This window comes from Pseudomonas sp. KH_017, from assembly GCF_057840285.1.
On sequence record NZ_CM174509.1, the window covers coordinates 2,259,102 to 2,715,844 of the forward strand.

Annotated in this window: 409 protein-coding genes and 22 pseudogenes (1 of these 431 only partly in view); 215 read left to right on the plus strand and 216 right to left on the minus strand. The window is 60.4% G+C overall.

Features of this window, described 5'->3' with window-relative positions; genetic code table 11:
* Positions 1–470: 470 nt before the first annotated feature.
* The 10 genes from aceA to AC3IT6_RS10270 form a co-directional block, all read right to left on the minus strand.
* Positions 471–1,796 (minus strand): isocitrate lyase, encoded by a 1,326-nt coding sequence (gene aceA, locus AC3IT6_RS10225; RefSeq protein WP_034146910.1) that lies wholly within the window; start codon positions 1,794–1,796, stop codon positions 471–473.
* Between the two features lie 474 nt (positions 1,797–2,270).
* Positions 2,271–3,032, minus strand: a complete 762-nt coding sequence (locus AC3IT6_RS10230) for a secretin N-terminal domain-containing protein (protein ID WP_489355202.1) — start codon at positions 3,030–3,032, stop codon at positions 2,271–2,273.
* Between the two features lie 227 nt (positions 3,033–3,259).
* Positions 3,260–3,685, minus strand: coding sequence for a GNAT family N-acetyltransferase (locus AC3IT6_RS10235; protein ID WP_223453966.1), 426 nt, complete (start codon positions 3,683–3,685; stop codon positions 3,260–3,262).
* Positions 3,678–4,847, minus strand: a complete 1,170-nt coding sequence (locus AC3IT6_RS10240) for a ribosomal protein uL16 3-hydroxylase (RefSeq protein WP_223444756.1) — start codon at positions 4,845–4,847, stop codon at positions 3,678–3,680. The genes AC3IT6_RS10235 and AC3IT6_RS10240 overlap by 8 nt, the downstream gene beginning before the upstream one ends.
* An 87-nt stretch (positions 4,848–4,934) precedes the next feature.
* Complete coding sequence (gene purB / locus AC3IT6_RS10245; RefSeq protein WP_007940861.1) at positions 4,935–6,305, minus strand: adenylosuccinate lyase; 1,371 nt, start codon at positions 6,303–6,305, stop codon at positions 4,935–4,937.
* A 124-nt stretch (positions 6,306–6,429) separates the two neighbouring features.
* Entirely contained in the window at positions 6,430–7,053 is a 624-nt protein-coding gene (gene hflD, locus AC3IT6_RS10250; protein WP_489355205.1) for a high frequency lysogenization protein HflD, read from the minus strand.
* A complete protein-coding gene (gene mnmA / locus AC3IT6_RS10255) occupies positions 7,050–8,183 on the minus strand; it encodes a tRNA 2-thiouridine(34) synthase MnmA (protein WP_489355207.1) in 1,134 nt (377 codons plus the stop codon). The genes hflD and mnmA overlap by 4 nt, the downstream gene beginning before the upstream one ends.
* A 59-nt stretch (positions 8,184–8,242) precedes the next feature.
* Complete coding sequence (locus tag AC3IT6_RS10260; protein ID WP_489355209.1) at positions 8,243–8,689, minus strand: NUDIX hydrolase; 447 nt, start codon at positions 8,687–8,689, stop codon at positions 8,243–8,245.
* A gap of 214 nt (positions 8,690–8,903) precedes the next feature.
* On the minus strand, positions 8,904–11,129 hold the full coding sequence (locus tag AC3IT6_RS10265; protein ID WP_489355211.1) for an NADP-dependent isocitrate dehydrogenase: 2,226 nt from the start codon (positions 11,127–11,129) through the stop codon (positions 8,904–8,906).
* Positions 11,130–11,455: 326 nt separating this feature from the next.
* Entirely contained in the window at positions 11,456–11,623 is a 168-nt protein-coding gene (locus tag AC3IT6_RS10270) for a hypothetical protein (protein ID WP_489355213.1), read from the minus strand.
* Here AC3IT6_RS10270 and icd point away from each other — a divergent pair.
* Complete coding sequence (gene icd / locus AC3IT6_RS10275) at positions 11,622–12,878, plus strand: NADP-dependent isocitrate dehydrogenase (RefSeq protein ID WP_150725943.1); 1,257 nt, start codon at positions 11,622–11,624, stop codon at positions 12,876–12,878. The two genes, AC3IT6_RS10270 and icd, sit on opposite strands and share 2 nt — an antisense overlap.
* A gap of 80 nt (positions 12,879–12,958) precedes the next feature.
* Here icd and cspD read toward each other — a convergent pair whose 3' ends face one another.
* A complete protein-coding gene (cspD, locus tag AC3IT6_RS10280; protein ID WP_223453974.1) occupies positions 12,959–13,225 on the minus strand; it encodes a cold shock domain-containing protein CspD in 267 nt (88 codons plus the stop codon).
* A gap of 224 nt (positions 13,226–13,449) precedes the next feature.
* Between cspD and clpS the strand changes: the two genes are divergently transcribed.
* Together clpS and clpA are read left to right on the plus strand one after the other, a co-directional pair.
* Positions 13,450–13,812, plus strand: a complete 363-nt coding sequence (clpS, locus tag AC3IT6_RS10285; protein ID WP_015094394.1) for an ATP-dependent Clp protease adapter ClpS — start codon at positions 13,450–13,452, stop codon at positions 13,810–13,812.
* 30 nt (positions 13,813–13,842) lie between these two features.
* The gene (gene clpA, locus AC3IT6_RS10290) at positions 13,843–16,113 is read left to right on the plus strand and encodes an ATP-dependent Clp protease ATP-binding subunit ClpA (RefSeq protein ID WP_056723817.1); all 2,271 of its coding nucleotides are present in this window, start codon (positions 13,843–13,845) and stop codon (positions 16,111–16,113) included.
* A 234-nt stretch (positions 16,114–16,347) separates the two neighbouring features.
* Here clpA and infA read toward each other — a convergent pair whose 3' ends face one another.
* From infA to trxB, 4 genes are all read right to left on the minus strand, one after another.
* Positions 16,348–16,566, minus strand: coding sequence for a translation initiation factor IF-1 (infA, locus tag AC3IT6_RS10295; protein ID WP_002553999.1), 219 nt, complete (start codon positions 16,564–16,566; stop codon positions 16,348–16,350).
* 111 nt (positions 16,567–16,677) lie between these two features.
* Positions 16,678–17,385 (minus strand): arginyltransferase, encoded by a 708-nt coding sequence (locus tag AC3IT6_RS10300; protein WP_046037862.1) that lies wholly within the window; start codon positions 17,383–17,385, stop codon positions 16,678–16,680.
* Between the two features lie 57 nt (positions 17,386–17,442).
* Positions 17,443–18,123: a leucyl/phenylalanyl-tRNA--protein transferase gene (gene aat / locus AC3IT6_RS10305; RefSeq protein ID WP_108217862.1), complete on the minus strand. Its 681-nt coding sequence runs from the start codon at positions 18,121–18,123 to the stop codon at positions 17,443–17,445.
* A gap of 62 nt (positions 18,124–18,185) precedes the next feature.
* Positions 18,186–19,145, minus strand: a complete 960-nt coding sequence (trxB, locus tag AC3IT6_RS10310) for a thioredoxin-disulfide reductase (RefSeq protein ID WP_489355217.1) — start codon at positions 19,143–19,145, stop codon at positions 18,186–18,188.
* 295 nt (positions 19,146–19,440) lie between these two features.
* Here trxB and AC3IT6_RS10315 point away from each other — a divergent pair, with 295 nt between their 5' ends.
* The 6 genes from AC3IT6_RS10315 to cysG all read left to right on the plus strand — a co-directional run bounded on the left by AC3IT6_RS10315 (position 19,441) and on the right by cysG (position 27,109).
* Positions 19,441–21,852, plus strand: coding sequence for a DNA translocase FtsK (locus tag AC3IT6_RS10315; protein WP_489355219.1), 2,412 nt, complete (start codon positions 19,441–19,443; stop codon positions 21,850–21,852).
* Positions 21,853–21,918: 66 nt separating this feature from the next.
* Entirely contained in the window at positions 21,919–22,542 is a 624-nt protein-coding gene (gene lolA / locus AC3IT6_RS10320) for an outer membrane lipoprotein periplasmic chaperone LolA (protein ID WP_223447809.1), read from the plus strand.
* Positions 22,543–22,720: 178 nt separating this feature from the next.
* Positions 22,721–24,043 (plus strand): replication-associated recombination protein A, encoded by a 1,323-nt coding sequence (locus AC3IT6_RS10325; protein WP_489355221.1) that lies wholly within the window; start codon positions 22,721–22,723, stop codon positions 24,041–24,043.
* Positions 24,043–24,417 (plus strand): fluoride efflux transporter CrcB, encoded by a 375-nt coding sequence (gene crcB, locus AC3IT6_RS10330; protein WP_056723806.1) that lies wholly within the window; start codon positions 24,043–24,045, stop codon positions 24,415–24,417. Before AC3IT6_RS10325 ends, crcB begins: the two co-directional genes overlap by 1 nt.
* A gap of 16 nt (positions 24,418–24,433) precedes the next feature.
* The gene (gene serS / locus AC3IT6_RS10335; RefSeq protein ID WP_489355224.1) at positions 24,434–25,714 is read left to right on the plus strand and encodes a serine--tRNA ligase; all 1,281 of its coding nucleotides are present in this window, start codon (positions 24,434–24,436) and stop codon (positions 25,712–25,714) included.
* Positions 25,715–27,109 carry a siroheme synthase CysG gene (cysG, locus tag AC3IT6_RS10340; RefSeq protein WP_489355226.1) on the plus strand — a complete coding sequence of 465 codons (1,395 nt, stop codon included), beginning with the start codon at positions 25,715–25,717 and terminating at the stop codon, positions 27,107–27,109.
* Between the two features lie 127 nt (positions 27,110–27,236).
* Here the strand turns inward: cysG and AC3IT6_RS10345 are convergent, their stop codons facing one another.
* The 9 genes from AC3IT6_RS10345 to AC3IT6_RS10385 form a co-directional block, all read right to left on the minus strand.
* Complete coding sequence (locus AC3IT6_RS10345) at positions 27,237–28,238, minus strand: glutathione S-transferase family protein (protein ID WP_489355228.1); 1,002 nt, start codon at positions 28,236–28,238, stop codon at positions 27,237–27,239.
* 91 nt (positions 28,239–28,329) lie between these two features.
* A complete protein-coding gene (locus AC3IT6_RS10350; protein ID WP_489355230.1) occupies positions 28,330–29,331 on the minus strand; it encodes a glycosyl transferase family protein in 1,002 nt (333 codons plus the stop codon).
* Complete coding sequence (locus tag AC3IT6_RS10355) at positions 29,328–29,663, minus strand: TusE/DsrC/DsvC family sulfur relay protein (RefSeq protein ID WP_046037873.1); 336 nt, start codon at positions 29,661–29,663, stop codon at positions 29,328–29,330. The genes AC3IT6_RS10350 and AC3IT6_RS10355 overlap by 4 nt, the downstream gene beginning before the upstream one ends.
* Complete coding sequence (tusB, locus tag AC3IT6_RS10360; RefSeq protein ID WP_489355232.1) at positions 29,660–29,953, minus strand: sulfurtransferase complex subunit TusB; 294 nt, start codon at positions 29,951–29,953, stop codon at positions 29,660–29,662. The genes AC3IT6_RS10355 and tusB overlap by 4 nt, the downstream gene beginning before the upstream one ends.
* The gene (tusC, locus tag AC3IT6_RS10365) at positions 29,953–30,315 is read right to left on the minus strand and encodes a sulfurtransferase complex subunit TusC (RefSeq protein WP_489355234.1); all 363 of its coding nucleotides are present in this window, start codon (positions 30,313–30,315) and stop codon (positions 29,953–29,955) included. Before tusC ends, tusB begins: the two co-directional genes overlap by 1 nt.
* A gap of 1 nt (position 30,316) precedes the next feature.
* Positions 30,317–30,709, minus strand: coding sequence for a sulfurtransferase complex subunit TusD (tusD, locus tag AC3IT6_RS10370; RefSeq protein WP_489356515.1), 393 nt, complete (start codon positions 30,707–30,709; stop codon positions 30,317–30,319).
* A gap of 188 nt (positions 30,710–30,897) precedes the next feature.
* On the minus strand, positions 30,898–31,602 hold the full coding sequence (locus AC3IT6_RS10375) for a YoaK family protein (protein ID WP_489355236.1): 705 nt from the start codon (positions 31,600–31,602) through the stop codon (positions 30,898–30,900).
* Positions 31,603–31,627: 25 nt separating this feature from the next.
* Positions 31,628–31,957 (minus strand): DUF6388 family protein, encoded by a 330-nt coding sequence (locus tag AC3IT6_RS10380; protein ID WP_489355238.1) that lies wholly within the window; start codon positions 31,955–31,957, stop codon positions 31,628–31,630.
* A 20-nt stretch (positions 31,958–31,977) separates the two neighbouring features.
* A complete protein-coding gene (locus tag AC3IT6_RS10385; protein WP_008049352.1) occupies positions 31,978–32,226 on the minus strand; it encodes a hypothetical protein in 249 nt (82 codons plus the stop codon).
* A 148-nt stretch (positions 32,227–32,374) separates the two neighbouring features.
* Between AC3IT6_RS10385 and AC3IT6_RS10390 the strand changes: the two genes are divergently transcribed.
* A complete protein-coding gene (locus AC3IT6_RS10390) occupies positions 32,375–32,725 on the plus strand; it encodes a hypothetical protein (RefSeq protein WP_489355240.1) in 351 nt (116 codons plus the stop codon).
* Positions 32,726–32,851: 126 nt separating this feature from the next.
* Here the strand turns inward: AC3IT6_RS10390 and AC3IT6_RS10395 are convergent, their stop codons facing one another.
* A complete protein-coding gene (locus AC3IT6_RS10395) occupies positions 32,852–33,277 on the minus strand; it encodes a GNAT family N-acetyltransferase (protein ID WP_489355242.1) in 426 nt (141 codons plus the stop codon).
* A 167-nt stretch (positions 33,278–33,444) separates the two neighbouring features.
* Between AC3IT6_RS10395 and AC3IT6_RS10400 the strand changes: the two genes are divergently transcribed.
* Positions 33,445–34,038 (plus strand): NUDIX domain-containing protein, encoded by a 594-nt coding sequence (locus tag AC3IT6_RS10400; RefSeq protein ID WP_489355244.1) that lies wholly within the window; start codon positions 33,445–33,447, stop codon positions 34,036–34,038.
* Here the strand turns inward: AC3IT6_RS10400 and AC3IT6_RS10405 are convergent, their stop codons facing one another.
* The gene (locus AC3IT6_RS10405) at positions 34,039–34,551 is read right to left on the minus strand and encodes a methylated-DNA--[protein]-cysteine S-methyltransferase (RefSeq protein ID WP_489355246.1); all 513 of its coding nucleotides are present in this window, start codon (positions 34,549–34,551) and stop codon (positions 34,039–34,041) included.
* 136 nt (positions 34,552–34,687) lie between these two features.
* On the opposite strand from AC3IT6_RS10405, the gene ggt reads away from it, so the two are divergent.
* Together ggt and AC3IT6_RS10415 are read left to right on the plus strand one after the other, a co-directional pair.
* Positions 34,688–36,415, plus strand: coding sequence for a gamma-glutamyltransferase (gene ggt, locus AC3IT6_RS10410; protein ID WP_489355248.1), 1,728 nt, complete (start codon positions 34,688–34,690; stop codon positions 36,413–36,415).
* A gap of 69 nt (positions 36,416–36,484) precedes the next feature.
* A complete protein-coding gene (locus AC3IT6_RS10415) occupies positions 36,485–37,018 on the plus strand; it encodes a cysteine hydrolase family protein (RefSeq protein ID WP_489355250.1) in 534 nt (177 codons plus the stop codon).
* A gap of 272 nt (positions 37,019–37,290) precedes the next feature.
* Here AC3IT6_RS10415 and AC3IT6_RS10420 read toward each other — a convergent pair whose 3' ends face one another.
* Positions 37,291–38,193: a LysR family transcriptional regulator gene (locus AC3IT6_RS10420; protein ID WP_489355252.1), complete on the minus strand. Its 903-nt coding sequence runs from the start codon at positions 38,191–38,193 to the stop codon at positions 37,291–37,293.
* Positions 38,194–38,393: 200 nt separating this feature from the next.
* Here AC3IT6_RS10420 and AC3IT6_RS10425 point away from each other — a divergent pair, with 200 nt between their 5' ends.
* The 8 genes and pseudogenes from AC3IT6_RS10425 to AC3IT6_RS10460 all read left to right on the plus strand — a co-directional run.
* On the plus strand, positions 38,394–39,893 hold the full coding sequence (locus AC3IT6_RS10425) for a purine-cytosine permease family protein (protein ID WP_489355254.1): 1,500 nt from the start codon (positions 38,394–38,396) through the stop codon (positions 39,891–39,893).
* Positions 39,890–40,732 (plus strand): nitrilase family protein, encoded by an 843-nt coding sequence (locus AC3IT6_RS10430; RefSeq protein ID WP_489355256.1) that lies wholly within the window; start codon positions 39,890–39,892, stop codon positions 40,730–40,732. The genes AC3IT6_RS10425 and AC3IT6_RS10430 overlap by 4 nt, the downstream gene beginning before the upstream one ends.
* Positions 40,733–40,819: 87 nt before the next feature.
* On the plus strand, positions 40,820–41,842 hold the full coding sequence (locus tag AC3IT6_RS10435) for a helix-turn-helix transcriptional regulator (RefSeq protein ID WP_489356517.1): 1,023 nt from the start codon (positions 40,820–40,822) through the stop codon (positions 41,840–41,842).
* A 201-nt stretch (positions 41,843–42,043) separates the two neighbouring features.
* Complete coding sequence (locus AC3IT6_RS10440) at positions 42,044–43,840, plus strand: amidohydrolase (RefSeq protein ID WP_489356519.1); 1,797 nt, start codon at positions 42,044–42,046, stop codon at positions 43,838–43,840.
* A gap of 18 nt (positions 43,841–43,858) precedes the next feature.
* A complete protein-coding gene (locus AC3IT6_RS10445) occupies positions 43,859–45,598 on the plus strand; it encodes an amidohydrolase (RefSeq protein WP_489355258.1) in 1,740 nt (579 codons plus the stop codon).
* Between the two features lie 110 nt (positions 45,599–45,708).
* Positions 45,709–46,449 (plus strand): TorF family putative porin, encoded by a 741-nt coding sequence (locus AC3IT6_RS10450; protein ID WP_489355260.1) that lies wholly within the window; start codon positions 45,709–45,711, stop codon positions 46,447–46,449.
* A 46-nt stretch (positions 46,450–46,495) separates the two neighbouring features.
* A complete protein-coding gene (locus tag AC3IT6_RS10455; RefSeq protein ID WP_489355262.1) occupies positions 46,496–47,884 on the plus strand; it encodes a purine-cytosine permease family protein in 1,389 nt (462 codons plus the stop codon).
* A 9-nt stretch (positions 47,885–47,893) separates the two neighbouring features.
* A pseudogene (locus AC3IT6_RS10460) lies at positions 47,894–47,989 on the plus strand (N-acetyltransferase); the annotation flags it as partial.
* A gap of 12 nt (positions 47,990–48,001) precedes the next feature.
* Here the strand turns inward: AC3IT6_RS10460 and AC3IT6_RS10465 are convergent.
* The 7 genes from AC3IT6_RS10465 to AC3IT6_RS10495 all read right to left on the minus strand — a co-directional run bounded on the left by AC3IT6_RS10465 (position 48,002) and on the right by AC3IT6_RS10495 (position 55,192).
* Positions 48,002–48,718 carry a L,D-transpeptidase family protein gene (locus tag AC3IT6_RS10465; protein ID WP_489355264.1) on the minus strand — a complete coding sequence of 239 codons (717 nt, stop codon included), beginning with the start codon at positions 48,716–48,718 and terminating at the stop codon, positions 48,002–48,004.
* The gene (locus tag AC3IT6_RS10470; protein ID WP_489355266.1) at positions 48,715–49,473 is read right to left on the minus strand and encodes a M15 family metallopeptidase; all 759 of its coding nucleotides are present in this window, start codon (positions 49,471–49,473) and stop codon (positions 48,715–48,717) included. The genes AC3IT6_RS10465 and AC3IT6_RS10470 overlap by 4 nt, the downstream gene beginning before the upstream one ends.
* Positions 49,474–49,506: 33 nt before the next feature.
* Positions 49,507–50,496 carry a lipoyl synthase gene (lipA, locus tag AC3IT6_RS10475; protein ID WP_489355268.1) on the minus strand — a complete coding sequence of 330 codons (990 nt, stop codon included), beginning with the start codon at positions 50,494–50,496 and terminating at the stop codon, positions 49,507–49,509.
* A gap of 141 nt (positions 50,497–50,637) precedes the next feature.
* Positions 50,638–51,894, minus strand: coding sequence for a serine hydroxymethyltransferase (glyA, locus tag AC3IT6_RS10480; protein ID WP_489355271.1), 1,257 nt, complete (start codon positions 51,892–51,894; stop codon positions 50,638–50,640).
* Positions 51,895–51,935: 41 nt separating this feature from the next.
* Positions 51,936–52,319, minus strand: a complete 384-nt coding sequence (gene gcvH, locus AC3IT6_RS10485; protein WP_150725972.1) for a glycine cleavage system protein GcvH — start codon at positions 52,317–52,319, stop codon at positions 51,936–51,938.
* Positions 52,320–52,700: 381 nt separating this feature from the next.
* The gene (locus AC3IT6_RS10490; RefSeq protein WP_477810921.1) at positions 52,701–54,209 is read right to left on the minus strand and encodes a sigma-54-dependent transcriptional regulator; all 1,509 of its coding nucleotides are present in this window, start codon (positions 54,207–54,209) and stop codon (positions 52,701–52,703) included.
* Positions 54,210–54,277: 68 nt separating this feature from the next.
* Positions 54,278–55,192, minus strand: coding sequence for a LysR family transcriptional regulator (locus AC3IT6_RS10495; protein WP_414876195.1), 915 nt, complete (start codon positions 55,190–55,192; stop codon positions 54,278–54,280).
* Positions 55,193–55,343: 151 nt separating this feature from the next.
* Between AC3IT6_RS10495 and speB the strand changes: the two genes are divergently transcribed.
* From speB to AC3IT6_RS10520, 5 genes are all read left to right on the plus strand, one after another.
* The gene (gene speB, locus AC3IT6_RS10500; protein ID WP_489355275.1) at positions 55,344–56,345 is read left to right on the plus strand and encodes an agmatinase; all 1,002 of its coding nucleotides are present in this window, start codon (positions 55,344–55,346) and stop codon (positions 56,343–56,345) included.
* A 53-nt stretch (positions 56,346–56,398) separates the two neighbouring features.
* On the plus strand, positions 56,399–57,910 hold the full coding sequence (locus AC3IT6_RS10505; protein ID WP_477764558.1) for an aldehyde dehydrogenase family protein: 1,512 nt from the start codon (positions 56,399–56,401) through the stop codon (positions 57,908–57,910).
* Positions 57,911–58,138: 228 nt separating this feature from the next.
* Positions 58,139–59,713 carry a purine-cytosine permease family protein gene (locus tag AC3IT6_RS10510; protein ID WP_489355277.1) on the plus strand — a complete coding sequence of 525 codons (1,575 nt, stop codon included), beginning with the start codon at positions 58,139–58,141 and terminating at the stop codon, positions 59,711–59,713.
* A gap of 17 nt (positions 59,714–59,730) precedes the next feature.
* Positions 59,731–61,419 carry a choline dehydrogenase gene (betA, locus tag AC3IT6_RS10515; RefSeq protein WP_489356521.1) on the plus strand — a complete coding sequence of 563 codons (1,689 nt, stop codon included), beginning with the start codon at positions 59,731–59,733 and terminating at the stop codon, positions 61,417–61,419.
* A 208-nt stretch (positions 61,420–61,627) separates the two neighbouring features.
* Complete coding sequence (locus AC3IT6_RS10520) at positions 61,628–62,086, plus strand: GNAT family N-acetyltransferase (RefSeq protein ID WP_489355279.1); 459 nt, start codon at positions 61,628–61,630, stop codon at positions 62,084–62,086.
* Positions 62,087–62,099: 13 nt separating this feature from the next.
* On the opposite strand, the gene AC3IT6_RS10525 is transcribed toward AC3IT6_RS10520, so the two are convergent.
* Positions 62,100–62,405 (minus strand): NIPSNAP family protein, encoded by a 306-nt coding sequence (locus AC3IT6_RS10525; protein ID WP_489355281.1) that lies wholly within the window; start codon positions 62,403–62,405, stop codon positions 62,100–62,102.
* Positions 62,406–62,635: 230 nt separating this feature from the next.
* Here AC3IT6_RS10525 and AC3IT6_RS10530 point away from each other — a divergent pair, with 230 nt between their 5' ends.
* The 6 genes from AC3IT6_RS10530 (at position 62,636) to AC3IT6_RS10555 (ending at position 66,798) form a co-directional block, all read left to right on the plus strand.
* Entirely contained in the window at positions 62,636–63,298 is a 663-nt protein-coding gene (locus tag AC3IT6_RS10530; RefSeq protein ID WP_489355283.1) for an ATPase, read from the plus strand.
* Positions 63,299–63,365: 67 nt separating this feature from the next.
* Positions 63,366–63,704 carry a hypothetical protein gene (locus AC3IT6_RS10535; protein WP_223447367.1) on the plus strand — a complete coding sequence of 113 codons (339 nt, stop codon included), beginning with the start codon at positions 63,366–63,368 and terminating at the stop codon, positions 63,702–63,704.
* A 244-nt stretch (positions 63,705–63,948) separates the two neighbouring features.
* Positions 63,949–64,878 (plus strand): Ppx/GppA phosphatase family protein, encoded by a 930-nt coding sequence (locus AC3IT6_RS10540; RefSeq protein ID WP_489270707.1) that lies wholly within the window; start codon positions 63,949–63,951, stop codon positions 64,876–64,878.
* Between the two features lie 26 nt (positions 64,879–64,904).
* Positions 64,905–65,348, plus strand: a complete 444-nt coding sequence (locus tag AC3IT6_RS10545; RefSeq protein ID WP_489355286.1) for an arsenate reductase ArsC — start codon at positions 64,905–64,907, stop codon at positions 65,346–65,348.
* A gap of 62 nt (positions 65,349–65,410) precedes the next feature.
* Entirely contained in the window at positions 65,411–65,809 is a 399-nt protein-coding gene (locus tag AC3IT6_RS10550; protein WP_489355288.1) for a DUF1801 domain-containing protein, read from the plus strand.
* Between the two features lie 599 nt (positions 65,810–66,408).
* Positions 66,409–66,798, plus strand: a complete 390-nt coding sequence (locus AC3IT6_RS10555) for a c-type cytochrome (RefSeq protein ID WP_489355290.1) — start codon at positions 66,409–66,411, stop codon at positions 66,796–66,798.
* On the opposite strand, the gene AC3IT6_RS10560 is transcribed toward AC3IT6_RS10555, so the two are convergent.
* Positions 66,799–67,674: a LysR substrate-binding domain-containing protein gene (locus AC3IT6_RS10560; RefSeq protein ID WP_489355292.1), complete on the minus strand. Its 876-nt coding sequence runs from the start codon at positions 67,672–67,674 to the stop codon at positions 66,799–66,801. It lies immediately after the preceding gene.
* 134 nt (positions 67,675–67,808) lie between these two features.
* Between AC3IT6_RS10560 and AC3IT6_RS10565 the strand changes: the two genes are divergently transcribed.
* From AC3IT6_RS10565 to AC3IT6_RS10580, 4 genes are read left to right on the plus strand one after another with little or no spacing between them, the layout of a single operon-like run.
* Entirely contained in the window at positions 67,809–68,861 is a 1,053-nt protein-coding gene (locus tag AC3IT6_RS10565) for an agmatine deiminase family protein (protein WP_489355294.1), read from the plus strand.
* 4 nt (positions 68,862–68,865) lie between these two features.
* Positions 68,866–69,774, plus strand: a complete 909-nt coding sequence (aguB, locus tag AC3IT6_RS10570) for an N-carbamoylputrescine amidase (protein WP_489355296.1) — start codon at positions 68,866–68,868, stop codon at positions 69,772–69,774.
* A gap of 1 nt (position 69,775) precedes the next feature.
* Positions 69,776–70,876 carry an extracellular solute-binding protein gene (locus AC3IT6_RS10575; protein WP_489355298.1) on the plus strand — a complete coding sequence of 367 codons (1,101 nt, stop codon included), beginning with the start codon at positions 69,776–69,778 and terminating at the stop codon, positions 70,874–70,876.
* Between the two features lie 48 nt (positions 70,877–70,924).
* Positions 70,925–72,049 (plus strand): agmatine deiminase family protein, encoded by a 1,125-nt coding sequence (locus AC3IT6_RS10580; protein ID WP_489355300.1) that lies wholly within the window; start codon positions 70,925–70,927, stop codon positions 72,047–72,049.
* A 149-nt stretch (positions 72,050–72,198) separates the two neighbouring features.
* Here AC3IT6_RS10580 and AC3IT6_RS10585 read toward each other — a convergent pair whose 3' ends face one another.
* The 9 genes from AC3IT6_RS10585 to AC3IT6_RS10625 form a co-directional block, all read right to left on the minus strand.
* Positions 72,199–72,627 carry a nuclear transport factor 2 family protein gene (locus tag AC3IT6_RS10585; RefSeq protein ID WP_489355302.1) on the minus strand — a complete coding sequence of 143 codons (429 nt, stop codon included), beginning with the start codon at positions 72,625–72,627 and terminating at the stop codon, positions 72,199–72,201.
* Between the two features lie 2 nt (positions 72,628–72,629).
* Positions 72,630–73,364: an SGNH/GDSL hydrolase family protein gene (locus AC3IT6_RS10590; RefSeq protein WP_489355304.1), complete on the minus strand. Its 735-nt coding sequence runs from the start codon at positions 73,362–73,364 to the stop codon at positions 72,630–72,632.
* 6 nt (positions 73,365–73,370) lie between these two features.
* Positions 73,371–73,943 (minus strand): chorismate mutase, encoded by a 573-nt coding sequence (locus AC3IT6_RS10595; protein WP_489355306.1) that lies wholly within the window; start codon positions 73,941–73,943, stop codon positions 73,371–73,373.
* An 81-nt stretch (positions 73,944–74,024) separates the two neighbouring features.
* Complete coding sequence (locus AC3IT6_RS10600) at positions 74,025–74,315, minus strand: DUF7693 family protein (protein WP_489355308.1); 291 nt, start codon at positions 74,313–74,315, stop codon at positions 74,025–74,027.
* A gap of 219 nt (positions 74,316–74,534) precedes the next feature.
* Entirely contained in the window at positions 74,535–76,097 is a 1,563-nt protein-coding gene (locus AC3IT6_RS10605) for an amino acid permease (RefSeq protein ID WP_489355310.1), read from the minus strand.
* Between the two features lie 162 nt (positions 76,098–76,259).
* Positions 76,260–77,420: an iron-containing alcohol dehydrogenase gene (locus AC3IT6_RS10610; RefSeq protein ID WP_489355312.1), complete on the minus strand. Its 1,161-nt coding sequence runs from the start codon at positions 77,418–77,420 to the stop codon at positions 76,260–76,262.
* 3 nt (positions 77,421–77,423) lie between these two features.
* Positions 77,424–78,815 carry an aldehyde dehydrogenase family protein gene (locus AC3IT6_RS10615; RefSeq protein WP_489355314.1) on the minus strand — a complete coding sequence of 464 codons (1,392 nt, stop codon included), beginning with the start codon at positions 78,813–78,815 and terminating at the stop codon, positions 77,424–77,426.
* Positions 78,816–78,822: 7 nt separating this feature from the next.
* Positions 78,823–80,196: a glutamine synthetase family protein gene (locus AC3IT6_RS10620; protein WP_489355316.1), complete on the minus strand. Its 1,374-nt coding sequence runs from the start codon at positions 80,194–80,196 to the stop codon at positions 78,823–78,825.
* Between the two features lie 234 nt (positions 80,197–80,430).
* The gene (locus AC3IT6_RS10625) at positions 80,431–82,020 is read right to left on the minus strand and encodes a winged helix-turn-helix domain-containing tetratricopeptide repeat protein (RefSeq protein ID WP_489355318.1); all 1,590 of its coding nucleotides are present in this window, start codon (positions 82,018–82,020) and stop codon (positions 80,431–80,433) included.
* A 259-nt stretch (positions 82,021–82,279) separates the two neighbouring features.
* On the opposite strand from AC3IT6_RS10625, the gene AC3IT6_RS10630 reads away from it, so the two are divergent.
* The 4 genes from AC3IT6_RS10630 (at position 82,280) to AC3IT6_RS10645 (ending at position 86,273) form a co-directional block, all read left to right on the plus strand.
* Positions 82,280–83,032: an SDR family oxidoreductase gene (locus AC3IT6_RS10630; protein WP_489355320.1), complete on the plus strand. Its 753-nt coding sequence runs from the start codon at positions 82,280–82,282 to the stop codon at positions 83,030–83,032.
* 44 nt (positions 83,033–83,076) lie between these two features.
* On the plus strand, positions 83,077–83,490 hold the full coding sequence (locus AC3IT6_RS10635) for a cupin domain-containing protein (RefSeq protein ID WP_489355322.1): 414 nt from the start codon (positions 83,077–83,079) through the stop codon (positions 83,488–83,490).
* A gap of 96 nt (positions 83,491–83,586) precedes the next feature.
* Positions 83,587–84,684 (plus strand): HlyD family secretion protein, encoded by a 1,098-nt coding sequence (locus tag AC3IT6_RS10640; RefSeq protein WP_489355324.1) that lies wholly within the window; start codon positions 83,587–83,589, stop codon positions 84,682–84,684.
* Complete coding sequence (locus AC3IT6_RS10645; RefSeq protein WP_489355326.1) at positions 84,681–86,273, plus strand: DHA2 family efflux MFS transporter permease subunit; 1,593 nt, start codon at positions 84,681–84,683, stop codon at positions 86,271–86,273. The genes AC3IT6_RS10640 and AC3IT6_RS10645 overlap by 4 nt, the downstream gene beginning before the upstream one ends.
* A gap of 69 nt (positions 86,274–86,342) precedes the next feature.
* Here AC3IT6_RS10645 and AC3IT6_RS10650 read toward each other — a convergent pair whose 3' ends face one another.
* The 9 genes from AC3IT6_RS10650 to AC3IT6_RS10690 all read right to left on the minus strand — a co-directional run bounded on the left by AC3IT6_RS10650 (position 86,343) and on the right by AC3IT6_RS10690 (position 94,092).
* Complete coding sequence (locus AC3IT6_RS10650; protein ID WP_458371070.1) at positions 86,343–86,666, minus strand: hypothetical protein; 324 nt, start codon at positions 86,664–86,666, stop codon at positions 86,343–86,345.
* Between the two features lie 166 nt (positions 86,667–86,832).
* Entirely contained in the window at positions 86,833–87,525 is a 693-nt protein-coding gene (locus AC3IT6_RS10655) for an RES family NAD+ phosphorylase (protein WP_489355329.1), read from the minus strand.
* The gene (locus AC3IT6_RS10660) at positions 87,519–87,923 is read right to left on the minus strand and encodes an antitoxin Xre-like helix-turn-helix domain-containing protein (RefSeq protein WP_458371078.1); all 405 of its coding nucleotides are present in this window, start codon (positions 87,921–87,923) and stop codon (positions 87,519–87,521) included. The genes AC3IT6_RS10655 and AC3IT6_RS10660 overlap by 7 nt, the downstream gene beginning before the upstream one ends.
* A gap of 127 nt (positions 87,924–88,050) precedes the next feature.
* Positions 88,051–89,244, minus strand: coding sequence for a Fic family protein (locus tag AC3IT6_RS10665; RefSeq protein ID WP_489355332.1), 1,194 nt, complete (start codon positions 89,242–89,244; stop codon positions 88,051–88,053).
* 318 nt (positions 89,245–89,562) lie between these two features.
* Positions 89,563–89,733, minus strand: coding sequence for a hypothetical protein (locus tag AC3IT6_RS10670; RefSeq protein WP_489356700.1), 171 nt, complete (start codon positions 89,731–89,733; stop codon positions 89,563–89,565).
* The gene (locus AC3IT6_RS10675) at positions 89,733–89,867 is read right to left on the minus strand and encodes a hypothetical protein (protein WP_489355333.1); all 135 of its coding nucleotides are present in this window, start codon (positions 89,865–89,867) and stop codon (positions 89,733–89,735) included. The genes AC3IT6_RS10670 and AC3IT6_RS10675 overlap by 1 nt, the downstream gene beginning before the upstream one ends.
* 246 nt (positions 89,868–90,113) lie before the next feature.
* Positions 90,114–92,150, minus strand: a complete 2,037-nt coding sequence (locus tag AC3IT6_RS10680) for an LTA synthase family protein (protein ID WP_489355335.1) — start codon at positions 92,148–92,150, stop codon at positions 90,114–90,116.
* Positions 92,151–92,182: 32 nt separating this feature from the next.
* Complete coding sequence (locus AC3IT6_RS10685) at positions 92,183–92,800, minus strand: hypothetical protein (protein WP_489355337.1); 618 nt, start codon at positions 92,798–92,800, stop codon at positions 92,183–92,185.
* Positions 92,797–94,092 carry a sialidase family protein gene (locus AC3IT6_RS10690; RefSeq protein ID WP_489355339.1) on the minus strand — a complete coding sequence of 432 codons (1,296 nt, stop codon included), beginning with the start codon at positions 94,090–94,092 and terminating at the stop codon, positions 92,797–92,799. The genes AC3IT6_RS10685 and AC3IT6_RS10690 overlap by 4 nt, the downstream gene beginning before the upstream one ends.
* Positions 94,093–94,344: 252 nt before the next feature.
* Between AC3IT6_RS10690 and AC3IT6_RS10695 the strand changes: the two genes are divergently transcribed.
* On the plus strand, positions 94,345–95,247 hold the full coding sequence (locus tag AC3IT6_RS10695; protein WP_489355341.1) for a universal stress protein: 903 nt from the start codon (positions 94,345–94,347) through the stop codon (positions 95,245–95,247).
* A gap of 35 nt (positions 95,248–95,282) precedes the next feature.
* Here the strand turns inward: AC3IT6_RS10695 and AC3IT6_RS10700 are convergent.
* Positions 95,283–95,602, minus strand: a pseudogene (locus tag AC3IT6_RS10700) (hypothetical protein).
* Positions 95,603–95,617: 15 nt separating this feature from the next.
* Positions 95,618–96,922 carry an MFS transporter gene (locus AC3IT6_RS10705; protein ID WP_489355343.1) on the minus strand — a complete coding sequence of 435 codons (1,305 nt, stop codon included), beginning with the start codon at positions 96,920–96,922 and terminating at the stop codon, positions 95,618–95,620.
* A gap of 285 nt (positions 96,923–97,207) precedes the next feature.
* On the opposite strand from AC3IT6_RS10705, the gene AC3IT6_RS10710 reads away from it, so the two are divergent.
* The gene (locus tag AC3IT6_RS10710) at positions 97,208–100,045 is read left to right on the plus strand and encodes an AMP-binding protein (RefSeq protein ID WP_489355345.1); all 2,838 of its coding nucleotides are present in this window, start codon (positions 97,208–97,210) and stop codon (positions 100,043–100,045) included.
* A gap of 264 nt (positions 100,046–100,309) precedes the next feature.
* On the opposite strand, the gene AC3IT6_RS10715 is transcribed toward AC3IT6_RS10710, so the two are convergent.
* Positions 100,310–100,648 carry a hypothetical protein gene (locus tag AC3IT6_RS10715; RefSeq protein WP_489355347.1) on the minus strand — a complete coding sequence of 113 codons (339 nt, stop codon included), beginning with the start codon at positions 100,646–100,648 and terminating at the stop codon, positions 100,310–100,312.
* A 370-nt stretch (positions 100,649–101,018) separates the two neighbouring features.
* Here AC3IT6_RS10715 and AC3IT6_RS10720 point away from each other — a divergent pair, with 370 nt between their 5' ends.
* Both AC3IT6_RS10720 and AC3IT6_RS10725 read left to right on the plus strand, forming a co-directional pair.
* Positions 101,019–102,788 carry an S-type pyocin domain-containing protein gene (locus AC3IT6_RS10720; RefSeq protein WP_489355349.1) on the plus strand — a complete coding sequence of 590 codons (1,770 nt, stop codon included), beginning with the start codon at positions 101,019–101,021 and terminating at the stop codon, positions 102,786–102,788.
* On the plus strand, positions 102,788–103,060 hold the full coding sequence (locus AC3IT6_RS10725; protein ID WP_102670468.1) for a hypothetical protein: 273 nt from the start codon (positions 102,788–102,790) through the stop codon (positions 103,058–103,060). Before AC3IT6_RS10720 ends, AC3IT6_RS10725 begins: the two co-directional genes overlap by 1 nt.
* Before the next feature lie 256 nt (positions 103,061–103,316).
* Here the strand turns inward: AC3IT6_RS10725 and AC3IT6_RS10730 are convergent, their stop codons facing one another.
* On the minus strand, positions 103,317–103,589 hold the full coding sequence (locus AC3IT6_RS10730; RefSeq protein WP_489355351.1) for a hypothetical protein: 273 nt from the start codon (positions 103,587–103,589) through the stop codon (positions 103,317–103,319).
* Here AC3IT6_RS10730 and AC3IT6_RS10735 point away from each other — a divergent pair.
* The 4 genes from AC3IT6_RS10735 (at position 103,576) to AC3IT6_RS10750 (ending at position 106,974) form a co-directional block, all read left to right on the plus strand.
* Complete coding sequence (locus AC3IT6_RS10735) at positions 103,576–103,881, plus strand: hypothetical protein (protein ID WP_489355353.1); 306 nt, start codon at positions 103,576–103,578, stop codon at positions 103,879–103,881. The two genes, AC3IT6_RS10730 and AC3IT6_RS10735, sit on opposite strands and share 14 nt — an antisense overlap.
* Positions 103,882–104,029: 148 nt before the next feature.
* Positions 104,030–105,388: an MATE family efflux transporter gene (locus tag AC3IT6_RS10740; RefSeq protein ID WP_489355355.1), complete on the plus strand. Its 1,359-nt coding sequence runs from the start codon at positions 104,030–104,032 to the stop codon at positions 105,386–105,388.
* A gap of 208 nt (positions 105,389–105,596) precedes the next feature.
* Positions 105,597–106,268 (plus strand): phosphoribosyltransferase, encoded by a 672-nt coding sequence (locus AC3IT6_RS10745; protein WP_489355357.1) that lies wholly within the window; start codon positions 105,597–105,599, stop codon positions 106,266–106,268.
* A 136-nt stretch (positions 106,269–106,404) separates the two neighbouring features.
* Positions 106,405–106,974 carry a YceI family protein gene (locus tag AC3IT6_RS10750; RefSeq protein WP_489355359.1) on the plus strand — a complete coding sequence of 190 codons (570 nt, stop codon included), beginning with the start codon at positions 106,405–106,407 and terminating at the stop codon, positions 106,972–106,974.
* 221 nt (positions 106,975–107,195) lie between these two features.
* On the opposite strand, the gene AC3IT6_RS10755 is transcribed toward AC3IT6_RS10750, so the two are convergent.
* Complete coding sequence (locus AC3IT6_RS10755) at positions 107,196–110,585, minus strand: Ig-like domain-containing protein (protein ID WP_489355361.1); 3,390 nt, start codon at positions 110,583–110,585, stop codon at positions 107,196–107,198.
* A 496-nt stretch (positions 110,586–111,081) separates the two neighbouring features.
* Between AC3IT6_RS10755 and AC3IT6_RS10760 the strand changes: the two genes are divergently transcribed.
* Positions 111,082–111,804, plus strand: a complete 723-nt coding sequence (locus AC3IT6_RS10760; RefSeq protein WP_489355364.1) for a GNAT family N-acetyltransferase — start codon at positions 111,082–111,084, stop codon at positions 111,802–111,804.
* Positions 111,805–111,958: 154 nt separating this feature from the next.
* Here AC3IT6_RS10760 and AC3IT6_RS10765 read toward each other — a convergent pair whose 3' ends face one another.
* Positions 111,959–112,399 (minus strand): hotdog fold domain-containing protein, encoded by a 441-nt coding sequence (locus AC3IT6_RS10765; protein ID WP_458371089.1) that lies wholly within the window; start codon positions 112,397–112,399, stop codon positions 111,959–111,961.
* A 165-nt stretch (positions 112,400–112,564) separates the two neighbouring features.
* Between AC3IT6_RS10765 and AC3IT6_RS10770 the strand changes: the two genes are divergently transcribed.
* Positions 112,565–113,185, plus strand: a complete 621-nt coding sequence (locus AC3IT6_RS10770) for a TetR/AcrR family transcriptional regulator (protein WP_489355366.1) — start codon at positions 112,565–112,567, stop codon at positions 113,183–113,185.
* Between the two features lie 297 nt (positions 113,186–113,482).
* Here AC3IT6_RS10770 and AC3IT6_RS10775 read toward each other — a convergent pair whose 3' ends face one another.
* Both AC3IT6_RS10775 and AC3IT6_RS10780 read right to left on the minus strand, forming a co-directional pair.
* Entirely contained in the window at positions 113,483–114,613 is a 1,131-nt protein-coding gene (locus tag AC3IT6_RS10775; RefSeq protein WP_489355368.1) for a DmpA family aminopeptidase, read from the minus strand.
* 179 nt (positions 114,614–114,792) lie between these two features.
* Entirely contained in the window at positions 114,793–115,896 is a 1,104-nt protein-coding gene (locus AC3IT6_RS10780; RefSeq protein WP_489355370.1) for an extracellular solute-binding protein, read from the minus strand.
* A gap of 110 nt (positions 115,897–116,006) precedes the next feature.
* On the opposite strand from AC3IT6_RS10780, the gene AC3IT6_RS10785 reads away from it, so the two are divergent.
* Entirely contained in the window at positions 116,007–116,780 is a 774-nt protein-coding gene (locus AC3IT6_RS10785) for a helix-turn-helix transcriptional regulator (protein ID WP_489355372.1), read from the plus strand.
* Between the two features lie 150 nt (positions 116,781–116,930).
* Positions 116,931–119,813 carry an RHS repeat-associated core domain-containing protein gene (locus AC3IT6_RS10790; RefSeq protein WP_489355374.1) on the plus strand — a complete coding sequence of 961 codons (2,883 nt, stop codon included), beginning with the start codon at positions 116,931–116,933 and terminating at the stop codon, positions 119,811–119,813.
* Between the two features lie 21 nt (positions 119,814–119,834).
* Here AC3IT6_RS10790 and AC3IT6_RS10795 read toward each other — a convergent pair.
* Positions 119,835–120,077, minus strand: a pseudogene (locus AC3IT6_RS10795) (class I SAM-dependent methyltransferase); the annotation flags it as partial.
* Between the two features lie 104 nt (positions 120,078–120,181).
* Between AC3IT6_RS10795 and AC3IT6_RS10800 the strand changes: the two are divergent.
* Positions 120,182–122,881, plus strand: a complete 2,700-nt coding sequence (locus AC3IT6_RS10800; RefSeq protein WP_489355376.1) for an RHS repeat domain-containing protein — start codon at positions 120,182–120,184, stop codon at positions 122,879–122,881.
* Between the two features lie 135 nt (positions 122,882–123,016).
* Here AC3IT6_RS10800 and AC3IT6_RS10805 read toward each other — a convergent pair whose 3' ends face one another.
* Complete coding sequence (locus AC3IT6_RS10805) at positions 123,017–123,958, minus strand: class I SAM-dependent methyltransferase (RefSeq protein ID WP_489355378.1); 942 nt, start codon at positions 123,956–123,958, stop codon at positions 123,017–123,019.
* Between the two features lie 281 nt (positions 123,959–124,239).
* Here AC3IT6_RS10805 and AC3IT6_RS10810 point away from each other — a divergent pair, with 281 nt between their 5' ends.
* The 5 genes from AC3IT6_RS10810 to AC3IT6_RS10830 all read left to right on the plus strand — a co-directional run bounded on the left by AC3IT6_RS10810 (position 124,240) and on the right by AC3IT6_RS10830 (position 127,401).
* On the plus strand, positions 124,240–124,857 hold the full coding sequence (locus AC3IT6_RS10810; RefSeq protein WP_458371098.1) for a cytochrome b/b6 domain-containing protein: 618 nt from the start codon (positions 124,240–124,242) through the stop codon (positions 124,855–124,857).
* Complete coding sequence (locus tag AC3IT6_RS10815; protein WP_489355381.1) at positions 124,854–125,639, plus strand: molybdopterin-dependent oxidoreductase; 786 nt, start codon at positions 124,854–124,856, stop codon at positions 125,637–125,639. Before AC3IT6_RS10810 ends, AC3IT6_RS10815 begins: the two co-directional genes overlap by 4 nt.
* A 53-nt stretch (positions 125,640–125,692) precedes the next feature.
* On the plus strand, positions 125,693–125,962 hold the full coding sequence (locus tag AC3IT6_RS10820) for a pentapeptide MXKDX repeat protein (protein ID WP_460157254.1): 270 nt from the start codon (positions 125,693–125,695) through the stop codon (positions 125,960–125,962).
* A gap of 305 nt (positions 125,963–126,267) precedes the next feature.
* Complete coding sequence (locus AC3IT6_RS10825; RefSeq protein ID WP_489316412.1) at positions 126,268–126,675, plus strand: response regulator; 408 nt, start codon at positions 126,268–126,270, stop codon at positions 126,673–126,675.
* 60 nt (positions 126,676–126,735) lie between these two features.
* Positions 126,736–127,401 carry an HAD family hydrolase gene (locus AC3IT6_RS10830; RefSeq protein ID WP_489355383.1) on the plus strand — a complete coding sequence of 222 codons (666 nt, stop codon included), beginning with the start codon at positions 126,736–126,738 and terminating at the stop codon, positions 127,399–127,401.
* Between the two features lie 122 nt (positions 127,402–127,523).
* Here AC3IT6_RS10830 and AC3IT6_RS10835 read toward each other — a convergent pair whose 3' ends face one another.
* Together AC3IT6_RS10835 and AC3IT6_RS10840 are read right to left on the minus strand one after the other, a co-directional pair.
* Positions 127,524–128,183 carry a methyltransferase family protein gene (locus tag AC3IT6_RS10835; protein WP_489355385.1) on the minus strand — a complete coding sequence of 220 codons (660 nt, stop codon included), beginning with the start codon at positions 128,181–128,183 and terminating at the stop codon, positions 127,524–127,526.
* A gap of 72 nt (positions 128,184–128,255) precedes the next feature.
* On the minus strand, positions 128,256–129,200 hold the full coding sequence (locus AC3IT6_RS10840; RefSeq protein WP_489355387.1) for a GlxA family transcriptional regulator: 945 nt from the start codon (positions 129,198–129,200) through the stop codon (positions 128,256–128,258).
* A 124-nt stretch (positions 129,201–129,324) separates the two neighbouring features.
* Between AC3IT6_RS10840 and AC3IT6_RS10845 the strand changes: the two genes are divergently transcribed.
* On the plus strand, positions 129,325–130,116 hold the full coding sequence (locus AC3IT6_RS10845) for an SDR family NAD(P)-dependent oxidoreductase (protein ID WP_489355389.1): 792 nt from the start codon (positions 129,325–129,327) through the stop codon (positions 130,114–130,116).
* 104 nt (positions 130,117–130,220) lie between these two features.
* Positions 130,221–131,153 carry a pyridoxal-phosphate dependent enzyme gene (locus AC3IT6_RS10850; protein ID WP_489355391.1) on the plus strand — a complete coding sequence of 311 codons (933 nt, stop codon included), beginning with the start codon at positions 130,221–130,223 and terminating at the stop codon, positions 131,151–131,153.
* 53 nt (positions 131,154–131,206) lie between these two features.
* Here AC3IT6_RS10850 and AC3IT6_RS10855 read toward each other — a convergent pair whose 3' ends face one another.
* Entirely contained in the window at positions 131,207–131,527 is a 321-nt protein-coding gene (locus tag AC3IT6_RS10855) for a DUF2388 domain-containing protein (protein ID WP_150756556.1), read from the minus strand.
* A gap of 119 nt (positions 131,528–131,646) precedes the next feature.
* On the opposite strand from AC3IT6_RS10855, the pseudogene AC3IT6_RS10860 reads away from it, so the two are divergent.
* Positions 131,647–131,754, plus strand: a pseudogene (locus tag AC3IT6_RS10860) (hypothetical protein); the annotation flags it as partial.
* 72 nt (positions 131,755–131,826) lie between these two features.
* Positions 131,827–132,423, plus strand: coding sequence for a DinB family protein (locus AC3IT6_RS10865; protein ID WP_150756555.1), 597 nt, complete (start codon positions 131,827–131,829; stop codon positions 132,421–132,423).
* Here AC3IT6_RS10865 and AC3IT6_RS10870 read toward each other — a convergent pair.
* Both AC3IT6_RS10870 and AC3IT6_RS10875 read right to left on the minus strand, forming a co-directional pair.
* Positions 132,344–133,264, minus strand: coding sequence for a LysR substrate-binding domain-containing protein (locus tag AC3IT6_RS10870; RefSeq protein ID WP_150756554.1), 921 nt, complete (start codon positions 133,262–133,264; stop codon positions 132,344–132,346). The genes AC3IT6_RS10865 and AC3IT6_RS10870 overlap by 80 nt on opposite strands.
* Before the next feature lie 331 nt (positions 133,265–133,595).
* Complete coding sequence (locus tag AC3IT6_RS10875) at positions 133,596–134,495, minus strand: LysR substrate-binding domain-containing protein (RefSeq protein ID WP_489355394.1); 900 nt, start codon at positions 134,493–134,495, stop codon at positions 133,596–133,598.
* Positions 134,496–134,611: 116 nt separating this feature from the next.
* On the opposite strand from AC3IT6_RS10875, the gene AC3IT6_RS10880 reads away from it, so the two are divergent.
* The 3 genes from AC3IT6_RS10880 to AC3IT6_RS10890 are packed head-to-tail and all read left to right on the plus strand — an operon-like array spanning position 134,612 to position 136,865.
* The gene (locus AC3IT6_RS10880) at positions 134,612–135,628 is read left to right on the plus strand and encodes an aldo/keto reductase (protein ID WP_489355396.1); all 1,017 of its coding nucleotides are present in this window, start codon (positions 134,612–134,614) and stop codon (positions 135,626–135,628) included.
* Between the two features lie 2 nt (positions 135,629–135,630).
* Positions 135,631–136,428, plus strand: coding sequence for an SDR family NAD(P)-dependent oxidoreductase (locus tag AC3IT6_RS10885; protein ID WP_223444439.1), 798 nt, complete (start codon positions 135,631–135,633; stop codon positions 136,426–136,428).
* Between the two features lie 26 nt (positions 136,429–136,454).
* Positions 136,455–136,865: an SRPBCC family protein gene (locus AC3IT6_RS10890; protein WP_353741146.1), complete on the plus strand. Its 411-nt coding sequence runs from the start codon at positions 136,455–136,457 to the stop codon at positions 136,863–136,865.
* Between the two features lie 88 nt (positions 136,866–136,953).
* Here the strand turns inward: AC3IT6_RS10890 and AC3IT6_RS10895 are convergent, their stop codons facing one another.
* The 3 genes from AC3IT6_RS10895 to AC3IT6_RS10905 form a co-directional block, all read right to left on the minus strand.
* On the minus strand, positions 136,954–138,357 hold the full coding sequence (locus tag AC3IT6_RS10895; RefSeq protein ID WP_489355398.1) for a sensor histidine kinase: 1,404 nt from the start codon (positions 138,355–138,357) through the stop codon (positions 136,954–136,956).
* Positions 138,335–139,018 carry a response regulator transcription factor gene (locus AC3IT6_RS10900; RefSeq protein WP_489355400.1) on the minus strand — a complete coding sequence of 228 codons (684 nt, stop codon included), beginning with the start codon at positions 139,016–139,018 and terminating at the stop codon, positions 138,335–138,337. The genes AC3IT6_RS10895 and AC3IT6_RS10900 overlap by 23 nt, the downstream gene beginning before the upstream one ends.
* A 122-nt stretch (positions 139,019–139,140) precedes the next feature.
* Positions 139,141–139,746: a glutathione S-transferase gene (locus AC3IT6_RS10905; protein ID WP_489355403.1), complete on the minus strand. Its 606-nt coding sequence runs from the start codon at positions 139,744–139,746 to the stop codon at positions 139,141–139,143.
* A 370-nt stretch (positions 139,747–140,116) separates the two neighbouring features.
* Here AC3IT6_RS10905 and AC3IT6_RS10910 point away from each other — a divergent pair, with 370 nt between their 5' ends.
* The 3 genes from AC3IT6_RS10910 (at position 140,117) to AC3IT6_RS10920 (ending at position 142,697) form a co-directional block, all read left to right on the plus strand.
* The gene (locus tag AC3IT6_RS10910) at positions 140,117–140,521 is read left to right on the plus strand and encodes a TraR/DksA family transcriptional regulator (RefSeq protein ID WP_007907888.1); all 405 of its coding nucleotides are present in this window, start codon (positions 140,117–140,119) and stop codon (positions 140,519–140,521) included.
* A gap of 619 nt (positions 140,522–141,140) precedes the next feature.
* Positions 141,141–142,364, plus strand: coding sequence for a methyl-accepting chemotaxis protein (locus AC3IT6_RS10915; RefSeq protein WP_489356523.1), 1,224 nt, complete (start codon positions 141,141–141,143; stop codon positions 142,362–142,364).
* A gap of 129 nt (positions 142,365–142,493) precedes the next feature.
* A complete protein-coding gene (locus AC3IT6_RS10920) occupies positions 142,494–142,697 on the plus strand; it encodes a hypothetical protein (protein ID WP_489355405.1) in 204 nt (67 codons plus the stop codon).
* A gap of 91 nt (positions 142,698–142,788) precedes the next feature.
* Here AC3IT6_RS10920 and AC3IT6_RS10925 read toward each other — a convergent pair whose 3' ends face one another.
* A complete protein-coding gene (locus AC3IT6_RS10925) occupies positions 142,789–143,019 on the minus strand; it encodes a hypothetical protein (RefSeq protein WP_477753131.1) in 231 nt (76 codons plus the stop codon).
* Positions 143,020–143,180: 161 nt separating this feature from the next.
* Positions 143,181–143,429 carry a hypothetical protein gene (locus AC3IT6_RS10930; RefSeq protein WP_489355408.1) on the minus strand — a complete coding sequence of 83 codons (249 nt, stop codon included), beginning with the start codon at positions 143,427–143,429 and terminating at the stop codon, positions 143,181–143,183.
* Between the two features lie 413 nt (positions 143,430–143,842).
* On the opposite strand from AC3IT6_RS10930, the gene AC3IT6_RS10935 reads away from it, so the two are divergent.
* The 4 genes from AC3IT6_RS10935 (at position 143,843) to AC3IT6_RS10950 (ending at position 146,187) form a co-directional block, all read left to right on the plus strand.
* On the plus strand, positions 143,843–144,313 hold the full coding sequence (locus AC3IT6_RS10935; RefSeq protein WP_007986246.1) for a hypothetical protein: 471 nt from the start codon (positions 143,843–143,845) through the stop codon (positions 144,311–144,313).
* Complete coding sequence (locus AC3IT6_RS10940; RefSeq protein WP_223444444.1) at positions 144,313–144,516, plus strand: hypothetical protein; 204 nt, start codon at positions 144,313–144,315, stop codon at positions 144,514–144,516. The genes AC3IT6_RS10935 and AC3IT6_RS10940 overlap by 1 nt, the downstream gene beginning before the upstream one ends.
* Before the next feature lie 118 nt (positions 144,517–144,634).
* Positions 144,635–145,648: an ABC transporter substrate-binding protein gene (locus AC3IT6_RS10945; protein WP_489355410.1), complete on the plus strand. Its 1,014-nt coding sequence runs from the start codon at positions 144,635–144,637 to the stop codon at positions 145,646–145,648.
* Between the two features lie 101 nt (positions 145,649–145,749).
* Complete coding sequence (locus AC3IT6_RS10950) at positions 145,750–146,187, plus strand: DUF3995 domain-containing protein (RefSeq protein ID WP_489355412.1); 438 nt, start codon at positions 145,750–145,752, stop codon at positions 146,185–146,187.
* 133 nt (positions 146,188–146,320) lie between these two features.
* Here the strand turns inward: AC3IT6_RS10950 and AC3IT6_RS10955 are convergent, their stop codons facing one another.
* From AC3IT6_RS10955 to AC3IT6_RS10985, 7 genes are all read right to left on the minus strand, one after another.
* Complete coding sequence (locus tag AC3IT6_RS10955) at positions 146,321–146,683, minus strand: Na+/H+ antiporter subunit G (protein ID WP_007973772.1); 363 nt, start codon at positions 146,681–146,683, stop codon at positions 146,321–146,323.
* The gene (locus AC3IT6_RS10960; protein WP_007986253.1) at positions 146,680–146,958 is read right to left on the minus strand and encodes a K+/H+ antiporter subunit F; all 279 of its coding nucleotides are present in this window, start codon (positions 146,956–146,958) and stop codon (positions 146,680–146,682) included. Before AC3IT6_RS10960 ends, AC3IT6_RS10955 begins: the two co-directional genes overlap by 4 nt.
* Positions 146,955–147,443 (minus strand): Na+/H+ antiporter subunit E, encoded by a 489-nt coding sequence (locus AC3IT6_RS10965; protein WP_489355414.1) that lies wholly within the window; start codon positions 147,441–147,443, stop codon positions 146,955–146,957. Before AC3IT6_RS10965 ends, AC3IT6_RS10960 begins: the two co-directional genes overlap by 4 nt.
* The gene (locus AC3IT6_RS10970; RefSeq protein ID WP_489355416.1) at positions 147,440–149,125 is read right to left on the minus strand and encodes a monovalent cation/H+ antiporter subunit D; all 1,686 of its coding nucleotides are present in this window, start codon (positions 149,123–149,125) and stop codon (positions 147,440–147,442) included. Before AC3IT6_RS10970 ends, AC3IT6_RS10965 begins: the two co-directional genes overlap by 4 nt.
* Positions 149,122–149,466, minus strand: coding sequence for a Na+/H+ antiporter subunit C (locus AC3IT6_RS10975; protein WP_007973781.1), 345 nt, complete (start codon positions 149,464–149,466; stop codon positions 149,122–149,124). Before AC3IT6_RS10975 ends, AC3IT6_RS10970 begins: the two co-directional genes overlap by 4 nt.
* Positions 149,466–152,384, minus strand: a complete 2,919-nt coding sequence (locus tag AC3IT6_RS10980; protein ID WP_489355418.1) for a monovalent cation/H+ antiporter subunit A — start codon at positions 152,382–152,384, stop codon at positions 149,466–149,468. Before AC3IT6_RS10980 ends, AC3IT6_RS10975 begins: the two co-directional genes overlap by 1 nt.
* A gap of 271 nt (positions 152,385–152,655) precedes the next feature.
* Positions 152,656–153,657 carry a DMT family transporter gene (locus AC3IT6_RS10985; RefSeq protein WP_489355420.1) on the minus strand — a complete coding sequence of 334 codons (1,002 nt, stop codon included), beginning with the start codon at positions 153,655–153,657 and terminating at the stop codon, positions 152,656–152,658.
* A 15-nt stretch (positions 153,658–153,672) separates the two neighbouring features.
* Here AC3IT6_RS10985 and AC3IT6_RS10990 point away from each other — a divergent pair, with 15 nt between their 5' ends.
* The 6 genes from AC3IT6_RS10990 (at position 153,673) to AC3IT6_RS11015 (ending at position 162,839) form a co-directional block, all read left to right on the plus strand.
* Positions 153,673–154,236 (plus strand): helix-turn-helix domain-containing protein, encoded by a 564-nt coding sequence (locus AC3IT6_RS10990; RefSeq protein ID WP_150726054.1) that lies wholly within the window; start codon positions 153,673–153,675, stop codon positions 154,234–154,236.
* A 14-nt stretch (positions 154,237–154,250) separates the two neighbouring features.
* Entirely contained in the window at positions 154,251–155,702 is a 1,452-nt protein-coding gene (locus tag AC3IT6_RS10995; RefSeq protein ID WP_489355423.1) for an FAD/NAD(P)-binding protein, read from the plus strand.
* A gap of 1,071 nt (positions 155,703–156,773) precedes the next feature.
* Positions 156,774–158,600 (plus strand): DUF1302 domain-containing protein, encoded by a 1,827-nt coding sequence (locus tag AC3IT6_RS11000; RefSeq protein ID WP_489355425.1) that lies wholly within the window; start codon positions 156,774–156,776, stop codon positions 158,598–158,600.
* 11 nt (positions 158,601–158,611) lie between these two features.
* Positions 158,612–159,949 carry a DUF1329 domain-containing protein gene (locus AC3IT6_RS11005; RefSeq protein WP_489355427.1) on the plus strand — a complete coding sequence of 446 codons (1,338 nt, stop codon included), beginning with the start codon at positions 158,612–158,614 and terminating at the stop codon, positions 159,947–159,949.
* A gap of 158 nt (positions 159,950–160,107) precedes the next feature.
* Complete coding sequence (locus AC3IT6_RS11010) at positions 160,108–161,457, plus strand: DUF1254 domain-containing protein (protein WP_489355429.1); 1,350 nt, start codon at positions 160,108–160,110, stop codon at positions 161,455–161,457.
* Positions 161,454–162,839, plus strand: coding sequence for a DUF1254 domain-containing protein (locus AC3IT6_RS11015; protein ID WP_489355431.1), 1,386 nt, complete (start codon positions 161,454–161,456; stop codon positions 162,837–162,839). The genes AC3IT6_RS11010 and AC3IT6_RS11015 overlap by 4 nt, the downstream gene beginning before the upstream one ends.
* A 478-nt stretch (positions 162,840–163,317) precedes the next feature.
* Here AC3IT6_RS11015 and AC3IT6_RS11020 read toward each other — a convergent pair whose 3' ends face one another.
* Entirely contained in the window at positions 163,318–165,291 is a 1,974-nt protein-coding gene (locus tag AC3IT6_RS11020) for an alkyl/aryl-sulfatase (protein ID WP_489355433.1), read from the minus strand.
* 137 nt (positions 165,292–165,428) lie between these two features.
* Here AC3IT6_RS11020 and AC3IT6_RS11025 point away from each other — a divergent pair, with 137 nt between their 5' ends.
* From AC3IT6_RS11025 to AC3IT6_RS11040, 4 genes are all read left to right on the plus strand, one after another.
* A complete protein-coding gene (locus AC3IT6_RS11025; RefSeq protein ID WP_150752954.1) occupies positions 165,429–166,097 on the plus strand; it encodes an ABC transporter ATP-binding protein in 669 nt (222 codons plus the stop codon).
* 1 nt (position 166,098) lies between these two features.
* Entirely contained in the window at positions 166,099–168,570 is a 2,472-nt protein-coding gene (locus AC3IT6_RS11030; RefSeq protein ID WP_489355436.1) for an ABC transporter permease, read from the plus strand.
* The gene (locus AC3IT6_RS11035; protein ID WP_489355438.1) at positions 168,560–169,633 is read left to right on the plus strand and encodes a lipocalin-like domain-containing protein; all 1,074 of its coding nucleotides are present in this window, start codon (positions 168,560–168,562) and stop codon (positions 169,631–169,633) included. Before AC3IT6_RS11030 ends, AC3IT6_RS11035 begins: the two co-directional genes overlap by 11 nt.
* 132 nt (positions 169,634–169,765) lie before the next feature.
* Positions 169,766–170,344 carry a hypothetical protein gene (locus AC3IT6_RS11040; protein WP_489355441.1) on the plus strand — a complete coding sequence of 193 codons (579 nt, stop codon included), beginning with the start codon at positions 169,766–169,768 and terminating at the stop codon, positions 170,342–170,344.
* 350 nt (positions 170,345–170,694) lie between these two features.
* On the opposite strand, the gene hglS is transcribed toward AC3IT6_RS11040, so the two are convergent.
* The 3 genes from hglS to AC3IT6_RS11055 all read right to left on the minus strand — a co-directional run bounded on the left by hglS (position 170,695) and on the right by AC3IT6_RS11055 (position 174,705).
* Positions 170,695–172,101 carry a 2-oxoadipate dioxygenase/decarboxylase HglS gene (hglS, locus tag AC3IT6_RS11045; RefSeq protein ID WP_489355443.1) on the minus strand — a complete coding sequence of 469 codons (1,407 nt, stop codon included), beginning with the start codon at positions 172,099–172,101 and terminating at the stop codon, positions 170,695–170,697.
* 170 nt (positions 172,102–172,271) lie between these two features.
* Positions 172,272–173,228: an alpha/beta fold hydrolase gene (locus tag AC3IT6_RS11050; protein ID WP_489355445.1), complete on the minus strand. Its 957-nt coding sequence runs from the start codon at positions 173,226–173,228 to the stop codon at positions 172,272–172,274.
* Between the two features lie 22 nt (positions 173,229–173,250).
* Positions 173,251–174,705, minus strand: a complete 1,455-nt coding sequence (locus AC3IT6_RS11055) for a flavin-containing monooxygenase (protein WP_489355447.1) — start codon at positions 174,703–174,705, stop codon at positions 173,251–173,253.
* 198 nt (positions 174,706–174,903) lie between these two features.
* Here AC3IT6_RS11055 and AC3IT6_RS11060 point away from each other — a divergent pair, with 198 nt between their 5' ends.
* The gene (locus AC3IT6_RS11060) at positions 174,904–175,977 is read left to right on the plus strand and encodes a diguanylate cyclase (RefSeq protein ID WP_489355449.1); all 1,074 of its coding nucleotides are present in this window, start codon (positions 174,904–174,906) and stop codon (positions 175,975–175,977) included.
* A 211-nt stretch (positions 175,978–176,188) separates the two neighbouring features.
* Here the strand turns inward: AC3IT6_RS11060 and AC3IT6_RS11065 are convergent, their stop codons facing one another.
* The 3 genes from AC3IT6_RS11065 to AC3IT6_RS11075 form a co-directional block, all read right to left on the minus strand.
* Entirely contained in the window at positions 176,189–177,058 is an 870-nt protein-coding gene (locus AC3IT6_RS11065; protein WP_489355451.1) for an isocitrate lyase/PEP mutase family protein, read from the minus strand.
* A 142-nt stretch (positions 177,059–177,200) separates the two neighbouring features.
* A complete protein-coding gene (astA, locus tag AC3IT6_RS11070; RefSeq protein WP_489355453.1) occupies positions 177,201–178,235 on the minus strand; it encodes an arginine N-succinyltransferase in 1,035 nt (344 codons plus the stop codon).
* 49 nt (positions 178,236–178,284) lie between these two features.
* On the minus strand, positions 178,285–179,301 hold the full coding sequence (locus tag AC3IT6_RS11075) for an arginine N-succinyltransferase (protein ID WP_489355455.1): 1,017 nt from the start codon (positions 179,299–179,301) through the stop codon (positions 178,285–178,287).
* Positions 179,302–179,864: 563 nt separating this feature from the next.
* Between AC3IT6_RS11075 and AC3IT6_RS11080 the strand changes: the two genes are divergently transcribed.
* Positions 179,865–180,437 carry a histidine phosphatase family protein gene (locus tag AC3IT6_RS11080; protein ID WP_150752945.1) on the plus strand — a complete coding sequence of 191 codons (573 nt, stop codon included), beginning with the start codon at positions 179,865–179,867 and terminating at the stop codon, positions 180,435–180,437.
* The gene (cobF, locus tag AC3IT6_RS11085; RefSeq protein ID WP_489355458.1) at positions 180,437–181,192 is read left to right on the plus strand and encodes a precorrin-6A synthase (deacetylating); all 756 of its coding nucleotides are present in this window, start codon (positions 180,437–180,439) and stop codon (positions 181,190–181,192) included. The genes AC3IT6_RS11080 and cobF overlap by 1 nt, the downstream gene beginning before the upstream one ends.
* Before the next feature lie 117 nt (positions 181,193–181,309).
* On the opposite strand, the gene ftrA is transcribed toward cobF, so the two are convergent.
* Positions 181,310–182,284, minus strand: a complete 975-nt coding sequence (gene ftrA / locus AC3IT6_RS11090; RefSeq protein ID WP_489355460.1) for a transcriptional regulator FtrA — start codon at positions 182,282–182,284, stop codon at positions 181,310–181,312.
* 101 nt (positions 182,285–182,385) lie between these two features.
* Between ftrA and AC3IT6_RS11095 the strand changes: the two genes are divergently transcribed.
* A complete protein-coding gene (locus tag AC3IT6_RS11095) occupies positions 182,386–182,820 on the plus strand; it encodes a rhodanese-like domain-containing protein (protein ID WP_489355462.1) in 435 nt (144 codons plus the stop codon).
* A 31-nt stretch (positions 182,821–182,851) separates the two neighbouring features.
* Here the strand turns inward: AC3IT6_RS11095 and AC3IT6_RS11100 are convergent, their stop codons facing one another.
* Positions 182,852–183,493 (minus strand): type 1 glutamine amidotransferase, encoded by a 642-nt coding sequence (locus AC3IT6_RS11100; RefSeq protein ID WP_489355465.1) that lies wholly within the window; start codon positions 183,491–183,493, stop codon positions 182,852–182,854.
* Positions 183,494–183,822: 329 nt separating this feature from the next.
* On the opposite strand from AC3IT6_RS11100, the gene AC3IT6_RS11105 reads away from it, so the two are divergent.
* The 3 genes from AC3IT6_RS11105 to AC3IT6_RS11115 all read left to right on the plus strand — a co-directional run bounded on the left by AC3IT6_RS11105 (position 183,823) and on the right by AC3IT6_RS11115 (position 186,814).
* The gene (locus AC3IT6_RS11105) at positions 183,823–184,602 is read left to right on the plus strand and encodes an ABC transporter substrate-binding protein (protein WP_150752940.1); all 780 of its coding nucleotides are present in this window, start codon (positions 183,823–183,825) and stop codon (positions 184,600–184,602) included.
* 199 nt (positions 184,603–184,801) lie between these two features.
* Positions 184,802–185,914 carry a succinylglutamate desuccinylase/aspartoacylase family protein gene (locus AC3IT6_RS11110; RefSeq protein ID WP_489355467.1) on the plus strand — a complete coding sequence of 371 codons (1,113 nt, stop codon included), beginning with the start codon at positions 184,802–184,804 and terminating at the stop codon, positions 185,912–185,914.
* 183 nt (positions 185,915–186,097) lie between these two features.
* Positions 186,098–186,814, plus strand: a complete 717-nt coding sequence (locus tag AC3IT6_RS11115) for an alpha/beta hydrolase (RefSeq protein WP_489355469.1) — start codon at positions 186,098–186,100, stop codon at positions 186,812–186,814.
* A gap of 2 nt (positions 186,815–186,816) precedes the next feature.
* Here AC3IT6_RS11115 and AC3IT6_RS11120 read toward each other — a convergent pair whose 3' ends face one another.
* Both AC3IT6_RS11120 and AC3IT6_RS11125 read right to left on the minus strand, forming a co-directional pair.
* On the minus strand, positions 186,817–187,383 hold the full coding sequence (locus tag AC3IT6_RS11120; protein WP_489355471.1) for a hypothetical protein: 567 nt from the start codon (positions 187,381–187,383) through the stop codon (positions 186,817–186,819).
* Positions 187,384–187,466: 83 nt separating this feature from the next.
* Positions 187,467–188,279 (minus strand): hypothetical protein, encoded by an 813-nt coding sequence (locus AC3IT6_RS11125; protein ID WP_489356525.1) that lies wholly within the window; start codon positions 188,277–188,279, stop codon positions 187,467–187,469.
* Between the two features lie 169 nt (positions 188,280–188,448).
* Between AC3IT6_RS11125 and AC3IT6_RS11130 the strand changes: the two genes are divergently transcribed.
* Complete coding sequence (locus AC3IT6_RS11130) at positions 188,449–188,979, plus strand: chalcone isomerase family protein (protein ID WP_489355473.1); 531 nt, start codon at positions 188,449–188,451, stop codon at positions 188,977–188,979.
* Between the two features lie 325 nt (positions 188,980–189,304).
* Here AC3IT6_RS11130 and AC3IT6_RS11135 read toward each other — a convergent pair whose 3' ends face one another.
* The 3 genes from AC3IT6_RS11135 to AC3IT6_RS11145 are packed head-to-tail and all read right to left on the minus strand — an operon-like array spanning position 189,305 to position 191,898.
* Positions 189,305–190,486 carry an acetyl-CoA C-acetyltransferase gene (locus tag AC3IT6_RS11135; protein ID WP_489355481.1) on the minus strand — a complete coding sequence of 394 codons (1,182 nt, stop codon included), beginning with the start codon at positions 190,484–190,486 and terminating at the stop codon, positions 189,305–189,307.
* A gap of 11 nt (positions 190,487–190,497) precedes the next feature.
* On the minus strand, positions 190,498–191,163 hold the full coding sequence (locus AC3IT6_RS11140; RefSeq protein WP_008026717.1) for a CoA transferase subunit B: 666 nt from the start codon (positions 191,161–191,163) through the stop codon (positions 190,498–190,500).
* A gap of 36 nt (positions 191,164–191,199) precedes the next feature.
* Complete coding sequence (locus AC3IT6_RS11145) at positions 191,200–191,898, minus strand: CoA transferase subunit A (protein ID WP_046043267.1); 699 nt, start codon at positions 191,896–191,898, stop codon at positions 191,200–191,202.
* A gap of 175 nt (positions 191,899–192,073) precedes the next feature.
* Between AC3IT6_RS11145 and AC3IT6_RS11150 the strand changes: the two genes are divergently transcribed.
* Positions 192,074–192,976 (plus strand): LysR family transcriptional regulator, encoded by a 903-nt coding sequence (locus AC3IT6_RS11150; protein ID WP_223449162.1) that lies wholly within the window; start codon positions 192,074–192,076, stop codon positions 192,974–192,976.
* A gap of 115 nt (positions 192,977–193,091) precedes the next feature.
* On the opposite strand, the gene AC3IT6_RS11155 is transcribed toward AC3IT6_RS11150, so the two are convergent.
* Positions 193,092–193,934, minus strand: a complete 843-nt coding sequence (locus AC3IT6_RS11155; RefSeq protein ID WP_489355483.1) for an NAD-dependent protein deacetylase — start codon at positions 193,932–193,934, stop codon at positions 193,092–193,094.
* 140 nt (positions 193,935–194,074) lie between these two features.
* Entirely contained in the window at positions 194,075–195,121 is a 1,047-nt protein-coding gene (locus tag AC3IT6_RS11160; protein WP_489355485.1) for a class I SAM-dependent methyltransferase, read from the minus strand.
* Positions 195,122–195,473: 352 nt separating this feature from the next.
* On the opposite strand from AC3IT6_RS11160, the gene AC3IT6_RS11165 reads away from it, so the two are divergent.
* Positions 195,474–196,304 (plus strand): HvfB family MNIO-type RiPP peptide maturase, encoded by an 831-nt coding sequence (locus tag AC3IT6_RS11165; RefSeq protein ID WP_489355487.1) that lies wholly within the window; start codon positions 195,474–195,476, stop codon positions 196,302–196,304.
* Between the two features lie 3 nt (positions 196,305–196,307).
* On the plus strand, positions 196,308–197,063 hold the full coding sequence (locus AC3IT6_RS11170) for an HvfC family RiPP maturation protein (protein ID WP_489355489.1): 756 nt from the start codon (positions 196,308–196,310) through the stop codon (positions 197,061–197,063).
* A gap of 1,174 nt (positions 197,064–198,237) precedes the next feature.
* On the opposite strand, the gene AC3IT6_RS11175 is transcribed toward AC3IT6_RS11170, so the two are convergent.
* The 4 genes from AC3IT6_RS11175 to AC3IT6_RS11190 form a co-directional block, all read right to left on the minus strand.
* Complete coding sequence (locus tag AC3IT6_RS11175) at positions 198,238–199,284, minus strand: NAD(P)/FAD-dependent oxidoreductase (RefSeq protein ID WP_489355491.1); 1,047 nt, start codon at positions 199,282–199,284, stop codon at positions 198,238–198,240.
* Positions 199,271–201,457, minus strand: coding sequence for a hypothetical protein (locus AC3IT6_RS11180; protein ID WP_489355493.1), 2,187 nt, complete (start codon positions 201,455–201,457; stop codon positions 199,271–199,273). The genes AC3IT6_RS11175 and AC3IT6_RS11180 overlap by 14 nt, the downstream gene beginning before the upstream one ends.
* Positions 201,458–201,593: 136 nt before the next feature.
* Positions 201,594–202,910, minus strand: a complete 1,317-nt coding sequence (locus AC3IT6_RS11185) for an ATP-binding protein (RefSeq protein WP_489355496.1) — start codon at positions 202,908–202,910, stop codon at positions 201,594–201,596.
* The gene (locus tag AC3IT6_RS11190) at positions 202,907–203,647 is read right to left on the minus strand and encodes a response regulator (protein ID WP_095946382.1); all 741 of its coding nucleotides are present in this window, start codon (positions 203,645–203,647) and stop codon (positions 202,907–202,909) included. Before AC3IT6_RS11190 ends, AC3IT6_RS11185 begins: the two co-directional genes overlap by 4 nt.
* 306 nt (positions 203,648–203,953) lie before the next feature.
* Here AC3IT6_RS11190 and AC3IT6_RS11195 point away from each other — a divergent pair, with 306 nt between their 5' ends.
* The 3 genes from AC3IT6_RS11195 to AC3IT6_RS11205 all read left to right on the plus strand — a co-directional run bounded on the left by AC3IT6_RS11195 (position 203,954) and on the right by AC3IT6_RS11205 (position 205,857).
* A complete protein-coding gene (locus AC3IT6_RS11195) occupies positions 203,954–204,217 on the plus strand; it encodes a DUF2790 domain-containing protein (protein ID WP_489355498.1) in 264 nt (87 codons plus the stop codon).
* Positions 204,218–204,265: 48 nt separating this feature from the next.
* Positions 204,266–204,478: a hypothetical protein gene (locus AC3IT6_RS11200; RefSeq protein WP_489355500.1), complete on the plus strand. Its 213-nt coding sequence runs from the start codon at positions 204,266–204,268 to the stop codon at positions 204,476–204,478.
* A 161-nt stretch (positions 204,479–204,639) separates the two neighbouring features.
* Entirely contained in the window at positions 204,640–205,857 is a 1,218-nt protein-coding gene (locus AC3IT6_RS11205; protein WP_489355502.1) for a cytochrome c biogenesis protein DipZ, read from the plus strand.
* Between the two features lie 9 nt (positions 205,858–205,866).
* Here AC3IT6_RS11205 and AC3IT6_RS11210 read toward each other — a convergent pair whose 3' ends face one another.
* Positions 205,867–206,859 carry an AraC family transcriptional regulator gene (locus tag AC3IT6_RS11210; RefSeq protein ID WP_489355504.1) on the minus strand — a complete coding sequence of 331 codons (993 nt, stop codon included), beginning with the start codon at positions 206,857–206,859 and terminating at the stop codon, positions 205,867–205,869.
* Positions 206,860–207,038: 179 nt separating this feature from the next.
* Between AC3IT6_RS11210 and AC3IT6_RS11215 the strand changes: the two genes are divergently transcribed.
* Positions 207,039–207,308: a DUF4242 domain-containing protein gene (locus tag AC3IT6_RS11215; protein ID WP_095968203.1), complete on the plus strand. Its 270-nt coding sequence runs from the start codon at positions 207,039–207,041 to the stop codon at positions 207,306–207,308.
* Between the two features lie 44 nt (positions 207,309–207,352).
* Complete coding sequence (locus tag AC3IT6_RS11220) at positions 207,353–208,165, plus strand: class I SAM-dependent methyltransferase (RefSeq protein ID WP_223457787.1); 813 nt, start codon at positions 207,353–207,355, stop codon at positions 208,163–208,165.
* 130 nt (positions 208,166–208,295) lie between these two features.
* Here AC3IT6_RS11220 and AC3IT6_RS11225 read toward each other — a convergent pair whose 3' ends face one another.
* Positions 208,296–208,682: a DUF488 domain-containing protein gene (locus tag AC3IT6_RS11225; RefSeq protein ID WP_489355507.1), complete on the minus strand. Its 387-nt coding sequence runs from the start codon at positions 208,680–208,682 to the stop codon at positions 208,296–208,298.
* Between the two features lie 2 nt (positions 208,683–208,684).
* Positions 208,685–209,407 carry a phosphatidylcholine synthase gene (gene pcsA / locus AC3IT6_RS11230; protein ID WP_046040311.1) on the minus strand — a complete coding sequence of 241 codons (723 nt, stop codon included), beginning with the start codon at positions 209,405–209,407 and terminating at the stop codon, positions 208,685–208,687.
* A 257-nt stretch (positions 209,408–209,664) separates the two neighbouring features.
* Here pcsA and AC3IT6_RS11235 point away from each other — a divergent pair, with 257 nt between their 5' ends.
* Together AC3IT6_RS11235 and ligD are read left to right on the plus strand one after the other, a co-directional pair.
* Complete coding sequence (locus tag AC3IT6_RS11235; protein WP_489355509.1) at positions 209,665–210,393, plus strand: tellurite resistance TerB family protein; 729 nt, start codon at positions 209,665–209,667, stop codon at positions 210,391–210,393.
* Positions 210,394–210,799: 406 nt separating this feature from the next.
* Positions 210,800–211,025, plus strand: a pseudogene (gene ligD, locus AC3IT6_RS11240) (non-homologous end-joining DNA ligase LigD); the annotation flags it as partial.
* Positions 211,026–211,088: 63 nt separating this feature from the next.
* Here the strand turns inward: ligD and AC3IT6_RS11245 are convergent.
* The 8 genes from AC3IT6_RS11245 to potE form a co-directional block, all read right to left on the minus strand.
* Positions 211,089–211,763 carry a DUF3313 domain-containing protein gene (locus tag AC3IT6_RS11245; RefSeq protein ID WP_223447229.1) on the minus strand — a complete coding sequence of 225 codons (675 nt, stop codon included), beginning with the start codon at positions 211,761–211,763 and terminating at the stop codon, positions 211,089–211,091.
* Positions 211,764–211,813: 50 nt separating this feature from the next.
* Positions 211,814–213,082 (minus strand): OmpP1/FadL family transporter, encoded by a 1,269-nt coding sequence (locus tag AC3IT6_RS11250; RefSeq protein ID WP_489355511.1) that lies wholly within the window; start codon positions 213,080–213,082, stop codon positions 211,814–211,816.
* A 68-nt stretch (positions 213,083–213,150) separates the two neighbouring features.
* Complete coding sequence (locus AC3IT6_RS11255; RefSeq protein WP_458371144.1) at positions 213,151–214,764, minus strand: arylsulfatase; 1,614 nt, start codon at positions 214,762–214,764, stop codon at positions 213,151–213,153.
* 219 nt (positions 214,765–214,983) lie between these two features.
* Positions 214,984–215,262, minus strand: coding sequence for a DUF3303 domain-containing protein (locus AC3IT6_RS11260; protein WP_057398488.1), 279 nt, complete (start codon positions 215,260–215,262; stop codon positions 214,984–214,986).
* Positions 215,263–215,466: 204 nt separating this feature from the next.
* Positions 215,467–216,006: an HD domain-containing protein gene (locus tag AC3IT6_RS11265; RefSeq protein WP_489355514.1), complete on the minus strand. Its 540-nt coding sequence runs from the start codon at positions 216,004–216,006 to the stop codon at positions 215,467–215,469.
* Positions 216,006–216,407: a hypothetical protein gene (locus AC3IT6_RS11270; RefSeq protein ID WP_223447236.1), complete on the minus strand. Its 402-nt coding sequence runs from the start codon at positions 216,405–216,407 to the stop codon at positions 216,006–216,008. Before AC3IT6_RS11270 ends, AC3IT6_RS11265 begins: the two co-directional genes overlap by 1 nt.
* Positions 216,408–216,589: 182 nt before the next feature.
* A complete protein-coding gene (locus AC3IT6_RS11275; RefSeq protein WP_489355517.1) occupies positions 216,590–218,875 on the minus strand; it encodes an Orn/Lys/Arg family decarboxylase in 2,286 nt (761 codons plus the stop codon).
* The gene (gene potE / locus AC3IT6_RS11280) at positions 218,872–220,281 is read right to left on the minus strand and encodes a putrescine-ornithine antiporter (protein ID WP_489355519.1); all 1,410 of its coding nucleotides are present in this window, start codon (positions 220,279–220,281) and stop codon (positions 218,872–218,874) included. The genes AC3IT6_RS11275 and potE overlap by 4 nt, the downstream gene beginning before the upstream one ends.
* Before the next feature lie 184 nt (positions 220,282–220,465).
* Here potE and AC3IT6_RS11285 point away from each other — a divergent pair, with 184 nt between their 5' ends.
* A complete protein-coding gene (locus AC3IT6_RS11285; RefSeq protein WP_489355521.1) occupies positions 220,466–220,795 on the plus strand; it encodes a hypothetical protein in 330 nt (109 codons plus the stop codon).
* 123 nt (positions 220,796–220,918) lie between these two features.
* Positions 220,919–221,335, plus strand: coding sequence for an organic hydroperoxide resistance protein (locus AC3IT6_RS11290; protein ID WP_150725279.1), 417 nt, complete (start codon positions 220,919–220,921; stop codon positions 221,333–221,335).
* Between the two features lie 230 nt (positions 221,336–221,565).
* Here AC3IT6_RS11290 and AC3IT6_RS11295 read toward each other — a convergent pair whose 3' ends face one another.
* From AC3IT6_RS11295 to AC3IT6_RS11320, 6 genes and pseudogenes are all read right to left on the minus strand, one after another.
* A complete protein-coding gene (locus AC3IT6_RS11295; protein WP_489355523.1) occupies positions 221,566–222,075 on the minus strand; it encodes a copper chaperone PCu(A)C in 510 nt (169 codons plus the stop codon).
* 1 nt (position 222,076) lies between these two features.
* Positions 222,077–222,682 (minus strand): SCO family protein, encoded by a 606-nt coding sequence (locus AC3IT6_RS11300; RefSeq protein ID WP_489355525.1) that lies wholly within the window; start codon positions 222,680–222,682, stop codon positions 222,077–222,079.
* A 190-nt stretch (positions 222,683–222,872) separates the two neighbouring features.
* On the minus strand, positions 222,873–223,757 hold the full coding sequence (locus AC3IT6_RS11305; protein ID WP_489355527.1) for a ChaN family lipoprotein: 885 nt from the start codon (positions 223,755–223,757) through the stop codon (positions 222,873–222,875).
* 52 nt (positions 223,758–223,809) lie between these two features.
* Entirely contained in the window at positions 223,810–224,577 is a 768-nt protein-coding gene (locus AC3IT6_RS11310; protein ID WP_489355529.1) for a heme ABC transporter ATP-binding protein, read from the minus strand.
* Positions 224,577–225,560, minus strand: a complete 984-nt coding sequence (locus AC3IT6_RS11315; protein ID WP_489356527.1) for a FecCD family ABC transporter permease — start codon at positions 225,558–225,560, stop codon at positions 224,577–224,579. Before AC3IT6_RS11315 ends, AC3IT6_RS11310 begins: the two co-directional genes overlap by 1 nt.
* Positions 225,561–225,709: 149 nt before the next feature.
* A pseudogene (locus AC3IT6_RS11320) lies at positions 225,710–225,853 on the minus strand (hemin-degrading factor); the annotation flags it as partial.
* Between the two features lie 130 nt (positions 225,854–225,983).
* Here AC3IT6_RS11320 and metE point away from each other — a divergent pair.
* Complete coding sequence (metE, locus tag AC3IT6_RS11325) at positions 225,984–228,272, plus strand: 5-methyltetrahydropteroyltriglutamate--homocysteine S-methyltransferase (protein WP_489355531.1); 2,289 nt, start codon at positions 225,984–225,986, stop codon at positions 228,270–228,272.
* Positions 228,273–228,658: 386 nt separating this feature from the next.
* Here the strand turns inward: metE and AC3IT6_RS11330 are convergent, their stop codons facing one another.
* The 8 genes from AC3IT6_RS11330 to AC3IT6_RS11365 form a co-directional block, all read right to left on the minus strand.
* On the minus strand, positions 228,659–229,330 hold the full coding sequence (locus AC3IT6_RS11330) for a class I SAM-dependent methyltransferase (protein WP_489355533.1): 672 nt from the start codon (positions 229,328–229,330) through the stop codon (positions 228,659–228,661).
* Positions 229,331–229,425: 95 nt separating this feature from the next.
* Positions 229,426–229,644 carry a DUF4287 domain-containing protein gene (locus AC3IT6_RS11335; protein WP_489355535.1) on the minus strand — a complete coding sequence of 73 codons (219 nt, stop codon included), beginning with the start codon at positions 229,642–229,644 and terminating at the stop codon, positions 229,426–229,428.
* 111 nt (positions 229,645–229,755) lie between these two features.
* A complete protein-coding gene (locus AC3IT6_RS11340) occupies positions 229,756–230,277 on the minus strand; it encodes a cytochrome C (RefSeq protein WP_489355537.1) in 522 nt (173 codons plus the stop codon).
* A 243-nt stretch (positions 230,278–230,520) separates the two neighbouring features.
* Complete coding sequence (locus AC3IT6_RS11345) at positions 230,521–231,042, minus strand: methylamine dehydrogenase light chain (RefSeq protein WP_150725289.1); 522 nt, start codon at positions 231,040–231,042, stop codon at positions 230,521–230,523.
* 18 nt (positions 231,043–231,060) lie between these two features.
* On the minus strand, positions 231,061–231,687 hold the full coding sequence (gene mauD, locus AC3IT6_RS11350; protein ID WP_090454794.1) for a methylamine dehydrogenase accessory protein MauD: 627 nt from the start codon (positions 231,685–231,687) through the stop codon (positions 231,061–231,063).
* 5 nt (positions 231,688–231,692) lie between these two features.
* Positions 231,693–232,232, minus strand: a complete 540-nt coding sequence (locus AC3IT6_RS11355; protein WP_489355540.1) for a MauE/DoxX family redox-associated membrane protein — start codon at positions 232,230–232,232, stop codon at positions 231,693–231,695.
* 11 nt (positions 232,233–232,243) lie between these two features.
* Entirely contained in the window at positions 232,244–233,392 is a 1,149-nt protein-coding gene (locus AC3IT6_RS11360) for an amine dehydrogenase large subunit (protein WP_489355542.1), read from the minus strand.
* 240 nt (positions 233,393–233,632) lie between these two features.
* Positions 233,633–235,123: a PAS domain-containing sensor histidine kinase gene (locus AC3IT6_RS11365; protein ID WP_489355544.1), complete on the minus strand. Its 1,491-nt coding sequence runs from the start codon at positions 235,121–235,123 to the stop codon at positions 233,633–233,635.
* Between the two features lie 336 nt (positions 235,124–235,459).
* Between AC3IT6_RS11365 and AC3IT6_RS11370 the strand changes: the two genes are divergently transcribed.
* The 9 genes from AC3IT6_RS11370 to feaR all read left to right on the plus strand — a co-directional run bounded on the left by AC3IT6_RS11370 (position 235,460) and on the right by feaR (position 243,303).
* Entirely contained in the window at positions 235,460–236,623 is a 1,164-nt protein-coding gene (locus tag AC3IT6_RS11370) for an acyl-CoA dehydrogenase family protein (protein WP_489355546.1), read from the plus strand.
* A gap of 31 nt (positions 236,624–236,654) precedes the next feature.
* Positions 236,655–237,026 (plus strand): hypothetical protein, encoded by a 372-nt coding sequence (locus AC3IT6_RS11375; protein ID WP_057715413.1) that lies wholly within the window; start codon positions 236,655–236,657, stop codon positions 237,024–237,026.
* A gap of 3 nt (positions 237,027–237,029) precedes the next feature.
* On the plus strand, positions 237,030–237,500 hold the full coding sequence (locus AC3IT6_RS11380) for a nuclear transport factor 2 family protein (RefSeq protein WP_489355548.1): 471 nt from the start codon (positions 237,030–237,032) through the stop codon (positions 237,498–237,500).
* The gene (locus tag AC3IT6_RS11385) at positions 237,497–238,645 is read left to right on the plus strand and encodes an amidase (protein WP_489355550.1); all 1,149 of its coding nucleotides are present in this window, start codon (positions 237,497–237,499) and stop codon (positions 238,643–238,645) included. The genes AC3IT6_RS11380 and AC3IT6_RS11385 overlap by 4 nt, the downstream gene beginning before the upstream one ends.
* A gap of 23 nt (positions 238,646–238,668) precedes the next feature.
* Positions 238,669–239,952, plus strand: coding sequence for an aromatic ring-hydroxylating oxygenase subunit alpha (locus tag AC3IT6_RS11390; protein ID WP_489355552.1), 1,284 nt, complete (start codon positions 238,669–238,671; stop codon positions 239,950–239,952).
* A complete protein-coding gene (locus AC3IT6_RS11395) occupies positions 239,949–240,449 on the plus strand; it encodes an aromatic-ring-hydroxylating dioxygenase subunit beta (RefSeq protein WP_489355554.1) in 501 nt (166 codons plus the stop codon). The genes AC3IT6_RS11390 and AC3IT6_RS11395 overlap by 4 nt, the downstream gene beginning before the upstream one ends.
* 10 nt (positions 240,450–240,459) lie before the next feature.
* A complete protein-coding gene (locus AC3IT6_RS11400; protein ID WP_489355556.1) occupies positions 240,460–241,200 on the plus strand; it encodes an SDR family NAD(P)-dependent oxidoreductase in 741 nt (246 codons plus the stop codon).
* 80 nt (positions 241,201–241,280) lie between these two features.
* A complete protein-coding gene (locus AC3IT6_RS11405) occupies positions 241,281–242,231 on the plus strand; it encodes a PDR/VanB family oxidoreductase (protein ID WP_489355558.1) in 951 nt (316 codons plus the stop codon).
* Between the two features lie 151 nt (positions 242,232–242,382).
* Complete coding sequence (feaR, locus tag AC3IT6_RS11410; protein ID WP_489355560.1) at positions 242,383–243,303, plus strand: transcriptional regulator FeaR; 921 nt, start codon at positions 242,383–242,385, stop codon at positions 243,301–243,303.
* A gap of 289 nt (positions 243,304–243,592) precedes the next feature.
* Here feaR and AC3IT6_RS11415 read toward each other — a convergent pair whose 3' ends face one another.
* Positions 243,593–244,222, minus strand: a complete 630-nt coding sequence (locus AC3IT6_RS11415) for a response regulator transcription factor (protein ID WP_008046301.1) — start codon at positions 244,220–244,222, stop codon at positions 243,593–243,595.
* Between the two features lie 259 nt (positions 244,223–244,481).
* On the opposite strand from AC3IT6_RS11415, the gene hpaC reads away from it, so the two are divergent.
* Entirely contained in the window at positions 244,482–244,991 is a 510-nt protein-coding gene (hpaC, locus tag AC3IT6_RS11420; RefSeq protein WP_056723075.1) for a 4-hydroxyphenylacetate 3-monooxygenase, reductase component, read from the plus strand.
* Between the two features lie 120 nt (positions 244,992–245,111).
* Here hpaC and AC3IT6_RS11425 read toward each other — a convergent pair.
* Positions 245,112–245,387: pseudogene (locus AC3IT6_RS11425) on the minus strand (aminoglycoside phosphotransferase); the annotation flags it as partial.
* A 290-nt stretch (positions 245,388–245,677) separates the two neighbouring features.
* On the opposite strand from AC3IT6_RS11425, the gene srmL reads away from it, so the two are divergent.
* Positions 245,678–246,832 carry a PheS-related mystery ligase SrmL gene (gene srmL, locus AC3IT6_RS11430; protein ID WP_489355562.1) on the plus strand — a complete coding sequence of 385 codons (1,155 nt, stop codon included), beginning with the start codon at positions 245,678–245,680 and terminating at the stop codon, positions 246,830–246,832.
* A gap of 469 nt (positions 246,833–247,301) precedes the next feature.
* Here the strand turns inward: srmL and AC3IT6_RS11435 are convergent, their stop codons facing one another.
* The gene (locus AC3IT6_RS11435) at positions 247,302–248,624 is read right to left on the minus strand and encodes an alginate export family protein (RefSeq protein ID WP_150725447.1); all 1,323 of its coding nucleotides are present in this window, start codon (positions 248,622–248,624) and stop codon (positions 247,302–247,304) included.
* 282 nt (positions 248,625–248,906) lie between these two features.
* On the opposite strand from AC3IT6_RS11435, the gene AC3IT6_RS11440 reads away from it, so the two are divergent.
* On the plus strand, positions 248,907–249,296 hold the full coding sequence (locus AC3IT6_RS11440; RefSeq protein ID WP_489355565.1) for a c-type cytochrome: 390 nt from the start codon (positions 248,907–248,909) through the stop codon (positions 249,294–249,296).
* 48 nt (positions 249,297–249,344) lie between these two features.
* Positions 249,345–250,835 carry an aldehyde dehydrogenase family protein gene (locus tag AC3IT6_RS11445; RefSeq protein WP_489355567.1) on the plus strand — a complete coding sequence of 497 codons (1,491 nt, stop codon included), beginning with the start codon at positions 249,345–249,347 and terminating at the stop codon, positions 250,833–250,835.
* Positions 250,836–250,865: 30 nt separating this feature from the next.
* Here AC3IT6_RS11445 and AC3IT6_RS11450 read toward each other — a convergent pair whose 3' ends face one another.
* From AC3IT6_RS11450 to AC3IT6_RS11465, 4 genes are all read right to left on the minus strand, one after another.
* Positions 250,866–253,280 (minus strand): DUF3772 domain-containing protein, encoded by a 2,415-nt coding sequence (locus tag AC3IT6_RS11450; RefSeq protein WP_489355569.1) that lies wholly within the window; start codon positions 253,278–253,280, stop codon positions 250,866–250,868.
* A gap of 108 nt (positions 253,281–253,388) precedes the next feature.
* Positions 253,389–254,819 (minus strand): heavy metal sensor histidine kinase, encoded by a 1,431-nt coding sequence (locus AC3IT6_RS11455; RefSeq protein WP_489355571.1) that lies wholly within the window; start codon positions 254,817–254,819, stop codon positions 253,389–253,391.
* A gap of 8 nt (positions 254,820–254,827) precedes the next feature.
* Positions 254,828–255,499 (minus strand): heavy metal response regulator transcription factor, encoded by a 672-nt coding sequence (locus AC3IT6_RS11460; protein ID WP_150758709.1) that lies wholly within the window; start codon positions 255,497–255,499, stop codon positions 254,828–254,830.
* Positions 255,500–255,583: 84 nt separating this feature from the next.
* Complete coding sequence (locus AC3IT6_RS11465) at positions 255,584–255,841, minus strand: DUF2790 domain-containing protein (RefSeq protein ID WP_489355573.1); 258 nt, start codon at positions 255,839–255,841, stop codon at positions 255,584–255,586.
* Between the two features lie 379 nt (positions 255,842–256,220).
* On the opposite strand from AC3IT6_RS11465, the gene AC3IT6_RS11470 reads away from it, so the two are divergent.
* The 3 genes from AC3IT6_RS11470 to AC3IT6_RS11480 are packed head-to-tail and all read left to right on the plus strand — an operon-like array spanning position 256,221 to position 259,194.
* Positions 256,221–257,186: a Bug family tripartite tricarboxylate transporter substrate binding protein gene (locus AC3IT6_RS11470; protein WP_489355575.1), complete on the plus strand. Its 966-nt coding sequence runs from the start codon at positions 256,221–256,223 to the stop codon at positions 257,184–257,186.
* A 1-nt stretch (position 257,187) separates the two neighbouring features.
* On the plus strand, positions 257,188–257,670 hold the full coding sequence (locus tag AC3IT6_RS11475; RefSeq protein ID WP_489355577.1) for a tripartite tricarboxylate transporter TctB family protein: 483 nt from the start codon (positions 257,188–257,190) through the stop codon (positions 257,668–257,670).
* Positions 257,671–257,685: 15 nt separating this feature from the next.
* Positions 257,686–259,194 carry a tripartite tricarboxylate transporter permease gene (locus AC3IT6_RS11480; RefSeq protein ID WP_489355579.1) on the plus strand — a complete coding sequence of 503 codons (1,509 nt, stop codon included), beginning with the start codon at positions 257,686–257,688 and terminating at the stop codon, positions 259,192–259,194.
* A gap of 51 nt (positions 259,195–259,245) precedes the next feature.
* Here AC3IT6_RS11480 and grxC read toward each other — a convergent pair whose 3' ends face one another.
* Both grxC and AC3IT6_RS11490 read right to left on the minus strand, forming a co-directional pair.
* The gene (gene grxC / locus AC3IT6_RS11485) at positions 259,246–259,497 is read right to left on the minus strand and encodes a glutaredoxin 3 (RefSeq protein WP_489355581.1); all 252 of its coding nucleotides are present in this window, start codon (positions 259,495–259,497) and stop codon (positions 259,246–259,248) included.
* A gap of 26 nt (positions 259,498–259,523) precedes the next feature.
* The gene (locus tag AC3IT6_RS11490) at positions 259,524–260,042 is read right to left on the minus strand and encodes a carboxymuconolactone decarboxylase family protein (protein WP_150756126.1); all 519 of its coding nucleotides are present in this window, start codon (positions 260,040–260,042) and stop codon (positions 259,524–259,526) included.
* A gap of 134 nt (positions 260,043–260,176) precedes the next feature.
* Between AC3IT6_RS11490 and AC3IT6_RS11495 the strand changes: the two genes are divergently transcribed.
* Positions 260,177–260,992, plus strand: a complete 816-nt coding sequence (locus tag AC3IT6_RS11495) for a helix-turn-helix domain-containing protein (RefSeq protein WP_489355584.1) — start codon at positions 260,177–260,179, stop codon at positions 260,990–260,992.
* Between the two features lie 131 nt (positions 260,993–261,123).
* Here the strand turns inward: AC3IT6_RS11495 and AC3IT6_RS11500 are convergent, their stop codons facing one another.
* Positions 261,124–261,555 (minus strand): nuclear transport factor 2 family protein, encoded by a 432-nt coding sequence (locus AC3IT6_RS11500; RefSeq protein WP_008046328.1) that lies wholly within the window; start codon positions 261,553–261,555, stop codon positions 261,124–261,126.
* Between the two features lie 157 nt (positions 261,556–261,712).
* On the opposite strand from AC3IT6_RS11500, the gene AC3IT6_RS11505 reads away from it, so the two are divergent.
* On the plus strand, positions 261,713–262,363 hold the full coding sequence (locus AC3IT6_RS11505) for a DUF2238 domain-containing protein (protein ID WP_489355587.1): 651 nt from the start codon (positions 261,713–261,715) through the stop codon (positions 262,361–262,363).
* A gap of 217 nt (positions 262,364–262,580) precedes the next feature.
* On the opposite strand, the gene ilvD is transcribed toward AC3IT6_RS11505, so the two are convergent.
* The gene (gene ilvD / locus AC3IT6_RS11510; RefSeq protein WP_489355589.1) at positions 262,581–264,263 is read right to left on the minus strand and encodes a dihydroxy-acid dehydratase; all 1,683 of its coding nucleotides are present in this window, start codon (positions 264,261–264,263) and stop codon (positions 262,581–262,583) included.
* A gap of 391 nt (positions 264,264–264,654) precedes the next feature.
* Here ilvD and mqo point away from each other — a divergent pair, with 391 nt between their 5' ends.
* The 3 genes from mqo to sorB all read left to right on the plus strand — a co-directional run bounded on the left by mqo (position 264,655) and on the right by sorB (position 268,646).
* Complete coding sequence (mqo, locus tag AC3IT6_RS11515) at positions 264,655–266,301, plus strand: malate dehydrogenase (quinone) (protein ID WP_489355591.1); 1,647 nt, start codon at positions 264,655–264,657, stop codon at positions 266,299–266,301.
* Between the two features lie 427 nt (positions 266,302–266,728).
* Positions 266,729–267,988, plus strand: a complete 1,260-nt coding sequence (sorA, locus tag AC3IT6_RS11520) for a SorA family sulfite dehydrogenase catalytic subunit (protein ID WP_489355593.1) — start codon at positions 266,729–266,731, stop codon at positions 267,986–267,988.
* A gap of 10 nt (positions 267,989–267,998) precedes the next feature.
* The gene (sorB, locus tag AC3IT6_RS11525; RefSeq protein ID WP_489355595.1) at positions 267,999–268,646 is read left to right on the plus strand and encodes a SorB family sulfite dehydrogenase c-type cytochrome subunit; all 648 of its coding nucleotides are present in this window, start codon (positions 267,999–268,001) and stop codon (positions 268,644–268,646) included.
* A 172-nt stretch (positions 268,647–268,818) separates the two neighbouring features.
* Here sorB and AC3IT6_RS11530 read toward each other — a convergent pair whose 3' ends face one another.
* A complete protein-coding gene (locus tag AC3IT6_RS11530; RefSeq protein ID WP_489355597.1) occupies positions 268,819–269,451 on the minus strand; it encodes a dihydrofolate reductase family protein in 633 nt (210 codons plus the stop codon).
* Positions 269,452–269,685: 234 nt separating this feature from the next.
* Between AC3IT6_RS11530 and AC3IT6_RS11535 the strand changes: the two genes are divergently transcribed.
* The 8 genes and pseudogenes from AC3IT6_RS11535 to AC3IT6_RS11570 all read left to right on the plus strand — a co-directional run.
* On the plus strand, positions 269,686–270,258 hold the full coding sequence (locus tag AC3IT6_RS11535) for a hypothetical protein (RefSeq protein WP_489355599.1): 573 nt from the start codon (positions 269,686–269,688) through the stop codon (positions 270,256–270,258).
* A 219-nt stretch (positions 270,259–270,477) separates the two neighbouring features.
* Complete coding sequence (locus AC3IT6_RS11540; RefSeq protein ID WP_489355601.1) at positions 270,478–271,320, plus strand: DUF6502 family protein; 843 nt, start codon at positions 270,478–270,480, stop codon at positions 271,318–271,320.
* Entirely contained in the window at positions 271,317–272,942 is a 1,626-nt protein-coding gene (locus AC3IT6_RS11545) for a DUF5666 domain-containing protein (RefSeq protein ID WP_489355603.1), read from the plus strand. Before AC3IT6_RS11540 ends, AC3IT6_RS11545 begins: the two co-directional genes overlap by 4 nt.
* 102 nt (positions 272,943–273,044) lie before the next feature.
* Positions 273,045–273,794 (plus strand): hypothetical protein, encoded by a 750-nt coding sequence (locus AC3IT6_RS11550; RefSeq protein ID WP_489355605.1) that lies wholly within the window; start codon positions 273,045–273,047, stop codon positions 273,792–273,794.
* A gap of 349 nt (positions 273,795–274,143) precedes the next feature.
* Positions 274,144–274,539 carry a hypothetical protein gene (locus tag AC3IT6_RS11555; protein ID WP_489355607.1) on the plus strand — a complete coding sequence of 132 codons (396 nt, stop codon included), beginning with the start codon at positions 274,144–274,146 and terminating at the stop codon, positions 274,537–274,539.
* Positions 274,540–274,592: 53 nt separating this feature from the next.
* Positions 274,593–275,291: a hypothetical protein gene (locus AC3IT6_RS11560; protein WP_489355609.1), complete on the plus strand. Its 699-nt coding sequence runs from the start codon at positions 274,593–274,595 to the stop codon at positions 275,289–275,291.
* Between the two features lie 269 nt (positions 275,292–275,560).
* On the plus strand, positions 275,561–276,214 hold the full coding sequence (kynB, locus tag AC3IT6_RS11565; protein WP_489355611.1) for an arylformamidase: 654 nt from the start codon (positions 275,561–275,563) through the stop codon (positions 276,212–276,214).
* A 59-nt stretch (positions 276,215–276,273) separates the two neighbouring features.
* Positions 276,274–276,543 (plus strand): annotated as a pseudogene (locus AC3IT6_RS11570) (helix-turn-helix domain-containing protein); the annotation flags it as partial.
* A 15-nt stretch (positions 276,544–276,558) separates the two neighbouring features.
* Here AC3IT6_RS11570 and AC3IT6_RS11575 read toward each other — a convergent pair.
* A complete protein-coding gene (locus AC3IT6_RS11575) occupies positions 276,559–277,032 on the minus strand; it encodes an Lrp/AsnC family transcriptional regulator (RefSeq protein WP_056722993.1) in 474 nt (157 codons plus the stop codon).
* Between the two features lie 209 nt (positions 277,033–277,241).
* On the opposite strand from AC3IT6_RS11575, the gene kynU reads away from it, so the two are divergent.
* The 3 genes from kynU (at position 277,242) to AC3IT6_RS11590 (ending at position 281,401) form a co-directional block, all read left to right on the plus strand.
* Positions 277,242–278,492 (plus strand): kynureninase, encoded by a 1,251-nt coding sequence (gene kynU, locus AC3IT6_RS11580; protein WP_489355614.1) that lies wholly within the window; start codon positions 277,242–277,244, stop codon positions 278,490–278,492.
* A 100-nt stretch (positions 278,493–278,592) separates the two neighbouring features.
* Complete coding sequence (locus AC3IT6_RS11585; protein WP_489355616.1) at positions 278,593–279,906, plus strand: OprD family porin; 1,314 nt, start codon at positions 278,593–278,595, stop codon at positions 279,904–279,906.
* A gap of 85 nt (positions 279,907–279,991) precedes the next feature.
* Positions 279,992–281,401, plus strand: a complete 1,410-nt coding sequence (locus AC3IT6_RS11590; RefSeq protein WP_489355618.1) for an amino acid permease — start codon at positions 279,992–279,994, stop codon at positions 281,399–281,401.
* 198 nt (positions 281,402–281,599) lie between these two features.
* On the opposite strand, the gene AC3IT6_RS11595 is transcribed toward AC3IT6_RS11590, so the two are convergent.
* From AC3IT6_RS11595 to AC3IT6_RS11605, 3 genes are all read right to left on the minus strand, one after another.
* Entirely contained in the window at positions 281,600–281,779 is a 180-nt protein-coding gene (locus AC3IT6_RS11595) for a hypothetical protein (RefSeq protein ID WP_489355620.1), read from the minus strand.
* A 237-nt stretch (positions 281,780–282,016) separates the two neighbouring features.
* Complete coding sequence (locus tag AC3IT6_RS11600) at positions 282,017–282,451, minus strand: GFA family protein (RefSeq protein ID WP_223442221.1); 435 nt, start codon at positions 282,449–282,451, stop codon at positions 282,017–282,019.
* Positions 282,452–282,522: 71 nt separating this feature from the next.
* Positions 282,523–283,464, minus strand: a complete 942-nt coding sequence (locus AC3IT6_RS11605) for a carbon-nitrogen hydrolase family protein (protein WP_489355623.1) — start codon at positions 283,462–283,464, stop codon at positions 282,523–282,525.
* Positions 283,465–283,567: 103 nt separating this feature from the next.
* Here AC3IT6_RS11605 and AC3IT6_RS11610 point away from each other — a divergent pair, with 103 nt between their 5' ends.
* From AC3IT6_RS11610 to AC3IT6_RS11685, 16 genes are all read left to right on the plus strand, one after another.
* Positions 283,568–284,263 carry a winged helix-turn-helix transcriptional regulator gene (locus tag AC3IT6_RS11610; RefSeq protein ID WP_223442226.1) on the plus strand — a complete coding sequence of 232 codons (696 nt, stop codon included), beginning with the start codon at positions 283,568–283,570 and terminating at the stop codon, positions 284,261–284,263.
* Positions 284,264–284,708: 445 nt separating this feature from the next.
* Positions 284,709–285,059: a BON domain-containing protein gene (locus AC3IT6_RS11615; RefSeq protein WP_223442229.1), complete on the plus strand. Its 351-nt coding sequence runs from the start codon at positions 284,709–284,711 to the stop codon at positions 285,057–285,059.
* A 743-nt stretch (positions 285,060–285,802) separates the two neighbouring features.
* Positions 285,803–287,740, plus strand: a complete 1,938-nt coding sequence (locus AC3IT6_RS11620; RefSeq protein WP_489355626.1) for a potassium transporter Kup — start codon at positions 285,803–285,805, stop codon at positions 287,738–287,740.
* A 903-nt stretch (positions 287,741–288,643) separates the two neighbouring features.
* The gene (locus AC3IT6_RS11625; protein WP_489355628.1) at positions 288,644–289,894 is read left to right on the plus strand and encodes an OprD family outer membrane porin; all 1,251 of its coding nucleotides are present in this window, start codon (positions 288,644–288,646) and stop codon (positions 289,892–289,894) included.
* A 160-nt stretch (positions 289,895–290,054) separates the two neighbouring features.
* Positions 290,055–291,416 (plus strand): spinster family MFS transporter, encoded by a 1,362-nt coding sequence (locus tag AC3IT6_RS11630; RefSeq protein WP_150725674.1) that lies wholly within the window; start codon positions 290,055–290,057, stop codon positions 291,414–291,416.
* An 85-nt stretch (positions 291,417–291,501) separates the two neighbouring features.
* Positions 291,502–292,476: an AraC family transcriptional regulator gene (locus AC3IT6_RS11635; RefSeq protein ID WP_150758735.1), complete on the plus strand. Its 975-nt coding sequence runs from the start codon at positions 291,502–291,504 to the stop codon at positions 292,474–292,476.
* 96 nt (positions 292,477–292,572) lie between these two features.
* Positions 292,573–293,679 carry an NAD/NADP octopine/nopaline dehydrogenase family protein gene (locus AC3IT6_RS11640; RefSeq protein WP_489355631.1) on the plus strand — a complete coding sequence of 369 codons (1,107 nt, stop codon included), beginning with the start codon at positions 292,573–292,575 and terminating at the stop codon, positions 293,677–293,679.
* Positions 293,679–294,677, plus strand: a complete 999-nt coding sequence (locus AC3IT6_RS11645; protein WP_489355633.1) for a 3-hydroxybutyryl-CoA dehydrogenase — start codon at positions 293,679–293,681, stop codon at positions 294,675–294,677. Before AC3IT6_RS11640 ends, AC3IT6_RS11645 begins: the two co-directional genes overlap by 1 nt.
* Before the next feature lie 316 nt (positions 294,678–294,993).
* On the plus strand, positions 294,994–295,887 hold the full coding sequence (locus AC3IT6_RS11650; RefSeq protein ID WP_489355635.1) for an amidohydrolase family protein: 894 nt from the start codon (positions 294,994–294,996) through the stop codon (positions 295,885–295,887).
* Positions 295,888–295,922: 35 nt separating this feature from the next.
* Positions 295,923–296,897 carry a dienelactone hydrolase family protein gene (locus tag AC3IT6_RS11655; protein WP_489355637.1) on the plus strand — a complete coding sequence of 325 codons (975 nt, stop codon included), beginning with the start codon at positions 295,923–295,925 and terminating at the stop codon, positions 296,895–296,897.
* A 328-nt stretch (positions 296,898–297,225) separates the two neighbouring features.
* The gene (locus AC3IT6_RS11660) at positions 297,226–298,137 is read left to right on the plus strand and encodes a GlxA family transcriptional regulator (protein WP_489355639.1); all 912 of its coding nucleotides are present in this window, start codon (positions 297,226–297,228) and stop codon (positions 298,135–298,137) included.
* Between the two features lie 345 nt (positions 298,138–298,482).
* Positions 298,483–299,172, plus strand: coding sequence for an ABC transporter permease (locus AC3IT6_RS11665; protein WP_489355641.1), 690 nt, complete (start codon positions 298,483–298,485; stop codon positions 299,170–299,172).
* A complete protein-coding gene (locus tag AC3IT6_RS11670; RefSeq protein ID WP_489355643.1) occupies positions 299,169–300,167 on the plus strand; it encodes an ABC transporter ATP-binding protein in 999 nt (332 codons plus the stop codon). The genes AC3IT6_RS11665 and AC3IT6_RS11670 overlap by 4 nt, the downstream gene beginning before the upstream one ends.
* A 2-nt stretch (positions 300,168–300,169) precedes the next feature.
* Entirely contained in the window at positions 300,170–300,838 is a 669-nt protein-coding gene (locus AC3IT6_RS11675; protein WP_489355645.1) for an ABC transporter permease, read from the plus strand.
* Positions 300,839–300,879: 41 nt separating this feature from the next.
* Entirely contained in the window at positions 300,880–301,773 is an 894-nt protein-coding gene (locus AC3IT6_RS11680; protein WP_489356529.1) for a glycine betaine ABC transporter substrate-binding protein, read from the plus strand.
* Positions 301,774–301,931: 158 nt separating this feature from the next.
* Positions 301,932–303,476: an amidase family protein gene (locus tag AC3IT6_RS11685; RefSeq protein WP_489355647.1), complete on the plus strand. Its 1,545-nt coding sequence runs from the start codon at positions 301,932–301,934 to the stop codon at positions 303,474–303,476.
* Positions 303,477–303,479: 3 nt separating this feature from the next.
* Here AC3IT6_RS11685 and AC3IT6_RS11690 read toward each other — a convergent pair whose 3' ends face one another.
* Complete coding sequence (locus AC3IT6_RS11690; RefSeq protein WP_489355649.1) at positions 303,480–304,364, minus strand: LysR substrate-binding domain-containing protein; 885 nt, start codon at positions 304,362–304,364, stop codon at positions 303,480–303,482.
* A 159-nt stretch (positions 304,365–304,523) separates the two neighbouring features.
* Between AC3IT6_RS11690 and ydiJ the strand changes: the two genes are divergently transcribed.
* Complete coding sequence (gene ydiJ / locus AC3IT6_RS11695) at positions 304,524–307,547, plus strand: D-2-hydroxyglutarate dehydrogenase YdiJ (RefSeq protein ID WP_489355651.1); 3,024 nt, start codon at positions 304,524–304,526, stop codon at positions 307,545–307,547.
* A 38-nt stretch (positions 307,548–307,585) separates the two neighbouring features.
* On the opposite strand, the gene AC3IT6_RS11700 is transcribed toward ydiJ, so the two are convergent.
* From AC3IT6_RS11700 to AC3IT6_RS11710, 3 genes and pseudogenes are all read right to left on the minus strand, one after another.
* Positions 307,586–307,723: a hypothetical protein gene (locus tag AC3IT6_RS11700; protein ID WP_489355653.1), complete on the minus strand. Its 138-nt coding sequence runs from the start codon at positions 307,721–307,723 to the stop codon at positions 307,586–307,588.
* A 55-nt stretch (positions 307,724–307,778) separates the two neighbouring features.
* Entirely contained in the window at positions 307,779–309,914 is a 2,136-nt protein-coding gene (locus AC3IT6_RS11705; RefSeq protein WP_489355655.1) for a calcium-binding protein, read from the minus strand.
* A gap of 434 nt (positions 309,915–310,348) precedes the next feature.
* Positions 310,349–310,441: pseudogene (locus tag AC3IT6_RS11710) on the minus strand (LysR family transcriptional regulator); the annotation flags it as partial.
* Between the two features lie 20 nt (positions 310,442–310,461).
* On the opposite strand from AC3IT6_RS11710, the pseudogene AC3IT6_RS11715 reads away from it, so the two are divergent.
* The 6 genes and pseudogenes from AC3IT6_RS11715 to AC3IT6_RS11740 form a co-directional block, all read left to right on the plus strand.
* Positions 310,462–310,515, plus strand: a pseudogene (locus AC3IT6_RS11715) (cupin domain-containing protein); the annotation flags it as partial.
* Positions 310,516–310,759: 244 nt separating this feature from the next.
* The gene (locus tag AC3IT6_RS11720) at positions 310,760–311,566 is read left to right on the plus strand and encodes a lytic transglycosylase domain-containing protein (protein WP_489355657.1); all 807 of its coding nucleotides are present in this window, start codon (positions 310,760–310,762) and stop codon (positions 311,564–311,566) included.
* Positions 311,567–311,858: 292 nt separating this feature from the next.
* Positions 311,859–313,043 carry a hypothetical protein gene (locus tag AC3IT6_RS11725; RefSeq protein ID WP_489355659.1) on the plus strand — a complete coding sequence of 395 codons (1,185 nt, stop codon included), beginning with the start codon at positions 311,859–311,861 and terminating at the stop codon, positions 313,041–313,043.
* Positions 313,044–313,225: 182 nt separating this feature from the next.
* The gene (locus AC3IT6_RS11730; protein WP_489355661.1) at positions 313,226–313,423 is read left to right on the plus strand and encodes a hypothetical protein; all 198 of its coding nucleotides are present in this window, start codon (positions 313,226–313,228) and stop codon (positions 313,421–313,423) included.
* 158 nt (positions 313,424–313,581) lie between these two features.
* Positions 313,582–314,091: a hypothetical protein gene (locus AC3IT6_RS11735; RefSeq protein ID WP_489355663.1), complete on the plus strand. Its 510-nt coding sequence runs from the start codon at positions 313,582–313,584 to the stop codon at positions 314,089–314,091.
* 667 nt (positions 314,092–314,758) lie between these two features.
* Positions 314,759–314,998: pseudogene (locus tag AC3IT6_RS11740) on the plus strand (NYN domain-containing protein); the annotation flags it as partial.
* A 53-nt stretch (positions 314,999–315,051) separates the two neighbouring features.
* On the opposite strand, the gene AC3IT6_RS11745 reads toward AC3IT6_RS11740, so the two are convergent.
* The 3 genes from AC3IT6_RS11745 to AC3IT6_RS11755 all read right to left on the minus strand — a co-directional run bounded on the left by AC3IT6_RS11745 (position 315,052) and on the right by AC3IT6_RS11755 (position 317,453).
* A complete protein-coding gene (locus tag AC3IT6_RS11745; RefSeq protein WP_489355665.1) occupies positions 315,052–315,630 on the minus strand; it encodes a hypothetical protein in 579 nt (192 codons plus the stop codon).
* A 476-nt stretch (positions 315,631–316,106) separates the two neighbouring features.
* The gene (locus AC3IT6_RS11750; protein ID WP_489355667.1) at positions 316,107–316,415 is read right to left on the minus strand and encodes a phage tail-collar fiber domain-containing protein; all 309 of its coding nucleotides are present in this window, start codon (positions 316,413–316,415) and stop codon (positions 316,107–316,109) included.
* 234 nt (positions 316,416–316,649) lie between these two features.
* Complete coding sequence (locus AC3IT6_RS11755; RefSeq protein ID WP_489355669.1) at positions 316,650–317,453, minus strand: hypothetical protein; 804 nt, start codon at positions 317,451–317,453, stop codon at positions 316,650–316,652.
* Positions 317,454–317,674: 221 nt separating this feature from the next.
* On the opposite strand from AC3IT6_RS11755, the pseudogene AC3IT6_RS11760 reads away from it, so the two are divergent.
* Positions 317,675–317,896: pseudogene (locus tag AC3IT6_RS11760) on the plus strand (integrase); the annotation flags it as partial.
* Positions 317,897–318,225: 329 nt separating this feature from the next.
* Here AC3IT6_RS11760 and AC3IT6_RS11765 read toward each other — a convergent pair.
* A complete protein-coding gene (locus AC3IT6_RS11765) occupies positions 318,226–319,119 on the minus strand; it encodes a LysR family transcriptional regulator (RefSeq protein WP_115948375.1) in 894 nt (297 codons plus the stop codon).
* A gap of 94 nt (positions 319,120–319,213) precedes the next feature.
* Between AC3IT6_RS11765 and AC3IT6_RS11770 the strand changes: the two genes are divergently transcribed.
* A complete protein-coding gene (locus tag AC3IT6_RS11770; RefSeq protein WP_151214059.1) occupies positions 319,214–320,380 on the plus strand; it encodes an MFS transporter in 1,167 nt (388 codons plus the stop codon).
* Positions 320,381–320,500: 120 nt separating this feature from the next.
* Here the strand turns inward: AC3IT6_RS11770 and AC3IT6_RS11775 are convergent.
* Positions 320,501–320,692, minus strand: a pseudogene (locus AC3IT6_RS11775) (nucleotidyltransferase family protein); the annotation flags it as partial.
* A 364-nt stretch (positions 320,693–321,056) separates the two neighbouring features.
* On the opposite strand from AC3IT6_RS11775, the gene AC3IT6_RS11780 reads away from it, so the two are divergent.
* On the plus strand, positions 321,057–321,716 hold the full coding sequence (locus AC3IT6_RS11780; protein WP_150753502.1) for a hypothetical protein: 660 nt from the start codon (positions 321,057–321,059) through the stop codon (positions 321,714–321,716).
* A gap of 775 nt (positions 321,717–322,491) precedes the next feature.
* Here the strand turns inward: AC3IT6_RS11780 and AC3IT6_RS11785 are convergent.
* Positions 322,492–322,898: pseudogene (locus AC3IT6_RS11785) on the minus strand (alpha/beta fold hydrolase); the annotation flags it as partial.
* A 21-nt stretch (positions 322,899–322,919) separates the two neighbouring features.
* Between AC3IT6_RS11785 and AC3IT6_RS11790 the strand changes: the two are divergent.
* From AC3IT6_RS11790 to AC3IT6_RS11810, 5 genes are all read left to right on the plus strand, one after another.
* The gene (locus AC3IT6_RS11790; RefSeq protein ID WP_489355673.1) at positions 322,920–323,510 is read left to right on the plus strand and encodes a CGNR zinc finger domain-containing protein; all 591 of its coding nucleotides are present in this window, start codon (positions 322,920–322,922) and stop codon (positions 323,508–323,510) included.
* A gap of 395 nt (positions 323,511–323,905) precedes the next feature.
* Positions 323,906–324,427 (plus strand): DUF3016 domain-containing protein, encoded by a 522-nt coding sequence (locus tag AC3IT6_RS11795; protein WP_489355675.1) that lies wholly within the window; start codon positions 323,906–323,908, stop codon positions 324,425–324,427.
* 136 nt (positions 324,428–324,563) lie between these two features.
* Complete coding sequence (locus AC3IT6_RS11800) at positions 324,564–324,776, plus strand: hypothetical protein (RefSeq protein WP_489355677.1); 213 nt, start codon at positions 324,564–324,566, stop codon at positions 324,774–324,776.
* Between the two features lie 925 nt (positions 324,777–325,701).
* The gene (locus AC3IT6_RS11805) at positions 325,702–326,448 is read left to right on the plus strand and encodes a hypothetical protein (RefSeq protein WP_489355679.1); all 747 of its coding nucleotides are present in this window, start codon (positions 325,702–325,704) and stop codon (positions 326,446–326,448) included.
* Between the two features lie 275 nt (positions 326,449–326,723).
* Positions 326,724–327,227 carry a GNAT family N-acetyltransferase gene (locus AC3IT6_RS11810; RefSeq protein WP_489355681.1) on the plus strand — a complete coding sequence of 168 codons (504 nt, stop codon included), beginning with the start codon at positions 326,724–326,726 and terminating at the stop codon, positions 327,225–327,227.
* Positions 327,228–327,269: 42 nt separating this feature from the next.
* Here AC3IT6_RS11810 and AC3IT6_RS11815 read toward each other — a convergent pair whose 3' ends face one another.
* From AC3IT6_RS11815 to AC3IT6_RS11830, 4 genes are all read right to left on the minus strand, one after another.
* Positions 327,270–328,103: a DUF2950 domain-containing protein gene (locus AC3IT6_RS11815; RefSeq protein WP_489356531.1), complete on the minus strand. Its 834-nt coding sequence runs from the start codon at positions 328,101–328,103 to the stop codon at positions 327,270–327,272.
* Between the two features lie 80 nt (positions 328,104–328,183).
* Positions 328,184–329,743, minus strand: a complete 1,560-nt coding sequence (locus AC3IT6_RS11820; protein WP_489355683.1) for a DUF3300 domain-containing protein — start codon at positions 329,741–329,743, stop codon at positions 328,184–328,186.
* Between the two features lie 156 nt (positions 329,744–329,899).
* Complete coding sequence (locus tag AC3IT6_RS11825; RefSeq protein ID WP_489355685.1) at positions 329,900–331,174, minus strand: peptidase MATCAP family protein; 1,275 nt, start codon at positions 331,172–331,174, stop codon at positions 329,900–329,902.
* Between the two features lie 55 nt (positions 331,175–331,229).
* On the minus strand, positions 331,230–332,132 hold the full coding sequence (locus AC3IT6_RS11830; RefSeq protein WP_489355687.1) for a LysR family transcriptional regulator: 903 nt from the start codon (positions 332,130–332,132) through the stop codon (positions 331,230–331,232).
* 130 nt (positions 332,133–332,262) lie between these two features.
* Between AC3IT6_RS11830 and AC3IT6_RS11835 the strand changes: the two genes are divergently transcribed.
* Positions 332,263–333,093 (plus strand): oxidoreductase, encoded by an 831-nt coding sequence (locus tag AC3IT6_RS11835; RefSeq protein ID WP_223442306.1) that lies wholly within the window; start codon positions 332,263–332,265, stop codon positions 333,091–333,093.
* Between the two features lie 51 nt (positions 333,094–333,144).
* Here AC3IT6_RS11835 and AC3IT6_RS11840 read toward each other — a convergent pair whose 3' ends face one another.
* The 3 genes from AC3IT6_RS11840 to AC3IT6_RS11850 all read right to left on the minus strand — a co-directional run bounded on the left by AC3IT6_RS11840 (position 333,145) and on the right by AC3IT6_RS11850 (position 337,033).
* Positions 333,145–335,271: a TonB-dependent receptor family protein gene (locus AC3IT6_RS11840; RefSeq protein ID WP_489355690.1), complete on the minus strand. Its 2,127-nt coding sequence runs from the start codon at positions 335,269–335,271 to the stop codon at positions 333,145–333,147.
* Positions 335,272–335,381: 110 nt separating this feature from the next.
* Complete coding sequence (locus AC3IT6_RS11845) at positions 335,382–336,122, minus strand: Mut7-C ubiquitin/RNAse domain-containing protein (protein ID WP_223442312.1); 741 nt, start codon at positions 336,120–336,122, stop codon at positions 335,382–335,384.
* A 245-nt stretch (positions 336,123–336,367) separates the two neighbouring features.
* Complete coding sequence (locus AC3IT6_RS11850) at positions 336,368–337,033, minus strand: LuxR C-terminal-related transcriptional regulator (protein ID WP_489355692.1); 666 nt, start codon at positions 337,031–337,033, stop codon at positions 336,368–336,370.
* 204 nt (positions 337,034–337,237) lie between these two features.
* Here AC3IT6_RS11850 and AC3IT6_RS11855 point away from each other — a divergent pair, with 204 nt between their 5' ends.
* From AC3IT6_RS11855 to AC3IT6_RS11865, 3 genes and pseudogenes are all read left to right on the plus strand, one after another.
* On the plus strand, positions 337,238–337,525 hold the full coding sequence (locus tag AC3IT6_RS11855; RefSeq protein ID WP_150725532.1) for a PilZ domain-containing protein: 288 nt from the start codon (positions 337,238–337,240) through the stop codon (positions 337,523–337,525).
* A gap of 89 nt (positions 337,526–337,614) precedes the next feature.
* Positions 337,615–344,889, plus strand: coding sequence for a VCBS domain-containing protein (locus AC3IT6_RS11860; RefSeq protein ID WP_489355695.1), 7,275 nt, complete (start codon positions 337,615–337,617; stop codon positions 344,887–344,889).
* A 102-nt stretch (positions 344,890–344,991) separates the two neighbouring features.
* A pseudogene (locus AC3IT6_RS11865) lies at positions 344,992–345,261 on the plus strand (universal stress protein); the annotation flags it as partial.
* Positions 345,262–345,333: 72 nt separating this feature from the next.
* Here AC3IT6_RS11865 and AC3IT6_RS11870 read toward each other — a convergent pair.
* Positions 345,334–345,759: a potassium channel family protein gene (locus AC3IT6_RS11870; RefSeq protein ID WP_223455526.1), complete on the minus strand. Its 426-nt coding sequence runs from the start codon at positions 345,757–345,759 to the stop codon at positions 345,334–345,336.
* 508 nt (positions 345,760–346,267) lie between these two features.
* Here AC3IT6_RS11870 and AC3IT6_RS11875 point away from each other — a divergent pair.
* Both AC3IT6_RS11875 and AC3IT6_RS11880 read left to right on the plus strand, forming a co-directional pair.
* Positions 346,268–347,242: a quinone oxidoreductase family protein gene (locus AC3IT6_RS11875; RefSeq protein WP_489355698.1), complete on the plus strand. Its 975-nt coding sequence runs from the start codon at positions 346,268–346,270 to the stop codon at positions 347,240–347,242.
* Complete coding sequence (locus tag AC3IT6_RS11880) at positions 347,239–348,165, plus strand: LysR family transcriptional regulator (RefSeq protein WP_489355700.1); 927 nt, start codon at positions 347,239–347,241, stop codon at positions 348,163–348,165. Before AC3IT6_RS11875 ends, AC3IT6_RS11880 begins: the two co-directional genes overlap by 4 nt.
* A 168-nt stretch (positions 348,166–348,333) precedes the next feature.
* On the opposite strand, the gene pcaG is transcribed toward AC3IT6_RS11880, so the two are convergent.
* From pcaG to AC3IT6_RS11900, 4 genes and pseudogenes are all read right to left on the minus strand, one after another.
* On the minus strand, positions 348,334–348,936 hold the full coding sequence (pcaG, locus tag AC3IT6_RS11885) for a protocatechuate 3,4-dioxygenase subunit alpha (RefSeq protein ID WP_489355702.1): 603 nt from the start codon (positions 348,934–348,936) through the stop codon (positions 348,334–348,336).
* A gap of 12 nt (positions 348,937–348,948) precedes the next feature.
* Positions 348,949–349,668, minus strand: a complete 720-nt coding sequence (gene pcaH / locus AC3IT6_RS11890) for a protocatechuate 3,4-dioxygenase subunit beta (protein ID WP_150756345.1) — start codon at positions 349,666–349,668, stop codon at positions 348,949–348,951.
* 126 nt (positions 349,669–349,794) lie between these two features.
* Positions 349,795–350,718 carry a pca operon transcription factor PcaQ gene (gene pcaQ, locus AC3IT6_RS11895; protein WP_489355704.1) on the minus strand — a complete coding sequence of 308 codons (924 nt, stop codon included), beginning with the start codon at positions 350,716–350,718 and terminating at the stop codon, positions 349,795–349,797.
* Between the two features lie 66 nt (positions 350,719–350,784).
* Positions 350,785–351,087 (minus strand): annotated as a pseudogene (locus AC3IT6_RS11900) (LysR substrate-binding domain-containing protein); the annotation flags it as partial.
* Positions 351,088–351,193: 106 nt separating this feature from the next.
* Here AC3IT6_RS11900 and AC3IT6_RS11905 point away from each other — a divergent pair.
* Entirely contained in the window at positions 351,194–351,697 is a 504-nt protein-coding gene (locus tag AC3IT6_RS11905; RefSeq protein WP_489355706.1) for a hypothetical protein, read from the plus strand.
* Here the strand turns inward: AC3IT6_RS11905 and AC3IT6_RS11910 are convergent.
* The 3 genes from AC3IT6_RS11910 to AC3IT6_RS11920 form a co-directional block, all read right to left on the minus strand.
* Positions 351,694–352,626, minus strand: coding sequence for a universal stress protein (locus AC3IT6_RS11910; protein ID WP_489355708.1), 933 nt, complete (start codon positions 352,624–352,626; stop codon positions 351,694–351,696). The two genes, AC3IT6_RS11905 and AC3IT6_RS11910, sit on opposite strands and share 4 nt — an antisense overlap.
* 1,581 nt (positions 352,627–354,207) lie before the next feature.
* Positions 354,208–355,281, minus strand: a complete 1,074-nt coding sequence (locus AC3IT6_RS11915; RefSeq protein ID WP_489355710.1) for an NAD(P)/FAD-dependent oxidoreductase — start codon at positions 355,279–355,281, stop codon at positions 354,208–354,210.
* Positions 355,282–355,663: 382 nt separating this feature from the next.
* On the minus strand, positions 355,664–355,894 hold the full coding sequence (locus AC3IT6_RS11920; protein WP_046043128.1) for a hypothetical protein: 231 nt from the start codon (positions 355,892–355,894) through the stop codon (positions 355,664–355,666).
* Between the two features lie 175 nt (positions 355,895–356,069).
* On the opposite strand from AC3IT6_RS11920, the gene AC3IT6_RS11925 reads away from it, so the two are divergent.
* The gene (locus AC3IT6_RS11925) at positions 356,070–357,731 is read left to right on the plus strand and encodes a SulP family inorganic anion transporter (protein ID WP_489355712.1); all 1,662 of its coding nucleotides are present in this window, start codon (positions 356,070–356,072) and stop codon (positions 357,729–357,731) included.
* A gap of 21 nt (positions 357,732–357,752) precedes the next feature.
* Here AC3IT6_RS11925 and AC3IT6_RS11930 read toward each other — a convergent pair whose 3' ends face one another.
* The 3 genes and pseudogenes from AC3IT6_RS11930 to AC3IT6_RS11940 all read right to left on the minus strand — a co-directional run.
* Complete coding sequence (locus tag AC3IT6_RS11930; RefSeq protein WP_150725560.1) at positions 357,753–357,941, minus strand: ribbon-helix-helix protein, CopG family; 189 nt, start codon at positions 357,939–357,941, stop codon at positions 357,753–357,755.
* A 199-nt stretch (positions 357,942–358,140) separates the two neighbouring features.
* The gene (locus tag AC3IT6_RS11935; RefSeq protein ID WP_489356533.1) at positions 358,141–359,388 is read right to left on the minus strand and encodes an MFS transporter; all 1,248 of its coding nucleotides are present in this window, start codon (positions 359,386–359,388) and stop codon (positions 358,141–358,143) included.
* Positions 359,389–359,564: 176 nt separating this feature from the next.
* Positions 359,565–359,717 (minus strand): annotated as a pseudogene (locus tag AC3IT6_RS11940) (OprD family outer membrane porin); the annotation flags it as partial.
* A 37-nt stretch (positions 359,718–359,754) separates the two neighbouring features.
* On the opposite strand from AC3IT6_RS11940, the pseudogene AC3IT6_RS11945 reads away from it, so the two are divergent.
* Positions 359,755–359,823, plus strand: a pseudogene (locus AC3IT6_RS11945) (DNA-binding response regulator); the annotation flags it as partial.
* Between the two features lie 49 nt (positions 359,824–359,872).
* On the opposite strand, the gene AC3IT6_RS11950 reads toward AC3IT6_RS11945, so the two are convergent.
* The 7 genes from AC3IT6_RS11950 to mhpT all read right to left on the minus strand — a co-directional run bounded on the left by AC3IT6_RS11950 (position 359,873) and on the right by mhpT (position 366,855).
* On the minus strand, positions 359,873–360,781 hold the full coding sequence (locus AC3IT6_RS11950) for a MurR/RpiR family transcriptional regulator (RefSeq protein WP_223448018.1): 909 nt from the start codon (positions 360,779–360,781) through the stop codon (positions 359,873–359,875).
* 126 nt (positions 360,782–360,907) lie between these two features.
* On the minus strand, positions 360,908–361,672 hold the full coding sequence (locus tag AC3IT6_RS11955; protein WP_489355716.1) for an ABC transporter ATP-binding protein: 765 nt from the start codon (positions 361,670–361,672) through the stop codon (positions 360,908–360,910).
* Between the two features lie 18 nt (positions 361,673–361,690).
* Positions 361,691–362,803, minus strand: coding sequence for a succinylglutamate desuccinylase/aspartoacylase family protein (locus AC3IT6_RS11960; RefSeq protein ID WP_489355718.1), 1,113 nt, complete (start codon positions 362,801–362,803; stop codon positions 361,691–361,693).
* A gap of 9 nt (positions 362,804–362,812) precedes the next feature.
* Positions 362,813–363,511: an ABC transporter permease gene (locus tag AC3IT6_RS11965; RefSeq protein ID WP_458371213.1), complete on the minus strand. Its 699-nt coding sequence runs from the start codon at positions 363,509–363,511 to the stop codon at positions 362,813–362,815.
* Positions 363,512–363,523: 12 nt separating this feature from the next.
* Positions 363,524–364,213, minus strand: a complete 690-nt coding sequence (locus AC3IT6_RS11970; protein WP_489355721.1) for an ABC transporter permease — start codon at positions 364,211–364,213, stop codon at positions 363,524–363,526.
* A gap of 105 nt (positions 364,214–364,318) precedes the next feature.
* On the minus strand, positions 364,319–365,095 hold the full coding sequence (locus AC3IT6_RS11975; RefSeq protein WP_489355723.1) for an ABC transporter substrate-binding protein: 777 nt from the start codon (positions 365,093–365,095) through the stop codon (positions 364,319–364,321).
* Positions 365,096–365,637: 542 nt separating this feature from the next.
* Positions 365,638–366,855: a 3-(3-hydroxy-phenyl)propionate transporter MhpT gene (gene mhpT / locus AC3IT6_RS11980; RefSeq protein ID WP_489355725.1), complete on the minus strand. Its 1,218-nt coding sequence runs from the start codon at positions 366,853–366,855 to the stop codon at positions 365,638–365,640.
* A 346-nt stretch (positions 366,856–367,201) separates the two neighbouring features.
* Between mhpT and AC3IT6_RS11985 the strand changes: the two genes are divergently transcribed.
* Complete coding sequence (locus AC3IT6_RS11985; RefSeq protein ID WP_489356535.1) at positions 367,202–368,509, plus strand: OprD family porin; 1,308 nt, start codon at positions 367,202–367,204, stop codon at positions 368,507–368,509.
* A 60-nt stretch (positions 368,510–368,569) separates the two neighbouring features.
* Here AC3IT6_RS11985 and AC3IT6_RS11990 read toward each other — a convergent pair whose 3' ends face one another.
* Positions 368,570–369,058, minus strand: coding sequence for a MarR family winged helix-turn-helix transcriptional regulator (locus tag AC3IT6_RS11990; RefSeq protein ID WP_223448012.1), 489 nt, complete (start codon positions 369,056–369,058; stop codon positions 368,570–368,572).
* Positions 369,059–369,272: 214 nt separating this feature from the next.
* Here AC3IT6_RS11990 and AC3IT6_RS11995 point away from each other — a divergent pair, with 214 nt between their 5' ends.
* The 4 genes from AC3IT6_RS11995 to AC3IT6_RS12010 all read left to right on the plus strand — a co-directional run bounded on the left by AC3IT6_RS11995 (position 369,273) and on the right by AC3IT6_RS12010 (position 374,846).
* Positions 369,273–370,103: a p-hydroxycinnamoyl CoA hydratase/lyase gene (locus tag AC3IT6_RS11995; protein WP_046038330.1), complete on the plus strand. Its 831-nt coding sequence runs from the start codon at positions 369,273–369,275 to the stop codon at positions 370,101–370,103.
* A gap of 83 nt (positions 370,104–370,186) precedes the next feature.
* A complete protein-coding gene (locus AC3IT6_RS12000) occupies positions 370,187–371,635 on the plus strand; it encodes an aldehyde dehydrogenase (protein WP_489355728.1) in 1,449 nt (482 codons plus the stop codon).
* Positions 371,636–371,724: 89 nt separating this feature from the next.
* Complete coding sequence (locus AC3IT6_RS12005) at positions 371,725–373,608, plus strand: feruloyl-CoA synthase (protein ID WP_489355730.1); 1,884 nt, start codon at positions 371,725–371,727, stop codon at positions 373,606–373,608.
* A complete protein-coding gene (locus tag AC3IT6_RS12010) occupies positions 373,605–374,846 on the plus strand; it encodes a thiolase family protein (protein ID WP_458371218.1) in 1,242 nt (413 codons plus the stop codon). The genes AC3IT6_RS12005 and AC3IT6_RS12010 overlap by 4 nt, the downstream gene beginning before the upstream one ends.
* 120 nt (positions 374,847–374,966) lie before the next feature.
* On the opposite strand, the gene AC3IT6_RS12015 is transcribed toward AC3IT6_RS12010, so the two are convergent.
* Together AC3IT6_RS12015 and AC3IT6_RS12020 are read right to left on the minus strand one after the other, a co-directional pair.
* On the minus strand, positions 374,967–375,455 hold the full coding sequence (locus tag AC3IT6_RS12015; RefSeq protein WP_223448009.1) for a DUF8788 domain-containing protein: 489 nt from the start codon (positions 375,453–375,455) through the stop codon (positions 374,967–374,969).
* Positions 375,456–375,470: 15 nt separating this feature from the next.
* Positions 375,471–375,887, minus strand: coding sequence for a DUF8788 domain-containing protein (locus AC3IT6_RS12020; RefSeq protein WP_150725580.1), 417 nt, complete (start codon positions 375,885–375,887; stop codon positions 375,471–375,473).
* Positions 375,888–376,764: 877 nt separating this feature from the next.
* Here AC3IT6_RS12020 and AC3IT6_RS12025 point away from each other — a divergent pair.
* The 3 genes from AC3IT6_RS12025 to AC3IT6_RS12035 all read left to right on the plus strand — a co-directional run bounded on the left by AC3IT6_RS12025 (position 376,765) and on the right by AC3IT6_RS12035 (position 380,172).
* Positions 376,765–376,893 (plus strand): hypothetical protein, encoded by a 129-nt coding sequence (locus AC3IT6_RS12025; protein ID WP_458371219.1) that lies wholly within the window; start codon positions 376,765–376,767, stop codon positions 376,891–376,893.
* 121 nt (positions 376,894–377,014) lie between these two features.
* Positions 377,015–378,466, plus strand: a complete 1,452-nt coding sequence (locus AC3IT6_RS12030) for a DUF1254 domain-containing protein (RefSeq protein ID WP_489355733.1) — start codon at positions 377,015–377,017, stop codon at positions 378,464–378,466.
* A gap of 251 nt (positions 378,467–378,717) precedes the next feature.
* The gene (locus tag AC3IT6_RS12035; protein WP_489355735.1) at positions 378,718–380,172 is read left to right on the plus strand and encodes a TrkH family potassium uptake protein; all 1,455 of its coding nucleotides are present in this window, start codon (positions 378,718–378,720) and stop codon (positions 380,170–380,172) included.
* A gap of 213 nt (positions 380,173–380,385) precedes the next feature.
* On the opposite strand, the gene AC3IT6_RS12040 is transcribed toward AC3IT6_RS12035, so the two are convergent.
* The 3 genes and pseudogenes from AC3IT6_RS12040 to AC3IT6_RS12050 all read right to left on the minus strand — a co-directional run bounded on the left by AC3IT6_RS12040 (position 380,386) and on the right by AC3IT6_RS12050 (position 383,113).
* On the minus strand, positions 380,386–380,595 hold the full coding sequence (locus tag AC3IT6_RS12040) for a hypothetical protein (protein ID WP_489355737.1): 210 nt from the start codon (positions 380,593–380,595) through the stop codon (positions 380,386–380,388).
* 409 nt (positions 380,596–381,004) lie between these two features.
* A pseudogene (locus AC3IT6_RS12045) lies at positions 381,005–382,026 on the minus strand (IS110 family RNA-guided transposase).
* A 142-nt stretch (positions 382,027–382,168) separates the two neighbouring features.
* The gene (locus tag AC3IT6_RS12050; RefSeq protein ID WP_223447866.1) at positions 382,169–383,113 is read right to left on the minus strand and encodes a LysR substrate-binding domain-containing protein; all 945 of its coding nucleotides are present in this window, start codon (positions 383,111–383,113) and stop codon (positions 382,169–382,171) included.
* A gap of 181 nt (positions 383,114–383,294) precedes the next feature.
* On the opposite strand from AC3IT6_RS12050, the gene AC3IT6_RS12055 reads away from it, so the two are divergent.
* The 3 genes from AC3IT6_RS12055 to AC3IT6_RS12065 all read left to right on the plus strand — a co-directional run bounded on the left by AC3IT6_RS12055 (position 383,295) and on the right by AC3IT6_RS12065 (position 386,837).
* The gene (locus AC3IT6_RS12055; protein WP_489355739.1) at positions 383,295–384,524 is read left to right on the plus strand and encodes a CaiB/BaiF CoA transferase family protein; all 1,230 of its coding nucleotides are present in this window, start codon (positions 383,295–383,297) and stop codon (positions 384,522–384,524) included.
* Positions 384,521–385,315: a methylmalonyl-CoA decarboxylase gene (gene scpB / locus AC3IT6_RS12060; RefSeq protein WP_489355741.1), complete on the plus strand. Its 795-nt coding sequence runs from the start codon at positions 384,521–384,523 to the stop codon at positions 385,313–385,315. The genes AC3IT6_RS12055 and scpB overlap by 4 nt, the downstream gene beginning before the upstream one ends.
* 169 nt (positions 385,316–385,484) lie before the next feature.
* Positions 385,485–386,837 carry an SLC13 family permease gene (locus AC3IT6_RS12065; RefSeq protein WP_489355743.1) on the plus strand — a complete coding sequence of 451 codons (1,353 nt, stop codon included), beginning with the start codon at positions 385,485–385,487 and terminating at the stop codon, positions 386,835–386,837.
* 341 nt (positions 386,838–387,178) lie between these two features.
* Here the strand turns inward: AC3IT6_RS12065 and AC3IT6_RS12070 are convergent, their stop codons facing one another.
* From AC3IT6_RS12070 to AC3IT6_RS12085, 4 genes and pseudogenes are all read right to left on the minus strand, one after another.
* The gene (locus AC3IT6_RS12070; RefSeq protein ID WP_489355745.1) at positions 387,179–387,664 is read right to left on the minus strand and encodes a DUF6130 family protein; all 486 of its coding nucleotides are present in this window, start codon (positions 387,662–387,664) and stop codon (positions 387,179–387,181) included.
* A 164-nt stretch (positions 387,665–387,828) separates the two neighbouring features.
* Positions 387,829–389,265, minus strand: coding sequence for an NAD(P)-binding protein (locus AC3IT6_RS12075; protein ID WP_489355747.1), 1,437 nt, complete (start codon positions 389,263–389,265; stop codon positions 387,829–387,831).
* A gap of 288 nt (positions 389,266–389,553) precedes the next feature.
* On the minus strand, positions 389,554–390,216 hold the full coding sequence (locus tag AC3IT6_RS12080; protein WP_489355749.1) for an eCIS core domain-containing protein: 663 nt from the start codon (positions 390,214–390,216) through the stop codon (positions 389,554–389,556).
* A gap of 150 nt (positions 390,217–390,366) precedes the next feature.
* Positions 390,367–390,533, minus strand: a pseudogene (locus tag AC3IT6_RS12085) (tyrosine-type recombinase/integrase); the annotation flags it as partial.
* A 120-nt stretch (positions 390,534–390,653) separates the two neighbouring features.
* Here AC3IT6_RS12085 and AC3IT6_RS12090 point away from each other — a divergent pair.
* Positions 390,654–391,418, plus strand: coding sequence for a tetratricopeptide repeat protein (locus tag AC3IT6_RS12090; RefSeq protein WP_489355751.1), 765 nt, complete (start codon positions 390,654–390,656; stop codon positions 391,416–391,418).
* A 198-nt stretch (positions 391,419–391,616) separates the two neighbouring features.
* Here the strand turns inward: AC3IT6_RS12090 and AC3IT6_RS12095 are convergent, their stop codons facing one another.
* From AC3IT6_RS12095 to AC3IT6_RS12115, 5 genes are all read right to left on the minus strand, one after another.
* Complete coding sequence (locus AC3IT6_RS12095; protein WP_489355753.1) at positions 391,617–394,715, minus strand: efflux RND transporter permease subunit; 3,099 nt, start codon at positions 394,713–394,715, stop codon at positions 391,617–391,619.
* The gene (locus AC3IT6_RS12100; RefSeq protein ID WP_489355755.1) at positions 394,712–395,824 is read right to left on the minus strand and encodes an efflux RND transporter periplasmic adaptor subunit; all 1,113 of its coding nucleotides are present in this window, start codon (positions 395,822–395,824) and stop codon (positions 394,712–394,714) included. The genes AC3IT6_RS12095 and AC3IT6_RS12100 overlap by 4 nt, the downstream gene beginning before the upstream one ends.
* A 30-nt stretch (positions 395,825–395,854) precedes the next feature.
* Positions 395,855–397,372, minus strand: a complete 1,518-nt coding sequence (locus tag AC3IT6_RS12105; protein WP_489356537.1) for an efflux transporter outer membrane subunit — start codon at positions 397,370–397,372, stop codon at positions 395,855–395,857.
* 117 nt (positions 397,373–397,489) lie between these two features.
* Complete coding sequence (locus tag AC3IT6_RS12110) at positions 397,490–397,705, minus strand: hypothetical protein (protein WP_489355757.1); 216 nt, start codon at positions 397,703–397,705, stop codon at positions 397,490–397,492.
* 254 nt (positions 397,706–397,959) lie between these two features.
* Positions 397,960–400,857 carry an AAA family ATPase gene (locus tag AC3IT6_RS12115; RefSeq protein ID WP_489355759.1) on the minus strand — a complete coding sequence of 966 codons (2,898 nt, stop codon included), beginning with the start codon at positions 400,855–400,857 and terminating at the stop codon, positions 397,960–397,962.
* A 276-nt stretch (positions 400,858–401,133) separates the two neighbouring features.
* Between AC3IT6_RS12115 and mhpA the strand changes: the two genes are divergently transcribed.
* Positions 401,134–402,792 (plus strand): bifunctional 3-(3-hydroxy-phenyl)propionate/3-hydroxycinnamic acid hydroxylase MhpA, encoded by a 1,659-nt coding sequence (gene mhpA, locus AC3IT6_RS12120; RefSeq protein WP_489355761.1) that lies wholly within the window; start codon positions 401,134–401,136, stop codon positions 402,790–402,792.
* Between the two features lie 2 nt (positions 402,793–402,794).
* Positions 402,795–403,439, plus strand: coding sequence for a TetR/AcrR family transcriptional regulator (locus AC3IT6_RS12125; RefSeq protein WP_489355763.1), 645 nt, complete (start codon positions 402,795–402,797; stop codon positions 403,437–403,439).
* A 12-nt stretch (positions 403,440–403,451) separates the two neighbouring features.
* On the opposite strand, the gene AC3IT6_RS12130 is transcribed toward AC3IT6_RS12125, so the two are convergent.
* Positions 403,452–404,687 carry an NADH:flavin oxidoreductase/NADH oxidase family protein gene (locus AC3IT6_RS12130; protein ID WP_489356539.1) on the minus strand — a complete coding sequence of 412 codons (1,236 nt, stop codon included), beginning with the start codon at positions 404,685–404,687 and terminating at the stop codon, positions 403,452–403,454.
* A gap of 284 nt (positions 404,688–404,971) precedes the next feature.
* On the opposite strand from AC3IT6_RS12130, the gene AC3IT6_RS12135 reads away from it, so the two are divergent.
* The 8 genes and pseudogenes from AC3IT6_RS12135 (at position 404,972) to AC3IT6_RS12170 (ending at position 412,758) form a co-directional block, all read left to right on the plus strand.
* The gene (locus tag AC3IT6_RS12135; RefSeq protein WP_489355765.1) at positions 404,972–405,586 is read left to right on the plus strand and encodes a TetR/AcrR family transcriptional regulator; all 615 of its coding nucleotides are present in this window, start codon (positions 404,972–404,974) and stop codon (positions 405,584–405,586) included.
* Positions 405,587–405,673: 87 nt separating this feature from the next.
* Positions 405,674–406,765, plus strand: a complete 1,092-nt coding sequence (locus tag AC3IT6_RS12140; protein ID WP_489355767.1) for a VOC family protein — start codon at positions 405,674–405,676, stop codon at positions 406,763–406,765.
* A gap of 175 nt (positions 406,766–406,940) precedes the next feature.
* Positions 406,941–407,897: a fumarylacetoacetate hydrolase family protein gene (locus AC3IT6_RS12145; protein ID WP_489355769.1), complete on the plus strand. Its 957-nt coding sequence runs from the start codon at positions 406,941–406,943 to the stop codon at positions 407,895–407,897.
* Complete coding sequence (locus AC3IT6_RS12150) at positions 407,897–409,798, plus strand: acyl-CoA synthetase (protein WP_489355771.1); 1,902 nt, start codon at positions 407,897–407,899, stop codon at positions 409,796–409,798. Before AC3IT6_RS12145 ends, AC3IT6_RS12150 begins: the two co-directional genes overlap by 1 nt.
* A 155-nt stretch (positions 409,799–409,953) precedes the next feature.
* Complete coding sequence (locus tag AC3IT6_RS12155; protein WP_489355773.1) at positions 409,954–411,273, plus strand: OmpP1/FadL family transporter; 1,320 nt, start codon at positions 409,954–409,956, stop codon at positions 411,271–411,273.
* Positions 411,274–411,458: 185 nt separating this feature from the next.
* Positions 411,459–412,076 carry a LysE family translocator gene (locus tag AC3IT6_RS12160; protein ID WP_489355775.1) on the plus strand — a complete coding sequence of 206 codons (618 nt, stop codon included), beginning with the start codon at positions 411,459–411,461 and terminating at the stop codon, positions 412,074–412,076.
* A gap of 74 nt (positions 412,077–412,150) precedes the next feature.
* Positions 412,151–412,414, plus strand: a pseudogene (locus tag AC3IT6_RS12165) (transposase); the annotation flags it as partial.
* Between the two features lie 50 nt (positions 412,415–412,464).
* A complete protein-coding gene (locus tag AC3IT6_RS12170) occupies positions 412,465–412,758 on the plus strand; it encodes a hypothetical protein (protein ID WP_489355777.1) in 294 nt (97 codons plus the stop codon).
* Positions 412,759–412,815: 57 nt separating this feature from the next.
* Here AC3IT6_RS12170 and AC3IT6_RS12175 read toward each other — a convergent pair whose 3' ends face one another.
* The gene (locus tag AC3IT6_RS12175; protein WP_489355779.1) at positions 412,816–413,271 is read right to left on the minus strand and encodes a VOC family protein; all 456 of its coding nucleotides are present in this window, start codon (positions 413,269–413,271) and stop codon (positions 412,816–412,818) included.
* A 433-nt stretch (positions 413,272–413,704) separates the two neighbouring features.
* Entirely contained in the window at positions 413,705–414,271 is a 567-nt protein-coding gene (locus AC3IT6_RS12180) for a TetR/AcrR family transcriptional regulator (RefSeq protein WP_489355781.1), read from the minus strand.
* Positions 414,272–414,384: 113 nt separating this feature from the next.
* Here AC3IT6_RS12180 and AC3IT6_RS12185 point away from each other — a divergent pair, with 113 nt between their 5' ends.
* Complete coding sequence (locus AC3IT6_RS12185; RefSeq protein WP_489355783.1) at positions 414,385–415,032, plus strand: glutathione S-transferase family protein; 648 nt, start codon at positions 414,385–414,387, stop codon at positions 415,030–415,032.
* A gap of 316 nt (positions 415,033–415,348) precedes the next feature.
* On the opposite strand, the gene AC3IT6_RS12190 is transcribed toward AC3IT6_RS12185, so the two are convergent.
* The 5 genes from AC3IT6_RS12190 to rsxC all read right to left on the minus strand — a co-directional run bounded on the left by AC3IT6_RS12190 (position 415,349) and on the right by rsxC (position 421,942).
* Complete coding sequence (locus AC3IT6_RS12190; RefSeq protein ID WP_489355785.1) at positions 415,349–417,781, minus strand: spermidine synthase; 2,433 nt, start codon at positions 417,779–417,781, stop codon at positions 415,349–415,351.
* 2 nt (positions 417,782–417,783) lie between these two features.
* Positions 417,784–418,527, minus strand: a complete 744-nt coding sequence (locus tag AC3IT6_RS12195) for a protein-L-isoaspartate(D-aspartate) O-methyltransferase (protein ID WP_223447854.1) — start codon at positions 418,525–418,527, stop codon at positions 417,784–417,786.
* Positions 418,528–418,822: 295 nt separating this feature from the next.
* On the minus strand, positions 418,823–419,329 hold the full coding sequence (gene msrA / locus AC3IT6_RS12200; protein ID WP_150725610.1) for a peptide-methionine (S)-S-oxide reductase MsrA: 507 nt from the start codon (positions 419,327–419,329) through the stop codon (positions 418,823–418,825).
* Between the two features lie 268 nt (positions 419,330–419,597).
* Positions 419,598–420,545: an RnfABCDGE type electron transport complex subunit D gene (locus AC3IT6_RS12205; RefSeq protein ID WP_489355788.1), complete on the minus strand. Its 948-nt coding sequence runs from the start codon at positions 420,543–420,545 to the stop codon at positions 419,598–419,600.
* Positions 420,542–421,942 carry an electron transport complex subunit RsxC gene (gene rsxC / locus AC3IT6_RS12210; protein WP_489355790.1) on the minus strand — a complete coding sequence of 467 codons (1,401 nt, stop codon included), beginning with the start codon at positions 421,940–421,942 and terminating at the stop codon, positions 420,542–420,544. Before rsxC ends, AC3IT6_RS12205 begins: the two co-directional genes overlap by 4 nt.
* A 209-nt stretch (positions 421,943–422,151) precedes the next feature.
* Between rsxC and AC3IT6_RS12215 the strand changes: the two genes are divergently transcribed.
* Positions 422,152–423,165: an FAD:protein FMN transferase gene (locus AC3IT6_RS12215; RefSeq protein ID WP_489355792.1), complete on the plus strand. Its 1,014-nt coding sequence runs from the start codon at positions 422,152–422,154 to the stop codon at positions 423,163–423,165.
* A 168-nt stretch (positions 423,166–423,333) separates the two neighbouring features.
* Positions 423,334–424,032: a hypothetical protein gene (locus AC3IT6_RS12220; protein WP_458369521.1), complete on the plus strand. Its 699-nt coding sequence runs from the start codon at positions 423,334–423,336 to the stop codon at positions 424,030–424,032.
* 426 nt (positions 424,033–424,458) lie between these two features.
* Here AC3IT6_RS12220 and puuE read toward each other — a convergent pair whose 3' ends face one another.
* The 4 genes from puuE to AC3IT6_RS12240 all read right to left on the minus strand — a co-directional run bounded on the left by puuE (position 424,459) and on the right by AC3IT6_RS12240 (position 428,310).
* On the minus strand, positions 424,459–425,352 hold the full coding sequence (gene puuE, locus AC3IT6_RS12225) for an allantoinase PuuE (RefSeq protein WP_223447849.1): 894 nt from the start codon (positions 425,350–425,352) through the stop codon (positions 424,459–424,461).
* A complete protein-coding gene (locus tag AC3IT6_RS12230) occupies positions 425,352–426,224 on the minus strand; it encodes a GNAT family N-acetyltransferase (RefSeq protein ID WP_489355795.1) in 873 nt (290 codons plus the stop codon). The genes puuE and AC3IT6_RS12230 overlap by 1 nt, the downstream gene beginning before the upstream one ends.
* 215 nt (positions 426,225–426,439) lie before the next feature.
* Positions 426,440–427,018: an S-(hydroxymethyl)glutathione synthase gene (gfa, locus tag AC3IT6_RS12235; protein WP_150753257.1), complete on the minus strand. Its 579-nt coding sequence runs from the start codon at positions 427,016–427,018 to the stop codon at positions 426,440–426,442.
* Between the two features lie 257 nt (positions 427,019–427,275).
* On the minus strand, positions 427,276–428,310 hold the full coding sequence (locus AC3IT6_RS12240) for an AraC family transcriptional regulator (protein ID WP_223447846.1): 1,035 nt from the start codon (positions 428,308–428,310) through the stop codon (positions 427,276–427,278).
* A gap of 120 nt (positions 428,311–428,430) precedes the next feature.
* Between AC3IT6_RS12240 and AC3IT6_RS12245 the strand changes: the two genes are divergently transcribed.
* The 12 genes from AC3IT6_RS12245 (at position 428,431) to AC3IT6_RS12300 (ending at position 444,355) form a co-directional block, all read left to right on the plus strand.
* Complete coding sequence (locus tag AC3IT6_RS12245) at positions 428,431–429,255, plus strand: SDR family NAD(P)-dependent oxidoreductase (protein ID WP_489355798.1); 825 nt, start codon at positions 428,431–428,433, stop codon at positions 429,253–429,255.
* 124 nt (positions 429,256–429,379) lie between these two features.
* The gene (locus AC3IT6_RS12250) at positions 429,380–429,781 is read left to right on the plus strand and encodes a carboxymuconolactone decarboxylase family protein (RefSeq protein WP_219098065.1); all 402 of its coding nucleotides are present in this window, start codon (positions 429,380–429,382) and stop codon (positions 429,779–429,781) included.
* 34 nt (positions 429,782–429,815) lie between these two features.
* Positions 429,816–430,865, plus strand: a complete 1,050-nt coding sequence (locus AC3IT6_RS12255; RefSeq protein WP_150725625.1) for a beta-keto acid cleavage family enzyme — start codon at positions 429,816–429,818, stop codon at positions 430,863–430,865.
* 110 nt (positions 430,866–430,975) lie between these two features.
* Entirely contained in the window at positions 430,976–432,262 is a 1,287-nt protein-coding gene (locus AC3IT6_RS12260) for an MFS transporter (RefSeq protein ID WP_458369526.1), read from the plus strand.
* Positions 432,263–432,364: 102 nt separating this feature from the next.
* Positions 432,365–433,999: a 3-(methylthio)propionyl-CoA ligase gene (locus AC3IT6_RS12265; RefSeq protein WP_489355801.1), complete on the plus strand. Its 1,635-nt coding sequence runs from the start codon at positions 432,365–432,367 to the stop codon at positions 433,997–433,999.
* A gap of 63 nt (positions 434,000–434,062) precedes the next feature.
* Positions 434,063–435,967 carry a DUF1302 domain-containing protein gene (locus AC3IT6_RS12270; RefSeq protein WP_489355803.1) on the plus strand — a complete coding sequence of 635 codons (1,905 nt, stop codon included), beginning with the start codon at positions 434,063–434,065 and terminating at the stop codon, positions 435,965–435,967.
* Positions 435,968–436,002: 35 nt separating this feature from the next.
* On the plus strand, positions 436,003–437,361 hold the full coding sequence (locus tag AC3IT6_RS12275; protein ID WP_489355805.1) for a DUF1329 domain-containing protein: 1,359 nt from the start codon (positions 436,003–436,005) through the stop codon (positions 437,359–437,361).
* Between the two features lie 104 nt (positions 437,362–437,465).
* Positions 437,466–438,554: a WD40/YVTN/BNR-like repeat-containing protein gene (locus AC3IT6_RS12280; RefSeq protein ID WP_489355807.1), complete on the plus strand. Its 1,089-nt coding sequence runs from the start codon at positions 437,466–437,468 to the stop codon at positions 438,552–438,554.
* A gap of 16 nt (positions 438,555–438,570) precedes the next feature.
* A complete protein-coding gene (locus AC3IT6_RS12285; protein WP_489355809.1) occupies positions 438,571–441,090 on the plus strand; it encodes an efflux RND transporter permease subunit in 2,520 nt (839 codons plus the stop codon).
* A 6-nt stretch (positions 441,091–441,096) separates the two neighbouring features.
* Entirely contained in the window at positions 441,097–442,875 is a 1,779-nt protein-coding gene (locus AC3IT6_RS12290; RefSeq protein WP_489355811.1) for an acyl-CoA dehydrogenase C-terminal domain-containing protein, read from the plus strand.
* 146 nt (positions 442,876–443,021) lie between these two features.
* The gene (locus tag AC3IT6_RS12295) at positions 443,022–443,348 is read left to right on the plus strand and encodes a Rieske (2Fe-2S) protein (protein WP_150754893.1); all 327 of its coding nucleotides are present in this window, start codon (positions 443,022–443,024) and stop codon (positions 443,346–443,348) included.
* Positions 443,345–444,355 (plus strand): YeiH family protein, encoded by a 1,011-nt coding sequence (locus AC3IT6_RS12300; protein WP_150725634.1) that lies wholly within the window; start codon positions 443,345–443,347, stop codon positions 444,353–444,355. Before AC3IT6_RS12295 ends, AC3IT6_RS12300 begins: the two co-directional genes overlap by 4 nt.
* A gap of 293 nt (positions 444,356–444,648) precedes the next feature.
* Here AC3IT6_RS12300 and AC3IT6_RS12305 read toward each other — a convergent pair.
* The 3 genes and pseudogenes from AC3IT6_RS12305 to AC3IT6_RS12315 form a co-directional block, all read right to left on the minus strand.
* Positions 444,649–445,848, minus strand: a pseudogene (locus tag AC3IT6_RS12305) (patatin-like phospholipase family protein); the annotation flags it as partial.
* 275 nt (positions 445,849–446,123) lie between these two features.
* The gene (locus AC3IT6_RS12310) at positions 446,124–446,348 is read right to left on the minus strand and encodes a cupin domain-containing protein (RefSeq protein ID WP_489355814.1); all 225 of its coding nucleotides are present in this window, start codon (positions 446,346–446,348) and stop codon (positions 446,124–446,126) included.
* Positions 446,349–446,456: 108 nt separating this feature from the next.
* The gene (locus AC3IT6_RS12315) at positions 446,457–447,329 is read right to left on the minus strand and encodes a TauD/TfdA dioxygenase family protein (protein WP_489356541.1); all 873 of its coding nucleotides are present in this window, start codon (positions 447,327–447,329) and stop codon (positions 446,457–446,459) included.
* 276 nt (positions 447,330–447,605) lie between these two features.
* On the opposite strand from AC3IT6_RS12315, the gene AC3IT6_RS12320 reads away from it, so the two are divergent.
* Positions 447,606–447,851: a hypothetical protein gene (locus AC3IT6_RS12320; protein ID WP_489355816.1), complete on the plus strand. Its 246-nt coding sequence runs from the start codon at positions 447,606–447,608 to the stop codon at positions 447,849–447,851.
* A 415-nt stretch (positions 447,852–448,266) separates the two neighbouring features.
* Here the strand turns inward: AC3IT6_RS12320 and AC3IT6_RS12325 are convergent, their stop codons facing one another.
* Together AC3IT6_RS12325 and AC3IT6_RS12330 are read right to left on the minus strand one after the other, a co-directional pair.
* Positions 448,267–448,533, minus strand: a complete 267-nt coding sequence (locus tag AC3IT6_RS12325) for a GDCCVxC domain-containing (seleno)protein (RefSeq protein ID WP_489355818.1) — start codon at positions 448,531–448,533, stop codon at positions 448,267–448,269.
* A gap of 7 nt (positions 448,534–448,540) precedes the next feature.
* The gene (locus AC3IT6_RS12330; protein ID WP_489355820.1) at positions 448,541–448,756 is read right to left on the minus strand and encodes a heavy-metal-associated domain-containing protein; all 216 of its coding nucleotides are present in this window, start codon (positions 448,754–448,756) and stop codon (positions 448,541–448,543) included.
* A gap of 51 nt (positions 448,757–448,807) precedes the next feature.
* Here AC3IT6_RS12330 and merR point away from each other — a divergent pair, with 51 nt between their 5' ends.
* Positions 448,808–449,206 (plus strand): mercury resistance transcriptional regulator MerR, encoded by a 399-nt coding sequence (gene merR / locus AC3IT6_RS12335; RefSeq protein WP_489355822.1) that lies wholly within the window; start codon positions 448,808–448,810, stop codon positions 449,204–449,206.
* Positions 449,207–449,290: 84 nt separating this feature from the next.
* On the opposite strand, the gene AC3IT6_RS12340 is transcribed toward merR, so the two are convergent.
* The 4 genes from AC3IT6_RS12340 to AC3IT6_RS12355 all read right to left on the minus strand — a co-directional run bounded on the left by AC3IT6_RS12340 (position 449,291) and on the right by AC3IT6_RS12355 (position 454,247).
* Positions 449,291–449,776: an adenosine-specific kinase gene (locus tag AC3IT6_RS12340; RefSeq protein WP_489355824.1), complete on the minus strand. Its 486-nt coding sequence runs from the start codon at positions 449,774–449,776 to the stop codon at positions 449,291–449,293.
* Positions 449,777–450,084: 308 nt separating this feature from the next.
* On the minus strand, positions 450,085–452,301 hold the full coding sequence (locus tag AC3IT6_RS12345) for a DUF3604 domain-containing protein (RefSeq protein ID WP_489355826.1): 2,217 nt from the start codon (positions 452,299–452,301) through the stop codon (positions 450,085–450,087).
* Positions 452,302–452,340: 39 nt separating this feature from the next.
* Positions 452,341–453,339, minus strand: a complete 999-nt coding sequence (locus AC3IT6_RS12350; RefSeq protein WP_489355828.1) for a HupE/UreJ family protein — start codon at positions 453,337–453,339, stop codon at positions 452,341–452,343.
* Positions 453,339–454,247, minus strand: coding sequence for a peptidyl-prolyl cis-trans isomerase (locus AC3IT6_RS12355; protein WP_489355830.1), 909 nt, complete (start codon positions 454,245–454,247; stop codon positions 453,339–453,341). The genes AC3IT6_RS12350 and AC3IT6_RS12355 overlap by 1 nt, the downstream gene beginning before the upstream one ends.
* A 184-nt stretch (positions 454,248–454,431) precedes the next feature.
* Here AC3IT6_RS12355 and AC3IT6_RS12360 point away from each other — a divergent pair, with 184 nt between their 5' ends.
* Positions 454,432–454,779, plus strand: a complete 348-nt coding sequence (locus tag AC3IT6_RS12360) for a hypothetical protein (RefSeq protein WP_489355833.1) — start codon at positions 454,432–454,434, stop codon at positions 454,777–454,779.
* Between the two features lie 201 nt (positions 454,780–454,980).
* Here AC3IT6_RS12360 and AC3IT6_RS12365 read toward each other — a convergent pair whose 3' ends face one another.
* The 3 genes from AC3IT6_RS12365 to AC3IT6_RS12375 all read right to left on the minus strand — a co-directional run.
* Complete coding sequence (locus AC3IT6_RS12365) at positions 454,981–455,316, minus strand: hypothetical protein (protein WP_489355835.1); 336 nt, start codon at positions 455,314–455,316, stop codon at positions 454,981–454,983.
* 304 nt (positions 455,317–455,620) lie between these two features.
* Positions 455,621–456,004, minus strand: coding sequence for a hypothetical protein (locus AC3IT6_RS12370; RefSeq protein WP_489355837.1), 384 nt, complete (start codon positions 456,002–456,004; stop codon positions 455,621–455,623).
* A gap of 326 nt (positions 456,005–456,330) precedes the next feature.
* On the minus strand, positions 456,331–456,743 hold the 3' portion of the coding sequence (locus AC3IT6_RS12375) for a gamma-glutamylcyclotransferase (protein WP_489355839.1). It continues 304 nt past the right edge of the window; only the last 413 of its 717 coding nucleotides appear in the window; its start codon lies off the right edge, out of view — the gene reads right to left on this strand; it ends in the stop codon at positions 456,331–456,333.

A 456,743-nucleotide genomic window follows, 5' to 3' on the forward strand; every position in this document is an offset into this window, starting at 1 on the left:
CCCCGCAGGCCTTGCGGCTCGGGCATTAGCTGGCATTTTGTCAATTATGTTTTGTAGGGAATGTAACGAACATTGTTTGCGCTAAATGATAATCAGTATTGTTTGGCGTGATTTTTAAACTGCTTGTCCTTCGGATACTCGGGAAGTTGTCTTATATGGGCGTTACAGCAAGTAGCGGAGGGGTGTGTTTTAGCGGGTTTTTCTGACAGCCGTACCGCTCTGGATCAATGATTTTCAGATCACCACTTTCCCCTGTGGGAGCGGGCTTGCTCGCGAATGCGGTTCATCATTGAGTATTGATGTCGACTGATCCGACGCTTTCGCGAGCAAGTCCGCTCCCGCAGGGTTTTTGCAGTGTTTGTTGAATCGCAGGCAAAAAAACGCCCCGAACCAGTCGGGGCGTCAGAGGTGCAGCGCTGCGGTTAGCTTTCTATTCGGCCCGCAGCGGCTGATGTCTCAAGCGAAGCGGATCAGTGGAACTGTTCTTCTTCTGTCGAACCGGTCAGCGCGGTTACCGAGGACGAGCCACCCTGGATCACGGTGGTCATGTCGTCGAAGTAGCCGGTGCCCACTTCCTGCTGGTGCGCCACGAAGGTGTAACCCTTGGAAGCGTCAGCGAATTCCTGCTCTTGCAGCTTCACGTAGGCAGTCATGTCGTTGCGGGCGTAGTCGTGCGCCAGGTTGAACATGCTGTGCCACATGTTGTGAATGCCGGCCAGGGTGATGAACTGGTGCTTGTAGCCCATGGCGGACAGTTCGCGCTGGAACTTGGCGATGGTCGCGTCGTCCAGGTTTTTCTTCCAGTTGAAGGAAGGCGAGCAGTTGTACGACAGCAGTTGGTCCGGGTATTCCTTCTTGATCGCTTCAGCGAAGCGACGAGCCTCGTCCAAGTCTGGCTTGGCGGTTTCGCACCAGATCAGGTCGGCGTACGGAGCGTAGGCCAGGCCGCGGGCGATCGCTTGATCCAGGCCAGCGCGAACCTTGTAGAAACCTTCCTGAGTGCGCTCGCCAGTCACGAATGGCTGGTCGTACGGGTCGCAGTCCGAAGTCAGCAGGTCAGCGGCGTTAGCGTCGGTACGGGCCAGGATGATGGTCGGAGTACCGGCAACGTCAGCAGCCAGGCGGGCAGCGGTCAGCTTCTGTACGGCTTCCTGGGTAGGAACCAGTACCTTGCCGCCCATGTGGCCGCATTTCTTCACGGAAGCCAGTTGGTCTTCGAAGTGAACGCCGGCGGCGCCTGCTTCGATCATGCTCTTCATCAGCTCGTAGGCGTTCAGTACGCCGCCGAAACCGGCTTCAGCGTCAGCCACGATCGGTGCGAAGTAGTCGATGTAGCCGTCGTCGCCCGGGTTCTTGCCGGCTTTCCACTGGATCTGGTCGGCACGACGGAACGAGTTGTTGATGCGCTTGACCACGGTTGGAACCGAGTCCACCGGGTACAGCGACTGGTCCGGGTACATCGATTCGGCGGAGTTGTTGTCCGCAGCAACCTGCCAGCCAGACAGGTAGATCGCCTGGATACCGGCCTTGACTTGTTGTACAGCCTGGCCGCCGGTCAGGGCGCCCATGCAGTTGACGAAATCTTTCTCGGGACGGAAGGCTGGCTTGGCACCCTGGGTCACCAGGTTCCACAGCTTCTCGGCGCCCATTTTTGCAAAGGTGTGCTCAGGTTGAACCGAGCCACGCAGGCGGACGACGTCAGCAGCGGAGTAAGTGCGTGTCACGCCTTTCCAGCGCGGGTTTTCAGCCCAGTCTTTTTCGAGGGCTGCAATTTGCTGTTCGCGTGTCAGTGCCATGGGAGATAAACCTCGTCGCGTCTTTATGAAAAGTTGTTCTGCGGTGGAAAATTCCTGCGCTCGCTGACCAGAAGCTTAAGCGGTCAAGTCGGATTCGGCGGGGAGGGCGACGGGATGAACGATCGGCTCGAGGGGAAGTGAGCAGGTAAAGGCGAACTGCGGGCGCATTCAGGCGTCGTGGGCCTTGGTGCGAACATCAGTGTGGTGCCGGGTTACCTATTACGCTTCCGTCCCTCGGGACAACTTCGTTCCAGTCGACAACCTCGTCAAACACACCTTGTGGGCGGTACAGACACGAAGCGGTTCGCGGGGGTTGGTGCGAACATCGCCTCGAAGGCCCTTGCCAGGGCCTCTGATTAGCGGGAGCGAGGCCATCATGCCTTCGCTTTTTTGCCTCGTCAAACGTTTTGTAGTGCTTTTTTTCAGGCACTACATCTTTGGTCTAATACGACTCGTCAGTCAGTTTTTGGTGCTTTAGTCCAGGGTGTCGACTTTCACCCGCAATGTCATGTCGTTGCGGCTCTGGGTCGAGTAGCTGCGGGTCTGGCCCTGTTTGTCGGCCTGGGTCTGGCCGTTGACCCCGGCCAGCAGGATCCACTCGCCGAGATGGCCGGTGACGGTTGTGTCGGTGCTTTGTACGTTCACTACATCGGGACGTTCCTGGCTCATGCGGTCACGGTTGGTACTGATCGACAGGTGAACGATGTCGCCGGTGACGTTTGCCGTGACGTAGAAGCCCTGAGTGACGTTGCGGTATTCGGTCTGGCTGCGCAGGTCGCCGTAGGAATCGGTCTGCGAACTGGTCAGCGGCACGCTCTGGCCGACCTGGATCAGTGCCGGTGCGCCTTCGCTGGCCTGCACTTGCTGAATGCCGCCGTCGCGGCTATCGGTGCTGTAGTTGATGATGCGGGTCTGGCTTGGCTTGGCGCCGTTTACCGAATAACCCTGGTCACCCTGGAAGTTGTTGTCGCTGGTATCGACCGTGATCAGCAGGCGCTTGGGCGCCGTGTCGAGTTGCGAAAGAAGGGCTTTAAGTTCGTCGATCTTGCGCTGATCGGCGTTGACGATGAGTTGATTGCCGTAGGCGCTGACCTGACCGTCCTTGCCGACGAAATCCTGCGCCACCGGCAGCAGGTCGGCGCTGGTGCGGTAGTTCAGGGGCACGATTTCGGTGGCTGCCATCACCGAAAAACTGCAACCGAGCAGCAAGGTGGTGAGCAGGGTGCGTAGGGGCATGTCCGTTATCTCCGCGTTCTGAAGCTTGATATTGCCAGTTTGTCGGCCTGGCGTGGCGCTAGTTGAATCGTAGACAGCAAAACGCCCCGGCATCGTGCGATGTCGGGGCGTTTTGTGGCGTGCTTTCTGGCCTCTTCGTCGGAACGCCGCCCGGAGCAAGCCCGCTCCCACAGGTTCAGCGTGAACCTTGTGGGAGCGGGCTTGCTCGCGAAAGGAGCACCTCGGTCTCAGGCCGAATGGCGAACCATGTCCACATGCGGAATCCCGGCTTCCAGGAACTCCTCACTGACCATGTGAAAGCCCAGGCGCTCATAGAACGCCGTGGCTTGTACCTGGGCGCTGAGCATTTGCTGCTTGAGTCCGCGCTCTTCGGCTTCACCGATGACTGCTTGCATCAGCGCATCGCCGACTTTCAGGCCGCGCCAGTCTCTGAGTACCGACACCCGGCCGACGTGGCCGTCGGGCAGCAGGCGGGCGGTACCGATCGGAAAGTCGCCTTCGTAAGCGAGGAAATGCACTGCATCAATGTCATCGGCGTCCCATTCCAGTTCTGGCGGAACCGATTGCTCGGCGACGAACACCGTCTCACGAATGCGCCGGATCTCGGCGTTGTCCTTCTGCCAGTCTGCGACACGAACGTGAATCTTATTCATCGGCAAACCCCAGGCTTCCTTGCTTGACCAGTTCGCACAGCAGGCCGCGGCCGTCTTCGTCGCTCAGCCAGTCGCCAAGGTTATCGGCGTGCAGCGAATCGGCGGCGCAGATCATCTTCAGCAGTTCGCGCAGTTTGCCCGGCAGGTAACGGCTCTGGCCGCTGGCGAACAGCAGCAGGTCGTCATCGACTTCAGACCACGCCAGGCGTGCGCTCGGGTTGCGAATCAGGATCGCGCCCTGCTCCAGGGCGGACATGAAGTCCTCTTCTTCGACGTCTTCCGGGCCCACTACCAGTTCCGGGTAGCGTGGCTCGGTCATGAACTGGCCGAACCAGGTCAGCAGCAGGCGCTCGTCGCTCATGTGCTCGGCCAGCAGGCCTTTGAGGCGGTCGAGTGCGTCGCGCTGGATCTGGTGAGGATCGGCCGTCGGCAAGGCGTCGGCGTCGGTGTAGCGTTCTTCGTCCGACAGGAACTGGCTGAGGAAATCAGTGAAGTGGGTCAGCACTTCAGCAGCGCTCGGTGCGCGGAAGCCGACCGAGTAGGTCATGCATTCATCGACGGCAACGCCGCAATGGGCCAGGCGTGGCGGCAGGTAGAGCATGTCGCCCGGTTCCAGCACCCATTCATCGGTGGCTTCGAATTCGGAGAGGATGCGCAGGTCGGCGTGGGCCAGCATCGGGCTCTCGGTGTTGCACATCTGGCCGATCTTCCAGTTGCGCTTGCCGTGGCCTTGCAGCAGGAACACGTCGTAGTTGTCGAAGTGCGGACCAACGCTGCCACCCGGTGCGGCGTAGCTGATCATCACGTCGTCGATGCGCCAGCTCGGCAGAAAGCGGAAATTTTCCAGCAGTTCGCTGACTTCCGGGACGAACTGATCCACGGCTTGCACCAGTAGGGTCCAGTCAGTTTCAGGCAGCTTGCTGAATTCATCTTCGGCGAACGGGCCGCGACGCAGTTCCCACGGACGCTCGCCATTCTCGATGATCAGGCGCGATTCGACTTCTTCTTCCAGCGCCAGGCCGGCCAGTTCGTCGGCGTCGATCGGGCTTTCGAAATCAGGAATCGCCTGACGGATCAACAGCGGCTTTTTCTGCCAGTAGTCGCGCAGGAATTCCCGTGCCGTGATGCCGCCCAGAAGTTGAAGAGGAATATCAGGATTCATGTGTAACCTATTGAAAAATTGCACTTTTCAGACGGGAATAAAAACGCCCGGCGCGGCCGGGCGTCTTATAAAGGGTCTAGCGGTCGATCAGATGCGTTTGGCTTGTGCTACAGCGTTGCCGATGTAGTTGGCCGGGGTGAGCAATTTCAGCTCGGCCTTGGCGGCAGCTGGCATGTCCAGGCCATCGATGAAAGTCTGCAGTGCTTCTGGGCTGATGCCCTTGCCGCGGGTCAGTTCTTTGAGCTTTTCGTACGGGTTTTCGATGTTGTAGCGACGCATCACGGTCTGGATCGGCTCGGCCAATACTTCCCAGCAGGCGTCCAGGTCAGCGGCAATCTTCTGCTCGTTGAGCTCAAGCTTGCTGATGCCCTTGAGGCTGGCTTCGTACGCGATCACGCTGTGGGCGAAGCCGACACCGAGGTTGCGCAGTACGGTGGAGTCGGTCAGGTCGCGCTGCCAGCGGGAGATTGGCAGTTTGCTCGCCAGGTGCTGGAACAGTGCGTTGGCGATACCCAGGTTGCCTTCGGAGTTTTCGAAGTCGATCGGGTTGACCTTGTGCGGCATGGTCGACGAACCGATTTCGCCAGCGATGGTGCGCTGTTTGAAATAACCCAGGGAGATATAGCCCCAGATGTCGCGGTCGAAGTCGATCAGGATGGTGTTGAAGCGGGCAATCGCGTCGAACAGCTCGGCAATGTAGTCGTGCGGTTCGATCTGCGTGGTGTACGGGTTGAAGCCCAGGCCCAGCTCGTCTTCGATGAAGGCGCGGGCGTTGGCTTCCCAGTCGATCTCAGGGTAGGCCGACAAATGGGCGTTGTAGTTCCCGACAGCGCCGTTGATCTTGCCCAGCAGCGGAACGGCAGCGACTTGAGCGATCTGGCGCTCCAGGCGGTAAACCACGTTCGCCAGTTCTTTGCCCAGGGTGGTCGGCGAGGCCGGTTGACCGTGGGTGCGCGACAGCATCGGCACGTCGGCGAAGCGGATGGCCAGTTCGCGGATGGCGTTGGCGGTCTGGCGCATCAGCGGCAGCATTACGTCATCACGGCCTTCGCGCAGCATCAGGGCGTGGGACAGGTTGTTGATGTCCTCGCTGGTGCAGGCAAAGTGGATGAACTCGCTGACCTTGGCCAGTTCCGGCAGCTTGGCCGCTTGCTCTTTGAGCAGGTATTCGATGGCCTTGACGTCGTGGTTGGTGGTGCGCTCGATCTCTTTGACGCGCTCGGCGTGCTCCAGAGAGAAGTTTTCCGCCAGGGTGTTGAGCACAGCGTTGGCTTCGGCGGAGAACGCCGGCACTTCACTGATGGCAGGGTGAGCGGCCAGGCGCTGGAGCCAGCGCACTTCAACCAGAACGCGGGCACGGATCAGGCCGTACTCGCTGAAAATTGGGCGCAGGGCCTGGGTTTTGCCGGCGTAGCGGCCGTCAACAGGGGAAACCGCAGTGAGCGAAGAAAGCTGCATGGGGTGTTCTCGGACAGTCGGGCAACGAAATGGGGCGCGTATCATACATGAAAAAATCCGCCGGTCCGTCGCCAACTGACCGGCGTATTACGCGTATTGTTGAGTTCGTGTCTGTCGATGCGGGTTATTCGTTACGCATCAAGGGGTAAAGCTCTTTGAGCAATTTGCGGCGGCTGACCACCAGCTGCCAGCGATGACCGCCCAACTGCCGCCACAGGCGCGCCGAACGAATCCCGGCCAGCAGCAGGGCGCGAATTTTCGAGGCGTTGCTCGGTTGTTGCAGGTTGCGCATGTCACCGTGCACCTGGATGCGTTGGCGCAAGGTGCTCAGGGTGTCCTGATACAGCGCGCCGCACGCGGCGATCACGTTTTCGTGGGCCGGGCCGAAGTGTTCGACCTGGGACTGGATCTGCGGCAGGCGCTTGCCGATCACATCGAGCATGTCGTTGCGCTTGGCCAGCTGACGCTCAAGGCCGAGCATGGCCAGGGCATAACGCAGCGGTTCGCGCTGCAGGGCGCTTGGATCGCGTTCGAGGGCGCCGATCAGGGCGCGATAGCCTTCACGCAGGTTGATGTCGTCGCCGCCGTAGACTTCCAAAGTGTCCTTGGGGTCGCGAATCAGCAGGCTACCGAGCATGCAGGTCAGGCCGGCTTCGTTGGTCTGGCCGGTTTTGGCGATCCTGTCCACCAGCACCGCGGCGAGAAACACGCCGCCCAGTGCCGTCAGTTGCTCCTGAATCGGGTTCATAGGGCCTGGCCCTTGCTCGTCCACGGCTCGGCTACTTCAATCACGCCGCCGCCGAGGCAGATTTCACCGTCGTAGAACACCACGGACTGGCCCGGAGTGACCGCGCGTTGCGGGTCATCGAAGGTCGCGCGATAACCGGTGGCGGTTTTTTCCAGGGTGCAGGGCTGGTCGCTCTGGCGATAACGAACCTTGGCGGTCAGCTTGCGTGGCTGGCTCAGATCGAACGGGTTGACCCAGTAGATATCGGAAGCGAGCAGGGCGCGGGAGAATAGCCACGGGTGATCATTGCCCTGGCCTACGATCAGCTCATTGTGTTCCAGGTCCTTGATCAGCACGTACCACGGCTCATCGCTGGCGTCTTTCAGGCCGCCAATGCCCAGACCCTGGCGCTGGCCGATGGTGTGGTACATCAGGCCGTGGTGACGGCCGATGACTTCGCCTTCGGTGGTCTTGATCTCGCCCGGTTGCGCCGGCAGATACTGCTTGAGGAAGTCGCTGAAGCGGCGCTCGCCGATAAAGCAGATCCCGGTGGAATCCTTTTTCTTGGCGGTCGCCAGTTCGTACTTCTCGGCAATGGCGCGCACTTGCGGTTTTTCCAGCTCGCCGACCGGGAACAGGGTCTTGGCGATCTGTTCACCGCCGACGGCGTGCAGGAAGTAGCTCTGGTCCTTGTTCGGGTCCAGGCCCTTGAGCAGTTCGGTGCGGCCATCGATGTCGCGGCGACGCACGTAGTGGCCGGTGGCGATCAGGTCGGCGCCGAGCACCATGGCATAGTCGAGGAACGCCTTGAACTTGATTTCACGGTTGCACAGGATGTCCGGGTTCGGCGTGCGTCCGGCCTTGTATTCGGCCAGGAAATGCTCGAACACGTTGTCCCAGTACTCGGAGGCGAAGTTGGCGGTGTGCAGCTTGATGCCAATCTTGTCGCACACGGCCTGGGCGTCCGCCAGGTCATCCATGGCGGTGCAGTATTCGGTTCCATCGTCCTCTTCCCAGTTCTTCATGAACAGGCCTTCCACCTCATAGCCCTGCTCGATCAGCAGGAGGGCGGAAACGGAAGAGTCCACGCCGCCGGACATGCCGACAATGACGCGCTTCTTTTGTGTGTCAGAAGGGGCTGGATCACGCATAGGGATTCAATGAGTGTCTTGAAAAAGGACGCGATTCTATCAGGCTCGGGCCTGCATGGCTAAAGAGAAGGACGGATCAATTCGAGGCCGAAGTGTTGGCCTGTCAGATAGTCGTCGATGCAGCGGATGATCAGCTCGCTGCGCCAGTTGTCGCGCTGTTCGATTAATTCCTCGCGGGTCAACCACTTGGCGCCGACGATGCCGTCATCCAGTTGATAATCCGCGTGGTGTTTCAGTGGTTTGGCGATGAAGCAGACCCGCTGGTACGTCACACCGTTGCTCGGGGCGGTGTAGAGGTAAATGCCCAGTACGCCGGTCGGTTCGACGTCCCAGCCGGTTTCCTCGAGGGTTTCGCGCACGGCAGCTTCGGTCAGGGTTTCGTTCGGGTCCAGATGACCGGCGGGCTGGTTGAGCACGTTGCGACCGGCCTTGTGTTCTTCGACCATCAGGAAGCGGCCGTTGTCTTCGACGATGGTGGCGACGGTGATGTGGGGTTTCCAGTCCATAAACTTCCTCAATTCTGAAATTGAAATGCGATCAGTGTGGGAGCGGGCTTGCTCGCGAATGCGGTGGGTCAGTCAATGGAAGTGTTGAATGATAAATCGTATTCGCGAGCAAGCCCGCTCCCACATTGGTCCGTATTTCACAGATAAATTTGCGTAAACGCCAAAAACACAAACCCCGGCACAGGGCCGGGGTTTGTGATGTTCCCTTACAACCTTAAACCAGCGCAGCAACAGCCGCGTTGAAGGTTGCGCTTGGGCGCATGGCCTTGCTGATCAGCTCGGCGTCGGCGTGGTAGTAACCGCCGATGTCCACTGGCTTGCCCTGAACGGCGTTGAGTTCGGCAACGATGGTCGCCTCGTTCTCGGTCAGGGTCTTGGCCAGGGTCGCGAACTGTGCTTGCAGTGCAGCGTCTTCGGTCTGGGTAGCCAGGGCCTGGGCCCAGTACAGCGCCAGGTAGAAGTGGCTGCCGCGGTTGTCGATGTTGCCGACTTTGCGCGATGGCGACTTGTTGTTGTCCAGGAACTGGCCGGTGGCCTGGTCCAGGGTCTTGGCCAGAACCAGCGCCTTAGGGTTGTTGTAGGTCACGCCCAGGTGTTCCAGGGACGCGGCCAGGGCCAGGAATTCACCCAGCGAATCCCAGCGCAGGAAGTTTTCTTCCAGTAACTGCTGAACGTGCTTCGGAGCCGAACCGCCGGCGCCGGTTTCGAACAGGCCACCGCCGTTCATCAGCGGCACGATCGACAGCATCTTGGCGCTGGTGCCCAGTTCCATGATCGGGAACAGGTCGGTCAGGTAGTCGCGCAGTACGTTGCCGGTCACCGAAATGGTGTCCTTGCCATCGCGGGTGCGCTGCAGGGTGTACTTCATCGCGTCGACCGGCGCCATGATCTGGATGTCCAGACCGGCAGTGTCGTGATCCTTCAGGTAAGCCTGAACTTTCTCGATCACTACGCCGTCGTGGGCGCGCATCGGGTCCAGCCAGAAGATCGCCGGGGTCGCGCTTGCGCGAGCACGGTTGACGGCCAGTTTGACCCAATCCTGGATCGGCGCGTCTTTGGTCTGGCACATGCGGAAGATGTCACCGGCTTCAACAGCCTGTTCCATCAGCAGGGTGCCTTTGCTGTCGGTGACGCGAACAACGCCGTCAGCCTTGATCTGGAAGGTCTTGTCGTGGGAGCCGTACTCTTCGGCTTTCTTCGCCATCAGGCCAACGTTCGGCACGCTGCCCATGGTGGTCGGATCGAACGCACCGTTGGCTTTGCAATCTTCGATCACAGCCTGGTAGATGGTGGCGTAGCAGCGATCCGGGATCACGGCCTTGGTGTCGTGCAGCTGGCCGTCGGTGCCCCACATCTTGCCGGAGTCACGGATCATCGCCGGCATCGAGGCGTCGACGATGACGTCGCTCGGCACGTGCAGGTTGGTGATGCCTTTGTCGGAGTTGACCATCGCCAGGGAAGGGCGAACGGCGTAGACCGCCTGGATGTCAGCTTCGATGGCCGCTTGCTGTTCAGCAGGCAGGGCCTTGATGCGAGCGTACAGGTCGCCGATGCCGTTGTTCAGGTTGAAGCCGATCTGTGCCAGCACGTCAGCGTGCTTGGCCAGTGCGTCTTTATAGAACTCGGCAACGATCTGGCCGAACATGATCGGGTCGGAGACCTTCATCATGGTGGCTTTCAAGTGAACCGACAGCAGCACGCCTTGTGCCTTGGCGTCTTCGATTTCGGCCGCGATGAAGCTGCGCAGGGCGTTTTTGCTCAGCACCGCGCAATCGAGGATCTCACCGGCTTGTACGCTGGTCTTTTCTTTCAGGACGGTGGTGGTGCCGTCTTGAGCGATCAGTTCGATTTTCACGGCGTCAGCGGCGTCGATCAGGGCAGCTTTTTCGCTGCCGTAGAAATCGCCGGTGCTCATGTGCGCGATGTGGGACTTGGAGTCCTTGGCCCAGGCGCCCATTTTGTGCGGGTGCTTGCGTGCGTAGTTCTTGACCGACAGCGGAGCGCGGCGGTCGGAGTTGCCTTCGCGCAGAACCGGGTTCACGGCGCTGCCCTTGATCTTGTCGTAGCGCGCCTTGGCTTCTTTGTCGGCGTCGCTGGTGACAGTCTCAGGGTAGTCCGGCAGTGCGAAGCCTTGAGCTTGCAGCTCTTTGATCGCGGCTTGCAGTTGCGGAACCGAGGCGCTGATGTTCGGCAATTTGATGATGTTGGCTTCAGGCGTAACGGCCAGGGCGCCCAGTTCGGCGAGGTGGTCGGCTACGGCTTTGTCACCCAGTTGCTCGGGGAAGCTGGCCAGGATGCGCCCTGCAAGAGAGATATCGCGGGTTTCAACGGCGATATCAGCCGAGGCGGTGAACGCCTCTACGATAGGCAACAGTGAATAGGTGGCGAGGGCAGGAGCTTCGTCGGTGAAGGTATAGATGATCTTCGAGCGGGTGGGCATATTCGGATTAACTCTCTCTTCTTTGCTAAAGCGTGCGCAGAAACTCGAGGGCGCCGGGTAAGCGCGTTCGTTCAAAGTCATCCATGAGCCGAATATCGAGGTTTCGTTGCTGTGATGTTGGGTGCATCAGTAGGGCGTCAAGTGGCCGGACTGCGATAACAGGCCGGCCTGCCAGGCGGAAAGTCTCGTCGTAGAGCACTTCAACCGTCGTGACCCTGTGGTCAGCGGCGGCATTATACATAGGTAGCTGGCAATCTGCCGATGGTTCATACGCAACGAATGTCGTCCATTGGTCTAAAGGTCGCAGGGGCAAGTCGGGCGTAGAGTCATTCGTCGTGCTTGGTTTTGGCGCTTTTCCCTTTGTTTTCAGGCTTGTAGCGCACGAGTTGCAAGGCTTTGCGCCAGATCGATGGAACATAGGGTTTGCGCGCCGATTCAACTGGGTTACGCTCGAACCAAGCCAGATGTTCAATCCAATCAATGGAGTTCAGCATGGGTTACAAGAAGATTCAGGTTCCAGCCGTCGGCGACAAAATCACCGTCAATGCAGACCATTCTCTCAATGTTCCTAATAACCCGATCATCCCCTTCATCGAAGGCGACGGCATTGGTGTCGACATCAGCCCGGTCATGATCAAGGTTGTCGATGCTGCTGTTAAGAAGGCTTACGGTGGCGAGCGCAAGATTTCCTGGATGGAAGTGTACGCAGGGGAGAAAGCGACTCAGGTTTACGATCAGGACACCTGGCTGCCTCAGGAAACCCTGGACGCGGTCAAGGATTACGTGGTTTCCATCAAGGGCCCGCTGACCACCCCGGTCGGTGGCGGCATCCGTTCCCTGAACGTGGCCCTGCGCCAGCAACTCGACCTGTACGTCTGCCTGCGCCCGGTGCGCTGGTTCGAAGGCGTGCCGAGCCCGGTCAAGAAGCCAGGCGATGTCGACATGACCATCTTCCGCGAGAACTCCGAAGACATCTACGCCGGCATCGAGTGGAAGGCCGGTACGCCGGAAGCCACCAAGGTCATCAAGTTCCTCAAAGAAGAAATGGGCGTTACCAAGATCCGTTTCGACGAGAACTGCGGTATCGGTGTCAAGCCGGTGTCCCTGCAAGGCACCAAGCGTCTGGCACGCAAGGCCCTGCAATATGTGGTCGACAACGATCGCGATTCGCTGACCATCGTGCACAAAGGCAACATCATGAAGTTCACCGAAGGTGCCTTCAAGGAATGGGCCTACGAAGTGGCGGCTGAAGAGTTCGGTGCGACCCTGCTCGACGGCGGTCCGTGGATGCAGTTCAAGAACCCGAAAACCGGCAAGAACGTTGTCGTCAAGGATGCCATCGCCGACGCCATGCTCCAGCAGATCCTGCTGCGCCCGGCCGAGTACGATGTGATCGCAACCCTGAACCTGAACGGCGACTACCTCTCCGACGCGCTGGCGGCGGAAGTGGGCGGTATCGGTATCGCACCAGGTGCCAACCTGTCCGACACCGTGGCCATGTTCGAAGCCACCCACGGTACTGCGCCGAAGTACGCCGGCAAGGACCAGGTCAACCCGGGTTCGCTGATCCTGTCCGCTGAAATGATGCTGCGCCACATGGGCTGGACCGAAGCAGCCGACCTGATCATCAAGGGCACCAACGGCGCGATTTCCGCCAGGACCGTAACCTATGACTTCGAGCGTCTGATGGAAGGCGCCAAGCTGGTTTCGTCTTCCGGCTTCGGCGATGCGCTGATCTCGCACATGTAAGAAAACGCAGGCACACAAAAACCGCCTGATTCAAGTATTTGAGTCAGGCGGTTTTTTTATGGCGGGATGACGGTGTGGGCTTAAACTGTAACGGTCTGTTGCGGGGCGGATGTCGTCGCTTTCGAAGCATCCACCGGGTTGCCAATGTTGATCGCGTGCAGGCCCTTGGGGCCCTGGATGATGTCGAATACGACAGCTTGCCCGGCTTTCAGGGTTTTATAACCTTCCATCTGGATGGCGGAGTAGTGGGCAAACAGGTCTTCTGTCTTGCCGTCCTCGATGATGAAACCGTAACCCTTGGCGTTGTTGAACCATTTGACCTTGCCGCTGACCTTGCCGCCTGACATACCCAACTCCCTCTGCAACAGACTCCATCACTGGAGTATCATCCAGTACATCCGCAGTCGAATCTGTAAATAAGATTGACTCCGCGGACCTTTTTTACCCACTGTGGGCTCTATTGGTTGTAACACCGTTTTGCCGATAGTCAAGCTGACCCGGCAGTCGGAGTTGAAATCGCTGATAACCGCCCCCACCACTGTATTTGAACAACTGACGAACCTTTCTTTCCATGCATGCAATCAGCCAGATTCGACTAACATTCAATCAGGATCGCCCTGATTTACACGACGACGATTCCGCAGGCATTGCTGTTCAGGAGGCAAAGCCTGCACTACAGGCGCCGCCGATGTACAAGGTGGTTTTGTTCAATGATGACTACACACCGATGGATTTCGTCGTCGAAGTGCTCGAGGTGTTTTTTAACCTGAATCGCGAGCTGGCGACCAAGGTCATGCTGGCCGTCCACACAGAAGGGCGGGCAGTATGTGGAGTGTTTACCCGTGACATCGCCGAGACCAAGGCCATGCAGGTCAACCAGTACGCCAGGGAAAGCCAGCATCCGCTACTCTGTGAAATCGAGAAGGACGGTTAATCGCCGACCACTTGGGTATGAGGTGAAGCTATGTTAAACCGCGAGCTCGAAGTCACCCTCAATCTTGCCTTCAAGGAAGCTCGTTCGAAGCGTCATGAATTCATGACCGTCGAACACCTCTTGCTGGCCCTATTGGACAATGAGGCTGCCGCCACCGTTTTGCGTGCGTGCGGCGCGAACCTCGACAAACTCAAGCATGACCTGCAGGAGTTCATCGACTCCACCACGCCATTGATCCCCGTGCATGATGAGGATCGCGAAACCCAGCCAACCCTGGGCTTCCAGCGTGTACTGCAACGTGCTGTGTTTCACGTACAGAGCTCGGGCAAACGCGAAGTGACTGGTGCCAACGTGCTGGTCGCGATCTTCAGTGAGCAAGAGAGTCAGGCGGTGTTCCTGCTGAAACAGCAGAGCGTTGCCCGTATAGATGTCGTCAACTACATCGCCCATGGCATTTCCAAGGTGCCGGGGCATGGCGATCACTCTGAAGGTGAGCAAGATATGCAGGACGACGAGGGCGGTGAGTCTTCTTCCTCAGGCAATCCCCTGGATGCTTATGCCAGCAACCTCAACGAACTCGCGCGCCAGGGTCGCATCGATCCGCTGGTGGGGCGTGAGCTGGAAGTCGAGCGTGTTGCGCAGATCCTGGCGCGTCGCCGCAAAAACAATCCGCTGCTGGTGGGCGAGGCTGGCGTGGGTAAAACCGCGATTGCCGAAGGTCTGGCCAAGCGCATTGTCGACAACCAGGTGCCGGACCTGCTGGCCAACAGCGTGGTTTACTCCCTCGACCTGGGTGCCTTGCTGGCTGGTACCAAGTACCGTGGCGATTTCGAGAAGCGCTTCAAGGCGCTGCTCAATGAACTGAAAAAACGTCCGCAGGCGATCCTGTTCATCGACGAGATCCACACCATCATTGGTGCGGGTGCCGCGTCCGGTGGCGTCATGGATGCCTCGAACCTGCTCAAGCCACTGCTGTCGTCCGGTGATATCCGCTGCATCGGTTCCACAACGTTCCAGGAATTTCGCGGGATCTTCGAGAAGGACCGTGCTTTGGCCCGGCGTTTCCAGAAGGTCGATGTGTCGGAACCTTCGGTGGAAGACACCATTGGCATTCTGCGCGGCCTGAAGGGGCGTTTCGAAAGCCATCACAATATCGAATACAGTGATGAAGCCCTGCGCGCGGCTGCCGAACTGGCCTCGCGTTACATCAATGACCGTCATATGCCGGACAAGGCCATCGACGTCATCGACGAGGCGGGTGCCTACCAGCGCCTGCAACCGGTCGAGAAGCGTGTGAAGCGCATCGAAGTGCCTCAAGTCGAGGACATCGTCGCGAAAATCGCGCGGATTCCGCCAAAACACGTCACCAGCTCCGACAAGGAGCTGCTGCGTAACCTCGAGCGTGACCTGAAGTTGACCGTGTTCGGTCAGGATGCCGCGATCGACTCCCTGGCAACCGCGATCAAGCTGTCCCGTGCCGGCCTCAAGTCCCCTGACAAGCCTGTCGGTTCGTTCCTGTTCGCAGGGCCTACCGGTGTCGGTAAAACCGAAGCGGCGCGTCAGTTGGCCAAGGCCTTGGGTGTCGAGTTGATTCGCTTCGACATGTCCGAGTACATGGAGCGCCACACCGTATCGCGTCTGATCGGTGCGCCTCCGGGTTATGTCGGATTCGATCAGGGCGGTCTGCTCACCGAAGCCATCACCAAGCAGCCACACTGCGTGCTGTTGCTCGACGAGATCGAGAAGGCGCATCCGGAAGTCTTCAACTTGCTGCTGCAGGTCATGGACCACGGTACGCTGACCGATAACAACGGGCGCAAGGCGGATTTCCGTAACGTGATCGTCATCATGACGACCAACGCCGGTGCCGAGACCGCAGCCCGCGCTTCGATCGGTTTCACCTATCAGGATCACTCGTCCGATGCGATGGAAGTGATCAAGAAGAGCTTCACGCCGGAATTCCGCAACCGTCTGGACACCATCATCCAGTTTGGTCGCCTCAGCCATGAGGTCATCAAGAGTGTGGTGGACAAGTTCCTTACCGAGCTTCAGGCGCAGTTGGAAGACAAGCGTGTGTTGCTGGAGGTCACCGATGCAGCCCGTAACTGGCTGGCCGAAGGTGGCTACGACGCGGCAATGGGTGCTCGCCCAATGGCTCGCCTGATCCAGGACAAGATCAAGCGTCCGCTGGCGGAGGAGATTCTCTTTGGCGAACTGGCCGAGCATGGCGGTGTAGTGCACATCGACATCAAGGACGGCGAACTGACCTTCGAGTTCGAGACCACGGCCGAGATGGCCTGACGTTCAGAAGCAAAGCAAAAAGGCGCCGGGAGGCGCCTTTTTGTTGTCTGCAGGTCATGCACAAATCCAGTGTGGGAGCGGGTTTGCTCGCGAAAGCGTCGGCATATCCAGCATCCCTGTGTCAGGCAGATCGCATTCGCGAGCAAGCCCGCTCCCACATTGTCCGAGTGCGGCAGCTAAATCGCAGACAAACAAAAACGCCCGGCATAAGCCGGGCGTCTTGTATTGACTTGATTAGCGAGCGCGGTAAGTGATGCGCCCTTTGCTCAAGTCATAGGGAGTCAGCTCTACGCGCACTTTGTCGCCGGTAAGAATACGGATGTAGTTCTTGCGCATCTTGCCGGAGATGTGCGCGGTTACGACGTGCCCATTTTCCAACTCCACACGAAACATGGTGTTGGGCAGGGTGTCGACGACAGTGCCTTCCATTTCGAAGCTGTCTTCTTTCGACATGCAGTAAAGCCCTCGGTGTCCAATGAATGGCCCGGTGCAACTGCGCCAGGCAAAAGCGGCGTGCATTGTGCCCGAAAAGTGGGGTTTAAGCCAAGGGGTTTAGGGCCGGCTCTAGTTTAGAACCACCCAGCGCTGATTAATCAGCAACTCAATGGGGCGATATTGAGTCTTGTAGTTCATTTTTTTGCAGTTTTTGATCCAGTAGCCGAGGTAGACCGCATCCAGCCCCAGCCGCCTGGCCTCGGCGATTTGCCAGAGGATTGCATAGCGCCCAAGGCTGCGGCGCTCTTCGGCCGGTTCGTAGAAGGTGTAGACCGCCGAAAGACCGTTCGGCAGTAAATCAGTGACGGCGACGGCCAGCAGCTGGCCGTTCAGGCGGAACTCGTAAAATCTTGAAAACGGCAGGTCCCGCACCAGGAATGTCGAAAACTGGTCGCGACTCGGCGGGTACATATCGCCATCGGCGTGACGCTGTTCGATATAGCGCTGGTAAAGGTCGAAGTACTCTTCGTTGAAGCCGGGCCTGGCCGGGCGCACCTGCAAATCCACGTTGCGCTTGAAGATGCGTTTCTGTTGCCGGTTGGGCGTGAACTGCCCCACGGGAATGCGCGCCGGAACGCACGCATTGCAATTCTGGCAATGCGGCCGATAGAGATGATCGCCACTGCGACGAAACCCCATCTCCGACAGGTCTGCGTAGACATGCACATCCATGGGCTGGCTAGGGTCGAGGAACAGGGTTGTGGCCTGCTCATCGGGCAGATAACTGCAAGAGTGCGGCTGAGTGGCATAGAACTTCAAACGCGCCAACTCGGTCATGATCAACCCTCGGGATAATGCTTTTGAATAAGTGTAAGCCACCTGCGCAAAAGTCGCTCAGCAAACCCAGGTGGCATGGTTGGGTTGGTCAAGGTGCCTGGCCAGATAATCGGCAAACTCGCGGCGCGCAATCGCCCGGGCGCCCAGGCTATGCAGGTGGTCGGTGGGCATTTGGCAGTCGATCAGCACGAAGCCCGAGTCTTTCAGATGTCGAACCAGTGTGGCAAAACCGAATTTCGAGGCGTTGTCAGCGAGGCTGAACATGGACTCGCCGAAAAACAACTGGCCCATTGCCAGGCCATACAATCCGCCGACCAGTTCATCCCCGTCCCACACTTCCACCGAGTGCGCGTGTCCGCGTCTATGCAACTCGATGTAGGCGTCCTGCATGGCCTCGGTGATCCAGGTGCCATCCGCGTAATCCCGGGGCGCGGCACAGGCACGGATGACGGCCGCAAAGTCCTGGTCAAAGGTCACTTGATAGCGTTGCTGGCGCAGCAGCTTGTTCAGGCTGCGCGAGACGTGCAATTCGTCGGGAAACAGCACCGTGCGCGGGTCCGGAGACCACCAGAGGATCGGCTGGCCTTCGGAAAACCATGGGAAGCAGCCGTGGCGATAAGCCGAGATCAACCGATCGGCGGACAGATCGCCACCGGCAGCCAGCAGCCCGTTGGGGTCGCGCATGGCCTTTTCCAGCGGTGGGAAATGCAAGGTGTTGCGTTGTAACCAAGTCAGCATGGCATCCGGACTTACAGAAGGGGAGGGCGGTGGCGGGTGTTGGCCCGCCATAAAGTTTGCCTTCAAACGGTTGGAGTGTCGTCGAGGTATTTTTCGGCGTCCAGTGCCGCCATGCAACCGGCCCCGGCAGACGTAACGGCCTGGCGATAAACGTGGTCGGCCACGTCGCCGGCGGCAAACACTCCCGCAATCGCCGTAGCGGTGGCATCGCCTTCACTGCCACCCTTGACCAGCAGATACCCGTCGCGCATTTCCAGTTGGCCCGTGAACAGGTCGGTGTTGGGTTTGTGGCCGATGGCGATAAACACCCCGGACAGCGGCAGCTCTCTGGTTTCGCCCGTTTGGCTGTCTCGCAGGCGGGCGCCGGTCACGCCGCGGGCATCGCCGAGCACTTCGTCCAGGTTCTGGTTCCAGTGCAGGCGGATATTGCCGTTGGCGGCTTTTTCGAAGAGTTTGTCCTGGAGGATCTTCTCCGAGCGCAGCTTGTCGCGCCGATGGACCAGGTGCACTTCCTTGGCGATGTTCGACAGGTACAAGGCTTCCTCGACCGCGGTGTTGCCGCCGCCGACCACCGCAACCACCTGATTGCGATAGAAAAATCCATCACAGGTTGCGCACGCCGACACCCCTTTGCCGGCAAACGCTTCTTCCGACGGCAGACCCAGGTATTGCGCGCTGGCGCCGGTGGCAATGATCAGCGCGTCGCAGGTGTAGGTTCCACCATCGCCAATCAGCTCGAACGGCCGTTGTTGCAACTTGGCGGTGTGGATGTGGTCGTAAACGATCTCGGTGGCAAAGCGTTCGGCGTGTTTTTGCATGCGGTCCATCAGCACCGGTCCGGTCAGGCCTTCGACGTCGCCTGGCCAGTTATCCACTTCAACGGTGGTGGTGAGCTGGCCACCCGCCTGTATGCCGGTAATGACTACGGGCTTGAGGTTGGCGCGGGCGGCATAAACGGCCGCGCTGTAACCGGCGGGGCCGGAGCCCAGGATAATCAGGCGTGAATGCTTCGCTTCGCTCATAAAAACACCTCATAAGCCTTTGTCACAAAAGAGAATGCATGCTCAAATTGAACAGCATGTCATATGCTTTTGACTATGCTACACCCAAGGGTCTCAAGCATGGCGTCGTGCGTACAAACCCGTACAATGCCCTGCGTGTTACATATATTCAGTGCGCACCATGTTTATAAAAACCGGGGCGCAGTGTTAAAAGTAGTCCCGGTAACGCGTGTTAACTTTTTTACCTGCCTGGATTGGGCAGTTTTTATAGTCATTCAACAGATGGACGCGCCCATGGCGCAGGAATAGAAGCGTTTTGAAGAAATCCACCGCAGCACCTAAACCAGCCGTCGTACCGCTCTGGCGCCAGCACTTGCACTACCGACTCAAGGAAGGTGCGCTGATCGCCATCGGTGCCTTGTGCCTGTTCCTGATGATGGCCTTGTTGACCTATGGCAAGGATGATCCGGGCTGGAGTCATAACAGCAAGATCGACGACGTGCAGAACTTCGGCGGGCCAGCGGGCTCCTACAGCGCTGATATCCTGTTCATGGTGCTGGGTTACTTCGCCTACATCTTCCCGTTGCTGCTGGCCGTCAAGGCGTACCAGATCTTCCGCCAGCGTCACGAACCGTGGCAGTGGAGCGGCTGGCTGTTCTCCTGGCGCCTGATCGGCCTGGTGTTCCTGGTGCTGTCGGGCGCCGCCCTGGCCCATATCCATTTCCATGCCGCAACCGGTCTGCCGGCCGGTGCGGGCGGTGCGCTGGGGGAAAGCCTCGGCGAACTGGCCAGGAACGCCCTGAATATCCAGGGCAGCACGCTGTTGTTCATTGCGTTGTTCCTGTTCGGCCTGACGGTGTTTACCGACCTGTCGTGGTTCAAGGTGATGGACATCACCGGCAAGATCACCCTCGACCTGTTCGAACTGTTCCAGGGCGCCGCCAATCGCTGGTGGGCGGCCCGTACCGAGCGCAAGCAACTGGTCGCCCAGTTGCGTGAAGTCGACGACCGTATGGATGAAGTGGTCGCGCCGAGCGTCACCGACAAGCGCGAGCAGGCCAAGGTCAAGGAACGTCTGATCGAACGTGAGCAAGCCCTGAGCAAGCACATGTCCGAGCGTGAGAAGCAGGTGCCGCCGGTGATTGCACCCGCGCCGCCAAAGCCCGTCGCACCGAGCAAGCGCGTGGAGAAAGAGAAACAGGCGCCGCTGTTCGTCGACAGCGCCGTGGAAGGCACCTTGCCACCGATCTCGATTCTCGATCCGGCGGAAAAGAAACAGCTCAATTACTCGCCTGAATCCCTGGCTGCGGTTGGCCACTTGCTGGAAATCAAGCTCAAGGAATTCGGCGTTGAAGTCACGGTGGATTCGATTCACCCGGGCCCGGTGATCACCCGTTACGAGATCCAGCCGGCGGCCGGGGTCAAGGTCAGCCGTATTTCCAACCTGGCCAAAGACCTCGCGCGCTCCCTGGCCGTGACCAGCGTGCGTGTGGTGGAAGTGATTCCGGGCAAGACCACGGTCGGTATCGAGATTCCCAACGAAGACCGGCAGATCGTGCGTTTCTCCGAGGTGTTGTCGACCCCCGAGTACGACAACTTCAAATCCCCGGTCACCCTGGCCCTGGGCCACGACATCGGCGGCAAGCCGGTCATCACCGACCTGGCGAAAATGCCGCACCTGCTGGTGGCCGGTACCACCGGTTCCGGTAAGTCGGTGGGTGTGAACGCGATGATCCTGTCGATCCTGTTCAAGTCCGGCCCGGAAGACGCCAAGCTGATCATGATCGACCCGAAAATGCTCGAACTGTCGATCTACGAAGGCATTCCGCACCTGCTGTGCCCGGTGGTCACCGACATGAAGGACGCCGCCAACGCCTTGCGCTGGAGCGTTGCCGAGATGGAGCGGCGCTACAAGCTGATGGCCAAGATGGGTGTGCGAAACCTGTCGGGCTTCAACGCCAAGGTCAAGGAAGCCCAGGACGCCGGCGAGCCGTTGAGCGATCCGCTGTACAAGCGCGAAAGCATCCACGACGAAGCGCCGCTGCTGCAAAAGCTGCCGACCATCGTAGTAGTGGTCGACGAATTCGCCGACATGATGATGATCGTCGGCAAGAAGGTTGAAGAGCTGATTGCCCGCATCGCGCAAAAGGCTCGTGCGGCCGGTATCCACTTGATCCTTGCGACCCAGCGTCCGTCGGTGGATGTGATCACCGGTCTGATCAAGGCCAACATCCCGACCCGCATGGCGTTCCAGGTATCGAGCAAGATCGACTCCCGGACCATCATCGACCAGGGTGGCGCCGAACAACTGCTGGGTCACGGTGACATGCTCTACATGCCGCCGGGTACCAGCCTGCCGATTCGTGTTCACGGTGCTTTCGTGTCCGACGAAGAGGTTCACCGCGTGGTGGAAGCCTGGAAACTGCGGGGCGCGCCGGAATACAACGACGACATCCTCAATGGCGTCGAAGAGGCGGGCAGCGGCTTCGAAGGCAGCAGCGGTGGCGGCGACGGTGACGATCCCGAGGCCGACGCGCTGTACGACGAAGCGGTGCAGTTCGTGCTGGAAAGCCGTCGCGCCTCCATTTCCGCGGTTCAGCGCAAGCTGAAGATCGGCTACAACCGCGCCGCGCGCATGATCGAAGCCATGGAAATGGCCGGGGTCGTGACGTCCATGAACACCAACGGTTCGCGTGAAGTCCTGGCCCCGGGCCCGGTGCGCGACTGACCCGAGTATGAAAAGGGTGGTGCCTTTGGCGCCGCCCACACTCCCACGAATGTTATGAGGACTCCCATGCGTCTGATCCGCATGCTGTTGCTGCCGGTACTGGCCTTGACCACGCTCCAGGCTAACGCCGATGACAAGGACGTGGCGCGCCTGACCCAACTGCTGGAAAAATCCCAGACCCTGACTGCACGCTTCTCGCAACTGACCCTTGATGGCACCGGCACCCAGTTGCAGGAAACCGCCGGCGAGATGTCCCTGCAGCGTCCGGGCCTGTTCTACTGGCACACCGATGCGCCGGCCGAACAGACCATGATCTCCGATGGCAAGAAAGTCACCCTGTGGGACCCGGACCTGGAACAGGCCACCATCAAGAACCTTGACCAGCGCCTGACCCAGACCCCAGCGCTGCTGCTGTCCGGTGACGTGTCCAAGATCAGTCAGAGCTTTGACATCAGTGCCAAGGAAGCCGGCGGCGTGATCGACTTCACCCTCAAACCGAAAACCAAGGACACCCTGTTCGACAGCCTGCGCCTGTCGTTCCGCAATGGCCTGGTCAACGACATGCAACTGATCGACAGTGTCGGCCAGCGCACCAATATCCTGTTCACCGGTGTGAAGGCCAACGTGCCGATCCCGGCTTCCAAGTTCAAGTTCGATATCCCCAAGGGTGCGGATGTGATTCAAGAGTAAAACGCCGAACCTGTGGGAGCGGGCTTGCTCGCGAAGGCGGTGTGTCATTCAATCAAAATGTCGACTGACACGGCCTCTTCGTCGGAACGCCGCCCGGAGCAAGCCCGCTCCCACAGGGATCTTTGTCCAATCTCTGGACGGTGTGGCATATAAGCGCAGTGAGGTTTCACAGGTAGTCATGGATCTGTTTCGCAGCACCCCGATCGCCCAGCCCTTGGCCGCCCGCTTGCGTGCGGCCAATCTGGACGAGTACGTCGGTCAGGAACACGTGCTCGCTCGCGGCAAGCCCTTGCGCGAGGCGCTGGAGCAGGGTGCCCTGCATTCGATGATTTTCTGGGGGCCGCCGGGCGTGGGCAAAACCACCCTGGCGCGATTGCTCGCGGAAGTCTCGGATGCGCATTTCGAAACGGTCTCGGCGGTGCTGGCCGGGGTCAAGGAGATCCGCCAGTCGGTGGAAATCGCCAAGCAGCAGGCCGCGCAGTACGGTCGCCGCACCATCCTGTTCGTCGACGAAGTGCATCGCTTCAACAAGTCTCAGCAGGATGCGTTCCTGCCCTATGTCGAAGACGGCACGCTGATTTTCATCGGCGCGACCACGGAAAACCCTTCGTTCGAGCTCAACAACGCCTTGCTGTCACGGGCGCGGGTCTATGTGCTGAAAAGCCTCGACGAAGCGGCCCTGCGCAAACTGGTGCATCGCGCGCTGACCGAAGAGCGTGGCCTGGGCAAACGTAATCTGACCCTCAGCGACGAAGGCTTCCAGATGCTGCTGTCGGCCGCCGATGGCGATGGCCGGCGCCTGCTCAACCTGCTGGAAAACGCTTCGGACCTGGCGGAAGACAACAACGAAATCGGCACCGAACTCCTGCAAAGCCTGCTCGGTGACACCCGCCGGCGCTTCGACAAGGGCGGCGAAGCGTTCTACGACCAGATCTCCGCGCTGCATAAATCGGTGCGCGGCTCCAACCCCGACGGCGCGCTGTACTGGTTCGCACGGATGATCGACGGTGGTTGCGACCCCTTGTATCTGGCCCGGCGCGTGGTGCGCATGGCCAGCGAAGACATCGGCAATGCCGACCCGCGCGCCCTCAGCCTGTGCCTGGCGGCCTGGGAAGTGCAGGAGCGCCTCGGCAGCCCCGAAGGCGAACTGGCGGTGGCCCAGGCCATCACCTATCTGGCCTGCGCGCCGAAAAGCAACGCGGTGTACATGGGCTTCAAGACCGCACTGCGCGCCGCCGCCGAACACGGCTCGCTGGAAGTGCCGCTGCACCTGCGCAACGCGCCGACCAAGCTTATGAAGCAGTTGGGCTACGGCGATGAGTACCGTTATGCCCATGATGAGCCGGACGCTTATGCCGCTGGCGAAGACTATTTCCCGGAAGAACTCGACCCGATCCCGTTCTATCAGCCTGTGCCCCGAGGCCTGGAATTGAAGATCGGCGAAAAACTCAATCACCTGGCAAAACTCGACCGTTTAAGCCCAAGGCAGCGGAGAAAATAGTGCTTCCCTTGATCGTTGCGGTTTCCGTCGGCGGGATGGCCGGCACACTGTTGCGCTTCGCCACGGGCAACTGGATCAACGCGAATTGGCCGCGGCACTTCTATACCGCGACGCTGGCCGTTAATATCGTGGGCTGTTTGCTGATCGGCGTTCTATACGGTCTGTTTTTGATACGCCCGGAGGTGCCCATCGAGGTGCGTGCCGGGTTGATCGTCGGCTTCCTCGGGGGGCTGACGACTTTTTCATCCTTTTCACTGGATACGGTGCGCCTGCTGGAAAGCGGGCAAGTGCCGCTGGCCCTGGGCTATGCGGCGCTCAGCGTATTCGGCGGGCTGCTTGCCACCTGGGCCGGCCTGTCCTTGACCAAACTTTGATAAACGAGAAACCGACATGCTCGATTCCAAACTGTTACGTAGCAACCTTCAGGACGTAGCGGACCGCCTGGCATCCCGTGGCTATACCCTGGATGTTGCGCGCATCGAAGCGCTGGAAGAACAGCGTAAGGAAGTCCAGACCGAAACTGAACGGCTGCAGGCCGAACGCAACGCGATTTCCAAAAGCATTGGTCAAGCTAAGCAGCGTGGCGAAGATATCGCGCCGCTGATGGCGAATGTCGAAAACATGGGCAGCCAACTGAACAACGGAAAAATCGCCCTGGAAAAGATCCAGACCGATCTGGACTCGATCCTGCTGGGTATCCCCAACCTGCCGCACGAATCGGTACCGGTCGGCGAAGACGAAGACGGCAACGTCGAAGTGCGCCGCTGGGGCACCCCGACGGCCTTCGATTTCCCGGTTCAGGACCACGTGGCCCTGGGCGAGAAGTTCGGCTGGCTGGACTTCGAAACAGCCGCCAAGCTGTCCGGCGCCCGTTTCGCCCTGCTGCGCGGCCCGATCGCCCGTCTGCACCGCGCCCTGGCGCAGTTCATGATCAACCTGCACGTCACCGAGCACGGCTACGAAGAGGCCTACACGCCTTATCTGGTCCAGGCCCCGGCGCTGCAAGGCACCGGCCAGTTGCCGAAGTTCGAAGAAGACCTGTTCAAGATCGCGCGCGAAGGCGAAGCCGACCTGTACCTGATCCCGACCGCCGAAGTGTCGCTGACCAACATCGTCGCTGGCGAAATCGTCGACTCGAAACTGCTGCCGATCAAGTTCGTCGCCCACACGCCGTGCTTCCGCAGTGAAGCCGGCGCATCGGGCCGCGACACCCGCGGCATGATCCGTCAGCACCAGTTCGACAAGGTTGAAATGGTGCAGATCGTCGAGCCATCGCAGTCGATGGAAGCGCTGGAAGGCCTGACCGCCAACGCCGAGAAAGTCCTGCAGTTGCTGGAACTGCCTTACCGCACCCTGGCGCTGTGCACCGGCGACATGGGCTTCAGCGCGGTCAAGACCTACGACCTGGAAGTGTGGATCCCGAGCCAGGACAAGTACCGCGAAATCTCGTCGTGCTCCAACTGCGGCGACTTCCAGGCCCGCCGCATGCAGGCGCGTTTCCGCAACCCGGAAACCGGCAAGCCGGAACTGGTACACACCCTGAACGGCTCCGGTCTTGCAGTCGGTCGTACCCTGGTGGCGGTGCTGGAGAACTACCAGCAGGCCGACGGTTCGATCCGTGTGCCTGAAGTCCTCAAGCCGTACATGGGTGGCCTCGAGGTTATCGGCTAAATGAACTATCTGCCGCTGTTTCACAACCTTCGCGGCAGTCGTGTGTTGGTCGTCGGCGGGGGGGAGATTGCCTTGCGCAAATCCCGCCTGCTGGCCGATGCCGGTGCGCTGCTGCGGGTGGTTGCACCTGAAATCGAAGCGCAATTGCGCGAGTTGGTCGCCGGCAGCGGTGGCGAGTGCCTGCTACGTGGCTACGCCGAGGCGGATCTGGACGGTTGCGGGCTGATCATTGCCGCCACCGACGACGAAACGCTGAACGCACAAGTCTCCGCCGATGCCCATCGGCGTTGCGTGCCAGTCAACGTGGTGGACGCGCCAGCCCTGTGCAGCGTGATCTTTCCGGCGATCGTCGACCGCTCCCCACTGATTATCGCGGTGTCCAGCGGCGGCGATGCGCCGGTGCTGGCGCGTTTGATCCGCGCCAAGATCGAAACCTGGATTCCTTCCACCTACGGTCACCTGGCCGGTCTGGCGGCGCGATTCCGTCATCAGGTCAAAGGCCTGTTTCCGGATGTGCAGCAGCGTCGGGCGTTCTGGGAAGATGTTTTCCAGGGCCCGATTGCCGACCGGCAACTGGCCGGGCAGGGCGGTGAAGCCGAGCGCTTGCTCCAGGCGAAAATTGATGGCGAAGCGCCAGTGGCGACCGGTGAGGTCTATCTGGTGGGCGCCGGGCCAGGTGACCCGGACCTGCTGACGTTCAAGGCATTGCGTCTGATGCAGCAAGCCGATGTGGTGCTGTACGACCGTTTGGTCGCACCGGCGATTCTCGAACTGTGCCGTCGCGACGCCGAGCGGGTTTACGTCGGCAAGCGCCGAGCCGATCACGCGGTGCCGCAGGACCAGATCAACCAGCAATTGGTGGGCCTGGCCAAGCAAGGCAAGCGCGTGGTGCGATTGAAGGGCGGTGATCCGTTCATCTTCGGTCGTGGTGGTGAGGAGATCGAAGAACTGGCGGCCCATGGCATCCCGTTCCAGGTCGTGCCGGGGATCACGGCGGCCAGCGGGTGCGCGGCCTATGCCGGGATTCCGCTGACCCACCGCGATTATGCGCAGTCGGTGCGTTTCATCACGGGCCACCTCAAGGACGGCTCCAGCGATTTGCCATGGGCCGATCTGGTGGCCCCGGCGCAAACCCTGGTGTTCTACATGGGCCTGGTGGGCTTGCCGATCATCTGCGAACAGTTGATCAAGCATGGTCGCGCCGCCGATACCCCGGCGGCACTGATCCAGCAGGGCACCACGGTCAACCAGCGGGTGTTTACCGGCACGTTGGCCGATTTGCCTCGATTGGTGGCGGAGCATGAAGTGCATGCGCCGACATTGGTGATCGTCGGTGAAGTGGTGCAACTGCGCGAGAAACTGGCGTGGTTTGAAGGGGCCCAGGGGCAGGTCTAGAGACCGAGTCGCCCCATTCGCGAGCAAGCCCGCTCCCACATTGGATTAGTGAACGACACAAATCCCCTGTGGGAGCGGGCTTGCTCGCGAAGAGGCCCTCAAATTCAACGCAAAACTCTGTTCAGACTCAGGCCTTGCGCCAAACCCCTTTCCCGCTCAACCGCTCCCGATCATGGGCCGCGGTGAAGTCCTGAGCCGGGCCTTTCGGCACCACACCCGTCGGGTTGATGGTGCGGTGGCTGGCGTAGTAGTGGTTCTTGATGTGGGTGAAGTCCACCGTCTCGGCGATCCCCGGCCACTGATAAATCTCCCGCAGCCAGTTCGACAGGTTCGGATAATCGGCAATCCGTCGCAGGTTGCACTTGAAGTGCCCGTAGTACACCGCATCGAAGCGAATCAGCGTGGTGAACAGGCGGATGTCAGCTTCGGTCAGGTATTCGCCAGCCAGATAGCGGTTGGCGCCCAGCAGCAACTCCAGGTGGTCCAGTTCGGCAAACACCTCATCGAAGGCTTGTTCATAAGCCTGTTGCGAGGTGGCAAATCCGGCGCGGTACACGCCATTGTTCACCGCCGGATAAATCCGCTCGTTCAGTGCATCGATCTCTCCGCGCAGCGGCGCCGGGTAGAAGTCCAGGTCATTGCCGGTCAGATCGTCGAAGGCGCCATTGAACATGCGGATGATTTCCGATGATTCATTGTTGACGATGCGCTTCAGTTTTTTGTCCCACAGCACCGGTACGGTGACGCGGCCGGTGTAGTCTGCGGTGTCGGCGGTGTAGCGCTGGTGCATGAAGTCGAAATGATCGAGCTTGTCACCGGTCGAACCGAGGGCCTGGTCGAAGGTCCAGCCGTTTTCCAGCATCAACCAGCTGACCACAGAGACGTCGATCAGGTTTTCGAGGCCTTTGAGTTTGCGCAGGATCAAAGTGCGATGGGCCCATGGACAGGCCAGGGACACGTACAGGTGATAGCGCCCGGGCTCGGCCGCAAAACCGCCGACGCCGGTCGGTCCCGGCTTGCCGTCAGCGGTCAACCAGTTGCGACGCTGCGCCTGTTCACGCTGGAACGCGCCGTCCTTGCTGCTTTCGTACCACTTGTCCTGCCAGCGGCCATCCACTAACAAACCCATGTTCAAGACTCCCGAAACCCATAATCGATGGAGTCGAGTCTATTCCGATGAGTTCGAACAAAAAGCGCAAAGATCGGGCGCGAATGATCGATTAAATCGATTTGTCCCGCGCAGCCCAGTATTTTTCAGCGGTTTCGAAGGCCTGTTCACGGCTCTGTCCCAGGCCACGCAGGGCCAGGGCCATGGTCGAGATCAGGGCCATTTGCGGGTAGCTGTCGACCACGTCGCCACGCCAGACCGCTTTCAAATGTTCAGGCTCGAGCGAGGCAGGTTTGACGTGACGCTGCGCCGACAACTGCGGCCACTCCTCATCCCAACTAACGCCGCCGGTGGTGCCGTACAGGTGGCTGTCGGCGTCCGGGTTGATCTCGATCTCGCCGCCATCGCCCTTGATCACGATGGCGGTGTCACCCAGCAGGCCGCTGGCATCGCGATGCACCGCCTGATAACCCGGGTGGAAAATGCTCTGCAGACCGCAACGGGCGCCCAGCGGATTGAGAATCCGCGCCAGGGAGTGGATCGGCGAGCGCAGGCCCAGGGTGTTGCGCAGGTCGATCATGCGTTGCAGCTGCGGCGCCCAGTCCATCAAAGGCATGAAGGCCAGTCCGCCGTTATCCAGCGCCGAACCCACCTGTTGCCAGTTGCGGCACAGCGGGATGTTCAATTCGCCCAGCAGTTGCTCGCTGTACAGCCGACCGCCCGTGTGGGCGCCACCGCCGTGCATGAAAATCCGCACGCCGTTTTGCGCCAGGCACTTGGCTGCCAGCAGATACCACGGCAAGTGCCGCTTCTTGCCGGCATAGGTCGGCCAGTCCAGATCCACCGCCAGTGCTGGAGGATTCAGGCGTTCGCGCAAGGCTTCGGTGAAGCCTGCCATCTCCTCGAAGCTTTCTTCCTTGTGTCGCAACAGCATCAGGAAAGCGCCGAGCTGGGTTTCCTCGACCTTTTCATCGAGCACCATGCCCATGGCTTCGCGGGCCTCGACCCGGGTCAGGTCACGGGCGCCGCGCTTGCCTTTGCCAAGGATCCGCACGAACTGGGCGAACGGATGCTCGGCGGGCGTTTCGAGTGTCAGTGCTGGGTAATCGGTCATAAGCAATTCGTCGGTTTGGGCAGGCCCGCGAGTTTCGCGGCGAGTTTGGCGGGAGTGCCTTTGAACAATCGGTTCAGGTGCAGGCTGTTGCCTTTTTCCGGGCCGAGTTTCAGGGCGGTGTACTTGATCAACGGGCGGGTGGCCGGTGACAGCTGGAATTCGGCGTAGAAACTGCGTAGCAGTTCGAGGACTTCCCAGTGTTCGGGCGTCAACTCGATGTCTTCGGCCGCCGCCAGGGCACTGGCCACATCCGCAGACCAGTCACTCAGTTCGACCAGGAAACCATCCTTGTCCAGCTCGATGGCGCGGGCGCCGACCGTCAATGCATTCATAGCCAACTGTTGACCTTGTCGTAGTGAATCGACAGTTCGACGAAGGCCGGGTAATCGATGGCCTTGGCCCAGTCTGGAACCGCAAGCGCACGGGCCTGGGCATCTTCGGCCAGGACGAACAGTTTCAGGCCGCGTGCGTTGAGCGCCGTGAACGGCGCGGTGCCTGGCTGCAACGCATAGGCTGCATCACCGGACAACAGCAACCCGTCGTTGGCGCCGATCACGCGCAGGCAACTGGTCAGGCGTTCGTCGCCGAACGGGGAATGAGACAACACATGCAAAGTCGACATCAGAGGGTGATCACCTGGTCGTAACGGTCAATGAGGGCGGTGATTTCGTGGGCGGCCAACACCTGGGCTTCTTCCAGCGACAGGCCGCTCGGGTCCAGGCCACGCAGGGCGATGCTGTCGCCGCAGGCGAACAGTTCCTCGACACCGAACATCGGCAGGGCTTGCAGGTTGGCGCTCAGGTCTTTCTGTTGCAGGGCCTTGGCGTTCTGACCGGCGGACAGCTGGAACACGCCGTCATCGAGAAACAGCAGGCCGATCGGCAGGTCGAAGGCGCCTCCGGCCAGCACGATGTCCAGCGCTTCCCGCGCGCCAGGGCCGGACCATGGCGACTGGCGGCTGATGATCAATATGGATTTGGCCATGTCATGCGCCTCCGAAACAGATCAGACGGTCGGCATCCTGCGCCGCGTCATGCAATTGGCCGAGGCCGGACAATTCCCAAGGCGCGCCGACGGCAACCGCCTCGCGCTGATAGCGCCTGGCTTCTTCCTCGTTCAACACGCCACGCCGCAGGGCAGCGGCGATGCACACCACGCCATCGAGTTGATGGTCGCTGACAAAGGCACGCCACTGTTTGGGCAAGTCCAGTTCATCCTGGGGAGTGACCACACTGGCGGACGCGTTGTAGACGCCATCCTGATAGAAAAACAGCCGGACAATCTCGTGCCCGCCGGCCAGTGCCGCTTGGGCGAACAGCAGGGCGCGGCGCGAGGAGGGCGCGTGGGCGGCGGAAAACACGGCGATGGCGAACTTCATGACGGACTCGATCAGCGAAACTGCGGCCATGATAAAGCTTTATCGGCGGGGCGGCGAAGGGCGTTTACGCGTAGATCGTGTCGCCCCCTTCGCGAGCAAGCCCGCTCCCACATTTGATCTCCAGTGTTCACACGATCAATGTGGGAGCGGGCTTGCTCGCGAAGGCGGTCGAACAGGCGATGCAAGTCTCAACGCGGCATATACCCCAACTGCCAGCGCCGCGGGATCTTCAACGACAACACCCCGAGCCCGGCAGCCAGCAGGCCACTGGCAAACAATGCCTTGAGCCCCAGATGATGTTCCAGCACGGCACCGAGTACCGCGCCGGCGAACATGCCGGTCCAGGGGATCAGTTGCACGCGCCAGCCGCTACGGCGCTCGCCGAGCATCCAGCGGCCCAGCCCGCGGCCGAAACGCGACAGGGCACCGGTGACGTAAGTCAGGCCCACCGGCAGGCCGTTCACCTCTTCCACCGCGGCGTTGAGCATGCCCATCGCAATGATCGCCGCCAGCAGGGCTGGCAGCTGCGCGTCATAGGGCCAGGCCGCGGCGGTGCACAGCAGGGTGGCGATACACAACAACAAGGGCAGCGCCCGGCGTCTGCCTAGCCGGCTGACGATAATGCCCAGCGCGTTGCCGACGATGAAGGTGGCGACGAGGATCACCAGGCGCAGGGTCAACCCAAGGTCACCAGCACTGATGGCGACCGCCATCCGGGTGGTATTGCCGCTCATGAACGAGACGAAGTCGCCGCTGGCCATGAAGCCGATGGCGTCGGTCATACCGGCCAACACCGAAAGCATGGCCACCAGGCTCAGGCCTATGCGCCCGCGCCATTTTTGCGTGTGCAAATGACCGGGGCTGGCGTGGGTCCTGGCGGTGTTGGGCAGCATCGGCGACGGTATCCCTGAACAGTGCTTAGGGTTTTATCCCATTCAACTCGCAATATTCCAGCCAGTCCATGCCGGCCATTTCCGCCACTTCCCGGTGCACTTCCAGGCGCTGCGCCTCATAGTCCCCGGGTGTGGCAGCGGTTAACAGCAACGTCAGTTCCCAAGCGAACAACTTCTGGCGTTCTGCTTCAGCTTCAAATGCTTCGTGCAGCCGTTCCTCACGATACTGTGCCGCCGTTACACCCTTGGCCTGAGCCAACAGCGGGTTGAGGTAGTCGAGTTCTTCGCGCAATTCGGGGCGCGCATCGAGAAACCGCTTTAGTGCCTGTTCATGTTGCTGTTCGCTTGCCGCCATGGTCGCTCCTTGAGAACGGATTACGAGGATTGCTTCTTGCCGGCCTTGGCCGCTGCCGCCAGGCATTCGAGGGCAAACTGTTCGGTGTAGGTCATCTGGATCGGCGTGGTTTCGCCTTTGACGGTTCTTTCGCCGTCGAGGATGTAGCGAATCCGCTTGTCGGTGACGCCGATTCGCTTGGCAATCCAGGAAGGCGTCTGACCGATCTGGCTGATCAGCTTGTCGGCATATTCAGTGCTCGGTTTGTAGAACTCGGCATTAGGTGTCATCAGGTTTCCAGTCAGAGGTGCGATGGGGCGTTATTGGCGCGACAGGGTGCGCGAATCGTTGCGCGCTGTCGCGGTATAAATGCAGTAAAGCAGAACGATACGGGCTGCCGGGGTGATAAAGTCCGCTTTTTCCCGATGAGTGAATGCAATGCGAATTCTGATGGCGGCGCTGGCCGTGACGTTGCTGGCCGGATGCGCCGGCTCGGCGATGAACGACGCCCGCACCAAGGCCCCGTACAAGACCCTGAACTCGGAAAAACCGGGAAAAGACGTCGCCCAGTGCGTACAGTTTTCCTGGCAGGACGAGGCCGTGTTCGGCGTCGATGCCGCTGCCTATCTGCAACCGGGGGAGAAGGGCGGCACGACCGTTTACACCCGTTCGGCGGAGTCCTTCGTCGACGTGACCACCGATGCCTCGGGCACGGTGTTGAGCTACTACGCACAGAAGGACGATTTCGTGGCCAAGCGCCGGTTGGCGGCGTTGGCGACTTGCCTGTGATCTGATGGCTAACGCAAGTCCCCTGTGGGCGCGGGTTTGCTCGCGAAGGCGGCTGTTCAGCAATATTGATGTCGACTGACCCACCGCTTTCGCGAGCAAGCCCGCTCCCACAGGGACTTGTGTGTGTCAGTAGCTCAGGCGCTTCTGGAAGAAGAAGTGCTTGTGGCCCGGCGGGTAATCGGCAATGTGCCCGATCTCGCTGTAGCCGCATTTCTTGTAGAACTCAGGTGCCTGGAATTCAAAGGTGTCGAGCCACAGCCCGACGCAATGCCGTTCCCGCGCCAGGTCTTCGGCCATCTGCATCAGTTTCGAACCCAGGCCCTGTCCCCGGGCCTGTTCCGGCACCACCAGCAAGTCGACGTACAGCCACTGGTAAAACAATCGGCCATGCAGGCCGCCGAGGATCTCGTCGTTGTCGTCGCGCACCAGCAAGGCGATGTGCTCAGGCACGTTACCTTCGGCCTTCGAGCCGTTGTAGGCGCGCAGCGGTTTGAGGATGGCCTGGCGTTGTTCATCCGTGGGGTTTGGCGACAGTTCGATACGCAGGTTCATGGCTATATCCATATGGCATTGAAGCCGCAGCCTATCCCGGTTGCAGCGATTGTTCCATCCCCGGAAAAGTTGAACCGTCGCCAACGCGCAGCTTGCTTGAGGGGGGCAAACGCTCTCCGTTTTCACTTAACATGTGGACCCTCAGACCAATAACAGGACGCGTTGTCATGTCGAACACAGCCGAGCGGGTCAACATCCTAGAGTCTCAGGTGTTGTCCCACGACTGGTACCTGCTCAAGAAAATCACCTTCGATTACCGCCGCAACAACGGCGAGTGGCAACGCCAGGTCCGGGAGGTCTACGACCGTGGCAATGGCGCGGCGATTCTCCTGTACAACCGCGAAAACAAAACCGTGGTACTGACCCGGCAATTTCGCCTGCCGGTATTCGTCAACGGTCACGACGGGCTGTTGATCGAAGTGGCTGCGGGGCTACTGGAAGGCGCGGCGCCTGAAGACCGCATTCGCGATGAAGCGGAGGAAGAGACGGGTTACCGCGTGCACCATGTGCAGAAGGTCTTCGAGGCGTACATGAGCCCCGGCTCGGTGACGGAAAAACTGCACTTCTTCATTGCCGAATACGATGCGAAGTCGAAAGTCAGCGATGGTGGTGGACTGGAGTCGGAAACCGAAGAACTGGAAGTGCTGGAGTGGGCGTTCGACGACGCGCTAGAAGCGTTTTACCGCGGCGAAATCTGCGACGCCAAGACCATCATGCTGTTGCAGTATGCGGCGATGAAAAACCTCTTCGTCCAAGCATGATCAAAAGCCTGGCAGGCGTGCGGTGCCGGGCCATTGCCCGTCTTCAAGGGTGAGCAAAAGCTCCTTCGCCTCAAGCCCGCCGGCAAACCCGGTGAGCTTGCCCGACGCGCCGATCACCCGATGACAGGGCGCCACGATCGAAATCGGGTTCTTGCCATTCGCCGCGCCCACCGCCCTGACCGCCGCCGGGTTGCCGATCTGTTCGGCGATCTGGCTGTAGCTGCGGGTCTCGCCGAACGGGATGGTCAGCAGCGCCGCCCAGACCTTCTTCTGAAATTCCGTGCCGGCAAAATCCAGTTCCAGTTCGAAGCGATCGCGGGTGCCGGAAAAATATTCGCGCAACTGCACAGCCGTGCGCACCAGGATCGGGTTGTCCGGGGCTTCACTCATCGGGCCGAGGCGCACCCGGCCGGGTTTGTCGTTTTCCCAGAGGATGGCCGTCAGTCGTGAACCGTTCGCGACCAGCTTCAACTGGCCCACGGGTGAAGCCACGGTGGTGCAGGTATAGGTCATGCCAGGGCTCGCGCAAAATTGCTGAACAGGCGTTAAGGATACTGCCTCGACGGGGAGGCGCAATACGTAATCCCGACCATACTTGGCAACGGCTTTTGAAACGTTTCCCTGTTTAATGACAAGAAGAGACCGACTCATGAAGTACGAACCTTTTGCCAAATCGCTGATTGCGACCTCATTGGCGCTCAGCTGCCTGACCGCCCACGCCGCCTCCGTGGCCCCGGCTACCGGGGAAAACGGCATGGTGGTCACGGCCCAGCACCTGGCCAGCCATGTGGGCGTGGATGTGCTCAAGAACGGCGGCAACGCCGTGGATGCGGCGGTCGCGGTCGGCTATGCGCTGGCGGTGGTGTACCCCGCGGCAGGCAACCTCGGCGGCGGTGGTTTCATGACCATTCAACTGGCGGACGGGCGCAAGACCTTCCTCGACTTTCGTGAAAAAGCACCGCTGGCCGCTACCGCCAACATGTATCTGGATAAGGAGGGCAACGTCGTCCCTGATCTGAGTACCCGTGGCCACCTGGCCGTGGGCGTGCCGGGCACCGTTTCGGGCATGGAACTGGCGCTGTCCAAATACGGCACCAAGCCGCGCAAGGAAATCATCGCCCCGGCCATCAAGCTGGCCGAAGACGGTTTCGTGCTGGAGCAGGGGGATGTCGATCTGCTGGACTACGCCACTGACATGTTCAAGAAGGACATCAAGGATTCCGGTTCGATCTTCCTCAGCAAGGGCGAGCCGATGCAGGTCGGCCAGAAACTGGTGCAAAAGGACCTGAGCAAGACCTTGCGGGAGATCTCCGAGAAAGGCGCCGACGGTTTCTATAAAGGCTGGGTGGCCGACGCCATCGTCACCTCGAGTCAGGCCAACAAGGGCATCATCACCCAGGCCGACCTCGACAAATACAAGACCCGCGAACTGGCACCCATCGAGTGCGACTACCGTGGCTATCACGTGGTTTCCGCACCGCCACCGAGTTCCGGCGGCGTGGTGATCTGCGAAATCATGAACATCCTCGAAGGCTATCCGATGAAGGACCTGGGCTATCACTCGGCCCAAGGCATGCACTATCAGATCGAAGCGATGCGCCACGCCTATGTGGACCGCAACAGTTACCTGGGCGACCCGGATTTCGTGAAGAACCCGATTGCCCATCTGCTGGATAAAAACTACGCGACCAAGCTGCGCGACGCGATCAAACCACAAAAAGCCGCGGTATCCAGCGAACTCAAGCCCGGCGTAGCGCCCCATGAAGGCAACAACACCACGCATTACTCCATCGTCGACAAGTGGGGCAACGCGGTGTCGGTGACCTACACCCTCAACGACTGGTTCGGTGCCGGCGTGATGGCGAGCAAGACCGGGGTCATCCTCAACGATGAAATGGACGATTTCACCTCGAAGATCGGCGTACCGAACATGTACGGCCTGGTGCAGGGCGAGGCCAACGCCATCGCGCCCGGCAAGGCGCCGCTGTCGTCCATGAGCCCGACCATTGTCACCAAGGATGGCAAAGTGGTGATGGTGGTCGGTACGCCGGGTGGCAGCCGCATCATCACCGCGACCTTGCTGACCATGCTCAACGTGATCGACTACGGCATGAACATCCAGGAAGCGGTGGATGCACCGCGCTTCCACCAGCAGTGGCTGCCGGAGGAAACCAACCTGGAAACCTTCACCACCAGCCCGGACACGGTGAAAATCCTCGAGAGCTGGGGTCACAAGTTCGCCGGTCCACAGGATGCCAACCACCTGGCGGCGATCCTGGTCGGCGCGCCATCCCTGGGTGGCAAGCCGGTCGGCAAGAACCGTTTCTACGGGGCGAACGACCCACGGCGTAACACCGGGTTGTCGCTGGGTTATTGAGGGTTGTGTCCGGAGGGGGAGGGGCTTATGTTCGTCCCCTGATCCATCGACAAATCAAGGAAGTAAATCATGACCACTGCGTTGTTAATCATCGACGTCCAACAGGCTTTGTGTTCCGGTGAGTACGAGTGCTTCGAGATTGGACGGGTCATCAACACCATCAATGACCTGTCTGCCCGGGCGCGCAAGGCGGGAGTGCCCGTGGTGCTGATCCAGCACGAAGAAGCGGACAGTCCCCTGGCGCATGGCGCTGCCGGCTGGCAACTGGCGGAAGGGCTGGAAACCTCGCCCAAGGACCACCGCGTGCGCAAGACCACCCCGGATTCGTTCTACCAGACCAACCTGCAAAAACTGTTGCCGAAAGAGGACTTCGAGCGCCTGGTCATCTGCGGCCTGCAGACCGATTACTGCGTCAACGCCACCGTGCGCCAGGCCCTGAAACTTGGCTACGACGTGGTGCTGGCGGGCGACGCGCATTCCACCGTCGACAACGGTAACCTGACCGCCGAAGACATCATTGCCGAGCACAACAAGGACCTGAAGCGCCTGACCGGTTCCGTGGCGCGGATCGATGTTATACCGGCCAAGGACATCCACTTCTGAAACCACAGTATTCCCCTGTGGGAGCGGCGGTGCGGCGATCCGACTTGCTCGCGAAAGCGGAGGGTCAGTCAACATCAATATTGACTGTAACGACGCCTTCGCGAGCAAGCCCGCTCCCACAGGGTTAGTAGGTGTACGCAAAATCTGCAAGCAACCGAAATCATTGTGGGAGCGGGCTTGCTCGCGAAAGCGGAGGGTCAGTCACATCAATATTGACTGTAACGACGTCTTCGCGAGCAAGTCGGATCGCCGCACCGCCGCTCACACAGGACCTACACCGCTCCGAAAATCTCCATCAGCTCATTCAGAAACGCACTCACCAGATCCCGCTGCCGCGCCGAATGCCGCACCGCCGCATGAAAGCTGACCTCATAGCGCAACAGGTCCGGGTTCAGCGGGTGTAACTGCCCCAGCTGTTCATGGCGGGTCGCGTAGTGCTGCGGCAGAAATCCCAGGTGCTGGCCGGACAGGATCAGCAGGGCTGCGCCGTCCATGCTGTCGGTGAGCACGGTCAAGCGCTCGATGGACGTGGGGGCCGGCATTTCCGGCAGCGGATGGCTCGGCCAGACCCAGTCGAACCCGCTGACATCTTCGCGAGTCAGTGCGCCGACCTTGCCGAACAGCGGATGCGAGGGCGCGCAATAAGCGATCTGGGTTTCCGGGAACAGCGGGAAATAATCGATGCTGGGCAAGCGATGCCAGAAGTAACCGATGGCCAGGTCGATATGGCCGTTGATGATTTTTTCTTCCAGCAGCGACGACGACAGCTCGGTGAAATGGAAGTACAGCCCCTCGTGCCGCGATCGCAGCCGGGCAATGGCCAAGCCGATTTTCCTGTTCGCCACCGGATCGATTTGCCCCAGCAGGCCGATGTTGATACTGCCCGAGACTTTGCGGTTGATGTGCTGCACCTCGACCCGGAAACCTTCGGCCGCCGCCAGCAAGCGTCGGGCCGCGTCGATGAACTGAGTGCCTTTGGGCGTTACCGAAAACCCGCCGCGCCCGCGTTCGCACAGACGGAAACCAACCCGCGCTTCCAGTGTCGCCAACTGCGCGCTGATCGTGGGTTGCGTGGTATTGAGCGCGGTTTGTGCCGCCGAGATGCCGCCCGCCTCGACGACGGTCAGAAATACCCGGATCAGGCGCAGATCCAGCTCCGTTACAGTTCCCAGCATGGGGGCTCCCGATTCTCGCTTACATAGGTGCTGATCTATGTGAAAAGTGTGCCTGCGATATTTTATTGCCCGAACTCACGCCCTACATTGCCGTGAAACCAGCGTCATCGTCAGATTTTTTATGGAGTTTCACCTGATCTGGACGTCGTAGCGAGCGCTGTACCCACAAAAATAACAAACAACAGCATAGGAACAATCGTATGTCAGGTTCCCCAGTGTCTGCGCACGCCGCCGAGGCGAGCGGCGGGTTGGCCATCGAAGGCCACTCCATCGACTACATCCCGGAAAACGAACGCCACGCCAAACTCAGCAGCCAAGGGCCTTTCTGGTTCCTGGGCAACTTCCACTTCTTCACCATTTCCATTGGTTTTGTCGGCCCGAGCCTCGGCCTGTCCGCGTTGTGGACCATGCTCGCCGGTGCCCTGGGCATTATGTTCGGCACCATTTTCATGGCGTTTCACGGTTCCCAGGGTCCGGAAATGGGCCTGCCGCAGATGATCCAGTCCCGCGCCCAGTTCGGCTATCGCGGGGTGATCCTGGCGTTGATGGCGACGATGTTTGTGTTCGTCGGTTTCAACGTGGTGAACATCTCGCTGATCATGAATGGCCTGGAGCATGTGTTTGGCATCGATCCGACCATCGTCGCCGTGGCCGTGGTGCTGATCGGCGCGCTGTTGTCGATCTACGGCCACGACCTGATGCACAAGGCCTTCAAGTGGGCCTTGCTGGCGACCTTGCCGCTGTACGCACTGGTGACCATTGCCCTGATGTTCGGCGCGGGCCAGGAAGGCGTCACGCCGGCGACCGACCTGGGCTTCAACTGGGTGGCCTTCGCCACGCTGTTCGCCATCGGCGCGAGCTACAACATTTCCTATGCACCCTACGTGTCCGACTATTCCCGTTACCTGCCGAAAAACACCAGCCGGGCGAAACTGATCGCCGCGGTGTTCATCGGCGCCTCGTTGTCCGGCAGCTGGATGATCGGCCTCGGCGCCTGGCTGGCGCAGGAGTTGAAAGCGGCGGATGCGCTGGTGGCGTTGAATCAGGTCGGCTCCTCGATGGTGCCGGGGCTGGGCAATCTGTTGGTGATCGTCTCGGTGGCGGGCTTCCTGCCGATCATCGCGCTCAACACCTACAGCGCCATGCTGACGCTGCTGACCGGCGTCGACTCGATCAGGAAAATCACCCCGACACCCCGCGCCCGTGTGCTGTCGATCAGTGTGATCAGCGTCATTCTGTTGACCTGCGTGCTGTCGATCAAAGGTGACGGCATCGCCCTGTTGAACACCTTCCTGGTGTTGTTGCTGTACTTCCTCGTGCCATGGACCGCCGTCAACCTGGTGGACTACTTCTTCGTGCGCAAGGGCCGCTATGCGATCCCGCATTTCTTCACGCCGAAGGGCATCTACGGCGCCTGGCAATTTCGCGGCATCGTCTCGTACCTGATCGGCTTCGCCGCCATGGTGCCGTTCTTCTACATATTCGATGCCGCCGCCGGCAAAGAGGTGTTTGTCGGCCCGCTGGCACGAGTGCTGGAAGGCGTGGACATCGCCTGGCTGGTGGGCCTGGTGGTGTCGGGGCTGACCTACTACCTGCTCAGCCGCTCGATTGACCTGGCCGCCGAACGCCGGGTGATCGACGCGCTGAGCGAGAGCGACATCGTCGCCATGACCCATTCATCTGCGGAGGCAGGGCGTTGAACAGCGTAAAAAATACCGTGGTCGCCTGTTGCCAACTGGCACCGAAAATCGGCGACCTGGCCCACAACCGCACGCTCACCGAGCGCGCGATTCGCCAGGCAGCCTTACAGGGCGCGCAAGTCGTGGTGCTGCCCGAACTGGTGCAGAGCGGCTATCTGTTTGCCGACCGCTTTGAGGCGCTGTCGCTGGCGGAAACCGTTGACGGTCCGACCATGCAACTGTGGCAGGCCCTGGCCCGTGAGCTGAACCTGGTGATCGTCGGCGGATTCTGCGAGCGCCTGCCCGGTGAAGAACTGGCCAACAGCGCGGCGATGATCGACGCCAATGGCCTGCGCGCGGTGTACCGCAAGGCGCATCTGTGGGATGCCGAGAAGGACATCTTCACGGCCGGCGATGCGCCACCTCCGGTGGTCGAAACGGTGCATGGACGCCTCGGCATGCTGATTTGCTACGACCTGGAGTTCCCCGAGTGGGTGCGCCTTCCGGCGCTGGCCGGGGCCGATCTGCTGTGTGCGCCGGTCAATTGGCCCGACGGTCCGCGGCCGCAAACCGAGCGCCCGGCCGAAGTGCTGCGGGTGCAGGCCAACGCCTCGGTCAATCGCATGTTCATCGCCGCCTGTGATCGCTATGGCCATGAGCGCGGGGTCGGCTGGGTCCAGGGCTCGGTCATCGTCGATGCCGACGGCTACCCGTTGGCCGGGCCGGCGGAGCAGGGTGGCGAGCAGATATTGCTGGCCACCCTGAACCTTGCCGAGGCGCGCAACAAGCGCATCAGTGCGCGCAATGACCTGCACCAGGACCGCAGGCCACAGCTGTACGGGTTGCACAGCACTTTGTAACCGTTGATGTCATTGCGTGCTGGACGCCCGTCACGGGCCTATGGCATCGTCGAAACCAAAGGCCATGCAGTGAACGGGATCGCAATGATGGGGGAGGGAAATAAAGTCGACGGTGACGCAACGATGGTCACGCTCAAGGCGTTCAATCATTGCGTATTGCACCTTGGCCGGCTGGCGCGGGAGAGCGGGGCGTCGCGATTCATCGCCGATGGCCTGCAGGCATTCGGTCAACTGGTGCCCTTCGCGTCTGCCTGGTGGGGCGAGATGTCGACCCCAGGCCCTGATGTTCCCCCTCAGAGCTGGATGCACGGCAGCATCAATCTCCCCGAATCCTTTGCCGCCGAATGGCATCCGGTGGCGGCAAACGATCAGTTCTCCCACGCCACGCTCAATCGTCCCGGTGAGGTGGTGCGCGACAATGGTTTCAACGACCCGTGCGAGGCGGTCAACGATTTCGCCCGGCGCTACGATCTCTACCACTTGATGAGCATCACCTATGAGCTGCCCGAAAGCGGCTTGATGTTTTTCGTCTGCCTCTACCGTGGCCTGGATGAACAGGCGTTCGAGGAGAACGAAGCCGAGCTGTTTTCGGCATTCTGCGATCACCTGTTCCAGCTGTGGCGGTTCCAGGTGCAGGACATGATCCGCTTCGACAGCGAAAACGGTGCGAGTGATTTTGGCGTCGCGCGCATGGACGGCAGCCTGTTGTATGTGGGCGCCAGGTTGTGCGCCGCCATTCAACGCGAATTACCCGGCTGGAGCGGTTCAATGCTGCCGGGTGAGGTGATCGCGCAACTGTCGAAGGCGCCCTGCGTGATCCGCCTGGGCCGCTGCGCCCTGACCCTGAGCCCCAACGCCGGACACGTCATCCTGTCCCTGGAAGCACCGTCGGGCGGGGACGGCCTGGCGCCACGGGAGCGCACGGCAGCGATGCTGTTCGCCGCCGGCCACTCCTACAAGGAAATCGCCAAAATGCTTGCCCTGAGCCCCGCGACCGTACGCACCTACCTGCGCAATTGCTACTTGCAGCTGGGTGTGAAAAGCAAGGTGGAACTGGGTTCGGCCCTGCGTTCGCCGGGTGCGCTGGCGGAGTCCGTGCGCCGGGATTAATCCCAGCCGTTTCAACTATTTGCCTCACCCCTCCTCATTTGCAGAGGTCCATTCGAACGCTGCGCCCTATAGGGTAGGCCCTGTCTATCAGGGGCTGGCGCAGTCGCTTTGGGCCGCTTCAAAACAATAAGAACAGGGGTGAGGCATTTGAGACTTTCCAGGCTTTTTGTCGCCGTGGCGGCGACGACGGCATTTTCCGGCATGGCGTTGGCGGCGACACCCGCCGACACGGTCATGCGCAATGGCTACGTCTACACCGTCGATGGCCAGAATTCCGTGCAGCAGGCCATTGCCATTTCGGGCGGCAAGATCGTCTATGTCGGCAGCGATGCCGGGGTCGACGCCTACATCGGCAAGCAAACCCAACTGATCGACCTGGCCGGGCGCATGCTGATGCCGGGCTTCGTCGATGCGCACATGCACCCGGGGGATGGCGGTCGGGCCATGACCTTGTGCGACCTGAAATACCAGACCATGACCCGCGCGCAGTTTCAGGCGAGCATCCAGGCCTGCCTCGATGCCGACAAGGACAAGGGCCCGGACGTGTGGCTGGAAGTCGGCAGCTGGGACCGCATGGGCATGACCGGGCTCGACGGCGACGCCGACAAATCGACCCTGGACGCACTCAAGACCAAGCGCCCGATCCAGGTGCGCTCCACCGACTTCCACACCGTGCTGACCAACTCTCGCGGCCTGGAACTGGCCGGGATCAACAAGAGCACCGCCGACCCCGAAGACGGCAAATACCGCCGCGACAGCGCGGGCAACCCGAACGGCATCTGTGAAGACGGCGCCGCCGAATCGTTGGCCGCCGTGGTGCCGCCTGCCACCGACGCGGAGAAACTCAATCAGGTTCGCGCAGCCCTCGACGCCATGCGCCAGCAAGGCATCACCAGTTTCATGGATGCGCTGTCCGGCCCGGAAAACGGCAAAGCCTTCACCAGCCTGCAAAAGTCCGGCGAACTGACCGCCCGGGCCTTGCTGGCGATCAAGCTGGACCCGGCCGCCGCTGCCGCCGACCCGGTGAAAACCATCGCCGAGGCCAAGGCCCTGGCCAGCACCTACGACCAGGGCGAAGTGCATGTCGCGCCAGGCGTGAACATGCGTCACGTCAAACTGTTCATGGACGGCATCATCAATGCCCCGGCGGACACCGGCGCCATGTTGACCCCGTACCTGCACAACAGCGGCACCGACAAGGCGCCGAAGTGGACACCGGGCAAGAACCTGGGCGAACTGTACTTCCCACCACAAGTGCTCAATCCGTTGTTGCTGCAAGCGGTCAAGGCCGGTTTCGATCCGCATCTGCACGCCACCGGCGAGCGCGCGGTGCGCGATGCACTGGACAGCGTGGCCTATGTGCGCAAGGAACTGCCCGCTCAAGACTTCCGCCCGGCCATCGCCCACGCCGAGTCTGTCGACCCTGCCGACTATTCGCGTTTCAAGGCACTGGACGTCACGGCCACCATGTCGTTTCAGTGGGCTCAGCAGGCACCGTCCACGGTCGACGGCACCAGTGATCACCTTGGTGCCGAGCGATTCGAACGCATGGAGCCATCGGGCAGCATCGCCCATGCCGGCGGCCGAGTGGCGTTTGGCAGCGATTGGCCGGTCGATCCCCTCGATGAGTTCCTTGCGCTGAAAGTCGGTGTCACCCGTTCCGGCGACCCGACCAATCCGCACAGCTATGGGCCGAAGTATGCCGGGCGACTCAATGCCGATCCGGCGCTGTCGCGAGCCGAAGCGCTGCGCAGCATCACCCTCAGTTCCGCCGAACAGCTGAAGCTGGACGCGGTGCTGGGTTCGGTCGAAGTCGGCAAGTTCGCTGACCTGATCGTGCTCGACAAGAACTTCATGCAGGTGCCCGAGGAGGAACTGGGCCGCAATGACGTGCTGCTGACGCTGGTCGGCGGCAAGGTCGTGTGGGCCAAGGCGCCGTTCCTGGGGCTTGCGCCACACGTGGTTTCCCAAGCGGTTACTTCCCGATCCGCCCCATAAAAACTAGAGAGCGTCCCGATGCGATTGATTCCAAACCTGTTGGCCGCCGCGCTGGCCTTGTCGTCGGTGCAGGCCATGGCCGCCGCTGACCTGGTGTTGTTCAACGGCAAGGTCTTTACCGCCGAACCCGGCCAGGCACTGGTGCAGGCTGTTGCGGTGCAAGACGGCAAGATTCTGAAAGTGGGCAGCGATGCCGAAATCAATGCCCTGGCCGATGCCAAGACCCAGCGCATCGACCTGGCGGGCAAAGTGTTGATGCCAGGCATGATCGACACCCACAGCCACCCGGTCTCGGGCGCTTTCGACAGCATGAAGGCCAACCTGCTGGACGAGGTCAAACCCTTGCCGGAACTGGAGCAATGGTTGATCGAAGAAGACAAGGCCGGACGTGCGCGGTCCGGCGATGTGATCAGCGTGGCCGGGGTCAGTTCGGCCTACTGGGAGAAGAGTCGTGAGCTCGGCAAGGTGTTCAACCAGGGACGCTGGGCCGATCAGCCCATCGTCTTCAGCGGCATCGACGGCCACACCGGTTGGGCCAACAACGCGATGCTCAAGCGCTTGAGCATCGATGCGGCACTGGTGAAAAGCCTGCCGGAGAAAGAGCGCAGCTTCATCGGCCATGAAGCGGACTTCACCCCGAACGGCTACTTCGCCGAATCTCGCTGGGATGTGGTGCGCAACGGTATTCCGGCGCCCAGCCCGGAGGCCATGCTCAAGGCCGCTCGTGAAGCGGTGAAGATCAACAATCAATTCGGCGTCACCGCCTGGATGGACGCGGCGGCGAACGGCGGCAGTGAAGATTCGCTGTTTGATTTCCATGCCACCGCGGAAAGTGTCGGCGTGCTGCCGCTGTACAAGGAGTTGGCGCAGAACGGCGAACTCAGTGCCCACGTCGCCGCGTTGATGGTCACCAACCCGAAGAGCAAACCCGCCGACCTGGAAGTGATCGCCACGGTGATGAAGCAATTCGAGGGCGTGCCTAACCTGACGTTCCCCGGCGTGAAGATATTTGTCGACGGTATTCTCGAGTTCCCGGGACAAACGGCGGCAGTCGTCGTGCCGTACAAGAACAGCCACAAGGACGGTCAACTGCTCACCGACCCGGCGCACTTCGGTGAACTGGTGGTGGCGGCGGAAAAACGCGGCTGGATCGTGCACATGCACGCCGTCGGCGACCGCGCGGTGCGTGAAGCGCTCAATGGCGTGGCGTATGCGCGCAAGCTCAGCCCGACGCCCGTGCCCCACAGCATCGCGCACCTGCAACTGGTCAACCCCAAGGAGTTTCCGCGCTTCAAGCAACTGGGCGTGATCGCCTCGATGCAACTGCTGTGGGCCACCGGCGAGTCCTACACCGTCGAACTGGTCAAACCCTACATCAGCGCCTTTGCCTACGGTTACCAGTATCCCGCGCGGTCCCTGCATAACGCCGGCGCGACGATTGCCGGTGGCAGCGACTGGCCGGTGTCGAGCGCCAACCCGTTCAACGCCATTGCCCAGGCCAGCACGCGCAAAGGTCCGTTGGGCGTACTCAATGCCAAGGAAAGCATCGATCGCCAGACCATGTTCTATGCCTACACCATCAACGCGGCAAAAACCCTGCGCCTGGATCAGCAGATCGGTTCGCTGGCACCGGGCAAGCAGGCCGACCTGATCATCCTCGACCGCGACGTGTTCAAGGTCAGCGATGACGACCTGTTCGAAACCAAAGTCCTCAACACCTTCTTCGCCGGCAAGCAGGTCTACGCCCCCGCGTCCTGACCTGCGTACACCCAGCACCTGCAAAAAAAACTGCCAGCCCCTCGTAGCGCGAGGGGCCTGGCATCGCCATGCCTGAAATTCCCCGTACGCCATAACAACAAGAGAACTGTATGAACGCACTTTCAGCATTGACCCTCGCAGCACTCGCACTGGCCCCCCTGACCAGTCAGGCCCTGACCCTCAACGATGATTTCAGCCTGGAGATGACCCTGGGCGTCGTCAGCGACTACCGCACCCGGGGCATCTCGCAGACCCTGGGCGATCCGGCAGTGCAGGGCGGTGCAACACTGCTGCACAGCAGCGGCCTGTACATCGGCGCCTGGACCTCCAACGTCGATTTCGGCGGCGGCTTCGACACCCGTCAGGAGCGTGAGTACTACGCCGGTTACTACTGGCAGGCCACGGACGCCATCAGCCTGGACCTGGGCTACATCAAGTACGACTACCCGAAAAACTCCGAATTCAACCTCAGCGAGGCGTACGCCGTTCTCGACCTGTACGGCGTGAAGCTGGGTGCCTATTACTCCAAGGACACGCCGAACTTCTTCGGCGAGGACCAGGACACCCTTTACACCTATGTGGGCTACAAAATCGATTTGCCGGCCGAAGTCGGCCTGGACCTGCGCTTTGGGCGCAACGATGTGAATGACCCCGCGTTCTGGTCCGCCAATGGCGATAGCCGTGAGTCTTACTACGAGTGGGAAGCCAAGTTGACCCGCGACTTCGTCGGCGTCACCTGGGGGCTGAGCTACGTCGACACCGACCTGTCGAAAAGCGAGTGCAGCAGTTGGTACGGCTATGACGACCTCTGTTCGGCGACAGTTGTAGCCAGCGCAACCAAGACCTTTTAAATTCCGTCCCTGACAACAAAAACAGTTCCACAAAGGAAACACCGTCATGAGTGCGCAACGCAGTCCCCTGATCGAGACCCGCTCGATCGATTTCATTCCCGAGGCTGAGCGACACGGCAGTCTCTACAGCCAGTTCACCCTGTGGCTCGGCGCCAACCTGCAAATCACCGCCATCGTCACCGGCGCCCTGGCCGTGGTGCTGGGCGGCGATGTGTTCTGGTCGCTGATCGGCTTGCTGATCGGGCAAGTGCTCGGCGGTGCCGTGGTGGCGCTGCACGCGGCACAAGGGCCGAAGCTCGGATTACCGCAGATGATCTCCAGCCGCGTGCAGTTCGGGGTATATGGCGCGGCGATCCCGATTGTCCTGGTGTGCCTGATGTACCTGGGTTTCAGCGCCACCGGCGCGGTGTTATCGGGGCAGGCGATCGCGCAGTTGATCAGTGTCAGCGACAGCACCGGCATCCTGATCTTCGCGGCGAGCATCGCGTTCCTGACGATCTTCGGCTATCGGGTGATTCACCTGGTCGGGCGGGTGACCAGCGTGCTGGGCATCATCGCCTTCGCCTACCTGTTCACCCGGTTGATGACCCTCAACGACATCGGCCTGCTGCTCGACAATCGTCATTTTGCCTGGAGCACCTTCCTGCTGGCGGTTTCGCTCTCGGCATCCTGGCAGATCGCCTTCGGCCCCTACGTGGCGGACTACTCGCGCTACCTGCCGAGCAAGACTTCGTCGTGGAAAACCTTCACCGCCGTGGGTCTTGGCACGGTGCTGGGGGCTCAGACTTCAATGGTGCTGGGGGTGTTCGCCGCCGCACTGGCCGGGGCGAATTTCCGTGGGCACGAAGTGGCGACCATTGTCGGCCTGGGCAGTAGCGGTGTGATCGCGTCCTTGCTGTACCTGAGTATTGTGTTCGGCAAGGTCACCGTGTCCACCCTCAACGCCTACGGCAGTTTCATGTGCATCGCCACCATCATCAGCGGTTTTCGTCGTCGCCTGGAAATCACCGCCCGCCAGCGCATGCTGTTTGTGCTGCTGATCGTCGCGGCGTCCACCGCGCTGGCATTGCTGGGGCAGTACTCGTTCCTCAACTCGTTCAAGTACTTCATCCTGTTTTTGCTGACGTTCTTCACCCCGTGGAGCGCGATCAACCTGGTGGATTACTACTTCATCAACAAGGAGCGTTACGACATTCCTGCATTGTCCGACCCGAATGGGCGCTACGGTCGCTGGAACGTGTTGGGGATCAGCGTGTACGTGATTGGCGTGTTGATCCAGTTGCCTTTTGTCGACACCCATTTCTACTCCGGGCCGATGGTTGCGCAACTGGGCGGCGTGGATATTTCATGGATCGTCGGGCTGCTGGTGCCGGGGGTGATCTATTACGCGCTGGCCAAGCCGTCGATGAGTGGCGTGGTGGTTGAGCGGGGGTAATGCCCGCATTTGTGGCGAGGGAGCTTGCTCCCGCTGGGTCGCGAAGCGGCCCCAAAAGATGGGACTGCTGCGCAGTCCAGCGGGAGCAAGCTCCCTCGCCACAGGGTCCAGCGTTGACTAGCGCTTTGGCAGTTTCCAGCGCTCGCGCAACTGCTCGTACTGCACTTCAGGCAGTTGCACCAGCACCGGGGATTTGCCCGGGTCCAGCCAGTCGAACAATCGCGCGATATCCGCCGGGTCCATGGCCGTACAGCCACGGGTAGGTGCCGTGGGGCCGCGCCAGATGTGGAAGAAAATGCACGAACCGGCAGCGGGAGAGGCCGGAGTGTTGTGCTGGATGACGATGCCTTGGCGGTACAGCTCATCCGAGCGGCGCATCCGTTCGGAGCTGCTCCAGTCCTTTTCCACAACCGCGCCGTCGACCAGTTCGTTGTAACGCGTGGATTGGCTGTCATCCACGCATTCGATGGTCGGCGTCAACGGTAGATAAGGCAGGCGGGTTTCGGCCGAAGGCGCGTAGCCGAACGCCGTGCCCAGCTTGAACATTCCTGCCGGTGCCTTGCCATCGCCTTCCTGTTTGACCGGTCCTTCAGGTTGCCCGATATCGAGCAGCCCCTTGCCCCAACCCATGCCGTTCTTGCCAAGAACGACTGCAAAGGGCGCTTCGAATTTCTGCAAGGTCTGCCCGTGCCGTTCATAGCGCTGGGCAGTACCCTGGATGTCATCCCAATTTTTACTGGTGACCACGATCAGTTGGTCGCTGTCGTCGAGTCCCTGAGCCATTGCGGCCAGCGGAAAAAACGCCACCAACAAGGTTCTGAGCAGAATGTTCATGGTGCAAGCGGCGTGATAGGGAAGTCCATGACGTCCGGCTTCTGCGGATTCCCGCTGTACGTGAAGTGCCACCACTCGGCGGAATAACCCACAAAGCCTTCCTTGGCCATGGCACTGGTCAGGCGCTGGCGATTGGCTTTGGCCGTGGCGTTGATCAGTGCCGAGTCGGTATGCGCCCGCTCATCGAAGCAATCGAAACCGGTGCCCATGTCGAGGGCGCCGTCGTGCCAGCGTTGGCCGTAAGGGGCGGTGCAATCCACTGGCGTGACCGAAGGCGTCCAAGTGTCGGCGGGCAGGGTGTCGGGGCCGGTCATCGTCAGGTCGACGGTGTTGCCCCGGGAATGATTGGACACCCTGGCCACATAACCCAGGCACCAGAAGTCCTGCTTGTCGACCCGTGGATAGAACTCGGTTTTCAGCGGGTCGCCAGGTTCGGTGGCGAAGCGGCCCATATCCCCCACCGCGCGGGTCGGGCGATAGCAGTCGAATACTTTCAAGCCATAGCCTTCGGCTTTCAGTGCGCTTTGCACTCGGGCTAACGCCTTCGCAGCGTCCTCCGACAGCAGACATTCCGCCGCCTGGTAGCCGTCGAGCGGGTGCCCAGTGAAGTTGTGCGCGCTGGCGTAGCGAATGTCCTGCTCGATGCCCGGGTCGACGCTGCGCACATACACCATGTGCCCTGGTTTCGACTCGTTGGCCATGCACGGCGTGGCAAGGCTCAGGCACAGCAACAACAGACAGGGTGAACGCGACATCGGAAACGGCTCCATGCATGACCAGTCATTCCATCATGGCTTGAAACCGTCCGTACCTCCATGAAGTTGTTGATCAGCGTGATAGGACGAACGCACCAGCGGCCCGGACGCCACGTTCTTGAAGCCCATGCGCGTACCTTCCTCGGCGAACCAGGCAAAGGTGTCCGGGTGCACGAAGCGCTGCACCGGCAAGTGGCTGCGCGAAGGTTGCAGGTATTGGCCGAGGGTCAGCATGTCGATGTCGTGCTCGCGCATGCGCTGCATGACCTCGATGACTTCCTCGTCGGTTTCGCCAAGACCCAGCATCAGGCCGGATTTGGTCGGCACATGGGGCACCGCTTGCTTGAATTTCTGCAGCAGGTCCAGCGACCACTCGAAGTCCGAACCCGGCCGCGCGGCCTTGTACAGGCGCGGTACGGTTTCCAGGTTGTGGTTGAACACATCCGGCGGCTCATTGGCGGTGATCGCCAGGGCCACGTCCATGCGCCCGCGATAATCCGGCACCAGGGTTTCCAGTTGAATGCCGGGCGACAGCTTGCGGATTTCCCGCAGGCAATCGACAAAGTGTTGGGCGCCGCCGTCGCGCAAGTCGTCGCGGTCCACCGAGGTGATCACCACGTACTTCAGGCGCAGCTCGGCGATGGCCACGGCCAGGTTCATCGGCTCGTTGGCGTCCAGCGGCTTGGGCCGGCCATGGCCGACATCGCAGAACGGACAGCGACGGGTGCAGATGTCGCCCATGATCATGAAGGTCGCGGTGCCACCGGAAAAACATTCACCGAGGTTCGGGCACGAAGCTTCTTCGCAGACGCTGTGCAGCTTGTGCTTGCGCAGCAGTTGCTTGATCCGGTCGACCTCGGGAGAGATCGGCATGCGCACGCGAATCCAGTCGGGTTTGCGCGGGAATTCATCCGTGGGAATGATCTTCACCGGGATCCGCGCGACCTTTTCCGCGCCGCGCAGTTTGGTGCCGACCTCTACTTTGGCCGGGCTCTTGCCGGTCGATTCGACAATGGCATTCATCGTTATTTCCTTGTGCAACAGCCGCAGAACCTGTGGGAGCGGGCTTGCTCGCGAAGGCGGCGTGCCAGTCAATACTGATGTCGACTGACACGGCCCCTTCGCGAGCAAGCCCGCTCCCACAAGGGGTTTTGTGTTGTGTGCTCAGTCGCGGTAGACCGGGAAGTCCGCGCACAGGGCGGCCGCCTGGCGCGCGACATTGGCCTCGATATCGGCATCGCCCAAGTGATCGAGGATGTCGCAGATCCATCCCGCCAACTCGATGCTCTGCGCTTCCTTGAAGCCACGACTGGTAATCGCCGGCGTACCAATGCGCAGGCCGGAGGTCACGAACGGCGATTGCGGATCGTTGGGCACGGCGTTCTTGTTCACGGTGATGCCGGCGCGACCGAGGGCGGCGTCGGCATCCTTGCCGGTCAAGCCCTGGCGGATCAGGCTGACCAGGAACAAGTGGTTGTCGGTGCCGCCGGACACTACGTCGTAACCGCGCTCGATGAAGACCTGCGCCATGGCCTGGGCGTTGCGGATCACTTGCGCCTGATAAGTCTTGAACGCTGGTTCCAGCGCTTCCTTGAAGCACACGGCCTTGGCGGCGATCACGTGCATCAGCGGGCCGCCCTGACCGCCGGGGAATACCGCGGCGTTGAGCTTTTTCTCAAGTTCAGGATTGGCCTTGGCCAGGATCAAACCGCCACGGGGACCGCGCAGGGTCTTGTGGGTGGTGGTGGTCACCACGTCGGCGTAGGGCAGCGGGTTCGGGTACAGACCGGTGGCTACCAGCCCGGCGACGTGGGCCATGTCGACGAAGAAATATGCGCCGACCTTGTCCGCGATCTGGCGGAAGCGCGGGAAGTCCAGGGTCTTTGAATAGGCCGAGAACCCGGCGATGATCATCTTCGGCTTGTGCTCGACCGCCAGGCGCTCGACTTCGTCGTAATCGATCAGGCCCGTGGCGGTGTCGATGCCGTACTGCACAGCGTTGTAGAGCTTGCCGGAAAAACTCACCTTGGCGCCGTGGGTCAGGTGACCGCCATGGGCCAGGCTCATGCCCAGCACGGTGTCGCCGGCTTGCAGCAACGCCAGATAAACTGCGGCGTTGGCCTGGCTGCCGGAGTGCGGCTGGACGTTGGCGTAATCGGCGCCGAACAGTTGCTTGGCGCGGTCGATGGCCAGTTGTTCGACTACATCGACGTGCTCGCAGCCGCCGTAGTAACGCTTGCCCGGATACCCTTCGGCGTACTTGTTGGTCAGGCCGCTGCCTTGTGCCTCCATCACCCGCTGGCTGGTGTAGTTTTCCGAGGCGATCAGTTCGATATGGTGTTCCTGCCGCGCATCCTCGGCGTTCATCGCCGCCAGCAGTTCGTCGTCGTAGCCTTTGATCTGGTCGTGCTTGCTGAACATGGTGTGGTCCTTTTTCGGATTCGGGAAATGCCCAAGGGGCTTCAAGCGTCGGCGTGTTCTGCGGTCAGGCGTTCATAGGCGTCTTGATCCAGTAGATCGCTCAACGCCAGGGCATCGACCGGTTTGAAGCGAAAGAACCAGCCTTCGCCCAATGGGTCTTCGTTGACCAGTTCCGGGGTGCTCTCCAGCGTCGCGTTGATCTCGACCACTTCCCCGTCCAGCGGCATGCCGATACTGCTGGCGGCCTTCACCGACTCCAGCACCGACACTTCAGCGCCGGCATCGAAGGCGCCCAGTTCAGGCACCTGAACGAACACCACATCCCCCAGCGCCTGCTGGGCAAACGCCGTGATGCCGACGGTGACCAGGCCATTGCTCTCGAGGCGCAACCATTCGTGATCGACGGTAAAACGCAATTGGCTCATATCAACTCCTTATTGTTTTAAGGCTCGTGGCGGGGCGACGAGCGAGGTTGGAGGAGTGATAGCAAGGGCGGTGCCAATGTTTTTTATTTGTTTTAAATCAATTGGTTGAAGTGATTTCGTGAGGCGCGGAGGATTTCGGCTGTATTGAAATGAATACAGGTAAACCGGGCTGTGGCCGCGGACGCCGTAATTGCGGGTGGGAAAGGTTTTGTCTTGATTTCGCTACGCTGTATCGATTTGCAGACGGTGAGCCCGGCAACAACACAGATCCCCTGTGGGAGCGGGCTTGCTCGCGAATGCAGTGTGTCATTCACCATCCATGTTGCCTGACACGACGCCTTCGCGAGCAAGCCCGCTCCCACATTTTTGACCGAGCCAGGTTCAGGGCTTGTTGGGAATGCCGTACTTGCGCAACCGAATCGCGATGGCGCTATGGGATGTCTGCAACCGCGCCGCCAGCAACCGACTGGACGGATAGCTGCGATAAAGCTGTTCCAGCAGGTTCTTCTCAAAGTCGCCAACCGCTTCTTCCAGGCTGCCGACTTCGCCGTCGTTCTGCCGCTCTACCGCCGTGCGCGCAATGTCGAGGTCGTCGATGTCCACCAGCGGATTTTCGCAAATCGCCGCCGCCCGGAAGATCACGTTTTGCAGTTGCCGCACGTTGCCCGGCCAGCGGTTGCCGAGCAGGGCGCTGAAGGTGCTCGGTGCCAAACGACACGTCGGTCGCTGGATCTGCGCGCAGGCCTGTTGCATGAAGTGATTGGCCATCAGCAGGATGTCGTGCCCGCGCTCGCGCAGCGGCGGCACTTGCAGGTTGAGCACGTTGAGGCGGTAGAACAGGTCTTCGCGAAAACGCCCTTCGGCGACCATTTTTTCCAGGTCGCGGTGGGTGGCGCTGAGCACCCGCACATTGACCCGAACCTCTTTGTCGCCACCGACCCGGCGGAAGCAGCCATCGCTCAAAAAGCGCAGCAATTTGGCTTGCAGATAGGGCGACATTTCCCCCACTTCATCGAGGAAAACCGTGCCCTGATCGGCCAGTTCCAGCAGGCCGAGCTTGCCGCCCCGTTGCGCGCCGGTGAAGGCGCCGGGGGCGTAGCCGAACAGCTCGCTTTCGGCCAGGCTCTCCGGCAGTGCCGCGCAGTTCAGGGCCAGAAACGGCGCGTCGTGTCGTGGGCTGATGGCATGGCAAGCACGGGCCACCAGTTCCTTGCCGGTGCCGGTTTCACCCTGGATCAGCAACGGCGCATCGAGGGCCGCCACCCGTTGCGCACGGGCCTTCAGCGCACGGATCGGCGGCGATTCGCCGAGCAGCGCATCGAAACCTTCGGCATGGTCATGGTGCAGCGCCGACAGGCGTTCACCAATGCGATTGGGTTGATACAGGGTGAGCAGGGCGCCGGCGTCGGTGATCGGCATCGCGTCGAGCAGCAGCGTCTGGCCGCCAAGGCTGACCTCGTGCATCGGCAGACGGAAATGCTGAGCGATCAAGGTGCGCTGCAAATCGGCATCGTCGAACAGCGCGGTCAGCGATTCACCGGCCGGTTCGCGGCCGCAGAGGGCGATCAGCGCCGGGTTGGCCAGCAGCACATGGCCGCGGTCATCCACCGCCAGCACCGGGTCGGAACTGGCTGCCAGCAACGCGTCCAGTTGCAGGCGCCGGCGTTGCCCCGGAAGGATGTCGACCATGGTCACCGCTTGCACGCCGCGCACGTCGAAAAGGGCTTCGCGCAATTCTTCGAGCACCTCGGCGCCCAGGGTCGGGGCGTCGATGTAAACGTTCGGCGGCACCATCTCCACGGCGTCCAGGTTGAAACTGCGACCACCGAGCAGGGCCAGCACTTCCTGGGTGATGCCGACGCGGTCGATGAAGGTGACGTGGATGCGCATGACGGGCCTGCAAGGTTGGCGAACCGAATCAGTATGCCCGGCAAAATTTGAATTTGGCGAGTGTCACATCACGGCTTGCCGGTTTTACGGGTGCTGGCGGCCAGGTCTTCAAGGAACGCCTGGAGGATCGGTGGCGGTGCCGTGCCGCGTCGGGTGATCACGTCGAACGGCGATTTCAAACGCAGACTCCCGGGGGCCAACTGGTGCATCTCGCCGCTCTTGACCCACTGGGCGGCGAAGTGCTCAGGCAGAAAGCCCAGGTAGGCGCCGGAAATGATCAGGATCGCCGTGGCTTCGATGTTGTCCACGGTGGCGGCCGCCTTGCTGACACCCAGGTGTTCGAGGTCGTATTGCTGCATGTAGCCGCGCACGACGATCCGCCCGGCAGCGACTTCTTCGAGCAGCTCCTCACCTTCGGCGTGGCTGCCGTACAACGGGTGACGCCGGCCGCAATACAAACCCAGGGCTTCCTGGTACAGCGGTGATTGCAGCAGGCCCGGCACATGGATCGGAAAGTGCCCGATGGCCAGGTGCAGGCGACCGTCGAGCACCCGCTCTTCGAGTTCCGCCGGGGTGCCGACGTACACGTTCAGGTGCACGTCATGGCCCCGTGAAACGAAGCGCTGGGTGGTGCGCGGGATCGGCGAGTCGGGGTCGGTGATCGTGGTGTCGATGATCCCCAGGTTGAGCTTGCCGCTGATGTGCTGCTTGAGCACGTCGGCGTCCATGCAGAAGTTTTCCACCGCCGACAGCAGGCGCTGGGTGGCTTCATGAATCGCCACCCCTTGTTCGGTCAGGCGAAAGCCGCTGCGCCCGCGCTGGCAGAGTTTGACCCCGAGGCGAGTTTCCAGATGGGTCATCTGTTCGCTGATGGTCGACTGCCCGGCATTGAGCGCCGCCTGCGCGGCCGAGAAACCGCCGCAGCGCACAATCGTGGCAAACACCCTGAGCAGTTTCAGGTCGACATCGTGCAGCTGGATCATCTTGGACCTCCGGCATGGGGATGCATCGGGAATACCGATATGAGTATCTGATGTTTAGCATTTTTTCCACGAAAACCTGCGCCCATAGTCTTTCCAACGGCGGTCGCCTTGCAGTCCGCCAAGCCGATAACAAGAAGTGGAGAGGCTAGAAATGTCGAACAACGGTTATGAATCCGGTCGCCTGAACCTGCCATTCGTGGGTCATTGCACCTTTGGCAAATCCCCGGTGTGCACCGATTGGGATGCACTGGATGCCGACGTCGCGGTGCTCGGCGTGCCCAACGACATGGGCACCCAGTGGCGCTCCGGCGCACGCTTCGGACCACGCGGGATTCGCGAAGCATCGACGCTGTTTTCCTTCGGCCACGCTGGCGCCTACGACCACGAAGATGACGTGATGTACCTCACCGCATCGGACGTACGCATGGTCGACGTCGGTGATGCCGACATCGTCCACACCGACATGGTCACCAGCAATAAGAACACCGAATACGCCGTGCGCAAGATCCTCGACGCTGGTGTCATGCCGGTGGTGCTCGGCGGCGATCACTCGGTACACGCGCCAGTGATCAAGGCCTTCGAAGGCCGCGGCCCGATCCACATCATCCACTTCGATGCGCACCTGGATTTCGTCGACGAACGCCACGGTGTGCGCTACGGCCACGGCAACCCGCTGCGCCGTGCCTCGGAAATGAACCACATTGTCGGCATGACCCAGATGGGCATTCGCAACGTGTCGTCGTCCAACCGCGACGACTACGAAGCAGCCCATGAAGCCGGCTCGAAAATCCTCTCGGTGCGTGACGTGCGTCGCCTTGGCGTCGAGGGTGTGCTGGCGCTGATCCCGCAGGACATCAACTACTACATCACCATCGACATCGACGGTTTCGACCCGTCCATCGCCCCCGGTACCGGCACCCCAAGCCACGGCGGCTTCCTCTACTACGAAGTGCTGGAAATCATCCAGGCCCTGGCCAAGCGTAGCAAAGGCAACATCGTCGGCATGGACCTGGTGGAAGTGGCGCCGGTCTACGACCCGACCGGCATGACCTCGATCCTCGCCGCGCAACTGCTGCTCAACAGCATCGGTTTCATCTTCCACGAACGGGGCAAGGTGCGGGCAGCTGCCGAGAGCGAAACCGCATCAGCCTGATCATCGAAACCAGTGACCCGGCAGGCTCTGACTGCCGGGCAGAGAGAACAAAAATGGACACGATCGTCAAAAGTTACCTGCAGAAATTCGGCGTCAGCGAAGCCACCCAGACCTTCCTCAGCAAGGTCCAGAAAATGTTCATCGGCGGCGCCTGGGTCGAAGCCAGCGACGGCCAGACTTCCGATGTGATCGAACCCTCGACCGAAGGCCTGATCACCCGCATTCCCATGGGCACCACCGATGACCTGGACCGCGCCGTGCAAGCCGCCCGCGCCCAGTTCGACGGCGGCGCCTGGCGCCAGGCCAAACCGGCCGAACGCGAGCGCATGATGCAGCGCCTGGCCGACCTGATCGAGCAGAACGCTGCGGAACTGGCGGAAATCGAATCCATCGACATGGGCAAATCGGTGGCCTTCGCCAAGGACGTGGACATCCAGGGCACCGTCGATACCTTGCGTTACTTCGCCGGCTGGGCTACCAAGCTGCACGGTCGTACCGTCGAACCCTCGCTGCCGGGCAACTACCTGGCCTATACCCGCAAGGAAGCGGTAGGCGTAGTCGGCGCCATCGTGCCGTGGAACTTCCCGCTGCAAACCATGGCCTGGAAGCTCGGCGCAGCGCTGGCGACCGGTTGCACCGTGGTGGTCAAGCCCGCCGAACTGACCTCGCTGTCGGCCCTGCGTTTCGCTGAACTGGTGCAGGAAGCGGGCATTCCGGATGGCGTGATCAACATCGTCACCGGGCGCGGCAGCGTGGTCGGTGCGGCCATGGCCACCCACCCGGGTATCGACAAACTGACCTTCACCGGCTCGACCCCGGTCGGCCAGACTGTCGGCCGCGCAGCGCTGGATGACATGAAGCGCCTGACCCTCGAACTCGGTGGTAAATCACCGGTCATCGTCTGCGCCGACGCCGACATCCCGGCCGCCGCCCAAGCAGTCGCCAACGGCGTGTTTTTCAACTCCGGACAGGTATGCGACGCCGGTACACGGGCCTATATTCATAGCAGTGTCTACGACGAATTCCTGCGTGAGCTGATCGCCTACACGCGCACCCTGAAAATGGCCCCGGGCCTGGACCCGGACTGCTTCATCGGCCCACTGGTTTCGGCCCTGCAAAAGCAGCGCGTGACCGAGTACATCGAAACCGGCAAGGCCGAAGGCGCCGAACTGGTCTACGGCGGCCAACCGGTCGATGGCCCTGGCTTCTTCGTCGAGCCGACCATCTTCGCCAATTGCCGCAACGACATGCGCATCGTCCAGGAAGAGATCTTCGGCCCGGTGCTGGTCACCGCACCGTTCGACGACGAGGAAGACGCGCTGGCCCTGGCCAACGACTCGCCTTACGGTCTGGCGGCCGCACTGTATTCCAACGACCTGGGCAAGGTGCACAGCCTGATTCCACGTCTGAAAGCAGGCTCGGTCTACGTCAACGCCCACGGCACCCTCGATCCGTCGATGCCGTTCGGTGGCTACAAGCAGTCCGGTTTCGGCAAGGACCTTGGCGCCGAGCAGCTCGACTACCTGCTCGAAACCAAGGCGGTGTGGATCACGCTGCCAAGCTGACGCCACCCCTTGTGGGAGCGGGCTTGCTCGCGAAGAGGCCGGCACATTCGACATCGATGTTGCCTGACCCACCGCTTTCGCGAGCAAGCCCGCTCCCACAGGTCTCGTACTAATGCTGAAGGCAATTGAGCCTTTGAAATTCGGGAACGGCAAGGACGCGCCCCGGGAGTCGTTCACCCGAAAGAACGCGGTTATCTCGTCATGATCTTCCAACAATAAGAGTCCATCATGAACACTAACGCCAAGTCCGCCACGAGCGTGTCCAGCCTCGACGAAAAATCCGTCGTCGAGGGGCATTCGATTGACTTCATCCCCGAGAACGAGCGCACTGACAAGCTGGCCAGTCAGGGCCCGTTCTGGTTCCTCGGCAATTTCACCTTCTTCACCATGACCATCGGCTTCGTTGGCCCAAGCGTCGGCCTGACTGCGCTCTGGACTACGCTGGCCGGCACGCTGGGCATCATGTTCGGCACGCTGTTCATGGCGTTCCACGGCTCCCAGGGCCCGCACCTTGGCCTGCCGCAGATGATCCAGTCCCGTGCGCAGTTCGGTTATCGCGGGGTGATCCTGGTGCTGCTGGCGACGCTGTTCGTGTTCGCCGGCTTCAACATCGTCAACCTGGTGCTGATGATGCAGGGGCTGCACACGCTGTTCGGGTTCAACCCGGCGGTGATCGCGGTGGCGGTGACCATACCGGCGGCGGTGCTGGCGATCCTCGGCCATGACTGGATGCACCGCAGCTTCAAATGGGCGTTGTACCTGTCATTGCCGCTGTATGGCCTGGTGACCGTGGCGGTGGTGATGGGCTGGGTGCCGGATGCGGTGCTGCCGGCACTCGCGGAAGGCGAAGTGGCCCGTGAGCCGCTGGGTTTCAACTGGACCGGTTTCATCGCGCAGTTTGCGGCGGCCGCCAGCTACAACATTGCCTACGCCCCGTACGTGTCGGACTATTCGCGCTACCTGCCGAAAAACACCTCCAGCGGCAAGCTGATCGCCGTGGTGTTCCTCGGGGCTTCGTTGTCCGGTGCGTGGATGATTTCCGTGGGTGGCTGGCTGGCCGATCACCTGCACTCCACTGACGTGCTGGTGGCCCTCGGGCAAGTCGGCAACACCGTGTCGCCGCTGGTGGGCACGGCGGTGGTGGTGGTCACCATCCTGGCATTCCTGCCGGTGATCGCGATGAACATCTACAGCGCCAAGCTGACCACGCTGACCTGCGTCGACTCGATCAAGCACATCGAACCCACCCGCAAGGCACGCATCCTGGCCATCGGCTTCGTGATCCTGCTGCAACTGGGCGTGGCCCTGAGCATCCAGAGTTCCGGCAAAGGCCTGTCGGTGCTGGGGATCTACCTGGTGGTGATGCTGTACTTCCTGGTGCCCTGGACCTCGGTCAACCTCACTGACTACTTCTTCGTGCGCAAGGGCCGCTACGCCATCCCGCACTTCTTCATGCCCCACGGCAACATCTACGGCAGCTGGGGACTGCGCGGCATCGCCGCCTATGCCATCGGCTTTATCTCGATGATCCCGTTCTTCTACATCTTCGACGGCGTTGAACAACGCGAGGTGTATGTCGGCCCGCTCGCCAAGGCGCTGGGCAGCATCGACATCGCCTGGCTGGTCGGGCTGATCGTGTCGGGCCTGGCGTACTACTGGCTGAGCCGCTCGATCGATCTGAAACGCGAAGAAGCGGTGATCCAGCAGATCGAGAAAAACTCCCCGCAATACACCACCGGCGACACGCTGACCCACAAACAGCAGCCACAGCCGGTGTTCACTGAATCGACGGTCGGGAGATAACTATGACCACGCAAAGAATGACCACGCAAAAATACGACTACATCATCATTGGCGCAGGCTCGGCAGGTTGTGTGTTGGCCAACCGCCTGAGCGAAGACCCGGCCACCTCGGTGCTGGTCCTGGAATTCGGCGGCAGTGACAAGAGCGTAGTGATCCAGATGCCGAGCGCATTCTCGATCCCGATGAACACCAAGAAGTACAACTGGCGCTACGAAACCGAGCCGGAGACCCACCTCAACGGCCGACGCATTCACTGCCCACGGGGCAAGGTGCTGGGCGGTTCGTCGTCGATCAACGGCCTGGTGTACATCCGTGGTCACGCGCTGGACTTTGACGAGTGGGAATCCCTGGGTGCCGAAGGCTGGGGCTATCGCAACTGCCTACCGTACTTCAAGCGTGCCGAGAGCTATGAGTCGGGTGGCGACAGCTATCGCGGGCAGACCGGGCCGCTGCATACCACCAACGGCAACCACATGAAAAACCCACTGTACGGTGCCTGGGTCGAAGCCGGTGCGGAGGCGGGCTACATCAAGACCGAAGACTGCAACGGCTACATGCAGGAAGGTTTCGGCGCCATGCACATGACCGTGAAGAACGGCGTGCGCTGCTCCACGGCCAACGCCTACCTGCGCCCGGCCATGGGCCGTCCGAACCTGACAGTGATCACCCATGCGATGACGCGCCAGATCATTCTTGAAGGCAAGCGTGCGGTGGGGGTCATGTATGACCACGGTGGCCAGACCCACCAGGTGTATTGCAACCGTGAAGTGCTGATCTCGTCGGGGCCAATCGGCTCGCCGCACCTGCTGCAACGCTCGGGCATTGGCCCGGCGGACGTCCTGCGCAAGGCCGGGATCGGCGTACGCCATGAGCTGCCGGGCGTAGGGGAGAACCTGCAGGATCACGCCGAGGTGTACATCCAGTTCGGCTGCAAGGAGCCGGTGACCCTCAACAACAAGATGGACCCGCTGAGCAAACTGATGATCGGTCTGCGCTGGCTGCTGTTCAAGGACGGCCTGGGCGCCACCAACCACTTCGAGGCTGGTGGTTTCATCCGCTCCGAGAAGGGCCTGCGCTGGCCGGACATCCAGTTCCACTTCCTGCCGGCGGCGATGCGCTACGACGGCAACAAGCCGATCAAGGGCCATGGCTTCATGGTGCTGACCGGGCCGAACAAACCGAAAAGCCGTGGTTATGTGCGCGTGCGCTCGGCCGATCCGTATGAGCATCCGGAAATCCGCTTCAACTACCTGGAGCGGGAAGAGGACCGCGAAGGCTTCCGCCGCTGCATTCGCCTGACCCGCGAGATCATCGGCCAGAAAGCCATGGACCGCTTCCGCGACGGCGAAATCGCCCCGGGCGCGCAGGTGACCAGCGATGAAGACCTCGACGCCTTCGTGCGCGACAACCTGGAAAGCACCTACCATCCTTGCGGTTCGTGCCGCATGGGCGAGGACGACATGGCGGTGGTCGATTCCGAATTGCGCGTGCGTGGCATCGCCGGTCTGCGGGTGATCGATTCGTCGGTGTTCCCGACCGAGCCGAACGGCAACCTGAATGCTCCGACTATTATGCTCGCCGAGCGGGCGTCCGATCTGGTGCGTGGCGCGCAGATGTTGCCGTCAGCGGATGTGCCAGTGGGGCTGGTGGAGGGCTGGGAGAGCAGCCAGCGTACTTCGCTGCCAGGCCGCAACGTGCGGGTCTGACGGCAACCCGCAATCCAATGTGGAAATCCAATGTGGGAGCGGGCTTGCTCGCGAAGAGGCCGTGTCATTCAACATTTATGTCGACTGACACGGCCTCTTCGCGAGCAAGCCCGCTCCCACAGGGGGCGTAGCACTTCCAAAAAATACCGTCTCCGTTCCATTCCCATTGCTAGTCTGTAATTCCTTGAGACCGCAATGGAGCACCCTCATGGCTATTCAGGCCCTGCGCGCCGACGCATCGCACATCGACCAGATCGCCCCTTTGTTTGACGCCTACCGGATGTTCTACAAGCAGCCGTCGAACCTTGCGCAATCGCGCGCCTTCATCGCCGAGCGACTCGCCCGGGATGAATCGGTGATTTTTTTTGCCCAGGACACCGACGGTGAAAACCTCGGCTTCGTCCAGCTGTTCCCGACCTTTTCCTCGATCGATGCCCATCGCACCTGGCTGCTCGGTGATCTGTTCACCACGCCCGCCGCCCGGGGCAAAGGCGTCGGCACACTGCTGATGAACACCGCCCGGGATTTTGCGAAGCTGGCCGGTGGCAAAGGCATGACCCTGGAAACCGCCACCGACAACCTCACCGCCCAGCGCCTGTATGAATCCCTGGGCTGGGTGCGCGACCCCGGTTACTACACCTATTGCCTGGATCTGAAAAAAGACTGACTCAGCGATCCAGTCAGCCAAACACCGGCCGCATGAACGAACGCTCGTAGCTGAGGATGAATTTCCTCTCTTCGGCGTACTTGAACGCGGCGATGCACTCTGGATCGTTCATCGACTGCTGCCGGTAATGTTCGTACTCGGCCAGGCTGGGGAAGGTGAACAGCGCCAGGGCGATGTTGTTGGCGCCCTCCGACGGCAAAAAGTAGCCGTGGTGCTGGCCGCCGAACTTTTCCACCAGGGGAATCCACAACTTGCCGTAGTGCTCGAACGCGTCGAGCTGGTAGGGATCGAGCACGTATTTCAGGTAGCAGGTCACCATTGTTTCGTTCCTTGATCAGGTTTTGAGGGCAGTCGCCACTGTAATCAACCGTGGGCGCCCGGCACAGCCGCTTGTTCGACATTGACCGGTAAGTTTGCGCCAGAGGCATGCGCTGACGCCGCCGCACTATTGGTTCAGTCAATAGTCACCATCAAGAATCGCAAGTTCTGTTTTTTGCGCAAAGGCGGAAAATTGCCGGCATTGAACACGCTGCTCAAGGAAACTGCGCGATGAAAATCTTGACCCGACTGGCTGTGATTGCCCTGTTGTTGGGCAGCGTTGCATCCACCGCATCGGCCTTTGCCGAAGACGCACGCACCTGCCATCTGCCGCCCATCACCGCTGGCCAGGGCGGGCTGCAATACGGGCAGACGGTCGGGGTGCTGTACAGCGAAAACACCGTGGAAAACCTGCAATACCTTGAGCAATACCACTCGGTGGCCGTCAACGGTGCGAAGAACGCACTGGATGCGCGGATTCGCCAGGCGTTCGTCAACAGCTCCGATCCGGACCTGGCCATCGACTGGCTGATGGGTTCGCTGCACCACACCTTTGTGTCGGTGACGGTCTACGACAATCTCGATGCCCTGGTGCAGGCCCACCCCGATGTGGTGGTGATGCTCGATACCCATAACCAATTGCTGACCCAGCGTAACGACCGGGTCGAGGCGCGTTTCGCCGCGCGGTTCTACGACGCCAACCTGCAATACATCGGCAAGGCCGAAGGCGCGGTGGAAAAACAACTGCCGTCGGTGTGGGTGCATGACAAGGCCGCGCCCGAGATCGCCGCGCAAATCGAACAGCAACGCGACCTGCAACTGAGCGCGCTGAAACAGTTCGATGCGTCGCTGAAGGCGCTGGTAACCGCCGGATTGACCGCAGCAACAAATTAATAAGCCCGACGCCCATTGAGCGGCGGGCAAGCCGATCCACCGTGGATTTCTATTCAGGACCTGATACATGCGCACTGTTTTTGCCCCGAGCCTGGTATTCGCTTCGCTGCTGCTGGCCGGTTGTGCCACGCCGAACAATCCGACCATGACCCTGCAGACCAGCAAGTCGCCCGAGGAGTACACCCATTGCGTGGTGCCGAAGTTGCAGCACGATGCGCTCAACCCAACGGTGTCGCAGACCCAGCGCAGCTACCGCATCGTCATCCCGAGCAAAGTGGCGGCGGACAATGTGCTGGAAACCTATAAAGCCTCGAGCGGCGGCAAGGTGTTCCTGTACGAGCGCAAGCTGCTGGCCTCGGCGTTCGTGCCGTCGACGTTCGAGCGTGCGGCGCAGGAGTGTTTGTAAGGGCAATTCCAGGCAAAAAAAAGCTGCCGGGACTGGCAGCAGAAAGTTAAAGCACGCATTGGATGGACTGAGTATGGCGCCCGGTTCATGACGATTCGATGACGAATGAACAATTGTGGCGAAAGTCAGATCTCCAGGCGGTGTCATCCGGGTGTCATCGAAGTAATGGCAAGATCCTCGCAATCCGTCTTGAGTGCCCGACGGCCGCCAGTCCGCCGGCAGATGAATGTGCAAGGAACCCCCTATGAAAGACGCCCCGCTGTTTGCCGCCATCGACCTGGGCTCCAATGCGTTTCGCCTGATGATTGGCCAGTCGGTGAGACGGAACCAGCAGATGGTCATCCAGGAAGTGAAGACCCTGCGTGAGCCGGTCCGTCTGGCCGAAGGCTTGCAAGGCGGGGCGCTTGATGAATTGGCGCTGGACCGTGGCTGGCAGGCGCTGGCGCGATTCGGCAAGAAACTGCGCGGTTTCGAGGCCGGGCGCGTGCGGGCGGTGGCCACCAGCGCGGTACGCGAAGCGGACAACGCGCCGCTGTTCCTGGCCAGTGCCGAACGGCATCTGGGCTTTCGCATCGACGTCATTTCCGGTCACGAAGAGGCGCAACTGGTCTACGCCGGCGTGGCCCACACCTTGCCGGCGCAAACCACGCGGCTGGTGGTGGATATCGGCGGCGGCTCCACGGAGATGATCATCGGCCGTGGTGATCAGTTGCTGGTCACCGAGAGCATTGCCATCGGCAGCGGCACCTTCGGTGCGCGTTACTTCCACGGCGGGCGGATCGTGGCCGAAGCGCTGCTGGAGGCCGAACGCGCGGCCACCGTGCAATTCGAACGCATTGCCCGGCGTTACCGCGCCATGGGCTGGCAGCAGGCGGTCGGTTCTTCCGGGACAGCGCGGATGTTGGCCAAGGTGCTCAAGGCCAATGGCTTGAATGATGACGGCCAAAGCGGCATCACCTACGGCGGCCTGTTGCGCTTGTCGTTGCGCCTGCTGGAGGTCAAACATGTGAAACACCTCAAGTTGGCCGGTTTGCCCACCCATCGCCTGAGCATTCTGCCCGGCGGTCTGGTGGTGATGCTGGCCGCGTTCAAAGTGTTCGGGATCACGCATATGATTGCGTCAGAACCGGGTTTGCGGTTCGGCGTGCTGCATGGATTGATGAGCAAACACTAAAACACCCAGCCAGCAGAGGTAAAACCATGACCGACCCCCGTCGCGTGCTGTTCGTCTGCGCCCGAAACGATGTCCGCTCCCCCATGGCCGAAGCCCTGTTGCGCCACATCGATCCTGCCGATTTCCAGGCCTTCAGCGCCGGGCTCGAGGCCACCGAGATCGACCCGCGCACGTTCGAATCCCTGGATCACATCGGTGTCGATGCCAGCGGCTTGCGCAGCAAGTCTCTCGAGGATTTCGAAGGCCAGGCGTTCGACTACGTCATCACCCTGTGCGACAAGTCCTCCGAAGAGGCCGCGCGCATGCCGTTTACCGCTGAAGTGATGGTCTGGAGCTTCGAAGACCCGACCACCAGCGAAAGGCACGACCCGTTCCGCCATACCCTCCAGGAAATCGGCGACCGCATCAAAATGTTCGTCACCGTGAAAACCCGCCCTGTGCCCCAGGCGCCGTCAGTCAGCGATTCCTGAAAACCTTCGAACACCGTCTACCCTCATCGGTCACAACCATCATGATGAGGGTCGAAACGGTGATGAAAACGGACAAGGTTGACTCAAACGAAGCCTCGGTGCTGATCGACGAACGAATCCGGGAACTGGCCGATTGGCGCGGCGAAACCCTGGCCCACGTCCGCAAGATCATCCGCCAGGCCGACCCAGAAGTGATAGAAGAGTGGAAGTGGGGTGTGCCGGTGTGGTCCCATGCCGGCATCATTTGCACCGGCGAGACCTACAAGCAAGTGGTGAAGATGACCTTCGCCAAGGGCGCTTCACTGGATGATCCGTCGAAGCTGTTCAATGCCAGCCTTGAAGGCAATACCCGGCGTGCCATCGATATTCGCGAAGGGGAGCAAATCGATGAAAAGGCATTGGCGTCGTTGATTAATGCAGCCATTGAACTCAATACCTCGCGAACCCCGTTCAAAAAGTAAGCCATGCACAAGTCCCTATGGGAGCGGGCTTGCTCGCGAAGAGGCCTTCACATTCAACATCGTAGGTGGCTGGACTACTGCTTTCGCGAGCAAGCCCGCTCCCACATTTTGATTGGCGTCGAACATAGATCCAGCATGCAGTGAAGGACCCCTATGGGAGCGGGCTTGCTCGCGAAGAGGCCTTCACATTCAACATCGTAGGTGGCTGGACTACTGCTTTCGCGAGCAAGCCCGCTCCCACATTTTGATTGGCGTCGAACATAGATCCAGCATGCAGTGAAGGACCCCTGTGGGAGCGGGCTTGCTCGCGAAGAGGCCTTCACATTCAACATCGTAGGTGGCTGGACTACCGCTTTCGCGAGCAAGCCCGCTCCCACATTTTGATTGGCGTCGAACATAGATCCAGCATGCAGTGAAGGACCCCTGTGGGAGCGGGCTTGCTCGCGAAGAGGCCTTCACATTCAACATCGTAGGTAGCTGGACTACCGCTTTCGCGAGCAAGCCCGCTCCCACAGGGATTGCGTCCATTTGACCACTTGGGATATCCCCGGCCTGCATGTTCCAATAGCCATCCGGCAACACCCGACTGGAAACGGAACATGAAGAAAATCGCCGCCCTGACCCTCGCCCTGGCGCTCACCGCTGGCCTGTTCAGCATGCCCACCCTTGCTGCGGGCGATGTCCAGGCCGGGGAGAAAGTGTACAAGCGCCTCTGCAGCGGCTGCCATCAGATCGGCGAATCGGCTCGCGCCTTCTTTGGCCCGCAGCTCAATGGCGTGATCGGTCGCCACTCCGCCGTCACCACGGACTACGTGTATTCCGACGCGATGAAGTCCGCCAACCTGGTCTGGAACCGCGAAACCCTGATCGCCTACCTCGAAGCGCCGAAGAAAGTCGTGCCCGGCACCCGCATGATTTTCTGGGGCCTCAGCGACCCGGAAAAAATCGAAGACCTGCTGGCCTACCTGCAAACCTTCCCGGAGCAATGATCACGTCGTGGTCTGCTGCTCGGCCGCCAGGTTGTCGACCAGCCACTCGGTGAAGGCCCGCGCCATCGCAATGTTTTCGCTGTCACGGTGGGTCAGCAGCGCCCAGTTCGGGCCGCGGATGGTTTGCTCCACCATCGGCTGCAACAGCCCGGTGGCCCGCGCCTGCCGACTCAGCAACTGGCTAACCAGCGCAATGCCCAGCCCGGTGCAGGCCGCGTCCAGCAGCAAACCCGGATCGGAAAAATTCAGCCCCTGATCCATCTGCCCCACATCGATTCCCGATTCCACCGCCCAGTGGCTCCAGTCCATTTCCCGTTCGCCATGCAAAGTGGTGCGCTGTTCCACCGGCACGGCCAACAGGCTCGGGTGGCACGCCGGATAGAGGCGGTCGGTGTGCAGCACCCTGAAACTGCATTCGGCCTGGGAGCCGATGTCGTCGCGCACCGCCAGGTCGATGGTCTGGCTGGCCATGTCCGGCACTTCATCGGTGCTGAAAATCCACAGGTCGACCTGTGGATGCTGGCGACGGAAATCCCCCAGGCGCGGCAACAGCCAGTGCCGGGCAAACGCCGGGGTGGTGTTGAGCACCAGTTGATTGGGTTTCTGGTATTGCCCCAACCGGCGAATGCCCACCGCCAATTGCTGCAGCAACGCCTGGGTGGTGCTCAGCAGATCGTGCCCGGCATCGGTCAGGCTGACGCTGCGCCCGCTGCGATGGAACAGCGGTTGTTCCAGGTAGGCCTCAAGGCTGCGGATCTGCTGGCTGATCGCCGATTGGGTGAGGTGCAACTCATCGGCAGCCTTGTGAAAACTGCCCAGCCGGGCGGCGGATTCGAAGCCGCGCAGGGTGCTCAGGGGCGGCCAGTGTTTGAGCATATCGATAAGCTCCTCTAATCAGTTATCTGCAAAATCCATCGTTTGTTTGCCCGTTTTTCCAGCCGTAGCATGCATGCCAAGACCGCCAAGGCCGTTTTCATTGAACACAATGACTTAACTCAGAGGTGCTTGTCATGCAACAGAACGAAATTCAAAACAGCGCTTGGACGATGCCGGCCGAGTGGGTCACCCACGCCGCCACCTGGATGGTCTGGCCGCACAACAAGAGCCTTTGGGAGTCAGGCTGGCGGGTGACACTGCCACAGGTTCAAGAAGACTTCGCCCGGGTGGCCAACGCCATCGCCCGCTTCGAACCGGTGAAGCTGGTGGTCGATCCTTCAGCCGTCGCCAGCGCCAAGGCCTTGTGCGGGCCGAACATCGAGTTGATCGAACTGGCGGTCAACGACAGCTGGTGCCGCGACTCCGGCCCGAGCTTCGTCTGCCACCCGCAGCAAGGCCTGGCCGGTGTGAGCTGGCGCTTCAACGCATGGGGCGGCAAGTCGGCCCACGATCTGGACGAAAGCCTGGCCCGTCGCGCGCTCAATCATTTGGGGCTGGAGTGTTTCGGCACGGCACTGAGCAATGAGGGCGGCGCGATTCATGTGGACGGCGAGGGCACGCTGATCACCACCGAGTCGGTTTTGCTCAACCCCAACCGCAACCCGGGCGTGACCAAGGCCGAGATCGAAGAGATCTTCACCCGCCTGCTGGGTGTGAAGAAAACCATCTGGCTGCCGGGCGATCCGGACTACGTAACCGGCGACATGACCGACGGCCACGTCGACGGCGTGTGCGCTTTCGCTCGTCCCGGCGTGTTGCTGGTGGACGCCACCCACGACCAGAGTTCTGTGTACGCCGCAGTCGCACGGGAAAACCGTCGCGCCCTTGAGCTGGTCACCGATGCCCAAGGCCGCAAGTTCGAGCTGATCGAACTCTATGAAGCCTCCGATGCGGTGGACACCGAGGCTGAAGTGTTCTGCGCCTCGTACACCAACTTCTACATAGCCAACGGCGCGATCATCATGCCGGCGTATGGCATCGATGCCGACAAGGTCGCTGCCGAAGTGCTGGCGCAGGCGTTCCCCGGACGCGAGGTGGTACCGGTGCGGATCAACCATCTGGCCCATGGCGGCGGCGGTGTGCATTGCATCACCCAGCAACAGCCGGCCTGGCCGGTGCGGGGTTGATGCCATGACACTGCTGACCATCGCCACCACCCAGATGCCCTGCACCTGGGACCTCAAACACAACCTCGACCAGGCCGAGCAACTGGTTCGCGAGGCCGCGGCCAAGGGCGCGCAGGTCATCCTGTTGCAGGAGCTGTTCGCCACGCCGTACTTCTGCATCGAGCAACACCACAAACACCTGGCACTGGCCGAGGAGTATCGCGACAGCCACGTGCTCCAGCGCTTTGCCGCATTGGCCAAAGAGTTGGGCGTGGTGCTGCCGCTGAGCTGGTACGAGAAGGCCGGCAATGCCTACTTCAATTCACTGAGCGTGGCCGACGCCGACGGGCGCCTGTTGGGCGTGTACCGCAAGACCCACATCCCCAACGCCATCGGCTATCAGGAGAAGGAATACTTCAGCCCCGGCGACAGCGGGTTCCGGGTCTGGGACACCGCGTTCGGGCGCATCGGCCTGGGCATCTGCTGGGACCAGTGGTTCCCCGAAACCGCTCGCTGCCTGGCCTTGATGGGCGCCGAAGTGCTGCTGTTCCCGACCGCCATCGGCTCCGAACCGGGCTGCGCCACACTCGATTCCCGGGATCACTGGCAAATGACCATGCGCGGCCACGCCGCCGCCAACCTGCTGCCGGTGGTGGCGGCCAACCGTGTCGGCCGGGAAGCGGCGACCACCGACCCGGCCCTGCAAATGAGCTTCTACGGCTCGTCGTTCATCTGCAATCACAAGGGCAAGTTGCTCGCCGAAGCCGACCGTGACAGCACCGGCGTGCTGGTCCACAGCCTGGACCTGGCGGCCATGCGCGAAGACCGCCTGACCTGGGGCATCTACCGTGACCGCCGCCCGGACATGTACGGCGCCTTGTTGACCCAGGACGGTCGTCAGATCCATTCACGCTGGGCAACCCAAGGGGTGTGACATGAACACGATCAACAAGCTGTGCCTGGCCATGGGGCTGGCGCTGAGCTGTGCGGTGCCTGCGTTGCACGCCGAGGAGAAAACCCTGCGGCTGTACAACTGGGCTGATTATTTTGCCGAAGACACCCTCAGTAAATTCACCGCCGAAACCGGGATCAAAGTGATCTACGACGTCATGGAAGGCAGTGAAACCCTTGAGGCCAAGATGTTGGCCGGCGGCAGCGGTTACGACCTGATCTTCCCTGGCGACACCGTGGCTGAACGCTTGATGCGCGCTGGCAGCCTGCAACCGCTGGCTCAGTCAAAAATCGCTGCGATGGCTGATATTGAGCCCGGGTTGCAGAAACTGCGCTCGCGTTATGAATATTCGAGCAAAGCGACGGTGCCATACACCTGGGGCACCATCGGCCTGACCTACAACGCCGAGCAAATCGCCAAGCGTGAACCGGACGCACCGGTCAATAGCCTGGACATGCTGTTCAAGCCGGAACTGGCGGCGAAGTTCGCTGACTGCGGCATCTCGATGATCGACTCGCCGGACGAAGTGCTGGCGGTGGTGCTCAACTACCTCGGCCGCGACCCGCGCAGCGCCAAACCGGCGGACCTGGCGGCGGCCAGTGACCTGCTGATGAAGTTGCGGCCGTACATTCGCAAGTTCCAGTCGCAACCGGTGACCGACCTGGTCAACGGCAACCTGTGCGTGTCCCTGGGCTACAGCGGCGACATGACCCAGGCGCAACGTACGTCTGACAGCGCCGGCAAGAAAAGCACCTTCCACTACCGCATTCCCCGGGAAGGCACCACGGTGTGGATGGACACCATGGCCATTCCCGTCGACGCCCGGCACCCGGAGTACGCCTACGCCTTCATCAACTTCGTGATGCGCCCGCAGAACATGGCGGCCATCAGCAACTTCACCGGCTACCCGACCTCCAACGCCAAGGCACGCCCGGATGTCGATGCCGCGATGCGCAACAACCCGGATATCTACCTCGATGAAGCCACCTACGCACGGCTGATTCCCGGCAAGGACATTCCCCAGGCCGACATGCGGGCACGCATGCGCACCTGGACCAAATTCAAGACCGCTACAGTCAAATGATCACCGGCCGGCCCGAGGGCCGGCCAAACCTCGATTTCAGGAAAACACATGCCGACACGTCGAACATTCATCAAGCAGGTATCGATCGCCGCCGGGCTGGGTGCGGTGGCGTCCATGGGATTGGGCTTTGCCGGCCTGGCGGTGCGAGCGGCCGGTGAAGGCAAGTGGTACATGCCCGATGAAGGGGACAAACACCAGCGGGCTTTCATCGCCTTCGGCGCACAGGCCGCGATCTGGGAGGACTTCACGCCCCACGTGCAAGACGCCCTTGGCCGGATCGCCCGCGCGATAGCCGAATACGAGCCGGTCACCGTGTTCTGTCGCCAGAGCGAAAGACGCCTGGCCGAAAGCAAATGCGGCAGCCACAACACCACCTTCGTGATCACCGAACTGGACGACATCTGGATGCGCGACATCGGCGCCAATTTTGTCGTCGATGGCAACGGCGGTCTCGGCGAAGTGGACTTCAACTTCAACGGCTGGGGCAACAAACAGCAGCATGCGGACGATGCGCAACTGGCCGCCCAGGTCGCCGAAAACGCCAAGGCCGATTACCTGCGCAGCGAACTGGTGGGAGAGGGTGGTGGCATCGAAGTGGATGGCCACGGCACCGGGATCATCACCGAAAGCAGCTGGATCAACCGCAACCGCAATCCCGACTGGACCAAGGCCGAGGTCGAGGCAGAGCTGAAACAACGGCTGGGCCTGCGTAAAATCATCTGGCTGCCGGGCATCAAGGGCAAGGACATCACCGACGCCCACGTCGACTTCTATGCGCGCTTCGTCAGGCCCGGCGTGGTCATCGCCAACCTCGACAACGACCCCGAGTCCTACGACTACAAGGTCACTCGCGCCCACCTGCAGATCCTCGAAAACGCCACGGATGCCGATGGCCGCAAGTTGCAGGTGCATACCGTGTCGCCGCCGCTCAACCCGCGCAACAGCCGGTTCAGCAAAGACAATCAGGACTTCGCCGCCGGCTACATCAACTACTTCGTGATCAATGGCGCGATCATCGCTGCGCAATTCGGCGACGAAGAAGCCGATGCCAAAGCCTTCGACCTGCTGTCCGAACTCTACCCGCAGCGCAAGGTGGTGCAACTCGACATCGACGCGATCTCCGCCGGTGGTGGCGGTATTCACTGCGTGACCAGTCATCAGCCGATGGTTTAACGGCTTACCCCCGATTTCAGGCTAAACACAAATCCTGTGGGAGCGGGCTTGCTCGCGAAAGCGGAGTGTCAGTCAACAGAGATGTTGAATGTGATGGCCTCTTCGCGAGCAAGCCCGCTCCCACAGGAATTTTTGGTGAGTCAGGTAAGTCAGGCCTTGCTGGACTTCAGGTAAACCCCGAGGCGCCGCCCCATTTCCTCACCCAATGCCTGCAAGCCACTCAACGGCCGCACCATCACTTCAAGTTCGACAATCTTGCCCTGTTCGTTGAAGCGGATCATGTCGATGCCCTTCAGCTCTTTCCCGCCGACCCTGGCGCTGAATTCGAGAATCACGCTCAAGCCATCCGCCGTCGCCAACTCGCGGTGATAGGCAAAATCCTCGAACACGTTGATGACCGTGTTGAGGATCATCGACACCACCGGCGCCCCCGGATACGGCGTGTGCGCCATCGGCGAGCGGAACACCGCCTGCGGATCGAGCAGTTCTGGCAAGCCGCTCAAGTCGCGCTTGCCGATCATCGCGTGCCACTGTTTCAGGGACGCTGCGACGTTGTGGTTCAGGTTCAGCTCGGACATCTTCAACTCCTGTTTTTTATTGTTGTGCTGCAAAAGCGTTGGTCGATGACCCTGGCGGCATCGTCGGCCCACTGACGGTAGAGCATCGGCCCCGGATGAAAACCATCGCTGGCCATCAGGCCCGGTGCGGGCGCCAGCGGGGTTGTCAGCATCGTACATTGATCCACGCGATCTGCCAGATCCGCCAAATGTGCATTGAAACGACGCGCCCTGAACCCCAGAAACCAGCGCAGCGGCTGCGGCAGGGCAGGGAACAAATGCATCGGCGGAAGCGGCGACACCACAATCTGCCTCACCGCGAACTTGTCGCACAACAGCGCCATCAAGCGCCGTTGCCGAGCGAGCCATTGATCCAGGGTGAGTGAACTGGTGACATCGTTGACGCCAATTGATAACAGCGCCACATCGAACGGCTCGGGAGCGTGCTGTTCGAGCAGTTCCAGCAGCCCTTGGGAATCCAGACCCGAGCGCGCCCAGAGTTTCCACGACACCTGGTAATCATCGGCCAGGCGCTCGACCAGTCGACCGCTGAGGGCCTCACCTTGAGTCGCCGCACCCACGCCTGCAGCGGCGCTGTCGCCGACTATCAACAACCGCAACACGTCGCCGCTGCCGACTTCGCCCTGACGTTCGCCTTCGGCCTCTGGCAACTTGGGCGTTACGCGCCGCGTGTACAGACCCTGCGCCAACAACAGCGGGCCGAGCAGGATTTTGGCGAAGGTTTCAGTGTGGCTCATTTGACGTTATCGCCCTGCAATGCATAGCTCCCCGGTCGCACGAATCATCGCCTGGTCATGCAAATAATCCTTGATCAGCGCGGAGCGTTCGGTGGCCAGCCATTGCGGGCAGTTCGGGTCTTTGCGGTAGGGCAGGAACGCGGCGTACTGCGTGAGCAACAGGTTTTGCAGGGTGTCGAGCTTGGGCCGGATGTCGTTGCCCAAGTCCGGCCGTGGCGTGTCCGGCGCCTTGTGCGCCGCTTGCCATTGTGCGATTCGGCTGTATTGCACCAGTTTGCTGGCTTCGATCTGGGCGGCGATCAGGTTGGCGACATCGTCGGGGTCGAGCTGGCGCTGGGCCGCCTGCTTGCGGGCGTTGGCGATGACTTGCGCTTCCCGGGCGCTGTCCTGGACCGGTTTGCCGCTGTCCCACTTGGTCAGCGCCACCAGCTCGCTGATGTACAACCGCTCATTCATCGTCGCCAGCAAGGGTTGCAAGGCATCGGGTGCCGGGGGCGTCGTGCCGGCCTGGGCGCTGCCGACGAACAAACCGAGCAGGGCGCAGGCCAGCCAGTGCGGCAGGCGTGGGGAACGGGGCATGGGCAGTACCTCCTTGGAAGCGAAAATCACTCCGGCTTGTTTATCACAAGTGCGGCCAGGGAACGACAGGTTGCGCAGGATTCAGGCCAGCAACCGTTCAATCTGCGCCAGCTCCCAGGTACTGAGCAAACTCACCGGGTCGGTGCCGAAGCGTTGCCCGCTGTCGAACGCATATTCACGGCCATCGGGGCTTTGGCCGTGCAGGCAGTGGCGCAAGTGGCCGGTGTCGACCTCCAGTGTCAGTTGCCAGCCGTCGATGTCGACCCGCACAGGGCTCGACGCGCGTTGATCATCAAGACGCTGGACCGTGCAAATGCCCTGGGCGGCATCGCGCAATGGCTGGTAAACCTCGCGGGCGGTGAGGGCGGGCATCGTGGCCTCAGGTGTGAAAACGGGGAGGCACAGGATAGATCATCGGCCCGCAAAAAAGCCCGGCAGATCTGGCCCGGACTCTGTAGGAGCGAGCTTGCTCGCGATGGACTCAAGAGCGCCGCGTTTAGCCAGTAAACACGCGTTATCGTTAACGACCATCGCGAGCAAGCTCGCTCCTACAGTGATTCCCTTTCGATTAACTGAACAACAGAGCGGCCTTCAGCTTCCACTTTGTTTATTCAACGCCGCCTCCGCCGCAGCAATTTCAGCCTGGCGCTTGACGATCATGTCGCCCACCGGTGGCCCCTGGAAACGTCGCGCTTCAAAGCCGAACCAGACGATGGCCGTCAGGACCAGGAAGCCGATGGTGATGTACAGCGCCCAATCGTTCGGTGGCTGGATGCCGATGACGAAAATGATGATCATCGACAGGATCGAGAGAATGGCGAACACCGAGTACCAGAAACGCCCCATGTTCCACGGTCCCATGGTCGGCCACTTCGACGTACCAAAGGTAAACAGGCCGAGCGCGATGGGAATGGCGAAGGAGAAGAACAGGAAGATCACCGTGCAGGACACCACGATGGTATAGACCGGCGTTGTCCCGATCGAGATCACCGACGATCCCCAGACGAACAACACCGCTAGGGTGGCACCGGTCCAGATCGCCGCCACCGGGCTGCGATGGGTCGATGAGACCGAGGACAGCGCTTTTGAGCAGGGCAGGCCTCCGTCCCGGGAGAACGCGAAGATCATGCGTGAAACCGAGGTGACGGTGGCCAGCCCGCAGAGCACCTGCGAAATGAAGATCGCCACGAAAAGCACCAGTTTCAGTGTCGGGTTGACTTGGGTGTTCATGGCCCAGAAAAACACGTTCCAGCCTTGCTTGGCCGCCTCGTCCATGTTCGGCAGCATCAGCACGAACGCGCTGAGCATCAGCCAGCCGAACAGCAACGACCAGACCACCGACATGACCATGCCACGCGGCACCGACATGGCTGCGTTGCGGGTTTCCTCGGAGGTGTGCGCGGAGGCGTCATAGCCGGTGATGGTGTAGATCGGCAACAGCAGGCCGAGCATGAAAACCCAGCCGTTGGAGACCTGCGGCCAGACGCCGCCACCGGCCTCACCGGAGTAGTTGCCGAAGGTCCACAACCGCGCGAATTCATAGCTGGGTGCCGATATCAGGCAGACGATGGTCAGGGCCAGCGCCGTGGCGAAGATCAGGTAGCCGGAAAAGTCGGTGAGCCTGGCGGTCAGGCCGATGCCCAAGTGGTTACACAAGGCCTGCAGGCCGGTGAGGATCGCCAGGAAAATCACCCGGACCGTGGTCGTGTCCTCCATGCCCAGTGCCGGTCCGAAGGCGCCGAAAAAGAAGTAATAGGTGCCGACGTTGATCGCGCCCAGCACCGTGACCAGCCCCAGCAGGTTGAACCACGCGGTCAGCCAGCCGGTGAAGCGGTTACCGAGAATCGAGCCCCAGTGGTACAGGCCGCCTGCGGTGGGGTAGGCCGAGGAAATCTGCGCCATGGCCATGGCGAATACCCCGGAGATCAGGCAGCCGATCGGCCAGCCGATCCCGATGGATGCACCCCCCGCGCCCGAGGTGCCCTGGGCCAGTGAGTTGATGCCACCCGAGAGGATGCAGATGATCGAAAAGGAAATGGCGAAGTTGGAGAAAACCCCCATTCGTCGTGAGAGTTGCTGGGCATAGCCCATGCTGTGCAGCACCTTGACGTCATCGTCGTGCGTTTCGGTGCCCGGCTGGCTTGCTGGGTTCATGATGTGTGCCCCTTGTCAGGTTTTGGACAGGCCGAACTGAGCCGCCGTAGGCTCGACCTTGGTTTTCTGTAGGAGCGAGCTTGCTCGCGATGGACTTGAGGATGACGCGGGGTGTCAGGCTCCCCGCGTCATCGTTGACGTTCATCGCGAGCAGGCTCGCTCCTACAGACGGCCGTGAAACGCCGCGTCGAAAATCTTTGCCACGCCGTCCCGGGTCAACGGCAGCGGGTTGCCGCCGGCGGAGGGGTCGACAATCGCCATGTCGGCGATCAGGTCGGCCTGCCGGTCATCCACGCCCAGTTCAAACAGGGTATGGGGCACGCCGATGTCCTTGCGCAGCTTGAGGATGAAGGCCAGGAAACTGTCGAACCCCGGCGAGGGCAGGCGCAGGTAAGCCGCCAGGCGGGTGATGCGCTCCTCGATGGCCGAGCGATTGAATTGCAGGACATAGGGCATGAAGGTGGCGTTGGTCATGCCGTGATGGGTGTCGTACAGGGCACCGACCGGATGGGAGAGCGCATGCATCCCGCCCAGGCCTTTCTGGAATGCCGTGGCGCCCATCGCCGCCGCCGCGAGCATTTGCGCGCGGGCCTCAAGGTCCGATGGTGTGTGTACCGCCTTCACCAGTGAGTTGGCCACCAGGCGCATGCCTTCCACGGCAATGCCATCGGCCAGGGGGTGAAAACCGGGGGCGCAGTACGCTTCCAGGCAATGGGACAACGCGTCCATGCCAGTGCCGGCGGTGATTTTCGCCGGCATGCCGACGGTCAGGGCCGGGTCGCTGATCACCACGCGCGGCATCATTTTCGGGTGGAAGATGATGCGTTTGGTGTGGGTGCGTTCGTCGATGATCACCGCCGCACGGCCGACTTCGGAACCGGTTCCCGCTGTGGTCGGCACGGCAATGACCGGGGCGATGCGGCTGTCGTCGGCGCGGGTCCAGTAGTCGCCGATGTCCTCGAAATCCCAGACCGGGCGGGTCTGGCCACTCATGAAGGCAATGAGCTTGCCCATGTCCAGGCCACTGCCGCCGCCGAAAGCGATCACGCCATCATGCTGGCCGGCACGCCAGGCATCGAGCCCGCCGGCCAGGTTGGCTTCCACCGGGTTGGGCTTGAGGTCACAAAACAGCGCCACGCCAAGACCCGCGGCGCGCAATGCGTCGAGTGCCGCCGTGGTGATCGGCGCGCGCGCCAGGCCGCTGTCGGTCACCAGCAAGGGGCGCTGGATACCCTGGCTGCGACAGGCCTCGGCCAGTTCGGCGATGCGCCCGACACCGAAACGAATGCTCGTGGGGTAGTTCCAGTTTCCTGTCAGGTTCATGGTCTACACCTCGTGACGCAGATGAAAGGATTTGGCCCGGGTCAGGTGTTCGTAGCCCAATGGCGACAGAGTGACGCCGCGCCCGCTGTTCTTCACGCCGGTCCAGGCCAGTGCCGGGTCCAGGTAATCGCAGCGGTTCATGAATACGGTGCCGGTGGCGATCTCGTTGCCCAGGCGTTCGGCCGCAGCGAGGTCCCGGGTCCAGATGGAAGCGCTGAGCCCGAACTCACTGTCGTTCATCAAGGCGATGGCTTCTTCATCGCTGGCCACCGGCATGATGCCGACCACCGGGCCAAAGCTTTCGTCGCGCATGACCGACATTTGATGGTTCACGTCCACCAGCACTTGCGGTGCCAGGTAGGCGCTGCCCGGCACGTCGGCGGCAAAGGACTTCGGATCGATCAGCGCTGTCGCGCCCTGGGCCAGCGCTTCGGCGATCTGGCCACGAACGAAGAATGCGGCACCCGGAGTCACCAGCGGACCGAGGGTGGTGGCTTCGTCCAGCGGGTTGCCCAGCACGTACTGGCGGGTCAGTTCGGCGAAGCGCTCGACAAACACCGGGTAGATTTTCTGGTCGACGTAGATGCGTTCCACGGCGCAGCAACTCTGCCCGGAATTGAAGAAACTGCCGTCCACCAGATTTTCCACCGCCTGTTCAAGGTTGGCGTCTGCCCGGACATAAGCCGGGTCTTTTCCGCCGAGCTCCAGGCCCATGCCGATAAATCGTCCGCTGGCGACGCTTTCCATGACCTTGCCAGCCTCCACGGAACCGGTGAAGTTCACTTGCTGCACGCGCCCGCAAGCAATGATCGCCCCGGTCGACACATGGTTGAGCAGCAGATTCTGGAACAACCCCTCGGGCAGTTTTGCGCGACGCATGGCCTCGGCAAAACGCTCGCCCACCAGCAGGGTTTGCGATGCATGTTTGAGGATCACGCTGTTGCCGGCCATCAGCGCCGGGATGATCGTGTTCACCGCGGTCAGATAGGGGTAGTTCCACGGGGCGACCACCAGCACTGTGCCCAGCGGCTCGCGTTTGATGTAGCGTCGAAAACCCGCCTTGGGCGCAGGCTCTACAGCGGCCAGGGTCTGTGGAGCGATGGCGATCATGTGTCGGGCGCGTTCGGCAAAACCGCGCAGTTCGCCGGCGCCGTAACGCACCGGGCGGCCCATCTGCCAGGCCAGCTCCGGCACGATGTCCGCCTGCATCGACAGCATCGCATCCACGGCGGCACTGCAATAAGCCGCACGTTCGCTCAGTGGGCGGCGTTGCCATGACGCCTGTGCATTGGCAGAGGCCGTCAGTGCCTGCTCGATCTGCTGCGCATCGGCCACCTCGCGTTCGACGTACACCCGGCCATCGACCGGGGAGATCAGTTGTACCTTCTCAGTCATGATGTTCTCAATAGCGCTCGAAACCGCGCTGCAATTCCCAGTCGGTGATTCGCCGGTCGTACTCCTTCTGCTCCCACTCGGCGGTGTGCACGTAATGGTCGATCACCTCATCGCCGAACGCCTGTCGCAACATGCCGGAGGCCTTGAGGGCGGCGCTCGCCTCGCGCAGGGTCTTGGACACTTCCGGCAAATGCTCGTCGAGGTAGGCGTCGCCTTCGAACGGCGGTGCCAGATCGAGCTTCTCGTCGATACCCGCCAAACCCGCCGCGATCAGCGCGGCGAAAGCCAGATAGGGGTTGAGGTCGGCACCGCCGATGCGGCATTCGATGCGGATGGCCTTGCTGCCTTCGGCACACAGGCGAAAGCCTGCGGTGCGGTTGTCGCGGCTCCACACCGCCCGCGTCGGCGCAAAAGTGCCGGCCTGGAAACGCTTGTAGGAGTTGATGTAGGGCGCGAGAAAACAGGTGATATCGTTGGCGTACTTGAGCTGTCCGGCGACCCAGGCCCGCATCAGTTTCGACATGCCGAACTCGGCTTTGGCGTCGAAGAACAGGGGCTTTTTGGCGTTCTTGTCCCACAACGAATTATGGATGTGACTGCTGGAACCGGCGGCCTCGTAGCGCCACTTGGCCATGAAGGTGATCGCCTTGCCCTGCAACTGCGCGATCTCTTTGCAGGCGTGCTTGATGATGACGTGGTGGTCGGCCATGGTCATGGCGTCGGCGTAGCGGATGTTGATCTCTTCCTGCCCCGGGCCCCATTCACCCTTGGAGTTTTCCACGGGAATACCCGAGGCCTGCAAGTGCTTGCGGATCGCCCGCAGCACCGGCTCTTCGCGGGTAGTCTGCAGGATGTTGTAGTCCTCGATGTAATGGCCGGCGGTTTTCGGTTTGTGATAGTTGCGCTTGTGGATCGCCTCGTAGCTCTCATCGAACAGATAGAACTCGAGTTCCGAGGCAAACATGCCGGTATAGCCGCGCTCGCGCAGGCGCTCGACCTGCTTTTTCAGAATCGCCCGCGGGCTGTGGGGCAGGTCCTGGCGATGGTGATGATCGAGCACGTCGCACAGCACCAGCGCCGTGCATTCAAGCCAGGGCACGCGCCGCAGGGTGGACATGTCGGGCTTGAGCACGAAATCGCCGTAGCCCTTGCTCCAACTGGCTGCGGCGTAACCCGGCACTGGCTCCATGTCGATGTCATCGGCCAGCAGGTAGTTGCAGCAGTGGGTTTCTTCGTGGCCGCTGTCGATGAAAAACTCGACCTGGAAGCGCTTGCCGACCAGGCGTCCCTGCATGTCGACCATGCAGACCAGCACGGTATCGATTTCGCCGGCGGCCGCGGCGCGCTTGAGTGCATCAAAGCTGAGGAGGGGCTCTGTCATCACGGCAATCCTGCGTGAAAGGTTTGGGCCAGTCTGGGATAGCTGTTGCAGACGCTCTCCAGAAAAACCCAAAACCTGCAGAACCGAGCATCGTGAGCAACGAGTTGATCAAAGCTTAGCTTACCTTGTAGGAGCGAGCTTGCTCGCGATGGACTTGAAGACACCGCGTTTAATCAGAAAACCCGCGTCATCGTTGACGACCATCGGGAGCAAGCTCGCTCCTACAAGGGGGCTTCACTCTGGCAACCCCGCCCGCCGCAGTCCATCGACGAAACGGGCGAAATCCTCAGGCCGTTGAATGGGCAGCCAGTCCTTGAGGGTGCACAGGCGCAAGGAGGGGTCCAGCTTTCGCAGACGCTGCATCGCCAGATTCGCTTTATCCATTCGACCGCCGAGCGCATGACTGGCCGCTACCAGCGCCGCCGCGATCAGCAGACTGGGCAGGTTGCCCAGTGCCTTTTCCGCCCAGCCCGCAGCGGCATCGAAGTGCCCGGCGAAGAAATGCGCGAGCGCCATCCCGACCTGCATCCTGAACATTTCCGGATCCAGAGGACTCAAGCGAACGGCATGGTTCAAATTCTCGATGGCGGCGTCTGTTTCACCGTGCAGCGCCCGCAGGATACCGCCCAGGAACCAGGCGGGGGCGAGGTTGGGATTGAGCAGGCGTGCCCGGTCGAGCAGTGCAATGCCGGCGTCGACTTCGCCGGCGAGATGGCTCAAGGCGTGTCCGCCGCGCGTTAGTGCGACCGCATCATCCCGGCCAAGGGACACCGCCAGGCGCGCCAGCCGTATGCCCTCGGCGATTTCTGCAGGCCGATCGGTCATCCAGCCATTGAGCTTGCGCCAGAAATGGCACCAGGCGGCCATGCCATAGGCCGAGGCAAATTCCGCATCGAGTTCGATGGCCTGGTAGAACATCGGCAGCGCCTGCTCGATGGCTTCCCGGCTGCCGCTGTGCAGTTTTGCCATGCCGCGCAGGTAGTAGTCATAGGCGTCCAGGCTTTCCGTCGGCTTGCGTTTGGCGCGTTCGATTTCGGCCCGTTCCAGTTGCGGCGCGATAGCACCGACGACGCTTTCGGTGATTTGGTCCTGCAGCTCGAAGATGTCGTCGAGCAGGCCTTCGAAGCGCTCCGCCCAGATGTGCGTCCCGCTCGTCGCGTCGATCAGTTGCCCGGTAATGCGCAGCTTGTTGCCGCACTTGCGCACACTGCCTTCGAGCACGTAGCGAACGCCCAGCTCCTGGCCGACGCCTTGGGCGTCCACTACCCGGCCCTTGTAGGTAAAACTGGAATTGCGCGCGATGACGAACAGCCAGCGGATACGCGACAGAGCGGCGATGATGTCCTCCACGACGCCATCGGCGAAATACTCCTGCTCCGGATCGCCGCTCAGGTTCTGGAACGGCAGGACGGTGATCGAGGGTTTGTCCGGCAGGACGAGCGTAGAGGAGGGGATTGGTTTCGGGGCAGCGCTCGCGCGTTCATCGATATCAGGCTGTCGCGCTTCCCCGGTCATGGCGCCGTTGATCTGACCAACGAAACGGTAGCCCTTGCGGGCGACGGTGCGCACCAGACGCTGCTCCTCACCGGTATCACCGATGGCCTTGCGTACCGCATTGATGTGGCTGGTGATCGTCGATTCCGAAACGATCCGGCCGCCCCACACCGCCTTGAGCAATTCGTCCTTGCTGACGACGCGGTCGGGATTGTTGACGAACAGCAGCAACAGGTCGAAGACCTGCGGTCCGACGGCCACGACCTGCCCGCGCAGGGTCAGCTCCCGGCGCTCCTGATCGAGTACGTAGTCTTCAAACGTGAATGGCAAGTTGAGCATCCCCTGGCGAAGCGCCCTCAACTCCGTGTCCCAGGCGGCTGGCGGTTGGTAACTGAGGCAGATGATACGGCAGCTCGACACCCGCTGCACCGTCAGCGGCAAGGGAGTTTGGAACAACCTCAGCAGCTTTGGACATAAATCCAAGCACACGCCAAGGCAAACTCAAGCCCGGCGCAAGGACTTGCCTGGTGCGCGCAGGCAATCTCACTACACCGACGCAATGGTTGCAGTCGACAAGTGGAGAAAAGTCATGAAGATCGTCGTCATCGGAGGCTCCGGCCTCATCGGATCGAAACTTGTGAACACCCTGCGCGAGCGCGGCCATGACGCGCTCGCCGCCAGCCCCAGCTCGGGCGTGAACAGCATCACCCGCGAAGGCCTGGCCGAAGCGATGGATGGTGCTGATGTGGTGGTCGACGTGGCGAACGCGCCGTCGTGGGAGGACCAGGCCGTTCTCGATTTTTTTGAAACGTCGAGCCGTAACCTGCTGGCCGCCGAAGCCGCTGCCGGGGTTCGTCATCATGTTGCCCTGTCGATTGTCGGCAGCGAACGGCTTCCCGATACCGGCTATTTCCGGGCCAAGGTCGCGCAGGAGGCCCTTATCAAGGCATCCAGCGTTCCCTACACCATTGTGCGTGCCACGCAGTTCTCCGAGTTTGCTGGTGGCATTGTCCAGTCGTTCGCCGTTGGCGAGGAAATTCATGCTTCGCCGGCGCTGATCCAGCCGATAGCGTCCGACGACGTGGTAGCGGCGCTGGCCGATGTCGTACTGGCTGCACCGCTCAATGGCACCGTTGAAGTCGGCGGCCCGGAAACCATGCCGATCGACGAACTGGCCAGGCGTTATCTGCGGGCGACCCAGGACAACCGCAAGGTCGTGCCGGATGTACATGCCCGTTACTTCGGCGCCGTGCTCGACGATCAATCGCTGGTCACCGGCAAGAACGCACGCCTGGGGGCGATCCGCTTCGACGACTGGCTGGCCCGGTCGACGGCGCAGTAACGGATCGCAACCTCACATTTCCCTACCAATCCAGGAGAAATCCCATGGTTACCCGATTGCTAATGGCCGCTGTCTTCGCCGCGCTCTCGATCAGCGACGCATCGGCCGCCGAGCCGCCCCACGGCAAGGTGACGGTGGTGTTCGACCGTCCCATCCCCAACATCCCTGGCAAGAGCATGAGGGGCGTGGTCGTCGAGTATGGGCCGGGTGCCGCGTCGCCGGCCCACACCCATCCGAAAACGGCCTTCATCTATGCAACGGTGCTGGAGGGCTCGTTTCGCATCGAGGTCAAAGGCGAACCGGAAAAGATCTACAACGTCGGTGAAAACTTCGTAGAGGAGCCGGGTTCCGTGCACCTGGTCAGCGCCAACGCAAGCGACACTCAACCTGCACGCCTGTTGGCGGTGTTCGTCCTCGATACCGACGAAAAGGTACTCGTAACACCTCTCAAGAAGTGAGCTGATCGACGCGCTCATGAAGGCTCGACAGCCGGGCGACAGACCCTGTCGCCCAGTGGCTGAGTCAGTTCTTGGCACTGAACAGGAAATGAAAAAATGAACTCCCTCCTGGACAAGGCCGCCATTGCCACCAGCGCAAGTAGCGGAACGCCTGTGGTCGTGGTGCGGCGAGGCAAGCGCAAGACCATCGGCCTGTTGCTGTGCGTCGCGGCCTTGATGGTCGTGGCGGTTTGGGGAGCCCTGGCGTTTTCGAGTAGCGCGACCTCCACCGACAACGCCTATGTGCGCGGGGATGTCACTTCGCTCGCCGCCAAGGTGGCCGGCTATGTCACGGCGGTCGAGGTCGAGGACAACCAGGCCGTGCGTGCCGGGGATGTGCTGTTTCGTATCGATGACCGCGACTATCGCGCCAGACTTGCGCAAGCCGAGGCCAATGTCAGCGCCGCCCAGGCGCGCCTGACCCATGTCGATGCGCAGATCCGGCTTCAGCATGCGCTGATCAGGCAGGCCGAAGCACAAAGGCGCTCGGCCACCGCCGACATGAGCCTGGCGGCCAAGACCCACGACCGCAGCCGCAAGCTGATCGTCAGCAATGCGGTGAGCCAGGCCCTGGTCGATGAAACCGGCACGGCGCAATCCAGAGCCGTGGCCTCGGTGTCGGCCGCTTCGGCAACGGTCGAGGCGCAGCAGCAACGCATCGCGGTGTTTGTGGCCGAGCGCGAGGCTGCCGTGGCCGCCGTGACGCAAGCACAGGCCGCGCGGGATCTCGCCCGGATCGATCTCGATCACACCGTGGTGCACGCACCAGTGGATGGCGTGGTCGGTAACCGTCAGGTTCGCCTCGGCCGCTTCGTCACGCCGGGCGTCTCCCTGCTCGATATCGTGCCGGTCAACGATGTGTGGATCGTGGCGAACTTCAAGGAAACCCAGCTCGAACATATTCGTCCCGGCCAGCATGTGCGCGTCACGGTCGATGGTTACCCCGATGCGGCACTCGATGGCGTGGTCGACAGCTTTGCACCGGGCAGTGGCTCGGCGTTCAGCCTGCTGCCGCCCGACAATGCCACCGGGAACTTTGTGCGTGTCGTGCAGCGCGTGCCGGTGAAGATCCGCCTGGCCCACAATCCGCTGCCGGGGCGCATCGTACCGGGCCTGTCCGCGCGGGTTGAGGTTGCGCAAGGGGCCGGCTCATGAGCCGCGTTGCCTGCGCCACGCCGAGCAGCACCAAGGAGACGACCGGCGTCCTGCTCATGGTGGGCATCGTGCTGGCGACGTTGACGGAAGCGATCGCCAGCACCGTGCTCGCCCTCGGCCGCGGCGACATCATCGGCGACACCTATGCCACGCCTGACGAGTTCGCCTGGCTGGATGTCGGCTACATCGCGTTCAAGCTGATCGGGTTCATGCTCGCCCCTTGGCTGATGCAGCGGTTTTCTGCGCGCGACGTGATCATCGGCGCCACCCTGATCATGGGCCTGGCGTGCTGCGTGGCTGCCGCTACCGCCTGGTTGGAACTGCTGATCGCACTGCGCGTCCTGCAAGGCTTCGCCGGCGGCACTTTACTGGTGGCGGGCCAGGCAATCATTTTTCGCAGCTATCCACGTGCCCTTCAGCCGATCCTGCAGGCCCTGTTCGCCATGGCGGCGGTGGTCGCGTCGGCGACCCTCGCACCGGCCCTGCAAGGGTGGTTGATCGACAGCCAGTCCTGGACCTGGATTTTCTTCAGCGTGGTGCCGCTGGCCCTGGCGGCGATCGGCCTCTTGCTCATCGTCGACCACCCCATGCCCGCCAAGGTCCGGCAACGTTCGTTTGACTGGCTCGGCTGTGCACTGATCGGTGCCGCGCTGTTGTGTTTCACCTACGTGCTCAGCCAGGGCAGTCGCTGGGACTGGTTCGAGGAACCGCGCATTCTAGTGATGACGGTGATCGGCGGCGCCGCGCTGCTGGCCTTTATCGGTCAACAGGTTTTGGCCAATGGCCAGGGGCTGCTCGACTTCAGCCTGTTCAAATCAAGCGATTTCACCTTTGCCTTTATCGTCAGTTTCGTCGCCGGTGCCGCCCTGTTCGGCAGCGCCTACCTGATCCCGGCGTTCGCCCTGTCGGTACTCGCCTTCACACCGACCGATGCCGGCCTGCTCCTGTTGCCCAGTGGCGGCTTTTTTGCCGGTTCGCTGCTTATCGCCGCCTGGCTGTTCACCGTGCGCCGCGTGCCGCCGGTGGCGACCGTGCCCTTTGGCATCCTGCTGATCATGGCGGCGATGTGGATGCTGTCCGGCTCCACCAGTGAAAGCGGCAGCGACGACATGATGGCGGCCATCCTGTTGCGCGGCCTGGGCCTTGGCTTCCTGTTTCTGTCGATCACCCTGATCGCTTTCAGCCACCTCAATAGCCGCAACCTGGCCAACGGCATCGGCCTGTTCAATACAGGGCGCCAGTTGGGTGGCTTGATGGGCGTCGCCGGGCTGCAGACCTTGATCGACCATCAGGTTGTCAGCAATGGCGTGGTCCTCGGCGCCAACGTCACCCCGGGAGGACATGCGCTCGTCGAACGGCTGATGACCACAACCGCGATGCTGGCAGGGAAGGGCATGGATCCGGTGGCCGCTGGCCGGGCAGCCACCAGCCTGCTGGGCAAAGCGGTGTCAGGGCAGGCCACGGTGATTGCTTTCGATACGGCGTTCTTCGCCGTGGCCCTGTTGTTCGTCTTTGCCGCGCCCATCCTGGTTGGCATCAAGATTGGCCTCTCGCGATCCGCGAAAGTGCATGAACAACGGACGCATTGATGACCCACACGAAAAAGCCCGGCTGTAGAGGCCGGGCTTTTCGTTGAGTCCTGCGGTCAAGCACTGCATTCAGACAGCGCGGCTTTCGATCAGACGGTCCGAACCGCCTTCGGCGACGCGGTTTTGCAGCAGTTTGTCGGAGCCGCCTTCAGCGACGCGGTTCTGCATCAACTTGTCGGAGCCATCGGCAGCGACGCGGTTTTCGATCAGACGATCCGAACCACCTTCAGCCACGCGATTCTCGATCAGGCGATCGGAACCGCCCTCGGCCACACGGCTTTCAATCAGACGATCCGAGCCGCCTTCAGCGACCACAGGTTGAGCAGAGTTTGCGGCGAAAGCGTTAACTGCGAAAACCGAGAAAGCGATGCTGAGGAGGGTTTGGCGTTTCATGATGGTGTGCTCCGGGGTGCTTATGGGTGGGTATGGAGCAGATGTTACGCCGGGGATTTTTTAAGAGAACTTCATTGAAATGATGGTGACTATCGATGCGGTCAATGGATCGAACACTGCCTGTATAAGCACCTCTTTCTGTGGCGAGGGAGCTATCGCAAGGCAATCAGGCTTCGTTTATCTGGCTGACACTGGTGATCTGCCCATTCCAGACCATCTCGTAATGCGCCGCCTGCACAATCGACGAAACCGGCCTCGGTGTCATCAACGCCCAGCAATGACTGCCCGGCATCCGCACCGAGTGATAACGCAAACCCGGACAACCGGCGTCCCGCACCGCTCGCCCCAGCACACGGGAATGGCTGTAGTCGTCCGGCGCATACACCGGATCGCTCATCGGCAGGGCAGCGGCATCCTTCATCCCTCCATCGCCAAAAGCACAAGCCAACCCACGAAACACAAAGCGCTCATAGTTCAGGCTCGGCACCTTGGACCAATACAGAGCCTGGTGATGCCGCACCTCGGCCAGCGCCGCTTCCATCGAATCCGCCAGGTACAACACCCCAAAACGCCCGTCGCTGAAACGCGACCCCGCCGGGTTGACGTGGGTAAACGGCGCAATCGCGTAGGAACAACCCGCAATGCCGAACGGAATCTCGCTGCGCGCAATCAACTCAAGCTGACCCAGCTCATTCTTCAACCGCGGATTGGTCAGCGCCTGAATCTCGTACAACACCTCGAACTCATCCGCATCCGCCACATCATCAAACAACGCGATGGGCGGAAACTTCGAATTGACCAGGCGATAAGCCTGCAACGACTGACCGGCAAACACCGCCAGTTCACTCGCCATCACCATTGCGCACCCCGCAGCATGTCGATGCGGCGGAAGGTTTCATACAGTGAAATCATGTCGCCCTGGGCCATGATCTCCAGCGGCGAACGCCCGTTGAAAAACTCGTTGTCATTAGCCATCGAGGCAAAGCCATAGACATTGTCCGGGTTGTCGAACACCAGCCGCAACGTCGCGTGAATGTTCAGCACGAAGCTGATGCGCTGCATCTGATCCGCATCCAGCGCCACCGCCCAATCCGGGTCACGCTGCCGGGCGCGGGTGTAGGTGCTGCGGGAAATACGCAGGATGCGACAGGCCTGGTCGCTGGTGGCCTTCCACTTTTCCAGAATGCTCACGGCGGCGCGCAGGCCGGTGACGCATTGGTTTTTGCTGAAGGATTGGGCTTGGGCGGGGACGGCCATGTTCGTGTCCTTGGTTTGCATCTATAGATTCAAATGTAGATTTATTGAGTCTGTAGAGCAATGTTGGTGCGACGGGTGGGCCTGGCGTGCCAATGCAATAGGGCAGCGATCTTGCTGAGGCTATGTGTTACTGAAACCGTCGATGCAGGTCTGGAAAAACATCCTGGGCAAACCAGGCGGGCAGGCCGGGGGTCACGACTCTGGATTTTGGCGTTCGGCTTTCTACCAGGCCGACTTTTACAAGCCTGGATAACTCGTCGATTGCCGGGCGCGGCGTCAGGCCGGTGAACGTCTTGATTTCATTGCGTGGCAAGCTGCCTTGGGTGATTAGCGCGATGATCGCTGGTGCACTTTCCGGGCGGATACCTTGTTGTAGAAGTCTCTCGTTGTAGCGAAACGCGCGTAATACGCGCTCACGCAGTCGGGATGGGTCCACCGCGGCAATCATGTAGTCGACCTGGTCGTGACAGATCTGCAGCATGAACTCAATGAATTCGAAATAGCGTCGCTGGGACAATTGACCCCGTCCGTCCAAATCACCTTCTCGTGCGCGGTCGGCCATGGTCAGGGCGCTGTAGTAATCCTGATGCCGTCGTGCAAGGCCGCGAGACAGTGACCAGAGGGTTGGCTCCAGTCCCAGATGTACCAACTGCAAATGAGTGATCAGGCGCGCAACCCGACCATTGCCGTCGGTAAAGGGGTGAACCCAGGCGAGCCGATGGTGATAGGCAAGCGAAGAAATCAGCTGACGGCGAGGGTCTGTCTGCCGGCCAAACCCTGACTGAAGGTGTCGCAGCATCGACTCGACAGCTGAAGCGTCCGGCGCATCATGATTTCCGACGATCACGTTCTGACCTGTGACCGACCGGAGTATGCCGGGCTGAATTACTGAACCATCTGACAACGTACGTTCTGCGTCACTGGCTCCGCGAAAAAGCCGGTTATGCGCAGCGTTCACGAACTCAGGTGCGAACATGTCGCCCCAGGTAAAGGGGCCTCGCTGACGCAACGTCCGTTCAAACAAGGCTTGCACCGCCATCTGTTCAACCGCCAGGCTTTTGAGCTGTTTGCGATCTTTGACCGGCGTCGTTTGTGCTTTCTGCATATCGGCAGGCTCGGTGTATTGCCCTTCGATCAGGTTCGAGTAGTACGTATTGGTGATTTGCAGGAGGCGGCCGAGTCGTGCGGCGGTTTCAGGCGGTAGTCGCCCGGCTAGAAACTGGGTCTTTCTGGGCAACGCATCCGCAAGGTCAATGATCGATGGGGGCAACGACTCCGGGAGAACCGGGTCCAGCCAGGATTTCGATGTGATTAAGGACATGGCAGTTCGTATCGTCAGAATTGTCTTCACATTTTATTTCACATAGATAATCGTTTAACAAGCCTTATTTTGTTGGGTTTTATGTGTGTTTGTGGGATTTTTTAACTGAGCTACCTTCACATTTTATTTCACAATTTTATTTGAAAAAAAACCAGGACTCTGAAGAGCCAATCGCCAGCGAATACAAATCGAGCGCCTATGAGGCGCTCGTGGTCAATTGCTTCGCTGCGGCGCCCTCAAGTAGCGTCTGCAACTTGCCTGGCCTGCGGGTTACCCGCCGTTTTCCCATTGGGAATAAACGCCGCACCCACGGCTGCATTACTGATGAAACGTCCGCCCCAATGCATCCAGCCGAGTCGCAATCGGCGGCAAGCGCCGACTGCTCAGCGCCAGCGTTTCCACGTCATCCGCCGTGTTCTGCGCAATGCTCTGCGCCGACGGCAAGCGCCCGACAATCTCGAAACAAGCCTGTCGTTCCCCCGGGGTCATTACGACTTCTTCGGCGGATAGTTGCCGCGCAAGTCAGCGGACTTCTTGCCGGTTTTGCCGGGCAGGTTTGGCACGACCGGACGGGATCTGGGCTGGGGGTTGGAGCGGCTTTGGGGTTGCGGTTGTTTGCTCATTGCTCGCCTCCTGAATTTCAGGGTTTCGCGAAGTGCTTTACTGATGAAGTTTAGCTAATTGACTGTGGGCTGTTTCGTTTGGCACTTGGTGAGTGCGTTGTGAGCGATGCCGATCAGGGTCAAATCAACGGCTGCAACTGAGTAAACAAGTGCTCTTGCCTTCAAAATACGTTGGCGGGGAAAAGGCGATGGTGTACCGGCCCGCGTCTATCTGCACCATAGACACGGGCTCGCTGGCGCCAGCAGTTACTCTCGCACGTTCTGATACAGCATCAACCTTGAGGTTTCATGCATGGCGCGGGTCAACTGCACCAGGCGTTTGAACTCTTCAGGGTTTTGCTCCGCCACGTTGTCCAGGGGCGTCTTCGAGGCAAGGTCGTGGAGCGTTGGCGAGCTGCCGTCGTGCTCCATTTGCACCATGTAATGTTGAGTCACGCCGGCAATCAGCGGGAACGTTCCCTCACGCAATACCAGCGGTACCACGCGTTCACCCTCGGGCGCTGGCTGCTGGATGTCACGACCCATGCCGCTGTTGCGGAACTCAAGACCGGCCATGCCCGCCACGGTTGGCAGCAAGTCCACCAGGCCAACCGCCTCCTGGACCTTGCGTGTCCCGAGCAAGCCTGGGGCGTGGATGATCATCGGCACCGCATTGCTTTCCAGGCCCAGTTGCTCATAGGCCGGGGCCAGGAAAGGGATCTGCGCGATACGGGTGTTATGGTCGCCAAACAGCACAAAAATGGTGTTGTCGTAGTAGCCGCCAGCCTTGGCGATTTCCATCAAGCGGCCGATGTTGAAGTCCAGCAGGCGCACGGCGTTGTATTGCTCGACACTGCGCGATCCTGCGGCCTGGACTTCCTCGAGGGTAGGGTGCTTGACCTCGAATCCATCATTGGTCTTGGGAATGGTGAAGGGACGATGGTTGCCGGCGGTCTGTACATACGCAAAGAACGGTTTGTCCTTGGGCAGCGCCTGCAGGAGCTGGTCGGTTTCCTTGAACAGGTCCAGATCGGAAATGCCCCAGACATCCACCACCGGGGATTTCCAGTCCCGCTCTTCGTACAAGCGAACGCCGTCGATGCTTTGCCGAATCAAGGCATTCATATTGGCCCAGCCGGAGTTGCCGCCGATGGTGTAGATCTTCTCGTAGCCGGTGAAGGCATTGACCAGGGAGTTCTGCCGGGTGATCAGCGGGTTACGCGTCGCAGTCTCCTGACGCGTCACGTCAGGGACCCCGCTAATGCTGGCCCATACGGTTTTTGCGGTGCCGGTCACCGGCACATAGAAGTGCTCGAAGAACCAGCTCTGCGTGGCCAGGCGATCGATATTGGGAGTCGGATTGATCGGGTTGCCGTAAGCCCCGACGGCACTGGTGCCCAGGGATTCAAGCATGACGAACATCACGTTCGGCGGTCGTGATCCCGGTACTTTGTAGGGTTGTGGTGCCTGGTGGCGAACAAAATTGAGAGTTTGCGGATCGGGCTGGTCAACGCCCAGGTAGTTGGCCATGACTGAATAGTGCTCGCGCACCTGCGCTTCGTCATAGCGCGACTGGCCGACCTTGAGCGTGTCATAGAGGAATAACACCGGGTTGAGCCCCAGTGCGGCAGTCTGGTTATTGCCCGAGAAGAAGGCATCGCTCCAGCGCAATGGCACCGGGTTTTCCAGGTTCATGTTCTCGACACGGCCCAGGATGCCCAGCAATACCGCAATGACCATCAAAGCACCGCCCCATGTGGCGGAGAGCGGGTGAATCGGTTTGCGAGGGCGGTCCAGCGTCACGCGTTCCAGGCGCACCAGGGCCAGTGTCGTCGACGCTACCGTTGCCAGCCAACCCAGAGAAATCCAGATGACCGGGTAGGTCTGCCAGACCATGTCACGGGATATTTGTGCATCCTCGATGAAGCGCAATACCGTGGCGTTGATCCTCACGCCCAGGTAAGCGTAATGCCCGAAATCGATGATGTAGATCAGCAGCAGGGCACCCAGGGACGCGAAGATATACAGGCGTGCGATCCAGCGCAGCAAGCGGCTTGTGGTGAGGTTCCAGCGAGGAATCCAGGCCAGCAAGGCCAGCGGCAGCATCACCAGGATGGCCAGGCGCAAATCGAAACGGAAACCGATGCCAAGGGTTTCCCGTACGGCCTCGTCGTTGGTCAGGGCATTAGCGTCGAAACCGGAATAGCCGAAAAAGAACATCACCCGTAGCAGGGCAAACAACGCAAACAGAATCGCTGTCGCGCCTAGCCAATAGTGCAAACGTCTCGATTGCAGCCAACCCATCCATGTTCCCCTGTTAAATATGTCGTTGAAACTCAAGCGGATCGGGATACGTAACGCACTGAGCTGAGTCGTTTGTTCAGGTAACCATACGTCCAGCGTGTGAAAAGCATCAGAAGTGCCGCGCAGCAATACAGACCCAGTAGTGGATCAACCAGATAATCCCAATAGTTTTGCGAAGGTTTTATCCCGGCGATGAAGGCCAGGGTCGCACTGGCCAGCATCACGACGGCCAGGCTGTTGCGCAGGTAAAACAGGCCCAGTGTGAGCAGTGCGAAGAAAATCAACATCGGGCGCGGGCTGTATCCAAGCCGATAAGGATCCAGATCGCTCAGACCAAGGGTTGCCGGGTACAGCACCAGGGCCAACAGGGCGAAAATGATCAAAATGCAGGTTTTACCCTGCCGCGCAGGTGGCAGGAAGCCCAGCCGATGTAAACAGCCCCATGCCATGAACACCAGTGACGTGATCGCAAGGTCATCGATGTGGCTGCGCAAATACGTGGCCAGCGACAACCCGTCCAGCGGTATGAAGCCGGCGGCCAGCAAGGCGGCCAGCAGAGCGATACGCCAGTTCCTGTTCAAACCGAAAGACGGCAGCACGAGGAAGATGATCATCGCGAAGCTGATATGGGCTTGCCAAAGGTTAATCATTTGAGTCGCTCGGACAGCCACGCATCGTTGAAAGTAACGTGCTTGATGAAAGTGTTGTTCCAGGAGTAAACCAGGTGATACATGCCGTCCGGGCTGCGGATGAAATATGGATATTCATATTCAAACTCGCAGCCTCGGGGGTTACAGACACGTGTGTCGAGATTGTTCAGGAATTGCGCCTCCAGCGGTTGGCGGAGCGCGCCACTGGAACCGCGGAACTCCTTGCCTATGATTTTCTTGTAGGCCAGGGGTGAAAACGGCTCTCCTTCCGGATCTGGTGATTTGTCCAGGTCACGCAACGAGCGCCAATCGTCCATTTTTTCGTCGGTGCCATAAAGGCTCAGCTTGAAGCGCCCCTCTTGCAGGTCATTGAGCGCTACCAGCAACCCATGCTCGGGGGTTGCGACGGCCGCCAGCGAGGAGTTCGGATTCCATGGCTCGAGCGGATAAGGTTCACTCCAGGTTTGTCCGGCATCTTCAGTGCGGGTTGCCAGAACACGGTGGTGGGTGTTGCCGGCATAACGCAACAAGGCGATGCCGCGCTGCCCATCCAGCGGAACCACCGTGGGTTGCAATGAGTTCTTGCCGTGGCTGATGCGGTATTTGTCGATCACCTCACCGTCTGCGCTCAAGTAGAGGTACTCGGCAAACTTGCCCAGAAACTCGTGGTAGACCGGTAAACCGATGGAGCCATCGGCGTGAAACACCGGTGCGGACCGGACCAGGGTGCTGATGTTCAGAAAGGGGGACGTGATCAGTTGGCGCGGAGCGGACCAATGTTCACCGAAGTCGTCGGAAACCATCACGTTGACTGCACTGCCGGCCCAGCCGCCCATGGACACGGATACGTAGAACAACCACAGACGATTATCCGGTGCCAGTGCAATCACCGGATTGCCCAGCTTGCGAATGTATCTTTGGGTGCCCTGTTGGGTCGAACTCCGAGTCGCCAATACCTGTTCAGCACCCCATTCGCCGGTTTTCGCGTCGAAGCGGGCGGAACGCACCTGCACATCGGCTGCGCCTTCGCGAGAGCCAGCAAACCAGGCTGTCATCAAGCTACCGTCAGGCAAGGCTGTTACGGCCGAGGAGTGCACGAAGTCCACCAGCCCGGACGAGGCGAAACGGCTGGTATAAATGGGCCTGGCCACTTGATCGGTCACAGCCTTCACTGGATTCGTCGCAAAGGACGAATGTGTGGGGGCAGGATTGAGTAACCATGCGGCCGCAAAGAGGCAGGACAGTGCGAGATAAGCACCGATGGCAGGAGTTCTTGGTAGTTTGATGCGCATATTAAAGCTAGGCATCTCATGGCCCGATCTAGGACCATAACCTATCATCTATAGTTGCTGGCCGGGTTTTTAGCAAACGGCGCTTTTGTAAGCAAATGTTTGTACGTTGTTGCCGCTGACCGACAGCTGCTGGAATCCAGGCGTATATTGATAGTGTCGATCCAGATAGTTGAGGCGATAGTAAATCGTCGGTGGTGTGACAGGCGAGAGCGCTGGGGGAGCTGGATATCCCGGAACGTTTGGAGGTGTTACATGAGCCAATATCAACGACTCTTACTGATAGCCGGTCCAGCCATGCGTCACACCCCGGCGTTGGAGCGAGCTGTCGCCATTGCCGAGGCCACTGGCGCTGCGCTGCACATCACAGTGTTTATCGAAGACTCCAACCTCTTGGGCTTGATGAGCGCCGGTGCGCGTTTTCGTGAGGCCTGTCAGCAAGAGAACGAAAAGTGGCTGAAGGATGAGGCCGATCTAATCCGCGGGCGCGGGGTCAAGGTGAGTACCGAAGTGCTTGTTACGCGAACCGCGCTGCAAGAAATACTTCAGCATGTGGCAGAAATGCAGCCGGATCTGGTTATCAAGGACGTGCAGCACGAGTCAGCGCTCAAACGCGTTTTCATTACGCCTCTGGATTGGCATCTGTTACGCGAGTGTCCAGTGGCTGTGCATCTGGTGGGCGAAGTCAGGTGCCCACTTCCGCGAGTGGTAGTGGCGGCAGTCGATCCATCACAACCCGAGACTCAGATCACGGGCATCAACGACCGCATCATCCAGGCGGCGAACGGATTGTCGATGCAATGCAACGCGGAGCTGCATCTGCTGCATGCCTACGATCTATCGCAGACACATATATCCGACGCAGGCGCTGGTGCAGTGACGATGCTGGGCTTCAGCAGCGATGTGCGCAAGTCACTGCAAAAGTCATTTATCGCACTGGCCGACCACTACGGCGTGCCCAATGAGCGACAACACTTCGTTGAAGGGCCGCCTGGCAAAGCGCTGGCCGACTTTGCAGCGCATCACCGGGCCGATGTGATCGTCATGGGAAATGCGCATCGCAAGGGGCTGGGCAAATGGGTGGGCAGTACGACGGAGCATGTTCTATATAAAGTGCCCTGCAACATTTTCGCCGTTACGGGGACAGCGGATCAGTAAATGGATTCGCTGTTAAATGACTCGCAAAGAGCGCCTCAGCGACTGGGGCGGTTTTTTTTGTGGGCGCGTGCCGAGATATCCCGGTAGGTATCGCCATCGGTTGCCGCCAAGAGCTTGCCACCGTCCTTAAGGGTGACCATGAAGGTCACTTCCGTGCTGTGGCCCGCGAGCAGATAGCCGGCAATGGCACCGACCGGCCCCAACAACATCGCGCCCGCAATGCCCAGGCCGATGGCGGCCTTTATATTCTTGTTGGATTCCGTGCTCTGGACCGTTAGATCTTTGAATTCCGAGACGGAAAAACTCTTTTTTCCTGTCGTGGTTTGAAGGTCGTTTTGAGCGTAATGGTACCCAGATGATATTCCCCCTTTCACTTTGCGAGACTCTCGGTATGGCTGATAGCTGCCTGCCGCCCGCGCTTGAGGTCGACGCCGGCCAGGATCAGCAGGCCGACCACGAAATAACTGCCGGTGATCAGCATCGCCAGGCGGTGATCGCCGCCGGACAGCCAACTGGTCAGGCCGTAAGTCATGGGGCCGAGGATTGCCGACAGTTTGACCGCCAGCCCCCAGAAGCCGAAGAACTCCGCCAGGCGCGTCGGCGGCGCCAGCAGTCCGACTATCGCGCGGCCAGCCGATTGGCTGGAGCCCATGCACAGACCGGCGAGGTTGGCCGCCAGCCAGAATAGCTCGGGGCCGCGCGCGACCCAGACCAGACCGACCATACCGAGCCAGCCCACCAGGGTCAGCGCCAGCGTGGCGCGATGGCCGAGGTGATCCTGCAGCCAACCGAACAGCACGGCACCGATGGAGGCCGTGATATTCACTACGAAGATCAGCAGCAGCGTGTCCTGGGTACTGAACCCCATGACCTGATTGGCATAGATGGCAGCCAGGGTGATCACCGCCGAGATACCGGCCTGATAGCAGACGGTGCAGGCAAGGAAGCGCAGCAGGTCACGATAACGGTCGACTTCACGCAGCGTCTGCGCGAAGCGCGCCAGCGCCGCCTGTGGGATAGGCGTGTCGCCGCGCCCGGGCTGCGGCTGGCTGCGTTCGCGCAGGAACAGGAAGGTCGGCACGCTGGCTACAGCGAACAACGCCGCGGTGATCAGCATGCACACCGGCACGAACTGCGCCGCAGTCTGGCCCTGCGCCTGGGCCCAACTGACGAAGGCCAGGCAGGCGCCCAGGCTGACCAGACCGCCGATATAGCCCAACCCCCAGCCCCAACCGGACACCTTGCCCAAGGCATCTGCACGGGCGAGTTGGGGCAGGAAGGCGGCGATCAGGTTCTCGCCGCTGCCGAAGCAGAAGTTGGATAGCACGATGAAAAGGATCGCGATACCGAGCTCCCCCGGTCCGGCCAGCGCGAGTCCAGAGGTGAAGGCGACGCAACCGACCGTGCTGAACAGCAGCAGGCGCTTCTTGCAGGCGAAGGCGTCGGCATAGGCGCCGATCAGCGGCGCGGTCAGGATGATCAGGACATAGGACAGAGCGGTGGCGCTGGTCCAGGCCAGCGTACCCCAGGCTTCGCCCTTGGCGACCACCGCGACGAAGTAGGCATTGAACACGGCGGTGATCACCACCGTCGTGTAGCCGGAGTTGGCGAAATCGAACATCGCCCAGGCCCAGACTTCTCGGCGTGTCACTCCTGGGGCAAGGCTGGCTGGCATGGCGATCTCTCTGTAGGCGCTGGGTCCTTAAGAGCCTAGCCCTAATACCAGTAGGAGCAGCCGGTCGACGCTCGACTGCTCGCGATGGACGTTAACGATAACGCGTGTTTTCTGAATAAACGCGCGGCCCTGGAGTCCATCGCGAGCAATCGAGCGTCGACCGGCTGCTCCTACACATCCTGCGAGCTCTGCAATCGCTGATGGCATTCCCAGTCGCCGCCATAGGCGCATAATGGCAATTGGCAAGGATCTACACACAGAGTGTCCTGTCATGAGGGGCCGCCGATGTCTCGTCCGCCTCCAGAAACCCGTGCCGTTCCCCATTCCGATGGGGACGCGGAAAAATTGCTCGAAATTGTCCAGCGCACCGTGGTCGAGTTGCGCCCGCAGGCGGCAGAAGGTTTGCAAGTCACCTTGCGCAGCGTGCTCGACCGGGACCTGGGCGTAGACAGCCTGGCCCGGGTCGAGTTGTGGTCACGTATCGAGCACGAATTCGGTGTGCGCTTACCGGAAACCCTGTTCGCCTCGGCGGACACCCCCGGCGATGTACTGCGCGTGCTACACCGCAGACAGGGGGCCGAGGCGGTACGCCCGTTGTCCTCCAGCGACGCCAGCGAGGCCCCGACAGCAACGGGGCAGGCTCCTGACTCCGCGCGGACCTTGATCGAGGTGCTGGAATGGCATGTGCACCATCAGCCGCAACATCCCCATGTGCGCCTGCTGGATGAAAGTGAGCAGCCGGAGGACATCAGCTATGGCGCCTTGCACCAGGACGCTCTGGCCGTGGCCGCAGGACTGCAACGCAGTGGCTTGCAGGCGGGTCAGACCGTGGCCCTGATGCTGCCCACCGGGCGCGACTTTCTCCATGGCTTTTTCGGAACTCTGTTGGCCGGCGGTGTGCCGGTGCCCATCTACCCACCGCTGCGCCTGTCGCAGATAGAGGATCATCTGCGCCGCCAGGCTGGCATCCTGCGCAACGCCGAAGTCAAAGTGCTGATTACCGTGACGCAAGCGAAGCTGCTCGCCCGACTGCTCCAACCGCAGGTTCCGAGTCTGACTCGCATTGCCACCGTGGCCGAGTTGACCGGTGAGGGGGGCGAGTGCATCACACCCGCGCGGCAACCGGATGACCTCGCCTTCCTGCAGTACACCTCGGGCAGCACTGGACAGCCCAAGGGCGTTATGGTCAGCCACGCCAGTCTGCTGGCCAATCTGCGCGCCATGGGTGGGGCTCTGAACGTGGGGCCACAGGACGTGTTCGTCAGTTGGTTGCCCATGTACCACGACATGGGCCTGATCGGTGCCTGGCTGGGCAGCCTGTATTACGGCTACAGCCTGGTGCTGATGTCGCCGCTGGCTTTCCTTGCGCGGCCGGCGCGCTGGCTATGGGCCATCGACCGCTTCCGCGGCACGTTGTCGGCGGCGCCCAACTTCGCCTACGAACTGTGCCTGAGCAAACTCGCTGACGGCGACCTCGAGGGTCTGGACCTGAGCAGTTGGCGCGTGGCCTTCAACGGTGCCGAGCCGGTCAGCCCGGATACCTTGCAACGCTTTACCGAACGCTTCGTTCGCTATGGCTTGGCGCCCACCGCGCTGGCGCCGGTCTATGGGTTGGCCGAGGCCACGTTGGGCGTGGCCTTTCCTCCCTTGAACCGAGGGCCGCTGATCGACAGGGTGCAGCGCGAGGCGTTCCAGGCCCGTGGCAATGCGCTGCCCGCCGAAGCGGACGCCAGCGCGACGCTACGCTTCGTCTCCAGCGGCCGGCCGCTGCCGGGCCATCAGATTCGCATCGTCGATGGCCGCGGGGTCGAACTCCCCGAGCGCAGCGAAGGTCACCTGCAATTCAGCGGGCCGTCCACCACCGGTGGCTACTACCGTAACCTCGAAGAGACCCGCCGGGTGCTGCGCGATGGCTGGTTCGACTCGCTCGACTTCGCCTACATGGCCGGCGGTGAGGTCTACCTGACCGGCCGCGCCAAGGACCTGATCATCCGTGCCGGGCGCAACATCTACCCCTATGATGTCGAAGCGGCGGTCGGCAATTTGCCCGGTCTGCGCAAAGGCTGCATCGCGGTGTTCGGCAGTCCTGACCCGGCCACCGGCACCGAGCGCCTGGTGGTGTTGGCAGAAAGCTACGAGAAGGAAGCTGCCGCACGGCAACGCCTGCAGCAGGAGGTCAACCGCATTGTGGTCGACCTCACCGGTGTGCCACCCGACGATATCGTTCTGGCGCCACCGCATAGCGTACTGAAGACTTCCAGTGGCAAGATTCGCCGTGCTGCCAGCCGTGAACTGTATGAGCGCGGCGAAGTGGATCGGCCGCACCTCGCCGTGTGGCGCCAGCTACTGCGCCTGGTGCTGCAGGCTGTACGTGGGCAGTTCGGTCGCAGTTGGCGGACCTGCAGCGCTGCGCTGTATGCCGCTTACATCTGGCTGCTGTTCTGGCTGGTCACACCGCTGACCTGGCTGGGCGTCGCGATCCTGCCGCGCCAGCGTTGGTGCCGCAGCTTTACCCGCGCGGCCGCACGGCTGTTCGTGCGCCTGGCGGGGGTGCCGTTCAGCGTCACGGGGCTGGAGCGCCTGCCTGAGTCAGGGGTGAGCGTGCTGGCCGTAAACCATGCCAGCTACCTCGATGGCGTCATTCTCTGCGCAGCCTTGCCGCCGCAGTTCAGCTTCGTTGCCAAGCGCGAACTGGCTGACCAGTGGATTGCCGGCCTGTTCCTGCGCAAGCTCGGCGCCCGCTTCGTCGAACGCTTCGACCTGCAGCGCAGCGCCGCAGACACCGAGCCCCTGGCCGAGGCGCTACAGACTGGCCAGCCGCTGGTGTTCTTCCCCGAGGGGACCTTTACCCGAGAGCCAGGCTTGCGCACCTTCCACATGGGCGCCTTCGTGCTCGCCGCGCGTGTCGGCGTGCCGCTGCTGCCGGTCGCAATCCGCGGCACGCGCAGGGTGCTGCGCGACGGACAGTGGTTCCCGCGCCACGGTGCAATCCACGTCAATGTCTGCCCCCCGCTGTCGGCGCAGGGACCGGGTTGGATAGAGGCAATCAAGTTGCGGGATGCAACGATAGCGGTGCTGCTGGAGCACCTGGATGAATCTGAACGGGCCGAGCTCGCAGGTTAGGCGATGACTTCGCCGGTGTCGGCTTTCCAAAGCTGTTTAAAGAGTGGGCAAGCGTCAAAAGCTAAACTGGATTCTTATCCTTTATCGAACAAGGCTGATATCGACATCTGCTGTGAGTGACCGCTTCTGGCCGTTCTCTGCCGGTCATGACAGGCTGTTTCTGGCCGATTTTTGCCTGCCCCGAAGCGCTGAAAACGATCCAAAGCCATCATTGGAAGTGCTTGGTGTTGCGACTCTGGCATACGCCAAGCCGGCATCATTCCCTCACCACAACCGTGCCTCTGCCTCGTCATATTTACTGGCGACTTTCAAAAAGGTTTCCGCCCATCCACTACTGAGACTGAGTTCTTGCAGCGGACCTGTTGGCGCAAAAAGTACAGCAAAGTGGGTTCTTGCGGGCAGCACCCCAGCTCTAAGCGAGTTGATCAACCGCTCCAGTTCTGCTTTTGCTTCATCGCTGTCGGCCCAAAAAGACCAGCAGAAATCATTCTCAGGAAGCGATATCAATTCGAGAGATGCCTCCAGCACATGGATGAGGAGCTCAAGAGGGGTGTTGTGTTGAGTTGATCCACGGACTAACTGCTTTGTACGGTTCATCTCCATAAGGCATCCATGCGTCAAACCGACGAAAAAAAGATGAAGCCTGGCGCGCTTCGCCAGGATCGGGCCTCAGAACAAGTAAACCACTTTTCTCGTCAGAAAAAAAACGGGCACCTTTGATGCCCGCTTTCCTTTACTCAGAAGCCTGCGCCCGTAACCGCCGCCCAATCACATCTATCAAGTCACAACCATCGTGCAACGGAATGGCCAACTGTGAGGATTTTGCTGGAAGCCGCAGAGGTTGTTTAGGCCTAATGCTATTTTTCGCGCGATGCATGCAGTAAATATTGAAGTATTGAAATTGCTACGTTGTTGCGGCATAACTTTTGTTCTGTCTATTTTATGGAATTAATATTGTTGCATGGAGTGCTATATGCAAAATCCAATTACACATTATTCACCTTTAATGACGCCTGGGTCTCGACAGGTTCAAGCTACAGAAGCCCAAGTTTTTCCTTCAAGCTTCGATAGTATTTTGTTTTGGGATGGGACTGTCCCGGCAGTTACTACGCCCCATAGTATTGAGAGTACCAAAAACCCCAGTAACGCATACCAAAAGTTGGAGGCGATAGGGCTTTCGGTGCACGATCAGATAACGAGTGTTTTTTCTGGTGCTACACCGAATGTTCGAGATTATCTAGAAAAACGCATAGTCGCAGCCATTGACGGGCAGGAGTTCAATGCATTGGAAGCTGCCTTAAAAAAGAAAGCGATCATCGTAGAGCTTCTGCAAAGGGCCAGAATCCATAGAAGTTGGCACGATGCACTACTATATAATGGTTTAGACGCATTGTCGCTAGACAGGAAAATGAGTGCCGCTGTATTTGCATCGAATGCGGATGCAGAAGACGATATGGCAGTGCGACAAAGCTTTTATGAAGAATACCTATTATCGCTAACTGCCGCCTACGTGAAACGAATCCTGGTCGAAGCCATCCCCATTCTGGAGGACGCTTCCACAACTGCAGACACTGAAATCCATCGCGCCCTGGCAAGGGGCGAAGTTGCTTACACCTATAGGTTACCCATTGGTAATGGTGCAGAGGCAGGAACTGTGGCGGGTGCCATTGCCATCCATGTCGCCGATGGTTGGACCTTCAGGGCAGTGATCCATGAAGGCATTCAGTTGTTGGCAGGTTTGGGGGAAGCACTTATCAGTCGGGCCACTGCTGTTGGGATCGGGGCCTTGTTCTATTCACCTGCTCTTGCTAACGGCGAACGCTTTCCTCAAACAGTTCTCACACTGTCCGGTAGCACTTTTTTACCAGAGCTGCCGTCAAACCTGAATGAAATCGCCGCTACCGAAGGAACCATTGACCTTCCTTATCGGATTTTTGGCGACCTTAACCAATACACACTTGTTGCAACCCCGGCTGGAGGGAGTGTCTCGGCAGAAGTGCCAGTGCGAGCATTGGCATTCGATCCAACGACCAGCAGCTACAGTTTCACGTCAAACGATACACCGCCCAATATCCTCAGTTTTCCCATTATTCACTTGGGAAACGGATCGACAACTTCGCCCGCCCGACCTGCGCAAGTACCGACTTACACTGGAGTTACGCTGTCGCCATTGCTTGTGCAGCCTGAAACCTTACCCGCGTTCGAATTGCCTGATTTCAGGGATTGCATTTACTGCTTTCCGATTGAAAGCGGTCTGCCGCCAATCTACGTTGTTTTTAATAGTCCTTATGAGGGAGCAACCACCAAGGGAAAATACAGCGGTCGATTTTTCAATCCTGCCAAAGCTGGAGGCCCAATTCTCGATCTCGATTGGACAAGTGCTACCGTGAGCCAAACGGGTATTGACCTGGTCAAATTACATACGGGACGTTTCAGGTCTTCGGATGCCAATGCCATCATGATTGATCGCTTGAAAAAAATTCTGCTGGGTGAATTGGTAATCACAGATGTGGACAAACGCTTCTATACTCATGAAATCAGAGAGCTCGAACATTTCAGAGCATTAGGTGTAGCTGACGGTGTAAACTCGGATGACGGTGTTATTTGGAACAATACTCACGCCGCGACGCTGGAGGACTACAAAGTCAAAGATGCTTTTGAACTGCTCTATACGCCTGATGCTATAGAAGCGGATCGAAAACAAAGTGAACGAGAGTACAAGGAACTTGGAGGGGTAAAATAATGAGCGTCATTGCAACCATCGTACTTAACGAAAAACCTGAAGAGGTAATTCTATTTCTTACCAAAAATGAATTAGGCATCTCCTTTCCTCGGCTTGATGGCCTTTATAATCTGGCTAACTGGGCGCATGTGGAGAACAACATAGGGTTATTGAACCTTGTCCATAAAATGTGTGATGCCGGTTTTATCAAATATAGTGGGGGCGGAGTTGTGAGAGGGCCCAACTGGAGAGAGCCGGCATTCATGCTAGAAGGCAAATATACCTTTGACTGACAGCACCAAGTGCCTGAACGCAGGTGCCAGAGAACGGTGACAGTAGCCATTATTTCGTAGTCGTCCGGTTCCCTTGTCCAGTCGTTTAAATCATCGAAGGTTTCCCAGGTTGAGCCGCTGTCGCAGCGGCTCTTCTCTTTGTTACGGGTATATTGAGTATCTTCGCCTGATTGGTTTTTCGCGGCCTCGAATCAAGCTGACGGGTAACCCCTTTCTGGAGTAGCAATAAAATGGGCGCAAGAGCACCCATTTTCATTTACTCCGCAGCCTGCGCCCGAAACCGTCGCCCAATCACATCCATCAAATCACAACCATCGCGCAATGGAATGACCAGCAGCTTGGAAAAGTCCTCCAGCACCACCGTGTCGCAACCGAGTTCGGATCGGTAGGCAATGTTTTCCAGCACCTGTGTGACTGTCCGAATACGGTAATCCGCCATGGCTTGCAGGACGTCGAGTGGGGCTTGGGTGTCGATGAGCAGGGAGGCCGGAACCAGGTCGATTCCGGTGAGGGGCATGTATCTTTCCATAGAAGAAACTCCGATCAGTGCAAAGGTTGACTGTCCCTCACTCGTCGCCAAACGAATGGGTGACAGCTGTACGCAGGTTGGCGAACCGGGATCGGAAAACCGGCAGACCCGAAGGTCTCCCGCGCACAGCTGCCATAAAGACAGCTTTGCGAAGGTGCAACAGCATCTGCAAAAAAGCACAGTGCTTTTGCATCCGATCGAACAGGTCGCCAAACCTGGTCGCTATTTGGGCGACGGGGCGGACTATAAGCTTCATCAAGGTCATGGGCAAGGTGAGGAATTCCGAGGCTGACGTAAGATCCGCGACGATGAAACTTCAGATCTTTCACATAACGTCACTGGAAATATAAACACAGACCTGAGATGTTCACGGCCCCTTGGATTCAGCCTCCCACGCTATCCTTAATCATCGCTCATGCCGTCGAGATGGACCTTCCCGAATGCAAACCCCCAACCCCCAACGCGCCCTCTGGAAAACCTACCTCCTTTTCCTCGCCCCGATGGTCCTGTCGAACTTCCTGCAATCCATGTCCGGCACGGTCAACAGCATCTACATCGGCCAGATGCTCGGCACCCAGGCGCTGGCGGCGGTGTCGGGGATGTTTCCCATCGTGTTTTTCTTCATCGCCCTGGTGATCGGCCTTGGTGCCGGCGCGGGGGTGTTGATCGGGCAGGCGTGGGGGGCGCGGGAGACGCATCTGGTGAAGGCTATTGCCGGGGCGACGTTGTTGCTGGGGGTGTTGATCGGGTTGGTGGCGGCGGTGGTGGGGAGTGTGTTTGCGCGGTCGGCGTTGGTGGGGTTGGGGACGCCGGCGGATGTGCTGGACGATGCGGTGGCGTATGCCCATGTGATGTTGTGGATCATGCCGTCGCTGTTGGTGTTTGTGTTGTTCACGCAGTTGCTGCGCGGGGTCAGTGATACGTTGTCGCCGTTGCTGGCGCTGGTGGTGTCGACCTGCGTGGGGCTGGCGCTGACGCCGGCGTTGATTCGCGGGTGGTTGGGTTTTGCGCCGATGGGGATTCAGAGTGCGGCGGTTGCCGGGCTGGTGGGTAACCTGGTGGCGATGGGGCTGCTGGCGTGGCGCTTGCTTGGCAAGGGCCATCCGCTGGCGCCGGACCGCGAGTTCTTTGCGGCGATGAAGCTGGACATGGCGATTCTCGGCAAGGTGCTGCGCATCGGTTTGCCCACCGGGTTGCAGATGGTGGTGTTGTCGCTGTCGGAGCTGGTGATTCTGGCGCTGGTGAACCAGCACGGTTCCCAGGCGACGGCGGCGTATGGCGCGGTGACGCAAATCGTCAATTACGTGCAGTTCCCGGCGTTGTCGATTGCGATTACCGCGTCGATCCTCGGAGCGCAGGCGATCGGGGCCGGGCGCATCGAGCGCATGGGGCCGATTTTACGTACGGGGTTGATGATCAACGTGTGCCTGACCGGTGGCTTGGTGGTGCTGGGGTATTTGCTGTCGCACTGGTTACTGGCATCGTTCCTCACCGAAGAAACGACGCGGACCATGGCCCAGCACCTGTTACACATCATGCTGTGGAGCCTGTTGGTGTTCGGCTTCCAGGCGATCATCGGCGGCATCATGCGCGCCAGCGGCACGGTGATGGTGCCGGTGGCGATTTCCATTGTCTGCGTGGTCGGGATTCAGTTGCCGGCGGCGTATCTGCTGGATGCGAAGTTCGGGCTGCAAGGGGTGTGGATGGCGTTTCCGGTGGCGTATCTGGGGATGCTGGCGTTGCAGACGCTGTATTACAAAGTGGTGTGGCAGCATCAGAAGATTGAGCGGTTGGTGTAGTTGGTTTTTTGATTGCCTGTTCGCGATTGTGGTGGTTCAGTGGTGTAGATGTTGACTGTGCTGACGCTTTCGCGGGCAAGTCGGATCGCCGCATCGCCGCTCCCACAGGGACGGTGGTGTTTGTAGTCTTGTGCACACTGAAAATCAGGCACTTCATCAGTGGGAGCAGAACTCACCGACAGGCGCAATCGCCTGGGGAGGTTTTCAGATGAGCCCCTTGTCCCATTCCATCCTGCAAAACCGGCCAGCGGCCGGGCGGCGTTTGATTGAGCCGTTGCTGCCTTACGCCAATCGCCCCGACGTTATCGTTCTGGCCTTGCCCCGTGGCGGCGTGCCGGTGGCTTATGAAGTGGCCACTGCGCTGAAGGTTCGCCTGGATCTGATGCTGGTGCGCAAGCTCGGCGTGCCGTCCCACCCGGAGTACGCCATGGGCGCGATTGCCAGCGGTGGCATCCAGATTCGTAACGAAGAGGCGCTGCGGGTGCATCCGATTGCCAAGGCTGCATTCGACGCCGTGGTCGAACGGGAAAGCCGCGAGCTGCTGCGCCGCGAACAGGTCTACCGCGGCACGCGGCCGGCGGTGCAGCTCAAGGATCAGGTGGTGATCCTGATCGACGACGGCCTGGCCACCGGCGCTTCGATGATGGCGGCGATTAAGGCGCTGCGGGTGCAGGGGCCATCGCGCATCGTGGTGGCGGTGCCGGTGGCGCCGATCGAAACGGTGCAGGCGCTGCGCAGCGAGGTGGATGAGTTGATCTGCCCGCTGATACCCGAGTGGTTCATGTCGATTGGCCATTGGTACATGGATTTTTCCCAGACCTCGGATGCCGAGGTGATCGACCTGTTGCAGCGGGCGTGGCAACGCGGGGAGTGCGGGTAGCGCGGAAGGCCATCGGCAGGTGGTCGCAAATCAGCGGGTGAGGTGGAATAAAAGCCGGTTGTTTGCTTTAGTCATCTGATGCCACCCTATCTGTGCGGCACGCCAACTCAAGACGGGAGCCCTCCCGGAGAGTGCCATGAACCTTCGATCCGCGTGTTGCGTCGCTCTGGCCGGTACCTTTGTGTTCTGCCTGGTGCCGTTTGCTGAAGCCGTGGAATACAAGGATGTGAACGCCAGGGCCAGCACCTTGAGCTTCACCTATGTGCAGATGGGTTCGAAAGCCTTCGGCACCTTTGGCAAGTTCAAGGCCAAACTCGACTTCGACACCGATAACCCCGGCGCCGCCCATGCCGCGCTGACCATCTACCTGAAAAGCATCGACGCCGGCAGCAGCGACGCCAACACCGAGCTGCAAAAACCGGCGTGGTTCGACACCGCGACTTATCCGGTGGCGACCTTCGAGTCGACGTCCATCAAGGCCCTGGGCAATAACCGCTACACCATCACCGGCAAACTTTCCCTGCGGGGGCTTACTCGGGAAGTGAGTGTACCGGTGCTGCTGAAATCTGAGAGCGCCATCGGCATCTTCGAGGGCCAACTGGTGCTCAAGCGTGACGACTTCAAGATCGGCGAGGGCGAGTGGGCGGACAGTGTGGTGTCCAACGAGATCAATATCCGTTTTCGGATGGTGGCGCCGCAGCGGTGAGTGGGGCCGAACGTTAACTTCCGGTCAACGACATTCCTGTTGTGGGAGCGAGCCTGCTCGCGAAGGCGGCGAACCTGTCGTAGAGATGTCGCCTGACACTCCGCTTTCGCGAGCAGGCTCGCTCCCACATTTGATCTTTGGTGAATGCAAAATCTGAGTACGCCGCCCAAAAGAAAAACGCCCGATCCACATTGCATGGACCGGGCGTCGATCAATCCGCTCTAGTTCGCCTTTATCGGCACTGTCACGGTTTTGCCGAAGGCCGATTTGATGGTCGCTGTCGGGCTCGGCGACGGACCACTGCCGGCGGTTGTCACCGCTATGTTCCAGCGCGCGCCTGTAGGCGTAAGCGTCAGGACGGCGGCGCCAAGGTTCACCGTACCGGTCGTGGTGGTGGCAGTCGCCGTGATGGTATTGCCCGCGCCACGCGAGGTGGTGCCGGACAGGACCCAATACCAGCGGCTGTTGCTGCGGGCGGTGACGGTAGCGCTGGTGACGATCAGGCTCTCGTTGATCGCTGCCGAGACCGCCACGGACACCGTCGCCGGTGCCGACTCCGCGTTCCTGGCATCGCTGGCGCTATAGGAAAAGGTCGCGGTGAACGGCGCGGGGACCGTGGCCGGTGGTGTGTAGGTCACGCGCAGACCGTCGGTGCTGACCACGCCCTTGCCGGAGTCCGGTTGCTCCAGGCCCACCACTTTAAGTGGCACGTTACCGTCAGGGTCGCTGTCGTTGGCCAGCACGTTGATGATCACCGGTTGGCCGGTGTTACTGATGGCGCTGTCGGGGTTGGCAATCGGTTTTTGGTTATCGCCGTCCTCTTCACGTCTATCGCCAGTGCGGAAAGTCGGCAGCGCGGCGGAATTGACGTAGGTGACGCCGTCCCAGCCAGGCAGGGGCGTTGGCATCAACTGGAACTGGCCGGGGTGCTCGACATCCCAGCGCAGCAGCATCGAGGTGTCCTCGTGCTGGGTGTTGTGGCAGTGCTCCATGTAGGTCCCGGCGAACTCGCGGAAGCGGATCGCTATGTCCACGTCCACCGAACTGTCGATGCCCTGGCCGATGATATAGACGTCCTTGCGCGCCCATTTTTCCCATTCCGGCGGCGCCTTGCCGTCGCGGTTGAGGACGATGCCTTCTTCGAAGTGCACGTGCACCGGGTGGCTCCAGCCGTTGCCGCCGTTCCTGATTTTCCACACTTCCAGGGTGCCGTCGCCGGAGAACCCGGCAGGGGTCGGGCCGGTGGCCAGTTGCGGAGCGGCGCTGATGATTCGAGGGTCCATCTGGAAGCCGAACCCACCGTCGGACTTGATCGTCCAGGGTTCTTCGTCGGTGCCGTCGGAGCGGCCGAAAGTGAACTCGCGATGCCGCGCCGCCTTGAGCGTGGCCTGCACCGTCGGGTCGTCACGGTTGAGGGTCAGCGCAATCATGGTTTTACCCGCCGCCTTGCCCGGTTTGGCGGGTTCGTAGTCGGCGGGGTTCATGCTCACGTCCTGGCCGGCATAAGGCTGGACCACCAGCTGCATGAACTTGCCCACCGCCGGGTCGCCGGCGTCCCATTCCAGCCCTTTGCTGCCCAGTTTGAGCACCGCCTTGTACGTCCCGGACAGGACATCGGCCAGGCTCAGCGGCAGACTTTCCGGACCCTTGCCGTCGTGGTGCTCCATCAGGTTGACGAAGTACAGCTTGTCGCCGGTGCTGATCCCGTTTTTCGCGAAGTTGACGATGATGTCGAAACGCTCGGCGATGCCCTGGGCGGGCAGGATGGCGTTGTGGTCCTGCACATCGCCGTCGGCATCCAGGTCCATGCTGCCGTCGAACGGCACGGCATGTTCCATGAGATTGCCGTCGTTGGCGATCAAGTGGAACGGCACGCGGGTGTAGGACAGGCCGGAGCCTGTTGGGCCGGGGAATTCGCCACCGGTGCCAACGATTTCACGCACCAGCGCGATCCTGAAGAAACGTGACACCGAGCCATTGAGAATACGGAAACGATAGCTGCGCGCGCGCACATTCAGGCGTGGCTGGTACTGCCAGTTGACCAGGATCTGATCGCCGAGAAAACCATCGGTGTTGAACGGGTTGAACCACAGCTGGCCAGTGGTGTCCCAGGCCTTGTCGGCCACCATCAGGTTGACGTCATAGTCGCGGTTGCCCCAAGGCAATGCCGAACCACTGGGCAGGCGCAGGTTGACGCCGTCTTGCAGCGCTTCGTTGCCACGATCCAGGGCGCTGTAGTAGTTCATCATCACCGCGCTGCCCTTGTAGACGTTCTGCGCGGTGAAATCGAGCATGTGGTCGTGGAACCAGTGGGTGCTCATGGTTTCGCGCCAGTCGCCACGGATCTTGATGGTGCCGTTGTTGCAGGTCTTGAGACCCGGAGTGGCATCGTTGACATACAGGGTTTCGCCCGGGGCGCAGGGGAACGCCGCGCGCGGATCCTGAGCGCTGGTGTTGATGGTGTCATAACCGGCCAACTGGATCGGCCAGCGATAGTCGTAGTACTGCCCCGGAAAGAAAAACGCATTGGCATAGCCGTCGCTTTCGGCCGGGGAGTGGCCGTTGTGTTCGTGGGTGCTGAGGGTGTGCAGACCGAAACCCATGTTGGCCGACGGATCGATCGGCAGGGCGTTGTAGTGCCGCATCAGCACGGGTTGGCCGTACCGCACCATCAGCAGTTTTGGCGGAAAGGTGCCGTCGAAGGTCCAGAGCGCCTTGTGGTTCTGAATCGGCATGTTGGGGTGAAAACGGGTATCGATACCTTTGGTGGTGCCCGCAATGATCGGGTTGTCCGAGGTCTGGTTGTAGAGCCCGCCAGGCCCGAACTCACCGACGGCGTAGTTGTGCAACTGCCGGCGGTCGCGCATGCCGCCGTTGAGCTTGGCGCCCGCTTGAGCGGTCTTGAAGGCGACCTGTGGGTAAAACTCGTTCCAGCGCTGGTGCGACCAGCCTTTTCCTGGCGGACGACCTTCGGCCGGCGAGCCGACCGGATGGCGGTTGAGGAAGGCTTCGATTTGCGCTTTCCACGGGTTGCGGTCCAGCACGTTGGAAAACTGCGACGGAAACGGGTACAGCCCCGGCTGGCGCATGAAGGCTTCCAGCGCCGCGGCCGAAGGACCGCTGCGGGCGATGTTGTTCGGGTCCTGCGTGGGCGCCGGGCCGACGATCGGAACCGGGAAGGTCAGGGGCGGTGCCGGCAGTGTCGGGTCGAGTTTTTCCGTGCCGAATTCTTCGAACAGCAGCAGTTGCTGAGTGTACGGCTGGGCCCCGAACAATGGGCTGGGCTTGCCATTGGTGGGGATTTTGAAGGATGTCTGCAGGGCTGGTGGCAGCACGTTGTCGGTCGTTGGCGTGGTGCGGGTGCCAAACACGCCATTGGGCAGGGCGTAGGCGCCCTGGTTGGCGGGTGGCATGGCCTCTATGGCATCCACCGCGGCCTTGGGGTCGGCCGGCGGGTTGGTAAACGCCGAGGGGTCCGTCGGAGGGGGCGGGCCGAAATCATCCAGCGGTACGGCGTTGACGGTACCGAGGCTGACGTTGATCAGCATCACAGCGGCGATGCCCGGTTTGTTGAAAAAGCCGAGCGATTTGAGGTCTGGCATTTTTATCATGTTGTTCCCCTCGGGGCGCGCCGGTGTGGCTGACGTTCGCCATTCGCTCAGTGCAAGAGGTGCGCCAATCGTGGGGAAAAGTTGGGGGAGACGAAAAGTTGTTTGATATCAAAAGGCTGGCGGTTTGGACTTTAGTCGTAGTGGCGCTGTGGGTGGGAATCCTCAAAGTTGGGGGCCTTCACCCACCCATTCCCCCCCCAGTCACACCACGGACCGGTGTGATGGTGGACACTATCGCGAGCAGGCGAGCTCCCACAGAAGATCGAGGAGTGGGCAAAACCGCAGTCCCCTGTGGGAGCGAGCCTGCTCGCGAAGAGTCCAGTTCATCCAGCACAAAGTGTACCTGACTCACTGTTGTCAGCCTTGAAAACGCAACCAGGCGTCCGCCGGCGATGCGCATGGCCCATCAATGGGGATGTGTGTCCATCACTCTTCGGACCGCTGGTGTCAGGCGCGCTATGATAGGCGGCCCTCGCCCCCGGAGCCTGTCACCGCAATGCCCCTGATCAGCCATTTCAAGACCTCGTGCCCCGAGCACATCAATAGCCAGATCCTGCAGATGGTGGTCGACAACCTGACCGACATCAGCATGGTCGCGATCCCGCCCAGCAACCTGCTGTACAACCTCTATCAATACGCGATCGGCTATGAGGTGCACCTGTATCTGGAGGCGCTGAACGGTGAAAAAGGCATTGCCGTGGAGTTGATCGTCGCCACGGACGAAGACGACCCGCAAAAGGTGACGGGCTTTGTGCTGTACCTGCCGGTACAGGACGACCCGGAGGCCTGCGGTGTGGCGTACATGGCGGTGCAGGCCGAGCATCGGCGCCAGGGCGTGGCCCGGCGGATGCTGCGGGAAATGGTCGGCCGCTATCCCCATGCCGAGCTGACCTGCGCGGTGGCCAAGGTGCCGTATTTCGAGGCAATGGGCTTTGAGGTGGTGGGCGTGCGTGCGACCCAGGTGTTGATGAACACCCGCGACCACGCCACCGATGGCTTGATGGCGCTGCTGGATGTGGCCTCGATTTACAGTTCGCTGGAGGTGCGGCAGATTCACACCTACCTGCTGCAAAAGCATGGCAAGCGGGCCATGACCGACGCGGAAAAACAGCGCGACCGGCATCTGGACCAGTTGACGCGCAAGGCCCAGGAGTTTGTGCGGGGGCGGTTGGGTGACGATGCGGTGCCGGCGTCTGGCCCTCGGTTGCGCCTGGTCTGACCGAACTCTCCTAAACACCACAACTCCCCCTGTGGGAGCGGGCTTGCTCGCGAAGGCGTCGTCTCAGCCAACATTTTTGGCGACTGACACACCGCCTTCGCGAGCAAGCCCGCTCCCACATTGGTCCGCGCTTTACCTGTCCTTTCAATCAGTGTCAGGACAGCTTCACATTCATGGTTATCCGCGCCGTGAACACCTTCTTGCCCTCGGCATCGTGAATGTCCACCGGCACGATCTTGTCGCCTTCGGTGGTCCAATCCACCGCATTCCCCTCGGCCACCGCCGTCACATCGCTCTTGGCCTTGGCCAGGTATTCCACAGTCATGCCTTTGGGGATCCAGCGTGCGCCGGCGGGAATGGAAACGTCGGTCATCATCCCGGCGGCCAGTTCGGCGGCGTTGCACATGGCAATCGCATGCACCGTCCCCAAATGATTGGTGATCTCCCGGGCAAACGGCACGTGCACGGTGGCGCTGCCTTTGCGCAAATCCTTGACCAACGGGTTGATGGTGGAGAAGTAGGGCGCCACCTGGCAGGCCATTTTGCTGAATGCTTCTGGACCGGCGCTGCTGAACATGCTGAGGAACTGACTCATTTTGATGCCTCTCGAGGATGACAGGTTGCAGAATAATATTCCGTAACAGAATAAAGTTCTGTGACGGAACAGTATTCTGTCGAAGGGAAATCTGTCAACCTAGCGCCACTTGTTCGCTGGCAACCGCCAGCTCCCACCGATGACTTTTCCGGACTGTCTTTGCGCATGGAAACCGCCGATCTGCTCGAACGCTGCTACCCCGGACGACGCGCCGAACTCAAGCGCGACATCTTCAGAAAGGCCTTGGGCCTGTTCAACGAACAGGGGATCGAGGCCACCACCATCGAAATGATCCGCGCCGAATGCGATACCAGTGTCGGCGCGATCTATCACCATTTCGGCAACAAGGAAGGCTTGGTGGCGGCGCTGTTTTTTACCGCCCTCGATGATCAGGCCCGCTTGCGCGACAGCTACCTGGCTGAGGCCAAAACCACTCAAGCGGGGGTGCATGCGCTGGTGCACAGCTATGTGGACTGGGTCGATAGCCAGCCGGAGTGGGCGCGTTTCCAGTACCACGCGCGGTTTGCCGTTACCAAGGGGCCGTTCAAGGATGAACTCGCCACCCGCAACAAGACGCGCAACAAGCAGTTGCTGGAGTGGCTGGGGGCACAGGGTAATGAACTGGGGAGTTTGCCGGCGGAGTTGATCCCGTCGCTGATCGTCGGCCAGGCAGACAGTTACTGCCGCGCCTGGTTGTCGGGCCGGGTCAAGGGCAGCCCGAAGGCGTACCGGGACGTGCTGGCGCAGGCGGCGTGGCGGTCGTTGTGCACCGGCGAGCCTCAATGAAAATCCCCCCCTGTGGGAGCGGGCTTGCTCGCGAAAGCGGTGTGTCAGCTAACATTCATGGCGACTGACACGACGCCTTCGCGAGCAAGCCCGCTCCCACAGGGGAATGTGTTGGTTTTCGCAGGTAAAAAAAGAGCCTCAAAGCTCTTGATGGGGAGGAAGTGGAGCCGTGAGGCTCAAGATGCGCATGAAGCAAGCGGTGAGCTTGATAGGGGTTCAGTGCACTCACCACCTACGCAGCGGTTTGCACAAGCAAACGGCTGCGTAAGTTCATCCTAAAAAGACCTAGTGTTTCACTCAAGTACCGCTAGTCGCATCCCCCGGCCAGCCGGCGCGGCGCAACGCCTTGAGCAAGGTCTCGGCATCCAGCCCCTGCACCCCATGCCCGTTGCCTTCGGCCGTTTCGGCGGCAAGCAGGGCATTGATGATGGCTTCTTCCACGGCTTCGGTGGCGGCCAGGAGCAGCTCGCTGATGTGGTCGTTGTTGACCATGCTCAGGTTGTCGGTGGTCGGTGCTTTCTTGCTCTCGTAGGCAGCCGGTGGCACGTGGTCGTTACCGGTGGCGAAGGCGATGAAAATGTCGCCGCTGTGGTCTTCATTACCGCCGCCGGTGCGGGCCAGGCCGAGGCTGGCGCGCTGGGCCAGGCGGGTGCACTGGTGTGGCAGCAGCGGCGCATCGGTGGCCAGGCAGACCACGATCGAACCCATGCCCGGATGGGGCAGCGAGGCCTTGAGGAACGGCGAATCGACCTGTTCCATGTAGCGCCCGACCGGGTAGCCATCCACGCGCAATTCATTGCGAATGCCATGGTTGGCCTGGACGATCGCCCCCACCGTCCAGCCGCCCTGGACACTGCTCAAGCGGCGCGAGGCGGTGCCAATACCGCCCTTGAATTCGTGGCAGATCATGCCGCTGCCACCGCCGACATTGCCTTCGGCCACCGGGCCGCCCGTCGCTGAATGCACGGCCTGGGCCACGTGTTCAGGCTTCACGTGAAAGCCGTTGATGTCGTTGAGCAGGCCGTCGAAGGTTTCCAGCACCACCGGCATGTTCCAGTACAGGCGTCCGTCATCCGGCTGCTGCTCGCGGTCTAGCACGATCAGCGCGTCGCGCACCACGCCCAGGCTGTGGGTGTTGGTGAAGGCGATGGGGCTGGTCAGCAAGCCGGCCTCGCGTATCCACTCCAGCCCCGTGGCATCGCCGTTGCCGTTGAGCACATGCACACCGGCAAAGCAGGGTTGCTGACTGGTGGAGCCGGCGCGCGGTTCGATGACGGTGACGCCGGTGAGGATGTCGCGGCCATTGGCGGTGCGGCCTCGTACATTGCTGTGGCCGACGCGTACGCCGGGGACGTCGGTGATGGCATTGAGCGGGCCGGGTTGCAGTTGGCCGATCGGGATGTTCAGGTCACGGGCACGTGGTTTCATGGTTTTCTCATCTTCAAATCGTGGCAGAAAAAGGGATGTTCCGGGCACCACAATCCCAATGTGGGAGCGGGCTTGCTCGCGAAGGCGTAGTGTCAGTCGCTATCAATTTTTGCTGATCCACCGCTTTCGTCGGATCGCCGCCCGGAGCAAGCCCGCTCCCACAGGGAAATGCAGTGGATTCACTGTCCGTTCTTGACCTTGCTCCAGATCCGCGTGCGCACGCGCTCGGTAGCGGGCGGCAGGGGCTGGAGGGTGAACAAGGTGGCCATGGCTTCGGCGGGTGGATAAACCGCCGGGTTGCTGCGGGTCGCTTCGGCCACCAGCGTGGTCGCGCTACGGTTGCCATTGGGATAGTTGAGGTGGTCGCTGACCGGGGCGATGACTTCAGGGCGCATCAGGTAGTCGATGAAGGCCATCCCTTGTTCCGGGTGCGGTGCGTCCTTGAGCAGTACCAGCGTGTCGAACCACACCGGCGCGCCTTCCTTCGGCAAGCTGTAGGCGATCTTCACGCCGTTGCCGGCCTGCTCGGCGGTGGTCTTGGCTTCGAGCATCGCGCCGGACCAGCCCACCGCCACGCAGATGTTGCCGTTGGACAGGTCGCTGATGAACTTCGACGAGTTGAAGTAGGCGATGTGCGGGCGCAACTTGAGCAGCAGCGCTTCGGCCTTCTTGTAGTCTTCGGGGTTGGTGCTGTTGGGCGGCAGGCCGAGGTAGTGCAGGGCCACCGGCAGCATCTCCGAGGGCGAGTCGAGCATGGCTACGCCGCATTCGCTGAGCCTGGCCAGGTTATCTTCCTTGAACACCAGATCCCAGGAATCCACCGGCGCCTTGTCACCCAGCAGTGCGCGCACTTTGTCGATGTTGTAGCCGATGCCGTTGGTGCCCCACAGGTAGGGCACGGCGTACTGGTTGCCCGGATCGTTGTTGGCCAGTTTTGCCAGCAGTTCGCTGTCCATGTTCTTGAAATCCGGCATCTGAGCACGGGGCAGGGGGGCGAGGGCACCGGCCTTGATCAGCGTGGGCAAACTGAAGTTGCTGGCAACCACCACGTCGTAGCCGCTACGGCTGGTGAGCAACTTGCCTTCCAGCACTTCGGCGCTGTCGAAGGTGTCGTAGACCGGCGCAATCCCGGTGTCACGCTTGAAGTCCTGCAAGGTGGTCGGGCCGATGTAGTCGTACCAGTTGTACACGTGCACGGTCGGGGCTTCGACCGCAAAAGCCGACAGCGACACCGCCAGGCAGGCGCCAAACCCCAGATTGAAATACAAGCGGTGACGACTCATGATGCGGCACTCCTGGCCTGTTGCGGCCGGTGGTAATCAGGAGTTTGCAGCGTATCGACCGGGGTGGCCTTCACCCATTCCCATCATGGGTTACTCAAAAGGGGTAGTGCGTGGACGCGTTGTTGAAAGAGTTGCCGGTGCACCAGGGGCTGGCGCGGGTCTTCACGGCGGTGGGGCGGGACAGCTTCTGGCGTGCGCTGGTCGATACCCTGCGCTTGCTGGTGCCGCTGGACAACGCTTTGGTAGCGCTGATGCGCCCGGGCCATGTGCCGCGCCTGCTGATTGACTTCGACGCCACGGGCAGCACCGAAGACCATGAAGAACTGGCGGACTACAGCGCTGGCATGTACCTGCTCGATCCGTTCTACCAAGCCGCTTGCGCGGGCATCGCCGACGGCTTGCACAGCCTCGAATCGGTGGCCCCGGACCAGTTCCAGCACAGTGAGTACTACCTGAGTTACTTCAGCACCGTAGTCGGTGGGGACGAGTTGCAGTTCATGGTCAACGTCGATGGCGCCGTGCTCGGCCTGTCCCTGGGGCGTTCGACACGCTTCAGCCTCGAGGAACAGGGCCGCCTGCTGTGCGTGCGTGACTGGGCGCTGGCGGCGATGCGCCGACACCTGGATTTGCTGCCGCCGGAAGGGCCGGCCGCCGAACCACCGGCCGGCGACCTGGCGACCTTGCTCGATCGCTTCGACGCACGCCTGACGCTGCGGGAAATCGAAACCGCGCGCCTGATTCTCCAGGGTTTTTCCAGCAAGGCCATCGCCCAGCAATTGGGCATCTCCCCGGAAACGGTGAAAGTGCATCGGCGCAACCTCTATCACAAGCTCAACGTGAACGGGCATGGCGAGTTGTTTGCGCTGGTGTTGCAGCCGCGTTGAATCGGCAGCCCTGCGTCTCATCCGCTTGAATGGAAAAAGCTTTGCCCACCATGGCGATGTCACAGGCGCCGACCTGTAACTTCTTACAGTTTCGGCCCGGCGAAAAAAGGCCCAGTCTGTCCTCAGTCAGAGCGAAGGACCGTCAATGCCGTGAACGCTCATCACCACACCGCGACACCGACGTTGTCGGTCATCGATCCACGCGCCCTGACGGTTCGCAGCGTGGGCTATTGCCGCCATCCCGACAGCGTGGTCATTGATCCACGCATCACCCGGCAACGCTTCGACGTGGCGGGGCGGTTGGTCGAGTCGTGGGACCCTCGGTTGTGGGGTACGGCGCCGAAGCCGAACCTGACCACGGTCTACGGCTTGAGTGGGCAACCGTTGCTGACGGACAGCGTCGATGCCGGTTGGCAGTTGAGTGTGCTGGACCAGGTTGGGTTACCTCTCTCGTTCTGGGATGCACGAGGCAGTCAGCGTCACACCGAGTTCGACGAACAACAGCGGCCCGTCACCGTTACGGAACAGGATGCGGGGGAGCGACCTCGCGTGGTGGAACGCTTGACCTATGGTGGCTTAGAACCCGCGTACGCAGCGCACAACCAATGCGGGCAGGTGATCCGTCATGACCGCCCGGCAGGCACACACTGGGCTGCCGACTACGGGCTCGCCGGTTCGGTACTGGTTGAAGAGCAACGCTTGCTTCTCGAACTTGAAACACCCGACTGGCCGCCCGAATTCGATGCCAGAGATGAGTACCTGGAAGCCCAATCATTCATCACCCGCCACACCTTCAATCCCACTGGTGAGCTTCAGGAACAAACCGATGCCATGGGCAACGTCAGAACCTTTACCTATGACGTGGCGGGCAAGTTGAGTGAGGCTTCGCTGCAAATGGCCGGTGAGAACAAGCAGCCGCAATCCTTGGTCAACGACATCCGCTACAACGCCCAGGATCAGGTTGAACGCGAAAGCGCCGGCAATGGCGTGCTGACCCGTGCCGAGTACGCTGCCGATGACGGCCGGCTGATCCGGCTGGTAGCGGCAGTCGGGAGTCAAAAACCGTTGCAGGACCTGAACTACGTCTACGACCCGGTGGGCAACATCGTCGAGCTGCACGACCAGTCCCAAGCCGTCAGCCATTTCAACAACCAGCGCATCGACCCGATCAATCGCTACCGCTACGACAGCCTGTATCAACTGGTCGAAGCCCAGGGCTGGGAGGTCAGCCAGCCGAGTCATGGCCCGGCCCTGCCGACACTGCTACCCACACCGCTGGACCCCAACCAGCGGCGCAATTACACCCAACGCTTCGAGTACGACCGGGGCGGGAATTTGATCACCCGCCAGCACAGTGATGCGCCCGGGTTTTCGATGTTCACCTCGGCACGAAGCAATCGTAGCCTCGCGCAACGCGATGACGGCTCGCTACCGGGCGAGCCAGATATCGACTCGGGTTTTGATGCCGGTGGCAATCAACAGGAACTGCAACGCGGGCAAGCCATGCTCTGGGACAGTCGCAATCAATTGAGCCGCGTGACAATAGTCAAACGCGAAACCGAGCCCGACGACTACGAATGCTACCGCTACGACCGCCCCGGCCATCGCTTGCGCAAAACGGGATTCGCCCACAGCAGTGGCCGCACCCTGCGCAGCGAAGTCCGTTACCTCCCCGGTCTGGAAATCCACCGTCAGGCCGACGGCGAAGAACATCACGTCATCAGCGTCGAAGCCGGGCGCAGCAACGTGCGGGCGCTGCATTGGCCCGAAGGTGCGCACAACGATCAACTGCGCTACAGCCTCAGTGATCACCTCGGTTCCAGCACCCTGGAACTGGACGGTGAAGCGGGCGTGCTGACCCAGGAACACTATTACCCCTATGGCGGCACGGCGTGCTGGGCGGGTAGAAGTGCGTTGGTGGCGCAGTACAAGACCATCCGCTATTCGGGCAAGGAGCGGGATGCGACCGGGCTTTATTTCTATGGCTATCGGTATTACGCACCGTGGTTGCAGCGCTGGGTTTGTCCGGATCCGGCCGGGGAAGTGGATGGTCCCAATCGTTATGCAATGGTGGGCAACAACCCAATCATATTCGCTGATCGATTCGGGTTGAACGGAGAACAGGTTACGGGCACCCAGATTTTTGGAGGGGTCATTCTCGTGTTCTTGCTGACCTTGATCGGGGCCGGATTGGGTTGGTTGGCGGGCAATGCCATGACAGGTGCTTCAGTCGGGGCCCTGCTGGGTGGGGCGCTGTTCGGGATTGTGCGAACGCACGAGTATCTACAGTTACGACCAGAGGCTGTAGCCGCCAATTCCGACGTAGTGGAACGGCAGTTTGGTCAGAACATTAGAAATCTGGCTAGCAGTCTTGCAGAACACGAAAAGCTGACGCGGGAGGAAGCTGCGAGGTTTTCGAACTTTGCTTTTGACCATCGTAATATTTCAGGGAACGATGGGGTAATGCTTAGACTTTTCTGTACGCAAACAGGAAAAATCTTTGGGTATACGGGCCCCGAAAACAACGCTGATAAAGCATGGCGCGTCCTTAGCACGGAAAAAAATCCAGTTAAAGGGCTCAAACGGCTGGGCTACAGCATGCTGTTAATTCGAGATACGCCGAGTGAGCAATCATCCACTGAGCAGTCTCCCCACGTTGAATCATTTGATGTAGCAAGTGCCACCTCTGTCGCGAGCGTGCGCAAGGTTGGAAAAAAATCACACTCCAGTTTGGGCTCGGCCACATCATCAGCGGCACCAGCATCCATCCAGCACTGGGAAATTGATACCCGAGCGGTGGATTCAATCCTGGATGATCCGACTGACCCTCGCCACAAAAGCGTTTCCTCAACGATCAACAGTTTGCGTGAGCGCCGCACTGGAGCGGTCAATTGGCATCGCCATCAGGACGGTTTGTGGTCAGCGGATCTGCGGGGGTTTCCTGGAACTACCGGGCGGGGAGCTTACCGTCTGATGTTGAGCCACCAAGGTGGCGTTCACTACAAGGTCGAAGGGATACGGAATCCGCATTAATGGTGTCCAGGCTGCGAACTTTTAGCCTTGCAACTTGAACACCAACGCCTTCAACCCGCACTCCACATCAGCATCCGGAAACTCCGGCGGATTCTCCAGCCGCTGCTCAAACTGCAGGCTCGGAGCCTCACGGGTCACGCCATCGATCAGGAAGTCGGCACCAAACGCCGGGTCGTTCATGCAGGCCAGCACGGTACCTTGAGGGCTGAGCAATTCCGGCAATCGGCGCAGTACGCGCTGGTAATCATTGGTTAGCAGCCTGCTCGCGATGGCGATTTCACAAGCGCCGACCTGTAACTTCTTACAGTTCCGCTCCGGCCAAAAAAGGCCCAGTCTTGCCTCAGTCAAAGCGAAGGACCATCAATGCCGTGAACGCTCACCACCACGCCGCGACACCGACGCTGTCGGTCATCGATCCACGCGCCCTGACGGTTCGCAGCGTCGGCTATTGCCGCCATCCCGACAGCCCGGAGATTGATTCACGCATCACCCGGCAACGCTTCGACGCGGCGGGGCGGTTGATCGAATCGTGGGACCCGCGGTTGTGGGGCACGGCGCCGAAGCCGAACTTGGCCACGGTCTACGGCTTGAGCGGCCAACCGTTGTTGACGGACAGCGTCGATGCCGGGTGGCAGTTGAGTGTGCTGGACCAGGTTGGGTTATCTCTCTCGTTCTGGGATGCACGAGGCAGTCAGCGTCACACCGAGTTTGACGAACAACAGCGGCCCGTCACCGTCACGGAACAGGCCGCGGGGGAACGACCTCGTGTGGTGGAACGCTTGACCTATGGTGGCCCCGAACCCGCGTACGCAGCGCACAACCAGTGCGGACAGATGATCCGCCATGACCACCCGGCAGGGACACACTGGGCTGCTGACTACGGGCTCGCCGGTGCCGTGCTGGTTGAAGAGCAGCGCTTACTCCTCGAGCCTGAAACTCCCGATTGGCCCGTCGAGCCCGGGGCGCGGGATGAGTTTCTGGAAGCTCAATTATTCATCACCCGCCACACCTTCAATCCCACCGGCGAGCTTCAGGAACAAACCGATGCCATGGGCAACGTTCGCACCTTTGGCTACGACGTGGCGGGCAAACCGAATGAGGTCTGGCTGCAAATGGCCGGTGAGAACAAGCAGCGACAATCCTTGGTCCACGACATTCGCTACAACGCCCAGGATCAGGTCGAATGCGAAACCGCTGGCAATGGCGTGCTGACCCTCATCGAGTACGCTGCCGAAAACGGCCGGCTGATCCGGCTGATCCGGCTGATCCGGCTGGTAGCGGCAGTCGGGAGTCAAAAACCGTTGCAGGACCTGAACTACGTCTACGACCCGGTGGGAAATATCGTCAAACTGCACGACGAGTCCCAAGCCGTCAGCCATTTCAACAACCAGCGTATCGAGCCGATCAACCGCTACCGCTACGACAGCCTGTATCAACTGGTCGAAGCCCGGGGCTGGGAGGTCAGCCAGCCGAGCCATGGCCCGGCGCTGCCGACACTGCTGCCCACACCGCTGGACCCCAACCAGCGGCGCAATTACACCCAGCGCTTCGAGTACGATCGGGGCGGGAACTTGATCAGCCGCCAGCACCGCGATGCGCCCGGGTTTTCGATGTTTACGTCGGCGCGAAGCAACCGCAGCCTGGCGCAACGGGACGACGGCTCGCTGCCGGGAGAACCTGAAATCGCGTCGGGTTTCGATGCCGGTGGCAATCAACGGGAGCTGCAACGCGGGCAGGCCATGCTCTGGGACAGCCGCAATCAATTGAGCCGTGTGACGTTGGTCAACCGCGAAACCGAGTCTGACGACTACGAATGCTACCGCTACGATCGCCCCGGCCACCGCTTGCGCAAAACGGGATTCGCCCACAGCAGTGGCCGCACCCTGCGCAGCGAAGTCCGTTACCTCCCCGGTCTGGAAATCCACCGCCAGGCCGATGGCGAAGAACATCACGTCATCAGCGTCGAAGCCGGGCGCAGTAACGTGCGGGCGCTGCACTGGCCCGAAGGTGCGCACAGTGACCAGTTGCGCTACAGCCTCAGCGATCACCTCGGCTCCAGCACCCTGGAACTGGATGACGAGGCGGGCATGCTGACCCAGGAACACTATTACCCCTTTGGCGGCACGGCCTGCTGGGCGGGGAAAAGTACGCTGGTGGCGCAGTACAAGACCATTCGCTATTCGGGCAAGGAACGGGATGCGACTGGGCTTTATTACTATGGCTATCGGTATTACGCGTCGTGGTTGCAGCGCTGGGTTTGTCCGGATCCGGCTGGTGATATCTGCGGACCCAACAGGTACTTAATGGTAAAAAATAATCCGGTAGTGTTTTTTGATCAGAAAGGCCTGGACAGGGAAAGTGCCATAAAATTATGGAGGTTTGCTTTCAAGGTTATTGTGGCCACTGGAGCGGAAACTAAAAATTTTGACCCTGATTTGTATAGGCGATATGAAACTTTCGATGAAGAGAAAAAAAGGCGAAGTGATTTTGTTGTTAATAAAATGAAGCACTCATTTATCCTGGATGAGGCGACAATTGAATCGGTGTACGGCGAGGAAGATGAATTTAAAAATTCATACTATATGGATGAGTGGGTTTTTAAATCAAATTATAAGGAAAGTGAGACGCGTGAGTATTTTGCAAGCGATGTGGCGAAGTATCAGTATGCTGCCGTTTCTCGGAAGAATGATTTTTTTGGATTTCTTCCGTTTGTTATGAAAAGAGAGTTTGTCATAAATCAGGATACGCTCAGGGTGATGCATGAGGCGGAAGGTACTTCCCAAGAAAGAATGGAGATTTTTCTTAATGAAACCCCCAACGGTAAGTCAACAAAAAGAATTATGGACGATTTAAAGCTTGTCGCTACGGGTTTTAGGCAAGATCCCGAAGTGATCAAGTTTTTTACTGAGGATGGAGAAAAGTTTTTCAGTATGGCTGATTTTTACGTTGATGTGAGGCTTTCAGTTCGCGCTTCGATTGAAGAAGCTAGTAGTGTTGATCCGGCAGTGTCCAGTGGAACAAGATCAACACTTAAGCCAAAGTCGCTTCAAAATGCGCTCAATCTGTAGGTGTTGGGCACACTATCCTAATCAAACCGCCTAATACGCAAGTGCGCATAGACTGAAAAAATTGCCTTGGCGATTTTTAACACGATGTGTTCGCGTGACTCTGTGGAACTGCCGAAGGCTGCGATCTTTTGTTGTTCAGCTGCCGAGCTTGAACACCAACGCCTTCAACCCACACTCCACATCCGCATCCGGAAACTCCGGCGGATTCTCCAGCCGCTGCTCAAACCGCAAGCTCGGCGCCTCACGGGTCACGCCATCAATCAGGAAATCGGCACCAAACGCCGGGTCGTTCATGCACGCCAGCACGGTACCCTGAGGGCCGAGCAATTCCGGCAAGCGGCGCAGCACACGCTGGTAATCCTTGGTCAGCAAAAAGCTGCCTTTCTGGAACGACGGCGGGTCGATGATCACCAGGTCGTAAGGCCCCTTGCCGATCACCTTGCCCCAGGACTTGAACAGGTCGTGGCCGAGAAAGGTCACGTTGCTCAGGTCGTGGCCGTTGAGCCGGTGGTTGTCGCGGCCACGGCTCAGGGCCGGGCTGGACATGTCGAGGTTGACCACATGCGTCGCGCCGCCTTCGATGGCCGCCACCGAGAAACCACAGGTGTAGGCGAACAGGTTCAGCACCCGTTTGCCCCCGGCATTGGCGCGGACCCAATCGCGGCCGTAGCGCATGTCGAGGAACAGCCCTGTGTTTTGCTTGCGGCCCAGGTCCACCCGGTACTTCAGGCCACCCTCGGTGATGGTCATTTCCTCGATGAGGTCCCCCAGCAGCCACTCGGTGGTGCTTTGCAGCAGGTAGCGATGTTGCAACAGCAGCGTGTGGGCACCGGATTTTGCCCACTGCTCAGACTGGGTGATCGCCATCAGCACCTGCTTCAGGTCTTCCAGCTGCGCCGCTTCCGGCTCCTTGAACAGCGCTACCAGCACCACGCCCTGCAACCAGTCCACGGTCACTTGCTCCAGCCCCGGCCAGCAGCGGCCACGGCCGTGGAACAGGCGGCGGGTTTCGGCGGGGGCGGCCGCCAGGGCGGTCAGCAGGTGCTGGTTGAGGGTGGCGAGGGCTTCAGGGTTCATCGGGTCGGGTCGGTCATTTGTGGGGGGCGGCATTTAAACATAATTGCGCAATGGGCGGACCACACAAAACCCTGTGGGAGCGGGCTTGCTCGCGAAAGCGGTGTGTCGGCCAACATCGATAGCGACTGACACTACGCATTCGCGAGCAAGCCCGCTCCCACAGGATTCCGGGGCGCATTCGGATGCGAGTTATCACGTTTAATTTAACTTTACGTGAGGATTTGGCGATCTTCCGGCTCCCATACTCGGCCCCAACGAACAACAACAAACGGGAGCCGGACATGTCGCAGAGCACTGCTTCACCCAAGTCCAGTCATCCACGCTGGCTACGCCTGACCCATTGGCTCAACGCCTTGGCGGTGCTGGTGATGGTCACCAGTGGCTGGCGCATCTACAACGCCTCGCCGATCTACGATTTCAGTTTTCCCAATTCGATCACCCTCGGTGGCTGGCTGGCAGGCGCGCTGCAATGGCATTTCGCGGCGATGTGGTTCTTGGCGATCAACGGTCTGATCTACCTGGCCTTCAACCTGTTCAGCGGACGCCTGAAGCGGCGTTTCTTCCCGGTTTCGCCCAAAGGTGTGCTGCATGACCTGTGGGCCGCCTTGCGCGGAAAACTCGGGCACGCCGACCTGAGTCATTACAACCAGGTGCAGCGTTTTGCATACCTGTTCGTGATGGTCGACATCCTGCTGCTGGTGCTCTCCGGGCTGGTGTTGTGGAAGTCGGTGCAGTTTCCGCTGCTGCGTGAGTTGCTGTTCGGCTACGAGGGCGCACGCCGCGTGCACTTCTTCGCCATGGCATTGCTGGTGGCCTTTGTGGCGGTGCATCTGGTGATGGTCGCACTGGTTCCAAAAACGCTGTTGGCCATGATCGTCGGCCGCAAGGAGCAGGTATGAAAAAGCGCATTCAGGTACCCGGACTGGACGAGGCTTCGATCCTGACCGACGCCCGCAAGATCCTCGCGCCACAGATCGAAGACCGCTCGCGCCGCTCGTTCCTGTTGCGCGGCCTGACCCTTGGCGGCGTGGCGATGTTGTCCGGTTGCAACATCACCGACAACGACAGCGTTGAGACCGCGCTGTCGTCCATGTCGCGCTTCAACGACCGGGTGCAGGGCTGGCTGTTCAACCCCAACGTGATGGCGCCGACCTATCCCGAATCGATGATCACTCGGCCGTTTCCCTTCAATGCCTTCTACGGCATCGACGAAGCGCCGACGGTGGAGGAGGAGGGCTATCGCCTGGAAGTCACCGGGCTGGTTGCCGACAAGCGCAGCTGGCGCCTCGAAGAACTGCGGGCCATGGCCCAGACCGAGCAGATCACCCGGCACATTTGCGTCGAGGGTTGGAGTGCCATCGGGCGTTGGGGCGGCGTGCGCTTCAGCGATTTCCTCAAGCGCATCGGCGCCGACACCAATGCCAAATACGTCGGCTTCAAATGCGCCGACGACTACTACACCAGCATCGACATGGCCACCGCGCTGCACGCGCAAACCCTGCTGGCGCTGACCTGGGATGGCGTGGTGCTGCCGCGCGAATACGGCTTCCCGATGAAGCTGCGCATGCCCACCAAGCTTGGCTACAAGAACCCCAAACACATTCAGGCGATCTTCGTCAGCAATACCTACAGCGGCGGCTACTGGGAAGACCAGGGCTACAACTGGTTCGGTGGCAGCTGATGGGTGCCTGGCCGTTTCACACCTCCACAACCCACGCTCCAAGGAGTTTCATCATGAAAAAGTTGACCACTGTTGTTCTGTCCATGTGCCTGGCCGTTGGTGCTGCCTCTGTGTTCGCCGCTGACACCATGAGCAACGACAGCATGAGCAAGGATTCGATGTCCAAGGACGCCATGTCCAAAGATGCGATGAAGAAAGACGCGATGAAGAAGACCGATTCGATGTCCAAAGACAGCATGTCCAAGGATGCAATGTCCAAGGACGCGATGAAAAAAGACGCGATGTCCAAGGATGCGATGAAAAAAAGCGAAATGTCTCAGTAAGTCCAAACAGCCGAAATCCCCTGTGGGAGCGGGCTTGCTCGCGAAGGCGGTGTATCAGTCAACATTGATAGCGACTGACACTACGCCATCGCGAGCAAGCCCGCTCCCACAGGTTTTTGTCGCCGCTCAAAAGGACATCGATCAAGTGATCCAGGGCCGCCTGATGGGCAAAATTGATTAGCATGCTTGATACCAGTCACCTTGTCGCATCAAAAATGAATTTCCGCCGAGTCCGCTGCTCATACCTTTTAGGTAGCGGATCAGAACCCGCGAAATCATTGAGGCAATCAGGGAGCGGCACGGTCATGAGTCGAGTACCGACGGCGGGTGGGGATCTTCCTGGCGGGTTGATTCTGGTGGTTGAGGATGACCCGCTGATCCTGGAGTTTCTCTGTGAGATTCTTCAGGAGGAAGGTTTTGTCGTCGAGCCGAAAATCAGTGCGGACGCGGCAGCGATCTATCTGGAACAGCATGCACCGCAGGTGGGCATGCTGCTGACAGACATCACCATGCCCGGCACGCTCAATGGTGCGGACCTGGCCAACCAGTTCGGCGATCGCTGGCCGGACAAGCCGATCATGATCATGTCCGGCTTCGAAACCCCTGAAAGCGCAGGTGTGCGGCACGCGGTCTCGTTCATCAAGAAACCCTGGATGATTGGCGGGCTGCTCGATTGCGTGGGCCAGACCTTCAAGTCCAAACGACTCAACTGAGCTGCGCGCAGATGCTACATTGCCGGGCAAATCCGTCTGGCACCTGCGAGGTTCTTTTCCTTGTCCGATCACTCTGTATTCAACTCGACTTACCGTGCCTTTCTGTTCGACATGGACGGTACGGTCCTGACGTCCATTGCCGCCGCCGAGCGGGTCTGGACCACCTGGGCCGTGCGCCATGGTGTCGATGTCGACAGCTTCCTGCCGACCATTCACGGTGCCCGCGCCATCGACACCATCAGGCGCCTGGGCTTGCCCGGGGTGGATGCCGAGGCGGAAGCCGCGTGGATTACCGAAGCGGAAATCGTCGACGTCGAGGGGGTATTGGAAGTGGCTGGTGCGGCGAAGTTCTTGCGGTCATTGCCAGCCAGTCAGTGGGCCATCGTCACGTCCGCCCCGCGGGAGCTGGCGTTGCGGCGGATGGCGGCGGCGGGGATTCCCGAGCCTGCCGTCATGATTACCGCCGAGGATGTGACTGCCGGCAAACCGGACCCCGCGGGTTACCGCCTCGCAGCCCGGCGCCTGGGTGTCGAGCCTGGGCAGTGCCTGGTTTTTGAAGATGCCACGGTGGGAATTCTGGCAGCCGAGGCGGCGGGGGCGGACTTGGTGATTGTCACGGCGACCCATGAGCAGCCGATCGAGACGTTGCATGGGACGTTGGCGAGTTATGACATGGTTGCCGCGAGCGTGGATGCCGACGGTCTGATTCGTTTGCAGTTTTTGTGAACGACACATTTCTCCTGTGGGAGCGGGCTTGCTCGCGAAGGCGGTGGGTCAGGCACTTGCAATGTCGACTGATACTCCGCTTTCGCGAGCAAGCCCGCTCCCACAGGGGATCAGTGTTCCTGTCAGTAAAGCCCGGGGATCAGCCGCCAGCTGCGGGCGCAATAGGCCTCGTATTCGCTGCCGAACTGTGCCCTCAGCAAGGCCTCTTCCGAGTGAATGCGCGCGATCAGCGGGATCAGCGTCAGCGCCACCAATATCAGCCCGACACCAGAACGAAAGGCCAGTGCCCAGCCCATGCCGATGACCATCATCCCCAGATAACTGGGGTTGCGCAGGTTGCGGTAAATTCCCTCGGTGACCAGTCGATGCCCCGGCTGAATGGCCACCAGCCCGCTGAAACGCTTGCCCAGCACAAACATCGGCCACAACCGCAGCGCGCCGCCGACGATGAACAACAGCGCCCCGAGCCAGCGCACACCCTCACCGCCAAAGGTCCAGAAATCGATGCGGTCGGTATAGGCCGGCAGAAAGCCGCTCAGTAAACCGATCACGCCGAAGGCCGGAATGACCCAGCGATTGGCCCGGTCTTCGCGTTCCCCCGAGCTCAGGTTGACTTCGGTGAACAGTGATACGACGGCCATGATCAGGGTGGCCAGGGCAATGACGACCAGTGCACCGTGGCTGAAGTAAGCCGCGAAACCACCCAGTCCCCAGATCGCCAGGGCGAGGTAGGCGAGGGTGCTGACGACGGCGAAAAACGCCAGTTTGGCCGAAATTTTCATGGTGCCTCCAAAAGTAACCTCCGTCAGGTTCAGTGTAGATACCGATGCTTCCCACGCTGAGCGGGGGAGCGATCAAGGCACCTGTGCTCGCGCATTGCGCCGAATCACCTGTGGCGGTTGCCCGAACACCCGCAGGAACGTTTCGCGCATGCGTCGGCAGTCAGTGAACCCGGTTTCCAGGGCGATCTGGTCAAGGGTCAGGCGTCCGCGTTCGAGCATCTGGCGCGCCGCTTCCAGGCGCAGGCTTTCGATGGCCTTGGCCGGCGATTGCCCGGTTTCGGCGCGAAATGCCCGGCTGAATTGCCGGGGGCTGAGGTTGGCCACTTGTGCCAGTTGCTCTACCGAAAGGGGCTGGGCCAGGTGTTCCCGGGCGTAGCCGAGCACGGTTTGAATACGATCGGATTTCGGCTCCAGCTCCAGCAGCGCCGAGTGCTGCGACTGGCCGCCGGCGCGGCGGTGGTACATCACCAGTTTTTGCGCCACGGCCCGGGCCAGCTCGGCGCCGTGGTCCTTTTCCACCATGGCCAGTGCCAGGTCGATACCCGCCGTCATGCCGGCGGAGGTCCAGATCGAACCGTCGATCACGTAGATGCGATCGGCCTCGACCGTGATCGCCGGAAACCGCGCCTGCAGTTCCCGGGCGTAGGCCCAGTGGGTGGTGGCCCGCCGTCCGTCGAGCAAGCCGGCCTGGGCCATGACGAACGCCCCGGAGCAGATCGACGCCGTACGGCGTGCAGTGTTGATGCTGGCCTGCAGGTAATCCAGCACGGCCTTGGGCGCCTGTTCGACGATGGAGTCGCCACCGACCACGATCACAGTGTCGAACACGCGCCCGTCGAATGCCTCGGTGCCGACGCTCAAGCCGCCGGAGGCGCGCAGGTTGTGACCGTTTTCGGACAGCACGCGCACGTCATACAGCGTCTCGGCGGCACTGAAATTGGCGTACTCGAACACCGGCATGGCGGCCAGTGCCATGGACTGGAAACCCTCGAAAACCACGAACGCCACGCTGATCATCGACCTGTCCTCAAACGGTTATGTCCGAAAAACGTACTTTAAACGTCATTTGAGACATTCGAAAGTCCCTTTATAACGGTCAGCACCCGGCGAATCTCTCGCCTCACCGTAGAGGAATTGCACCATGGCGCTTTCATCCAAAGGCACTGCACTGATCACCGGCGCTTCTTCGGGCATTGGCGCGGTGTATGCCGACCGCCTGGCCCGGCAGGGTTACGACCTGATTCTGGTGGCCCGCAGCCAGGGCAAGCTCAATGCCCTGGCCAGTCATTTGAGCGACGAAACCGGGCGCACCGTGGAGGTGGTGGCCGCCGACCTGACGAACAAGGCGGACTCGCTGCGGGTCGAACAGATCCTGCGCAGTGACGCCAGCATCACCCTGTTGGTCAACAACGCCGGGGTCGGTGCCGTCATGCCGCTGCTGGCAAGTCCCGTGGACGACATGGACGCGATGATCAACCTCAACGTGACGGCGTTGATGCGCCTGGCCTATGCCGCTGTACCGGGCTTTGTCGCCCGGGGCACCGGCACCGTGATCAATATCGCCTCCATCGTCGCCATCGCCCCGGAAATCCTCAACGGCGTGTACGGCGGGACCAAGGCGTTCGTCTTGAGCCTGAGCCAGTCGATGCAGCATGAACTGGCGGACAAGGGCATACGCATCCAGGCGGTGTTGCCGGGGGCGACCGCCACCGATTTCTGGAGCGAGGCCGGCAACCCGGTGGAAAACCTGCCGCAGGAAATCGTGATGTCCGCCGAAGACATGGTCGATGCCGCGCTCGCTGGCCTGGCGGCCGGCGAAGTGGTGACCATTCCGGGGCTGCACGATGGCAGCCAGTGGGACCGCTACGAAGCCCAGCGCCGGACGCTGTCCGGGTTGTTTGGCAATTGCGTGGCGGCGCCGCGTTATCGCTGAGACGGTCGCCCCGAGGCCGGGTGAACTAAGCTTGGGAGAGAGGACCGTTCACCACCGGCTCGCGGCAGTACTCGGCGAGCCGGTGGCGTGTAACAGGAGCCCGTATGCTTCACATCCGAACGCCTTTGATCCTGCACCCTGGCCTGTCGACTGCGACCCGCCGTATCTGGCTGAAACTGGAAAACCTGCAACCCAGCGGCTCGTTCAAGTTACGTGGCATGGGGTTGCTGTGCAGCCGGGCGGCGGAGCAGGGCAAGCGCGAAGTGGTCTGTCCCTCCGCCGGGAACGCGGGGCTGGCCACGGCCATGGCCGCTGCCCGCCTGGGGCTCAAGGCATGCATCGTGGTGCCGCATACGACCCCGCAAAGCACCCGGGCGCGGATCAGCAAGACCGGCGCCGAAGTGATCGTGCACGGCAAGGTCTGGGACGAAGCCAATCAACGGGCAATGGAACTCGCCCAGGACCCACACAGCGAATTCGTGCCGGCCTTCGACCACCCGCTGTTGTGGGAAGGGCACAGCACCATGGTCGATGAAATCCTTGAAGACTGCCCGCAAGTCGATGCACTGGTGACCTCGGTTGGCGGCGGTGGTTTGCTGGCGGGGCTGCTCACCGGGCTGACCCGTCATCGGCGCACCGATTGCCGCATCATTGCCTGCGAAACCGAAGGCGCGGCGTCGTTCGCCGCGGCGGTGGCGGCCGGGTATCCGGTCAAACTGGCGAAAATCGACACCGTCGCCACGTCCCTGGGCGCCGCACAAGTAGCCGCCTGGCCGGTCAGGCACATCGGCGATTTCCCCCACGAGTGCGTGGTGCTCAGTGACGATGAGGCGATCATGGGCGTGGTGCGTTACGCCAATGATTTGCGGCAGTTGGTCGAGCCGGCGTGCGGCGTTTCATTGGCGCTTGCCTACCTGGATCACCCGGCGATTGCCGACGCCCATGACGTGGTGATCGTGGTATGCGGCGGGGTGAGTATCAACGCGCAGCTCGTGGCCGGGTGGGCACGCTTGTCCACTGGCGCGCACGCCAGGTAGGGCTGGAAACGCTATCCCGGTGTCACAAGCCCCACCGCTGGCGATGACGATCTTCAGTGATCGGTGGCAACACCTTCCTGGACGAGAATGGCGCGGGCCAGGTCCTCGTCGCTTGCGTTGTTGAGGGCGGGATTGTCCTGACGGACTTTTTTCAATACCGCCTCCAGATAAGCACCACGAATCGCACCGTCACTGGCAACGAAGCTGGAGGCGTCATCCCGGGCGGGAATCATGAGTTTGTCGTCTTTGAACGTCGAGTACAGCGAGGCGGAAACCCCGGCGGAAGTGGCGACGTCACCCGCATCCACATCGGCCAGAGCCGAGCCGAAAGGTAAACAAAGTACCAGGGAAGAAATGATAAACATCCGGCGCATGACGGTGTCCTCCGACAGCATGAAGCATAAGGTAAGTACCACATAGTTTAGGATGCGCGGCGATCACCAAGAGTTCCGTGGAGCGTTTTCGCTTTATTGCCGACAACGCCGATCAGTCCATACATGGCGTGGCGGGGCTGGTGAACCTGTTCGGCATCGAATCACCGGTGCTGACCGGTTGCCTGGCGCTCGCCGAGCGCGTGGTGAAACGCCTGAATGACCGATGATCAGTGCTCGCGCTGCATTGCGGGCATCGGGTCTATGCTAGGGGGTGCGCTTACTGCCATCGGAGAACTCTGATGATCACCGTACGCACTGCCTGCCTGCTGGCCGATTACAAACGCTGGGCCAATCAGCGCCTCTTTGACAGCCTCGCGGCGCTCCCTCCGGGCGAAGTCAAAAAAGAACGGGTGTCGGTGTTCAAAAACATGATCGGCACCCTCAATCACGTGTACGTGGTGGATTGCATCTGGCAGGCGCACCTCGAAGGCCGGGGGCATGGTTTCAAGACTTCACACGACCTGCTGCATGCCGACCTGTCCGAACTGCGCATGGCGCAAAAAGCCATCGATCGCTGGTACTGCGACTGGAGCGCCCGGCAAACCGATGCCTCCCTGGACAAGCTCCTGGAATTCACCTTTGTCTCAGGCGAAAGCGGCACCATGAGCGCCGGCGCGATGCTGATGCACGTGGTCAACCACGCCAGCTATCACCGTGGCTGGGTGGTGCAGATGTACTTCGAGATTCCGGCCATGCCACCGGTGACCGACATGCCGGTGTATTTGCGCGAGTCCGAGCCGGTGGTCCTGCAGTCGCTCAATGCCCCGATAGTGGCGCCGCCATGTGCTGTACAATTTTCGAGCGCAACCAGCGTTCTGCCGGATCGTTATCGTTGACCCCGTTCCAGACCATCGACAGTTCGGACAGGTTGATATCAAACGGTGCATCGTCTGCCCGTAGCTGGCTGCTGCCTTCGATCAACGCACTGGCCGCGTAATCCGGCACGGTGGCGAGCATGTCAGTACCCGCCAGCAAGGCCCGCAACCCCGCGAACTGTGGCACCGCCAGCACCACCCGGCGCGAGCGGCCGATCCGGGCCAGATCATTGTCGATGGCGCCGCTCAGATCCCCGGAAAACGACACCAGCGCGTGAGGGCGTTCGCAGAACTCGTCCAGGGTCAACGGGCCCGGACGATCGTCGCCGCGCAGGATCTTCACGCTCAAATCGCGCAACTTCTTGCGCTTGGCATTGGCCGGTAATTCCGTGGTGTAGCTGATGCCGACGGAAATCTCGCCGCTCGCCAGCATCGACGACATCAGCAGGAAATTCACCCGGCGCACCACCACCACAACGTTCTGCGCTTCTTCACGAATCTGCTTGAGCAGCGGCGGAAACAGCCCGAACTCGGCGTCGTCGGACAGACCGATACGAAACACCTCGCGGCTGGTGGAGGGATCGAAATCCTTGGCTCGGCTGACGGCCCCGGAAATGGTGTCCATCGCCGGCTGCAATTCCTTGAGAATCTGCAATGCCCGCAGGGTCGGCTCCAGGGTTCGTCCGTTGCGCACCAGCAACGGGTCGTCGAACAGATCGCGCAACTTTGCCAGCGACGCGCTGACAGCGGGCTGGCCGAGGAACAGCTTTTCCCCGGCCCGGGTCAGGTTCTTCTCGAACATCAGGGTTTCGAAAATCACCAGCAGGTTCATGTCCACGCGGCGCAGGTCGTTGCGGTTCATGGTGGAGGCTCGCTGGGGATTGGGGTCTTTTCAGTAAAGCACCAAACCCTGTAGGAGCGAGCCTGCTCGCGATAGCGGTGTGTCAGCTACATAAATGTTGAATGTGCCGCCGCCATCGCGAGCAGGCTCACTCCCACACTGGATTTTCAGCGGGCACAAATGCTGCGTACGCCCCCCATCAACTGTGGGAGCGGGCTTGCTCGCGAAGAGGGAGTGTCAGTCGACATCGATGGTGCCTGACACACCGCTTTCGCGAGCAAGCCCGCTCCCACTCCGGATTTTCAGCGGGCACAAATGCTGCGAACGACACCCATCAACTGTGGGAGCCGTTTCAGGTGGCGGAGTCTGGCTCCGTCAGCACCTTCCTGAATGTCTCCACCAAAGGCCGCAAATTGATCCGGTGCCACGCCGCCCACAATGGCGTGGTGAAGGAAATCCACGGCACTTCCCGCAGCACCACACCCGGCGGGGCGTTGCGGCTCAGGCCTTTCTGGATCATCGCGATGCCCAGCCCCGACGCCACCAACCCAAGCGCGGTGAAAGGCTCGGTGGCTTGCATGCGGATGTCCGGGCTGAAGCCGGCCCGTATGCAGGCGCTGACGAAGTCGTCGTGGCAGCTGGCGTTCTGTCGGTGTTGCACGCCGATCCATTCCTGGTCGGCGAGGTCCGCCGGGGTCAGCACAGTCTGCTGCGCCAGCCGATGGTGCTCGGGCAGGGCCAGCAGCATCGGGTCGTCCAGCACCTGAAAACCCAGCAGGTCCGGGTCGTCGTCGGTCGGTGGTTCGCTGACCAGGGCAATGTCCAGGCTTCGCTGGCGCAAGCCTTCGAGTTGTTCGGCCGAGCTGAGGTTGTACAGCGCCACATGTACGTTCGGCCGGTCGCCTCGCAGTACGCGCAAGGCATTGGGCAGCACACCAGCGTGCATGGCATTTTCGATGTAGCCAATGCACAGGCCGCCTTCTTCGCCACGCCCCAGACGCTTGCCGAGGGATTCCAGGCGATTGGCGTGGGTCAGCAGGGCGCGGGTTTCGGCGAGGAAGGTCTGGCCGTCGCGGGTCAGGCGGATGCGTTGCTGGCTGCGCTCGAACAGGGTCAGGCCCAGGCGCTCTTCGAGCTGGGCGATCTGCCGGCTCAGGGGGGACTGGGAAATGTGCAGGCGTTCGGCGGCGCGCCCGACGTGTTCTTCCTCGGCGACAGCGACGAAGTAGCGCAATTGGCGGATGTCGATCATGTAAGACCTGTAGGGACTCAAGTGCTGCATATTATGTCTTGGACGGTCCGATCCTCGCAATCTAGCATCTGCTCAACGGTCATCGCTGACCCCTGACTACTGACGAGGAATCATCCATGAGCTTGAAAGACAAACTGCCCGGCGCGTTGGGTTTCGGTACCGCGCCGTTGGGCAACATGTTCCGCGCCATCCCGGAAGAAGAAGCGCAAGCGACTGTCCATGCCGCCTGGGATGCCGGCGTGCGCTACTTCGATACCGCGCCGTTCTACGGATCGGGTCTGTCGGAGATTCGCCTTGGCGCCGCACTGTCTCGCTACAACCGTGACGACTTTGTGCTCAGCAGCAAGGTCGGCCGGGTGATCCTCGATGAAATCGAAGACGCCGCCGCCCGTGACCTGGGCGAGAAGAGCGGAGTGTTCGAGCATGGCCGGCCGAACAGGATCGTCAACGACTACAGCGCCGATGCAACGATGCGTTCGATTGAAGACAGTCTCAAGCGCCTGCAAACCGATCGCCTGGACATCGTCTGGGTGCACGATATCGCCCAGGATTTCTACGGCGATCAATGGCTGGAGTACTTCAACCAGGCCCGTGCCGGTGCCTTCAAAGTGCTGACGCGTTTGCGCGAAGAGGGCGTGATCAAGGGCTGGGGCCTGGGGGTGAACAAGGTCGAGCCGTGCGAGCTGACCCTTGATCTGAGCGAAGCGCAGCCGGACGGTTTTCTGTTGGCCGGCCGCTACACTCTTCTCGACCATGATCGTGCCTTGCAGCGTCTGATGGACGCTGCCCTGGCGCAGAACGTCGAGATCGTGGTCGGTGGCCCGTACAGCTCGGGCATCCTCGCCGGTGGTGCGCACTTCGAATACCAGAAGGCCAGCCCGGCGATCATCAACAAGGTCGAGCAGATCAAACGCATTGCGGCGGCCCATAGTGTCGACATCAAAGCGGCGGCGTTGCAGTTCTCGTTGGCCAACCCGGCAGTGGCCGCGGTGATTCCCGGTTCCAGCCGCCCGCAGCGGATTGCCGAAGATGTGGCTGCGTTGTCGGCAGTGATTCCCGCTGCATTCTGGCAGGCGATGCGTGAGGCGAAGCTGGTATCAGAGCGCGCACCCTTGCCCCTCATTGGAGCTTGAGCATGAAAATCGATTTGAGCGGAAAACTCGCAATTGTCAGCGGCAGCACAGCCGGCATCGGCCTGGGCATCAGCAAGGCACTGGCCGAGGCGGGCGCCACGGTGGTGGTGATCGGCCGCGACACGGCCAAGGTCGAGCAGGCAATGGCGAGCATTCGCCAGCGTGTTCCTGCTGCGCAATTGCGTGGGGTGACCGCCGACCTCGGCACCGCCGAAGGTGCCGAAATATTGTTCGCCGCCGAACCTCGGGCGGACATCCTGGTGAACAACCTCGGGATCTTCAACACGGTGGATTTCTTCGACGCCCCGGACAGTGAGTGGACGCGCTTCTACGAGGTCAACGTGATCTCCGGCGTGCGCCTGTCCCGGCATTACACGCCGGACATGGTCAAGCAGGGTTGGGGGCGGGTGATCTTCCTGTCTTCGGAATCCGGCGTGGCGACCCCGGCGGACATGATCAACTATGGCGTGACCAAAAGCGCCAACCTGGCCGTGTCCCATGGCCTGGCCAAACGCCTGGCCGGCACCGGCGTGACGGTCAATGCGATCCTGCCCGGCCCGACCTTTACCGATGGCCTGGAAGACATGCTCAAGGACGCCACGGCCGAATCCGGACGCAGCGCCCGGGACGAAGCCGATGCGTTCGTGCGTAAGGCCCGGCCGACGTCGATCATCCAGCGCGTGGCGGATGTCGAGGAGGTCGCCAATCTGGTGGCCTACATCGCTTCGCCGTTATCCTCGGCCACCACCGGCGCGGCTCTGCGGGTCGACGGCGGTGTCGTCGACAGCCTGGCCATCTGAACCTTATTGATTGGAGAGAGTATTTCATGGCAACTGCATCAGCCTTCATCGACATCCCGGCTTCGGCCGATCAGGTCTGGCAATTGATTGGCGGTTTCAACTCGCTGCCGGACTGGCTGCCGTTCATTCCCAAGAGCGAACTGAGCGAAGGCGGGCGCGTGCGCAGCCTGCAAACGGCGGACGGCGCCGTGGTGATCGAACGCCTGCAAGCCTTCGACAACGCGAGCCAAACCTACAGCTACTCGATTTTGCAGGCACCGTTTCCGGCGACTGATTATCTGGCGACGATCAAGGTTCAAGCGCAAGGCGAGGGCGCGCGGGTGACCTGGTCCGGAAGGTTCGAACCGGTGGGTGTGAGCAACGAGGAAGTGGAGGCGTTGTTTACCGGCATCTATCAGGGCGGGCTTGAAGCGCTACGGGCCAATTACCCGGCCTGATTCACCCAGCGGAAAACACCACCAACCCCCTGTGGGATCGCCGCACCGCCGCTCCCACAGGGGATCTGCTTTGTTCTTCAGATGAATACTAGGCTTGAGGGATCAAACTCTCCCGACAATCAAGCACCAGCCGCGCGCCACCCAGTTCGCTGCTGCCCACCTCCAGGGTAAAACCGTGCAGGCTGACAATCGCCGCGACGATGGACAGCCCCAGCCCGAAGCCGCTTTTATGATTGCCCGCCTCGGCGCGATAGAAACGCTGGAACACCGCTTCACGTTCCGCCTCGGGAATGCCCGGGCCGGAGTCAAGCACTTCGATCCGCGTGTGCCCGCCATCATTGACCCCGCGCAAGATCACCGCGCCGCCGGGCGGGGTGAATTTGATCGAGTTGCTGAGCAGGTTCGCCACCGCTTCGAACATCAGCGCACGGTCGCCATTGAGGGGCGGCAATGACGCGGGCAGATGCAGTTGGAACATCAGGTCGTCGTCTTCCGCCAGGGGCAGGTAGAACTCATGCAGCTCTTGCAACAACGCCACCGGGTCCACTTGCACGAAACCGGAGCGACGCTGGCGGTCCTCCAGCTCGGAGATCCGCAGCAAGCCACGAAAACGCGCCATCAGTGTGTCGGCTTCGGCCAGCACCAGGTCCAGTTGCATGGCCTGCGCCGAGCCTTCGCCGGCTTGCTGCTGCATGCGGTAAAGCTGCGCGCGCAGACGGGTCAGGGGGGTGCGCAGGTCATGGGCGATGTTATCGCACACGCCCTTGACCTCGTTCATCAAACGCTCGATGCGTTCGAGCATGGCGTTGACGATGGCGGCGAGCATGTCCAGTTCGTCACGCCGATTGGACAGTGGCAAGCGCCGGCTCAGGTCGCCGGCGACGATGGCTTCGGCACTGGCCTGAATCCCGCGAATGCGCCGCAACGGCCGGCGCCGCAGCAAAGTCCAGCCAACGATGCCCGGCACAATGGTCAGGGTCACACCCCAGAACAAGGCGTGAAGGATGATCCGGGTCACGGCGAACAACGAACCGTTGTCGCGCACCAGCACCAGCCAGCGGCCGTCGAGGGTGCGGGTCGCCACGGCGTCGCAACTGTCGGCGGGCAGCGTCTGCTCGTCGCTGTCGTCGGAGGCATCGCAATCGCGCAGCATGTGGATCTTGCCATCGAGCGGCAAGCCGTCCGGAATGTAGCGCAGGGCGCCGCTGAGGTAACGGTGTTGGGCATCGAACAGGCCGTAGGCGTCGATGCCGCGGATGTCGAAGGTCATGCTGACGGCGAGGGCGTCCACCAGTTGCTCGCCAAAGAAGCGCGAAAACAGGTGCTGGCGTTGCATCAGCGAATGCTTGGCCAGGTTGTCCAGGTAAGCGGAAACCTCGTAGTACATGACCCCCATGAGGATCCCGCTCCAGATCACGAACAGCGAACTGTAGAGCGCCAGCAGACGGCTGCTGGAAGAGCGCCAGCCTTTAGACGGGTTCGGCAATGACATAACCCGAGCCTCGCACGGTCCGAATCAGTGGGGCATTGCCAGGCGGGTCGATCTTCTTGCGCAGACGGCCGATGTGTACGTCGATCAGGTTGGTGCCGGGGTCGAAGTGGTAACCCCAGACCTCTTCGAAAATCATCATCCGTGAGAGGATTTGCCCGGTATTGCGCATCAGGAATTCCAGCAGTTTGTATTCGGTGGGCAATAGCGTCAGCAGTTGACCGTCGCGGCTGGCTTCGTGGCTGATCAGGTTCAGCTCCAGATCCGCCACCCGCAGCGTGGTGGCCTGGTCGATCACGCTGTTCTGCCGGCGCAGCAGGACTTCGACCCGGGCAGCCATTTCATCGGTGGCGAAGGGTTTGGTCAGGTAGTCGTCGCCACCGGCGCGCAGGCCGCGCACTCGCTCATCGACGTCGGACAGGGCGCTGATCATCAGGATCGGCGTGGCCACGCCCATGCTTCGCAGGGTGGTGACGATCGCCAGGCCATCGAGCTCGGGCAGCATGCGGTCGAGGGTGATCAGGTCATAATTGCCGCTGACCGCACGCTCCAGCCCTTCGCGGCCATTGTCGACCCAGTCGACGTCGAGGCCGTGGCTACTCAGTTCGGCGACAATTTCCCGGGCGGTCACGGCGTCGTCTTCGATGGTCAAGATGCGGGTCATAGGGCTGGCCTGATAAGCAGTTCATTACGAAGTTGCGAGCATTTTGCCAAGAATTGCCCGCGACTTAATAAATTAACTTTCATCTAGCTCGCGATAGCGGCAGATCAGGCAAAACGAATCTGTCAGTCAATCGGCGTACTGACAAACACCTCAAGCCCTTCGGCATACGCCGTGAATGCCGCGATCCGCGGAAACTGCGCCGCACTCACCTGGTCCGGTACTACCAGATTGGTAAAACTCCAGGCTACGGCGAGGGTAATGCCATCCTGCTCAATTGAGCCGTCAGTCTTCAGCGGCTGCTTTTCCAGCTCCCGCTCCAGCGCCGAATAGGCTGCCTTCAGCTGTCCTTCGACCCGCTGCACCCAGGGTTCGAATTGAATCTCCTCGGGCCGCAGGTTGCGCTCGTAGTAAAGCTGCACGGATTTTTCGCTGGCGGCCAGTGCCAGGCCAATCAGACGCAACGCGCGCAGGCGTTGACTCGGCTCGACGGGCAGCAGGCTGTTGCCCGCCAAGGTTTCCAGGTAGTCGATGATCAGCGTCGAGTCCATCAACACCTCACCGTCATCCAGCACCAGGGTGGGCGCCTTGACCACCGGGTTGATCTGCTGGAATTGTTCGAAGTGGCGGAACACCGAGACCGATCGATGTTCCAGCGTGATTCCCAGGCATTTGGCAGAAATGGCGGCGCGTCTTACATAGGGCGAGTCCAGCATTCCGATCAGCTTCATGGTCCTTTCCTTTATATGGCCATTTCGGGAGGGACAACCTTAGCTGAGGTTCGCAACCCTGCAAATGACCGTGAATAATGCCCGGTGCCGGCCGTTTGTCTTCTATATACAGCCGCTCGATTGAATTTCTTGCTATAAACGCACTCCGATTACCGCCTCAAAGCCTGCCTTAGAGCATTTTCAGGGCTTTGTCGGACAAATTCGCAGTCTTTTCAGTTGCTGAGGCCTCAAGTCGGCCGTAGACTGCCGCCCCTCGTAAATTGAGTGCCGGGTGGCGCTTGGAACAAACGGCGCCTTTCCGATGGCCTGCCCAGGTCTGCCGGAACGCTCCCTTATTCGCCTTAATGCACGTTTTTTTATAGAGATATCAATGACAAAGGACAAGTTGCTGGCCATGCCGGCGGATGACTACATGAATGCCGAGCAACATGCTTTTTTCTCCGAGCTGTTGCAGAACATGAAAGTCGAAACCCATGAGCGCATCGAACAGAACCGTATCGCCATCGAAAGCCTGGACACCCCGGCCGATCCGGCAGACGCGGCTTCGGTCGAAGAAGAGCGCACCTGGCTGGTGAACGCGATCGATCGCGACCAGCGCATGCTGCCTCAGTTGGAACAAGCCCTTGAGCGCATCAAGGAAGACAGCTTCGGCTGGTGCGACGACAGCGGCGAGGCGATTGGCCTCAAGCGCCTGCTGATCAGCCCGACCACCAAGTACTGCATCGAAGCTCAGGAACGTCACGAGCAAATCGACAAGCACCAGCGTCAGGCCTGATTCTGCGAGGCAGTCCATCAAGATGGACTGCCTTTGAAAAGATCGCAGCCTGCGGCAGCTCCTACGCAATTGAAGTAGGGCGCTGCCGCAGGCTGCGATCTTTGTTTTCTGCCGTCTTCGATTTCCCGGTTCTTCTATTGATCTGCTGCAACGTTCGCGACTAAAGGCTCATGGATAATGGCCTTATAGTGGCGTTTAATGCGAAGACAACAATTAGAAGCTTTCCGGGGTGACGATGATGACGAGAGACGGGTCTCTGGTTGCGGCAGTGCCCGCACCCGTGCTGTTGCCGAACAACCGCTGGCTGACGCCAACGCTGCAAAGCATCGCCCTGATGCTGTTGTTAAGTGGCATGACGCTGGGCGACGGGTCGCTTTACCTTGGCCTGCCCCTGGCCGTATTGATTATCTGGCTGCCTCGACTGCGCTCGCGCGCGACCCCGCAGGCGGCTGCCCCCGCCAACCCCGATGCCATCGGCGAATTGACTCGCGATCTTTCCTGCACCACCAGCCATAACGCACTGTCGGCCGCCGGTGTGGCGTTTTCGGTTCGGCAACTGGCGGACAAACTGCAATCGCAGCTCACGGCGGCAGCACAGATCGTCAGCAATGCCGAAGTCATGATCACCACCGAACAGGCCACCTCGACGCTCAGTCGCCAGGCGCTCAGTGCCGCCAGCGAAGCTCATCAAAGCGGAGTGGTCGGGCGTACTGAATTGATCGAGTCCATCGCGCGCATGCATCAGCTCAGCCAGCGCGCCAGCAACAGCCGTGAACTGATCGAAGCCTTGAGCCTGCGCAGCGATGATATCCAGCGAGTGACCCTGGTGATTCAGTCCATCGCCAGCCAGACCAACCTGCTGGCGTTGAACGCAGCGATAGAAGCGGCGCGGGCGGGGGAGCACGGTCGCGGCTTTGCAGTGGTGGCCGACGAAGTTCGCGGGCTTGCCGCACGCACGGCGACCGCCACAGGGGAAGTGGGCGAAATGGTGGCCGACATCCAGCAACGCACGGCGCAGGTGGTAGAGCAGATCCGGCAACTGTCCAGCGACCTTGACTCCGGCGTCGAGCAGGTAGAGCGCACGGGGCAGCACCTGGAAAACATTGCCCGACTGGCGGCCAGCGTCGAGTTCCAGGTCGGAGCAATCGCCGAAGGAGCAGACACCAACCGCGAACAACTCGACAGCCTGTTTCACGCCATCGAACAGATGCGCAGCGATCTGGCGGTCAGCGACCAGCAGACTCAGCGCCTGGCCCAGGCGGCGGTGCAAATGGAAGGGCAAGCCGAAACCATCAGCGAGCGTCTTGCCGAGGTGGGGCTGGATGACTATCACCAGCGCATCTATGACCTGGCCCGGGAAGCCGCGAGGCAGATTGCCGCGCGTTTCGAGGCGGACATCGATGCCGGTCGAATCAGTCTCGACGATCTGTTCGACCGCAATTACCAGGCCATCCCCAATACCAGCCCGACCAAGTACCAGACGCGTTTCGACCGTTACACCGATCAGGTGTTGCCAGCGATTCAAGAACCGTTGTTACCGCGTCACGAAGGATTGGTGTTCGCCATTGCCTGCACCCAGCAGGGTTATGTGCCGACCCACAACAAGGCGTTCAGCCAGCCGCTGACGGGAGATGCGCAGGTCGATGCGTTGCAGAACCGGACCAAGCGCAAGTTCGCTGACCGCACCGGGATCCGCTGTGGCAGCCATCAGAAGGCCGTGTTGCTGCAAACCTATACGCGCGACACCGGCGAGTTGATGCATGATCTCTCGGTGCCGATCATGCTCAAGGGCCGGCATTGGGGTGGTTTGCGCCTGGGCTACAAACCGGAAAAGCCGCGCTAGAAAGCCCGGGCTGCAGGACGATTGTTACGAATCCTGCAATGAACCTGTGCAGGGTTTTGCTGTTTCCTCGTCGGAAAACTGATTAACATACATACTAATTAGGTTGCTAATGAATTTCGAGGGGTCAGCATGCAAGGCAAAGTTGATGTCGCGGTCATGATCGGCAGCGGAGTACCCGCCAATTTGCGATCCATGGGGCGCAGGGTCTGCTGGGTGGTGTTGCTCAATGGCGAGCGCCGGGGTACGGCGTTCTCCAGTCGCGATGAAGCGGAGGAGTGCAAGGCTGCCTGGGTGGCGCAATTGAACGCCGAAAGTCCTGGCAGCCTGCATTGAGGTTGTTGTCAGTGCATCTAGTGCATGCGCAGGTTCAGGTCGTCGACCACCTGCGCCCAGTCAGCGTCTTCGCTCACCGCCAACCCGGCAATCAGGCTTTCAATGCACCCGCATCGACCGCGGCCTTCAGTTCCCTGGCCGATTCCTGGGCCGCAATGGCGGCCACATCCGGGGTTTTGAACCAGCGATCCTTTTCGACCTGGTAATACGTCACGGTCTTCAGCGGTGGTTTGGCCCGCATGACAATCACGGCCTGGAATTCACCCTCGACTTCTCTGGCTTCACCCCGGATAAAAAACTCGCCGATATCAAATTCCGTCACGTTGCCGACTTCCCCTGGAAAAACATTGTTGTTGTCAACGCAACCCGATTTTCTGCGGGTCCGTTTTATTTGGCGGGCAGTATGGCAGTAGTTGCCCGTCGACGGCTGAGATAAGTCGGCGGGCAGACGAAATGTCGATGGAAATGAGCACGGCGGGCATGTCAACAATGTGATTCCAGAAACCGGGCGAGGGCACAGGCTTCGTTATGATCAGCTCGGAAACCTCTTACGCAGCCTGTCGAAATATCCTTGATATGAAAGAAGGCAATGCCCGCCATCACCACCTGAAATCGCGGGCGGGCCGGGACATCGTGAAGCGGTTCATGGTGGCGAAACCGTATCGGGTGCGGGATCGGCGCTGTTTCCGAGTCAGGCACCACGGGATAAGCAAAGTGAGTCAGCGTGCACATATGAAGTCCTTTTCATTGTTTACCGACGTATGTACGTCGTTTTGGCTAGTCTCCAAGAGCATCGCTGCTCTAGAATCACCCCCACTGGTGGGTGAATGATGTTTATCTAAAGCAATTTTTTGCGGACGATATGTAGGAAAAGATTTTTTTCTTGATGAGATTTTTCCCCAAAGTTGATAGTCCATGATTTTCTGGCAGCAGGGAGGGCGTTTTCCTTCAGCCTGTGACGAACGCCAGGCAGGACGACGCGAGTGACGTTCCAGTAGTCTTCTCAAGCTTCGTGATGAATGAGTGCACTGCTCATTCAGGACTTCAATCCGGGTTCTTTGGCGACACCTTCGGCATTGCCGCTTTTTTGGCTGTGCGTTTATTTTTCGCGCACGGCACCATTTTTCAGATGTGGGGATGTTTCCTTGGCAGTAAGTAATCTCGATATGCATGCTTTGTTCGTGCTGGGTGATTTGCGCGCAAAGCTGGTCAAGCAGTTTCAGTCACGTTTCGTTTACATCACTGAACAGAACGCTGAAGGCATTTACATTGCCGAAATCGACACCGAATCAGCCCTGGTGGTGGACGACAAACCCGGACTCAAACTCAAGGTCGGCGATCATTTCAGCGCGTCCGTGCTGCCCAGTCGCGAAGGCGGCAAGCTGGACATCAAGTTCCGCGACATCAAGCTGACGGTTTACGGCATTGGCGATTACGCCTTCGTGACTACGGCCGACGGTCAGGGGATCGTGTTCAAGGAAGGTCACAGCGTGGTGATGGTGTTCGCTGCCCATCAACAGTTGCAGGAAGGCCTGACCAAGACCCTCAAGGCCGTCACCGCCAAGGCAGCCAAGTGGCGCAAGGGCGAACTGGTGACTTTCAAGGCCAGCGAGTGATGACCCTGACCCGCGCCGACTTCCACGAACAGAACCTGGCCAGCGCTCAAGACGAAGCGCGGCGGCTGTTCGGGCAGAAGACCATTCTGCAAGGAGCCTGGCTGAATTGGGTGGCGTCACAGCTTTACCAACTGCAACCGGCGGCATACGCCAGCATGGTCAGACGTGAACTGATGCGTTTGCAGGAAACCTCCGAAAACTGACCCACGCACCTCGAAAGCAGGAACCTCTACTACAGTCAGTGGACTGAGTATTCAGAGGCTTCGCGGTCTACTGCCAGGCCATCCTGCTATTGCTGTGAACAGCACGAGGTGCAAAAGCATGAACGGATTTCGACGGTTGCTGGCTGCGGTCCTGGCCACTTTCGGTTTGCTGGCGACACCCGCCCCGGTGTTTGCCGCCCAGACGCCGATCCACTTCGCCGACCTGAACTGGGAAAGCGGCAGCCTGATCACCGACGTCTTGCGTATCATTGTCGAGAAGGGCTACGGGCTGCCGACCGACACCTTGCCGGGCACCACCATCACCCTGGAAACCGCGCTGGCCAACAATGACATCCAGGTCATTGGCGAAGAGTGGGCCGGTCGCAGCCCGGTGTGGGTCAAGGCGGAAGCCGAAGGCAAAGTCGTCAGCCTCGGCGACACGGTCAAGGGCGCTACCGAAGGCTGGTGGGTGCCGGAATATGTGATCAAGGGCGACCCGGCCAAGGGCATCAAGGCGTTGGCGCCGGACCTGCGCAGCGTCAGCGACCTGCCGCGTTACAAAGACGTGTTCAAGGACCCGGAAGCCCCGACCAAGGGACGTTTCCTCAACAGCCCCATCGGCTGGACCTCGGAAGTGGTCAACAAGCAGAAGCTCAAGGCGTATGGGCTGGACGACAGCTACGTGAACTTCCGCAGCGGTTCGGGCGCGGCACTGGACGCAGAGATCAGTTCGTCAATTCATCGTGGCAAGCCGGTGCTGTTTTACTACTGGTCACCCACGCCGTTGCTCGGCCGCTTCAAGCTGATCCAACTCGAAGAGCCACCGTTCGACGCCGAAGCCTGGAAGACCTTGACCGACGCCGACAACCCCAATCCACAGCCGACCCGCTCCCTGGCCTCCAAGTTGTCGATCGGTGTGTCCACTCCCTTCCAGAAGCAATACCCGCAGATTGCCGAGTTCTTCGCCAAGGTCGACTTTCCGATCGATCCCCTGAACAAAGCACTGGCCGAAATGAGCGAGAAACATACGCCGCCACGTCAGGCGGCGGAAGCGTTCATGAAGGCTCATCCGGACGTCTGGCGGGCGTGGTTGCCCAAGGACGTGGCGGATAAAGTCTCCGCCGGAATGTGAGCGGCCGCCGGTATGAGCATTTGGTCTTGCACTCGGCCGCGCACTTCAGGAAAAGCCGACTAGCCTGTTCTGTTCATATCCCTTTCAAGGATCTCTGAACCATGACCCTGTTGTTGGCTCAATGGCTGGTGACGATCTTCGCAGTGATCAGTCTGGTGCATGTGTATTGGGCGTTGGGTGGCGAGTGGGCGGCGGTGGCGGCGGTCCCGCAAGTACCGCAGGAGGGCTGCGCGCAACTGCGACCGGCGTTCAAGCCACGAGGCTGGATCACGCTGGTGGTGGCCGGGGTGTTGCTGTTGATTGCCGTGCTGGTGTGCTTGCGGGTGGGTTGGTGGCTGCCATCGTTGCATCACTGGTCATTGCAGTGGGTGATCAGCGCAATCGCGATTTTGCTGTTTGCCCGGGCCATTGGCGATTCGGAGCTGGTGGGGTTTTTCAAAGAGGTTAAAGGCTCGAAGTTTGCCCGGCTCGACACCTGGGTTTACTCGCCGTTGTGTGTGGTGTTGGGGGCGGGGTTGTTGGCGGTGGCCTGGGTCTGAGGCAGACCGGTCTTGCTGTGTTGGCTGGTCTATAGCCTTCGCGAGCAAGCCCGCTCCCACAGGGTTCAGCGCAATCCCTGTGGGAGCGGGCTTGCTCGCGAAGAGGCCGGTCCAGTCAATACAAAACTTTGGTCTAACTACCACTCTCCGTACGCCGGCTGCTCACTTCGGCCGGCACATCATCCCCGGCCATGCGTTTGCGAAACAGCGCCGCCCGGGCCAACAGCAAGGTCGTCACCGGCACGGTAATCGCCAGCAGGATCGGAATCAGCCAAGCGTGCAATACCGGCGCGGACTTGAGCGCCGAAAAGTAGATGATCGAAGCCAGCGCCACGCACCAGGCGCCGAGCGTCGAGGCCAGGGCCGGTGGGTGCATGCGCTGGAAGTAATCCTTCATGCGCAGCAGGCCCGTGGCGCCGATCAATGCAAACAGGCTGCCGAGCACCAGCAGGATCGCCACCGGGATCTCCACCCACAACGACAATGGCGTATTCATTCGATCACCTCACCACGCAGCAGGAATTTCGCCAGGGCGAACGAGCCGACGAAGCCGAACAGGGCGATCAGCAGCGCCGCCTCGAAGTAGGTGTCACTGGCATAGCGAATACCCAACGCCAGCATCATCAGCATCGCGACGATGTACAGGTAGTCCAGCGCCAGAACCCGGTCCTGGGCCGATGGCCCCTTGAACAGGCGGATCAGGGTCAGGATCATCGCCAGGGAAAAGAAGAACAGGCTCAGCAGGATCGCGTTCGACAGCAACGGGCTCATTCGAAGATCTCCATCAACGGACGTTCGTAGGTCGCCTTGAAGTGCTGGATGAACAGCGCCTCGTCGTCCAGGTCGAAGACGTGCAGCAGCAAAATGCTGCGGTCCAGCGCCAGCTCCGACCAGACCGTACCGGGCACTACCGTGGTGATCATGGACAGTGCAGCCAGGCCGTTGGCGTCCCGCAAGTCCAGCGGCACCTTGATGAATTGCGAGCGGGGCGGGCGACGCCCCGCATTGAGCACGCGCCAGGCCACTGCAATGTTGGACACCAGTACATCGCGCCCGACCAGCAGGACCAGGCGCAGGATTACCCGGGGACGACGGATGCGCACCGGCAGCGGACGCAGCCTGCGCATCATCAATGGCGCGCAGAACCCCAGCGCAGCACCCAGCAGCAGGTTGCCGGGGCTGATCGACAGGTTCAGCAACAGCCACAGCAACCACAGGGCCAGCGACAGCAAGGGTGCCGGAAACAGGCGCTTCACGGTTGCACCTCCTGCGGGGCCGCTACGGCCGACGGGTTCGGTACGACGCGTGTGTCGAGCACCGCCATTACGTATTGCTGCGGGTTGTACAAGGCATCGGCGGCGGCCTGGGTGTAGCGCAGCAGCGGATCGGCCTTGAAGGTCAGCGCAATGCTCAAGCCGAGCAGGGCGAAAATCGGCACGCATTCCAGGCGTCGCAGCAGGGGCGATGGCCGTTCCGCTGGCGTCCAGAAACGCTGGATGCCCAGGCGCGAGAATGCGATCAGCGACGCCAGCCCGGACACAATCAACAACACCAACAGGCCCCATGCAGCATTGGAAATCGGTGCATCGCCGCTGTTGCCCAGGCCTAGCGGATTGAGCAACGCTCCAATCAACCCGAGCTTGCCGATAAACCCGGACAGCGGCGGCATGCCGATGATCAGCAAGGCGCAGGCGATGAAGCTCAGGCCGAGAAACGCCATGGTCCAGGGAATCACCTGGCCGACCACGGCTTTCTGGTCGTCGTCGAGGTTGGTGCCTCTGGGCGGATGCAGGGATTCCAGTGGCCGCGGCAGCAATTCGGTTTCATCTTCGAGCAGGATTTCGTTGGCCGAGCGCGAGCGCTCGATCAGTTCGGCCAGCAGGAACAGCGCGCTCAGCGCCAGGGTCGAGCTGAACAGATAGAACAGCGCCGCGCCGACCAGGTTCGGCTGGGCGAAACCGATGGTCGACAACAGAATGCCCGCCGACACCAGGATGCTCAGGCTGGCCATGCGCTCCAGGCGTTGCGCGGCGAGGATCGCCATGGCGGCGCAGACGATGGTCGCCATGCCGCCATAGATCAGCCAGTCACCGCCAAAGAACGCCGATGCCCCGGCCTGGGCGGAGAACAGCAGCGTCCACAGGCGCAGCAAGGTGTACACGCCGACCTTGGTCATGATTGCGAACATCGCCGCCACCGGTGCGCTGGCCGAGGAATAGGCCGGCACCAGCCAGAAGTTCAGCGGCCACATGCCGGCCTTGGCCAGGAACGCGACGGCCAGGATCCCCGCACCGGCGTGTAGCAAGCCACGATCAGCCTCGGACACCAGCGGGATTTTTACCGCCAGGTCGGCCATGTTCAGCGTGCCGGTGACCCCATAGATCAGCGCCGCGCCAATCAGGAACAGCGACGAGGCCAGCAGGTTGATCGAGATGTAATGCAGCCCCGACGACACCCGCGCCCGGCCCGAGCCGTGGAGCATCAACCCGTAGGACGCGGCCAGCAGCACCTCGAAGAACACGAACAGGTTGAACAGGTCAGCGGTGAGGAACGCACCGTAAAGGCCCATCATCTGGATCTGGAACAGCGCGTGAAAACTCGAACCGGCGCTGTCCCAGCGTGCCATGGCGAACAGCAGGGCACTGACGCCGATGATGCCGGTCAGCACCAGCATCAACGCCGACAGGCGATCGACCACCAGCACCAGGCCGAACGGCACTTGCCAGTTGCCCGGCAGGTACACACCGATGGAGCCGGGCACGCCGGTGGTTTGTGTCCATTGCAACAATGCCACGGCAATGCCCAGCCCGAGCAGGCTGGAGAACAGATTGATCTTCGCCTTGAGCGGCCGGTGCTTCTCGCCGAGCATCAGCATGATCGCGGCGGTCAGCAGCGGCAGCAGGATGGGCGCGACGATCAGGTGAGTCATCGCCATCATTCCCTGGGCTCCCGGCCATCCACATGGTCGGTTCCGGTCAGGCCCCGGGAGGCCAGCAGCACTACCAGGAACAGCGCGGTCATGGCAAAGCTGATGACGATTGCCGTCAGCACCAGTGCCTGCGGCAACGGGTCGGTGTAGTGCAACAGGTCCTGCGGCACGCCGTCCTTGATGATCGGCTCCTTGCCGATGAACAGGCTGCCCATGCTGAAGATGAACAGATTGACACCGTAGGACAGCAGGCACAGGCCCATGACCACCTGGAACGTCCGAGGGCGCAGGATCAGCCAGACGCCGGACGCGGCCAGTACGCCGATGGCGATTGCGATGACTTCTTCCATCAGACGGCTCCTTTGGCGGCAACGGATCTGGGCTGGGCGGCGGTTTTGTGGCCACGCACCGATTGGTGGGCGAGGGCGGTGAGGATCAACAGGGTCGAGCCGACCACCACGCCGTACACACCGATGTCGAAGAACAGCGCGCTGGCGAGGTGAATGTCACCCAGCAGCGGCAACGAGAAATGCCAGGTGTGGGTGGTCAGGAACGGATAGCCGACGACCATCGCGCCCAGCCCGGTGGCCGTGGCAATCATCAGTCCGGTGCCCATCCAGCGCAGTGGCCTCAGGCTCATTTGCGCCTCGACCCACTGAGTGCCGGCGACCATGTATTGCAGGATGAACGCCACCGACATCACCAGCCCGGCGACAAAACCGCCGCCCGGTTGATTGTGCCCGCGCATGAACAGGTAGAACGACACCACCAGTGCCACCGGCAACAGCAGGCGCACCAGCACCGCCGGCACCATCATGAAACCGAGCGCGGTGTCGCTGGCGTGACGCGGGTTGACCAGGTCGGTGACCACATCCGGCGCGAGCAAGCGTTGTTGGGCCGGCAGTTGCAGGCTTTCTTTCGGCGGACGGAAGCGGCGCAGCAGGGCGAACACGGTCAGGGCCACGGCCACCAGCACGGTGATTTCACCGAGGGTGTCGAAACCACGGAAGTCCACCAGCATCACGTTGACCACGTTGCTGCCGCCGCCTTCGGGCAAGGCACGACTGAGGTAGAACGAGGAAATGTCGTTGGGGGTCTGGCGCGTCAGCATGGCGTAGGCCAGCAACGCCATGCCGACACCGACCGCGGTCGACAGCAGCAAGTCGCGGATACGCCGCACCCGCGCCCGGCGCAGGCTGCCCGGTAACGGCGAGACCTCCTCGATCCGTCGTGGCAGCCAGCGCAGGCCCAGCAGGATCAGCACCGTGGTCACCACTTCGACCGCCAGTTGGGTCAGGGCCAGGTCCGGCGCGGAAAACCAGACGAAGGTGACGCAAGTCATCAGGCCGCAGACGCTGACCATGGTCAGGGCCGCGAGGCGGTGATACTTGGCCTGATAGGCCGCGCCAAGGGCGCAGGCGATGGCCAGCAACCACAGGGTGACGAAGACGATCGACCCGGGGATTTTCGGCCGGTCACCCCAGTGAAGGCTGCTGTGCAGCATGGGAATCAACCCCGCCAGCACGGCGGCGAGCACCACCAGGAACAACTGCATTTGCAGGCGCCTGGTGCCAATCCGCGGTTCCAGGCGACGGGCCAGGCGCATGATGGCGACCAGCGCGTATTCGAACAGGTGCTTGCCGTCCAGGCGCCCGACGACGGGCGGACGGTCGAAGCGTCCGCGCTTGAATTGATTGCGCAGCAGCAGATAAAGCACGGAGCCGCAGGACAAGGCGATCAGGCTCATGATCATCGGCGCGTTCAGGCCGTGCCAGATGGCCAGGCTGTATTCGGGCAGCGTGCCGCCGACCACCGGTTGCGCCGCCGCCGCGAGCAGCGGGCCGACTATCTGAGCCGGGAAGATCCCCACCAGCAGGCAGGCGAACACCAGCAATTCCACCGGCGCGCGCATCCAGCGCGGTGGTTCGTGGGGTGTGTGGGGCAAGTCGGTCGCGGGCGGGCCGAAGAACACATCCACGGTGAAGCGCAGGGAGTAAGCCACGCTGAAGGTACCGGCAATCGTTGCCACGATCGGCAAGCTCAGTTCGACCCAGCGCGTGGCATTGATGAACACGGTTTCGGCGAAGAACATCTCTTTGGAGAGAAAACCGTTGAGCAACGGCACGCCGGCCATCGAGGCGCTGGCGACCATGGCCAGGGTGGCGGTGAACGGCATCAGCTTGTACAGGCCGCTGAGTTTGCGGATATCGCGGGTGCCGCTTTCGTGGTCGATGATGCCCGCGGCCATGAACAACGAGGCCTTGAACGTCGCGTGGTTGAGGATGTGGAACACCGCGGCGACGGCGGCCAGCGGGCTGTTCAAGCCAAGCAACAGGGTGGTCAGGCCCAGGTGGCTGATGGTCGAGTAGGCCAGCAATCCCTTGAGGTCGTTCTGGAACATCGCGCAGTACGCCCCGAGCAACAGGGTGCAGGCGCCGGCGCCGCTGACGATGTAGAACCATTCTTCACTGCCCGACAGCGCGGGCCATAGCCGCGCGAGCAGGAAGACCCCGGCCTTGACCATGGTCGCCGAGTGCAGATACGCCGACACGGGCGTCGGCGCGGCCATGGCGTGGGGCAGCCAGAAGTGAAAGGGAAATTGCGCACTTTTGCTCAGTGCGCCGATAAGGATCAGGGGCAACAGGATCGGGTAGAGGGCATGGGCGCGAATCAGGTCGCCGGCGGCCAGGACCTTGTCCAGGTCATAGCTGCCGACCACATGGCCAAGCAGCATGACCCCCGCCAGCAGACACAACCCGCCCGCACCGGTCACCATCAGCGCCATGTAGGCACCGCGCCGGGCATCGGCGCGATGGTGCCAGTAGCCGATCAACAGGAACGAGAAGAGGCTGGTCAGCTCCCAGAAAAACACGATCTGGATCAGGTTGCCGGAAATCACCAGCCCGAGCATGGCGCCCATGAAGGCCAGGAAAAACGCGAAGAATCGTGGTACCGGATCGTTCGGCGACATGTAGTAGCGGGCGTACAGCGAAACCAGGGTGCCGATGCCCAGCACCAGCATTGAGAACAGCCAGGCGAAACCGTCCATGCGCAGGACGAAGTTCAGGCCCAGGCTGGGCAGCCATGAAAACTCTTCACGAATGACGCCGCCATCGGCGATCTGCGGGTACAGGAACGCGACCTGAACAGTGCCGATCAGGGCGATCAGGCCAGCCAGCAGGGATTCGGCGTTACGGGCATTGTGCGGCAACACGGCCGCCAAACAGCTGCCTATGAAAGGCAGAAGCAGTAGAACTATCAGGGACATAGGCTTCTAATCTGCGGAAGTTTGTGAAGCATCATACGTGCCAGTTCCCGGATCACCAAACGCCAAGCTGTCGCAGAATCCTACACGGTAGACGGAAAAGCCCTGATTCACATTGTTTCAGAGAGAGGTTGGGGAGCCAGTTCCGGCCCCTTCGCGAGCAAGCCCGCTCCCACAGTGTCCGCGTCGTACACAAATTATGTGAACGCCTCTGAACCTGTGGGAGCGAGCTTGCTCGCGATGGCGGCCTATCCAGCCATACAGAACCAGCGGTTTATCGCTGGGTTTCCCGCTCCAACTCTTCCTCAGCCGCAGTCTTGCCCTTGGTCTTCAACTCACTGACTATCACCGCCGCCACAATCAACCCGGCCCCGACCAGGGCAATCGCCGGCAAGCGTTCCCCGGCAATGCGCCCGACAATCCCGGCCCATACCGGTTCGCCGGCATAGATCAGTGTGGCGCGGGTCGGTGAAACGCTTTTCTGTGCCCAGTTCATCGCCACCTGAATCGCCGCACTCGCCGCCCCCAGGCCCAACGCGCTGCACAGCAGCAACCAGGAGAAGTCCGGAATCGCCTCGTTGGTCGGCACCACCATCAGGAACGACAGCACCGAAGTGACTGCCAGTTGCACCGTCGTCACCCGGCGCACATCGACCTGGCCGGCATAGGTGCTGATCAGGATGATCTCGGCCGCAATGGCCACGGCGCTGATCAAGGTGGCGATTTCACCGGGGCTGAAGTTGAACGACGCGCCGGACGGCCCGGACAACAGCATCAACCCGGTAAAGGCCAGCATGATGCCGATGCTCGGCATCAACCCCGGACGCCGTCCCAGCACCAGCCATTGCAGCAATGGCACGAAAGGCACGTACAGCGCGGTAATGAATGCCGATTGGCTGCTGGGAATGCTCTGCAGCCCGACCGTCTGCAAGCCGTAGCCGAGCATGATGGCCACGCCGATAAACGCCCCGGCCTTGAGTTCGAACAGGGTCAGGTCGCGCAGGTGACGCCAGGAAAACAGGGCGACGATGCTCGCGGCGGCGGCAAAGCGCAGGCCGACGAAAAACATCGGGCCACTGACGGTCATCGCATGCTGTACCAGCAGGAAGGTACCGCCCCAGACCATGGTGATCAGCACCAGCACGCATTCGGCCTTGCTGAACCTTGTAAAACGGGAGGAAGCCTTTGGGGAGTTCACCGACGTCATGACCTTGCACGCTGCTGGAGGGGGACGCACAATGCGCCGAATGTTGCGCAGTATACTGCCCAACCCCACTCAGTGAGCAATATAGTGCACAAAGATTCTACCCAACGGGCTTCAGTCCTCCAGCACGTCAGTCAAAACGTCCGTCGCTTGCGCCATGCCGCCGACCTGAGCCAGACCGCGCTGGCCGAAAAGTCCGGTGTCAGCCGTCGAATGCTGGTGGCAATCGAGGCGGGGGAAAAGAACGTCAGCCTGACTACCCTCGACCGCGTGGCCGAAGCCCTCGACGTCGCCTTCAGTGATTTGATCCAGGCGCCCGACGCCCGCGATCCCAGCCGTATCAATGAGCTGGCCTGGACCGGCACGATCCCCGGCAGTAAAGCGGTGTTGCTCTCAAAAGCCCAGGCCAGCCGCGAAGTCGAGCAGTGGGAATGGTGCCTGCAACCGGGCGAGGTGTATCCGTCGGAGCCGGACGCCGATGGCTGGAGCGAGCAGATTTATGTCTTCGAAGGTTGCCTGACCGTTATGCTCGGCGACCAGGCGCAGAATATCGCGGCGGGTGAATTCTTCATGTTCGCCAGCAACCAGCCACACTGTTATCGCAACGACGGGGCGGTGGCGGCGAAGTTTGTGCGTAATGTGGTGATCTGAACAGGGAGTGCACGATGGGCCAGACCTTGACCAATGACGCCGACATCCTGATTGTCGGTGGCGGCCTCAGTGGCGCGCTGCTGGCGGCGCAGTTGATGCGTTTGCCGGGCCGGCGCCGGGTGCTGGTGATCGAGCCTCGGGCCGAGTTGGGGCGGGGCGAAGCCTACAGCGCGGTGGAACTGGGCCATACGCTCAACGGCAACGCGGCGCGGATGAGTGTCGACCCGGACAACGCCGACGACCTGACCCAATGGTTGACCGGGTACATCGAGGCTGGCGGCTGGCCGGAATCGGATCAGCAGCACGTGCCGATCAGCGAACTGTTTCCGCCACGGGGGATTTTCGGCCTGTACGCCCGGCAACGCCTGGCCGAAGCGCAGGCGGTGGGCGCCTTGAACGGTTCGACGGTCGAGCATGTGCAGGCCGAGGTGGTCGATTTGCAAACCGATGCCGACGCCGTGCGGTTGACCTTGAGCGATGGCCGATGCTTGCAGGGCGCTTTTGCGGTGCTGGCCACCGGGATGTTTCCCGCCGCGCGCACGCCACAAACCCGGTCCAGCGGCTTGAATGCGACCGCCCTCGATCCGTGGGACGTGGCGGCCATGCAGCGGCTCGATCCGCAATCGACGGTCATGATCATCGGCTCCGGCCTGACCATGGTCGACGCCGTGGTGTCCCTGGAACAGGCCGGGCATCGCGGGCCGATCGAAGTGTTTTCCCGGCATGGCCTGCTGCCCCATGTGCGTCGCCAGCCACCGGCCTGGGTGGATTTTCTCGCTGAGGATCAGGGCATCCGCACACCTCGCCAGTTGATGCGCGAACTGCGTCGACACTGCCGGGACGCGATCGCCCAGGGCATCGACTGGCAGGCACCACTGGACACGGTGCGGGCACATATCGGTCGCTTGTGGCATCAGGCGACGGACGTGCAGCGTCGGCAGTTCGTGCGGCATGTGCGGCCGTGGTGGGAAAGCCATCACCACCGCTCGCCACCCTTGAGTGCCGAACTGGTGGAGCGCTTAAATAGAGAAGGGCGGTTACGTATTCACGCAGCCTCTTACCAGGGCCTTGAGCCTTCGCTGAATGGCGAGGTGAGTATTCGCCTTCGACGGCGCGGCGAGGCGCACAGCTGTGTGGTCAGCGGTGCCGCCCTGATCAACTCCAGCGGTATCGAATACGACTGGCGCCGGGTTGCGCGGCCGTTGCCCCGGCAATTGCTCGCCCGTGACCTGATCCGGCCCGGGCCGCTGGCCTTGGGCATCGCGGCAGAGTTCGATGGCGCGGTCCTGAACGCCGAGGGTCAGCCCGCCCGCCGCCTGTTTGCCATGGGCCCGCCGTTGCGCGGCCTGTGGTGGGAAAGTACCGCCGTCACCGATGTGGCGAGCCAGGCCAAGGCGTTGGCCGGGCGGCTGACGGGACTCGTCGATCAGGTTGTGGGTCTGAGTGCATATCCGTTGCTGCGGTAACGGCTGATTATGGTTTCGCCCTTACGGCGACTCACTTTTTTTACAAGCGCCTAAAAAAAGTAAGCAAAAAAACGCTCGCCCCTTACGTACGGCCCCTCGCCAAGGCTCGGGGTTCCTTCGCTCCGGCATTCATCCGGGGGCATTGCCCTCCGGTCGGCTTCGCGCGACCTACATGCAATGAGTTCGGCTGCGCCGAACGGCGCTGCGCGCCCATCCCCGGATGAACGCCTCCACTCAGCCTGCCGAGGGGGCGGGTGAATCAAGATCAAGAGCTGCAGGCGAGCTAACGCTCGGCCTGATGAGTGGTTAGAAGCGTGGGTGTACTCCGCTCTGCCTTTGCTCTTCTGTGGGAGCGGCGGTGCGGCGATCCGACTTGCTCGCGAAAGCGGCCTGACAGCCAACCAATTTCTTTCGAATGTACCCAGCCCAACTGTAGGAGCGAGCCTGCTCGCGATGGCGGCCTACCGGCCGACCAAGAGCATTACAGGCGAACGAACCCCGCGATCAGGCCGGCCGGTAGGCCGCCTCGCTTTGGCTTTGGCTTTGGCTTTTGATCTTCTTGCCCCCTCGAGAGGCCGAGAGGAGGTTCTGCGCAGTGGGCAACCCGGCATGGATGCCGGGTTAGCCGCCGCCGGCCCAGAGTGTGTCAAAACTTCTTGGGCCATGGATGGCCGATGGCGGCGGGCCCACGGAGCAGGACCGGAGCGAGGGCATGCCGAGCCTTGGCGAGGCACCGAACGTCAGGGGCAAAGCGCTTTGGTTACTTTCGCGCTTTTCGAAAGTGACCCGCCGTAAGGGCGGAACCATTAGCGGCCGTTACCGCAGCAACGGATATGTACACCCACAAAACAATCATCGCCTGACACACAGCCATCGTCGGAACGCCGCCCGGACCAAGCTCGCTCCCACAGGTAACCGCATCCGCAGTAACGGATATGTACACCTTCAAAACAAAGACCGCCTGCCCCGCAGCCACCCCCGATGATTATTTTTTGTCGGCCATCGCTTGCGTGTCGCGCTCGATAGTTGGGCACCGTGTCCGGGCTGAGCAAACCTGATCGGAGCCTAATAATGATAAAAAAACGCTCGGCCACAGCCGGAGTCCGTCCGCGGCTTCACCGGCTTGGCCACACTCGCCCGCAACCCCTTGCGCTGGCGATTCTTGCCGTACTGACGGGGCCAACGTACGCCACCACATTCGATCTCAACGAAGACTGGAGCCTGTCGACCAAGACCAGCCTGAGCCTGGGCAGCAGCTGGTCGACGCAAAACCCCGACAAAAGCCTGATGACCCGCGCCAACGCCTTGCAGGCCCAGGGCGTGAACGCCAATGGCACCAGCGTCAGCGCCGACGATAACCGGCTGAATTTCGAGAAGGGCGACACGATCTCGCAACTCTTCAAGGGCCTCACCGATGTCAGTCTCGATGGCCAGGGCCAGGGCGCGTTCATTCGCTTCAAATACTGGTACGACCACGCCTATGAAACCGGCAATGGCCGCTTCAAGGATTTCGACGATTCGGGCTGGGACGACCTGGCCAAGTTCAAGGGCTTCGAGGTGCTCGATGCGTACGTCTGGAAAGACTTCCAGGTGGCCGAGCATCCGCTGAGCGTGAAGGTCGGCAACCAGGTGTTGTCCTGGGGCGAAGCGCTGCTGATCCAGAACGGTATCAATGTGATCAACCCGCTGGACATCTCGGCGTTCAACCGTCCCGGCGTGGAAATCAAGGAAGGCCAATTGCCGGTGGAGATGGTCTCCTTCAGCTTCGGCCTGACCGACAGCACCAACCTCGAAGGTTTCTACCAGTACAACTGGCGCCCCAGCGTACTTGACGGTTGCGCCACTTTCTTCGCCAGCAGCGATGTGATCCAGCCGGGTTGCGGGCCGCTGTTCCTGAGTCAGGTACAGACCGATCAACAGATGCAGGCTGCGGGTTTGTTCGCCACGTCCCGGGGCAACGAGTCGCCGTCCGACAACGGCCAGTTCGGTTTCGCCCTGCGCCAGATGATCCCGGCGCTCAACGATGCGGAAGCGGCGATCTACTACATCAACTATCACTCGCGGTTGCCGTATTTCACCATTAATGCCAGGAACACCGCCTTGCCCGGCACCTTCCCCGGTGGCATCCAGGGGCCGAGCTATGCGGCGGCTTTCCCGGAAAACATTCACCTGTACGGCATCAGCCTCAACGGCGTCGAGCCTGTCACCGGGATTTCCCTGGCCGGTGAGTTGAGCTACCGGCCGAACATGCCGATCGCGATCAACGCACCCGACGTCAACGTCGCCGTGATTTCAGGGCCAGGGGGCAGTTCCTGGGTGCAGTTGCCGCCCGGCTTCAGCACCACCAATGGCAGCCAGTTCGATGCGTGGGAACGCAAGGGCGTCTGGCAGCTGACCGGTTCGGCCACCCAGGCCATCGACAACGTGCTGGGCGCCACGCGCCTGAGCCTGTTCGGTGAAGTCGGGGTCGTGCACATCGACGATCTGGGGGACGAGCGCCTGGGCCGTAACGCCGCGTTCGGCCGCAGCGCCCCGCGCAACGGCACGCCGTGCAACACGGTGGCTTCCGGTGTGACCAACCAATACTGCACCGACAAGGGCTTTGCCACCGATTGGTCGTGGGGTTATCGCCTGCGCGCCAGCCTCGAATACAGCGATGTGTTGCCGGGCATCAACCTGATTCCGGCCGTCAACTGGCGGCATGACATCTCGGGCTATTCCTACGATCCGCAAGGACCGTTCCAGGAAGGCCAGCAAGCGCTGGGCGTGAGCCTGACCGGCGTCTACATGAACGATTACAGCGTGGAACTGGCCTACAACGCGTTCTTCGGTTCCAACGACTACAGCACCCTCGACGACCGCGATTTCGCATCCGTCAGCTTCAAGGCAGACTTCTAAGGAGAACCGTTATGCGTATGCAATTGTGCGTGCTGGCCCTGGCTTGCACCGTCGGCCTGGCCCAGGCCAAAGGCACTGATTCGGCGGCACTGGGCAAGACCCTGACCCCCATGGGCTCGGAAATGGCAGCCAATGCCGACGGCAGCATTCCGGCCTGGACTGGCGGCCTGGCGAGCAACGCCGGCACCGTCGACAGCAAGGGTGGCTACAGCGACCCGTATGCGCCCGAGAAACCCTTGTTCACCGTCACCGCGAAGAACGTGGCGCAGTACGAGAAGTTTCTCAGCCCGGGCCAAGTCGCGTTGTTCAAGCGCTTTCCCGACACCTACAAGATGAACATCTACCCGAGCCATCGCAGCGCCAACCTGCCCAAGGAGGTGCTGGCGGCCAGTCGTGAGAACGTCGCCAAGACCAGCATGGCCGACGGCGGCAACGGTTTGCACGACTATGCCAGGGGCATTCCGTTTCCGTTGCCCACCGAAGGCCTGGAGGTGATGTGGAACCACATGACCCGTTATCGCGGCGGCAGTTACGAGCGCATCAGCAGCGCCGCGCTGGTGCGTGAAAACGGTGCCACCAGCTACGTGCGCAACCAGTCCTTGATCAACTTCGCCGACACCGTGGGCGGGCTGGAGCCCAACTCGAACATCCTGTTCATGTTCAAGAGCCGGGTGCTGGAACCGGCGCGCCTGTCCGGCGAGGCGGTGCTGGTGCACGAGCCGATCGACCAGGTCGCCGAGCCGCGTTCGGCCTGGCAATACCTGCCGGGGCAACGTCGCGTGCGTCGTGCGCCGATGATCGCCTACGACAACAGCGCCCGTTACAGCAATGGCCTGATCACCGCCGACAACATCGACGGCTACAACGGCGCGCCGGACCGTTTCGACTGGAAGCTGGTGGGCAAGCAAGAGCTGTTCATCCCTTACAACAGCTACAAGATCGGCAGCCGCGACCTCAAGTACGACACCGTGATCAAGCCCAACCACGTCAATCAGGACCTGGCCCGCTACGAGAAGCATCGGGTGTGGGTGGTGGAGGCGACCCTCAAGCCTGATGCGCGGCACATCTACGCCAAGCGCCGCTTCTATGTGGACGAAGACAGCTGGCAGATCGCCCAGTCGGACCAGTACGACAGCCGCGGTGAACTGTGGCGCAGTGGTGAACTGCACGCGATCCAGCAGTACGACCACGGCTTCACCTACAACGTGCTGGAAACCTCCTATGACCTGATTTCCGGACGCTACTACGCCGGCGGCCTGGCCAACGAAGAGACCGAACCGATGCGCGTGGGCTTCGCCGCCAAGACCGACGACTACACCCCGTCGGACCTGCGGCGCTGGGCCAAGTAACCATTCGCCAAACCACCGCAAATCCAATGTGGGAGCGGGCTTGCTCGCGAAGAGGGAGTGTCAGGCGACTGCAATGTTGCATGTCACACCGCTTTCGCGAGCAAGCCCGCTCCCACAGGGATCTGTGTGTGCTGATGTTTTGCTACAGGAGATCTACCGTGCGCTACTGGATATCCGCTCTGGCCCTGGGCGCGAGCCTGGGCACTGTTCACGCCGCAACCCTCGATCAACAACAGGCGAAAGCCCTGGCGCAAGAGGCCTACGTGTTCGCCTACGCCACCGTCGAACACGACAAGGTGCTCAGCGCCATCGCTGCGAAACTGCCGTTCAACCGTCTCTACAGCGAACCGCGCCTGCTCGGCCCGCAAGACAACAAAGTGGTGTCTCCGAACAACGACACCTTCTATTCCCGCGCTTTGCTCGATCTGCGCAGCGAACCGATGGTGCTGGACGTGCCGGCCGTGCAAGGTCGCTACTACAGCTTTCAACTGGTGGACATGCGCACCGACAACCTCGACTACATCGGCACCCGCGCCACGGGGGATCAGGCGGGGCGCTACCTGATTGTCGGGCCGGACTGGAAGGAGCCAGTGCCATCGGGTTTCAGCGCGGTGATTCGCTCGCCGAGCCGGCTGGTCTTCCTGTTGGGTCGGACCGAAGTCAAGGGCGAAGCGGATCAGAAAGACGCCGCGCAAGTGCTGAAGGGCTACGCCTTGCAACCGCTGTCCAAAGTGAATGGCGGCGCGACCCCTGAACCGTTGGCACCGCTGCAACTGCCAGCGTATGCGGACACCAAACAAGGGCCGGCGCAGGCGCTGTTCAACACCTTCAACGCGCTGGCTCCCTTGCACCAATGGACCGCCATAGAGCAAAAGAAACTGGCCCGTTTCGCCGCCATCGGCATGAAGCCGGGGACCGATTTCCAGGCCCCGGAAAACTTGAGCGAAGCCGTCGCCCAAGGCGCCGAGGCAGGTCGCGATCAGGTACGCGCAGCCTCCAGCCAACTGTCGGTGGAACGGCAGGGCTGGTTGCCGTCGCCGTCCAACGTCGGCAAATACGGCGACGATGACCTGACCCGTGCCGCGGTCGCCTGGCGCTACATCTACGCCAACGATGCGGTGGAAGCGCTGTACCCGATGGCGTTGCACGATGCCGAGGGGCAGGCGCTAACCGGCCAGCACGCCTATCGCCTGCATTTCCCGGCCGGGCAATTGCCGCCGGTGAATGCGTTCTGGTCGTTGACCCTGTATGACGGCAAAACCCAATTGCTGGTGGCCAACCCGATCCAGCGTTATGCCTTGGGCGACCGCAGCCCTGGTCTACAATACGATGCCGACGGCGGCTTGACCCTGATCCTGCAAGCCGATGTGCCCAAGGCTGCGCCGCAGGGCAACTGGCTGCCGACGCCGCAAGGTCCGTTCAACCTGCTGTTGCGCCTGTATCTGCCCAAGGGCGGGGCATTGGACGGGCGTTATCAGTTGCCGACGATAACGAGGATCGAATCATGAACCTGATTTTCAGTCGCCGCCGGGTGCTGGGTGGCATGGGGGTATTGGGCGGCAGCCTGATGTTTCCGCGCTGGTTGCTGGCCGCCGATTCCGAGGACCTGCGGCAGATTGCCAAAGAGGCGTGGATTTACGCCTACCCCATGCTCATGCATTACCAGACCATGGAGAAACAGGCGCTCAACCCGTCTGCGCCGGAGTACGTCGGCGGCTTCAACCGCTTTCGTCATTACAGCGAGTTGTTTACCCCGAACAACCGCGACATCGTCACGCCGAACAACGACACGCCGTACTCCTGGGCCTGGCTCGACCTGCGCAGCGAACCCCAGGTGTTGAGCGTGCCGGCGATCGATGACGAGCGCTATTACGTGCTTCAACTGGTCGACCAGTACACCCACAACTTTGCCTATGTCGGCGTGCTCAGTACCGGTCGCGAAGCGGGGAACTACCTGATCGCCGGGCCCGACTGGCAAGGCCCGACACCGGACGGCGTCAAGGCCGTGCTGCGCAGTGAAACCGAAATCGTCATGGTGCTTGGGCGAACGGGCCTGAAAAACGCCGATGACCTGCCGGCGGTGCGGGCCTTGCAGCAGCAATACGGTTTGCGTGCGTTGCATGAATACATCGGCAGTGCGCCGCCCGTGGCTGCGCCAGCCATTGACTGGCAACCCTGGGACAGCAAGACCGGGTTGGGGCCGGAGTTCATCGCGACGCTGAACCAGATCCTCAGCCTGTGCCCCACGCAACCGTCCGAGCAAGCCTTGCGTGCACGCTTTGCCCGGATCGGCATCGTGCCCGGCCAGGGTTTCGACCCGGCGACGTTGCCGCAGGCCACGCGCCAGGCACTGCTCGCCGGGATTCAAGACGCCCAGGCGCAACTGCAAACCGCGGTGAGCCAGGTACGCACCACCCTCGGCCTGTTCGGCACTCGCGTAGCGCTGAACGGCAATTACCTCAACCGCGCAGTCGCGGCGAATGTCGGCATCTACGGCAACAGCGTGGAAGAGGCCTTCTACACCGGCACTCGCCTGGATAATCAGGGGCAACCCTTGCAGGGCGGACGAAGCTATCGCCTGCGTTTCGCACCGGGTCAATTGCCGCCGGCCAGCGAGTTCTGGTCGCTGACGCTGTATGACTTGCCGGACCGGCAACTGGTGGCCAACCCGATCAATCGCTACTGCCTGAGCAGCCGGGATCATATGCAGATGGACGCGGACGGTGGGTTGACGTTGATCCTGCAGAACACGGCTCCGCCTGCGCAGAGCAACTGGTTGCCGACGCCGGCAAGCGGGGCGTTCACCTTGGTCCTGCGCCTGTATGGACCCGGGCAGCAGGTGGTCAATCAACGCTGGCGAATGCCGGTGGTTGAAGTGGTGTCTGCCTGACCGCATCGCGAGCAGGGCTCGCTCCCACATAGGATCTGTGCCATTCACAAGTGTTGTGAACAGCCCGGTCCCCTGTGGGAGCGGGCTTGCCCGCGAAAGCGGAGTGTCAGTCAATGATGATGTCGAGTCTGACGGCCCCTTCGCGAGCAAGCCCGCTCCCACAGGTACTGCATTTATCCTGTGAATCACAGGTGAACGAAGCCAGCAACCAGGCCGGCCGGTAGGCCGCCTCGCTTTTGCTTTGGCTTTGGCTTTTGATCTTCTTGCCCCCTCGTGAGGCCGAACGTCAGGGGCAAAGCGCTTTGGTTACTTTCGCGCTTTTCGAAAGTGACCCGCCGTAAGGGCGGAACCATTAGCCGCCGTTACCGCAGAAACGGATATGTACACCCTCAAAAATCCATGCCAACTGCCACACCGCCATCGCGAGCAAGCCCGCTCCCACAGGTACTGCATTCATCCAGTGGCAGCGTGCCTGGTTTCACGGCGTAACGATATTGAACTGCGGCGCAAACGTATCGAGGCTGCCCATCAACTCCCCAAGCTTCTTGCCATTGCCTTGCAACTTGATCAGGCCTTTCTGCATCGCCGTCGGGATATCCAGTTGCTTGAGGCTGATCTGCTCCAGGGTGGCCTTGCTCATGGTGACGCTGGCATCCGCCTGAGCGTTGAGCCCGGCACGGTGGGTCAGCACGCCATTGCGCAGGGTCAGGTTGAAGTCCTGGTTCAGGTCATCAAAGGTCCAGTTCAGGGTCAGGTCATGGCCTACGGCCTTTTCACTGTCCAGGCGCACCGCCAGGAAGTCGAAGAACATCTGCGGGCTCATCGCCCGCACCATGTCCACCGATACCGAAGTGCCCGCATTGGGTGGTACGCCGTTGCGCAGTTCCATGGCACCGGTCAGGTACATGTTGCGCCAAGTGGCGTTTTCACTTTGATAGCCCATTTGCTCCAGCGCCTGGGCCTGGGCTTTGCGGGCGTCGCCGTTGTCCGGGTTGGCGAACAGCACCTGATTGCCCAGTTGCGCGGCCCAGCGGTATTCACCCTTGGCCATCGCCGCCTGCATTTTCCCCAGCACCGCCGCTTCGCCGCCCATGGCCTCGACCGAACGCTTGGCTGTTTCTACCGGCGGCAGCGGATTGAGGTTGGCCGGGTTACCGTCATAGAAACCCATGTAGCGCTGATACACCGCCCGGGTGTTGAAACTCAGCGAGCCGTAGTAGCCACGGGTGTACCACTTCTGGTCGAGGCTGCCCGGCAGTTTCTTGATCGAGTCGGCGATTTCCAGTGGCGTCAGGCCCTGGTTCAGCAGGTGCAGGGTGCGGTCATTGAGGAAGGCGTACATGTCGCGCTGGTCGGCGAGGAAGGTGCGGATTCGCTCGCCGCCCCAGGTCGGCCAGTTGTGCTGGGCGAACAACACGTCGCTCTTGTCGCCGTAACGCGCCAGGCTGCCGTCCAGGTACTCGGCCCAGGCCTTGGCGTCACGCACTTGCGCGCCGCGAGGGGTGAGGATGTTGTGCATCATTTGCGTGGCGTTTTCCGCCATGCACAAGGCGCGCAACTGCGGCAGGTACAGGTTCATCTCCGCCGGCGCCTCGGTGCCCGGGGTCAACTGGAATTCCACGTCGAGGCCAGCGATGGTGCGGGTTTCCAGTTCCTTGTCGATCAGGTCGGTGGGCGGGATCAGAGTGACCGTGCCGCCACTCGGCGTGCTCTTGCCCAGGCCGGCATCGACCTGGCCTTTTTCGCCACGGGGCAGCAGGCTGCCGAACTGGAACTGCGCGCGACGGCTCATGGCGTTGCCGGCGTAGACGTTCTCGCTCATCACGTGTTCCATGAACCCGGCGGGGGCGAACACCTTGACCTTGCCGGCCTTGACGTCGGCTTCGTCGATGACTCCGCGCACACCACCGAAGTGGTCGACGTGGGTGTGGCTGTAGATCACCGCCACCACCGGTTTGTGCGGACGGTTCTGGTAGTACAGGTCCAGCGCCGCCTTGGCGGTTTCGGCCATGGTCAGCGGGTCGATGATGATCAGGCCGTCGTCACCTTCGATGATGGTCATGTTGGCGAGGTCAAGGCCGCGCACCTGATACAGCCGCGGGCTGACTTCGAACAAGCCGGCATGGGCGCTGAGCTGGGCCAGGCGCCAGAGGCTCGGGTTCACCGACTCCGGGGCCTTATCCTTGGCGAGGAAGTCATAAGCCTGGATATCCCAGATGACCTTGCCCGAAGCGTCCTTGATCTGGCCCTTGAACGGCGCGATCAGGCCCTTGGTGACCGACTCGTAGTCGGTGCGGTCGGTGAAGGGCAGTTGTTGCAGCACGGCGGCGTTACTGGCCGTGGTTTGCGGGCTGGCTGCGACCGGTCCATCGGCGGCGACCACCGATTGCGCAAGGCAGGCAGTGATCAGGCAAGCGAGCAGCCCACGAGGGCTCAAGGTGAAACGAGGCATGGCGTCTCCGTTTTTTATCGTTATGGTCAGACCAGCTTCGAGGGTAGGGCGGGGCTCGGGCGGGGCGATCATCAGCAACGGACAAAAAGCATTCAGGGCCGCTATCCTTGGGCCATGCATATCCAGCAGGTTGACCCATGCTTGAAGTCCATGGCGTTTTCAAAAGCTACGCCACACCGCAGGGGCCGCTGCCGGTGCTGCAAGGCGTCGACCTGACGCTCAGGCCCGGCAGCAGCCTGGCGCTGATGGGCGAGTCGGGCAGTGGCAAAAGCACCTTGCTGCACCTGATCGCCGGGCTGGACAAGGTCGATCGCGGCAGCATCCGCAGTGGCGAGCATCGTCTGGAACAGATGAATGAAGGGCAACTGGCGAACTGGCGTCGTACGGAAATCGGCCTGGTGTTCCAGCAATTCAACCTGATCGGCAGCCTGCGGGTCGAAGACAACCTTGCGATTCAGGCACGCCTGGCGGGGCGCCATGACCCGCGCTGGCAGGCGCACCTGGTGCAGCGCCTGGGCTTGGGCGAGCTGCTGCGGCGCTACCCGGAGCAACTGTCCGGCGGCCAGCAGCAACGGGTCGCACTGGGCCGGGCGCTAGCATCGCGCCCCCAATTGCTGCTGGCCGACGAGCCCACCGGCAGCCTCGATGAAACCACCGGTGCCGAGGTGTTGCAGTTGCTGCTGGAATTGCTCGACGACAGCCCCACCAGCCTGTTGATGGTCACCCACAGTCCCGGCGTAGCGGCACGGCTGGCAGAAAAAGCCCTGCTGTGCGGCGGTCGCCTGGCCGGTGCGGGAGAGCGCTGACATGCACATTTTCAGCGAAACCCTGCGCGCGCTGCTCAGCCACTGGCGGCAGCATCCGGTGCAGTTTTTCAGTGTGCTCACCGGGTTGTGGCTGGCCACCGGTCTGTTGACCGGCGTCCAGGCACTCAACAGCCAGGCCCGCGACAGCTATGCCCGCGCCAGTCAGTTGATCGGCGGCGAACCTCAGGCCAGTCTCGGTGCGCCCGGCGGCGGCACGTTCCCCCAGCAATGGTTTATCGATTTGCGCCGTGCCGGGTGGCCGGTGTCACCGGTGCTGCAAGGCCGGGTCACGCTCAAGGGGCACGAAGAGCAGCGCTTGCAGTTGATGGGCATCGATCCGGTGTCGCTGCCGGCGGGCGCGGCGGTGGCCGGGCAGGCCCTGGCGATTGAACAGGTGGTCGATTTTTTCAGCCCGCCGGGCAGTACCTGGATATCGTCGCAGACCTTGCAGGCACTGGGTTTGCGCGAGGGTGAGCGGCCACTGAGCCTGGCGGGCGCAGCACTGCCGCCATTGCATGTGCAGGCCGATATGGCGCCCGGTGTGCTGCTGGTGGACATCGGTTTTGCCCAGCAGGTGCTGGGGTTGCCGGATCAAGTGTCGCGGCTGCTGTTACCGAAGGATTTCACCGCACCGCTGCCGGAGCCGTTCAAGGGGCAGCTGCAACTCAAGCGCGCCGGCGAAGAAAACAACCTGACGCGCCTGACCGAAAGCTTCCACCTGAACCTCGATGCCCTGGGGATGCTGTCGTTCGTGGTCGGCCTGTTTATCGTGCACGCCGCCATCGGGCTGGCGCTGGAGCAACGGCGAAGCTTGCTCCGAACCCTGCGTGCCTGCGGTGTGAGTGCGCGGATGCTGATCGCTTGTCTCGCCGTCGAATTGGCTGGATTGGCCCTGATCGGCGGTGTGGCCGGGGTGGTCAGCGGATACCTGCTGGCCGGCGTGCTGTTGCCGGATGTCGCCGCCAGCCTGCGTGGCTTGTACGGCGCCGAAGTGGCGGGGCAGTTGAGCCTCAGCCTGTCGTGGTGGTTCAGTGGTATCGGCCTGAGTCTGATCGGCGCGTTGCTGGCCGGGGTCAACAGCCTGTTGCGGGCGGCGCGTCTGCCATTGCTGGCGCTGGCTGACCCGCAGGCCTGGCATCAGGCCCATGCCCGCTGGTTGCGACGCCAGGGTGGGGTGGCGGCGATGGCCGGGGTGATTGCGCTGCTGGCGCTGATCTTCGGTGACAGCCTGGTCAGTGGCTTCGTGTTGATGGCGGCGCTGTTGATCGGCGCCGCGCTGGCATTGCCGGTGGTGCTCAGTTCTCTGCTCAATCTCGTTTCGCAGCGCAGTCGCTCGGTGCTTGGCCAGTGGTTTGTTGCCGATTGCCGCCAGCAACTGCCGGCCCTGAGCCTGGCATTGATGGCGCTGCTGTTGGCCATGGCGGCGAACATCGGTGCCGGCAGCATGACCGCAGGCTTTCGCCAGACCTTCAGCGACTGGCTCGAACAACGGCTGACGGCCGAGCTTTACCTCAATCCACAGAACCCGGCCCAGGCCCGGGAGCTGCACGGCTGGCTCAACCAGCAGCCGCAACTGGCGGCGGTGCTGCCCAATTGGCAGGTTTCGATCCAGTTGCAGGGCTGGCCGACGGACCTGTCCGGGATCATCGACCACCCGACCTATCGCCAGCACTGGCCGCTGCTCGAGGCCTTGGGCGACAACCCTTGGGAGCGACTGGCCAAGGACGATGCGGTGATGCTCAGCGAACAACTGGCCCGGCGCCTGCACGTGCAACTGGGCGATCACCTGACGCTGCCGACCCCCACCGGCCCGTGGTCGCCACGGATCGTCGGGATCTACGCCGACTACGGCAATCCCAAGGGCCATATTCTGGTGAACATCCGCCACCTGTTGCGCGGCTGGCCGCAACTGACACCGAACCGCTTCAACCTGCGCATCGAACCGGCGTCGATCCCGGCGTTCGTCACGGCGCTGCAGGCGCGCTTTACCCTGGAGGACAGCCGCATCGTCGATCAGGCGCGGCTCAAGGGTTGGTCCACGCAGGTTTTCGAACGCACCTTCGCCGCCACCGCCGCGCTCAACAGCCTGACGCTGTGCGTGGCCGGGGTGGCGCTGTTCATCAGCCTGTTGACCCAAAGTCAGAGCCGTCTCGGGCAACTGGCGCCGTTGTGGGCGCTGGGGGTGACGCGTAGGCATTTGATGTTGCTCAACCTCGGGCAAACCTGGTTGCTGGCGTTATTGACCCTGGTGCTGGCGTTGCCGTTGGGCATTGCCCTGGCGTGGTGCCTGGACACGGTGATCAATGTGCAAGCCTTTGGCTGGCGCCTGCCGTTGCGGGTGTTTCCATGGCAACTGGTGCAATTGATGGGGCTGGCGCTGGTGGCGACGTTACTGGCCTCGGCCTGGCCGTTGTACCGTTTGTACCGCACGCAACCGGCGGACCTGCTGCGGACATTTGCCCATGAGGATTAACGCCTGCGTGTTGCTCCTGGCGCTGCTGGCGAGCGGTTGCGATCAACCGGCTCCGGTCGAAAAAGGCTTTGCCGGGCTGGGCAACCAGGCTGCTGCGTTCACCCCGGTGGTGCCCGGACGGGTGTTCAGCTTCCCGGCGGATCACGGCCCCCACGAGGGCTTTCGCATCGAATGGTGGTACATCACGGCCAACCTGAAAGACGATCAGGGCAATGAGTTCGGCGCGCAATGGACCTTGTTCCGTAGCGCCTTGAAAGCCAGCCCCGAGGTGGCGGGTTGGCAGAATCAGACGATCTGGCTCGGCCATGCGGCGGTGACGTCGGCGACGGTGCATCACACGGCCGAACGTTACGCCCGTGGCGGCGTCGGTCAGGCCGGTGTCGGCGTCGCGCCGTTCAATGCATGGATCGACGACTGGCAATTGCGCAGCCAGGCGACGGCCGACGACCCGTTGGCTGACGTGCTACTCAGTGCTCGCGACCAGCGTTTCAGCTACCGGCTGCGGTTGACCTCGACAGGTCCGTTGGTGCTTCAGGGGGACCGGGGCTTCAGCCAGAAATCCGAGCAGGGCCAGGCTTCTTACTACTACAGCCAGCCGTTTTTCCAGGCCAGCGGCACCCTGGACATCGATGGCAAGACCTTTCAGGTCAGTGGCCCGGCCTGGCTTGACCGCGAATGGAGCAGCCAGCCCCTGACGAGCAACCAGACCGGTTGGGACTGGTTTTCCCTGCACCTGGACAGCGGTGAGCAGGTGATGCTGTATCGCATGCGGCACAAGGACGGCGAGCCTTACCTCACCGGCACCTGGATCGACGCCCGGGGCCAGACACAAATGCTCCACGCCGGCGACATCAGCCTCACGCCGCAAGACACCGCCCGGGTTGCCGGGCGCACAATGCCCATTCGCTGGTCGATCAAAATCCCCGCCAGACACCTCGATATCGCCATTACTGCGCTCAATCCCCAGGCCTGGATGGACTTGCGCATTCCCTACTGGGAAGGCCCGGTGCGCCTCAGTGGCAGCCATGCAGGGCAGGGCTATCTGGAAATGACCGGGTACTAGGCGCTCGCGTAAGGAAAATCACCGCCCCGGCGCGACCACTCGCAGAACAGCGTCTATGCTCACTCGCACACATGGCGTTGAGCCCGGTTTCAACGCCGTCTGATGCCATCTATCACAGGGAATGTTCTGCCTATGAAACGCCATGCACTGACCAAAGCCATCACCCTCGCTACCCTGCTGTCTGCCGCCAGTTTTGGCGCGGTTGCCGCCGATATCCCGTTGTCCGAAGTCGTTGTGGAGGATCAGATCTCCACCAAAGTCGTTTCGGTTGATGCCGCGAATCATTCCGTGGTCCTCAAAGGCCCGCAGGGTAATGAGTTCCCGGTGCAATTGACCGACAAGGCGAAGAACCTCGATAACCTCAAGGCTGGCGATACGGTGGACATCACGGTCACCAGCGCCGTTGCAGCCTACCTCGACACCGATATCGACAAAGGTTTGCCCGGCACCGCCGAAGCCATCGGCGAAATTCGCGCAGCGCCAGGCAGCGCCAACCCGGGCGGCGAAGCTTACCGCCAGGTGAAAGTGCAGTTGAAAATCACCCACATCGACCTGAAGAAAAACCAGGTGACCTTCGAAAACCCGGAAGGCAAGTCCAAGACCGTCGACGTCAAACGACCTGAAGTCCAGGCCAAACTCAAGGACTTGAAAGTCGGACAAAGCGTCAACGTGGTTTATACCGACGTATTGACGGTGACCAGCAAGCACTGATATCGAGTAATGGTTCTATACGGGCTGATTGTTTTTGTGCAAGTTTTGTATAGGAATAATCAGCTCGTAATGGTCGAGCCGGTGAGTTTGAGGTGCCGTGTTGCATAGTATTTAAATCGACATCTTTTTAAACATTGTGTCGATAAATTTCATCTTTGCGGCACGGACATATTAATTCGCTTCTACTAAAATACTTTCCGTTCGCCCAGTGTCAGGGCTCTTTACCAGTGCATGGATTGCCGAGGCCATTGCACTGGGCGAACACTTTGTTTGCTGCACTGAAAGTTTTGGATATAAAAAAACGGGCGACCTGTAGGTCGCCCGTTTTTTATTGAGTTATGAGAAATCGTTCAGTCATGTTTTTTTTTGACTTGAACAACATCGGCCAACGTGGCGAAACACTGCTCGATCGAACGCCGCTGGCTCTCCCCATACAGTCCCAACTCATCGATCGTCGAACGCCCCAGGGCCTGTTCGAACGCTTGCTGGTTGGCATGCGCGCCGTAACGGGTTTGCGCCGCATCCCCCAGGTTTGACTGAAAAATCCCCGCCGCGCTGACCGGCAGGAAATCTTCGTACACCAGCGGTTCAACCCGCAGGTAACCGTCACTGAGCAGGTCTTCCAGGGGCGCGTTTTTCAGGTCACCCGCCGCCAAGCCTTTTTCCGTCACGAAGTAGCGGAAGTAAGCCAGGCCCTGTTGGCGCATGCCTTCCCAGGTGTCAGGGAATTCGCTGAAATGCTGCACCATCAGGGCGTTATAGCGTGCGGCGTTGGCTTCGTTGGGGAAGTCCTTGAGTTCGTCCCGTGCGGCATTGAGCAAGCGGTCGTAGAGTGCGCGGCCTTTGGGCGTGAGGGCGACACCGCGCTGTTCGATCTCGCCGAACCGGGCACTGTGGCTGCCGCGCGCCTCGCTTTGATCGGTAAAGGCAATCGGCTCGTCCAGGGCCTTGAAGCTGGTCTGGCGCAGCAGGATCGGACACTGGCGGCGAGGCGGGCCTTCGATCACCGCTTTGGGGGTGATGCCATGGGCCGGCATCTGCGCCTGGACGATGTCGATGTCCAGGGTCCGTGGCGTCAGGTGGTTGATGTGCGGGCCCTTGAACGCCACCACGTCGGCGATCAGTCGATGCTGGGCGCTGAGCTGTCGATACTGTTCGGCGGTGACGGTGGCGCTGTGGTGCCAGCGAAACGTTTCCAGTGCCTGCTCGACGAACGCCTGGGCTTCCTGCTCGGTCAGGCCACCCCGGGATTCGGCGCGTTCGATGAGCGTGAGGGCCGTGGGGGTGAAGATCGAGCGCTGGTCGAGCATCGACTGGGCGAACGCGCGCAGCGCCAGGTCTTCGATCAGTTCCAGGCGCAACAGCGAAGTGAACACCCGGAACGGGCTGACCTGCAACGACGCTTCATGCACTGCGCGAAACGCCGTGGAGTGCACCGGCACGCCAGCCGGTGTCAGGTCGTAGTAACCCACCGGTTGCATGCCCATCACCGCGAACAGGCGGGCGAGGGTCGCCAGTTCATCGGCCGTACCGACGCGGATCGCCCCATGACGTTCCAGGTCCAGGCGCTCGATTTCGCCGGTGCTGGTGAGCTGCCGCAGGATTTGCCCATCGCTGTCCAGCACGTGACGGTTAGTCTGTTCCACCAGCTCCATCAACTCGCCGTACAACGGCACTTCCTCGCGGTACATGTCGGACATCGCTTTGGAGAAGCGTTGGCGGATCAGGTCAGGGCTGACGAAGTTCGGGTGGTTCATGAACAGGATTCCTGGCGCGGTGACGTAAAGGATGGACGAAAGATCGCAGCCTTCAGCGCCGGCGACAAACGAAGTTTCTGACGAACTTCATTCTGCAAAGGACTGCATGTCTAGGGGGCGTTCTCACTTAGTTTCCCTACCGCGCCGGGGAAACTAATTGAGAACGCCCCCTAATGCAGTCGTTGATCCTGAGGGCTCTCCGAGCGCAGCGATGCCAAAAACTCGCGATACAGGCGCGCCGAACCGTATGGCGCTTCCACCATGGGCATGTGTCCGATGGCGTCCCAGATATGCACGCGCAGGTCGGCGATGCCTTTGCTCCAGACCGCCACGCTGCTGACATCGATCAGCCGGTCCTTGCGCCCCCACAGCAACAGCGCCGGGGCGGTGATGTCGGGCAGATGCGGTTCCATCGGCGGGCTGGCGCGAAATTCGCGGAAGATTTCTTCCAGCTCCTCGCGGGATTGTTCATAGCGCTGGGCGACGGCATCGAGCACCAGTTTCGGTACCCAGGGCGGCGAAGCCATGGTCATGGCGTAGAAGCGCTGGAATTCTTCCCGCGAATGAATCAGAAACGGGTTGTGGCCCTTGGCCAAATGCCGCTCAAGGTCACTGGGTTCGGGGGAGGTGACCCCGGCCGGGTCGATCAGGGCCACGGATGCAATGCGCTCCGGGTAAGTGGCCGCGAGCCAGGCCGCCATGTAGCCGCCCATGGAGTTGCCGATGACATGGACTTTCTCCACCCCGCACACGTCCAGCAGCTGGATCATGCGCTTGGCTTGCAGCGGGATGTCGTAGCCGCCGCCCGCCTTGAAGCCGGTTTCGCCATGGCCGGCGATGTCCGGGATGATCACCCGATGGCTGCCGACAAAGTGCCGGGCGAAACGCAGCCAGAGGTTCTTGTCGGCGCTGAAGCCATGGAGCATCAGTACACTGCTGGTGGCCTCGTACGGCCCGCCTTGCCAGGTCGAGACGGTCATCTCGGGGATGGGCACGACGATCTTGTGCAGCCGGTACAACTTGGCCTCGGCCGCCATGTTCAAGTCATAGAGCCAGTAGCCGATGGCCGGGTAGGTCAGCCAGCTCCAGGTGACGAACACTGCGAGAACGACGAACAACAAAAGCATCACGCGTCTCCCTTGTATCTGCTCAGGACAAAATGTGATCGGCGGGTTTCAGCGCCCGGGTCAAGCGATGAAAACTGAAGCTGAACCCCGGAAACATGGCAATCACATGACCGCTCTTGCTTTGATACCAGCTGTGGCAACCACCGGATTTCCACACAGTGCGTTCCATTTCCCGGTGGATCATTTCAGTGTAGGTACGTTCCGCCTCATGGCGAACTTCGATGCTGCGTAAACCTTGATTCTTCAAGGTGCGAATGCAGTCGAGGATGTAATTCATCTGGGATTCGATGATGAACAGCGCCGAGGTGTGGCCGATGCCGGTGTTCGGCCCGGTGACGATGAACAGGTTGGGGAAATCGGGCAGGGCGGTGCCGAGGTAGGCCCGCGGGTACTGCGCCCAGACCTCCTTGAGACGGGTGCCGTTTTTGCCCGTTACCGGGTAGGAAATCACCCCATCGGTGGCGTCGTAGCCGGTGGACCAGACGATCAGGTCCAGCTCAATGTGCTGGCCATCGAGGGTCGCGATGCCGGTTTCGTCGATGGCCGCGATGCCTTGCTCGCGGCTGTGCAGCGTCACGTTGTCGCGCGCCAGTGCCGGGTACAAGGTGCTGGACAGAATCACCCGTTTGCAGCCGATGGTGTAGTCCGGCGTCAGTTGGCGCCGCAGTTCGGCGTCCGGCACTTGGCGTTTGAGAAAGCGCAGGGCCTGGCGCTGGACCATGTGCACGGCCGGCTTCGAATACTTGAAGGCAATCACCCGGGTTTCGAATTGCCAGTAGATCCCCCAGCGCAGCAGCTTGTAGGCCGGCTTGAACCCCAGCAGCCAGCGCTGGAAACGGCCAAAGCTGCGGTCAGCCCGGGGCAATACCCAGTGGGGCGTGCGCTGGAACACATGCAAGTGCCCGACGTCCGGGGCAATGGCCGGAATGACCTGGGCCGCACTGGCGCCGCTGCCGACGATGGCCACGCGTTTTTGTCGGTAGTCGTAGTGGTGGTCCCAGTTGTTGGTGTGGAACGTCTTGCCTTGAAAGCGTTCCTGTCCGTCGAAGTGCGGCACCACCGGTTGACTCAGCGGCCCGGTCGCGTTGATCAGGAACTGCGCGCAAAATGTACCTTTGCTGGCGGTGTACAGCGTCCAGCGCTTGTGGGTGTCGTCCCATTCGACGCGCTCGACATTGGCGCCCAGTTCCACTTTGTCCCGCAGGCCGAAGTGTTCCACCACGTGGCGGGTGTAGCGGTGCAATTCGGCCTGTTCGGCGAACATTTGCGTCCAGCGATACGGAGCGAAAGACAAGGAGTACAGCGGTGAGGGCACGTCGACTGCCGCGCCGGGGTAGGTGTTCTGGCACCAGGTGCCGCCGAAGAAATCCCGCCGCTCCAGCAGGCGCAAATCGTCGATGCCGGCCTTGAGCAAATTAATTGCCGCACACTGGCCGCCAAACCCGCTGCCGATGATCAATACTTGAAAGGTCTGCATGGGCCTCCTCTTATGGTCATTGATCAACCCTTCTTTCATGTATAGCCGTTTCTGGAGACGAGGCTTTTGCTTTTATGCGAGCGTGATGTCGCGATATTCAGTCCGTCAGTCGGTGATGGCTATTTGATTTCACCCTGATAGACTCCAGCGCATAGGCACAGGCTGTTGTCGAATTCCGTCGAGTGGCACAGAGGCCCTATGGAAAAATCGGGAGGAACGGGATATTCATTGGCCAGGAGGCTCTATACATCGCGAATCCTGGGGGTGGCCCTCGGGTTGGTATGCGTGAGCGCGGCGATGTATCCACTCGATCCGGCGCCCTGGGTCTGGGGGTTCATGTGGTTCAATGGCCTGGTCTGGCCACACCTGGCCTACCAATGGGCGCGCCGGGCCAGAAAGCCTTATCACGCTGAACACCGCAATCTGCTGATCGATGCCTTTCTCGGCGGCTTCTGGATTGCCGCGATGCATTTCAATCCACTGCCCAGCGCGACCACCATTTCCATGATGGCCATGCACAACGTGGCCATCGGTGGCATTCGCTTCCTGCTGGCCGGGACGGCCGCGCAAGTATTGGGCGTGGGCGTTGGCCTGCTGATTTTCGCCCCGGCGTTCATTCCTGCCACCAGCCCGTTGCAGCTCTATGCCTGTTTGCCGTTACTGTGCCTGTATCCGCTGGCGCTGGGCTGGATCTGCTTCCGCCAGGCCCATACCCTCGGCCGTCAGAAGCGTGAACTGCTGGCACTGAGCCGCACCGACAGCCTGACGGGCCTGCTGAACCATGGCGCCTGGAAGGACCAGATGGAGGTCGAGTTCCAGCGTTGCAAACACCAGCAAAAAGGCGGGGCGATCGCGCTGATCGACATCGACCATTTCAAAGCCATCAACGACACCTACGGCCATGTTGCCGGCGACATCGTTCTGCGCCAGTTGAGCAAAATGCTCAAGCAGAGCCTGCGAACGGCCGATATGGCCGGGCGCTACGGCGGCGACGAGTTTTGCGTGATCCTTCCGGACCTGCCCCTGAACCGCGCCGCCGCCGTCATGGATGCCCTGCGCGATCGCTTCGCCACCTTGGGGTACAAGCAGAACCCGGCGCTGAAAGTCAGCCTGAGCATTGGCCTGGCGTCATTCAACCCGGCCCATGGCGACGCGACGCTTTGGCTCAACGACGCCGATCATGCGCTATACGAAGCCAAGACCACCGGGCGCAATCGTGTGATCTGTTGCGGTAACGGGAAACCCTATCGCGAACTGCTCGACTCGGTGTGACTGTCCAGCGCAAGACCTGTGGGAGCGGGCTTGCTCGCGAAGGCGGCGTGTCAGGCGGCATGGATTTTGGCTGTGATGGCCCCTTCGCGAGCAAGCCCGCTCCCACAGTTGATTTCTGTTGAACACAAATCTTGTATTCACTCCGAATCCCTGTGGGAGCGGGCTTGCTCCGGGCGGCGATCCGACGAAGGCGTCGAGCCGGTCTAGTCCGTCACTCCTTGACGCTCATGAACTCCTCCGCGTAGCGGATGTATTCCTCCGGTTGCGTGTAGGTGTGCGTCAGCTCGGTGGCGCTCAGGTCCGAGGTCTGGGTGAGGATCTGGCGTTGCTCGCGCAGGCTGTCGTAGGTCGCCTTGATCGCGGCGAAGTACGCGCCATGGCCGTCGATGGTCACGCGCACCCCCAGTTCGGCCAGGCGCTTGTCATCGCGTAGCAGCGGGTTGCCGTAGGTCACCAGCATCAGCGGCACGCTCAGGTGCTCGGCGATCTGCTCCAGATGGTCGAAGTCCTTTACACCCACCATGCAGATCCCGTCGGCCCCGGCGCTCTGGTATTGCCGGGTGCGGCTGATGATTTCCTGCACCGGCAGAATTCCGGCGTGGGTGCGGGCGATGATCGCCATTTCCGTATCGCAGCGGGCTTCCAGTGCCGCGCGGATCTTGCCGACGCCTTCGGCGACCGTGATCAGGTCGGTGGATTTGCGGCCAAACTGCGCGGGCAACAGGGTGTCTTCGATGGTCAGCGCAGCGACGCCGGCACGTTCGAGTTCGACGATGGTACGCATGACGTTGAGCGCGTTGCCGTAGCCGTGGTCGGCGTCGGCAATCACCGGCAACTGGGCGACACGGCCGATGCGGGTGGCCTGTTCAGCGAACTCGCTGAGGCTGATCAGGGCAAAGTCGGGGGCGCCCAGCACTTGCAGCGAGGCGACCGAACCCCCGAGGATCCCGACTTCGAAGCCCAGGTCGGCGGCGATGCGGGCCGACATCGGGTCGAAAACCGAGGCCGTGTGGTAGCAGGTGTCGGAGGCGAACAGTTGGCGAAAATTACGGCGCAAATCTTGATGGGAAAGCCTGGACATATGAGTTCCACCAATGGAATGGAAGGGCTTGAGCAAAAGTGTCAACGCCAAAGAAATAAAAGGCTATCACGCGCGCCGGGGGAGAATGATGACGAATTTGCTGGGTAAGACCGATTGACGTCGCAACGATGGAACTGATAGGTCACGCCGCCTCGGCCTGTTGCCGTTGGTCAAGCAGCGGCACGGCGCGCACCGAGTCACCGGGTTGCAGCTGCAGGCGCTTGGCGGTCAGGCGATCAACCACCAGGCTGTTGCCCACCTGTCGGGCCGGGGCGCAGGTAATGCGACAGTTTTCCAGGCGGCGGTTGTGGATCAGCCAGAGGGGCGCTTTATCGTCCGACGAGTCGATGGACAGTATCAGCGGTTGACTGTCGCGCACGGTGCGGATCCCGGAAACCGGGGCTTCAAGGACCGGTCCGCCGTCGAAGATATCGATGTAGCCATTGTGGGCAAACCCTTCGGCGCTGAGGATTTTCAGGGCCGGCTCGGTGTTCGGGTGGGCCTTGCCGATCACTGCCTGGGCCTGTTCGGTGAGCAGGCAGGTGTACAGCGGCTGGCGCGGCATCAGTTCGGCGATGAACGATTTGTTGCCCAGCCCGGACAAGTGATCGGCGTAGCTGAAATCCATCTTGAAAAAGTGCCGGCCGAGGCTGTCCCAGAATGGCGAGCCACCTCGTTCGTCGGCACTGCCGCGTAATTCGGCGATGAGCCGGTTGCCGAACAGCTGCGTAAACTCGGCTACAAACAACAAACGCCCGAGCGAAAGCAAACGGCCGTTGCTGCCCTGGCGCTGATCGGGACGCAGGTACAACGAGCTGACTTCCGATTGCCCGGTCAATTCATTGCTCAGGAACAGGGTCGGGATCTGGCGCTGGATTCCCAGGTCCGCTGAAGCGCTGACCGTCAGTCCGACCCGGTAGTTGTACCAGGGCTCGCGCAGACCGACGGCACCTGTCAGGGCACTGACGCCCAGCACTTGCTGCTCGTCATCCTCGAGCACGAACAGGTAGTCGGCATCGGCCCGATCGACCTGCCCGGCGAAGGTGCGTTGGGCCCAGCGAATCCGGTGGGCCAGGCGTTCTTCGTCGGCCGGCAGGCTGGTAAGCCCCGGAACGGCCTGACGCACCAGCTTGAACAGGGCGGGCAGGTCGGTGATCTGCACCGGACGGACAATCATGCGGCTGCTCCTTGTGCGCGTGTGCTCGGGCGTTGAATCTGGCGGGCATTCACAGGGCGATCAGCCTGATCGGGCTGCCCTCGGTCACCTTCAGCGCCTCGCACATGGCGGCATCCAGCGTCACAGGTTGTCCGGCGATGTAATCAAGATCGGCGACGATGGCCCGATAATCCGTCAAGGACTCGTTGCTCACCAGAAAGCTGCCACGGGCATCGATCACCGGGCCAGGCTGCGTTACGCCGCACTGGCTGTGGGCGATGGAGCGAATGCCCGCGGTGCGCGCATAGAGCGTCGGGCCTCCATCGAACAGATCGATGTAACTGTTGGTTTCGAAGCCTTCACGTTCAAGGATATCGAAGGCTTCCTGGCCGTCGGGGTGGATGCTGCCGATGCAGTCCTGTGCCGCCTGGGGCAGCATGGGCACGTAGATCGGATACTGCGGCATCAGTTCGGCGAGAAAGGTGCGGCTCTGCAGGCCGCAAAGCCGTTCGGCCTCGACGTAGGGCAAGTCGAAGAAATGCTTGCCCACGGCGTCCCAAAATGGCGAGTGGCCTTCATCACTGCTGTAGCCGACGATCTCGGTGATCACCGTTTCGGAAAAACGCCGGGCGTGGGCAGCGATGAACAACAGGCGCGCCCGCGACAGCAGTTCGGAATGCGCGCTGCGTACCCGCGCGGCATCGATATGGAAGCCCCGCAGCAAGGTGTGGCCACTGAGGTCGTGACACAACGACAAGGCCGGTACGCCGTGCTCGATGTTCAGTTCCCGCGAGGCACTGGTGAAGTGCCGGTTGCGCAAACTGTAGAACGGCTCGCTGAACCCCGCCGTGGCGAGGATTTCCGAGCAGCCGACCAGGTGCTGTGTCGTCAGGTCTTCGAGTACAAAGAAATAGTTTTCCGGGCCATGAGCCTCGACGTCCTTCTCGAATGAGGCACAGGACTCGAGGATTTTTTCGCGCAACCGTTCGCTATCGTCGGGCAGGGACGTGACGCCCACGAGGCTTTCACGAGCCAGCCTCTGCAACTGGGGCAGGTCGGCCAACTCGACTGGACGCAAGACCAGCATGGAGACGCTCCTGTATCAAACGATTCGGCGGTTTGAGCCGAACCTGACTATCACTGTCGGTTTTTCCACACATTAAATCGGTGGTCGTCTGAATGTTGTCAGGCGCCACTCTTTTTCTTGTCGGATGTTTCTTGGGATGGACCGCATTAAACGAGGAACTGGCGGTTCGGCCGGAGGCGATGCCTGGCCAGACGCGTTGATCGGGTGTTCGAGAAAGGGCATCCGGGCTCCTGCTGGATGAGCGTGGCAAGTGTTTTAACAGTCCGTTGAAAGGAGTATTTAATTATCGCGTACTGCCTGTCTAGTGAATTTTCGCGTGGTCTGGCCGTGCCCGAAAAAGGGGCGAAGTGCCTGTGCCAAGGGGCTACGCCGATGTCGTAAAGTCTTGTAGGTGATTGCCTGCATTGCGGTCAGCCATGACAGAAAACCTGGCAGGAAATGACTGAAGGATCCGTTTCAAACAGGAAAATTAAACACCACCCGGGGCTGCTTTGTTGCGGCACAATTGCGCGATGGCAGTCACCTGACGCCGTCGTTCCTTTCCATCTTTAGAGTGATTGCTGGTGCAGGCGACCCGTTTAACCCTGATTTGTCACGCTCGAACCGTCGCACAGAAATTGGCGCGTTTTCCATTGGACGAGCCTCTGGAGATGGATTGGCAAGCGCTCAGGCTTTCCCGTTGCAATCAGTTCAAGGGCGCTCCACGCCTTGTCTGTGGCCCGGAGTTGCGCACCCGGCAAACCGCTGAACTGTTCGGCAGCTCGCCGCAGATTATCGACGCGCTGAGGGACTGCGACTTCGGGCGCTGGAGCGGTGTGCGCATCGGTGAGCTGCAAAAAACCGAAGCCCAGGCGCTCCAGTATTGGTTGGTGGACCCGGCTTCGACACCCCACGGTGGTGAGTCGCTGGTGCAACTGGAGGAACGGGTGGACGGGTGGTTGACAACCTTGCAATCGACGCCGGGGCACATCGTGGCCATTACCCATCCCTTTGTCATCCGTGCCGCGCTGACGCAGGTATTGCAGGGGGCATCGTCCAGCCTGATCGACGTCGAACCCCTGTCGGCTGTCGAGTTGCGGTTCCATGGTTGCTGGCGGCTGCGTTTGCCGGGCACCGACCCCGAGGACTTGCTGTGATGAAAAAACTCCTGGTCATCGGGATCGGTGCCGGCAACCCCGACTACATCACGATGCAAGCGGTGAAGGCGTTGAATCAGGTCGATGTTTTTTTTCTCATGGACAAGGGGGAGAGCAAAGACAAACTCATCGAATTGCGGCGCGAAATCTGTGAACGCTACATCACCGGCCACGATTACCGTTTGGTCGAAGCCCACAGCCCTGAGCGTGAGCGCGGTGAGGTGGACTACAAGACCAGTGTCGACGACTTGAACCTGGCCAAACAACAGACCTTCGAACGGCTGATCAATGAAGAACTGTCCGACGGCCAGTGTGGTGGTTTTCTGGTGTGGGGCGACCCGGCGCTGTACGACAGCACCATCCGTATCCTTCTGGCGATCCAGGCTTCAGGAACCTGTGCGTTCGAGTTCGAGGTGATCCCCGGCATTACCAGCGTCCAGGCGTTGGCGGCACGGCACAAGGTGCCGCTCAACCAGATTGGCCGCTCCGTTGAAATCACCACCGGCCGGCGTTTGGCGGCGGGGCAGGTGAGCGATGCCGACAGCCTGGTGGTGATGCTCGATGCCCAGGATGCTTACCATCAGGTGGTGGATCAGGACTTCGAGATTTACTGGGGGGCCTATTTGGGGACGCCGGATGAAATCCTGATCAGCGGCAGGCTCAAGGATGTGGCGGATGAAATCGAACGGGTGCGCAAGGCTGCAAGGCTGGCCAATGGCTGGATCATGGATACCTATCTGTTGCGCAAGCCTTGATCAGTGGGTGACCGGGCTGACGCCTTCGCGAGCAAGCCCGCTCCCACAGTGAATCTCCAGTGTTCACACTATCTGTGTGGGAGCGGGCTTGCCCGCGAAGAGGTCCTTGAGAACACCTCAAAAACCAGCATCGCCCCCACGCCCAAACCGCTCCCGATACACCGAAGGCGGTACGCCAACCACCGTGCGGAACGCCACCCGAAAGCTTTCCACCGAGCGATAACCACAACGTTCGGCTATCTGCTCGGTGTTCTGGTCGCTGCTTTCCAGCAGTTCGCGGGCGCGGCCCAGTCGTTCATGCTGCAACCAGGTTTTCGGTGACTGGCCACTGGCTTCAGTAAAGCGACGCAGGAAGGTGCGTTCGCTCATGGCGGCTTCGCTGGCCAGGTCGCGCACCTCCAGTGGTTCGTGCAAACGCTCACGCGCCCACTGCATGACGCGGGAAAGATCGCTGCGTGGTGTAGGGCTGACCGGCGTCGGAATGAATTGCGCCTGGCCACCGCTGCGTTGCGGCGACATGACCAGGCGCCGGGCCACGGAGTTGGCCACCTGGGTGCCGAAATCCCGCGCCACCAGGTGCAGGCAGGCATCGATGCCTGCGGCGCTGCCGGCGGAGGTGATCAACTGGCCGGAATCGACATACAGCACGTCCGGGTCCACCAGGATGCCGGGAAACCGCTCGGCCAGTTCCGAGGTGTAGCGCCAGTGCGTGGTCGCACCGTGGCCGTCGAGCAACCCGGTGGCGGCGAGGACGAATACACCGGAGCAGATCGACAGCAACCGCGCGCCCCGCGCATGGGCCTGACGCAGGGCGGCGATCAGCTCGGCGGGCACTGCGGCGCTGCGGTCGCGCCAGCCGGGAATGATGATGGTGCGGGCATCGGCGAGCAATTCCATGCCGCCATCGGCCAGCACCTGGATGCCGCCCATGGCACGCATCGGGCCTTGATCGACCGCGACGATGCGATGCTCGTACCACGGAAAATCGAATTCAGGCCGTGGCAGGCCGAAGATCTCCACGGCAATGCCGAACTCGAACGTGCACAGGCCGTCGTAGGCCAGAATCGCGACCATTCCTGGGGTGGGGTGCATTTGGCGGAAAGTTCCCGGTGAGTGTCTTGTGCGCCACTGTAGCCGCAAGTGGCTGGCGGATAAAGTCTTCCCACACCCACCGCTTCTTTGGAGTACAGCCCATGACCAGCCTGGTTCGCGAAATTCCCGCCGCCCCCTCGGCCATCGCCCTGATGCATTTCAGCAACCGTCTGACGTTCGAAACCGATTGTTCCGACGTCCACGGCAGCCAGCAGGCTGGCGAAGTCGATTTCATTCTGGTGGATGTTCGTGGCCCGCTGGCGTTCGAACACGGGCATGTACCGGGAGCGATCAACATTCCCGGGCGCCTGCTGAGCGCCGAAGGTTTGGCGGGTTATCCGAAAAGCAGCCTGTTTGTGGTCTATTGCGCCGGGCCTCACTGCAACGGTGCCAACAAGGCGGCGGTGAAACTGGCGGCCCTGGGTTATCCGGTCAAGGAGATGATCGGCGGCGTGACCGGTTGGCTGGATGAGGGGTTTGAGTTGAGTGTCGGGGTGCAGCGGCAAACCAGCAGCGTGGTCGGTTGCGAATGCTGATACCCAAGCCCCCTCGCCACAGGTATGTATTTCAGCGAAAGGAAGTGGCCGCCCACCACTCATCCAGCGTTGCCTCTAACCACTTGGCGACTGCTGCGTAAGCTTCAGTCTCCTGCGGCCCCCGTGGCAACGGCGAATCATCGCCAAAATGCGCATTGAGCAGGGCCACCGACTCGGCGTTCCACTCCGGATGAAACTGCAACCCCAGCCGCGTCGGCCCGGCGCGGTACATCTGCTGCGCACAGTGCTCGCTGCTGGCCAACAGCTGCGCGGCAGGCGGCAGGTCGATGACGTCTTCGTGCCACTCCAGCACCTTCAGCGTTTGCCCATCGATAAAGCTTACGGTGGTCCATCCGGTTTCGCTCCGGTCCATCCGCCGTACATTCCCGCCCATGCTCAACGCCAGCAACTGTGCCCCCAAGCATATGGCGAACACAGCCGCGTCCTGATCCAGACTGCCTCTGAGCCATTGCCGTTCGGCTTCCAGCCAGGCCGGACCGGCATTGGATTCGTAAGGCCCGCCCAACAGGATCACGGGATCGGCGTTGACGGGCGGCAATTGGCCGAGGTCGGCGCGAAACACCTTCAGCGTCAGCCCTCGGGATTCGGCCCAGATGGCGATAGCGCCCGGACCTTCGGCGGGGTGGTGCTGGATCAGGTTCAACGTTGGCATCACGCTACTCTCGATGGGACGCTAGGGCGCTCAATGTGCCGCAAAACACCGGGCATCGCCAGTCGTCCCATTCTGTCGGATTACGCCTGAAAACCTGTAGGTCCGTTCTGAAAGCGCGGTATGTCTGACAGTCTTTGCACCGTCATGGCGTGTTCACCTCGACACCTCCCTCCGGGTGCCACTTTTCTATAAATATTTGTCGCCTCGGCGTAATTTGCCCTCCTGTAGCCGCTCTAGACTGCCGGCCACTTCGGTTCCCGCTCACGAAGCGAGACCGAACGCTGCCAATCGAAGCTGCCAATAAAAGCCTCCGCACACAGGAGTTATAAATGAAGAAGCTAGTGATGTTCGGTGCCCTGGCACTGTCGATGTTGTCCCTGACCGCCGTGGCTGAAGACGCCAAGCCGATCCGCATCGGTATCGAAGCCGGCTACCCGCCATTCTCGATGAAAACCCCTGACGGCAAACTCACCGGTTTCGACGTGGACATCGGCGATGCGCTGTGCGAGCAGATGAAAGTCAAGTGCACCTGGGTCGAGCAAGAGTTCGACGGCCTGATCCCTGCGCTGAAGGTCAAGAAAATCGACGCCATCCTGTCGTCCATGACCATCACTGACGACCGCAAGAAGAACGTCGACTTCACCATCAAGTACTACCACACCCCGGCGCGCTTCGTGATGAAGGAAGGCAGCGACGTCAAGGACCCGCTGACCGAACTCAAGGGCAAGAAAGTCGGTGTGCTGCGCGCCAGTACCCACGACCGCTTCGCCACTGAAGTGCTGCAACCGGCAGGGATTGTCCTGGTGCGCTACGGCTCCCAGCAGGAAGCCAACCTGGACATGGTGTCTGGCCGCATTGACGCGCTGCTGGCCGACTCGGTCAACCTGGACGACGGTTTCCTGAAAACCGACGCCGGTAAAGGTTTTGCCTTCGTCGGTCCTGAGTACAACGATCCGAAATACTTCGGTGGCGGCGCCGGCATTGCCGTGCGCAAGGGCGATACCGCCCTGGCCGAGAAATTCAACACAGCGATCACCGAAATCCGCGCCAACGGCAAGTACAAGCAAGTGCAGGACAAGTACTTCAAGTTTGACGTTTACGGCGAGTAATCCAGCCGTTTGGAAAAGTGGCAACCGTCAGGCGCGGTTGCCATTTTTTTTGTGCAATCATTTTCAGCACAGAGAGACCTGTGGGAGCGGGCTTGCTCGCGAAGGCGTCGTGTCAGGCAACAGTGATGTTGAATGTACCGACGCCTTCGCGAGCAAGCCCGCTCCCACAATGGTGACCTTGCTATTCAGGAGTATTTCCATGCAACGCATCGACCACCAACTGCCCTGGAGCCACCTGGGCAGCGAGCGCACCCTCAGCGTGTTTCGTTATGGCGCAGGCACGCGCAAGGTGTACATCCAGGCCAGCCTGCACGCCGACGAATTGCCGGGCATGCGCACGGCCTGGGAGTTGAAGAAACGCCTGGCCGAACTTGAACAGCAGGGACAACTGAACGGTGTGATCGAACTGGTGCCGGTGGCCAATCCCATTGGCCTCGACCAGCACTTGCAAGGCAGCCACCTGGGGCGTTTCGAGCTCGGCAGCGGCAAGAACTTCAACCGCTCGTTCGTCGAACTCAGTGCGCCGGTGGCTGCGTTGATCGGTGATCGTCTCGGCACCGATGCCCAGGCCAACATCGCGCTGATTCGCCAGACCATGGGCCAGGTCCTCGACGGCTTGCCGGCAGCGCCATCGCAGCTGGAAGCCATGCACCGCCTGTTGCTGCGCCATGCCTGCGACGCCGACATCACCCTCGATCTGCATTGCGACTTCGACGCCGCGATCCACATCTACGCGTTGCCGCAGCACTGGCCGCAATGGCAATCCCTGGCGGCGCGCTTGAAGGCCGGCGTGGCGTTGTTGTGTGAAGACTCCGGCGGCAGCTCGTTCGATGAATCCTGTTCTGCACCATGGTTGCGCTTGGCCAGGGCGTTCCCGGCGGCGGCGATTCCACCGGCCAACCTGGCGACCACCCTGGAGCTGGGCAGCATGGGTGACACCCGGGTCGACCAGGCCCAAGCCAATTGCGAGGCCATCCTCGGGTTCCTCGCCGAGCAGGGTTTCATCTCCGGCACCTGGCCGGCGGCACCGGCCGAATTCTGTGAAGGCATGCCATTGGAAGGCACCCAATACCTGTTCGCCCCGCATCACGGCGTGGTCAGCTTCCTGCGTGAGGCCGGGGAGTGGGTGGAGAAGGGCGATGCACTGTTCGAGGTGGTCGACCCGTTGAGCGACAAGGTCACCACCGTGCAGGCCGGCACCAGTGGCGTGCTGTTTGCTATCGATCGTGGACGCTACACCCAGCCCGGCAGCTGGCAGGCGAAGGTCGCCGGGCGGGAGCCGATTCGGGTGGGCAAGTTGATCAACGACTGAGCCAGGAATTTTCTTTGTCTGTACTGGCCTCTTCGCGAGCAAGCCCGCTCCCACAGTTGAATGCATTTCAAATGTGGGAGCGGGCTTGCTCGCGAAGACGGCATCAGCCACGCCCGAGATGTTCCTGCCTACTGAGCAGTGTTAGGCTCTTCCCCGAATCCTGCATTCAGTGAAGGAAGACCCATGTTGAAGATGCTCGCGCTGCTCACGCTCCTGGTATCCACTGCCGTCCACGCCCAAACCCCGCTGCAAACCGACTTGCCGCTCAAGTACCTGGAGCAGGCCAGCTCCGATTCGAACCATCAACCCTTGGTGATTTTCCTCCACGGTTACGGCAGTAACGAGCAGGACCTGTTCGGCATCAAGGATGACTTGCCCGCGTCCTACACTTACCTGTCAGTGCGGGCACCCTTGGTGATGGAGGCGGGTAGCTATCAGTGGTTTCGCAAGAAGGGCGAAGGGGCCTACAACGGCGAGACCGATGATCTGAAGTCCAGCGGCCAGTTACTGCTGGATTTCGTCGCACAGGCCACGAAGAAATATCACACCGAACCCGAGAAGGTGTTCCTGGTCGGCTTCAGCCAGGGCGCGATCATGTCCTACGAAACAGGCCTGCGACATCCCGAGGCGTTCGGTGGGATCGCTGCGTTGAGCGGGCGGATTCTGCCGGTGCTCAAGTCCGAGCTCCAACCGGATGAAAAACGCCAGTCGCTGGCGATTTTCATCGGTCATGGCGAGCAGGACAAACGCCTGCCATTGAGCGACGGCACCGAAGCCAACAGCCTGCTGCAGAGCGTGTCACTCGAGCCCGAGTTTCACGCCTACCCCGGTGTCGGTCACAGCATCAGCGCCGACGAGATACAGGACTTGAGCGCCTGGTTGCAGCGTCTGAACCCTTAGCCTTATTTCCCGCTGACGATCTGTTTGACCAGGGTTTCGTGGGCCGCCATGTCGCCTGGGCGGGAAATCACCTGGATCACTGCCATGCGAGTGCCGGATGCCGCCATCAGCGTGGTGGTGAGGGTCATGCCGCCGCCCTGCGTGGCAGTGCCGTCGATCTGGCGCAGGCCCAGCCCGGTTGTCCGGGTCAGGGCTTTCTCGCTGAGCTTGTTGTAGTCGGGCAGTGATGTGTGTTGCGCCGCTTCGAAATCGGCCACGGTGCCGTCGAGGAACCCGCCGTCGTTGTCCTTGACGCTGACACCGTTGGGCAGGGTGTTTTCAGCGGCGATCACCACGGTCTTGGTGGTTTCATTGCTGTACAGGGTGCCACTGGCACCGTCCGGGCTGGCGGGCAGCGGGTTGGCGATGAAACCCTTGGGCAGGTTGAAGGTGAACTTGTCGCCGAGCATCGAGACTTTGTGGGCGGGCGCATCGCTGGAAGCGGCCTTGGCGGCCTGCGCATTCAAAGCCCCAAGGCCGGTAGCGGCGGCCAGCAGCAGGACAAGGGCTCTTTTACTCAACAATGACATCGGAATCTCCAGGGATGGGCGCGCGGTGGGGCGCGATCATCCCATGGAGGTTGTGATGCATTCCAGCGTGCTCTACCGAGCGGTCACTTGGGTGAGGTCGCTTTCCCGTGGCGAGGGGGCTTGTCACAAAGTTCAGCACAGCCAACCGGCCGCGCCAGCAGACGCTTGGTCACGCCCAGCATGGTCACCGACACCGCGACGCCCAGCACAAAAGCGTTCATTCCCATCGTCGGCAGGGCCAGGGCCAACACCAGGCAGAAGGCGGCGAACGAGTACATGCCGGTGGCGGTAGCGCGCAGCAGCGCGGCGGTAAAGGCCGGGCCACGGGTTTGCTGGGAGAACACCGCCATCACGCTGCCCAATACCGGGAACACCGCCAGCAGGCCGCTCCAGCGGTCGCCGACGGTGCTGGCCAGCAGCGTGACGACCAGGGTGAGCAATGCACCGGCCACCATGCGCAACAGGAGCTTGTCGGATTTCGGCGCCGGGCCACTGAGCACCGGTTGCACGGTGGGGAACAGGTACGGCGCGGCGAGCAGCGCGGTGGCGGCGGCGCACACCGAAAACACCAGGGAGGGCGGGATCAGTGAGAGGGCAACCGCCACCAGCGCCCAGACCGACAGCGAGATCATCAACGCCAGCGGCCATCCGGCCCGTTGTGCGACCTGGGCGTAGGTCACGCAGAACGCGATCATCGCGAACATGGCTGACAGCGCGGCGGTGGCCGATTGCGCGGCGAACGCCTGGCCTTGTTCGAGGGCGAGGAACAAAAGGATCGGCCCGACCACCACCGGCAACCCCGACAACCAACCGGCCACGCTCGGCCCCCAGCGTTTGCCAGCCAGGGAAATCAGTAGCAGGAAGCTTGGGATCACCAGCAACTTGAGGATCAACACGCGCACATCTCCGACCTGTGTGAGGTGGCAACGGTAACATTGCATCGGATAGATTGCTTTATGTGTATGTGCATTTTGTATACAAAAATAGAGCCATTATTGGAAATTGTACGAAAGGGTCTATTGCGTATACGTTTTTTTGGGCATCCCGCGATGAGGCCAATCTGCCATGAACCGCCAACGAACACCGCTGCGCCATGGTCTGTGGCTGCTTGTCTTGCTGAGCTGCCAGGCCCTGGCCAATTGGCAGGATTCGCTGCCCGGTGCGCAAATCCTCGGCAGTGGTGAGTTTCGCAAGTACGGCTTCGATGTCTACAGCGCACGGCTCTGGAGTACCTCGCGGCCCCTGGCGGGCGATCAGCCGTTCGCTCTGGAGCTGATCTACCAGCGCAGCATTTCCCGTGATGACCTGGTGAACGCCAGCGTCAGGGAAATCAAGCGACTCGCCGGCACCTCGGTCAGTGCCGAGCAACTGGCGTCCTGGCAGGCGCAGATGCACCAGTCGTTCGTCGACGTGCAGGCCGGCACGCGGCTGACCGGTGTCTATCTGCCGGGGCAGGGCGCGCGGTTTTTTCTCGGTCAGCAGTTACTGCGTGATGTGCAGGACCTGCAATTCGCCAAGGCGTTTTTTGCCATCTGGCTCGATCCGCGTACCAACAACCCCGAGTTGCGCCAGCAGTTGCTGGGCGCGGCCCCGTAGACTTTGCGTTTTGCCGGGCCTGGCCCGAGGTTTGTGGTGATCAGTGGGGCGAACGGTTGGTTGATTCTGCAGTTTTTGGGGTAACTCGTCGGGCCCCTTCGCGAGCAAGCCCGCTCCCACAGTGGATCGCGTTCGTCTGGACAACTTGGTCAATTGTGGGAGCGGGCTTGCTCCGGGCGGCGTTCCGACGAAGAACGATGACGCGGTCTAACTGAAAAAAACACAGACAAAAAAGAACCCGGTGCGACTTGCATCGCACCGGGTGTTTTTCCAGACGGTCACGGATCTTCGTGGGTCCCCGCGCCGTCTGTTGAACGCTGTTGGCTTACGCCCGTTCGAGCGCCAGTGCCACGCCCTGACCACCACCGATACACAGGGTGGCGAGGCCTTTCTTGGCGTCACGCTTGAGCATTTCATGCAGCAGGGTCACCAGCACGCGGCAACCCGAGGCACCGATCGGGTGACCCAGGGCAATGGCCCCGCCGTTGACGTTGACCTTGTTCAAGTCCCATTCCAGGTCCTTGGCCACCGCCAGGGATTGGGCGGCAAAGGCTTCGTTGGCTTCGATCAGGTCCAGTTGATCGATGTTCCAGCCGGCCTTGTCCAGGCAGCGGCGAGTGGCCGACACCGGGCCGATACCCATGATCGCCGGATCGACGCCTGCGTTGGCGTAGGAGGCAATTTTCGCCAGGACCGGCAGGCCGAGGGCCTTGGCTTTTTCCGCGCTCATCAGGATCACGGCCGCGGCACCGTCGTTCAGCGACGAAGCGTTGCCGGCGGTCACCGAGCCGTCCTTCTTGAAGGCTGGCTTGAGCTTGCCCAGGGATTCGGCGGTGGTGCCGGCCCGTGGCTGCTCGTCGGTGGCGAAGGACAGCGGATCGCCCTTGCGCTGCGGGATCAGGATCGGCGTGATTTCATCGACGAAGCGCCCGGCTTCGATCGCCGCCACGGCTTTCTGCTGCGAGGCGGCGGCGAACGCGTCCTGCTGCTCGCGGCTCAGGCTGTATTTCTCGGCCAGGTTCTCGGCGGTGATGCCCATGTGGAAATCGTTGAACGCATCCCACAGGCCATCGCTGATCATGGTGTCGACGATTTGCCCGTTGCCCATGCGCAGGCCGGTACGGGCACCGGGCATGACGTAGTTGGCCAGGCTCATGTTTTCCTGGCCACCGGCGATGATCACCTCGGCGTCGCCGCAGCGAATCGCCTGGGCGCCCAGGTGCAGGGCTTTAAGACCCGAGCCGCAGACCTTGTTCAAAGTCATGGCCGGTACAGCGAAGGGCAGGCCGGCCTTGATCGCGGCCTGGCGCGCAGGGTTTTGCCCGGCGCCGGCGGTCAGCACCTGGCCCATGATCACTTCATCGACTTGCGCAGGATCCAGGCCGGTTTGCGCCAGCAGCTGACGGATCACCGCAGCGCCCAGGTCAACCGCGGACACATTGGCCAGGGATCCCTGGAAGCTGCCGATCGCGGTGCGCGTGGCGGCAACAATGACGACTTCTTGCATGGAATGATTCCTCACTGGGCAGCGAACTGCATTTCCGGCACGTGGTCCGGCACGATCAGTTTACCGGCAGTCTTGGCGACGATCTCTTCGACGCTGACACCCGGTGCACGTTCTTTGAGAATGAACGCGCCGTTTTCGATTTCCAGGTAAGCCAGGTCGGTCAGTACGCGCTTGATGCACCCGGCGCCGGTCAGCGGCAGGCTGCATTGGGACAACAGCTTGGACTCACCATCCTTGGACGCGTGGGTCATGATGACGATGATGTTGTCGGCGCCGGCAACCAGGTCCATCGCGCCGCCCATGCCCTTGACCAGTTTGCCCGGGATCATCCACGAGGCGATGTTGCCTTGCACGTCCACTTCAAAGGCGCCCAGCACGGTCAGGTCGACATGACCACCGCGGATCATCGCGAAGGACTCGGCGGAGGAGAAGATCGACGCGCCGGTACGTGCGGTCACGGTTTGCTTGCCGGCGTTGATCATGTCGGCATCGATGGTTTCTTCGGTAGGAAAAGGACCCATGCCCAGCAGGCCGTTTTCCGACTGCAGCATGACTTCCATGCCTTCTGGGATGTAGTTGGCGACCAGGGTCGGAATGCCGATGCCCAGGTTCACGTAGAAGCCGTCCTGCATTTCGCGGGCGACGCGTTGAGCCATTTGTTCGCGGGAAAGTGCCATTGTCGTTATTCCTTCATTCGGTCCGGGGGCAGGGGATCACTTACGCACGGTGCGCTGTTCGATGCGCTTCTCGAACGTGCCGCAGATGATCCGGTCGACGTAGATGCCAGGGGTGTGGATCTGCGCCGGGTCCAGCTCGCCGGGTTCAACGATTTCTTCGACTTCGACCACGGTGATCTTGCCGGCGGTGGCCGCCAGCGGGTTGAAGTTCTGCGCGGTGTGGCGATAGATCACGTTACCGAAATGGTCGGCTTTCCAGCCTTTGACGATGGCGAAGTCGCCGGTGATGGACTCTTCCATCAGGTACTTGCGGCCATGGAATTCGCGTACTTCCTTGCCTTCGGCGACTGGCGTGCCAACGCCGGTGGCGGTGAAGAAGGCCGGGATGCCGGCACCGCCTGCGCGCATTTTTTCAGCGAGGGTGCCTTGCGGGGTCAGGGTGACTTCGATTTCGCCCTTGAGCAGTTGCTCTTCGAACAGCTTGTTTTCGCCGACGTAGGAGGCCACCACTTTGCTGATCTGGCGGTCGGTCAGCAGTACGCCGAGGCCGAAACCGTCGACGCCGCAGTTGTTGGAAACCACGGTGAGGTCGCGGGTGCCCTTGCGCTTGATCTCGTTGATCAGGTTTTCCGGGATCCCGCACAGGCCGAAGCCGCCAGCGATCACGGTCATGCCGTCTTCAAGACCTGCCAGAGCTTCCTCGTAGGAACTCACGCGCTTGTCGAAACCTGCCATATGCACCTCTTTTATTCTTTGTGGGCGGCTGGCTAGCCGAATGGAATGGAGTGTCTCGCTGCAAGATTCATTTGTTAAGTTGTTTTTTAGATCTGATTGATTGATAAAGCTCATTAAATCGCTGCTTTAATCTTGCAGCTTGAAGCTTGTAGCTTACAACTGGAGCGAAGCGACTATGACCGTCAAGCAGATCCGCGCCTTTCTGGCCGTGGCCCAGAGCCTGAGCTTTGCCGTGGCCTGCGAGCGCCTGCACCTGTCGCAATCGGCCCTGAGCCTGACCATCAAGGCGCTGGAGGAGGGCCTCGGCGGGCGCTTGTTCACCCGCACCACGCGCAACGTGGCGCTCACCGCCGAAGGCGAATCCCTGCTGCCGCTGGCGCGCCGGTTGATCGCCGACTGGGACAATGTCGAGGATGAAATGCGCCAACGCTTCACCCTGCAGCGCGGTCGCGTGACCCTGGCGGCGATGCCGTCGTTCGCCGGCAACCTGCTGCCGCCGATCCTCAAGACCTTCCGCGCCCGTTATCCGAATGTCAACGTGACGGTCAATGACGTGATCAACGAGCAGGTGCTGGAAATGGTCCGTGACCGCCAGGTGGAGCTTGGGGTGGCGTTCGAGCCGACCCAGAGCTCGTCGCTGCAATTCACGCCGTTGTACATCGACCGCTTCGTCGCCGTGGTGCCCCTGGATTCGGCGCTGGCCGAACTCGATGACATCGACTGGCAGACCCTGCTCAAGGAACCGTTCATTACCTTGCAGCGTCCGTCGACGGTGCGGGTGATGCTCGAAGAACACTTGCAGACCCGGGGCATGAAGCTGCCGGTGGAGTTTGAAAGCCATCAACTGGCGACGGTCGGGCGCATGGTCGCAAGCGGTTTGGGGGTGAGCGCGGTGCCGGCCTTGTGTGCCGGGCAGATGCGTGAACTGGGTGCGCGTTGCATTACCTTGCGCGACCCGGTGGTGGAGCGGGCGCTGGGGGTGTTGACGTTGCCTGGGGGAGAGCTGTCGGCGGCGGCGCAGGCGTTGTTTGATGTGCTGAAAGAGGAAAACCTTGGGCAACGTTTCTCCATGAACTGAGCACAGTCCCTTGTGGGAGCGGGCTTGCTCGCGAAGAGGCCGGCACATCCAATAGAGATATTGGCTGACCCACCGCTTTCGCGAGCAAGCCCGCTCCCACAGGGATCGGGTTTCGTCAGTTGCCAAGTAGCTTCGCCAATATCGGCAACAACCGCTCGCACGACCCCTCGATCTTCAAGTCCAGCATCTCATCGGCCCGGGTCTTGCCCAGGTTGATCGCAATCAACGGCTTGCCCTGATCCACCACCGCCCGGCACAAGCGAAACGCCGAATAGGCCATCAACGACGAGCCAACCACCAACAGCCCGGCAGCCTGTTCGACGGTCGCCATCGCCTTGGCCGCCGTGGCCTGTGCGACGTTCTCGCCAAAAAACACCACGTCCGGCTTCATCCGTTCCCCGGCGCAATGCGGGCAGCGGGGGACCTGGAAGCGTGCCTCGAAGGCCGGGTCGAGCAAGGTGTCGCCGTCCGGCGCCTGCACCGCATCGACGCCGGCCAGGTACGGGTTCTGTGTTTCCATCAGGTGCTGGATCGAATCGCGCTCGCTGTGCCGGCCGCAATCCAGGCACAACACCCGGTGCAAACTGCCGTGGAGTTCGATCACGTCACGGCTGCCGGCCTGGTCGTGCAGGGTGTCGACGTTCTGGGTGATCAACCCGCTGATCTGCCGCGTGCCTTGCAAACGGGCCAGGGTGTCGTGGGCCACGTTCGGCTGTGCCAGTCGCACCCGTGGCCAGCCGAGCATCGCCCGCGCCCAATAGCGCCGCCGGGACTCCGGGGCCGAGAGAAACTCCTGATACATCATCGGCTGCCGGCCCCGTCGCACGCCCTGGTTGTCGCGATAATCCGGGATGCCCGAGGGCGTGCTGATACCGGCACCGGTCAGCACAGCAAACGGCGCGTCGGCCATGAACTGATGGAGGCGATCGAGTTGGTCACGTGTCTGGCGGTCGAGCATGCCGGGAAACCTGTAGGAGCGAGCTTGCTCGCGATGGTCGTCAACGATAACACTGTAAGCCTGACACCCCGCGGTGTGATCGCGCTTATCGTCGGATCGCCGCCCGGACCAAGCTCGCTCCTACAGAGATACCGCGGGGATTATTTACGCGCCTCCAGAATCAGGTTGAACGGCGTTTCCGTGGCCCGGCGAAAACGGGTGAATCCGGCCTCGCTGAACACTTTGCGCAACCGCGCTTCACCTGCCTGGGCACCCAGGCCGAGGCCGACTTCCTGGGACAGCGAGTTGGGCGTGCAGATGAAGGTCGACGCCGCGTAGAACAGGCGTCCGACCGGGTTGACGTTGTCGTCGAGCAGATCGTTGGCGTAGGGCTCGACCAGCAGCACCGTGCCGTCGTCCTTCAATGACTCATAAGCATGTTTGGCCGCACCCACCGGATCGCCCATGTCGTGCAGGCAGTCGAAGTAGCAGATCAGGTCGTAGTCGCTGCCGGGGTAGCTTTTTGCGTTGCCTTGGAAGAACCTGGCCCGGCCGGACACACCCCCTTCTTCGGCCCGTTGGGTGGCAACGGTAACGGACGGCGCGTGGTAGTCGAAACCGACGAAGCGTGAATCCGGATACGCCTGGGCCATGATCACCGTCGAGGCGCCATGGCCGCAGCCGATGTCCGCTACTTTGGCCCCGGCCTCCAGTTTGGCCACCACGCCGTCGAGGGCGGGCAACCATTCGGCGACCAAATGGGCTTTGTAGCCGGGGCGGAAGAAGCGTTCTGTGCCGCTGAACATGCATGGATGGTGATCGCCCCAGGGCAGGGCGCCGTCGCCGCGCATTGCTTTGACCAGTTTGTCCTTGTCATGGAAAAACGACGCGACCACGCCGATCCCGCCCGCCACATAAACCGGTGAGTCTTCGATTGCCAAAGCCATGGCCTGCTCTTCGGGGAGGCGGAACTGGCCGTCACGGTGTTCCATGTAGCCCGAGGCGGCGTGGGCACTGAGCCATTCGCGCAGCAGGCGAGTGTTGCAGCCGGTTTTCTCGGCAAGGGTTTCGGGGGTGATCGGCTGACTGTCGGCCATCGCCCGATACAGGCCGAGTTCTTCACCGAGGATGACGTTGGCGAGCATCGCCGCGCCGCCCATGTCATTCACCAGTTTGCCCATGAAATCGTTGAGTCTGGCCTCGTCCATCATGTGTGCTCCTTCAGCAGGATCACGGTCCAGGGGCATTGTCTGGCGAGGTGCTCGCCGCTGGGCGGTGGTCGTGGGAATGTACAGGGCCCCACGTGGGCCCTGTGTGCAGTAAGTTTAGTTCGGGCCCCGTACCGCGCGGTCTGGCGCGACGAAAGCTACATGTTCCTGACGGACACCGGACCCACAGGGGATTTGTGCTGTGTATCTCACTGTATCTCACCGGCCTTTCGATACAGTCCCGCGCAACTTCAGACTCCAGCCGAACACAGTCCTGATACACCCCTTCGATTAACTCTGTCTCATGGCGGGTACCGGCTCGCGTCCTTGAACATCTTGTGAGATCGACACCATGCAGAGCTCCACTCCCCCCGTAGCCAAGGCTAGCGCAGGCCTGGGCCTGCGCCGCGGTTTAATGAAAGACCTCCAGGCCGCACCCGCAGGCGATTTCGACTTTCTGGAAGTCGCACCGGAAAACTGGATTGGCATCGGCGGTGCCCACGGCGCGGCATTGCGTGCCCTGGCTGAACGCTATCCGTTGTCCTGTCACGGTTTGTCCCTGTCCCTGGGCGGGCCGTCGCCGCTGGACGTCGACTTTCTGCATGAGGTTCGCAGCTTCCTTGATCACTACAACGTGCCGCTGTACAGCGAGCATCTGAGCTATTGCAGCGATGATGGTCACCTGTACGACCTGTTGCCGCTGCCGTTTACCGAGGAAGCGGTGCACCACGTCGCGGCGCGTATTCGTCAGGCCCAGGACATTCTCGGGCGGCGTCTGGCGGTGGAAAACGTTTCCTATTACGCCGCGCCCCGGCAAGACATGGACGAGGTGACCTTCACCAATGCCGTGCTGCGCGAGGCCGATTGCGATCTGTTGCTGGACGTCAATAACGTCTACGTCAATTCGATCAACCACGGCTTCGATCCGCAGGCGTTTCTCGCTGGCATCGATTCGGGCCGGGTGGTGGCGATGCACATTGCCGGGCATTTCGACGAGTCCGACACCTTGAAGATCGACACCCATGGCGCTTCGGTCAAACCGGCGGTGTGGTCGTTGCTGGCCCAGGCTTATGCCCGGTTCGGTGCGCAACCGACCTTGCTGGAGCGCGATTTCAACTTTCCGGCATTCGCTGAACTGGTGGCGGAATTGCAGACCATTCGCCGCTTGCAACAGGAGGTTTGAACCGTGGAGAAGTCGAGTCTTTTGCATCAACAAACCACCATGGGCCTGTACCTGCGCGACCCTGAACACAACGCGCCACCCACCGAGATGGACCCGGTGCGGGCACAGGTTTACCGCGATCTGGTGTTCGCCAACCTGTCTTCTCTGCTCAGTGGCACCTTTGCGGTGCTGGTGAGGATTCTGGGGGATGAACGCTGGCGTTCGCTGGTGCGGATCTTTCTGCGGGACTACCGCGCTCGCACGCCGAAATTTGGTGAGATTGCTGAGGAGTTTGTCGGGTTTCTCGCGGCCGGGCCTCGGGCGTTGAGTGATGGACCTTGGCCGCCGTTCATGGTCGAGTTGGCGCATTACGAGTGGGTGGAAATGGCGCTGCAGCAGTCTGATGCCGAGCCTCTGGTTGGTGGTGATGTCGCGTTGCTGCTGGATCGGCCCTTGCAAGTGTCGCCGCTGGCCTGGCCTTTGGCGTATGCCTGGCCGGTGCAACGGGTGGGGCCGGATTGTCAGCCGGACGTTTTACCTGCTCAGCCGACATTGTTGCTGGTGCGGCGGGCGGAGGACTGGAGTGTGAGGTTTTCCGAATTGAGTCCGTTGGCGTGGCGGTTGTTGCAGAGGATTGGCGAGTTTCCCGAGTTGACCGGGCGTGAGCAGTTACAAGGATTGGCGGTGGAGGCGGGGCAGGTTGGGTCTTCGGCGTTTTTCGAGGGTGGTCTGGGGTTGTTGCGGCAGATGCATGGGGAGGGGGTTGTTGGGGTTGGTTGATCTTCTTTGACCTTGGCGGTCTTTGGGCCGAGCAGGTTTTTGGTTGATTGAGTACATATCCGTTTCTGCGGTAATGGCGGCTGGCGGTTTCGCCCTTACGGCGAGTCACTTTTTTTACAAGCGCCTAAAAAAAGTAACCAAAAAAACGCTCGCCCCGAACGTACGGCCCCTCGCCTGGGCTCGGGGTTCCTTCGCTCCGGTATTCATCCGGGGGCATTGCCCTCCGGTCGGCTTCGCTTCGACCTACATGCAATGAGTTCGACTGCGTCGAACGGCGCTGCGCGCCCATCCCCGGATGAACACCTCCACTCAGCCTGCCGAGGGGGCGGGTGGATCAAGATCAAGAGCTGCAGGCGAGCTAACGCTCGGCCTGATGAGTGGTGAGAAGCGTGGGTGTACGCCGATCTGCTTTTGCTCTTCTGTGGGAGCGACGGTGCGGCGATCCGACCTGCTCGCGATGGCGGCCTGCCAGCCGACCAATGTCTTGCTGATGTCCACCGATCAAATTGTGGGAGCGGCGGTGCGGCGATCCGACTTGCTCGCGAAGGCGGCCTGACAGCCGACCAATTTCTTTCGAATGTACCCAGCCCAACTGTAGGAGCGAGCTTGCTCGCGATGATGGCCTGCCAGCCGACCGAAATCTTGCAGACGTACTGAGTACCTGTGGGAGCGGGCTTGCTCGCGAAGACGGCCTGCCAGCCGACTCAATGCTCACAGGCGAACGAACCCCGCGATCAGGCCGGCCGGTAGGCCGCCTCGCTTTTGCTTTGGCTTTTGATCTTGATCTTCTTGCCCCCTCGTGAGGCCGAACGTCAGGGGCAAAGCGCTTTGGTTACTTTCGCGCTTTTCGAAAGTGACCCGCCGTAAGGGCGGAACCATTAGCCGCCGTTACCGCAGAATCGGATATGTGCACCCTCAAAAATCCATGCCGCCTGACACACAGCCATCGTCGGAACGCCGCCCGGACCAAGCTCGCTCCCACAAGGATCTCCCACAGGGATCTTCAGTGACCACAAGTCCCGAGTAAAACCGGGGACCCAATGTGCGAGCCTGCTCGCGATAGCGGCCTGCCGGCCGACCATTCGTTACAGCTGGTCTGGCATTCCTCGCCCCCGAACCGAAAATTTCTACACCGGAAATTTCAGCTCCGCACACAACCCCCCACCCTCACGAGTCAGCTCACGGATCGAGCAGAGTGTTCCAGCCAATCTGGCGGGCAAGGATGAGCGCCATAGAAGCGGTGCATTTGCAACAGATCACGCCCGAACCAGTCGCGGACCCAGCGACTGTATTGGGCTTGCACCTCGTATTGGACATCAGGCTGTTGGAGGCAGTCGAACACTGCCTGCGCCGCCTGCATACCGGTCATCAGCGCCTTGAGTACGCCGTGCGAAGCTGCCGGATCGAGTACGCTGGCCGCATCGCCAACCGTGAAATAACCTGCACCTGCAAGTGCCGCGATGATGCGCCAGGACACATCGGCACCTCGAATGGAACCTGCGCATGGCAACCGTTGCAGGTGTTCGGGCACGGATCGGGACCTGGTCGATGCTTTGTCAAAACACAGGCGTGTCCAGTGCAGCAACTGATCTTCCACACGGGCCACCCAGGTCCAGCCATCGAGGTCGGCCCGCAGATGCGGGGTTTGCTCATAGGGATCGATGCAGCCTTTGAGGTAGCCGTATCGGGCGATCAACAGCGGCGAATGGCGACGCACCTTTAACGAGAATTGCCGGCTCAGCCAACCCGTCGCTCCGCTGGCGTCGATCAGGTAGGGCGCGAACAAGGGGCCTGAATCGGATTCCAGGCCGATCACTCGCCGGTCGTGGATCAGCAGGCGTCTGGCCTTGCACGGTTGCAGCACCCTGACACCCAGCATCGCAGCTCGTTGCAGCAATACCGCGTCCAGTCGCGCCCTGGCAATCTGAAAGCCAAGCCAGGGACCGGCTAGGTCCTCGCCAAAACCATTGAAGCGAGGCGGGCCGTCCCACTGCACCCATTGCCCGGGAAAGCGAATCGTCCCTTGGGTGCACACTTGATCGGCCACCCCCAATTGTTGCAGCAAGGGCTCGATGCCCGGGTGCAGGCTTTCGCCAGGACGAAACCGCGGAAAAACCTGGGCCTCGAGCTGCGCCACCCGCAGTCCCCGTTGTGCGCAACTGATTGCCGCGGCACTTCCCGCCGGGCCACCCCCGACCACCAACACATCAACGTGATTCAAGTGCAATCTGCCAAGGCAACGCCTCGTGTTTGACCAGGATCGCTTCGGCGCTGACCAACAGGCTTACCTGGCGCTGGATCTCCACGTGGCGCAGTTTGAATTCGATTTCCGAGGACCAACTGAGTCCTCGCTCGTACAACTGATAGCGATGCACCCAGCCGTCAAGTTGCAGACCGACCTGCTGCTCAGCGGTGTCGAGTTCCTCATTCGGTCGCTGCACGAAGGTAAATGACAATATCGGCCACTTATTGCGCTCGGGTTTGTTATTCCCGACTCCCAGCACGTTGTACACACGATGCATCGACAGCACCCGGTCTTCGTAATCTTGCAGGGTGGTGTTGCCCGTCAGTTGCAGGGCGAAGCGTCCATCCAGTGCCACCTGGGTGTAGTCGGTGTATTCGTAGGCGTGGTATTGGACGATCCAATCCCCCGCTTGCTGTACCAGGCGTGGCCCTCGCTGGTTATCCCAGGCCGGGCTGCCGGTCTGGCCGATTTCCTGGTCGGTCAGCGGGATGATGGTGTGCAGGCTGCCCCGTGGTTCGAAGGTGCGCGCCGAATCCGGCGCCACACCCGGCCAGTAGGAACCCAGGGCTGCGCAGATACGCACATCTTCGGTAAAGGGGCTGGCCATCTGGTATCCGCTGAGGCAATCCAGCCAGGTCCCGTCTTCGGATTGTTGTCGAATCCTTCCGACTTCCCAGCCGGGGCCGAAGACGCCGGCTGCAGCATCCGGCAACGAGGACGGGCGCATGACCGGTGGCCGTTGCAGGCAGGGAGACAACGTCGAGCCCGCCTCACGCGGCAAGGCCACAATGGCCGTGACCCCGCGATCATCCGCCGAAAAGGGTTGATCTTTCAGGCTCAGGTTGGCGCAGTACCGAACATTCGACAGCGCCTGCAGTCGGGCATGCCAGATGTCCGGGGAGGGCAGGCTGGGCTCTGTATTCGCCCAGCGTAGGAGTTGACGCTGGCTGCACAGCGGAAAGAAATCCGGGGCGCCGATCACCGAATACGCCGCCACCGTTGGCAGTACACTCTCCAATGCCGGGCAACGAGCCCGAACCCAGCCATCGGCTGTGCCGTCATGGTAGTGCAGAGCAGGATAGCCACCTTGCCTGACCCGTTCCGCCACGCCCTCCTGGTCATTCAGATCCTCAATGCTGCCGTCCTCCAGCACCTTATGTCGACCATGCACCATGCCAGCGGTGTTGGGTGGCAGCTGAAATGCCAGGGGTTTTTCCTGGTAGATGGCCTGTTCAACCAATCGAGGCCTGGGTTGCGGGAGCAGCAGCCCCGGCCCCAGATCTGCTTGCGTAGCCCAATCAGCCAATCCGTCAGTGATGACGAACGGCGGCCGGCTGATTTCCGGCTCCTCCCAGCCTGTGCCGCTATGGCGCAGATGGATATGGCGTAACTTCTCGTTGATCTGGTGATTATCCAGCTCAAGTGTCAGGTCCATCCCGGCCAGGCACTGCGTCCCCTCGAACAACTTGTGCAGCGGCACCCAGAAATCCAGATCGGCATCAACATCGTCTTGAAAATCCATCGGCCCGAAACGTGCGGCGTCACCCTTGTGTTGCATGGCGATGTAAGCGCTGTAGCGCACGGGCATGACCCTGATGCCGTGCACGTCATCATCCACGAACGGCAGGAAACACCGCCGTTGGGCGTCGTAGCGGGCGGCGGCGGTGCCGACGCGGGCGATGCCGGTACGGGAGAAACACAGGTCGGCATGTTCACCGTGCACGGTGTCGCTGACGCAACGGTACTCGCTGGCAAACACCACCAGCGCCAGCGGTGCGCCCTCGGCTTTTCGCTGGAGGTCTTCGAGTGTGGGTGGGTTCACGCCATAGACATAATCAAGAACTGCTTCAATTTCGGCAGGTGTCGGATACAGCTGTAGAGGCTGCCCGGCTCCGTCGGCAGTGACCTCGGGGGAGGCCAGCGCGTGATACAGCAGGCTGCGCGAGGGCTGGCTGGACTCAATCGCCCGGTTGCCGGCACTGGAAAAGTCCTCAAAGCCTGGAAGGTTGCGATCGATGGTCAGCGGCTTGATCAGCTCGGTGTCGAGCGGTACTGCGAGGATGTCCAGCCCATGGCGCAGCAACAACGAATGCCAGCCGCCAGGCGCCAGTCGCGTGCACGCCCGGGTCACTGCTTCGAGCAAGTTCATCGTGGTTTCCCGTTGATCCTGTGTACGGACATTGCACAGGAGCCCGGGGAGTGCTGGCTACTGTCAGTTCTGACAGTGGTGACCAATGGTCGGCCGCCCTCGGTGTCATTAGATCCCACAGAGGGAAGCGAGAAATTCAGTGAAGTAGCGGCAACTTCAACTCCGCACACAACCCGCCACCCTCACGATTGCTCAAGGTCAATGACCCGCCAATCGCGACCGCCAGTTGCTGGGCGATCGCCAGCCCCAACCCGGTGCCGCCAGTGCTGCGGTTGCGCGAGTTTTCTACGCGATAGAACGGTTCCATCACTTGCTTGAGTTCTGCTTCGGCGATCCCCGGACCACGGTCGAGGATCTTGATCGACAGGTTGCCATCGGCCTGTTTTTCCACCCGCAACTCGGCGGCACCGGCAAACTTCAATGCGTTGTCCGTCAGGTTGACCAGCACCCGGCGCAAGGCGTGGGGTCGGGTGTCGATGACGGCTGCACTCTTGCCGGTGAGCTGAACGTCCTTGCCCACGTCCTGGTAGTCGAACACCAGGCTGTCGAGGAACGAGTCGAGGTCGGTGCGGCGGCTTTCTTCGGTGGCACCGTGGATGCTGCGGGCGTAGGCCACGCCTTCGCGCACCAGGTGTTCCATCTCGCCCAGGTCGTTCCACAGTTTGTCTTTTTCGCTGGAGTCGTCCATGAACTCGGCGCGCAGTTTCATGCGGGTGATCGGTGTTTGCAGGTCGTGGGAAATCGCCGCGAGCAGTTGCATGCGTTCCTTCAGATAGGCCGCGATGCGTGCCTGCATCGAGTTGAAGGCCTTGGCGGCGTGGGCGACTTCGGTCGGGCCTTTTTCGTCCAGGAGTACTGGGTGCGCGTTGGGGTCCAGGGTTTCTACCGCACTGGCGAGGCGGGTGAGGGGGCGGATGGCGATTCTCACCGCCAGCCAGGAGCAGGCCAGCATCAGCGCCAATTGCCCGAGCAGCACGATGGGCAGCCAGGGCGATAACGGCACCATCGTCGGGCGGACGTCGATGGTCAGCGGGCTGCCATCCGCCAGGTTCAAGTGCACTTGAAAATGTTTTTTCGGTCCGGGAATGTCGGTAAAGGTCATCGGGTAATCGTGGCCGATGGCGTCCTTGATCGAGGCAATGGCAATGGGCGCATCGGGCATGTCGGTGCGGATGGGCGTGCCCGGCGAACCCTCATTGAGCATGTAGCTGTAATTGCGCCGCTCGAGTTGTTTGAGCCAACCGGCTCGCTCGTCGGCGGGCAAGCGGTCGAGGATGGCGACGGACGTGGAAACGTCGGTTTCCAGGTTGCCGAGCATGGTGGTTTTCGAGGATTCGTAGCGTTCGTAGTACTGCGCGCCGAAGGACAGCGCCTGGGCGAGGATCAGACCGATCAGGAATATCAGCGACAGCCGCGAGGCCAGGGTCCGCGGCCAATGCAGCGCCAGGGTCATGATTGATCGCCCAGGATTTCCACCGGCAGGGAAAACACATAGCCTTCGCTGCGCACGGTCTTGATGTAGGCCGGTTCGCGGGCGTCGTCGAGCAAGCGCTGGCGCAGGCGGCTGACCAAAAGATCGATGGAACGGTCGAACAGGTCGGCGTCGCGGCCCTGGGTCAGGTTGAGCAATTGATCGCGGTTGAGCACCCGTTGCGGATGGTCGAGAAACACCCGCAGCAATCGATATTCGGCACCGCTCAGGGCCACCATGGTGCCGTCTTCATCGAGCAGGTGACGGGCCGAAGTGTCCAGGCGCCAACGGCCGAAGGCCAACAGGCGGCTGGCTTCGGTCACCACCAGGTTCGGCGGCAGCATGCGCGTGCGTCGCAGCACTGCGTTGATCCGCGCCAGCAGTTCACGGGCAGCGAATGGCTTGACCAGATAGTCGTCGGCGCCCATTTCCAGGCCGAGGATGCGATCGGTTTCATCGTTGCGGGCGGTGAGCATCAGCACGGGCGTGGCCTTGTGCTTGCCGGCGCGCAATTCGCGGCAGAGCACCAGGCCATCGTCCCCCGGCATCATGATGTCCAGCACGATCAGGTCCACCGGAGTGGTTTCCAGAAAAGCGCGCATCTGCCGTCCATCCGCCACGACCGTGGTGCGCAGGCCGTTCTTCTTCAGGTAGTTGCCAACCAGTTCGCGGATTTCGCGGTCATCGTCAACGATGAGGATGTGATCAACGTGATCCATTGGGCCAAACCTCTGGTAAATGGGGAATGCCACACAGTCTATCGAGCCTCGGCGGGCTCGCCTGCCGCCCTTTGTATTGCAGTGTATCTGGCTTGCCTGCGGATACACACGAAGGCAAAAAAGCCGATTTCCAGCGGTTTTGTATGGCTGTGTATCCAGGCACCGTTCTGATACGCAGCGATTGATTCTCGCCGATTCCCGACACAGACGAGATACCTCGCAGGCTTTTAATAGGTTCCATCGAGGCCAGCCAGACCGCCTCGGATCAAACAACGATCAACCTGTTGAAACCTTGAGGAACTCGCCATGAACACCAAGGCCATCTACGCCGCCTGCCTGTTTGCCGCCCTGAACATCTGCACCTTGTCGGCCCGTGCCGAAGCCGATGTTGCGCCTAGAACCTACACCTACGGCACCCAACTGGATATCAGGAAAGTAGTGTCGCTGACCGAGGACGCTACGGCTTCCTGCGGCGTGGTGAATGCGCAGCTGACGTACCTCGACTCCCAGTCCAGGACCCAGGTGCTGGGTTACAGCAAGTTGGCTGACAACTGCAACTCGGAAAACTGAGTGTCGCGATCAACCACCGCTCAATCCATTTGAAACAGGAAGGACATCATGAACAACATTTCCCGCTACCTGACCGCCATCGTCTTTTCCGTCGCCGGTGCGGCGGCCCATGCCAACGCCGCTGTCGAGCAAAGCGCCTGCGCCAGCAACACCTGCTTCCAGCTCACGCCAGTGGCGGAGAAGGGCACCCAGGGCTTGCTGGCGCAAGACGGTTCCAGCCGTACGCCCCAGGGGCAGTTGCTGGATGAGCAAACGGCTTGAGAACACCCCCAATCCACTGTGGGAGCGGGCTTGCTCCGGGCGGCGTTCCGACGAAAGCGATTGTTCAGTCAATGATGTGTCATCTGACCCGACGCATTCGCGAGCAAGCCCGCTCCCACATTGGCCAATGTGTTGCCCTCTAATGTGTATTAGGTGATCCCATGTTACTCATCGCTTTCCTGGGCGGCATATTGACCGTCCTCAGCCCGTGCATCCTGCCGGTAGTGCCCTTCCTGTTTGCCGGGGCCGACCGCACACGCTCCTCGATCCTGCTGACCCTTGGCGGCATGGTCCTGACCTTTGGCCTGGTCTCCAGCCTGGCCGTGGTCAGCAGCGAGTGGGTGATCCAGGCCAGCAACACCGGCCGCCACGTCGCGCTGGTGGTGATGGTGCTGTTTGCCCTGTCGCTGATTTCCGCCCGGGTCGGTGACTGGCTGGCGCGGCCCTTCGTGTTGCTGGGCAATCGCATCGACCCGAACTCGCGCAAGATGTCCGGGCCGCTGGCGTCGATCATGATCGGTGTCGCCACCGGGCTGCTCTGGGCACCCTGCGCGGGGCCGATCCTCGGGGTGATTCTCACCAGCGCCATGCTGCAAGGCGCGAACGCCGGCACCAGTCTGTTGCTGGTGGCCTATGGCGCCGGCAGTGCGCTGTCCCTGGGCACCTTGATCTTTGCCGGACGCGGCCTGGTCAATCGCTTGAAACCGTCGATTCCGGTCACTGGCTGGTTGCGCCGTGGCGCCGGGGTTACGGTGCTCGCCGGTGCGGCGGCGATTGCAACGGGGGCCAATGACCTGTTGCTGGCCAACACCTCCTCGGAAGGTGTCAGCAGCGTGGAGAAAGGCGTGCTGGAAACCGTGCCGAAAGTCGTCGATTACCTGGTCAGCAAGGTCAAGGCCGACAGCACCATGGGTGATGCCCAGGGCGCCATGCCCTCGCTGTCCGGCGCGGTGGACTGGCTCAACTCGCCCGCACTGAGCAACGAAGCGCTGAATGGCAAAGTGGTACTGGTGGACTTCTGGACCTTCGACTGCATCAACTGCAAGCACACCCTGCCGTACGTGAAGGACTGGGCGAAGAAGTATGAAAAGGACGGGCTGGTGGTGATCGGCGTGCACACGCCCGAATACGGCTTTGAACGCATCATCGATAACGTCAAGGCCAAGGTGAAGGAGTACGGCATCACCTACCCGGTGGCGATCGACAACAACTACGCGATCTGGCGCAACTTCGACAACCAGTACTGGCCCGCGCACTATCTGATCGATGCCAAGGGGCAGGTGCGTTACACCCACTTCGGTGAAGGCAGCTACGACACTCAGGAGAAGATGATTCAGCAGTTGCTGGAGGAGGCCAAGGCCGGCGCGCCAGCGGCGTAATCCGCTCGATCAATGGCTCACAGGTCTTGCCTCGTGGGCCATGGTTTTTTTCTCCTGACCGCGCCGCCACGCCGCCGGTGGCGCACCGTACTCGCGACGGAAGGCGCGGCTGAAGGCGGTATCGGTCTGGTATCCCACTTCTTCGGCGATGCGCGTCAATGAGCTGTTGCTGCTGCGTAACAGGTTGGCGGCGAGCAACATGCGCCATTGCGTCAGGTACTGCATCGGCGACACCCCCACCAGTTGCTGGAAGCGTTCGGCCAACACCGATCTTGAAGTGCTGGCGGTGCGCGCCAGTTCGTCCAGCGTCCAGGCGTGGCAGGGTTTTTTGTGCAAGGCGTTGAGGGCGGCGCCGACGATGCGGTCGCGCACACCGGCCAGCCAGCCGGTGCGGCCTTCGCCCTGTTCGTTCATGTACAGGCGCAACACTTCGATGAACAGCACTTCGGCGAGTTTGGCCAATACCCCTTCGCCGCCAGGGCGGGGCGAGCGGGCTTCGGCGAGGGCATAACGTACGGAGGATTCCAGCCAGATACCGGCATCCGAACCGCGCACATTGACCCGCACCACGGCCGGCAAGCCCTTGAGCAACATGCCCGCCAGGCGCGTATCGCACGCCAGGTAGCCGCACACCAACCGGGTGACCGCGCCACCTCCGCCATGGCTCAATTGCCTGGGGCGGCGCGCCAGCACCGCATCCAGTCGCGCACCCGTGGCCGGGGGCAATCCGGGACGTGAGCACATGCGATGGGCATCGCCCTGGGGGAAGATCACCACGTCGCCCGCACTCAGCAGCAGCGGCGGGGCATCGCCCAATTCCACGTAGCACTCGCCCTCGGTGATCAGGTGAAAGATCACCACCCGTTCCGCATCGGGCTCCAGAAACGGCGCGGCGGTGTCGGCGCTGGGCGACTGGTAGCACCAGGGCGCGGTGAACCGGGCGTTGATAAAGATCGCGCCGACCAGGTGCACGACGCGCAAGGTCTGTGACAGAGCGTCCATTGGGGTTTCCCCGTGGGAGGTTCCTGATTGTGAGCGCGCCTGCGCGCTACGTGGAATCTCCGGACGATCGGGCAGGGTTGGGCGACGATCGGACAGGACGCCAGCGCCCGTCAGGACGATAGTTTGTCTACGGGGTCAATACCGGCCCTGCCACCCAGAACAAGAAAAGAGAGGTTGCCATGCCGAAGTTCGTGATTGAACGCGAGATCCAGGGCGCCGGAGCATTGTCGGAAAGGGATTTGAAAGCCGCTTCGCTAAAGTCCTGCCAGGCGTTGCGTGAGTTGCCAGAGGTGCAGTGGCTGCAGAGCTATGTCACCGGTGACAAACTCTACTGCGTGTACATCTCGCCGAACGAGGCGCAGATCCAGGAGCACGCCAGGATCAGTGGTTTTCCCGCCAATCGCATTTCCCAGGTCATGAACATCATCGATCCGACGACGGCGGAGTAACCGCGACCGGACCCGACTCGTGTTTCAAACAAGAGACCGTTTCCATGAGTACACCCATTGATCTGACTGCCTTGAAAAACCGCCAGATGGCCTCCTGGGCCAGCGGTGACTACGCCGTGATCGGCACCACCCTGCAGATCGTCGGCGAGCAACTGGCCGAAGCCTGCGACCTGTTGTGCGATGAACGCGTGCTCGACGTTGCCGCCGGCAACGGCAACGCAACCCTCGCGGCTGCCCGCCGTGGCTGCCAGGTGACGTCCACCGACTATGTCGCCGCCTTGCTCGAACGCGGCGAAGAACGGGCCCGGGCAGAACGCCTGAACGTCTCCTTCCAGGTCGCCGATGCCGAAGCCTTGCCCTTTGCCGACGGCAGTTTTGATGCCGTGCTGTCGACCTTCGGCGTGATGTTCACGCCGGACCAGCCCAAGGCCGCCGCGGAACTGGCGCGGGTTTGTCGCCCGGGCGGGCGGATCGGCCTGGCCAACTGGACGCCGGAAGGTTTCGTCGGCCAGATGTTCAAGACCCTGGGCCAGCACCTGCCACCCCCTCCAGGTGCGAGTCCACCCTCACGCTGGGGCACCGAAGCCTGGTTGCACGAGCATTTCGACGAACGTGAATTCCTGCTCCAGGTGACGCGCCGCACGTTCAATTTCCGCTATCGCTCGGCGGCGCATTTCATCGACACCTTCCGCGAATGGTACGGGCCGGTGCACAAGGCCTTCGCCGCGCTGCCCGCGGACGGCGCCAAGGCCTTGGAGACCGACCTGAGCGAGCTGATCAACCGGATGAACCGGGCGGGCGACAAGTCGCTGGTGGTGCCGAGTGAATATCTTGAAGTGGTGATTACGCGGCGTTGAGTGAGCACAAGTCCAATGTGGGAGCGGGCTTGCTCGCGAAAGCGTACATTCAGTCAGCGATGATGTGGCTGACACACCGCTTTCGCGAGCAAGCCCGCTCCCACAGGGGTTGTGTGGTGGTCAATGGCATTTAAATCACTACAGCACCACGGGCTTGCAACAACTCGCGCAACACCGACCGATGACAATGCGCTTCATTCTCGCAATAACAGCCCACGGCCAGGGACGTCTGATGGGACAACGCAGCCAGCAGATCCAGCATCTGACTGGCAGCAGGCTGGCTCATCTCGGCCTTGAACTTGCGCCGGAACACCTCCCAGGCCTTGGCATCTTGCGCAGCCTTGGCCTCGGCCACCAACTGCGCACTGGGCGACAGCAGCGGCTGCCAGACATCATAAAAGTCCCGACGGGCGAATTCGGCTTTCGGTACGCCCCGGGGAGGGCGGCGTACCGTGCCCAGGCGCAATCCTTCGTCGGGCCGACGGGGTGAACCGAGTTGAACGATATGGATCGCCATGGCTACTTGAGCCGCGATTCGTCGAACCACTCCAGCGCCGTGCGCCACAGGCAGATGCCCAGGAAGTATGCCGACATCAGCAGCCACAGCCCCATCACCAACGGATTGATCTGCGGATGGTTGAGCACCAGCGACAGGCTGCACAGCAACCAGATGGCTGTCACCGCAATGTTGATCGGCATGAACCGGCGCACGCGAAACGGGTGCAGGAATTTCATCCGGGTCACGGTCAGCAGGGCCAGGCCAATGACCGTGACGAAGGTGATCCACGGCGACGGGGCGATGATGTACAGGCACAGGGCGACCACGTTCCAGGCGGCGGGGAAACCCTGGAAGTAGTTGTCTGTGCTCTTCATGTTGACGTTGCAGAAGCAGAACAGCGACGACACCAGAATCAGCGACACGCTCAGCAGCAAGGTGTAGTCCGGCAACGGGATGTAGCGATAGATGAACAGTGCCGGGATAAACACATACGTCAGGTAGTCGATCACCAGGTCGAGGATCGAGCCATCGAAGCTCGGCAACACTGACTGCACGTTGACCTTGCGTGCCAGTGCACCGTCCAGGCCGTCGACGATCAGGGCGACACCCAGCCACAGCAGGCAATGGGTCGGCTGGTTATCCAGCAGGGACAGGGTGGCGAGGAAAGCGGTGACCACGCCAGTGGCGGTAAAGCCATGGGCGCCCCATGCTTTGAGCCTGGCGATGTACAGGGTTGAAATCACGGGGGCGTTCTCCAGTGAATGAAGCAAGCCAGTTGTCACCTCGCGTACGGGGCGGTGGCAAACCGGGTCGGGTTGCAGGTATCGACCGGGTATCCGGGAATAAGGTTCACCACCTATGAATCTTAGCTGCGCCACAAAGAAATACCCCGGAGCAATCCGCGGTAGCGATGGCGGGTCAGCCCAACGGTGCTGGCACATTCGCCTGCGGGGGCTATCGTTGCCTGACTGGATAAGCACCCTTCAAGAGGACAACCGTCATGAACACCAGCGATCTGCTCGAACAATTACTGCGCGCCGGTCAGGGCTCGATGGCGCAACAGGGTGGCGGTGGCGCGTCGGCCCAGGGCGGGCTCGGCGACCTGGGTGGATTGCTCGGCGGCTTGTTGGGCGGTGGTGCTGGTGCAAGTGGTGGCGGTGGTGGCGCTGGGTTGGGCGATTTGCTCGGTGGCTTGCTTGGCGGCGGTTCGCCGATGGGCGGTGCACCGCAAAGTCGTTCCGCTGGCGGTACCCATTATGCCGCGCTGGCGTCCCTGGGCATGATGGCGTTCCAGGCGTACCAGGCCTGGCAGCGCAGCCAGGCGTCGGCACCGCAAGAAGCGCCACGGACCGTGGACTTGCTGGCCGGCCCGGAGGCCGAGGAACACAGCCATGCGATCCTGCGGGCATTGATTGCCGCGGCCAAGGCCGATGGCCGCATCGATGACGCCGAGAAGCAGATGATCAGCACTGAAATTGGCCGTCACACCGACGATCCGCAATTGCAGCAATGGCTGGACGACGAGGTCGCCAAGCCACTGGATGCCAATGAGGTGGCGCAGTCGGCCACCGACCCTGGCATGGCCTCGGAGATGTACCTGGCCAGCGTGATGCTGGTGGACGACCAGCAAGATGCCGAGCGCAACTATCTGGATGAGCTGGCCGCGGCGTTGCAGATCACCCCGGAGCTGCAATTGCATCTGGAGCAGCAGGCCAAGGGCACTGCCTGATCGGGCGCGCCCGCCATAAGCAAAGCTTCGCGAGCAAGCCCGCTCCCACAAGGGATCTCCAGTGTTCACACGGACAATGTGGGAGCGGGCTTGCTCGCGAAGAACGATGACTCGGTCAACCTGCTGAAACACCGGCCGTACCCCGCGCCACGAGTCCGTCCGGGCTTTTTCAACGCCGATTGAATTATTGCGCCGCTCGCTGGCTCTGCTTGATTAGAAGACGTTTGCATTCAACGTCCTGGCGCGAAGCCGGTGAGCCATGCCCCGCAACCTCGATGACGACAACCGCATGCGTGACTTTTCGGCGACCTCCGAGCCCGCCGCCAAGCGCTCACGCCAGGGAAAATCATCGCCTCTGACCGGCGCGCGCAAAGCCAGGCTGCCGGAGTTGCTCAAGCCTGAGTTGGCGACCACCATTTGCGCCTACGCCGTACGTACCCGCGAGGGCATGCCGGTGTCGATGCCGATCTGGCGCGAAGAGGTGGGCGAACTCAAGGGCGCCAATCAATGGAACCTGCACAATGTGCATGAACGTCTGGTTGAAGTCGGGGGATAGGCCCTGGGCGGACATGTCCGGAACCCGGCAGGCGATCACAGCAGAGATGCGCCGGCGGGTGGGGATGAAGATGTGACCGCAATGGTCAGAAAGAAACTCCATGTGGCGAGGGCGAAAGCTCCCTCGCCACAAGAGTGTGTTACTTGAGGAACGCCTGGAAGTCGGTACCCAGTTTATCGATCGCCGCCTTGAAGTCCTTGGCGGTAATCTGCTGGCTTTCGTTTTTCAGTTCGGTGCCGAACACCTTGCGCACCACTTTGGCCACGGTCTGGTTGCTCTTGGCGTCGACGAACTCGGCTTCGATGAACAGGGTGGTTTCCTGGTCACGGTGACCGGTGGCGGCCTGGGTTGCCCCGACTACGGCCGCGATGGGAACCACTTCATACCACTTCATGCCTTCGTTCTCGGCGTTCACCCCGGTAATCGCCGCGCGCATGATCAGAGGGCGCGAGCCCGCCGGTGCGGATGTGGAATTGGACACTACACGATACTTCTGACCCAGGGAGGCCTTGGCCTTGCTGGTCATGTAGTTCTGAATGTCGGTCAGCGTCTGCTGGTTGACCCGCTCATCGGGTTTGGGGGCCGGGTAGAGCTCCAGTTTGTTGAACACCACGGTGTCATAGGCATTCGGGTTCCACGAAGGGCTGACCCAGCGCATCGCGGTTCCACCGCTCGGCGTTTCGACTTCCTGCAGGTTGTTGTAGTTGGACAGGAAGCCTGAATATTGCTCCTTCTCAGTCACTTTCGAGGTACAGCCGCCTAGCAGCAGACTGGCCAGCGTGGCGCCGACGAGCAGTTTTCGGGACAGATTCATAGTGGTGTTTACTCCTTGGAAGAAATCTTCGTTCTTTTGTTTACAAGACATCAAAATCGCCAGGTCATGTTCCCGCTCAAGGCTTGAATCCAGGCATTGTCGAATTGACCGGATACTCGATTGCCCGATACGGATTTGGTCTGCTCGACCGGCATGTCGCCGAGCCAGACCATGGCCCAACTGACGTTGACATCGGTGTCCTTGTTCAGAGCATAAGTGGCTCCTGTGGCAATACGCCAGGATTCATTCATCGGCACCACCACACTGCGGTTGCTGTCCGAGACGGCGCTGCTGTCGTAGGCCACGCCGAAGTTCCACAACCACTGCTCGGTGGCCTGGTATTGCGCGCCAAGGGAGAGGTGCCAGGTGTCCTTGAAGCCGGCGTCGACGGTCTTCGATTGCGCTCCAAACGCCGTGGTGTCGACCTCTACGGCGATGTCGCCGAACTCGGACCAGTCCTGCCAGTTGGCCGAAGCCAGCAGTGCCCATTGTCGGTCCAGTTGCTGGAACAGGCTCAGGGTGACGGTTTGCGGCACCTTCATGTCCAGTTCGGTGTTGGTGTTGTTCACGCGGTCCAGCAGACGTCCGTCTCCCTTCACGTCGAGCCGGTCCTCGAAGTCCAGGTCGACCTGGCTGGTGTAGGTCAGGCCGATGCGCGTGCCGGGTTGCGGGGCGTAAATCACGCCGACGTTGGCGCCATAGCCCCAGTCGTTGTCGCGGTACTTGTATTGGCCGTCAGCGCGGTCAGTGAAGCCGAAAGGGGAGCGGTCGATGGCGGTGTCGGCCTTCAACATGCCGTACATGGCCTTGATGCCAAGGCCCACCGACCACTGCTCGTTGAAGCGATAGGCCACGCTGGGTACCAGCGACAAACCGAGCAGGCTGGAGTTTTGCGCGAAGTAGCGGCCGGACCAGTCGTTGTCGTAATTGAGCGCCAGGCCGAAGTCACCGTACTGGCCGAAACCGACGCTCCAGTGCTCGTCCAGTTCATGGCTGATGAAGAAGCTGCCACCGGGCATCGGATCGAGGGCATTGCCACTGCCGCTGCCCGGGGTGTTGGTGCCGGCGTCGCGGTCGAAGCTCAGGTCGCCGTACAGAACCTGCAGGCCGGCGGTGATTTGCGTACCGGGCAGATAGCTCATGCCCGCGGGGTTGCTGGCGATGGTCGAGGGGCCTTGGGCACGGGCAGCGGCACCGGCGTTGGCCAGGCCAGCGTTATCGGTGCCGATTTCATAGAGCATGATGCCGCCGGCCCAGGCTTGTTGGCAGCACAGGGCAAGTAGCGCAGAGGCGGGCAGGGTAGTTGTTTTTGTCGGCATTGAAATCCCTCAGCAATTGTCCATTTCGAATACGGGTGGACTGCATCAGCCACCCGTGGATTCGGCTGCTACTTGGCCATCTCTGCCCGAGCCGCGGCGATCTTGGCTTTAACCGAGTCGAGGTTGAAGCTCGCGCCTTTTTGCATCGGCGGAAACTCGATCGCTGTTTCTGCCAGTTTGGCCACCTGTTGCTGGACGAACACGAAACGCCAGAACTGGAACTTGAACCAGTCGAAGTACTGTTGCGAACCCTGCGCGGCCTGATTTTCCGGCCAGCCCATGCGCTCGAACGGGTCGAGTCGAAGATTGGTCAGGATCGGCACGTCCACAGCAACTTTAGCCCCCATCCAGCCACCCGGTTGGTCAATGAAGCGATATTTGTAGTCGTCTATGCGCACTGCACCCAAGGCGCTCTCTCCAAAGTAGAAGATCTCATGCCGGTTCGACGGACCTTTTCCGGTGATCATTGGAGTTTGATCATAGCCGTCCAGATGAACTTTGTAGGTGGTGTCGCCCAATTGTTTGCCTTTGAGCAGTTCGGCGGTGATGTTCGGGTTGCCCGCCGCCGCGACCAGGGTCGGGAACCAGTCCATGCCGGACATGATGCCGTTGGCGACCTGGTTGGCCGGCACCTTGCCTGGCCAGCGAATGATCGCCGGCACCCGGAAGCCACCTTCCATGACCGTACCTTTGCCCATGGCGAACGGGGTGGTGCCGCCATCGGGCCAGGTGAAATTTTCTGCCCCATTGTCGGTGGTGAAAATGACGATGGTGTTGTCGTCCATGCCGTCTTTCTTCAGCTTCGCCATGACGTCGCCGACGATGTCATCGAGCTGCGCCATGCCGGCTTCCTGTTCCGACCAGCCATTCTGCGAGTTGCGCATGGCCTGGTACTTGTCGGACAGGTGCGTGACGATGTGCATGCGGGTCGGGTTGAGCCAGACGAAGAAGGGTTTGTTGTCCTGCTTGGCCTTGTCGATGAACGAGAAGGCCTTGTCGCGAATCTCCTCGTCGACGGTTTTCATTCGCTCCGGATAGAGCGTGCCGGCGTCTTCGATTTTCTGCTTGCCCACCTTGCCCCAGCGCGGCATCACGGTCGTGTCATCGGTGGTGGAGGCCCAGCTGTGGACCATGTTGCGTGGGCCGACGCTGTCCATCAGCTCCTTCGGATAATTGGGGTGCGCCGGGTCTTCCATGGCATCGAGGTGATAGAGGTAGCCGAAGAATTCGTCGAAACCGTGGACGGTGGGCAGGAACTGGTTGAGGTCGCCCAAGTGGTTCTTGCCAAACTGGCCGGTGGCATAACCCATGGCCTTGAGTGCGGTCGCAATGGTGACGGCTTCGGCGGGAATGCCTACGGGCGAGCCGGCCTGGCCGACGGTGGTCATGCCCGTGCGAATCGGCAGTTCGCCGGTGATGAAATTGGCGCGTCCGGCGGTGCAACTGGCTTCGGCGTAATAGTCGGTGAAACGCATGCCTTCATTCGCCAGTTGGTCGAGGTTAGGCGTTCTGCCAGCCATCATGCCCTGGTTGTAGACGCCGATATTCGACCAGCCGATATCGTCGCCCATGATCACCAGGATGTTGGGGGCTTTGTCGGCCGCCAGGGTCTGGTTGGGAAACGCCATTGCAGACAGCAACAGGGGTATCGCAAACATCGAGGATAAGGTTGTCCGGTTCATGTCGAGCTCCTGCGCACTAGCGTGAGTACATCGAGACGAGCCCCCAACCGCCGTTGAAATGCGTTATCCCCCGCGATGAGCGTAGGTTTGAATTGCGAAATATCCAGTAATGAGTAGTCAGGAAGTCAGTGTTTCAGGGGCGTTGCATCGAATTGGCCTTCCGGCGAAGCAGCCGCTCAAGTCGAGCGGCGAGCGATACTCGCCGCCCTCCCTTCGTCATTACCGGTCGGCAGTGGCGGCCAGCAATGGTGCGATTTGCTCATCGGTCAATGCGGCATGCACGTCCATGCTCATCAGGTCGTTCCACTCCAGCACCCATTTCTGAATCGGCACCAAATCACTCGCCTCGGCAATGCCGAAGCCGGCCGAGCTCCCTACAGCGTGCCAGCGCCCGTGCATGGTGACGCCTGCGGGCGGTGCGCCACCGGTCTTGAGAAAACGCGCGATTGCGGCATCACGGTTGTCAGGGCTGATTGTCCAACTGACGATGAATAACATCGGCCACCTCCTGTTGCACCTTGGCACCTGCTGTCTGCGCGTACCTGGCTGGCGCCGGGGCCGAGGCCACGCTTGGGTTTCCAGTTCCGTCCTGGCTGGCTTGCGGCAAAATCTCCCAAGGAAGGCATAGCAGTGCACCGCGATTCATGTATGACCGCTGATCCTGTTCCGGTGCATTTTCGAGGGGGGTAACAGTCGCCTGTTTCACCAGCGCAACATGGGCAGCGGGCGCAGTGGCGAACGGAGCAATTGCCGGGCTGAAAGCTTCATCAGCATCGAGTGAAAACCATGATCGGGAAAGATCGACTGTACGGTTTTGATGAAGCTTCGGGGCAAGCCGAAACGCACCAGGCCCAGGGACACATCCACCAGGTCGGCCTGGCGGAAGTGTTCGACACTGTCGGCGTAAGCGCCGCGATACCGCCGCAGCTTGTGATGCTCAAGTATCAACGCGCAGACTTCATCCTTCAGTTCCGGACGTTGTTGGCTGTCGAGATGTTCGGTGGCCAGGGCAATGGACGGCGGCAGGTAGTCGAGGGTGTCATCGGTCCAGATACCCAGGTCATGAAACGCCGCCGCTATTTGTACCGCGTCCGGGGGCAGGCCTTCGGCACCGCACAGGGCGCCATGGAAATTCAGCACCCGGTAAATGTGATTGCGGTAGCCCTGCAGATCGACACCGATGGCCAGGGCGAACGAGGTGAGAATCTCGTCAGTGAGGGGGAATTCGAGAATGGGTTTCATCAGGTGTCACGCAACAGGTCGTTGGCATTGAGCAGTTCGTAGGCAATCTCCGGGCGCTTCTCCATGGCTCGGCGAATGGCGGCGGGGATGTTGGCGCGGGTCTTGCGGCACAGCCCCGGCAGTTCGCCAATCTGGATGCCGATGCCCCGCATGGTGCGCACTTCGTTGAAACCGGGGGCGATGTCCACGCGGATGCCCAACTGTTCGAGCATGCGCCGTTGCAGGTGCTCCAGATCGCTCAGGCTCTGCAGGTTTTCCAGGCGTTCGATCAGGCGTTTTTCTTCGTTGCGGGTCAGAAACAGAATGCGCAGGTCTGCCCCTGGTGTTTCCAGCAGCGGGTCACGCCCGCAGTCGCAGGCGCCGGGCGGGCAGGGTGAGCGGATCGCAGCGGTGGTGGTCATGGGAATCAATCATAGAGCGCTGTGATCGAATTTGCCCATAGGGATTTGGTGTGAAGGCGATCTAAAAATGTGGGAGCGGGCTTGCTCGCGAAGGCGTCCTGTCAATCGACAATTGCGTCGACTGATACTACGCCTTCGCGAGCAAGCCCGCTCCCACAGGGGTTGCGGTGAACCTGCGTGACTTATTTCAGTACCAGCATCCGATAAACGCCGTCTTCGACTTCGATCCCGTGGGTGTCATGGGTGAAGCCGGGGAAGGATTTGTCGAAGGCTTCCAGTGCCTTGAGATACGCCAGCAACGGACCGTCCGCAGGCCCTGCGTTCTCACCCGGCATCAACAGCGGGATACCTGGTGGATACGGCACGATACCGGTCGCGGCAAGACGCCCCGCGGCTTCGTTGAGCGTCACCAGCTCGATGTCGTTGCGCACCAGTTTTTCGTAGGCCTCCACCGGGCTGAACTCGGCTTTTGGCAGGGTGCCGAAGGCCTGGGACATGTTGGCGGTGGTCTTGTGTTTCTTCATGGCGGCGAAGATTTCGTCGGCCAGATCCTTCAGGCCCATGCCGGCATAGCGATGCTGGTTGGCGTTGTACAGGTCGGGCAGGCACAGCTCGAGCTCGGCGTTGTCGTCGTAGTCACGCTTGAAGTCGAGCAGGGCGTTGAGCAGCGTGCCCCACTTGCCTTTGGTGATGCCGATGGAGAACAGGAACAGGATGGTGAAGTCGGTGGTTTTCTCGACCACGATACCCTGACGGCCCAGGTACGCCGTGACCACGCAAGCGGGGATACCGGAGGCGAGCAGGTTGCCGTCGTCGCCCATGCCCGGGCTGAGTACCGAGACCTTGATCGGGTCGAGCATGCAGTAACCGTCTTCGATGTCGCCGAAGCCGTGCCATACCGCGTTCGGGTGCAGGACCCAGCAGTTCGGGTCGGTTTTCAGCGTGGCCGGGTCGACCTCATGGAACGGCACGGTCGCTGCGCCAACCTGTACGGTCGGCGGCTGCCAGCAGGTGAAGAACCAGTCATCCTTGCTCTGCATCTCGTTGTGCATGCGCGAGAGGACCTGGCGGAAGCTGATGGCTTCTTCGATCGACTCGTTGGTGAGGATCTGCCCGCTCGGTGCTTCCATCATCGCCGAGCTGACGTCGCAGGACGCCATGATCGCGTAGTTCGGCGAGGTCGAGGCGTGCATCATGTACGACTCGTTGAAGCGCGCATGTTCGATCGGGTTACGCCCGTTACGCACGTGGATCATCGAGGCCTGGGACAGGGCGGCCAGCAACTTGTGGGTCGACTGGGTGGCGAACACGGTCGGCTTGGACTTGTCGTGATCGGCCGGGTTGCCGTGCATGGCATGGCGCCCGCTGTACAGCGGGTTGAAACGCGCATAACCGTACCAGGCTTCGTCGAAATGCAGACGGTCAACGCTTTCGCCCAGCAGGTCTTCGACGCGGGTGACGTTGTAGGTCAGGCCGTCGTAGGTGGAGTTGGTGACAATGGCGTGCACCGGCGTCGGGTCGATGCCTGGCTTGACCAGCGGGTTGTTGGCGATGGCGGCTTTCACGCCTTCGGCGCTCAGGGTCTGCGGCAGGATCGGGCCGATGATGCCGTAGCGGTTGCGGGTCGGCACCAGGTAGGTCGGAATCGCCCCGGACAGGGTCATCGCATGCTCGGCGGACTTGTGGCAATTGCGGTCGCACAGGGCAATCTGGTTGCGCGTGACGCTGGCCATGAGGATGACGCGGTTGGACATCGACGAGCCGTTGGTCACGTAATACGTGCGGTGGGCGCCGAAGACCTTGGCGGCATAACGTTCGCCCTGGCCGATAGGGCCGCTGTGATCGAGCAGCGAACCGAGTTCGCCCACCGAGATCGACAGGTCGGAACGCAGCAGGTTCTCGCCGAAGAACTCGTAGAAGGCCCGGCCTGCGGTGCTCTTCAGGAACGCGGTGCCGCCGGCATGGCCGGGGGTGTGCCACGAGTATTCATAGTTGCGGGCAAACTTCACCAGCGCGCCGAACATCGGCGGCAGGGCGGCCTGGCGATAGCGTTCGATGGCCGCCAGGATGCGTCCGCTGAGGAAACGAGAGGTGTCCTCGGGCAGCCAGATGAAGTCGTCGGCGTGTTGCATGACCAATAACGGAATGGTCGACGCGGTGGTACGGTCGCTGATCAGGAACACCGGCACCCGGGTGTTGCGCTCGCGCAGCTTGACCAGCAATTTGGTGCAGTCGGTGTGGCCTTCGCTGGTGTCCATTTCCCAGCGGATGAGCACGCATTGAATGGCCGGGTCCGAGCGCAGGATCGAGGCGGCATCGGTGAGGCTTTCCGAGGCCAGTACGCTGACACCACGGCCCTCTACGTCGTGGACCAGTTGATCCAGGGCGCGGCCAAACACCGTTCGTTTGTCCGGCGGACTGCTGACCAGTAGCGCCAGCATGCCCAGCGAGTGCTTATATTCCGTCATGCTTGAACCTCCATAGTGGCTGTATTCAGATTGTTCACCGGCACTGGCTCGCCAGTGAGGTGCTGCGCGCTGACGGTTTGCGTCGGTACGCTGTTGTTGAGTGCTTCGAGGCGGATCAGGCGGTTGTTGACGAAGCCGAACAGGGTGTAACCAACGATCGTGGCCACGCCGCCCAGCATCAGGGCCTGCTCACCGGAGCTGTACAGCGCCAGGTAGCTGTAGGCCGCCGCGATCAGGGCAATGACGTTGGTGACCAGTGCCTTGCCTTCCGGCACGTTGGAGACTTTCTGCATGGTCATCAACGCGGCCATGGACAGGATGTACGGCACCAGGTTGGTCACCACTGCGAGATTGACCAGGGTATCGAACTGTTTGCTCAGGTCGGGGCTGATAGTGAGCAGGGCCAGCGCAGTCTGTGCCGCCAGCAGCACCAGCATGCCGACAATCGGGGTTCCCGCTTTGTTGCCCTTGGCGAAGATCGACAGGAAGTAGCCGGTGTCGGCCGAGCTTTTGTACACCTGGGCGATGGTGAACTGCCAACCCAGCAGCGAGCCGATGCAGGCGAGCACCATGGCCGCCATCACGATGTCGCCGACCATTGGGGTGAACATCTTGGCGAACACCAGGCCGAACGGCGCGGTGGACGCGACCAGTTCTTCGTTGCCGACGATACCGAAGATGACGTTGGTGGAGACGATGTAGATCACCGCCGCCCCCAGAGTGCCGCCCAGCACGGCAATCGGTACGTTGCGCTCAGGGTTTTCCACCGCGTCGGTGTTGGCGCAAGCCGATTCCAGACCGAGGAAGGCCCACAGGGTAATGGCCACCGAGGCGCCTGCCGCTTCGAACCAGCCCTTGTCGTGGGGGTTCCAGCCAGCGGCGTATACGCTGCTGTCGAACCAGAACCAGCCCACCGTGGATACCAATACTACCGGTGCAATCACACCCCAGACCGTGACCGCGCCGATCCGGCCGGTAATGTTCGCACCGCCAAAGTTGGCGAAGGTGGTGATCCACAACAGGGCAATAGTGGCCAGGCCTACTTGCAGTGAGTCGAGTTTTATCCCGAACAACACCTGAATATAGCCGACCGCGGTAATACTGATCGCCACGTTGGCAATCAACAGCGAGAGACCGTAGGTGTAGTTGGTGATGTAGTTGCCTGCTTTACCGAAGGTGTATTCGGCGTAACCGCCCATGCCGCCGGTCTTGCGGCTGAGCATCCCGCATCGCGCAAAGGCATAGGCCAGAGCGAGAGAGCCGGTGGCCGTTATCAGCCAGGAGAGGATCGAAATCGCACCGACTTCCGCGAGTTTCGTCGGGAGCAGGATAATGCCGGAGCCCAACATGTTGACGGCGGTCAACATTGTCAGTTGCCCCACACTCATTTTCTTTGCGACTGACATTCCGTTGCCTCACTTAGTTGGCGATTGAGAACCTTAGCTATAGCAAAGGTTTGAAAACTCGCAAGAAATTGACGACCCCCCATCCGGCTTTTTCATTTATTTGCAGAAAAGGCAGGATGCTGGCCCCCAAGTTTCAAAGTTCTCTGCAAAATTAGTTGGTTTTCAACTGGTTAGATAGGTCAAGATGCGCAAGATATGGATCGCATTAATTCCGGTAATAGTTGCGGGCATAGCCAACTCGGCTCAAGCAAAAGAACTGGCTGCCAATGATAAGTACATGTGCAGTTGGGGTGCGGGCACCGCTGCGAGGGCGCAGGAACTCAAGCTTTCAGGTGTTTCCTTGTATGCCGCCCGCCAGAAAATCCAGGTCTACAAGTTCGCTAAAAGCTGGATGCGCATGATGGCTCTTGGCATTACAGAGCAAACTTATGACAGTCCGTCGCGATTCAAACCGAGCGCTGTACGCCAGAGCTTTTATGAGGACTGCGTCAGGTACAAGTTGGCGCGTAAATAAAGAAGAAGCGGGCGCCGGTCGGATCGTCCGCGGTGCGGGGCTGTGACGACTATATTGATTGACCATCCCAGCGACCCGATGGGGTGTAGAACCGGTTTCTTACAACTCAATCAGGAGGTCACCATGAACCAGATCGATAAAGTGTTGTACACCGCCCAAACCCACACCACCGGCGGGCGTGACGGCGCGTCCCGCAGCTCCGACGGGATCCTCGACGTGAAGCTTTCGTCCCCGGGCGCGGGCGGCGGTGGGACCAATCCGGAGCAACTGTTCTCTGCCGGCTGGTCAGCCTGCTTCATCGGCGCCATGCAGGTTGCGGCCAGGGAAATGAAAGTGGCGCTGCCCAAGGATGTGGCCGTCGATGCCGAAGTCGACCTGGGCACCAATGAAGGCGGCTACCTGCTGCAGGCGCGGCTCAATGTCAGCCTGCCGGGGCTGGACCGTGAAACCGCACAAAAAATCGTCGACACCGGGCACCAGTATTGCCCGTACTCGAAAGCTACGCGCAACAACATCAACGTCGTGCTCAAGCTCGTTTGAGTTGATGTGAAAAGGTCTTGGCGAATGACTTGGGTTATCGCCAAGACCTGAATTGCTCGCCCCCACAAATATTGTGGCCGACCGCGGGACTCACATTCACTGAAGATCAAAACTGTGGGAGCGGGCTTGCTCGCGAAGGCGGTGGGTCAGCCAGCATCTCTATTGGATGTGCCGGCCCCTTCGCGAGCAAGCCCGCTCCCACAGGTTCTGTGTTTTAACTGACGGAGCAATCAGTTCATCTTGCTGTGGTCATGCATCATCGTGCTGTGATCCATGGTGCCAATCGCCTTGGCAACGGCTTCAACCTGAATCGACTCTTTCTCGCCCTTGGCGTCTTCGACGGTCAGGGTCAGTGGCACCTTGTCGCCTTCCTTGATCTGACCTGTGAGATTCATCAGCATGATGTGATAGCCGTTGGGATCGAAGCTCACCGCTTTGCCGGCCGGCAGTGCAACGGACTGCACTTGCTGCATTTTCATCACGTCGTCTTTCATGCTCATTTCATGAATCTGCACTAGCCTGGCAATCGGCGTTTGCACGCTCAGCAACTTGCTGTCGCTGCTGGCGGTAACGGTCATGAAGGCGCCGCTCGACGGCTGGCCGGCCACAGTGGCGCGGACCCAAGCGTCGTCGACCCGGGTTTGTGCCGACACCTGAAAGGCCACGCCAACCAGGGACAGGCCCAGTGCCAGTTGCTTGCAGCGTTGCATGAAGCGGTTTTTAGCCAGTGGGGCATTCATTTCAGCAAACCTCCATCACGGTGAGCAGGTCTTCTGCGCACTCTTTGGCCGTCAGGGACGCGGACAGTCCCAGGCGCAGATTGCCCCGGGAGTCGAAGACATAGCTGGTTGCGGTATGGGAGAGGGTATAGGTATCGCCGCTCGGGACCTTTTCAAAGAACACGCCGAATTCCTTGGCGGTGGCGGCGGTTTCTTCAAGCGTGCCGTACAGGGCTTCGAAACTCGGGTCGAAAGCCTTGACGTACTTGTCGAGCAACTCTGGCGTGTCGCGTTCCGGGTCCAGGGTGATGAAGATCACCTGCAGCCTTTCGCCATCGCGACCCATCAGTTTCTTGGCTTGTGCGGCGCGGGCCAGGGTGGTCGGGCACACGGCCGGGCACTGGGTGAAACCGAAGAACACCATCGGCATCAGGCCGCGATAGCTGCCCAGCATCCTGGTTTCGCCCTCTGGGTTCTTGAGCTTGAAGTTACGCCCCATGATCTTGTCGCTCAGGTCCTTGCCGTAGTTGAACGACAGCTTGCTGCTGTCGTCGCAACTGGCGAGCAGGCCCAGGCTCAACAGGCCCATGCCTTGCAGGACAGTCCGGCGGGTATACAAAGTACTCATGAAAAAAGCATCCTGTTGAACAGGCTGAAATGACAGCGTGATGACTGTACAGACGAAAAAATCGCGGGGATGTTAACAAACTGTGCCAGTGCCGGAGGGGCGGATACGACCATTGGACCGGCGCACAGGCGTGACATAGTGTCGCGCCGGAATGAGGCCGACCGAGGGCGAGAGCTCCCTCGCCACAGGTTCAGCGACGCAGCTCCGCGCAATGATCCTGTTCCGGTTGCGCGGCGGTGTACCAGACATAATCCGCACTCTGGGGGGTCACAGTCTTGCCCGCTTCGGCCAGTATCAGCACCGCATTCCCCTCACCGGCACCCAGGTCCTTCAGGTGCAGCGGCACCCCCAGATCCTTGCGCACGTGGAAGGCACCGGCCAGCAACAGCGCCGGTGTCGGCGCAGCCATCAGGCGCTCGGCCATGCGCCGGTCACGCTGTTGTTGCACGGCGAGCATGGCTGGCATCTGTGCTTCGGGCAACAGACCGCAATGGGATTCGCGGATGTCGTCCAGCAAGGTCGCCCGCACCTGTGGGGTGGTGGACGCTTGCCCCGTGAGTACCGGGCGCTGTTTGTAGATCTGCATGATCTGCGCGCGGTCCAGGTTCGCCGCCAACAGCGGATACGGTTGCCTTAGCGCGTAGGTGACGAGTGCGCCATAAACACTCCAGTCCCAATTGGCCTGCCAGGCCAGTGCCTTGAACGCATCGGCCGGTGGCTGACCCGCACGGGTCGCGGCTTGCACGGCATCGACCCTGGCCTGTTGATCGGGATTGAGCATCTCCATCAGCAGGCTGCCCTGAGCCCGTTGTGCCGCCAGTTCGCGCAGCAGCCACAATTGCAGGGCGTGGTGGTCCGGGTTGTCGTGCTGTTCACCGACCAGAACGCGCGGCGCAGCGGCCAGGCGTTCGACCAGTTCCTGCGGCGTCAGCGTACGGCCCGTGGCGAGTTCGCGAATGACCCCAAGGTCGGTGTGATCACGCCCTTGCGGAGCGATCGGCGCCGGCAGTGGTGTGACCTGATGGGTTTGGCAGGCAGCCAACAGGCTGAATGCACAGAGCAACACAAAGCGCATCGGTTTTCCTTATTGGACAGTTGCCCCCTCGATGACAGAGGAGGGGGCGGTATCAGCGCGCGATGATCAACGGGTGGCCGCGTTCCGGGTGTTGGTGAATCAGCACTTCCAGACCATACACCGCCGCCAGTGCTTCGGCGGTCAGCACCTCTGCCGGTGGACCGTAGGCGTGGGGCAGACCCTCTTGCAACAACAGCAGTTGATCGCAGTAACGTGCGGCCAGGTTGAGGTCGTGCAGGATCACCAGCACCGCCGCGCCACGCTCGGCGAAGTCGCACACGGCTTGCAAAATGGTGTGCTGGTGCAGCGGATCGAGCATCGACGTCGGTTCATCGAGCAGCAGGGTTTGCCCTTCGGCGCCCGGCCAGAGCTGCGCGAGTACCCGCGCCAGATGCACGCGCTGGCGTTCACCGCCGGACAGGGCCAGATAACTGCGTCCGGCAAGATGAAGGGCGTCGGCGGCTTTCAGCGCCTCGGCGACGATTTCGGCATCGCGCACCCGACCGCTGGCGTGAGGCAAGCGACCCATGCCCACGACGTCATTGACCGAAAACGCAAAGTTCAGGCTTGAACTCTGCGGCAGCACCGCCAGGCGTTTGGCCCGTTCCTGACCCGGCCAGTCGGCGAGTGGACGCTCGTCGAGGCTGACCCTGCCTTCGCTGGTCGCCAGCTCACCACACAAGGCCGCGAGCAGGGTGCTTTTGCCGGCGCCGTTCGGCCCCAGCACACCGAGCACTTCACCGGGGCGCAACTCGATATCGATGTTCGCCAGTACCGTGCGGTTGCCACGACGTACCAGCAAGTTGTTTGCCCGCAGCATCAGGAACGCCCTCGTACCAGCAGATATAGAAAGAACGGAGCGCCGATCAGTGCGGTCACGATGCCGATTGGCAATTCGGCCGGCGCCAACATCAAACGCGCCGCTAGATCGGCCAGCAACAGCAGGCTGGCACCGGCCAGCAACGAGGCGGGCAGCAACACCCGGTGATCCGGGCCGACCAGCAGGCGCATCAGATGCGGCACCACCAGACCGATAAAACCGATCAGCCCGGCCGCCGCGACCGCCGCGCCGACGCCGAGCGCCGTGCACAACACCAGCTCAAGCTTGATCCGCTCGATGTCGAAGCCCAGGTGACGGGCCTCCGACTCACCCAACAGCATGGCATTGAGTGCCGCCGCGCGACGGGGCAACCACAACGCCACGCCCAGGGTGACGATCAGCAACGGCCACAAGCGCGGGTAACTGGCACCGTTGAGGCTGCCCAGGTTCCAGAACGTCAGGGTACGCAAGGTTGCATCATCGGCCAGGTAGGTGAACAGACCGACCCCGGCACCGGCCATCGCCGTCATCGCCACACCCGCCAAGAGCATGGTGGCGACGTCGGTCTGCCCGTTGCGACGACCAAATCGATACACCACTGCCGTGACGATCAAGCCACCGACGAAGGCGCTGACCGACAGCAGGTAGGGCTCGATCGCCGGCGGCAAGCCACCGAGCAGGCTGCCGCCGACGATGGCCAGGGCAGCACCGAGCGCCGCACCACCCGAGACGCCGACCAGACCCGGATCGGCCAAGGGGTTGCGGAACAACCCCTGCATCGCCACGCCGGACAACGCCAGAACCGAGCCCACGGCGATACCGAGCAAGCTGCGCGGCAGGCGAATCTGCCCGAGGATCAACTCCGCCTGCTGCGTGTCGCCACCGTCAAATGGCAACCCGAGCAGGCGCATCCCGCCCAGCAAGGTATCACCCAGCGGCAGGCTGACCGGCCCGAGGGCCAGGGACAGCCAGAACACCAGCACCAGCAACAGCAGTAAAAAGATCAACGTCGGACGCGGCCGAAAAATGGCCGTCATGGGTTGATCCTGGCGGTCTGCGCCGTGGCGTCCGGGTAGAACGCCGTGGCACAGGCCAGCAGTGTCTTGATACGCATCGGGACTATTCCTTAGCCGATCAAAGGGGGGCGGGCATCGAAACCTTCGTAGCGGGTGATGATGCCATCGACGCTCGGCTTACGCACACGCCACGGTTTGGTCATGCCAGAGGTTTTCAGGTGCAGGTTGGACATTGGGGCGAGCACGTTGAACCCGATGTCCATGCAGCGTCGGTTGAGTAGCGCCTACGATCATGAGAAGAACTTGTGATCATCACGATTAAAATGAGTTTGTCTCACTCGCTGGCACTGCGGACAATGGCTCCCATTGAACGCATTGGAGTTATTTGACATGGCTGTGGCCCATTCCCTTGGATTTCCGCGCATTGGTCGCGACCGCGAACTGAAAAAGGCTCAAGAAGCGTTCTGGAAGGGCGAGCTCGACGAAGCCGGTCTGCGCACCGTGGGCCGCGACCTGCGCAAGACCCACTGGGACTTGCAGAAAAACGCCGGCATCGAGCTGCTGCCGGTCGGCGACTTTGCCTGGTACGACCAGGTCCTGACCCATTCGTTGATGTTCGGTGTGATCCCGGAGCGTTTCCGCCCGCACGATGGCAAGGCCAGCCTGCAAACCCTGTTCGGCATGGCGCGCGGTGTGAGCGACAGTTGCTGCGGCGGCGCGCATGCCCAGGAAATGACCAGGTGGTTCGACACCAACTATCACTACCTCGTCCCTGAGTTCTGCGCCGATCAGCAGTTCCAGCTCGGCTGGGACCAGTTGTTCGAAGAAGTCGAAGAAGCCCGCGCACTGGGGCACAACGTCAAGCCAGTGATCATCGGCCCGTTGACTTACCTGTGGCTGGGCAAGGCCAAGGGCGCCGAATTCGACAAGCTGGAGCTGCTGGATCGTCTGTTGCCGTTGTACGGCCAGATCTTCCAGCGTCTGGCGGCACAGGGTGTCGAGTGGGTGCAAATCGACGAGCCGATCCTGGTGCTCGACCTGCCACAGGAATGGAAAAACGCTTTTGAGCGTGCCTACAACCTGATTCAGCGCGACCCGTTGAAGAAGCTGGTCGCCACTTACTTCGGTGGTCTGGAAGAGAACCTTGGCCTGGCCGCCAACCTGCCGGTGGACGGCCTGCACATCGATCTGGTGCGTGCGCCTGAGCAGTACCCGACCATCCTCGATCGTCTGCCGGCCTACAAAGTGCTGTCGCTGGGCCTGGTCAACGGCCGTAACGTCTGGCGCTGCGATCTGGAAAACGCTTTGGCCACACTGCAGCACGCTCAAGAACGCCTGGGTGATCGTCTGTGGGTCGCGCCATCCTGCTCGCTGCTGCACTGCCCGGTTGATCTGGGGCGTGAGGACAAGCTCGATGCCGAGCTGAAAAGCTGGCTGGCGTTTGCCGTGCAGAAGTGTGAAGAGGTCGCGGTGCTGGCTCAGGCGGTGAATGAACCGGAAGCGCCGAAGGTGCTTGAAGCGTTGACTCAAAGCCGCGCCGTGCAGGCCAGCCGTGCTGCGTCGCCACGCATTCACAAACCGGCCGTGCAGGCGCGTGTTGCGGCGATCACCGCCAAGGACAGCCAGCGTCACTCGCTGTTTGCCCAGCGTATCGCCAAGCAACGCGCCGGCCTGAACCTGCCGCTGTTCCCGACCACCACCATCGGTTCGTTCCCGCAAACCGCGTCGATCCGTCAGGCTCGCCAGTCGTTCAAGCAAGGCAAGCTGACCGAAGCCGAATACACCGAAGCGATGCACAGCGAGATCCGTCACGCCGTGCAAGTCCAGGAACACCTGGGCCTGGACGTGCTGGTGCACGGTGAAGCCGAGCGCAACGACATGGTCGAGTACTTCGCCGAGCAATTGGACGGCTACGTGTTCACCCGTTTCGGCTGGGTCCAGAGCTACGGTTCGCGTTGCGTGAAACCGGCGGTGATCTTCGGCGACCTGAGCCGTCCGAAAGCCATGACCGTGGAGTGGATTCGCTACGCCCAGGGCCTCACCGACAAGGTGATGAAGGGCATGCTGACCGGTCCCGTGACCATGCTGATGTGGTCGTTCCCGCGTGAAGACGTGAGCCGCGAAGTGCAAGCCCGTCAGCTGGCGCTGGCGATCCGTGACGAAGTGGTCGACCTGGAAGCTGCCGGGATCAAGATCGTGCAGATCGACGAAGCCGCGTTCCGCGAAGGCCTGCCGTTGCGTCAGGCGCAGTGGCAGCACTACCTGGATTGGGCGACCGAAGTGTTCCGCCTGTGCGCCTGCGGTGTGCGTGACGAAACCCAGATCCACACGCACATGTGCTACAGCGAGTTCAACGATGTGATCGAGTCCATCGCCGCCATGGATGCCGACGTGATCACCATCGAAACCTCGCGTTCGGACATGGAGCTGCTGGACGCGTTCGAAGCCTTCGCCTACCCGAACGAAATCGGCCCGGGCGTGTATGACATCCACTCACCGCGGGTGCCGGACTCCTCGGAAATGGCCAACCTGCTGCGCAAGGCCGCCAAGCGCATTCCCGCCGACCGCCTGTGGGTCAACCCGGACTGCGGCCTGAAGACTCGCGGTTGGCCGGAAACCGAAGCGGCGCTGGTGCACATGGTCAATGCGGCACGTCAACTGCGTAAAGAATGGGCCTGACTTCTTACTGACATGCTCCTTGTGGGAGCGGGCTTGCTCGCGAAGGCGGAGTGTCAGGCGGCATCGATGTCGAATGTACCGGCCTCTTCGCGGGCAAGCCCGCTCCCACAGTTGATTTGGGTGGTTCGCAGATTTTGCGTACAGCCGCTGACCCTGTGGGAGCGAGCCTGCTCGCGATGACGGAGTGTCAGGCGGCATCGATGTCGAATGTACCGGCCTCTTCGCGGGCAAGCCCGCTCCCACAGTTGATTTGGGTGGTTCGCTGATTTTGCGTACAGCCACTGAACCTGTAGGAGCGAGCCTGCTCGCGATGACGACTCGACAGCCAGTAATGAAGTGATTGCCAGACCGCTATCGCGAGCAAGCCTCCAACGGATTTGCATCAATCAGCGCCGTGGCTCGGCCACCAACAGCAATGACTGCGGTACGGGGCTTTGCGGGTGCTGTGGCTCCTGCAAGCCGGCCAGCATAAACCCCGCCATGTCCAGCGCATTGAACCAGCTGGACAGGGTGCGGAAATACCACGGCATGGGCTGCCACTGCCCCTTGAAGCCGGCGAAGGTCTCTTCCCGCCAGCCATCCTGATAGTCGCCCGCCGCAGCCGCCCACGGGTGCAGCGTCTGGATCACCAGCGCGCCACCCGGGGCGAGCAGGGTGTTCATGGCGGCGAGCAGGGGGATGATGTCCTGATGCAGCAGGGCGAAGTTGGCGCAGATCAGGTTGTAGTCGCGGCCGATGTCGACTTTCGCTTCTGCCAGTTGTTCATAACTCGCCAAATGCACCGGCGCAGCGCCCGCCGCACGCGCCGCCGCCACCAGCGTCCCATCGCCATCCACGCCGACCGCCTCGATACCCCGGTCTGCCAGCGCACGCAACAACCAGCCTTCACCGCAACCCAGGTCGAGCACTCGCTCGGGCTGGCGACCCAGCACCGCCAGCAGGATGGCCTGGTCGGTGACCTTTTGGCGGCTTTCGATGGTGCCGCTGCGTATGGCCTCGATCCAGGCCTGGGCGTTGTGGTGCCAACTGTCGAGGAGTGTGGGTTCGGGGGCTGACATGGTCGATGTCCGGCGTATTGGGTTGGATGAAAGGATCGGGCAACAGAAGATTTACGGCGGAGCCGGTTTTACCCGGCTCCGCCGACTGCGCATGGCTAGGCGCTTTTAGTGGCTGCCAGATGATAGGCAACCAACGCATTAGCGTGACCATGACCCATACCGTGTTCGGTTTTGAGCCAAGCCACTATTTCCATGTGTTTCTTGTCGCTGACGGTCTTGAGCAGGTCCAGCCAATGGCTGATCGGCTGCCCGTACTTTTTTTCAATGGACGGGAAGTACGAAGCCGGTCCTTTGGTTTTTGTCTCTTCGGTCACGATGCAAACTCCCTTTTCGATTTTCCAGGTTCGAAAACAGCACCGGTTACGTTACTTATTTGCCGTCAACGCGTCCATCGTCCAGATAGTCGAACCTGGAACACGTCGTTCTCAGTCATTCATCCCGTCATCGATCGCGATGCCCTGGGCACGCATGGCCTTGATCAACTCGCTACGGGTGCCGGGTAAGTTGAGCATGGTCTTGGCGCGCAACGCGGTGACTTCTTCGGCGGAGTAAGGCTGATAGTCGGCAGGCACGCTTTTGCCCGCCATGCCGTCTTCCCGCATCAGCCAGTTGAGCAAGTCCGCCAGTTGCGCGTTGTTCAGCGCCGACTGCGACATGCCCGGCACCCGCACGAGGAATTCGCGGCCACCGGGGACTTTCAGGAAATTGCCGACAAAGCCTTTCATCCGTGGTGTGTCGTTGGCAGCGGAACCGCTGCCATCGCCCAGGTGGCAACCGGCGCATTGCAGTTGGTAGTTCACGCCGACGCTGTAACCAGCCTGGGCAATCGGGGTTTGCAGTGATTCATTGCCCGGCGCGTGATGCTGGTTCGGGTCGGGAATGGCCCGGGCAAGGGCGAGCGGGGCGCCAAGGGCGCAGACGAGACCGAGTAATATCAAACTACGCATGTAACCCAACTCCGCTGATGACCGGTTTGGCACCTGTAGGAGCGAGCTTGCTCCGGGCGGCGCTCCGACGAAGGACGTCAACGATAACGCGGGCTATCTGGATTAACGCGTCGCCCTTGAGTTCTTCGCGAGCAAGCTCGCTCCTACAGGTACACACACACACATAAAGCAGTAAAAAAAAGAAAAGCAGCCACAGAAAAAAAGCCGCCGATTGCGCGAACAACCGGCGCAAAGCGCGTTTTTTTAAACGGCGACGCCGCGGATGACCGAAACGGTGCAGTGGTAGATGTGCGATTTGGCGGCCAGGCACCAGTTCACATCGTTGTTGTTGAACGGGCGGTAGGCCGGTTCTTCACTGTCGTTACGGGTGCAGGCGCACTGGGCGCAGCTCTGCTTACCGCAGCAGTCGTTGTACGAAATGATGTAGTCCTTGCCGTCGGCCGGGTTGCGGCAGGTGCCGATCCAGGTCACTTGCGAGGCTTCGGTGCCCGGTGGGCAGGACGTCACCGACCCGCCGCAGCAACTGCACAGAAAGCCGTCGACGGAGCAGTAGCGCCAGTAGTCGCAGCTGTTCGGATCACCCGGGTCGCCGGCCTGCGCAGGCTCCGCGGCCAGGGCCTTGCTGGTGCGGTCCAGCGGCAACAGCAGGGGCAGGGCGGCACCGGCCACCATCAGCGAACCCATGCGTGCCAGCAGTTTGCGGCGCGAAGTGGTGTCGGCGACACGGCGGGACGAACGCTCAAACAACAGATCCAGCAGTTTCATAAAGGTCTCCCTGCCTAATCAGTGGCTATGGCCGTGGCTGTGGTCGTGATCGTGGGTGTGCGGTTGGGCATTGAGGTACTGCTGCAGCGTGGCGTGCTTCAAATGCTCGACTTCGAACAGGCTGTCCAGGTGCTCGCGGGAGTTGACCAGGCCTTTGGCGCGCAGGGTGCCGGCCTTGTCGATCAGCGCAGCGTACGGCAGCTTGCCGATCTGGTAGGTCATGCCCACTTCCGGCCCGACCACGTAGGTGGCGTCTTCGAGTTTGTGTTCGCGGATCAGCGCTTGCTGGGCGTCCATGTCGCCATCGCTGACGAACACCACGTCGAGGCGGTCCGATTGCTCCTTGGCGATGGATTTGATCGCCGGCAGCAGCGACTTGCAGATCGGGCAGGTCGGCGAAAGGAAGAACAGCAGTTGCGATTTTTCTCCGGCATAACCGAAGTTCACCGGACGACCGTGACGGTCGCTGGCGGTGACTTGCGGCGCGGGTTCATTGACCGCCACGCCTTTGTCGACCATCAACGCGCCGGCCGGCGCCAGGCGACCGTGCAGCACGCCAATCTGCCGCACCAGGCCCATGACGACAAACGCCACGGCCACCAGCAGCACCCAGAGCAGAACGTTGGAAACAATCAAGCCTTCCATTTCGATTACCTACCAATCAATTTGAGCAGAAGAGGGGAACTCGCCAGCAAGCCATCGGCCGCGGCGTAGATGAGCAGCGCGACTGCGGCCGCAGCCAGGGTCACGAAGCCATCGAACAGGTTGAGGTCACGGACAACCGGCGCCACGCTGGCCACCAGCGCAAGAGCCACCAGTGCGCTGTTGCGTAGCAGCAGTACCGGGCGCAGCGGCTGTGCCTGGTCGGGGCCGGCGCAACCGCAATCGATGTCCGCACGACCGCGCCACAGGTTGATGCCGATGGCGGCGGCGTACAGGGCCAACAGGCTGGCGGCGCTCAACGCGGCGTAACCACGGCTGACTGGCACCAGCAGGGCAAAGGCGATGGCCAGTTCCAGCAGCGGCACCAGCCGCGCCGTCGGGCGCACCAGCGCCTCGGGCAGCAGTTGATAGTCCGCCAGCTGCCGGGCGAAGCGGGCCGGCGCGCGCAACTTGTGGGTCGCGGCGCTGGCCAGCAACACCGCGATGGCGATGGCGCTGGTTATGATGAAGATCGGATCTGTGTGCATGGCCGAACCTCTTAGTAGCTCAGGACCTGAGTCGCGGTCTTCGCGACTTTCGGCATGCTGCCGGTGAGCTTGTTGGTCTTCAGATCGAAAATCTGCAAACCGCCTTCCACATCGGTGCCGAGCAACAACGGCTTGTCGTCACCGGTGGCCTGCATGCTCCACACTGGAACGGGTGCTTCCAGGGTCGCGACTTTCTTGTGGGACTTGAGGTCAAAGGCCCAGATCAGCGGACTCGGGTCTTCCCACTTCATGGCTTCGTGGGCGTCGTGCATCAGCACGTACAGGCGGTCCAGCTTCGGTGCCACGGCCATCAACTGCCAGCCACCCGGCGCCCAACCGGCTTTCTTTTCCTCGTCGGAAACCAGCGACCAGGACGGCAGGACCTTCGGCGCATCACCGGCGAAATCCACCGGGCGTACGGTGCCGGTCGTGGTGGTGAAGTAGTAGGTGTCGCCGACGTTGATTGCGCGCTCTACCAGTTTTTCCGCGTTCGGATCAAAGAACGGCGTGCGGCTGCGCGCGGTTTCCTGGCCCTGATCGTTGAGGGTCACCACCTGCAGGCTGCCGTCGCCGCACAGCGAGGCGAAGCGGCGGTTGCCGACCGGGTAGTTGAGCACGCAACCGGGGATGGCGATTTCCGTGGCAACGGCCTTGGCCTGGGTGTCGACCACGGTCACCGAAGTCGACGGGGTGAAGTTGTAGACGTAGACGAACTTGTCGTCGCCGCTTGGCTTGAGCGAATAACGCTGGGTTAGCGACTCGGCGCGCTTGTTCGGAATCAGCACTTCCCAGGCTGGCGACAGGGTCGAGCTGTCCCATGCGGTGAGCACGTCGGTGCGGGTACCGCGGGTGCCGCGTGAGTACCAGATGTCGGCGCTGTAAAGGGTTTTCTTGTCGTGACTGAGGGTCGACGGCGCAGCAAAACCGGTCGGTACCATGCCGAGGATGCGCTTCTGGTCCGGGTCGACCACGGTCACGCGGCCAGCCACGAAGCTGTCGAACTCGACATCGATGACGAACGCACGGTGAGCTTCGGGTGGAAACGCCAGAACGGTCTGGCCAATCGTACCGACGGGCAAGTCCGCGCGGGCACTGTTCAAACCGAGTACAAGCAGGCTCAGGCCTAGCGCTGACTGTACGGAGATCCTGTTTGTTCGCATAAGGGGAACTTCCTGAATTGTTGGTAACGCGGATCGCGGGTGCTTTGGCAGATTTTTACCCTTTGATTCTGCCGTGCCCCGCGATCGGGAGAATTGCCCTGCCTGCCAAGTGTTTGTGTGTCTGTGCCAGTGTCATGAAGGACTATGTAGGAGCGAGCTTGCTCGCGAAAAAAACAAGGGCACCGCTGGGCATCTGGTAGTGCGCGTTATCGTTCACCACCTTCGCGAGCAAGCTCGCTCCTACAGGGGGCAGGGAGACGATAAGAGGGGAAGGGAGAAGGTAAACACCGCGCCACACGGCTCGAGGTTTTGCGCCCAGATATCGCCACGGTGGCGGCCGATGATGTTCTTGCACAGCGCCAGGCCGATGCCGTTGCCGCTGACCTTGGACGAGAAGAAACCGTCGAACAGCTTCTCCTGCGCCTGGGCCTGAATGCCGCGACCGCTGTCTTCAATGCGTACCAGTGCCACATCGTTCTCGCGGCTGGCATGGATGCGTAGCAAGCGACGTTCTGTGGGCAGATCGGCCATTTCCTCAATGGCGTTGAAGGCCAGGTTGAGGATCACCTGGCCGATCAGCACCTTCTCGCAACTCACCCGCAGCGGTTCTGAGGCGGTGACGATTTCCACGCGCACCAGGCTCGGATCGGCCCGCAGGCTGATGAAGTAGCGGGTTTCGCGCAGCAGTTCATTAAGGTCGACCAGTTCTTCGGTCTGCTCCAGCTTGACCACGTAATCGCGCACGCTCTTGATGATCACCGAGGCATGCTCGATCTGCCGCACGGCGCTCTGCAAGCCCCAGGCGACGCCTTGATCGGTTTCGCCGGCGTTGCCCAGGCGAATCACCGCGCCTTCAATAAAGTTGCGGGTCGCCGCCAATGGCTGGCTCAACTCGTGGGCAATCGCCACGGCCATTTCACCCATGGCGTTGTAGCGCGCCAGGTACTCGAGTTTCTGCTCGCTGACCCGCCGCGCCTCTTCGGCCTGCACCTGTTCGGTCACGTCGCGGAACAGCAGCAGATGGCCGACCAGATCGTCCTCTATCTCGATGTAGCGGCAGGTTGCGTCATGCCAGCGCCACTCGCCATCGCGGCGCTGCACCTTGTAATGCACGTTGAACGGCGCGTGCTTCGGTCTCTCATGGGCAAGCTGTTGCAGCAGGCGCTGGCCGGATGCGTCGTCGCACCACGCCAGGAAGTTCTTGCCCATCAGCTTGTGCACTTCGCTGTTGAGCAGGTGTGCGCCGGAGTCGCTGATAAAGCGAATGTCGCCCTCCGGGCCGAGCACCGCTACACCTTCGGCCAGGTCCTGCATGAAGGCCTTGAGTCGACTCTCGAAACGCTTGAGGTCGCGCTTGACCTTGTCCTCCTTGGAAATGTCGCGGAACTGCACCATCAACACATCGCGACCGTCCAGGTGCACCAGGGTTGCCACCGCCTCGGACAGAATCTCCACCCCTTGCTTGGAGCGGTAGCACCACTCGATGGCCCGTTGTCCGGTGCGCGCGGCGCCTTCCAGCCAGCGCAAGCCCACCGAACGCCGGTACTTCGGTGCGTCGCGGGTCATGTCCGGGGCCTTGAGCGGCGTCAGTTCTTCCAGGCTAAAGCCCAACGCCGCGAGGGCTGCGGCGTTGGCCCAGAGAATTTCCTTGGTGTGCGCGTCATGAAGAATGATGCACAGCGGCATGGCTTCGATCAGCGCATAAAAGTCGTTCGGTTTTGGCTGGTACATCGCACGGCCCCTGGCGGCAGAGATTTGCAGTATGGCGTTTTATACCTGCTCGCACAGCGGGATGCGCTCAGAGGTAATCGGTGGGGGGCTAGGGGTTTTCTTTAGTGAGGGGGTTGCACGCACCAATAGTTGTGCCGGGACGCGGTTTTTACACTGGACCTCAATGCAAGGGCAACGATCCCCTTACTTGTAGGAGCGAGCTTGCTCGCGATGGACGTCAACGATAACGCGTCCTGTCTGAATGACTGTGTTGTCCAGACGTTTTTCGCGAGCGAGCTCGCTCCTACAGGTGCCGGTTCAGCCCAACTAACAATAATCAAAACGGAGAACCAGCCCATGCTGCGTTCAGCTGTCGCGCAACAAGACCCTGTGTCCGCCCCGGTCGTGCCAATGGTCGAGAGTCAGCTATTCCAGCAAGTGCTGGATGAGGTTCGCCAACGTCGCGAAGAATTCGACGCCGGCTCCCACGTGCCTCGGGACATGATCGAGCGCTTCAAGCAGGTGGGCATTTTTCGCGCCGCCACGCCGAAATGCTTCGGCGGCGACGCCCTGGCACCGGCGCTGTTCCTGCAAATGATCGAGCGCATCTCCGAAGCCGACGGCTCGGCGGGCTGGGTGGCCAGCTTCGGCAGCGCCGGGGTCTACCTGGCAGCCTTGCCGCGGGAAACCCTGGCTGAACTCTACGCCGAGAGCCCTGACCTGGTGTTCGCCGGTGGCTTGTTCCCGTTGCAACCGGCGGAAACTGTGGAAGGCGGCTATCAGGTCAACGGCACCTGGAAATTCGCCAGCGGCTGCAAAGGCGCAGACCTGTTGGGCGTTGGCATCGGCGCCGCTGGCGGCAAGCCGCGCACCGCAGTATTTCGCCCGGAGCAGGTAGACATCGTCGAGAACTGGGAAGTGGTCGGCCTCAAGGGCACCGGCAGCCATGACTTGCGCGTAAGCGATAAACGCGTTGATGAGCGCTGGACGTTCATCCGTGGCGGTACCGCGACCATCGACGAACCGCTGTTCCGCTACCCGTCGATCGCCTACGCCGCGCAAGTGCTGGCGGTGGTCAACCTCGGCCTGGCCCGTGCGGCCCTCGACGAAATCAGCCGTATGGCGGGCGGCAGCGGCATCACCGGCGCGCCGAAATTGTCCGACCGCGCTTACGTGCGCATCGAGATCGCCAAGGCTGAAGCCAAGCTCAGCGCTGCGCGCGGTTTCTTCTACAACGCCACCGAACAGGTGTGGAACTCGATCCTGGCCGGCAACCCGGTCACGCCGGAGCAGACCAGCCTGCTGCGCCTGTCGGCTATTCACGTGTCCCAGGCCGGTGCCGAGGTGGTGCAGAGCGCCTACAGCCTGGCCGGCACCACTGCCATTTACCTGCGCCATCCGCTGCAACGCTATCTGCGCGATTCGATGGTGGTGACCCAGCACGCCTTCCTCAGCGAAGGCCTGTATGACGGCGCCGGCTCGGTGTTCCTCGGCGTCTCGCCGTTCCCGGGCTACATCTGAATCCCCATTACTTTTTCAAGGAATCGCACCCATGTCGCAAACCACCCAAGAGCCGTTGCGCGTCGTCTTCTGCATCGGCATCACCCAGAACTTTTTCGACCTGCCCACCGGCGAAGGCCTGAGCGTATGGAAAGGCTTCAGCCAGATGATGGGTGACCTCGGCGCCATGCCCGGCATCACCGTGCTCGGCGCCATGGACGACGACCGCCTGATGGTCGGTCCGTCCACCACCTCGCCCTGGACCGTGTACATCATGGCCGACGTCGACTGCCACCAGTCGGTGATCGACGCCTGCAACCTGTTCCGCACCACGCCGGTCGGCCAGTACAGCCTGTGGCGCTACGCGAAGATCGAAGCGCGCATCGGTCGCCCGTTGACCATTCCTGATGCGGCCAAGGTGTAAGCCATGAACGAGGCCTTGCTGCAGCGTCTGGCGACGCTCGAAGGGGAAAGCGCAGTGCGTCGCCTGATGGCGCACTACATGGACCTGTGCGATGTGCCGCGGGCGGCGATTCATCAGAGCCAGTTGGCGCAATTGTTCACTGAAGATGCGATCTGGGAAGGCGTTGGTAGCCAGACGGCGCAGACCTTCGGCCAGCATCACGGACGTGCGGCGGTGGCGGCGTTTGTCGGCGGTTATCTGCCGCCGTCCGACCACTTCAAGCTGAACCTGCATTACCTCACCAGCGAGTCGATCGTGGTCGACGGCAAGGCGGCGCAGGGGCAGTGGATCATGCAGCAGATCTCGACTTACGCCGATGGCCGCAACGAGTTGTTCGGCACGCGCCTGAACATCGATTTTCGTTGTGTCGACGGCGCCTGGCTGATCGCGCATTTCCGTACGCAGCGTTTGTTCAATACGGAGTTGAGTGCATGAGTACGTTCATCAGCGAATTCCTCCTCGGTGGCAACGGCAAGCGCGTCGCCATCAAGGACTCTATCGACATCGCCGGCCATCCGACCCGCTCGGGCAGCCGAGCCTTCGCCGATGCACCGGCGGCGACGAAAAACGCCGAAGTGGTCGATGCGATCCTCGACGCTGGCTGGCAGATCGTCGGCAAGACCAACCTGCATGAACTGGCGTTCGGCGTGACCGGCATCAACGAATGGACCGGCACACCGATCAATCCGCAAGCGCCGGACCGTGTTCCTGGCGGCTCGTCCAGCGGTTCGGCTTCGGCGGTCGCGGCCGGGTTGGCGGACATCGCCATCGGCACTGACACCGGTGGTTCGGTGCGGGTGCCGGCAGCGTGCTGCGGGATTGCCGGGCTCAAGCCGACTTATGGTCGCGTCAGCCGTGTCGGCGCCCATCCGCTGGAGTCCAGCCTCGATTGCGTCGGGCCGTTCGCCAAAAGCATGGACGACCTGATTGCCGCGATGCAGGTGATCTGCCCGGGCTTTACCGCTCAAGGCCTGCCAAGCGATGGCGCCAGGGTCGGCTTTCTCGAGGTGGCCTGCGATTCGCACCTGCAAGCCAGCCTGGGTGCCGCCACCGACCGCGCCGGATGGCGTCGCAGCAACCTGCACCTGAGCGATTTCGAAGCAGCGTTCGCGGCCGGCCTGACCGTGATCAATTTTGAAAACTGGGCGGCCTTCGGCCACCTGACCGGCAAGGGCCTGATCGGCGCCGATGTGGAAACACGTTTGCTGGCGGCCAGCCGCACCACGCGCCAAGACCTGGCCGAGGCCGAAGCCGTGCGCACAGCGTTCACCCAACAAGTGGACGCGGCGCTGGAAGACTTTGCCGTATTGCTGCTGCCGACGCTGCCGAGCCTGCCGCCGACCCTCAGCGAAGCCCGCGCCGGCAGCAAGGCCGTGGCTGGCATGACCCCGCTGGTACGGCCTTTCAACCTCAGCGGCCACCCGGCCCTGACGGTGCCGGTGGAACTCGACTGCGGCGGGCTGAAGGTTGGCTTGCAAATTGTCGGGCGCAAAGGTCAGGACGAACTGGTCTGCGCCTTCGGCGCGCAACTGCAACAGAGCATGGCCGGTGAACGGCTTGGCTCTAAAACAAAATCATAAAAAGAAGCCATGAGGAGAACCGCATGAGCACTCATGAATATCAGCTGATCGCATCGTCGAAAAGCCCCGAAGACCTGGTCCAGCATGACCGCGTCGACGTCTCGCTGTACAACGACCCGGCGCTGTTCGAAGCCGAGCTGGACAAGATTTTCTACCGCACCTGGGTGTGGGTTGCCCACGAAAGCGAAGTGCGCAATTCCGGCGACTTCAAGACCGCCACCATCGGCCGTCGCCCGGTGATCGTCGTGCGCGACAAGAAGAACAACATCAACGTGCTGGAAAACCGTTGCCGCCACCGTGGCGCCACCGTGTGCGAGAAGCACAAGGGCAACGCCACCGGTTTCACCTGCCCGTACCACAGCTGGTCCTATGGCCTGGACGGCAAGCTGCGTGCGCTGCCGTATCCGGATGGCTACGAAGGCATCCTGGAGAAATCCGAACTACCGCTGACCAGCCTGCGCGTCGAGAGCTACGCCGGTATGGTGTTCGCCAGCTACAACGACGAGATCGAACCGCTCGAAGACTTCCTTGGCGGCGCCAAACACTGGATGGACCTGTTCATGAAGCAGGGCGCCGGTTACCCGATCAAGACCCAGGGCGAACACAAGTTCAGCTTCAAGGGCAACTGGAAGATCCAGCTGGAAAACACCACCGACGGTTACCACTTCCCGATCGTGCACAAGTCGTTCATGTCGTCGGTGGATGAAGAAACCTCGGAAATGCTCTCGTTCATGACCGACGAACAAGCGGTCACCCACTCGCTGGGCAACGGCCACAGCGTGATGGTGATGGTGCCGGAGCACGTCGATCTCGATCATGACGACGGTACTGAGCAGTTGCAGGAGCGCTTCGCTCATGTGACTGAAGAACTGTCGAAAAGCATGCCGGCCGATCAGGTCCGTCGCATCGTGCGCTCGCTGCACGGCGCCGGTTTCAACCTGAACCTGTTCCCCAACGTGGCGATGTCGATGTCGTTCTTCCGCGTGCTGCGCCCGGTGTCGGTCAGCGAAACCGAGATCCGCCACGTTGCCCTTGGCATGGATGGCGGCCCGGAAATCGCCAACCGCGAACGCATGCGCATCCACGAACACTTCCAGGGCCCGTTCGGTTTCGGCAGCCCTGACGATGCCGAGGCCTGGGATCGCGTGCAGCGCGGTTCGTATGCCGGCGTCGATGCGCCAATCCTGGTCAACCGCGGCCTGAACCGCGAAATCACCGCTGAGAACGGCGACAAGGTCAGCCACGCCACCGACGAAGGCGGCATGCGCGGTGCCTACGACATGTGGAAAAGGATGATGAGCCAATGAGCAATCACGACACCCTGAATGGTTTTTCCGGCCAATTGGCCCAGGCCATCGAATTCATCTGGCGCGAAGCCGAACTGCTCGACCACAAGCACTACGCCGAATGGGCGACCCTGTGGAGCGAAAGCGGCAAGTACATCGTGCCGATCGACCCGGACACCGAGGATTTCGAGGCGACCCTCAACTACGCCTACGACGATGCGCGCATGCGTGACCTGCGCATCGAACGCCTGACCGCCGGCTACTCGCCGTCGGCGGTGGATGCGGCGAAAACCATCCGCACGATCTCGCGTTTCCGTCTGGTGGAAGCGGCCGGCGACATCGTCGAAGTCAATTCGGCGCAGTTGCTGTACGCCTACAAGCGCGGCGTACACACGCCGTTCGTGGCTGACTTGAACCACCGCATTCGCTTCACCGACGGCGTACCGACCCTGGAGCGCAAAGTGGTGCGGCTGATCAACTCCACCGACAGCCTGAGCGCGCTCGGCTTCCTTTTGTGAGGGCAACATCATGAGTCGAGTAGCCCTTGTAACGGGTGCCTCGCGCGGACTGGGCGAGTGCCTCGCCCGTCGTCTGCATGCGGCGGGTTATCGCGTGGGTCTGGCCGATGTGCGTCTCGATGGCGTGCAACGTTTGGCTTTGGAACTCGATAGCAGCGGCGCCAGCGTCATGGCCATCGAGCTGGATGTGCGCAGCAAGGCCGACTTCCAGCGTGCTCGCGACCTGCTCACTGAGCAGTGGGGCGGCACCGACATTCTGGTGAACAACGCCGGTGTGTCGAAAGTCGCGGCGCTGATGGACATCACGCCGCAAGAGTTCGACGAGTCGATGGCGATCAACCTGCGCGGCACCTTTGTCGCCTGCCAGGTGTTCGGCGCGCACTTTGCCGAACGTGGCTTCGGCCGCATCGTCAACATCGCGTCCCTGGCCGGACAGAACGGCGGCACCGCCACCGGCGCGCATTACGCGGCGGCCAAGGGCGGTGTGGCGACACTGACCAAGGTTTTCGCCCGTGAACTGGCGCCCCAAGGCGTGACGGTCAACAGCATCTCGCCGGGTCCGCTGGACTTGCCGGTGGTGCGCGAAACCGTGGCCCCGGAGCGTCTGGAACAGATTCTCAAGATGATTCCGGCCGGCACTCTTGGTGATCCAGCGTTCATCGCCGACAGCGTGTTGCTGCTGATCGCCGAAAACGCGACCTCCGTGACCGGTGCGTGCCTGGACGTCAACGGCGGCTTGTTCATGCGCTGATTGGCGCGCAGGCAAAGAACAGGGTGCCTGGACTACAGGCCCCCGCGTTAATAGAAATAACTCAAGTTTCAGGTGATGCAATGATGAAGGTGAAGATCGAAAGGATCGTCGACGAAGCGCTGGATATCCGTTCCTTTCGCCTCGTGCGCAGTGACGGCCAGCCGCTCGACACCTATGAACCGGGTGCCCACGTCGACCTGACCGGGCCGACCGGGGTGACCCGCCAGTATTCGCTGTGCAGCCCGCCACAGGATCGCCGGGCGTATCTGGTGGCGGTGAAGAAAGAAGCCCAGTCGCGCGGTGGCTCGCTGGCGCTGCACGAGCAAGTGGAAGAGGGCATGGAGCTGGAAATGGGTGCGCCGCGCAACCTGTTCCGTCTCGATGAAACGGCCAGTGAGCACGTGCTGTTCGCCGCCGGTATCGGCGTCACGCCGCTGCTGAGCATGGCTTATAGACTGGCGGAAAGCGGCCAGCCGTATCGCCTGCACTACTTCGCCCGTTCGGCGCAGTACGCGGCGTTCACCGAGCTGTTGGCGACGAATTTTGCTGAGTCGGTGGAATTTCACTACGGCGTGGAACCCGTGGATCTCGACGCAGCCTTAAGCGAATGCCTGGAGCGTGCCGGCAGCGCCGCCCACGTCTATACCTGCGGCCCGGCACCCTTCATGAACAAAGTGGTGGAAGTGGCGTCCCGCACTCGCTCGGATGATGCCATTCACCTGGAGCACTTTGCAGCAGACCCGGCCGCCAACAGTGCCCCTGCTGGTACGTTCGAAGTGGAACTGGCCAGTTCCGGCGTGGTACTGCAAGTGCCGGCCAACGCCAGCCTGGTCGACGTGTTGCAAGCCCATGGTTGCGATATCGATACCGAGTGCCGCGAAGGCATCTGCGGTACGTGCATCGTCGAGGTGCTGGACGGCTTGCCGGAGCACCGTGACAACTGTCTGTCGAACAAGGAAAAGGCGTCCAACAAGCAGATTTGCGCGTGTGTATCACGGGCGCTTTCCGCTCGTCTGGTATTGGACCTTTGACCGAAAGTCGACTGGAAAGCTTGGGCCGGAGCTTGTTGAATGGGCGCCTGGCGGCCGTCGAAGGAGGAGATGGCTACAGCAACACCCGTTTTGACGAACCGCTCGATGAAGCCGTCGAAAAATAACAACAAAAACCTGAGGCTTTGCGGACATGATTACAGCATCGACGGTGCGCAACGAGGCGTTCGAAAGTTGGTTGAGCCAGGTGAACCAGGCCTGTGGGCGTTTCGATGCCCGGGCGCTGGATTCCGATTTCTACGGCGAACTGGCGGAATTTCGCAGCGGTGCGATCAACCTCAGTGTGGTCGACATGGCGCACGTGCATTTGTATCGCACCAGCAAGGACGTCAGCACCAGCAGCGACGGCCACTACTACGCGGTGTTCCAGCTGCGGGGCAGCTCGCAACTGGAGCAGGGCGACAACCGCGCGCAACTGGGCTGTGGCGACATTGCCCTGATCGACGCCAGCCGTCCGAGCGACATGATCTACAACGACGATTGCCGACAACTGTCGCTGATTTTGCCGCGCCAGGTGGTCGAGCGCGGTTCGCACTTCAATGCGGTCAACTGCGCCACGCGCATCGCGGCCGGCAGCCCCCTGGCGGCGATGGCCAACAAGCTGGTGCTGGACACCCGCCAGCAGGAAGGGCTGGATATGCAGGAAAGCGAGGCCGTGCTCGATGCCCTGGCCAGCCTCTTGCTGCCAGGCATCAGCGCCCGCGACTGCGGTGCAGACGCTCACGAGCGGCAATTTCGCAAGATCATCGCCTTCATCGACGCGCACCTCAGTGACGAAGAACTGTGCCCCGAGCTGATTGCCCGTGAAGTGGGGATTTCCGTGCGCGGCCTGTACCGGATGTTCTCCAAGCGCGGCCTGGTGGTGGCGCAATACATCAAGCACCGGCGCCTGGACTTCTGCGCGGAAAACCTGCGCCGGGCGGATGTCGAGCAAAAGCTTTCGGCGCTGTGTTATGCGTGGGGGTTCTCGGATTCGAGCTACTTCTCGTCGGCGTTCAAATCGCGCTTTGGTGTGTCACCGGGTGCTTATCGCAAGCGGTATAGCCAGATCTGACACCCGTCATTGATGGTGTATTTGCTGGCCTCTTCGCGAGCAAGCCCGCTCCCACACTAAATCTTCAGCGAACACAGAAGTTTGTGTACGACGAGATCAACCTGTGGGAGCGGGCTTGCTCGCGAAAGCGGTGTGTCAGTCACTATCCATGTTGAATGTGTCGGCCCCTTCGCGAGCAAGCCCGCTCCCACATTGAATCTGCGGTGAACACAAAGTCTGTGTCCGGCCGAGATCAAAATGTGGGAGCGGGCTTGCCCGCGATGGCGGCCTGACGGCGAATACAGAATGATCAGTGCCGCGCCGGCTCATCCACCGGCAAATGCAGCACCTCGCGCACCAGCATGGCGATGCTGCTCACGCCCATCTTCTCCTTGATCTTGGTGCGGTGCACATCAACGGTCTTCACGCTGATGTTCAGCTCCCGGGCAATCACCTTGCTGGCCTTGCCATCGATCACCAGCATCAACACTTCCCGCTCACGGCTGGTCAGCAGTGCCAGTTTGCCTTGCAGGTTCTGACGCTGCTGCTGATCGGCCTGGGCGTGCACGGCGGTCTTCAGCGCCGCCTGGATGCGGTCGATCATCTGCTGCGGGTTGTAGGGTTTTTCGACGAAATCCAGCGCGCCGTTCTTCATCGCCGTGACCGACATCGGAATGTCGCCATGGGCCGAGACGAAAATGGTCGGCAAGGTGCTGCCGCGCTGGTTGAGGATTTCCTGCAACTGGAAACCGCTGGTCTCCGGCATGCGCACGTCGAGCACCAGGCAGGCGGGCTGCTTGGGGTCGTACTGGCTGAGGAATTCTTCGGCGCCGGCAAAGCACTGCGCCTGCACGCTCACCGACTCCAGTAACCAGGCCAGTGAGGTTCGCAGGTCCTTGTCGTCGTCGACGATATAAACAATCGGTTTACGGATTTCCATCGGGGCTGCCACGAAAGTTTTCTAATTATTGTTTTCGCACGCGAACGCGCGGCACGCATTGGCTCATCTTTCTGGAACCAGTATGCAGAATACCCACTGTGGCCGGCCCTTGCGATAAAGAAACCACCTAGTCGACTAGCGGAAACCCAACCTCGCCATGGGGATCGTCAGAATGGTTGCGGTGCGCCCGCAGCCTTAGTCTTGTTCCATCACCTACGGGCCGCAAGATAGCGGTCCTCCTGAAGGAAGGGGCATCGACATGGCCGACCTGAGCCAGCAGCAAATCGACTTTCGCAACGCCATGGCGCAGCTGCCTGCTGCGGTGAACATCATCACCACCAACGGTCCCGGCGGTCGTTGCGGCATCACCGCCAGCGCCGTGTGCTCGGTGACCGACTCGCCGCCCACCGTGCTGGTGTGCGTCAACCGCAACAGCGCCACCCACGACGTGTTCCGCACCAACGGCCACCTGTGCGTCAACGTGCTGTGTGGCGAGCAGGAAGAACTGGCCCGGCATTTCGCCGGCATGACCAAAGTGCCGATGGACGAACGCTTCGCCTGGGACCTGTGGGACGACGGCGCCGCCGACGTACCGGTGCTGCGCGATGCCCTGGTGCAGCTCGAAGGGCGGATCAGCGAGTGCAAGGAAGTGGGCTCGCATTCGGTCATGTTCGTGGAGCTGACGAAGGTGGGCGTGCGCGAACCGCGCGACAGCCTGGTGTATTTCAACCGGTTGTTTCATCGCGTTGAGCATGCCAGCGCGGCTTGATATAGACCGCGTTATCGTTCTTCGCGAGCAAGCCCGCTCCCACAGTGGTTTATGTCGTACGCAAATGTTGTGTACATCAGAGATACCTGTGGGAGCGGGCTTGCCCGCGATGGCGGTGTATCAGGCCTGCAAATATTCCCGAGCCAACACGCAAGCCCGCTCAATCAACATCGGCGCCATTTCTTTCGCTGTCGGCGTGCCCTGGCGGGTATGAATCCAGCCCAGGTACGTGGTGCCACGCAGCATCAGGAACAATGCCAGTGTCCTGCGATCCGCCTCGGTCAGCGGCTTGACCGCGTTGTAGCCGTCGAGCAGCGCTGCCTTGATCTGCTCATAACGCGGGTCATCCAGGCAGAAGTACAGCGCGGTGGCCAACTCGAACATGTGCCAGCCGAACCTGTTTTAGTGAGAAATGGAGGGGTTTGAGCTTTGTCTTGCAGGGCACGCAGATGCGGGTTCTGCCCTGATGTCGGCTTCGATACTACGCCCGGGGTGCAGCGCGACAGGTGTGTGCGCATGCCATGTCATTGGCTGTGGGTGCCAGATTGGGTGAGATTTTTGTGCTCCATATGCGGGGTAAGACACGGCTGTCAGTTCGATCTGATTTTTCTGGTGCTGCGGCTATACGTGCCAATGTCTGTGTACTGTGCCGGTACTGTGTATCGGCAATTCAGGGCAGAAAAAGTATGGAGACGTCTTCAAAGCGAACCATTACGGACATAGGACTCAAGCAAGCCCTTTTGCTGGCTGATCTGACGGAACCCGCAGCACCCGATCACGCGATCAGGTTATTGCTGAAGGAGGTTCTTCAGGGGTTGGCGAACCAGGGCTGGCCCCAGGCGCAAGTGCAGACGGGCCCAAGAATCGTGTCCGCAGAAGAAAACTACGGCTTGCTCGGTTATGACCCGGCAGAAATCACCCTCGGAAGTGCGCACACCCGCTGGGTCGATGAGTGTTCGTTGTTGCGAACGCAAACCACCAGTCAAATTCCAGCAGCGCTTCAGCGTGCGGCTCAGGTGCGACAACCGGGGCAGACAATATTGCTGGCAGCTCCAGGGATCACTTTTCGTCGTGACAGCCGGGACCGTTGGCATTGCGCGGAGCCGCATCAGATGGATATCTGGGTACTGGGTGATCCTGATCTGGCGACACATGAACACTTGTTGCGTCTGGTCACCGATATCCTCGGTTCAGCCGTGCCGGACAAGCCCTGGATCTTCAGCACCAGCCCGCATCATTACACCGAAGGCGGGATCGAAGTGAATGTGTTGAATGATGGCGTCCCGGTAGAGGTTCTGGAGTGTGGTCGAATTGCCAAATCATTGTTGGATCGACTGAATATCGACCCTTTGCGCCATGGAGGACTGGCGCTGGGAATGGGGTTGGATCGTTTGACAATGCTGCGAAAAGGCATTCCCGATATTCGTTTGCTGCGTGATCAGAACGAACGTGTACAGGCACAGATGCATGATCTGAATCCGTGGAGTGCAGTCTCTCGGTTGCCCTCGATTACTCGTGATATTTCGTTAGCGGTAACGCCGGGGCTAAGCGAGGAAGTGTTGACTGAAAGGATGTTGCAGGCAGCTGGCGATTGTTCGGACTGGATCGAGGAAATGCAGATCAAAGGGCGTTGGGCGTTCACGGAACTGCCTCTGCAGGCCATCGATCGCCTCGGATTGCTGCCGGGGCAGGAGAATGTGCTGCTGCGTGTTGTACTGCGTGATTGTTCGCGATCAATCACCACCGCTGAGGCGAATGCCTTGTATTCGAACATTCAGGTGGCACTCCATGAAGGTGCGCCCGGGGCGGGTTACAGGATGGATCTCCCCAATATTATTTAACTGGCCACATCGCGAGCAGCCTCGCTCCTACTGGGGTCTCTGGTGAACACAAGATTTGTGTATGGCAAAAATCCAAATGTAGGAGCGAGCCTGCTCGCGATGGCGGAGTGTCAGGCGACATTGATGTTGAATGTGCCGGCCTCTTCGCGAGCAAGCCCGCTCCCACAGGGATCTGCGGTGAACACAAGATTTGTGTATGGCAAAAATCCAGTGTGGGAGCGGGCTTGCTCGCGAAGGCGGAGTGTCAGGCGGCAGCGATGTTGGATGTGCCGGCCTCTTCGCGAGCAAGCCCGCTCCCACAGGGATCTGCGGTGAACACAAGATTTGTGTATGGCAAAAATCCAGTGTGGGAGCGGGCTTGCTCGCGAAGGCGGTGTATCAGACACTGCAAATCTCAGATACGAAAGCTCCCCACCAACTGATTCAACTTCCACGTGGGCAACGACAACGCCACTGCCCATGGCCGAAATCAGAAACCGGTGGCGAACACCACCTGGGCGTAAACGTTCTTGTCGTTGTTACCCAGTTGGGTACCACCGTCTTCGGCGCTCTTGTCCGGTTGGTAGATGCCCACCAGTGGCATCACGGTCAGGTGGTCGTTGACGTGCCATTCGGCGTACAGGTCGACTTCGTGGCCATCGGTGTTGCCCAGGTTGCGGTCGATGGTGTCGAAGTTGAAGTACATCGCGCCGACGGTGAGGTTCTCCAGTGGCGAGACTTTCAGCGTGACGTTCTGGATGCGCGAGTTGCTGTTGAATGGCCCGGCGTAGTTGCCCGCCACTTCACCCTGGAACCAGGTGCCGTAGCCACGGCTGAAACCGTAGAACAGGGTGTCGTAGCCTTCCGAGAAACGGCTGTAGCGGTAGCTGGCGCTAGGCGTCCAGACTGCGTCGGAGAAGGTCCAGCCGGCTTCCAGGTACCAGGCGTCTTCGCTGGAGGTGTTGGGTTTGTCCTGCTTGGCGTATTCACCGGACAGGAACAGGTCTTTCACCCCGGCGTTGCCTGCCGCACGCAGGCTGTAGGTTTTCATGCCGTCGCGTTCGAGCTGGATCGGCGAGGCGTACTGTTCGTCGATGTCGGTGGTCTTGATGTAGGTCAGGCCGACCGTGCCGGCCTCGGCCACGTGCTCCAGGGTGCCGACGTACATTTCGGTCTTGGCCTGGGCGCGGTTGTCGGATTTGAGCCACATCAGGTCGCTGCGCCAGCCTTCCTTGCCGCCCAGACGTAACACGGCGGTTTCGTCGAAGGCCTTGCGGGCCGCCAGGTAGTAGGCGCCGCCACGGTTGAATTCACCGTCGGCCAGGCCCTTGCCCATGTTCAGTGCATCGCCGTCGATCAGGAAACCGTCGCCGACCACAATGTTCTGACGACCGAAGGACAGGTCGACGCCGTCACTGCCCAACGCGCCGAACAGATCGGCCGAGCGCCAGCCGAGGTAGGCGTCTTCGAACTTGGTGGTGCGTTCCGAGCCATCGGAAAAGCCGGCGGCATCGCCATCGCCCCAGGTGCCGGAGCTGAGCATGTTCCCCGCGCCGTACGCGGTACCCACACCGCCCAGGCCTTGATCGAAGCTCAAGCCGTATTTGATGTAGCCCTCGCGCCACGACGAGCTGCCTTCATTCAGGCGGCCGGACAGGGCGTAGTTTTCCTGGCTGTGGAAAATGCCGAACACGGCTTCGAGGGTAGCGTTCAGGTGGCTGTCGTCATCGGCGTAGAGTTCATAGGCACCGGCATTGCCGGCACTGATCATCAGCGCGAGCGTCGAGAGACGAAGCAAGGGGGACTTGAGCATGGTGTGGCATCCGTTCTTGTTCTTGAGCGCAGGTTTGCGGTCTGTCCGGATACTAAGGTGAGGCTATTGTTTGCCCTTTTCCCTGTTTGCCAATTAGTTGGTTGTGCATGCCAGATTGCCCGGTTTGGCAGCCCGGCCAACACAACTGGCACGCAGGGCAAAACCTGCGTGCCGGCAACCACCGACAATCCCTACCAACCTGCCGAAGCACCGTTGTCTCGGCATTTTTAGTGTTGGCGTTCGCTTGCTGGCGGGCGCGTGGATTTTCAAGGTCGTTTTCCTATGCTCACTTCGCTGCGTTTGCCCTTGATCGGTTTGCTGTCCTTCACCCTGGTTCAGGCGGTGTCCGCCGCCGAGTGCGCCCCGGACACGCGCCGTGGTGCCGAAGTGTTTGCCACCGAGTGCAGCGTCTGCCACGCGGTGACCAAGGGCACCACCGGCATGATGGGGCCGAACCTGTCCGGTGTGTATGGGCGCAAGTCCGGCTCGCTGGCGGGCTTCAGCTACTCCCAGGCCATGCGCGACAAGGACGTCGACTGGCAGGCCGAGAACATCACGCAATTGATCACCCAGCCCCAGGCCTTCGTGCCGGGCACCTACATGCCCTACATGGGCCTGGCTTCCGCCGACGACCGCCAGGCGGTCGCGTGCTTCCTCAAAGAACAACACTGATCAGGCCGTATTTACGCCTGAACAACTCGTCTGAATGAAAGGTGAATTATGAGCAACGTTGAAATCCTGCCCCAGGTTGCTGCATTCCTTGAACGTCGCCACGGCTGCTTCATCGATGGCCAGTGGGTGTTTGCCGAGGGCGACAGCATCGCCGTGGTCAACCCGGCCACCGGGCAAACCCTGTGCGAAACCCTGGATGCGCCGCTGGAAGTGGTCGAGCGCGCCGTGCAGTCGTCCCACAAGGCGTTCAAGTCCGGTGTGTGGTCGAGCCTGCGCCCGGCCGACCGTGAACGCATCCTGCTGAACTTCACCCGTCTGGTCGAAGAACACGCCGAAGAACTGGCCCAGCTGGAAACCCTGAGCCAGGGCAAGTCGATCAACATGGCCCGCGCGCTGGACCTCAACGCCACCGTGGAATTCATGCGCTACATGTCCGGCTGGGCGACCAAGATCGAAGGCCAGACCTTCGATGTGTCGATCCCGCTGCCACCGGGTGCCAAGTTCACCGCATTCACCAAGCGCGAGCCGGTGGGCGTGGTGGTCGGCATCGTGCCGTGGAACTTCCCGCTGCTGATCGCCGCCTGGAAACTCATGCCAGCCCTGGCCACCGGTTGCACAGTGATCATCAAACCGGCCATGGAAACCCCGCTGACCGCCATGCGCCTGGCTGAACTGGCGCTGGAAGCCGGCATCCCGGCTGGCGTATTCAACGTAGTCACCGGTGGCGGCGCTTCCGTTGGCGGCGTGCTGACCGCGCATCCTTTGGTGAGCAAAGTGTCGTTCACCGGTTCCACCGCCGTGGGCAAGAGCGTCGGCGTGGCGTGCATGGAAAACATGACGCGTTTCTCCCTGGAACTGGGTGGCAAGAACCCGATGATCGTACTCGCCGATGCCGACATCGAAAAAGCCGTGCAAGGTGCGATCCTCGGTGGTTTGCTGAACAACGGCCAGGTCTGCGCCGCGGCTTCGCGCTTCTACGTGCACCGCTCGATCCACGACCAATTCGTCGAAGCCCTGGCCACCGCCGTCTCCTCGATGCCGATTGGCGCCGGCATGAATTGCGACGCGGCAATCAACCCGCTGGTGTCGCGCAAGCAACAACAAAGCGTGCTCAAGCACATCGAACTGGCCCGCCAGCAAGGTGCGCGGGTGGTGACTGGCGGCGAGTTGCTGGAGGGTGATGGTTTCTTCGTGCAGCCAACCATTCTGGCGGACATCGACCACAGCATGGCCGTGGCCCGCGAAGAAGTGTTCGGCCCGGTGCTGGGCGTGATGCCGTTCGACGACGAAGACGCCGTGATCGAACTGGCCAACGACAACCGCTACGGCCTGGCCGCCAGCCTGTGGACCAACGATCTGGGCAAAGCCATGAACCTGGTGCCGCGCATCGAAGCCGGTACGGTGTGGGTCAACGCCCACGTGCTGCTCGACCCGGCGATGCCGTTCGGTGGCGTCAAGCAATCGGGCATGGGCCGTGAGTTTGGCCGTGCGGTGATCGAGGCTTACACCGAGCTCAAGTCGGTGTGCATCGCTCATTGATGCAGCGACCGCCTGCCGCGTGATCGAGCATCACGCGGCAGGCGATCTCGCCAGTTCAATCCCGGCAGCACCCAGCCGCTTGAGAATTTCAAACAGCAGTTCGCTTTTGATCGCGCCGACCGTGCGTGGGCTGCCGACATAACCGGTGATGGTCAATGTGATGCCTTCGGGTTTCAGCTGACTGAAGCGCAGGAACGGTGCCGGTTTGTCCAGGATCGATTCGTGTTCGGTGTAGGTGTCCATCAGCAGGTTCTGCACCAGCTCCGGATCGATGTTCAGCGGGAACATCAGTTCGAGTATCACCACGCCCTGGGCGCTGCCGCCGAGGGTGACGTTGCGCAGGTTCTGGGAAATCAGGTGGGAGTTGGGCACGATCATGATCGAGCGGTCGGCCAGTTGTATTTCCGTGGCCCGCACGTTGATCCGGCGAATGTCGCCTTCGACGCCGCTGATGCTGATCAGGTCGCCGACCTTCACCGGGCGCTCGGTGAGCAGGATCAGGCCGGAGATGAAATTCTTCACGATCTCCTGAAGGCCAAAGCCGATACCCACTGACAGGGCACTGACGATCCAGGCCAGGTTGGTCCACTTGATCCCCAGCGACGCCAGTGTGAGCAGGACGACGGACACATAGCCGATGTTGGCAAACAGGGTGCTCAACGAGGCGCACATGCCCGGGGCCATCTCGGTTTTCGGCAGGAACTCGTTATCCAGCCAGCGGCGCAGCGTGCGTATCAGGTAGACACCGATCATCAGTGTCAGGAGGGCATGCATCAAATTGTCCGGGACGATGTTCAGCTTGCGCAGCCCTTCACCACCGAGAATGGCCACGGTGCCGGTGACCAGTTGCCCGAGCGTCGTCCCCACGCCGCCGACAAACAGGGCAATGATGCCGATCAGCATCAGGATGGCGCGGCCGGCCCCGGACATGACGGTGCAGATCTGCTCCAGGCGTGGATTGCCGATGCCCAGCAGTTGTTTGATCGCCTTGCCGGTGGGTTGCCGGGGTGAAAAAACGTAGTCGCAGGTGTCCTGGTAGACCTGTGCGAGCAGGTAGAAGCCGGCGAAGATGATGAATATCCAGACCAGTTCATAGGTGATGAACCGGGCCATCGTCACGTAGCCGATCAGCAGGGCGAACAGGGACACCACCACGGCAGCGCCGGTGAAGGTGTAAATCAGACCGGCGAAGGTGGTGACACCTTCGGGATTTTCTCCGGCCGCTATCAGGTCGCGGCGAGTCTTGTTGACGCGCAACAGCAGCGCACCGATCACCAGTGCCACGACCAAGGCCACGATGCCCCGACCGAACAACACCACTTCGGCGCTCATGCCGGTGACATTGCTCATCTGTACCAGGGTTACCAGCACCAGCAGCAGGCTGGCCAGCAACCGCGGATAGGGCTCCATCGCCAGCGCCACCCGATCGGCAATATCGGGCAGGCGCCATGAAGGATGTTTGGTCGACAACAACGCGCGACTCAGCCCGGTGATCAGCACGCAGGTATAGGCCAGCTTTTCCAGATATTGGGCCAGGTCGTCCAGTTGGGGGGGGTAGGGCAGTTGTCGGGTCCCGGCAAAATGCAGCAGTTGCAGGGCGATGCCGGCGGTCAGCAGCGTCGCCATCACCGACGCCAGCGCAAGGGAGCTGCGCCGCAGCCGGCCTGCAGGCATTCGATGAAAGCACAGCCACGCCAGGACTCGGCCGGCGAGGTTTCGCCCCACGGTCCAGATGGCCAGGGCCAGCAACAGCAGGGCGGCCGTGATCCCGCGTTGTCCGGGTTGCCAGGCGGCCCGGTGCGTGACCTCGAGTTGCTCGATGAGGGCGCTGAAACGTTGGCGGTCCTCGATTGGAAGATCGAACAATGGCGACCAGAAACCCGGGTTCAGGATACTGCTGGTCTGCTGGGTCACCTCCGCTTCCAGCAGACTGCGGCGAATGCTGCCAATCTGGGTGATCAACTCGGCGGCACTTGTTTTAAGCGCGGCCAGGGTTTTGAGTTGGCTATCGATCTTGTTTTTTTGCTCGCTGAGGGCGTCTCGTTGAGAGGTAATGGCAGTCGTCACCTGTGCGTTCTCGTCGAGCGGCACTGGCCCCAGCACGTTCAGTTGCGCCTGCAATTGCGCCTGTCCAGGCAGCAGTGATGTGGACAGGCGTTCAATCTCCTGAATCAGTACTTGCATCTGGTCCTGTGAGTTTTCCAGCTGGGTGTGATTGGTGGCCTGGGAAACCTGCTGCTTGAGGCTGTTGAGCTGGTTTTGCACCTCCAGCAATTCGCCGTCGGAGATGCTGATGATCGGGGCTGCGGGAGCGGGAGCGGGGGCGGGGGCAAGAGCAGGAGCAGGAGCAGGAGCGTCGGCCATGTCCCCCGCCAACAGCCATCCCGGGCTTGCCGCCAGAACCGTGAAGGCGACGTAGATCATTGACTTCAAGACATTGCACATCGGCGAGCTCGACGGGTTGTTAGTCACATAGCCAATGAGGTTAGGTCAAGACACGCATCCTAGAGCATTGTTTTGTCGCAAGTGCCGCGGGTGGTTTTCGCCTGGGCGCTACTCATGCTGTTGTCGCGCCGGGAAAAACAGTTCGAAGCAGGTGATGCCGTCGCTACTGCTGACGTGGCAGGCACCGTTGTGCAGTTGCATGATCGTCGCCACGATCGACAGGCCCAGGCCATTGGATTGGGCCGAGCGTTCGCGGGACTCGTCGACCCGGTAGAAGCGTTCGAACAGCCGTGGCAGATGCCGGGCCGGGATGGTCGGGCCGTGGTTGCGCACTTGCACCTGGATGCCGTCGGCGGTCGGGCTGGCGTGGATGCACAGCTCGGAATGCGGCGCACCGTACTTGATTGCGTTGGCGCACAGGTTGGCCAATGCGCGGCGCAGCAGCATCGGCTCGGCCCAGATCAAGCCGCTGCCCCGGGCATCGATGCAGATGCCAACGTCGGTCGCCGGGCCTTCGAAATAATCGGCCATGCGTTGCATTTCGTCGGCGGCATCCAGCTCCTGACGCTGGCGCAGGGCACTGCGCGGATCGGTGCGGGCCAGGAACAGCATGTTGTCGAGCATGCGCGCCAGGCGCTCGAGTTCTTCGACATTCGAGGCCAACAGCTGCTGATAGGCCTCGGTGCTGCGGTTCTGCTGCAAGGCCACCTGGGTTTCGCCGAGCAGGTTGTTGATCGGCGTGCGCAGTTCGTGGGCCATGTCGGTCGACACCTGGCCCAGCTGGATGAAGCCTTTGTCCAGCCGGTCGAGCATGGCGTTGAAGGCGTCGATCATGGGCAACAGTTCCAGGGGCGCGCCCTGGCTGTCGAGACGCTCATTGAGGTTGCCAACGTCGATGCTCTGGGTGTGGCGGGCCAGGCGTCGCACGGGCAGCAGGCCGCGATGCACCAGCACATAACCGGACAGCGCCAGCAGGATCGCCGCGACGCTGGCGAACAGGTACACATTGAGCCGGTAATCGGCGAGTACGGCGGTGCGCTCGGTCATCAGGCGCCCGGTCACCACTTGCAGGCTGCCCAGGTCACCGGAGTCGATGGTCGCCGCCAGGGCGGAAAACGGCACGCCGTTGACGTTGGGCAAATGCTGCACGTCGCTCAAGGTCAGTCGATGATCCATGGCCACCGGGCTCAGCACCGGCATCTTCAGGTTGCCCGGGTTGACCACCAGCAACGGCGGCTGGCCAGGGGTGCCGATGGTCAGCAGGGCCTCGCGGTTGCCCATCATGTTCTGGAACAGCGCCGGCTTGGCCTTGATCAGGTCCAGGGTATTGCTGTCATTGAGGAAGGTACGCAACTGGTCGATGCGGGTGATCAGGGCAATGTCGTCGCGATGGATCAGCTCGCGCTCCAGGTCGCGGTACAGCGCCACGCCCAGCAACGCCAGCGAGACAAACGCCAGCAAAGCAAACACCAGCGCCAGGCGCAGGGTCAGGGAGTGGCTGAGGCGGGAGGCGGATTGCAGCGGCGTCATCACATTCATGGTTGCATTCAGGGTTGAGTGTCGAAGCGATAGCCGATGCCGCGCACGCTGTGGATCAACTTGAGCGGGAACGGATCATCGATTTTCAGGCGCAGGCGGCGCACCGCGACATCGACGACATTGGTGTCGCTGTCGAAATTCATGTCCCAGACCCGGGAGGCGATCATCGAGCGTGACAGCACCTCGCCCTGATGCGTGGCGAACAGGTGCAGCAGGGCGAACTCCTTGTTGGTCAGGGTGATGCGGTTGCCGGCGCGGCTGACGCGGCGCTTGAGCACGTCGATCTGCAGGTCGTCGACGTGCAAGTGTTCTTCTTCCCGGGTAGGGCCGCGCCGGGTCAGGGTGCGCAGGCGTGCCACCAGTTCGGCGAAGGAAAACGGCTTGATCAGGTAATCGTCGGCGCCAAGTTCGAGGCCTTTGATGCGGTCGGCGATGTCATCCCGGGCGGTGAGGAACAGCACCGGTGTATCGGCTTCCTTGCGCAAGCGGCGCAGGACTTCCCAGCCATCCATCTTCGGCATCATGACATCCAGCACGATCACGTCGAAGTCGTGTTCCAGGGCCAGGTGCAAACCATCGACGCCGTCCCGCGCCAGGTTCACGGTGTATCCGAGCTCCTGCAGGCCGTTGAGCAGGTAATTGCCGGCCTTGGGTTCGTCTTCGACTACGAGGATGTTCATGCAAACCTGCCTGATCCGGTCGGGCTACAGGGGCGAGCCAGTGGCGAAAGTGTAGCCCGGTCGGCGCTGAATACAGGCATCCGCTCAGTTCTCACCAAGGCAACCCACGCCCTGGACCTGGTAGTCCAGCTGGTGCTCGCGGCCCTGGTGGTCGAGGTAGTTGAGCTGCGCGGGAACGATGCCGCACTGACCGTTGAGGTCGGTCATGGACAGCACTTTGGCCACGTCCATGTGCACATAAAAACCGGTTTTGTCGTGGATGACCGGCGAGGTGGGCTGGGTGGCGGCAAACGCCGAACCGGTGGCGAGCAGGGCGGCAAAACCCGCGATCAACATTTTCATGACGAATCTCTCTCTACAAGGGCAGGGTGGCTGCCGGTGGTTGGCCTGACAGTGAGTTCAGGCTAACGAAGTGATCCGGACAGCCGACCAACAGCTTGATGACAAAGTTGTAATGAATGGATGGTCGGAACGCCACAAACCCTGTGGGAGCGGGCTTGCTCGCGAAGGCGGCGTATCAGCCAACATCAATGTTGAATGTGATGGCCTCTTCGCGAGCAAGCCCGCTCCCACAGGGGGATTGCGGCGCTAGAGGCAGGTGGTTTCAGCAAAACAGATCAACCCACGGATCCATGGCCTAAGCTTGTTTGCAGGCCCATGTTCATCGCACACATCGATGGGCAAGCGGCACCCATAAAAACAATGCAATCAGGAGATGCCCATGTCCGCTTGGATCCGTCGTTTCAGTCGCTGCATGGCCGCCGGTTTGACCGCTGCCGTGCTTGTCGCACCGGCCTTCGCGCTGGATACCGTGAAATTCATGGCCCCGGGTTCCGTGGGCGGTGGTTACGACCAGACCGCCCGGGTGCTGGGCAAGGCCATGGTCGAGGCCAATACGGCCAAGTCCGTGACCTTCGAGAACAAGGGCGGGGCGGGCGGGACCCTGGGGCTGGCGCAATTTGCCAACAGCACCAAGGGTGACCCGAACGCATTGCTGGTGGTCGGCGCGATCATGGTCGCGGGCATCGAACAGAACAAACCGCAGATCAGCCTGAAGGATGTGACGCCGATTGCCCGGCTGTTCACCGAATACAACGTGATCGCCGTGCGCAAGGAGTCTGAATTCAAGACCCTTGATGACCTGATCAAGGCCTTCAAGGCCAAGCCAACGAGCATCACCTGGGGCGGCGGCTCCAAGGGTTCGGTGGATCACATCGGCATCGCCGAGCTGGCCGGCAAGCTGGACGTGCCGGTCAACAAGGTCAACTACGTGGCCTTTGGTGGCGGTGGCGAGGTGGTTGCCCAGGCGCTGGGCGGCCAGCTCAAGGTGATCACCGGCGGTTACGCCGAGCTGGGCCAATACATCAAGACCGGTCAGTTCCGTGTCCTGGGCATCGGCGCGCCGGAGCGGGTTCCCGGCATTGATGCACCGACCCTCAAGGAGAGCGGCTATGACGTGACGATCGGCAACTGGCGCGGCGTTTACGGTGCAGCGGGCCTCACCCCACAGCAGCGTAAAGAGGTGATCGACGCAGTCGTGGCCGCCAGCAATAGCAAGGTCTGGCAGGACAATATCCAGGCCAACGCCTGGACGCCCAGCGTGCTGACCGGCGATGAGTTCGGTAAATTCGTCGAGGAAGAACACGTGCGGTTGCGCGCCATGCTGGTCAAGGTCGGGCTGCTTTGATATGGCCACACAGCGCGCAGTGGTGCCGACGCAATTGGCGGTCGGCATCGGCCTGATCGCCATCAGCGTCGTATTGGCGATTGGCGCCTACCGGTTTCCGCCCGAAATGGGCTTCGTGATCCTCCCGGCGTACGTCTACCCCTATGTCGTGGCGGCGTTTCTGGGAGCAGTGGGGCTGCTGCTGGGGTATCAGGCCGTCAGTGGCGGCTTTCGCGAGCTGGATAACGACTCCGCCACGGTGCCCGGTGGAAAAACCGGTGCGGCGTGGGTGACGGCGGGGCTTGTCGGGGTGGCGGTGCTGATCCACCTGATCGGTTTCGTGCTGGCCGCCGGGTTGCTGTTTGTCTGTTCGGCGCGGGGTTTCGGCAGCCGTCATCCCGTGCGGGACCTGGCTATCGGCATTGCCTTGACCTTGCCGATCTACTGGCTGTTCAACGCCGGGCTGGGGGTTTCCCTGCCGTCGCTGATCAACATCTGGCTTTGAAAGGAGATCGACACCGTGGACATTCTTTCAAGCCTGGCGATGGGTTTTGCCGCGGCGCTGACACCGATCAATCTGATGTGGGGGTTCATCGGCTGCCTGCTCGGCACCGCCATCGGCGTGCTGCCGGGGATCGGTCCGGCGCTGACGGTGGCCCTGCTGTTGCCGATCACCGCCAAGGTTGACCCCACTGGTGCGCTGATCATGTTCGCCGGTATCTATTACGGCGCGCAGTTCGGTGGCTCCACCACCTCGATCCTGCTCAACACGCCCGGTGAGTCTTCGTCGATGGTCACGGCGCTGGAAGGCAACCTGATGGCGCGCAACGGCCGGGCCGGACCTGCGCTGGCAACAGCGGCGATCGGCTCGTTCGTCGCCGGCACCTTCGCCACGATTTTGCTGACGTTGTTTGCGCCCATCGTGGCCAGGCTGGCCCTGAATTTCGGTCCGACCGAATATTTCGCGATCCTGGTGCTGTCGTTCACCACCGTGTCGGCGGTGCTCGGCGCTTCGATGCTGCGCGGGTTTGCCTCGCTGGGCGTCGGACTGACCATCGGTTTGATCGGCCTGGACTCGACCTCGGGTATTGCCCGCTACACCCTCGGCGTGCCGGAACTGGTGGACGGTATCGAGGTGGTACTGGTGGCGGTCGGTTTGTTCGCGGTGGGCGAGGCCTTGTATAGCCTGCTCTATCAAAAGGAATCAAACGAAGGACGGCATCGCCTGACCTCGTTGTGGATGACCCGCGCCGACTGGAAGCGCTCGGTGCCGGCGTGGTTACGGGGCACGCTGATCGGTTTTCCGTTTGGTTCGATTCCGGCCGGTGGCGCCGAGATTCCGACCTTTCTGTCCTATTCCACCGAACGCAAACTCAGCAAGTACCCCAAGGAGTTTTCCGCCAACAAGGGCGAGGGCGCCATCGAAGGCGTCGCCGGCCCGGAAGCGGCCAACAACGCCAGCGCGACCGGATCCCTCGTACCGTTGCTGACCCTGGGCATCCCGACGTCCGCCACCGCTGCAATCCTGTTGGCGGCGTTCCAGAACTACAACCTGCAACCGGGGCCGATGCTGTTCGAAACCTCCGCCGAGCTGGTCTGGACGCTGGTGGCCTCGCTGTACATCGGCAACGCGATTCTGCTGGTGTTGAACCTGCCGCTGGTGGGGTTGTGGGTCAAACTGCTGCAAATCCCCCGGCCGTACCTGAACGCCGGCATCCTGGTCTTCGCCACCATCGGCGTGTATGGCATGCGCCACTCATCCTTCGACCTGATCCTGATGTTGGCGATTGGCTGGGGCGGGGTGTTGATGCGGCGGTTCGACTTCCCCGTCGCCCCGGTGATCGTCGGCATGCTGCTGGGGCCGATGGCCGAGAAACAACTGCGCAACGCCTTGTCCATTAGCGAAGGCGACTGGACGGTGTTCCTCACGCAACCGATCTCGGCGTTCTTCCTCGCCCTGACGCTGCTGGTGCTGTTGGTGCCCCATGTGTTGCATAAACGCGGCATCAAGTTGCATGAGGATGATTGAGTCCCACAGGGTCTTGCAGTGGACCAGGTGGAAAACCAATACCTGACTAACTCAGGCCAGCATCGACATCAACCCACCCTGACGATCCAGTTTGGCCAGGTCGTCAAAGCCGCCGATGTGCGCGTCGCCGATGAAGATCTGCGGCACGCTGCGTCGACCACTGCGGTTGAGCATTTCCTGCATTTTTCCGGGCTCGCGCTCGATATTGATCTCTTGCATCACCGCGCCTTTGCTCGCCAGCAAGGCTTTTGCGTTGCGGCAGTAAGGGCAGGTGTCGGTTGTGTATAGGGTCACGGTGTTCATGGTGGGTCCTCCGTCAATCCAGTCATTCAGGCATCGATGGCCGGGAAGTCGATATCGGTCAGCGCTGTGTTGTTCAGGTAGTTGGTCAATGTCTGCGAAGCCACATGGGCGATCACTTCGATGATTTTGCTGTCGTCGATGCCGGCGGCACGGGCAGCGGCGATCTGTTCGACGGTCAGGTGCCCACGGCTTTCGGTGATCTGGCGGGCGAGGGTGGCGAAGGCGTTTAGCTCGCCGTGTCGTGCGCTGAGGATGTCCTGCTTCGACAGTCCGGTCTTGCTGGCGAACAGTGTGTGAGCGGCCAGGCAGTAGTCGCAGCCGTTGACCTGCGAAGTGGCGAGGGACACCGCTTCTTTTTCCGTGGCGCTCAGGGACGTTTTGCCCAACGCTGCCGAGTTTTGCAGGTACGCGGCCAGCACCGCTGGGGCGTGAGCCAGGACTTTGAAGGTATTGGGCACAAAGCCGACTTTTTTCTGCACGGCTTCCAGCAGCGGGCGGGTGGCGTCGGTGGCGTGTTCCAGGCTGATCGGGGCAATGCGGGTCATGGTGATACTCCGTGGTGTGAAGCGCGGTATGCGCTGGGTACGGAGCTGATGTTAGGGCGTGAGTCTGGCGTAATGGGTGCGAATCGTCGATGATATGCGACAGATCGTCCAGAATAGCCTTCGGGAGCCCTGTCATGGATCGTTTGTCCACGTTGCTCACACACTTCGGCGTCAATGCCGGCACTTTCCATAGCGGTACGTTTTGCGGCACCGCCGCCTACGATGGCCAACAGACCAGCGGTCATTTGCACTTGCTTCAGGCGGGCGAGTTGCTGCTCAAGATGGGTGATCAGCCAGACCTGCAACTGACCGAGCCGACCCTGATCTTTTTCCCCCGGCCCTATCGTCATCGCCTGTTCGCGTCTGAAGCATCCGCCACGCAACTGGTCTGCGCGACCCTGGATTTCGACGGCGGAGCAGGCAATGCCCTGGCGGCGGCGCTACCGGATTACCTGGTGCTCAAACTCGATGAAATCCCGACCCTGGCCGGGACCCTGGAATGGCTGTTCAACGAGGCGTTCGACGGTACGTGCGGGCGCGAAGCGGTGATGGATCGCCTGTTCGAGTTGCTGGTGATTCTGTTGCTGCGGCACATCCTGAGCACCACTGGCCAGCAGCCGGGCATGATGGCCGGCCTCGCCGATGCGCGCCTGGCGCGCCCCCTGAGCCTGATGCATCAAACCCCGGCCAAGGCCTGGAGCGTGGCCGAACTCTCGGTCGCCGCCAACATGTCGCGAGCCAGTTTCGCCGAGCACTTTCGCCGGGTGGTCGGGCAGACGCCGGTGGATTATCTGGTGAGCTGGCGCATCAGCCTGGCGCAGAAACGCCTGCGCGAAGGTCGACCGATTGCGCTGATTGCCGAAGAGGTCGGTTACGAAAGCCCCTCGGCGCTGGCCCGGGCGTTTCGGCGCAAGACCGGGCTGAGTCCGCGGGAGTGGAAGGGCAACTGACCACCGCACCCCCCCTGTGGGAGCGGGCTTGCTCGCGAAAGCGGCATATCAGGCACCTATGCTGTCGACTGACACACCGCCTTCGCGAGCAAGCCCGCTCCCACAGGTACAGTGGTGGCTTCAGATGTGCATCAGAACTTGTAAGCCTGCCGTCCTACCAACAGCCATTTGCCGTCCTGCTTTTGCCAGATCTGGAAGTTTTCGATTTCCGTCGGCACCACCTCAGTGCCTTTGAGTGCTTGCGCCGAGAAGTGGTGACGGACCAGTGCGACATCGCCGGAGACGGTTATGGTCTGGTTCTGCATCTCAAGGGTCTTGAACGCGCTTTTGCCGGTTTCGATGTCGGCGATGAAGGCCTTCTTGTCCTGGATCTTGCCGCTGGAATGCCCGTAGGTCAGGTTCTCGGCGGTCAAGGCGTTCAGTTCCGGGATGTCCTTGTGCAGCATGGCCTGGGTCAGGTGGTCGACCGCCTGGGCCACGTCCTTGTCTACGGCAGCCGGGGTGGCGGCGACGTAGCCGCTGAACAGGCACAGAAAACCGATCAGCACTTTTGCTTTTTTCATGGGTGTTTCCTTGTTGTTGTAGGGGTAGCGCGATGACTGGACGATCATTCATCAGTCATCGTACAACCTAGCATGCATTGGAGGAAAAAAGCGAACTTGCCTGGCACCCTTGCCTCGAAGTTAAAAGGGCGATGCCCTGACTTCGAGGTATTGCGCCATGCAGCCTGACCCGCGTTTCCGGCTCGACCTGACGTTGCTCCTGGTGTTCGTGCTGATTGTCGTGGTGTCGGGTTTTTCTCCCCGCAGCCGGGTGGACTGGGCGCTGGAAAACCTGCTGGTGCTGTTGCTGGTGGGGGCGTTGGTGGCGGTTGCTCGGCGGTTCCGCTTGTCGGCGACGTCCATCACGCTGGTGTTTGCGTTTCTGTGCGTGCATGAACTGGGTGCCCACTACACCTATTCCCTGGTGCCTTACGATCATTGGTCTTCGGCGTGGTTGGGCTTCAGTTTCGACCGGGCGACAGGTACGCACCGCAATCACTACGACCGACTGGTGCATCTGAGCTACGGGCTGCTGCTGGTTTATCCGGTTCGTGAAGTGCTGTGGCGGCTGACGCCGTTGCGCGGGTTCTGGCTGTTTTTCGTGACCCTGAACATCATGCTGTCGACATCCGCCGTATACGAACTGGTGGAATGGATCGGCGGTGCTTTCCTGGGTAAAGACACGGCGAAGGCCTTCGTCGGCGCGCAAAACGATCCGTGGGATTCGCAAAAGGACATGGCCATCGCGGTTGCCGGTGCGTTTGTCAGCCTGTTGCTGGTGTCCGTGCGCGGCATGGCGCAAAAGCAAGCGATGACGACTGCAAGGTGATCGGGCGGACGGTTTCGGCGGGGCAGCTGTCGCGGTCGGTGGATCGGTTTCGGTTTTGAGGTGGGTGTACTGATCAGGCGATTTTCGGCGGTTATGACGGCCTCTTCGCGAGCAAGCCCGCTCCCACATTCGACGGTGTTCTTCCAGGAGAGCGCGGTCAACTGTGGGAGCGGGCTTGCTCGCGAAGGCGGCAGTCCATACAACACAAAACGACGGCCTAAAGATACTTGTCCGTCACAGCCCCCTCCGAAGCACTGGACACCGTCTTCGCATACTTGGCCAGCACCCCGCGCTTGTATTTCGATTCCGGGCGAACCCAGCGGCTCTTGCGCTCGGCCAGGTCCGCGACAGACACATCAACGGTAATCTGCCGGGTTTCAGCATCGATGATGATCCTGTCGCCATTCTCGACCAGCGCAATCGGCCCGCCTTCAAAGGCTTCCGGCGTGATATGCCCGACCACAAACCCGTGGGAGCCGCCGGAAAAACGCCCGTCGGTGATCAGCGCCACCTCCTTGCCGAGGCCCTTGCCCATGACCGCCGATGTCGGTGAGAGCATTTCGCGCATGCCCGGGCCGCCCTTGGGCCCTTCGTAACGGATCACGATCACCTCGCCGGGCTGCACTTCGCCATTGAGAATGCCGGCCAGCGCGCCTTCCTCGCCGTGATAGACCCGGGCCGTGCCTTCGAAGCGCAGGCCTTCCTTGCCGGTGATCTTGGCCACGGCCCCGTTGGGCGAGAGGTTGCCACGCAGAATGACCAGGTGAGAGTCTTTTTTGATCGGCTGGTCGAAAGGCCGGATCACGTCCTGGCCGGCCGGGTAGTCGGGCACGCTGGCGAGGTTTTCCGCCAGGGTCTGGCCGGTGACGGTCAGCACATCGCCGTGCAGCATGCCGGCATCGAGCATGCGCTTCATCAGCGGTTGAATGCCGCCGATGGCCACCAACTCGCTCATCATGTATTGACCGCTGGGGCGCAGGTCGGCGACCACCGGGGAAACCTTGCCCAGCTCGACGAAGTCATCCAGGGTCAGCTCGACATCCACCGCATTGGCCATGGCCAGCAGATGCAGCACGGCGTTGGTCGAGCCGGCGAGGGCGATCACCACGCGAATGGCGTTCTCGAAGGCTTTGCGGGTCATGATGTCGCGAGGCTTGAGGTCGAGCTTGAGCAGCTCCATCACCTGCTGGCCGGCGCGGAAGCTGTCCGAAGCCTTTTCGCCGCCAATGGCGTCCTGGGAGCTGGAACCGGGCAGGCTCATGCCCAAGGCTTCAATGGCCGAGGCCATGGTGTTGGCGGTGTACATGCCGCCACAGGAACCGGGGCCGGGAATCGCCACTTCCTCGATCTGCTTGACCTGAATCTCGCTGATATCGCCCCGCGCGTGCTGGCCCACGGCCTCGAACACGGAAATGATGTCGGTGTGGCCGGCACCCGGCTGGATGGTGCCGCCATAGACAAAGATCGACGGGCGATTCAGCCGCGCCATGCCGATCAGGCAGCCCGGCATGTTCTTGTCGCAGCCGCCAATGGTCACCAGGCCGTCGAAACCTTCGCAACCGGTGACCACTTCAATGGAGTCGGCGATCACCTCGCGGGACACCAGCGAATACTTCATGCCTTCGGTGCCGTTGGCGATGCCGTCGGAAATGGTGATGGTGTTGAAGATCACGCCCTTGGCACCGGCCGCGTTCGCGCCTTTTTCAGCTTCGAGCGCCAGCTTGTCGATGTGCATGTTGCAGGGCGTGACCATGGCCCAGGTCGAGGCGATGCCGATCTGCGGCTTGGTGAAGTCTGCATCGGTAAAGCCCACGGCCCGCAACATGGCGCGTGCCGGTGCGGCCTCCACGCCGTCGATCACTTGAGAGGAGTACTTGCGCAGATCGTCTTTATCGCTCATGACTGCTCCTATCGCTCATGGCTGTTCCTCACACACTCGTCAAGAAAAACAGGATGAGTATAGAAGGCCGGGCGCCCGGGCCCGGACTAACCGGTCGGGAACAGACGCGCGGGTAAGCCTTGTCGTGATATTCTTCGCAACAACTTGGTTTGACCTGTTCAGTTTGCGTGTCCTTCAGACGTGCCGACGGAATCACTGTCGCTCAAGTAGCTGAAGCCAATAAAGATAAGAAGTCAGTTCAGAAGGGACATTAAAGTGGGGTCGATGCGGTTCATCGGCCTTGTGTGCCCACCCTGCAATCCTTGAGTGCCGCACCCGTGACTGCCGTGAAACATGGGGCTGTGCGCGTGAGGATGGAAGGGCGGATGGCGTTTTATCATAGGTGCTACAGATGTTTAAGAAAGTGAACACGGCCCTGCTGGGGCTGGCTTTGTCCATGGGGATGTCTGCCGTCCACGCGGAAGAGGCCAAGAAAGTCGATGTGCTGCTGATCGGCGGCGGCATCATGAGCGCGACCCTGGGTGTTTGGCTCAACGAGCTGGAACCAGGCACCTCGATGCAAATGATCGAGCGCCTCGACGGCGTCGCCCAGGAAAGCTCCAACGGCTGGAACAACGCCGGTACCGGTCACTCCGCCCTGGCCGAGCTGAACTACACCCCGGAAGACGAGAACGGCAAGGTTTCGATCCCGAAGGCCGTTGAAATCAACGAAGCGTTCCAGATCTCCCGTCAGTTCTGGGCCTGGCAGGTTCAGCAAGGCGTGCTGAAGAACCCGCGTTCGTTCATCAACTCCACGCCGCACATGAGCTTCGTGTGGGGCGATGACAACATCAAGTTCCTGAAAAAACGCTACGAAGCCCTGCAGGCGAGCCCGCTGTTCGCCGGCATGCAGTACTCCGAAGACCCGGCTGTGATCAAGCAGTGGGTACCGCTGATGATGGAAGGGCGTGACCCGAGCCAGAAGATCGCGGCCACCTGGAGCCCGCTCGGCACCGACGTGAACTTCGGCGAAATCACCCGCCAGTTCGTTGCACACCTGCAAACCACGCCGAAGTTCGACTTGAAGCTGTCCAGCGAAGTACAGGACATCACCAGGAACGAAGACGGCAGCTGGCGTGTCAGCTACAAGAACCTCAAAGACGGTAGCAAGACCGAAACCGACGCGAAATTCGTGTTCATCGGCGCCGGCGGCGGTGCCCTGCACCTGCTGCAGAAGTCCGGCATTCCTGAAGCCAAGGAATACGCCGGCTTCCCGGTAGGCGGCTCGTTCCTGGTGACCGAGAACCCGACCATCGCCGAGCAACACCTGGCCAAGGCCTACGGCAAAGCCTCCGTTGGCGCTCCGCCGATGTCGGTTCCGCACCTGGACACCCGCGTGCTGGACGGCAAGCGCGTGATCCTGTTTGGCCCGTTCGCGACCTTCAGCACCAAGTTCCTGAAAGAAGGTTCGTACCTGGACCTGCTGACCACCACGACCACCCACAACGTGTGGCCAATGACCAAGGTCGGCATCAAGGAATACCCGCTGGTCGAGTACCTGGCAGGCCAGCTGATGCTGTCTGACGAAGACCGCCTCAACGCCCTGAAGGAATACTTCCCGAACGCCAAGGCTGAAGACTGGCGCCTGTGGCAAGCCGGCCAGCGCGTGCAGATCATCAAGCGTGACGAAGCCGCCGGTGGCGTGCTGAAACTGGGCACCGAGATCGTCGCTTCGCAAGACGGTAGCATCGCCGGCCTGCTGGGCGCCTCCCCAGGCGCATCGACCGCCGCACCGATCATGCTGACCGTGCTGCAGAAAGTCTTCAAGGACAAGGTCGCGACCCCGGCCTGGCAGGAAAAACTGCATCAGATCGTACCGAGCTACGGCACCCAGCTGAACGCCAGCCCTGAGAAGGTTGCTGAGGAGTGGGCCTACACCGCCAAGGTGCTGGAGCTGACTCCGCCACCCGCGGTGATCGCGCCGGCTGTGAAGCCAGTGACTGTCGATACGGATGCTAAGGCACCGAAGGCTAGTGCTGCGAGTGATATGGCTCTGTAACTAGACGCCCAATCAAAAAAAGCCCACTGAACCGGCGACGGTCAGTGGGTTTTTTTGTGGGTGATGGCACAGGCAACGCTTTGAACCCGGAGTGTCTACGCCGGCGTTGACAGGAGTTCCTGTCATCAATTGTCAAGTCGCTGACGCTCAATGAGAAGCGACCAGCTTGCAGGTGACGATACTGGTTTTTTCGGCATCCAGTCACACGGAACCGTGAGCCCGATACCTCACCGTCTTGGGGGACCTGTAGGAGCGAGCTAGCTCGCGATGGTCGTTAACATTTACGCGTGTTTACAGGTTGAACGCAGCGCTCTTGAGTCCATCGTCGGAACGCCGCCCGGAGCAAGCTCGCTCCTACAAAAAAGCAGTGCGCCCGGGTGGGGGACAATCAGTTGCATCTCAATAAAACAATCATAGAGAGCGCAGAATGAAGTTCAGTTTTGTAGACAGCAGCAAACCGACCCGCCGGCGGGTTCTACGCGATGCTTTCACTCTGGCTTTGGCGGCCTCGCCGCTGGCAAGCCTGGCCAGGGCCGCCGCCGAATCCGGGGCGGCCGATGAGGCTGCCGAGGAAGTGACCTTTGCCGCGGGCCCACGACCGTTGGTGCAATACCCGCAAAAACGTCCGTTGACCCTGGTGACCACTCGGCCGCCGCATCTGGAGACGCCGTTCCCCGTCTTCAACGAAGGGCCGATCACGCCCAATGACGCCTTTTTCGTGCGTTACCACCTGGCCAATTTTCCGACCAGCATCGATCCCGACAGCTACCGCCTGACGATCAAGGGCTCGGTCGACACGCCGCTGTCGCTTTCCCTTGCCGAGCTCAAGGCCCTTGCCGAACCGGTTGAAGTGGTGGCCGTGAATCAGTGTTCGGGCAACAGCCGTGGCTTCTCGATGCCCCGCGTGTTCGGTGCTCAGTTGGGCAATGGCTCCATGGGCAATGCGCGCTGGGTGGGGGTACCGCTCAAGGCTGTGCTGGAAAAGGCCGGTGTGAAAGCCGAGGCCCGGCAAGTGACTTTCCGTGGGCTGGATAAACCCGTGCTGCCAGGCACGCCGGAGTTCATCAAGGCGCTGGACATCAGCCATGCCATGGACGGCGAGCCGATGATCGCCTGGTCGATGAATGGCACCGACCTGCCATTTCTCAACGGTTACCCGATTCGCCTGGTGGTGCCAGGCTATTTCGGCACCTACTGGGTCAAGCACCTGAGTGAGATCGAAGTGGTCGACCATACCTACGACGGTTTCTTCATGGCCAAGGGTTACCGGGTTCCGGATAACGATTGCTTCTGCATTGCCCCCGGCACCACGGCGTCGAAAACCCTGCCGATTTCAAAATTGCCGGTGCGCAGTTTCATCACCAGCGTTAAACACGGCGATGTAGTGCCGCTGAACAAAAGCCTGGTGCTCAAGGGCATCGCGTTCGACGGGGGCGTTGGGGTCAACAAGGTGGAGGTGTCGATCGACGGCGGAAAAACCTGGCGCGAAACCACGCTCGGGCAGGACCTTGGCCGTTACTCCTTCCGTGAGTGGACACTGCCGATCAGCTTTACCAGCAAGGGCGCCACGCAGTTGATGGTGCGAGCCAGCAACAGTGCCGGCGAGACACAGCCGCTGCAAGCCGACTGGAACCCTGCTGGCTACCGCCGCCACGTCGTCGAAACCACCCACGTGACCGTTGCCTGAGGAGGGCCGTATGAAGCTTGTGAAATGCATGACCGCCTTGCTCTGCGCGGCTCAGGTTTGTCTGGCGACCCTGGCTGGCGCCGCGCCGCTGTCCATCACGCTGCCGCCTGAAACGGCTGCGTTCAAGCCCAGCACGATGCCTGGCTACGCTTTGGCGCAGCAGAAGTGTTCCGTCTGCCATTCGGCCGATTACATCAACTTCCAGCCGCCAGGCCTGAGCCTGGCGCAGTGGACCGCCGAAGCGGGCAAGATGCAGCACGTGTACGGCGCTCCGATCAGCGACCAGGATGTGAGTGTGATCGGCGCTTACCTGGCGGTGACCTACGGCAGTGCGAAGGCCAATGATGCCGATGTTCAGGCTGCCTCGAACGCTCCGGCGACCCAACCCCCGGCGGTGGCTGTGGCAAAAATCGACGCCAAGGCCTTGCTGCAGAACAACGCCTGCCTGTCCTGCCACGCGATCGATCACAAGGTGGTAGGCCCGGCCTATCACGATGTGGCGGCCAAATATGCCAAGGACCCGCAGGCCATGGACCGGTTGATGGCCAGCATCCAGCACGGCGGCAGCGGCAAATGGGGGGATGTGCCCATGCCACCGTTCGCGCAGTTGAGCGCGGACGACCTGAAGAGCCTGGCGACTTTTATCCTGCAGCAGTGAGCCAGTATCAGCCTGATGCGAAAAGCCCACTGAACCCGCTCCGGTCAGTGGGCTTTTTTGTAAGCGCCACGCGGCCCTTGGCAGTCTGTGATTGAGTTGCTCCGTGCAATCGACCGCGATGACTTTTCGATCCTTGGTGCGCAGATCCTGGTCAAATCAAGGGTTTTGTAATCTATCGCTGCCTGACGCCCTCGAACGAACCTGTGCGCACCTCGCCGCTGCGGATGTAGCGGGCGATCAGCACACCCCCGGGTGAGCTGATCGAATTCGCCAGGGTGAAGGCCGATGCCTGTGCGTTGTCGTCGAACAGGCGCTTGCCACGCCCCAGCAGGATGGGATGAATCATCAGCCGCAACTCGTCCACCAGGCCGGCGGCAAGCAGTTGGCGTACCAGATCGCCGCTGCCCTGGGTCAGTAGCTGAGGACCGTCCTGGCGTTTAAGCGCGCTGATCGAGTCGACCAGGTTGCCCTCCAGCGCATGACTGTTGTGCCAGGCCAGCGAGTCGGCGCGATGGGTGGCCACATGTTTGGGGGCGGCGTTGAACAGGTCAGCGATGGTGTGGTGGGTTGAATCGGCCCGAATGTGCGGCCAATAGGCGGCGAAAATGTCGTAGGTACGACGCCCCAGCAGCAACTCGAATGGCTGCGAGAACAGGTCCTGTACGGCCTGGCCGGTGGTTTTGTCGGCGTAGGGCACGATCCAGCCACCGAAGCGGAATCCGCCACTGGAATCCTCTTCAGGCCCACCGGGCGCCTGCATGACGCCGTCCAGACTCACGAACGCGGCAACGGTCAGTGTGCGCATGCTGTTCTCCTGGTTGGTCCTGGTTCAAGAGTTTGAGTAGGGAAGTCTGCGGTCCCCTTGAGACCGCTCCCTGAAAGATAGTCGTTTCCATGTGCGACGAAAGTCGTATGGCGGTCTGCGCTGGCGAATGTTAGTGGGCATTTGTCTTGAAAGTGCAATTGCAAATTTGTATCATTCGTTATCAATTCAGCGAAGCAGGGAACGCCGCGCCAAAACAATAATAAGGTCAAGGCAATGCTCAAAATGCTTCTCGTGTACGGTCATCTGCTCGCTACGTGTATTGCCCTGGGGAGGGTGTTGCAGGCGGATCACAAGCTTTGGAGTTGGCGCAAGGAAATACTGGATCAGGCGAGGCTTGAATACCTCGATGAAACCCAGAAAATCGTCAGCCTCGCGCTGCTGGCCCTATGGGCAAGCGGACTGTTGCTGGTGCTTCAGGGGTATCTCAATGAAGGCGACGTGTATCTGCTCAATCAGAAACTCTGGGCCAAGGTGACGGTCGTCGTGCTGTTGAGCCTCAACGGTGCACTCTTGCATCGAGTCGGCTTCCCGCTGCTGCAAAAGGCTCCATTCGTCGCACTGCGCAGTGCGGGCCGTACGCGGCTCGCCTTGTTGGGTGCGCTTTCCATGAGTGGTTGGCTATTCGCCGCTTTCCTGGGGGTGGCTCGAGCCTGGAATCACGTGTTGCCTTACCTGCATGTGATGGGCGCATTCTCCGCATTCTCGTTACTGGCTTGTTGCGTGGCACTGGCAGTCGCCGGCAGGGCGGGCAGTGTCGGTGCGCAAAAATCCTCGGTACCGGGGTAGCGATCAACAGACCGTGTTTCATACCTGTAAACTCGGGCTGGCTTCATTGCGCGGGAAAAATTCCCGCGCATAAAATACAGGCGCAACTGTAAGTCTGACGGATTGCTCCCGTGCTGCTCCCGGATTGCAACGGGTATTGCGTTGGCACTGCTCGCGGTAAATTCATGGGATTATTTCCCACGCAGCTATACTGGGGTTGTCTACCCAGGAATTCGCTGAATGCAATCGTCTACGCTGCCCACCTCGCTCCTCAAGGCCTTGCGGCATGTCATGCAGCCGCTGGTGCGCCTGATGCTGCGCAAAGGCGTCACCTACCTGGTGTTTGCCGACCTGCTCAAGGAGGTTTTCGTCGAAGTGGCGGACCGTGAGTTCCGCCTGGGCGAGAAGGCTCCGACCGACAGCCGCATCAGCCTGCTCACCGGCGTGCATCGCAAGGATGTACGGCGCTTGCGCAATACGAGCGACCCGGCTGCTTCCACGCTTCCGGAAAACATCACGTTCGGTGCGCAACTGGTCAACGCCTGGGCCAAGGCGCCCTTTTGCAACGACGCCGGCCAGCCACTGCCACTGCCTCGATTGGCCAGTGTCGGCGGCGACCGCTCCTTTGACGCCTTGGTGGCGAAGGTCAGCACGGATATCAGGGCGCGGGTGGTGTTGGACGAGTGGCTGCGCCTGGGGGTTGTGCGCCTTGACGAACAAGATCTCGTGCACCTCGAAGCCCAGGCCTTCGTGCCACAAAAGGGCTTCGATGAGAAAACCGCTTACCTGGGCCATAACCTGCACGATCATGCCTGCGCTGCGGTACACAACCTGAGCAGCGAAGGACCGGCCTTTTTTGAACGCAGCGTGCACTATGACGCACTGTCCCCGATGAGCGTCGAGGCGTTGCGCGAGGCCGTTGCCAGCGAGGGAATGCAGGCCTTGTTGAGTTTCAATCGACTCGCCGCCGAACTGGAGTTCCGGGACCTGCCCAGCCTTGAACCACGTCAGCGCATCACGGTCGGTTTGTACTTCTACACTGAAGATTCCGATCCCAATTCGCCAAAAGCTCCTGAACCATGACCGTCAAATTGCGCCTGATTCGTGCAGTCGCCCTCGTTCTGGGCCTCGGGCTTGCGATTGCGTTGCAAGCCGCCCCAGCCTGTGTCAGCCAGAATGACACGGGCACCAGCGAAGTGCCGGTCATTCAGGCACCGGGGGGTACCGGCGGCACGGGCGCAGCGCCTGGCGGCATGGGCGGTACCGGCATCGACACCGACAACGGCGGGATCGGCGGTACCGGCGCACCGCTGAAAAAACGCCCTGGCGGCATTGGCGGCACCGGTGCCGTTGCAGGTGGAGTGGGTGGCACGGGCATCAGCGACGATAACGGAGGAATCGGTGGCACCGGCATTGTCGGCACCATCACCGGGTTTGCCTCGATCTGCGTCAATGGCGTGGAAGTGCACTTCAACAACAACGTTCCTGTCAGCGAGAACGGCATTGCCAGCTCCAGTACCCGCCTGGCGGTAGGCCAAGTGGTTGCCGTACAAGCGTTCAACTCCCGGCGAGGGCTGGAAGCCGGGCGCATTTCTATCCTGCACGCCTACGAAGGCCCTTTGACAGCCCTGCCGCGCGATTCCATGCCCATGCGCGTCATGGGGCAACCGGTACGCCTGGCCAAGGGTGCCCAGGTCGCTGCCGGTCTGCGTCCGGGTGATCCCGTACGGGTCAGCGGGCTACGCGATGCTCGTGGCGAAGTGGTGGCCAGTCGCATCGACCGGGCGCCCGGCCTCAAGGAGGCCAGTGCCATCGGCCCGGTGGATCGCAGCGGCTATCTTCAGGGGCTCAAACTCAGCAATCACCCAGGCCCGGCGCAGGAAATGCTGGTGCGCGGCCACTGGTCCGGTCGCGAGCTGGACGTGAGCCAAAGTCGCCCCGACCCGAGCCTGCCTTTCATTGGTCGGGTACACAATGCGGTGATCGAGGGCCTGGTACAGGGCCGGCAGGACCGCCATTTGGTGGTGGGCGGCTTTAATGTGACGCTGGCGCGCGACACCGTGTTTGTCGGTGTGCAGGCTTCGCAGCTGACGCTGGATCGACGTGTGCGGATCAACGGCGTGTTCACCGGCGCGCGGGAGGTGCAGGCAACGCGTATCGAATTGCCCCGCGAGCGCTCCGATTCGCCAGCCAGCAACCAGCACGGACGACTCGGCAGCAGTGAGCAAGACACCGACGACTCAAGTGGCTCGGGCAACTCGAGCGATTCGAGCGGCCCCAGCAGCTCCGGCAACTCTGGCAGTTCGGGGGATTCGGGTAACTCGGGCAGTGACAGGAGCGGCCGCTCCGAGAGCGAAGGCAGCGTTGTCAACGATACTCGCCACGGGGGCAGTGACAGTCATGGCGGTGGCGACAGGATAGAACGCGTGGATGTCGACGTGGATGTGGACAAGTCCGGCAAGTCAGAGCGTATCGAGAAGGTGGAGCAATCCGGCAAAGTCGAGAAAGTGGAGAGGGTAGAGAAGGTCGAGAAAGTCGAAAAGGTTGAACGTCCGGAGAAAGTCGAGAAAGTTGATCGACCAGAGAAGGTAGAGAAGGTTGATCGGCCAGAAAAAGTCGAGAAGGTAGAAAAAGTCGAAAAAGTTGAAAAAGTCGAGAAGGTTGAGCCGGTTGAAAAAATCGATCACTCCGGCAGGTCGGGTTAAACAGTGCAGCCATGATGCACTTGCGTCATAAGTAACTAGGCTGGGTAAGTCACGCAACAAAACCTGCGTGTGAACTTCGATGACGCCAGACACGAGGTGAACATGGACCCCAAGCGCATCCTGCTCGTCGGTTGGCTTGCCAGCCTGGCCTTGCCGGCCTTGGCCGATACCTTCACGACCTCGGTCGGAACCGACTACTCGCGGGGCGACTATGGCACCGGTACTACGTCCGAAACCTGGTACGTCCCGCTGGTGGGCAAGTACGAAACCGGTCCCATGACCTACAAGCTCACTGTGCCCTGGCTACGCATCACCAATCCTTCGGTCGGCCCTGACGGCGAGCCGTTGCCCGGCGGCTGTGGCAAGGTGGAAAGCGGTCTGGGCGACACCGTTGCCGGTGCTGACTATGCCGTGCTTGACGGCAGCGTTGGCGGGCTGTTCGTGGACCTGATCGGCAAGGTCAAGTTGCCCACCGCCGACGAAGACGAGTGTCTGGGCACCGGCAAAACCGACTATTCCGCCCAGGTCGATGTCGCCAAAGCCTTCGGCCCTGTGACCGGGTTCGCTACCCTGGGGTGGAAAAAGTTCGGCGACCCGTCGGGCTCCGACTTCGACAACCCGATATTCGCCGGCCTCGGCTTCGCCATGCCCGTGTTCGCGCGCACCACGGCGGGCGTGTCCTACGACTGGCGACAGAAGGTCGTTTCCACGGGCGACCAGATCAAGGAACTCACCCTCTTTCTCACGCACAAGCTCAATCAGAACTGGAAGATTCAGCTGTATGCCGTCAAGGGGTTTTCCGACGCCAGCCCGGATGGCGAGGCTGGACTGTTGCTCAGCCACGGTTTCTGATATCCGGCCGTTGCCTGATATTTGGTTGTTGACACTTGGGCTGACAGGGCTAATCTGAATATGTGGGAATATTTCCCACGCTAGAATGCTAACTGGCTCTGAGGGATCGTACGGAAACCGCGGTGGCTCGTTATTGCTGCAGATTTATGGCCGTGCCGGTTGGCTGGCCGCTCCAATGGGCGGCCGGGAATTCACTGGACATTGCGTTCGATAGGGAGGTGACAACGCAACTCCAAGCGGAGGTGCATCATGCTGCTCAAGAAATGTTTGTTGGCTCTGGCAATAGGCGGGGTCCTGTCGGCATCGACTGTCCTGGTGCCCGATTACATCGGTAGTTTCTCCAGCGTGTATGCCAAAGATGGCGGCAGCGGCGGTGGTGGTAGCGGCGGAGGCGGTGGAGGTCACGGCGGTGGCGGTGGCGGCGGCTCCGGAGGTGGTGGTAACGGTGGTGGTAACGGTGGTGGTGGTAACGGTGGTGGCGGTGGCTCTGGAGGCGGCGGTCACGGTGGTGGCGGTGGCTCCGGAGGCGGTGGTCACGGTGGTGGCGGTGGCTCCGGAGGTGGTGGTGACGGCGGAGGCGGCCACGGCGGCGGTGGCTCCGGTAGTGGAGGTGGTGGCTCCGGTAGTGGAGGCTCTGGAGGCGGCGGTCACGGTGGTGACGGCGGTGGCGGTCATGGTGCAGCAGGCCATGGTGGTGACGGTAATGGAGGCCCTGGGCGCGGCGACGCTGACCATGGTGGTGTAGCCGGGAACAAAGGCCCGGGCAATGCGCATGACAACGACGATGACAATGGTGGTATGGCCGGGAATAGAGGCCCAGGCAATGCCAAAGACAAAGACGCGCGTGACAACGACGATGACAACGACGCGGATAACGCCGCAGATGCAGCCAGGGAAGCCGCAGAAGACGCTGATGACGCTGCCAGGGAAGCCGCAGAAGACGTTGGTGACGCTGCCAGGGAAGCCGCAGAAGACGCTGATGACGCTGCAAGGGAAGCCGCAGAAGACGTTGGTGACGCTGCCAGGGAAGCCGCAGAGGACGCCGATGACGCTGCCAGGGAAGCCGCGGAAGACAGAGGCGTTGCCAGAAATGACGCTGATGTAGCCAGAGACGCGGCCAAGGCTGATGCAGATGCGGCCCGGGATGCGGCAAAAGCCGCTGCAGATGCAACCCGGGACGCTGCCAGAGCTGAAGCGGATGCAATCCGGGATGCCGCAAGAGCTGCTGGAGTACCGCGCGCAGAGGCAGATGCAGCCAGAGACGCTGCCCGGGCCGCTGCGGATGCAGCCAGGGACGCCGCCAAGGCCGACGCAGATGCTGCCAGGGACGCCGCCAAAGCCGAAGCGAACGCAGCCAGAGCGGCTGCCAAAGCTGAGGCGAGAGCGGCCAGAGAGGATGTGGCGGACGCCCCGGATGCACCGGATGCGCCAGACGCCCCGGATGCTCCAGACGCACCAGACGCGCCGGATTTCGACACGGTTGAGGTGCAGAACTAGGCCCGCACGTTCGGCAATGAACACGGCAGGCTTACCCGTCGATGACGTCCAGGGAGTTTGAAGGACGTATCGGCAATGAGTCGCAAGCCCCGAAGAATCGCGGGGGCTTGCGACTTTTTTTCGACTTGGTGTCTTTGAAATTTCCTGCCGCAATACCGCTCATCCATGGTGGTTTGTGCGAAAGCCCGCGCGTTGCCCCAGGGTTTTTGCACGAATCTTCACGGCTGTCGCTCGTATCATTTCACCCGGAAACCACGGTGAGCATTGCGATGACAAAAAACACAACGTTGTGGGACATCAGCCCACCCTTGAGTAGCGAAACGCCGACCTGGCCGGGTGACACGCCTTTCCGGGAGGAGCGCGTCTGGATCTACGGTCCCGAGTGTCCGGTGAATGTCGGACGCATCACCCTGTCGCCGCATACCGGCGCCCACGTCGATGCGCCGCTGCACTACAGCGCCGACGGCGCGGCGATTGGCGATGTCGGGTTGGACGTGTATATCGGGCCTTGTCGCGTTTTGCATTGTCTGGACAGCGGCGAGCTGGTGCAGCCGGGGCAACTGGAGGGGCGTTTGCACGATGTGCCCGAGCGGGTGCTGCTGCGAACCTATCGACAGACACCGCTGACGACCTGGGATTCGAATTTCACAGCCGTTGCCAAGGAAACCATCGACCTGTTGGCGAGCCTTGGCGTGCGCTTGATCGGCATCGATACGCCGTCGCTGGACCCCCAGCAATCCAGGACCATGGATTCACACAGTGCCGTGGCCCGCCATCACATGGCGATTCTTGAAGGCATCGTGCTGGATGAAGTCCCGGAAGGCGATTATGAATTGATCGCCTTACCGCTGCGGTTCACTCATCTGGACGCCAGTCCGGTAAGGGCAATTTTGCGGCCGTTGAGTACTACACAACGCGTGTAACCCATTCAACAGATCCGAAGTGGACGCCGGAATCGGGCGCCCGGTTCCGGCGCCCGGTTGCCGCTGCCGGCGATTCGCGCTTCAAGTTGTTCGACGCATTCAAGAAGTACTTCGCCCTGTCGCCGATGGCCTACCTGAAAAAACATCGCTTGAACGCCGTACGCCAGGAGATCCTCGAGCACGGCACGGCACGCAGTATTTCCGGGATCGCCATGGGCTGGGGGTTCATGCACCTGGGGCGCTTTTCCACCGAGTACCGCAAGCTGTTCGACGAAACCCCGAGCATGACCTTGCAGCGCAACGAAGCCCGGCGCCAGCAGGGACTTTGAAGGGCCGCCCCGGCCTTACTTGCGTAGCACCAGATCAAGCAATTGCTCGCGCTCCTTGATTTTTTGCAGGACGATTTCCGAACGTATATCGGTGACGCCGGCGGTGCGGTTGAGGTGATTGACGATGAAATCCGAGAAGTGTTTGAGGTTGCGGGCCTGGACCCGCAACACATAGTTGCTCGCCCCGGTAATGACATAGGCGGTGACGACTTCCGGCCACTGCTGCACCTTCTTTATGAAGGTCTCGTGCCAGTCCTCGACGTCCTGTCGCAACGACACATGAACGATGGCTTCCAGCTCAATGCCCAGCCGCTCGGCATTCAGCACCGCGCGATAGCCGGTGATGATTCCTTCGCTTTCCAGCAGGCGCAACCGGCGCAGGCACGCCGAGGGTGACAAGGCGACTTTCTCCGCCAATTCCTGATTGCTGATACGGCCATCCTGTTGCAATTGATGCAGGATTCGCAGGTCTGTCGAGTCAAGATTCATGGTTTGAATAAATCCACGTTTATTGGGTGTTGATTCGAATATTCTGCGAAATAACTACTACATGGCCGGTTACTTTGCACGAAAATTCTTCAAAGGTTCGTTCATTATTTCTCCATCGAAAGGCAAGTGAATCGCCTTGAATCAGGGCGCCTGAGCAGGTTGATGCAACCTGCCCGGATGGCGTCGCATAACAAAAAACAGGACACCCGATGACGACAAGAAACAGTTGCCTGGCGCTTGATGCCCAGGACGCGCTGGCGCCCCTGCGCCAGCAATTTGCGCTCCCCGAGGGCGTTATCTATCTCGATGGCAACTCCCTGGGCGCGCGGCCGGTCGCTGCATTGGCGCGGGCGCAAGCGGTGGTTGCCGAAGAATGGGGCAATGGCTTGATCCGCAGCTGGAACAGCGCCGGCTGGCGCGAGCTGTCCGAGCGTTTGGGCAATCGCCTGGCGGGTTTGATCGGCGCGGGGGAGGGTGAAGTCGTGGTGACCGATACCACCTCGATCAACCTGTTCAAAGTGCTGAGCGCTGCCTTGCGCGTACAGGCTACAAGGTTGCCGCAGCGGCGAGTGATCGTCAGTGAATCGAGCAATTTCCCCACTGACCTGTACATCGCCGAAGGCCTCGCGCAGATGCTGCAACAGGGGTACACCCTGCGCCTGGTCGACAGTCCTGAAGCATTGCCGCAAGCAATTGACCAGGACACGGCGGTGGTCATGCTCACCCACGTCAATTACAAGACCGGCTACATGCACGACATGCAGGCCCTGACCGCGCTGACCCACGAATGCGGCGCGCTGGCCATCTGGGACCTGGCCCATTCCGCTGGCGCGGTGCCGGTCGACCTGCATCAGGCGGGTGCCGATTACGCCATCGGCTGCACCTACAAGTACCTCAACGGCGGGCCGGGTTCGCAGGCCTTTGTCTGGGTTTCGCCGCAGTTGTGCGATCTGGTGCCGCAACCTCTGTCCGGCTGGTTCGGCCATTCGCGGCAGTTCGCCATGGAGTCGCATTACGAGCCGAGCAGCGGCATCGCGCGCTACCTGTGCGGCACCCAACCGATTACCTCATTGGCAATGGTCGAGTGCGGCCTGGATGTGTTCGCCCAGACCGACATGGCCAGCTTGCGCCGCAAATCCCTGGCCCTGACCGACTTGTTCATCGAATTGGTCGAGCAGCGTTGCGCGGCTCATGAACTGAAGTTGATCACGCCCCGTGAACACGCCAAACGTGGCAGTCACGTGAGCTTCGAACACCCGCAAGGTTATGCGGTGATCCAGGCCCTGATCGAGCGGGGCGTGATTGGTGATTACCGCGAGCCACGCATCATGCGTTTCGGTTTCACCCCGCTGTACACGACCTTCACCGAAGTCTGGGATGCGGTGCAGATCCTCGGCGAGATCCTCGACCGGAATACCTGGTCGCAAGCGCAATTCCAGGTTCGCCACAGCGTGACTTGAACCCTGCGGCGTCCGTTTCCTGCTGCGGGAATTTCCCCGCGGCAGGTTTTCGCTCGCCCAATCACCAGTTCTGCAATCACAATAATAAGGAGCACGCAGAATGAAATTGTCCCTCTGGCCTGCCTTGCCGCTCGCCATCTCCAGTTGCCTTGGCCAAATGGCCTGTGCCGCTTCTGACAACGGATTTGTCGAAGACGGTAGCCTGACCTTGACCAACCGTAACTTCTATTTCTACCGCAATAACCTCAACAACCCGGGCGGGCAGAACTATCGGGACGAGTGGGCCCACGGGATCATGCTCGATTACCGCTCCGGCTACACCCAGGGAACGGTGGGGTTCGGGGTCGATGCCTACGCGCAGTTGGGCCTCAAGCTCGACAGTGGCAAGGGACGCACGGGTACGGGGTTGCTGCCGGTCGATTCCGATGGCCGCCCTGAGGATGAGTACTCCGAAGCGGGTGGCGCGGTGAAGGCGCGGATATCGCAGACCGAGCTCAAGTACGGCAACCTGACCCCGCTCAACCCGGTGTTCGGCACCGGCAATGCGCGACTGTTCACCAGCGTTGCCACCGGCTTTCAGCTGACCAGCAATGAACTCAAGGCATTGCAACTGGACATCGGTCACTTCACCGCCGGCAACGACAGTAATTCGACCAATGCCAATGGCGCGCTTAAGGCGCTGTACGCCGGCGTGGAAACCCGCAGCGTCGATTATCTGGGCGGCAGTTATGCCCTGAGCGATCAACTGAGTGTCAGCCTGTACGGTTCGCAGTTCACCGACATCTGGCGCCAGTACTACGGCAACGCCAACTACACCTATGCGCTGGCGCCAGACCAGTCGCTGAACCTGGATTTCAATCTCTATCGCACCCACGACAGTGGCCAGAGCCTGGCCGGCAAGATCGACAACACCACTTGGTCGCTGTCCACCGCGTACAGGTTCGGTGCCCATCGAGTGACCTTGGCGTATCAGCGGGTCGATGGCGATGAGCCGTTCGATTACCTGGGCTTCGATCAGCAACCGGGCACCTCGATTTTCCTCGCCAACTCGATTCAGGTCCTCGACTTCAACGCCCCCAACGAACGCTCCTGGCAACTGCGTTATGACCTGGACATGGCGCCTTTCGGCGTGCCGGGCTTGAGCTTCATGTCGCGTTACGTCAGTGGTGACCACATCGATGACAGCCATTACGACGGCGGCCCCAATGGCGCCTATGGACGTTACGGCGATGACGGCAAGCGCTGGGAGCGCGACATCGAGGCGCGCTATGTCGTGCAGTCGGGCAAGGCCAGGGACCTTTCACTCCGCGTGCGTCAGGCCAGTGTGCGTTCCACCGCACAGGTCGCCCGCGCCGACACCACGGACAACAACGAAGTCCGGGTGATCATCGAGTATCCACTGAGTATTTTCTGATCCGTGTCCTGCTGTGCGTGGCTGATCCCCACCGTTAAACCCACGACGTGCTCTTCAAGAAAGACAAAATCCAGAGGACATAAAAATGACCGATAACTCCGGTTTCGAAACGATATCCAACCGTGAACACGGCCTGCGGCGTCAGCTGACGTCGGGGCAGATGAGCATGATCGCCATTGGCGGTGCAATCGGCACCGGGCTGTTCATGGGCAGCGCCTATGCCATCGGCTATGCCGGGCCGAGCGTGTTGCTCAGCTATGCCATTGGCGCAATCATCACCTTGCTGCTGATGGGCTGCCTGGCGGAAATGACCGTGGCCCATTCGACCTCGGGTTCGTTCGGTGCCTACGCCGAATTTTATGTCAGCCCGCTGGCCGGGTTCCTGGTGCGTTATGCCTACTGGGCGGCGATTGTGCTCGCGGTCGGCACGGAAGTGACGGCGGTGGCGATGTACATGAAGTACTGGTTCGCCAACGTGCCGGAGTGGGTATGGATCGTCTCGTTCTCCAGCGTGCTGATCGTGCTCAATGCCATCAGCGTGAAGACCTTCGGCACCTTCGAGTACTGGTTCTCGACCATCAAGATCGGCGCGATTGTCGGCTTCATCATCCTGGCGGTGTATGTGGTGTTCGGTTCCGGCAATCCGCAATACGGTGTGCACAATTACACTGCTCACGGCGGCTTCTTCCCCAATGGTCTGCAAGGGATGTGGATAGCGGTGATCGTTTCGATCTTCAGTTACCTGAGCGTGGAGATGATCGCGGTGGCTGCCGGTGAGGCAAAAGACCCGGAGCAAGCGGTGAAGAAAGCCTTTCGCGGGACTATCGTGCGCCTGGTGGTGTTCTACCTGCTGACCCTGGCGTTGATGCTGGCGATCGTGCCTTGGGTCCAGGCGGGCCATGCCCAGAGTCCGTTCGTCACGGTGATGCAAGCCATCGGCATTCCCGGCGCCACCGGCGTGATGAATTTCGTGATCCTGATCGCGGCGTTGTCAGCGATGAACAGCCAGTTGTACATCACCACGCGCATGATGTTCAGCCTGTCTCGTGCCGGCTACGCGCCAAAATCCATGGGGGTGTTGAGCAAGACCGGGATCCCGCTGAACGCGCTGTTGCTCTCGAGTTCAGGTATCGCCCTGGCGACCTTGCTCAACATCCTGTACCCGGAAAGTTCGTTCACCCTGATGATGGCGATCTCGATGTTCGGCGCGATCTTTACCTGGTTCATGATCTTCCTCACGCACTACTGCTTCCGTCGTTTTCACGAACGCAATGGCAACCGCACATTGTCGTTCCGCATGCGTCTGTTTCCCTACAGCACATTGTTGGGGCTGGTATTGATGGGGGCCGTGATGATCACCACCTACTTCACTGAAGCCTTCAAGATGACCCTGGTGTTCGGTGTGCCGTTCCTGCTGGTGCTGTCGATTGTCTACGGTATTTTCTTCAGGAAAACCAGAGCCGTTGCGGCGCTGAGTGCGCAGCCCAAGCTATAGCCTGAAGGTCGTACCGGGGCGGTGAAGTTCAGTCAGGTCGATGCCCGGGCAATGCCCGGAACCTGACGATGCGTCGCCCCGGGTTCGATCAGGTTGCGGATTGATACTCGGGGTGTTGTTGATTCAAGCGCGGTACGGAGCGTGCACTGCTTCGAAAACAAGCCGCTGCGCGCAGTGGCACACGCTGCTCAACGATAATCAAGCTCGGTCAGGGTCATTTGGCCCTGAAACAAATGAGCTGGATGCAGCCTCAATCCGCTCTTGCAGTTGCGCGACATATGTTTGGGCATCTTCCAGGTTCTTGAACGATACAGGGGAGTCGTCAAGCCAGACTTTGCAACCGCTTCCTTGTTCATTTGTTTCAATTTTGACATTCATCTGCAGCGTCCTTATGCGTATGGAGCGGCGGAGAGTAGCGCACTTTTAATGTGCTTCAAAATGAAACGAAGGCTCTAGAACAACGCTTTCGTTGAGTCGCCGCATGTTTCGTAGACTCTACTCAATGACTTCTTCTGGCCGTTTATTGCCTGGCGCCACCGGCCGCTTCACGCACTGAGGAAGTCAGTCAACCTGAATCAAGACTCTTTTGGAGCGCCACACACTGCCGTGCCAGCGCTATTCGTCCACGCTGACGCCCGATCCCCCTAATTCGCTGGGGACATCCTTCAGCTTGGGTAACCCGTCTTTGATGCGCAGTACGGTTTCCTGATAGTGGACGTGAACGCCTGGCGAATACGCGAGATCCGGGATGACAGCGGCATATACGTCGATGAGCCCCATCCCTGGGTGTTCGGTGAAGATATGACCGCCGCAACTCTTGCACCATTTGCGATAACTCTGCGGTGTCTTGTTGTAGGTGCCAATGTTGTCAGCCCCCCGAGTTACTTGCACCGCCTCGGGTTTCCACAGCGTGAAGGCATTGACCGGCGCTGCTGCCCAGTGTCGACACGACTCGCAATGGCAATAGCCCATTGCGGCCGGCTCACCGCTGACGGTGAACTCGACTGCGCCACAAAAACAACTGCCTTTGTAAGACCTTTGAATGCTCATGGAATGACTCCTTCATCAGTTGTTACGCATACCGCCGAAGTTGGGATGGATCGCCTGAGCGTTGGTTAGCTTCACCCGTCGATGTAGCGCACCGCTGTCGTCGGCGTGCGCCGCACCTGCAGTTCGAAAATGTCAGGGCGCGCATAGTGCCCGGTGACGTCGAGCGTCCGCCGCGCTGGCGCCACGAGTGAGACGTCGATGTCCGCATACAGAATGCCTGCCTCTCGGTGTAATGGACCGGCTGTGATCCGGCCTTGAGGGTTGACCACCACCGAGTCGCCGTCGTTGATCCACTCTTGCGGATCGGGAAACAGTTGCATGCGAGCCGGAAAGTCATCGGGGATGTCGCTGCCGCGCAGCAAGGTGCCGCTGCCGAGTACCCAGCAACGGCCTTCGAGTGCAATGTGGCGCATCGTGCTGATCCAGCCATCGCCACTGTCATACGTGGGTGCGATGTAGATCTCCACCCCTTGGGCATACAGTGAATAGCGTGCCAGCGGCATGTAGCTTTCCCAGCAGATGAGTGTGCCAACACGGCCGACGGGTGTATCGACCGTACGCAACCCTGACGCATCACCGAAACCATGGACCATGCGCTCGGGGTTCGTTGGCATCAGCTTGCGATGCCGGTTGAGTACTTCGCCGTTCGTACCGATAACGACTACGCTGTTGTAGAGCGTGCCGCCTCCATTACACCGCTCGCATTCATTGATGCCGCACACGATCGTCACGGCGTGAACTCTGGCGGCCTCGCACAATTCGCTCAGGTCACCGTTCGCAATATCGACGGCGTTGGCCAGCAGCCGCGTATGCAACTGGCCCATTAAAGCCCCGTCCCTTCCCGCCGCCAGCCGCCAGATCCATGACGGGTAACCTGGAATGAACTGTTCGGGCAAAACGATCAGCGAGGCTCCCGCCGCCGCAGCCTCAGCGACCGATTGCACGGCCCGGGCGATCGTCGCGCTGCGATCGAGCAGCACTGGCGGGCGCTGAATGATGGCTATCATGGTCATGGCGTTCTCCTGGGACGGTGGCTTTCGCAGGTTTGAGCGTGCACGTGGCGAAGTCGCGAGGCTAGTTCAGAATCTGAAGCGTTGTAGTTGCGGAGTACAGGCGATGGATGAAAGCTACGGTCAGTTCTGCACGGTCGCGCGCGGTGCTGAGGCACTGTGTGAACGCTGGACGCCTTTGGTCGTGCGCGAGCTGCTATGCGGCAGTAAGCGCTTCAATGAGCTGCACCGCGGCGTACCACGGATGTCCACCAGCTTGCTGGCACAGCGGCTGCGCCACTTGGAAGATATCGGTGTCGTACATCGCACAGCCGCAGGCAAGGTCTGGGAGTACAGCCTGACCGAAGCAGGCGAGGATTTGCGCCCGATCATAATGGCGCTAGGCCATTGGGGCGCGCGTTGGATAGGTAGTCGCCTTCGCGATAACGAACTCGACGCGGGCCTGCTCATGTGGGACGTGCGCCGGTTCGCGCGCATCGAGATGTTCCCGTCCCGGTCGGTGGTCATCCACTTCAGATTCCGCGACGCGCGGTCCGGCGAGCAAGAGTGGTGGCTTGTGGTCGAAGATGGTGTGGCAGATCTGTGCCGCGACGACCCCGGACGCGAACTCACGCTCGTCGTGGATTCTAGCGTGCGCGCGTTGACCGAGGTGTGGACCGGCGACCGCACACCAAGGGAGGTTCTTCAGTCGCGAGAGCTGCGTGTAGACGGCGCTGTGCAGGATGCGCAAAACTTGTGGCGCTGGCTTGGCACGAGTGCGTTCGCCGGTACCCGGAGCGCTGCAATCGAGCCTTTGCAATAGCCATCGAGAAAAGTAAGCGTCCGAGATTGAAATCTTTACTTTCGGCAGAGGCTTCCGGACTCGGATTTCACGTAGCAGTGTGCAAAAAAGGCGTTTTAACCAGTCAATGACCAGGCTGTTTGGTCGAACCGACTTTTTCAACAGAATCGGCCGTTTTCTGTCGGTCGAGATCGGCAGCTATGGGTTGATCGGGGCTGATCGCAATAAGGACTGTTTGGCGTGCTCTGTAGGTGTTGCGCCTGGCACAGAGCGACCAAGGCGAACGTTCACTGGGACAGCGCTCTGACCGCAGGCACCGGCCGTACTATAATTAATTTCTGTCAATGTTTGCGTGGCGAACGCTCCAAAACGAATCAGGTATCCATAGCGTTCACCTGACAGGCAGAGGGGCGGCACCGCAAATGGGATGGACAGTACGTCTGATTACGCGAGAGAGGGTTCAGCCATGAAAATTCACTCCTTCCAGCATTACTCTCATGGTCTGGAAATGGCCGTTCACGATGCATGGATTACCGCCAAGGTGAAGTCGGCCCTGGCATTTTCCGATCCGACCCTTAGCCTGCATATCAATGTCAAAACCCATGCGGGCATAGTGGGGTTAAGCGGCCGCGTCGACACTCATAGACAGTGCGAACAGGCCATTGGTCTGGCCCGTTCGGTTCATGGTGTCGCCGAAGTCGATGCCAGCGACTTGCAGACCCATGTGTTCACGCCAGGGAGTTTTCCAGAAGCGCCCAACGCCGAAGAGAGCACTGAGCGCCGGCCACAATCGTCAACAAAGATGGACGACAAATGATAATGGCAACTTTGTAGGCGCCGTGCTCCCAGTCGGGAACCGAGGGCGCAGGGAAGCTGAATGCCTGTGTGCCCCAGAGTGAATCGCCCATGGTTTCGTGGACATTTCCGACTGGCTGCTTATGGCTGATCCTGTTGAAAAAGTCGGCTTCGGTTTCCACTGTAGAAAAGTGCGCGTCTGAGATTGAAATCTGTGTTTTGCGCAGAAGGTCCAGGACTCGGATTTGAAGTAGCGGCGTGCAAAAAAGGCGCTTTCACCGCTCGATGCTTGGCTAGCCAGGGCGGGTCGACTTTTTCAACAGAATCGGCCGTTTACTGCCGGTCAAGAAGGTCAGCTGGCGACCTTTTCCTGACAGTGGCGCTTTCAGCTTGGTCGAGGGTTCAGGGCGAGGGCTGTAACGTTCTATCTCTCGAATGTACTCGCGCGCTTCGCGAAAATAAATGAACTCTGCCATGGCCTGACAGCGAGACGCTGACCGTTTGCAGTCGATCGCAATTGACTGCTTTTGGCCGATTGTTGCCTGTCGGGCAAGGCTGCAATCGACTCAGTCTGTCAGTCCGGCAATGTCGAACAGACCCAAGCCGCCAGATCTGATCTGATGTTTCGAATATCTGCCGTAAATTTTTTACGCTTTCTTTACGACTGCTGTTTCCGCCCTCAAAGATACTGGCCGCGACTTTCTAGAACGTCCATGCGCCTTGAGGCTTCAGTGGCCTGGGCATATCGTTTTGCCCAAGGATGGCATGCACTTCCTCCCCGTAATTCGAGAGAAGCGACCCTTGAGTGAAACAGCAATCGGAGCACATGAAAACCCGCAATCCAAAACGTCAGGAGCGGGCTTGCTCGTCGCCGCGGTCGGTGTGGTTTACGGAGACATCGGCACCAGCCCCCTCTACACGCTGAAAGAAGTCTTTGCCGGCCACTACGGCGTTCAGGCCAACCACGACGGCGTGCTGGGTATTCTGTCGTTGGTCTTCTGGTCGCTGATCTGGGTGGTCTCGATCAAATACGTGCTGTTTATTCTGCGTGCCAACAACCAGGGCGAAGGCGGCATCATGGCGTTGACGGCGTTAGCCCGCCGTGCGGCAGCACCTTATCCGTACATGAGCAAGGTACTGGTGCTGCTCGGCCTGTTTGGTGCGGCACTTTTTTACGGGGACAGCATGATTACCCCGGCTATTTCGGTGCTCTCGGCGGTTGAAGGACTACAGCTGGCGTTTGACGGAATCGAGCACTGGGTTGTGCCTTTGTCAGTGATCGTGCTGGTGGCGCTGTTCTTGATACAGAAACACGGCACGGCTCGCATCGGTATCCTGTTCGGCCCAGTGATGGTGCTGTGGTTTGTAGTGCTGGGTGCGCTGGGGATCTATGGCATTTTACAGCGGCCGGAAGTGCTGCAAGCGCTCAATCCATACTGGGGAGCGCATTTTTTTATCGCTCATCCGGGAATCGGTGTGGCCATTCTTGGTGCAGTGGTACTCGCGCTGACGGGCGCCGAAGCACTGTATGCCGACATGGGGCACTTCGGTCGCAAGCCCATTGCCCGCGCGTGGTTCATATTGGTGTTGCCAGGACTGGTACTCAATTATTTTGGCCAAGGTGCCTTGATCCTGGAAAATCCGGAGGCGGTGCGCAATCCGTTTTATTTGCTCGCTCCGGGCTGGGCCCTGCTGCCGATGGTCGCACTCTCCACACTGGCGACCATCATCGCTTCTCAAGCCGTGATCTCCGGCGCTTTTTCCCTGACTCACCAGGCCATCCAGCTTGGGTATGTCCCTCGGATGTTTATCCAACACACCTCCAGTCAGGAGCAGGGACAGATTTACATCGGCACGGTTAACTGGGCGTTGATGGTCGGTGTTGTGCTGCTGGTGCTTGGTTTCGAGTCGTCCAGTGCGTTGGCCGCAGCTTATGGTGTCGCGGTGACGGGCACCATGTTGATCACAACAATCCTGTCCTCGGCAGTGGTCCTGCTGCTATGGAAAACTCCGCGCTGGTTGGCCATTCCAATGTTGCTGGGATTTTTGCTGGTCGATGGCCTGTACTTCGCGGCCAACGCGCCGAAGATTTTCCAGGGCGGTGCGTTCCCGGTGATTGCCGGTATTGGCCTGTTCATTTTGATGACCACCTGGAAACGGGGCCGCAAGATCATTGTTGAACGGCTGGATGAAACCGCGCTGCCTCTACCGCTATTCATCGGCAGCATCCGTACGCAACCTCCTCATCGCGTACAAGGCACGGCAGTGTTTCTAACGGCCAGGGCCGATGCCGTTCCGCATGCGCTGCTGCACAACCTGCTGCACAACCAGGTTTTGCATGAGCAAGTGGTGTTGCTCACTGTGGTGTCTGAAGACAGCCCTCGTGTGAGTGCTGATCGACGGTTTGAGGTTGAAGCCTATGGCGAAGGGTTCTTCCGGGTCAGTCTGCACTTTGGTTTTATCGAGGAGCCTGATGTCCCCTTGGCGTTGAGTCTCTGTCACTTGTCAGAACTGGATTTCAGTCCGATGCGCACCACCTATTTCCTCAGCCGGGAAACGGTGATCCCGACCAAGCGCATCGGTATGGCCCGTTGGCGAGAAAGCCTGTTCGCCTTTTTACTCAAGAACGCCAACAGCAACCTGAAGTACTTCAAGTTGCCGTTGAATCGGGTGATAGAACTGGGTACACAGGTCGAGATGTAAGGAATTGGCAAGGCCGCACTGGCGGCCTTGTTTGTTTGCAGAGTAAGAGACATGAAGACCTCCGTGATCAGTGTCTGTTTCAGCAGTTGATCCCGACCATCATGAATGTCTGCTCCAGCCGATTGCTGCCTGTTTACGCCAGCCCGGAGACTCAGGCTTTCGAGGATCACCAACGATCGGATTCTCGACTTGGGTGAGAAGGATTGCATTTTCTTTCTGCAGGACTCCTTCGCCCCATACCCCCATACCCCCATACCCCCATGTCACCAGCACCCCACCCGGGTGTTCCCGCAAGCTCTCATTCTGTCCTGTGTAATTCATGCCGCTGCCTGACGGGATCGTCAGGGCGCCAGGCTGCGGTTGGCTTGTGCCCCGACGATACGCTGGTTGCACGGCGGCGGCAGCGCTCAGGTTGTCTGTATCAGGCTGCGCAATTGGAGAATCGCCTGCGCAATCGGGGAGGTTGGCAAGCAGTGCAATCGCTAGTTTAGGGCCCATCCAACAACAAGACCTCGCTATAGGAAGGCTTATGCGATACAGGCTTGCCATCTCTCTGTGTGTGCCCTGCGCTTTTGAGTCGACTAAGGGAAACCTTTAGCCGGGTTGAAGTTTTCCCCCCAACGGATGCTGTTCATCTCGATATCGGCGCGGCGCCTGCTGACTTACCTTGGGTAGACAAGAGGCGTGTCGTCTTGGCGGACTGTTCCATTGAGCCCGCCTGGCGTTTACCCCATAACAACAAGAGGCCTGACAATGCTCGAACCCATCGTCCTTTATATCCCTGATGCAATCCGCCTTCCTGCGCAAGAAGGCTCGGTGTTCGGCTGCCGGCATTTTTAGTTTTTAGTTCGAATCTGCTCCTATAAATACAGTGCCCAGCACATACAAGTGTGGAGAAGTTAGATGTATCAGGTAAAACAATCTTGCCGTGGGCTCGGTATTGCCGGCGTGTTGGGAATGATCTGTTCGCCATTGGCAGCCTATGCCGATGTTGTCGATGACAGTCACTTGAAAGTGGATACGCGTAACTTCTACTTGCACCGTAACTACACCAATAACAATGCACCGGTTTCTGAAGTGCATAGTTGGTCTCAGGGTTTCGATGCGCAGTTTACTTCCGGTTACACCGACACGGCCCTGGCGATCGGCCTTGATGTGGATGCGCAGTACGCCGTGCGCCTGGATTCGTCGGGCAACGACGGTTCACTGCCCTACAGCGTCCGCGACCAGCAGACGGCCGATGACTACAGTCGCGCCGGTGCAACCTTGAAGATGCGCTACAGCAAGACCGAGTTGAAGGTCGGTGACCTTCGCCCACAACTGCCGGTGGCATTCGATGACCCCAGTCGGCAACTGGATACCATCTACCAAGGGGCCGTGGTCGAGTCCAGGGAAGTCGATGGGTTGACGATGACCGGCGGCCGGTTCTGGTCTGCCGTGACACGGGAATCTTCCAACCACGAGAAACTGTACAAGTTTGGTTCCACCGATAATCTCGACAGTGACGGCCTGGACTTTGGCGGAGCAACTTACGACATCACCAAGAACCTGCAAGCCAGTTATTTCTATGGCGTGTTGCACGATATTTATCAGCAACACTATTTCGGCTTGATGCATATGGCTGATCTGGGTAATGGCTACAAACTTAAAACCGACTTGCGCTACTTCAATAACAATGAAGATGGCAACGCGTTGAACGGTGAAATCGACAACCGTTCCTATGGTGCATTGTTCTCTTTACTCAAAGGCGCTCACATGTTTGGCCTCAGTTACCAGCGCATGCTCGGTGACAGCGTGTTCCCGACCATGAACGGTTTTATCCCGCAACCTTACCTGGTGCACTGGTCGTCCCTGGGGTTTGTCCGCCCGGATGAAAAGTCCTGGGGGGCGCGCTACAGCTATGACTTTGCCGGGATGGGCGTGCCGGGGCTGAAGCTCTACACCCGCTACATCAAGGGTACCAACTGGGACCGTGGCAACAACCTGAGCGACAACCAGGAAAGCGAACGCTTTCTGGGGCTCAACTACGTGGTGCAGAGCGGGGCGCTGCAAGGCCTGGGGCTGGACCTGCGTAACATCGACGTGAAACAGAAGTACGGCTACGACTACAACGAATTCCGTGTCGCCACGACCTACACCTGGAAGTTCTGGTAAGCCCAGTCCACCCGGGATTTGACCCCATAACAATAAGAGGCCTGACCATGTTCGAACCCTTTGTCCTTTACATCTGCCCCGCAACTTCCCAGTCGGTGTGCTGTGCACCGTCACCCGGCGCGCTGCGCGCATGAGCGGATTCCAAGAGGAGCAAACACTAGTGAATATCCAGGTCGATAACGCGGTCCTGCAGCAGCAAAAGAAGAAAACCTACATTTACGAGTGGTACGTGGTCGGCCTGTGCATGATCGCCTACATCTTTTCATTTGTGGATCGGCAGATCCTGGCGCTGATGATCGAGCCGATCAAAGCCGACCTGCAGATCAGCGACACCCAGTTCAGCTTGCTGCACGGGCTGGCCTTTTCGTTGTTCTACGCGTTCATGGGCATGCCCATTGCCTATCTGGCCGATCGCTTCTCCCGACCGAAGATCATCGCCGTCGGCGTGGTGTTCTGGAGCCTGGCGACGGCTGCCTGCGGCATGAGCAAGAACTTCCTGCACATGTTCCTCGCCCGCATTGGCGTCGGCGTCGGCGAAGCGGCCCTGTCGCCCTCGGCCTACTCGATGTTCAGCGACATGTTCCCCAAGGAAAAACTCGGCCGCGCAGTGGGCATCTACTCGATCGGCTCGTTTGTCGGTGGTGGCCTGGCCTTCCTGGTGGGCGGCTATGTGATCGCGATGCTCAAGGACATGAACACCATCGAGGTCGCCTTTCTCGGCGCGATGAAGGCCTGGCAACTGGCGTTCTTCATTGTCGGCCTGCCCGGTATCGTGGTCGGCCTGTTGATCTGGCTCACCGTGCGCGACCCGGCGCGCAAAGGCCTGCAGGTCGATGCGCAGGGTCGGGCGAAGAAGGTCGCGATGAGCGATGGCTTGCGCTTCCTTGGTCGCCACCGTGCCACCTTCACCTGCCATTACCTGGGCTTTTCGTTCTACGCCATGGCCCTGTTCTGCTTGATGAGCTGGAGCCCGGCGCTGTACATCCGCAAGTTCGGCCTGTCGCCAATGGAGGCGGGCTACATGCTCGGCACCGTGCTGTTGGTGGCCAACACCGCCGGGGTACTGTTCGGTGGATGGCTCACCGATTATCTGGCCAAGAAAGGTCATCAGGACGCTGCCATGCGCACTGGCGTCATCGGTGCCCTCGGCATGGCGGTGCCGGCCGTGCTGTTCCCGCAAGTCGATCAACTGTGGCTGTCGGTGACCCTGTTGGTGCCAGCGATGTTCTTCGCTTCGTTTCCGATGCCGGCGTCCACGGCGGCGATGCAGATCCTTGCGCCGAACCAGGTGCGCGCACAGGTCTCGGCGGTGTTCCTGCTGATCAGCAATCTGCTGGGCCTGGGCCTGGGCACCACGCTGGTGGCGCTGTTGACCGACCGCTACTTCGGATCGCCCGCAGCAGTCGGTTCGTCGATGTCGCTGGTGATTGCCGGCGCGTCGGCATTGACCGTGCTGCTGCTATGGCGTGGTTGCCGTCATTTCCGCGAAAGCTATGCCCGTGAGCACCCGACCCGGGCTTGATTGGTCATAGTCCACGATCGGCGCCCCGGCCTCGCTCCTGTTAAAGGGAGCGGGGCCGAGGTGCTCCAGGTCAGGAGAACCCTTGATGTTGAATGATGTACACCTGTTGGAACGGCATAGCCTGCTCAGCTCGGCCGATTACCGCGAGATCAAGGACAAGGTCAGCCAATACCTGTGCCCACACAGCTTCAACGTGCTGCGTGACGAGCCGATCTACACCCGGCTCAACGGCGTATTCTTCGGCGATTCGGCGCTGCTCGACCTGCGCTATGGCGCGCCGGTGGAGATCACCATCGGCGACATTGCCGATCAGTACCTGTTTCGCATTACCTTGCAGGGGCATTGCGAAGTGGCCCACGGGCGGCGCAGTGCGGCGATGCAGTCGGGCTACCTGAGTGTTTCCTCGCCGTTCGCGCAAAGCCGCATCGTCACCGATGGCGAGTGCCGCAACCTGATCCTGCGTGTCGACCGTGATGCCCTGGAGACTCAACTGCAACGCCTGCTCGGCCGCAGTCTGCGGCAGTCGGTGATCTTTGATGTCAGCGTCGACCACCTGGGCGCCGGCGTCGTCAGCCTCTATCACACCCTGGACTACATCTGCCGGTTGTACGGCAGCGGCGTGGACGGTTCGCGCCTCGCCAGCGGTCTGTCCGAATACCTGATGCAACTGCTGCTCACACAGCTGCCGCACAACTACTCGGCGGATCTGTTGATCGACTCGCGCGCGCCGCTGCCGCACCACGTGAAAAAGGCCCGTGACTACATCGAGGAACACCTCGACCAACCGATCAGCCTGACGACCTTGAGCGAGCTATGTGGCGTCTCGGTGCGCACCCTGCAGAACGGCTTCAACCAGTTTCTCCAGCAGGCGCCGGTCGAGTACATCCGCGACCGTCGCCTGGCGGTGATCCACGAGTCGCTCAAGCAGGGCAGGGCTGGTGAAACCGTCACCGATATCCTGTTGCGTCATGGCATCAACAGCTTCGGGCATTTCTCCAGCGCCTATCGGCAGCGCTATGGCTGCCTGCCGTCGGACACCCTGCGGCGGCAGAAGCATTGAGACTCCTGCGCAATCTGTCATTCGGCTGCGCAATCGGATGAGTCTGTGGCGGTACGGCTCGATAGGATCGAGTCTCTAACAAAAAGGAGTATCTGCATGAATATTACCGTGCTGGGTGGAGGTCACGGCTGTTACGCCGCTGCTGTCGAAATGGCTGAAAAGGGGCACCAGACCCGCCTGTGGCGTCGCGACTGCGCCGCGCTCAAGGAGCTGCTGGCCATCGGCAGCCTGACCATCAAGGACTACAAGGGCACTCGCAAATTGTCCGTCGCAAAGCAGGGCGACAAGCTGTCGTTCACCGATGACCTGGCCGAAGCCCTGGCCGGCGCACAACTGGTGATCATCCCGCTGCCGTCGACCTCCCACGAAGACCTGGCCAAACATGTTGCGCCGCACCTGCACGACGGTCAGGTGGTGTTCCTGCCGCCGGGCACTTTCGGCAGCTTCGTGTTCGCCAAGGCCATGGCCGATGCGGGCAACCAGAGCAAGGTCGCCTTCGCTGAAACCGGTACGCTGCCGTACCTGGTCCGCAAACATGGCGCCAGCGACCTGGTGATCAGCGGCTACGCTACCCGCCTGCCGACCGGCGTATTCCCCAGCAACCTGTCCGAGCATGCCTTCACGGTATTGCGTGAAGCCTACCCGAGCGTCGAACCGATTGAAGACGCCCTGAGCGGTGCGTTGATGAACGCAGGCCCCATCATTCACCCGCCGCTGATCATGATGAACTCAGGTCCCCTGGAGCATTTCGAGGCCTGGGACATTCACAACGAAGGCACCCAGCCGTCGATCCGCCGCGTGACCAATCAGCTGGATGCCGAGCGCATGGCCGTGCGCGAAGCACTGACCTACGGCGCGCCGCACTTCCCGCTGGCCGACCACTACAACACCACCGAAGGCGACGAGTGGATGTACGGCCGCGGTGCTCACGGCAAGCTGACCGACAGCGGTGACTGGCGCGAAGACATCGACCTGCAGACGCATCGCTACATGCTCGAAGACACCCGCCTGGGCCTGTCCTTCCTGGTGTCCGTCGGCCGCTGGGCCGGTGTGCCGACTCCGGTGGCGCAGGGCCTGCTGAGCATTGCCTCGGTCGTCGCCTGTCGTGATCTCTACGCCGAAGGCCGCACCCTGGAAAACCTCGGCCTGGCCACGCTGAGCCGGGCGCAGATGACCGAACTACTGACCAAGGGCTACAACTGATGAACGCCGTGCTGCCCCACGTCAGCGTGGTCGGTGCCGGCCGGATGGGCGAGGGCATTGCCCTGGCGTTCATCCATGCGGGCCTGCCGGTCACCCTCATCGATATCAAGGATCGCGCCGAGGATGAGCGGTACGGCTACTTCGAGCGTGTGCGCAACAACATCCGCAGTGAATTGCAGATGCTGGTACGCCTTGGCGTGCTTGAGCTGGAACAGGCGGACATCGCGATATCCCGGTTGACGCTGCAATCCCGGTCCCAGGCCGCAGAGGCATTGCGCCGGTGCGACTTGGTGTTCGAAGCGGTGCCGGAGATCATTGCGGTCAAGCAGCAGACCTTCGCCTGGGTCAGCGAGCATGTCCCGGCGTCGACGATCATCGCGTCGACCACCTCGACTTTCCTGGTCACCGAGTTGAGCGAAATGGTCAGTGAGCCGCAGCGCTTCGTGAACGCACACTGGCTCAATCCCGCGTACCTGATGCCGCTGGTGGAAGTCAGCCGCAGCGAAGCGACCTGCCCGCAGGTGGTCGAACGGCTGCTGCAACTGCTCAAGCGGATCGGCAAGGTGCCCGTGGTGTGCAATCCGGTGGCTGGCTACATCGTGCCGCGCATCCAGGCATTGGTCATGAACGAAGCGGCACGGATGGTGGAAGAGGGCGTGGCCAGCGCAGAAGATATCGACACGGCGGTGCGCGTCGGCTTTGGTTTGCGCTTCTCGGTGCTGGGCCTGCTTGAGTTCATCGACTGGGGCGGCGGCGACATTTTGTACTACGCCTCGCGCTACTTGAGTGGCGCGCTGTCACCGCGTTTCGAATCGCCGCAGGTGATCGCCGACAACATGCAAAACGGCCGCAATGGCTTGCGCGATGGCCAGGGTTTCTACGACTACCGTGACATGGACGTGGACGCCTACAAGCAGCAGCGTCTCGGCGACTTTGTCCGCAAGCTGGAGTTGTCGGGGCTGACGCCTGCGTTCGATGGCGCCTTGAAACAGGCCTGAGCATCAGGGCCCGGAGGACGGGCCCTGACTGCATCACCAGCGGTCGAAATCCATCAATTTTTCGCCATCCATCTGGCAGACCGCCTACCCATCGACCGCTCCGGGTTTCATTTTCACGACTCTAGAGTCCTGCCAGCGTTGCGACATAGAACCCCAAGGCTCAGTTCGCCTCTTCACATCCATGCACTGATTGCCAACGCCTCCTTGCCCGCAAAATCGCGCATGGCGAAATTTTGATACTACACGTCGAGTTGGCGGGAGCGACGAAGCACTGACGACGATTATTGTTTTCGCACAAAAGCAGGAAACAATAATCATGCTGCCGTTGATCAAAAGAATAGACAGTCACGTTCATTTCTATACATCGCAAGACCTGCGCCGAGTGGCCGGTTCGCTGCCCTATGCGTTACCTGAGCCGCATCCGCTGACTGCTTATCTGGATACATTGATCGATGCCGGAATTGCTCCGACGCTCCTCAATAACGTCCATTTGAGCATTCTGCCGGATTCAGAAAACGTATTTGCGTCATTTGACGAACTCAAGAATCTCCAGGCGGCCAACCCTCTGCGCTATGGGGACGTCAAATTGGTGGGGACGATCAAGGCAGAACCTGCTTACGCCACCCAGGAACGCCTCTCGCACCCGCAGGTGGTTGGCGCCCGAATCGTTCTGCACGATGCAAGGCCTGAAACGGTTTCCGATACGCAATTCAGTGATGAGCAGTGGACGGCGTTTTATGGCCGCTTGCTACCACGCCAACATCTGCACATTTACGCGAAAGAAGCCGAGACGAATCTGCGCGTATTGCGCCAGATCCCTCGCGATGTGCGGGTCATTATCGATCACCTGGGCACTTGTCACAGCGAGCGTGACATCACCGAACCGGCCTACATCGCGCTACTCACTGAAGCCAGAGTACGAGGCAACGTGTGGTTCAAGGGCCCTGGCTATCGCACTTGCGTCCATCCCGAGGAAACAGCTCGTTTCGTCATGCAAATTGTTTGCGCAGTCGGCGCGGACAAGGTTCTTCTGGAAGCAACGGATGCACCTCATGTTGGAACTGACAACAAGGGAGTTCCGTATTCCGGCCTCTTTAATCTGAACAGCGCTTTCAACTTTGTTGATGCCGTTGCACTGCATGTTTCCAAAGAAACCCGAATTCCTGTTGGCCAACTTCTGCGAGGAGCATCTGGCCAATGGGTAAGTTGATCTACGCCCACGCTCCCACTTCGAGATAACCAGCAATGACGAACATTACAACAAAAGACATCAACTTCACCGTCAAGTATGGCGATGAAACCCTGAGCCTCAAAGGCACGGTTTTTCAGCCGGAACAACTCGACGCCGCGGCGCAAAAACTGCCACCGGTCATCTTCAACTCCGGCTTCACCGGCGGGGTCACGATGTACGGCCAACTGTTCGGTCGCGCCCTGGCAGGCCTGGGTTATCGCGTCATGACCTACGACGTGGCAGGCTTTTTTTCCAACAAGCACATCCGTAATACCCTCGAGTCAGGTGACAAGGTCATCACCAACGTCATCCTCGAAGACCAGAAAGATGAAGTGCTCGGTGCCGTTGAATGGGCGCGCGTGAATTTTGGTGAGATGCCGGTGGTCGCATCGTGGGCGATGGGCTCGGTGGCAAGCCTCGGTGCAGTGGCTGAACTGGCCGCGGCCGGCGGTGAACAGATCCGCTTCTGGGTGCCGATGAGCTACACCAACATCCGCAAACTGCAAGCCTTGCGCGCTGATCAGGCTGCGGCTGACGCAGCCATCCAGCAACTCGCGGATGACGCGCCGATCCCTCCGTTCGACACCGGCACGGATGGGACCCGTCTCGGTTACTACCCGCTGGATCCAGAAACCCAGGCTTATGTCGATCAGCAACTGGGCGGCTACACCGAAGCGGGCGGCGCGGACCGTTGGCCGGGCTGCACCTACGTGACGGCGAAGTCCTACAAGTCCTATGTGGCGTATGACCCGGAGCGGTCCATTGAAGGTGCAAAAGGCTTCCCGCCCGCGCTGATCATCCATGGCGCCGACAACACCTTGCACATGCCGTCGGAGTCTGTGCGTCTGCACCAGAATTATCCAGGCGATGCCGGCCCGAACGCACTGATCATTTCGCACATGCAACATGGCCAGCAGAATCAGGTCGACAGCCCTGTGTTCAAGTCGATGATCCAGAGCATCGACGAAGCCATCCGCGCGCGCGGCTGATCCGCTCGCCATTCTCCTGCGAGACCTCGGGCGTCGAGGTCTCGCAGCGATTTCCAGCATCGCGGGGTGTATTGCTCCCGTCGTTCTGATCTGTCGTAACGCTTCGGCAGGGCTGGTTCGCTGTCTCAACGATTGAATCTGGCTGAATGCGTGCCCAACCCCTAACATGGCGGGTGCAAAGCCACTTCCTCGGGTGGCCCAGGCTGTTCACTTGAATGGCTGCCCCCCATGAAAGGATCTGGCGATGACAGCCCCCAGTGAGTCAGCGACGTCTGTGATTAGCCACACTACCAAGCGAATCGGGCTGCTGATTCTCCCTCAGTTCTCCATGATGGCCCTGGCGGGTGCCAGCGAGCCTTTGCGCGCGGCCAATCGGCTGTCCGGCAAAACGCTTTATGAGTGGACCCTGCTCACGGAGTCGGGCGGACCGGTCAGTTCCAGCAGCGGTATCGAAATCCAGACCGTGCCGATTGATCAGGCGCCGGAACTGGATCGCGTGTTTGTCCTGGCGAGCCTGGACATCGAGCATCAGAAACCACCCAAAATGCTGCGCTTCCTGCAGCGCGCAGCGTCCCGCGGGATCACCGTCGGCGCACTGAGCACCGGTACGTTCATCCTCGCACGCGCAGGCTTACTGGAAGGCAAGCGCTGCACCCTGCACTGGGAGTCCATCGGCCAGTTTTCGGAGGAATTCCCCACGATCGAAGTCACCAGGGAGCTGTACGTCAACCATGGCAACCGCTGGACGTGTGCCGGCGGGACGGCGGCCATCGACCTCATGCTGGCACAAGTCGCGCTTGATTTCGGTAACCAGCTTGCGGCGAGCATCGCCGAGCAATTTCTGCACGCCAGGATACGCGCGCCGGAAGAGCATCAGCGGATGTCGATCCAGTGGCGGTTCGGCATTCACGATCGCAGGCTGACAGCCGCCATCGCCTTCATGGAGAACAATCTGGAGAACATCGTCGGCATCGAAGAGATCGCCGACCGTTGCAATCTGTCCCACCGTCAACTCGAGCGGTTGTGGCATCAGCACTTCGGCATGACGCCGAAGAAATTCTACCTGGAGCTCAGGTTGAACGAAGCACGCCGGTTGCTGCGTGAAAGCACCCAGCCCATTGCGTCCATTGCCTACAGCTGTGGGTTCGTCTCGGCGTCACATCTGGGTGCTGCTTACCGTCGTGTCTGGGGATGTACGCCCGGTGAAGAGCGGCGGAAATTTGATGATGCTCACTCCTGATTTCAGTCACTGAGTGCATGGGTCAACAACCGTCAACCCCCTGAAAAACCTCTGAACCAATCCTCTCTGCAAAATCCCATAGCAAGCTAATGACTCGGCCCGACAGGCGGTGCGCTCAGGCAAGCCTGGGTCATTTGGCGATCCCGCATACTTGCGCCCTCAATCGACCCTGCGCTTTGCATTGCGAGTTGGCTTGCCGCGTGACGTCGTTTTTTTGATAGAAATCGTCGAACCCGAAGCTCAGAGTGCCTACAGTTGCGCGGTAATGTTTCCTACAGATCCGGCGTTCAATTCCAGATGCGCGACCGATAAAAACAACAATGACGTACAGAAGGCATAACAACCATGGAAACCTTGAGTTTCATTCTGGAAAACGGCGGGCTGATCAGTCTGCTACTCGGGCAGCACCTGCTCATCGTGGCGGTTGCGGTGGGTTTGGCGATTCTGACGGGCGTGCCTGTCGGGATCGCGATCTCCCAGCACCCCAGAACGCGCCGCTGGGTCCTGGCCTTCGCCGCGGTCCTGATGACCATTCCCTCCGCCGCGCTGTTCGGATTGATGATTCCGGCCCTGTCGCTGATCGGCTACGGGATCGGCGTCGTGCCGGCGGTCATTGCGCTGTTTCTCTACTCCCAATTGCCCATCATCCGCAACACCACCACTGCGATCTCCAACATCGATCCGGCCTTGCGCGAAGCGGCGATCGGGATGGGCATGTCGACCGGGCAACGATTGCGCAAGGTTGAACTGCCGATTGCGGTCCCGCTGATCATGGCGGGCGTGAGGATGGCGACCGTCATCAACATCGGCATCGCGGCCATCGCGGCCTACATCGGCGCCGGCGGCCTGGGCAGTCTGATCATTCGCGGCATCGCGCAATCGGATACCCGACAGCTGTTGGCCGGCGCGATCGTCATCAGTGCCATCGCCATTGCGGCCGATTACGCGTTGTACGGCTTGCAGCGCCTGCTGACGCCAAAAGGCTTGAACAAGAACAAAGTGGCCACCGGCCGAATGAAGGAAGCTACGACGTGATCCAGATCGAAAACCTGAACAAGCAATTCGGCTCAATCACTGCAGTAGAAGATGTCTCATTCAATGTTGAAGAGGGGCAGATCTGCGTACTGCTTGGGCCGTCGGGCTGTGGCAAGACCACGACGCTGAAAATGATCAACCGACTGATCACGCCTACCTCCGGCACGATCAGAATCGGCGGTCGCGACACGTCCGAACTGGACAGCGTCACCCTCAAGCGCTCCATCGGCTATGTGATCCAGCAAGTCGGCCTGTTCCCGAACATGACCGTTGAGGAAAACATCTGCGTCGTTCCCAATCTGTTGGGATGGGACAAAGCCAAAAGCCGCAAGCGCGCCGCGGAGTTGCTGGAAGTGGTCGCGCTGGATCCGTCCAGATTTCTCAAGCGCTATCCGTGTGAACTTTCCGGTGGTCAACAGCAACGCGTAGGCGTGGCCCGGGCCCTGGCAGCGGATCCGCCCGTGATGCTGATGGACGAGCCCTTTGGCGCGATTGACCCGATCAACCGGGAAGTGATCCAGGACGAGTTCATGCGCATCCAGCGCCTCGTCAACAAGACCGTCCTGTTTGTCAGTCACGACATCGATGAAGCGGTGAAGATGGCGGACTGCGTCGCCCTGTTCCATAACGGAAAAATCCAGCAGTTCGGCAGCTCGGATGATTTGCTGGCCCGGCCCAACAGTGAGTTCGTGGCGAACTTCATGGGTGGCGACCGGATCATGAAGCGCCTGCGTCTGCTGCGCGCAGCTGACGTGGCCAGCAAGGTCCCGCCACGGGAACACATGCAGATCGTTGGCGGCAACAGCGCTGTTTTTTCGCAATCGCACCTGATCGTCAAGCCAGGGGATGACCTGCGCCAGGTGCTTTCGCAACTGCTGGGTCGCGGACAGGACTGGGCACTTTGCAACGACAGCGACGGGCGCTTTATCGGCTATGTCCACCAGGCCGACATCCTGGCACGACTTGTTGAAAACATTACTCCGGTGGTGCACTGAAGATGTCTGACTTACTGATCAGATTGTGGGAAGGGCTGCAGTTTTACTGGGGCGACATCAGCTACCTGACGGTCCAGCATCTGCAGATCGTGGCGGTCAGTGGGGTCTTGGCCCTGGTCATCGCGCTGCCGTTGGGTGTGTGGATGAGCCGTCCGGTGAACCAGCGTTACGCCATGGCCAGCATGCAGGTCCTTAACGTAGGGCAGGCGATTCCCAAGCTGGCGTTGCTGGCGTTGGCCATGAGTTTCATTGGTGTCGGTAGCGGCGCGGCCATCATCGGGTTGTTTGTCGCGACGTTGTTGCCCGTGGCAGTCAACACCTATGAAGGCTTGCGCGCCGTGCCGCAGCACTTGGTCGAAGCGGCCGAGGCCATGGGCATGACGCCACGGGAAACGCTGTGGAAAGTTGAAATTCCGAACGCGATGAACGTGATTTTCGCGGGCATCCGCACGGCGCTGGCGATCAACGTCGGTACCGCTCCGCTGGCCTTCCTGGTCGGTGGCGGCGGGCTGGGCGAGTTGATCTTTACCGGGATCGACTTGAATGACTTCGGCATGATGCTGGCCGGTGCCGCGGCGACCGCGCTGTTGGCGATTGCGGTCGATCTGGGCTGCGGCTTGATTCAAAACATTGCAGTGTCACGGGGCTTGAGGTTGACCGGGCGCGAGTGAATCCGATGACCATGGACAAAACCAATAATATGAGGTGCACGATGATTTATCGAATGCTGGCCAGTCTGATCTTTACCCTGAGTCTTGTTTGCGGTGTTGTGGGCAGTGCTTCTGCCAACAACACGATTGTGGTCGGCGGCAAGAAGTTTACCGAGCAGCAATTGGTTGCCGAGATGACCACTCAACTCCTGCGCGCCAATGGCTACAGTGTCGATAAACGCCCGGACCTGGGTTCTTCCGTATTGCGCGCGGCGCAAGAGAATGGTCAGGTCGATGTGTATTGGGAATACACCGGCACTTCGCTGATTACTTACAATAAAGTCACGGACAAGCTCAACGCTGACGAAACGTACAAGAAAATCAGCGAGCTTGATGCGCAGAAAGGCATCACCTGGTTGAACCCTTCCAGGGCCAACAACACCTACGCCTTTGCCATGCGCAAGGAAGAGGCAGAGAAGGATGGAATCGCCTCGATCAGCGATCTCGCCAGGAAAATCGAAACAGGCAAGTCCTACAAGTTTGCCTCCAATGCTGAATTCTTTTCCCGGCCTGATGGCCTGCGTCCCTTGCAAGAGACCTACAAGTTTGAATTTGAGCGCAAGAACATCGTCCGCATGGACGGCGGGTTGACCTATCAGGCGCTTCGAGACGGGCAGGTCGATCTGGCCTTGGTCCTGTCGACGGATGGGCGGATTCCGGCCTTCGGCTTTGTGGTGCTGCAAGACGATAAAGGCTTCTTCCCCAGCTACGCGCTAACCCCGGTTATTCGCACTGAAGTGTTCAAGGCGAATCCAAAGATCGGCGAGTTGCTCAACGCCCTGTCGTCCAAGCTGGATGACGACACCATCGCGGGTCTCAATTCCCGGGTCGACGTCGGCCGTGAATCCATCGAGAGCGTGTCCAAGGAATTTCTGCAAAAGAGCAAGTTGCTGTAGGAGCTGCCGAAGACTGCGATCTTTGACGTTGTCTTTAGAACTTTCCAGGGCCGGCGGAATAACCCCGGCCTTTTTTTTTCCTGCCTCCCATTCATTCCCTTGCATCTACATCAGGTGCGAGCCGGTTTCGTTCGCCTGTACCCACTCGGAGAATAAAAATGCAGTTGAATAAAAAGTTCGTGGCGTGCGCGTTTTTGCTAATGGCGGCAAGTGCTCAGGCGGATGACGGTATCGACCGCATGAGTCTCGCCGATATGCGTCATGCGTTGAATGCCGGGACCCTCAGTTCCGAGCAACTGGTCCAGCATTACCTCAATAACATTCAGGCAAACAATCACCAGGGCCAAAACATCAATGCACTGGTGACCATCAATGAACAGGCGATCGATCAGGCTCGCAAGTGGGATGCTGAGCGGGCGAAAAACCCCACTGCCAGGTACGCACCGCTGGCCGGCATTCCGTTCGTGGTGAAGGACAATTTTGACACCGCTGATATGGTCACCTCCGGTGGCTCCTTCGTGCTGCGTTCGTCGGTGCCAAGCCAGGATGCCTTCACTGTCAAGAAGCTGATCGACGGGCAAGCCATTCTGCTCGGCAAAGCCAACCTGTCGGAACTGGCGGCGTCCTTTGGCTGGTTTGGCTACAGCTCGTTTGGCGGCCAGACGCTGAATCCGCGGAACACCAAGCGGGATGCTTCCGGCTCCAGCAGCGGTTCTGCCGCCTCGGTGGCGGCGGCGTTTGCCCCCTTCGCGCTGGGGTCGGACACGAGCGGCTCGATCCGGGCGCCGGCCAGCGTCACCGGCACGGTGGGTTTTCGACCTTCGCTGGGTCTGATCAGTCGTAGCGGCATCATTCCACTGTCGCTCGCGTTCGATACCGCCGGCGTCATTACCAACAGCGTGCTGGATCAGGCCATTGTGCTCGATGCGATCAAGGGCCAGGACAAAGGCGATCCGGCGACCCTCGACCTTGCTGCAGATAAAATACAGTTCGAACCGGCACTGAGCCGTTCCTCGCTGCAAGGCAAGACCATTGGGGTGATCACCAATTTCAAGGGGGCGAATCCGGAGGTGGATGCGGTCTTTAAAACGGCGCAGGAAACCCTCGGCAAGCGCGGTGCGCATGTCGTCTCCATCGAATTGCCAAAAGCCTTTGAAACCCTATGGAGCGATGTGCTCGGGCCAGTAGGAGAGGGTGAGTTCAAGCCGCAATTCGAACGCTACCTCGCCACCCTCAATCCGAACCAACCGCGAACGCTTGTGCAGTTTCTCGACCTGGCCAAACAAAATCAGGCGCAAAACGCTGCGCACGGGATGAACCCGGCACGCCTGGCCGGACTGGAAACGCTAGCGAGTGCCACCAGCACCGATTCGCCGCAGTACATCTCCATCCTCTCCCGGAAGATTCCACAGTTGCGCGCGCAACTGATGGACGTCATGAAGAACAACAAGGTGGACAGCCTGTTCTTCGCGACCATCAACTGCCCGGCTTCGGTGGTGCACGGTGTAAGCGATGAAAGTTACGTGTGCAAGTCCGGCGATACCTACGCGTCGTCGTACATTGCCTCGGCCACGGGATTTCCCGAGATCACCGTTCCGGCAGGCATCATCGAGGGCAACCTGCCGGTCGGTGTTTCGTTCCTGGGCGGCTACGGCGAAGACGCCAAGGTGGTGGGTTTCGGCTACGCGTTCCTTGGGCGGTAATCGTCAGATCTGTTCCAGCAACCAGGTACGAAACGCGACGAGTGACGGCAGCATTTCGTTGCGCGGCGGATAGGCCAGGTAGTAACTGCGCTGGCTGGCAAAGGGCTGATCAAGGCTGATCAGTTCGGTGTTGGCCAGCTCGTCGGCCACCAGGATACGCGGTACCAGACCGATGCCGATGCCGGCCCTGACCGCCTGGATCAAGTGCGAGGTGAGTTCGAAACTCGGCCCCAACCGCATCATCCGATGGGGCAGGCCGTGGTGGCTGAACCACTCGCCCCAGACGTTGGCATTGTTTGCGACGTTGAGCAGCGTCTGTCCGCCAATGCGCTCCGGGGTCCAGGTGTCATGGGTTTCGGCCGCTTGTGGCGAAATGATCACCATCAGTTCTTCGGTGTGCAGGCGATGGCTGATCAGGCCCGGCAAGTCGGCATTGCCGACGACGATCGCGGCATCGATCCCGCTGGTTTCAAAGTCGATGGCATCGATCCGGGAATTGATGTGCACCAGCATGCCGGGATGGGTTTTGTAGAAGTCATGCAGGCGCGGCAATAACCACTTTGAGCCGAAGGTCGGCAAGGTGGCCAGGCGCAAGGTGCCGCTGCCTGATTGATAAGCCATGGCCTGCAACGTGGCGCTGCGGATGCGTCCGAGGGCTTCGCTCATTTCCCGCTGATAAAGACGACCGACATCGGTCAACTGCACTTGCCGGCCTTCACGGCGGAACAGCGTCAGGCCCAGCTGCTGCTCCAGCGCCTGGACCTGCCGGCTCACGGCGCTTTGGGTCAGTGACAGTTCCATCGCGGCACGGGTATAGCTTTCATGGCGGGCGGCGGCTTCAAAGGCCAGCAGCAACGACATCGAAGGGGTGAGGTGACGGTAATTCATTCGTAAAAGTCATCGATAGCGGCAGGATTATCCGTTTGTCTGGTGCCACAGCCTGCAGGATCATTGGCGTACCCGACGACCTGAGGCTGACCCATTAATGCTCAGGCGACAAGTGTTTTGAGTTTTCCCGTGATTAGACCGACAAGAGAACAGCCTGCGATGATCGCTCAGTTGCCCACCGTTGCACTCGCGGCACAGTACCCGGAATTTCTTCAAGCCCTGCGTGCCAGCGGCTTTCGCGGCCAGCTCAGCACCGACTACGCCACCCGCACCGTGTTGGCGACCGACAACTCGATTTACCAGCGGCTGCCGCAAGCGGCGGTGTTCCCCCTGGATGCAGATGACATCGCACGCATCGCGACCTTGATGGCCGAGCCACGCTTTCGCCAGATCAAGCTGACCCCGCGCGGTGGTGGCACCGGCACCAACGGGCAGTCATTGACCAATGGCATCGTGGTCGACCTGTCGCGGCACATGAACAGCATCCTCGAAATCAACGTCGCCGAGCGCTGGGTGCGGGTGCAGGCGGGCGTGGTCAAGGATCAGCTCAATGCCGCGCTCAAGCCTCACGGGCTGTTCTTCGCGCCGGAGCTGTCGACGTCCAACCGTGCCACCGTCGGCGGCATGATCAACACCGACGCCAGCGGCCAGGGCAGTTGCACCTATGGCAAGACCCGTGACCACGTACTGGAATTGCACAGCGTGCTGCTCGGCGGTGAGCGCCTGCACAGCCATCCGCTGTCCGACGCGGAACTGGAGGCGGCTTGCGTGCAGTCCGGCCGTATCGGCGAGGTGTATCGGGTGGCGCGCAATATCCAGGAGACCCAGGCCGATCTGATCGAATCGGTATTCCCCAAACTCAACCGTTGCCTGACCGGTTACGACCTGGCGCACCTGCGCGACGAGCAAGGGCGTTTCAACCTCAACAGTGTGCTGTGCGGTGCTGAAGGGTCATTGGGCTACCTTGTCGAAGCCAAGCTCAACGTGCTGCCGATTCCCAGGTATTCGGTGCTGGTGAACGTGCGTTACGGCAGCTTCATGGATGCGCTGCGTGACGCCGGTGCGTTACTGGCACACAAGCCGTTGTCCATCGAAACCGTGGACTCCAGGGTGTTGCTGCTGGCGATGAAAGACATCGTCTGGCATAGCGTCGCCGAGTATTTCCCGACGGACGTCGAGCGCCCGACGCTGGGCATCAATCTGGTGGAGTTCAGCGGTGACGACGTGGTGCAAGTGAACACGCGCGTGGCGTCGTTCGTGGCGCATCTGCAGGCCGACTCGACGATTGAGCGGCTGGGCCACACGTTGGCAGAAGGCGCCGAAGCCGTGTCCCGCGTCTACGTCATGCGCAAACGCTCGGTCGGGCTGCTGGGCAACGTAGAAGGTGAGGTTCGCCCGCAGCCTTTCGTTGAAGACACCGCCGTGCCGCCGGAGAAACTGGCCGACTACATCGCCGAGTTTCGTGCCTTGCTGGACAGCTATGGTCTGGCGTACGGCATGTTCGGTCACGTCGATGCCGGTGTGTTGCACGTGCGTCCGGCGCTGGACATGAAAGACCCGTCCCAGGCCGCGCTGGTCAAGCCGATTTCCGACGCCGTGGCCGAGTTGACCCGGCGTTACGGCGGGTTGCTATGGGGCGAGCACGGCAAGGGTTTGCGTTCGGAATACGTCCCCGGGTTTTTTGGCGAGTTGTACCCGGCATTGCAATCGCTCAAGGGCGCGTTCGACCCGCACAATCAGCTCAACCCCGGGAAGATCTGTACGCCGCCGGATGCTGCCCAGGGCTTGCTCAAGGTCAACGAAGTGACGCTGCGCGGAGATCTGGATCGGCAGATCGACGAGCGCGTCTGGCAAAGCTTCGGCACCGCCATGCACTGCAACGGTAATGGCGCCTGCTACAACTACGACCCCAGTGATGCGATGTGTCCGTCGTGGAAAGCCACCCGTGAGCGCCAGCACTCGCCGAAGGGCAGGGCGTCGTTGATTCGCGAATGGTTGCGTCTGCAAGGCGCGGCCAATATTGATGTACTGCAAGCAGCCCGCGGCAAGTTGTCGTGGTTGAGCGGGTTGCCAGCGCGGTTGCGTAACAACCTGGCGCGCTCGCGGGGCGAGGCGGATTTTTCCCATGAGGTCTATGACGCGATGGCGGGCTGCCTGGCCTGTAAATCCTGCGCGGGACAATGCCCGGTCAAGGTCAACGTCCCGGAATTCCGTTCGCGTTTTCTGCAGCTGTACCACGGTCGCTATCAACGACCGCTGCGTGACTACCTGATCGGCTCGCTGGAGTTCACCATTCCATACATGGCGTATGCGCCGGGTCTTTACAACGCGGTGATGGGCTCGAAATGGGTGAGCCGCCTGCTTGAGCGACAGGTCGGCATGCTCGACAGCCCGCTGATCCACCGTCATGACTTGCAGGCCACGTTGACCCGTTGCAAGGTCGCGGTCGCCAGCGTGCCAGCCCTGCGCGAACTGACCGTGGCACAACGTGAGCGCAGCGTGGTGTTGGTGCAGGACGCCTTCACCCGTTACTTCGAAACGCCGTTGCTGGCGAGCTTTATCCAGTTGGCGCATCAGTTGGGTTATCGGGTGTTTCTGGCGCCCTATAGCGCCAACGGCAAACCTTTGCACGTGCAGGGTTTTCTCGGCGCCTTCGCCAAGGCGGCGATCCGCAACGGCAATCAGCTCAAGGCGCTCGCCGACTGCGGTGTACCGCTGGTGGGACTGGACCCGGCGATGACGCTGGTCTATCGCCAGGAATATCAAAAAGTACCAGGGCTCAACGATTGCCCGAAGGTCTTGCTGCCTCAGGAGTGGTTGTCCGATGCGTTGCCGGAAAACCCGCATCCCGCGACCGGGACATTCCGTTTGTTGGCGCACTGCACCGAAAAAACCAATGTCCCGGCCAGCACTTCGCAATGGGAAGCCGTTTTTGCCCGGTTCGGGCTCAAGCTGACGACTGAGGCGACCGGCTGCTGCGGCATGTCCGGAACCTTCGGCCATGAAGCACGTAACCAAGACAGCTCACGAACCATTTTTGAGCAGTCCTGGTCCGGCAAACTGAACAAAAACAGCGAGGCGCTGGCCACGGGATACTCCTGTCGCAGTCAGGTGAAGCGCTTTGCCAACCTGCAATTGCGCCATCCATTGGAGGTTGTGTTAGAGCATTCGCTCGCGAAGTGAAGAGGAGCGCTCGGTTGAATCATCGGGCCGATGTCGACTCAATTGCCGTTCTTGATATTGCTCCAGGAGCACGTGCGGACACGATCGACGGCATGGGACTGCGGTTGCAGGGTGAACAGCGTGGCTATCACCTGCGCAGAGGGGTAGATGTTCGGGTTGTCTTGCACCTCGGCCAAGACCAGCGCGTTATCATGCTCACGCCATTACCAAGCGTGAGCATGCGCCGATCACTCAGGCAAAGGCGAAGTCCGCCTCGGTGATGGCGGCCTGTGGGACGCCAGTCAATGTGATGCTTCCCACATCCGGCTGACCAGTGACGGTTATGACGGCCTCGCCGAACTGTTCTCCAACGGTGAGATTCGCGAAGGCCAAACCGCTGGTGCTCAGGTCGATCAGGTCAGTGCCGTCCTCGAAGTCGAAGATGGTGTCCGTTCCCCACACCGTACCGAACTGGAACTTGTCCGCACCGAGGCTCGGCTCGAAGAAGACGTCACCGACCATGAAGTCGTCGACACTGCTGCCCACCAATATGTCGGCGCCTACGCCGCCTTCCATGACGGCGCCGCTGGCGCCCGCGGTCAGGGTGTCGTTGCCGGCATCACCGTCGAGGTTGGACTGGAAGCCGAAGGGGTCGTCGCCCCCGAACAGCTGGTCGTCGCCATCGCCGCCACTGGCATTGGCGAATTCCTGAACGATCAGAGTGTCGTTGCCGGCACCGCCGAGCAACTCGTCGAAGCCCGGGCCGCTATCGATGACGTCGTCACCGCTGCCGCCGTCGAGGAAGTCGGCTCCTTCCAGGCCGAAGATCTGGTCATTACCGCCCAGGCCGAAGATGCGATCGTCGCCATCGGTGCCGGTGAGCACGTCATTACCCTCGGTGCCGGCGGTGATGAGGATCGTGTTACGACCGAAGTCGCCCGCCGTCAGGTTGTGCGTGCCCTGCAGGCGCAGAGTGAAGTCGAGACTGTCGAGCACACCGTCGTCGTTTTCGTCGGCGATCAGCCAGGTATTGCCCGGGCGCAGGCTGTAGAACAGGTCGGTCACGCCGTTGCCACCACCCACGAGCACCGCGCCCAGTTGCGGATTGACGTTGAACTGGCCGCGGAAGAAGAACTCATTGTTCAGTTCCAGGGTGTCGCCGCCCACTACGCCAGCGCCCTGGAAGTCGACCAGGGTGTCGAAGGTGGCGAAGGGCGAGCTGGGGTTGAAGCCGGTGAAGAACTCGAACTCGTCGTCGCCGGTGCCACCGGTGAGACTGTCCTGGCCACCTTCACCCATGATCAGGTCGTTGCCGGCGCCGCCATTGAGCATGTCGCTGCCGGGGCCGGCGAACAGTTCGTCGTTGCCGTCTTCGCCGAAGATCTGGTCATTGCCGTCACCGCCGAAGAAGTCGTCGTTGCCGACGCCGCCGAACAACTGGTCGTTACCGTCATCGCCGTCCAGGGTATCGTTGCCCTCGCCACCACGGACAATGTCGTTGCCGTTGCCGCCGGACAGGGTCGTGTCGTTGCCGGCGCCACCGTCAATGATGTCGTTGCCGTCGCCGCCCGTGATGAGGTCGCGGTCGGCGCCACCGTTGAGGATGTCAGCGCCGAGCCCACCGGTAAGCCGGTCGATGCCCGCGTCACCGTTGAGGGTGTCGTTGCCGGCGCCGCCGTCGACGATGTCATTGCCGCTGCCCGCGTTAATTACGTCGTTTCCACCGAGCCCGAAGATCGTATCGACCTCCGGGGTGCCGTTGATCACGTCATTGCCGTTGGTGCCACGCAGGACGAAGGCGGTGGTGCCAAAGTCGCTCCTGGCCAGGTTGTGGATGCCGTCCAGTTGCACAGCGAAGTCAGTGGCGTCGAAGATGCCGTTGTCGTTGGAGTCAGCGAACAGCAGGGTGCTGGCGGCGCCGAGGGCGAAGAAGACCTCGGTGAAGCCGTTATTGCCGAAACCGAGGCTGGTTCCCACCGTGGGTACGCCGTTGTGGGCGCCCTGGAAGACCAGGCGGTTGGGGAAGCTGGAGAGCCGCAGGATGTCGCCGCCGACCAGACCCGCACCTTCGAAGTCGGTGACGCGGTCCTGGCTCAGGGAGCTGGACTCGTTACCGGTTTCCACGGTCCAGAAGTAACTGTCGATGCCGGCACCGCCGGTGAGGATATCGGCGCCTGACCCGCCGTCTAGAGTGTCGTTGTCGTTGCCTGCGAGAAGTGTGTCGTTGCCGAGGTCGCCGAAGAGGTCATCGTTGCCGTCACCGCCGTCGACATTGTCGTTGCCGCCAAGGGCGAACACGGTGTCGTTGCCGGCCAGGCCGGTTATTTGGTCGTCTTCCTCGGTGCCGAGCAGAAAGTCATCACCTGGGGTGCCAGGGATAGTAGCCATGGTTCTACCCTCCGTTGATGGAGATGGTAAGCATGAACTGCGTTACAGCGGGGCGAGGTTAGTTAGACAAACCAAAGGGTCACAAGTACGCCACTTTGACCTGACCGTTTATCGCGAATGCAGCCGAGTGTTGATGAGCCCTGGAGCATTCGCCAACCCTCCACAGCTGCCACATGGCTAGCTCGGGAGTTCCAGGGCAGGAGGGGTTGAAAAGCTGTCATTCCCCGGTGACTTGATGAAATAACATGAAACATATAAGACTTCCCTGCGTGAACTTTCACAACGTTCTACCGCACAGAGTGAGTGACTCAGGAAGGGGAGACTCGCACTGCCAAATCCACTCGTAGCTTGGATTACAGTCCGGGACGCGTGGGGTAATGCAGCTGCTGTGACATTCGTTTACTTCGGGATGCCCCCTATACAATCGTCAGGCATTAAGCACTGTTGAGATGGCCGCGTATGAACTCGATGAACCGCTGGGTCTTTGCAGGAAGCAGCCGTGTTTCGGTCAGTGCGTAAACCGAGATGCGAGTGCGACTACGACGAGATGTGCCACATCCTCGAAGGCACCGTGCGCCTGACCGATGCGGACGGCGTGGCGAAGACCTTCGGGCCGGGGGATTCGTTCGTGGCGGCGGCGGGGTTCAAGGGAACCTGGGAAAACATCACGCCTGCGCCTCGCCTGGGAGCGCCGGCAGCCCGTACGTCAACGCAAGTTCCAAGGCCGGTTACAAAGGGTATAACTATCAGAACAAAAGGCGGGTCACCCGGAATAGGCCCTCCAAAGGCAGCGCCCGGGCCAGGCGCCCCAGGCCTGATCGGCGCCTGCGGCGCGGAGCGATGTGATGAGTTCCAGAGCATGGCGATGGGCTCGCAAGAGCCTTTTTGGCTGCATCGAGCTGGCCTTGCTGGTCGCTCCACTGTGCGCCAGCGCCATGTTCAAGTGCCAAGCCAGGGACGGAGCCATCAGCTACACCAGCCAAGCCATCGCCAGCGCCCGCTGCACTCGCCTGAATGGCATGGCGGGCGCCGGTGTCGGCGCCAAGGCAATGGCTCTGCCACGGGTTGTGCGGGACGACGACTCAGGCGCGGTGCGGATTCGGGTGTTCACCTTCATCCACAAGGGTATTCGTCAATATGTGAGCCGGCGCCCCGTCGGGATCTCCGCACGGGTCGATGTCCTTGAGCTCTATTACATCAAGGGCTGCTATCTGTGCATGGCGCCGAAGGATTTCAAGGTCGCCTCATTGCGCCTGGACACCCATTCCTATCGGCGGGAGATCGAAGCCGCTTCGGGTCATTATGGTGTCGACAGGGCGCTGGTCCGCGCAGTGATACATGCCGAATCGGCGTTTCGCCCCAACGCCATTTCCAAAGCCGGCGCCCAGGGGCTGATGCAGTTGATGCCCGCCACCGCCGAGCGCTTCGCCGTGGACGATCCGTTCGACGCACGACAGAACATTCGTGGCGGCGTGCGCTACCTGGCCTGGCTGCTCAAGCGCTTCAACGGCAACCAGGTACTGGCGTTGGCAGGTTACAACGCCGGCGAAGCGTCCGTGGTCGAGTACAACGGGGTGCCTCCCTACGCCGAGACGCAATCCTACGTCACCCTCGTGCAGTCCTTGACCGAACGCTATCGCAAACATCGCTAGTACCGTAGGGCGCATACCCCGGAATAGGTAATACGCCGGGCGGGGCATGCCTCAACCGAACTTCCACGCTCACCGGTAGCTACCGACCCATAGCGGCCTTCCGTGAGGGGCAGAAACCGGCCAGAAGCAGACGGTCAACGGAGCGTTGGAAAAGAGTAGCTATGCTTGGTTTGCCGACGGAAATGATTGAGCCAAATGGGCTTCCGTTCTGTGAAGGCGTTGTCACCTCACGCGAGGTGTCGAATATTCCTTGTGACTTTGGACCCAAGCCTTTCAGGAGTCCTTTCATTTCATGGCGAAGCTAATAGCCTTCACAGCGTTTCTACTGGTGGGGATTCCTCTCGAACAAGCCGCTGCCGGAGGTGCAGCGCTGAGAATATTGTGGTCAGAAACCATTCCTGGAGGGAGAGACACGCAAGGCGCTCTCGCTATTCGAGGGATCTCGCTCGACGCCGGCGGTTCAATAGTCGCGTTAGGAAATAGAGGGGTATCGCAATCGATTCTCTTGCGGCCCAGCGAAGCAGGCCCTGGATCTATCATTGAACTTGCAACTCAGGGGAAGGCCTCGACAATTGTGCAGGGCCCCGATGAGACTCTTTGGCTTGCCGGTCTAACAAACAGACGAATGTATGTCCCCGGCGGAACGATGGCAGATGCCTATCTCGGAAAGCTCGATCCACAGGGGCGAGTCGTTGCGGAATACTCTTTTCACTCGTTCCGGTTTCGTTATATTCAGAGTGTGACCATGCTTGATTCAGGCGAATTGGTCGTCGCCGGCGGTGACGGTGCCGAAAATTGGCTGGCGGCCGTATCGACTCAGGGCAGGCTCTTGTGGCAACGAAAGTTAGGACTCGGAAAAGGGGTGGCGGTTTCAGCAGTAGGTGACCAAATCGTAGCGGCCACCATTGCAGGTAGGCGCGAGGACAACAACAAAAAATACTGGGACGATGTGAATGTCCTAAGAGTTGACCGCGCAGGACAGGTGATTGGCTGGCAAACTGTTAGAGCAAACATCAACAGCCATTCTGGAAGCCGTTCAGGAACGGTTGCGATGGTGAAGTCACGTACTGCGTTTTATGTGCTATCGAGTTGGCACGATACTCAGAGCGCGAAGCCGCTGGAAATCACAAAGCTCTCCCTCGACGGTTCTATCTCCTGGCGCAAGGAGCTTTCGCACTCAATATCGCAGGAGAGGAATAAAACCTGGAGATCCTGCGATCAAGGGCAGATGGCTCTTGAAAATGACAACCTCTTGGTCGTGTGTTCTCTCGAAGCGCAGATTCTGGTTTTTCGGCTCGACGCAAAAAATGGTGACGTGACAGTCATGTCCGTACCATTACCCGAATGCCATGAAGGCCGGCCGGTTGCGCTCTTTCCGGTGCAAAGAAAGAATGGAGCGATCTGGATTTTTGGTTCGAGGCCGGACAGTAACATAGGGAAAAGTTGCACGTGGCTTGGAGAGCTATCGCTTCCATGACGTTTATCAGCTTGGTTTTGTAGACACCTCCAAGCCTTAAAGTTAGGCCATCAGGAAGTTAATTGGCCCCGCCTCCCTAGACATAGGAAGGTGGTACGGACTATCTATATTGGGTCGATAGCCGACACTTTGTTTTGCTCAACCTAGGCCATACTCGGTCAAAGTCAGCACAAGGAGATGCCATGGAAATGCTGCTGGAGGTTGTGTTCGGCGTCATCTGCTACCGAGTCGGATATTGGGTGCTCAGGGCGATAACGCTGGGCCGGTTCACCGGAAAAAGCAGCTATTGGTTTGCAGTGGTCTGCACCGTAGGCGCACTGGTGATCCTGTCTCCTATCATCACAATCATTGCATGGAAGTTGATGGAGAGCGCCAAGTAAGCACTGATCTGACTATCGTCCTTTTTCGGACAGAAACGGCGCTATCCCTCCCTCTCTTCCGGTAGGGAGCACAACCTGGACAAAAACGCTACCTACCATACACTTGGCAAACAAAGGCACAGTTTTTGTTTTCTGGCTAGCTAGCCTAGGTTAGGCCTATGAACCCTCGCTACCACGAAATACACCGGGTCGAGATCAAAAGACGGCTGTATCGCTACGCCGATCAACAGTGGGATGCTCTTTTTGGTGTATTCGCCGCAAGCATTATTTTTGCTGGCTTTGGAGTCAGGTTCTGTTTTGCGCCTATACCTGGAAGCTGGATTATAGGGTTCGTGTTCTTTTCCTTGAGTGCACTTATTTTCGCCCTGTATAGGTGGATGCTTCGCACCCTGAGCAAGCGAGGAACAGACAGCGGATGGCTCAAGACTTCTGATCAATTAATTATCGTAGCGCTTATTTGTCTGGCTATATTTTTACCTAACTCCAACCAACTGGCATTGTTTTTTTTCTTTCTTTGCGCAGGTGCATACGGTACTTGGCGTCTAAGGCAGAACCTGCGAATTCATTTGAAGCGCTACTATTTTCGCGAAGCGCGCGAGTACATTCGAGAGATAGAACGTTACAGCCCTCGCCCTAATCGCTCGACCAAGCTGAAAGCGCCCCCATAGGGAAAAGGTACTTTGGGTCGCAAGCTGACCTTCTTGACCGCCAGAAATCGGCCAATAGTTGCGTGCCATGAAGGTCTGCTTTGGGTCGACTACTGCCCTTCGTGACAGGCAGAAATCGGCCAGGAGCGGACGGTGAGTACCGGCAGAAATCGATGAAATATGCCACAGCAGACTGGCTGCTATATTCAATGAGCCTGCCCACTCACGTTGCTCACCGACTAAAGACGTTGCGCTGAAGGAAGTCATGATTGATTTACTCCTCGCTATTCTGAACCTCTTAGGCCTGATTGATTCTGAAGCTAGAACAGATGGCCCAGCCACGTGGCCTGGACGTCATCGAAAACTAATCCGAGTGGCGCTCATCATATGCTCGGCTCCTGTCTGCGCAGGGCTTTTAATTCTCTTTGTCCAATGGCTGAGCTGCCTGAGCCCCGTGGTACAGAGGGTGGCGATAGGAGTGGGCGCAATCCAGCTGATAGGTTTTTTCGTTTTGCTAGTTCGCCGGAACAAAGCCTAGGCGCTCATCTTTTACAGACTCCCGGGCCAATGGTAGTTTTCCTTCATGAACGTCTACCACTCAGTCAAATCCTTCCAGGGCTTGACCGGCCACTTCACTTGGGTCGGTTGCAGCCCTTCGTGACAGGCAGCGGCCAGAAGTCATTTCCAAATTCATGCAAGAACCAGAAGACTTGCCGCTGCAGCATTTGCCGAAGATTTACTCGAAGAAATCGCCAAGTACGGCGTTGCCAATGTCAAACGGATCTATGACGATGGGATTGATCTCCAGTTGGGTGGATGGAAGAAGGTGCTGCTCGACTATTCGATTCAACCCATCCAACAATTCGCGTACACCAAAGGTAAGAGCCCAATAGACAGTGCATTGATATTCGACGCAATGGACCTGCTGCGCCAAAGTTTGGGCAGTAGAACATTCAGAAAAAACCTACTTTAGCGATGAGCTCAACATTGATGCATCGCAAAAGCCCCGAAGGCAATATGTTTAACCGCCCGATAAATTTTTAACACTTTATCGTTAGAAAGTACTTTCTCATCAGGATGAAAGTCTACGCGCAATCCAATTTTCCTTTCATAAGTTCCATGAATAGAGCAGGTAAACTGAAAAATACAGTCATAGTAGAAATATTCATCATCACGCAAGTCTTTAAAAATCCACTCTTTCTCGCGGGCGACCTCATCAGAATGATAGACCACGAAAGCATTCGTCGCCTCCACCACCTCCAAACGCCCCCCACTCTTGATGAATTCGTAAGCTGACCTACCTGGGTCATTCATGCCAATATCATTACGATCAACAAACACCTTAACCTTCCCAACATTACTACCAACGATATCTACACCATTGATGAAAACCGCCTGATACCCCCCCTTAGAACTAACGCCTCTCGAAATCAAATCCGAATTCAAACAGTACTTCACACCATCCACCAAAAAATAATTCACCTGCTGGCTTTCAGTGACAACACTATTCCATATCCACACAGCAGCTAACACCACCGCAGCCAGAACATAAAATCTCATAGCTATCGTCCCCTCGTACTTCCAGAAACATGGCGATCAAGAGGGATTGGCACACGGTCAATCACTCTACTGCTATCAGTTTTTACTTCAGCTGAAACTGACACCAATTGTGCTAGCTGAATGCCCTGTTCCTTCACCTTAACTTTATCTTTCAACAATCGAATCCTGATGTTATATAAAAGACCACGCCTTTCATCTTCGATCGCATCATTGGTCACGCGGACAGGTCGGCGACCGTACCTTCATCCTTATCTACAATCGCGCCCAAATGTGCGCCACTCGACTCTGCCCCTGACGAAGGGACACTAATGCGAGCGTAGACTAGGCGCGTCGGGTGAATTAAAAACTCTTAGATCAAAATGCTATCACGGCATTTTTTGTTCAGAAGCCGAAGAGGACTACTCACCCGATTGCATTCCTGAGTCCTAGCGCTTTTAATCCTTGCTAGTCCCTGCTCGATATAGCACGTACTCCCATCAATTGTGTGCAGCTCCGAGAACGCTGTCGCAGACATCCTTAGATTCTTTCAACTGACACACATTGAACATCGCAGCCTCCGTGGCCACGGCGACCAGATCGCCGTCCACGTCATTCAGGCCGATCTCACGAATCCATTCACCCCCGACTTCGGGCGGGATGATTTGCTCGGTGATTACGGTGTTGGGGTTGGTCGGGGCTGGGGTTGTGCGGCCAGGGTCGTCATCTCTTGCGCGATGCTTCCAGGTAGCGTGACGAATGACGTCTTTCGATTGCTGCCTGTCGCCACCGGCAGAAATGGGTCGCACGCTGCCCTTCGCGACAGGCACCGATCGGCCGATTCTGTTGAAAAAGTCGACCCGCCCTGGCTAGCCAAGCATCGAGCGGTGAAAGCGCCTTTTTTGCACGCCGCTACGTCAAATCTGAGTCCTGGACCTTCTGCGCAAAACACAGATTTCAATCTCAGACGCGCACTTTTCTACAGTGGAAACCGAAGCCGACTTTTTCAACAGAATCGGCCAGAAGCGGTCATCCGATAACGTTCAGGATGAGGGGATCTGTGCGGCTGTATTGTGCTGCGCCCCCCCCGCCGCCGGGCCAGGGTTCATTTTAATAAGCTCAACCGGCACAGGTGTGCCACTACTGACTTCTGGAAGAGCACCTTTAGTTTTTTCAGTTTGACGCGGGCGGTACTCAAGAACCAACTTTTTCCCGTTCCAGTACATGCGAACAATTTCCGTCCGATTCATGTGGACGGCGATTCTAAACTTGACAGGAAGAGGAGCGGCTACAGGGACAACTGTGACTTGGAGTAGCGGTTCAACCGCATTTAATGGATTGTGCAAGGCACAGTAGCGGTTATAAGCGAATGCAGTAAGCCCCATCTCTTCGTTGGTCGCCTGTAAGACTACTCTATCCTCACAAACGAAATCTTTGAAGTGCTTTACGGCCCCTAAAGTCAACGCAAGAACAAACAGTGCACATCCTGACTTCCGCGCAATCGCTTCGAATTTCTTGTATTTTTTCTCATTATCTCGTGGATCATAATGATCAATGACAGTAGCGATCAGGTTAGCCACAAGACATAACAGCGCTCCATACATAACCCATGCCGGGTAGCCATACAACGTTAATTCCCCGCGCTTGCCGGGAATTACAAAATTATCAGTGATCACTCCAAATGTTCCATAGATCAATAGGATGACTGACAACATAACATTCAATAAACGGACTTTAAAAGGAACTGCGTTCGGGGCGAAAGCCAATTCTGAAGCGTTTTTTTTATTGTTCATTGCTGACTCTCCGTATTCTGGCGTCGAGCTGAAAAAATTACCTTCTGCGGCCAAGGGGGTGTTCCATACTCTTAGACTCAAGTGTTCAGCGAACGAGTTCAGGATAGGCTATCTGCGCAAAATAGGTGTTCGATTCCGCCTTCATCATGTATGAGAAAAGTCTGTTTCTGGCCCTTGTCTATCAGTCCCGTGACAGGCCGCTATGGGTCGGATAGTGACCACCAGCCATTGTGGCTGATCCACCCTTGTCCTCCCCTCAACGTGGAGGACGAGCCATGAACACTATTGCTAGATACAGCCATCAGCCTTGGAACAAGGGAAAGCTTGTCGGGCAGAAAGCTCCGCTTCGAGTCAGAGATATCTGGGCCATCCGCGTGAGACTTCAGCTTGCTGAGAAGACACGTGATTTGGCGCTTTTCAACTTGGCCATCGATAGCAAGCTGCGTGCCTGTGACTTAACCAAGTTGCGAGTCCGAGACATTGCCCATGGGGAGCGTAAGTGTGCGTCGCTACGTAAAATCTGCCAATGATTGGTGTATCGGTCCGACCTGAAATTTACGTAGAAACGCGATTTTCGTTCTGGTTCTGACTGTCAAACCTGCTCTAAACCGTTTTTACACAGCCTCGGCCGAAAGCGGCCTCTCACGAATAGCCATCGGCCAATCTCGGCCATTTACGACGTGCAAACGAGGCATCAATGCCTGGCTCCCGATTGTTCCAGTCAGGCAGACCACCCACTGATAGCGCGCCCAACGATGTGTTGGTCACTACTTGCTTAATGCGAACAGCATCACGAGCACCCGGAAGGATCAAGTGACGCCACCGCTTACATCCGGTGATGTTCCAACAAGAAGTCCACGAACAACCGCACCCGCGCCGGCATTGCCGAGCCACCTACGAACACCGCATGAATCGGTTCCTGGTCGCCGGGGTTCCAGGCTTCCAGCAGCGGTATCAGGTCACCGCGCTGCAGATCCTCGCTCACGCTGAACTCGCCGATACGCGCAATGCCGGCACCTACTCGCGCGAGTTGTGCCAGCGCTTCACCACTGCTGCATTCGATGTTGCCGCTGACCTTCAGGGAAAACTCTCTTCCGTCGCGGATGAACGGCCAGTTGGGTTCGGCACGCCGGAAGTTGAAGCGTAGGCAGTTGTGCCGTAGCAGGTCTTCCGGTTCCTGGGGGATGCCGTGGCGCTGCAGATACTCGGGCGATGCCACCACTACCTGGCCGGTGTCGCCGATCCTGCGCGCGGTCAGCGGGCTGTCGGGCAGATGGCCAAAGCGTACCGCGACGTCGGCCTGGCCGCCGAGAATGTCGACCACTTCGTCGCCGAGGGTGAGGTCGACGACAATGTTCGGGTAACGGGCGCTGAATGCTGCCACCAAGGGAACGATGGCCAGCCGCCCATGGCCAAGGGCGGCGCTGACCCGCAATCGACCCCTTGGTACGCCCTGGTCGGCGATGGCTTCTTCGACCTCGGCCATGTCGGCCAGGATACGCCGGGCGCCGCGCAGGAAAGCCTCGCCCTCGGCGGTGAAGGTGATCGCTCGGGTGGTGCGCAACAGCAGGCGGGTGCCAAGACGTTGTTCGGTACGCGCGATGATCCGACTGACCGCCGAGGGTGTCAGCCCCAATGCACGCGCGGCGGCCGACAGGCTGCCTTCCTGCGCCACGGTGGCGAACACGCCCATTTCACCTGACCTGCCGTTGAAGTCCATTTGTGCTCCTTACGCAAAGGTGATTGCCAGAAATGCTCTCTACCGCCTGAAAATGTTGGATCGTAGCATTAGCGGCATAGATAAGGAGCCTTCCATGCGTATCAATCCACCACTTGTCGCACTCGCCATTGGTGCCTTTGGCATCGGCGTTACCGAGTTCGCCCCCATGGGCATGTTGCCGGGCATCGCTGCGGATCTCGGCGTTTCCATTCCCGCCGCAGGTCTGTTGGTCAGTGCTTACGCCTTGGGCGTACTGCTCGGCGCGCCGCTGATGACCCTGACCACCGGCAGGATTCCTCGGCGCTATCTGCTGATCGGACTCATGGCGATTTTCACCCTGGGTAATCTGATGTCAGCCCTGGCTACCGATTACTACAGCCTCATGGTCGCCAGGGTGGTGACCTCACTGAACCACGGTGCGTTCTTTGGCGTTGGCTCCATCGTCGCCGCTAGCGTGGTCGCCCCGGAGAAACGTGCCGGGGCGGTTGCGGCAATGTTCATGGGCCTGACCCTGGCGACCATCGGCGGTGTGCCGCTGGCCGCCTGGTTTGGCGAACTGTTCGGCTGGCGCACCGCATTCTGGGGTATTACCGGCCTCGGCGTGGTGGCCATGGTCGCGTTGTGGTTCGCCTTGCCCAACCTGCAGGCGCCGCAAAGCGTCGGTGTACTGGCCGAAATTCGGGTACTGGGCCGTGGCCCGGTGCTGGGGGCGTTGGCCCTGACCGTAGTCGGCTCGGGTGCAATGTTTACCGTCTTCACCTACATCGCGCCGATCCTCAGCAGCGAGACCCATGCGTCCACCGCCTACATCACCGCCATGCTGGTGCTGTTCGGTGTGGGGTTGACGCTGGGCAACATGTGGGGCGGCAAGGCCGCCGACCGCTCGATAGATCGCACCCTGATCGTTTCGCTGAGCGTGCTGATTCTCGTCTTGCTGGCGTTCACCGTACTGATGCGTTGGCCGCTGCCGGCCGCCGTTGCCATCCTGATATGGGGTATCGCCAGCTTCGCCCTAGTGCCGCCGCTACAGATGCGCGTCATGGAGGCTGCCAAGGACGCGCCCAATCTGGCCTCGGCGGTGAACATCGGTGCCTTCAACTTCGGCAACGCAATTGGTGCGGCGCTGGGTGGAGCGGTGATCAATACCGGGCTGGGTTATCCGGCGATTTCCCTGGCCGGAGCGGCAATGGCGGGTCTGGGGCTGCTGATGGTGTTGGCTTTTGCTTGGCGTTCCAGAACGATTGCAGCTGCGGTGGTGTGACGATGATGTGAGGGGGCTGTTAGTCACCATTGATGAGTGACGGCTAGCGGCCACAAGCGGACGTTCGGGAATGGCAGCTAACGATCCGAAACGGGCATGAAACTTCGAAGATGAAACGCTTCAGCCTATCGGGAGAACCTTCAGATCCGGCCAGGTTGCGAGCCAGTTTTTTGAGCGAAGGCGGTTCAGATAGACCTGCCGTTTATCTGCCCGGAACTTCACCGTAGGTCGGACGACAAGGTTAAAGAGATCGTCTAGGCCGAGTGGTGCCGCGACCTCGACCACACCCTCTACTCCAAGCCGTACAGCTACCTTGAAACCTCAGGGTCAGGTCTTGTCTTTTGCCATCGCTATTATGCAAAAGGCAAGACCTGACCCCGCATTGCTTTGAGAAATACGAAAACCCCTGATTTCGAAAGAGATCGGGGGTTTTTGCTTTCTGGTCCCCCGGGGCCGTGTCGAAAAAGTGTCGAAGCCCCTAGAGCGCCCCAAGCGGATTGAGCCTTACCGCATCCTGCATCCAACGCCCGCTCGCCAAGCTGCGAGCCGCGCACTCAAGCAATACATGAGGACGGAAGGTTGAACCGCGGCTGTGTGTCGGTAACCGGCGTCGTCTAGGCTCAATTTCTCGGTCACATTCCATCTTGGAGGCCGTTTTCACGCAGGAGGACTGTACATGCACATCACGACTTTCACTCTCACCTTACCGACTGCCCTGCTGGCATTAGCCTGCAGTTTCGCCAGTCAGGCCCAGCAAACGGACATGACCTTTTTTGTCACCAGCCTCGGCATGGGCAAGGGCGCCGATCTAGGTGGTCTGAGCGGCGCCGATAGGCACTGCCAGACGCTGGCCTCCGCCGTCGGGGCGGGCCAGCACACCTGGCGTGCTTACCTCAGCACCAGTGCCGTCGGCGGTGCGGGGGCGGTCAATGCCCGTGATCGCATCGGCCAAGGCCCTTGGCAAAACGCCAAGGGGGTCGTCATCGCCCGCGACGTCGCGCAACTGCACGGCGACAACCAACTGACCAAGGAAATGGCCCTGGACGAACACGGGGCGCTGGTTAAGGGGCGCGGCGACACGCCGAACATGCACGACATCCTCACCGGCTCGCAGGCGGACGGAACTGCGTTCGCCGGTAGCGATGACCATACCTGCAGCAACTGGACCAGCAGCGGCGAAGGGACGGCCCAGGTCGGTCATCATGACCGAATAGGACTGCGTGACGATGCGGCGGCACGCTCGTGGAACTCCTCGCACCCCTCGCGTGGCTGCAGCAGCGAAGCCCTGGCCGGCTCGGGCGGGGCGGGGCTGCTGTACTGCTTTGCCGCAGAATGACGGGCGATGCCGCTGCGGGGTCGCAAGTTGCAGGCGGGCCAGGCCGAGTAGAGCGGCCGGGTTCGCCGCATTCCCAGGCACGGCGGATCAGTGCAGAAAGTCTGTGAAACCTCAGGGTCAGGTCTTGTCTTTTGCCATCGCTATTATGCAAAAGGCAAGACCTGACCCCGTATTGCTATCCTTGCACCAGACGGAGTATCCGCCAACGTACCGGATCGGCAGCGATGATGGTCTGCACCTGCGAGAGCTGGATCATGGGCGCTGGCCTAGATGTTAAAAGTCGGAGCGAGAGACTACCAACCCAGCTGCGTTAATGTCTGCTTCTGGCCGATCGGTGCCTGTCGCGAAGGGCAGCGTGCAACCCATAGCTGACGGTGGCGACAGACAGAAATCGGCCAGAATCTCTCTCTCGGTTTCTGCAAAAGCAGGGGTTATTCACAGAATTTGGAGGCACATTACCGACCTGAAATTGGCGCAAATGCCAAGAAAGCAATCGAGTGATTCCAATCCACTCGGCCTACAAGTCCATCAAGCGAACCCAATATAGCGGGCCAACTATGTCCAGCGTTGAGCATCAGCAAATGCGACTGAACTGGCGACACTTCACAAAAGAAAACGCATGCGAGGCGCTGGCTTGCTCATATTGCCTCTACGTTTTCCATCATCTTGACCGATCAGTGAGTTTAAAAAACTGACTGCAGTGCCCGTCGTCTAACCAGGCGTGGGGTACAGACACTGTCGGCACGAACAAGGCAGCGCGTCGACAGTGCAAATCTCAGTTGATATGGCTGCCCACTACGTCACCAATTCGCTGAGCAATATGCTCGGCGTGGGTCTCCAGCGCGAAGTGGCCAGTATCCAGTAACTCGACCACCGCATTCGGGTTGTCACGCTTGTAGGCCTCGGCACCTGGCGGAATGAAAACGGATCGCCCTTGCCCCAGATCGCCAGCGTTGGCACTTGGGTATCTCGGAAGAATTGCTGGAACGCCGGGTACAGTTGCAGGTTTTTCTGATAGTCATAAAACAGATCGGGCTGGATGTCCTTGTTACCAGGTCGCTCCAGCAACAGCGCGTCCAGATAATAACCCTCGGGTGCAATGAGTTCGGGGTTGCTCACGCCTGCCACATACTGCCAGCGTGTGCCTTCCAGGTGCAGGATGGCATCGTTGATCACCCGCCGCTGGATCTGCTAAACACCCGAATGATGGTCGAAGGCCAGCGGCGCGACCTGCTCAACAGCGATGCCGACGTAGCGCGCTGGCTGGAGCAGATCGGTTTCGGTTCGGCGGCGGAAGTGGCGGCGGGTGACGGGCTTTTGCTCGATCAATTGCGCAACCTGCGCGACTGCATCGAGAGCGGGCTTGCCGCCCGTCGAGAGAACCGCGTGGCGGATCCGGCGGCGCTGAATGCCTTTCTACTGCGAGTAGTGCCGCAACTGGTGTGGGAGGAGGCGGGCGCGCCGGTGCTGGATTGGTTCCAGCAGGGTGATGCTGGTCACCAGCGTCTGAGCAGGCTCGCTTACGCCGTCGCGGAGTTGTTGGCCGAAGGCGATTTCAGCCTGGTGCGTAAATGCGAAAGCCCCGAATGTTCATTGATGTTTTATGACCGCACCAAGTCGCACAAACGGCGCTGGTGCAGCATGGCGCTATGCGGAAACCGGCATAAGGTCGCCGAGTTCCGCAGCGACGTCAAAGTGCTGCGGACTAGGCATTTCGATTGCCCCGCTCAATGGCGACCAGATGATCAACAAGCTCATCGACGAATTACGAGGGGATATCAAGGCCAGCCATGAGAAGCGCCGGGAGGGCTGGAATACGAAAAATCCCGGCATCAGGCCGGGCTCTCTGTAGATGGGCCAAATCCCTTTGGCTGTTTGCATTTTGCTTGGTGGATGTGACGAAGGCGTGACGGGGCAGATACAAAAGGCCCGGCACGGTTGTGCTTCATACCGTATGTCTAATGCGGTGAATTCCCTCAAGTGTTCCGACCTCAACCGTAAAACCCTTGGGAGAAGGGGTGTGTACGATGACGCGAAGGCACAGGCGTTTTCCGCCTGGCATGAGTTGCTGATGTGATTTCAATTAACAGTTTCGGCGATAGATCATGTCTGTGCCCTGACATGCACCTCAGGCGTAAACTGAACACGGTGCAGCATGCATTGAAAAGCGCTGCACTTGGAGGTGAGCCATGCGCTCCATTACCGTTTACACATCGATCGCACTGCTGGCGCTACTTATGGTGCCACTTGCCACCGCAGCGACTTCGGTCGAAGTCGTCTTCAAGAACCCCGAAAAATTCAGCGATGCCAGCCTGGATAGTCCGGGCTATGAACGTGGTGCCGATCCTTATGTCATGAAAGAGCTGCGTAGCTACATCCAGAAGCTTGGCGAGCGGTATCTGCCCCCCGACCAGCAGCTGCAAATTGAAATACGCAACATCGACCTGGCCGGTCGCTATGAACCTTGGAGGCTAAATGCCTACGAGGTGCGCTTCATGCGCGACATCACCTGGCCGAGCATCGATCTACATTACGTGCTCAAACAAAACGGCCAGATCGTCAGCCAGGCCGACGCCAGGGTCATGGATCAGCTCTACCTCCAGCGTCCGGGGCGTGCCAACCGAAGTGACAGGCTCTACTCCGAGAAGGCCATGCTCTCGGACTGGTTCCACAGACAATTCGCCGGGCAACATCAGAGCGGGTTGAATTGAACCACCCTGCACTCTGAATCACCCGTCCGGTATGGGACGTATGAGTCAGAAACGAAAAGCCTGATGCCGTACGTCTAATGCGGTGAATTCCCTCAAGTGTTCCGACTTCTACCGAAAAACACCTGGGAGAAAGGTCATGTACGATGACGTGAAGGCACGGGCGTTTTACGCTTGGCATGAGTTACTGATGTACCCCGAAGATCAGATGGATGTGCAGCAGCAGTACGACGAACTGCTTCGGCTCGCTGACAATTTTCGGAAGAAAGGAATTATTGATCCGAAAGAGCGCAAGACCTTGATAGAGATCGCGACGGTTGCCTATGCACGCGCCGTGGAAGGCGCTGGGTGATCGAATCGCAGGCAAAGAAAAGCCCGCGTGGGGAGCGCGGGCTAAAAAATCACGAAGGAGCTGTGTGCACCCTATATCGCGAGTGGTGAAAAACTTGTGAAAGTGCAGAAAAAAGCCCGGCAATGGCCGTAATGCTGTTCAGTTAAGGAAATTGTAGGAGCGAGCTTGCTCCGGGCGGCGTTCCGACGATGGACTCAAGAGCGCCGCGTTTAGCCAGTAAATACGCGTTATCGTTAACGACCATCGCGAGCAAGCTCGCTCCTACAGAGAACCACATTCGCTTAAGTGAACAGCATTACGGCAATGGCCAGGCTCTCTGTAGATGGGCCAAATCCCTTTGGCTGATCGCATTGTGCTTGGTGAGTGTGACGAAGGTGTGATGGGAGCGGAAACAGAAAGCCCGGTGCCGGGCCGTAATGGCGGGGCAGAATTACCAGAGAATACAGTGCTTTTCAGTGATGAGAATGGCGAGGTACAACCCAATATAGATAGTCCGTCCCACCTTCAACGATACTGGTAGCGGTTGGACCCGCAGCTGATGAAGCTGATCGACGAGCAGTCGTCCAATGCCAGCACGGGCAGGGAGCCAGTGCCATGACGGGCTCTTTGAAATACTCCGGTTCTCTGGACGCGTAAGTCTGCTCCCGGTTCATTCCATTGAAAAAACCACTCGTTCCATGTGTCAGTCCCGATTCTGTTTTTTTGAACTCGGGCTGAAAGCACTTATCCAAAAAAAATGTGGGATTGTTTCCCACGCTACGATGCCAACTGGCTCTGAGGGATCGTGCGGATACCGCAGTGGCTCGTTAATGCTGCAGATTTATGGCCGTGCCGGTTGGGCGGCTGCTCCAATGGGCGGCCGGGAACTCACTGGACATTGCGTTCGATAGGGAGATGAGTACGCAACTCCATGCGGAGGTGCATCATGCTGCTCAAGAAATGTTTGTTGGCTCTGGCCATCGGCGGAGTCCTGTCGGCATCGACTGTCCTGGTGCCCGATTACATCGGTAGTTTCTCCAGCGTGTATGCCAAGGATGGCGGTAGCGGTGGAGGCGGTGGTGGCGGTGGCTCCGGCAGTGGCGGCTCCGGAGGAGGTGGCCACGGTGGTGACGGCGGTGGCGGTCACGGTGACGGCGGCGATGGAGGAAAGGGTGGCGATCATGGTGCTGCAGGCCATGACGGTGACGGTCATGGAGGTCCGGGGCGCGGCGACGCTGACCATGGTGGTGTAGCCGGGAACAAAGGCCCGGGCAATGCCCATGACAACGACGCTGACGATGCTGATCACGATGCTGACAACAATGCCGCCGATGCAGCCCGGGACGCTGCCAGAGCGACTGCGGATGCAGCCCGTGATGCGGCAAAAGCCACTGCAGATGCCGCCCGTGACGCCGCCAGGGCTGAAGCAGATGCAGCCCGGGATGCCGCAAAAGCTGCTGGCGTAGCTGGCGCCGATGCAGACGCAGCCAGAGACGCTGCCCGGGCCACCGCGGATGCAGCCAGGGACGCCGCCAAGGCCGAAGCAGATGCCGCCAGGGATGCTGCCCGGGCTACCGCGGATGCCGCGAGGGACGCCGCAAAAGCCGTGGCGAAGGACGCCAGAGAGGATATGGCGGACGCCCCGGATGCTCCGGACGAACCGGATTTCGACGCGGTTGAGGTAGAGAACTGAACCTGCACGTTCGACAATGAACACGGCAGGCATACCGTAGAAAACGTCCCGGGAGCTTGAGGGACGTATCGGCAAAGAGTCGCAGGCCCTGGAACGTCGTGGGGTTTGCGACTTTTTTTGGCTATCGAGCCTTTGGGAACATTTCTACAGGCCAGCTTACAAACGCATGACTCGCCTTCACAAGTGATGAGAAGGGGAAACCTCGCCCCGGCCAGGTTGTTCAGGTATGGGATAGACTCGAGCCCATTCGGCACAAGACACAGGAGCGGTGATGAATGGAATCATTTAGCGTACGCGAGCTGAAAATGACTGACGCTCAAGCGTTGCTGGCTTTCGAAATCCAGAACCGTGAATGGTTCGAATCCCATATCGATGCGCGCGACCCTTCTTTTTACTCGTTGCAGGGGGTCGCCGATCATATCGAAAGCTATTTGTCCGATTTCGCCATCGGTGCCTGGCACCCGTTTGTCATCGAGGATTGCCGCCAGAGAATCGTCGGACGAGCCAATCTGAAAAGCATCGACTCATCGACGGGTACTGCGCAGGTAGGCTATCGGATTGCTCAGCGCGCATGCGGCCAGGGGCTGGCAACACTGGCGCTGAGGCAACTGATCCAGGAGGCACGGATGCGCTGGGGACTTGCGCAACTGGTTGCGTATGTCTTCAGAGAAAACGCCGGCTCCAGAAAAGTACTGGATCGGTGCGGATTCAAGCTTGAGCAACCCTCCTGTCACGACAACATGGGGGGCGAAGACCGATTCGTCCTGTCGATCAGATAACTGCTTTCAATCGTTCCGCAGGCTTGTAGCAGGTCACGCCTGCTACTCCTGATCTTCAGCCACCTCTTTCCAGCTGTCATCCGGATCAAAGCGCTTCATCGCCAGCGCCAGTTTTTCACCACTGGGGCCCAAGTCTTTCTCGAACACCTGTCCTTCATGACTGATCATGAAACTCATCACGCCGGTGTCGTTGTACTTCACCGGCCAGGCGATCAGCGCAAAGCCCCGGCTCATCTTGTCACCGATGAGGTAGCTGTAGGCGCCGCCCGGTGCCGAAGGACCCTGGCCATGAAGGATGCGGAAGCGGTAGCCGTGCCACTCTTCGTCGGCAATGGCTTTGCCGAACGAAGGCCCCAACGGGCTGATCTGGTCGCTGTCGTCTTCGGCCCAATAGAGTCCGTCGTGCTTGCCGGGGGTGCTGAAGATTTTCTGCGCATACTCGAGTGCGCCGTCATCGTCTCGATCCACCGACGCATAGTCCATCTGGGCATCGTGATAGGCCAGCACCGATTGCACTGCGGCAAGTTCATTGCGGCCGATCTGACGTGCGCGGATCTCGGCACTGCCGGCCTTCATGTCGAAGCGCCAACCGTCCGCGGCTTTGGTCATGGGGATGGGCAGTGTCCAGTTCTTGCTGCCAACCGCCAGGATCGCCTTGCGGTCGCTGGTGTTTTCAATGTGGTGTTGCTCGCGGTATTGCTGCAAGAACGCATCCACATCTTCGCGCTGCACGCCTTCGCGGGGGATGTAGCTGTGCCAGTCGCTGCCCAGCAGCTCGGTCAGGCGTGCCTGGTCGGAGTGTTCGGTGCCCAGTGCTTCGACAAAGGCTTGTGCTGCCTTTTCCGGGGTTGGAAAGGCCTGCTGTGCCGTCGCCATGCACGACCACAACAAGCCGGCGGCTATCGCCAGGACATGAGGGAGCAAGCCCGTGAGTCCCTTCAATCGAGGATGGTTTTTCAACGACGGCCCCCCCTTTGACGCGCTGGTGGATTGGACGGCCGGCTGACCTGGTGACCGGCCGATCGCGAGGCACTGGGGCGTTGGGCGGATGCCTGGCTGGCCCGGCCACGATTGGCCTGGACGTTGGCCTGGGACGGTGAACGAGCGCCGGCGAACGCATTGTTGCGGGCACTGCCGGCACTGGCGGCGGGCCGTTTATTCGTCGCTTGCCGCGTCTGCGCGGAGCCTTCTCTGCGCTGATTCAACTGGGTGCTCTGGTTCCTGGCCTGCTGGGTCTCTCTCCTGGGCTGCTGATTTTCCCGGGTGTTTCTGGCGGTACCCTGGCTTCTATCAGCCGCCTTGGGCCTGTCTGCACCGGCCTGTAACCGATTGTCGCCCGAAGTTCCGGACTGGAGTTTGCGCGTTTGATCACGGGCTTCGCGGTTGCTGGTGGCTGGTCGTTCGATACCGTGCCTGTCCATTGAGGTGCGGGCATTTTCACGGGCCTGGGCGCGTTGGGCATTGTCCCCGCGATAGGCTTCACGCTGACTGGCGCCGTTCAGTTGGCGGCCGTACTGTGCGCGACTCACATTGTCTCGATAGGGCACGCCATTGCGGTGCACCGGGTTGTGCTGCCATTTGTTATTGGTGATCCGGTTGTTGGCATTGATGTTGTTGTAGCGATTGACGTCGATGTCGACGTCGTTATTGCCCCAGTCACATTCACCCCACAACGATCCAATGATCGCCACACCGGCACCAAACGCGAGTCCGGCCATCAGGGCCTGGCCAGGGTAATAGGCCGGTGGCGGTGGATAGTACGCGGGCGGTGACGCCGGGTAGGGCCAGGTGCCGTAGGTGGTCGTCGGGTTATACGTGGGGACGTACACCACCTGCGGATCGGCAGGCTGAATGATGATGGTGGAGTTGCTGGCCGGGGCCGCTTCAGGGGCTGGAGCCGGTGCCGCAGTCGTGGTCGCCGGTGCTGGCGCCGCGACATTCTGGATCGTCACGTTCTGATATTGGTTGCTCTGCAGATTGCCGGCTGCCTGTGCCTGGCGACGCAAGCGTTGCGCGCTTTCCATGAGATCGTCGGGCTGCGCCAGGAAGGCATCACCCAGGCGTTGGACCCAGACGGGATCCTGTCCCAGCGTTGCCAGAACCTGCGGGAAGGCGACCAGCGCCTGCACGCTCGGATCCCAGGGCTGGTTCGCCACCTGTTTGACCGCATCGTCGCCCTTGGCGTCCGGGTGAGCTTTGGACCAGATGACCGCCTCGCCAACTTCCCCGGGGTAAGTGGTGGCCATCAGTACCTGTGCAAACAGTGGGTCCGGGTAAAGCGCAATGGGCGCCAGCATCTGATCCAGCTGTTCCTGGGTAAATACCGGATCCTTGGTCACCGGCGCGGCCGGCGCTGTAGTGGCCGTGCTTGCCGGTGCCGGTGCCGGTGCGGGGGCGGCGGCGGGCGCCGGAACCGGGGCTGGTGCGGCAGCGGTCCCATCCGAACCCAGTGCCAGGCACGAAGATCCGCTCAAAAACAGTACGGCCGACAACGCGTAAAGTAATGGATTGTGCATTGCACCCTCCATGGGGTCAGGCAGGCTTGAAATGAGTGGATCAATCCCTGGCAGGTGAAGCCGACTTTGCAAGCCACAGAGCCCGGCCTCGACACCGCTTTCTAATGGTAGCAGTTGATTCGAAGAGTCAAGGATGCCTGGAAAATTGCGCCTCGATCACTGGGCGCTGGCATCGCTTTCGTGCTCTTCGGCGAATGCCATGAACACCTTCAGGTCCAGCACATCCAGCTTGATCCGGGCGATGAACGCCGAGAAGGCGAGGTTGGCGGCCAGCAGACGCAGGTCGCTGGCCCAGGCCGGAAGATAGACCGGCCCCTTGAGCCAGCCGGATTCGAAAAGAGGCGCCAGGCGCACGGTGTCAGCCAGGCTGAGGCGCCCTGCAAAAAGATGCCCGACCAGTTCTGGCCGGTTATCGCGGATTGCAATGCGCAGCAGGGTGTGGACGCCGAGCAACCCGGTCAGGTAAGCGGCATCCTTTGTGAACGCCGAACCACCCCGCAGGTCGGCGCCGCGGAACACCCGTTGGGTCGAGCGGAAGGATTCCTCTTCTGTCTGCCCGGCCGCCAGAAAACCTTCGAACACCTGGATGAAGTCGGCACCCTCCAGCGCCTGCTGGACGGCGAGCACGCGCAGGGCCAGGCGACGCAGGCGGTTGATGTCCATGCTGCCGGTGAACAGTTCGGCCAGGGTGGCAATGCCTTCCTGGGTCTGGGTCGTACGGGGCGCCCCCAGTCCCAGGCTTGTGAGGTTGGGCTGGCGCGCGCCGTTTTGTGCCGTGGCGACATGCACGAAGGCCTCGTGTTGCAACAGTTGATGCTTGTCCAGTTCCGAGAACAGCGCGCTGGCTCGCAGGCGAATGCGGCTCGATCCGGCGATGGCCTTGGCGGCCAGGTTCGGATCGAGCACGACCGTGATCTGGCTGGCGCCGAAGAAGCGATCCAGTTCCGGTTGAATCCAGGCGGCGAACACCTTGGCCGGGATCTCGGCCGGGCAGGGTGGAATCCGCGCACCGCCCAGCAGGGCGTCGGTGGTCTTGAGGAAGAACCGGGCCGCGTCGAGCATGCTCAGTTGCAAGCGCGTGTAGTAGAAGTCCGGGCGCCGGTACAGCGCTGACGAATATTGGGTAAAGGCGGGAGTACCAATGGCCTCCAGCATGTGCCCGGCGGTGGCATAGCTACGGGCGGTCATGGCGAGGAAATTCCCGGCCGGATGCCCCACATCGCACTGGGTGATAAAGGTTTCCAGGGCGGCGATGTCGGCGCTGTGCTCGCGGGGCTGCAACTCGACCTTGGGTAACTCGGCCCGCCCGCCGCGCCATTTCGCCAGGAAGTCTTCCTCGACGCCGTCCGGCCAGGACAGGGCATCCAGCACGCGGATCTTGCGGGTCAGGCCGGGCAGGGCGGCATCGAGTTCGGACAGGGCGGCGCTCATGGAGATCTCCTTGAGGGACGAAGTGGCGTTACAAAAGCTTAGTCGTCACGCGCGGTTACGTTTTGGGCTGGCGGGCGGCGCGGGCAAATTCGATGAATGCCTTGAGCGCTGCGGGCACATGACGGCGACTGGGGTAATACAGGTGCAGACCCGGATAGTAGGGGCACCAATCGGCCAGCACCTGGACCAACCGGGCATCGGCCAGATACCCGCTGACCATGTCCTCGAACACATAGGCCAAACCCACACCTTGCAATGCCGGGCCGATCATCAGGCTGACATCGCCAAGCGTGAGCGGGCCGCTGACTTCGATTTCCTGGGTGATCGCGCCGCGTTCGAATTCCCATCGGTACATCGCGCCGCTGGGGAAGCGATGGCGGATGCACGGCAGGCCATGCAAGTCTTCTGGTTTGCGTGGTGCCACATGCTGTTCGAAGAATGCCGGTGAGCCCACGACCACCGAACGCATGTTCGGCCCGATGGGCAGTGAAACCATGTCGGCTTCCAGGCGGTTGCCAAAGCGTACCCCCGCGTCAAAGCCGCCGGCCACCACGTCCACCAGTGCGTCGCTCTCGACGATCTCCAGCCGGATGTCCGGATACGCCTGCAAAAACTGGCTGACGATCGGCAGCAGCACCAACTCGCATGCCTGTCGACCTGCGGTGATGCGCAGGTTGCCTGAGGGCTTGTCGCGAAAGTTATTGAGGTCTTCCAGCGCATCATCGATGTCACGGAAGGCCGGTTTCAGTCGGGTGTAAAGGCGTTCCCCGGCGTCAGTCAAGGCCACGCTACGAGTGGTGCGGTTGAACAGGCGTACGCCCAGGCGATTCTCCAGGGCGCGCAATGAGTGACTCAAGGCCGAGGGCGTGAGGCCCAGTTCCACCGCCGCACGACTGAAGTTCAGGTGCTGGGCGATGCACAGGAAGATCGACAGGTCAGCAGTGGAGGGGGATTTCATTTGTGAGCGCCTTTCACAAAGTCATGAAAAATTGCTGGGATTATCACATCAGTAGCACAGCCTTAAAGTGGCATCAACTCATCGAGAAGGCCCGGCAATAACGCTTGGGTCGCTGACAGGAGGAGTTGAAATGCGTACCTGGTTCATTACTGGCGCTTCCCGTGGTTTTGGCACCCTCATCGCAGAACACGCCCTGCGTGCCGGCGACGCGGTCATTGCCACCGCCCGCAATCCACAAGACATCACCGATCGCCTGGGCGATCACCCGAACCTGCTGGCCGTGCGGCTGGATGTCACCCGCGAGGAAGAAGCCCATCAGGCGGTCGCCGAAGGCATCAAGCGTTTCGGGCGCATTGACGTGCTGATCAACAATGCCGGTTTCGGGGTGCTCGGCGCGGTGGAGGAAACCAGTGCCAGCGAGACGGAACGTCTGTTCGCCACCAACGTGTTCGGCGTGCTCAACGTCACCCGCGCGGTACTGCCGCACATGCGTCGCCAGCGTAGCGGTCACGTCATCAACATCTCGTCGATTGGCGGTTATCAGGCCTACATGGGCTGGGGCGTCTACGGTTCCACCAAGTTTGCGGTGGAGGGTATTACCGAAGCGCTGCATCAGGAACTGGCGCCCTTGGGCATCCATGCGACAGTCGTCGAGCCCGGGTTCTTCCGCACCGATTTCCTGGACGAGCAGTCGCTGATCAAGACCGCCCTGGAACTGCCGGACTATGAGGAAACCGTCGGCAAGATGCGCCAGTTCGCCGAAGGCGCCAACCATGCGCAGCCTGGGGATCCGGTGAAGTTTGCCGAAGCGATGCTCGCACTGGTCAACGCCCCGAAACCGCCACAACGCCTGGCGCTGGGCAGTGACACCCTGGCGCGAATCGAGGCGAAAAACCGTTTTGTAGAGACGGAACTGAGTGAGTGGAAAGCATTGGCGCTGTCCACCGACTTTGAGGTCTGAGGCGGCATCGATCTGCTCATTCCGGATGACGTACGGTGTGTCAATCAGGCCTCAGAGCAGGCTCCACGACACCCCGAGGTACATCGCCATGCCCTCGCCTGGGGTGGATCGTGCCGCGTCCAGCCCTTTGTCGTCGTAGCCGGGTGTGACCGTGGCGGCATAGTGCTTGTCGGTCAGGTTGCGCAGGTCCAGCCAGGTCTGCCAGTCGCCCTTGGGCGCGTTGTAGCCCAGTGTGGCGCCGAATATGGCGTAGGGATCGGCGTAGTAGCTGTTGGCGTAATCGACCGCGACCTTGGACACCCATTGCGTGTTGACCGCGGCGAAAAAGCCTTGTGGCCAGTCGTAGCGCAGTTCGCCCTGGTAATAGTGCATCGGCAGGCCCGGCAGGCGGTTGTCGCCGAAGCGCTCATCGTCGCGGTAGTGGAAGTCACTGAAGGTATAGCTCTGGCGCAGGCTCAATTGGCCGCCATCCTCCGGCGACCAGAGGGGGCTCAGCAGGCTGGCTTCCACGCCCTGGTGCACGGTGGGGCTGGCGTTGAGCTCGTAGGGCGTGGTGGCGTTGGCGTCCGGCAACACCGAAAGCAGTTCATGGCGCACCTGGGCGTAGTACCAGGCCAGGCTCCACTGCCCCAGCGTGCTGTCACCGCGGCCGCCGATTTCCAGGGTAGTGGCGGTCTGGTTTTGCAGCGTGATTGGTTGGCGCTGGGCGCCCGTGGCGACGCCGCTGCCTGCGGGGAATCGGATGTTCGAGCTATAGATCAGCGACCACGGGTGCGGTGCCTCGACCGAGCGGCTGAGATTGCCGAACAGTTGCAGGTCCGGTGTCAGTTGGTAGCGCAGGCCCACGCGCGGGGCGTAGTCCCAGTCGTGCAGACTGGTCTTGCCACCTTCTTGCGGGTAAGTGACAGCGCTTTCCCGGCGGGTGTAGATCGCGGCGAGGCCGGTGGTCAGCCACAGGTCGTCGGCGATCTCCAGGTCATTGCCGGCATGCAGGACCGTGTCCGAGCCCTGGTAGGTGAAGTTGCGAATCAGTGTGCCCGGTGCATAACCGGCGGTGTTGCCGGTGGGGATGCGCACGAACTCGCTGGCACCGGCGTTGGGCAGGTGTTTGGTCACTCGCAGGCCCAGGGTGCTTTGGCTTTGCAGCCCCCAGAGCGTGTCGCGACGCTTGTAGTCGAACGTGCCGCTGACGTCGGTGTACGCCACCTTCAGGCGGTTGGGACCCTCGCTCAAGTCCATGGGATAGTCGTGGTAGACAAGGCCGGTCTGGATGCTCGAATCGTCATCGATGTACCAGGTGGTCTTGTTGCCGATAAAGGTGCTGCCCGGCTCGTCGCGGCGGTCGTCCCGCGCCACGTAGACCGGGTTGGCCGCCCGTGGGTCATGCTCGATGGAGTGCTTGGTCACCCGTCCCGCGAGGTCGTTGTCGGTCTGGCGGTGGCGCAGGTAGAAGCGTGTTTCCAGGTTGGCGTTGAAGCGATAACCGAAGTTGGCGATGACACCCTGGCTCTCGCTGGCCGTGTGGTCCTGGTAGCCGTCGGCGTTGGCGTCGGTCATGGCCACGTAGTAATCGAAGGCGCCGAGCACCTGCCCTGAACTGATCTGGCGCTGCTGATAGCCGTGACTGCCCGTTGCGTAGCGTACCTGCAACTTCGGCGCGTCGTAGCCGGTATGGCTGACGTAATCGATGGCCCCGCCCAAGGCCAGGGCACCCCGGTCGAACCCGTTGGCGCCGCGCAGCACTTCCACATGATCGAGCCACAGCGGTTCCAGCAATTCATAGGGCGTGCCGCCGGGGCCGGTCAGCGGCAGACCGTCGAGCTGGGTGTACAGCCCCGAGGCGTGGGCGCCCGGTGCACGGTTGATGCCCGATCCGCGGATCGAGATCTTCACCCCTTCGTTGCCCGCCGACTGGGCATAGATCCCCGGCTGGTAAGCCAGCACATCCTGATTGCTGGCCACGCGGCCCTGCAACGGACGGCGCATGTCGACCAGGTTGGTGCCGCCGGGAACCTGGGCCAGCCGGGCCCTGGCGTCTTCGATCCCCTGGTCTTCGTCACTCTGGTCCTCGGCGCCAATCAGCACTTGCCCCAGCTCCAGGCCCTGAGCCGCGGTCATGGCCGGACAAACGAGGGCCAGGCCCAGCAACGCAGCGGGCAAGGAATGAGGCGAGGGCATTGGGGAAACTCCAGACGTACAAGAACGGGCAATGAACAGTGCGACGCAAGAAGGAACGAAGGGAGCACATGGCAATTTTGTTATTTTGTTTCCCCGCCAAGGGCTGGCGGCTATCGGTTCAGCAGCGGTGCCAGCAATGCACACATACCGCGCCAGTGCGAACCCTCCCAGTAAACCCGTTGGCAGGCGTCGCAACGCAGGAAGCGTGAATAGAGGACGCCAATGCGTGGCGGCACCTGCGTCCGGGCCAGTTCCAGGCTGATTTCGTGCAGCGGCAGGTTGCAATGAAGGCACAGGCTGAATGGCCGCGCGCTACGCGCCAGGTCGAGGCGCTCGTACAATTCGCGCAGTTGCAGCGACGGTTTCAGGGCATGCACATAACAGCCGTGGCTGATGATTCGCCGCTTGAGCAGTTCGCGGTCGCGGGTCAGCACGATGCGGCCTTGTTGTGCAGCGATCTCGGCGATCTCGCCATCCTCGAAGGCATTGTCGTAGAGGGTGTCGAAGCCGCTCATGCGCAGCAGGCTGGCCAGCCCGCCAAGGTGCGCATCCGCGACGAAGCGCAGCACCCGTAAAGGTTGCGCACGAACCTTGAGCAGCGGGCTGATGTCCAGCGCTTCGAACTTGGGATACACCGCCAGCCGGTCACTGTCGAGGATCACCCGCTCCAGGCCCACCGACTCGCCGTTGAGCAGCACCAGTTCGACCTCGGTGTGCGGCACGCCGAGCGCCTCGATCATGTGCTTGACCGTCGCCCCTTGCGCGCACTGGCAGGTGAAGGGTTGCCGCCGCCGTTCGGCCGGCAGGAAATCGTTGAGCTCCTCGTAGAAGCGGAAAGTTGCACTGGTCATGTTGAACAGTATGGCAGGGCTGCGGGATGTGCGAGCCTGGTCCGGACCACACCCATCTCGCTTGGGAGTGATCGACTTGCCTGCTTATCACGATTTAGCCACTACAAAGCCTGTAACAGGGTGCCCGAAATCTCATTGGGCACGGGCTCATCGGCCGCCTGCGAACTCCTCTCTGGTTTCACCAGGCTGTCAGAGGAGTCAACACTTGTTTTTTGACAAGGTGGAACCACGTATGGCCACAGTCCTCAGTCGGCTGTGGAAAGCCCATACTTGTGTGCGTAGGCGTACAGATCTACGCGGTTCGTCAGGCCCAGCTTGCTGTAGATCGATGTCAAATGGTTGCGCAGCGTGTGCTCGCTGATGTGCAGTTTCTCGGCCACCAACTTGCCAGGGGCTGAGGGGTCGCTGGCCAGCGATGCAATGGTTTGCTGCTCGCGGCGCGTCAGCTTGGCGATTTTGTGTTGCTCCGGGTCTATATCGCGCTCGGTTTTCTTGCGCGCCAGTTCAAGGAAGATACGGCTGGTCGCATTGCGGTCAATCCAGAGTTCGCCGTCATGCACTTTTTCTATGGCTTTGAGCAATGTCGAGGCGGATGCCGACTCCCGCTTATCCACCACGCCACGTGCGCCCGCCAGCACCGCACGGTCATGCAGCGCCACGTCGCTCGACCCTGTCACTACCAGAATCTTGGCTTTGGTCCGGCTGTGCAATTCGGCCAGCGACTCGATACAGTCCTCGCTGTCCAGGTCCAGCACCACCACATCTGGCGCGCATGGGTGCAGTGAAAGCAGGTACTCCGCCACCGACGCCGCCGAGCCCGCCAGCATCAACCTCGGTTGAGCGCTTTCCACCAGACGCTCAAGGCCCCAGGCCACGAGCGGTAGAGCGACTAACTGGACTTGAATTGGCATGCGGGTCGCTGCCTCTTTAGGCGGGTTGTGTTAGCTGATCATGATAGCAATCGTTGCAGCCCGTAGCTTTTTTCTATAGCGCTTCAGGCACCCCCTCCCATGACATTTGTCCCGTAAAACACTGTTTTCATGGGTGATTGACTCCCAGAAAAAAAGGGATAGCGCACTCATGTAAAAAACAGCGGTCGTTTTTAGACTGCAGCCATGAAAGACGCACACCGAATTGAGCCCCGTGAACAAGTCACCCTGTCGCTGCAACTGACCGGCGGGGGCAGCGGTGTCACCCGTGACATCAGCGCCTCCGGTTTGTATTTCGAAACCGAAAGCGAGCAGCAGGTGGGTAGCTTGATTGACTTCGAGATCGAACTCGACACCCCCGGCGGCCCCATGAAGTTCAAGGCGCAAGGACAAATCGTGCGCATTGAGCCGCAGGGCGGCAGGGTCGGGGTGGGCGTGAAGCTGCTGGCCAGCCGGCTGGTACCGGTGGAGTGAAGTGTTCGTGGGTTGAGGAAGAATCGGCTTGTGGCTGTTAGCGGTCCACAGCGGTTTTTTGCTCAGAGAGACATTCATGGGAGAAAGACATGGCTAGCACCACAACTACCAGCGGCGGAACCGTTACTTCATTTTCCAACACGCCGCAGGCGAAGGATGACGTCTATACCACCACTGAAAATCTGCTGGGGGTCGTGTATTGGGACGTCATGTCCAATGACCTCGGCGGCAGCGCGAAGACACTCTGGTCACTCGATAACGCGGACAGTCTTTCTACTGCCACCAAGGTTTCTGCTCCGGCCGACCTCCTGGTCCAGGATACGGCGAGGGCTGAGGCGACGAGCACTGACACCAGCGAGAATGGTGCAAAGATCTGGATCACCTCGGACGGTAAGGTCGGCTACGACGCCGCTACTTTTTCAGAGGCTTTCAAGGCACAACTCCAGGCGCTTGCGACTGGCGAGCTCCTGACGGACAGCTTTACCTATGCGATGCGTCTCGGCAATGGAACGCTCAGTTGGGCCACCGCGACAGTGCAGTTTTCGGGCGTGAATGATGGTGTGACGATCTGCATCGGCGCGCAGGCCGGCATAGTGACCGAAGACGCCGACACCACTGCGAGCACGACCGACTCGCTGACGGCCAGCGGCACGATTACCTTCAATGACATCGACCTGAGCGACACGCACACGGCGACGTTCGCGCCGGCGAGGGGCAACGCTACTCATCTTGGTACGTTCGAGCTCTCGGCGGTAAGCGAAGCAGCGAACGTGGCCAACGGTTCGGTGCAATGGACGTACAACCTGAGCAATGCGGCGGCGCAGTACCTGGCCCAGGGACAGACAGTCACCGAAACTTACCTGGTCACCATCAGCGATAGTCATGGCTCGTCGGTAACGCAGAATGTGACCGTCACCATCACTGGCACCAATGACGCGCCGACGGTGGCGGCGGCAGAGGTCGAAAGCGGTGCGGTGGCCGAAGACGGCATCACGGTGGCCAGCGGTAGCTTCGCCTTCGGCGACGTGGACCTGGCCGATGACGCGCATGTGGCCAGCGTGAGCGCGCCGGCCGGTGCGCTGGGTACGCTGGTGGCCAATGTCAGCGACGAGAGCACGGGCGACGCTGCGGGCAGCGTGGGCTGGACCTATACGCTGAACAACGGTGCGGCACAGTACCTGGCCGAGGGCCAGACCAAGACCGAAGTGTTCACGGTGACGCTGACCGACGACTTCGGGGCGACAGTGACCAAGGACGTGACGATCACCCTGACCGGCACCAACGACCGGCCGACGCTGACCATCGACGATGCTGCCGGGGCGATGAACGAAGGCAACGGCGCGGCCACGCTGAGCGACAGCGGGGTGCTGAGCTTTGCCGATCTGGACAGCAGCGACGTCGTGACGGTCAGCAAAAGCTCCAATAACGACCTCGTCTGGAGCGGCGGCACCCTCGGTGCTGCGCAGTCCGCAGCGCTGGTCGCTGGTTTCTCGGTCGATCAGGACAGCTGGAACTACAGCAGCAGCGAGAACCTGGACTTCCTGAGCGCCAGTGAAACCATCAGCTTCTCCTACACCGTGGTGGCCACCGATAACAGCGGCGCGGGCAACGCAGCCTCGGCTACGCAGACCGTCACCATCACCATTATCGGCAGCAACGATGCGCCAGTGCTCAGCTTCGCGACGGGCAATGCTGCGGGCGCGGTGCAGGAAGACACCACGCTCAGCGTGGATGGCCAGTTCAGCTCGACCGACATCGATCACGATGCCACGGCGACCTGGACCATCAATGGCTCGGCAACTGGAACCTATGGCTCGATCGCGGTCGACAGCAGCGGCCAGTGGACCTACACCCTGGCCAACGGCACCGATGGCGTTGCCAGTGCGGTGCAGTCGCTGAAGGCGGGCGAGAGCCATGATGATGTGTTTACGGTGCAAGTCAGCGACGGCCTGGGCGGCGTCGACACCCAGCTGGTGACCGTCACCGTCACCGGCAACAACGACGCGCCGGTGCTCAGCTTCACGACGGGCAATGCTGCCGGCGCGGTGCAGGAAGACACCACGCTCAGCGTCAGCGGCCAGTTCAGCTCGACCGACATCGATCACGATGCCACGACCAGCTGGACCATCAATGGCTCGTCAACCGGCACCTACGGCGCGATCGCCGTCGACACCACCGGCCAGTGGACCTACACCCTGGCCAACGGCACCGATGGTGTTGCCAGTGCGGTGCAGTCACTGAAGGCGGGCGAGAGTCATGATGACGTGTTTACGGTGCAGGTCAGCGACGGCCTGGGCGGCGTCGACACCCAGCTGGTGACCGTCACCGTCACCGGCAACAACGACGCGCCGGTGCTCAGCTTCACGACGGGCAATGCTGCCGGCGCGGTGCAGGAAGACACCACGCTCAGCGTCAGCGGCCAGTTCAGCTCGACCGACATCGATCACGATGCCACGACCAGCTGGACCATCAATGGCTCGCCCACCGGCACCTACGGCGCGATCGCCGTCGACAGCACCGGCCAGTGGACCTACACCCTGGCCAACGGCACCGATGGTGTTGCCAGTGCGGTGCAGTCACTGAAGGCGGGCGAGAGTCATGATGACGTGTTTACGGTGCAGGTCAGCGACGGCCTGGGCGGCGTCGACACCCAGCTGGTGACCGTCACCGTCACCGGCAACAACGACGCGCCGGTGCTCAGCTTCACGACGGGCAATGCTGCCGGCGCGGTGCAGGAAGACACCACGCTCAGCGTCAGCGGCCAGTTCAGCTCGACCGACATCGATCACGATGCCACGACCAGCTGGACCATCAATGGCTCGCCCACCGGCACCTACGGCGCGATCGCCGTCGACAGCACCGGCCAGTGGACCTACACCCTGGCCAACGGCACCGATGGTGTTGCCAGTGCCGTGCAGTCGCTGAAGGCGGGCGAGAGTCATGATGACGTGTTTACGGTGCAGGTCAGCGACGGCCTGGGCGGCGTCGACACCCAGCTGGTGACCGTCACCGTCACCGGCAACAACGACGCGCCGGTGCTCAGCTTCACGACGGGCAATGCTGCCGGCGCGGTGCAGGAAGACACCACGCTCAGCGTCAGCGGCCAGTTCAGCTCGACCGACATCGATCACGATGCCACGACCAGCTGGACCATCAATGGCTCGCCCACCGGCACCTACGGCTCGATCGCCGTCGACAGCACCGGCCAGTGGACGTACACCCTGGCCAATGGCACCAATGGTGTTGCCAGTGCGGTGCAGTCGCTGAAGGCGGGCGAGAGTCATGATGACGTGTTTACGGTGCAGATCAGCGACGGCCTCGGCGGTGTCGACACCCAGCAGGTGACCATCACCATCACCGGCAGCAACGACGCGCCCGTGCTCAGCTTCGCGACCGGCAACGAGGCCGGCGCGGTGCAGGAAGACATCAAGCTCAGCGTCAGCGGCCAGTTCAGCTCGGCCGACATCGATCACGATGCTACGGCGACATGGACCATCAATGGCTCGTCAACCGGCACCTACGGCGCGATCGCGGTCGACAGCACCGGCCAATGGACCTACACGCTGGCCAATGGCACCGATGGTGTCGCCAGTGCGGTGCAGTCACTGAAGGCGGGCGAGAGCCATGATGAGGTGTTTACGGTGCAGGTCAGCGACGGCCTCGGCGGTGTCGACACCCAGCAGGTGACCATCACCATCACCGGCAGCAACGACGCGCCCGTGCTCAGCTTCGCGACCGGCAACGAGGCCGGCGCGGTGCAGGAAGACATCAAGCTCAGCGTCAGCGGCCAGTTCAGCTCGGCCGACATCGATCACGATGCTACGGCGACATGGACCATCAATGGCTCGTCAACCGGCACCTACGGCGCGATCGCGGTCGACAGCACCGGCCAATGGACCTACACGCTGGCCAATGGCACCGATGGTGTCGCCAGTGCGGTGCAGTCACTGAAGGCGGGCGAGAGCCATGATGAGGTGTTTACGGTGCAGGTCAGCGACGGCCTCGGCGGCGTCGACACCCAACTGGTGACTGTCACCGTCACCGGCAGCAACGACGCCGCCGTGCTGTCCTCGGCCAGCGTTACGCTGAGCGAAACCAATGCTCCGCTGACCACCGGCGGCAGCCTGACCATTAGCGATATCGACAGCCCGGAAAGCTTCCAGGCGCAGACCAACACCGCCGGCAGCTACGGCCAGTTCTCCATCGGCACCGGCGGTGCCTGGACCTACGTCGCCAACTCCGCCCACAACGAGTTCGCCGCCGGTACCACCTACACCGACACCTTCGCGGTGAGCAGTGCGGACGGCACCCTCACTTCGGTCACCGTGCATATCCTCGGCACCAACGATGCCGCCGTGCTGTCCGCCGACATCGCCAACCTCACCGAGACCAATGCCGCCGTCGACATTTCCACCACCGGCACCCTGACCATCAGCGACGTCGACAGCGCCGCAACCTTCGTCGCGCAAACCAACACCGCCGGCAGCTACGGCCAGTTCTCCATCGGCACCGGCGGTGTCTGGACCTACGTCGCCAACTCCGCCCACAACGAGTTCGCCGCCGGTACCACCTACACCGACACCTTCGCGGTGAGCAGTGCCGATGGCACCCTCACTTCGGTCACCGTGCATATCCTCGGCACCAATGATGCGGCCGTGCTGTCCGCCGACATCGCCAACCTCACCGAGACCAATGCCGCCGTCGACATTTCCACCACCGGCATCCTGACCATCAGCGACGTCGACAGCGCCGCAACTTTCGTCGCGCAAATCAACACCGCCGGCAGCTACGGCCAGTTCTCCATCGGCACCGGCGGTGCCTGGACCTACGTCGCCAACTCCGCCCACAACGAGTTCGCCGCCGGCACCACCTACACCGACACCTTCGCGGTGAGCAGTGCCGACGGCACCCTCACTTCGGTCACCGTGCATATCGCCGGCAGCAACGACTCACCGACGATCACTTCCAACGGTGGCGGTGCGACCGCTTCGATCAACGTGGCGGAGAACACCACGGCGGTTACGACGGTGGCGGCGACCGATGTTGATCTGCCGGCGCAGACGCTGAGCTACTCGCTCCTGAATACGGCCGGGACGGACTTCAGCAAGTTCTCGATCAGTTCGAGCGGGGTGCTGACGTTCAACTCAGCGCCCGATTACGAGAATGCCCAGGATGTCGGTGGTACTGACGGCGACAACGCCTACGTTGTGGACGTTCAGGTGTCCGACGGCAATGGCGGAATCGACACGCAGACGATTACGGTGAACGTGCAGAACGTCGTTGAAACTCCGATTGATACAACACCGCCAGCGTCACCGACTGGGCTGACTTACAACAACTCCGGTACAAACCATAAGCTTTCAGGGAGCGCCGAAGCTAATTCATTCATTAAGGTTTACCTGGACAATGGCAATGGCGTGTTTGGCGCCGGCGACACAGAAATTGGGACCGGAACGACCAATACCGGCGGTCAATTCGCCAATATTGATTTGACTGGCAAGTTTACGGGTACCAAGACGCTATTTGTCACGGCTATGGACGCGGCAGGCAACGTTAGTGCTGCAACAAGCATTAGCCTGACTTACCCTGCGGGAGTGTCCGGAGAAGCAATAAACCTTGCGATTGCTGATCCATCGGCAGGCCTGAGCGATAGCTTTGTTGTCACAATTGCCGACGTTCCGTCAAATTGGACTCTAAACGCCGGAATCAACAACGGCGACGGCACCTGGACCGTGCAGACCAGCGATCCCGGAGCATTGACCGTGACAACACCAGAAGGCTTCGCGGGTGCTGCGGTACTCCACATCAACATGACCTGGACTAACGCCGACGGCAGTGTGGGCAGTTCCTATGTATTCAATAACGTCGAGGCCTTTGCCCCCGGCACGCCGATCTTCGCCTTGTCCGCTGACGACAACCTGACCGGTTCGTCCGGTGCCGACACCTTCGTCTTCGCCCAGCCGATCGGCAACAATCAGATCTACAGTTTCGATGCCATGGCAGACAAGATCGACATGATCGGCTTCACGGGTGTCACCGGTTTTGCTGACTTGAGCATCACTAACGACGCCAATGGCAATGCACTGGTCAGCATAAGCTCCGGCCAGACGATCACCCTGAAAGGTGTCGATGCAGCGAACTTGAGCGAAGCGAACTTCCAGTTCGATGTGGACCCGATCACCAACAACGCCGGTACTCTCACCATTGCCGACGGCGCGATCATGCCGTTCGGTGGCAGCATCCATAACAGCGGCACCATCGAGCTCGGCTCCACCGGCAGCGCGACCAACCTTGAGATTCTGTTCCGTGGCGCGACCTTGACCGGTGGCGGCCAGGTGCTGCTATCCGACAACGCGCAAAACGTGATTTTCGGCGGCAGCGCCGACACGGTGCTCACCAATGCCGACAACACCATCTCGGGTGCCGGCCAGTTGGGAGCGGGGCAGATGATGCTGGTCAACTCGGGCCTGATCCTTGCCAGCGGTGTCAATGCGCTGGTGATCGATACCGGTAGCAGCGCCGTCACCAACACGGGTGTGCTGCAAGCCAGCGGCAGCGGCGGATTGGTGATTGAAAGTGCGCTCCTCAACAGCGGCAACTTGTGGGCGAACGATGGCAATATCACCATCCACGCAGATGCCAGTGGCGCGGGAAGCGCGACTATCAGCGGTTCGGCGATACTGGAGTTCGGTGCAGCCTCCGATCAGCGTGTGACGTTCGACAGCGGCGCGGCAGGCACGCTCAAGCTCGATGTGTCGGCGGCGTTCAGTGGCAGCGTCAGCGGTTTTGCCGCGGGTGACAAGCTGGAGTTTGGCGATGTTGCGTTCGGAGCCGATACGCAGATCACCTATGCAGCGAATGACACCGGCACCGGCGGCATGTTGAGCGTAAGCGACGGTGCGCATGTGTCGCAGTTCGCGCTGAACGGCCAATATGCGGCCGCGGGTTTGCAGGCGAACGCCGAGGGCAGCGGCAGTGAGCTGGCCTACGATGCAGCGGCGGCAAACCACACCATGCTGGGCGGCCTGGCCAACGACATTCTGCTCGGCGGTGCGGGTGACGATCTGTTCTTCGGCGGGCTGGGCAACGACACGCTCAACGGCGGCCTCGGCAACGATACCTTCATGTTTGCTGCGGCAGGCTTCGGCAACGACTCGATCCAGGGCTTCGATATCGATCCGGCCGCAGGGCAGGACTTGCTCAATATCGCGGGGCTGGGGATCAGCAACGAGACGTTCGCTGCCAACGTGAGCATTGCGGCTGACGGGGCGGACACGGTGATCGGGATCGGAGTAGACACTATTCGCCTTGTCGGTGTTAACAGTGCAGGTATCGATCAGGCGGACTTTATCCTGACGGCATGATGCTTTTGCTGCAGGCCGCACGTTGCTATGCGGTTGCAGGGGCATGCCGTCCAAGCTGAACCGGCCATGGACATTGGTAGCGATCGCTGGTGTCTACACAGAGGCGGCCTGACACTTGCTGACCTTACCAAAGCGCTTCGCAGAGACCTGGAAAAGTCTTTCCTTGAGTTGGCAGGTCGGTTCGGGGTGCCCTCCGATCGTCGGCATTTCATTGAGGGGCATCCGGTCACGGCGTTGAGTGAGTTTGCTAATGAACACAACGTGGATGTGATCGTGATGGGCAGAGTCCAGTCCCATGGTGTGCACAAGCTTTTGGGCAGCACGACCGAGCATATTCTGTATCAGGTGCCATGCTGCGTTCTGGCGGTCTAGATCGAATCTGTACCGGGCTTGATGGCACACCGTCAGTTCGACAGTTGAGTCTGATACGAGTCAGAAAAGGGATTAGTTGCGCTTCCAGTACTTCTGCATTTCCAGAAACAGGAAGGATGCGGTCCATGTGATGAGCACCAGCCCGGTAAGGGCTTGTAGACCGGTCAAGTATTTGAGGTTGCCCACAGGCGAAATATCGCCGAAGCCGATCGTCGTGTACGTCGTAAAGGAAAAGTAAACGCAGTCCATCAGCGTACCGTCGAAGTTGCCCGTCAGGCTGCCCCATCTGCCGGAGTGCACCATCAGGTAATAGACCAGCGCAAAGCACCAGACCTCTATCGCGTGGGCCAGGAGGGCGCCGAATACTCCAACTACGATTCTGAAACGGCTCCACAGCTTGAGCCGGGGTAGCCAATCATTCAGGCGTAACAGACATTCATAGTGGATCACTACGGTGATGATAACGACCAGCGTATTGATCAGCGTGACTGCCAGCATGGCAAATCTCCAGCGAAAAGGGAGGCGGTGAATCAGAGTATTTCTACGCCTGGGAGCCGGAAAATCGTTGAGCTGAATCAACAAGAGGTTTAGTAATCGAAAGCCAGTCGTTGCGTTAACGATAGCTGCTGATCAGTTGATAAAAGTCAGATCCCCCACGGCATAACGCCAAATTATCGAACTACAGCTCTCCAGTGCAGCAGGCCCGGTTTCAACGATGCAGGTGACCACCGAAGTGGACTGGCGACTGCTACGCGAGTGTCCGACCCACCTGCACCTGGTTACCAGAGTCCACAACCCTTAGCGGACTCTCGGGGCCAACCGTTGGCTTTCTCCATAATCACATGAACCCAACATGCTCCACGTAGCAATACGTGCTGTCAGCGATTACATTGCTGCAATCAGTGCATTAATGTCCTGCAATCAACCTGTCTTGTTCATCAGCAGATCAGTTCTCACACTGGGGCCACTCATTTGATAACGGCTTGTGACTGAAGGAGAAATGACCATGGTTTCTGCGATCCGGTTTGGCCAGGTTGGCAATCCTCAAGTGCTGAAAGTGGAGAGACTGAGCGAGCAATCGCCTGGGCAAGGTGAGGTCTGGCTTGAGCAAGAGTCTGTAGGTGTCAACTTCCTCGACGTTACCCAGCGCAAGGGAGCGGTGCCCATTGCGTTGCCATCTGGACTTGGGCTAGAGGGCGCTGGGCGTGTCGCAGCTGTGGGGGCGGGTGTCAGCAACGTGCGAGCAGGGGATCGCGTGGCCTATGCCACCGGACCTATCGGTTCCTATGCTTCGGCCCGGCTTTATCCGGCAGAGCGGCTGGTCAAAATTGCGGATTCGCTGTCATTTGACGATGCCGCAGCCGTCATGTTCAAGGGCATCACTGCACAGTACCTGTTGAAAGCCACCTATCCTGTGGGGCCCGGCACAACCATGCTCCTTTACGGTGTGGCTGGAGGGTTGGGGGAAATCATGGTGCCGTGGGCCAAACACTTGGGGGCCACGGTGATCGGCGTGGTTTCAAAGCAGGCCAGTGTCGAGAAAGCTCAGGCGTCGGGATGCGATGAAGTCCTGGTGTTCGATGCTGACAGCCTGGCTTGCGAGGTCGCTCGTATCACCGAGGGTAAAATGGTCGACGTCGTCTATGACCCGATAGGGCGTGTTTCTTTCCAGGCATCCCTGGATAGCTTGCGACCACGAGGTCTGATGGTTTCGTTTGGCGCTTCATCAGGTGCGCCGTCAGCCGTGGAACTGTCGACACTCAATGCCAAAGGCTCGCTGTTCCTGACACGTCCTTCCTTGGCAGCCCATACGGCGAGTGCCTCCGAGTACCAGGAACGAGCGCAGGATGTGTTGGCCGGCATCGGTGCGGGAATTATCAAGCCTCGGGTTCGGGCAAGCTACTCTCTGGCTGACGCAGCATTGGCGCATGCGGACCTGGAGTCGGGGCGTTCATCGGGAGCGATCATTCTAAAACCATGAATCTTGATGTTCTGAACAATCAGTACAGCGACGAAATCGCTGCGTTTCTGGCCGTGGCCTCGCAAGGCTCATTTGTCGGGGCTGGCCGGCTATTACAGCGACACCCTACAGTCGTCTCAAAGCGACTCGCCGCAATGGAAAAGCGCCTTGGCGTTCGGCTCGTGGAGCGCTCAACCCGGCAGGTTCGAATCACTGAAACAGGTGCCAGGCTGGAGCAGCGCCTTCGCTCGGCCATCGAATTGATGAATGAAGCGCAGCAGCAAGCGTCCGAGGGCGCCAGCGAAATCCGCGGTACTTTGCGCCTTGCATTGCCGGCAGCCATGGGCCGGCGTTGGCTTGGCCCGATGCTGCCGGAGTTTCTCAAGGCTCATCCGCATGTCTCGATCCTTGCAGACTACAGCGAGCGTCTGGTCGACATCATCGATGAAGGTTTTGACGCGGCGATCCGAATCGGAGAACTGGAAGACAACCGGTTGATCGCCAAGAAACTGAGTGACCATCGCCGGATACTCTGTGCCTCGCCTGCTTACATCAGGCAGCACGGCATGCCCGAAACGCCACAGGATCTGATCAGGCACAATTGCCTTCGCTTCAGTGGCCTTGCGTCTTTTCCCCAGTGGAGACTCCATCGCGGCAATGAGCTGCAGACGGTTTCTCCCAAAGGAAACCTGACGGCCAATGACAGTGAATCATTACTGGCAGCGGCCCGCGCCGATGCCGGAATACTGGGGGCAGGAGACTGGTTGATGAGTCGTGATATTGCTGCCGGGAGGCTGTTGCATGTCCTTCCTGACTGGCAATTGGACACCGCTGGTGGGGTCTACCTGGTCAGGCCATCGGCCAAATTTCCGGGTGCCGTGGTCGTCGCGTTCAAACAATGGATCGAGTCAAAGTTTATCCCCGCACCCCCATGGGCCATTTGACCGAGGCTGCCTCAGCACGTGAATGCCCTCGTCCCTCGATAACAGCTGAAGGCATGTCATGGACGTTCATGGCAAGACGTAGCAGCAATGCACCTGCAACGGGGAGGCTACCTCAGCACGGGTTTTGTAGATGTTGAGCGCTGGTATCTCAACACGGTGCTTGCATCGTCAGAAGTCGAAGAACACCGTTTCCGATTCGCCTTGAAGGTGGATGTCGAAGCGGTAGGCCAGCTTCCCGTCAACCGTGCAGCGCCGGGCAATCAGGGATTCACGCCGATGTGGCTGTTCGATCAGATTCAATACGGGGTCCACTGCATTCGCCTCGGATTCGTCGTCGAAATACAACCGCGTCTGCAAGTGAATGTTGATGCCCCGGGCGAACAGCAACACATTGATATGCGCTGCCATGGGCACACCCGAGGCATTTTTCACCAGGCCAGGCTTGACGGTTTCGATCGTCCATTCGCCGGCATCGGTAGTGGCGGTACGACCAAAGCTGTTGAAGGGTTTTTCCAGATCGAAACCGCTGTCGTAGTGGCCTTGGTGATTGGCCTGCCAGAGCTCCAGAAACGCGTCGCGAATCAAGTGGCCGTTACCGTCATAAACGTGACCCAGCAATAGAATGTGCTCACCTGGCGCGCCAGGTTTTGCCATCACATTCCAGATTTCCTGTTCCCGCGGCGGGTTGCCGGCCGCTTCCAGTGCCAGTCCGATATGCACATAGGGGCCGGCTGTTTGCGACGGGGTTTCAGGCAGAAGTTGAACGGGCATGTGCAGGCCTCCTCAGCAGTTTTCGAAGTGGGTCTTGCGCTGGCCGCGCAGGACGATATCAAAGCGATAAGCCAGGCAATCCATAGGATTGGCCATGCTCATGTCGAGTCTGGCGATCAAGCTCTGTACCGCTTGCGGATTGGCGATCGACTTGACGATCGGGCACATGGGGATCAACGGATCGCCTTCGAAATACAGCTGGGTAATCAGGCGCGTGGCAATGGACGGGCCACTGATGGAGACATGGATATGCGCAGGTCGCCAGTCGTTGGGACCGTTGCGCCATGGGTAGGGACCGGGCTTGACCGTGCGGAAGCTGTAGTTGCCATCGCGGTCAGTCAATGCACGGCCGACGCCGCCGAAATTCGGATCAAGGGGCGCCAGGTAACTGTCTTTTTTATGCCGGTAACGACCACCCGCATTGGCTTGCCACATTTCCACCAGGGTGTGTGGAATCGGCTTGCCGTACTGATCACACACCCGGCCCGCGACGATGATGCGTTCGCCGATGGGCAAGCCGCCGTGATTGAAGTTCAGCAGCAGGTCGTTATCGTGTTGGCCCATCTTCAGATGGGAAAAATCCGGGCCGCTGGTTTCCGAGACAGACTGGGGAATGCTCACCAATGCCTGGCGGGGGGAGCGCAGGATCGAAGTCTTGTAGTCAGGTGTCAGGGCTTTGGGATGCCAATTACGGTCACGAATGGCGAAGCGGCTCTCGTGCGCATCAGACATGTCGATTTTCCTATTGTTATGGTTGGTCAGTGGCAAGCGCTGCGATGGCAGCGACCTGCAGCCCAGTCTCCTCTTGTACGACCCAACCCAAAATTGAAAAAACCGACTTGTTGCATGTCCAAATGGTTATGGATATTTCCCTTCGCGATATTCTTGCCCGACCTCGCGCAGTGCCTCCACGCACCACTGTGCCGCAGGTGTCACCGGCAACACAGGATTTGTGCAGAGCCCCACGGAACCACCGGCTTCACGCATCCCCAGCTCCACCAACTCACCTAGCTTCAAGTCCTGTCTGACCGCGTCAAACGGCGCCACCCAGATTGCCTGGCTGCATTGTATGTAGCGCCGGCTCAGGGCAATCGACAGGGTTTCCAGGCGTTGGCGCGAGGGGGTGATCCCGTGCTGCACAAACAGGCTGTCGGCGAATTTGCGGATCGTCGTCCCCACCAGCGGCAATACCACCGGATAGTCTTCGAGGTTTTTATGCCCCGGTGGATCACTCAGCACTGGATGGTCCTTACGTACCACCAGGGTCATGGACTCGCTGTAAAGGTGCTCGAACGTCAACCCGTGAATCGATGGGCTATCGGTCATTCTGCCAACCACCAGGTCCAGCTCGCCGACACGCAGTCGGGACAACAGGTAGGCGCTCGGCCCGGTCACGACACTGACCGCCAAGGCGGGATGCCGGTCGTGTAAACGGCAGACAACCTCAGGCACCAACAGGCTTTCGACGGTGGATAGCACGCCGAGTCGTACGGCAATCGGCTCATGTACACCGGAGCGCAAACTGTTGACCCCTTCACGCAGCGACTGCACGCTCGGCCCCGCATAACGTAAAAAGGCCACCCCAGCCTCGGTCAGCGTCGAGCCCTTTTTGCTCCGCTCGAACAGCCTGGCATCCAGCAAGGACTCCAGTTCCTTGAGCGTCTTTGAAAGCGCCGGCTGGCTGATCGCCAACTTGTCGCAGGCACGTGCCAGGCTGCCCTGGCGCGCCACCTCGAGAAAACACACCAGATGACGGAATTTGATTCGGGTATCGATGTTCAATCGGGTGTCCTGCCTTCGTGGTGTGGCATTCATTATTCCTGGTGACCGATGCCGGCAAAACGGTGGTTATCGGTCGACATTCGGCAGTTCGCAGCCCGGGATCAGTCGTCCCGGTTTGACCGCCTGGCGATAAAGCACCTGCATGAGCTGCGTGGCGGATTCGCCAAGCGGCTCGAACCGCGAGTAGACAAAGCTGATATCGAAATGAATCGCCTCAACCAGCGGCACGACGATCAGCCCGCTGTCCTGGGCCACGAATTCATCGATGATGGTCAGCCCCATGCCTTGCTTGACCAGGGCGACCGCTTCGTTGGCATTGGTGAAATTCAGCATGGAGCTGAGGTTCAGGCCCTGGCGTTCGATCTCGTCGTTCGAGCGATCTGTGTATGAGCGCTATTGATCGCCTGGTCGTATCTTCACTGCAACGGCATCGCCCACCGCGGCGAACAATAACAAAGATCAGTGAGCAAGCGCAGTGACGCCCGATGCGCTGGTACGAGAAGCGGCGCGCGAGGGTTTCAGTTCGGTCGGCCTGCGCCTGCACCCGGCCATGGCGGGTGGCATCGCTTACCCGCTGGCGCCGGGCAGCCAGGCGTTGCGGCAGTTGAAGACCACGCTCGATAGCGAAGGCGTGGTGGTCAACGAGATCGAATTCGTCGAGCTGACACCGCAAGTGGACGTCGCCGGGTTTGCGTCGCTGCTGGAAGTCCGGGGCTCAACTGGATCGGCGTTACATCCATGGCGTGCAGTGGTGCGATGCGTTGGCGCTGGCGCCCACGGAGAGGGAATCATCCGCGAAGCCCGCGAGGGTCGTCTGCTGCCCGGTCAGGGGCAGTTGCCTTTGGCCGGGTTGCTCAATGTCCTGCCACCCCAGGTGCACTGGAGCGTGGAAATCCCGTACCCCGCGACATGCGCACCTGAGCGGTTGGCTCAAGCTTTCACGATCACCCGGGCCTGGTTGGCCAGTACTTGCTCCTAAGTATGTGGTCGATGGTTGTGGTGGTTATACGGCCAAGAGGATGTCGCGGTATCGGCCGATGGGTTCGGTGGCGGGGCGGCGAGCTCTTCAAGGTGGGCGATGATGTCGTCCGGCTTGAGCACCAGTACGTCACTGTCCAGGGTATCCAGAATCATCTCGGCAGTGTTGCCGATCAATGCGCCGGACAGCCCGGTACGGGCCACGCTACCGATGACCGTGAGTGCGGCTTCGAGCTTGTGCGCGATGTACGGGATCAGCACATCGGCTGAGCCTTCCTCGATATGCAGGCGATCGTCGCTGATGTTGAATTCTGCCTGGAGCGTCTTGCACAGTTCGCGATATAGAGCCTGAATGCTTTCCTTGAGCTGGAGTACGGGGTTGGCTGCCGAGAGCAGGGGGTAGGGGTGGGCGCTCATCATGTGTAGAGTGCCGCCGGCCATTGCGGCGATGTCGTACCCGTGGCTAACGATGCCGGAATGCAGGACGCGGTGCTCCACGTCACTGTTACCGGCATCAATGGCCGCGAGAATGGTGCCACCGGTCCAGGGTCTTGCGGTTTTTACGATCAGTACCGGGCTGGGGCAGTATCGCAACAGCTTCCAGTCCTCGGGGGTGAGAAGGGCTTTGATCAGTGATGTGTGGGGTAGGTGCTGCTTGATTACCAAGCCGCATCCCACCGCCTGTTGGGCGGCGATGATGGTTTTGTGTGAACTTCCGTGCCAGGCCTGCTGGGTACTGACGCTATAACCTTCCTGTGTCAGTTCGCCTTGAATGTCGTTCAGGTAAGAGCCATGGTGGTTTCCCTTGTCGCAGGCCAGCAGATGCAGGTGCGACCGGGTAGCGCCGGCAATCATTTTGGCTCTGTTCAAGATCAGATCCCTGGGCTGCTGTGAATCCACTACCACCAACGTGTTGCGAATGGTGTGCATGAGTGTCTTCCTTTGCCGAGTACAGTTTTCTTGTGGGTGGCGGGAACTCTTGGCCTATACCCTTTCGAGGGGGGGTGTACGCATACTGGCCAACCGTTGCCAGCCTGTTAGCCGAAAGTTCACTTGCCGGCATCACGCAGTCGACAGCTAAAGTTGAATCTTGCCCAATCAGTCCGATTGTGACGCTTGAATCGAGCGGGCATTGAAAGCATGGAAGTAGTACTGATCGTTTATGCAACTACGCAATATGACGCTCTGGCACTGGCGCCGTTGTTCCATTGCATCTATATTGAACAGAGTAAGTTGTAACGCGGCCGGTACACTTTACTTCGGAGGCGTCGCGTTACTTCTTGTCGGTTGCGCTACTGGCAAAGGAAGCGCAATAGCATCCGCCGCCTCAATGCCTTGATTGCCTGCGCTTTTTTCGCCCGAACAAGTTTCATACCCCCAAGTGGATGCCCAGATCCTGGAGTGATGCTCAAGTTGCTCTCCGGCGAGCGTTTTTGCTCGCGCAACTGAATGATTGAGTATGGTGGCTATTCTGCTTGATGCTGAGTTGATTAGTCGGTTGAGCTAGTTGATTTTCTACTAAGTAAACTCTAAATGAACCCCATTCGATCTGATGAAGTAGCACCTTTACTGCTGATCGAAACACCTTAAGCAGATTCCCATTATTCAATGCCAAATATGCCGAATAATTCAAGCAGACTTGTCGCGAGGGTTTTCTGAGTGCAATGGGCCAGATGCTGCCATGGACTCGATCGCTTGTTTTGTTCAAGCTCCGTTACGCGAAGAGACAATGTGCTCGTCCGATGTCACCGTGACTGGGACTTGCTTGAAGGCCGGCTTATGGCCAAGTGCTGCTCGCCAGTTCACCGCGGATGCGATCATGCCGATCTCGTATCAGAACTGCAAAAAGAATGCGGGGGTGGTTTCCTAGGCCACCCTCGCATCCGTTCACGCGCGCAAAACCTCAAACGCTGCCAAAAAAGATGTCGGTACTCTGAAGATCGACCCCGACCAAGGTGATGGTCGTTGCTTGTCCGCCAGTCTCGGCAACCGTCACGACGCTGTCTGCGCCGGTGTTGTCGATCGATTGGACAGCGGCGTTCGGGTCGCCATGACGTTCTCCAGAGCAATTGCAGTCACCAAAGCGGACCGTGGACCTTTTTCAGGTACATGCCACAACTATGGATAAACGCCGGGCGATATACATCGGCCGATACTCCCAGGCGAGGTGGGAGTTTCGGACTACTGGGTGGGGGAGACGGGATGTCGCGAAGGAATGGCGCAGCCTGTTCCGCTTGTGAATGAGGACATGGCGCTGGTGTTCACGGTCGCCGGGGCTTTAGCCGCCAGCGCATCGAGCTGAGGCTGAACCTGCACAGGCAGCCGGGTAGAAAGGCGACATGGATTTAACTGGTCGAGAAGGGCCGGTCCTGGCCGAAAGCAGTCTGTCACGACTGAACGAAATCGACTTGATTCCGCTGGTGGCACGTTGAGGGACTCGCCTGGAAAAGTACGACTTCGAACTCAAACTGTTGATCGCGAGAAGTGGGCTTGCGAGAAAGACAAGTGAACTTATGTCTGGAAGAATCGGTCGGGACGACACGAGTCAAGGGCAGAAGATGCCTTGTTGTCGACTATTTCCTCGCTGGCAAGACGGCCCACAATCGCCGCCAGAGTGACGCCAGGATGCATTGCGCAAACGTACACTGCGCCGATATCGGGTAGATAGCCGATGATGGGGATGCCATCGACAGGAATTGGCCTGAGTCCGACACAAGCCAATTCCGGATCAATGGAAGTAACCCCATAGAGTTCGTTCTGGATGACCCGGGCAGTTCGTAGCGCTATCTCTACTGGCTGGTTTTCCAGGGACTCTCCCAAATAATCTTCCGCCGCCAGCAACGTACCATCGGTGCTTTGCCTTACTTCCATTTGAGGGCTGGAGATGATGGTGTTCACGAGATTGGGTTGTGTCTTGTAGCGGATGAGTATTGCCGCAGAGGCCTCTATCGGCAGGGACATCTTTAACTTCTCAGTCAGCTTCGTGATGCCTGTCCCCGCTGCCAGTACGACAATGTCTGCATCGATGATGCCCGTTACGGTTTCGACTCCCGTCACCTTTGCGTTCTGAGTTGAAAAGCCAAGCACCCGAGTATGCGTAAGAACTTTCGCACCATGATTCCGGGCTCCTGCGATCAAGGCGTGAGTTGCTTCCACTGCGTCCAGCGCGCCTTCTTCGGCTTCATACAAGGCATGCTGAGGGGGATTCTTAAGGTTCGGCTCAAGACCGAGTATCTGGGGGCGAGATACCAGGATTGTCGAAAGCTGGTTGCCTGAGGCTTGCAGTGCACTATCCAGGCTAGCGCTGTAAGACAGGGAGCCTGTCCATCGTACTTTCAGACCCGGCAGTTCGGTTTGGAGGCGGCGGTATTCCTGGATGGCGGCGCTACGCAATTCTGCGATTGGATCGGGCCCGCTATGTGAGGTGTTGATCCATGCGAATGAACTTCCGGTCACGCCGGACGCTATACCTTCAGCCTCGATCAGGATGACATTCGCGCCTTTGCCTGCCAGGTGATACGCCAAGGACGCGCCAACAATGCCTGCGCCAATGACAACAACTCGTTTGCCTGCGCTACTTTCCATAACAGCTTCCGTTCTGTTGACCTGATGAAAGTACTATATCCAGATGATCTCAGGGTTTGCGAACCTGGTCGTCTGCAGGTGCGCTTGCGCTCGATAACGAATACTCAGGGTTCGCCGTTGCACCGGCTCACTTTATTGCCTTCGCTGAACGCAAACATGCATGTCCCTGGCAGCTAATTTATCGCTGGCGGATCACGTTGAGGGTAAACATGCGGAGCCTCGATTCTCTCCTTGAGCTTGGCAGCAAAGTCGTGAGCACTTTTTTCATGCCGAAACTGAACTCGCCTGATGCCAAAACATACAGACCAAAGAGCTTCGCCTTGACTGGACAGGTACTCGACTTTCACTGACATGATCATGTCTCCAGGGCGTGATCCAAGGGTTAAAAGTGGATTTCAGCGGTCTTGAGGCCCAAGTCTCGAAGCTCGGCGATCAAGTCATCCAGATGCCCGAAAGACTCGACTTCCTCGTTGTCATCAACCAGGAAATAACTTCTCCCGGCGTCCTTCTTGAAAAACACGATCCACTCCTTGGGGTTGGTCGGGTTTGCGATCACATGGGTGTCAAAGGTCACGCCTTCGGCGTGTTTGCTTTTCACAGTTTTACGATTCATGTCAGTCACCACGCTACACGCGCTCTCAAGATTCTCTATTTGCAGTGCATGCCCGCCCAGCTCCATCTGAACTTTCTCTATAAACATCTCCAGCCGCACGAAGCAGTGGATCAAGGGCATTTCAATTATCACTGTATGTTAATATTATGCACATGCATCCACTGAGGAGCTAGCCATGATTGCGATAGGTGAGGCATGGAGGGCGGGGTTGTTGGGGCGAGAGCATTGGCTCCGCAATTTGGTGTCTGGCGTGATCGTCGGAGTCGTGGCGCTCCCCCTTGCAATGGCGTTTGCCATTGCATCTGGCGTCAAGCCTGAGCAAGGCATCTACACCGCAATCATCGGTGGTCTGCTGGTTTCACTGTTTGGCGGAAGCCGCTTGCAGATTGCCGGACCGACAGGTGCGTTCATCGTGATTCTGGCGGGAGTCACGGCCAAGCATGGTGTTGACGGTCTGCAAATCGCCACGATGATGGCGGGTGCCATGTTGTTATTGCTGGGGATGGCCCGGCTCGGCGCAATCATCAAGTTTATCCCCGATCCGGTGATCGTCGGATTCACCGCAGGCATCGGCGTGATCATCTGGGTCGGACAGTGGAAAGACTTTTTCGGTTTACCGAGGATCAGTGGAGAGCATTTCCATGAAAAGTTCTGGCATTTGCTCCAGGCGCTCCCGGATCTTCATATGGCCACGACCCTGCTGGCGGTACTTAGTCTTTTCCTGGTCATCACCGCTTCCAGAATTCCCGGACTCAAACGGGTACCTGGCCCATTAGTCGCAATGGCGGTAGCTACGGCGATACAGTCAACCTTTCATTTCGAGGGGGTAGCCACGATTGGCAGCGCATTTGGTGGCATACCTCAAGGCCTTCCAGCGTTGGGCCTGCCTGAAATCACGCTGTCTCGCGTCATCGATTTGATCGGTCCGGCATTCACTATCGCCATGCTTGGAGCGATCGAATCGCTGCTGTCCGCAATGGTGGCCGATGGCATGGCAGGCACTAAGCACGATTCCAATCAGGAGCTGATCGGTCAGGGAGTGGCTAACCTGGTCACGCCATTGTTTGGCGGCTTTGCGGCTACCGGAGCCATTGCCCGTACTGCAACCAATATCCGTAACGGTGGCACGAGCCCGCTGGCCGGCATTACGCACGCGGTCACGTTGGTGCTTATTATTCTGTTTCTGGCACCTCTGGCCTCAAACATCCCACTGTGCGCCCTGGCCGCGATTCTTTTCGTGGTCGCGTACAACATGAGCGAGTTGAAGCACTTCAAACGCATGGTCCAGCGGGCCCCTCGCGCAGACGTAGCTATCCTGCTCATCACTTTCAGCCTCACAGTGTTCAGTGACTTGGTGATCGCCGTGAATATCGGCGTCATTCTTGCGATGCTGCACTTCATGCGCCGCATGGCCTCCTCTGTGGAGGTGCAACAGGTCATCGAGCACGAGCTTGAAGAAGAGCTGAGGGCCAATGGCCATGTTCGCCTGCCGCCAGGGACATTGATTTATACGATTGAAGGGCCATTGTTCTTTGGCGCGGCTGAGACCTTCGAGCGTGTCCTGGCACAGACCCATACCGATCCACACCTGCTGATTATTCGCTTGAAGCGTGTACCGTTTATGGATATCACTGGCTTGCAGGTGCTGGAGGAGGTCATTCAGCAACTGCACAAGCGCAATATCGTGGTGAAACTCTGCGAAGCGAACACGAAGGTGCTCAACAAGCTCGATAGGGTGGGTATCTTGCAAGAAATCGGCACGGAGCATTACCACGCCGACTTCAACACTGCGCTGGCCAACGCTGTCAGTCTTGCAGAGGGTACGTCGAGCCTCTAGAGGCTTGCTGCCCGTGTCAGGTTATGACTTGGTACTGGCGGCATGCTTACTCTTGGTCGAATAGCTGGCACCGTGAGTGTCCAGGTAGTCACGAATCAGTTGACGGACAACCTGCGAGGGCGTCAGGTCTTGTGCTGCACAGAGTTCCTCGAAAGCTTTTTTCTTGACGGGATCAATGAGCACAGTGAGGCGCGCAGTCTTGCTTTCCATGGGGTATTCAATCGCTCAAGTCGCTAGATGTTAATCAAATTGTAATTGCCTTGTCCGGTGCTGTCACTGAGCTGCTCGTTACTTCGACTTTACCCAGAAGAAAAGATTTGGCTCTCACGGTGGGTGATGAGGTAGTGAGGGGCTGCAATCAATCAGAGGCAGACGGACTTGCCGTCCTGTCGGTAGTGACTGGGCGTTGCTACCGAACCTGAGCTTTCGCCTGGATCACCCACAACCCCAGAAAAGTCAGAACAGCAAAGCCGCCTCCCATCAGGAAGGTAGCCTGGTAGCCAACCGTATCCCACAGCGCCCCCGCGATGACACTGGCCAACAGCAAGGCCAATCCAGTCAGCAGATTGAACATGCCAAATGCCGTTCCTCGCAGTTCAGCCGGCGCGCAATCGGCGATCAGGGCGGCGAATGTCCCTTGGGTAAACCCCATGTGCAGCCCCCACAGAACGACGCCGACGACCAGGCCGGCGATGCCCGGCGCGAACGCCAGCGTCAGATCGGCAGCAATCAGAAATATCAGGCCTGCGCCGAGCACCGTCACGCGGCTGACACGATCGGACAATGCCCCGGCGGGATAGGCTGACAGCGAGTACGCCACCCCCATGAGGACAAGTACCGCTGGCGCCCACATCGGCGCCAGCCCAACGGCCTGGCCGCGCAGGATCAGAAAGGCTTCGCTGAAGCGCGCCAGGGTGAACACCGCAGCGACACCCACCACCCACCAGTAGCCGGCGCCCAGTCGGGCCAATTCCCGCGGGCTCAAGGGCGTACGCACCCGTTGCGTCCCTTGCACCTGTCTGGGCTCATGAACGAACAAAAGCAGCACCGCGACGGCGAGGAAGGCCGGGATGACGGCGACCCAGAACACAGTCTTGAAGTGGTTCGCGGTCAGCCACATCAAACCAATCGCCAGCAACGGTCCCAGGAATGCACCAACGGTATCCAGAGTCTGACGCAGGCCGAAAGCCGCCCCCCGTATCGCAGGTGGCGTGATGTCGGCCACTAATGCATCACGCGGGGCACCGCGAATCCCTTTGCCAATGCGGTCGATAAAGCGCGCCCCGGTCAGCCAGTCCAGCGAGCCTGCCAAAGGAAAGATCGGTTTGGACAGCGCCCCCAACCCATAACCCAGCGCCGCAAGCAGTTTGCGCTTGCCCAATCGATCACTGAGTGCCCCGGAGAATACCTTGGTGATCGAGGCCGTAGCCTCGGCTATTCCTTCGATGAGACCCACTGCCAAGACGGAGGTACCCAGTACTGTCACCATATAGAGCGGCAACAATGCATGGATCATCTCTGAGGAGATGTCCATCAGCATCGAGACGAAGCCTAGCGCCCAGATGCCGCCAGGCATGGTGCGCCAGGCACTGCCGGTTGACGCCTTCTGGATTGGCGCAGCCGTTGAAGCACCGCCCGACTTGTCAGTGGTTTTCATCATGAGCCTCGACAACCTGTTTGGCATAGGCATCTAAAGGCGCTTCGCACTCCTTGAGCCGCGTCGCGGTTAGCCGACTCCTATGAAGGCGTCAGTGAGAAAAGTTGAAAGCTGCGCAAGGCAGCCTTCAGCTATAAACCCTGTGTACCGGGCAATAGTGACGCAGAGCGGAACGCCTACCAGATTGGTAAGGTGTAGCTGACGATCAAACGGTTTTCATCCAGATCGCTGCCAAAGTTGCTCGAACGCACCGTCGCGTTGCGCCATTTCCCCCCGACGTTTTTCAGCGGGCCGCTTTGCACGACGTAACCGATGTCGGTATCGCGCTCGTCGCGTTCCTCGATGCCTGCGTGCTGCTGGACGTGCGCGCGCGTTATGAAACGCATGCAGGCCAACACGTTGCCGGACCTGGTGGGCATGGCCATCGCAGATGGTCGATCCGCTGAAGTTGCGTTGATCCCTCGCAGGAAAAACCGCAACGCAATCACTTTTTCGCTGGTTTACCGCTGGCAGGGATGTGCAGGTACGACATCACGCTTTCAGTCAGTTCGGTTGCCAGTTTGACCGCTTCTTTATTGCGCGCCATCACGCCGGCGACCAAGCCTTCGATCAGGGCCAGTACGGCGATGTTGGAACTGGTCAGCACCGGGTGATCGCAAGGCGCAAACAGCGTGTGCTGGGCAATGCCAGTGAGCGGCGAGGCAGGTGAGTCGGTAATTGCCAGCACCGATGCGCCGCGTTCATTGGCGAAGCGTGCCAGTTGCAGGGTGTCGAGGGAGTAGCGCGGCAGGGCGATCGCCAGCAGCACGTCCTGATCGGTGATTGCGGCCAGACGGTAAGCGGCGTTTTCGTTGCCGCCCTCCATGCTGATGGCCGTGGCGTCTGCACAAAAGGGCATCAGGGTCGAGGCGGCGAGACCGGCGAAGTAAACACTGTTGCCAAAGCCCAGGATGTAGATTTTGCGTGCCGTGGTCAGGCGAGTGACGAACGCTTCAAAGGTGTCGGCGTGATTGTTGCTCGCCGCGGTGGCCAGGTTGCTGCTGGCGCTCTGGAGTTGCTCATGCAGGCCAAACGCGCCGCCCGGGCGATGGGCAAGTTCGTTGCGCAGCTTGTCGACCGGCGACACCATCTGCTGCAACGTTGCGACCAGCTCGGCCTTCATGCCGCTGTAGCCACCGAGGTCCAGCGCTTTGGCCAGACGGTTGACGGCGGCGGGTGAGGTCAATGTTTCGTGAGCCATCTCTTCGATGGTCAGCGTCGCGGCCTTGAGCGGGTGACGCAGGATGAAATCCGCCACCTTGCGCAGAGACGGCGGCAGTTCGGAAACGATTTCCGTGAGTTTGCGCATGACCGGCGCGGCATAGACAGTGGTGTCTTTCGATGGGGTGGGCATATCCAGCTCAACGTTTCCTGAAAGTGAGAGAAGGGCTGTGCCTGATGCCCTGACAAGTTGGCTGGAGTGTATCTGAAGCCAACCTTGTCAGGGCAGCGCCGAGCAGTGGATGGGTGGGCGGCGGTCTTACTTCAGGCTCCCGGCCAGAAACTGCTGGAGGCGTTCGGACTGCGGGTTGACCAGCACCTCACGCGGGTCGCCGCGCTCTTCGACAACGCCCTTGTGCAGGAACACCAGCTGGTTCGAAACCTCGCGGGCAAAGCCCATTTCGTGAGTCACCACCACCATGGTGCGGCCTTCCTGCGCCAGATCCTGCATGACTCTAAGCACTTCGCCGACCAGTTCGGGGTCGAGGGCCGACGTCGGCTCATCGAACAGCATCACTTGCGGTTCCATCGCCAGTGCGCGGGCAATGGCCACACGCTGCTGCTCGCCACCGGACATATGCGCCGGCCAGGCGTTCATGCGGTGCGCCACACCGACTTTGTTCAGGTAGTGCTCGGCCTTTTCCCGTGCCTCTTTCTTGCCCAGGCCCAGTACATGCACCGGCGCTTCCATGACGTTTTCCAGAGCGCTCATGTGTGACCAGAGGTTGAAGTGTTGAAACACCATCGATAGCTGTGAACGCATGCGTTGCAACTGCCTGGGTTCGGCCGCCTTCAACCCGCCAGACTTGTTGGCCACCAGCTTGAGCGGTTCGCCATTGAGCACGATATTGCCCGCATTGGGTTGCTCCAGCAGGTTGATGCAGCGCAGGAACGTACTTTTGCCAGAGCCGCTGGAGCCGATGATGCTGATCACGTCACCGGCCTGTGCCTGCAGGGACACGCCCTTGAGCACCTGGTGCGCGCCGTAGCTTTTATGCAGGTCCTGAACTTCAAGTTTGTACATGGTTTGAACTCTCTGGAATCAGTCGCTGAGCAAGCGACCCTGGCGAATGGGGGTGACGCCTGCAACCTTGGCCAGCCACAATCCAGGCTGGGCAAAGCGCAGTCGTTCGCGGGCATAGAGAATGCCGTCGGTGCTGGCGCTTACTACGCTATGGCGGTCGGTCAGCGGGTCGATGACCTCGAATAGCGGATCGCCGACCTTGACCTGCGCGCCCAGCGGTTGCAGAAAACTCACCACACCCGGATGGGGCGCACAGGCGTACTGCGCGCCGGCGAATGGCATGGCCTGGCAATGGCTCGGCGGTGCCGCTGGCCAGTCACCGCTGATCAGGCCTTGTTCGGCGAGATACCCGAGAATGGCTTGTGCACTGTCGAGGCATTGCTCGCGCCCGGTGTCTGCCATGCCACGCAATTCAATGGTGGTGGCCGCGCACGCCAGGGGAATATCGGCTTCGGGAAACAGCTCGGCCAGGCGTAGCCATGCAATGGCGCAGGCTTCGTCGAAGGCACTGCCGCCGGCATCTTCGGCCAATAACGTGACCCCGGCGCCGAGGCGGGCAGCCAGTGACTGCAAGCGTGGCCAGATTTGCGGCATCGCATACAACAACATGATCGATTCGAAATCGCAGTGCAGGTCCAGCACCACATCGGCGTCACAGGCATGCTGCAGCAACAGGCGGCGCAGGCCGTCGAGTTCCGAGGTCGGTGCCGGCATGGCGGCGAGGGCATCGCCCATGGCGCGGCGGATGAGTGCGATGTTGGCGTCGGCATCGACGCCCAATCGGCCTTCCAGCAGCGGTGCAACGGCATCGACCAACTCCGGGAAGTCGCGATTGAAGTTCTTGCCGCTGGAGAACTCGAAGCGCCCCTGATGGGTGGCCTGGAACATCTGGGCGATACCGATCGGATTGGCCATGGGCACCAACTCGATCACCCCGGTCAGGCGGCCTTGGGTTTCCAGTTCCAGAAGACGGCGCTTGAGCTCGACGGCGACGCGCATCCCCGGCAACTCGTCGGCATGCAATGACGCCTGGATGTACGCTTTGCGTGCTCCGCCGCCAAAACGAAACAGCGACAGCGTTCGTTCGGTGCCCGAGGCACTCCACGGCAACAGGTATTGAATGTGCTCCATGTCAGCTCCTTAGTGCTTGCGCGGTGCCAGATACGCCAGCCAGCGGCGCTCGGCCAGCTTGAACAGGCGCACCAGAATGAAGGTCAGGGCGAGGTAGATGAGGCCGGCGGTGATAAACGCCTCGAATGGCAGATAGAACCGCGAGCTGACAGTGCGTGCGGCCCCGGTGATGTCGACGAGGGTGACGATGGAGGCCAGGCTGGTGGTTTGCAGCATCATCAGCACTTCGTTGCTGTACTGCGGCAATGCCCGGCGCAAGGCCGACGGCATGAGAATGCGGCGATACAGGGTCAGGCGTGACATACCCATGGCCCTGGCGGCTTCGATCTCGCCATGGTTGGTGGATTTCAGACTGCCGGCCAGCAGCTCTGCGCTATAGGCACTGGTGTTGATCGCGAAGGCCAGGCAGGCGCAAAAGGTGGCGCTGGAGAGGTAAGGCCAGAGCACGCTTTGGCGCACCGCTTCGAACTGCGCCAGGCCGTAATAGATCAGGAACAATTGCACCAGCATCGGCGTGCCGCGAATCACGTAGGTATAGAGCCAGGCCGGGAAGTTGATCAGTGGCGATCGCGACACCCGCATCAGCGCCAGTGGCATCGCCAATACCAGACCCAGGGCCAGGGAAATGAGCAGGACTTTGAGGGTCAACAAGGCGCCATTGAAATACAGCGGCAGGTTTTCCCAGATCAGGTTGTAGTCGAGAATCATGGGCGGCTCCCCTCACAATTCGGCGGCTTTGATGCCGGCCGAGTAGTGTTTTTCCAGATAGCGCAGCACCAGCAAGGACAGGCTGGTGAGCATCAGGTACAGCGCTGCCACCGCGAGGAAAAACGTGAATGGCTCGTGTGTGGCATCCGCTGCGTTCTTGGCTTTGAACATCATGTCCTGCAAGCCGATCACCGAGATCAGCGCGGTGGATTTGGTCAGCACCAACCAATTGTTGGTGAACCCGGGAATGGCGAAACGAATCATCTGCGGTACCAGAATTCGCCAGAACACCTGTGCACCGCCCATGCCATAGGCCACGCCGGCCTCGGCCTGTCCTTTGGGAATCGCCATGAAGGCGCCACGAAAGGTTTCCGAGAGGTAGGCGCCAAAAATGAAGCCCATGGTGCAGACGCCGGCGATAAATGGGTTGATGTCGATATAGCGGGTGTAACCGAGCGCCAGGGCAATGCGGTTCACCAGATCCTGGCCGCCGTAGAAGATCAGCAGGATCAGCACCAGGTCTGGAATACCGCGAATCAGGGTGGTGTAGCTTTCCCCGAGCATGGCCAGCCATTTGAGCGGCGACAAGCGAAAGGCCGCGCCGACCAGGCCCAGGGCAATCGCCAGGGACATGGAGGTCAAGGCCAGGTTTATGGTCAGCCAGGCGCCATCGAGAATGCTCGATCCGTAGCCGTGAAGCATGATGAAGTTCCTCAAGCGAGCGCCGCGAGGCGCGCAAGACAAGCCCCGGGAGACGCCTGCAATGGGCCGGCGTCGGGTCTTGGGTCAGGGGGGCAGGGATAGGGCTTACTCGCCGTAGATATCGAACGCGAAGTACCTGGCCATCACTTGCCCGTACTTGCCATTGGCGCGAATGGCGTCAATCGCGGCACTCAGGCGCGCAACGTTGGCACTGTCGCCTTTGCGCACGGCGATCCCGGCGCCCCGGCCAAAATACTTCGGGTCGTTGATGTCGGGCCCGGTCAATGCGAAGCCCTGGCCGGCGGGTGTCTTGATGAAGCTCTCATCGGTGTTGACGATGTCGGCGAGGGTGGCGTCCAGACGACCCGAGGCGAGATCGAGGAAGGCTTCATTCTGTGAGCCGTAGCGCACCACGACGACGCCGGCTTTTTCCAGTTGCTCGGTGGCAAAACGATCGTAGGTCGAGGAGCGTTGCACGCCGACTTTCTTGCCCTTGAGGTCCACCAAAGGGTCATTGATCACGTTGCCGGCCTTCATCGCGAACTTGCCTGGCGTGTGGTAGTACTTTTTGCTGAAGTCCACGGACTTCATCCGGTCTTCGGTGATTGACATCGACGACAGCACGGCATCGATCTTGCGCACTTTGAGCGACGGGATCATGCCGTCGAACTCCTGAATGACCCACTCGCATTTGACCTGCATTTCTTCGCACAAGGCATTGCCGATGTCGTAATCGAACCCGCTGACGTTGCCCTCTGGTGTCTTGAAGGAGAAGGGCGGGTAGGCGGCTTCGATACCGATACGCAGGCTGTCTTCGTCGGCATGTGCCAGGAAGCTGAAAGCGCACAGCGCCAGAGCACCTAGAAGTTCTGTCTTGTTCATATTGTTGACTCCCTGGAGGGCATTTGGGGGAAACGGGTGCCTGCCATCCGGGTTGGCGTGGTGGATCAGTCCTGTGATCGGCGAGGCTATAAATGACACAATAAAAATCAATATGCAACAATGATGAAAATAAACATATCAGTTCGGAGCGTGGCAAAGCGCACCAGTACCCGGTCGGTGCAGGCGCTAGCGACCGGTTCTATGGGGGATTACAAAGATTGATTCGGGGGGATGATCGAGGATCTGCAGCGTGGGTTTGGGGCTATGGGGTACTCCGACTGATTGAAGCGGGTCTGGTGCTCATAAAAAATGCCCGGCACATTGCCGCAATGCTGTTCAGTTAAGGAAATTGTAGGAGCGAGCTTGCTCCGGGCGGCGTTCCGACGATGGACTCAAGAGCGCCGCGTTTACCCAGTAAATACGCGCAATCGTTAACGACCATCGCGAGCAAGCTCGCTCCTACAGAGGACCACATTCGCTTAACTGAGCAGCATTGGGCACATTGCCGGGCATTTTCACTCATCAAACCCAGGTAGCGGGACTCAGTTTGCAGCTTGCGGTTGAGACTCGGTGGTCGCTCCGTTGCGGGCGATCACGGTCAGGATCGACAGTGCGGCGATCACCAGCCCTGGTGACGTTGCCAGCAGCACGCCAGTGGTGCCGGCACCGGCGGCGAGGATCTGGCCGGCGGCCAGGGGACCTGCCACTGAGCCGAGCCGGCCGATGGCCACGGCCGCGCCGACACCGGTGGCGCGCACCGACGTCGGGTAGGAAGGGGGCGCCAGGGCGTACAGCACCAGCTGTGCGGCCATGACGAACAGCCCGACGGCAAACCCGGCGATTGCCATCGGCACGATACCCACTGACAGGCCGACCCCGGCCAGCGCCGCCAACACCCCGGCGTACACGAACAGGACCACTTTCAGGCCGTTGCAGCGGTCCAGCATCACCCCGCCGAGCAGCGAACCAATGGCGCCGCCGATGTTGAACAGCATTTGCACCATGCCTGCCTGGGGCTTGGTGAAACCCTGTTCCAGCAACAGCGAGGGCAGCCAGTTGAGCAGCATGTACATCACGGTCAGGGTGAAGAAGTAGCTCAACCACAAGGCCAGCGTGCAGCGTGCGCGTCCTTCGCCGAACAGCGCCTGGGCGGTGGACGACCGTGGGCTGGCGGTCGTGACGTGTTGCTGGCGGAACGCAGTGGATTCGGGCAGCAGCAGGGCCATCAGCGGCACCACCAGCAAGGGCGTCAGACCGCCGATGATAAAGGTGGTTTGCCAGTGTTCACTGGAAAACATCGCCACCACTGCCGCCAGCGCGCCGCCCAGGGGCACGCCGCAGTACATGACGCTGATGGCGGTGCCGCGATGGCGCTCGCTTACGGCCTCGGCACACAGGGCAATCAGGTTGGGCAGGGCGGCACCCAGGCCCAGGCCGGTCATGAAGCGCACCAGCAGCAGGCTGGAATAGCTCTCGACATAGGCGGTGCAGAGCGAGAAGACACCGAACAGCAGCACGGCGCCGACGAGGATTTTCTTGCGGCCGATACGATCGGCCACCCAGCCGCCAAAAAACGCACCCGGCAGCAGGCCGATGATCCCGGCGCTGAACACCCAGCCCATCATCTTCGGGTCCAGGGCAAAACTCTGGCGCAATCCTGCGGCAGCGGTGCCGGCAGCCTGCAGATCGAACCCCTCGATCAGCGCAACGATAAAGCACAAAGCGATTGTCAGCGTCGAGCGACGCGATGGACTGTCCATGGGTGAACCTCGTTGTTGTTTTTGTTATGCAGTCGAGCCCTCCGTGCGTTGGGCGCGCCGTCGGTGACCGCTGGCGATTAAGATAACAAAGATAACTAAAAAAAGAATGATGTCCTGAAAATTGTAAAAAACTACAAATAAAGTGTTTAAAAACAGATTGTTATGAATGCATAAAGATGAATATGTGAAAATAGATAATAATATTAATGTTCGATTATCGGTCATTTGCGATTGACGGCGACCCTTGGCTGTTTCCATTCTCTGGTCGTGAAGCCGGCAGTCCCGTGCGGATCCGGCACCCACGAACAACAATAAAAAGTGGACATCGAACATGCCAAAACGCCCCATGAACACCGGTTCCGTAGCGTCGCTCTCCTGCGTCTCCAGTATCCATCCAGGGTGGGTCGTGGCACTGCTAGGCGTCAGCGTTCTGCCCTCTCAGCTGCGGGCCGAGGGGTTTATCGAGGACAGTCACGCAAACTTGACCCTGCGCAATTACTACATTGACCGTGAATACCAGGACGGCGGCGCCAAGACTGCCGCGCGGGAATGGGCTCAGGGTTTCATCATGGGCATGGAATCGGGGTTTACCGAAGGAGTTGTGGGTTTCGGTCTGGACGTTCGCGGGTTGCTGGGGGTCAAGCTCGACTCTGCGCCGCATCGCAGCGGCACCGAGTTGTTGCCGGTGTCGGCCAGCGATAAGCGCGCGGCGGATGAATATTCACGGCTCGCCCCGACGGCCAAACTAAGATTTGCCCAATCCACGGTGAAGAGCGGCGATGTCTCGATTTTCCTGCCGTTCGCTTTCGCCAGCCCATCGCGACTGTTGCCACAGACCTTTCGCGGCACGACCCTCAGCTCCAAAGATATCGATGGCCTGACCCTCAACACCGGTTACATCGATCGCATAAACAAGCGCGATTCCACGGACTATCAGGCCATGAGCATCGCCACGCCAAACCGGCGATTCAATGGCGCCGCCACCACCTCGCATCTGGCGTACGTGGGGGGCGACTATCAGGTCAACAAAGAACTCAGTCTGCGCGCCTATCATGCCGAGGTGGCCGAGCTGTACCAACAGGACACCCTGGCGCTGCTGCACAACCTGCCGCTTGGCGACGGTGTGTTCACCAGTGACTTGCGCAGTTTTTTCAGCCGTGAGGATGGCGCCGCCAAAGCGGGTGAGGTGGACAACCGCAACCTCTCGGCATTGTTCGGCTACCGCTTCGGCGGGCACCGGGTGAGCCTCGGCTACATGCATTCGAGCGGCGACACCGCGACGCCCTACATCTCCGGCACGGAGTTGATGGGCATGAGCGAACAGACCATGGCTTCGGATTTTCTCAACGCCAAGGAGCGCACCTGGCAAGCTATCTATGACTACGACTTCGTGGCGTCCGGGGTGCCCGGTTTGAAGGGAAGGTTGCGTTACGTGCGCGGCGACAATATCGAGTTGGCCGCCTTCAATGCCGATGACCGCAAGGAGCGCGAGTTCCAGATGGAGTTGGGTTACGTGATTCAGAGCGGCCCGCTGAAAAACGTCGGGCTGTTGGCGCGCAAGGCGATCTATCGCAATGACTTCCCGAGCGGTACGGCGTTTCGTGATGAAAACCAGACCCGGTTCCAGGTGCTCTACACCTTGCCAATCTGGTAGTGCCCGGTTGCTCGATGTTCCTTGCCGGCCACCCCTCGGGGGTGTGCCGGCGTTTCGCGTTCAGTCCTGATAAACCTTCTTCAGCAAGCGCAGCAACTCCTCGCGCTCTTCGCCGCTTAGCGATGAAGTGGAGTCGAAATCGCTTTGCGCAGCGATCTGCTTGAGCTCCTTGAGCAAGGTTTCGCCGGTCTTGCTCAGGAAGATTCCGTAAGAGCGTTTGTCCGGCTTGCAGCGCACCCGCACTGCCAGCGCGCGGCTTTCCAGTTTATTGAGCAGCGGCACCACCTGCGGCGGCTCGATGGCCAGGGCCCGGGCCAGGTCGGCCTGCATCAGCCCCGGATTCTGGTCGATGATTGCCAGGGCCGAGAACTGCGCGGGGCGCAGGTCGTGGGCTGACAGGCGACCGATCAGGTTCTGGAACAGTTTGAGTTGGGCGCGCCGCATCGCGTAGCCGATCAGGTCATCCAGTGCCGAATCCAGTGGTGCCTGCAGCTCGGCGGTGGCGGACGGGGACTCGCTCTGGTCGGCGAGGGGAGAAGGCTTGGCCATTGCGGGTGAATCCTGAAGAAGTGGAGGTTAACAAGCGTATCTAGTTTGCCGGGGTTGGCCGCTGATAGCTATGCCCGTCGTTCAGGGCGATGGGGTAGGAGGATATTTTAGGGTGGATAAAAAAATGATTAATTCGATTAATAGTTAATTGACATAACTATATCGGTCCTTTAATTTCCAGTCATCTTCAAGCCAAGAACAAGAGAGCAACGCCATGAGCAACTACGAAGGTCGCTGGACAACCGTCAAGGTCGAGATCGAAGAAGGCATCGCCTGGGTCATTCTCAATCGCCCGGAAAAACGCAACGCCATGAGCCCGACACTCAACCGGGAAATGATCGATGTGCTGGAAACCCTGGAGCAGGATCCGGCGGCCGGCGTGTTGGTGCTGACCGGTGCCGGCGAAGCCTGGACCGCGGGCATGGACCTCAAGGAATACTTCCGCGAAGTGGACGCGGGCCCGGAGATCCTCCAGGAAAAAATCCGCCGCGAAGCCTCGCAATGGCAATGGAAACTGCTGCGCATGTACACCAAGCCGACCATCGCCATGGTCAACGGCTGGTGTTTCGGTGGCGGCTTCAGCCCGCTGGTGGCCTGTGACCTGGCGATCTGCGCCGATGAAGCGACCTTCGGCCTCTCGGAAATCAACTGGGGCATCCCGCCGGGCAACCTGGTGAGCAAGGCCATGGCCGACACCGTGGGCCATCGTCAGTCGCTGTACTACATCATGACCGGCAAGACCTTCGGTGGGCAGAAAGCCGCCGAGATGGGCCTGGTCAACGAAAGCGTACCCCTGGCGCAACTGCGTGAAGTCACCGTGGATCTGGCGCGCAACCTGCTGGAGAAAAACCCGGTGGTGCTGCGTGCGGCCAAGCATGGCTTCAAGCGCTGCCGCGAGCTGACCTGGGAGCAGAACGAGGACTACCTGTACGCCAAGCTTGACCAGTCGCGCCTGCTCGACACCGAAGGTGGCCGCGAGCAGGGCATGAAGCAGTTCCTCGACGACAAGAGCATCAAGCCCGGTCTGCAGGCCTACAAGCGCTGAGACTGATCGCCGGGTGCCTGTTCGCCCCGGCGCGCTGTATCGCTCCAATGCATTCCCGATAAAGACAATAAAGAGGAATCACCATGCTGGACGTGCCCCTGCTGATTGGCGGCCAGTCGCTGCCTGCCCGCGACGGTCGGACCTTCGAACGCCGCAACCCGGTGACCGGTGAAGTGGTATCGCGGGTGGCCGCCGCCACCCTGGAAGATGCCGATGCCGCGGTGGCTGCGGCCCAGGCAGCGTTTCCCGCCTGGGCCGCCCTGGCGCCCAATGAACGCCGCAGCCGTTTGCTCAAGGCCGCCGAGCAGTTGCAGGCGCGCAGTGCCGAGTTCATCGCGGCGGCTGGCGAAACCGGGGCCATGGCCAACTGGTACGGCTTCAACGTGCGGCTGGCGGCCAACATGCTGCGAGAAGCGGCGTCGATGACCACCCAGATCAATGGCGAAGTCATCCCCTCGGATGTGCCGGGCAGTTTTGCCATGGCCCTGCGCCAACCCTGCGGTGTGGTGCTGGGGATCGCCCCGTGGAATGCCCCGGTGATTCTCGCCACCCGCGCCATCGCCATGCCGCTGGCGTGCGGCAATACCGTGGTGCTCAAGGCTTCGGAGCTGAGCCCGGCGGTGCACCGCCTGATCGGCCAGGTCTTGCAGGATGCCGGGTTGGGCGATGGCGTGGTCAATGTCATCAGCAATGCCCCGGCGGATGCCGCGGCGATTGTCGAGCGACTGATCGCCAACCCGGCGGTGCGGCGGGTCAACTTCACCGGCTCGACCCATGTCGGGCGGATTGTCGGCGAGCTCTCGGCGCGCCACCTCAAGCCGGCCTTGCTGGAGCTGGGTGGCAAGGCGCCGTTGCTGGTGCTCGATGATGCCGACCTGGACGCGGCGGTCGAGGCGGCTGCCTTCGGTGCTTACTTCAATCAGGGACAGATCTGCATGTCCACCGAACGGCTGATCGTCGATACCAAGGTCGCCGACGCCTTTGTCGCCAAGCTGGCGGCCAAGGTTTCGACCCTGCGCGCCGGTGATCCGGCGCTGGCGGATTCGGTGCTCGGTTCGCTGGTGGATGCCAGTTCCGGAACGCGCATCAAGGGGTTGATCGACGATGCCCTGGCCAAGGGCGCGCGGCTGGTGGTCGGCGGACAGCTGGACGGCAGCATTTTGCAGCCAACCCTGCTCGACGGCGTCAACGACACAATGCGTCTGTATCGCGAAGAGTCCTTCGGCCCGGTGGCGGTGTTGTTGCGCGGGGAGGGCGATGAAGCGCTGCTGCGTCTGGCCAACGACTCCGAGTTCGGGTTGTCGGCGGCGATCTTCAGCCGCGATACCGGGCGTGCGCTGGCGCTGGCCCAACGGGTCGAGTCGGGTATCTGCCATATCAATGGCCCGACCGTGCACGACGAAGCGCAAATGCCTTTCGGCGGGGTCAAGTCCAGCGGCTACGGCAGCTTTGGCGGCAAGGCGTCCATCGAGCATTTCACCCAGTTGCGCTGGGTCACCTTGCAGCATGGACCGCGGCATTACCCGATCTGAACCGCAGAAATAACAATAAAAAGGCTGCAGCCGCCACCATGCCCATTCGTGCGGCTTGGTGGTAGCGTGCCTTGATGGAGAACAAGCACGTGAGTTCCGAATTCAGATCGCAAACCCACACCGAGGCCAGTGCGCCGCGCTATCGTCACGTGTCCATCGGTCGCGCAGCGGTCGAGGTGACAGAACAGCAGGGTGCATTGCACATGCGTTCCCTGGAGCCATTGGCCGAGTATCCGCCGCGACTGCTCGACCGTCTGGTGCATTGGGCCAAGGTGCGTCCCGAGCAGACCTTTATCGCCGCCCGCCAGGCCGACGGTGAGTGGTGTCGGGTCAGCTACGCGCAGATGCTCGACAGTGTCCGGGCCATCGCCCAAAGCCTGTTGAGCTACGGCCTGTGGGCAGACAAACCGCTGGTGCTGCTCTCGGGCAATGACATCGAGCATTTGCAACTCGCCTTCGGCGCCCTGTATGCGGGCATTCCTTACTGCCCGGTGTCGCCAGCCTATTCACTGTTGTCCCAGGATTTCGCCAAGCTGCGTCACGTCTGCGACCTGCTGCAACCCGGCCTGGTGTTTGTCAGTGATGCCGCGGCCTACCAGCGTGCCATCGATGCCGTGCTACCCGCTGAAACGCCTTTGATCACTGTCCGTGGCCAAATCGCGGGACGTCGCCAGGTCAGTTTTGCCAGCCTGCTTGAGCAGCCGGGCGGTGCCGAGGCCGAAGCCGCGTTTACCGGCACGGGGCCGGACAGCATCGCCAAATTCCTGTTCACCTCCGGCTCGACCAAATTGCCCAAGGCGGTGGTCACCACCCAACGCATGCTGTGCTCTAACCAACAGATGCTGTTGCAGACGTTTCCGGTGTTCGGCGAAGAACCGCCGGTGCTGGTGGACTGGCTGCCGTGGAACCACACCTTCGGCGGCAGCCATAACGTCGGCATCGTGCTCTACAACGGTGGCAGCTTTTACCTGGACGACGGCAAGCCCACGGCGCAGGGTTTCGCGCAGACCCTGCGTAACCTCAAGGAAGTGTCGCCCACCGCCTACCTGACCGTGCCCAAGGGTTGGGAAGAACTGGCCTCGGCACTGGAGCAGGACGCGGAGCTGCGGGAGATCTTTTTCAAGCGCATCAGCCTGTTCTTTTTTGCCGCGGCCGGTCTGTCGCAAAGTGTCTGGGACCGACTCGACCGCGTCGCCGAACAGCACTGCGGCGAGCGTATCCGCATGATGGCCGGGCTCGGCATGACCGAGGCTTCACCGTCCTGCACCTTCACCACCGGGCCGTTGTCCATGGCCGGTTATGTCGGCTTGCCGGCACCCGGTTGCGAGGTGCGCCTGGTGCCGGTGGACGGCAAACTGGAAGGGCGCTTTCGTGGGCCGCACATCATGCCCGGCTACTGGCGGTCACCGCAGCAGACCCTCGATGCGTTCGACCCGCAGGGCTTCTACTGTTCCGGCGATGCGCTCAAGCTCGCCGACCCGCGTGATCCGCAATTGGGGCTGATGTTCGACGGGCGCATCGCCGAAGATTTCAAGTTGTCATCCGGGGTGTTTGTCAGCGTCGGGCCTTTGCGCAGCCGGGCGGTGCTCGAAGGTTCGCCCTATGTCCAGGACCTGGTGGTGACCGCGCCGGATCGTGAATGCCTGGGCGCGCTGGTGTTTGCGCGGATGTTCGAATGTCGACGGCTGTCAGGGCTGGCGGCCAGTGCCAGCGACACCGAGGTGTTGGCCAGCGCGCCGGTACGCGAGTGGTTCGCCGGCTGGTTGCAGCGACTCAATCGCGAGGCCACGGGCAATGCCAGTCGCCTGGAATGGATCGCCTTGCTCGATGAGCCGGCGTCCATCGACCGGGGTGAAATCACCGACAAGGGTTCGATCAATCAGCGTGCGGTATTGCAGTGGCGCGCGGAGCAGGTCGAGGCGCTGTATCGCGGGCTCGATCCGGCCATGCTGCGCGCCGGGGCGAAGTCGTGAACACAGGCGGGCAGTACTCGGTCTTTGCCGATGCGGCGATTTTCGATGCGGTGCGCACACCGTGGGTGGACCTCGGTGGGGCATTGGCCGAGGTGTCGCCGATCGACCTGGGCATCAAGGTCGGGCGCGAAGTACTGGCTCGCGCGGCAGTCGATCCGCTGGCGGTCGACAGCGTGCTGGCGGGCTCCATGGCCCAGGCCAGCTTCGATGCCTACATGCTGCCTCGGCACATCGGCCTCTACAGCGGCGTGGCGCAATCGGTTCCGGCACTGGGGGTGCAGCGCATCTGCGCCACTGGTTTCGAACTGCTGCGCCAGGCCGCCAGGCAACTGGATGACGGCGTGCAATTGGCCCTGTGCGTGGCCACCGAATCGATGTCGCGCAATCCGATTGCGGCCTATACCCATCGAGGGGGATTCCGCCTTGGCGCGCAAGTGCAGTTCAAGGATTTTCTCTGGGAAGCGTTGTACGACCCGGCCCCCGGGGTGGACATGATCACCACCGCCGACAACCTGGCGCGGCGTTATGGGCTGAGTCGCGAAGCGGTAGACGCCTACGCCTGTGCCAGTCATCAGCGGGCGTTTGCGGCACAACAAACGGGCTGGCTGGCACCCGAGATCGTTGCCGTGGGGCATCAGGTGTTTGAATTGCAAGGCTATCAGCCACGGGGCATTCGCCTGTCACGCGGTGTCGACATGGTGAGTGAAGACAGTCACCCACGACCCGGAGACATCGCGGCGTTGGCCCGCTTACGTACCGTGCACGAAGGAGGGGTGCAAACCGCCGGCAACAGTTGTGCGGTAGTCGATGGCGCGGCGGCGGCCCTGGTCGGGCGCGCTTCGGCCTGTCGGGATACACCGTTGGCCTTGCTGCGGGCCAGCGCGGTGGTCGGGGTGGCGCCAGAGTTCATGGGCATCGGTCCGGCACCGGCGATTCGCCTCTTGTTGCAGCGCAGTGGCTTGAGCCTGGAGCAGATCGACCGCTTTGAAATCAACGAGGCCCAGGCCGCCCAGGTACTGGCAGTGGCTCAGGAACTGGAACTGGATCGTACGCGTCTGAACGTCCAGGGTGGTTCGTTGGCGCTCGGCCACCCCTTGGCCGCCAGTGGCTTGCGTCTGGTGCTGACCCTGGCGCGACAACTGCGTGAGCACAATCTGCGTTACGGGGTCGCCGCGGCCTGTGTTGGCGGCGGGCAGGGCATGGCGCTATTGATCGAGAACCCGGCCTGGCGGGTCTGAGGTTTCGTCGGCTGACGGACAATCTGTGTTTTCCGGTAATGACCGGTTCTGGCCGAGAGGTGATTGCCGGGAAGGGGAAGGGGACGGAAGGAGCCACGCTCCTTCCGCTGGTTCAGCTAGTCAGTTCGTACCAATGAAGGGGTCCCATTGGATGAAACGTGTCGATGGCCGCAGTCCTCCAGAGGTCACCTTGACCTGGATCTGGTAGGTGGTCTGAGACGATGCGTTGCGAGCCAGGCCCACCCAATAGTTACCAGCGGCACCGACTTGCATCGGGTAGCCATCGCTGCCGAACACGCTGCCCTGGGAAATTTGGAAGCCGGTGATGGACACCGTGTCGCCAGCGTTCTGATCGATCGGTACCACCTCGAAGCCGATGTAGTCCCCGATGTTACAGTGGGTGCGCAGTTCCAGCGTTCCTTCGCCGCTGCTGTCATTGCTCAGACGATTGTCAAACATGTACACACCGGTGGAAATGTTCCCGCCACCAGTGCCCAGTACATATGAGGTATCGATGGCAATGGTGATTGCGGTTTGCGGATTGGCGACGCCGGCAAGCACCTGCGAATCAGCAACCCAGACCTGGGCAGTATTTTTTTGGCCACTCATTGTCGTGCTCCTTCCTTAGGCAGAGACAGTCACGCTGGGGTTGAGCTTCACGGTGATACCGGAGCCGCCCGCCACCTGTACATTGAGGGATACCGGGTAGGACGCGGAACCTGCGTTCTGCACGGTGCCGGTAAACGCGCTCGGGTTATCCGAAGCGGTTTGCGGCTGGCCACTGAAGCCCCAGGCGTTCGAGTTACCGAAGGCGGCAATGGAGACCTGCGAGGTCGACTTGGGATTGATCAGGAACACTTGCCAGCAGACATTGCTGCCTTTGGACGCAGCAGTATTCAGGTTGGCGGTGCCTTCGTTGGTTGTGCCAGCAGAGATACGGTTATCGACCAGATAGACCCCCGCGGTGGAGCCATTGGTCACTGCATTGTCGTCGACCCAGATTTGCACCTGGACGTCACAACTGGTGGTAGGAATTGCCATGAGAGAACTCCTTGTAAGGTTTCGACGCAAGCGTCGGGCGTGCCCTATGTCGACCCCACACACTTACCTGCAGGCGTGGTGCCGCAACACCTTGAGCCTTGTGGTCGCGAGGACCTTGGCAAAGCATCTCGGTCAGGCGAATAGGAAGATAGACCAAGCAAAGAAAGGCAACTTGCCATTACGCTATAAACGCTAGAGTCGTTCGAAGTAACTACTGCGACAGAAGCCTCAAATCACCCTGGGGCGGCTTGGCGAACCCGCGCAATACAAGGTTCTCGAGCTTGCAGGCATGGCAACCTCAATGCCGAAACGGCTGGCGAGGCCTTGTGCCCGCTCCTCGGCAAGGTCAGTACACGGCTGTCCAGGTCCTGGGTCCGCCACTGGCGCTTGACGGCCGGAAGCGCCCGGTTTGAAACTCCGCTTATGGCCGGTTTCTGCCTGTCGCCAAGGGCTGCAACCGGCCGAGGCTGTGTAAAAACGTTTTTGAGCGCGACAGGTACTCAAAATCGGACTGGAAATCGCGTTTCTACGCGAAATCCACATCTGCCAACGTGCCGATAAATTTCAGATTTAACGTAGATGCGCATACTTCAATTTTGGTGAAGCGTTTTTACACACTCTGGACCCATAGCGGTCTTTGGCGGACCTCAAGAGTTAATCTCTGGCTATCCGCTTTTTGGCTGCTGATCACGATTGGCTGTTCTCGACGCCAAATGGTCCGTAACGGCGGCGCGTAAATATTACGGAACTGAATCTGAGCTGCTCAGCTGCGCAAGGGGATACTGGCTTATTGTGATCTACACTCCCTGAGCTGTGAGTAGACGCTTCGCCACAAGATTTACTCAGTCGCTAAGTAAAGAGATAGACCTGAGTTTCAGTGAGTCGCGGTCTGGGTGGGGGTACGCCAGTCGATCAGCAAAAAACCTTGTCTGGCAATCGTGTATCAGGCGAGTTCGACAACACCTGGATTGAAGCCCTGATCGCCCACCTGACCTGGCACTACTGAAAAAAGTCGGGAGGGTTTCAAGCGTTCAAATTATTTCACCGTGGCCATGAACGCTCACGGTGCCAGCTTGCTCAAAACTAACGAGGTGGAAATGAACAGGAAGTCTAACCGGGGCTGGACAATGGCTGCGGCACTCGTCGTAGTGGGTTCAACGCTTTTTGCGGGGTGTGCGAGCAAGAACGATCCGATCACGCAGGCAGACAAGACGGATGTGACCAAGGGCGTACCCGCGCCGAGTCTCGAGCAGACCAAGGCGATCGCCGAGGAAGGCTTTATTTACGGCTTACCGCTGGTCATGAACTACGCCGTGATGAACGAATATGCCGTGGACAAGGGCGGCCCGCAATACAAGGCGCCGTTCAACCAGATCAAGAACGAGCCTCGCGTCTTCACCTACCAAGACACGGCCATCATCACTCCGAACAGCGACACCCCGTACTCGTTTGTCTGGCTGGACCTGCGCGCGGAGCCGATGGTGATCTCGGTGCCGGCAGTGGACAAGCGGCGTTACTACTCGGTGCAGATGATCGACGGCAACACTTACAACTACGGTTACATCGGCAGCCGTGCCACCGGCAACGAAGCGGGCGACTACATGGTGGTCGGTCCCGATTGGAAAGGCGCGCCCCCTCCCGGTATCAAAAAAGTCTTCACCTCGACCACTCCCTTCGCCGTGAGCGCCATTCGGACTCAGCTCTACAATGCCAAGGACATGCCGAATGTCGAGAAGGTGCAAGCGGGCTACAAGGTCCAGCCGCTGTCCGCCTTCCTCCATCAACCCGCGCCGCCCACTGCGCCGAAGATTGATTTCGTGCCGGCTACGACGGAAGGCATCAAGGCCAACTTCTTCGAGTACCTGTCGGCCGCGATGGAGTATGTGCCGCCATCGGCTGACGACCAGGAGATCCGGGCCAAGCTGGCGAGCATTGGGGTGGGCCCCGGTCGCACCTTCGAATTTAAGGACCTCTCGCTCGAGCACAAGGCCGTGGTCCTGCTCGGGATGAAGGCCGGTGACGAGAAGGTCGACAAGTTCCTCGCGAGCGGGACGAAGATAATCAACGGCTGGAACGTCGGCGCGTACTTCGGCGACCAAACGTTCTACAAGGCCGACTGGTTGAAGCGTGCTGGTGCCGCGAAAGGCGGCCTCTACGGCAACGACGCCGTCGAGGCGATGTATCCCAACACGCGCACCGACGGCACCGGCCAGACGCTCGATACCAGCAAGCGCAAGTACACGCTGACTTTCCCGGCCGGCAAACTGCCGCCAGTCAATGCCTTCTGGTCGGTGACCATGTACGACGGCAAGAGCCAGCTGCTGGTCAAGAATCCGCTCAACCGTTACCTGATCAATTCGCCGATGCTGTCGGCGATGAAGAAAAACACGGATGGTTCACTGACGCTGTACATCCAGAAAGACTCCCCCGGCAAGGCTAAGGAGGCAAACTGGTTGCCCGCGCCTGACGACACGGTCTTTCTGGTAATGCGCCTCTACTGGCCGAAGACCGCACCGCCTTCGATTCTTCCCGCTGGCGACGGCAGCTGGCAGCCACCGGCGCTGGTGGTCACGAAGTAAATCTTGCGGCCCATTGCTGACACTCGCCGTAGGTCGGTGTCGGCTTGTGCTGCCTTTTTGCCAATAGCAGCCAATCATCCAGGGCTGCTATTGGCCGGTTTCTGCCCGTCGCGACCGGCTGAAACCGACCCAAAGCTGCCCTTTGACGCACGCAGCCCGACTGATTGCTTGTAGAAGTTTTACGCAAAATTTACGGGGCTTGCAGGTAGGGCATCCGATACTGCGCGGTGCTAATTTGGAACGCGACTGTTATGTCCCTCGCAGCAATTCGGCTTATCGGCTTCATCTTGGGCATTTTTCTGATCACGCTGGCCGTAAGCATGGCTATTCCCATGATCACGCTGGTGGCCTATGAGCGTAGCGACGATCTGTCGGCATTTCTCTGGTCGAGTTTGATTACGTTCCTCTGTGGCCTCCTGTTGATCGTGCGGGGGCGCCCGGATACTGGCCAGCTTCGCCCGAGGGATATGTACCTGCTGACAACTGGCAGTTGGGTGGTCGTGTGCACCTTCGCAGCGTTGCCAATGGTGTTCATCAGCCATATCAGCTATACCGATGCGTTCTTTGAAACGATGTCTGGCATCACAACCACTGGCTCGACGGTACTCACCGGTTTGGATACCTCATCTCCCGGCTTGTTGATATGGCGCTCCATGCTGCATTGGCTGGGAGGCATCGGTTTTATCGGCATGGCCGTGGCGATCCTTCCACTGTTGCGAGTAGGCGGCATGCGTCTGTTCCAGACAGAGTCCTCAGACTGGTCGGAGAAAGTCACGCCGCGTTCCCATGTGGCAGCCAAGTACATTCTTTTTCTGTATCTGGGGCTTACTGGCATCGGAGCTCTGGCGCTCTGGCTCGCTGGAATGACGCCATTTGAAGCGGTCAACCACGCAATGTCGTTGATCTCTACCGGGGGGTTCTCAACTTCGGACGCCTCGCTTGGGCATTGGACGCAACCAACGATTCACTGGGTGGCAGTGGCCATCATGATTCTGGGCAGCCTGCCATTCACCTTGTACGTCGCAACATTGCGGGGCAATCGGCGTGCGCTGATCAAGGATCACCAGGTACGCGGATTCATTGGGTTCTTGCTCGTCACATCGCTGGCTGTGGGTACCTGGCTGTGTTTTCACAGCGATTACGGATGGTGGGATGCGTTTCGTATCGTGGCAGTCAATGTGACCTCGGTCGTCACGACCACCGGAATTGCGGTTGGCGACTACACGTTATGGGGCAGCTTCGCTGTCTTGCTGTTTTTCTATTTGACCTTTGTCGGTGGATGTTCAGGCTCCACTGCAGGCGGTCTCAAAATCTTCCGTTTTCAGGTGGCAGCCGCTCTACTGGTCAGTAGTTTGAAGCAGTTGATCCATCCTCGAGCCGTGATTCAGAAGAAATACAACGGTCATCCCATCGACGAGGAGATCTTGCGCTCGCTTTTGACCTTCTCGTTTTTCTTCACCATCACTATTGCTGCCATCGCCTTGGGCCTGGCTCTCATTGGACTTGATTGGACAACAGCATTGAGCGGCGCCGCTACCGCGGTGTGTAACGTCGGGCCAGGGCTGGGCACGATCATTGGGCCGGCCGGTAATTTCTCATCATTACCTGATGCCGCCAAATGGCTACTGACCGTTGGAATGCTACTGGGAAGGCTGGAAATCCTGACTGTGTTGGTACTTGTAACTCCAGTTTTCTGGAGATATTGAGCCACCTTTTCGGGGACTGAGTCTAAAAGGTAAATGGGGGGACGAAAATAAATTTGTCGATACCCACCCAAGGGGCAGCGAGTACTTCCATAGAGAGATCAGTAGTCGTTTGGGTTGCCGCTATTTGCCGATTTCTGCCACTGGCGAAGGGCGAAAGTCGACCCTTAGCGGACGTCATTGGCGAACATCCGCGAGTGATCAACAGGGAGATTTTTACCTGGCAAAAGTAAGCGCTATTGTTTTTTGAGTATCCTCAATTAACGCAACGACTTGCTCTTTTGGATGTGGGGAAAGATCGGGGTATTGATCTGCTAGGTATTCGATAATCGTATCTTCATCCCAGGGGCCGAGCGAAGTCATGTAGTCAGAGTACTGATTTTGAATCTCTCTCCACGATGGGTAAGGATGCTTGGAGAGCAGCATGTCTGTTCGGGTGTAAATAATATGAATCTGCACAAATCTATTTTCCGAATGTAGACAGGGGTCTGAGTCGTGGCCAAAGGAGTGTAAATCCGTTTCATGATTGTCTTCCAGTCGGCGACTTCTGACTGAAGAAAGACGCAGGCTGAGCGTCCGTATATGGACTCCTCCTCGTTGCAAGCCTCCTTTGCTTTGGCACCCGTGCCGACTGCACACGTATATTCGGCCTCTTACAGCGGCATCGTTTTGATGCAGGGCCATGATGGGCTATTCGCGCGTCAGCTCCCAATCGCTTTTACGTGCTTTACGCACCTGGACATTAAAGGGTTTTGCCGACGCCGGTTCGACCGGTTTGCCATTGCTCGGGTTGCTTCGCAATCGTGGTGTGTAGGGCATCTCCCGGGTGAATGGGTCAGGCCGCTGCCCGATCCGGTTGGTAATCAGTGCCGTTGCGCAGCATCGCCCAAGCCATGCGCGCAGTTTTGTTGGCCAGTGCGATAGCGGCCACGTTGGGATGTGAGCGCTCGGGTAAACGGACAACCCACTGGCTGAGTTGATCGTCTTCGGACTTGGCCGTGCGCAGTACCGACCGCGTACCATGGATCATCAGCGTTCGCAGATAAGCATCCCCACGTTTGCTGATGCCAAGCAGTCGATCCTAGCCGCCAGAGCTGTGTTGCTTTGGCGTCAGCCCTAGCGAGGCGGCCAATTGGCAAACTGACTGGCATCGCCGATGGCAGCAACCAGCGCGGTGGCGATCATCGGGCCGACGCCACGCAGTTGTTGCAAACGGACGGTCGTTGGCTCACTTGCCGCGATCGCCGATATCTCGCCATCGAGTTCGCTCACGCGCTCATCAAGTGCGCGCAAGTCATCCCACAAGCCATTCAGCAGACGACGAAAGCGTACCGTCAAACCGTTATCCGCATCTTCTAGCCAGCACGGTATTGCGCGACGCAGCATCAGTAATTCCTTCGGCGCAATGAGGCCGTACTCGGCGATCAGCCCACGAATCTGATTGGCTTTGGCCGTCCGCTGTTCGATTAAGCCGGCCCGGATGCGATGCGTCGCCTGAATATCCTGTTGTTCGATGGTCTTGACGGCGACGAAGCGCATGCTGGGGCGGCTCATCGCCTCACAGATTGCCTCGGCATCGTTGGCATCGTTCTTGTTGCTCTTGACGTACGGTTTGACGAACCGCGGCGCGATCAGCCTCACCCGAAATCCGCGTGCCTGTAGCTGCCGCGCCCAATGGTGTGCACCGCCACAACTTTCCATGCCGATCTCACAGCCGGGCTCGATCTTTTCCCGCACCGTTTGCAGCCAGCGATCGCGCGATAAACGCTGCCGCCAAACGGGCTGCACATGACGATCCACGCCGTGAATCTGAAGCACGTTCTTGGCCAAGTCGACCCCAATGCGCATAAGCTTCATGTGTGGACTCCTTCTCACTATTGACTGTGGTTCGCACCTTCAGTCTGGCACTCAAGATGCCGAGGTGAGGAGGAGTCCATCCCATTGCTTCTGGCCGATAACTGCCCGTCGCGAAGGGCCGCAGTCGACCCAAGGCAGCCCGTCAGTAGTCTTGGAGGTTCTTTCCTTTGACCCGTTCATCTGCCCACCCCGGCTGCCGCTCGAATTCCTCGAACAGCTCGAAAATGGTCGACTTGACCTTTTGCACGGCATTGCTCTCTACAACCGTGTCATGCCAGCACAGCGAAAGATCCCGCTTGAACAGTCGATGATCGATCCTGGCCAGCTTGAGCCTGTGTTGCACAAGCTCGACATGGGCCGCGGCCCACGGCAGGATCGTGACACCGAGCTGCGCCTTGACGGCTGAGAACAACAGGTCGGTGGAATTGGCTTCGAATTCAACCTCGCATTTCAGGCCGGCCTCCTGCAGTGCAAATTCGACCCGACTGCGAATGGTGTTCGGAGCACAGGGCAGCACCAGCGGCATCTTCGCCAATGCCTCAATCGACACCGGTTCATCCGATAATGCAAATTCCGGCCACGCCACCAAGTACAGCGTTTCGGTTAACAGCCGCCGGAAAGCCACGCCCCGGGTTTCGACCGCATCGACATTCACCGCCAGTGCCACTCGCCCTACCGTGATCAGACGTCCGAGTTCGGCGCTCGGGGCATCGATCAATTCCAATTTGATGCCCGGATAACGGCTGCGAATCGTGCGCGCGAGCGGAATTGCCAACATGCGCGCCGTACTCGACGGCATGCCGACCGAGACTTTGCCTTGCGGGAATTCGGCGTCCTGGCGCAGCAGTTCGTGGGTGCCGTCGGCCTGGCGCAGCAATTCGATGGCATGTCGATAAAGCGTTTGCCCAGCCGCCGTGGGAACAACGCCATGCACGCTGCGCTCGAGCAGTTGCATGCCCATGTCCTGTTCCAGGTTGCGCATCTGCTGGCTGATGGCTGGCTGCGCGATATGCAGCGTTTCACTGGCGCGGGTGATGTTCCCGCACTCGACCACCTTGATGAAATACCGCAACTGGCGCAGGTCCATGTGTACCCTCCTAAGCCATAGGATTTTCCGATGAATTTAGAGGAATATCATATTTGAAGGATATGAGATACGGCGCCTAGACTCGTCTCACAACACGAAGCGCTAACGGTCGTCAAAGGCGAGTAGCGCTTCAAAGGCCTTGGCGCAATGGCCCGTATTCAACCCTTCAATGGAGAATCCCATGCAAGCTTTGCAAGGCGTGAAAATCGTCGACCTGAGTCGCGCACTGTCGGGGCCGTTCTGCACCATGGTGCTGGCAGACCTCGGTGCCGATGTGATCAAGATCGAGCCCGGCCCGACTGGCGATATGAGCCGCACCTGGGGCCCCTTCGACCGGGGCGTGAGCACCTACTATTTATCGTGTAACCGCAACAAGCGCGGCATGTGCATTGACTTGCGCAATCCCGAAGGGTTGACCACCATCCGGCAGCTGATCGATGACGCCGACGTCGTCATCGAGAACTTCAAGCCTGGCACGCTGGAAAGCATGGGCCTCGGTTATGAGGTGCTCAGCGCCCGCAATCCGCGACTGGTAATGGGCAGCATTAACGCCTTTGGCACCGACGGGCCGATGAGCAGTTGGCCGGGCTTCGACCAGATCGCCCAAGGCTACTCGGGGCTGATGAGCCTGACCGGTTTCGTCGATGGCGACCCGACACGCACCGGCACCGCCATCGGCGATTTGACTTCGGGCATGTGGTTGGTGACAGCGGTGCTGGCCGCGCTGCTCGAGCGCGAGCGCACCGGGCGCGGCCAGCATGTCAGCACGTCGCTGCTGGGCAGTCTCGTCGGGTTGTTGAGTGTGCACGGCCAACGCTACCTCAGCCTGGGGGATGTGCCGCGCCGCACCGGCAACGCCCATTCGGTGATTGCACCTTACGGCGTGTTCCAGACAAAGGATGGCCCGCTCAATCTGGCGCCGATCACCTCGGCCATGTGGGGGCGTTTGTGCGTACTGCTCGATTTGCCCGAGCTGCCGGACGATCCGCGCTTCGCCACCAATGAAGCGAGGGTCGAACGTCGTGACGAATTGAGAGAGATTCTGGAAAGTCGTTTGAAAACCCGCAGCAAACGCGAGTGGACTTCGCTGTTCGTCGACGCAGGATTACCCGCCGGCCCGATCAACACACTCGATGAGGTCTTCGACGATCCGCAGGTGCTGCACAGCCAACTGACCGAGACACTCACGCACCCGACACTTGGTGCACTGCGTCAGGTAGTGACCCCGGTGTTCTGCGCCACTGACAGCGTTGTCAGCCGCCCACCGCCACTGCTTGGCGAACACACCGTCGAAGTATTGCGCGAAGCCGGTTTCGACGCTGCATCGATCAACGTATTGCTCGCCGCTAAAATAGTGTTCCAGAACTCCGATGACATGACCGGCGCGCAATCGACAGGAGCCGCACAATGAATCCAGCCTCTTCCACAACCGTGACCGTCAACCGGGTCGATGAACGCATCGCGCGGCTGGTCTTCAGCAACCCCACACACCGCAATGCACTCAGCGCGCAACTGCTGGCGGCGCTCGACGAAAGTCTCGTCGCCCTGGCGTCACAACGCATCCCGGTGGTGATCCTCGGCAGCGAAGTCGGCCAATCCGTGTGGAGTGCCGGCCACGATATCCGCGAACTGCAACACGACCGCGACCCGATTGCCTATGGCAAACCGCTCGAACAGGTATTGCGCCGCATCCGCGCCTATCCCGGCGTGGTGATTGCCCTGGTGTCCGGCTCGGTGTGGGGCGGCGCGGTGGATCTGGTCATGAGCTGCGACATGGTCGTCGCGGACCACAGCGCAAGCTTTGCCATGACGCCAGTGAACATTGGATTGCCGTACACCACCAGTGGATTGCTGCGCTTCTTCAACAATTTGCCGATTCATGTGTTGAAAGAGATGTTTTTCACTGCCCAGAAGCTCGATGCGCAGCGGGCGCAACGGTTTGGTCTGGTCAACCGACTGGTCGACACTGATGTGCTGGAAGCGACTGCGCTGGAACTGGCACACGGCATCGCCAGCAAAGCACCGCTGGCCGTTGCGGCGGTCAAGGAACAGCTGCGTATCCTCGAAGACCTGCAACCGATTCCGGTGCAGGCGATGGAGCAGATTGCCGAACTGCGCCGACAAGCCTGCGAAAGTGCTGACTTTGGTGAAGGACTGGCAGCCTTTGCCGAGCGCCGGCCAGCAGCATTCAATGGCAATTAGCACGACAGATTTGAAAGCTTCTGTGTTCGTACGACCGACTTCGCAGGCATGCCACGCTTCCTCGTTTCGGCACGCTCGGCCCGACGTGAGTCGATTGCTAAACATCCCGAAACAATAACAACAAGGACGGTACCTGCGGGACCGTCCGAATGCGGGGAGTCAAATTGAAATGAATAATGAAATTCTGTCGATTTTAGTGCTAGTGGTCATTTTCGGCATCGCCAGCGTGTTGCCCATCAACATGGGCGCGCTGGCGTTCGCAGCGGCCTTTATCGTCGGTTCGGTGATAATGGACATGACATCGGCGACCATCTTCGCAGGCTTTCCCAGTGACCTGTTCCTGACGTTGGTCGGTGTCACCTATTTGTTCGGCATCGCCCAGAACAACGGCACCATCGACTGGCTGATCGAACGGGCGGTGTTGATGGTGCGTGGCCATGTCGCCTGGATACCCTGGGTGATGTTCGTGGTGGCGGCGCTGCTCACCGGTTTCGGTGCGCTGAGCCCTGCGGTGGCAGCGATCCTCGCGCCTATTGCTCTCAACTTCGCCGTGCAGTACCGCATCAACCCGGTGCTCATGGGACTGATGGTGATTCACGGCGCTCAAGGCGGCAGTTTCTCGCCTGTGAGTATTTTCGGTGGCATAACCAATCAGATCGTTGCGTCCTCCGGGCTGCCTTATGCACCGTTCACTCTGTTCATCGCCAGCCTGCTGTTCAACCTGGGGATTGCCATGGTGGTATTCGTAGTCTTCGGTGGTTTACGTAGCGCTCGCCTGTCATTGGTGGCGGTCGCGCCCGGTCCCAAGTTGCATGTTGCTGGTGCATCGCTGGCCATTCTTGGCCACGGCGGTACGCCGGCGTCTCCTGCTTATCATCGTACTGACCTGACGGGTGCCGGTGCGCCGCTACAGACCCTCAGCGGCCTGGACGGGGCCAAGCTGTCAACGCTGGTCGGGCTGTTGGCCCTGGCGATCTCGGCATTAGTGTTCAAGTTCAATATCGGGTTGGTGGCCATGACGGTCGCGGTAGTCCTGGCCATGTTCGCGCCCAAGGCGCAGAAGGCGGCCATTGACAAGGTCAGCTGGTCGACTGTTCTGCTGATCACCGGGATCATCACTTACATCGGAGTGATGCAGACCATCGGTACCATCGACTATGTCGCCCATGGCATCTCCGGCTTGGGTGAACCGCTGCTGGTCGCTTTGCTGCTGTGCTTCACTGCCGCAATTATCTCGTCATTCGCTTCGTCCACGGCGTTGCTAGGGGTGATCATTCCCCTGGCCGTGCCATTCTTGAGCCAGGGCCACATCAGTGCGGTCGGCGTGGTCGCGGCTATCGCCATTTCCACCACTATCGTCGACACCAGCCCGTTCTCCACCAATGGTGCGCTGGTGGTTGCCAATACACCCCCGCAGGAGCGAGAAAAAGTGTTGCGCAGCCTGCTGATCTACAGCGCGGTGGTTGCCCTGGTGGGACCCTGTGTTGCCTGGTTGACCCTGGTGGTACCCGGGGTACTCTGAGCGATCGGGTCAGGCCCTGATCAGCCTGACGGACTCAATTTTTCCGCCCCCCGCCCTGGATAATTCAGCACAAACTGGACATGCGCCTTCCCCCCCTGAAGCCAGGGTCGCATCGTCCGCGGTGAAGTAGGGGGCTGTGATTGTTCGGGGCCTTCTGCATGTCGCGAAGGACAGGAGACGGCCAATTGGCGGTCTTTCAGATGATGCGCCGTACTGCATTCACTTCATTGAACTGGGACGAGGTTGATGTGGAGCGGCTTGAACCAATAAAACGTGTGGCGATGGAGCCCACCCGTGCTGTCCTGCTCACACCACCGCAGTTAGCCATGAACACCCAGCAGTTATGGTTTTACTGCGTGATCATCGTCAATCTGGGGAGCGCCCGTTGGTTTCTTCTCCGGAACTATAAAACTCACTGTCGTACTGGTGAGGATTTTGTGAGTCGGGTCGGCCACTTCAAGAAGAACCTTGTGGGTGCCGGGCGTCAGTCCAACCAGGATAATCGGGTCTTCGCTGGTGTGCGCCCATGTACCTTTCCAGTCGTCGACGGTCACGTGGAGGTGACCGAGACGAGGTGATACATCAACAGCCGCTTTGCCAAATACCGGCATGATCCTGGCGTGTTCTGCTCGATACTGGATAATGACAACACCGCGGGCGAGCGGCTCGGCAAGCGGCGGGTAAGCAATGAGTTTTGGCGCAGTCTCGGATTCCAATGGAAGTATTGCCGGTGGGGAATCGGTGTCTGCTACCCCTTGCCCGCACACGGCTGTGCAAAAGAAGACACCCAAAGCCAGGGCCAATAGATTTTCGGTAACGAGGGACATGGTGTTTTTCTCCCGCGTGGTTTCATTCAAGCCTGGATCAAACCGGGTATTTCCTGGTGTTCATTTGAAATTGGAATCACCCACGTATTTCATCGACACTGACTGACAGTTTTTGGCCGGTTCCTGTCTGCGAGAGTAGGCAACAACCGACCCAATTCATTCGCTCAGGACTCTTGCGCTGAACCTGCTACGGCCTGCAAGAGCCTGGGGATATTTTCCAAGGCTTTCTTTCTAGCTTCAGTAAATCGGTTCAACACTGCCAGCTTTTCAGGATCCCCCTCCTGCAGGCTTCTCAGCACTATCGGCAAAAGGTGCAGATGGCACTGCGCAAGCCAGTTGGACAACCCCGCGTGGTTCTTCCATTGCCGTTGATTGCCAAGATAAGCGGCCCACATTCTGACCCAGTCCACCGGTGAGCGTGGTAGTGGGACAATCGCGCATAGTTTATTCATCTGCATCTGATCGTCGAAGTGACTTTCCACGTATGCGATTACTGCGGCACTGAATAAGATCTGATAACTGCTTACTGTCATCAAGTTGATGCGATTGCCATCAAATGCTTTGACGATTCCATCAGGAATAATTGGAACCGCGCTTGCGCTGCAGTCGACGTAAAGGGCGTCGGGATCTCCAGCGATGCAGCCCCTTTCGAGGGATATCCGGCTGGCTTCAATCGCGCAAACCCGCCCCAGGCGCACTACATTGCTTATGCGCCGTAGTGCACGCAATTCACCCTGTGAAATGGTCGCAGCGCGGAAGGCGGTGGGTTCGACGGCTTTATCGATGCGCACCAGTTCGCCGACACTTTCGAGTCTGAGGAATAGGTCCGGGATCGAATCTGCAGCACCTATTGCTTCGAACTGGTTCGCGAGGCTACCGATTGTTCGTACAACATTCTCCTGGCCGGGTTGAAGGTTGGCGCGATCCAGCAGCCAGGGGTCGTTTGGAACGATCCATTGAATCCTGCCGGGTGCCACGCCATTCTGCAGCAGCCACAGACAGGCATCGATGCCGGTCTTTCCTCCTCCCACCACCACGTAACGCAAGTAAGGCTGTCTGATCTTTGGCAAGTCGTTCAGCGGTAGGCACCGTATTCCGGGCTCTATCCGGTAATGCGGTGGATGGGTCGAAGGAACGGCTGTCTGTGCAATAGTCGCGTCCACCAGCTTCCTGCGCACCTGGACAAGGTTACTTTCGCCGGTGACCAAGGATGTGATGCAATGATTATTGCTGCGATCACCTTCGTAGTTGTGCATCGGAAAATATTGCACCCGACCTGACGGCAAGAATCGATGATGCATAAGCTGATCGAAGTAACTGACAACCTCGGCGCCTGAGGCCAATTCATATAAGCCATCGCCCCATTCGGATTGGTCTTTTTGGCCGGAGCCCAGCTCGCAGGAGTTAACGCCATAGAAGGCAGACGGCTGGTGCAAGCGGACGAACGAGTAGGCATCGTTCCAATGTCCACCAGGTTGAGCATGTCGATCCACCATCAACACACTCGCATCCGACTCATCGAGCAATGTATCGACGAAGGCCATAGCTGTTGCCCCCGCGCCGATAACCAGATAATCCGTCGCTATGGTGGTTGTGTTCATAGGTATGCCCTGATGACGGGTGAATACACGCCTCCATCGAATCAGGCTAGTTCATTTCGCTTGTCGTAAAAGAACAGTTGTTCCTTACCTAAATTGCCAACAGATTTAACGGCTCTCTAAATCCCATGACTCTCATCCTGCGACGCGCTTCTCGCTTGCGTTGGCGGGGAGTTGTAGGGCGCTGTGTATACGTCAGCGACGCAAGCCCACGGCAGGTGTTCACGACGTTTATCGGGTGTTGGCTGCCTTTCGCGAAGGGCTGCAAGCAACCCTTTGAACTCAAGGATTTCAAGGAAGCACTGGCTGGGCCACGCTGACTCTTAGCGCTCTGGCTACCAGGGTTTGAATCTCGTAGGCGGGCGCCTCAACGGTTGTGTAATCACGGGTATAGCGAGTGGCAAACTCGCGAACGCCCCATTGCAGGTACTGCTGCACGTGCTTCAATTCATGCGCCCATAGCGCGACATTGTTAAGTGCATCATCGGGACTGCGAAAGACGATGATGTCCATAAGGGTGACCGCACTTACATCGGGATTCTGCAGCATGGTGTGTGCGGCGTTCAGCTCTGCATCATCGCCTACCTTGTAGCGAGCCGAATCGAGCACTTGGATGTCATAGTAGGGTTCGAGTTGGGCTCGGATATTCAGCGGGATTGTCCGAATATCGTCAGTTGCCGCGGTGTTGCGCGATTGCACAATCCAATTCTGCAATCCAGAGGCCGCCATTTGGTTCATGTTTTCGAAAATCTCCCCAGTTTCCTCTTTGGAGCCTGGAGCACAAAAACAAGCGACCATGCAGACTTGGTACTGTCCTTGCGGGCAGGCGAAAACAGCGGACGAAGTGCCAACGGAAAAGAGCGGTATCGCTAACCGGAAAATTTGACGTAAAAAGACAGTTAACAATTGGTTCTCCCAAAGGCAATGGTGGTCGGCAGACGATACTTTGGGCATCTCGCGCCCGCTGTCCTGCCAGGTGTTGGACCGCTGGACTACCGTTCGATTCCCTGAGTTCCACAACTTCTTCAGGCCACCTCCAACATTGCCTGAAAGGCCGCGCCTGGCCGCAAAGCGACGGTCTAACCACTACCGTTGCAGTGGACGTCAGACTTGCGTCTGTTCCGCCATTTCAAGAGCATCATCGACCTCGATTTCCAGGTACCTGACGGTGCTTTCAAGTTTCGTATGACCAGGCAGGCGTTGGACAGCGCTTGGGTTCGTCGTAGCGTGTGAGTGCCGTACAAGATTGGGTCAAGGCCAATGGTCGTCACCCCAAGCGGGAACTTCAGGGTACTTGCCAGGTCAATTGCGGCCCTGTATCGCAGATGCCGAGCAGCACTGTGGCCTGTTTTACGGCAGCGCCGTCCTGGATCAGCCGAGTCCGCCCCTTGATGCCAACCAAGAGTTTTCTGCCGGGTCTCATCCTGGCGTTCTGCGCCGTCGCGTCGCTTTGTTCGGTTGCTGCCGAGCGAAGAGTGCCCTCGCAAAGTAACAGCGCATCAACCACCCTGATCGAAACCGCCTCGCGGCAGTATGAGAATGGCCAGTTGGACCAGGCCGCGGCCACGCTGGAGCGTGCCCTGCATATCCAGCCTAACAATCCCGCGACGCTGCATTACCTTGGTGTGTTGCGTCTTCAGCAGGGGCAGTACCAGCAGGCTGAAACCTTGGCGGCGCGCTCGAACATGCGGGTTGGTCGCAACGTCGAGTTGCGCAACCGCAACTTCCAATTGATCCAGGCGGCGCAGCAGGCCCGATCTTCGGGTACCCCACCCAATGCCAAAGAGGACCTGGTCGCAGTACAGAAGGGGCTGGAAGAGGAGACCCAAAGGCGCCGCGAAGCGGAAATGGCGGTTGTTGAGCAATCCACTCCGGACACTGGGCGCAACGCTGGCAACTTCGCTAGCGCAGAGACAGATCGGGTTGCAGATGCACCGACGGCTGGCAGAGCCGGGCCCGAAGGAAAATTGCAAATGGCCAATGTCGAGCCAGAGCGGGCGTACGCTGAGGTTGAGATTCCCCGCCGCCATATGCCGCCTCCGGGCAAATGCCGGATTTGGTTTCCTGATCGTCCGCCGGGGCATCAGCCTGCACCCGGCAAATGCAAGAAGCTGCGATATCGGGTTCCCTCAGGGGCCTACCTGGTGCGCGGTTGAGTTTCCGAGTGTCCACTTCTGGCCGATAGCAGTCTGTCGCAAGCAGCTCCTTTGGCCATCAGCATTTCCTGTGAGCCGCGAGGGGGCGAAAGAGCGTAACGTTCGCAGAACCTCGCGGCAGACCTCGGTTGTTTTCAGAAATGGCGCTGAGCAAGCCTTTCCAATAGCGGTGAGGTCGGGAGCACAGTGCTACGGCACTCATCCCTCAGAAGCGAGCGCGGAGTCCCCCATCAGCTGTTGGGTGCCAGCGGCCGTCTGGCGACCCACCTTGAACCACGCGGCGTACAACGCCGGGACGAAGAAAATCGTCAGCAGCGTCGCCACGGTCAGGCCGCCCTTGATCGCTATTGCCATCGGCCCCCAGAACACACTGCGCGTTAGCGGGATCATGGCGAGGACGGTAGCCAGCGCCGTCAGCATCACCGGACGAGCCCGGTGAATGGCAGCATCCAGCACAGCATTCCACGGGTCGCGCCCTTCGGCGATCTCGATCTGTACTTGATCGATCAGGATCACTGCGTTGCGCATGATCATGCCACCCAGTGCGATGATGCCCAGGATCGCGACGAAACCCAGTGGCGACTGGAACACCAAAAGCGCCGGCACCACGCCGATCAGGCCCAGCGGCGCGGTCAGCACTACCATCCACATGCGGGAGAAGTTCTGCAGTTGCAGCATGAGTAACAGCAGGATGGTGATTAACATCAACGGGGCCACCGCGAGCAGCGCCTTGTTCGCCTTGTCACTTTCCTCCACCGCACCGCCCACGTCGATGCGGTAACCCGACGGTAGCTTCGCTTCGATATCCTTGAGCAACGGCTGGATTTCCTGCGTCACCGATACACCTTGCTCGCCATCCTTCACATCGGCACGCACCGTGATCGCCATGTCGCGGTTGCGGCGCCACAGTACCGGCTCTTCCAGTTCTGAGCGCACCTGTGCGACTTGCGACAGCGGCACCACCGTACCCTGGCGTGTGTAAAGGTTGATGTCTTTGAGTGTGTCGAGGTTCAAGCGTTCCTCTGGCACGGCACGGGCCACGATGTCGATCAGGTCCTCGCGCTCACGCAGTTGCGACAGGGTTGCGCCGTTCATCACGGTCTGGGTCGCCAGCGACACGTCGGCCGGTGCGAGGCCAAGCGCGCTCGCCTTGTCCTGATCAAGCTCCACTTTCAGCGTGCGCACCGGGTCGTTCCAGTCGAGCTGGAGGTCGCGCACCTTCGGGTTGGCCCCAACCACCTTCTCCACGTCGCGGGCAATCTGGCGTACCACCTGAGTATCGGGGCCTACGACGCGGAACTGCACCGGGTAGCCGACAGGCGGCCCCAACTCGAGGCGGGTCACGCGCACCCACGCCTGTGGGAATTGTTGGTCAGCCGAGGCCACCAGCCGCGCACGTACCCGCTCGCGTGCATCCAGGTCCTTGGTCATCACAACGAACTGGGCGAATCCCGGATTCGGCAGCTCGGGGTTGAGCGAGAGATAGAAGCGTGGTGCGCCGGCGCCGGTGTAGGCAGTATAGAAACGCACGTCCTCGTCCTTCGCCAGGATCTCCTCCATGTGCTTGACCTGCTCGGTCGTCGCGGCGAACGAAGCGCCTTCCTTGACGCGCAGGTCAATGACCAGTTCAGGACGCGAACTGTTGGGGAAGAATTGCTGTGGCACTAGCTTGATACAGGCCAGAGCAAGCACCAGCGCGCCAAACGTTGCACCGATGACCACCCAGCGGCGCTCGATGGCGGCGTCGATCAGGCGGCGCAGGCTGCGGTAGAATTTCGTGTCGTACGGATCACCATGCTGGTGCTTGCCCAAGTCGTTGGGCAGCATCTTGACCGCCAGGTACGGCGTGAAGATGCCGGAGCAGATCCACGAGAACAGCACCGCGGCGCCGACGATCCAGAAGATGCCGCCCGCGTACTCGCCGGTGGTGGATTTCGAGAGGCCGATCGGCAGGAAGCCCACGACGGTGATCAGCGCGCCGGTCAGGCGCGGCATGGCAGTAGACTGATAGGAGAAGGCGGCTGCCTTTACGCGGTCCATGCCGGTTTCCATCTTCGCCACCATCATCTCGATGGCGATGATGGCGTCATCCACCAGCAGTCCCAACGCGATAATCAGCGAGCCGAGCGAGATGCGCTCGAGGTTCCAGCCCATCGCCAGCATCACCAGCGCCACACCGCCCAGCACCAGCGGTACCGTGGTCGCGACCACGAGGCCGGCGCGCCAACCCAGGCTGGCCAGGCTCACCGCGATCACGATGATCAGCGCCTCGGCCAGCGCGCGCGCGAAGTCGTGAATGGCGTCCTTCACCGTGGTGGGTTGGTCGGCCACGAGCTCCAACTCCACGCCGTGCGCAAGTTCCGACTGGATCTTGGCGACTGCCGTGTCCATCGCCTTGCCAAGGTCCACGATGTTGCCGTCGCTGGTCATCGTGATGCCGAGCATCAGTACTGGCTGGCCGTTGTGGCGCACCGTGTAGGTCGGCGGATCCTCGAAACCGCGCGTGACGGTGGCGATGTCGCCGAGCTTGATCAGCCGGCCGCCTGCGGCGATGGGTACGTTGCGTATAGCCTCTTCGCTGGCGAACTGGCCGCTTACGCGCACCATGACGCGGTCACCGCGGGTGTCGATCTGGCCTGCGGGCAACATCGCGTTCTGGCTCTTGAGGCTTTCGGCGATGGCCAGCGGTGTAATGCCCAGCGCTGCCAGGCGCTCGTGCGAGAACTCGACGTAGACACGCTTGGCCTGCTTGCCGATGACATCGATCTTCTTGACCATCGGCACCTTCAGCATCTGGCGCTTGATGTCCTCGGCCGCGTCCGACAGGTCGGCGTGGCCGACGCCGTCGCCCTTGATGGCGTACATCAGGCCGTACACGTCGCCGTACTCGTCGTTCAGGATCGGGCCAATCACGCCGTCAGGCATCTCGAGGCTCAGGTCGTTGAGTTTCTTGCGCGCCTGGTACCAGGCCTCGCGCTGGTCAGCCTTGGAGGTTCCGCCGCGCACGGTGAGCGTCATGCCTGCGTAGCCTTGCCGCGCGTAGGTGACCACTTTTTCGAAGTTGTCGATCTGCTCGAATTTCTTCTCCATGCGGTTGAGGACCTGGTCCTGCAACTGCTGGGCGGTGGCGCCCGGCCAGATGACCATGGCGGTCATGGAGGGCACGGAAAAGTTCGGATCCTCGAGTTGACCGAGCCTGGTGAAACTGAAGGCACCGGCCACCGCGACAATGAGGAGCATGAACAGGACGATGGCGCGATGGCGCAGCGCCCAATCGGTAAGGTTGAAGTTGTTCATCGGGCGGCCTGCTGCGTGATGTTCGCGTCAATGATCTCTGGACCGGGGAGCGCGACCTTCAGGCCGGACGCCATCTTCTGCACCCCGGCGGTGACGACCAAAACGCCGGCCTGCGGCCCGGAGACGAGCACCTCGTCATTGCGGTAGCCCCACACCGCCACACGCTCCAGTTCGACGATGCCTACCGGATTCTTGCCCACAGGCGTGACGACCCACAGCGCCGGCTGGCCGCCGCTCTGCGTCAATGCAGTGGCTGGCACTGCCGCCACAGAGACACTTGTCATGACTCGCTCGGCCATCACCGTGGCGGTGGCGCCCAGCGGCAGCGCCTGGACCGGCTTGAGCCGCGCGCGATAGGTGCGCGTCTGCGCCGCAGCCTGCGGCGATAGCTCGCGGAGCGTGACATCGAAGACCTCGTTCGGCGCACTGGCCAGCGAGGCCTTGAACTGCGCGTCCTTGAAGACGGCTAGCTGATCCTCGGGCACGTCGATGACGATCTCGGATTCATCCGGGTTCGCGATCGAGACAACCGGTTGCCCCTCCGGTACGACCTGTCCGGCCTCAAAACGCACCGCCGTAACGACGCCGCTACGCGAGGCGCGCAGCATGGTGTACTTGAGCCGGTTACGCGCGAGTTCGAGCTTTCGCGCCTCGGCCTCGGCGGTTGCATGCGCGGTTTGGGCATTGGTTTGCGCGCGCTCGGCGTCGGCCGCACTGACCGAGCCGTCAGCCTTCAGGTCGGTCAAGCGCTGGCGGTCCGAGTCGGCCTGACGCGTCTGCTCGACGGCAACCGTCCACTGTTGTCGCGACGCTTGCTCGGCGAGGCGGTAGTCGCTGTCATCCAGCACAGCCAGTATGTCGCCTTCGCGCACGAACTGGCCTACCTCGACCTTGCGCTGGGCGACCTTGCCGCCCACGCGGAAGGCTTGGTCGACTTCATGTCGCGATTGTACGGTACCCACGTAGCGACTGATGTCGCGGGCATTGTCGTAGCTGATTTCAACGGTGCGTACCGGTCGTGGGGCCTGCACGGACGGCTGATCCGGGCTGCACGCGCAAAGCATGGCGGCGACGGCCAAAACGCCGGCCGTAGTAAGGGAATGTTTCAAGACGGTTCCTCTTTGGAAAACGACAGATTCTCAGGAAAGTGGTGGCCGGTCGGCTTCGGCGGATGCGGTTGGGTTGGAGGGTTGTTCGAACACCTGCCAGCCCCCGCCCAGTGCCTTGTAGAGCTGCACGCTGTCGAGCAGCAGTCGGGTGTTGCTTTCGTTGGAGTTCAAGCGTGCCGCCAGGCGCGCTCGCTGCGAATCCAGCAGTGGCAACAGGTCAATCTGCCCGCGGTTATAGAGTGACTGGGCGCGGTTCTGCGCAGCCTCGGAGGACGCGGCGGCCAATTGCAGCGACCCGGACCGGCGGCGTTCCTGCGCAAGCGTGACGAGGGCGTTTTCCACATCCTCGAGCGCCCGTACGATGCCGTCTTCGGCGCGCAGCAGCGCCTCTTGTTGAGCACTTTCGGCCGCTTCGTTGATCGCTTGCGTGCGCCCGGCGTTGAAGAGCGGCATCGCCAGCAGGCCCGCGACGTTGGTGAAGCGCGCAGCGCCGAGATCGGCACCGTTCAGGTTGAGACCCTGGCGGCCAAAGGAAGCGCCGAGAAAGAGCTGTGGGAACCACTCAGCTTTCGCTTGCTGGCGACGAGCATTGGCGGCGTCGAGTTGTGCCATCAGCGCCAGTACGTCAGGTCGGCGTTGCAGCAACTCGGCGGGCTGGCCGGGCTTGGCCTCGGGCACGTCGATCAAATCACCGCTTGAAGGCTGGATGTTTGTGGTGTTGAAAGACTGGTCTGCGGTCAGTACTGCGATACGGTGACGTGCCACCGCCACTTGGGTTTCCAGCGGCGGAATCTGCGCCCGCGCCGACAAGGCGTCGGTCTGCGCGCGTTCGACGTCGAAAGCGGATGCGAGCCCGACCTGTTGACGTGCGGTGACCAGACGCAGCGTCTCGTCCTGCATCGCTGAGATTGCGCGAAGCGTCGCGACCTGGCGCTGCGCACCGACCAGTGTGAAGTAGTTGCTGACCACGTCGCTCATCACCAGCAGGCGCACTCCACGCATGCTGTGTTCCGCGGCCAGCGCATCGGCGTCAGCCGCCGCTGCGCCGGCGCGCAGACGGCCGCTCAGGTCGAGTTCCCACGAGACGTCCAGACCCACACTGGTGGTCTTGGTATCCGGATAGCCCTGTTTCGTGGCCAAGTTGTAGCCGCTACGGCGGTCACTGCCGGAGACGGATGCGCCGACACTCGGGAGCAGCCAGGACAGGCTGACGGTTTCGCCGGCACGCGCGGCACGCAGGCGCTCGGCGGCAATCTTGACGTCGCGGTTCTCGCGGGCTGCCCGGTGCACCAAATCCGTCAGCACCGGGTCGTGGTAGACCTCCCACCACGCCGCCTCGGGTTCCATCTCGGAGGCCGTGCTCGCGGCGAAGTTGCTCGGCAGGTCGACCGACGGCTTGACGACCGGCGTGGAGCAACCGGCCAGGGCGAGTGCGATCGAAGTGGCAAGGGCGGCCGCAACGGCGAGCCCGGCCGGGCGCTCGGCCCGTTTCAAGGTTGTCCGAGCGGTGAGGAGGGGCAGTGGAAAGGAAACTGGAAGTCGCGGCATCGCATTGGACTCGTGTGGATTCGAGATGGCATCAGCGTAAGGCCCGGGGTGCGCGAAGTCGTCAGCGAAGGGTCGCCGTTCGGTCGTCATATCGAGCGCTCGTTGGTGGTGGAGGCGTCACTCGCCGACGGCATCGGCCGTGTGCTCGCCGGCTGCCAACGCGAGGTCCGAGGCAATCGACTCCAGCAGCTCTTCGGCTGACGAAAACTCGCGCTGTCGTCCGGTGACCAGGTTTTCGAGGCGGCCCACCAGGGCCCCCGGCGCGACGTCGCTACGCAGCTTCACTACGTACGAGCGGCGGCTCGGGTATTTGGATTCAGGGTTCAGGATCATCGCAGGCCAGGGGGCAGGAAAGTTCGACGACAGCGTAAGCGGTTCCCTGGGGCGAGTCGTAAGCGAAAGGTCAGACTTCGGTCGGGACAGTGCCGCTCCCACAGGTTCAGCGGCTGTACGCAACATCTGCGAACTAACCAAATCACTGTAGGAGCGAGCTTGCTCGCGATAGCGGCCGGGCAGTCACTTCATCGGTGGCTGGCATGCCGTCATCGCGAGCAGGCTCGCTCCCACAAGTTTGCGGCCTTAACTCATCAAGCCGACTTTGCGCCCTGAATCAGCGAGCGCGCACGTTTCGCCAGCTCGGTTCCGTCAGTTTCGGGTGACTGGTCAACCAGCGTGGCCAATGCCTGTTGGTCCTCGACCGTAGCGTCAGGGTGCTCGCACAGTTCGACCAGCGCTTGCAGCTCCAGCCACGGTGCTTCCTGGGCTCGAGCTTCTTCAACCGCGCGCCGCACCGCAGCGATGCCGGCGTCGGGCTGACCCTGTGCTCGCGAGATCGCTGCCTCCAGCAGCAATAGCTGTGGCAGGTATACGCGCTCGCCCAGCTCCTCGCCCACCCGAAATGCTTCCAGCAGCTCGACTTGCGCTGCGGTGCAATCACCGGCGAGCAGCAGCGCCTCGGTGGCGTAGCCGAGCACCTCGCTGGCACCGGAGCGCATTCCAAGCCCGGTGTGTTCTTCATAGGCCTCACGGATGCGACGGTAGCCGTCGCGCGGTGCACCGTTGCGCGCGTCGGCCCAGCCGCGCCACCAGCGACAAGCCGTTCGCCCCAGTGCGAGCGAATACTCATCGACCAACTTCTGCATGTCGTCAGCCAGCGCGGCTACACGCAGATGGTTCCCCAGCCGAACCTCGATCAGCACCTCCTGCCAGGCGGCGACCAGCCACGTCATAGGTTGGCGAAGTGCATGCGCGCGGGTCCGCGCCCGCTGCATATGAGTTCGGCCTTGCTCAACCAGGCCAGAACGCACGAGTTCTATGGCCAACATACCGTGCAGCATGACTTGAGGATCGACCGCAAAGACCTCATTCGTCCCGATGTCCAGCGGCTCGGCGATCGCGAGGGCGCGCTCTAGCCAACTGCGGGTTGTCTGTGTGCGACCCTGGAGATGGTGCACCTCGCCCTGCACGATGCACGCCACCAGCATGAGCACTGGATCGTTCGCCTCGCACGAGAGGGCTTCGGCGCGTTCCGCCACCTCCAGCGCCAGCGCATAGTCGCCGCGCAGACCGAGCAGATAGCCGAATCCGTGCAACAGGCGACCGCGCATTGGATGCTCGGGTACATTCGTTAGCCGCGTGTACGCGCGCTCGAACGCGTTCCTGGCTTCGCTGCCGACACCGAACGTGTGGAAAGCCGACACCCCCTGCAGTGTGGCCAAGGTAATTTCGAGTGCATCGCGCTCCATCCCTTCTGGTGCCTGCCGCAGCAGGACCAATGCGCGCTCAGTGAGGCCGATGCACAAGGCCGGGCTGAAGTGCAGCAGCGCGGCTTCTGCGGCCTCGGCGTAATAGCGCAGCGCGATCATCGGCTGCCGAGCCCGGTCGAAGTGCGTCGCCAGCTCCGAGGCAGCAACCGGCACGCCGGCCATGCGCTCACGTTCGAGGGCAGTGCCAACCTGGCGATGGAGGTGGGTGCGCAATGAGCGCGACGTGCGGTCGTACAGTACCTGGCGGAAGAGGGCATGCCGAAACGAGTAGGGTTGCTCCACCGTCTCCTCAGGTTCGACGGCCCGCGACCGCGTGAGCCACACCTGCTCGCGCACCAGTTCCTCGCAGGTGTGGGCCACAGAAGCGAGGTCGCGTTCGAGGGCCAGCGAAACCGTCTCAACCCGGAATTCGACTCCGCATACCGCTGCCGCCGAGAGCAACGCATGCTGCTCCGGCCCGAGCCTGGTGATGTAGTGATCAATGATGGCCGCGAGGTTCTCGGGAACCGCCATCCCCGCCAGCCGGGCCTCGATGGTGGCGTCGTCGTCCGTGGTGTCCATCACTTCGCTGATGACTGACGACACGAACAGCGGCACACCGTCGGTGCGCTCGTGCAGGGCACGCACGAAGGCTTCATCGCGGGCCAGAGAGGCCGAACGCAGCGCAACAAAGTCAGCGACCTCGGTTTCCGAGAATGGATCGAGCACCACTTCCTCGCACAGACGTTGCAGGCGCAGTTCGTGGCGCAACGAGTTGAGCGGATGATCGAGCGCCACCACCTCGGCGACGCGGAAGCTCGCCAGCCACATAAGCCGAGTGCGGCTGCGTCGCCGCGCCACATAGTCGATGAGCTGGACCGTCGCCCGATCGCTCCAGTGCAGGTCTTCGGTTATCAGCAACAGCGGCCGCTGCTCGGTGTAGCGGTCCAGCAGTTCACCCATTTCCCGCAACATGCGATCCGGACCGATGCCGGCAAGCTCGCGCCGCAACGCGTCTCGCTCTTGCGCGGTGCTCAGCCACGGCAGTTGCAGCAACCAGGTCGGCGCCACGGCGCGCATCAGCGTCGGCAGGGCAGGGTCGCTGCGGCACAGATCGGCCAACGCCTCCAACACCGGCAGGTACGGCTCGCCGGTGCCGTAGTGCTCCACGCAATGGCCGCGTGCGCAGGCAATGCCGCCAAGGCTGGCGAGGAAATGCTCGATTAACGTGGTCTTGCCAATCCCCGGTTCTCCGGCAAGCCAGAGCACTGCACGTTGCCCGCCGTCAGCCCGTTCCCATGCCCGCTGCAGTCTTGAGAGCTTGTCGATGCGACCAATGAACGGCGGTGATGGATGCACGCCGACCGACGGCACCGTCGCGGATTCAGGCGGCATCGAAGGTGCAGGGGAGGGCGTGGCGATGAAGCGATAGCCGCGCCGCGACACAGTCTCAATGAAGCGGGGCTGCCTGGAGTCGTCGCCCAGCACCTTGCGCAGATCGCTGATGGCCGTCTTCAGCACTGAATCGCTGACGAACCGATGCCCCCATACGGCATCAAGCAAGGCATCCTTGGTCACCAGCGATCCAGGTTGGCGTGCAAGTGCGCACAGCAGGGTGAAGGGCGTTGGCGCCAACGGCACGGCTTCTCCGTTACGTAACAAGCACGCGTTGGCCTCGTCGAGCTCGAAATCGACGAAACAGAGCTGGACCGGGTTCGGATGGGGCTGCGGACGCGCCACGTTGGATTCCTGAAGACTAAAACATGGGTGTGCCCTCGTGAGGCGTGGCACGTGGTCACTCCAATAACAACGCTGATCGACTCAGAAGCCAAGCCTCACCGGTCGGAAACTGGCCCTCGGCATAGCTCACATGGCCTCATCACGGTACGGTAATGATCCCGGAAAATTAATGACAAAAATATCAATATTGAAATATTCCTCAATTTTACTTACCTTCACCTTGCCTGACGATGAGATCTCCACGTCTCACGACTTCAATCACAACAAGGGCTCGAGATGAACAACAACAAGAAAGGTACCGAACTGCCTCCCACCGCCGTCGATGTGCTGGTCGTCGGTTACGGTCCGGTAGGTGCGACAATCGCGGCGCTGCTCGGCCGCTATGGGGTAAAGACACTGGTATTGGACAAGACCCATGAGGTCCTGCTAATGCCGCGCGCCATTGCTCTGGATAACGAGGCGCTTCGCATCCTGCAACTCGCCGGATTGTCGGAAGACGCTTTCGAGAAGATCGCTATCCCTGAAGTGAGGATGCACTCCCCGGTCCTTGGGCAATTCGGTCGGGCCAATACCGCGGGATGCATCGACGGCCATCCCAAACTGGTGACTTTCTATCAACCCGACCTCGAACACGCGATGCGCAGCCAGGTTTCCCGGCTGAAGACAGTGACCAGCCTGGGAGGATTCGAGCTCGAGAACCTGGTCGAGGAATCAGACTGTGTCGTCGCCACCGTACGGGGCGATGATGGCCAGACGTATCCCGTTCGCGCCCAATACCTGGTAGGTGTGGATGGCGCAAGCTCCAGGGTCAGGGCACTGATTGGCCAGGAATTCGAAGGACAGACCTATGGTGAGGATTGGCTGATTGTCGACGCCAGGAACCGGCATAAGTCAGCCATCGATCACGTTGAGTTTATCTGTGATCCACGGCGTCCAACGCCGCACATGCCCGCTCCCGGCGGAAGGGAGCGTTGGGAGTTCATGCTACACCCGGGCGAATCCCGGGAAGAGCTGGAAAGTCCCGAAAGCATAGCCCGACTGATCGCGCCATGGATCAATCCGCAAGAGCTGGAAATCGAGCGAAAGGCGGTGTATCGGTTCCATGCGCGCTGCTGCAACAGGTTCAGCAAGGGACGCATCTTTCTCGCGGGAGATGCAGCCCACATCACCCCCCCATTTGTCGGGCAGGGTCTCGTAGCGGGACTGCGCGATGCAGCCAATCTTGCCTGGAAACTGGCCTGGGTCCTTCGCGGCCAAGCCGCGCCTTCAATACTCGAAACCTATGACGTAGAGCGTCGCCCCCATGCCCAGGCGATGATCAATCTGGCGAAACTCATGGGCCGCCTGGTGATGCCGAGAAACAAGGTCGCAGCGTTCTTCATCCACGGCCTGATGCGCACGCTGGCGTTGACTCCCGCTACCAGAAAGTACTTCGAGCAGTTGGACATCAAGCCAAAGAACATCTTCAAACAGGGGTTGTTCGTGCAGCATCGTCGTGGCGACAAGCTGGTTCGTGGCAGTCTGTTTCCCCAAGCCTGGGTTCGCAACATGCAACAGCAGATCCAACTGAGCGACGATGCTCTTGGAGACAACCTGACCCTGGTTGGATTCGGTGTTGACCCGTTGTCACTGCTGACCGCTGCTCAGGTCGTTTCCTGGGACAAAATGGGAGGCCACTTTCTGCAGATCGGACCCTGCGGCCAGCGCTCCGGTGGCGGTTGCGACTTCATCGAAGACCTGAACCATGGCATCCTGCCGCTGGCTGCCAAAGGCACGCTGGTTGCGGTTCGCCCCGACCGTATCATCATGCACCACGCCCCAGGCGTAGAGGCAGGCAGTCTCGTTCGAGACTGTATGGGCCTGTTGGCTAGCGCCGACGCCACAACCGATAGCGTTTCCCTTACCATAAACGAGCCCCCTCGATTAAGAGCCTGAAGATGCCTTCCCCCACTTTTCCTTCAGAAGCAACTGAACAAGAGCCCCTCACTCGGGGCCACAAGAAGCGTGAACGCACCCGTCGCGGCCTGGTGGATGCGGCATTGCGTCTTGTCGCACGTAAGGAGGTGGGGGAGATTGCACTGCTCGATGTCGCCTCGGAGGCCGCGGTATCCAACGGCACCATCTACAACTATTTTCGAACGCGCGACGAAGTACTCGAGGCGGTTGGCATCGCCATGGCGAGTGAGTTCTCCGATGCCATTTCCGCCCTGAGTTCGGGCGTGCACTGCGGTGCGCAGCGGCTATCGATTGGTGTGCGCATGTTCATATGCCGGGCCGCGTACGACCATCAATGGGCCAACGCACTGCTGCGCATCATCCATTCCGATCAGGCCATGCGCTCGCGCCTGGCTGCTCATGTGCTGGGCGATCTGCGTGAAGGTTTGCGTGCGGGGACTCTCGCTTACGAGGACGAAGGGATTGCCCTGGACATGGTCGTATCGTGCACAACCGGAGCCATGCGCTCGGTTGTCGAAGGGCGTGTAGTGGCGGAACATGACCAGCGGGTCGCCGAGATGATTCTCAAGGCTCTGGGCGTAACACCTGCCAGAGCCAGGAGAATCGCCGGTAAGCCGTTACCCTAGTTCATCGGCCGGCTAAACCCGGCCAATCCATTGCCGATAGTTCTTCGCCTGGCGACGAGACTTCAGCTGATTGCCGATCAATGCCATGAGTGGCGACGTCCTGGGTTTTGTCCGTTTCCCTTGACTCAGCAAGCCGAGCTGCTTCTTGATCACCGACGCCACTGCAAGCGATGCCAGCGCCTTGTTCTTCCAGCGGACGACGATGGGCTCCACTTCGGTGTCCTGACCTGCCATCCACTGGCTAGGCAGGGTCGGCTCGATTGCCAACGCGGTGGCAAGCCCCACCATCGACACCGAACCGCTCACCACTCGCTGCGCCACCTCCTTTCTACGCACGCCGCCGGTGACCATCAGCGGCATGCGCGCTAGGTCTCCTATTTTCTCCGCGAACTCTAGAAAATACGCTTCTCGAGCCAAGCGGCTGCCATCGCGGGTCTGCCCCTGCATTGCCGGGCTTTCGTAGCTGCCACCCGACAACTCGACCAGGTCGACCGCCTTGGCGTTAAGCATTTCCACTACGCGAGCCGCATCCTCGGCATCGAAACCGCCGCGCTGAAAGTCGGCGGAATTGAGCTTCACAGCAACGCAAAATATAGGTGCTACTCGCTGACGTATTGCATCGATGGTTCGCAGGAGAATTTGCGCACGATTTTCCAGGCTGCCACCCCAGCAGTCGTTACGCTGGTTGGTCAAGGGCGAAAGGAATTGGCTGAACAGGTAGCCATGCGCTGCATGAATCTCCACGCCGGTGAATCCGGCACGTTCTGCCAGCACTGCAGCCTGGGCATAGCGCTCAATCAGTTCCTCGATCTCCTGCTCATTCAAGGCCCTGGGCGGCACAAAAGCTTTTGAGAGGCCGGGGATATCGACCGCAACGGCGGAGGGGCCTCTTGCCGGTTGCCCCATTGAAGCCAATAGCTGCCGTCCAGGATGATTGATTTGCATCCAGGCCTGAGCTCCGCGACAGCGGCAAGCATCGGCCCACAGCCTGAATTTGCCCAGGTTGCGATCGTCCTCAAGCACCACGCCGGCGGGTCCGGTCAAAGCGTGGCGATCAACCATGACGTTGCCAGTGATGATCAGGCCGGCCCCACCCTCCGCCCAGCGCCGATAGAGCTTGACCAGTGCTTCCCCAGGAGCGTGATCCTCATCGGCAAGGTTCTCCTCCATGGCAGCCTTGGCGATTCGGTTTGGAATCACCGTGCCGTTAGGTAATCGAAGCGGTTTGAAGAGCTTTGAGCCGGTCATGTTCTGTCCTTCAGCTAATGAAAAGTCGGCCAGGCTTCCATCGATGGGCAGGGCTTGATGCTTGCCGATAAGGCGAGCCTGAGATACGACATAATTGAACACGCGTGTTCAATTATGTCAATGTGTAGGACTTTTACTGGTCGGGAGACATCGATCAAAGCATCCGAAATATTGGGCTTTAGGCGGGATTTCAGGCAGAAAAACCTACACACTCAAAAATACTGTTGACTGATAATGAACACGAGTGTTCAATTGATCCATGAGGTAATCCTGGAGAGAGAACCGTGGAATCCCTGAATCCAACACAGCGCCGCATTCATCAAGCTGCCTTTCGCCTGTTCGCCGAGAGAGGCACCTCCCAAGTGAACATCCTTGACCTCGCGCAAGAGGCAGGCGTGGCGCGCGGAACGGTCTATAGCAACATCGACAGCATGGAAAGCCTGTTCGAGGTGGTCGCCAGTCATCTCGCGAGGGAGATGCATGAGCGCGTCAACAAGAGCTTCAATTCCCTCTCCGATCCGGCTCAGCGCCTTGCCAATGGTATTCGGTTCTTCATTCGTCGAGCGCACGAAGACTCACAGTGGGGAGCGTTCATCCATAAATTCGCCATGAGCAATTCTTCGTTACGCGAAATGTTCAGCAGCCAAGCGACTACGGATCTTCTGAGCGGGCTTTCCAATGGGCGCTACACGTTTGCGCAGGAGCAATTGCTCTCAGTACTGACGTTGATATCGAGCAGCGTCCTGGGCTCGATTTTTCTGGTTCTGGAAGGGCACAGAACGTGGCGCGAATCGGGATCTGACACAGCGGAACTAGTGCTGCGGGCATTGGGTGTGCCTCTCGAGGAGGCTAGAGCGCTGGCAACCAAAGAGTTGCCGGCACTTCCTCCTCTCGACTGAGCGCTGTAACCGACTCAACAAAAAACACCCCTGGAATTTTCAGGGGTTCGGGGATCGCTTTGCCCTGAAAACTGGAAAACAAGAACAATGAATAACAAAAATGAAATGCCCCGGTTGGCAACACAACAACCTGTCCGGCATCCGCAACCGACGGTTAAAGCCCAAGGCCTGACTCACCTGATCTTTCAACGGCCAGACTTGAATGAGGCGGCGCATTTCCTGACAGACTTCGGCCTGACAGTCAGTCATCAGAGCGCCGAAACGCTCTATCTGCGCGGCACTGAACCGGCTCCCTATTGTTACCGTGTCCAGCGTGCAGAAAATGCATGCTTTGTCGGGTTCGGGCTGGCAGTGCAATCGCTCAAGGATCTGGAAAAGCTGACGCAAATTCCAGGTGCGTCATCGATCGAGACATCGACACATCCTGGCGGCGGGCATTACCTCAGACTGACCGATCCTTCAGGGTTTACCGTCGAAGCAGTTTGTGGCCAGACTCCAGGTAAAACCCTGGCACACAGAGCCCCACTTCCTTGGAATCTGGCGCAAGAGCAATCGCGAATCAACGCCACGCAGCGCCCACCGATTGCACCGCCTGAAGTAATCAAACTTGGTCACATCGTAATTGAGGTGGCTGACTACCAAGCGACCTGTGCCTGGTATACCCAGCATTTCGGGTTTATTCCCAGCGATGTGCAGGTACTGCCCGACGGCACCCCCATAGTCGCCTTCATGCGCCTTGATCTTGGTGAAACGCCCGCGGATCACCATACGCTCGCGATCGCGCAGGGGTTCATGGCGACTTACAGCCATAGCGCCTATGAAGTTGTCGATGCAGACGCGGTGGGCATGGGGCAACGGGTCCTGCGAGAGCGGGGTTGGGAGCACTCATGGGGAATCGGTCGGCACATCCTGGGCAGTCAGATCTTCGATTACTGGCAAGACCCTTGGGGTGATAAGCACGAGCACTACTGCGATGGGGATATTTTTACGGCCAGGCAGCCTACGGGCATACATCCCGTGAGTCCCGAGGCAATGGCGCAGTGGGGGCAGCGCATGCCCAAGAGTTTCACAAAACCCAGGATGAGCTTGATCAGTCTGCGAGCACTGATCCGTAACCTGCGAAGCAGCCCGGACTTAACCATTCGCAAGTTGATAACGCTTATGCGGATGTTCGGGTAGAGCTGCCGTCATGTCGGGCAAATCTACTCGGTATGGCCGGCGAGACGTGCTCAAAGCCGGCGCTTTGATCGCCGGCGGTTCGTTGATCTACAGCATCGCCAGCCCACCCACAGAACAACACCTCAGTTCTCGTGCCACCGAGCTCGGGACAAACGCCGCTCCAGGAGTGCCTTCAATGTCTGCTGTACACGTAGTCCGTTTTGAATTCGAGAACGGTATCCATTGGGGCGTGCTACGCCAAGGCCGTATCACGGTTGTCCCAGGTACTTTCGAAACCACCGGTGACTTCATTCGCCAGAACAGTATCGACGACCTCGCTCAACTGAAAGGCCCTGAGCTGGAGGAGGGCGAAGTAAAGCTGCTGTCGCCAGTGACCCGTAACCAGCAGTTCCTCTGCCAGGGCGCCAACTATCGTCAGCACATGATCGAGTCGGGCATGGACCCGGATGCGAAGAAATTCAACATGATCTTCACCAAGGCGACGAGTTGCCTGGTAGCGGCTGACAGCGACCTGATCAAGCCGCGCACCGTGCGCTTTCTCGACTACGAAATTGAACTGGGGCTTGTGATGAAACGCGCGATCGCCGGCGCTGTTTCTATCACCGACGCCAATCTGCATGAGTTCATTGCAGGCATCGTCATTGTCAATGACTACTCGGCGCGTGACATTCAGATTCCCCAGATGCAGTTCTACAAGGGCAAGAGCTTCCGCACTTTCGGTCCGGTCGGTCCGTACCTCTGCCTTCTGGATGCCACGAGCATTCATTACCTGAAAGAGCTGCAGCTGCGCCTGACGGTCAACGACCAGGTGCGACAGAACGACAGCACGGCCAACCTGGTTTACGGTCCGGCTGAAACCCTTACCGAACTCTCCTCAGTGCAGGATCTCGCCGCTGGCGACCTGATCGCTACCGGCACTCCCGCGGGCTGTGCGCTAACGATCCCTTCACCTGCGAAACAGCGCATTGCGGCCCTGATGCCAGAAGCCACCAAGTGGAAGCTTTTCCTCAAGGCGCAGGAGAGCCGGCCGCAGTATCTCAAGCACGGTGACGTGGTCGAGGCGCGCATTCGCAGCGCCGATGGTGTGGTCGACCTCGGTGTGCAACGCAACCGAGTCGTGGGGGAAGCCTGATGGTTGTGCAGACCCTGGACGACATCGAACGTCTCGAACGAGTCCCCTTGTCGGAGCGTGGCCTGGCTTGCAGCACCTATGACGCGCTGCGACAAGCTGCCGAGCGCACCCCCCAGTCACCGGCGCTAAGCTTCTTCGCCGATGCCGTCGATTTCAAGCGCACCTATGAGTGGAACTACTCCCAGCTCTTCGCGGATATCACCCGCGCGGCAAATGCCTTCCATGACCTGGGCATAAAACCGGGTGAGGTGCTGGCCTTCATCCTGCCCAACCTGCCGGAAACCCATTTCACTATATGGGGCGGGGAGGCGGCGGGCATCGTCATGGCGATCAATCCTCTGCTCGAGGCCAGGCAGATGGCTGGCTTGCTGAATGCCGCGAAGGTATCCGTGGTGGTAACGCTTGCACCGACTGCGGGCAGTGATCTGTGGCCCAAACTGGCTTCGCAGCTGGATCAGCTACCCACGGTCAGGTCTGTCGTTTGGGTCAGCATGGAGCCCTATGTCGCCGAACCTGCGCGTGGGGCTCTAAAGGCCATGGCACTGAAGGAGCGAGACTTACACAGGGGTATCGCGATCCACGATTGGCAATCGCTGATGAATGCTCAGCCGCACACACACCTGAAAAGCGGTCGACAAATCCACCAGGATGACTGCTCCTCCTACATCTGTACTGGCGGCACCACCGGGCTCCCCAAGATCGCCGCGCGTACCCATGGTTCGGAAGTATTCAATGCATGGGCTGTGTCCGCTCATTTGCAGCCACGCAGTGGTGGTCAGGTTATCTTTTGTGGCCTGCCGCTATTTCATGTCAACGGCCAACTGGTTACTGGACTGATGCCTTGGACTCAAGGCGACCATGTGATCCTCGGGACGCCTCAGGGGTATCGCGGCGAGGGGGTGATCCCACGATTCTGGGAGATGGTCGAGCACTTCGGTATCAACCTCTTCTCCGGCGTGCCAACTGTCTATGCAGCACTTCTGCAAAATGAATGGCAGGGCCGCGACCTGTCCAGTCTTCGCTTTGCAATGTGTGGCGCCGCACCCATGCCGGCTGAGCTTTCCCGAGAGTTCGAGCGCCGGACCGGGGTAAAGATCCTTGAAGGTTACGGTCTTACTGAGGGCGCCTGCGTCTCCTCAATCAATCCACCCCATGGCGAGCGCCGTATCGGCTCCATCGGGATACGGATCGCCTACCAGAATATGCGCGCGGTCTTGCTCGATGACTCTGGAGAGTACCTGCGCGACGCTGATGTGGATGAGACCGGCCTCATCACGATCAGTGGTCCGAATCTCTTCGAAGGCTATCTGGAGGAGCGTCATAACCAGGGCCTCTGGATCGATATCGACGGCCAGCGCTGGCTGAATACGGGCGATTTGGGTCGCCAGGATGCACAGGGTTACTTCTGGCTGACCGGACGCAAGAAAGAGTTGATCATCCGCGGCGGCCACAATATCGATCCCAAGCAGATCGAGGAGGCACTGCAGGCGCATCCCGCCGTCGCCCTGGCCGCTGCGATCGGCAGCCCCGACGCCTATTCGGGCGAGGTGCCGGTCGCCTACGTTCAACTGCGCCCCGGGCACACCTGCAACGCTGAAGAACTTGAGTCGTTCGCTCAACTCAACATCAGCGAGCGGGCTGCAGTTCCCAAACGCATTGAAATCCTCGAAACGTTGCCACTGACTGCCGTGGGCAAGATATTCAAGCCTGCCTTGCAGCAGCGCGAGATTGCCAGGGTAGTCCAGCAGGAAGTGGAGCGCCTGTGTCTGCAGGAGATTGCGGTAGACGTGGTGCAGGATGGTCGTCGTGGGCTAGTCGCATGCATACGGGCCGGGGCCGATGAGGAAAACCTGGCCCGCCTTCTGGGTCGCTACAGCTTTCAAGTGGAATGGCTCAAATGAGCCCGAATTTGCCACCGTAAGCCTGGCAAACATGCTTTGGTGCTGTTCCGCCAAGGCTTTACACAACTTCGGTCAACTTCAACTGGCACTGACAAGTGCACAGGAAGGCGAAGCCTTGCCTGCGTGCAATCAAAAAAATAATAAAGAGGTGGAAAATGAAACTGAATGGCCGTGCGATTCCTTATTTCTCCGCTCCGCGAGCAAGTGCTGCCTGGATCAAGTTTACCGGCGCCATTGCAATACTCACCGCCTCAACAACCGCGGGCGCCAATGGCATTGCCCTTAATGAACAGAGTGCAAGCAGTGCGGGAACTGCTTATGCGGGAAGGTCGTCTTCCGCGTTGGACGCCAGCACCATCTTTGGAAATCCAGCGGGCTTGACCAAGTTGAAGCGTAGTGAGATTTCCGGCGGAGCCGCGGTCGTCTCGGTGAGCGACGACATTAGTGATGCACAGAGCAGTACCTCAGGAACGAATAAAGGGGACTCGGTCCCTTTGGGGGTTGTGCCCTTCGCCTATATGTCGACGCCGCTTGATGATCGTCTTTCGATTGGTCTGGGCCTCTATGCTCCGAGTGGCCTGATCAATGATTACGAGGGCTCTTTTCAGGGCCGCTACCATGGTTCCTATAGCACGACAAAGGAAATAACCCTGCAGCCCACCATTGCCTATCGGATCAATGATTACGTGTCCATTGGTGGCGGACCGACCCTGAACCGTTTCAATGCAAAGCTTCAGAATTACCTGGCCACCGGCGCCCTGAACAACGGCGAGGACACACTGGTTACTATCAAAGGGGATGACACGGCACTTGGCTACAACGTCGGCATCCTGGTTGACTTTACTGAGGCTACCAGTTGGGGAATTAACTATCACTCGAAGGTGGACTATGAACTCGAAGGACATACTGAGATTTCCGGTTCCCCGAGTGTTATCCCGCTGGACGGAAAGTATGACAACAAGATAGATCTCACTATGCCCGAATCCGTGGACACGTCCATCACCCATCATTTCAATAGTCGCTGGACGGGTTACCTGGGGACCACCTGGAAACGTTGGAGCCGGATCAAGAAGGTCGAGGCAGTCAACAGCGGTCTTTCCCCCCTGGGCCAGGCGGCTGGCCTGGGAAGTGTGACCGAAGAAATGAACTGGCGTGACACTTGGGCCACCGCAATTGGCGCGTCCTATCAATTGAACCAACAATGGCTGCTGCGCGCAGGCTACGCCTATGATCCGTCGCCTGTCAGGAATGCCGATCGCAGCGTGCGCGTTCCGGTAGGGAATCGCCAGGCCGTGACCCTGGGCGGTGCTTATTCGCCGGATGCCGATCTGACGATAGACTTTGCTTATGGTTATCTCTGGGATTCCAAAGTATCAGTAACGCAGTCGAACAACTCCGGTCTTCAACCGGAATACAGTGCCAAATATGACAATAGTGCGAATGGAGTTTCAGTGCAGGCTACCTATCGGTACTAATCGACAGAACTCCATTTTTAATGGAGTCTTTGCAATCGTCACCGACTGCTTTTGGCCGAGAGCGTGTAAAAACACAACTACGCTCAAAAGCCCTGTATCGAATTATTATTTCGTTGTACGTTGAGTCCGCGGGAGGCCTTGATCTGAAAGACCGTCCCTAGCCACAACACTCGCAAGGAATGCAGATGATCGATGGTCCCGCCGTTTTGACAGTCTTTTTGGTTTACCTGGCCGGTGTCGTTATTCCAGGGCCAAATTTCGTTGCAGTAGTCCACAAAGCGGTAGCTGCTTCGCGGTCAGAAGCTTTGGCCTTGGTAGCAGGCATCGTATTGGTCAACTTATTCTGGGCCACCTGTGCAATCGCAGGTATCGGCGTTGTATTTGCTGCGTTCCCTTGGGCGGCGCTGATCGTAAAAGTTCTGGGGGCAGCCTATCTGATGTGGTTTGGATTCCGACTGCTGCTCAAGGCCGGGAAGAGCGCGCTTGCCCCCTGTAATAATGCTGTCGTCGGAAACTTTCGGCAGTCATTCATTCAGGGGGTCGTTACGAACATTGGCAACCCTAAATCCATGGCCTTCTATGCCGCTATTTTCTCAGCGGCAGCCCCCACCCACGTTTCACCAAGCACGTTTTTGTCGATGCTGGCAGTCGTAGTGGTGGTTTCGATGACTTGGTATGGAGTGGTCGCAATCGCTCTTTCGCAACCTGAGATCGCTTCAGCGTATCGAAGGAGGAAAAAAGCTATTGATCGATTATGCGGTGGTTTGATTTTGTCTCTAGGGATCCGGCAGCTGGTTCAATAAGTCTACGATTGAGTATCTATCCAGCCCGAAAACCCTTGCTATGATTTCTGAGGATTTCACCGCAAGGATCGCCCATGAAGCGCTTTATTCAAGGTGAACATCGGGGTCAAGGCACCTTGCTTCCCGAGAGCCTCGACGATTACGTCAGCGACACCAATCCAGTGCGTGTAGTCGACGTTTTCGTCGACGAACTCAACTTGCTCTCCTTGGGTTTTGACGGCGCTATTCCCGCTGACACAGGCCGTCCTGCTTACCACCCTGCGATCCTGCTGAAGATCTATATCTACGGCTATCTCAACCGCATTCAGTTGAGCCGACGGCTGGTACGAGAAGCCCAAGACTACTCATCTGCAAGAGAAAATCGACAAGCTCAAAGCTCAAAGCTCAGATGAAAGAGTTACAGGTCATTGAAATCCAGCTCAACGAGTCTCCTGACGCGAAAACTCGCCGGGGTGAGCGGGGATATGAGCTTGAACGTGCTCGCCTACAACTTGAAACGGGTCATGAAGATCATCGGTGCTCACAGTTTGATGAAGGCGCTGTCGTCCTAAAAAGACTGATTTTGGCCCATCCCAGAGGCTGTAAAAACAGCGTTGACGTGTTCCAGGTCGCTACCGATGCGACCCGCAGCTTTGACCGGGCGATCGCTCAGCCAACGAACATCGAAGATCCAAGACGATGAGGCAATGAGCGTTTTTACACACTCTGGGCCGATAGCAGACGTTCATCGCCGCATCACTCAGGAAAATGCAGCTTCTACAAATGCCTCTAACGCCTTGTCTTCCAGGATTTCGATAGAGAAGTGCCCGAAGCGCTTTGGCAACCAGATAATGCGTGTCCCGGACGGGGATTGCAGGTTCGCGCGGGTCAATGGCTTTCCGTTTTCGTCTTCTGGCTGAACACCGGCGACCATCAGTTCGTCGTAGGCCTTCTCGATGTCCGGCGTCGAATAGCAGTGGCGATAAATCATCCCTTCTCCCGAGGAGTCTAATAGCTCCCTCAGGTTCCCCGCCAATGGCTGTACCAACATGAAACGCTCTTGACCGATCAGCGCAATCGCGTAGCGTACGTGCAGACCACCTCGTTCCCAGACGAGCGTTTTGGAGATCCTGGCATTAAGTATCTGTGCGTAGTAAGCACAGGCTTCGTCGAGATTATTGACCAGTACATCTACGTGACTGAACTTCAGATCCATTGCAGCCCTCCTGTTGAACCGACGTCCATGTTAAGCCCGACACGCTCAGAATTCGATGGATTTCATGAAGCTATATTGTTGTTGTAGAAGTGCGCCAATCCGGCGATAAACCAGCGTTCAAACTGAGGTAACCGAGGGGCTGTCCATCGCTGGAGGCGAATCAAAGTGACTGTCCGCTTCTGGCCGATTCTGTTGAAAAAGTCGACCATGGTTTCCGCAGCAGAAAAGTATGCGTCCGAGATTGAAATCTTTACTTTCGGCAGCGGCTTCCGGACTCAGATTTCACGTAGCAGTGTGCAAAAAAGGCGTTTTAACCAGTCAATGACCAGGCTGTTTGGGCGAACCGACTTTTTCAACAGAATCGGCCGTTTGCTGCCTGTCGTGAAGGACGGAAAACGACCAAAGCGGTCGTTTCGTTGTTTGTTATGGCATGTCATGGCTCAACGAGCTGCAAACATCCCTGTTGACAGGCTGTGAGAATCTCTTGCGCCAATTGGTCATCGGCCACAGCACGAGCGAGTGCCAAGCCACCAATCATCCCTACGGCAATTTGCAGAGCATGCTGGCGTGTATTCGTCTCTGTCGTCGATTTCAGCCCGGACTCTAGACGTGTGATGAAAGCTGCGAGCACTTGGGTGTAGCTTTCCTGGATGGCTCCGTCCTGCTGAGCAGCATCATTGACCATGAAGGCTAACGGACAGTGCATGCGGCTTGCATCCCGATGGTCCATGCGGAGATAGTCTTTCACTACCTGCTGCAAACCATCTTTACCAGCCTCTTCGAGTATCGCGCCCCCCGCATTCGCGGCATTTCTAATAGCTTCGGTGTAAAGCTCCGTTTTGGATGCGAAGTGACTATAGAAGGCCCCCCGGGTCAATCCCGCACTCTCCATAATTGAGTCGATACTGACTTTTTCGAAACCTTCCAGTGCGAAGAGTCGCGCGGCGCTATCCAGAATCATCTGTCGAGTGGTTGCGCGCTGTGTAGCAGGCCAGGGCATTCGTCTTCTCCTTGGTAAAGCGTGAGATGGAGTATGACAAAACGGGACTTTATGTTCTTGAACATAAAGTCATACCGACCAGAATTGCCGACTCTTCCCTCAAGGAGCTACACATGAGATTGCACATACTGGGACCTGGATTTAGCACCTTCGTACGTAGTGTCAGACTTTACTGCGAAGAGAAAGCGCTGGATTACACACACGGGATGCAGGTGGATGGTAAAACGATCACGCTCCACAGCCCTGAACACAAGGCACTGCACCCTTTTGGCAAGGTCCCGGTTTTACTGCATGGAGAGCGGAGCGTAATTGAAACAACCACCATTTGCCGCTACCTGGATGAAGCCTTTGCGCATACTTCTCCAAGGCCCGCTGACTTGGCCCAGAAGGTAAAGGTTGATCAGTGGTCCGCTGCCTTGGCGATGTATGCCGATGATCGACTGATACGTCGTTATCTTTTATTGCTGGTTTCACCTGCGCAGCCGTCACGCCCTATCGATAGAGAAGCGGTGGCTACCGCCGAGCCAATGGCTATCCAGACACTTGGGCTGCTGGCGAAGCAATTGGACGGGCAGCAATTTTTCTGCGGGGCGGACTACAGCATGGCGGACGCCATCCTGACGCCTATGCTCGATTATTTGGAACGCGTGCCCGAAAGTGCGCAATGGCTGAAAAAAACATCAAATCTTCGTGATTATCTTTTTCGCATGCGATTGCGCCAGTCAGGGCTCAATGTGTTGACCGAGCCGAACTTTAGTTAATGCAGAAGTTGATGGACTTATAGTTCGCCCAAGGGCCGCTTTTGGCTGGTTTCTGCCAGTCACCACCGGCAGCTATGGGATGAACGCCACCTCTGACGGCTCGACTGCGTCGGCCAAAACCAATTGCTTGCGGCACGGAACCTCTCATCTTTGGCATGACGCACACGTCCATATTTTCAAATGTTCAGCTTCGAAGCAGGAAAGGCGTCACCCTCGCTGATCGACATAGCGAGACGTGCGAACTGCGGCAAGTGGCGTTCCAACAGGCCATTCGTCTCGCCAGGGTCTGTTGATGTTTCGCTGCGAACGGCCGCGATCAGGGAAACATGACCGCCGCTGCGAGATACAGCAGCAACGCCAGCAGCAACACCACGGTGAAGCCCAGGTGGATCGCCAGCAGGGTCGCCAGCACGGCCGCCACCACCGATACGCTGGCGTTGACGGCCCAGGCGATCGGCACCAGTGCTTCAGCGCGTGCGGAGACGCGCCCGAGTCCGAGCGGAAACGGCATGCCCATGGCGAACGCCAGCGGCGCTACCAGCGCGGCGCAGATGCCGAACCTGGCGAGGGTCCCCACCGGCGCCAGCAGCTGGAACAACGGGGGCAGGGCGATCAGGTAGAGCAGGGCGATCACGCAGATCGCCAGGACTGGCCGCGCGAGCGGATGACGGGGCCCCACACCCGTTCCAATGTCCCCCCGCCGCCGGCCGGAGTAACGGCTGCCGAGGCCCGCGAAGATCAAGAACGCGCTGAGCGTTACCGCCACCGAATACAACGGGTGGCTGAGGAAAAGGGTGAACTTCTGGATGAAGGCGATTTCCACGAACATGAAGGCGAAGCCGATGGCGGCGAAGTAGGACACGACCCGAAGTTCGAGCCTGGCCAAAGCCGCACTTCGAGAGCGCCGCTGGCGCCGCCGCGCCACCCAGAGCGGCGCCAGGATCAGCAGCACGGCGGCCACGCTGGACTGCAGCAGCGTGGCGATCAGCACCGGATAGCCCCACTCCAGCATTGACAGGCCGCCCTGCTCCTTCAGCGCCAGCAGTTCCGGTAGCGAGCGCCACTTGAAGAAGTGGAAGAAATACGGCCGGTCATCCATGGTCGGACGCACGTCGAACTTGTAGCGTGCCAGGAACTGCGCGCGTTCGCCGGACAGCAGGGCCTGCGCCGCTTCGAAGAACCAGGGCCGGTCGAGCAGGTTGTAGCGGTTCGCCTCGGCCACGGTCATCCCGGGGTAGTAGGCCAGGTCGAAGGAGCGCGCCCGGCAGAACTCCCGCAGCACGGCGATGCCGGCGTCGTCGAAATCCCTGTTGCTGACCAGCAGCGTCGCGGTCTTCCAGCCGCGGATCATGACGATGCGGCGCGCCGCGCTGGCCTGCCCGTCGCGCTCGATGGCCGCGGCCGCGGTGGCCAGCAGCCTGGGAACATCGCGGGGCGGCAGGGTGACCCAGCGGGTGATGGCCAACAGGCCGCCGGGCGCGAGATGGCGCAGGTACTCGGCGAAGGCATCCACCGTGTACAGGTAGTTCTCGGACAGCGCATGCAGGCCGCCCGAGGCGGTGCCGAAGGAGTCCAGCAGGGCGATCTGGATCAGGTCGTAAGGCTCGCCGCGCGAAGCCACCAGGCCGCGCGCCTCGCCGATCAGCACACGGACGTTGGGCGCGCTGTACGGCTTGCCGGAGAAGTCGGCGAAGCGGCGCTGGACCAGATCGATCACCTGTGGGTTCAGTTCGATGGCATCCACCGCGCTGGCGCCGTGGTAGATCGCCTGCAGCACATCGGCACCGGCGCCACTGCCCAGCACCAGCACGCGGGGTTGGCGCAGCAGGTGATAGGGCAGAGCCGAGGTCAGGTAGTCCAGGTAGGCGAGCGGTTCGCGGCGCCCGTCATAGCGGTTCAGCACGGAAAGGCCTTCGCCGTCGGTGAAAATGGCCAGTTGTGCGGGCGGTTCCTGCGTCGCGTTGAGGCTCAGGCCCGGCGCGTGGCGCAGAGGAATGGTCGGGCTGTCGACGACCGTGAGCAGGCCCAGCGGACTCCAGGTCTGGGCGATTGCGCGCGCATCCTTGATACGCAGGGTCTGGCTCAGTTCCTTGTACTCGGAGGGCGACAGGGCGATCCAGCGCTCGGGTACGCCGGCCGGCACCGCGACTGCCGCCGCCAGCAGCAACGGCGCGAGCCAGTGCCGATACCCCGTGTAAGCCATGGCGGCCAGCGCCCCGGCGGCGATGCCGGTGCCGCCCAGCAGCCGCAGCGCATCGACGGGCGTCAGGGCGAACAGCGCGACGACGATCGCCAGGCTGCCCACGCCAGCGCCGAGAATGTCGAAGGCGTAGATCCGATGAATCTGTTCCTGAAAGCAGGTGAAGGTCAGGCAGATGCACACCGCCGCGCAGAAGAACGGCACGAACAGCAGCAGGTAGATCAGCAGCAGGCGCGCCGACTGCCGCGCGTCCCAGAGGATCTCGAGGGGATTGAACGGAACCTGCTGGGCCAGGCTGAAGCAGACGATGGCGCTCAGCCCGAACAGCACCGCGCCACCGATGAACACGCTGTGGAAGCGCGGTGCCAGGACAGGCCGCGCCAGCGCCACGACGGTGCCGGCGGCGCCGTAGCCGAGCAGCGCGACGCTGATCATCATGTAGGCGAAATGGTGCCACTGGATGATCGAAAGCAGTCGCAGCAGCAGCACCTCATAGCCGAGCGCGGAGGCAGACAGCAGCGCCAGGGCGAGCAATGGCGGCGAATGCATGCTCAGCCGCCTCCGACCAGCGGCACGAAGCGCACAGGCAGCACCTGCCGGGTGGACACACTGCCATCGCCGGCCTTCTCGATCAGCAGCAGGTACTGGATCATGAACGGCGCGCCGACCGGGATTACCATCCGTCCGCCGGCCTTGAGCTGGGCGATCAGTGGCGGCGGCACATGGCTGGCGGCGGCGGTGACGAGGATGGCGTCGTAAGGTCCGTGCTCGGGCCAGCCGTGGTAGCCATCGCCCAGCCGGGCCTGCACCTTCGCATATCCCAGCCGGCCCAGGCGCTCCCCGGCCTGCACTGCCAGCGGCTCGATGATCTCCATCGTGTAGACCGCCTGCGCCAGCTCGGCGAGGATCGCCGCCTGGTAGCCCGAGCCGGTGCCGATCTCGAGTACCACGTCGCCGGGCCCGACCTGCGTGAGGTCGGTCATCAGGGCGACGATGTAGGGCTGGGAGATGGTCTGGCCGTAGCCGATCGGCAGCGGACGGTTCTCGTAGGCGTAGGGCACCTCGTCGGGCGGGACGAACCTATGGCGTGGCACCTTGGCCATTGCGGCCATCACCGGCGCGGCAAACTCGACCCTGCCTGTTTCGTCGCGGGTGACGGACGACAGGTTGGCGATCTCCCGCACCATGGCGTCGCGCAACGGCGCGAACGGATCGTCGGCATGCAGGCCGGCGGATGCCAGCGCCAGAGCGATGGCAGGCGCCAGGATGCGCGTCAGGAGCATCACCGGCTTCACAATGACTCCTCCGCCTGAGCAATAGTCGAATCGTATGGCCGGCGGGCTGGCTCGGCAAGCCCGGGGGTGCCGGCGACCAAACCAGGCTGCGGCGACTGCCTGAGAAAATATCGCAACCCGTAACTGCACTGATAGCAGCCAGCCAGTTCAAGCGGTGATACAAAAGTGAATGCGATTGTCAGCCAGTGGCCGATTGTTGCCTGTCGCGAAGGGCTGCAGTCGACCCGAAGCTGACGGTGGCGACAGGCAAAAATCGGTCAGAAGAGGTCACATCTGCGCCTCACAAACGCGACTCTCAGGCGCGCTTGGGGAGCTTCCAGTTCGGGCGGATGAAGTGGCATGTGTAGCCATTCGGTATACGTTCGAGGTAATCCTGGTGCTCCGGTTCCGCTTCCCAAAAGGGCCCTGCCGGTTCGATTTCGGTGACTACCCGGCCTGGCCACAGGTGTGAAGCATCGACATCGGCAGCGGTGTCCTCGGCGATGTCGCGTTGCTGTTCGCTGAGGTAGTAGATCGCCGAACGATAGCTGGGGCCCAGGTCATTACCCTGACGGTTTGGCGTGCTGGGGTCGTGTATCTGGAAGAAGAACTCAAGGATCTGCCGGTAGCTGATCACGGCAGGGTCGAAGACGATCTCGATGGCTTCGGCGTGGTTGCCATGGTTGCGGTAGGTGGCATTCGGCACATCGCCGCCGGTGTACCCGACCCGAGTGCGCAGCACACCGGGATAGCGCCGCAGCAGATCCTGCATGCCCCAGAAGCAGCCGCCGGCGAGAATGGCAGTTTCGGTTTGTCTGGTCATGGTCTGTCCTTCCTCACGGGGATGTTGGGTAAGCCATTGTTATGAGGGCGTGTTGGCCAATTCCAAGGTTTCGCGCAAACAGAACTGGAATGATCGCTTTTGGCTGTGGATTCAACCGGTCGATGCAACAGTCTGGCTCAATCGCTCAGCGGGTGTTTCCTGGTCTAGTGTTTTCCGAGGGCAGCTATTTAGCTGCCTGGCCACTTCATTGAGGGTGAGGCTCTGACGCAAAAGAGGCGCGGGCTACTCGCTGCGCACGCTCTCAGTGTCAGGTGTTCGTATGTACGGGGCGCTGTATGCGCAGCACCAACCGGTCGATCTGCGGCACCAGCAGATTGGCGGCTAGCACGGCGAAGCAGAGACCATCGGCATAAAGCCCGAATTCGCGAATCAATTCAGTCAGCGCGCCAATGGCCGCGCCGAAGAGGATGCGACCGGCGCGTGTATCGGGACTGGTGACCGGATCGGTGGCGATGAAGAAGGCGGTGAAGAGATAGCCACCGAGACTGAGGCTGTACAGGCTTTCCTGTAGGCTATGGCCGGCTGCCATACACAGCAATACTGTGCTCGCGAGCATCGCCAGCGGAATCTCGATTCGGATCACCCGCAGGACTGCCAGTAGCAAACCGCCGGCAATGTAGCCGTACCCCGACAGATTGGGGGTGATCAGTGTGAACTGGTTCTTGGCCAACTGAGTGGCGCCGGCGAACGCATCGAGGTTAAGGCGTGGCGCCAGCTGCAACTGTTGTAGAAGAACCGCCTTGGCGTCCAGGGTGAGAGTCCAGGGGGCATAGTTCGAAGGCGCTGGGTACAATTGCTGGTAGAAGCAGATAGCGATGATCCCCAGGCCAACCATGGCGGGGTTGAGGCGGTTGCGACCCAGGCCTCCACTGCCGTGTTTACACAGTGCGAGCGCGGCAAAACTGGCCAGGGCGATCATCCACAGCGGCACCAGCAGCGGCAATGCCCGAGCCAGTATCAGGCCTAGCACCAGCCAGCTCAGGTCGCTCAAACCCTCGCGGACATTACGTCCGCGCAGGCGCAGCAGGCCGGCTTCGAAGCCCAGGGCGAGCAGCACGCACCAGAAGGTCTGCAACCAGACCACGATGCCAAATTGCCAGGCGTACAGGGCGGTGCCCGGCAGGAGACACAGGCTGACCAGCAGCATCATTGTGCGCAGTTGTCGGTGCGCGGCAGGACGGAGTATCAGGCTCATGCACGTAGCTCCGTCTTGCTCTGGCGGAAACGTTCGCGCAGCGGCAGATTGCTCGGGCAGGTGCTGCTGCAGCTGCCGCATTCGATACAGGCATCCAATCGCAGTTCCTGCAGGCTGGCCTTGTCAAGGCGTTCGGCAGCAGCGTAGAGATCCAGCGGTCTGAGCAACATCGGGCAGACATCCACACAGCGCGTACAGCGAATGCAACTGCCTGCGGGCTGAGGTGCCGGCAAGTAGCGCTCGGCGCCGAATATCAGGCAACTACTGGTCTTGCTGATGACGGCAGTGGGGTCCGGTAACGGCTGTCCCATCATCGGCCCGCCGACCTGGGTCAACTGGCCTTCGGGGGCCGCGCCAGCAACTGCGCGCAGTGCGCTGACCGGGTAACCCACCGGCACCAGGACATTCCCGGGGCGCTCGCAGTTCCCGGTCAGCGTCAGCACGCGTCTTACCAGTGGTTCGCCGTGGAAGATGGCCCGGCCCAGTGCGTAGAGCGTCGCGACATTCAGCGCCAGTACGCCGATATCGGCGGGCAGGGTCCCTGGCGCCAGGTTGCGGCCACTAAGGCTCTTGATCATCAACGGCTGCCCCCCTGCCGGGTAACGCGCCGGTAGCGGACATATCTCGACCCGGGTGCGCGCCTGGCGAGCGGCGGCGCGTAACGCGGCCATCGCCTGAGGTTTGTTGGTTTCGATACCGAAGCGGGTCAGCGTTGTTCCCATCAGTGCGGCGACATAGTCGGCGGCCTCGATCAGCGCCTCGGCACGTTCGCGCATGAGACGGTCATCGCAGGTAAGGAAGGGCTCGCATTCGGCACCGTTGATCAGCAGAAGATCGGGCTGCTGGGCGCCGGCCAGCTTGAGGGCCGTCGGGAAACCCGCCCCACCAAGGCCGACTATGCCCATCTGCAATGCTCGTTCGACCAGCGCCTCGGGCGTTTGCGGTAGCCCCAGCACTGGGCGTTCGATCCACTCATCCAGACCATCTGCGTTCAGAATGACGGCCATGACCGGCTCGGCCGAGTCGGCCGCGAAGGCGAGATCAATCCGTTCCACGATGCCGGAGGTGCTGGCATGCACCCAAGGGGTGTTGTCATCGCCAATACCGATCACCTCGCCCTTGCGCACATGCTGTCCCGGCTGCACGCAAGGCTGGACAGACCGGCGACCCCGCTCGAGCGGAATCGCCAGCTGTATGTTTGCAATCGGGACCGAGGCAACCGGTGTGGCGTTGGATAATTCTTTGTAGCCCCTGAGCTCGATCCCTCCGTGCCAACTACGCTGTGAGGATGAGGCGATGGCCAGCAGGCTGCGCCAGAAGGGCTTCTGTTGCGGCTGACGCTGGGCGCGGACGCGGCTTTGCATGCGCTCGACGCTCTGCAACGAATGGCTAGACATTTTCTGTCCTCCAATTTTTGGGCAAAAAACACCCCTATGCGCTAATGCATATGATGGTTTTTTTGCTTCCAGGACGTTGAGCGGAAAGGGAGGGGGACAATTGATCACCCCGCAACTCAGAGTGCCGAGTGGAGGTTTTGTTCATTTTTTGATCAGGCTTGCTGATGAGCGGTAGGTCATCCCACGCGGGATCAGAGAGGTGTTGATTGATGCGCGTAAGCCTGCTGGTGATGCTGTTGACGTTGCTGTATGGCTGCGGCGAACGGATCGAGCGCGTTTCCGGACCGACCATGGGGAGCACTTATTCGATCCAGTACGTCCCCGCCGCGCAGACGCCCGACTCGCAGCGAGTAAAGGCCGAAGTCGAGACGATACTCGGGGCGCTCGACCAGCAGTTTTCCAACTGGCGCGGCGACTCCGTGGTTTCCCGCTTCAACGATCTGCCGGCCGGCGCCTGTCAGGCGTTGCCGGAAGATATGCATCGCTTGCTGGCGTACGGTGAGTTTCTGTTCCGCGAGAGTGGCGGGGCTTTCGACCTGACGGTGCAGCCATTGATGAACCTCTGGGGCTTCGGTCCGCAGTCACGGGGGGAGCACTTGCCGGATGCTGGCGCGCTGGCACGGGAGCGGGCACGGGTAGGGCATCAGCACTTGCGCCTGGATGGCGAAAAGCTGTGCAAGGATGTGGCGGCGCAACTGGATTTCGACAGCATGGTCGCCGGCTATGCGGTGGATCGGGTCGGCGATAGGCTTTCGGCCCTGGGTATCCAGGCCTATCTGGTCGAGATCACCGGCGAACTCAAGGCGGTCGGCCGCAAGCCGGATGGCTCGCCCTGGCGTATCGCCCTGGAGGTGCCGAGCGGCGCAAGCGAGCAACAAGTGGAGCGCGCCATTGCACTGGATGGCTACAGCGTTTCCACCTCCGGCGATTATCGCAACTATTTCGAGGAAGGTGGCCAGCGCTATTCGCACACCTTCGATCCACGTGTCGGCAGGCCGGTGAAGCACGCGCTGGCGGCAGTGACGGTGGTCGACCCTTCGGGGCTGCATGCCGATGGCTTGTCTACGTTGTTGATGGTGCTCGGCCCTGAGGAAGGCTATGCCTTCGCCGAGCGGCATGACCTCGCTGCCTATTTCATCATGCGCCAGGGGCAGGGTTTCGTTGCCCGGGCGACGCCGCGATTCGAGTCGTTGTTTCCCGGGCAGGGCAAGACGAAGCAGTAGTTGAAGGAAGCCTCGCCTACCGGTCGACCAAGCGCTAATGCGCCTGCTCCGAGAAAACGCAGGTGGTAGTGCCGCAATAGCAATCGCGACCAGCGCTCCTCATGCCCTTCAGAAAATCCTGCCGCTGACGACAACCTCTGCACATTCCCTTGGCGTCGTGAGTTGTTCATGAAGAAGATTGCTGTCCTGATGTTTGCCGTTCTTTTCCTTGCCGGATGTGCCAACCAGAAATTCAAGCCCGAATACCGTACCCAGATCCATACCGTGAAAGTTCTCCCGGTTGCATGGAAACCCAAAGAGATGACTTACATGGGTCGTGAGCAGGCATGGGGCGCGGCATTGGGCGCTGGTGTCGGCGCTGGCGTAGGAATGGCGGCAGGTGCATCGAACCTGACCAAGGCTGCTTTGGGTGGGGCCGGATTTGCCGCAGGTCTGAAGGCAGGCGACTTGGCGTCGATGTCGACGGTTGATGCGATTCTTTACAACATGGAGACGGCGGATATCAATCTGGGCGAATTGGTCAAAAAGAGTTTCGAGGAGCAACTGACCGCCACCGGCCGTTACAAGATCGTGGGTGAAAACGAACCGGCCGATGCGCAGATCGAGTTGACGGTCCTGAACTGGGGTTTCGCGCTGACGCAAGGCTTCAGCAGTGTGGTGTACCCGACGATTGCCGTGAGCGGTGTCATGAAACGCGGCGAGGAATTGATCTGGCAGCGCAATGAGCCGATCACCGCATTCAACGGCGCCAACACCTATGGCTACACGCCGTTGCGCTATCGCACCGAACCGGAGTTACTGCGTACTGCGTTGATGGGCGTTTCGCAAATCGTAGATGGCTATCTGGTCAAAGACTTGAACGAGTGATCACCGGTCTGATTGCATCCATGTTCAAGCGTTGTATCGCCTGACAGATAATCAACAGAGGCGGCAGGTTTTGACGGCGTGTTCAGGTCACTTCTGGCCAATCTCGAGTGGCGGAAAAGGGCCCAGAGCCGGACGTTCAGGTGTTCCTTGCCAAGACAGTGCAATACAGTCGGAGCAAGTCTGACTTCGAACGGGGCGCAAGCGCGGCCGTTTTCACTTCCTCGGCGCAAGAACCTTTCCCGAAGAACCCAAGCCCGTCTCGCGGGTCCGCTACTTCAAGCGACCGGAGAGGAACTTCGCCAAACGCTCGCTCCCGGGGTTACCAGGATATCCCCCCAGGCTACCTTCTTCCTCGATTACACCTTGGTGAAGGATAGCCACATTGATACGCCAGCGTGGCTCAGGCCGCTCCGCACCACATACCACTCAGGCGGGGAATTGGGCTATCCAGTGCCTGGCAATCTCTTCGCGCCGGCAGATCCACACCGCGTCGTGGCCTTGCACGTAATCGAGAAAGCGCGCCAGTGCCATCGCACGACCAGGATGGCCACTGATCCGCCCATGCAGGCCGACGCTCATCATCTTCGGGTGTTGCGCGCCCTCCTGCCACAGCAGGTCGAAAGCATCCTTGAGCAGCCGGAAGAAGTCTTCACCGCAGGCGAAACCATTGGGCAGCAGGTAGCGGGCGTCGTTGTTGACCAGTGTGTAAGGGATCACCAGGTGAGCGGGCGAGCCTGGGAGCCAATAGGGCAGATCATCGTTGTAGGCGTCTGAGCTATAGAGAAACCCGCCTTCCTCACGCAACAGGCGACGGGTGTTCTGGCTGACCCTTCCTGTGTACCAACCTGTGGGGCGTTTACCGCAGATCTGCTCGATCACGTCGAGGGTGAGGCGGATATGGCGCCGCTCCTGGTCTTCAGGCATGTCGCGATAGTCCAGCCAACGGTAGCCATGCCCGGCAATCTCATGCCCGGCAGCGCAGAGCGCATGGCCAATCGCCGGGGTGAGTTCCAGTGCCCGGCCGACGGCAAAGGCGGTCAGCGGCAGGCCTCGGGCGCTGAACAGCTCCAGAATGCGCCACACACCTGCGCGCGATCCGTATTCGTACATGCCCTCGACGCTCAAGTCCGGTTCCCCCACGCGCGGAGGGCGGCCCGGTAGCTCGTGAAGCCAGGCCTCCGACTGTGCATCGCCATTGAGGATGCATGACTCCGCGCCTTCTTCGATGTTGAGTACGAACTGGACCGCGACGCGCGCTTCACCGGGCCATCGCGGGTGGGGTGGGCAGCCGCCATAACCGACGAGGTCGCGAGCGGACATCAGCCCAGCTCGAAGGTCGTGACGCCGAACACACGTTCGTGCGCGATCGCCGGAGGAGGGCCGAGGTACATGCGTGCGCAGCCGAAAACCTCGATCATGCCCTGTTGGTGCACGAGCGCCATCGCGGCGGGGTTATTCTGCGGCGCATCGAGAAACAGCGGGCCGCCCTCGGCAAATTCCGCCAGGCGCGCGTAGAGGGCATTGGCTGCCAGGGCGTCATCGGCGAACAAGGGGCCGATCTTGTAGCCTTCCCGGCAGCGCCTGACTACGCCATAACCGCTTAGCCTGCCCTCGCGCTGGCAACCCACGGCGATTGCATCGGCCTGGGCTATCCACCCGCTCAGGAAGCTTGCGCGCGCGGCGGGGAAGCAGGTGCGGTCGTAATCGACAACTTGATCGAACGGGAAGTAGGCCAACGGAACGATGTCCTGGTCGTCTACCTGCGAGTTCGTCGGGCGGGCGGTGAGATTGGCACGAAAACGCATGTTGCGATGGGAGAAGACGAAACCACCCTTGGCGTAGTAGTCCTGCATCGCGAAGACGCCGTCCATGCCGATGCTCGCGCCTGGGCGCAGGCGGGCGAGGAGTCGCTCGCGGCGTGCGTGCCAGAGGGTATTGCCCAGACCTTGACCGCGATATTCAGGCCGGACGATGAAAAAGCCCATGAAACCGAATTCGCCATCGTAAGAGGTGATGGCGCCGCCGCCGATCAATTCGCCGCCCTGGTACGCCGCGATGAAGGCGGCAGGGTCCGTAGCCCAGAACAGCTCGGCATCGTGAAGGCCGGGATTCCAACCCTCACGGGCAGCCCAATCGACGAGCTCGTCCAGCTCGGGACGGGTCATGTTGCGTATGACCAGCTGATTCGACACCGCGAAGTTCTCCTCAGTCGCTAATCGAGCGTGTGGTCCATCCCCACTCTGAACCCTTTCGGTATAGCTTCAACCGGAGTATTGATCCAGGCCGTCACGTCACCTGCAGGCGCCTGGCCTGCCCGCGGCGCAGCTTTCGCGGGCAAGCGGGGGCACACAACATCAAAGGTGAATCGGAGCTGCGGTCCGGAAAAGAAACCGCGGCAACCGATCAATCAGGCGGCGGGGAGCAGGCCTTTCTGTTTGGCGACATGAGTCGCCAGTGCGTCCATCAAATCCGGGGACAGGCAGTCATAGGGTTCCAGGCCGATCGAGCGCAAGCGCTCGCGGATAGCCTTCATTTGCGCTGGCGGTGTGCCGGTTTCGATGATGGAGGACACGAACGCCGCGAATCCCGGCGCAGCCCATCCGCGCTGTGGCGAAAGCTCGGTGTGGACGAAGTCCAGGCCATAAAACGCATGGTCCTTGTTCTCGATGCGCCCAAAGAGATGGGCGTGACACTGCTTGCAGGCGTGGCGCTGGATGGTGGCGGATTCGTCGACAATCGCCAGTTTTTCGCCGTGGGCAATAACGCTGACCTTATCTCGAGGCACCACGGCGATGACGGCGAATGTCGCGTTTTGTGGTTTCCAGCATTTGCTGCAGCCGCACGCGTGGTTATACAGCGTTTGTGCGTCGATCTTGACCTCGACCTTGTCGGTCGCACACAGGCATTGCAGGGTGCCACCTGTGAAATTCGCGGCGGCGGGTTGGATACCATTGTCCAGTGCAGGGTGAAGTTGCAAGGTGCTCATGCTGGCGTCTCCGTTTCAGGGTGTCAGACAAAAGTGCCTGGGGCCGTGCCCCAGACCGGTAGTTCATCGGAACTCGATGACGGCGCGGATCGATTTGTCTTCATGCATCGGATCGAACCGCGGCGGGTTTCGAAAAGGGCACAGTGCATAAACGAGTGACCTCCTTCGGTGCGACCGGTCGGTTACCCAGATCAAGAATAGTCTGCGATGACGCCTCGAGCGCGGCCAGGGCCAGCGCACGGGCGAGGGTGCAGAATTCAGATGGAATCCACACACACATGTCCAGGGGTTGCGTTCGTTTGCCGAGCCCTCCAGGTCGATGGACTGCAATCGAAGTGCCGACTGAACCAGCGAGAGAAGGCACTGAGCTCGGAAAAACCCAGAACGCCGGCTATCTCGCTCAAAGGATGATTGGAATGTGCCAAGTGGCGCATTGCCAACTCTGCTCGCACCTGATCCAACAGTGAGGAAAATGTTTCACCTTCCTGTACCAGCTTTCGATGCAGTGTCCGTCTGTCAATGCCCAGGTTGCCCGCTACTTGTTCTACCGAGCAGCGCCCCGTGGGCAGCAGCATCCAGATCATCTGACGCACCTGCTCAAGCAAAGCAGTCCTGGAGTCTTCGCGGATACTTTCCAGGTACTGATGAACATAACGGGCCATATCCGGATCGGCGCTGGGCAGGGTTTTGTCGAGGTCGACACTACGACAGACGATACCATCCATCAGGCTATCGAACTGCACGGAGGTGGCGAACACTCGGCGGTGTCGGCTGTCGTCGAGCGGCGCCGCGTGACGGAAGCAAACCACTGAGGGATGCCAGTGGTTACCCAGCAAGGTTTTCAGCAAGCGGTGAGTCACCGCCACTGAAAGCTCCATCGCCTGGCGCACCGGCAGGTTGCCCACCGTGACCTGCTCCATGCGCAAAACCACCACGCCGCCACTTTCCTCGATATTCAATACCAGCCCCTGATTGTGCAGGTAAAGGAAATCGCGGAATGCTTCCAGTGCCGAACGGATAGTCGGCTCGTCGCGCCATAGCAGTGCCAGAGGTCCCAGATTGGAGAGCTTTCGGGTTTCCGCCATGCGCAAACCAAAATCGTCCACACCGGCCTCACGTGCCGAACTTTCCAGCAACTGTGCTACGGCTTCGGTGGGGATTTTCAAGTCGGGTTGAAGCAGGCATCGCGGATCGAGACTGACGAGGCGCAATTGCTGCAGATAATCAACGTGCAGCGATCGGGCTATTTCCGCGTAATTAGTCAAGCTGGCACAACGAACGAGACCGCTCATGGGTGATTTACCAATCCGGGACAGCGATTTATCAGATTAGCAGGTCGATGTCCCGTCAAGTCAAGTTGCGTGCCGGCAACCGGGCGATATTGCGTCACCACCATGACGGAGTGTTACCCCATGAAATTGCACAATCGAGTTGCCTTGGTGACCGGAGGAGCAGGTGGCCTGGGCCGAGCCATAGCTCTGCGCCTGGCCAGCGAAGGCGCCAACGTGGTCATTTGCGACATCAACGAAAAGGCGCTTGAGGCCACGCGTGCCGAGATCGAAGAGCGCGGCACGCAATGTCTGGCGCTGCGTTGCGATGTCTCGTCGAGCAGCGAGGTGATCACGATGTTCGATCAGATCGACGCACGTTTCGGCGCACTACACATCCTGGTCAACAACGCAGCCCTGGTGCCAGACAAGCCCCATGACGAAGAGCGGCGCAAGCGGCATTACGCACTGGTCACGCAGCCGGTGCGCCGACAGTCGCTGGAAATTACCCGCAACATGGACGATGCCGAGTGGAAGCGTTTCTGGGCGGTGAACGTTGATGGCGTGTTCTTTTGCACCCGTGCCGCCTTGCAGCGCATGGAGCCGCAGCGCTACGGCAAGGTCATCAACATCGCGAGCATCGCCGGTATTTCCGCCATGAGCGCTCACAGCCCGCATTATTCCGCGACCAAGGGTGCAGTGATCGCATTCACTCGCTCGGTGGCCTATGAGGTGGCCGGTGCCAATGTTCAGGTCAATGCCATTTGCCCCGGGGGCGTACGAACTCCGGCCTTCGAACATTTCCTCAATCAGCAATCGCCTGAACAACTCAACGTACTCAACCAAATTCTTCCGCTAGGGCGCTTGGGAGAGGGTGAGGAATATGCGGCGCTTGTGTCCCATCTGGCCTCGGACGAGTGCTATCTGGTCGGCTCGATCATCAACGCCGGAGGTGGAACTTACATCTGAGGTATGTGGCGGTGACCAACGAGGATGTCCCGAAATGTCAAGTGGATGTCCCGTGCGGTCAACTCGAATCGAATCGGTGAACTTAGAGTGGGTTCAACCACTAACAAAAATAAAGGAATTGTCCATGCCTCTGAATCAGTCCAAACCCTTCACGCCGACCTGCGATGCCATGCGCGATGCCGGCAACTGGAATCCTGCCTGGGACACGTTGGCCGAACTGGACGCCGAGTGGATCGAGAAATTCCTCGCCATGGCCGTGCATCCCTTGCGCAACGACGTGCTGGCTCCAAAGACCATCGAACTGATCTCGATCGCCGTCGACGCCTCCTGCACTCATTTGTATGCCCCGGGCGTGCGTCGTCACATCCGCAAGGCGCTGGAGCTCGGCGCCAGCATCGAGGAAGTGCTCGCAGTGTTGCAACTGACCTCGGTGCTGGGCATCCACAGCATGGCGGTGGGCGCCCCAATGCTTATCGAAGAAGCGCAGAAGTTGGCCGTTAACGGCCCAATGCAAACCACCTACTGAATTTCTTTCGATACCGCATTCCGAGGTCACCACCATGTTTTATACCCATGACTCGCTGTTCCCAGAAAACCAGGACAAGCTGATCATCTCTGTTGCGCCCTACGGCCCTGAATGGATGCCGTCCGACTTTCCGCAAGATATTCCGGTAAGCATGGACGAGCAGGTGCAGAAGGCTGTTGATTGCTACAACGCCGGCGCCACGTTGTTGCATGTGCATGTACGCGAGGCTGACGGCAAGGGCTCAAAACGCATGTCGATGTTCAACGAGATGTTGCATCGCCTGCGTGAAGCAGTGCCAAAAATGATTTTGCAGGTGGGCGGCTCCATTTCCTTCGCGCCTGAGCCAGGTTGCATTGCCCAGTGGCCCGCCAATGACTCGCGCCACGCCCTGGCGTTGCTCGAGGTCAAGCCGGATCAGGTGACCATCGCCATCAACACCAGTCAGATGAACATCACCGAGCTGCTGACGGCACAGGATGTTGAAGGTACATCGTTGGCTGATCCAGGTATGTGGGCTGCATTCCGTGACATGCATCTGGAAGCCGGTCCGAGCTTCTATGAAACCAACTTGCGCCTCTTGTGTGAAAACGGCATCCAGCCATTTTTCATGCTGGGTCATGTCCATCAGCTGGAAACCGTTGAGCACATTGTGCGCAACGGCTTGTACAAAGGCCCGCTAAACCTGTGTTACGTGGGCATTGGTGGTGGCCTGGCCGGGCGACATCCTGCCGATCTGGTTGAATTTGCCCGTCGTGTGCCGGACGGTGCGGTCCTGACCAACGAGTCGATCATGCGCACCATTTACCCCACCAATGCCATCGCCATTGCAATGGGGCATCACGTACGAGTCGGCATTGAAGACTGTCTGACCGGCCCGCGTTATGAGCGTATGACCTCCGTCCAACAGATCGAATGGTGTGTGCAGCAGGCCCGGCACCTGGGTCGTGACATCGCCACTGCCGACGAAGCCCGCGCCACCATGAAGATTGGCGAAAGCTACGCCAGCACCGATGAAACGCTCAAGGCACTGGGCTGGGCACCGAATCGCCAGCCGGGCCAGCGCGGCAATCTGATGTGGAACTAGCTCCAGGCTGAAATCTGCGGTGGGTTTCCACCGCAGATATCTTTCGTGCGGCCCCTGCCGTGCGCAAAACCTTGATCACGCTGTCTGCGAATCAACTTGGAGTGCCCGATATGGCTCTTCCCATCAGCAGTACCGGCATCGCCGTGGATGATGCGCCACGAGTCTCGCGTGGTTACGCCTGGCTGGTGTTCGTGCTGACATTTGGCTTGATGTTGTCCGACTACATGTCGCGCCAGGTCATCAATGCCGTTTTCCCTTCACTTAAAGTTGAATGGGCTTTGAGCGACACTCAGCTCGGCGCGCTGGTCAGCGCCGTTGCACTTACCGTGGGGCTCATGACCTTTCCCGTGTCCCTGCTGGCCGATCGCTGGGGCCGCGTGAAAAGTGCCACGGCCATGGCTATCGTCTGGGGGCTGGCAACAATCGCCTGTGGCTTGAGTGGCAACTTTGTCGCAATGTTGATGGCCCGCGCCGTGGTCGGTCTGGGAGAGGCGGGTTACGGCAGTGCAGGTGGTGCGATTCTGCTTAGCGTTTTTCCGCGTCGCTTGCACTCCACGGTGATTGGCGCCTTTCTCGCCGCCGCGTTGTTCGGCTCGGTGCTCGGCGTGGTTCTGGGCGGCGTGCTGGCGCAACATTACGGTTGGCGCATGGCATTTATTGCGGTGGGCGCGGGGGGCTTGTTGCTCGCGGTGATCTACCCGATGGTGGTTCGCGAGCCTGCCAAGCCTATCACTCAAACCCCGGTCGCACGCATGCCGCTGAAGGCCGTGCTGCGCAAACTGCTGACCACACCGACCTCGCAATGGACCTACCTTGGGTCGGGTCTGCAGATGTTTATCCAGGGCTCGGTGATTGCCTGGATGCCCAGCTATCTGAACCGTTACCACGGCATGGACATGACTCAGTCAGCGACCAGCGCCGGCCTGCTGGTGCTGGTCGCGGGGATCGGCATGACCGGTGGCGGCATGCTGGTCGATCGCCTGAGCCGCCGCGATGATCGCAACAATCTACGCGTCCCGATGCTCTATGCCCTGATCTCGGCGGTGATCATGCTGACGGCGTTTGTACTGCCGCCAACCCCGCTGCAATTGGTACTGATCGGTATCGGCCTGCTGATCGGTGCCGGTTTCGCCGGGCCTTCCGGTGCCGCCATCTGCGATGTGACCAGTGCCTCGATCCATGCCTCGGCGCTGGCAGTCGTGGTGCTGGCCAACAACATCATCGGACTAGCACCCGGTCCGTTCATCACCGGTGTTCTGGCTGACGCCTTCGACTTGCGATTCGCCATGACCCTGGTGCCTCTGGCCAGTTTCGGCGCGGCTTTCGCCTACCTGCAGGCCAGTCGGCATTACCGCAATGATCTCGCTCGCCTGCAGCAGGCAGAGCGTACTTCATAAAAGACAGATTCCTCACTCCAACCCGTCCCGGGCAGTAGCCCGCTGCGGTGCTGCCCTTGAGCGCAGCCAAACCACCGTGCCAACAATAATAGGTGACCGTCGATGCTCGGCCTGATGCAACACCAACCGCTACTGATTTCTTCGCTGCTTGAACACGCCTGCGTTTCCCACCCGGATGCCGAAATCGTCTCGCGCACTGTAGAAGGCAACATCCATCGCTGCACTTATGCTGACATCGGCCGCCGCGCCGGGCAGATCGCTAACGCCCTGACCACCCTCGGAGTGCAGCCGGGTGAGCGCATCGGCACGCTGGCCTGGAACGGTTACCGGCACATGGAGTTGTACTTCGGGGTATCCGGTATGGGCGCTGTTCTGCATACCATCAATCCGCGGCTATTCCCTGAGCAGATCGAGTTCATTGCCAACCATGGCGAAGACCAGTACCTGTTTTTCGATCTGAGCTTCTCGGCCCTGGTGGAAGAACTGGCACCGAAACTGCCGACGGTCAAAGCCTTCATCGCCCTGTGCGATCGAGCGAGCATGCCCGACATCAAGGTAGCCAATCTGCGCTGTTATGAAGAGCTGCTCGCCGACCAATTACCGCAGTTCGATTGGCCATCGCTCGATGAAAACTGCGCCTCCTCGATGTGCTACACCTCCGGTACCACGGGTAATCCCAAAGGCGTGCTGTATTCGCACCGATCCTCCGTATTGCACTCAATGATGTCCTGCACTCCCAGTGGTTTTTCCCTGTCAGCGAACGACGTGGCATTGATTGTGGTGCCGATGTTCCATGTCAATGCCTGGGGCATGCCCTATGCCGGCGCCTTGTCCGGCGCCAGGCTAGTACTGCCGGGCCCCGCCATGGACGGTGCCAGCCTTTACGAACTGATGCGTGATGAAGGCGTGACCATGGCGCTCGGCGTACCGACCGTGTGGATGATGCTGCAACAACATGTTGAAAAGGCCGGCCTGCAGCCGCGCGACGAGCTGTGCCTGGACCGTGTGGTCATCGGTGGCGCTGCTGCACCGCGTGCGGTTGTCGAATGCTTCGAGCGTCAGTTCGATGCCCGTGTCATGCACGCCTGGGGCATGACCGAGATGTCACCGGTGGGCACCGTCTGCCATCCGCTGCCTAAACATGTCGATGCGAGCCTCGAACAACGCCTTGATCTGCAAGGCAAGCAAGGCCGCGCTCCCTATGGTGTGTCGATGAAGATCATCGATGATGAGGGCAGGTGCTTGCCGCGTGATGGCAAGGCATTCGGTCATTTGCTGGTCAAAGGCCCGTGGATCGCCAGTGGCTACTTTCGCGGTGAAGGCGGTCCAATCCTCGACAGCGACGGTTGGTTCGATACCGGCGACATCGCCACCATCGACCCGGACGGCTACATGCAGATCACGGACCGCGCCAAGGATGTCATCAAGTCCGGCGGTGAATGGATCTCCTCGATCGATCTGGAAAACGCCGTCATTGGTCACCCGGCGGTTGCGGAAGCTGCGGTGATCGGTATTGCCCACCCGAAATGGCAGGAGCGTCCGCTGCTGGTCGTCGTGCTGAAGAGTGGCCGATCCGCCAGTCGCGAAGTGTTGCTTGATTTTCTCACCGAGAAAGTCGCGCGCTGGTGGCTGCCCGATGACGTGGTTTTCGTGGATGAACTGCCACACACCGCTACGGGCAAGGTGCAGAAGCTGAAATTACGAGAAATGCTCCGTGACTATCGGTTACCCGTCTGAGCGATAGGTTCCGTTTACACCCTACAAAAAAACAAAAACAAAAACACACAGGCACATCAGAAAATGAAGAGTAACAACCTCCTGCCCGTGCGGCACCGGTTGCTGGTTTCGGCCATCCTTACGGTCAGCCTTCCAGCGGCAAATGCTATGGAACTGGACACCGGCAACGAAGACTTTTCCATCCGTTTCGACAACACCGTCAAGTACAACTACGGCGTGCGCACCGAAGGGGCCGACAAGCGCCTGCTGGGAACGCCGAACAACAACGACGGTGACTACAACTTCCGCAAGGCCGGCACCAATATCACCAACCGTGTAGACCTGTTGTCCGAACTGGATGTGGTCTACCAGAACAAGACCGGTTTTCGTGTCAGTACGGCGAGCTGGTACGACAAGGCCTATGACAATGCCGGCTCCAACTCCAATCCGTTTGCCAACGGCAACGACGATTATTCGTCGATCGCAGGGTTTGGCGGGCGTCCAGGTGCGCCAGCCGTTTTTGGCAGCCCGCACCTGAGCAACTATGCCCAGCGTTACTACAGTGGTCCGTCGGGTGAAGTCCTCGATGCCTTCGTGTTTTACAACACCGAAGTGGGCGACGAGTCCCAGCTCAATATCAAAGCGGGTCAACACAACGTGTTCTGGGGCGAGACCATTCTCAATCCGGTGCATTCGATCAGCTATGGCCAGTCCGGTCTCGACCTGGCCAAACTGGCTGCCTCGCCGGGCACGGAAGCCAAAGAACTGTTCGTGCCGCGTAACCAGATTTCCACCACGTTGACCATTAACCCCGAGCTGACAGTGGGCGCGCAATATTTCCTCGATTGGGATGCCGCGCGCTTGCCGGAGGCCGGTACTTACTACGGTGGTTCTGACCTGGTGGGCTTCGGTGCTCAGTCCTTTCTGCTGGGGCATACCGGCGGTGCGGGACTGGCCGGCCCGAACGGTACACTGACAACCGTTCGCCGCGGCGATGACTACACCCCCGACAATCGTGGCGATTGGGGACTGATGCTCAAATGGTCACCCGAATGGCTGGACGGCACGGTGAGCGCCTACTACCGCAAAACCTCCGACATTCTTCCTCAAGCGATTCTCGACACTCGAGGACTGACCAGTGTTGGCGGGGTGGCGGGCCTGCGCAATTCGATCAGCACCACCTCGTATGAATTCGCCTATGCCGACGACATCGACATCTACGGCCTCAGTCTGGCCAAGGAGTTTGGTGGGGTCAGCGTCGGTAGTGATCTGAACGTGCGCCATAACATGCCGCTGGCCAGTATTCCGGCGATCATCAGTTCGGCCGGTCCTGCTGGGTTGCAGTCCGGTCTTGGTCTGCTCCCGCCACGGAGTCCGGCGACAGGCGTAGTCACCGATGCACCCCGCGACGGTGACAGCATGGCCGCCACTGGCGACACGCTGCACTGGACCATCAACGGACTGGTCTCGATCGCTGCCACGCCGCTGTTCGATTCGGCCAGCCTGCTGGGCGAGTTGTACTACAGCAACCTGCTCAAGCTCGATAGCAAGAACAAGGCGCTTTACAAGGGCGACGACAGCTACCGCGGTATCGACAAACCTACCCGTGACAACTGGGGTATTGCCGTCAACTTCACGCCGACCTGGTACCAGGTATTTCCCGGTGTGGACCTGAGCGCACCCCTGTCGGTCAATCTCGGTCTCGACGGTGTTTCTCCGGTGGTCGCCGGTGGTGCGCAAGACACCGGCACCTACGCCGTTGGGGTCAGCGCGGCGATCTACAACCAGTATTACGTCGACCTCAAGTACGTCGACGCCTTTGGTGAAGCCACGAAGTGCGACAACGGGGCAACCGATGGCTCAACCCCTAATGCCCTGGATGGCACGCAGCGTTACACCTGCTTTGGCGGCGGATATGCGTCGTTCTCCGGCGCAGGTGCCACGGAAGATCGTGGCGCTCTTTACCTGACGCTGAAAACCACTTTTTGATCCACGCCTTGCTCAAGGCAAGCAGGAGTACACAAATGAAATTTGCCTACACCTTCATGGCTACCTCTATGGCTCTGGTTCTCGCGGGGACCGCCCACGCCGCCGTCGAAGCCACCGAGGCTGCCAAACTGGGTACCCAACTGACGCTGATCGGCGCCGAAAAAGCCGGAAATGCTGACGGTTCCATTCCGGCGTATCAGGGTGGCCTGACCACCCCTCCAGCCAACTTCAAGACGGGCGACAGCATGCGCCCGGACCCTTTCGCCAACGAAAAACCGCTGTTGGTGATCGATGGCAAGAACGTCGACCAATACAAGGGGCAACTGACTGCGGTGACCGCCGAGTTGGCCAAGCGTTATCCCAGCTTCCGCATCGAGGTTTTCTCGACCCACCGCACGGCCGCGTTGCCTCGGGGCGTGTTGGACAACACGGTAAAAAATGCCACCGCGGCTCGTTCGACTAACGGTGGCAATGCCATCGAGAATGCTCTGCCAGGCATACCGTTCCCGATCCCCAAGTCCGGCGCCGAGGCCATCTGGAACCACCTGCTGCGCTATCAGGGCGTCAACATCCAGAGTAAGTATGACAACTGGAACGTCGACTCCGCGGGTGTAGCCAGCCTGGCCACGACCGGCAGCGCGCAGATCAACTACGCCGCCTATGACGACCTGTCCAAACCGCTTGCGGCCGCCGACACCTATTACCAGATCAAGTTGGCCTACACCGGTCCGGCCCGTCGTGCCGGCGAGGCTGTGCTGCTACGCGACGCGGTCAACCCTTTGGAGCAGCCTCGCCGTGGCTGGCAATACCTTCCGGGTCAGCGCCGGGTGAAGTTGGCACCAAGCCTGGCTTACGACACACCCAACCCGGGCACCGCTGGTGCCGCTACCTGGGACGATGCGTTCGTGTTCAACGGTGCGCTGGACCGGTATGACTGGAAGCTGATCGGCAAGCAGGAAATGATCGTTCCATACAACACCTACCGCGTGACTTATCAGAAGGACATGAAGCCAATGATGGCCCCTAACTATCTGGCGCCCGAGTTCGTGCGTTGGGAGAAGCATCGGGTCTGGGTGGTCGAGGCGACTCTCAAGCCTGGCGCCCGTCACATCTACGCCAAGCGCCGCTTTTACCTCGACGAAGATAGCTGGGTTGCCCTGGCTTCCGACCAATACGATGCGAGGGGGCAGTTGTACCGCGGCGTTTATACCTTTCTCAGCCAGAGTTATGACCAGCAGGTACCGGATGCCACGCCATACCTGGTTTACGACTTGATTGGTGGAACCTACAGCGCCGTCGGCCTGCCTGGCCCTTACGGCGGCATCAAGTACAGCGAGGCATTAAGCAAGACCCAGTGGGCGCCGGAATCGCTCGCGGGTGCCGGTATTCGTTGATGACCTCGTTATCTCTCCATGCTGCCTGATTCGTGATCGGACAGTTTTTGCGCCGGGGGTGTACTTGCGTGCACACCGGCGCCTTTTTGCCATGAGGGCGCGTCATGTGCTCCTACAACAAGAAAATCATGCAGCTGGCGTTGGTCGTGTTGTTGACGCTACACAGCGTCGTTCAAGCGGCCAGCTTCGTTGATGTGCTGGATTTGCCGGTCAAGCCGAGCACCCAGGCCATCAACAGCCCGTTGTCCGGCATGACCCGCGCCGGTGGGCGGGTGATTACCGTCGGCCAGCGTGGCCATATTCTGTTTTCCGATGATTCGGGAAACCACTGGCAACAGGCCGCCGTACCGGCCAGTGCCGACCTCACGGCGGTGAGTTTTCCGACCACCACCCAAGGCTGGGCGGTGGGTAATGACGGCGTGGTGTTGCACAGCAGCGACGCCGGCGCGACCTGGCACAAGCAGCTCGACGGTCGTCAGATCGGCGCCTTGCTGGTCAAGCATTACACGGCGCTGGCCAGCGCCGAACCGGGCAATGAGCAATGGCCGCTGCTGGTCGCCGAGGGCCAGAGGCTGGCCGAGCAGGGCGCGGACAAACCGCTGCTCGACGTCTGGTTCGCCAACGACAAGACCGGCTACGTGGTCGGGGTATTCAACCTGATCCTGCGCACCGACGACGGTGGCCTGACCTGGACGCCGTATCAGGACCGTACCGACAACCCCCAGGGTTTCCACCTCAACGCCATCGCCTCCACCGGCGACGGTCTGTACATCGCTGGCGAGCAAGGCTTGCTGCTCAAGTGGGATGACAGCGCCCAACGTTTTGCCGCCGTGCCGACGCCTTATCAGGGCAGCTTTTTCGGTGTGCTCGGCAAGCCAGGCGAAGTGCTGATCTACGGCCTGCGCGGCAACGTGTTGCGCAGCACCGACGGCGGCCAGCGCTGGACTGCGCTGGACAGCGGCCTGCACGTCAGCATCACCGCCGGCCTGATCGATGCCCGTGGCAACTATCGCTTGTTCACCCAGGGCGGGCAGATGCTGGTCAGCCAAGGAACGGGCGCGCAGTTGCGTCTGAAGCAGCAACCGGCACCGACCCCGGTCGCCGGCGCCACCCAGTCCGCCGCTGGCGCCTTGGTGCTGGCCGGCAGCCGTGGTGCCCGGACACTGTCCGCCGATCCAGCCCTCGAACCCTAAGAGCGAGAACCCAGACATGGGCAATGTCAAACAAGACGCCATGCCGGTGATCCGCGAACTGCGGGATTTCGACCAGCGCTCCGGCAACCTCCTCGAACGGCTGGTATTCAATTACCGCCCGCTGTTCATGCTGCTGATGGCGCTCGCCACTGTGGTGCTGGGCTACATGGCGGTGACTCGCCTGGAGTTGCGCCCCAGTTTCGAAAAAATGATTCCGCAGAGCCAGCCGTACATCCAGAACTTCCTGGAAAACCGCCACTCGCTGCGCGGGTTGGGCAACTCGGTGCGGGTGGTGGTGGAGAACACCCAGGGCGATATTTTCGATCCGCAATACCTCGACGTGCTCAAGCAGGTCAACGACCAGTTGTTCCTCACCGAAGGCGTCGACCGCGCGTGGATGAAGTCGCTGTGGAGCCCGGCCGTGCGCTGGACCGAAGTCACCGAGGACGGTTTCCAGGGTGGCCCGGTGATGCCCGACAGTTATCAGGGCTCGCCTTCCGACATTGAACAGTTGCGCCAGAACATCTCCCGCGCCGGTCTGGTGGGCAGCCTGGTGGCCAGCGATTTCAAGTCGACCATGTTGATCGTGCCGCTGATGGACAAAGCCGCCGCCGGTGGCCAGCGCATCAACTACCACGCCTTCTCGCAGATGCTCGAAGAGCAGTTGCGCGACAAGATCGAATACGCCGGCGACAGCGCGGCGCGTCAATCCGGGGTCGAAGGCACCGGCCATTACAAGGTCCGGGTGATCGGCTTCGCCAAGCTCATGGGCGACCTGATCGACGGCCTGATCCAGGTGATGATGTTCTTCGGCCTGGCCGTGGTCACCTCGCTGATCATCATCTACGCCTACACCCGTTGCGTGCGCAGCACCCTGCTGGTGGTCGGCTGCTCGCTGATCGCGGTGGTCTGGCAACTGGGCATTGTCGCCTGGCTCGGCTACGCCATCGATCCGTACTCGGTGCTGGTGCCGTTTTTGATCTTCGCCATCGGCGTGTCCCACGCCGCGCAGAAGATGAACGGCATCATGCAGGACATCGCCCGTGGCACCCATAAACTGATCGCTGCGCGCTACACCTTCCGCCGTCTGTTCATCGCCGGCGTCACCGCGTTGCTGGCCGATGCCGTGGGCTTCGCCGTGTTGATGCTGATCGACATCCCGGTGATCCAGGACCTGGCGATCACCGCCAGCATCGGCGTCGCGGTACTGATCTTCACCTCGTTGCTGCTGATGCCGGTGGCGCTGTCCTACGTCGGCGTCGGCGCGAAAGCCGCCGAACGCGCGCTGAAAATCGACAACCGCGCCGAGAAGCACAAAGGCTTCGGCAAACTGTGGGACGCGCTCGACCGCTTCACCACCGCCAAGTGGGCCACGGGCGCCGTGCTGGTCGCGGTGTTGATGGGCATCGGTGGTTTCATGGTCAGCCTGAACCTGAAGATCGGCGACCTCGACAGCGGGGCGCCGGAGTTGCGCGCCGACTCGCGCTACAACCGCGACAACGCCTACATCACCCAGCATTACGCGCTGTCCAGCGACCTGTTCGCGGTGATGATCAAGACCGCGCCGGAAGGCTGCCTGAACTACAAGACCCTGGTCCTCGCCGATCGCCTGGCCTGGGAACTGCAACAGTATCCGGGCGTGCAGGCGACCGCGTCCTTGGTCAACGCGGTACGCCAGATCACTGCCGGCACCTACGAAGGCAACCCCAAGCTCAACAGCATCCAGCGCAACCAGGACGTGCTGAACTACGCCGCCCAGCAAGCCTCGGTCAACTCGCCGGAGCTGTTCAACACCGACTGCTCGCTGATGCCGGTGATCACCTTCCTCAAGGATCACAAGGCCGAAACCCTGGACGCGGTGGTGGCGATTGCCGACCAGTTCGCCAAGGACAACAGCACCGCGGATCGCCAGTTCCTGCTCGCTGCCGGCACCGCCGGGATCGAGGCCGCGACCAACATCGTGGTGCGTGAAGCCAACCGCACCATGCTGCTGTATGTGTATGCGGCGGTGACGCTGTTCTGCCTGATCACCTTCCGCAGCTGGCGCGCCACGCTGGTGGCGTTGTTGCCGCTGGTGCTGACCTCGATCCTCTGCGAAGCCTTGATGGTGGCCATGGGCATCGGCGTGAAAGTCGCGACCCTGCCGGTGATCGCCCTCGGCGTCGGCATCGGCGTCGACTACGCCTTGTACCTGCTCAGCGTGCAGTTGCACTTCCAGCGCCAGGGTTTGCCGCTGTCCGAGGCCTACCGCAACGCCGTGTCCTTCACTGGCCGGGTGGTCGGGCTGGTGGGCATCACTCTTGCGGCTGGCGTGGTGTGTTGGGTCTGGTCGCCGATCAAATTCCAGGCCGACATGGGCATCCTGCTGACCTTCATGTTCCTGTGGAACATGCTCGGCGCGCTGATCCTGATTCCGGCCCTGTCGTATTTCCTGCTGCGCGAACGGGCCCCTCAGCCTGGTGCTGTCGCGGCAACCGAAACCGCTGAATCCACTGAACGTCCCGGCATGCCGCATGCCGTGACCACTTCCGAGTAAGCCAAGATGTCTGATTACAAAGCTCCCCTGCGCGACATGCGCTTCGTCCTCAACGAGGTTTTCCAGGTGTCCCGGCTCTGGGCACAATTGCCCGGCCTGGCCGAGGTGATCGATGAAGAGACCGCCGCCGCCATCCTCGAAGAGGCCGGCAAGATCAGCGGCGAAGTGATCGCGCCACTGAACCGCGCCAGCGACGAACAGGGTTGCACCTGGAACGACGGCGCGGTCACCGCCCCGGACGGTTTTGCCCAGGCCTATCAAGCCTTCGCCGAAGGCGGTTGGGTGGGTGTCGGCGGTGATCCGCAGTACGGCGGCATGGGCATGCCCAAGGCGATTTCGGCGCAGGTCGAAGAGATGGTCAACTCGGCCAGCCTGTCGTTCGGCCTGTACCCGATGCTGACCGCCGGCGCCTGCCTGTCGATCAAGGCCCACGCCAGCGAAGAACTGAAAGCCACCTATTTGCCGAACATGTACGCCGGCACCTGGACCGGTTCGATGTGCCTGACCGAAGCCCATTCCGGTACCGACCTGGGCCTGATCCGCACCAAGGCTGAACCCCAGGCTGACGGCAGCTACACCATCAGCGGCAGCAAGATTTTCATCACCGGTGGCGAGCACGACCTGACCGAGAACATCATCCATCTGGTGCTGGCGCGCCTGCCGGACGCACCGGCCGGACCGAAAGGCATCTCGCTGTTCCTGGTGCCGAAAGTGCTGGTCAACGCCGACGGTTCGCTGGGTGAAAACAACGCGCTGTCCTGCGGCTCCATCGAACACAAGATGGGCATCAAGGCCTCCGCCACTTGCGTGATGAACTTCGACGGCGCCACCGGCTGGATCGTCGACGCACCGAACAAAGGCCTGGCGGCGATGTTCACCATGATGAACTACGAGCGTCTGGGCGTGGGCATCCAGGGCCTGGCGCAGGGCGAGCGTTCGTACCAGAACGCCGTTGCTTACGCCCGTGACCGCCTGCAAAGCCGCGCACCGACCGGCGCGCAATTCAAGGACAAGGCCGCCGACCCGATCATCGTGCACCCGGATGTGCGCCGCATGCTGCTGACCATGAAAGCCTTGAACGAAGGCGGCCGTGCGTTCTCCAGCTACGTGGCCCTGCAACTGGACATCGCCAAGTACAGCGAAGACGCCCCGACACGCCAGCGCGCGCAGGACCTGGTGTCGCTGCTGACCCCGGTGGCGAAAGCCTTCCTCACCGACATGGGCCTGGAGACCACCATTCATGGCCAGCAGGTCTTCGGCGGTCACGGCTACATCCGCGAATGGGGCCAGGAGCAACTGGTGCGCGACGTGCGCATCACCCAGATCTACGAAGGCACCAACGGCATCCAGTCGCTGGACCTGGCCGGGCGCAAGATCGTCGGTAGCGGCGGGGCGCTCTATCGACTGTTCGCTTCGGAAATCCGCGAATTCACCGCCAACACTGGCGCTGATCTTGCCGAGTTCACCCAACCGCTGAACGCCGCCGTCGACACCCTCGACGACCTGACCGCGTGGTTGCTGGACCGGGCACAAAACAACCCGAACGAAATCGGTGCGGCCTCGGTCGAGTACCTGCACGTGTTCGGCTACACCGCGTACGCCTACATGTGGGCGCGTATGGCCAAGGCCGTCATGAGCGGCGATGCCGAAGACGATTTCTACACCAGCAAACTGGCCACCGCGCGTTTCTACTTCGCCCGGTTGCTGCCGCGTATCCACTCGTTGAGCGCATCGGCCAAGGCCGGCAGCGACTGCCTCTACGAGCTGCAAGCCGATCAGTTCTGATCGAAAGGACAAGGAACCTTAAACATGATGGCGACAAAAATAATTCCACCCGCTAACGGGGTGAGCATTCGCCTATCACCGGAGCAGGTGCTCTACATGCCACCAGCGAATGCTGTTCGCGTCCCGTGCAATACCGGGCCTGTGACATGAGTCGGCGGATCGCAATAACGACGTCGCAGGTGCCGGCACCCGGCGAACGAATCCTGATCGTGGACGAAGACTTAAGCATTGCATTGTTCAACGTCGGTGGTCAGTTGTACGCCATCGATGACAGTTGCCCGCACCAGGGGGCTTCGTTGTGCGGCGGGCATCTTGAAGGGCAGATGATCAGATGTTGTGCCCACGGTTTACGTTTCGATCTGGGCAGCGGCTATTTGCTCAATTCGACCCGGCTGCGGGTCGCCAGTTATCCAGTTGAAGTCAGCGACAGCCAAACGTTCATTGTCATTGTTTCCGAGGAATACATCCCATGAGCAACATCGTGCTTGCCAGTGTCCAGAGTCGCGCAAGTGAGCTGGCGCCGGGCCTCGTCGTCAGTCTGATCGTTGCCGCCGCGGCGACCTTCCTTTCCGAGCATTACGGTGCGCCGGTGATGCTCTTCGCCCTGTTGCTCGGCATGTCTGTGAACTTTCTCGCCGGGGAAGGTAAGTGCAAGGCCGGCATCGAGTTCACGGCGCGCAATGTGCTGCGCATCGGCGTGGCGCTGTTGGGCATGCGTATCACGCTTGAACAGATCGCCGCTCTGGGCTGGAAGCCAGTGGCACTGGTGGTGATCGTGGTGGTGGCGACCATTGTGGTTTCAGTGATCGCGGCCAAGTTCCTGGGTTTCAAACGCATCTTCGGCCTGCTCACTGGCGGTGCCACGGCTATCTGTGGAGCTTCGGCTGCGTTGGCACTCGCCGCGGCGCTTCCTAATCACCCTCAGAAGGAGCGTGCAACCCTGTTCACTGTGATCGGTGTTTCGGCGCTATCCACCCTGGCGATGATCCTCTATCCGATGATTGCCAACTGGGCGGCCCTTTCCCCACAAGAAGCCGGAGTGTTCCTGGGGGCCACCATCCATGACGTCGCCCAGGTAGTCGGTGCCGGCTACAGCATGTCCACCGAGACTGGAGACACCGCCACCGTGGTGAAACTGATGCGGGTGGCCATGCTTGTGCCGGTGATTGTCTGCGCCGCACTCGTGACGCGCATGCAGGGTGCCGATCCGACTGGCAAGAGACCTCCGCTGCTGCCGACGTTCGCCGTCGGCTTCCTGATCCTCGCCTGCGTCAACAGCACCGGCTGGGTGCCAGCGCTGATCCAGAACGGGGTCAATGAGCTGTCGCGCTGGTGCCTGGTGATCGCCATCAGCGCGCTAGGCATGAAGACCCAGCTCAAGGAGCTGGCCGCAGTCGGCATCAAGCCGATCCTGTTGATGATTGGCGAGACCGTATTCCTGGCAGTATTGGTGCTGTTGTTACTGCACTGGAACCGTTGACTGCCTACGGCGATTGGTGCTGCAGTTTCTATGGATGAGTTTCGATGTTTACATGGACAAATATGTGACGTGAACAGGCTTTAGAAGGATTGTGGGTGCAGTGCCAATCATTGGCGTGCTTTCTACTGGCTGTTCTGAAACTCGTTCATACGCGCACTTGTTTCTTGGCCAGATGAGCTAGCGGCGATCGTTTGCCTGGCGTTTCCAGTCAAATCTAACGACTGAGTGGCTGCTATTGGCTGTGGATTCAACCTGTCGACGCAACTGATTGGCTAAATCGTTCCGCCGGTGTTTCGTAGTTCAGTGTTTTCCGAGGGCGGCGATTTATGCCACGGATAGCCCTTCGCGCTGAGTTGAAAGGCGTAATCGAATAATCGCCTCATGTACTCGCCATCGAATTTCTGATTGTGCGGAAAGTAAAAGTCGGAGCCAATGTACGCAAGATTGAAATCCGCTCCATCCTGCTGCGCCATACGGTAAATTCGCTCCAGGTCGCTGATCCCCTGAGTTTGAATCAATGCACTGATGGCTCGACCACCAATGCTCAATGTACGGCGTTTCGTCCCGGACCACTGCGGCTCCAGTGTCCCATTACGAATGACATAGAAATGACGTTCGAGTCGCAAAGGTGCTCCGGTGGCTCTGCTCAGCGCCATCTTGGTGCCAGGCGGGTAAAGGAACACCTGAGTGATTACCCCTCCGTCCACGTGCATTTCCTGAAACTGTTTGCCGTCAACGTCCACATCGATCATGACGGGTGAGACTGCGCCGGGAATACTCATCGACGCGATCATGATGTTGCGGAAGAGGTCGAGCGCTCCCGGTGCTTCGCTAGAGGCAATAGTGCCCATGTTCCAAGTGACTGGCCGCCCTGAATCAAGGTCGGTTGTGCCGATCAGCAGGATTCGTCCTTTGGCGTATTCCGCCGCAATCGCCGCAAGAATCTGCGCAGTGACGTACTTTGTAATGAGCCGCGACAGTGGCTTGCTGTCCGCTATACCGTCGCTGGCAAAACGGGTTAACACGTTTCGCGAACGAAAAACGTCTTTTGGACCGATGACGTTGGCGATATGCCGAATCACGTCGTCGTACCCGGATCCCAGGTAAGCGAACGGGGCGACCAGGGCGCCCGCGCTAATGCCCGTGACGACCTTGAACATGGGGCGAGTCCCATGCGTGGTCCACCCCGTAATGAGTCCTGCTGCGAATGTGCCTGCGTCACCGCCTCCCGAAACTGCCAGCATATTTGCCAGCGGCAGGATGTTGTTCGGTTTCCCTGCCTTGGCGAGAGCCTCGCTCTCGCGTTTGTTGCCCTCAGTTGCATCCTGAATGAACAGAGTCAGGTCGTGGTCCAACCAGTAGCGAGCATTGGGAATGCCTGGGATGACCGCTTTTTCCGTTAACGTTTGCGGCACAGCATCACGGCGTGGCAAGCCCCCTTGCAGGAACATGTTCAGAGTTGAGGTGCCAGGTCTGAGCGGGAATGGTTTCAAAACGCCTCCTTGGGCCCCTGCAGCCGACTGCGACACGTCATTCGAACGCCAGGCAGCTCATTTTGCGCTCCTTTACATGATAAAAAAACTCATTGGTCGCGCGCTCCAGGTTCTATACGAAAGCCCTTGAAATCTCCAGGTTAAGGGGCAGAACGGGATATTCAGGACGGGTCACATCTCAAAAGGAATAGTGGTTGCACAAAATTTTCGGAGTTTCTCTGACGAGTTTCTCCATCAACTCGCGCGCGCTGTCGTGATCAATCAGCGCCGACACATCAGCTGATCTCCAAGGATGCGATCTTGTAGACCATCACCGTACCCGTGTGGTGGTGCTTGGGCAGTTGCATGTCGATCGGCGACTTCATCATGACGATCCATTCACCGCGGATCGGGTCAAGCTTGAAGTACTTCAGCAGGACGTTTTCGGCATAGGGCGTAAAGGGTATCCACGGCAGCGATTCGCCATCGATGACTGCGGTGTCGACGTGTTCATAGAGCATGTCATTTCTCCGATGATGCGGTTCAGATCGACTTTTCGTCGGCAGCCAAGGCCGCCCGACAATTTCTGCTGGTCGGGTGCCCCGGTTTCTCTGGGGAGACTGTTCGAATCAGGTAAGCGGGGTACCCGCGAGGGTCGCGCGCAGCATCTTTCTGGGTGCATTGCCGTAGTCAGCCGCCGCGTAGTGCTGCACTTGCAGGTTGTCCCACATGGCAACCGTGTTGGTGCGCCACTTCAGGCGTACCTGGTACTCCGGAATCGCCGCCTGAGAGGTCAGGTAGTTCATCAGGTGATGAGCCTCTGGCATGAAGTTCTGGCCGTAGCGGATATCCTCGAAGTTGAAGAAATTCGAAAAGTGGGTGGTGAATGCAGAGTTGTCGAACAGCACCTTTTCGCCTGTTTCAGGATGAATAAGCACCACCGGGTGTTCAGCGGCGGGGGTCTTCTGGGCCATCGCGTGACGTTCTTCGCGGGGCAACTGGGCACCAAAGGAGTGCTCGGCACTGTGCTTTGCGAACAGGCCTTCGATCCGTTGCTTGATGGTGTCGGGCAGGTTTTCGTAAGCCATCACCATGTTGGAGAACAGGGTGTCGCCGCCGGATTCAGGACCCTGTTCGCAGCGCAATATCGCGCCGCGAGGCGGAGCCGGCTTGAAGGTGACATCGGTGTGCCAGAGGTTTTCGCGACTGGCCTTTTCGACAAAGGTCTTGGGCTTGCTCGGGTCAAGGTTGCGGTACAGCATCAGCAGCTTGTCCGCCTCCGGATGGCTCGGTGCCAGGAGATGACCTTCCAGTTCGCCGAATTGCGCGGCGAAGTGCTGTTGTTCCAGGGGCGTAATGTCCTGGTCTCGAAAGAACAGCACTTTGTGCTTCAACCACAGCGCCCTGATCTCTGCGATCAGTTCGGGATCCTGGGCAGCGTCGGCCAGGTTGACGTTGCTGAGCTCGGCACCGATGGCGGGGGAGCAAATCTGCACCTTGATCGAATGCTGGCGCACTGACGACCGGATAATGGCGGGTGCCGAGGGGGTGTGGCGGTGATAGTCGAGAACCTGCGAAGAGAAAGCGAGGGAATGCCTTTGTTGAATCTGGTCGACAGGTCCAAGGGTTATTAGTTCACGAGTGTGACCATCACGTGTCTGTGTTTTTCAACGGAATCATTAAGTTAGTCAGTGGTCACAGTTACGGCTGAACGTTGTCCGGATGAAGATTTCCAGCAGCCATAACCATTCAATACCCCCGATGTTTTGGACGTTCCTATGAATCGCGCAGTCATCACGATCCTGGCCATTTTCAGTTTCTTGTTGTTGGGAGGCTGTGGCCCTCACTGGGATGATGGAGAAAGGTACGGCCGATATCACGACCATGATCATCGACGTGGTTACGACCAGAGGGATGACGATGATCAAGGTTATGGCCGCCACTATGATCGTCGTGACTATGATTCTCGTGACTATGATCGCGATCACCGTCGCTACCGCGATCGCGACGACAACGACGACTGATGCATTAAACGTCCTGGAAGGCTGGGGCGATTCAGAGTCGTAGCGGTGAGCGGGCGCTCTGTTTTGCGAAAAATCATCGGGCGTCTGCTTTTGGCCATAGCTGCCGGTCATCTGTGTTTATAAAATCAGGTGGTGATTCACTTTTCCCATTGGTTCAAAGCCAATACAGGATAGCAATGGACCACAACCAGCCGATGCTGAGGGTGATCGTAAGGTAGATCACCACAAGCATCAGAGGTTGATTCCACATGACACACCTCCCATAACCGCTGTTTTTACATGGGTGCCTGGTAAGTTGGGAGCTCGTATGAGCAATAACGCAATAATCAAGCCATTTGAGTGAAAGACGCTTGTCCGCAAACCTGGGGCCTTTTGCACTATGTTCCAGGCTACTTCCTGCAGACGAAAGCGGACCCTAACTCTCCTCCCCGAAAATGGGATCCCCCGCATGTGGAGGAACATTCGTCCGAATGCCACAGCATCCGCGCTGCTCCTGGATCGGCGGGCACTTCATCGAGCCAAACGAGCAGAACACACAGCAGTCACCGGGATTTGGGCGTAGCAGAGTCCTGCAATTGTCACATTCGTAGAAAAACTGACAGGCATCTGTGGGCATGGCTTCCTGCTTGGCGAAGCTGCAATGCGGGCAGGTCAGCACGGATTCGAGGATGACGGGATTCATGGCTGCCTCATTTGTGCACGGTTAAGGGATAGCCTGCATTTGTCGTCGCTTTGGTCAGCGCCTCGGGATCGACTTTATCGGGGTCATAGATGACGTTGGCCATCCTCTCGGCTAAATCGACCTTGACGGTACTCACGCCGGGCAGCTGCTCCGGTGATCCCTTGACCGTGACCGGACATACCGCACAGGTCATGTTCTGCACGTCGAGCCTGATGGTTTCCAACCTGGAGTCACTCTACACTCCGTACCCAGGTACAGAATCAAGAGGCGTGTGATGGCGACAGGAATGAGTATCGGCAAGTTGGCGGAAGCTGCCGGCGTGAACATCGAGACTATTCGTTATTACCAGCGACGTGGCTTGCTGGATGAGCCGCCAAAGCCGCTTGTCGGTTATCGGTGTTATCTACCGGAGCAGGTCAAACGGCTGCGCTTTATCAAACGGGCACAGGCGCTGGGATTCACGCTGGATGAGGTGGGCGCACTGCTGACACTGGATGCGGCCTGCAGTTGTAGGGAGACTCGGGCACTGGCCGTGCGCAAGTTGGCCTTGATCGAGCAAAAGATGGCCGACCTTGCAGCAATGCAGCAGGTGCTGGGCGGACTGGTGCGGCAATGCGATGCAAGCGGCGGCGGGGGCACATGCCCTATCATCGATGCGCTCGACAGGGAGTGATGCCTGGTTGCAGGGCACCCTGCACAGGCGTCAGGCCAGCACCCCGTGCAGGGTACGCAGGGCCAAGCGTGCTCGCTCTGCCATTCACAGCTTGTAGCCAATCTGCCGCAACAGGTTCTTGCGCCACAGGATGTCTTCATCGCCTTCAATGTCTTGGGCACAGAAGCCATCCACTACGCCCAGGATTGCTCGCCCTTGTTGCGTCTCGGCGAGAATCACTTCGGTTGGATTGGCTGTTGCACAAAAAATACGGCAAACCTCTGGAACCATTTTGATGGTGTTCAACACGTTCAGCGGATAGAAACCATCACCCAGGAAAACGATGAAGCTATGGCCTGCGGCGATGGCTTTCGCATTCTTCTGTGCCAGTTCAATCATTGAGGTATCGGTGCCAGACCATCGCACCAGGCATTTACCGGAGGCTTCACAAAAAGCCACGCCAAACTGGATACCTGGCACGGCATTCACCAGTGCTTCGTGGATGTCCTCGACGGATTTGATGAAGTGCGTCTGACCCAAAATGAAGTTAGTCACATCCGGCTTTTCGATTTTCAACGTGATGAGTTGCATCTCAAACGCCTCCTTTCACGATGTTGCTATCAGAGTCTGGCAACAAAACAAGCATAGCTACTCATTTGTTATTGCTCCGTTCACTGACGGACTCTGGCCGATTTCTGCCTGTCGTGAAGGGCTGTATCCGACCCAAAGCGAACTTCCATCGATGACTGCTTTCGGTAACAGCGCCCATTCAAGTATCAATGTCTGAATAAGTACATTGGGGCCGATTCGCGAACAGCTTTTTTCTGAACTACGGCAATATCGGTTCGTGGCAATCTGCCAGTACCGATGTATGCAGAACATCGCTGCTGGCTTCGGCGCTACTTGACCTCCTCAACCTCATAATTCACATAGCCGAACTCGTTGCTGCGAGCCGCCATGTATTTGCCGTTTTGCTCGAATACTGTGGCCTCGAAGGGTGTGCCGCCGAGTGTTGTCACTAGATGCCCGTCCTTGATTTCATAGTTGGCCGGCACGCCAAACTGGCCGTCATGCAGCATGTTCAGGTATTCCCCTTGCGTAGGCGGCTTGCCATCGACGCTGGTGACCAGGCGTTGGCCTTCGGTGCCATAGACGATCTCGAATGTCTGGCCGGTGACGGTATTGCGTACCTTGATGGTTTTGCCCACCACGTAGGCTTGCAACTGCTCGTTAGTGAGCGCTTTGGCGCCTTCGGTTTTCAGCTGATCGATGGTTTTGCCCGCAGCGACAAGCTTGCTGTCCTCAGCTGTCGGCGTGTACCAGATCGGCGAAGTCCACGCACGTTCCTGGACGGTGGCCGAGACGTCGGCCGGCGGCGGTACTTGCAGCTTGGCCGCGTCATAGGTGCTCCAGCGCGGGGTCGGAATCTGTAGCACGCGAGCGTAGTAGAACGCGTACCGGGCCGGATCGAAATCCGGATCGACCCAGACTTTTTTCAGCTCGGTGGCACCAATGGTATTGGTGTAGGTCGCCTTGGAAACATCGACCGTGGTGCCCACCGGTGGGATTTTGCCGGAGGCCTGGTCCAGTTGGCGATCACCGGACCAGGCGACGTCGTAGATCTTCTCGAAGGTCTGGCCGTTTTTGGTCCAGCCCTTGATGATCTGGATTCGGTCGAGGTTGCCATCGTCGACATCCTTGACCGCCCACACCACGAAGGACGGCGTCTGTTTACCCTGTTTTGCCGGCAAGTCGCCGCCCATGGGAACGCCCTTGGCGTAGGCGGCATGCACCCAGTCTTTTTCATTCCACAAACTGCTGTCGAAGCCCCAGCCACCAAACATGCGCACGGGGATGCGCACGCCGCTGGTGCCATAGACTTCTTTGCGCTTCATGGCATCGAAGATCGATTCACGGGTGTTCTCTTCAGCCCAGACACCGGCCAGACCGGAGGTGCTGGTTTGCAAGGCAATCAACCCCGAGTTCTGTTTGCCGGAAAGACGCGCCGCCGGGGTGCTGTCGGTAAAGCCGTGGGAGCCGAAGTTGTCGCTCTGCGAATAAGGAATCACCCCATTGTGCGAGTCACTGGCGCCGACCACGCCCATTTTGTAAGGGTTGTATCCACGAGCTTGCTGCAAAGCCATGCCGTTTTGCCAGGCTTGCCTTACGTAACTACCATTGATTTTCGACGTGCTGTTGTCGATTCCGAGCAGGAAACTCATGACTTCATAATTGGCAAATTCGTCTGTCGGCGACAGTTCGGGGTGGGTTTCCGAGGTGCCCTTTACCTGGTGAATTTCGGTAAGGGATTCATTGCGCATCCGCGTCTCGGCCCAGGCGGCATCGATGGGGCGGCCGCGGTCATCTACGTCCACCGCAAACATCAGGCCGTTGCTGAGGTTGGCATTGTGGGAGATCGCCAGCACCTCGTTGCCTTTTTTGCGTTGATCGTCCATCCAGCCCCACAAATCCTCCGGTTTGTCCGAATCGAGGGCCGTGAAGGGCATGTCCGGCACCTTCTTCGAGTCGCGGAAAAACACATTGCGGTGCATGTTTTGATTGTTGGGGGCTGAGGTCCATTCATAGGCGACAAACGTGGTGAACTTGCCGGGCTTGTAGTACTTGTCGGCGATGGCGATGTTCTGCTGCCAGATGTTGCCGGCAACCTTCGGATCAATCAGCTCCTTGATCGGGTGGCTCAAGCTGCCGGCGATCCATTTGAACACCCGGTTGAAATCTTCCGGGGTTTTGACAATCAGCTTTTGCGCGATGGGCAGCTTGCTGAAGTCTGACTTCGGATCGTTGGCCAGGGCAATCACGCCCACGTATTCCGAGTGGTCGGTCACACCATGGAAATCCAGCGGGCGACCCTTGAGTTGCACTTCAAACCCCATTGGATGCTTGATCGGCATCCCAAGTGAGTATTGGTACGTCTGCTCGGGATCGACCTGGTGGTTGCCGATCAGGTAGGCATCGATCGACCAGGAACTGTGCGAGTGCGTCTGGCCAAAGTAAACCTCGCGATCCGGGTTGCCCTCTGCCAATGCCAGTGTGCTGACAGTTAGCACGGCACAACCGAGCAGTGTTGGCGCGGTGAAGTGTGTAGGGTTTTTCATATTCCACGTCTCCGGAATACGGCAATGACAGGGTGCAACTCAGGACAAGAAACTCGAGACTCTTTGGAAAAACCAGAAGGCAGCCAGCGTACCCAACCCGTAAGAAGCAATCGGTCGGGCATACAGGACTGCAGGCCGTGGCAGTCGACAACGCAGCAGCAGTGCGCGCAGGCTCAACACGACGGCGACGAACATCAGTTGGCCGATCTCGACGCCGATATTGAAGGTGAACAGCGCCAGCGGCAGATCGCGCTGCGGTAAACCGATTTGCGCCAGCGCACCGGCAAAACCGAAGCCATGCAACAAGCCAAAACAGAACGCCACCACCCATGGCCACTGGAGGGTGAAACTGGTTTCGTCACGGTTCTTGCGGGCGATTTCCACTGCCAGCAACAGAATGCTCAGCGCAATCGTCGCTTCCACAGGAGGGCCGGGCAGCCGCACCGCACCCAGTGTAGCGAGTGCCAGGGTGATGGAATGGGCGAGGGTGAATGCGGTGATGGTCTTCACCAGCATCCAGCCATTACCCACCAGCAGCAGGAGACCGAAGACGAACAGCAGGTGATCGAAGCCCCCCAGGATGTGTTGGATACCATGAACCAGAAATGCACCGGCCACCGAGAACGCTCCCGGCGTGGCCGCGATCTCTATCCAGGGTTGCGCAGGGTGGACGAGGGTGGTCGTCAGGCTGCCGTCCAGGCGCGAGACACGCACCAGCACATCGGTGATGCTCGCTTGCAGGCCGATGAATGCAATACGTTGCCCGACCAGTCCTGCGGGGCCGGCATCAATGACCCGACGCTCGATCAGTGAATCGTTCAGTTCGCTTTCCACGGGCTCAACGACAGTACGCACACCTTCGGCAAACCGGAGCGCAATCGGCAACCGCATGCCTGAAAGCACCGGCGTGCGCCAGAGTACGTCATAGCGCCCGGCGGCCGTTTCGTTGAGCTCCAGGTAAGCGGGGCGCGACTCATGGGCCATGGCCGTCAGCCCCACGAACCAGAGCACCAACAGCAGCCATACCGTGCACCGCATCACGGCCGCTCCCTGTGTGAGGCGGCAATCGCACCGGTGGAAGCAGGTATCATCACCACGACCTCATAGCGTGCTTTCAGTGCATCGAAATTCGCGCGTTTCGATGCGCTGCGTTGTTCGGACATCCAATCGGACTTGACCTGCTGGGCCACGGCTTCGAAGGGTGGAGGAGGTGATTTGGCCAGCGCATCAATCCACACCAGGTGCCAGCCAAAACCCGACTCCACAGGCCCCACCCAACCCCCCGGCGTTTGCTTGAACAATGAAATGGCGAACGTTGAACCAAAGACCCGCGCCACCTGATCCCGGGATTGTTCCGAGTAGGCGTTTTTAAACATGAAGGCATCGCCTTCACCACTGTTCTTGTCAGACAGCCCACTGAGTGCGGACTTTGCCTGCGCTTGCGCATCCGCACCACGTTTGTCCAAAGCGAAAAACAAATGATGGAAGGTCAAAAGTGGCGGCGGGGCATATTGGTCCTGATGCTGGTTGTACCAGGCCTCAAGTACACCGGGTGCCGGCTCGCGAAGTAACGCTACATCTTCGGCAAGGAAATCCATTTTTTGCGCCAGTCGGCGGCGAATAATAGTGTCGTCTTTATCCAGGCCAAGTTTCAGTGCTTCGCGATAGAGGATTTCCTCTTTCACATATTCATCAATCAGGCCCTGCAACTGTTGCTCCGATGCGGGTCGTTGCCATCGCGCCAGCCAGGAAATCGCGATCCGCTGAACAACTTCAGGGGTGATTTCGATGCGTTGCGGATCTTGATCAAGGGTTGAACGGTGTAAACCTCCGTACAACACAAAGAGTGCAAAGCCGGCGATCAGAAAGTGCAATAACGGCTGGCGGAGGCATCGCTTGATTAACGAAAATCGAGATTCTTTCGCTTCGCAGACGCTTAAGTTCATGACTTATTGCCCCACGCTATACTGCGAATAGTTTTCGCAGCAGGGTGGAGTATTGCTGCTGTACCGGAACTTTCCACCAAGGCTAATCACGATAAGCACTAAGGCTTAGTAGCAATCGGGTTAACCAATTCCCCAGGGCCGTCCAGTCTTGCACCTATACAGCCCGGGACGGAGCGCCCATGTGATGAAAGGACTGCTTGTTTTCGCCGCGATCATCGAGGCAGCCACTGGCGTGGCGCTGATACTTGTCCCGTCGCTGATCGGGCAACTTCTGCTTGGCATCGAACTGACGGGCGTCGTCGTCCCCTTGGCCGGCATCGCCCTCATCGCATTGGCCATCGCCTGCTGGCCCGGACCAGCAATGCTCGGGATGTTGATCTATAACGCAGCCGTTACGCTTTATCTCGCCTACGTTGGTATCTCGGGGGAATCGAGTGGGGTTTTATTGTGGCCAGTGGTCATATTGCACGGGATCATGACGGTATTTTTGATTCGTGCAATGACAAGCCAGACGAGGAACTCACAGACGTAGTCAACGGCTGGCAATATGCGTTTTCAGGCGCCGGCAAATCCTGCGGTTTTAAGGCGCACGGTCATCTACTCCTTGTCGGTTGCAGTACTCCTGAAGATTCGAAGCCAGGGCAACAGTTCAACGACTGCTTTTGGCCGTTTTCTACCTGATGCCAAAGGCAAAAAAAGCCCGCTTAATGGCGGGCTTCGTAATCGGCTTTTCCTATAGCGCGTGGTCCAGACTCTTGCGGAATTCGTCCTCCAGCTTTCGACAAACCTCTGCGATTACGCCTTTCCCGACTGCTGGGCCGGAGTAGCTGTCTACTTCCTCGCGGCATCGTTCGGCGGCATCTCGGGCCTGCATTCTTTCCTTGTCTTGCGATGTGTTGCCGACATAAAAACCAAAAGCCAGGTACAAGGTAATGGCGATAATGATTCCGGCGACGATCTTGCTGACCAGGCCAATTCTCTTTTCTGACGGCAGTGGCCACCCAGGTGGGATGCGTATTTTTTGCCTGAGGTCAGATTGGCAGTGTTTACATAAAATGGCTTCAGCCATGATGACTTCCGCGCAATAGGGGCAACTCTTTTTTCCAGCCTCCACAGATGAAACTCCTTTTCCAAAACAAGATTCTATCATTGGGGTCTGAGGGGCGAGGGGCTGCGAATGACCTGAAGCGGACGGTCAGGTTTCACTTGGGAAGCGCTGAATAAATATCCGATTCATACCTCGTCGACGTTTTCCGCTTGATGTCTACAACCTGGTGGGCGAGCACTGCCATATCGGGTCGGTTTGAGTCCTGGTTTCGCAAGTTGGCGGTGCATCGCCCATGTTGCAGGCGGATTGATCCCTAAGCGTCGCACTAGCGACGATAGTAGCGGCGCTCGTCCTCGTAGCGGTGCCGCATGGCCCGATCCTGGTGGCGCTCCCAATCACGACGGCGTTCTGCTTCTCGGCGGGCTTGCTCTCTGCGCCAGTTATCTCTACGCCAATCGTCTCTACGATTGTGCCAACGGTCGTCATGCCAGTATCGGTCGTCATGGGCAAGCAACGGCCCTGGCTGCTTGCCGGCCGTACTGACCAAGGTCGGCCAAGGGTTGCCGGCAGCGTGGACCGGAACCTGAACTACTGCGACTTCAGTTGCGAAAACAGGGGTTGGGGTCTTCATCTGTGTTGCTGATGCCGAGCCCACTGCCGCGAACGCGAACAGGCCGAAGAGCACCATCCGTGGGTCATGGAATTTCATGAGCGAAGACAACCTCTGATTGACATTTTGACGTGTGACCATCTGGCTGCGGGAAGCAGGTGAGTTCGCGCTTACCGAGTGAATGTGCCTATTCACATAGACCGATAAATAGGGAAAAGTTCTAGGGGCCGCTGCTTAAATAACCAACAACGTCAGTGTGCGGCCCCTTTGCGGTTTGTTATCTCGATGTCCGCTCCTGGCTGTGGATTCAACCGGTCACAATGGACCGCAATCGACCCATTACAGGCGCTCAAGCCAAATGGAGCTTTTGTCGGGTGGATAACCGCCAAAGGGCGAGCATCGCGGGATTCGCTCGCCCAACCTGGCTATTGCGCAGCAAGCAGGGAGTCTTCGATTTCCTGTGCGACAAGGCTTTGTATCCGCCACATATTTCGGTCCCGAATGCCATGCTCCTCGAGCATTGTCACAGTCCGGAACAGGTATTGGGCCGCCGAGCCCCAGTGCCCGGCTGCGCGAGCCAATACATGGGCAACCTTTTCCATGGGCAACTTTCCGGCATAGGCCATTCCGTCGCGTGCTGCGACAAAAGCTAATGCACGCACTATCCCGGACTCGGTTTTAACCGAAATCCAGCGCGGAATATTGGTTGGTGGGTTTGCGTCTATTTCCCGGACCATCAACAGTCCCAATTGCTTGAAATGGTCTTGCGTTGGAAGCCGGTATGCCAACCCGTTGCAGCTTCCGCCCCGGTCGAGGGCCAACATCAGGGCTGGCAACT

Coding starts and splice junctions, on each gene's coding strand:
- aceA (WP_034146910.1), bottom strand. CDS start 1,796: ATGGCACTGACACGCGAACAGCAAATTGCAGCCCTCGAAAAAGACTGG.
- AC3IT6_RS10230 (WP_489355202.1), bottom strand. CDS start 3,032: ATGCCCCTACGCACCCTGCTCACCACCTTGCTGCTCGGTTGCAGTTTT.
- AC3IT6_RS10235 (WP_223453966.1), bottom strand. CDS start 3,685: ATGAATAAGATTCACGTTCGTGTCGCAGACTGGCAGAAGGACAACGCC.
- AC3IT6_RS10240 (WP_223444756.1), bottom strand. CDS start 4,847: ATGAATCCTGATATTCCTCTTCAACTTCTGGGCGGCATCACGGCACGG.
- purB (WP_007940861.1), bottom strand. CDS start 6,305: ATGCAGCTTTCTTCGCTCACTGCGGTTTCCCCTGTTGACGGCCGCTAC.
- hflD (WP_489355205.1), bottom strand. CDS start 7,053: ATGAACCCGATTCAGGAGCAACTGACGGCACTGGGCGGCGTGTTTCTC.
- mnmA (WP_489355207.1), bottom strand. CDS start 8,183: ATGCGTGATCCAGCCCCTTCTGACACACAAAAGAAGCGCGTCATTGTC.
- AC3IT6_RS10260 (WP_489355209.1), bottom strand. CDS start 8,689: ATGGACTGGAAACCCCACATCACCGTCGCCACCATCGTCGAAGACAAC.
- AC3IT6_RS10265 (WP_489355211.1), bottom strand. CDS start 11,129: ATGCCCACCCGCTCGAAGATCATCTATACCTTCACCGACGAAGCTCCT.
- icd (WP_150725943.1), top strand. CDS start 11,622: ATGGGTTACAAGAAGATTCAGGTTCCAGCCGTCGGCGACAAAATCACC.
- AC3IT6_RS10270 (WP_489355213.1), bottom strand. CDS start 11,623: ATGCTGAACTCCATTGATTGGATTGAACATCTGGCTTGGTTCGAGCGT.
- cspD (WP_223453974.1), bottom strand. CDS start 13,225: ATGTCAGGCGGCAAGGTCAGCGGCAAGGTCAAATGGTTCAACAACGCC.
- clpS (WP_015094394.1), top strand. CDS start 13,450: ATGCATGCAATCAGCCAGATTCGACTAACATTCAATCAGGATCGCCCT.
- clpA (WP_056723817.1), top strand. CDS start 13,843: ATGTTAAACCGCGAGCTCGAAGTCACCCTCAATCTTGCCTTCAAGGAA.
- infA (WP_002553999.1), bottom strand. CDS start 16,566: ATGTCGAAAGAAGACAGCTTCGAAATGGAAGGCACTGTCGTCGACACC.
- AC3IT6_RS10300 (WP_046037862.1), bottom strand. CDS start 17,385: ATGACCGAGTTGGCGCGTTTGAAGTTCTATGCCACTCAGCCGCACTCT.
- aat (WP_108217862.1), bottom strand. CDS start 18,123: ATGCTGACTTGGTTACAACGCAACACCTTGCATTTCCCACCGCTGGAA.
- trxB (WP_489355217.1), bottom strand. CDS start 19,145: ATGAGCGAAGCGAAGCATTCACGCCTGATTATCCTGGGCTCCGGCCCC.
- lolA (WP_223447809.1), top strand. CDS start 21,919: ATGCGTCTGATCCGCATGCTGTTGCTGCCGGTACTGGCCTTGACCACG.
- AC3IT6_RS10325 (WP_489355221.1), top strand. CDS start 22,721: ATGGATCTGTTTCGCAGCACCCCGATCGCCCAGCCCTTGGCCGCCCGC.
- serS (WP_489355224.1), top strand. CDS start 24,434: ATGCTCGATTCCAAACTGTTACGTAGCAACCTTCAGGACGTAGCGGAC.
- cysG (WP_489355226.1), top strand. CDS start 25,715: ATGAACTATCTGCCGCTGTTTCACAACCTTCGCGGCAGTCGTGTGTTG.
- AC3IT6_RS10345 (WP_489355228.1), bottom strand. CDS start 28,238: ATGGGTTTGTTAGTGGATGGCCGCTGGCAGGACAAGTGGTACGAAAGC.
- AC3IT6_RS10350 (WP_489355230.1), bottom strand. CDS start 29,331: ATGACCGATTACCCAGCACTGACACTCGAAACGCCCGCCGAGCATCCG.
- AC3IT6_RS10355 (WP_046037873.1), bottom strand. CDS start 29,663: ATGAATGCATTGACGGTCGGCGCCCGCGCCATCGAGCTGGACAAGGAT.
- tusB (WP_489355232.1), bottom strand. CDS start 29,953: ATGTCGACTTTGCATGTGTTGTCTCATTCCCCGTTCGGCGACGAACGC.
- tusC (WP_489355234.1), bottom strand. CDS start 30,315: ATGGCCAAATCCATATTGATCATCAGCCGCCAGTCGCCATGGTCCGGC.
- tusD (WP_489356515.1), bottom strand. CDS start 30,709: ATGAAGTTCGCCATCGCCGTGTTTTCCGCCGCCCACGCGCCCTCCTCG.
- AC3IT6_RS10375 (WP_489355236.1), bottom strand. CDS start 31,602: ATGCTGCCCAACACCGCCAGGACCCACGCCAGCCCCGGTCATTTGCAC.
- AC3IT6_RS10380 (WP_489355238.1), bottom strand. CDS start 31,957: ATGGCGGCAAGCGAACAGCAACATGAACAGGCACTAAAGCGGTTTCTC.
- AC3IT6_RS10385 (WP_008049352.1), bottom strand. CDS start 32,226: ATGACACCTAATGCCGAGTTCTACAAACCGAGCACTGAATATGCCGAC.
- AC3IT6_RS10390 (WP_489355240.1), top strand. CDS start 32,375: ATGCGAATTCTGATGGCGGCGCTGGCCGTGACGTTGCTGGCCGGATGC.
- AC3IT6_RS10395 (WP_489355242.1), bottom strand. CDS start 33,277: ATGAACCTGCGTATCGAACTGTCGCCAAACCCCACGGATGAACAACGC.
- AC3IT6_RS10400 (WP_489355244.1), top strand. CDS start 33,445: ATGTCGAACACAGCCGAGCGGGTCAACATCCTAGAGTCTCAGGTGTTG.
- AC3IT6_RS10405 (WP_489355246.1), bottom strand. CDS start 34,551: ATGACCTATACCTGCACCACCGTGGCTTCACCCGTGGGCCAGTTGAAG.
- ggt (WP_489355248.1), top strand. CDS start 34,688: ATGAAGTACGAACCTTTTGCCAAATCGCTGATTGCGACCTCATTGGCG.
- AC3IT6_RS10415 (WP_489355250.1), top strand. CDS start 36,485: ATGACCACTGCGTTGTTAATCATCGACGTCCAACAGGCTTTGTGTTCC.
- AC3IT6_RS10420 (WP_489355252.1), bottom strand. CDS start 38,193: ATGCTGGGAACTGTAACGGAGCTGGATCTGCGCCTGATCCGGGTATTT.
- AC3IT6_RS10425 (WP_489355254.1), top strand. CDS start 38,394: ATGTCAGGTTCCCCAGTGTCTGCGCACGCCGCCGAGGCGAGCGGCGGG.
- AC3IT6_RS10435 (WP_489356517.1), top strand. CDS start 40,820: ATGGGGGAGGGAAATAAAGTCGACGGTGACGCAACGATGGTCACGCTC.
- AC3IT6_RS10440 (WP_489356519.1), top strand. CDS start 42,044: ATGGCGTTGGCGGCGACACCCGCCGACACGGTCATGCGCAATGGCTAC.
- AC3IT6_RS10445 (WP_489355258.1), top strand. CDS start 43,859: ATGCGATTGATTCCAAACCTGTTGGCCGCCGCGCTGGCCTTGTCGTCG.
- AC3IT6_RS10450 (WP_489355260.1), top strand. CDS start 45,709: ATGAACGCACTTTCAGCATTGACCCTCGCAGCACTCGCACTGGCCCCC.
- AC3IT6_RS10455 (WP_489355262.1), top strand. CDS start 46,496: ATGAGTGCGCAACGCAGTCCCCTGATCGAGACCCGCTCGATCGATTTC.
- AC3IT6_RS10465 (WP_489355264.1), bottom strand. CDS start 48,718: ATGAACATTCTGCTCAGAACCTTGTTGGTGGCGTTTTTTCCGCTGGCC.
- AC3IT6_RS10470 (WP_489355266.1), bottom strand. CDS start 49,473: ATGTCGCGTTCACCCTGTCTGTTGTTGCTGTGCCTGAGCCTTGCCACG.
- lipA (WP_489355268.1), bottom strand. CDS start 50,496: ATGAATGCCATTGTCGAATCGACCGGCAAGAGCCCGGCCAAAGTAGAG.
- glyA (WP_489355271.1), bottom strand. CDS start 51,894: ATGTTCAGCAAGCACGACCAGATCAAAGGCTACGACGACGAACTGCTG.
- gcvH (WP_150725972.1), bottom strand. CDS start 52,319: ATGAGCCAATTGCGTTTTACCGTCGATCACGAATGGTTGCGCCTCGAG.
- AC3IT6_RS10490 (WP_477810921.1), bottom strand. CDS start 54,209: ATGCGCATCCACGTCACCTTCATCGACCGCGTCGGCATCACCCAGGAA.
- AC3IT6_RS10495 (WP_414876195.1), bottom strand. CDS start 55,192: ATGATCCAGCTGCACGATGTCGACCTGAAACTGCTCAGGGTGTTTGCC.
- speB (WP_489355275.1), top strand. CDS start 55,344: ATGTCGAACAACGGTTATGAATCCGGTCGCCTGAACCTGCCATTCGTG.
- AC3IT6_RS10505 (WP_477764558.1), top strand. CDS start 56,399: ATGGACACGATCGTCAAAAGTTACCTGCAGAAATTCGGCGTCAGCGAA.
- AC3IT6_RS10510 (WP_489355277.1), top strand. CDS start 58,139: ATGAACACTAACGCCAAGTCCGCCACGAGCGTGTCCAGCCTCGACGAA.
- betA (WP_489356521.1), top strand. CDS start 59,731: ATGACCACGCAAAAATACGACTACATCATCATTGGCGCAGGCTCGGCA.
- AC3IT6_RS10520 (WP_489355279.1), top strand. CDS start 61,628: ATGGCTATTCAGGCCCTGCGCGCCGACGCATCGCACATCGACCAGATC.
- AC3IT6_RS10525 (WP_489355281.1), bottom strand. CDS start 62,405: ATGGTGACCTGCTACCTGAAATACGTGCTCGATCCCTACCAGCTCGAC.
- AC3IT6_RS10530 (WP_489355283.1), top strand. CDS start 62,636: ATGAAAATCTTGACCCGACTGGCTGTGATTGCCCTGTTGTTGGGCAGC.
- AC3IT6_RS10535 (WP_223447367.1), top strand. CDS start 63,366: ATGCGCACTGTTTTTGCCCCGAGCCTGGTATTCGCTTCGCTGCTGCTG.
- AC3IT6_RS10540 (WP_489270707.1), top strand. CDS start 63,949: ATGAAAGACGCCCCGCTGTTTGCCGCCATCGACCTGGGCTCCAATGCG.
- AC3IT6_RS10545 (WP_489355286.1), top strand. CDS start 64,905: ATGACCGACCCCCGTCGCGTGCTGTTCGTCTGCGCCCGAAACGATGTC.
- AC3IT6_RS10550 (WP_489355288.1), top strand. CDS start 65,411: ATGAAAACGGACAAGGTTGACTCAAACGAAGCCTCGGTGCTGATCGAC.
- AC3IT6_RS10555 (WP_489355290.1), top strand. CDS start 66,409: ATGAAGAAAATCGCCGCCCTGACCCTCGCCCTGGCGCTCACCGCTGGC.
- AC3IT6_RS10560 (WP_489355292.1), bottom strand. CDS start 67,674: ATGCTCAAACACTGGCCGCCCCTGAGCACCCTGCGCGGCTTCGAATCC.
- AC3IT6_RS10565 (WP_489355294.1), top strand. CDS start 67,809: ATGCAACAGAACGAAATTCAAAACAGCGCTTGGACGATGCCGGCCGAG.
- aguB (WP_489355296.1), top strand. CDS start 68,866: ATGACACTGCTGACCATCGCCACCACCCAGATGCCCTGCACCTGGGAC.
- AC3IT6_RS10575 (WP_489355298.1), top strand. CDS start 69,776: ATGAACACGATCAACAAGCTGTGCCTGGCCATGGGGCTGGCGCTGAGC.
- AC3IT6_RS10580 (WP_489355300.1), top strand. CDS start 70,925: ATGCCGACACGTCGAACATTCATCAAGCAGGTATCGATCGCCGCCGGG.
- AC3IT6_RS10585 (WP_489355302.1), bottom strand. CDS start 72,627: ATGTCCGAGCTGAACCTGAACCACAACGTCGCAGCGTCCCTGAAACAG.
- AC3IT6_RS10590 (WP_489355304.1), bottom strand. CDS start 73,364: ATGAGCCACACTGAAACCTTCGCCAAAATCCTGCTCGGCCCGCTGTTG.
- AC3IT6_RS10595 (WP_489355306.1), bottom strand. CDS start 73,943: ATGCCCCGTTCCCCACGCCTGCCGCACTGGCTGGCCTGCGCCCTGCTC.
- AC3IT6_RS10600 (WP_489355308.1), bottom strand. CDS start 74,315: ATGCCCGCCCTCACCGCCCGCGAGGTTTACCAGCCATTGCGCGATGCC.
- AC3IT6_RS10605 (WP_489355310.1), bottom strand. CDS start 76,097: ATGAACCCAGCAAGCCAGCCGGGCACCGAAACGCACGACGATGACGTC.
- AC3IT6_RS10610 (WP_489355312.1), bottom strand. CDS start 77,420: ATGAACCTGACAGGAAACTGGAACTACCCCACGAGCATTCGTTTCGGT.
- AC3IT6_RS10615 (WP_489355314.1), bottom strand. CDS start 78,815: ATGACTGAGAAGGTACAACTGATCTCCCCGGTCGATGGCCGGGTGTAC.
- AC3IT6_RS10620 (WP_489355316.1), bottom strand. CDS start 80,196: ATGACAGAGCCCCTCCTCAGCTTTGATGCACTCAAGCGCGCCGCGGCC.
- AC3IT6_RS10630 (WP_489355320.1), top strand. CDS start 82,280: ATGAAGATCGTCGTCATCGGAGGCTCCGGCCTCATCGGATCGAAACTT.
- AC3IT6_RS10635 (WP_489355322.1), top strand. CDS start 83,077: ATGGTTACCCGATTGCTAATGGCCGCTGTCTTCGCCGCGCTCTCGATC.
- AC3IT6_RS10640 (WP_489355324.1), top strand. CDS start 83,587: ATGAACTCCCTCCTGGACAAGGCCGCCATTGCCACCAGCGCAAGTAGC.
- AC3IT6_RS10645 (WP_489355326.1), top strand. CDS start 84,681: ATGAGCCGCGTTGCCTGCGCCACGCCGAGCAGCACCAAGGAGACGACC.
- AC3IT6_RS10650 (WP_458371070.1), bottom strand. CDS start 86,666: ATGAAACGCCAAACCCTCCTCAGCATCGCTTTCTCGGTTTTCGCAGTT.
- AC3IT6_RS10655 (WP_489355329.1), bottom strand. CDS start 87,525: ATGGTGATGGCGAGTGAACTGGCGGTGTTTGCCGGTCAGTCGTTGCAG.
- AC3IT6_RS10660 (WP_458371078.1), bottom strand. CDS start 87,923: ATGGCCGTCCCCGCCCAAGCCCAATCCTTCAGCAAAAACCAATGCGTC.
- AC3IT6_RS10665 (WP_489355332.1), bottom strand. CDS start 89,244: ATGTCCTTAATCACATCGAAATCCTGGCTGGACCCGGTTCTCCCGGAG.
- AC3IT6_RS10670 (WP_489356700.1), bottom strand. CDS start 89,733: ATGACCCCGGGGGAACGACAGGCTTGTTTCGAGATTGTCGGGCGCTTG.
- AC3IT6_RS10675 (WP_489355333.1), bottom strand. CDS start 89,867: ATGAGCAAACAACCGCAACCCCAAAGCCGCTCCAACCCCCAGCCCAGA.
- AC3IT6_RS10680 (WP_489355335.1), bottom strand. CDS start 92,150: ATGGGTTGGCTGCAATCGAGACGTTTGCACTATTGGCTAGGCGCGACA.
- AC3IT6_RS10685 (WP_489355337.1), bottom strand. CDS start 92,800: ATGATTAACCTTTGGCAAGCCCATATCAGCTTCGCGATGATCATCTTC.
- AC3IT6_RS10690 (WP_489355339.1), bottom strand. CDS start 94,092: ATGCGCATCAAACTACCAAGAACTCCTGCCATCGGTGCTTATCTCGCA.
- AC3IT6_RS10695 (WP_489355341.1), top strand. CDS start 94,345: ATGAGCCAATATCAACGACTCTTACTGATAGCCGGTCCAGCCATGCGT.
- AC3IT6_RS10705 (WP_489355343.1), bottom strand. CDS start 96,922: ATGCCAGCCAGCCTTGCCCCAGGAGTGACACGCCGAGAAGTCTGGGCC.
- AC3IT6_RS10710 (WP_489355345.1), top strand. CDS start 97,208: ATGTCTCGTCCGCCTCCAGAAACCCGTGCCGTTCCCCATTCCGATGGG.
- AC3IT6_RS10715 (WP_489355347.1), bottom strand. CDS start 100,648: ATGGAGATGAACCGTACAAAGCAGTTAGTCCGTGGATCAACTCAACAC.
- AC3IT6_RS10720 (WP_489355349.1), top strand. CDS start 101,019: ATGCAAAATCCAATTACACATTATTCACCTTTAATGACGCCTGGGTCT.
- AC3IT6_RS10725 (WP_102670468.1), top strand. CDS start 102,788: ATGAGCGTCATTGCAACCATCGTACTTAACGAAAAACCTGAAGAGGTA.
- AC3IT6_RS10735 (WP_489355353.1), top strand. CDS start 103,576: ATGTATCTTTCCATAGAAGAAACTCCGATCAGTGCAAAGGTTGACTGT.
- AC3IT6_RS10730 (WP_489355351.1), bottom strand. CDS start 103,589: ATGGAAAGATACATGCCCCTCACCGGAATCGACCTGGTTCCGGCCTCC.
- AC3IT6_RS10740 (WP_489355355.1), top strand. CDS start 104,030: ATGCAAACCCCCAACCCCCAACGCGCCCTCTGGAAAACCTACCTCCTT.
- AC3IT6_RS10745 (WP_489355357.1), top strand. CDS start 105,597: ATGAGCCCCTTGTCCCATTCCATCCTGCAAAACCGGCCAGCGGCCGGG.
- AC3IT6_RS10750 (WP_489355359.1), top strand. CDS start 106,405: ATGAACCTTCGATCCGCGTGTTGCGTCGCTCTGGCCGGTACCTTTGTG.
- AC3IT6_RS10755 (WP_489355361.1), bottom strand. CDS start 110,585: ATGATAAAAATGCCAGACCTCAAATCGCTCGGCTTTTTCAACAAACCG.
- AC3IT6_RS10760 (WP_489355364.1), top strand. CDS start 111,082: ATGCCCCTGATCAGCCATTTCAAGACCTCGTGCCCCGAGCACATCAAT.
- AC3IT6_RS10765 (WP_458371089.1), bottom strand. CDS start 112,399: ATGAGTCAGTTCCTCAGCATGTTCAGCAGCGCCGGTCCAGAAGCATTC.
- AC3IT6_RS10770 (WP_489355366.1), top strand. CDS start 112,565: ATGGAAACCGCCGATCTGCTCGAACGCTGCTACCCCGGACGACGCGCC.
- AC3IT6_RS10775 (WP_489355368.1), bottom strand. CDS start 114,613: ATGAAACCACGTGCCCGTGACCTGAACATCCCGATCGGCCAACTGCAA.
- AC3IT6_RS10780 (WP_489355370.1), bottom strand. CDS start 115,896: ATGAGTCGTCACCGCTTGTATTTCAATCTGGGGTTTGGCGCCTGCCTG.
- AC3IT6_RS10805 (WP_489355378.1), bottom strand. CDS start 123,958: ATGAACCCTGAAGCCCTCGCCACCCTCAACCAGCACCTGCTGACCGCC.
- AC3IT6_RS10810 (WP_458371098.1), top strand. CDS start 124,240: ATGTCGCAGAGCACTGCTTCACCCAAGTCCAGTCATCCACGCTGGCTA.
- AC3IT6_RS10815 (WP_489355381.1), top strand. CDS start 124,854: ATGAAAAAGCGCATTCAGGTACCCGGACTGGACGAGGCTTCGATCCTG.
- AC3IT6_RS10820 (WP_460157254.1), top strand. CDS start 125,693: ATGAAAAAGTTGACCACTGTTGTTCTGTCCATGTGCCTGGCCGTTGGT.
- AC3IT6_RS10825 (WP_489316412.1), top strand. CDS start 126,268: ATGAGTCGAGTACCGACGGCGGGTGGGGATCTTCCTGGCGGGTTGATT.
- AC3IT6_RS10835 (WP_489355385.1), bottom strand. CDS start 128,183: ATGAAAATTTCGGCCAAACTGGCGTTTTTCGCCGTCGTCAGCACCCTC.
- AC3IT6_RS10840 (WP_489355387.1), bottom strand. CDS start 129,200: ATGATCAGCGTGGCGTTCGTGGTTTTCGAGGGTTTCCAGTCCATGGCA.
- AC3IT6_RS10845 (WP_489355389.1), top strand. CDS start 129,325: ATGGCGCTTTCATCCAAAGGCACTGCACTGATCACCGGCGCTTCTTCG.
- AC3IT6_RS10850 (WP_489355391.1), top strand. CDS start 130,221: ATGCTTCACATCCGAACGCCTTTGATCCTGCACCCTGGCCTGTCGACT.
- AC3IT6_RS10855 (WP_150756556.1), bottom strand. CDS start 131,527: ATGCGCCGGATGTTTATCATTTCTTCCCTGGTACTTTGTTTACCTTTC.
- AC3IT6_RS10865 (WP_150756555.1), top strand. CDS start 131,827: ATGATCACCGTACGCACTGCCTGCCTGCTGGCCGATTACAAACGCTGG.
- AC3IT6_RS10870 (WP_150756554.1), bottom strand. CDS start 133,264: ATGAACCGCAACGACCTGCGCCGCGTGGACATGAACCTGCTGGTGATT.
- AC3IT6_RS10875 (WP_489355394.1), bottom strand. CDS start 134,495: ATGATCGACATCCGCCAATTGCGCTACTTCGTCGCTGTCGCCGAGGAA.
- AC3IT6_RS10880 (WP_489355396.1), top strand. CDS start 134,612: ATGAGCTTGAAAGACAAACTGCCCGGCGCGTTGGGTTTCGGTACCGCG.
- AC3IT6_RS10885 (WP_223444439.1), top strand. CDS start 135,631: ATGAAAATCGATTTGAGCGGAAAACTCGCAATTGTCAGCGGCAGCACA.
- AC3IT6_RS10890 (WP_353741146.1), top strand. CDS start 136,455: ATGGCAACTGCATCAGCCTTCATCGACATCCCGGCTTCGGCCGATCAG.
- AC3IT6_RS10895 (WP_489355398.1), bottom strand. CDS start 138,357: ATGTCATTGCCGAACCCGTCTAAAGGCTGGCGCTCTTCCAGCAGCCGT.
- AC3IT6_RS10900 (WP_489355400.1), bottom strand. CDS start 139,018: ATGACCCGCATCTTGACCATCGAAGACGACGCCGTGACCGCCCGGGAA.
- AC3IT6_RS10905 (WP_489355403.1), bottom strand. CDS start 139,746: ATGAAGCTGATCGGAATGCTGGACTCGCCCTATGTAAGACGCGCCGCC.
- AC3IT6_RS10910 (WP_007907888.1), top strand. CDS start 140,117: ATGACAAAGGACAAGTTGCTGGCCATGCCGGCGGATGACTACATGAAT.
- AC3IT6_RS10915 (WP_489356523.1), top strand. CDS start 141,141: ATGATCACCACCGAACAGGCCACCTCGACGCTCAGTCGCCAGGCGCTC.
- AC3IT6_RS10920 (WP_489355405.1), top strand. CDS start 142,494: ATGCAAGGCAAAGTTGATGTCGCGGTCATGATCGGCAGCGGAGTACCC.
- AC3IT6_RS10930 (WP_489355408.1), bottom strand. CDS start 143,429: ATGTGCACGCTGACTCACTTTGCTTATCCCGTGGTGCCTGACTCGGAA.
- AC3IT6_RS10940 (WP_223444444.1), top strand. CDS start 144,313: ATGACCCTGACCCGCGCCGACTTCCACGAACAGAACCTGGCCAGCGCT.
- AC3IT6_RS10945 (WP_489355410.1), top strand. CDS start 144,635: ATGAACGGATTTCGACGGTTGCTGGCTGCGGTCCTGGCCACTTTCGGT.
- AC3IT6_RS10950 (WP_489355412.1), top strand. CDS start 145,750: ATGACCCTGTTGTTGGCTCAATGGCTGGTGACGATCTTCGCAGTGATC.
- AC3IT6_RS10955 (WP_007973772.1), bottom strand. CDS start 146,683: ATGAATACGCCATTGTCGTTGTGGGTGGAGATCCCGGTGGCGATCCTG.
- AC3IT6_RS10960 (WP_007986253.1), bottom strand. CDS start 146,958: ATGAGCCCGTTGCTGTCGAACGCGATCCTGCTGAGCCTGTTCTTCTTT.
- AC3IT6_RS10970 (WP_489355416.1), bottom strand. CDS start 149,125: ATGATGGCGATGACTCACCTGATCGTCGCGCCCATCCTGCTGCCGCTG.
- AC3IT6_RS10975 (WP_007973781.1), bottom strand. CDS start 149,466: ATGGAAGAAGTCATCGCAATCGCCATCGGCGTACTGGCCGCGTCCGGC.
- AC3IT6_RS10980 (WP_489355418.1), bottom strand. CDS start 152,384: ATGTCCCTGATAGTTCTACTGCTTCTGCCTTTCATAGGCAGCTGTTTG.
- AC3IT6_RS10995 (WP_489355423.1), top strand. CDS start 154,251: ATGGGCCAGACCTTGACCAATGACGCCGACATCCTGATTGTCGGTGGC.
- AC3IT6_RS11000 (WP_489355425.1), top strand. CDS start 156,774: ATGATAAAAAAACGCTCGGCCACAGCCGGAGTCCGTCCGCGGCTTCAC.
- AC3IT6_RS11005 (WP_489355427.1), top strand. CDS start 158,612: ATGCGTATGCAATTGTGCGTGCTGGCCCTGGCTTGCACCGTCGGCCTG.
- AC3IT6_RS11015 (WP_489355431.1), top strand. CDS start 161,454: ATGAACCTGATTTTCAGTCGCCGCCGGGTGCTGGGTGGCATGGGGGTA.
- AC3IT6_RS11020 (WP_489355433.1), bottom strand. CDS start 165,291: ATGCCTCGTTTCACCTTGAGCCCTCGTGGGCTGCTCGCTTGCCTGATC.
- AC3IT6_RS11025 (WP_150752954.1), top strand. CDS start 165,429: ATGCTTGAAGTCCATGGCGTTTTCAAAAGCTACGCCACACCGCAGGGG.
- AC3IT6_RS11030 (WP_489355436.1), top strand. CDS start 166,099: ATGCACATTTTCAGCGAAACCCTGCGCGCGCTGCTCAGCCACTGGCGG.
- AC3IT6_RS11035 (WP_489355438.1), top strand. CDS start 168,560: ATGAGGATTAACGCCTGCGTGTTGCTCCTGGCGCTGCTGGCGAGCGGT.
- AC3IT6_RS11040 (WP_489355441.1), top strand. CDS start 169,766: ATGAAACGCCATGCACTGACCAAAGCCATCACCCTCGCTACCCTGCTG.
- hglS (WP_489355443.1), bottom strand. CDS start 172,101: ATGAACCACCCGAACTTCGTCAGCCCTGACCTGATCCGCCAACGCTTC.
- AC3IT6_RS11050 (WP_489355445.1), bottom strand. CDS start 173,228: ATGCTTTTGTTGTTCGTCGTTCTCGCAGTGTTCGTCACCTGGAGCTGG.
- AC3IT6_RS11055 (WP_489355447.1), bottom strand. CDS start 174,705: ATGCAGACCTTTCAAGTATTGATCATCGGCAGCGGGTTTGGCGGCCAG.
- AC3IT6_RS11060 (WP_489355449.1), top strand. CDS start 174,904: ATGGAAAAATCGGGAGGAACGGGATATTCATTGGCCAGGAGGCTCTAT.
- AC3IT6_RS11065 (WP_489355451.1), bottom strand. CDS start 177,058: ATGTCCAGGCTTTCCCATCAAGATTTGCGCCGTAATTTTCGCCAACTG.
- astA (WP_489355453.1), bottom strand. CDS start 178,235: ATGATTGTCCGTCCGGTGCAGATCACCGACCTGCCCGCCCTGTTCAAG.
- AC3IT6_RS11075 (WP_489355455.1), bottom strand. CDS start 179,301: ATGCTGGTCTTGCGTCCAGTCGAGTTGGCCGACCTGCCCCAGTTGCAG.
- cobF (WP_489355458.1), top strand. CDS start 180,437: ATGAAAAAACTCCTGGTCATCGGGATCGGTGCCGGCAACCCCGACTAC.
- ftrA (WP_489355460.1), bottom strand. CDS start 182,284: ATGCACCCCACCCCAGGAATGGTCGCGATTCTGGCCTACGACGGCCTG.
- AC3IT6_RS11095 (WP_489355462.1), top strand. CDS start 182,386: ATGACCAGCCTGGTTCGCGAAATTCCCGCCGCCCCCTCGGCCATCGCC.
- AC3IT6_RS11100 (WP_489355465.1), bottom strand. CDS start 183,493: ATGCCAACGTTGAACCTGATCCAGCACCACCCCGCCGAAGGTCCGGGC.
- AC3IT6_RS11105 (WP_150752940.1), top strand. CDS start 183,823: ATGAAGAAGCTAGTGATGTTCGGTGCCCTGGCACTGTCGATGTTGTCC.
- AC3IT6_RS11110 (WP_489355467.1), top strand. CDS start 184,802: ATGCAACGCATCGACCACCAACTGCCCTGGAGCCACCTGGGCAGCGAG.
- AC3IT6_RS11115 (WP_489355469.1), top strand. CDS start 186,098: ATGTTGAAGATGCTCGCGCTGCTCACGCTCCTGGTATCCACTGCCGTC.
- AC3IT6_RS11120 (WP_489355471.1), bottom strand. CDS start 187,383: ATGTCATTGTTGAGTAAAAGAGCCCTTGTCCTGCTGCTGGCCGCCGCT.
- AC3IT6_RS11130 (WP_489355473.1), top strand. CDS start 188,449: ATGAACCGCCAACGAACACCGCTGCGCCATGGTCTGTGGCTGCTTGTC.
- AC3IT6_RS11135 (WP_489355481.1), bottom strand. CDS start 190,486: ATGCAAGAAGTCGTCATTGTTGCCGCCACGCGCACCGCGATCGGCAGC.
- AC3IT6_RS11140 (WP_008026717.1), bottom strand. CDS start 191,163: ATGGCACTTTCCCGCGAACAAATGGCTCAACGCGTCGCCCGCGAAATG.
- AC3IT6_RS11145 (WP_046043267.1), bottom strand. CDS start 191,898: ATGGCAGGTTTCGACAAGCGCGTGAGTTCCTACGAGGAAGCTCTGGCA.
- AC3IT6_RS11150 (WP_223449162.1), top strand. CDS start 192,074: ATGACCGTCAAGCAGATCCGCGCCTTTCTGGCCGTGGCCCAGAGCCTG.
- AC3IT6_RS11155 (WP_489355483.1), bottom strand. CDS start 193,934: ATGCTCGACCGCCAGACACGTGACCAACTCGATCGCCTCCATCAGTTC.
- AC3IT6_RS11160 (WP_489355485.1), bottom strand. CDS start 195,121: ATGGACGAGGCCAGACTCAACGATTTCATGGGCAAACTGGTGAATGAC.
- AC3IT6_RS11165 (WP_489355487.1), top strand. CDS start 195,474: ATGCAGAGCTCCACTCCCCCCGTAGCCAAGGCTAGCGCAGGCCTGGGC.
- AC3IT6_RS11180 (WP_489355493.1), bottom strand. CDS start 201,457: ATGAACTTGCTCGAAGCAGTGACCCGGGCGTGCACGCGACTGGCGCCT.
- AC3IT6_RS11185 (WP_489355496.1), bottom strand. CDS start 202,910: ATGACCCTGGCGCTGCATTGGCCGCGGACCCTGGCCTCGCGGCTGTCG.
- AC3IT6_RS11190 (WP_095946382.1), bottom strand. CDS start 203,647: ATGGATCACGTTGATCACATCCTCATCGTTGACGATGACCGCGAAATC.
- AC3IT6_RS11195 (WP_489355498.1), top strand. CDS start 203,954: ATGAACACCAAGGCCATCTACGCCGCCTGCCTGTTTGCCGCCCTGAAC.
- AC3IT6_RS11200 (WP_489355500.1), top strand. CDS start 204,266: ATGAACAACATTTCCCGCTACCTGACCGCCATCGTCTTTTCCGTCGCC.
- AC3IT6_RS11205 (WP_489355502.1), top strand. CDS start 204,640: ATGTTACTCATCGCTTTCCTGGGCGGCATATTGACCGTCCTCAGCCCG.
- AC3IT6_RS11210 (WP_489355504.1), bottom strand. CDS start 206,859: ATGGACGCTCTGTCACAGACCTTGCGCGTCGTGCACCTGGTCGGCGCG.
- AC3IT6_RS11215 (WP_095968203.1), top strand. CDS start 207,039: ATGCCGAAGTTCGTGATTGAACGCGAGATCCAGGGCGCCGGAGCATTG.
- AC3IT6_RS11220 (WP_223457787.1), top strand. CDS start 207,353: ATGAGTACACCCATTGATCTGACTGCCTTGAAAAACCGCCAGATGGCC.
- AC3IT6_RS11225 (WP_489355507.1), bottom strand. CDS start 208,682: ATGGCGATCCATATCGTTCAACTCGGTTCACCCCGTCGGCCCGACGAA.
- AC3IT6_RS11235 (WP_489355509.1), top strand. CDS start 209,665: ATGAACACCAGCGATCTGCTCGAACAATTACTGCGCGCCGGTCAGGGC.
- AC3IT6_RS11245 (WP_223447229.1), bottom strand. CDS start 211,763: ATGAATCTGTCCCGAAAACTGCTCGTCGGCGCCACGCTGGCCAGTCTG.
- AC3IT6_RS11250 (WP_489355511.1), bottom strand. CDS start 213,082: ATGCCGACAAAAACAACTACCCTGCCCGCCTCTGCGCTACTTGCCCTG.
- AC3IT6_RS11255 (WP_458371144.1), bottom strand. CDS start 214,764: ATGAACCGGACAACCTTATCCTCGATGTTTGCGATACCCCTGTTGCTG.
- AC3IT6_RS11260 (WP_057398488.1), bottom strand. CDS start 215,262: ATGTTATTCATCGTCAGTTGGACAATCAGCCCTGACAACCGTGATGCC.
- AC3IT6_RS11265 (WP_489355514.1), bottom strand. CDS start 216,006: ATGAAACCCATTCTCGAATTCCCCCTCACTGACGAGATTCTCACCTCG.
- AC3IT6_RS11270 (WP_223447236.1), bottom strand. CDS start 216,407: ATGACCACCACCGCTGCGATCCGCTCACCCTGCCCGCCCGGCGCCTGC.
- AC3IT6_RS11275 (WP_489355517.1), bottom strand. CDS start 218,875: ATGACGGAATATAAGCACTCGCTGGGCATGCTGGCGCTACTGGTCAGC.
- potE (WP_489355519.1), bottom strand. CDS start 220,281: ATGTCAGTCGCAAAGAAAATGAGTGTGGGGCAACTGACAATGTTGACC.
- AC3IT6_RS11285 (WP_489355521.1), top strand. CDS start 220,466: ATGCGCAAGATATGGATCGCATTAATTCCGGTAATAGTTGCGGGCATA.
- AC3IT6_RS11290 (WP_150725279.1), top strand. CDS start 220,919: ATGAACCAGATCGATAAAGTGTTGTACACCGCCCAAACCCACACCACC.
- AC3IT6_RS11295 (WP_489355523.1), bottom strand. CDS start 222,075: ATGAATGCCCCACTGGCTAAAAACCGCTTCATGCAACGCTGCAAGCAA.
- AC3IT6_RS11300 (WP_489355525.1), bottom strand. CDS start 222,682: ATGAGTACTTTGTATACCCGCCGGACTGTCCTGCAAGGCATGGGCCTG.
- AC3IT6_RS11305 (WP_489355527.1), bottom strand. CDS start 223,757: ATGCGCTTTGTGTTGCTCTGTGCATTCAGCCTGTTGGCTGCCTGCCAA.
- AC3IT6_RS11310 (WP_489355529.1), bottom strand. CDS start 224,577: ATGCTGCGGGCAAACAACTTGCTGGTACGTCGTGGCAACCGCACGGTA.
- metE (WP_489355531.1), top strand. CDS start 225,984: ATGGCTGTGGCCCATTCCCTTGGATTTCCGCGCATTGGTCGCGACCGC.
- AC3IT6_RS11330 (WP_489355533.1), bottom strand. CDS start 229,330: ATGTCAGCCCCCGAACCCACACTCCTCGACAGTTGGCACCACAACGCC.
- AC3IT6_RS11340 (WP_489355537.1), bottom strand. CDS start 230,277: ATGCGTAGTTTGATATTACTCGGTCTCGTCTGCGCCCTTGGCGCCCCG.
- AC3IT6_RS11345 (WP_150725289.1), bottom strand. CDS start 231,042: ATGAAACTGCTGGATCTGTTGTTTGAGCGTTCGTCCCGCCGTGTCGCC.
- mauD (WP_090454794.1), bottom strand. CDS start 231,687: ATGGAAGGCTTGATTGTTTCCAACGTTCTGCTCTGGGTGCTGCTGGTG.
- AC3IT6_RS11355 (WP_489355540.1), bottom strand. CDS start 232,232: ATGCACACAGATCCGATCTTCATCATAACCAGCGCCATCGCCATCGCG.
- AC3IT6_RS11360 (WP_489355542.1), bottom strand. CDS start 233,392: ATGCGAACAAACAGGATCTCCGTACAGTCAGCGCTAGGCCTGAGCCTG.
- AC3IT6_RS11365 (WP_489355544.1), bottom strand. CDS start 235,123: ATGTACCAGCCAAAACCGAACGACTTTTATGCGCTGATCGAAGCCATG.
- AC3IT6_RS11370 (WP_489355546.1), top strand. CDS start 235,460: ATGCTGCGTTCAGCTGTCGCGCAACAAGACCCTGTGTCCGCCCCGGTC.
- AC3IT6_RS11375 (WP_057715413.1), top strand. CDS start 236,655: ATGTCGCAAACCACCCAAGAGCCGTTGCGCGTCGTCTTCTGCATCGGC.
- AC3IT6_RS11380 (WP_489355548.1), top strand. CDS start 237,030: ATGAACGAGGCCTTGCTGCAGCGTCTGGCGACGCTCGAAGGGGAAAGC.
- AC3IT6_RS11385 (WP_489355550.1), top strand. CDS start 237,497: ATGAGTACGTTCATCAGCGAATTCCTCCTCGGTGGCAACGGCAAGCGC.
- AC3IT6_RS11390 (WP_489355552.1), top strand. CDS start 238,669: ATGAGCACTCATGAATATCAGCTGATCGCATCGTCGAAAAGCCCCGAA.
- AC3IT6_RS11395 (WP_489355554.1), top strand. CDS start 239,949: ATGAGCAATCACGACACCCTGAATGGTTTTTCCGGCCAATTGGCCCAG.
- AC3IT6_RS11400 (WP_489355556.1), top strand. CDS start 240,460: ATGAGTCGAGTAGCCCTTGTAACGGGTGCCTCGCGCGGACTGGGCGAG.
- AC3IT6_RS11405 (WP_489355558.1), top strand. CDS start 241,281: ATGATGAAGGTGAAGATCGAAAGGATCGTCGACGAAGCGCTGGATATC.
- feaR (WP_489355560.1), top strand. CDS start 242,383: ATGATTACAGCATCGACGGTGCGCAACGAGGCGTTCGAAAGTTGGTTG.
- AC3IT6_RS11415 (WP_008046301.1), bottom strand. CDS start 244,222: ATGGAAATCCGTAAACCGATTGTTTATATCGTCGACGACGACAAGGAC.
- hpaC (WP_056723075.1), top strand. CDS start 244,482: ATGGCCGACCTGAGCCAGCAGCAAATCGACTTTCGCAACGCCATGGCG.
- srmL (WP_489355562.1), top strand. CDS start 245,678: ATGGAGACGTCTTCAAAGCGAACCATTACGGACATAGGACTCAAGCAA.
- AC3IT6_RS11435 (WP_150725447.1), bottom strand. CDS start 248,624: ATGCTCAAGTCCCCCTTGCTTCGTCTCTCGACGCTCGCGCTGATGATC.
- AC3IT6_RS11440 (WP_489355565.1), top strand. CDS start 248,907: ATGCTCACTTCGCTGCGTTTGCCCTTGATCGGTTTGCTGTCCTTCACC.
- AC3IT6_RS11445 (WP_489355567.1), top strand. CDS start 249,345: ATGAGCAACGTTGAAATCCTGCCCCAGGTTGCTGCATTCCTTGAACGT.
- AC3IT6_RS11450 (WP_489355569.1), bottom strand. CDS start 253,280: ATGTGCAATGTCTTGAAGTCAATGATCTACGTCGCCTTCACGGTTCTG.
- AC3IT6_RS11455 (WP_489355571.1), bottom strand. CDS start 254,819: ATGAATGTGATGACGCCGCTGCAATCCGCCTCCCGCCTCAGCCACTCC.
- AC3IT6_RS11460 (WP_150758709.1), bottom strand. CDS start 255,499: ATGAACATCCTCGTAGTCGAAGACGAACCCAAGGCCGGCAATTACCTG.
- AC3IT6_RS11465 (WP_489355573.1), bottom strand. CDS start 255,841: ATGAAAATGTTGATCGCGGGTTTTGCCGCCCTGCTCGCCACCGGTTCG.
- AC3IT6_RS11470 (WP_489355575.1), top strand. CDS start 256,221: ATGTCCGCTTGGATCCGTCGTTTCAGTCGCTGCATGGCCGCCGGTTTG.
- AC3IT6_RS11475 (WP_489355577.1), top strand. CDS start 257,188: ATGGCCACACAGCGCGCAGTGGTGCCGACGCAATTGGCGGTCGGCATC.
- grxC (WP_489355581.1), bottom strand. CDS start 259,497: ATGAACACCGTGACCCTATACACAACCGACACCTGCCCTTACTGCCGC.
- AC3IT6_RS11490 (WP_150756126.1), bottom strand. CDS start 260,042: ATGACCCGCATTGCCCCGATCAGCCTGGAACACGCCACCGACGCCACC.
- AC3IT6_RS11495 (WP_489355584.1), top strand. CDS start 260,177: ATGGATCGTTTGTCCACGTTGCTCACACACTTCGGCGTCAATGCCGGC.
- AC3IT6_RS11500 (WP_008046328.1), bottom strand. CDS start 261,555: ATGAAAAAAGCAAAAGTGCTGATCGGTTTTCTGTGCCTGTTCAGCGGC.
- AC3IT6_RS11505 (WP_489355587.1), top strand. CDS start 261,713: ATGCAGCCTGACCCGCGTTTCCGGCTCGACCTGACGTTGCTCCTGGTG.
- ilvD (WP_489355589.1), bottom strand. CDS start 264,263: ATGAGCGATAAAGACGATCTGCGCAAGTACTCCTCTCAAGTGATCGAC.
- mqo (WP_489355591.1), top strand. CDS start 264,655: ATGTTTAAGAAAGTGAACACGGCCCTGCTGGGGCTGGCTTTGTCCATG.
- sorA (WP_489355593.1), top strand. CDS start 266,729: ATGAAGTTCAGTTTTGTAGACAGCAGCAAACCGACCCGCCGGCGGGTT.
- sorB (WP_489355595.1), top strand. CDS start 267,999: ATGAAGCTTGTGAAATGCATGACCGCCTTGCTCTGCGCGGCTCAGGTT.
- AC3IT6_RS11530 (WP_489355597.1), bottom strand. CDS start 269,451: ATGCGCACACTGACCGTTGCCGCGTTCGTGAGTCTGGACGGCGTCATG.
- AC3IT6_RS11535 (WP_489355599.1), top strand. CDS start 269,686: ATGCTCAAAATGCTTCTCGTGTACGGTCATCTGCTCGCTACGTGTATT.
- AC3IT6_RS11540 (WP_489355601.1), top strand. CDS start 270,478: ATGCAATCGTCTACGCTGCCCACCTCGCTCCTCAAGGCCTTGCGGCAT.
- AC3IT6_RS11545 (WP_489355603.1), top strand. CDS start 271,317: ATGACCGTCAAATTGCGCCTGATTCGTGCAGTCGCCCTCGTTCTGGGC.
- AC3IT6_RS11550 (WP_489355605.1), top strand. CDS start 273,045: ATGGACCCCAAGCGCATCCTGCTCGTCGGTTGGCTTGCCAGCCTGGCC.
- AC3IT6_RS11555 (WP_489355607.1), top strand. CDS start 274,144: ATGCCAAAGATGGCGGCAGCGGCGGTGGTGGTAGCGGCGGAGGCGGTG.
- AC3IT6_RS11560 (WP_489355609.1), top strand. CDS start 274,593: ATGGCCGGGAATAGAGGCCCAGGCAATGCCAAAGACAAAGACGCGCGT.
- kynB (WP_489355611.1), top strand. CDS start 275,561: ATGACAAAAAACACAACGTTGTGGGACATCAGCCCACCCTTGAGTAGC.
- AC3IT6_RS11575 (WP_056722993.1), bottom strand. CDS start 277,032: ATGAATCTTGACTCGACAGACCTGCGAATCCTGCATCAATTGCAACAG.
- kynU (WP_489355614.1), top strand. CDS start 277,242: ATGACGACAAGAAACAGTTGCCTGGCGCTTGATGCCCAGGACGCGCTG.
- AC3IT6_RS11585 (WP_489355616.1), top strand. CDS start 278,593: ATGAAATTGTCCCTCTGGCCTGCCTTGCCGCTCGCCATCTCCAGTTGC.
- AC3IT6_RS11590 (WP_489355618.1), top strand. CDS start 279,992: ATGACCGATAACTCCGGTTTCGAAACGATATCCAACCGTGAACACGGC.
- AC3IT6_RS11595 (WP_489355620.1), bottom strand. CDS start 281,779: ATGAATGTCAAAATTGAAACAAATGAACAAGGAAGCGGTTGCAAAGTC.
- AC3IT6_RS11600 (WP_223442221.1), bottom strand. CDS start 282,451: ATGAGCATTCAAAGGTCTTACAAAGGCAGTTGTTTTTGTGGCGCAGTC.
- AC3IT6_RS11605 (WP_489355623.1), bottom strand. CDS start 283,464: ATGACCATGATAGCCATCATTCAGCGCCCGCCAGTGCTGCTCGATCGC.
- AC3IT6_RS11610 (WP_223442226.1), top strand. CDS start 283,568: ATGGATGAAAGCTACGGTCAGTTCTGCACGGTCGCGCGCGGTGCTGAG.
- AC3IT6_RS11615 (WP_223442229.1), top strand. CDS start 284,709: ATGAAAATTCACTCCTTCCAGCATTACTCTCATGGTCTGGAAATGGCC.
- AC3IT6_RS11620 (WP_489355626.1), top strand. CDS start 285,803: ATGCACTTCCTCCCCGTAATTCGAGAGAAGCGACCCTTGAGTGAAACA.
- AC3IT6_RS11625 (WP_489355628.1), top strand. CDS start 288,644: ATGTATCAGGTAAAACAATCTTGCCGTGGGCTCGGTATTGCCGGCGTG.
- AC3IT6_RS11635 (WP_150758735.1), top strand. CDS start 291,502: ATGTTGAATGATGTACACCTGTTGGAACGGCATAGCCTGCTCAGCTCG.
- AC3IT6_RS11640 (WP_489355631.1), top strand. CDS start 292,573: ATGAATATTACCGTGCTGGGTGGAGGTCACGGCTGTTACGCCGCTGCT.
- AC3IT6_RS11645 (WP_489355633.1), top strand. CDS start 293,679: ATGAACGCCGTGCTGCCCCACGTCAGCGTGGTCGGTGCCGGCCGGATG.
- AC3IT6_RS11650 (WP_489355635.1), top strand. CDS start 294,994: ATGCTGCCGTTGATCAAAAGAATAGACAGTCACGTTCATTTCTATACA.
- AC3IT6_RS11655 (WP_489355637.1), top strand. CDS start 295,923: ATGACGAACATTACAACAAAAGACATCAACTTCACCGTCAAGTATGGC.
- AC3IT6_RS11660 (WP_489355639.1), top strand. CDS start 297,226: ATGATGGCCCTGGCGGGTGCCAGCGAGCCTTTGCGCGCGGCCAATCGG.
- AC3IT6_RS11665 (WP_489355641.1), top strand. CDS start 298,483: ATGGAAACCTTGAGTTTCATTCTGGAAAACGGCGGGCTGATCAGTCTG.
- AC3IT6_RS11675 (WP_489355645.1), top strand. CDS start 300,170: ATGTCTGACTTACTGATCAGATTGTGGGAAGGGCTGCAGTTTTACTGG.
- AC3IT6_RS11680 (WP_489356529.1), top strand. CDS start 300,880: ATGATTTATCGAATGCTGGCCAGTCTGATCTTTACCCTGAGTCTTGTT.
- AC3IT6_RS11685 (WP_489355647.1), top strand. CDS start 301,932: ATGCAGTTGAATAAAAAGTTCGTGGCGTGCGCGTTTTTGCTAATGGCG.
- AC3IT6_RS11690 (WP_489355649.1), bottom strand. CDS start 304,364: ATGAATTACCGTCACCTCACCCCTTCGATGTCGTTGCTGCTGGCCTTT.
- ydiJ (WP_489355651.1), top strand. CDS start 304,524: ATGATCGCTCAGTTGCCCACCGTTGCACTCGCGGCACAGTACCCGGAA.
- AC3IT6_RS11705 (WP_489355655.1), bottom strand. CDS start 309,914: ATGGCTACTATCCCTGGCACCCCAGGTGATGACTTTCTGCTCGGCACC.
- AC3IT6_RS11720 (WP_489355657.1), top strand. CDS start 310,760: ATGAGTTCCAGAGCATGGCGATGGGCTCGCAAGAGCCTTTTTGGCTGC.
- AC3IT6_RS11725 (WP_489355659.1), top strand. CDS start 311,859: ATGGCGAAGCTAATAGCCTTCACAGCGTTTCTACTGGTGGGGATTCCT.
- AC3IT6_RS11730 (WP_489355661.1), top strand. CDS start 313,226: ATGGAAATGCTGCTGGAGGTTGTGTTCGGCGTCATCTGCTACCGAGTC.
- AC3IT6_RS11735 (WP_489355663.1), top strand. CDS start 313,582: ATGAACCCTCGCTACCACGAAATACACCGGGTCGAGATCAAAAGACGG.
- AC3IT6_RS11745 (WP_489355665.1), bottom strand. CDS start 315,630: ATGAGATTTTATGTTCTGGCTGCGGTGGTGTTAGCTGCTGTGTGGATA.
- AC3IT6_RS11765 (WP_115948375.1), bottom strand. CDS start 319,119: ATGGACTTCAACGGCAGGTCAGGTGAAATGGGCGTGTTCGCCACCGTG.
- AC3IT6_RS11770 (WP_151214059.1), top strand. CDS start 319,214: ATGCGTATCAATCCACCACTTGTCGCACTCGCCATTGGTGCCTTTGGC.
- AC3IT6_RS11780 (WP_150753502.1), top strand. CDS start 321,057: ATGCACATCACGACTTTCACTCTCACCTTACCGACTGCCCTGCTGGCA.
- AC3IT6_RS11790 (WP_489355673.1), top strand. CDS start 322,920: ATGATGGTCGAAGGCCAGCGGCGCGACCTGCTCAACAGCGATGCCGAC.
- AC3IT6_RS11795 (WP_489355675.1), top strand. CDS start 323,906: ATGCGCTCCATTACCGTTTACACATCGATCGCACTGCTGGCGCTACTT.
- AC3IT6_RS11800 (WP_489355677.1), top strand. CDS start 324,564: ATGTACGATGACGTGAAGGCACGGGCGTTTTACGCTTGGCATGAGTTA.
- AC3IT6_RS11805 (WP_489355679.1), top strand. CDS start 325,702: ATGCTGCTCAAGAAATGTTTGTTGGCTCTGGCCATCGGCGGAGTCCTG.
- AC3IT6_RS11810 (WP_489355681.1), top strand. CDS start 326,724: ATGGAATCATTTAGCGTACGCGAGCTGAAAATGACTGACGCTCAAGCG.
- AC3IT6_RS11815 (WP_489356531.1), bottom strand. CDS start 328,103: ATGGCGACGGCACAGCAGGCCTTTCCAACCCCGGAAAAGGCAGCACAA.
- AC3IT6_RS11820 (WP_489355683.1), bottom strand. CDS start 329,743: ATGCACAATCCATTACTTTACGCGTTGTCGGCCGTACTGTTTTTGAGC.
- AC3IT6_RS11825 (WP_489355685.1), bottom strand. CDS start 331,174: ATGAGCGCCGCCCTGTCCGAACTCGATGCCGCCCTGCCCGGCCTGACC.
- AC3IT6_RS11830 (WP_489355687.1), bottom strand. CDS start 332,132: ATGAAATCCCCCTCCACTGCTGACCTGTCGATCTTCCTGTGCATCGCC.
- AC3IT6_RS11835 (WP_223442306.1), top strand. CDS start 332,263: ATGCGTACCTGGTTCATTACTGGCGCTTCCCGTGGTTTTGGCACCCTC.
- AC3IT6_RS11840 (WP_489355690.1), bottom strand. CDS start 335,271: ATGCCCTCGCCTCATTCCTTGCCCGCTGCGTTGCTGGGCCTGGCCCTC.
- AC3IT6_RS11845 (WP_223442312.1), bottom strand. CDS start 336,122: ATGACCAGTGCAACTTTCCGCTTCTACGAGGAGCTCAACGATTTCCTG.
- AC3IT6_RS11850 (WP_489355692.1), bottom strand. CDS start 337,033: ATGCCAATTCAAGTCCAGTTAGTCGCTCTACCGCTCGTGGCCTGGGGC.
- AC3IT6_RS11855 (WP_150725532.1), top strand. CDS start 337,238: ATGAAAGACGCACACCGAATTGAGCCCCGTGAACAAGTCACCCTGTCG.
- AC3IT6_RS11860 (WP_489355695.1), top strand. CDS start 337,615: ATGGCTAGCACCACAACTACCAGCGGCGGAACCGTTACTTCATTTTCC.
- AC3IT6_RS11870 (WP_223455526.1), bottom strand. CDS start 345,759: ATGCTGGCAGTCACGCTGATCAATACGCTGGTCGTTATCATCACCGTA.
- AC3IT6_RS11875 (WP_489355698.1), top strand. CDS start 346,268: ATGGTTTCTGCGATCCGGTTTGGCCAGGTTGGCAATCCTCAAGTGCTG.
- AC3IT6_RS11880 (WP_489355700.1), top strand. CDS start 347,239: ATGAATCTTGATGTTCTGAACAATCAGTACAGCGACGAAATCGCTGCG.
- pcaG (WP_489355702.1), bottom strand. CDS start 348,936: ATGCCCGTTCAACTTCTGCCTGAAACCCCGTCGCAAACAGCCGGCCCC.
- pcaH (WP_150756345.1), bottom strand. CDS start 349,668: ATGTCTGATGCGCACGAGAGCCGCTTCGCCATTCGTGACCGTAATTGG.
- AC3IT6_RS11910 (WP_489355708.1), bottom strand. CDS start 352,626: ATGCACACCATTCGCAACACGTTGGTGGTAGTGGATTCACAGCAGCCC.
- AC3IT6_RS11915 (WP_489355710.1), bottom strand. CDS start 355,281: ATGGAAAGTAGCGCAGGCAAACGAGTTGTTGTCATTGGCGCAGGCATT.
- AC3IT6_RS11920 (WP_046043128.1), bottom strand. CDS start 355,894: ATGAATCGTAAAACTGTGAAAAGCAAACACGCCGAAGGCGTGACCTTT.
- AC3IT6_RS11925 (WP_489355712.1), top strand. CDS start 356,070: ATGATTGCGATAGGTGAGGCATGGAGGGCGGGGTTGTTGGGGCGAGAG.
- AC3IT6_RS11930 (WP_150725560.1), bottom strand. CDS start 357,941: ATGGAAAGCAAGACTGCGCGCCTCACTGTGCTCATTGATCCCGTCAAG.
- AC3IT6_RS11935 (WP_489356533.1), bottom strand. CDS start 359,388: ATGAAAACCACTGACAAGTCGGGCGGTGCTTCAACGGCTGCGCCAATC.
- AC3IT6_RS11950 (WP_223448018.1), bottom strand. CDS start 360,781: ATGCCCACCCCATCGAAAGACACCACTGTCTATGCCGCGCCGGTCATG.
- AC3IT6_RS11955 (WP_489355716.1), bottom strand. CDS start 361,672: ATGTACAAACTTGAAGTTCAGGACCTGCATAAAAGCTACGGCGCGCAC.
- AC3IT6_RS11960 (WP_489355718.1), bottom strand. CDS start 362,803: ATGGAGCACATTCAATACCTGTTGCCGTGGAGTGCCTCGGGCACCGAA.
- AC3IT6_RS11965 (WP_458371213.1), bottom strand. CDS start 363,511: ATGATTCTCGACTACAACCTGATCTGGGAAAACCTGCCGCTGTATTTC.
- AC3IT6_RS11970 (WP_489355721.1), bottom strand. CDS start 364,213: ATGCTTCACGGCTACGGATCGAGCATTCTCGATGGCGCCTGGCTGACC.
- AC3IT6_RS11975 (WP_489355723.1), bottom strand. CDS start 365,095: ATGAACAAGACAGAACTTCTAGGTGCTCTGGCGCTGTGCGCTTTCAGC.
- mhpT (WP_489355725.1), bottom strand. CDS start 366,855: ATGGACAGTCCATCGCGTCGCTCGACGCTGACAATCGCTTTGTGCTTT.
- AC3IT6_RS11985 (WP_489356535.1), top strand. CDS start 367,202: ATGAACACCGGTTCCGTAGCGTCGCTCTCCTGCGTCTCCAGTATCCAT.
- AC3IT6_RS11990 (WP_223448012.1), bottom strand. CDS start 369,058: ATGGCCAAGCCTTCTCCCCTCGCCGACCAGAGCGAGTCCCCGTCCGCC.
- AC3IT6_RS11995 (WP_046038330.1), top strand. CDS start 369,273: ATGAGCAACTACGAAGGTCGCTGGACAACCGTCAAGGTCGAGATCGAA.
- AC3IT6_RS12000 (WP_489355728.1), top strand. CDS start 370,187: ATGCTGGACGTGCCCCTGCTGATTGGCGGCCAGTCGCTGCCTGCCCGC.
- AC3IT6_RS12015 (WP_223448009.1), bottom strand. CDS start 375,455: ATGAGTGGCCAAAAAAATACTGCCCAGGTCTGGGTTGCTGATTCGCAG.
- AC3IT6_RS12020 (WP_150725580.1), bottom strand. CDS start 375,887: ATGGCAATTCCTACCACCAGTTGTGACGTCCAGGTGCAAATCTGGGTC.
- AC3IT6_RS12030 (WP_489355733.1), top strand. CDS start 377,015: ATGGCTGCGGCACTCGTCGTAGTGGGTTCAACGCTTTTTGCGGGGTGT.
- AC3IT6_RS12035 (WP_489355735.1), top strand. CDS start 378,718: ATGTCCCTCGCAGCAATTCGGCTTATCGGCTTCATCTTGGGCATTTTT.
- AC3IT6_RS12040 (WP_489355737.1), bottom strand. CDS start 380,595: ATGCTGCTCTCCAAGCATCCTTACCCATCGTGGAGAGAGATTCAAAAT.
- AC3IT6_RS12050 (WP_223447866.1), bottom strand. CDS start 383,113: ATGGACCTGCGCCAGTTGCGGTATTTCATCAAGGTGGTCGAGTGCGGG.
- AC3IT6_RS12055 (WP_489355739.1), top strand. CDS start 383,295: ATGCAAGCTTTGCAAGGCGTGAAAATCGTCGACCTGAGTCGCGCACTG.
- scpB (WP_489355741.1), top strand. CDS start 384,521: ATGAATCCAGCCTCTTCCACAACCGTGACCGTCAACCGGGTCGATGAA.
- AC3IT6_RS12065 (WP_489355743.1), top strand. CDS start 385,485: ATGAATAATGAAATTCTGTCGATTTTAGTGCTAGTGGTCATTTTCGGC.
- AC3IT6_RS12070 (WP_489355745.1), bottom strand. CDS start 387,664: ATGTCCCTCGTTACCGAAAATCTATTGGCCCTGGCTTTGGGTGTCTTC.
- AC3IT6_RS12075 (WP_489355747.1), bottom strand. CDS start 389,265: ATGAACACAACCACCATAGCGACGGATTATCTGGTTATCGGCGCGGGG.
- AC3IT6_RS12080 (WP_489355749.1), bottom strand. CDS start 390,216: ATGCCCAAAGTATCGTCTGCCGACCACCATTGCCTTTGGGAGAACCAA.
- AC3IT6_RS12090 (WP_489355751.1), top strand. CDS start 390,654: ATGCCAACCAAGAGTTTTCTGCCGGGTCTCATCCTGGCGTTCTGCGCC.
- AC3IT6_RS12095 (WP_489355753.1), bottom strand. CDS start 394,715: ATGAACAACTTCAACCTTACCGATTGGGCGCTGCGCCATCGCGCCATC.
- AC3IT6_RS12105 (WP_489356537.1), bottom strand. CDS start 397,372: ATGCCGCGACTTCCAGTTTCCTTTCCACTGCCCCTCCTCACCGCTCGG.
- AC3IT6_RS12110 (WP_489355757.1), bottom strand. CDS start 397,705: ATGATCCTGAACCCTGAATCCAAATACCCGAGCCGCCGCTCGTACGTA.
- mhpA (WP_489355761.1), top strand. CDS start 401,134: ATGAACAACAACAAGAAAGGTACCGAACTGCCTCCCACCGCCGTCGAT.
- AC3IT6_RS12125 (WP_489355763.1), top strand. CDS start 402,795: ATGCCTTCCCCCACTTTTCCTTCAGAAGCAACTGAACAAGAGCCCCTC.
- AC3IT6_RS12130 (WP_489356539.1), bottom strand. CDS start 404,687: ATGACCGGCTCAAAGCTCTTCAAACCGCTTCGATTACCTAACGGCACG.
- AC3IT6_RS12140 (WP_489355767.1), top strand. CDS start 405,674: ATGAATAACAAAAATGAAATGCCCCGGTTGGCAACACAACAACCTGTC.
- AC3IT6_RS12145 (WP_489355769.1), top strand. CDS start 406,941: ATGTCTGCTGTACACGTAGTCCGTTTTGAATTCGAGAACGGTATCCAT.
- AC3IT6_RS12150 (WP_489355771.1), top strand. CDS start 407,897: ATGGTTGTGCAGACCCTGGACGACATCGAACGTCTCGAACGAGTCCCC.
- AC3IT6_RS12155 (WP_489355773.1), top strand. CDS start 409,954: ATGAAACTGAATGGCCGTGCGATTCCTTATTTCTCCGCTCCGCGAGCA.
- AC3IT6_RS12160 (WP_489355775.1), top strand. CDS start 411,459: ATGATCGATGGTCCCGCCGTTTTGACAGTCTTTTTGGTTTACCTGGCC.
- AC3IT6_RS12170 (WP_489355777.1), top strand. CDS start 412,465: ATGAAAGAGTTACAGGTCATTGAAATCCAGCTCAACGAGTCTCCTGAC.
- AC3IT6_RS12175 (WP_489355779.1), bottom strand. CDS start 413,271: ATGGATCTGAAGTTCAGTCACGTAGATGTACTGGTCAATAATCTCGAC.
- AC3IT6_RS12180 (WP_489355781.1), bottom strand. CDS start 414,271: ATGCCCTGGCCTGCTACACAGCGCGCAACCACTCGACAGATGATTCTG.
- AC3IT6_RS12185 (WP_489355783.1), top strand. CDS start 414,385: ATGAGATTGCACATACTGGGACCTGGATTTAGCACCTTCGTACGTAGT.
- AC3IT6_RS12190 (WP_489355785.1), bottom strand. CDS start 417,781: ATGCATTCGCCGCCATTGCTCGCCCTGGCGCTGCTGTCTGCCTCCGCG.
- msrA (WP_150725610.1), bottom strand. CDS start 419,329: ATGACCAGACAAACCGAAACTGCCATTCTCGCCGGCGGCTGCTTCTGG.
- AC3IT6_RS12205 (WP_489355788.1), bottom strand. CDS start 420,545: ATGAGCCTGATACTCCGTCCTGCCGCGCACCGACAACTGCGCACAATG.
- rsxC (WP_489355790.1), bottom strand. CDS start 421,942: ATGTCTAGCCATTCGTTGCAGAGCGTCGAGCGCATGCAAAGCCGCGTC.
- AC3IT6_RS12215 (WP_489355792.1), top strand. CDS start 422,152: ATGCGCGTAAGCCTGCTGGTGATGCTGTTGACGTTGCTGTATGGCTGC.
- AC3IT6_RS12220 (WP_458369521.1), top strand. CDS start 423,334: ATGAAGAAGATTGCTGTCCTGATGTTTGCCGTTCTTTTCCTTGCCGGA.
- puuE (WP_223447849.1), bottom strand. CDS start 425,352: ATGTCCGCTCGCGACCTCGTCGGTTATGGCGGCTGCCCACCCCACCCG.
- gfa (WP_150753257.1), bottom strand. CDS start 427,018: ATGAGCACCTTGCAACTTCACCCTGCACTGGACAATGGTATCCAACCC.
- AC3IT6_RS12240 (WP_223447846.1), bottom strand. CDS start 428,310: ATGAGCGGTCTCGTTCGTTGTGCCAGCTTGACTAATTACGCGGAAATA.
- AC3IT6_RS12245 (WP_489355798.1), top strand. CDS start 428,431: ATGAAATTGCACAATCGAGTTGCCTTGGTGACCGGAGGAGCAGGTGGC.
- AC3IT6_RS12250 (WP_219098065.1), top strand. CDS start 429,380: ATGCCTCTGAATCAGTCCAAACCCTTCACGCCGACCTGCGATGCCATG.
- AC3IT6_RS12255 (WP_150725625.1), top strand. CDS start 429,816: ATGTTTTATACCCATGACTCGCTGTTCCCAGAAAACCAGGACAAGCTG.
- AC3IT6_RS12260 (WP_458369526.1), top strand. CDS start 430,976: ATGGCTCTTCCCATCAGCAGTACCGGCATCGCCGTGGATGATGCGCCA.
- AC3IT6_RS12265 (WP_489355801.1), top strand. CDS start 432,365: ATGCTCGGCCTGATGCAACACCAACCGCTACTGATTTCTTCGCTGCTT.
- AC3IT6_RS12270 (WP_489355803.1), top strand. CDS start 434,063: ATGAAGAGTAACAACCTCCTGCCCGTGCGGCACCGGTTGCTGGTTTCG.
- AC3IT6_RS12275 (WP_489355805.1), top strand. CDS start 436,003: ATGAAATTTGCCTACACCTTCATGGCTACCTCTATGGCTCTGGTTCTC.
- AC3IT6_RS12280 (WP_489355807.1), top strand. CDS start 437,466: ATGTGCTCCTACAACAAGAAAATCATGCAGCTGGCGTTGGTCGTGTTG.
- AC3IT6_RS12285 (WP_489355809.1), top strand. CDS start 438,571: ATGGGCAATGTCAAACAAGACGCCATGCCGGTGATCCGCGAACTGCGG.
- AC3IT6_RS12290 (WP_489355811.1), top strand. CDS start 441,097: ATGTCTGATTACAAAGCTCCCCTGCGCGACATGCGCTTCGTCCTCAAC.
- AC3IT6_RS12295 (WP_150754893.1), top strand. CDS start 443,022: ATGAGTCGGCGGATCGCAATAACGACGTCGCAGGTGCCGGCACCCGGC.
- AC3IT6_RS12300 (WP_150725634.1), top strand. CDS start 443,345: ATGAGCAACATCGTGCTTGCCAGTGTCCAGAGTCGCGCAAGTGAGCTG.
- AC3IT6_RS12310 (WP_489355814.1), bottom strand. CDS start 446,348: ATGCTCTATGAACACGTCGACACCGCAGTCATCGATGGCGAATCGCTG.
- AC3IT6_RS12320 (WP_489355816.1), top strand. CDS start 447,606: ATGAATCGCGCAGTCATCACGATCCTGGCCATTTTCAGTTTCTTGTTG.
- AC3IT6_RS12325 (WP_489355818.1), bottom strand. CDS start 448,533: ATGAATCCCGTCATCCTCGAATCCGTGCTGACCTGCCCGCATTGCAGC.
- merR (WP_489355822.1), top strand. CDS start 448,808: ATGGCGACAGGAATGAGTATCGGCAAGTTGGCGGAAGCTGCCGGCGTG.
- AC3IT6_RS12340 (WP_489355824.1), bottom strand. CDS start 449,776: ATGCAACTCATCACGTTGAAAATCGAAAAGCCGGATGTGACTAACTTC.
- AC3IT6_RS12345 (WP_489355826.1), bottom strand. CDS start 452,301: ATGAAAAACCCTACACACTTCACCGCGCCAACACTGCTCGGTTGTGCC.
- AC3IT6_RS12350 (WP_489355828.1), bottom strand. CDS start 453,339: ATGCGGTGCACGGTATGGCTGCTGTTGGTGCTCTGGTTCGTGGGGCTG.
- AC3IT6_RS12355 (WP_489355830.1), bottom strand. CDS start 454,247: ATGAACTTAAGCGTCTGCGAAGCGAAAGAATCTCGATTTTCGTTAATC.
- AC3IT6_RS12360 (WP_489355833.1), top strand. CDS start 454,432: ATGAAAGGACTGCTTGTTTTCGCCGCGATCATCGAGGCAGCCACTGGC.
- AC3IT6_RS12365 (WP_489355835.1), bottom strand. CDS start 455,316: ATGGCTGAAGCCATTTTATGTAAACACTGCCAATCTGACCTCAGGCAA.
- AC3IT6_RS12370 (WP_489355837.1), bottom strand. CDS start 456,004: ATGAAATTCCATGACCCACGGATGGTGCTCTTCGGCCTGTTCGCGTTC.